This is a genomic window from Micromonospora sp. WMMA1363 (assembly GCF_030345795.1).
Classification (GTDB): domain Bacteria; phylum Actinomycetota; class Actinomycetes; order Mycobacteriales; family Micromonosporaceae; genus Micromonospora.
In genome coordinates, this window is record NZ_JAUALB010000001.1 from 5,688,811 (window position 1) to 6,041,100 (window position 352,290).

A 352,290-nucleotide genomic window follows, 5' to 3' on the forward strand; every position below is an offset into this window, starting at 1 on the left:
CGCCGCCGGGCTCTCCCCGTCCGAGGTGGACGCCGTCGAGGGGCACGGCACCGGGACCACCCTGGGTGATCCGATCGAGGCGCAGGCGTTGCTGGCGACCTACGGTCAGGACCGTGCCCCGGGGCGTCCGCTGTGGTTGGGCTCGCTGAAGTCGAACGTCGGGCATGCGCAGGCGGCCGCGGGTGTCGCCGGCGTGATCAAGATGGTGCAGGCGTTGCGGCACGGGATCCTGCCGGCGACGCTGCACGTCGACGCGCCCACTCCCGGAGTGGACTGGTCCGCGGGTGCCGTGCGGCTGTTGACGGAGGCGCGTGACTGGTCGCGCGACGGTCGTCCGCGCCGGGTCGGGGTGTCGTCGTTCGGGGTCAGCGGGACGAACGCCCACGTGATCCTGGAGGAGGCGCCCGAGGAACCGGCAGCCGACGAGGCGCCCCGGGTGGGCGTGGTGCCGCTGGTCGTGTCGGCGCGGAGCACGGCGTCGCTGCTCGGTCAGGCGGGTCGGCTGGCCGCGTTCGTGGCGGAGGCCGGGCCGCCGATGGCGGACCTGGCCGGTGCGTTGACGTCGAACCGGGCGGTGTTGGGCGAGCGAGCCGTCGTGCTGGCCGGCTCCGCCGGTGAGGCGGTGACCGGCCTGGGTGCCCTGGCGCGCGGTGAACCCGCGGTCGGCGTGGTGACCGGCCGCGCCGACGTCGAGGGCAAGGTGGTGTGGGTGTTCCCGGGGCAGGGGACACAGTGGGCCGGGATGGGCCGGGAACTGCTCGAGTCGTCCCCGGTGTTCGCCGAGCGGGTGGCCGAGTGCGCCGCCGCGCTGGAGCCGTGGATCGACTGGCCCCTGCTGGAGGTGTTGCGTGGTGACGCCGAGCCGGGGTTGATGGACCGGGTCGACGTGCTGCAGCCGGCGACGTTCGCGGTCATGGTGGGACTCGCTGCGGTGTGGTCGTCGGTGGGCGTGCGGCCGGACGCGGTCGTGGGCCACTCGCAGGGTGAGATCGCGGCCGCCTGCGTGGCGGGGGCGCTGTCCCTCGCGGACGCGGCTCGGGTGGTGGCGTTGCGTAGTCAGGCCATCGCCTCGGTGTTGTCGGGCCGTGGTGGCATGGCTTCCGTCGCGTTGAGCGAGGAAGACGTGGCGGCGCGGCTGGCGCCGTGGACGGACCGGCTGGAGGTCGCCGCGGTCAACGGGCCCTCGTCGGTGGTGATCGCCGGTGACGCCCCGGCGTTGGACGAGGCGCTCGAGTCGCTGGCGGACGGGGCTGTCCGAGTGCGGCGGGTGGCGGTGGACTACGCCTCGCACACCCGGCACGTCGAGGACATTCGGGACGCGCTGGCCGAGTCGCTGGCCGGCGTCGACGCGCAGGCGCCGGCCGTTCCCTTCTTCTCCTGTGCGACCGGCGAGTGGATCCGCGACGCCGGGGTGGTCGACGGCGGTTACTGGTACCGGAACCTGCGCAACCAGGTGCGGTTCGGACCGGCCGTCACCCACCTGATCGGCCAGCGGTACGGCGTCTTCCTCGAGATCAGCGCGCATCCGGTGCTGGTCCAGCCGATCAGCGAGATCGGGCCCGACACCGATGTCGTGGTGACGGGGACGCTGCGGCGCGACGACGGCGGCCCGCGGCGGCTGCTGACGTCGATGGCCGAGCTGTTCGTCCGCGGCGTGGCCGTCGACTGGTCCGGGATGCTCCCGCCCAGGTCCGGTTGGGTGGACCTGCCGACCTACGCCTTCGACCACCGGCACTACTGGCTACCGCCGGCGGAATCGGCGACCGACGCGACGTCGCTGGGGCAGGTGGCGACTGATCACCCGTTGTTGGGTGCGGTCGTCGGCTCGCCGCGGTCGGCCGGATTCGCGGCCACCTCGAGATGGTCGGTGCGGTCGCACCCCTGGCTCGCCGACCACCTCGTGGCGGACGCCGTCCTGGTGCCGAACGCGGCCCTCGTGGAGGTTGCCATCCGGCTCGGCGACCTGGCCGCCACCCCCGTCGTCGACGAACTGACCGTCGACGTTCCCGTGGTGCTGCCGGCACGGGGCGGCCGCGACGTCCAGGCCATCGTGGGTGAGCCCGACGAGACGCGGCGACGGCCCGTGGAGATCTTCTCCCGGGCCGCGGAAACCGCCCTGGACGCGGCGTGGACGCGCCACGCGCACGGCACACTGGCCCCCGCCGCATCCCCGTCGACCCGCCCGGAGCCCGGGGCCGCCATCGAGATCGGCCTGGACGGCGCAGCGCTTCGGGACGCCGACCGGTACGGGATGCACCCCGCCCTGCTGGACGCGGCCGCCCGCACCGTCATCCCGGACGGCACGTTGCCGTCCCGGTGGACCGGGGTGACCCTGCTGGCCTCCGGCGCCGCCGCACTACGGGTGCGGCCGGGGCCGACATCGCAGCGGGGGACCGGTCTGACGTTGACCGACGCCACGGGGCAACCCGTCATGACCGTCGACGCGGTTCTCGGCACGCCCGCCTCCCCCGATCAGGCGGGGATCTCCGGTGGGCTGCCACCCGACGCCCTGTTCCGCGTCGAGTGGACCGAGCTGCCGCTGCCGGTCGTGGACCGCGCCGTCGCCGTCACGCCCGTCGCGACCGGCGAGGACGTGGCCGCCGCGGCCACGGTGGCCCCGGACGTCCTGCAGTACGAAGCCGTCACCGCAGACCCCCGCGCGTCGGCCGGCGCAGCCCTGGAGGTGCTCCAGGCATGGCTCGCGGAACCAGCCCTGGCGGACACCCGGCTGGCCGTCGTCACCGGGGACTGCGCCGAACTCGGCGCAGCGGCGGTGTGGGGGTTGGTGCGCTCGGCGCAGTCGGAGCACCCGGGCCGGATCGTGTTGGCCGACCTCGATACGGCGTCCCGGTCCGTGCTGCCCGCGCTGCTGCGCAGCGGCGAGCCGCAGCTGAGGGTGCGCGACGGCGTCGCGGAGGTGCCACGCCTGGCCCGCGTCTCGCCCGACGCGCCGGAGGAGCGACGTCCGCTCGACCCCGACGGCACCGTGCTGATCACCGGTGGAACGGGAACACTCGGCGCCACGACGGCACGGCATCTGGTCACCGCACACGGCGTCCGGCACCTGGTCCTGGTCAGCCGGCGCGGCTGTGCCCCGGAGCTGCAGGCCGAGTTGACCGCGCTGGGGGCGTCCGTCACCGTGGCCGCCTGCGACGCCGCGGACCGGGCCCAGCTCGAGGCCGTGCTGGCTGCCGTTGCGGCCGAGCATCCGCTCACCGCCGTGGTGCACACGGCCGGTGTCCTCGACGACGGGGTGCTCACCGAGCTGACCCCGGAACGCGTCGACACCGTGCTGCGGCCGAAGCTGGATGCGGCACTGCATCTGCACGAGCTCACCCGGGACCTGGACCTCGCCGCGTTCGTGCTGTTCTCCTCCGCGGCCGGTGTGCTGGGCAACCCCGGGCAGGCGAACTACGCGGCGGCCAACGCGTGCCTGGACGCGATCGCGCGTCACCGTCACCGCCTCGGCCTTCCCGCGGTGTCCCTCGCCTGGGGCTACTGGACGCCGGTCAGCACCATGACCGAGCACCTGGGGGCCGCGGACCTGGGCCGCAACAGGCGCACGGGTATGAGCGGCCTCTCCGCCGCCGAGGGAATGGCGATCCTGGACGCCACCCTCGGCGCCGCCGACACGTTGGTCGCGGCGAAGCTGGACGTGCCCGCCCTGCGCAGGGCAGCGGCGGGTGGTGATCCGATACCGCCGTTGCTGCGTGGTCTGGCGCCGCCGCCACGGCCGACGGCCGGGGTCACGGCCGGCCCCGCGTCGCTCGCCCAGCGCCTCGCCAATCTCACCCAGCCCGAGGCCACCGAGGTGGTGCTCGACCTGGTGCGCGGGTACGCCGCCGAGGTGCTCGGGCACGCAGACGCCGACGCGATCCACCCCGGCCGGGCCTTCAAGGACGCCGGTTTCGACTCGCTGACGGCGGTGGAACTGCGAAACCGGTTGGCCGTCGCGACCGGGCTCACCCTGTCCCCGGCGCTGGTCTTCGACTACCCGAAACCCGCGGCGCTCGCCGAGCACCTACACGCCAGGCTGCTCGGTGGGGCATCCCGCCGCCAGGACGAATCCGGTGTCCCCGCCGCGACGACCGACGAACCCATCGCGATCGTCGCGATGGCCTGCCGCTTCCCGGCGGGTGTGCACGGTCCGGAGGACCTGTGGCGGGTGGTGGTCGACGGGGTCGACGCGGTCACCGAGTTCCCCCGGGACCGCGGTTGGGACACCGAGGGGCTCTACCACGAAGACCCCGACCACCCGGGCACAACGTACGTGCGTCACGGCGCCTTCCTCGACGACGCCGCCGGGTTCGACGCGGCCTTCTTCGGCATCTCGCCGAAGGAGGCGTTGGCGATGGATCCGCAGCAGCGGCTGTTGCTGGAGACCTCGTGGGAGGTGTTCGAACGGGCCGCGATCGACCCGACCACGCTGGCCGGGCAGGACGTCGGCGTCTTCGTCGGCGTCAACAGCCACGACTACAGCATGCGGACGCACCAGGCGTCCGACCTCGAGGGTTTCCGGCTCACCGGAAGTTCGGGCAGCGTCGTCTCCGGTCGCGTCGCCTACCACTTCGGTCTTGAGGGCCCCGCCATCACGGTCGACACCGCCTGCTCGTCCTCACTGGTGGCGCTGCACATGGCGAGCCAGGCGCTGCACCGCGGCGAGTGCAGCATGGCGTTGGCCGGTGGCGTCATGGTGATGGGCACCCTCGAGACCTTCGTGGAGTTCTCCCGGCAGGGCGGCCTGGCGCCCGACGGCCGGTGCAAGGCGTTCGCGGACGGAGCGGACGGCACCGGCTGGTCCGAGGGCGTGGGACTGCTGCTGGTGGAACGGCTGTCCGAGGCCCGCCGCCGGGGCCACCAGGTGTTGGCGGTGGTGCGCGGATCAGCGGTGAACCAGGACGGCGCGTCGAACGGCCTCACCGCCCCGAACGGGCCGTCGCAGCAGCGGGTGATCCGTAGGGCGCTGGCCGACGCCGGCCTGAGCACCTCGGACGTGGACGCCGTCGAGGCACACGGTACGGGGACCACACTCGGCGACCCGATCGAGGCGCAGGCGCTTCTCGCGACCTACGGCCAGGACCGACCCGCCGGCCGACCGCTGTGGCTCGGATCGGTCAAGTCGAACATCGGGCACACCCAGGCAGCGGCGGGTGTCGCGGGCGTCACCAAGATGGTGATGGCCATCCGGCACGGCGTCCTTCCGCGGACCCTGCACGTGGATCGCCCGTCCACCAACGTGGACTGGTCGTCGGGCGGGGTCCAGCTGCTGACCGAGGCACGCGACTGGCCGGAGACCGGCCGGCCCCGCCGGGCCGCGGTGTCGTCCTTCGGCATCGGCGGCACCAACGCGCACGTCATCATCGAGGCAGCCCCCGACCAGCCGGTGACCCCCACCCCGGAGCCGGACCCGGAGCCCGACGGCCTCCCGACCCCGATCCCGCTGTCGGCGCGGACGGCCGCCGGGCTGCGTGGCCAGGCGGGTCGGCTCGCCCGGTTCCTCGGCGACCGGCCCACCGTGCGCCTCGCCGACGCCGCCTACGCCCTCGCCACCACCCGCGCCCAACTCGAGCACCGCGCCGTCGTGCTCGCCGCCGACCGGCGGCAGGCCGAGGTCGATCTCAGCGCCATGGAGCGCGGCGGGACCGGTCCCACGGTCGTGTCCGGCGCCCCGGTCACCGGCAAGCTGGCCATCCTCTTCACCGGTCAGGGCAGTCAGTGGCCGGGCATGGGACGCGAACTCGCCGAGACGTTCCCGGTCTTCCGCACCGCGTTCGCCGCCGCCTGCACCGCCGTCGAACAGCACCTGGAACCGGTGCGTCCACTGCGCGACGTGGTGTTCGCGGGGGACGGTGAACTGCTCGACCAGACCATGTACACGCAGGCTGCCCTCTTCGCCCTGGAGACCGCGCTGTTCCGGCTCGTCGAGTCATGGGGGGTGCGACCCGACCTCCTCGCCGGCCACTCGATCGGGGAGATAACCGCCGCTCACGTCGCCGGGGTGTTGGACCTGACGGAGGCGGCCAAGCTGGTCGCCACGCGCGGCCGGCTGATGCAGGAACTGCCCGCCGGCGGCGCGATGGTCGCCGTCCAGGCGACCGAGGCCGACGTCGCGCCCCTGCTCGCCCGAGCCGACGGCGTGGTCTGCGTCGCGGCGGTGAACGGCCCCGACTCGGTGGTGCTCTCGGGCGACGAGAACGCGGTGCTCGCCCTGGCGGGTGAGCTGGCCGGTCGTGGCCATCGGACGCGTCGACTGCCGGTCAGTCACGCCTTCCACTCGCCGCTGATGGCACCCATGCTCGACGAGTTCCGGGCCGTCGTGGCGGACCTGTCGTTCCGGCCGAGTGCCCTTCCCGTCGTCTCCACGCTCACCGGCGTCCTCGCCCGGGAGGGGCAGTTCGGTACCGCGGACTACTGGGTCGACCAGGCACGCAACACGGTCCGGTTCAGCGACGCGGTCACCGCGCTGGGTGAGCACGGCGCGACGACCTTCCTGGAACTGGGCCCGGGTGGATCCCTCGCCGCGATGGTGCTCAGCACGCTCGGCGCGCCGGAACAGGCCTGCGTCGCCGCCCTGCGCAAGGACGGCGCGGAGGCCAGTGACCTCGTGGCCGCGGTCGCGGGGCTGCACGTGCGTGGGGTGGCCGTCGACTGGGCGGGGCTGCTCGGCCGGCGGTCCGGCGGGGCGGGGACCGACCTGCCCACCTATGCGTTCCAGCACCAGCGGTACTGGGCCGAGACCGACGACACCACGACGGGCGGCGCGGAGACGCTCGGTGCCACCGACGCCCGGCACCCGCTACTCGGCACCGTGATCGAGGTACCGGACACCGGTGGCCTCGTGCTGACCGGCCGCCTGTCGCCGCGCAGCCCCGGCCTTCTTCCCGGCAGCGCCACCCGGGTGCCGGCAGCCGTGCTCCTCGAGCTGCTGGTCAAGGCGGGGAGCGAGGTCGGATGTGGCAGCCTCGACCAGATCGTCGTCGAGGCGCCGCTCGAGGTGTCGGAGCACGGAGGCACCCAGGTGCGGGTGACCGTGGACGCTCCCGGCCTGGACGGACGCCGGGGCGTCGCCGTCCACGGCAGGCTCGACGGTGGGCGGCGCGGGCCGTGGACCCGCCACGCGCGCGCTGTACTGCTCCCCGGCCTGCCGCAGCCGAGCTTCGACCTGCGGGACCCGCCGGGGCGCGAGATCACCCTGCCGGACGAGCTGACCGACCAGGCCGCCACGTTCGCCCTCCACCCGCTGCTCCTCGACGCCGCGCTGCGCGTCCTGGCCGGAGACGATCACCGGGATGTGTCCGCCTGCGCCAGCATGACGGTGTACGCGCAGGGGGCCGTCGCCCTGCGCCTGCGGACGACGCCGACCCGGGACGGCCGGCACCTGCTGGAGTTGGCGGACACCGCGGGGGAACCCGTCGCCGCCGTCGGCCCGCTGACCCTCGACGCCAGCACCGCCGACCGGGTGGAGCCCGACGCCGCGCCGCTGCCGGTGCCGCTCACCCGCCGGGTGGTGGCGCGGGGCGAGGCGGCGGGCGAGGCGATCCTGGACCGGCTGGCGGGACTGGCCGGGGCCGAGCAGCTTCGGGTCGTGACGGCTCTGGTCAAGGAGAGCATCGCGGCCGTCCTCGGTCACCGCGAGTCGGAAGCGTTCGCCGAGGGGCAGGCCTTCAAGGACCTCGGATTCGATTCACTGAGCGCGGTCAGACTGCGGAACCGGCTGCGGGACTTCACCGGCGTGAGCCTGCCCAGCACGTTGGTCTTCGATCACCCGACACCCGCCATCCTCGCCGCCCACCTGCGGGACGAACTGCTCGGCGAGCGCCGGGAGCTACCCGCTCCGACGGCCCGGGCCACGCACTCTGACGAACCTGTCGCGATCGTCGCGATGAGCACCCGGCTGCCTGGCGGCGTCGACACTCCCGAGGACCTGTGGCACCTGGTGCTGGAGCGGCGGGACGCGGTCGCTGGTTTCCCGGTCGACCGGGGCTGGGACCTCGACGGGCTGTACGACCCTGACCCCGCCAACCCGGGCACGAGCTACACCCGCCTGGGCGGGTTCTTGTACGACGCCGCACAGTTTGACGGCACGCTGTTCGGGATCTCGCCGCGCGAGGCACTGGCGATGGACCCACAGCAGCGGTTGCTGCTGGAGACGTCCTGGGAGGCGCTGGAGCGGGCGGGCATCGACCCGCTGTCGCTCAAGGGCAGCGACGTCGGCGTCTTCACCGGCATCGTCCACCACGACTACGTGAGCCGGTTGCACCGGGTGCCCGACGACGTCCAGGGCTATCTCATGACCGGCGCCGCCTCCAGCGTGGCGTCGGGTCGCGTGTCCTACGTGTTCGGCTTCGAGGGCCCGGCGGTGACCCTGGACACGGCGTGCTCGTCCTCGCTGGTGGCGATGCACCTCGCCGCGCAGGCGTTGCGGCAGGGCGAGTGTTCGATGGCGCTGGCGGGTGGCGCGACCGTGATGGCCAGCCCGGACGCGTTCCTGGAGTTCTCCCGGCAGCGGGGCCTGTCCGCCGACGGACGCTGTAAGGCCTACGCGGACGGCGCGGACGGTACGGGATGGGCCGAGGGGATCGGTGTCGTGCTGATGGAGCGGTTGTCCGTGGCACGGGAGCGCGGGCACCCGGTCCTGGCCGTGCTGCGGGGCAGTGCGGTGAACCAGGACGGAGCGTCGAACGGTCTGACGGCGCCGAACGGTCCGGCGCAGCAGCGGGTGATCCGCAGCGCGCTGGCGAGTGCCGGCCTGGCACCGGCCGACGTGGACGTCGTGGAGGGGCACGGGACCGGGACGGCTCTGGGCGACCCGATCGAGGCGCAGGCCCTGCTGGCCACGTACGGGCAGGGTCGGGATGCCGGGCATCCGCTGTGGTTGGGGTCGTTGAAGTCGAACATCGGGCACACCCAGGCCGCCGCGGGAGTGGCCGGTGTGATCAAGATGGTGCAGGCGTTGCGACACGAGGTGTTGCCGGCGACGCTGCACGTGGAGACGCCCACCACCGAGGTCGACTGGTCGGCCGGGGCGGTCCGGGTGCTGACCGAGCCGCGCGACTGGCCACGCGGCGACCGCACCCGCCGGGCCGCCGTATCCTCCTTCGGCGCGAGCGGGACGAACGCGCACGTGATCATCGAGGAAGCGCCCGACGAGCGGGCCGAGCCCGCCACGGCGGAGGGCCCCGCGGCCGGTGCGGTGCCGCTGGTGCTGTCGGCGGCCAGCGCCGGTGCGCTGGCCGGGCAGGCCGGCCGACTGGTGTCCTTCATCAGGGGCTCCGTCGAGGTGCCGCTCGCCGCTGTGGCCGGCGCGCTGGTGTCGGGGCGGGCGATGCTCGGCAAGCGGGCCGTCGTGGTGGCCGGCTCCGGTGACGAGGCACTGGCCGGACTGGGAGCGTTGGCGCGGGGCGAGCGCAGTCCCGCCCTGGTGACCGGTAGCGTGGACGTGCCGGGCAAGGTCGTCTGGGTGTTCCCGGGCCAGGGCTGGCAGTGGGTCGGCATGGGCCGGGAGTTGTTGGACTCGTCGCCGGTCTTCGCCGAGCGGATCGCGGAGTGCGCCGCCGCGCTGGAGCCGTGGGTCGACTGGTCCCTGGTGGACGTGCTGCGCGGTGAGACGGCCGCCGAGCTGCTGGAGCGGGTCGACGTGCTGCAGCCGGCGAGCTTCGCCGTGATGGTGGGGTTGGCCGCGGTGTGGTCGTCGGTGGGGGTACGGCCGGACGCCGTGGTCGGTCATTCGCAGGGCGAGATCGCGGCCGCATGCGTCGCCGGTGCGCTGTCCCTCGAGGACGCCGCGCGGGTGGCGGCGCTGCGCAGCCAGGCCATCGCCGCGAAGCTGTCCGGTCGCGGTGGCATGGCGTCGGTCGCCCTGCCCGAGGAGGACCTGGTCGCGCGGTTGACGCCCTGGGCGGAGCGGGTCGAGGTGGCCGCCGTCAACAGCCCCTCCTCCGTGGTCGTCTCGGGCGATGCCGGGGCGCTGGACGAGGCACTGGAGTTCCTGTCCGGTCAGGGGGTGCGGGTGCGGCGGGTAGCCGTGGACTACGCCTCCCACAGCCGGCACGTGGAAGACCTCCGGGGCATCCTCGCCGACGTGCTGTCCGGGATCGACGCGCAGGCACCGGCCATCCCGTTCTACTCGACCGTCACCGGCGGCTGGATCGGGGACGGCGGGTTCGTCGACGACGCCTACTGGTACCGGAATCTGCGCGATCGGGTCGGCTTCGGTCCGGCGGTGGCGGACCTGGTCGAGCAGGGCCACGCCGTGTTCGTGGAACTCAGCGCGCACCCGGTGCTGGTGCAACCCGTCAACGAGGTCACCGACGCTCTGGTGGTCGGGTCGCTGCGGCGCGACGACGGCGGCCTGCCGCGGTTGCTGGCCTCGATGGCCGAACTTTTCGTCCGCGGGGTGGCCGTGGACTGGTCCGGGATGCTCCCGCACAGGTCCGGCTGGGTGGACCTGCCGACCTACGCCTTCGACCACCGCCACTACTGGCTGCACGAGGCGGACGCGGGCGCCGACGCGGCCGACCCGGCCGACGGTGCCGACTCCGACTTCTGGGCCGCGGTCGAGCACGCCAACCCGGACTCCCTCGCCGAGCTGCTGGAGATGGCGTCGGCCGACCAGCGCGGCGCCCTGAAGGCCGTCATGCCCGTGCTGGCGGACTGGCGGAGGAAGCGCCGCGAGATGTCGACCGCGGAGCAGCTGCGCTACCACGTCACCTGGCAACCGCTCGACGGTGAAGCCGGCGTGCCCGGCGGCCGCTGGCTGGTCGTCGTGCCGTCCGGACCCGGCGAGGACACCCTTCTCGCCGGGCTGGCCGAACAGGGGCTGGACCTGATCCGGCTGGAGGTCGGCGAGCGGGACCGCGGCCGGGAACGTCTCGCCGAACGGCTGACCGGCGTCCTCGCCGACCACGATCCGACCGGCGTGCTGTCCCTGCTCGCCCTCGACCCTCGGGCACCGGACCCGACCGCCGTCGCCGCGACGACGCTCGCGCTCGTGCAGGCGCTGGGCGACAGCAATGTCACCGCGCCGCTGTGGTGCGTGACCCGGGGCGCGGTGAACATCGGCATCCAGGACGCCGTGACCGCGCCGGCCCAGGCCGCGCTCTGGGGTCTCGGCCGCGCCGTCGCCCTGGAGCGGCTCGATCGCTGGGGTGGTCTGGTCGACCTGCCCGCGTCGAGCGACGTGCGTACGGCGCAGTCCCTGCTCGGGGTGCTGAACACCGCCGGTGAGGATCAGCTCGCGATCCGGCGTTCGGGCAGCTACGGCAGGCGGCTGGTCCGCAAGCCCTTGCCGGAGCCCGCGACCAGCGGACGCTGGCAGCCCCGGGGCACGGTCGTGGTGACCGGCGGAGCCGAGGGGCTCGGCAGGCATGCGGCGGTCTGGCTCGCGCAGGCCGGCGTGGACCGGCTCGTCGTCACCACCACCGCACACGCGCCGGCCGACAGCGTGCCGGAACTTCGCGCCGAACTGGCCGGGCTCGGCCTGCACACCGTGGTGGAGTCCTGCGCCGATGCCGATCGGGACGCGATCGCCGCGCTGGTGGCCGCGACGGTACCGGAACAACCGCTCACGGCCGTGGTGCACGCCGCCGACGTCACGCAGACCAGCTCCGTCGACGACACCAGTGAGCGCGACCTCGCCGACGTGTTCGCCGCCAAGGTGGAGACCGCCGTGTGGCTCGACGGCCTGCTCGAGGACACCCCGCTCGACGCCTTCGTCGTGTTCTCGTCGATCGCCGGTGTCTGGGGCGGTGGCGGCCAGGGTCCGTCGGGTGCGGCGAACGCGGTGCTCGACGCCCTCATCGAGTGGCGCCGGGCCAGAGGCTTCCGGGCGACGTCCATCGGATGGGGAGCGCTGAACCAAGTCGGTGTGGGCATGGACGAGGCCGCGCTCGCCCAACTCCGTCGCCGCGGTGTCCTGCCGATGGAGCCGTCGGTGGCGATGACCGCGATGGTGCAGGCCGTCCGGGACAACGAGAAGTTCGTGGCGGTGGCCGACATGGACTGGACCTCCTTCATCCCGGCCTTCACCTCCGTCCGTCCCAGCCCGCTGTTCGCGGACCTGCCGGAGGCGCAGGCGGCCGTGGCGGCGTCGCAGTCCGACACCGAGAGCAGTGACACCACCGCGTCCCTCGCGGACTCCCTGCGCGGGGTGACGGACAGTGAGCAGAACCGGATCCTGCTCCGGCTGGTCCGCGGGCACGCCTCGACGGTCCTCGGCCACGGCGGGGCGGAAGGCATCGGCCCGCGACAGCCGTTCCAGGAGGTCGGCTTCGACTCGCTGGCGGCCGTCAACCTCCGGAACAGCCTGCACGCGGCCACCGGGCTGCGCCTGCCCGCGACGTTGATCTTCGATTATCCCACGCCGGAGGCGCTGGTCGGTTACCTGCGTGCCGAGCTTCTCCGGGAGCCCGACGACGGCCTACCGGGGCGGGAGGACGACCTGCGGCGGGTCCTCGCGTCCGTGCCGATCGCCCGGTTCAGGGAGGCGGGCGTGCTGGAAACCCTGCTGAGTCTGGCCGACGCGGACGACGACGTACCGGACGAACCGGTGCCCAGCGGGGCGGATGACGTGGAACTGATCGACGCACTGGACATCGCCGCCCTCGTCCAGCGAGCGCTGGGCAAGGCGAGCTGACCACCGATGACGAACGAACGTGGAGGACGGGTTATGTCGGCGCCAGACGAGCAGATCGTCCAGGCACTGCGTGCCTCGCTGAAGGAGAACGCACGGCTTCAGCAGGAGAACGACGCGTTCGCCGCCGCGGCCGCGGAGCCCATCGCGATCGTCTCCATGGCCTGCCGGTACGCGGGCGGCATCCGTAGCCCCGAGGACCTGTGGCGGGTGGTGACCGACGGCACCGACGTCTACACCGGTTTCCCCACCAACCGCGGCTGGGACCTGGAGGGCCTCTACCACCCGGACCCGGACAACCCCGGTACGACCTATGTCCGGGAAGGCGCCTTCCTGCACGATGCCGGGCAGTTCGACGCCGCGTTCTTCGGGATCTCGCCGCGCGAGGCCCTGGCGATGGACCCGCAGCAGCGGCAGCTGCTCGAGGTGGCGTGGGAGACCTTCGAGCGGGCCGGCGTCGACCCCCACTCGGTGCGGGGCGGCGACGTCGGCGTGTTCGCCGGGATCGTGCACCAGGACTACGCGCCCGACCTCAGCGGGCACGAGGGGTTCCTGAGCCTGGAGCGCGCGCTCGGCACCGCGGGTGGGGTCGCCTCCGGCCGGGTCGCGTACACGCTCGGGCTCGAAGGGCCAGCGGTGACCGTCGACACCATGTGCTCGTCGTCGCTGGTGGCCGTTCACCTGGCCGCGCAGGCGCTGCGCCGCGGTGAGTGCTCGATGGCGCTGGCCGGCGGCTCGACGGTGATGGCGACACCCGGCGGTTTCGTCGGTTTCGCGCGACAGCGAGGACTGGCCTTCGACGGGCGTTGCAAGTCGTACGCCGCGGGCGCGGACGGCTCGTCGTGGGCCGAGGGCGTCGGCGTGCTGCTGCTGGAGCGCCTGTCGGTGGCCCGGGAGCGGGGGCACCGGGTATTGGCGGTGATCCGCGGCAGCGCGGTCAACCAGGACGGCGCCTCCAACGGCCTGACCGCGCCGAACGGTCCGTCGCAGCAGCGGGTGATCCGCAAGGCGCTGGCGAGTGCCGGGCTGGATCCGTCCGAGGTGGACACGGTCGAGGGTCATGGCACCGGTACCGTCCTGGGGGACCCGATCGAGGCGCAAGCCCTGATCGCCACGTACGGGCAGGGCCGGGATCCGCAGCATCCGCTGTGGCTCGGCTCGGTCAAGTCCGTCATCGGGCACACCCAGGCGGCATCCGGGGTGGCCGGTGTGATCAAGACGGTGCTGGCACTGCGCCACCGACTGTTGCCGGCGACCCGGCACGTCGACGCGCCCACGCCCCAGGTGGACTGGTCCGCCGGCGCCGTCGAGCTGTTGACCGAGGCCCGTGACTGGCCGCGCGACGGTCGTCCGCGCCGGGCTGGTGTGTCGTCGTTCGGTGCCAGCGGCACCAACGCGCACCTGATCCTGGAGGAAGCGCCGGAGGACGAGACGGCGCCGGCGGAGTCGACACCGACCGGGGTCGTTCCGTTGGTGGTGTCGGCGAACACCGCCGCGTCGCTCGCGGCGCAGGCGGTGCGGCTGGCGTCCTTCGTCGAGGGCGCCGAGGTGCCGCTGGCCCAGCTGGCCGGGGCGCTGGTGTCGGGTCGCGCCACGTTGGCCGAACGCGCCGTGGTGGTCGCCGGTTCGGTCGGCGAGGCAACGACCGGCTTCGCCGCGCTGGCTGCCGGCGGGACCGCGCCGGGGTTGGTGACCGGATCCGGCGCGCCGGGCAAGGTCGTGTGGGTGTTCCCGGGCCAGGGCACGCAGTGGGTCGGCATGGGCCGGGAGCTGCTGGACTCGTCCGTGGTGTTCGCGGAGCGGATCGCGGAGTGCGCGGCCGAGTTGGAGCGATGGGTCGACTGGTCCCTCGTGGACGTGCTGCGCGGCGACGCCGATCCGGCGCTGATGAAGCGGGTCGATGTGCTGCAGCCGGCCAGCTTCGCGGTGATGGTCGGTCTGGCCGCGGTGTGGGCGTCGGTGGGTGTCCAGCCCGACGCGGTGGTCGGCCACTCGCAGGGTGAGATCGCCGCGGCCTGCGTCGCTGGCGCGCTGCCGCTCAGGGACGCGGCGCGGGTGGTGGCGTTGCGCAGCCAGGCGATCGCCGCGACGCTGTCCGGACGCGGGGGAATGGCCTCGGTCGCCCTGGGTGAGAGCGAGGTGACCGAGCGACTGACCCCCTGGGCCGACCGGGTCGAGGTGGCGGCCGTGAACGGCCCGTCGTCCGTGGTGATCGCCGGCGACGCCGATGCGCTCGACGACGCCCTGGACCTCCTCGACGACCAGGGGGTCCGGGTGCGGCGCGTCGCGGTGGACTACGCCTCGCACACCCGGCACGTCGAAGACCTCCGCGACACCCTCGCCGACGCGCTGGCCGGGATCGGTGCGCGGGCGCCGGAGGTGCCCTTCTACTCGACCGTGACCGGTGGGTGGATCCAGGGCGCCGGGGTGGTGGACAGCGGCTACTGGTACCGCAACCTGCGTGGTCAGGTGCGGTTCGGGCCGGCGGTCGCGGACCTGATCGCGCAGGGGCACGGCGTGTTCGTCGAGATCAGCGCCCACCCGGTGCTGGTCCAGCCGATCAGCGAGATCGTCGACCGGGTCGGCTCCGACGTCGTGGTCACCGGGTCGCTGCGGCGCGACGAGGGCGGCCCGCGGCGCCTGTTGACGTCGATGGCCGAGCTGTTCGTCCGGGGTGTCGCGCTGGACTGGGCCGCGATCCTGCCCAGCGGGGCGACCTCGGCGCACGTCGACCTGCCGACGTACGCGTTCGACCACCAGCACTACTGGCTCCGGATGGCCGATTCGGCCACCGACGCGGCGTCGTTGGGGCTGGTCGGGGCCGATCATCCGCTGCTGGGAGCGGTGTTGCCGCTACCGCAGTCCGACGGGCTGGTCTTCACCTCGCGCCTGTCGTTGCGGACGCACCCCTGGCTGGCCGACCACGCGATCGGCGGCGTGGTCCTCGTCCCCGGCACGGTATACGTCGATCTGGCGGTGCGGGCGGGCGACGAGTTCGGCTTCGGCGTCCTGGAAGAACTCGTGATCGAGGCGCCGCTCGTGCTGCCCGAGAACGGCGGGGTCCGGCTCCAGGTCGCCGTCGGTGGACCGGGGGAGACCGGGTCGCGCCCGGTCGCCGTGTACTCGCTCCGGGAGGATGGTGCCGACGAGTGGACCCGGCACGCCGTGGGCCTGCTGTCGACCACGGCGACACCGGCAACCGGATTCGACTTCACTGTCTGGCCTCCGCAGGGCGTGCGGCAGGTCGACATCGAGGGCTTCTACACCGACCTCGTCGAGCGTGGCTACGCCTACGGGCCGGCGTTCCAGGGGCTACGCGCGGTGTGGCGCCGGGGAGACGAGGTGTTCGCCGAGGTCGCGCTCCCCGACGACCACCGGGAGGACGCCGGCACGTTCGGCATCCACCCGGCGCTGCTGGACGCCGCCCTGCACACCAACGCCTTCGCCAACCCCGACGACGACCGCAAGGTGCTGCCGTTCGCGTGGAACGGGCTCGTGCTGCACGCCGTGGGCGCGGCGGCGCTCCGCGTGCGGGTCGCGCCGTCGGGTCCGGACGCGTTGTCGTTCCAGGCGGCCGACGACACCGGCGCCCTGGTCGTGACGATGGACTCGCTCGTGTCGCTGCCGGTCTCCGCCGAACAGCTGGAGACGGCGGCGGAGGAGAGCCGCGACTCGCTGTTCCGGGTGGAGTGGGTCGAGCTGCCGCCGGCCACCGGGGAGGAGCCGGCCTCGCCCTGGGTGCCGGTGGCCACGGCGGCCGACGTGGCGGCCCTGACCCGGAGCACGAGCGTCGCCTCGACGGCCGTCCTGCACGCCGTCGGCGACGACGACGGGCCGCTGGCGTTGACCACGCGGGTGCTCGCGGTCGTGCAGGCCTGGTTGACCGGGGAAGGGCTGGAGGACTCGCGGCTGGTGGTCGTGACCCGGGGCGCGGTGCCCGCGGGTGACGGTGCGGTGCGCGATCCCGCCGGTGCGGCGGTCTGGGGCCTGCTGCGGGCCGCCCAGGCCGAGAACCCGAACCGGATCGTCCTGGTCGACACCGACCCCGCCGGCCCGGACCCGATGCTGGCTGCGGCACTGGCCAGCGGCGAACCGCAGCTCGCGGTACGCGGGACGACCCTGCGCGCGCCCCGACTGGCGCAGGCCGGCGGCCAGGCGCCCGACGCGCCGGCCGTGTTCCGCCCGGAGGGGCGGGTGCTGGTCACGGGTGGCACCGGGTCACTGGGCGCCGTGCTCGCGCGGCATCTGGTGTCCCGGCACGGCGTACGCCGGCTGGTGCTGGCCGGTCGGCGGGGGACCGCCGGTCAGGGTGTGGCGGAGCTGGTCGCCGAACTGACCGAGCGGGGCGCGGACGTGTCGGTGGCCGCCTGCGACGTGTCCGACCGGGAATCGGTCGCGGCTCTGCTGGCCGAGCATCAGCCGACCGCGATCGTGCATCTGGCGGGTGTCCTGGACGACGGTGTGATCGGTGCGTTGACCCCCGAGCGGCTGGCCGGGGTGTTCGCGCCCAAGGTCGACGCGGTCCGGCACCTCGACGAGCTGACCCGTGGCTCGGAGCTCGACGCGTTCGTCGTGTTCTCGTCGGCCGCCGCCCTCATGGGCTCCGCCGGGCAGGGCAACTACGCCGCGGCGAACGCGTTCCTGGACGGGGTGATGGCGCAGCGCAGGGCGGCCGGGCTGCCCGGACTGTCGTTGGCGTGGGGGCTGTGGGAGCAGGCCACCGGGCTGACCGCCCACCTCAGCGCCGTGGACCAGGCGCGGATGAGCCGCGGCGGCGTCCTGGCGCTGACCCCCGCCGAGGGCGTCACCCTGTTCGACATCGGCCTCTGCACCGACCAGGCGCTGCTGGTGCCGATCAAGCTGGACCTGAAGGCGCTGCGTGCCCAGGCCGCGGCCGGCGGGGACGTCCCGCACCTGCTGCGCGGCCTGGTCCGGGTGGGGCGGCGGGTGGCGCGCGCGGCGGCCGGTGACAGCGGCGGACTGCTCCGCAGGCTCGCTGGGCTGGCTCCGGAGGAGCAGGAGAAGCTCCTCATCGGCATCGTCCAGGCCGAGGCGGCCGGCGTGCTCGGTTTCCGTGGGCCGGAGCTGACCCAGGGCACCCACAAGTTCACCGAGATCGGTTTCGACTCCCTGACCGCGGTGGAACTGCGCAACCGGCTGAGCGCGGCGACCGGCGTGAAGCTGCCCGCCACGCTGATCTTCGACTACCCCACCCCGGTGGCCCTGGCCGGTTACCTGCGGGGCGAACTGGGTGACACGGTGGCCGGCGCCGCGACCACGGTCACCGTTGCCGCCGACCTCGACGAGCCGATCGCGATCGTGGGGATGGCGTGCCGACTGCCCGGTGGTGTCACCGATCCCGACGATCTGTGGCGGATGGTGTTCGACGGCCGGGACGGGATGTCGCCGTTCCCCGACGACCGCGGCTGGGACCTGGACGGCCTGTTCGACGCCGACCCCGACCGCCCCGGCACGTCCTACATCCGGCAGGGGGGCTTCCTCGCGGGCGCGGGGCTGTTCGACGCCGGGTTCTTCGGGATCTCCCCGCGTGAGGCGCTGGCGATGGACCCGCAGCAGCGGTTGCTGCTCGAGGCCTCGTGGGAGGCCCTGGAACAGGCGGGCGTCGACCCGACCTCGGTGCAGGGCGGCGACGTCGGCGTCTTCTCCGGCGTGTCCATCCACGACTATCTCGAGTCGCTGAGCAACATGCCGGCTGAACTCGAGGGCTTCGTCACGACAGCCACGGCCGGCAGCGTGGCCTCGGGCCGGGTGTCGTACGTGTTCGGTTTCGAGGGTCCCGCGATGACCGTCGACACAGCGTGCTCGTCGTCGCTGGTGGCGACGCACCTCGCCGCCCAGGCGCTGCGGCAGGGTGAGTGCTCGATGGCGCTGGCCGGCGGCGTCGCCGTGATGGGATCACCGGTCGGCGTGCTCGGCATGTCCCGGCAGCGCGGGCTGGCCCCGGACGGGCGCTGCAAGGCTTTCTCCGCGGACGCGGACGGCACGGTGCTGTCCGAGGGCGTCGCCGTGGTGGTGCTGGAACGGCTGTCGGTGGCCCGGGAGCGGGGGCACCAGGTGTTGGCGGTGATCCGCGGCAGCGCGGTGAACCAGGACGGCGCCTCCAACGGCCTGACCGCGCCGAACGGCCCGTCGCAGCAGCGGGTGATCCGCAGCGCGCTCGCCAACGCCGGACTGTCGGCGTCCGAGGTGGACGCGGTCGAGGCCCACGGGACGGGTACCTCCCTGGGCGACCCGATCGAAGCCCAGGCGCTGCTGGCCACCTACGGCCGGGACCGCGACCCGGACCACCCGTTGTGGCTGGGCTCGCTGAAGTCGAACGTCGGTCACACCCAGGCGGCCGCGGGCGTGGCGAGCGTGATCAAGATGGTGCAGGCACTGCGGCACGGCGTTCTGCCGCCAACCCTGCATGTCGCCGAGCCCACGCACCAGGTCGACTGGTCCGCCGGTGCCGTCGAGTTGCTGACCGAGGCGCGCGACTGGTCGCCCAACGGCCGCCCCCGCCGGGTGGGCGTGTCGTCGTTCGGGATCAGCGGCACGAACGCGCACCTCATCATCGAGGAGGCACCGGCCGACGACGTCCCGGCCGTCCCGGCACAGGACGTTCCGGACGGCGTGGTGCCGCTGGTGGTGTCGGCACGTAGCGCCGCCTCGCTGACGGGCCAGGCCGGCCGGCTGGCGGCGTTCCTCTCCGGCGAGGCAGGGGTGCCCCTGGGGCGGGTGGCGGGCGCCCTGCTGTCGACCCGGGCGGCGCTGGCTGATCGCGCCGTCGTGGTGGCGGGCTCGACAGCGGAGGCGCTGGCCGGGCTCGACGCGCTGGCCCGCGGCGAGAGCGGGGCCGGTGTGGTGACCGGCAGCGCGGGCGGGTGGGGCGGACTGGTGTGGGTGTTCCCGGGCCAGGGGACCCAGTGGGTCGGCATGGGCCGGGAACTGCTGGACTCGTCCCCGGTGTTCGCCGAACGGATCACCGAGTGCGCCGCCGCGTTGCAGCCGTGGGTCGACTGGTCCCTGGTGGACGTGCTGCGCGGCCACGCCGACCCCGAGCTGACGGACCGGGTCGACGTGCTGCAGCCGGCCAGCTTCGCCGTCATGGTGGGTCTCGCTGCGGTGTGGTCGTCGGTGGGCGTGGTGCCCGACGCGGTGCTCGGCCACTCGCAGGGCGAGATCGCCGCGGCGTGCGTCGCGGGGGCGTTGTCGCTGGAGGACGCCGCGCGGGTGGTGGCCCTGCGCAGCCAGGCCATCGCCACCCGGTTGTCCGGACGCGGTGGCATGGCGTCGGTGGCCCTCGGCGAGGACGAGGCCGCCGCCCGGTTGGCCCCGTGGGCCGGTCGGGTCGAGGTCGCCGCCGTCAACGGTCCCTCCTCGGTGGTGATCGCCGGCGACGCCGAAGCGCTGGCCGAGGCCGTGGTGGCGCTGGGCGGCCGGCGGGTGGCGGTGGACTACGCGTCGCACACCCGGCAGGTCGAGGACATCGAGGACACGCTGGCCGAGACGCTGGCGGGGATCAACGCGCAGGCGCCGGCGGTGCCCTTCTACTCCACGGTCAGCGGCGAGTGGATCAGGGACGCCGGGGTCGTCGACGGCGGGTACTGGTACCGCAACCTGCGTAACCAGGTGCGGTTCGGTCCGGCCGTCGCCGACCTGGTCGGCCAGGGACACGGGGTGTTCGTGGAGGTGAGCGCGCACCCGGTGCTGGTCCAGCCGATCACCGACGTCGTCGACGGCATCGAGGCCGATGGTCTGGTGACCGGCACCCTGCGGCGCGACGACGGTGGCGTACGTCGGCTGATGACGTCGATGGCCGAGCTGTTCGTCCGTGGTGTGCCGGTGGACTGGAGCGGTCTGCTGCCGCCGGTCACCGGACGGGTGGAGCTGCCGACGTACGCGTTCGACCACCGGCACTACTGGCTGCACACGGCGGTTGCGACGGACGCGCCGTCGCTGGGTCTGGCCGGCGCCGATCACCCGATGCTCGGCGCGGTGGTGCGGCTGCCGCAGTCGGACGGGTTGGTCTTCACGTCGCGGTTGTCGTTGCGGTCCCACCCGTGGCTGGCGGATCACGAGGTCGGTGGCGAGGTGGTGGTCCCGGGTGCCGGACTGGTCGAGTTGGCCGTGCGCGCCGGTGACGAAGCCGGCTGCCCGGTCCTGGCCGAGCTGGCGATCGAGACTCCGCTCGTCGTCCCCGCCCACGGAGGCGTGCGGGTGCAGGTCGCCCTGAGCGGGCCCCGCGAGAACGGCGTCCGCGCGGTGGACGTCTACGCCCTGCGCGAGGACACCTCCGACGACGGGTGGACGCGACACGCCACCGGCGTGCTGTCGAACACGCCTGGGACGCAGGACCCGTTCGACGTGACCGCCTGGCCGCCCCCCGGTGCGCGCAGCGTCGACGTCGAGGCGCTCTACGCCGACCTGGCCGGGCACGGTTTCGCGTACGGGCAGTCGTTCCAGGCCGTGCGGGCGGCGTGGCAGCGGGACGGGGAGGTCTTCGTCGACGTCGCCCTGCCCGAGGACCGCGGCGGGGAGGCGACGGCGTTCGGCGTCCACCCCGCGTTGCTGGACGCGGCCCTGCACCCGGCCCTGCTGGACGCGAACGAGGACGGGCCGCAGCCAGGACAGCCGCTGGACTGGCGCGGTGTGGTGCTGCACGCCGTGGGCGCGTCGGCGCTGCGGGTACGGCTGGCGCCCGTCGGCGCCGACAGCCTGGCGCTGGCCGCGGTCGACGAGACCGGCGCCCTGGTCGTCACCGTGGACTCGCTCCGCTTCCGGGCGGCGCCCACCGAGGAGTCGGCTGCCGCCGGGGCGGGCACGACACCCGTCAACTCGCTGTTCCAGGTGGAGTGGACCGAGCTGCCCGACGGTGCGGGAGCACCGGCTGTGTCCTGGGCACCGGTCACCACCGCCGAGGACGTGACCGCACTGACCGACGCGCCCGCGGCGGTGGTCCTCGACGCGGCCGGTGCGGATGACGCCCTGACGGCGACCGCGCGGGTGCTGGAGGTCGTGCGGGCCTGGCTGACCGGATCCGGGGTGGAGGACTCGCGGCTGGTGGTCGTGACCCGCGGTGCGGTACCCGCCGGTGACGGCACGGTGACGGAGCCGGCCGCGGCGGCGGTGTGGGGGCTCGTGCGTGCCGCCCAGGGCGAGAACCCGGACCGGATCATCCTGTTGGACCTGGATCCGACCGCCGGCGAGGGCGCGGAATCCGTGCTCGGCGCGGTTTTGGCCAGTGGTGAGCCGCAGGTCGCGGTGCGCGGAACGACCCGCTCCGTGCCGCGGCTCGCCCGCGTCGCGCGGACCACCGACGCGCCGGCCGTGTTCGACCCGGCGGGTACGGTCCTGGTCTCGGGTGCCGGCGCGCTGGGTGCGCTGGTCGCCCGGCACCTGGTGACCCGGCATGGCGTGCGCCGTCTGGTGCTGGCCAGCCGGCGGGGTTCGGCCGCCGAGGGGATGGCCGAGCTGGTCGCCGAGCTGTCCGAGCGGGGTGCGGACGTGTCGGTGGTCGCCTGTGACATGTCCGAGCGGGCTGAGGTGGCGGCCCTGCTGGCGGCGCACCGCCCGAGCGCCGTCGTGCACACGGCGGGCGTGCTGGACGCGGGCGTGATCGAGACGGTCACGCCGGAGAAGCTGGCCCGGGTGTTCGCGCCGAAGGTGGACGCGGTGCGGCATCTGGACGAGTTGACTCGTGACCTGCGGCTGGACGCGTTCGTCGTCTACTCGTCGGTGTCGGCGGTGTTCATGGGCGCCGGTAGCGGCAGTTACGCGGCGGCGAACGCGTTCCTGGACGGGCTGATGGCTCACCGCCGGTCGCTGGGCCTGCCGGGGTTGTCGCTGGCGTGGGGTTTGTGGGACCAGGCCACCGGCATGGCGGCCGGCACCGACGAGTTGACCAGAGCGCGGATGAACCGGCGGGGCGGACTCCAGTTGATGAGCCAGGCCGAGGGCCTGGAGCTGTTCGACGCCGCCCTCGGCGCGGAGCAGGCGTTGCTGGTGCCCGCGAAGCTCGATCTGCGCGTGGTCCGCGCCGACGCCGCCGCGGGCGGTGCGGTGCCGCACATGCTGCGCGGTCTGGTCGGCGCGGGCCGGCGGCAGGCGCGCTCGGGCGGCGCTGGCGGGAAACGCGGCCGGCTCGCCGAGCGGCTGGCCGGGTTGACCCCGGCGGATCAGCTGTCCCTGCTGCTGGATCTGGTTCGCGGCCAGGTCGCGGCCGTGCTCGGGCACTCCGGTGCCGGAGCGGTCCGGGCGGACGCGGCGTTCAAGGAGGCCGGGTTCGACTCGTTGACGTCGGTGGAGCTGCGTAACCGGCTGCGGGAGGCGACCGGTCTGAAGCTGCCCGCCACCCTGGTGTTCGACCACCCGAACCCACAGGTCCTGGCCCGCCACCTGCGCGACGAACTGGGCGATGCGGTGCCGACGACGGTGCCGCCGCCTGTCCTGGCCGCCGACCCCGAGGAGCCGATCGCCGTCGTGGGCATGGCATGCCGGCTACCCGGCGGGGTGGCCGGGCCGGCGGACCTGTGGCGGTTGGTGGCCGAGCGCCGGGACGCGGTGTCCGGGTTCCCCACCGACCGCGGCTGGGACCTGGAGGGTCTGTTCGACCCCGACCCCGAACGTCCGGGTACGTCGTACACCAGTCGGGGCGGATTCCTGCACGAGGCGGGGCTGTTCGACGCGGCTTTCTTCGGGATTTCGCCGCGGGAGGCGCTGGCGATGGACCCGCAGCAGCGGTTGCTGCTCGAGACGTCGTGGGAGGCGCTGGAGGCGACCGGCGTCGACGCGACCTCGCTGAAGGGAAGCGACGTCGGCGTCTTCACCGGCGTCTTCGGCCAGGGCTACGTCGCGCCGGGGGCCGACGCGGTCACGCCGGAACTGGAGGGCTTCGCCGGCACCGGCGGGTCGTCGAGCGTGGCGTCGGGCCGGGTGTCCTACGTCTTCGGCTTCGAGGGACCGGCGATCACGATCGACACGGCCTGTTCGTCCTCGCTGGTGGCCATCCACCTGGCCGCGCAGGCGCTGCGGCGGGGTGACTGCTCGATGGCGCTGGCCGGCGGCGCGACCGTCATGGCGAATCCGGGCGCCTTCGTCGAGTTCTCTCGGCAGCGGGGTCTGGCCGTGGACGGGCGCTGCAAGGCGTTCGCCGCCGCGGCCGACGGTACCGGCTGGGCCGAGGGCGTCGGCGTGGTGGTCCTCGAACGCCTGTCGGTGGCGCGGGATCGCGGGCACACCGTCCTGGCAGTGCTCCGGGGCAGCGCGGTGAACCAGGACGGGGCCTCCAACGGGCTGACGGCACCGAACGGTCCGTCGCAGCAGCGGGTGATCCGCCGGGCACTGGCCGACGCCGGACTGGCGCCGTCCGAGGTGGACGTGGTGGAGGCGCACGGCACCGGCACCGCGCTGGGTGACCCGATCGAGGCGCAGGCGCTGCTGGCCACGTACGGCCGGGACCGTGATCCCGGCAAACCGTTGTGGCTGGGGTCGTTGAAGTCGAACATCGGACACGCCCAGGCGGCCGCGGGCGTGGCCGGCGTGATCAAGATCGTGCAGGCGTTGCGGCACGGGATGTTGCCGGCGACGCTGCACGTGGACGCGCCCACGCCCGAGGTGGACTGGTCCGCCGGCGCGGTGGAGCTGTTGACGGAGGCGCGGGACTGGCCGCGGAACGGCCGCCCTCGTCGGGCCGGGGTGTCCGCGTTCGGTGTCAGCGGCACGAACGCGCACCTCATCCTGGAGGAAGCGCCGCAGAAGGCCGCCCCCGACCCCGGGCAGGAAGCGTCCCCGGACGTGCTGCCCGTGCTGGTGTCGGCGCGCAGCGGCACCTCGCTGGCGGCGCAGGCGGGCCGGCTCGCCGAGTATCTCGACGGCGCCGGGGACGTGCCGCTGGCGAGCGTGGCCGGGGCACTGGTGTCCGGTCGGGCTGCGTTGAGCGAGCGTGCCGTGGTGGTGGCGGGCTCCCGGGCCGAGGCGACGGCGGGGCTCGCGGCGCTGGCTCGCGGCGAGCACGCGGCCGGCGTGGTCACCGGCCGGGCGGGCACGCCGGGCAAGGTCGTGTGGGTGTTCCCGGGTCAGGGCACGCAGTGGGCCGGGATGGGCCGGGAGCTGCTGGACTCGTCGCCGGTGTTCGCCGGGCGGATCGCCGAGTGCGCGGCCGCGTTGCAGCCGTGGGTGGACTGGCAGCTGATCGACGTGCTGCGCGGCGAGGTCGAGCCCGAGGTACTGGACCGGGTCGACGTGCTGCAGCCGGCCAGCTTCGCCATGATGGTCGGCCTGGCTGCGGTGTGGCGGTCGGGCGGGCTGCGGCCGGACGCCGTCGTCGGCCACTCCCAGGGCGAGATCGCCGCCGCCTGCGTGGCTGGCGCGCTGTCGCTGCAGGACGCGGCGCGGGTGGTGGCGTTGCGCAGTCGGGCCATCGCCACGGCGCTGTCCGGACGCGGTGGCATGGCGTCGGTCGCGCTCCGCGAGGACGAGGCGGTCGCACGGTTGGCGCCGTGGGCGGACCTGGTCCAGGTCGCCGCGGTCAACAGTCCCACCTCCGTGGTGGTCGCGGGCGACGCCCGCGCCCTGGACGAGGCGCTCGGGTCGCTGGCGGGTGACGGCGTCCGGGTGCGGCGGGTGGCGGTCGACTACGGCTCGCACACCAGCCAGGTGGAGGCGCTCCACGACCTGCTCGCCGAGTCGCTGGCGGACGTACGGGCTCAGGCGCCGAGGGTGCCCTTCTACTCGACCGTGACCGGTGACTGGATCCGCGAGGCCGGGGTCGTGGACGGCGGGTACTGGTACCGGAACCTGCGGAGCCAGGTGCGGTTCGGGCCGGCCGTCGCGGATCTCATCGGTCAGGACCACGGCGTGTTCGTCGAGATCAGCGCCCATCCGGTGCTGGTCCAGCCGATCAGCGAGATCGTGGACGACGCCGATGTCGTGGTGACGGGTTCGGTGCGTCGGGACGACGGTGGCCTGCGGCGGCTGCTGACCTCGATGGCCGAGTTGTTCGTCCGGGGCGTGGCGGTGGACTGGACCAGCGTGCTGCCGCCGGTGACCGAGCGGGTGGAACTGCCGACCTACGCCTTCGAGCACCGGCACTACTGGCTGCGCCAGCCCACCGGCACGGCCACCGACGCGACGTCGCTGGGACAGGCCGCGGCCGACCACCCGCTGCTGGGCGCGGTGGTGCAGCTGCCGCGATCGGACGGCATGGTATTCACGTCGCTGCTGTCGGTGCGGTCGCATCCGTGGCTGGCCGACCACGCGGTCGGCGGGGTCGTGATCCTTCCCGGTAGCGGGTTGGTGGAGCTGGCCGTGCGCGCCGGTGACGAGGTCGGCTGCTCGGTGCTGGACGAGCTGCTGATCGAGGCGCCGCTGGTGGTGCCCGAGCGGGGCGGTGTGCGCGTGCAGGTGGCCCTGAGCGGACCAGGTGCGGACGGGGTGTGCACGGTGGAGGTGTACTCCCGGCGCGACGGCGGGGCGGGCGCGTGGACACGGCACGCCACCGGCGCGCTGTCGGCGACACCGAGCGGCAGCGGCACCGGGTTCGACTTCACCGCCTGGCCGCCGCGGGACGCGGTACCGGTCGACATCGAGGACTTCTACGCCGACCTGGCTGAGCGCGGCTACGGCTACGGCCCCGCGTTCCGGGGTCTGCGTGCGGTGTGGCGGCGGGGCGACGAGGTGTTCGCCGAGGTCGCTCTGCCCGAGGACCGGCGGGCGGAGGCGGGCGGGTTCGGCGTCCACCCGGCGTTGCTGGACGCCGCGCTGCAGGCCGCCACGGCCGGCGACACGGCGCGGCAGCCGGGCGAGGCGGTGCTCGCGTTCGCCTGGAACGGGCTCGTGCTGCACGCCGCCGGTGCCGCGGCGTTGCGGGTGCGGCTGGCGCCGCAAGGGCCGGATGCGCTGGCCGTCGAGGCGGCCGACGAAACCGGTGGGCCGGTGCTGACGATGGACTCGCTGGTGTCCCGCCCGGTGTCGGTGGCGCACCTGGAAGCCGCGGCGCACGACGTCCGCGACTCGGTGTTCCGGGTGGACTGGGCCGAGCTGCCCGCGAGCGCCGCCCAGCCGATGTCGTCGTGGGCGCCGGTGGACACGGCCGACGAGGTGCGGGCGTTGGCCCAGGGCGGTGACCTGCCACCGGTGGCGGTCGTCGACGCCGCCGGCGGCGACGGTCCGCTCGCGGTGACCTCCCGGGTGTTGGAGGTCGTGCAGGCGTGGTTGGCCGCACCCCGGCTGGAGGAGGTACGCCTGGTCGTCCGCACCCGGGGCGCCGTACCCGCCGGTGGCGATCATTTGGTGACCGACCCGGCCGCCGCGGCGGTGTGGGGACTGGTCCGCTCCGCGCAGGCCGAGAACCCGGACCGGATCGTCCTGCTGGACGCCGACCCGGCTACCGGGGCCGGGTCGGATCTGGTGCTCGCGGTCGGTGAGCCGCAGCTCGCCGTGCGCGGGAGCGCCCTGTCCGTTCCTCGACTGGCCCGGACCGGCGGCCAGCTCCAGCAGCTCCCCGTGGACTTCCGGCCGGACGGGACGGTTCTGGTCTCGGGCGCCGGCGCGCTGGGCGGCCTGGTGGCCCGGCACCTGGTGACGCGGTACGGCGTGCGCCGGCTGGTGCTGGCCAGCCGGCGCGGGCGGGCCGCCGACGGTGTGGCCGAGCTGGTCGCCGACCTGACCGGGCAGGGTGCCGATGTGTCAGTGGTCGCCTGCGACCTGTCCGACCGGGTCCAGGTCGCGGCCCTGTTGGCCGAGCACGCGGTGACCGGTGTCGTGCACACGGCCGGGGTGTTCGACGACGGGTTGATCGGTGGCCTCACCCGGGAGCGGCTGGCCGGGGTGTTCGCGTCCAAGGTCGACGCGGTGCGGCACCTGGACGAGCTGACCCGGGGCCTGGACCTGGACGTGTTCGTGGTGTTCTCGTCGGTCGCGGGCGTGGTCGGTGGCGGTGGCCAGGGCAGCTACGCGGCGGCGAACGCGTTCCTGGACGCGGCGATGTCCCACCGGCGCGCGGCCGGCCTGCCTGCGCTGTCGCTGGCGTGGGGCCTGTGGGAGCGGGGCATCGGCATGGCCACCCACCTCAGCGTCGTCGACCAGGCGCGGGCGAGCCGCGGTGGCGTCCTGGAGCTGAGCCGGGCCGAGGGGCTGGGCATGTTCGACGCCGCGCTGTGCCTGGACCAGGCGCTGCTGGTGCCGCTCAAGCTGGACCCGAAAGCGATGCGGGCGGACGCCGCAGCCGGTGGCGCGGTGCCGTCGCTGCTGCGCGGTCTGGTGCGCCCGGGCAGGCAACCGGCACGGGCGGCGGTCGCGGCGGGCGACAGCCTGGCCCGCTCGCTCGCCGGGCTCCCACCGGCCGACCAGGAAGCGCGGCTTCTGGACGTGGTCCGTGCTCAGGTCGCGGTCGTGCTGGGGCACGCGGACCCGCGGGACGTACGCGCGGACACCGCGTTCAAGGACGTCGGGTTCGACTCGTTGACGTCGGTGGAGCTGCGCAACCGGCTGCGTGAGGCGACCGGGTTGAAGCTGCCGCCCACGCTGGTGTTCGACTATCCGAACCCGCTGGTGCTCGCCGGCTACCTGCGCACGCGACTGTGCCCGGACAACGCTGGGCCCGGCGCGGGCGCAGACGCGGACGAGGCGCGGCTGCGACAGGCCCTCGCGTCGGTCCCGCTGGCGCGGTTGCGGGCGGCGGGACTCGTCGACGCCCTGCTCGAACTGGCCGCCACGGGCGAGCCGGACGGCGGCGTCGGGGACGAGCCGGCGGTCGCCGACCTGGACGTCGACGACCTCGTGGAACTGGTGCTCGGCGGTGAGTAGCCCCGTGCGGACCGGCATCTGCTACCGAGTGATGGGGGGCATCTGGTGAGTGCGTCGTATGAGAGGGTCGTTGAGGCGCTGCGCCGGTCGGCGGCCGAGGTCGGCGAGCTGAAGAAGCGTAACCGCCAGCTCCTCGGCGCGTCCCGTGAGCCGATCGCCATCGTCGGGACGGCCTGCCGGCTGCCGGGTGGCGTAACCGGGCCCGCGGACCTGTGGCGGCTGGTGTCCGAAGGCCGGGACGCGGTGTCGGGCTTCCCGACGGACCGGGGCTGGGACCTGGAGACCCTGTTCGATCCGGACCCCGACCACCCGGGCACCTCGTACGTCAGCCGGGGCGGTTTCCTGTCCGAGGCGGGGCTGTTCGACGCGGGGTTCTTCGGGATCTCGCCGCGGGAGGCGTTGGCCATGGACCCGCAGCAGCGGCTGCTGCTGGAAGCCGCGTGGGAGACCTTCGAGAACGCCGCCGTCGATCCGACGTCGCTGAAGGGCGATGACGTCGGCGTGTTCGTCGGGGCGGCCCCGCAGGGCTACGGATCCGGTCCGATCGGGCCGGAGATGCAGAGCTTCGCGGGCACCGGGCTGGCGTCGAGCGTGGCCTCGGGCCGGGTGTCGTACGTGTTCGGTTTCGAGGGACCCGCGGTGACCATCGACACCGCGTGTTCGTCGTCGTTGGTGGCGATGCACCTCGCGGCGCAGGCGCTGCGGCAGGGCGACTGCTCGTTGGCGCTGGCGGGCGGCGTGATGGTGATGTCCAGCCCCAACTCCTTCGTGGTGTTCTCCCGGCAGCGGGGGTTGGCCGCCGACGGGCGGTGCAAGGCGTACGCGGACGGCGCGGACGGGATGGGTCTGGCCGAGGGGGTCGGGTTGGTGCTGCTTGAGCGGCTGTCGGTGGCTCGGGAGCGTGGGCATCGGGTTCTGGCGGTGCTGCGGGGCAGTGCGGTGAACCAGGATGGCGCGTCGAACGGGTTGACGGCGCCGAATGGGCCGTCCCAGCAGCGGGTGATCCGTGCGGCGTTGCTCAACGCCGGGTTGGCGCCGTCCGAGGTGGATGTGGTCGAGGGGCATGGTACGGGTACGTCCCTGGGTGACCCGATCGAGGCGCAGGCGTTGCTGGCGACCTACGGCCAGGGCCGCGATCCCGGGAAACCACTGTGGTTGGGGTCGTTGAAGTCGAACGTCGGCCATGCGCAGGCCGCCGCAGGAGTGGCCAGCGTGATCAAGATGGTGCAGGCGCTGCGGCACGGGGTCATGCCGCTGAGCCTGCACATCGACGCTCCCAGCACCGGGGTGGACTGGTCGGCGGGGGCGGTGCGGCTGCTGACCGAGGCACGCCGGTGGCCGCGCGACGGACGCCCGCGCCGAGTCGGTGTGTCGTCGTTCGGGGTCAGCGGCACCAACGCTCACCTGATCATCGAGGAGGCGCCCGAGGAGACCGCCGACGAGATACCGGCCCACGGTGTGGTGCCACTCGTCGTGTCGGCTCGCAGCGCGGTGTCGCTGGCCGGCCAGGCGGATCGGCTGGCCGCGTTCGTCAAGACGGCGGCGGTGCCGCTGGCGGGCGTGGCCGGCGCGTTGGTCTCGGGCCGGGCGATGCTGGGCGATCGTGCCGTGGTGGTGGCCGGCTCGGTCGACGACGCGTTGACCGGGCTCGGTGCGCTTGCCCGCGGCGCGGACGCCGCCGGCGTGGTGACCGGCAGCGCCGGCGCGCCGGGCAAGGTGGTGTGGGTGTTCCCGGGTCAGGGTTCGCAGTGGGTCGGCATGGGTCGGGAGTTGCTGGGCTCCTCGCCGGTTTTCGCCAAGCGGATGTCGGAGTGTGCCGACGCCCTGGCGCCGTGGATTGACTGGTCGCTGGTGGACGTGCTGCGCGGCGAGGCCACTCCCGCGGTGCTGGACCGGGTCGACGTGGTGCAGCCGGCGAGCTTCGCGGTGATGGTGGGTCTGGCGGCGGTGTGGGCGTCGGTGGGTGTCGTTCCCGATGCCGTGTTGGGCCACTCGCAGGGGGAGATCGCGGCGGCCTGTGTGGCGGGGGCATTGTCCCTCGAGGATGCCGCCCGGGTGGTGGCGTTGCGTAGCCGAGCCATCGCCGTGGCGCTGTCCGGCCGGGGTGGGATGGTCTCGGTCGCGTTGAGCGAGGACGAGGCGGCCGCGCGGTTGCGTCCGTGGGCGGATCAGGTCGAGGTGGCGGCGGTGAACAGCCCGTCGTCGGTGGTTGTCGCCGGTGACGCCCGGGCGTTGGACGAGGCGCTGGCGTCGTTGGCGGGCCAGGGCGTCCGGGTGCGGCGGGTGGCGGTGGACTACGCGTCGCACACCCGGCACGTGGCGGACATCCGCGACGACCTCGCCGAGGCGCTGGCGGGGATCGTGGCGCAGGCGCCGGTGGTGCCGTTCCGCTCGACGGTGACCGGGGAGTGGATCCGGGAGGCCGGAGTCCTGGACGGCGGGTACTGGTACCGGAACCTGCGCGAGCAGGTCCGGTTCGCCCCGGCGGTGGCCGACCTGCTCGACCGGCGGTTCGGCACCTTCCTCGAGGTGAGTGCGCACCCGGTGCTGGTCCAGCCGATCAGCGAGATCGTCGACGACACCGACGTCGCGGTGACGGGAACGCTGCGTCGGGACGACGGTGGCCCGCGCCGGCTGCTCACCGCCATGGCCGAGCTGTTCGTCCACGGCGTACCCGTGGACTGGACCGCGATGCTGCCGGCCGGGGCGGCGTCGGCGCGGGTGGAGTTGCCGACCTATGCCTTCGACCACCGGCACTACTGGCTCCGGACGGCCGAGGCGGCGACCGATGCGGCCTCGCTGGGCCAGTCCGTGACGGATCATCCGCTGTTGAGCGCGGTCGTGCCGTTGCCCACGTCGGACGGGGCGGTGTTCACCTCGTGCCTGTCGTTGCGCTCGCAGCCGTGGCTGGCCGATCACGCGATCGGTGGTGTGGTGCTCTTTCCCGGCACCGGCCTCGTCGAGCTGGCCCTGCGTGCCGGCGACGAGATCGGTTGCCCGGTGCTGAACGAACTCGTGACGGAGGCTCCGCTGGTGGTGCCCGAGCACGGCGGCGTTCGGCTCCAGGTCGCGGTCGGCGGACCGGACGACACCGGCGCGCGTCCCGTGGATGTGTACTCGCTGCGCGAGGACGGCGCCGACGAGTGGACGCGGCACGCCACCGGTGTGCTGTCGGCGGCGGCGCCCGGTGACACCGGCACCGGGTTCGACTTCGCGGCGTGGCCGCCCTCGGGCGCGCAGCGGGTCGAGGTCGGCGACCTCTACCCCGACCTGGCCGAGCGTGGTTACGCGTACGGGCCCGCGTTCCAGGGGGTGCGTGCGGTGTGGCGGCGGGGTCAGGAGGTGTTCGCCGAGGTCGCCCTGCCCGAGGAGCACCGTGGGGACGCCGCCGGGTACGGCATCCACCCCGCGTTGCTGGACGCGGCCCTGCAGACCGGCACCGTCGCCGCCGCGGCGGCCGGGACGGACGAGCAACCGGGACGGGCGGTGATGCCGTTCGCGTGGAACAGGCTCGTGCTGCACGCCGTGGGCGCGTCGGCGTTGCGGGTCCGGGTCGCGCCGGCCGGTCCCGACGCGATGACCGTCGAGGCCGCCGACCAGACCGGCGGCCCCGTCCTGACGATGGACTCGTTGGTGTTGCGGGCCGTGCCCACCGAACCGGCGGACCCGGCTGGTGTCGGCTCGCTGTTCCAGGTCGACTGGGTCGAACTACCCGCGGTCGCGGGGCAGCCGTCGCCGTCGTGGGTGGCGGTGGCCACCGCCGACGACGTGGCCGCCCTGACCGATTCGCCGGCGGTGGCGGTCCTGACGGCGGTCGGCGAAGGGGACGCGTTGGCCGTGACGTCGCGGGTCCTGTCGGTCGTGCAGCAGTGGTTGGCGGCAGCCGAACTGGACGGGTCGCGGCTCGTGGTGGTCACCCGGGGCGCGGTGCCCGCCGGCGACGGCGTGGTCAGCGATCCCGCCGCGTCGGCGGTGTGGGGTCTGGTACGTGCCGCGCAGGCCGAGAACCCGGACCGGTTCGTGCTGCTGGACTGCGATCCGGCCGCCACCGACGGACCGGAGGCGGTGCTGGGTGCGGTGCTGGCCAGTGCCGAACCGCAGGTCGCGGCGCGCGGGCTGACCCTGTCCGTACCGCGCCTCGCCCGCGCCACCCGGGCCGTGGACTCCCCGGCCGGGTTTGGCCCGGACTCGACGGTGCTGGTCTCGGGCGCCGGGTCGTTGGGTGCGTTGGCGGCCCGCCGCCTGGTCGCCCGGCACGGTGTGCGGCGGTTGGTGCTGGCCAGCCGCCGGGGCCGCGACGCCGACGGGGTGGCGGACCTGGTCGCCGAGTTGACCGGGCTGGGCGCCGACGTGTCGGTACGGGCCTGTGACCTGGCCGACCGGGCTCAGGTGGCGGCCCTGCTGGCGGAGCAGGGTCCGACTGCCGTCGTACACACGGCGGGCGTGTTCGACGCCGGGGTGGTCGGGGCGTTGACCCCGGACAAGCTAGCCAGGGTGTTCGCACCGAAGGTCGATGCGGTACGGCATCTGGACGAGCTGACCCGCGCCCTCGCCCTCGACGCGTTCGTCGTCTACTCGTCCGCCTCATCGATCTTCATGGGCGCGGGCAGCGGCGGCTACGCGGCCGCCAACGCGTACCTGGACGGCCTGATGGCGCACCGCAGGGCGGCGGGCCTGCCGGGCCTGTCGCTGGCCTGGGGACCGTGGCAGCAACTCACCGGTATGGCGGACACCATCGACGACCTCACCCTGGACCGGATGAGCCGGCGTGAGGGGCGCGGGGGAGTGCTGGGTCTCGGGTCCGAGGACGGCATGGATCTGTTCGACGCCGCCCTGGCTTGCGAACCGGCGCTGCTGGTGCCGGTCGAGCTGGACCTGCGGCAGGTGCGTGCGGAGGCCGCCGTCGGCGGCGTACCGCACCTGCTGCGCGGCCTGGTCCGGATGGGTCGGCAGTCGGCGCGGGCGGTGTCCGGTGGGGACGGTGGGCTGGCCCGCCGGCTCGCCGAACTCGCACCGGCCGGCCGGGAGGCACTGCTGTTGGACCTGGTGCGTGCCCAGGTCGCGGTCGTGCTCGGGCACGCCGATGCGGGCGCCGTTCGGGCGGACGCGGCGTTCAAGGACGCCGGCTTCGACTCGCTCACGTCGGTGGAGCTGCGCAACCGGCTGCGCGAGGCGACCGGCCTGAAACTGCCGGCCACCCTGGTGTTCGACTACCCGAACGCGCAGGCTCTCGCCCGGTTCTTGCGTGCTGAACTCGCCGTCGACGAGATGTCCGCGGTCGACTCCGTACTGGCCGATCTCGCCGGCCTGGAGTCGGCGATCGGGTCCGTGGCCGACGACGAGGCCCGCGAGCGGATCACCGTGCGCCTGCGGGACCTGCTGGCCGCGGCCGAGGCGGCTGCCGATCCGGACCCGTCCGACGACGACCTCGACGCGGCCAGTGACGAGGAGCTTTTCGCGCTCGTCGACCGCTTCGCCTGACCACCGCACACGGACATCTCCTGGGAGCTGAGTTCAATGGCTGACGAGGTACAACTCCGCGACTACCTCAAGAGGGCCATCGGCGACGCCCGCGACGCCCGCAGGCGGCTGCGCGAGGTCGAGGACCAGGCGCGGGAGCCGGTGGCCATCGTCGGGATGGCCTGTCGGTACCCGGGCGGCGTGTCCTCGCCGGAGGACCTGTGGCACGTGGTGGCGAACGGGGTCGACGCCGTCGCCGGTTTTCCCACCGACCGCGGCTGGGACCTCGCGGCCCTGTTCGACCCGGACCCCGACCGCCCGGGCACCTCGTACACGAGCCAGGGCGGCTTCCTCGACGGCGCGGGCCTGTTCGACGCCGGGCTCTTCGGGATCTCGCCGCGGGAGGCGCTGGCGATGGACCCGCAGCAGCGGTTGTTGCTGGAGACCTCCTGGGAGGCGGTGGAACGGGCGGGAATCGACCCGTTGTCCTGGAGGGGTAGCGACATCGGTGTGTTCGCCGGGCTGTCCAGCCAGGGCTACGGGGCCGGCTCCGGCCGCCAGGTCGCACCGGAGTTGGAGGGTTTCGCGGGTACGGGTGCCGCTCCGTGCATCGCGACCGGCCGGGTGTCGTACGTGCTCGGTTTCGAGGGACCCGCGGTGACGGTGGACACGGGGTGTTCGTCGTCGTTGGTGGCGATGCACCTGGCCGTGCAGGCGCTGCGGCAGGGTGAGTGCTCGGCTGCGCTGGCGGGCGGCGTGATGGTGATGGCCCAGCCCGGCTCCTTCCTGTCGTTCTCCCGGCAGCGGGGGTTGGCCGCCGACGGGCGGTGCAAGGCGTACGCGGACGGCGCGGACGGGATGGGTCTGGCCGAGGGGGTCGGGTTGGTGCTGCTTGAGCGGCTGTCGGTGGCTCGGGAGCGTGGGCATCGGGTTCTGGCGGTGCTGCGGGGCAGTGCGGTGAACCAGGATGGCGCGTCGAACGGGTTGACGGCGCCGAATGGGCCGTCCCAGCAGCGGGTGATCCGTGCGGCGTTGCTCAACGCCGGGTTGGCGCCGTCCGAGGTGGATGTGGTCGAGGGGCATGGTACGGGTACGTCCCTGGGTGACCCGATCGAGGCGCAGGCGTTGCTGGCGACCTACGGCCAGGGCCGCGATCCCGGGAAACCACTGTGGCTCGGTTCGGTGAAGTCGAACATCGGGCACACCCAGGCGGCGGCGGGCGTGGCCGGCGTGATCAAGATGGTGCAGGCGCTGCGACACGGCGTCCTACCGGCGACGCTGCACGTGCAGCGGCCCACCACGGAGGTCGACTGGTCCACGGGCGAGGTGGAGTTGCTCACCGGGGCGCGCGAGTGGCCAGCGGGTGAGCGCCCGCGCCGGGCGGGGGTGTCGTCGTTCGGGATCAGTGGGACCAACGCGCACCTGATCCTCGAGGAGGCGCCCGAGGAACCGGAGCCGGCCGCGGGGACGCTTCCCGACGGGGTGCTGCCGCTGGTCGTGTCGGCGCGCAGCACCGGGGCGTTGACCGGGCAGGCCGACCGGCTCGCGTCGTATCTCGGATCGGGTACCGCGTCGCTGGCGGGCGTGGCCGGCGCGTTGGTCTCGGGCCGGGCGATGCTGGGCGATCGTGCCGTGGTGGTGGCCGGCTCGGTCGACGACGCGTTGACCGGGCTCGGTGCGCTTGCCCGCGGCGCGGACGCCGCCGGCGTGGTGACCGGCAGCGCCGGCGCGCCGGGCAAGGTGGTGTGGGTGTTCCCGGGTCAGGGTTCGCAGTGGGTCGGCATGGGTCGGGAGTTGCTGGGCTCCTCGCCGGTTTTCGCCAAGCGGATGTCGGAGTGTGCCGACGCCCTGGCGCCGTGGATTGACTGGTCGCTGGTGGACGTGCTGCGCGGCGAGGCCACTCCCGCGGTGCTGGACCGGGTCGACGTGGTGCAGCCGGCGAGCTTCGCGGTGATGGTGGGTCTGGCGGCGGTGTGGGCGTCGGTGGGTGTCGTTCCCGATGCCGTGTTGGGCCACTCGCAGGGGGAGATCGCGGCGGCCTGTGTGGCGGGGGCATTGTCCCTCGAGGATGCCGCCCGGGTGGTGGCGTTGCGTAGCCGAGCCATCGCCGTGGCGCTGTCCGGCCGGGGTGGGATGGTCTCGGTCGCGTTGAGCGAGGACGAGGCGGCCGCGCGGTTGCGTCCGTGGGCGGATCAGGTCGAGGTGGCGGCGGTGAACAGCCCGTCGTCGGTGGTTGTCGCCGGTGACGCCCGGGCGTTGGACGAGGCGCTGGCGTCGTTGGCGGGCCAGGGCGTCCGGGTGCGGCGGGTGGCGGTGGACTACGCGTCGCACACCCGGCACGTGGCGGACATCCGCGACGACCTCGCCGAGGCGCTGGCGGGGATCGTGGCGCAGGCGCCGGTGGTGCCGTTCCGCTCGACGGTGACCGGGGAGTGGATCCGGGAGGCCGGAGTCCTGGACGGCGGGTACTGGTACCGGAACCTGCGCGAGCAGGTCCGGTTCGCCCCGGCGGTGGCCGACCTGCTCGACCGGCGGTTCGGCACCTTCCTCGAGGTGAGTGCGCACCCGGTGCTGGTCCAGCCGATCAGCGAGATCGTCGACGACACCGACGTCGCGGTGACGGGAACGCTGCGTCGGGACGACGGTGGCCCGCGCCGGCTGCTCACCGCCATGGCCGAGCTGTTCGTCCACGGCGTCTCCGTCGACTGGAACGGCGTTCTTCCGCCGGTCTCGGGCCACGTCGAGCTGCCCACCTACGCCTTCGACCACCAGCACTTCTGGCTCCAGACCGAGGAGTCGGCGACCGACCCGGCCTCGTTCGGTCTGTCGGCGACGGACCACCCGCTGTTGGCAGCGACGGTCCAACTGCCCCGATCCGACGGCCGGGTGTTCACCGCGCGTTTGTCGCCACGGTCGCATCCCTGGCTGGCCGATCACGTCGTCGACGGGGTCGTGCTCCTGCCCGGCAGCGCGCTGGTGGAGTTGGCGGTGCGGGCCGGCGACGAGGTGGGGTGTCCGGTACTGGACGAACTCACGACGGAGTCGCCGCTGGTGGTGCCCGAGCACGGCGCGGTCCGCGTGCAGGTGGCGCTGAGCGGGCCTGGGGAGGGCGGCGCGCGGACGGTGGACGTGTACGCCCAGCGTGAGGGCGCGCACGGGTGGACGCGGCATGCCACCGGTGTCCTCTCCGCCGGACAGCCGCCGGTCCCCGATGTCGACTTCACGGCGTGGCCGCCACCGGGTGCCCGGCCGGTCGAGGTGGCGGACTTCTACCCCGACCTGATCGAGCGGGGACACGCCCACGGGCCCGCGTTCCAGGCCCTGCGGGCCCTGTGGCAGCGGGGCGAGGAGGTGTTCGCCGAAGTCGCCCTGCCGGACGACACGGGTACGGCGGCGGGCAGCTTCGGGGTTCATCCCGCTTTGCTGGACGCGGCCCTGCAGCCGATGCTGCGCGGCGCGGGAGGAGATCAAGACGAGCCGCGGCTGCCGCTCGACTGGGCGGGGCTGGCGCTGCACGGTGTCGGCGCGTCGGCGCTGCGGGTGCGGCTGGTGCCCGGCGGGGCCGGCACCGTCTCGCTGGGGGCGGCCGACGGGACCGGTGGCCTGGTGGTCACGGCCGACTCGGTCACCTTCCGACCGGTGTCCGTCGAGAAGCTCGCGGCGACGACGGGTATCCATGACTCGCTGTTCCGGATGGAGTGGACCCGGCTGACGGCGACGGCGGCGGAGCCGGTCGACGGTCGGCCCGACGTCGAGATCCTGGAGGTGGCCGGCGAGCACGACGTCCTTGCCGCGGTCTCGCGGGCGTTGGCCGCGCTGCAGGCCTGGCTGGCCAGGCCGGAGGAGTCGCGGTTGGTGGTCGTGACCCGGGGTGCGGTGCCCGTTGGCGACGGGGTGGTGGCTGACCCGACCGGGGCGGCCGTGTGGGGTCTGACGCGTTCGGCCCAGGCCGAGAACCCGGGCCGGATCACCCTGCTGGATCTCGATCCCGACGGTCCCGTCGAACACCTGCTGGGATCGGTGCTGGCGAGCGCGGAACCGCAGGTCGCGGCCCGCGGCGGCGCCCTGTTCGTCCCGCGCCTGGCCCGGACCGGCGAACAGGTGCGGAAGGCCCAGGCCGGGTTCGGTCCGCACGGGGCGGTGCTGGTCTCCGGCGCGGGCGGGCTCGGCGCCGTGGTGGCCCGGCACCTGGTGGTCCGGCACGGTGTGCGGCGTCTCGTGCTGGCCAGCAGGCGGGGTCCGGACGCCGACGGCAGCGCTGACCTGGTCGCGGAGTTGACGCGGCTCGGTGCCGAGGTATCGGTCGTCGCCTGTGACCTGTCCGACCGGGACGAGGTGTCCGCCCTGCTGGCGAGGCACCGCCCGGCGGGTGTCGTGCACACGGCGGGTGTTCTCGACGACGGTGTGACCGCGGCGTTGACTCCGGAGCGGTTGGCGAGGGTGTTCGCGCCCAAGGTCGACGCCGTGCGGCATCTCGACGAGCTGACCCGCGAGATGGACCTCGACGCGTTCGTGGTGTTCTCGTCCGGGTCGGGTGTGTTCGGCTCTCCCGGGCAGGGCAACTACGCGGCGGCGAACGCCTTCCTCGACGCCGCGATGGCGAACCGCCGGGCGGGCGGCCTACCGGGGTTGTCGTTGGCGTGGGGGCTGTGGGAGCGGGCCACGGGCATGACCGCGAACCTCGGTGGCGCGGACCAGGCACGCATGAGCCGCGGCGGCGTGCGGGCCATGACGGTGGCGGAGGGCATGGACCTGTTCGACGCGGCGCTGACGTCCGAGCAGGCATTGCTGGTGCCGGTCAAACTCGACCTCCGGGAGGTGCGTGCCGGCGGCACGGTGCCGCATCTGCTGCGCGGTCTGGTGCGGCCAGGCCGGCAGCAGGCGCGGGCTGCGGCCGACGGGGACGGTGGGCTGGCTCAGCGGCTCGCCGGACTGACTCCGGCGGAGCAGGAGACGCTGCTGCTGGACCTGGTGCGCGGCCAGGTCGCGGTGGTGCTCGGGTACTCCGGCGCGGCGGCCGTCCGGGCGGACGGGGCGTTCAAGGACGCCGGATTCGATTCGTTGACGTCACTGGAGCTGCGCAACCGGCTGCGTGCGGCGACCGGCCTGAAGCTGCCGGCCACGATGGCTTTCGACTACCCGACCCCGTACGCCCTGGCACGTCACCTGCGCGACGAGTTCGGGACCGGCGGTGACGCGCTCACCCGGGTCACCGCCCGGATCGAGGAGCTCGAGTCGCTGATCGGCGGCCTCGCCCTCGACGGGTCCGCGAGATCCGCCCTCACGCTGCGACTGCAGGGGCTGGTGGCCAGGTGCAACGGAGTCCGCGAGCAGGCGGACGGGGCCTCGGTGGCGGAACAGCTCGAGTCGGCGTCCGCCGACGACGTCCTCGACTTCATCGACGCGGAACTCGGCCTCACCTGACCCGCCGGTCGACGATCCCACCCCATCGACACCTTCGTGAGGACAGACGAGAATGGCCACGGACGAAAGACTCCTCCAGTACCTCAAGCGCGTCACCGCCGAACTGCACACCCTGCGGCAGCAGGGCTCGCGGCACGCCGACGAGCCGTTGGCCGTCGTGGGCATGGCGTGCCGGTTCCCGGGTGGCGTGTCCTCGCCGGAGGACCTGTGGCGGTTGGTGGCCGACGGGGTGGACGCCCTCTCCGACTTCCCGGAGGACCGAGGCTGGCACCTGGACGGCCTGTTCGACCCGGACCCCGACCGCCCCGGCACCTCGTACACCAGCCAGGGTGGGTTCCTGCGGGGGGCGGGGCAGTTCGACGCAGGTTTCTTCGGAATCTCACCACGCGAGGCGTTGGTGATGGACCCGCAGCACCGGCTGCTGCTGGAGACCTCGTGGGAGGCGTTGGAGGACGCCGGCGTCGACCCGACGTCGGTGCACGGCACCGACGTCGGGGTGTTCTCCGGGGTGTTCACCCAGGGCTATGGTGCCGGCTCGATCACGCCGGAGCTCGAGGGCTTCGCCGGCACCGGTTCGGCGTCGAGCGTGGCGTCCGGCCGGGTGTCGTACACCTTCGGGTTCGAGGGGCCGGCGGTCACCATCGACACGGCCTGTTCGTCGTCGCTGGTGGCGATCCACCTGGCTGCGCAGGCGCTGCGGCTGGGGGAGTGCTCGATGGCGCTGGCCGGGGGCGCGACCGTGATGCCGACACCCGGCACCTTCGTGGCGTTCTCCCGGCAGCGGGTGCTGGCCACGGACGGGCGGAGCAAGGCGTTCGCCGCGGCCGCGGACGGCACCGGCTGGTCGGAGGGCGTCGGCGTCGTGGTGCTGGAACGCCTGTCGGTGGCACGTGAGCGCGGGCACCGGATTCTGGCCGTGCTGCGGGGCAGTGCGGTGAACCAGGACGGGGCGTCGAACGGTCTGACGGCGCCGAACGGACCGTCGCAGCAGCGGGTGATCCGCAAGGCGCTGTCCGGCGCCGGGCTGACGCCGTCGGACGTGGACGCCGTGGAGGCCCACGGGACGGGGACCGCCCTGGGTGACCCGATCGAGGCGCAGGCGCTGATCGCGACCTACGGTCAGGGCCGCGAGCCGGACCGGCCGCTGTGGCTCGGCTCGATCAAGTCCAACCTCGGTCACACCCAGGCGGCCGCGGGCGTGGCCGGTGTGATCAAGATGGTGCAGGCGCTGCGGCACGAGGTGCTGCCGCCCACACTGCACGTGGACGCGCCCACGCCGCAGGTGGACTGGTCCGCCGGCGCGGTCGAGTTGCTGACCGAGGCCCGCCAGTGGCCCCGCACCGGCCGACCACGCCGAGCGGGCGTGTCCGCGTTCGGAATCAGCGGGACCAACGCGCACGTGATCCTCGAAGAACCGCCCGCCGCCGAGGAGCCGGAGGAATCGACAGCGTCGACGGACGGGTCGACCGGGTTGGTGCCGCTGGTGGTGTCGGCGGGCAGCACGGCCTCCCTGTCGGCGCAGGCCGGCCGGCTGGCCTCGTTCCTCGACCGCACCGAGGTTTCGCTGGCGCGGACGGCCGGGGCGCTGCTGTCCGGTCGGGCGCTGCTGGACGAGCGCGCCGTGCTGGTCGCGGGCTCGACCGAAGCGGCGCTGGCCGGGCTCGGTGCGCTGGCCAGCGGTGAGAGCGCCCCCGACCTGGTGACCGGTACGGCCGGGCAGGGCCGGGCCGTCCTGGTGTTTCCGGGACAGGGCTCGCAGCGGGTCGGTATGGGCAGCGAACTGTACGACCGGTATCCGGTGTTCGCGCGGGCGTTCGACGAGGCCTGCGAGCAGCTGGACTCGTGCCTGACCGGGTGGACCGATCACGCGGTGCGGGACGTGGTGCTGAACAGGCTGCCGCGCAGCGGTGACCTGTTGAACCAGACGGTGTTCACACAGGCCGGCCTGTTCGCGGTGGAGAGCGCGCTGTATCGGCTCGTCGAGTCGTGGGGCGTCCGGCCCGCCGCGGTGATCGGACATTCGATCGGCGAGCTCACCGCGGCGTACTCGGCAGGGGTGCTGTCGCTGGCCGACGCGGCGCGGGTCGTCGCGGCCCGGGGCCGGCTCATGCAGGCGCTGCCGCCGGACGGGGTGATGGTCGCGGTGGCCGCGAGCGAGGCGGAGGTCAGCGGTCTCCTGGGTGAGGGCGTGGCGCTCGCGGCGGTCAACGGCCCGTCCTCCGTCGTGCTCTCCGGTGATCACGACGCGGTCCTCGCCGCGGCGGACCGGCTGCGGGAACGCGGGCACAAGACGAAACAACTGGTCGTCTCGCACGCTTTCCACTCGCACCGGATGGAGCCGATGCTGGCCGAGTTCGCCGCCGAGCTGGCCGGGGTGGACTGGCAGCCGCCGGCGATCCCGGTGGTGTCGAACGTGACCGGCCGGCTGGCGGAGCCCGGTGAGCTCGCGGACCCACGCTACTGGGCTGAGCACGTACGCCGGCCGGTGCGGTTCGCCGACGGGATCGCGGCCGCCGTGGAGCAGGGCGCCACGCTGTTCGTGGAACTCGGACCGGGCGCGGCGCTGACCGCGATGGCAGCGGAGACCGCCATCGCGGCGGGCGCCGAGGTCACCTGTGTCCCGGCCCTGCGCGACGGCCGCCCGGAGGAACAGACCCTGCTGAGTTCGGTGGCCGAGTTGTTCGTCCGCGGTGTCCCCGTCGACTGGGCCACCGTGCTGCCGCCGGTGACCGGGCATGTCGACCTGCCGACGTACGCCTTCGACCGGCAGAACTACTGGCTTCCGCCCGGCGGGCCTGCGGCGGACGCCGCGTCGTTGGGGCAGTCCCCGGTCGACCACCCGCTGCTGGGCGCGGCGGTGCGGTTGCCGCAGTCGGACGGGCTGGTGTTCACGTCGTTGCTGTCACTGCGGTCGCATCCGTGGCTGGCGGATCACGCGATCGGTGGCGTGGTGCTCGTCGCGGGCACCGGGTTGGTCGAGCTGGCGGTCCGCGCGGGCGACGAGGTCGGCTGCACGGTGCTCGAGGAACTCGTGATCGAGGCACCGCTGACCGTCCCGGAACGCGGTGGTGTGCGGGTGCTGGTGGCCGTCGGCGCCCCGGAAGAGAACGGGACGCGTCCGGTGGACGTGTACTCGCTGCCCGGCGACGGCACGGACGCGTGGACCCGCCACGCCACCGGCTTCCTGTCGGACGGGCCGACCGTGCGGGGCTCCGGGTTCGACTTCGCCGCCTGGCCGCCGCCGGGCGCGCGGGAGGTCGATTCGGCGGCCTTCTACACCGACCTGGCCGAGCGCGGCTACGCGTACGGCCCGTCGTTCCAGGGTTTGCGGACGGTGTGGCGGCGGGGCGAGGAGGTGTTCGCCGAGGTCGCCCTGCCGGCGGAGTGCCGTGGCCAGGCGGGGGAGTTCGGCATCCATCCCGGGTTGCTGGACGCCGCGCTGCACGCGGGCATGCTGGGCACCGCGGCGGCGGAGCCCGGGCCGCCGGTGCTGCCGTTCGCCTGGAACGGCATGGTGCTGCGGGCCGCCGGCGCGTCGGCGCTACGCGTGCGGATCGGGTCCGCCGGACCCGGCGCCATCTCGATGGAGGCGGCGGACGAGACCGGTGCTCCCGTGGTGTCGGTGGAGTCGCTGGTGTCCCGGCCGGTGGAGGGGTTGGGTGCGGCGGCGGATCCCCGCGACTCGCTGTTCCGTGTCGACTGGACCGCGTTGCCCGCGGGTTCCGCGGCATCGGCGCCTTCGTGGGCGTCGGTGGACACGGTCGACGACGTGGTGGCCCTGGCCGACGACGCGCCCACGGTGGCGGTGCTCGAAGTGGTCGGCGGGGATGACCCGGCAGCCGTGACGTCACGGGCCCTGGGCGTCGTCCAGGAGTGGCTGGGCGGTGGGCCGGAGGAGTCGCGGCTGGCGGTGGTGACCCGGGGCGCGGTGCCGGCCGGTGCCGGCGTGATCGTTGACCCCGCTGCGGCGGCGGTGTGGGGTCTGGTGCGTTCCGCGCAGGCCGAGAATCCGGACCGGATTGTGCTGCTGGACCTTGATACCGACGGCGATGTCGAGCAGGTGCTCGGGTCGGTTCTTGCTTCGGGGGAGCCGCAGGTGGCCGTCCGGGGCGCCGTGCTCGTGGTTCCCCGGCTCGCCCGCGTCACCGCTCGGGCCGGCGATGCTCCCGGCGTCTTCGGTGAGGCGGGGCGGGTCCTGGTGACCGGCGGCACCGGGTCGCTGGGTGCGCTGGTCGCGCGGCATCTCGTGTCCCGGCACCGGGTGCGGCGGCTGGTCCTGGTCAGCAGGCGCGGCCCGGACGCGGACGGTGCGGCTGAGCTGGTCACCGAGCTGGCCGGGCAGGGCGCGGAGGTCTCGGTCGTGGCGTGCGACGTGTCGGACCGGGACCAGGTGGCGGCCGTGCTGGTCGAGCATCGTCCGACGGCCGTGGTGCACACGGCGGGCGTGCTGGACGACGGCGTGATCGGGGCGTTGACGCCCGACCGGCTGGCCACCGTGTTCGCGCCGAAGGTGGACGCGGTGCGACACCTGGACGAACTCACCCAGGGCCTGGGCCTGGATCTCGACGCGTTCGTGGTGTTCTCGTCCGCGTCGGGTGTGTTCGGATCCGCCGGTCAGGGCAACTATGCGGCGGCGAACGCCTTTCTGGACGCGGCGGTCGCCCGACGTCGAGCCGCCGGCCTGCCGGCCGTGTCGCTGGCCTGGGGTCTGTGGGCGCAGACCGACGGCATGACCGCGCACCTGGGCAGCGCAGACCAGGCACGGGCGAGCCGCGGCGGTGTCCTGGCGATGACGCCCGCCGAGGGCATGGACCTGTTCGACGCCGCCGTGGGATCCGGCCAGGCGCTGCTGGTTCCGGTCAAGCTGGATCTCCGGTCGATCCGCTCGAACGTGCCGCACCTGCTGCGGGGTCTGATTCGTCCGGCCCGGCAGCAGGCGCGCGCCGTGGCCGCGAAGGATCACGGGCTGGCCCGGCGACTGGCCGGTCTCGAGCCGGCCGAGCAGGACGCGCTGCTGCTGGACCTGGTGCGCGGCCAGGTAGCGCTTGTGCTCGGGCACACCAGTCCGGACGCCGTGCGCCCGGACACGGCGTTCACGGACGCCGGATTCGACTCGTTGACGTCGGTCGAGCTGCGCAACCGGCTGCGCGAGGCGACCGGGTTGAAGATGCCCGCGACCCTGGTCTTCGACTACCCGAATCCGGTCGCTCTCGCCCGCCACCTGCGTGACGACCTGGGCGACCGGGTGGCTGGCACGCCGACGACGGCCGCCGTGGTGGCCGAGCCGGACGAGCCCGTCGCGATCGTGGGGATGGCGTGCCGGTTGCCGGGCGGCGTGGCGAGCCCGGACGACCTGTGGCGGTTGGTGTTCGAGGGCCGCGAGGGTGTGTCGCCCTTCCCCACCGACCGCGGCTGGGATCTGGCGGACCTCTTCGACCCGGACCCCGAAAACAGGGGCACGTCCACCACCGACCAGGGCGGCTTCCTGAGCGACGCCGGGCAGTTCGACGCCAGGTTCTTCGGGATCTCACCGCGTGAGGCGTTGGCCATGGACCCGCAGCAGCGACTGCTGCTGGAGGTGTCGTGGGAGGCCCTGGAGGGCGTCGGCATCGACCCGACCTCGCTGAAGGGAAGCGACGTCGGCGTCTTCACCGGGGTGTCCGCGCAGGGCTACGGGATCGGTGCGGCCGTGCCGGAGCTGGAGGGCTTCGCGAGTACGGCCGGTGCGTCGAGCGTGGCGTCCGGCCGGGTGTCCTACGTGTTCGGGTTCGAGGGGCCGGCGATCACTGTCGACACGGCGTGTTCGTCCTCACTGGTGGCGATGCACCTTGCCGCGCAGGCCCTGCGGCAGGGCGAGTGCTCGATGGCGCTGGCCGGCGGTGCGACGGTGATGGCGACGCCCGGCACCTTCGTGGCGTTCTCCCGGCAGCGCGGCCTGGCCGGGGACGGGCGGTGCAAGTCGTATGCGGACGGGGCGGACGGCACCGGCTGGGCCGAGGGCGCTGGCGTGGTGGTCCTGGAGCGGCTGTCGGTGGCGCGGGAACGGGGTCATCGGGTGCTGGCCGTGCTGAGCGGCAGCGCGGTGAACCAGGACGGCGCCTCCAACGGTCTCACCGCGCCGAACGGGCCGTCGCAGCAGCGGGTGATCCGCGCGGCCCTGTCCAACGCCGGGCTCGATCCGTCCGACGTGGATGTCGTGGAGGGGCACGGCACCGGCACGGCGCTGGGAGATCCGATCGAGGTGCAGGCCCTGTTGACCACCTACGGACAGCACCGGGAGCCCGGCCGGCCGTTGTGGCTGGGCTCGATCAAGTCGAACATCGGTCACGCGCAGTCGGCGGCGGGCGTCGCCGGCGTGATCAAGATGGTGCAGGCGCTGCGTCACGGTGTCGTTCCCCCGACCCTGCACGTGGACGCGCCCACCACCCAGGTGGACTGGTCCGAGGGCGCGGTGGAGCTGCTGACGCAGGCGCGGGAGTGGCCGCGCGACGGTCGGCCACGCCGGGCGGGGGTGTCGTCGTTCGGGATCAGCGGAACGAACGCACATCTGATCATCGAGGAGGCGCCGGCCGAGGAGGCCCGGCCCGGCCCGCCCCCGCCGCCCGATGCCGTGGTGCCGTTGGTGGTGTCGGCGCGCAGCGCTGCCTCGTTGGCCGGGCAGGCGCGGCGGCTGGCCACGTTCATGGCGGATTCCGGCGAGGTGTCATCGGCGGAGGTGGCCCGATCGTTGGTGTCCGGGCGGGCCGTGTTCGCCGAGCGGGCCGTCGTGGTGGCGGGCTCCCGGGCGGAGGCGCTGGCCGGCTTGCGGGCGCTGGCCCGGGGCGAGGACACGCCCGCAGTGGTGGTCGGCAGGACGACCGCCTCGGGTTCGCCGGGGAAGCTGGTCTGGGTCTTTCCGGGCCAGGGCTCGCAGTGGGTGGGCATGGGACGGGAACTGCTGGACTCGTCCCCGGTGTTCGCCGAGCGGATCTCCGAGTGCGCCTCGGCGCTCGCGCCGTGGGTCGACTGGTCCCTGGTCGACGTGTTGCGGGGTGAGGCCGATCCCGGGTTGACGGAGCGGGTCGACGTGCTCCAGCCCGCGAGCTTCGCGGTGATGGTGGGACTGGCGTCGGTGTGGTCCTCGGTCGGCGTGGTCCCGGACGCGGTGGTCGGACACTCTCAGGGAGAGATCGCCGCGGCGTGTGTCGCGGGTGCCCTGTCGCTGCCGGACGCGGCGCGGGTGGTGGCCCTGCGCAGCAGGGCCATCGCCACGGAACTCTCCGGGGGTGGCGGCATGGCCTCCGTCTCATTGGGCGAGAACGACGTCACCGCCCGGCTGGCGCCGTGGGCGGGGCGGGTCGAGGTGGCCGCGGTCAACGGGCCCCGCTCGGTGGTGATCGCCGGGGACGCCGGGGCGTTGGAGGAGGCGCTCGGGGCGTTGTCCGACGACGGTGTCCGGGTGCGGCGGATCGCGGTGGACTACGCCTCGCACACCGGGCACGTGGAGCGCGTTCGTGACCTCCTCGCCGAGGCACTGGCCGGGATCGACGCGCGGGCACCGATGGTGCCGTTCCGGTCGACGGTGACCGGTGACTGGATCCGGGACGCCGGGGTCGTCGATGGCGGGTACTGGTTCCGGAATCTGCGCCACCAGGTGGGTTTCGGTGCCGCCCTGGCCGACCTGGTCGGCCAGGGGCATCGGGTGTTCGTCGAGGTCAGCCCGCACCCGGTGCTGGTCCAACCGATCACCGAGAGCACCGACGACACCGACGCGGTGGTCGTCGGATCGCTGCGGCGTGACGAGGGCGGGCTGCGCCGGCTGCTCACGTCCATGGCCGAGCTGTTCGTCCGCGATGTGGCGGTGGACTGGAGCGGTGTCCTGCCCACCCGGACCGGTCGCGTGGACCTGCCGACCTACGCCTTCGACCACCAGCACTACTGGCTGCCTGCGGCCGAGCCCGCCGCCGACGCCGCCTCGTTGGGACTCGCCGGAGCCGACCACCCGATGCTGGGCGCGGTCGTGCACCTACCGCAGTCCGACGGCATGGTGTTCAGCTCACGGCTGGCCCTGCGGTCCCACCCGTGGCTGTCCGACCACGCCGTCAGCGGCGTCGTCATCGTTCCCGGCGCGGGGTTGGTCGAGTTGGCCGTGCGCGCCGGTGACGAGGCCGGCTGCTCTGTGCTCGACGAACTCGTGATCGAGGCGCCGCTCGTGGTACCACGGCACGGCGGGGTTCGCGTGCAGGTCGCCGTCGGCGGACCGGGCGAGAACGGCTCCCGTACCGTCGAGGTGTTCTCCCAGCGTGAGGACGCCGCCGGAGTCGGCGGCGCGGACGGCTGGGTCCGGCACGCCACCGGCACGCTCGGGATCCCGCCGGAGCGCGGGCGGCCGGTCGCCGGCTTCGACGTCACCGCGTGGCCGCCGCCCGGGGCGCAGCCGCTGGACATCAGCGCCGGCTACGATCGGCTCGCCCGGGTGGGCTACGGCTACGGGGCCACGTTCCAGGCCGTGCGGGCGGTGTGGCGGCGTGACGAGGAACTCTTCGCCGAGGTCGCGCTCCCCGAGGAACACCGTTCGGAGGCCGGCGGCTTCGGCATCCACCCGGCGCTGCTGGACGCTGCCCTGCACTCGACTCTCCTCGGCGCCGTGTCCGGGGCCGATGAAACCGACCAGCGGGAACTGTCCCTGCCCTTCGCGTGGAACGGTCTGCGACTGCACGCCGCTGGCGCCGCGGCCCTGCGCGTGCGGGTCACGAGCCCCGGACCCGACGCGATGGCGCTCGAAGCCGTGGACGAGCTCGGTGGTCTGGTCGTGACGATGGAGTCGCTGGTGGGCCGGCCGGTGTCCCGCGAGCAGTTGAACGCCGCGGCGGTGGGGAACGCGCTGGCCGACTCGATGTTCCAGGTGGAGTGGATCGGTCTGCGCGCGGCCCAGGACGGGCCCGCGCTGTCCTGGCTGCCCGTCGCGGACGCGGAACAGGTCGCGACCCTGGCCGACGACGTGTTGTCGGGGACAGCGGACGCACCGGCGGTGGCGGTGCTGGAGGCCGTCGGCGGCAGCACCGTGCTGGAGCTCACCACGCAGGTGTTGGACGTGGTCCAGTGCTGGCTGGCCGGGGGCGGGTTCGAGGAGTCCCGGTTGGTGGTCGTGACGCGAGGCGCGGTGCCCGCCGGTGACGGTGCGGTGACCAGTCCCGCGGGTGCGGCGGTGTGGGGCCTGGTCCGGGCCGCCCAGGTGGAAAACCCTGACCGGATCGTCCTGGTCGACCTCGACCCGGCGTCCCACGACGGAGCGGAAGCCGTGTTGGGGGCGGTCCTGGCCTGCGGCGAACCGCAGGTCGCGGTCCGCGACGCGGCGCTGTCGGTGCCGCGCCTCACCCGGGTCGCCGGGGTCGCGCCGGACGCCGGGAATGCCTTCGGCCCCGACGCGACGGTGCTGGTCACCGGTGGCACCGGGGCGCTGGGCGGCCTGGCGGCTCGGCACCTGGTCGCCCGACACGGTGTGCGGCGTCTGGTGCTGGCCAGCCGGCGTGGCCCGGATGCCGAGGGTGCGACGGATCTCGTCGCCGGGCTCACCGAGCAGGGCGCCGACGTCACAGTGGTGGCCTGCGACATGTCCGATCGTGACCACGTGGCAGCCCTGCTGGCGCAGCACCCTCCGACCGCCGTGGTGCACACGGCCGGCGTCGCGGACGCCGGGGTGATCGGCACGGTGACCCCGGACCGGCTGGCGGAGGTGTTCGCGCCGAAGGTGGACGCGGTGCGGCATCTGGACGAGTTGACTCGTGACCTGCGGCTGGACGCGTTCGTCGTCTACTCGTCGGTGTCGGCGGTGTTCATGGGCGCCGGTAGCGGCAGTTACGCGGCGGCGAACGCGTTCCTGGACGGGCTGATGGCTCACCGCCGGTCGCTGGGCCTGCCGGGGTTGTCGCTGGCGTGGGGTTTGTGGGACCAGACCACCGGCATGGCGGCCGGCACCGACGACCTCGCCAGGGCCCGGATGAACCGGCGCGGGGGACTCCTGGCGTTGCCACCCGAGGAGGGGATGGAACTCTTCGACGCCGCCGTCGGCTCCGGGAGGACGCTGCTGGTGCCCGCCAGGCTCGACCTTCGCGGGGTCCGCGCGATCGCGGCGGCCGGTGGGGCGGTGCCGCACATGCTGCGTCGCCTCGTCCGGGTGGGCCGGCAACAGGCGCACACCTCGGTCGGCGACGAGCCCACGCGGCTCGCCGATCGGCTGACCGGGCTGCCGGCCGCCGAGCAGGCCAAGGTCCTGCTCGACCTGGTACGGGGTCAGGTGGCCGCGGTCCTGGGCTACGGCGCGACCCACCACGTCGAGGCGGACCAGGGACTGTTCGAGATCGGCTTCGACTCTCTCACCGCCATCGAGCTGCGCAACCGGCTGCGTGACGTCACCGACCGGAAGATCCCGGCCAATCTCGTCTTTTCCTATCCAACCCCACAATTGATCGCCGCGCACCTGCACGAGCTGCTGTCTGGCGACGGGGCCGACAGGGCGGTGGAGATCTCCGTCTGAAAGAGGGTGACGACGTGTTCGACGTGGCCGGTTATCTGCGCGGAATCAACTGCGATGGGGAGACCGATGTAAATATCGATACGTTGCGGAGGCTGCACAGGAGACACCTGATGGCGATTCCGTACAGCAGTCTCGCGTACGACATCGCGGACGGGATCGACGTGGTCGACCTCGACGAGGACGCGCTGTTCGAGCGGAGCATCGTCGAGGGTCGAGGCGGGGCCTGCTATCACCTGAACCGCCTGTTCCACCGGCTGCTGCGCGAGTTGGGCTACGACGTCACGCTGCTGGCGGGCAACACCACCGAAGGTCGGGCCGCATTCCGGACCGATGTGGAGCACATGTTCGGCCGAGTCTCCCTGGACGGCGACGAGTGGCTGGTGGACGTCGGCTACCCGGGACCGATCTACGTCGAGCCGCTGCGCGTCTGCGGCACGGTACAGGCGCAGTACGGCAGCCAGTTCCGGCTGGTCGACGACGGACCGGGGATCGCACTGCAACGCCGGGGAGTGGCCACCCGCTGGGGCGTTGTCTACACCTTCACGACGCAGTCGCGGCAGTGGAGCGACTGGAAGGAACTGGAGGACAACCTGCGGGCGATCCTGTCGGACCCGGGGCGAGACGACAGCCGGGAAATCCTGTGTGGCCGGGCCGTCGAGAACGGTCAGGTGTTCATGCGGCAGCGCCGGTATCTGACCGTCCGGAACGGCCGTGAACAGGTGCGCACGGTCACCGACGACGACGAGCACCGGATGCTGGTGTCCCGCATCCTCTCCGGCAACCTCGGCTGAACTCGGGCTCGGTCCGTACCAGAAAGGGAGACGATGGAGAACGAGGATCGCCCGCTCGCGTGGTTCGTCAACTTCTGCCGGGACTGCTTCCGGGAGTTCACGCGGTTCGTGTGGGCCTTCTACGGTGGTGCGGCCGAGACGGGGGCCGCCGGCCGGGCGCAGCGGAGTTCGCAGGACACCCTGGAGAAGGCGCCGTGACAAGAACGGTTCCGGTGCGTCTCGGCGACCGTTCCTACCAGGTGGTGATCGGCCCGGGCGTACGCACGTCGCTGGCCGAGGTGGTTCGCCGACTGGGCGCCGAACGGGCCGCCGTCGTGTCGGCCCGCCCGCCGGAATGGGTGCCCGACACGGGCGTGGAGACCCTGCTGTTGCCTGCCCGCGACGGGGAGCAGGGCAAGACGCTCGTCACGGTGGAGGCGTTGTGCGACGCGTTCGTGCGGTTCGGGCTCACCCGGTCCGACGTGGTCGTCTCGTGCGGTGGCGGGACGACCACCGACGTCGTCGGACTAGCCGCCGCGCTCTACCACCGGGGCGTGGACGTGATCCATCTACCCACGTCGCTGCTGGCCCAGGTGGACGCCAGCGTCGGTGGTAAGACGGCGGTGAACCTGCCGGACGGCAAGAACCTGGTCGGCGCGTACTGGCAGCCCCGCGCGGTGCTGTGCGACACGGACTACCTGTCGACCCTGCCGCCGCGGGAACTGCTCAACGGTCTCGGTGAGATCGCCCGCTGTCACTTCATCGGCGCGGGCGAGCTACGCGGGTTGCCGCTCGCGGAGCAGATCGCCGCCAGCGTGACCCTCAAGGCGGGCATCGTTGAGGTAGACGAGCGGGACGCCGGAAAGCGGCATCTGCTCAACTACGGCCACACGCTGGGGCACGCGCTCGAGCTGGCCACCGGATTCGCGCTGCGGCACGGCGAGGCGGTCGCCATCGGCACCGTTTTCGCCGGCCGGCTGGCGGGTGCGCTGGGCCGGATCGATCGGACCAGAGTGGATGAGCACCTCGCGGTCGTCCGCCACTACGGCTTGCCCACCGCCCTGCCCGCCGAGGTCGATTCCGGGGTCCTCGTCCGCCAGATGCACCGGGACAAGAAGGCGCTCAGCGGGCTCGGTTTCGTCCTGGACGGGCCTGCGGGCGCGGAACTGGTGAGCGACGTGCCGGAGGACGCGGTAATCGCTGTCCTCGCCGGGATGCCACGAGTGCCCATGGACGCGCTCGTCGGTGCCGTCACGACCGGTGCGGTCCGGACATGACACGGTTTCCGTGCCGGCCGGCCGAGTCGGGGGGGCCGGCCCACGACCACTCGGCGGACCGGCTGCTGGCCCACCAGCTGGATGAGGCGCTGGCCCGCCCGGCCGCCCAGCAGCCGTGTTGGCCGGACCCCGAGCGGGCCGGCGCCGTCATCGAGCGGCTGCGGCACGCCGAGCCGATCGTGGCGCCGGACGAGACGGCGCGGTTGTCGGAGCAGCTCGCGTCGGTCGCCCGCGGTGAGGCGTTCCTGCTGCAGGGCGGCGACTGCGCCGAGACCTTCGCCGACAACACCGAGGCGCACCTGCGAGCCAACCTGCGGATCCTGTCGCAGATGGCCGCCGTGCTGACCTCCGCCACCGGCATGCCGGTGGTCGAGGTCGCCCGGATGGCCGGACAGTATGCCAAGCCCCGATCCGCCGCCGTGGACGCGTCGGGTCTTCCGGTCTACCGCGGCGACATCATCAATTCGGCGGAACCCACGCCCGCCGCCAGAATCCCCGATCCGCGACGCATGCTGCGTGCCCATGCGCACGCGGCCGGCGCGATGGACGTGGTCCGCAGGGTCCGCGCGGGCGCCGTCCACGTCAGCCACGAGATGCTTCTGCTCGACTACGAACGGGCCGGGCTCCGGGCCGACGCCTGCGGCCCCGGGGCGCGGCTGACCAGCGGGCTCGCCCACTTCCTGTGGATCGGTGAGCGTACCCGTCAGCTCGACGGCGCCCATGTCGCGTTCGCTGAACTGATCGCCAACCCGATCGGTCTCAAGTTGGGGCCGAGCGTGACACCGGAGCTGGCCGTCGAGTACGTGGAGCGCCTCGACCCGCGCTCCACACCGGGACGACTGACGCTGGTGAGCCGGATGGGGCACCGCCTCGTCCGCGACGTCCTGCCACCGATCGTGGAGAAGGTCAACGCCTCCGGACACCAGGTGGTCTGGCAGTGCGACCCGATGCACGGCAACACCCGGACGTCGGGAAACGGCTTCAAGACCCGGCACGTCGACCACGTGGTCGACGAACTCGTCGGCTTCTTCGAGGTACATCGTGGCCTCGGCACCCACCCCGGTGGTATCCACGTCGAGGTGACCGGCGAGGACGTGACGGAATGCCTCGGCGGCGCCGTGGGAATCGCGGAGCGCGAACTGCCCGCCCGCTATCGGACCGCGTGCGACCCACGGCTCAACGCCGAGCAGTCGCTCGAGCTGGCCCGCTCCGTCGCGGAGCTGCTGAGCAACCGCCGTACGGACGTCCGGGCGGGTTCGTGATGGCCGGAACCGCACGGAATCCACATGCCCGAGGGACGGCTGGATTCCCGCCGCGCATTTCTCGCGCTGAATGACGCGCGGGGCACTACCAGACCGGGGGATGTCGGGCGCCAACGGTGATCATACGATGGCAGAAGATCTTGAATCGGCAATTCCTGGGTTACGACCGTTCACGCTTTTCCTCAACCGGACCCATTACGGAGAATTCGGAGAGACATGGACGCGCGACAGGCACCAGAATTCCCCGCGTGGCCGCAGTACGACGATGCCGAGCGAGCCGCCCTGATCCGTGCGCTCGATCAGGGCCAGTGGTGGCGCATGGGCGGAGACGAGGTGAACTCCTTCGAGCGTGAGTTCGCCGACCACCACGGCGCCGAGCACGCGCTGGCGGTCACGAACGGCACCCACGCGCTGGAACTCGCCCTCCAGGTCCTGGGCGTCGGACCGGGCACCGAGGTCGTCGTTCCGGCCTTCACCTTCATCTCCTCCTCGCAGGCGGCCCAGCGGCTCGGCGCGGTCACGGTCCCGGTCGACGTCGACGCGCACACCTACAACATCGACCCCGTCGCGGTCGCCGCCGCCCTCACACCACGTACCAAGGTGATCATGCCGGTGCACATGGCCGGTCTGATGGCGGACATGGACGCGCTGGCGAAGATCTCCGCGGACAACGGCGTGCCGCTGCTGCAGGACGCCGCGCACGCGCAGGGCGCGCGCTGGCAGGGCAAGCGTGTCGGCGAGCTCGGCAGCATCGCCACGTTCAGCTTCCAGAACGGCAAGCTGATGACCGCGGGTGAGGGCGGCGCCGTGGTCTTTCCGGAGGGTGAGACGGAGAGGTACGAGACGGCGTTCCTACGGCACAGCTGTGGCCGGCCCCGGGACGACCGCCGGTACCTGCACCGGATCTCCGGCTCCAACATGCGTCTCAACGAGTTCTCCGCGTCGGTACTGCGGGCCCAACTACGCCGCCTCGACCAGCAGATCGCGGTGCGGGACCAGCGTTGGACGCTGCTGTCCCAGCTGCTGGGCGCAATCGACGGCGTCGTGCCTCAGGGTGGCGACGTGCGCGCCGACCGCAACCCGCACTACATGGCGATGTTCCGCGTCCCCGGCATCGGCGAGGAGGACCGCAACGCCCTGGTCGACCGGCTCGTGGCGATGGGCCTGCCCGCGTTCGCGGGGTTCCGTGCGATCTACCGCACCGAGGCATTCTGGGAGTTGGGCGCGCCCGACGAGAGCCTGGACGCGATCGCGGAGCGCTGCCCCAACACCGATGCCATCAGCGAGGACTGCGTGTGGCTGCACCACCGGATCCTGCTGGCCGGTGAGCAGGAGATGCGCGCGACGGCCGAGATCGTGGCCGAAGCCGTGGCCAGCGCATGAGCGTCCGGGTGGCGGTGGTCGGGCTCGGCTGGGCAGGACGGGAGCTCTGGCTGCCGCTGTTGCGTGAGCATGCCGACTTCGAGGTCGTCGCGGTCGTCGACGCCGACCCGGCGTCGCGCGCGACGATCCAGAATGCGACGGGCCTCAGCGCGTACCGTACGGCGGACGCGCTCACCGCCCGCGAGGTCGACCTGGCTGTCGTCGCGGTGCCCAACCACCTGCACACGGAGGTGGCGGGTGCGTTGCTCGCCACCGGGATTTCCGTCTTCATCGAGAAGCCGGTGTGCCTGACCTCGGCCGAGGTCGACATCCTCGCGATGGCCGAACGCAACGGCGGAATGCTGCTGGCCGGCAGCGCCGCGCGGGACCGGGGTGACGTCGGGGCCCTGCGGCGGATCCTGCCGGACCTGGGCGACATCCGGCACGTCGACCTCGGCTGGGTACGGGCCCGCGGCGTGCCGGCGGGCGGCTGGTTCACCCGACGCGACGAGGCCGGCGGGGGAGCGCTGTTCGACCTCGGCTGGCACCTGCTCGACACGCTGGCTTTCCTGCTCGGCCCGGCCGACTTCACACAGGTGATCGGCGTGACGTCAGACGACTTCGTCAACCTCGACGCCTGGCGCGCGGCGTGGCGGCAGGACCAGCCCAGCGGGCGCACCTCCGACGTGGAGGACACGGCCCGGGGCTTCCTGGTGCGCGCCGACGGCGTCTCGGTCTCCCTGCGGGCCTGCTGGGCGTCGCACGAGGCGCGAGACGTCTCGTCGATCCACGTCGAAGGTACCGCCGGGGCCGCGGATCTGCGGTGCACCTTCGGCTTCAGCTCCAACCGTCAGCCCGAGTCAGAGCTGACGGTGACCCGCGAGGGGACCACGACGCGGCTCGCGGTGCCGACCGAGCGGATCGGTATCGAGTACATCCGGCAACTGGACGGCCTCGCCGCGATGCTGTCCGATCCCGGCACCCGTGGCCGTGCCATCGCCGAGGCCCGGCTGATCGTCCGGATGATCGAGAACTTCTACGCCTCGGCGGGGTCGGCGCGTGCCCAGCGTGCGGTGCCCGCGTACCGGTAGAGAGGTGCTCCATGGCATTTCCCGTCCTCGACCAGCCGGCTGCCCCGACCGACACCTCGACGCCGGTCAGGCACGCGGTCATCTTCGACCTCGACGGGGTCGTCGTCGACAGCTTCGCGGTGATGAGTGAGGCATTCGCCATCGCGTACGCCGAGGTCGTCGGCGACGGCCCCGCGCCCTTCGACGAGTACCGGCGCCACCTGGGTCGCTACTTCCCGGACATCATGCGGATCATGCACCTGCCGTCGGCGATGGAGGAGCCGTTCGTCCGCGAGAGCTATCGACTCGCCGACCAGGTGCAGGTCTTCGACGGGGTCCTCGAACTGCTGCTGACCCTGCGGGTGCGTGGCCTGCGGCTCGCCGTCGCCACCGGCAAGAGCGGGCCCCGGGCGCGGTCCCTGCTCGACCGGCTCGGCCTGCTCCCATTCTTCGCCCACGTGGTCGGCTCCGACGAGGTCGCCCGGCCCAAGCCGGCTCCCGACATCGTGCGGCACGCCCTGAACCTGCTGGACGTGCCGCCCGAGCGGGCCATCATGGTCGGTGACGCGCCGACTGATCTGGCCAGCGCGCAGGGCGCCGGTGTGGCCTCGGCGGCCGCGCTGTGGGCACCACCGGAGGACGTCGACGAGTTGCTCGCCGGTGCTCCCGACGTGGTGCTGCACCAGCCGACCGACCTGTTGGCTCTCTGCCCCGCCGTCCCGGCGCGCTGACGGTGCGGACGGCTCACCACCCTGGCCTCGACGTCGGGAAAGCACGGTCGGGGCCCGGTCGAGACGGGGCCGGACTCATGTGGCAGGCCACTTCCGCCGGGAGTTCCTGCACCGCGTCGCCCGGTTTCTCGCGCAGCTCACCGAGTAGCTGGCGGGCGGCGATCGGTGTGCCACCGCGGGCGGTGGGGTGGCGATGCCCCCGATGACCGGCTCGGTCTCGGTGTGGCACCGACTCGCCGTGGTCTGGTCCTGCGCGGCACACCGTACCCTGGGCTTCGGCTGTGGCTCGTTCACCGGCGGATGAACCGGAGCCGGCAACGCCGCGTCACCCACCCGGGCACCCCTGCTTCGCCGCCACCTCGGGCGGCGAAGCGGCACCTCGTGGCCGTCGGACGGCTGTCGTAGCTGCCGACGGGGCAGGGGGATCAGCGCAGAGTGGCATCGGGGTCGACGAAGACCTCGTCGCCCTCGACGCGGACCGCGTAGACGGCCACGGGCTCGATGGCCGGCGGCGAGGTCGGCGCGCCGGTACGCAGGTCGAAGCACGCCCCGTGCAGCCGGCACTCGATACCCTTGCGGGTGACCTCACCCTCCGACAGCGCGATCCGGGCGTGTGAGCACTCGTCCCGTAGCGCGTGCACCTCGTCCCCGTCGCGCACCAGCACGACGGGCACGTCACCGACCTCGACGGCGAACGGCGCCCGGTCATCCAGATCAGACAGTGCACAGACTCTGATCGCCTTCGACGTGCGCATGCGAGCGAATCCTTCCCTCGTTGATAACGTGTCCGCCGGCCAGCACGGTTCGGCTGATCCGCTCGGGGCGCTGGCGGGAAAGCCACCAGTGCGCGCAGGCGATGTGACATGGTCGCGCTGTGTCAACTCGGCGTTTCGACGCGGTCGGGGTAGCCGCTCCGCGTCGGCCCGTACGTCGATCGGGCGACGCAGGCCCTGGCGATGGGTGTTGAACCGCCAGGGCCTGCGAGGACGAGCGTCCCGGACACCGTGAGGAGGAAAGCCCATGGCGGTGCCGGTGTGCGGCATCAGCCGAGTGGACCTCACCAGCTCGTGCCGGGTCGAACGCCCCATCCCGGGGTCAACCGCGGCGGTGTGCTCAGACGAGTTTCAGCGGGAGGGTCTTGGTCCGGGTGAAGCCGGGGCGCAGAATCCACGGGATTTCCTCGCGCGGCACGGCGAGGGAGAGGTTCGGGAACCGGGTGAACAGCCCCTGCAGCGCCACCTCCGCCTCCTGGTAGGCGAGGTGCTGGCCGAGGCAGCGGTGGATGCCCTTGCCGAACCCGAGGTGGCCCTCGCTGCCGACGGCCAACCGATCGATGACCAGCTTGTTGGGGTCGGGGAACCTACGCGGATCGGTGTTGGCGGCCAGCAGCAGCGGCGCCACCGGCGCCCCCCTCGGGATCGTCACGCCGCCAAGCTCGATGTCCTCCGCGGGGAACCGTGGCTGCGCGAACTGGATCGGGCCCAGGCGCTGCAGCTCGCGCACCGCCTGCGGCCACATCGACGGGTTCTCCTTCAGCCGCGCGAGCTGGTCGGGGTTCTCCAGGAGGAGGATGACCGAGTTGCCGATCAGGTACGTGGTGGTCTGGTGGCCGGCGGTCACCAGACTGAACAGGATGCCGATGATCTCGTCGTCGGAGACCCGGTTCTGGTCCTCGGCCTGCGCCTGCACGAGCGCGGTGACAAGGTCGTCCTGAGGTTCGGCGCGTCTCTTCTCGATCAGCTCTCGGGCGAGCTCGATGCACTTGAGCAGGGTGGCCGGGATCCGCTCGCCGTTCATCGTGGCCATCGAGTCGCCCCAGGCACGCCAGTGCGGCCGGTCGGGCTCGTCGATGCCGACCAGCTCGCAGATCACGGTGACCGGCAGTGGGTAGCAGTACTCCTCGACGAGGTCGACCGGTGATCCGTCCTTGCCATCCTCGGCCAGCTTGTCGAGGAGGTCCTCGGTGATCTTCTCGACCCGGGGGCGCAGCTTGCCGATCCGGTGCGCGGTCAGCGCGTACGAAACCAGCTTGCGCAGCCGGGTGTGGTCCTCACCGTCGGACACGTTGAGCAGGTTGGCCATCCACGGGATCAGGTCCGGCGGGAAGTCCAGTCGCTTGAACACGCCGGCGCGGATGTCCTCGATGGGCGAGTCGGCCGGCGGATTGGTGAGGAACCGCGAATCGGTGAGGACCTGGCGTACGTCCTCGTAGCGGGTGACGAGCCACATCTCGGGCCCGCCCATCATGGTGCCGATGTTCAGCGTCCCGGTGTTCGGCCCCGTTTCCTCGCGCAGCCGCGCGTACCAGCCGAACGGGTCGGCGACCACTTCTGGTGAGAACAGGTCGACCGTCTCGGCCGATGCCTCGGCAGTGGTGGTCATGAGCCCCTCCCTTTCGTGTCCAAAGCCTGCGATCCGTAGGCGTGGGGCGAGCGCATCGCGGCGCCGTTTCGGTAACGGTAGGAAGGCGCGGTGGGCGGAGCATCCCCCAACCTGATAGAAGGGGACCTTCCGGCCCCGCCGCTGCCGACGGATCGGTCGACGACCTCCCGACCTCGTGTCGCGGCGATGCGACTGTCCGACGCCCATGTCCCTATCAGGGCGAGGGATGTGTGGCCGATGGTGTCTGTCCTACTCTCCCGGGGACGCCTGCAGGCAGATCGGCGGAGATGGTGCGCGGTTTGCCGAACCAGTAGAGGGAGGCCCCGCGGTGACGACCGAGACGATGGAGACCCCGCCCGCCGACGACTCGCTGCGGGCGCCGATTCCTCTGGAGTTCATGCGGCGCGACGATCCGTCGAAGCTGCCGCCCGCGCTGGCGGCGCTGGCCGAGCGGTCACCGGTCGGCAGTTCGACGCTGCCCGACGGTGATCCGTTCTGGCTGGTGTCCGGGTACGACGAGGCCCGTGCGGTCCTGTCGGATCCGCGCTTCTCGTCCGACCGGTTTCGCCACCACCCCAGGTTCAAGAATCTCTCGGGTCAGCTCGGCGAGCGGCTACGGAACGACAAGGCGCGGGCCGGGTCGTTCATCAACATGGATCCACCGGAGCACACCCGCTATCGCAAATTGCTCACCGGTCAGTTCACCGTGCGGAGAATGCGCCAACTCACCGCACGGATCGAGCAGATCGTTACCGAGCGGCTGGACGCGATGCTGGCGGAGGGGAACACCGCCGACCTCGTTCCTGCGTTCGCGGTTCCGGTGCCCTCGTTGGTGATCTGCGAGCTGCTCGGGGTGCGCTACGAGGATCGCACGGAGTTTCAGCGCCACGCGGCGGGCCTGTTGCGGACGGACTTGCCGGTCAAGCAGGCGGTGGAGAACCTCGAAGCTCAGCGCGCGTTCATGCAGCGGCTGGTGGCGGACAAGCGGAAGACCCCCGCGGACGACATGATCTCCGGTTTGGTTCACCACGCGGGTGCCGATCCCACGTTGACCGACGACGAGTTGGTCGGCATCGCCACCCTGTTGCTCTTCGCCGGTCTCGACACCACCGCGAGCATGCTGGGGCTGGGCATGTTCGTGCTGTTGCAGCGGCCTGAACAGCTCACCGTGCTGCGGGACGAGCCATCCCGGATCGGTGACGCCGTCGAGGAGCTGCTGCGCTACCTGACTGTCGTCAGCGCCGGGCTCTTCCGGTTCGCCAAGGAGGACGTGGAGCTCGGTGGCGAGCGCATCCCGGCCGGTTCGACCGTGGTGGTCTCCCTGATGGCCGCCAACCGCGACGGGCGGCATTGGCCGGAGCCGGAGACGCTGGACGTGACCCGCGCGCGGAGTTCGCACCTGGCGTTCGGCCACGGCGTGCACCAGTGTCTCGGCCAGCAGTTGGCGCGGATCGAGTTGACGGTCGGCCTCACCGAACTGCTGCGTCGTCTGCCCAACGTCCGTCTCGCCGTGCCACCCGGAGACGTGCCCCTGCGCAACGACATGATCACCTATGGCGTGCACCGTCTGCCGATCGTGTGGGACGCGCCGTGAGGGTGCGCGCGAACCGGGAGGTCTGCGTCGGCTCGGGCCTGTGCGCGCTGCGCCTGCCCGAGATCTTCGACCAGAGCGACGACGACGGGACCGTGGTGCTCCTGCGAGCCGACCCGGACCCCGGCGAGGAGGCCGCCGTCGTCGACGTCGTCGGGAACTGCCCGTCCGGGGCGCTGCGGGTCGACAGCTGAGTTCGCGCTCCGCGCCGGCCTGTCGCGCCGAGCGCGCCGGGTGGTGACGCGTGTACCTGCCGGCCGCCCGGTGCGCCCGCGTTTCCCGCCAGCGGATGCCCGTGACCGGGCGGCCACGTCGGAGCCGGATCAGGTGTGGCGGGCGGCGCGGACATCGCGCACACGACCGACGACGCGAGGCAGCGGGCGGGTCATCTCCGCAGTGTCACGTGGTCCAACCGGTCCCGCAGACAGTCGACGCGCGTCGGCAGCTCCGCGTCGTCTTCGGGCCATGCCAGATCGATCCCGATCCGCGAGTCGAAGGTGTTCACCACGTAGCCGCCCATGGTAGTGATCTCTCTGATGCTAGACGCGGAGTGGAAGTTCGTCAGGCGCAGGTCATCCGGCGTACGCATCGGCGGCACCAGCCCCCAGTTCATCATGCTGACCACGGCGGGGGCGGTGCTCGGATCCCATGGCTTCGGGTCGGGTGCGGGCCGGCTGAGCAGGTCCAGGAGGCTGCGCTGGATCGACCCGTCGGCCAGGCCGGCCCGCAGCCGTGCACTGACCGCCCGACCGATCGTGACGGCGTCGGGTGCGATGTCGCCGGTGGCCGTGAAGCCCATACCTCCCAGCACGTTCGTCCCCTCGGTCGCACCGACCGGAGGGGTGAGGTGACTGCGCAGGTTCGCCGTGGACCGGTACACGAGTTCGGTCAACGGCAGGTCGCGGATCTCGGCTTCGACGAGGAGCAGGACGCCCGCCAACAACCCATTGATCGTCACGTGTTCACGGTGGCCGAGATCCACCAGGGCCGACGTCTGAGCCGCCGTCATGCGGTGCTGGACGACGTGCCGGGCGGGCGCGTCCCGTTCGCGCACCGCCGGTTGGTCCGGCACCGCCAGCTGTTGCGGGGTCTGTCCGTCGTCCGGCACGACGCGCCCGATCCCACGCTCGGCCAGGAGATCCTCCAACGACCGGGGAAACGGTCGGCGGGGCAGGTCGATGGGCACACCGCGGACCACATCCGTGTAGCAGGACAGCACCGCGGCGAGTATCTCCAGGGAGTGCTGGGCGTCGGCGATGCTGTGATGGGTCAGCAGGCAGACGCTCGTGGCGTCGCCGTCACGCACCACGTTGAGCGCGCTCAACGCCTGGTGCTGATTCAGTTCCACGCCGGCCAGCGGGTGTTCGAGGCCGCTGTCGCAGGCGTGGATATCCGGCCGGGCATCGGATGCCACGAAGAGGGGCCCGTTGTCGCCAGCGTCGATCCTGGCCGTGAGCTGGGGGTAGGCGCGGCAGACGGCGTCGTAGGCAGTCCCCAGGGCATCCAGGTGCAGGCGGCCGGTGGCGTGCACCGCGTATCCGATGTAGGTCTCTTTCCCGGCGTGGACCTTTTCGGAGGGTGCCAGCGCACGCCAGGTTCGATCTCGTCCCACGAATCGGTCTCCAATCAGCGTGCGAGGTCCGGCGGAGCCGTGCGTGTGTCGTGACCGGCGATTCTCACGCGTGACCAGGCACACCCACGCCGCCGGCGGGGCCATGACCAACAATCGCTCGGTGGGAAGTGCCGCAACGGTCTCGGCACGGGTCCCGGCGGGTTCGACAGCCTCGCCTCGCCCCCGGCTCGCGAACCGGGGACGGCGGCCGCCATCCGCTCGGCGGGGCCCCGCCGAGCGGATGGCCGCCGCCGTCCCTGTGGGCGGACGACTCAGTCGGGTCGTCCCGTGGATCCCTCGTGCACGAGCCATTCGATGCGGCGCGCCACCTCAGAAGGCAGCGGAAGGGCGGCGATCTCCCGAGCGAGCGCGCGGGCGGCCGCGGCATACGTCGGGTTGGAGACGATCTCCTGACAGCCCTTCGCGACAGCGTCGCTCGTGGCTTCCTCGGGAGTGAGCAGGATCCCGGCGCCCGCCTCGACGATGCGACGGGCCATCGAGTTCGCGCGGTGCAGGGCGGGGTCGGGGACGAGGACCTGAGGCACACCGAAGGTCAGCGCCGTCATCATGGTGCTGCCGCCCGACTGGTGCACCAGGACATCACAGGTGGGCGCGAGTACGTCCAGCGGAATCCAGCCCGCCAGCACGTTCGTCAGCCGGTCACGGAGGACGGGGAGGGCGTCCTCCGTGACCGGCACCACGACCTCCGCGTCCGCGATGCTGATGTTCTCGACGATCGCCTGCAGGAAGTCGTACTGGTTGTAGCTCGCCACGCCCGTCCCGATCGTCACGCCGATCCGGGTGTCCGCCCCGCGCGTGTACATCCACGGTTCCAGGCGGCACTGCGTGTTACCCGGGATCCACCGCATCATCTGCGCCGGTGCGGCGTTCGGTGGACGCAGGCTCGGCGGAGTGATGTCGATCGTCATGTCCGGTTCGGGGATGCCGCTCAGGCCCAGCTCCGCCAGCTCCGGCTGGAGCTCCTCCGTCGCGCCGAGGTCCAACAGGTGCGGGTCGTGGATGTCCCATCCGTGGCGCACGTGTGGCACGCCGAGGCGCTTCGCCAGCAGCGGGGCGGCGTAGGAGGCCATGCCGCCGACAATGACGTCCGGGGACCAGTCCTCGGTGAACGCCAGCAGGGCGTCGAGGGTCACCGCCTCCAGGCGCGCGTACCAGTGACCCGACTGCTGCTCGCGCGCGATCGGGTCCTCCGGAATCTCGAGCAGCCGGCTGTCCCGCGCGATGATCTGCCGCGGGCTCAGCTCCGGGTCCGTGATCCGCACGGCGGGGAGCCCGACCCCCGTGATGGTCGGGATCAGGTCGTCGAGCGAGGCGGTCACCATGACCTGGTGACCGGCGTTGCGCAGGGCCGTCGCGAGCGGGACGTGACTGAATATCGTCGACGGGGCAATTCCGGCGAGAATGAGAACTCGCAAGTCGTCTCCCAACGGTCGTGAAGTTCTCTGCGAGGCAGATTTCGACAAAGATGACGCCTGCGCACCCGCAGGCTCGTGGGGTACAGCTTGCCGACACCACCAGCCGGGGCCATCACCAACGTTGGTGGTCTCGGGCCGGCTCGGACCGCCGTTGTCGGACATGGCCCTACCACGTTGAGGGATGCCACGTCCTCCTGGCACTTCTAGCATCCATCGAAGAGATTCAGCGAGTTGTGGCGGTTGTACCGTACGCCGGATCGAGTGGGCAGCCGGCCGCCGTTCCGACTCCAGCGACAGGTCCAGCGACAGCCCACAATCGACCGTAGGGGATACGACATGGTCGACTCAGCCCGATCGCGCCTGCTGGAACAGGTCCGTGCCTACCATGACGTCCAGGTTCCCGGATCGGCGCCGTTCATCCCGGGTCAGACTCCCATCCTGTCGTCCGGAGCCGTGCTGGACGCCGACGACCGGGAGGCCCTGGTGGCCGCCGCGCTCGACCTGCGGATCGCCTCCGGAGGGATCACGGCGACGTTCGAGTCGTCCTTCGCCCGGGCGCTCAAGCGGCGCAAGGCGTTGCTGACGAACTCCGGCTCGTCGGCGAACCTGCTGGCGCTCAGCACGCTGACCTCGCCGGAGTTGGGTGACGAGCGGCTCCAGCCGGGCGACGAGGTGGTGACGGTAGCCGCCGGGTTCCCGACCACGGTGAACCCGATCCTGCAGAACGGTCTGGTACCGGTTTTCGTCGACATCGAACTCGGCACGTACAACACCACCGCCGAACGAGTCGAGGAGGCGATCTCCCCGCGCACGCGCGCGGTCATGATCGCGCACACGCTGGGCAACCCGTTCCCGGTCGCCGAGATCGCCGAGCTGGCCGCGCGGCACGGCTGCCACCTGATCGAGGACAACTGCGACGCGGTGGGTTCGACCTACAACGGCAGGCTCACCGGCACGTTCGGCCGCTTCTCCACCGTCTCCTTCTACCCGGCACACCACCTGACCATGGGCGAGGGCGGCATGCTGCTGTCCTCGGACATCAAGCTGGCCAAGCTGGCGAAGGCATTCCGTGACTGGGGCCGCGACTGCTGGTGCGAGCCCGGCGAGGACGACCGCTGTCTGAAGCGGTTCGAGCTCCAACTCGGCACGCTCCCGGAGGGCTACGACCACAAGTACGTCTTCTCCGAAGTCGGCTACAACCTGAAGAGCACCGATATCCATGCCGCCCTCGGGCTGAGCCAGTTGGCCAAGCTGCCCGACTTCATCGAGGCGCGCAAGCGCAACTGGCGTCAGCTGCGAGAGGGCCTGGACGGCCTGCCCGGCCTACTGCTGCCCGAGGCGACCCCGGGCAGCGACCCGAGCTGGTTCGGTTTCATCGTCACGGTGCTGCCGGACGCGGGCTTCGACGTCCCGGACGTGGTCGGCTATCTGGAGAGCCGCAACATCCGCACCCGGCGGCTGTTCGCCGGCAACCTCACCCGTCACCCCGCTTACATCGGCCGGCCGCGGCGCATCGTCGGCTCGCTGGCCAACAGCGACACGGTGACGGAGCGGACGTTCTGGATCGGTGTCTATCCGGGAATCACCACGGAGATGATCGAGTACGTCATTGGCACGCTCAAGGAGTTCGTCGCCTCGCAGTGAAGGGGCGAGCCCGCCACCGCACATCGGCCGCCAGATCACTCCGGCACGTTCTCACCGCGCCGGGGGTCGCCCGTGCCCGGGTCGGGCCATCTCGCCGCGAGTCGGTACCTGACATGCTCGGCGAGAGCCGGACGGCGCCGGACCGCAGGAGCGGGCCGGCGCCATCAGTCGATCGGTCAGTCCACCTGTTCGCCGAGCCGGACCAGTGACGTGCGCAGCGCGTGGACGAGAAAACTCAGGTCGGCATCCGGGGCGTTGAGCGGCGGCGCCACCAGCAGGCCCTCCCCACTGCCGTCTCTGCAGAATCCGACGAACGGGTACAGCAGCAGGCCGTTGCTCCTGGTGATTCTCAGTGCGTCGCCGACGGTGCCCGGGGCCAACTCGATGCCGTAGAAGTAGCCGAGGCCCCGCACATCCGTCACCGCCGGCAGTTTCCGTGTCGCCTCGGCCACCACTCGACCCACCGCCGCGCCGCGCACCTGGTCGCGGTCGAGAGCACCGATGTCGTCCAACACCGACAACACCGCGAGCCCGACCCGTGCCTGCAGCGGGGTCGCCGACATCGTTCCCATGAGCGGCAGCCACCGCCCGCTGGACAGGATGTCCTCGGCCAGGTCCGGCGCGACCATCGTGGCGGCCAGTGGAACGAACCCCGCGCCGAGCCCCTTCGCCAGCGTCACGATGTGCGCCTCCGCGTCCGGCGTGTGGTGCGACGCCAGCGGCAGCCCGGTGCGGCCCAGACCGGTGAGCACCTCGTCATGGATGACGAGGACGTTGTACTCGTCGCAGATCTCGCGTACCGCCCGCAGATATCCGGCCGGCGGTACGTACCCGCCTCCGGTGGTGCCGTTGACAGGCTCCACCAGTACCGCGGCGACGTTCTCCGGACCGGCCTCGACGATCGCCTCGCGCACCGCCTGCGCACATTCCACCCGGCAGGTGGGGAACGGACAACCGAGATGCTGGCCGGGGTAGGGCGGATCGAAAGCCGGCCCGATCCCGAAGGTGTCGTCCTCGTGCGGGCGCCGGGAGCGGTGGCCGGACAACGCGAGCACGAACGCGCTGTTGCCGTGGTAGCCGAGCGAGGCCGTCAGCACCTTGTGCCGGCTCGCCTCACCCCGCGCCCGCTGTGCCAGCCTGGCCAGCGCGATGGCGGCCTCCACGGCGTGCGTGCCGGTGGGGGTGAACATCACGCGGTCGTCCGGCCTGTGTACGGCCCTCGCCGTGGCGGAGGCGAGCTGTTCCATCTGGCGGGCCACCAGCGAGCCCGGACTGGCGTACGTGCAGATCCCCGCCTGGTCCCGCAGCGCCTCGACCACCGCAGGATGGGCGTGACCGATGTTCACGTTGATGATCCCGCTGGACGCGTCGAGGTAGCGTCGTCCGTCGTCGGCGAATATCCAGCACCCATCGGCGTGGGTGTAGGAGATGGGCGGAATCTGTAGCCGCGCCGCCAGTAGCTGCGACGTGCCCGCAGCATCCTTCACCGTCACGGCCGGGACCCTCCGAACACCTCAACCACGTCGCCGCGGATGTCACACAGCTGCATACGAACTCCTGTCGTGCTCGAGAGTGGATCGGCCCGCGATCGGGACTGAGCCGTTCGGGCCCGGGTCAACTCAGGGGGTGCGGGGTGCCTCCTCGACACGCGGCGGGCGCCGCCGCCCTCATGCCGACGCCGCCATCTGGCTGGTGGCCGCCTGCTCGTCGGCCTGATTGGTGCAGCGCCTCGCCCTCCCCCGGATGTCGTCGACGAGAACCGCCTGCCGCAGGACGCTGCCGTTGTCCGGCAGACGCCCCGATCGGACAGCCGTCGCGAACGCCCGCACCGAGTTCGCCACCTGGTCGTCGGGCGCCAGCCGGATCTCTTGAACGCTCGACTTCCGCTCCAGGCGCAGTACCGGGACGTGGTCGGCGGGTGGGGTGTAGGCATGCTCGATCGCGATTCGCCCCTCGCTGCCCCAGAGTTCGTAGCTGGACCGGTAGGAGTGGTCGAGGCCGAAGGTCAGGTGCACACCCACGCCGCCCTCGGTGCACAGCAGAGCATGCCCGCAGGAGTCGACGTGCTGGCCGGGCCGGGAGGTCAGCACCGCCGAGACAACCTCCATGCCGCTGCCGCCCAGGAAGGACATCGCCGCGCGCAGCGGGTAGACCCCGGTGTCCAGGAGCGCGCCACCGCCGAGTTCGACGCTGTAGCGGACATCGCCGACCGGGCGCCTCGGCACGCCGAACGAGGCGTGGAAGGCGTACAGGCGGCCGATCACGCCGTCTTCCAGCTGCCTGCGGACCACCGCGTGCTGACTGTGGTGGAGGAACATCATGTTCTCCATGAGCACCAGGCCGCGGGACCGCGCCGTGGCTGTCAGTTCGCGTGTCCGGGCTCCGCTGGTGGTCAGCGGCTTCTCGGCTAGGACGTGCTTGCGGGCGCACAGGGCGTCTTCGATCCAGCTGGCGTGCATGGCGTTCGGCAGCGGGACGTAGACGGCCTCGACCTCATCGAGATCCAGCAGCGCCTCGTAGCCCTCGACCGCGCGGCAGCCGTAGGCCCGCGCGGTCGGCACGGCAGTGTCGAGGTCCCGGCTGGCGATTGCCACGATCTCGACCTCCGGAAGGGCCGCCATGGCGGGAAGCGTCTTCCGGCGGGCGATGCTCGCGCATCCCATGATCCCGATTCGCACGGGAGCCACAAGATCTCCTTCCCCAGTTTGTCCAGGTCAGCAGCGATCACCGGGACGGAGGAATCGCGTCGAGCCCGACCGGCCCTGGTCCTTCGGAGAGTAGGACTGGCGTGCCGGCCCGGGTATCCCTTGGTCTGATAGCACGCCGCGCGGCTGCACCGCGCACGGTGCCATCAGAACGAGGGATGCCCGCCGATCGCGGCTGTCCTAGCCTACGGAGGAAGCAAGCCCGCGGACGGCGGTCACCGACGGCGGAGCGCGACCGCCGCGTCCGACGAATTCGCATGGGAGACCACGGCCGGCGCCGTGGATGGAGGTACGCCTGAGCAGGTCGGCCTGCTCCGCTTCCTATGGAGGAAATGCCGCAGTGCCCGGGTCCCCGGAACCCGGGTGACCGACACCTCTTGGCCGGCCACTGATTCCGGGACCGCGGACACCGGCGCGTAGGTATGACATCAGGGGATCATGTGATCGACAGCGCGAGCGGGACACTCACGGGCGCGGAGTCGGGACGGTCCGGGCGGGCCGCCTCCTCCGTTGACGACGCGGTCATGTCCATGGCGGACTTCTACTCCTGGTTCAACGCGCGGGCCCGCGCGAACAGCTTCCGGGTGGAGCGGATTGCGTTCGCGGACCTCTCCGGGTGGGGCTTCGACCCGGACACGGGCAATCTCGTCCACGAGAGCGGGCGGTTCTTCTCGGTGGAGGGCCTGCGGGTCCGGACCAACCGGTCCTGGGTGAGCGAGTGGGGCCAACCGATCATCGTGCAGCCGGAGATCGGCGTGCTCGGCATCCTCGTCAAGCGGTTCGATGGCGTCCTCCACTGCCTGATGCAGGCCAAGATGGAACCGGGCAACATCAACGGACTGCAGATCTCGCCGACCGTGCAGGCCACTCGCAGCAACTACATGCGGATCCACGGCGGTGCGGGCACCAAGTACCTGCAGTACTTCCGGCCCGGCTCCCGAAGCCGGGTGCTGTTCGACGGGCTGCAGTCCGAGCAGGGGTCGTGGTTCCTGCACAAGCGCAACCGCAACATCATCGTCGAGACCGAGGACGACGTTCCGGTCGACGAGGACTTCTGTTGGCTCACGCTCGGTCAGCTTCGCCGTCTGCTGTTGCTCGACCACATGGTGAACATGGACGCCAGGACAGTCCTGGCGTGCATCCCGCCAGCGTTGACAGGACCGAACGACGAGGACGCCGGCGACGAGTCGTTCACCGATGCGGTCCTGCGTTCGTTCTCCGGTCAGGGCACGGCCGTGCACGAGCCCGAGCAGATCCTCAGCTGGCTCACCGAGGTGCGGGCCCGGCAGGAACTAGTGCAGCGCCGGGTGCCGCTCAAGCACCTCGCCGACGACGGCTGGCGCGTCGGCGCCGACGTTATCGACCACCGGGACGGCAAGTACTTCGACGTCATCGCGGTGGCCGTGCAGGGGAGCAACCGAGAGGTCACGGCGTGGACCCAGCCGTTGGTGGCCCCCAAGCAGGCCGGCCTACTCGCGTTGCTGGTCAAGCGGATCGGCGGCACGTTGCACGCGTTGGTGCAGGCCCGCAGTGACGCGGGCATGCTCAACATCGCCGAGCTGACCGCCACCGTGCACTGCCAGCCGGGCAACTACGCCGACGTACCGGCGGAACACCGCCCCCCTTACCTCGACTACGCGTTGACGGCACCCGCGTGCCGGGTCCGGTTGGACGTGCTGCATTCCGAGGAGGGTGGCCGCTTCCACCACGCACAGAACCGGTACCTGATGATCGAGGTCGAGGACGAGTTCGTCGCGCCCGACGACCGGTATCTCTGGGCGACACTGCACCAACTCACCTCACTGCTGCCGCACAGCAACTATCTCACGGTGGAACTCCGCAGCCTCGTGGCCAGCATGCGCAGCCTGACGCCGCGGCTGTGACGGGCAACCGGATGGAGCGGGCCGGACGCCTCAGCCGGCGGGGGGCGGCGCGCTCGCCGGCGCCGGGGTCCGAAGCTGGTTCCGCAGGTCGTCGACCACGTCCCGGATGCCGCCCGGGCCGCTCCCGGCACCGAAGACGTGGTAGTCGGGACGGATGAGTAGGGCGGTCGCCCCGAACTGCGCCAGATACGGGCGGTAGACGTCGTCCACGTCCACCGCGCCCTGCTCCGGTGCGTCTCCGGGCGGTAGCAGCCGCACCATGTGGGTGTCCAGCGTGCCGAGGAAGGACAGCCGCTCCTCGTCGAGTGCGGTGTGCGGATCCTCGGTGGTCAGCAGCACGAAACCCCGGCCGACGACGTCGTCGAACAGCCCGATGTCGCGGCCCAGGGCCACTCGTCCCTGCGGCGCGACCGCACCCGCCGGTGGCTCGGCCACGTCCGCCCCGGGCCGCCGGTGCAGCAGCCCGTCCGAGAGCGGCTTCGCCGGATCCGGCCGGACCGGGGCCCGCCCGCGGCGGTTGGCCAGTACCGTGGCGTCGCGCTCGGCGGCGGCCGCCGGATCGGTCACGCAGATCACCCGGCCTAGCTGGACCGACGCCAGGATCGCCTCCTTGGCCTGCGCGCGGCGTTCCTGCGGGTAGGAGTCGATCAGTGACTCCGCCGCGAGTCCGCGCAGTGTGAGGTCGAGCTTCCACGCCAGGTTGACGACGTCCCGGATGCCGGCGCACATGCCCTGACCGGCGAAGGGTGGCATGAGGTGGGCCGCGTCGCCAGCCAGCAGGACGTGACCCACCCGCCACCGCTCGGCCCACCTGGCCTGGAAGATGTACGTGGTGCTGCGCAGCAGGGTGGCGGTGTCGGGTCTGACGCCGAACGGTGCGAGCAGGCGCCACGCCGTCTCGTCCCGGTTCAGCTCGGCCGTGCTCTCGCCGGGCAGGCGCATGAATTCCCAGCGCCGCCGCCCAGGGCCGCTGCCCACCTGGGTCGTGGGCCGCGCCGGATCACAGATCTGCACGTTGGTGGGGACGAATTCGCGTGGCTCGTGGAGTTCGACGTCGCAGAGCAGCCACTCGTAGGAGAATCCGAGGTCCGTCACGGGGACGTCGAGGTGGTGGCGGACGAAGCTGTTGGCGCCGTCGCATCCCACGACCCAGCGCGCGGAGACGCGTCGCGTCGCGCCGTCATCGTCGGTGGCGAGCACCTCCACCCGCTCGTCGCCTTCGCTGATGCCCACGACCTCGTGTCCGCGCAGCACCGTGAGATCGGGGAGCGACGTCGCCCGGGCCGCGATGAGCTCCTCGAGGGCCGGCTGGTGCATCGTGTTCGCGTCCGGCCAGCCGTACGGGCCGGACGTGCCGAACGCGATGTCCAGCAGGATCTCACCGGCGGCGGTGCGCCACTGGTAGCCGCTGGCCGGAGCCGTGATCCGGCCAAGGTCCGGGCCGATCCCGGCGGCGGCCAGGAGGCGGGCGGTCTCACCATCGAAGCTGGTCGCCCGGGGCAGCCGGTATGGCCGGGGACGGCGTTCGATCACGGTCACCCGCCAGCCGCGTCGGGCGAGTAGCACCGACAGGGTGGCGCCGACCGGCCCGTTGCCCACGATGACGACGTGCGCGTCTCTCACGGTAACCTCACAGCTTGACGCGTCCGACCTGACAGTTCCTTCCGGAGAATCGCGATCACGTCCTCGCTCCGGTCGACGAGGAAGAAGTGACCCCCCGGAAGGACCTTGAGGTCCATCGGTCCGGTGGTGTGCTCGGCCCAGGCGCGGGCTTCGTCCAGTGACACCCGGCGGTCGCGGTCGCCGGTGAGCACCGTGACGGGGCAGTCCACGCTCCGGTCGGGATCATGGCGGTACGTCTCGATGGCCTGGTAGTCGCTGCGGACGGCCGGCAGGATCATCTCCCGTAGTTCCGGGTCGGCCAGCATGACCGGTTCGGTGCCGTTCAGGGTCCGGAGCTCGGACACGATGCGGTCGTCCGACAGGGGGCGTACCTCCTCGTCACGGTAGCGGGACGGGGCGCGTCGACCCGAGACGACGAGGTGTACCGGCGAGGGCAGACCGGCGGGACGCATCCGCAACGCCACCTCGTAGCCGAGGACCGCGCCCATGCTGTGTCCGAACAGTGCCAGGGGGCGGTCGTCCAGGTGGCGCAGGGCGTCGAGGATCTGATCGGCCAGATCTGGGATGTTGTCGACGGCGGGCTCGTGCCGCCGGTCCTGGCGGCCCGGGTACTGGACCGCCAGGACCTCCACCGCCGGGGCGAGTGCCTTGGACAGCGGGTGGAAGAAGCTTGCCGAGCCGCCGGCGTGTGGCAGGCACACCAGGCGGGTTTCCCCGTCCGGCGCCGGGTGGTACCGGCGTAGCCAGGTCTCGACGTGTTCCGTGGGTTGAGGCACGGCCAGTGTTCCTTTCCGGGTTGTCCGTGGCGGGGTGACCGCAGGATCGGGAGCTGCGTCGGGTGGCACCGCGAGGGTCGGCACCGCTGGACGGCCTGCGCGGTGTCTCCTGTGCCGGGAGGAGCGTCGGCGGGCTCGCTTGGAGCCAGGATCGCCGGAGGCCCGGCGAGCGTCGCTGTGCCCGGCGGCCGTGGGCGACCGTCATGGTGCCGGCCAAGCGGTACCGGCAGCTAGCGCGCCGGTGCGCACCGGCCGGCCGGGTCGGGGATCACCTCTGCTGGGAACAGGTCGCCCCATTCCTCGATCGAGCCCCCGCTGGTGGCGGTCATGTGCTGCTCCCTCCCGTGACCGGGGGCCAGCGATCCGCGGGCGTGGGACGACCGTGCTGTGGCCCCGCTGCACCAACGATAGGGAGGCGGCGGCTGGCCGAGCACCCCTCAGCCTGATAGCCGTCGTGACACCGTCCATGGCAGATCTGGCCGGAGGCCCTGCGGCCGCGCCGTGGGCGGCGCCATCAGAACCAGGGACGCCCGATCGTGGCTTGAGCGGCGGCGGTCGCTTCACCCGCCATCGGCGAGCCTCACCACCAGGTCCACCTCGACCCGGCGGTCGTGCCGCTCCGCCGCCGCTTCAGCCCACCCAAGGCACTGAGTTCGCTGGTCAACCCGCTGGCGTCGGCGATACCGGCGGACGGGCGCGTACCGGCGTGCCCAACCACACCCCATCCGTCACCGCTGACCGCGATCTTCGGGCGCGTTTCGGTAGCTTTTACCCTTCAAGTTCCGTCCGTGACGGGCGTTTTGGACCTTGACGACAAGTTAGATCTTCTCAGATCAGATGGCACTTTGACTTTCATGATCCACGATGCGGACAGCCCTTGCCAAAGGGTCGAGGCCGGTCGTACCGACGCTCGGGGATTGCCTCGGATAAGGGTCCGGGCGATAGAAGGTTCTCCATGTGATGCCACCGATTTCCACGAGATTGATCTTGCATGCCGCCGCGACCAGCGAAGACGCCCATCATGAAAGGCTTTGCAATCTTCTCTGGACGTGGGGCCGCGCCGGTAGTAGTGTCGGTGACGGGATGGCTACGCTGAGAATTGCCAGCGTGGCCAACCATCTGAGTAGCAATGGGGGATTCTTGTCGTCTTTGTTGGCGCCGGCTCTCGCCGGCGCGGATATTCCCTGTGACCGAAGCCACCACGCACCTCGGTTATCTTTTCCTCAGCATCCATTTGTCGCATCCGCGGACGCCCTGCTGTCGAGTTCGTGTGAGACCGCCGGTCTTTTTCGCCGTTCCGCCCTGTCGTGGTATAGCGGGCGGCTCGATGCGGGATTGCAGTACGCCGCGGCGGCAGTCGACACGAGATGCGACGAGCACCACGAGTTCTGCGCGCTGGCTCCCTTCTGGCGGGTCGCGTTGCTGACCAAGGCCAGGGAGTTCAAGGCCGGCTGGCGGGCGATCAACTCCCCTGAGGTGTACAGGGGTGGGCCGGAGTCGCCACTCATGACCGCGACGTCGCTCATCATTCGGGGTGAGCTGCTGTTCGCCAGGGGGTGCGTCGACGACGGTCTCGCCGACGTGAACGCGGGGTTGCGCGCCGCGGAGCGCTGCGAAGCCCGGTTGTTGCTGCCCACCGGTTACGTGGTGCTGGCACTCGCCGCGTTCCGCCGAGCTGACATGAGAACCTGCCTGCACTTCGTGGACAAGCTGACCGGTGAAGCCCTGCTGGGCTACTTCGGGCAGGCCGCGGGAGCGTGGGTGACCGCGCAGGTGGCAGAGGCCCGCGGCGGAACGGACCGGGCAGCCGGGCTCATCGCCGGAATCGTCAGCGACCGCCTCGTGCTTCGCCAGCTTCTGGTGTCCGAGCCGGCGGCGGCCTCGTGGCTGGTTCGCGCCTCCTGCAAGTTGGGCGCCCGTGACCTCGCGGAGGCAGCGGTGACGGCGGCCGCTACCGCGTCCGCCGAGCACCCCGGGTTCCGCGTCATCCGCGGAGCGGCGTTGCACGCCGCTGGACTGCTGGAGGAGGACTCCGGCAAGTTGCTGGAGGCGGCGAACACCTACCCTGATCGGTGGTGCGGGGCGTCCGCGCGGGAGGACATGGCCGGCTTGTTGGCCGAGCGACGGTCCGAACGGAGCAATACCGTTCGGACCTTCGAATTGGCGCTGGGGGCCTACACTGCGGTCGGTGCCGCACGCGATGCTTCTCGGGTCGCGAACAAGCTCCGCGACTTCGGTGTGCGACGTGGCGTTATCCGGCCCGTGCAGCGTGAGGGGCATCAGCCGCACGGACTGACCAACATGGAGTTCGCGGTCGCGGAGCTCGTGAGTCAGGGACACACCAACAATGAAGTCGGCAGGCAACTGTTCATCTCTCGGCACACCGTGGCCTTTCACCTCAAGAAGGTGTACCAGAAGATGAGCCTCACATCGCGCGTGGAGTTGGCGGCCAGCTGGAAACAACGCAATGGCGGCATGAGTTCTAATGTCAGAAATCATGATGATGGTGGGGGGCGCTGGTGAAAAAGCCGACGCCAAATGAGATTGGCCAGGGCTACGACGCGTTTACGGATTTGCTCGACCAACTCTGGGGCGAAAATCTGCACCACGGCTACTGGGAGGACGCGTCCGACGATGTGTCGGTGAAGGACGCCGCCGATCGGCTGACCGACAAACTTGCCGGTCTGCTGACCATTGAGCCAGGCGATCGCCTGCTCGATCTCGGTTGTGGCATCGGTGAGCCGGCCATCAGGCTGGCCACGGCACACAAGATCGAAATCGTGGGCGTCTCGATCAGTGGTCGTCAGGTCGAGCGGGCACATGACCGCGCGGTGTCCGCCGGTCTGGCCGACCGGTTGTCCTTCCAGCTGGCCGACGCGATGGACCTGCCATTCCCGGAGGAGTCGTTCGACATCGTCTGGGCGCTGGAGTCCCTGCATCACATGCCCGACCGGGCCCATGTTCTCCGGCAGGCGACCCGGGTGCTGCGGCCCGGCGGGCGGGTGGCGATCGGTGACTTCATGCTCCAGCCGAGTGCCGACGGTTACGAAGCAGGCGCCGCCCGGGTCAACGAGGCGAGCAAGGGTGTCCTGTCGGTCATCGGACGTGACGCCTACCTTGCCATGATCCGTGAGGCCGGACTCGTTCCCGTGGCCAGCGAAGACGTCAGCAGGCACACCCGGCCGTCCTGGGTCAAGGCGGGAGAGCGGTTCGCCGCCCTTCGGGAGCAGGCCGTGCCGCACATCGGGGAAGAGCAGTTCGACCTCACGCTCGCCCGATTCCGCGCATTCAGCGAGGAGCCGGCGTTGGGGTACGCCCTCCTGACCGCCCGCAAGCCCTCCTGATCAACCACGGTCCGCTGGTGGTGGCGCGTGACGAGGTCACGAGTCAGTCGGTGGCGAAGGAGACCCCACACCAGGTGAACACCGCGCTGCCCAGGCAGTGCGGATGCACGGCGCCTTCTCCGGTATCCATATCTCCCAGGGTGGATCATGCAGACGACAGAAGAGACGTTACGAAGCCTTTTCGGCAGGATGGTCGGAGACGAGAAGCACATGTGGGCGGCAGCGTCGACGCTGAACGCCATCTGGGTGCTCTACGACCGGGTGCTCGACATCTCGCCGGACAACATCGACGACCCCGACCGGGACCGGTTCTACCTCTCCAAGGGGCACGGGCCGATGGCGTACTACGCGATGCTCGCCGCGAAGGGGTTCATCGCCCCGGAGATGTTGGACACCTGGACCCAACTCGGCTCGCCGCTCGGTCTCCACCCCGACCGCATGCTGGTGCCTGGCGTGGAGATCAGCAGCGGCTCTCTCGGCCACGGGCTCCCCCTCGGCGTGGGAACCGCACTCGGGCTGCGTGCCGAGGGGCGGCGCGCGCGCGTGGTGGTGCTGATGGGCGACGGCGAGTTCGACGAGGGCAGCAACCACGAGGCTCTCGCGATCGCCGGTCGCCTCGGTCTCGACCGCGTCACCGCGATCGTGATCGACAACCGTTCGGCGAGCCTCGGCTGGCCGGACGGCATCGCCAGGCGCTTTGAGGTGGAGGGCTGGCGCGCCACCACCGTGGACGGCCGCGACAACGAGGAGTTGTATCGGGCGTTGACCCAGGAATCCGACGGCCGGCCGCAGGCCGTGGTCGCGGAGATTCGCGAGCTTCGGGAAGGGAGCGCGGCATGAGCACTCAGGTGGACAGGAAGCTGATGCGGTCCGTCTTCGTCGACACCGTGATCGAGTCGCTTGCCACCGATCCCAAGCTGGTCCTGTTGACCGCCGACATCTCGTCGTGGTCGTTCGACGAGGCGCGGGCCGCCTACCCGGACCGGGTGATCAACGTCGGGATCCGTGAGCAGGCGATGATCGGAATGGCCGGTGGCCTGGCGATGACCGGTTTCCGGCCGGTGGTGCACACCTACACACCATTCCTGGTCGAGCGTCCGTTCGAGCAGATCAAACTAGACCTCGGGCACCAGGACGTCGGCGCCGTGCTGGTCAGCATCGGCGGGTCCTACGACGACCTGGCGCGGGGCCGGACCCACCAGGCGCCCGGCGATGTCGCGCTGTTCGACACACTGCCTGGCTGGACCGTGCACGTACCGGGGCACGAGGACGAGGCTGAGCAGCTGATGCGGAACGCCCTGTCCGACGACGGGCGGGTCTACCTGCGGCTGTCGGACAAGGCCAACAGTGAGGCGGTGCCGGTCCTGGACGGCTTCAGCGTGCTGCGCCGAGGCGGCGCCGGCGTGGTGGTCGCGGTCGGACCGGTGCTGGACGACGTGCTCACCGCGACGTCCACCGCGGATGTCACGGTGCTGTACGCCTCGACGGTCCGGCCGTTCGACCACGCTGGCCTGCGCGCGGCGGTGGCCGCCGCGGCGCCGAACGTCATGGTGGTCGAGCCGTACCTGCGGGGGACCTCGGCGCACGAGGTGGCCGAGGCGCTCGGCGACGTGCCGCACCGGCTGCGGTCGCACGGGGTACGGCGGGACCGGGAGGTGCGTGCCTACGGCAAGGCGCTGGACCACGACCGACTGCACGGACTGGACGCCGCGAGCCTGGCCGCGTCGGTCATCGAATTCGTCCGGTAGCCCCGGTTTCGGTCGGGGCCACCGGCTCCGACCGGCTCCGGACCGGTCGAACGGTCCGCGGTGGCCGCCGTCGCGGCGGTCGTCGCCGTCACCGGCAGCCTGCGCTGGTCGCCGCTGCGCGGGCGGAGCGGATGTCAGAGGGCGAAGAAGGCCAGGTAGGAGTCCAGTTGATGGGTGAGCATCGGCTCGCCGGGGTGGGCGGTTAGGCCCCGTTCGTCGGCCGCCCGCAGCAGCGCCGTCTCCGCCGGCTTCATGATGATGTCGGCCACCACGGCGTGCGCCGGCAACCCGGTCACCGGGAACGGCAGCGGGTCGTCGGGCCGCAGCCCCAGCGGCGTCGCGTTCACCGCGACGTCGACGTCGGCCAGGTGTGGACCGGTCGCGGCAGTGACCCGACCGGGGTACGCGGCCGAGAGCCGTCGCCACAGCGTGTCGAGTCGCCCGGGGTCGGTGTCGACCAGGCGCAACTCGGCCACCTCCGCGTCGAGCAGGGCGACCGCGATGGCGCTGCCCGCCCCGCCCGCGCCCACCACGCACACCCGCAGCCCATTGGGGTCGTACCCGGCCCCGGTCAGACCACGGACGAAACCGTCGCCGTCGAAGGTGTCCGCCGACCAGGTGCCGTCGGGCTCACGGCGCAACGCGTTGACGCTGCCGGCCAGGCGCGCGCGGGCGGTGGCCCGGTCGGCGAGGGTCAGGGCGGCGGCCTTGTGCGGCACCGTCACGAGGATGCCGTGCAGGTTGACCACCTGCCGCAGGGCGCGCACCACCGGCGCGACGTCGCCCGGTGTCACCTGCATCGGGACGAGCACGGCGTCGGTGCCGCGCCGGGCCAGCACGGGGTGGAGCAGGCCGGGGGCCCGCACCTGCGCGATCGGGTCGCCGAGCAGCGCGTACACCCGGGTCGTGCCGCTGATCGCGGGCCCGGGCCGCGGCGGGGCGGTCATGGGCGGCGTAACCCGTGCGGCGCCCCGCCCCCGGCGACCACCTGGTCGAGCACGGCGGACACCGTCTGCTCCTGCTGGCCGGCAGGGCGGACGTCACGGAAGCTCACGAAGTCGGTGTGCGGGGAGAGCACGACCTGGGACCGGACGTCGGCCACCGCCACCCGGGCGAGCACCAGCCGCGGGTGCTCGGTGGCCCGGACCTTCGGCTGGGTGGACGGGGCCATCGACGGTGGCAGCGGAGAGCCGAGGTGCGGCAGGTCGTGTTCGCGCAGGTCGACCAGCCCCGCCGTGGCGTTGTCGCGGTGGGCGGCGATGTCGGGTGCCCGGCGAGTGACCACGTCGGACTCGCGGCGGGGGCGGATGCCGCCGGCGATGACACCGACCTCGATCATCAGGTTCCCTCCACTGCGACGCGCTCGGATGTGGTGACGAGGTCACGGGCCAGCTGGACGGCACCGTGCAGCGACGACAGGCCGCCGAGAGCGGCGGCGCGCACCACCGGTGCCGGGCGTCCGGGGCGGGCCGTGAGTCGGGCCGTGTGCCCGACGAGCGGCACGAAGCCGGGCATCCCGTCGGCGAAGCCACCGCCCACGATCGCCACGGTCGGCGCCAGCAGCTCACCGAGGCTCACCACCGCCGCAGCCAGCGCGTCACAGCTCGTGTGGATCGCCTCGACCGCCCAGGGCCGGCCGTCGCGCAGCCCGGCTCGCAGGTCGTCGAAGCTCACCTCGAGGCCCCGGGCGAGACCCGCCCGGCGGAGGGTGGCCGGGCCGGAGGCCACGGACTGCAGGCAGCCGGTGCGCCCGCAGTCGCAGCGCGCGCCGTCGAGGTCGACCACCATGTGCCCGACCTCGGCGGAGGCGCGGCCCGGGACGAGCCGCCCGTCGAGGACCACTCCGCCGCCGACTCCGGTGCCCACTCCCAGATAGACCACGTCGTCGTGGCCGGCGTGGCGGGCCTCGGCCAGCGCGGCCAGGTCGCCGTCGTCGGCGTACGCGGTCCGGCTGTCGGAGAAGATGCGGCGGCACGCCCCGGCGAGGTCCAGACCTGCCCAACTCGGCCGGCCCGGCCAGGTCAGCACCGTGCCGGTGGCGTCGATGGTCGCCGGCATCGCGATGCCGACGGCGGGGACCGGCCCCCAGACGGCGCGCAGCGCCGTCACCTCGGCTTCGAGCGCCGCCAGGTCGGCGGCCGGGTCAGCTCCCGGCGGCCAGCGGAACGTGCGGTCGTACGCGGGCCGGCCGGGCGCCTCCGCCCGCAGCGCGACCTTCGTGCCACCGACGTCGACAGCCAGCAGGCCGACCGGGGCGGTCCGTGCGGCCGGCACCTCGGGCCTTCAGCCGTTCACGACGGGCAGGACGGCCAGCGCGCCGGCGGCGGCAGCGAACACCACCGGGACCACGGTCACCGAGACCGGGTCCTTCGCGCGGGCGTGGTAGACCGCCGCCCCGATCATCAGCAGGACCACGCCGATCGCCGCGGCGACACCGATCGGCGGCCACAGCAGGCCGAGGAGCAGGCCGCCGACGGCGGCGATCTCCAGGCCGCCGATCATCCTGGTGCGGCCGGGTGAGACGCCGAGGTGGGCCATCCGCTCGCGCATCTGCACCTGGCCGGTGAGCTTCGGGACGGCCACGGCCAGCAGGATCGAGGCGAGGACGAGCGTCAGGGAGACGACGAGGAAACGCACATGGTGTCCTTCGAGTAGTGCCGGACGATCCGACGGCCGTGCCGGGGCCGGCCCTGCGTGGACCGGACGCCGGACACGGTACGGCCCCGGCCGGTCATGCGACGGTGGCGACGAGGGCGCGGGCGGCCAGCCGGTAGCCCAGCGCGCCGAGCCCGACGATCACGCCACTGGCCAGTGGGGCGAGCACCGACTCGTGTCGGAAGCTCTCCCGCGCCCAGACGTTCGACAGGTGGACCTCCAGCCATGGGCGGGGATAGTTGGCCAACGCGTCCCGCAGGCTCCAGCCGGCGATCATCAACGCGCCGGGATTGACGATCGCGCCCACGGTGTCGTAGTTGCTGTGGATCGCGCCGATCAACGCGCCCTCGCAGTCGTGTTGCCGGGCGATCACCCGCCAGCCGCGCGGCGCGACCTCCTCGGCGACGGCCCGCTCGATGTCCGCCAACGTGTCGGTGCCGTAGATCTCCGGCTCCCGCCGTCCGAGGATGCCCAGGTTCGGGCCGTTGAGCAGCAGCACGTCGGACACGGTTCACCTCGCGCGGAGCGGCGGTCCTGTCCTGACAGGACTGACGACGGTTCCTAGAGTAGCAGCGGCACGGGCCCCGACGATGTGACGTCGGGTCTCCGCGGGAGCACGCCAGTGGGTGGGATCTCCTCGATCGTGCTTTCGGTATCGCTGTGTGTCACGGTCGTCCCCCTCGACAGCCCGGTGGCCGGTGGGTGGTTCCCGAGGTGGCGTCCGTGCGGCCGGTCGCATACGGTGCCGGCGTGGACGGACGACGGAGCTTTTCCGAAGATCAGGAGTCGCGCTGGTATCCCGGTGACCGGGAGCGGGGTTACGGCGTGCCGGCCTGGCGGGACGCGGGCGAAGGCCGTTACCGCGAGGAGGATCTCCGCGTCCCCGAGCAGGGTGGTGGGGAGGCTCGCTACGGGGATCCGGTGGGCGCCGGGCGGGGGCGTCACGGAGGCACCGAGCCCGACTCGGGGGCGTTCCGGGCCGGTGCGGACGAGTCGGGACGGTTCGCCGCGGTGGGTGCGTACGGTGATGTCCGGTCGGAGACCGAGGGTTACCGGGCCGCTCGGGCGCGCGGGGCGGAAACCGACCCGGCGGAGATCTCCGGCGAGTTGCCCGTCGACGGTCCTGGTCGCCGGTCCGCGGAGGGGCGTGACCCGCTGCCGTCCGCCGGCGTCGACGTGGTTGGCGGATCGGGCCCGGTCGCCGAGCCGGCTCGGTCGGCTGGACTGGGCGGGTACCCGATCGTGGAGCCCAACCGGCCGGCCGCCGAGGTGCCGCACCCGCTGGAGATGCCCACGGGTCCGATGTCGCCGATCGGTCCCCGGGCGGAGCCGCCGCCGGGGGGCGCGGTCGCCGCCTCCGGTGACGGTGTCTACCGGACCCGCCGCCCGGCGCTGGCGGTGTTCTTCGCGGTGCTGGTGTTGGTCTTCGAGGTGCCGGCGTTGCGGGTGCTGCTGCACGGGGTGACCGGGGATCCGGTGTCGGCGGCCGACGTGGTGGCCGGGATGTTCCTGGTCTGCGGTCTGCCGATCTTCGCCACGGGCCTGTACGGGCTGCGGACCGGCGGACTGTTGCTGGCCGACGGGAGCCGGGGCTGGTTGCGCCCGCCGACGGCCTACCTGACCGTCGGCCTGGTGCTCTTCGTCGCCGCGGCGCTGGCCGTCGGCTGACGGGGGTACCAACAGGCCCTCCTCGCACCCGGGCACGGGGTGGTCGGGAAGGGGCGTACACTGGTCGACTGGCGACCGCCTCGTGCGGTCGACCTCGCGCGCCCTCTCCGCGGTTGGTCGTGGGGCGGTGGCCTCCCTGGTCCCGATCTTGGTCGGGCCCACCACGGCCGGCGACCGGGCGCCAGGACACCCGGCCGCCGGCCGGGTGGCACAACCAGGGACCCAAGGAGTACCCCACCATGGCCGTCGTGACCATGCGTCAGCTGCTGGAGAGCGGTGTCCACTTCGGGCACCAGACCCGGCGCTGGAACCCGAAGATGAAGCGTTTCATCTTCACCGAGCGCAACGGTATCTACATCATCGACTTGCGCCAGACCCTCGACTACATCGAGAAGGCGTACGACTTCGTGCGTGGGACGGTCGCCGAGGGCGGCTCGATCCTCTTCGTCGGCACCAAGAAGCAGGCCCAGGAGGCGATCGCCGAGCAGGCGACGCGGGTCGGCCAGCCGTACGTCAACCACCGTTGGCTCGGCGGCATGCTGACCAACTTCCAGACGGTGTACAAGCGGCTCCAGCGGATGAAGGAGCTGGAGGCCCTGGGTGACCTGAGCGGCACCGCCGCCGGTTACACCAAGAAGGAGACCCTGCAGCTCTTCCGCGAGAAGGAGAAGCTGTCCCGCACCCTCGGCGGTCTGCGGGACATGCAGAAGCTCCCGGCCGCGATCTGGGTGGTCGACACCAAGAAGGAGCACATCGCCGTTGACGAGGCCCGCAAGCTGGGCATTCCGGTCATCGCGGTGCTCGACACCAACTGTGACCCGGACGAGGTCGACTACCCCATCCCGGGCAACGACGACGCGATCCGGTCCGCCGAGCTGTTGACCAAGGTCGTGGCCGCCGCCGTGGCCGACGGTCTGATCGCCCGGTCCGGCCGCCGTCGGGGCGCCGACGAGAAGCCGGAGGCGGGTGTCGCCTCGGACGAGCCGCTGGCCGAGTGGGAGCGCGAGCTGCTGGAGGAGCCGAAGAAGGGCGACGAGCAGCCGGCGGCCACCGCCGCGGAGTGACCGCATGCGCTGTCCTCGCCGTTCGGACGCGACCGGACGGCGGGGACAGCGGGCGGGCCGGGAAGAACCGGCCCTGATCCGGGTAAACCGTCACCTCAGACCATCCCACCCGCAGTCTCAACACCGAAGAGAGAGCCATGGCCAACTTCACCGCCGCGGACGTCAAGAAGCTCCGCGACCTCACCGGCGCCGGCATGATGGACAGCAAGAAGGCACTGACCGAGGCCGAGGGTGACTTCGACAAGGCTGTCGAGATCCTGCGCGTCAAGGGCGCCAAGGATGTCGGCAAGCGGGCTGGCCGGACCGCCGCCAACGGCCTGATCGCGCACTCCGGCAAGGCGCTGCTGGAGCTGAACTGCGAGACCGACTTCGTCGCCAAGAACGAAAGCTTCGTCGCGTTGGCCCAGCGGCTGGTCGAGCACGGCGAGCGCAGCGGCGTGACCACCGCCGAGGAGCTGCTGGCGACTGAGATCGACGGCGGGACCGTTGCCGACCTGGTCCAGGGGCAGTCCGCCAAGATTGGCGAGAAGCTGGTGCTCAACCGGTTCGCCAAGCTGGACGGTACCGTCGCCGTCTACCTGCACCGCAAGGCACAGGACCTGCCGCCGGCGGTCGGCGTGCTGGTGCAGTACGCCGGCAAGATCGACGAGGCGGGTGACGCCGACGCGCGTGGCGCGGCCATGCAGATCGCCGCGATGCGGCCGCAGTATCTCAAGCGCGACGAGGTGCCGGCCGAGGTCGTCGAGTCCGAGCGGCGGATCGCCGAGCAGACCGCCCGCGAGGAGAACAAGCCCGAGGCGGCGCTGCCGAAGATCGTCGAGGGCCGGGTCAACTCCTTCTTCAAGGACTTCGTCCTGCTCGAGCAGGCGTCGGTCACCGACAACAAGAAGACGGTGCAGCAGGTGCTGGCCGAGGCCGGTCTCGAGATCAACCGTTTCGTCCGGTTCGAGGTCGGCCAGGCCTGAACCGGTCCCCGGGCCGCGTGAGGCGTCCGGGGAGAGGGAACGTAGCGAGGAGGTCGCCGGTGTACGTCCAGGCACCGCGGCCTCCTCGTCAGATCGGGCCTGGGTTGCCGGCCGTGCCGGAACTCCGGCGCAGACCCTAGGGTCGGTCACGGCAGTTTCGCGGTACGCGGCGCGCGGGGCGCCGCATGGTGAAGGGCGGGGCGGATGACGCAGGTTGTGAGTGACCGGAGTCTGGCGGCGGACGATCCGACGGCGCCGCCGCCCGGTCGGGCCCGTCGGGTGGTGCTGAAGCTCTCCGGCGAGGTGTTCGGCGGCGGCGCGATCGGTGTCGACCCGGACGTCGTCCAGGCCATCGCCCGGCAGATCGCCACGGTGGTACGACGCGGAGTGCAGGTCTCCGTGGTGGTCGGCGGAGGTAACTTCTTCCGGGGCGCCGAGTTGCAGAAGCGCGGCATGGACCGGGCGCGGGCCGACTACATGGGCATGCTCGGCACGGTGATGAACTGCCTGGCCCTGCAGGACTTCCTGGAGAAGGAGGGCGTCGAGACCCGGGTGCAGAGCGCCATCACGATGGCCCAGGTCGCCGAGTCGTACATCCCGTTGCGCGCCATCCGGCACCTGGAGAAGGGTCGGGTGGTGATTTTCGGCGCGGGCGCCGGGATGCCGTACTTCTCCACCGACACCGTCGCCGCGCAGCGTGCCCTGGAGATCCGGGCCGACGTGGTGCTGATGAGCAAGAACGGCGTGGACGGTGTCTACACGGCCGACCCGCGCATCGACCCGACCGCCAGCAAGTTCGACTCGATCACCTTTTCCGAGGTGCTCCGCCGTAACCTTCGGGTCGCCGACGCCGCCGCTTTCAGCCTCTGCATGGAGAACGGTCTGCCGATGCTGGTCTTCGGCGCCCAGGGCGACGACACCATCATCCGGGCCGTGGGTGGCGAGAAGATCGGCACCCTGATCACCACCTGAGCGGGCCAGCCGCGACGGTCCTCCGACACCGACCAGCCACGACGAGCACAGAAGGAGGCGAGGAGACCGGTGATCGACGACACCCTCCTCGAGGCGGAGGAGAAGATGGAGCGTGCCATCGAGCACGCCAAGGAGGAGTTCGGCGCAATCCGTACCGGCCGCGCCAACGCCGCCATGTTCTCCAAGATCATCATCGACTACTACGGTAGCCCGACCCCGCTGCCGCAGATGGCGTCCATCGGCGTGCCCGAGCCGCGGATGGTCATCATCAAGCCGTACGACAACTCGCAGATCAACGCCATGGAGAAGGCGATCCGCGACTCCGACCTCGGCGTCAACCCGAACAACGAGGGCAACCAGCTGCGCATCCTGCTCCCGCAGATGACCGAGGAACGCCGCCGCGAGATGATCAAGGTGGCTCGGCACAAGGGCGAGGAAGCCAAGGTGGCCGTCCGCAACATCCGCCGCAAGGGCAAGGAGGAGCTGGACCGGCTGGTCAAGGACGGTGAGGTCGGTGAGGACGAGGGACGCCGGGCCGAGAAGGAGCTGGACGACCTGACCCAGCGCTTCGTCGCCATCATCGACGAGCTGATCAAGCACAAGGAGACCGAGCTGCTGGAGGTCTGACCCCGGCAGCCGATCGGTGCCGCGGCACCGGCGTGCGTCCACGCGGGCGCGGCGCGCCGGTGCCGCGAACGTTTCATCGCACGTCCCGGGGCCGTGCCGCCCTCCGGTGGCCGCTCTGGCGCCCCGGTCGGGCGGTGGCGCCCGCGCCACCAGCGGCACGTCCACCGCCGTGATCGTGGGCAGCTCCGTCCGGGGCCCGGACGAAACGGTCCCGAGTGCCTGGGCGGCGGGTGCAGTAGGCTCGGCACGATTCCCGGGCCACCCTGCGGTGAACGGCGGGGATCGATCGGCCGACGAGCCGGTCAATCGAAGGGAAAGTCACTCGGGTGGGGGATGGTAGTGGTTGTGCGTCTGGTCGTCGGTCTCGTGCCACGTCCGCGCGGTGCGTGATGTCCCCCGTCGACCCCCACGGCAGCACCGACCCCCGCGGCTGGGACCGGCCTGCCCGGCCCTGGCCCGACCGCGACCCTGAGGCCGGGTCGCGGGGCCGCGGAGCCGTCACCCCCGACCTCGAGCCCGGGTCGGGGGGCCGCGGGCCCGCCGTCACCCCCGACCGCTACGCCGACCCGCATAACCGCCCACCGGCCGACGCCGGTGGGGCGTACCCCGGATCCGGGTACGACGACCGTGGCACCGGCCCCTACCGGGTGCCGTTCGAGACCGACGACCCGGCGTACCCCGGCCGACCGGGTCCGGTGAACGGCCGGGACGGCCGCAACGGGCGGGCCGGCGGCGAACCGGAGTACCCGACCGAGCAGTTGGAGCCGGTCCGTGACGACCCGGGTCCGGAGTCCTCGGACACCCGGGAACCGGAGCCGGTCCGGGACGAGCCGCCCGCGCCGGCGGCGGAGCCGCCGCGGGGTCGTCGGCGCCCCGGGCGCCGTCGGGCCGGCGGCGCCACGGGCCGGCCGGCCTCCTCGGGTCGGGCCGGTCGCAACCTGCCGGCGGCGATCGCGGTGGGGGTTGCCCTCGGCGCCCTGATCGTCGTGCCGCTCCTTCTCTATCCGCCGGCGTTCCTACTGGTGATCGCCGGTGCGGTGGGGGTCGGCAGCTGGGAGATGGCTCGTGCGGTCGGCCGTGTCGACGCGCACCCGCCGCTGGTCCCGCTGGTCGCCGGCGGCGTGCTCATGGTGGGGCTGGCCTGGTTCGCCGGCCCGGACGGGCTCACTCTCGGCCTGGTGGTCACCGTGCTCGGCTCGCTGGTGTGGCGCCTGGGGGACGGCCTGACCGGGTTCCGGCGGGACGTGGCCGCGGGCATCCTCATCGCCGCCTACGTGCCGTTCCTTGGCGGGTTCGCGGCACTGCTCGCCGCGCCGCCGGACGACGGCTCCCTGCGGGTGCTGGTGACCCTGGTCGCGGTGGTGCTCTCCGACACCGGCGGATACGCGGCGGGTGCCAACTTCGGCAGGCATCCGATGGCGCCGACGATCAGCCCGAAGAAGTCCTGGGAGGGCCTGGCCGGGTCGATCGGCGCGGCGGCGCTCGGCAGCGCTCTGCTGATCTGGCTGCTCTTCGACGTGCCGCCCTGGTGGGGAGCGCTGTTCGGGGTGGCCGTCTCCGCCGCGGCCGTGCTCGGCGACCTGGCCGAGTCCATGGTCAAACGTGATCTCGGCGTGAAGGACATGAGCGATCTGCTTCCCGGACATGGCGGCCTGATGGACCGGCTCGACTCGGTCCTCTTCGCCGTTCCGGCGGCGTACCTGCTACTTGCGGTCTTCGTCCCGATGGCCGGCTGAGTCGTGAATCGCCCTCCGTTGGCGGTTCCGTCCGTGCGGTCGGGCTCGATTCGGCACCTCCGGACGGGTGCGTCCCGCGCCAGGCGTGACAGACTGGACGCGCCATGACGAGCCTGCCCCTGACTCCGGTCAACCTCGACGCCCCCGCCCGCCGGTCTGCGCCGCCCCCGCGGCATCTCGCCGACCTCGACCTCGCCGATCGCCAGACGCTGGTCGCTGAGCTGGGGATGCCGCGATTCCGGGCCCGGCAGGTCTCCACGCACTACTTCGGGCGGCTCGTGCGGGACCCGCGGCAGATGACCGACCTACCGGCCGCCATCCGCGAGAGGCTCGCCGGACGGCTGCTGCCCACGCTGCTGACGCCGGTACGGGAACTGGCGTGCGACGACGGCGCGACGCGCAAGGCGCTCTGGCGGCTGCATGACGGTTCGCTGGTCGAGAGCGTGCTGATGGGGTATCCGGATCGGGTCACTGTCTGTATCTCCAGCCAGGCGGGCTGCGGGATGGCCTGCCCGTTCTGTGCCACCGGCCAGGCCGGGCTGACCCGTAATCTCTCCACCGCCGAGATCGTCGACCAGGCGGTCTATCTGGCCGGCGTGGCCGCTTCCGGTGCGGTCGCCGGGTCCCCACCCCGGCTGTCGCACGTGGTGTTCATGGGAATGGGCGAGCCGCTGGCAAACTACAACCGGGTCGTGGCGGCGATCCGCCGGCTGGTCAGCCCCACCCCGGAGGGACTGGGGCTGTCCCAGCGGCACATCACCGTTTCCACGGTCGGCCTGGTCCCGGCCATCCGCCGTCTGGCCAGCGAAGACCTCTCAGTGACCCTTGCGCTGTCGCTGCATGCCCCCGATGATGAGCTGCGCGACGAACTCGTGCCCGTGAACCAGCGCTGGAAGGTGTCCGAGGTGCTGGATGCGGCGTGGGAGTATGCGGTCCGCACGAGACGTCGCGTGTCGATCGAATACGCGATGATCAAGGACGTGAATGACCAGCCGTGGCGAGCCGACCTGCTGGGGCGGCTGCTGGCCGGCAAGCTGGCCCATGTGAACCTGATCCCGCTCAACCCCACTCCGGGCAGCCGTTGGGACGCGAGCCCGAAGCCGGTCGAGCGGGAGTTCGTTCGGCGGTTGCGGGACGCCGGGGTTTCCACGACGGTGCGGGACACCCGGGGTCGCGAGATCGACGGAGCGTGTGGTCAGCTCGCCGCCGCGGAAGACAACGAGGCCGTTGGGACCGGGGAGACACCGTGACCGGGCGTAGCGAACGAGACCAGGAGACATAGTGGCAAGTCAGGGTCAGCGTTTCCGGCGCAAGGCGCTGCGCCGGGGATACAAGGTCGACGAGGTGGATGCCTTCCTCGACCGTGTCGAGGCCACGCTGGCCGGACAGCCGGTGGGCGCGCCCGTGTCCTCGCAGGAGGTCCACGACGTCGTCTTCCGGGTCCGGTTCAACGGCTATGACGAGTGGCAGGTCGACCTGCACCTCGACCGGGTCGAGCGGCAGCTCGCCGAGTTGGAGGAGCGCGGTGGCCCGGCTGGCAGCGGCGGCGATCCCCGGCTACCCGACCGGCTCGGCCCCCCGGAGCGGATGGGCCCCCCGGAGCGGATGGGCCCGCCGGTGCGCGATGAGCGCGGCATGTCTCCGGTGCCGCAGCCGATGCCGCCCCGGGTCATGCCGACGCAGTCCGGGGCTGATCGCTACGGCCGCTACGACGAGCCCACCGGTGCCTTCGCCGGCAACTACGACGCCCCCCGCGGTGGCTACGAGCCGGCCCGTGGTCCCGGTGGTCCAACGGCACCGATGGCTCACGGCGGTCCGCCGTCGCGCGGCCTGCCGGCTGGTCCGGGTGGGTACGGTCCGGATTCTGGTCCGGGTGGGTACGGTCCGGATTCTGGTCCGGGTGGGTACGGTCCGGATTCTGGTCCGGGTGGGTACGGCCCGGATTCTGGTCCCGGTGGGTACGGCCCGGGTGGGTACGGTCCGGACGAGCAGCGCTTCGACGGTTTCGAGGCCGGCCGGCACGGGCGGGCCGACATGACCGCTGAGGTCCGGCTGCCCGAGCGCGACCAGCGGGGCCCGGGGGTGGCGGGGCCGCCCGGGCAGCCGCAGCCGGGCTTCGGTGGCCCGATGGCGGCTCCGCCGGCGGTTTCCGGTCCGCCGATGGCCGGTCCGCCGATGGCCGGTCCGCCCGGCAGTGACCTCTACCGGGTAGACCAGATCCGCAGGGGATTCCAGGTCCGCCGGTTCGGTAGCGGGTACGACCCGGACCAGGTCGACCGGTTCTTCGAGAGCCTGCTCGGCGGGATGCAGGGGCGTAACCCGTTGCCGGTGAACCCTCGCGAGCTGGACACGTTGCGCTTCGGTCTGGTCCAGGGCGGATACTTCGAGGCGGAGGTCGATGCCGCCCTCAAGGAAGTGCAGGACATCCTGCTCGGCCGTTGACCGCGGGGGCCCACTCCCAACCCAACCGGGAGCGGGCCCTCGCGGATGTCTTGCCGGTGCGAGCGCGGTCGGCCTACGACCGCAGTCCGTTGCGCCGCAGAACGGTGTCGCCGATGACGATGACCAGCAGCAGGACGGCGAGGCCGATCAGCCAGATGTCCTCGACCCTGCCCTCGTGGTTGCCGCAGAGCATCGCCAGCAGCGCCAGCGCGACGACCACCGCGCCGATCCGCCCGGACTTGCGGTGCCCCGGCTTGTGCTGGTCCGGGGCCGTTACCGGCTCGCTTCCTGCCACTGTCGGTCCTTCCCTCGCGATCGGATCTCCGGCTAGTCTGGCACGCCGCACGTGGGGCTTGGCGCTGGGTCCGGCCTGATGGGGCCGGACGACTGGGGCCGGACGACCCCGCGCGGACGACCGGAGCTGCCGAGCGGGCCCGGCAGGTCTGGCCGGCGCGGGCCACCCGGGCCCCGGTACGCGTCGGATTCGCCACCAACACCGACCTGGCCAGCGTGCTGACCGACAGGATCGGGCCGAACGGCCGGCTTCGGCGCGGGCACACCGGCACTACCGGCGTCGCGGGGCGGCGGTCAGAGTGGCTCCGGTAGCGTTCTGACGTACACCTTTTTGTCTTTCTGAGGGGGAACTGCGGTGCGAGTGACCGGTACCGGGCACGCGAGCATGCGGATCGACACCCCCGCGGGCAGCATCCTGTGCGATCCGTGGGTCAATCCGGCGTACTTCGCCTCGTGGTTCCCGTTCCCCGACAACTCCCAGCTCGACTGGGCGGCCCTGGGCCAGGTCGACTACCTGTATGTCTCACACCTGCACCGGGACCACTTCGACGCCACGCACCTGCGGGACTTCGTCTCGAAGGACGCCACGGTGCTGCTGCCCGAGTTCCCCACCTCGGAGATGGCGGACGAGCTGCGGGCGCTGGGCTTCACGAAGTTCCTCAAGGCACCGAACGAGCAGGTCGTGGAGCTGCCCGGCGGCCTGAAGATCATGATCCAGGCGCTGACCAGCCCGACCGACGGCCCGATCGGTGACTCCTCGCTGTGGGTCGAGTACGACGGGGTGCGGCTACTCAACCAGAACGACGCCCGGCCGACCGACCTGAGCGTCTTCACCGAACTGGGCCACGTGCACGCGCACATGCTCCAGTTCTCCGGCGCGATCTGGTACCCGATGGTCTACGAGCTGCCGCAAGCGGCGAAGACCGCGTTCGGCAAGCAGAAGCGGGAGCGGCAGTTCGACCGCACCTGGCGCTACATCGACGACCTGAAGGCCGACCACGTCTTCCCGATCGCCGGCCCGCCCTGCTTCCTCGACGACGAACTGTGGCAGTTCAACGACATTTTCGACGACGAGGGCAACATCTTCCCCGACCAGTCGGTCTTCCTGTCCGAGTACGCCAAGGTCGGCGGCACCAACGGCATCGTGTTGCTGCCGGGCAGCGTCACGGAGATCACCACCGAGGGGGCGAGCACCACCCATCCGATGCCGGTGGAGGAGTTCTTCGCCAACAAGGTCGCCCACCTGGAGGAGATGAGGGAGCGGAAGCGCCCGATCATCGAGGCGGAGCGGAAGTCCTGGCGGCACCCCGAGGTCGACGTGCTCGGCGAGATGAAGCGTCGGATCGAGCCGCTGCTGGACGAGTCGATCTATCTGGCCAAGGGTGTCGGCGGCCCGGTCCGTTTCGACCTGGTCGGCACCGACGACTCGGGCGGTGAGACGGTCGAGTCGATCGTGGTGGACTTCCCGGGCAAGGAGGTTCGGCCGTACGCGGATGAGAAGGTTCGCTACCGGTTCCGCACCGAGCGGGTGCTGATCGAGCACCTGCTGCACATCGGCGAGGTGGACTGGGTCAACTCGCTGTTTCTGTCGTGCCGCTTCTCGGCGGCCCGGATCGGACAGTACAACGAGTTCGTCTACGCGTTCTTCAAGTGCCTGTCGGAGGAGCGGCTCCAGTACGCCGAGGGCTGGTACGACGAGCACGAGCGGGCCGTCGACGCCGAGGACATCATGCTGGACGGCTGGGTGGTGCAGCGTCGCTGCCCGCACCTCAAGGCCGACCTGAGCCGGTTCGGCATCGTCGAGGGCGACCAGCTCACCTGCCAGCTGCACGGCTGGCGGTTCGACCTGGCCAGCGGGCGGTGCCTGACCAGTGTCGGCCACAAGATCCGAGCCCACCGGGCCGACGCGGACACCGTCGCCCAGGAAACGGTCAGCTAGGGCGGTTATCCCACGCACGCCGCCCCCGCCGGGTGACGATCGGGTCGGCGGATCCGGCAGAGGCGGGGGTGGCGTGACGCAGGCGGGTGGGCGGCCAGGGTACCGGTTTCGGCGGCACAGCGAGATGGCCCGGGACGCGGGCCGGGTGGAGACGTTCAGTGACGCCGTGATCGCTGTCGCGCTGACCCTGATGGCGGTGGAGCTGCTCCAGTTCAGCCCGAGTGGACCGGGCGACGGGGAGTTGGCGGCGCGGCTCGCGCACGAGTGGCGGGCCTTCCTGGCCTACGTGATCACGTACGCCATCGTCGGCCAGATCTGGCTGACCCACCACAACATGTGGCGGTACGTGGTCCGGGTCGACCAGCTGCTGTTGGTGCTGAACCTGCTGATGCTGATGTTCGTGGCGGCTATCCCGTTCACCGCCAACCAGCTCTCGGACCACTTCCGGGGCAGCCAGTCGGACCAGCGGTTGTCGGCGGCGATCTATGTCGGCACCGTGCTCGGCGAGGCGCTCTTCTTCAATCTGGGCTGGTGGTGGGCCCGCCGGCGCGGCCTGCTGCACCCGGACCTCGATCCCCGGCTGGCGGCGTCGGTGTCCCGCCGGTTCCTTCTCCGCCCGGCGCTCTACCTGGTCGCCTTCGCCATCGTCTTCGTCGACCCGATCCTCAGTCTGCTGTCCTACCTGCTGCTGGTGGCGGTCTACCTCATCCGCGGCCCCGGCGACCTCCCGCCCTGCGGGCGGGAGGTCGGCGAGCCGGGGTGAGGTGTCGAACGCGACGCCGTGCCACACCGCGGGCGTCAGGCGCCCCTGCCTACCGTCTCAGGTCGGACAGGACGCGGCGGGCGGCGTTGTGGCCGGCGGCGCCGATCACGCTGCCCGCCGGGTGGCAGCCGGCGCTACCCGCGTACACGCCGTCGATCCCGGTGGCGTACGGCATCCGGTCGGTGAACGAGACGGTGTTGTCGACGTGGTGGATGTGCCCGCCGGTGATCCCGAAGTGCGCCTCGATGCCGGGCGGGGGGAGCGGCACCGCGTCGGCGATCAGGTCGGCGGTGCCGGGAGCGTACCGCTCGCAGGTCGCGATCAGCCTCTCGACGTAGCCGGGGAGCGCCGCGTCCCAGGTGGTGCCGGCCAGCTCGTACGGCACCGACTGCACGAACAGCGCCGACGAGTGGTGCCCGGCGGTGTCGGAGAGCGACGGGTCGACGGTGGTGTGCAGGTACCACTCGATGGTCGGCTCCGGCGGCAGGCGCCCGGCCCGCACGTCGGCCCACATGCCGCGCAGCGCGGCCATCGGCGAGTCGGTGGTGCCGACCTGGGCCGGGGCGGTCGGGTGGGCCCCGACCAGCCGGCCCGCGTCCCCGACGAGGCCGGCCGAGCCGGGCAGTAGGTGGATGGTGGAGCCGAACGGGCTCGGTGCGCCCTCGGGCAGACAGGTGAACCGCGGCAGCCCGGTGAGTGCCAGGTTGAGCTTCAGCGTGGTGCCGGGGCGGCGGACCGCCGCCATCCGTTCGGCGAGCGACGCCGGCAGCGCGCCGTCGGGCAGCAGCTCCATCAGTCGGTACGGGTCGCCGGCCCCCAGCACCACCGATGTGGCGACCTCCCGCCCGTCGGCGAGCCTCACGCCGGACGCCGCGCCGCCGTCGAGGGTGATCGCGGTGACCGGAGTGCCGGTGAGGATCGTCGCGCCGGCGGACCGCGCGGCGTCGGCGAAGGTGCGCGAGACGGTGCCCATCCCACCCTCGGCGATCATCCAGGTGCCGTCCGAGCCCGGTAGCCGGCACATGTTGTGCACCAGGAAGTTGTGCCCGGTGCCGGGGTCGTCCGGGCCGGCGTTGACGCCGGACAGACCGTCGGTCACCGCGTACATGCTGACCAGCAGCTCGGAGCGGAACTCGAAGCGGGCCAGGTGGTCGGCGACGGAGCCGCGTACCAGGTCGACGAAGACGTGCCGCAGGGCCGGCCGGACGTACCGCTCGGCGGTCTCCTCGACCGGCAGCGGCTCGGCCAGCCAGGCGGGTGCCAGGTCCTCGCGGAGCGCGGCCAGCTCGGCCTGGAGCGCGTCGTTGGCGGCCACGTCGGCCGGGGAGAAGAACTCCGCGAGCTGTTTGCGGGTCGCGGCGGTGTCGCTGCCGAAGAGGAGGTAGGGCGAGCCGACGCCGCCCGGCGTGGGCAGGAAGTAGTGCGGGTCGCGGCGCAGCACGGGGATCGTGACGTCGAGCGTGGCGAGCAGCTCCGGCGGCATCAGCCCGAGCAGGTACGACCCGGTGGAGTGCCGCAGCTCCGGCACGTTGGGGAACGGCGTCTCGGTGCGGGTCGCCCCACCGATGACGTCGGCGGCCTCCAGCACCAGCACGTCGAGCCCGGCCCGGGCCAGCAGGATCGCCGACACCAGTCCGTTGTGCCCGGCGCCGACGACGACGACGTCGACCCGGCGCGGCAACCGCCCTTGCCCGTCACCATCCATACCCGGCACCCTAACCGGCCCGCGGTCTCCCCTCCACCCCTGTCGATCATGGGGTGGTGGCGGCAGGGGAGCCCTGACCGGCCGGCCGTGGCCGCCGGCGCGAGGGGCCCGGACAGCGACAGCGACTGCCCAGGTCCCTCGTGGCGTGCACTCAGCCGAAGGCTTTGACGCTGCGCCAGTCGCTGGTGATGGCGGCCTGCTTCGGGCCTCCGGTGCCGGTGGTGCCCGGGTGATAGATCCAGATCTTCCCGTCCGATCGCCGGACCCAGAGGTCCGGAACGTCGTCCCCGTTGATGTCCGGGATGCCGAGGACGGCGGTGGTGTTGGTCTCGGTCCAGTTGCCGCCGTACGAGACGTCGCCGTCGCGGGAGTTGACGCCCAGCTTGAGCGAATTGAGGTCCACGCTGCCGGCGACCGGGCCGGGCTTGCCGTGGCGCAGGAACATGTAGCCGTTGTTCAGGTCGCGCCAGAGCAGGTCCGGCGTGCCGTCCAGGTCGATGTCCGCCACGTTGACGATCTCCCGGCGGTCCCACACGCCAGGGTGCATCAGGATCGCCTCCTGGAAGCTCGCCCCGGTGTAACCGCTCAGCATCCAGAAGTCGTCTTCGGCCCGCAGGAACAGGTCGGCGTGTTGGTCGCCGGTGACGTCGCCGAGCGCCTTGATCTGGATCCAGGTCGCCGGGTCCGGTGCGCCGGCGGGGAGCAGCACCCGCTGCCGGTCGTCGACGTTGAAGGTGCCGTACCCGTCACCGGGGTAGAGCCAGAAGCCGCCGTCCGGGGTGCGGGCGAACAGGTCGGTGCTGCCGTCGCCGGGGTAGACGTCGGAGTGCTTGGTGATCAGCGCGACTGTGCCGGTGTCCGGGTCGTACCAGTGGCCCGGCGGGTGGAGCGTGCCGTCGCCGGTGTAGGAGCCGTCCTGCCCGGCGTTCAGCTCGCCGTCCACGTCACCGGGGTAGCTGCGGAGTTTGCCGCCGGAGTCGATGATCAGCAGGTCGGGTATTCCGTCGCCGCCCGTGTCACCCGGCCCGTCGGCGGTGTCGCGGGGCGGCACGTAGAAGTCGTAGTCGGTGGCGTCGCTCTTGTTGCCGACCGCGTCGTTCGCGTACACCCGCAGGCTGGTGGGGCCGGTGTGCCGTGGTCGCAGGGCGGACACGGTCGCGGTGCCGTTGGTGGCGTTCACCGATGCCCAGTTGACGCGGTCGAGAGCGTAGTCGAACCTGACCGCGTCGGTGGCGGTGAAGGTGACCGCACCCGTCTCGCCGAACGTGACCGTCGCCCAGGTCGCGCCGTCGGGGGTGGCTTCCAGGAAGACGCTGCTGGTGACGGTCGGGGCCGCGGGTTTGGTGGCGTCGACGGTCAGCCGGCACTGTGTGCTGTTGGACGGGTACCAGTTGGAGGTCGCGTTGGAGGTGTCCTCGGCGCGTACGTCCCACAGGTAGACGCCCTTGTCGACCAGGGTGGTCCCGGGAATGGTCAGGCTGGCCTTGCCGGCGCTGGTGGTGGTGACCGGGGTGCCGGCGGGAGTCGCCGTGCCACTCTTCCAGAAGCGGAAGCGCAGGCGCTTGAGGTTGCCGTCGGGGTCGCTGGCGGTCGCCGACAGGGTGATGTCCTTCTTGGCGACCGTGACGCCGCCCGGGCTGGTCTTGCAGGCGCCGCCGGGCGAGCTGGTGACGCTCGTCGGGGTGTTGGGTCGGCGGTTGTACGTGACGGACAAGGTCGCGGAGTTCGCCCGGAACTTGCGCCAGGTGACCGTGTCGGACTCGTTGGTGGCGCGCATGCCGAAGTGGATGTTCGGCCAGCCGTAGTCGGCGCCGTCCTGGGCGGCGTCCTTCACGTTGAAGCTCACGTAGTCGTCGTCACAGCTGCTGCCGTAGCCGTGGGCGAACGAGCGCTTCTGCTGCAGCGCCCGCCAGGGCGGCTGCGCGTTCCAGGTGGTGCTGGAGGAGATCGAGTCGGTGCGCCAGAGCTGCATCTCCCGGGCGTTGCAGTTCCAGGAGTGGGTGTTCAGCACCTTGAAGGTCGCCGCGCTCACCGTCGCGCCCCGGAGGGCGCTGGTGAAGCCCATCCGCCAGAAGGAGCGGGTCCGCAGCGGTGTGCGCTCCTGGTAGCCGACCCTGGCGACCGTGGTGCCGTTGTTGAAGTTGGTGCCGTTCCAGGTGTTGGTGTTGGGGTGCTGCGCGTAGACGGTTGCCCAGGCGAGCATGCCGCTGTTGAGGGTCGGGTCCAGGAAGACGGGGAAGATCGTGTCGGGACTGGTGAGCAGCCCGGTGGCGGCCGTGTCCAGGTGCAGGCGGGTGTCGCCGGTGCCGTTGCCGTCGAGGCGGGTGGGGATGCGGGACTCGTGGGCACCCAGTTCGCTGCCGCTGAGGCCGGACAGGTTCAGCACGTCGGCGGGGGTGTCGACCGTGGTGCGGGGGCTGTCCTCGCGGGACTCGCGGCCGCCCGAGTCCCAGGCGAACGGCGTGGGGATGGAGCCGATCTCGTCGCCGGCCCGGTCGAGGACCCGGACGCTGCCTGCGGTCGCGTCGTGCCGGAAGATCGCGGTCGTCGACCGCAGGCCGTAGGTCACCGAGCCGACCGACTTGATCGTTTCGGCCGCGCGGTCCTTGACGATCAGCAGCTGGGCGACGCTGCCGTCATCGCGGACGACGACGAGCAGGTCCACCCCGGCGAGCACATCGGGGTAGAGCGCGCGGGGGCCGTCGAGCACCGGCTCCGGCAGCCGTCCGGGCCAGACGTACGCGATGGTGTGGTCGTCGATGTCCACCTCGGCCAGGACGCTTTCGGTGCCGTCGGTGTGCCCGGTCGCCGCGCCGCCTCCGGAGAGGCGGACCGGGCTGGGGGCGTTGACGGGGCGGATGTCGAGACCGTCGGGTGTGTTCGTCCCGGTGCGGGTCAGGGTGGTGTCCACCGGTGCCCACCGTCCTGTGGCGGTCTTCGCCCGCTGCGGCGTGGCGTGCATCGTGGAGCGCAGTTCGCCGCTCGGCAGCGCCCAGGTGAGCGAGGTGGCGCTGGTGGCCGTTTCGACCAGCACCTCCTTGCCGGTGCGGAGCGCCTCGGTCATGGCGGTCCGTTCGTCCCTGGGCGGCGCCGGCGCGGCGCTGACGACTCCCTGCCGGGGCTTGTCGGTGCCCGGCCACCACGGCAGCAGGGTCACGACGACGGCGGCCAGCAGGAGGCCGACGGTGAGGGCCAGCCGGGTGCGCGTGCGCACGAAGGGACTGAGTAGGCGAGGCGCGGTCACGGCGATCCACTCCCGTGGGGGCCAGGCGGACAGGAAGGCGCAGCGGGCAGCCCCGTTCGGCGGGCCGCGGGGCAGACGCGGGCACACGATGCCCGGCGCCCCCACGTCTCGTCTATCCCGGGAACGTTATGAATCCGTGACCTGCTTTGCCGGTGATCGCCGAGGAGCGCCAGATATGGATCTTGTGTCCGCGTTTGAGTATCCGGATCAGTGCTCGGATCGAGTGTTGTTCGCTGTTGCGGTAAATCATTCCATTTACCCTTGCTGATCCTGTTAAGTGGCGTGACTCAGATCATTCGAATCCGTCTCGGTCGTGCCGTGCGGGCTTGAGTGGTGGCTGCTCGTGACGGAAGGTGCTCACGCACGTGCCGCACCCGGCGGGTGCGTCCGCGGTTTTCCGCACCTACTTTTCCGTCTTCGCGCCTGGGTGGGAGTCGACGCGTATGCGTACCGGTTTGCTGTCTTCGCGGTGGCAAGGCCGACGGACCGCGACAGGGCCGGGTCGTCGCCGGTGACGTACCGCGACGGTGCTGTTCCTGTCGGTGATCCTGACCCTGACGAGCCTGCCCGCCGCGGCGTGGGCGATTCCCGGGCCGGGCATGAACCGCGACGAGATCCAGGTCGACCTGCCGGACATCCCGGAGAGCGCGCGGGTCGCCCAGGACGAGAGCGCCGAGACGGACATGACCACCGCCCCCACGGTCCCGGTGGACCCGTACGCGCCGCAGGCCGTCGCCCCGTGGCAGCAGGACAGCGGCGCCGTGGACCTGACGGGCGTCGAGGCCGGCGCCACGAAACCGGTCGACGACCTGCCGGTCGCCCTCGGTGTGCCGGAGGGCGCCGACCCGGCCGCCCTCGCCGGCACCTGGACGGTGGACCTCGCCGCCCCCGAGACGTCGCAGGATGCCGGCGTCTCGGGTCTGATCATGAAGGTCACCCCGCCGGTCACCGCCGACCCGGCCGCCGAGGTGGCGCTCAGCGTCGACTACACGCCCTTCGCCGACCTGTACGGCCCACAGGCCGCCGACCGCTTCGGCGTCATGCTGCTGCCCGACTGCGTCTACGAGGCGCCGGACACCGGCGACTGCGCGACCGGCGGCGGCGCCGGGGGTGGCATGGCGGCGCGGGCGGTCGCCCCCACCGGCTCGGCCCCCGCGCAGGCCGTGCCGAGCGAGGTGGAGCTGGTGCCGGCCGACGAGGCGCCGACCAACAGTCCGGCCGCCGAAGAGGAGCCGACCCGGCGCGTGGTCACCGGCACCGTCCCCGTCGCCTCGCTGCTGGCCGGCGGGACGGCCGCCGCGTCCGGTGCCGCGCGGAGCGCCGCCGCGTCGTCAGCGGGCTCGAGTGTGGTCGGTGTGCTGGACACCGGCGCGTCGGCGGCCGGCGACTACACCGCCACACCGCTGCTGTCGTCAGGCTCCTGGGCGGCGGGCTCGTCGTCCGGCGCGTTCACCTACTCGTACCAGGTCCAGGTGCCGGAGACGGCCGGCGGCCTGATGCCGAAGGTCGCCCTGTCCTACTCCTCGCAGTCGGTGGACGGGCGCACCTCGGCGACGAACAACCAGGCCTCCTGGATCGGCGACGGCTGGGACTTCAACGCCGGTGCGATCACCCGCAGCTACGCCACCTGCCGGCAGGACGCGAAGAAGTCGGGCGCGAACAACGCCCAGCATCGGACCGCCGACCTGTGTTGGGGCTCCGACAACGCCACCCTGTCCCTCGGCGGCATGACCACCGAGCTGGTCTGGGACGAGGGCCAGGGCAGCTGGCTCACCGCCAACGGCGACGGCTCCCGGGTGGAGCTGGTCAAGGACACCGGCCTGGGCAACGGGGACGCTGACGGCGAGTACTGGATCGTCACCACCCGCGACGGCACCCGCTACCACTTCGGCCGCCACCGCCTGCCGGGCTGGTCCAACCACGGCGATGACCCGGACGACCCGGTCACCAACTCGGTGCTCACCGTGCCGGTGTACGGCAACCACCCGGGCGAGCCCTGCTACCGCTCCGGCGACTGGCCCGGCTCCCACTGCACCCAGGCCTGGCGGTGGGGCCTGGACTACGTCGAGGACATCCACGGCAACGCCATGTCGCTGTGGTGGGCCAAGGAAACCAACCACTACGCCCGAAACTTCAACTTCAAGGACCCGGTCCAGTACAACCGCGGCGGCTACCTCACCCACATCTACTACGGGCAGCGTCGGGACACCTTGTTCTCGGCGACCGCTGCCGCCCGGGTCGGCTTCACCGTGGCCGAGCGCTGCTTCGACGAGGGCGGCCTGACCTGCAGCGAGGCCAACTTCACCGCCAAGCAACCGAGCAAGTACCGCATCTGGTACGACACCCCGGCCGACCTGCGCTGCGCCGCGGGGAAGAAGTGCTGGAACGCGGCGCCGTCCTTCTTCAGCCGCAAGCGGTTGGACAAGATCATTACGTCGGCCCAGCGGCGTACCGACACCACCGCTCGCCAGGTGGTGGACGAGTACCAGCTCAGGCAGTCCTTCCCGGTCCTGCGGACCGGCCCCAACACCGCCCTGTGGCTGGAGTCGATCACCCGTACCGGCTACGGCCGCAAGGGAACGACCGACGCTAAGGTCACCCTCAACCCGGTGCGCTTCGAGCCCAACGCCGAGGACATGCCGAACCGGGTCAAACGGGACCACCGTCCCGGCTTCTCCCGGCTGCGTGTCGCCCGGGTCATCAACGAGTACGGCGGCGAGACGGTCGTCACCTACCGGGCGCCCACCGGCGACTGCAAGACCGGCTCCGGCCTGCCCGGCAAGACCGACACCGCCGCGTTGAAGGCCAACAACCGGCTCTGCTATCCGGCGTTCTGGCATCCGGACCCGGCGGCCGAGGAGATCGACTGGTTCCACAAGTACGTGGTCGAGACCGTCGAGGAGCTGCCCGCGATCGACGGCCCCTCGGTCGCCACCGTCACCCGATACACCTACGCGAACCCGGGCTGGCGGCTCGCCGAGCGGGAGTTCACCAAGAAGTCGACCCGTACGTACTCCCAGTTCGCCGGCTTCGCGCAGGTCACCGTCCACACCGGCGCGGACGTCCCGGCCGTCGGCAGCAGCCGGACCAAGTCCGTCACCCGCTACTTCCGGGGACTGGGCGACGCCGTGTCGGTGACGGACATCGCCGGCGCCGAGATCGCCAAGGACCGGGAGCCGTTCGCCGGACGGATCGCCGAGGAGTTGACCTACGCCAGCGCCGACGACGCCGACGGCGAGTGGCTGACCCGCAGCGTCACGTTCCCCGAGGCCCGCGAACTCGCCCGCCGCACCCGCGCCGACGGCCTCAGCCCGCTGCGCGCCTGGCGGGTCACCGAGCCGCGGCAGGTCGCCTACGCCCGCTCCTCCGGCAGCGGCGACGACGCCCGCACCCTGCGGATCGTCGAGACGAAGACCACCTTCGAGTCGACGCACGGCCTACCCACGCACGTCGAATCCCTCGGCGACACCGGAAAGACCGGCGACGAGTCGTGCGCCTTCCTCGAGTACCTGCACCGGCCCGACCGGAACCTCGTCGGGCTGACCAGGCAGGTCCGCAGCAGTCCGACCACCTGCGCCGCCGCCACCTTCGACGACCTGACGACGCTGAGTTCGGCGAGCCGGGTGGCCTACGACGGCCAGGGGTACGACGTCGCCCTCGGCGCCTCGACCCGCGGACTCGCCACCCAGACCTGGTCGCTGAAGGGCGACGGGTCGGGCTTCCAGTCCGACGGCACCACCGGCTTCGACGCCATCGGCCGCGTGGTGACGCGCACCGACGTCGACGGCAGGACCTCGAAGATCACCTACACCCCCGCCAGCGGTCAGGCCTTCTCGGTCAGCGAGGAGAACTCACTCGGGCACAGGCAGACCCGGGAACTGGAGCCCGGGCGCGCCGTCTCCCTCAAGATCACCGACGTCAACGACCGGGTCAGCGAGGCGAGGTACGACCCGCTGGGCCGGCTCGTCGAGGCGTGGGCGGCCGGCCGGCCCCCGTCGGCCGGGGCCGTGCCGGACTTCCGGGCCGAGTACGCCACCCCGGCCGGGAAACCGCCGTACGTCACCACCTTCAGCCGGGGCCACGAGGACCGGATCCAGACCTCCGTCACGCTCTACGACGGGCTGGGCCGGGAGCGGCAGACCCAGGTGGAGGCGACCGGCGGCGGCCGACTGATCACCGACACGCTGTACAACAGCTCCGGCGAGGTGTGGAAGACCCAGAACGCCTACCTCGCCGAGGGGTCCCCGATCGGGCAGCTGTTCACGCCGCTCGCCGACACGGCCGTGCCCAACGCCACCCGCTACAGCTACGACGGCCTCGGCCGGGTCACCCAGGAGATGCCCGTCCTGGGTGGTGTCGACAGCCCGTCCCGGGCCACCCGCTACGAGTACGGCGCCGACCACTCCACGGTCATCAACCCGGCTCGATCGGCATCCTACCGGCTGTTCAGTGACGCCCTGGGCCGGACCACCCGCCTGGACACCTTCACCAACGCCGGCCGCACGTCGTACACCTCGATGCGCTACCAGTACGACGCGCGCGGCCAGCTGGTGCAGGCCACCCACTCGGCCGACCCGACCCACCCGTGGAGCTGGACCTACGACCACCGTGGTCGGCTGGTCACGGCCGTCGACCCGGACAGCGGCACCAACCGGTTCACCTACGACCGGTTCGACCGGCAGGAGACCGCCACCAACGGGCGCAACATCACCGTCTGGAACGGCTACGACCAGCTGCACCGCCCGACGGAGCAGCGGTTCGGCACCAGCACCGGCACGGTCCTGGCGGCGTACACCTACGACACGGCCCCCGGCGGTAAGGGCCTGCCCGCCACCGCCACCCGACACACCGACGGCCAGGCGTACACCCAGTCGATCGGCGGCTACACCGACGACTACCAGCCGACGTCGAGCACCCTGACGCTGCCGCAGCCGATCGCCGACACCTGGGGCCTGCGAACGTCCTACCGGTACGACTACGCGTACACCGACACCGGCCTGCCCGAGGCTGTCACCCTGCCGGCCGTCGGCGGACTTCCGGCCGAGAAGGTGCTGACCCGCTACACCAAGGACGGCCTGCCGTTGTCGGTGTCCGGCAAGGACTGGTACGGCTCCGAGACGGTCTACTCGCCGTACGGGCAGGTGCTGCGCTCGACGCTCGGCGCCCAGCCGTACCGGGTGTGGACGATGGCGTCGTACGACGAGGCCAGCGGCGCCCTCACCGACCAGCAGGTCTATCGCGAGCAGACCGGCGACAAGGGCATCGTCGCCGCCAACCTGGTGTCGAAGCGCTCCTACTGGTACGACTCGTCCGGCAACGTCACCGCCATCCGCGAACGCTCGCTCGGCATCGAGGAGCGGCAGTGCTTCGAGTACGACGCCCTCGGCCAACTGGTCGAGGCGTGGACGTCCAACAGTCAGTCGGCCTGCACCGTCGGGTCGGCCGACGCCAACGGCACCGTCGACGTGACGGCCGGCACCGACGGCACCGGCTACTGGCAGGAGTACGAGTACGACCTGCTCGGCAACCGCACGAAGCTGGTGGAGAAGGACCTCACCGGCGACACCGCCAAGGACGCCACGACCAGCTACGACTACGGCAAGGTCGACGGCGGCCAGCCGCGCACCCTCACCAAGGTCACCAAGGACTACGTCACCCCGGACGGTGCGGCCGTCACCGCCGCCGCCGAGCGGCTGTACGAGCTGACCGGTGAGACGAAGGTCGTCACGTCCGTGGAGAACGGCGACCAGCAGGTGCTGTCCTGGACGTACGACGGGCAGGTCGACCGGATCACCGGCGAGGGCGGCAAGGGCAAGACCGCGTACGTCGGTCTCGCGAACAAGTGCATCGACCTGAGCGGCGGCACCCCGGCGGCCGGCCAGCCGGTCCAGCTGTACTCGTGCAACGGAACGATCGCCCAGAAGTGGGCGTTCGCGCCGGCACCGAACCAGGCCGACGCCACCCTGGGCACCGTTTCCGCGTACGACGACTGGTGCCTCCAGCCGACCGCCAACACGGTCGGGTCGGCAGTGCAGGTCCAAGAGTGCGCCGGGTCGACCGGCCAGCGACTGGCGCGCCTGCCCACCGGGCAGCTCAGGCACACCGCCTCGAACCTGTGCCTTGCCGTCAGGGACGGGGCCACCGCCAACCGAACCCCGATCGTGCTGGCGGTCTGCGACAGCGCCGCGGCGGCGCAGAAGTGGCAGCCGCAGAGGGAGACCCGCCACATCTACGGGCCGGGCGGCAGCCGCCTGCTCACGATCCAGGGGCAGCAGGCGACGCTGTACCTCGGTGAGTCGGTGCTGACGGTCCAGAGCGGTGGAGTGCATGTCAACACGCAGCGCACGTATGCCGTCCCCGGCGGCGCGGTGCTGCGCTACGCGACGGCCACGGCTCCTCCCACCCTGGTCGCGCTAGCCGGTGACCACCAGGGCAGCCCGTACGCGGAGGTCGTTCAGTCGGGCGCGATGTCGGTGCGGATCCGCAAGCAGGACCCGTTCGGCAACCAGCGCGGCGCGGGGTCGCTCGGCGTCAACGTGCAGACCCATGCCGGGTTCCTCGGAGCGCACCGCGACGACGCCTCCGGTTACACACCGCTCGGTGCCCGCCTGTACGACCCGGTGGTGGGTCGGTTCCTCTCCGCGGACCCGGTCCTGGACATCGCCGACCCGGTGCAGTCCAACGGGTACGCGTACGCCCACAACAACCCGGTGACGCACTCGGACCCGTCCGGTCTGTCGGTGTCGCTGACCGCCTCGGAGAAGGCGGCGGCGTTGGCCGGCGCGGGCCTGTCGGCGGCGCAGGTGGCTCAGGCGCAGTCCACGATGGGCCGGTCGTTGATGTCGGTGATCCTCGACTCGGCGTGGTACATGCTGAAGGAGTTCATCGGCATCAACGACGCCCTGAGCTGCTTCGGCGGCGACCTGTGGTCGTGCGGCAGCCTCATCCTGGACGCCATCCCGTGGACGAAGGTCGCCAAGGTCCCGGGCGTGATCAAGGCGGTCAACCGGACGATCAACGCGATCCAGGCATGGCGGGCGGCGAAACGTGCCGCGGAAGCGGTGCTGCGCGCCGCGAAGGCGGCGGAGACGGCGGCCCTCAACGCCAAGAAGCTGGCCTCGTCCGTTCAGAGCGGATTTGATTCATCGAGGGTCATGAAGGAAAGGTGCGCCTGGCCTGCAAGGATGTGAGTGTCTACGTCATGTCCACAGCAGAGTCGGGTGCACCTTTCTGGTGAGTAAGAGTAGCGGGTGGGATCAGCGGCTGCAGGTCGCGGCGGGTGGGAAGGGTTTGGTCGGGCATGCCGGCGCGGTTTTGCTGCGGCGGTGCGCGGACCGGACCGGGCTGGCCTGGGCGTTGAACGCGGTGCTGCCTCGCGGTGCGGGGCCGGGGTGGTGGGACCGGGGCACGGTCTTGATCTGCCTGGCGACCGCGATCGTGCTCGGCGCGACCAGCATGTCCGACATCGGGCTGCTCGCCCATCAGGCGCTGGTGTTCGCCGAGCCACCGTCGGAAGCGACCGTGCGCCGTGCTCTGGCCGGCCTCGACGAGACCGCCCTGCGCCGGATCGCCAAGGCGCGGGCGAAGGCCCGCGCCCGGGTCTGGGAGCTTCTCGAGCGCCGGCCGCAGGGGTTTCCGTGGCTGCTGGTGGCGGGCAAGCTGCTGACCGGGTGGGTGGTCATCGATCTGGACGCCACCCTGATCACCGCTCACTCCGACAAGCAGGGCGCGGCGGCCACGTTCAAGAAAGGCTTCGGGTTCCACCCCCTCGGGGCGTGGTGCGCGAACACCAGCGAGAGCCTGGCCATGCTGCTGCGGCCGGGCAACGCCGGCTCGAACACCGTGGTTGATCACATCCGGGTGTTGGGTGAGGCGGTCGCCCAACTGCCGGTCAGATACCGGCGCAAGATCCTGGTGCGGGTCGACGGGGCCGGCGCCACCCACGACCTGGTGACCCACCTGGAGCAGATGAACCGGCTGTGGCGCAGCGTGAAGTTCACTGTCGGCTGGACGATCACCGACGCCGACGAGACCGCGATCGCCGTGCTGCCCGCCGATGCCTGGACCAGCAGCCTCGAACCCGACGGTAATGCCACCGATCAGGCGCAGGTCGCCGAGCTGACCGGCCTCAACCAGCGGGTCGGCAACTGGATCGACGGGCTACGGCTGATCGTGCGGCGGACCAGACCGTCCACCCGACACGTCAGGAACCTAACCGACCTGGAGAAACGTACCGGCTGGCGGTACGCGATCGTCGCCACCAACATCCGCCGCATCCACGGCGTGGCCGGCTCTCACCAGCCGCAATGGCTCGACGTGCTGCACCGTTCGCACGCCGGAGTGGAAGATCAGGTGCGCACGAACAAGGCCATGGGCCTGCGAAACCTGCCCTCGAAGGCCTGGACCGTCAACCGCGGCTGGGTCCTAGCCGCGAACATCGCCGCCGATCTGGCCGCCTGCACCCGACTGCTCGGCCTGCACGACCAGCCCGACCTCGCCGACGCCGAACCCGGCACCCTGCGCTACCGGCTGCTGCACCTACCCGCCAAGCTGGCCAGCCACGCCCGCCGGAAGATCCTGTCCATCCCCGACACCTGGCCCTGGGCTGAGGCGTTCCAACTCTGCTGGCACCGCCTAGGCCTGATACCCCCGCCGACCTGACCCGTCCCCCCGGCCCTACCAGCAGAGAAACCACCCGGACCTGGAGAACCGGCGCCCGCGCAGCGACACGCGCCGACCCCGACCCCCAACCGCGTGGGACAAAACGGTCAAACCGAAACGGACGGCGAGGGATCAAAACCCTCTGACGAATCGAGGCTGGCGGCCGAACGGGCGAAGAAGGCCGCGCAGGCGGCGAAGAAGAAGGCCGCCGACAAGGCCAACACCACCAGCAACAGGGCGGTCAACGCCTCGAAGAAGACCGGCAACCGAGCCCAGAAGGACGCCCAGGCCAGGTCCAATCCGAAGGGTTCGTCGGCGGCCTCCAGCGGCGCCGGCAAGTCCGGCGGCGGCAAATCCGGCGGCGGCAAGTCCGGCGGTGGCAAGGGCGACTCCAAGCCCGGCGGCAAGTCGGGTGCCTCCGCCCGCAGTAACGGTGGCTCCAGCGGTGGTGCGTGCAAGACGAGCAACAGTTTCGTGCCCGGTACCAGGGTCCTGATGGCCGACGGCTCCACGAAGCCGATCGAGGACGTGAAACCGGGCGACAAGGTTCGCGTGACTGATCCGGCAACCGGCCGTACCGAGGTCGAGACCGTCACCGCGGCGATCAAGGGCGACGGTGTCAAGAAGCTGGTGAAGGTCACCATCGACACCGACGGCGACCGGGGCTCGGAGACAGCCGAGGTCACCGCCACCGACGGCCACCCGTTCTGGGTGGCTGAACTGGGCGAGTGGATCGACGCCACCGACCTGCGGCCCGGCCAGTGGCTGCGGACCAGCGCCGGCACCTACGTCCAGGTCACGGCCATCGACCGCTGGGCTGTGCCGCGGGCCGTCGTCCACAACCTCACCGTCGCCAACGTCCACACGTACTATGTGCTCGCCGGCAAAACCCCGGTGTTGGTCCACAACCAAGGGGGATTGGACCCAGGGCAGATTTATCTCTACCGGGCGGTCCAAGGCGCTGAGTTGAATGACATTCACTCGACTCGTTCATTTCGGAGTCCTGATGGTGGTTCAAAATACTTTTCCTACACAGAACGCGGTGCTTCCGAATATGCGCGGCGGGCGTACGGTGCGTATCCGAATGAAGGACCGTATACCGTTGTGCGAACCGTCGTTAGTAGGGCGGATATTCCGGCCAGCGCCATTATGCCGCACACGGCAGATGTTGTTGACGGTGGCGTAGCGCTCGGGTCCGATGATCTTTCGAAGCTTGGCCGTCCGCGTATTATGCCCAGCATGAGTACTGGCATCGGATGCTAGGAGGAGCAGTAGTGAGGTTTGTCGTTGCCTCTTCGTCCGAATCCAAGTCGGAACAGCTCTCTCTCCTGCTCGGAGGTCTTCCGGGGGTCGCCGTCCGGCGTGGATCTCTCGCGCAAGTGGGTGCGGGTTGCGATGCAGCGGTCGTGCACTACACGGTTGCACATGACCGCTACGGGGGGACGCCAATTCTTGGGCAGGCGCAAGTGCTACGGAATTCCAGGAACGACGGGGTTCCTCCGATAATTTTGGCCACCCCACCATTGGAAGCTGGTGCTGGAACGGGCACTGAGGGGCAAGCGGAGGTTGAGAACCATGCATCCCGGATGCTTCGGTCGGCCCTTGCTGAATGGGCAAGCTCTCCGCTTTACCCATCGGGATCAGCAGAAGCAGCGTGCGTGCTCCATGTCGAGGCCGCTGGGCTGGACTTCGGCGATCTCGGATCCATTGCCCGAGGTATTAGGCTGGCGATCGCGGGTCGTATCGGCGAATCCGCATAGGTAGCAGAGGGTGGCGGCCAGCTGTACCGATTCGTGGTTGGCTGCGGAGGTTGCCGTCACGGTTGCCGTCACGTACGTGCTATCAATGCCCATGCGTCGATGCTGATGCATCCATGGTGGCGGCGAAGGCGTGATCCGGTGGCGTGCCGCGTAGCGGTGCGGCGTCGATGTATGCCCGGCATGGGCGATTGCTTGGGGGTGAGAGTCCCCTGGGGAGAGAGGTGGTGCTTGCCCCGAGCCGGAGGCAACGGCGTCGTCGTGAGGCGGGGTCGGGAGGAAGCCCGAGGCGAAACCCTGCACCGAGGAACACGAACCGCGTAGTGAGGCGGGACGGTTTGGGTGAGTCGGCATCGCACGACGAAGCCCGTCACCATCGACAGGGCCGTCACGTAGACGCGGCGGGCGTAGGGGGAAAGTGGTCGTTCTTATCCGGGGAGGTCTGTCCGGGTGTCACCGCCGATGGTGGTGACCGTCTCGGCCGTGAGGGCGGGATGGACCGGGCAGAAGTCAGCAGAGGCCATAGTACCGGCGGGGATCGATGTTTCACGTCGGGAAGGGCCGAACGTTAGGTGAGGCGAAGGATCTGGTGTTGCTCGTGCCGGTCGCGGTGATCGCAGCCATCCCGCGGACGTGGGCTCATCGAGGGCGGCGACGGTGAGTCCGTCAAAGCCTGCGGTGGAGCGTAGCGGCCGGTCGGCGCGCATTGGGGAGAACGCCTTCGAGGCCGGGGAGCTGTCGTTGTGGGAGCAGATGCTCACGCCGCAGAATCTTGGCCGGGCGCTGAAGCGTGTGGAGTCCAATCGGGGTGCACCCGGTGTGGATGGCCTGGCCACGCACGAGCTTCGTGGGTGGCTACGTCAGCACTGGGGGCAGGTCCGGGCGGCTCTGGACGCGGGCACGTACCAGCCGCAGCCGGTACGCCGGGTGGTGATCCCCAAGCCCGGGGGCGGTTCGCGGAATCTGGGTGTGCCCACGGTGCTGGACCGGTTGATCCAGCAGGCGATCGCGCAGGTACTCACGCCGATCTTCGACCCGCATTTCAGCGGTGCCAGCTTCGGGTTTCGTCCCGGCAAGTCCGCCCACCGGGCGGTACGGGTCGCGCGGCGAGCGGTCGCTGACGGGCTGCGCTGGGTCGTCGATGTCGATCTGGACCGGTTCTTCGACCGGGTTCAGTTCGACACGCTGATGGCGCGGGTGGCTCGCAAGGTTGACGACCGTAAGCTGCTCAAGCTCATCCGCCGGTACCTGGAAGCCGGGGTGATGGTCGACGGGGTCAAACTGGCGACCGAGGAGGGAACGCCGCAAGGCTCCCCGCTCTCGCCGATCTTGTCGAACATCATGCTCGACGACTTGGACCGGGAGCTGTGGCAGCGCGGTCACCGGTTCGTCCGCTACGCCGACGATATTCGCGTGTTCGTGCGCAGCGAACGAGCCGCCCAAAGGGTGCTCGGCTCGGTCACGAAGGTGATCGAGGAGCGGCTCAAGCTCAAGGTGAACCAGGACAAGTCCTCGGTGCGCCCGGCTCCGAAGGCGACGCTACTCGGATTCGGGTTCTACTGTTCTAAATCTGAGGTCAGGATCCGGGTCGATCCCAAGGCGGTGCTGCGGCTCAAGCAGCGGCTGCGCCAACTGACCCGCCGAAACTGGCGGGTGCCGATGGGCAGGCGGATCGAGGAACTCAACGGGTTCATCCTCGGGTGGATGGGCTACTTCCGTCTGGTCGGCACACCCAGCGTGTTCCGTCGGGTGGATGCCTGGCTACACCGCCGGCTACGGCAGGTGCGCTGGAAGGAGTGGAAACTTCCGAAACGCAGAGTGCGGGCCCTCAAGTCGCTGGGGATCCCGACTGGCCAAGCCCACCAATGGGGCAACAGCCACCGGGGCCACTGGCGTATGGCGAGGTCGACCGCGCTCAGCGTCGCCCTGCCCGGTGCCTACTGGGACAACCTCGGCCTGCACCGGCTCTTCCAACTCTGGCAACGATTCAACCAAGCGGCTTAACGAACCGCCGGATGCGGGCCCGCATGTCCGGTGGTGTGAGAGGGGGTCGGGCGACCCGGCCCCCTACTCGATGTATGCCCGGCATGGGCGATTGCTTGGGGGTGAGAGTCCCCTGGGGAGAGAGGTGGTGCTTGCCCCGAGCCGGAGGCAACGGCGTCGTCGTGAGGCGGGGTCGGGAGGAAGCCCGAGGCGAAACCCTGCACCGAGGAACACGAACCGCGTAGTGAGGCGGGACGGTTTGGGTGAGTCGGCATCGCACGACGAAGCCCGTCACCATCGACAGGGCCGTCACGTAGACGCGGCGGGCGTAGGGGGAAAGTGGTCGTTCTTATCCGGGGAGGTCTGTCCGGGTGTCACCGCCGATGGTGGTGACCGTCTCGGCCGTGAGGGCGGGATGGACCGGGCAGAAGTCAGCAGAGGCCATAGTACCGGCGGGGATCGATGTTTCACGTCGGGAAGGGCCGAACGTTAGGTGAGGCGAAGGATCTGGTGTTGCTCGTGCCGGTCGCGGTGATCGCAGCCATCCCGCGGACGTGGGCTCATCGAGGGCGGCGACGGTGAGTCCGTCAAAGCCTGCGGTGGAGCGTAGCGGCCGGTCGGCGCGCATTGGGGAGAACGCCTTCGAGGCCGGGGAGCTGTCGTTGTGGGAGCAGATGCTCACGCCGCAGAATCTTGGCCGGGCGCTGAAGCGTGTGGAGTCCAATCGGGGTGCACCCGGTGTGGATGGCCTGGCCACGCACGAGCTTCGTGGGTGGCTACGTCAGCACTGGGGGCAGGTCCGGGCGGCTCTGGACGCGGGCACGTACCAGCCGCAGCCGGTACGCCGGGTGGTGATCCCCAAGCCCGGGGGCGGTTCGCGGAATCTGGGTGTGCCCACGGTGCTGGACCGGTTGATCCAGCAGGCGATCGCGCAGGTACTCACGCCGATCTTCGACCCGCATTTCAGCGGTGCCAGCTTCGGGTTTCGTCCCGGCAAGTCCGCCCACCGGGCGGTACGGGTCGCGCGGCGAGCGGTCGCTGACGGGCTGCGCTGGGTCGTCGATGTCGATCTGGACCGGTTCTTCGACCGGGTTCAGTTCGACACGCTGATGGCGCGGGTGGCTCGCAAGGTTGACGACCGTAAGCTGCTCAAGCTCATCCGCCGGTACCTGGAAGCCGGGGTGATGGTCGACGGGGTCAAACTGGCGACCGAGGAGGGAACGCCGCAAGGCTCCCCGCTCTCGCCGATCTTGTCGAACATCATGCTCGACGACTTGGACCGGGAGCTGTGGCAGCGCGGTCACCGGTTCGTCCGCTACGCCGACGATATTCGCGTGTTCGTGCGCAGCGAACGAGCCGCCCAAAGGGTGCTCGGCTCGGTCACGAAGGTGATCGAGGAGCGGCTCAAGCTCAAGGTGAACCAGGACAAGTCCTCGGTGCGCCCGGCTCCGAAGGCGACGCTACTCGGATTCGGGTTCTACTGTTCTAAATCTGAGGTCAGGATCCGGGTCGATCCCAAGGCGGTGCTGCGGCTCAAGCAGCGGCTGCGCCAACTGACCCGCCGAAACTGGCGGGTGCCGATGGGCAGGCGGATCGAGGAACTCAACGGGTTCATCCTCGGGTGGATGGGCTACTTCCGTCTGGTCGGCACACCCAGCGTGTTCCGTCGGGTGGATGCCTGGCTACACCGCCGGCTACGGCAGGTGCGCTGGAAGGAGTGGAAACTTCCGAAACGCAGAGTGCGGGCCCTCAAGTCGCTGGGGATCCCGACTGGCCAAGCCCACCAATGGGGCAACAGCCACCGGGGCCACTGGCGTATGGCGAGGTCGACCGCGCTCAGCGTCGCCCTGCCCGGTGCCTACTGGGACAACCTCGGCCTGCACCGGCTCTTCCAACTCTGGCAACGATTCAACCAAGCGGCTTAACGAACCGCCGGATGCGGGCCCGCATGTCCGGTGGTGTGAGAGGGGGTCGGGCGACCCGGCCCCCTACTCGATGTATGCCCGGCATGGGCGATTGCTTGGGGGTGAGAGTCCCCTGGGGAGAGAGGTGGTGCTTGCCCCGAGCCGGAGGCAACGGCGTCGTCGTGAGGCGGGGTCGGGAGGAAGCCCGAGGCGAAACCCTGCACCGAGGAACACGAACCGCGTAGTGAGGCGGGACGGTTTGGGTGAGTCGGCATCGCACGACGAAGCCCGTCACCATCGACAGGGCCGTCACGTAGACGCGGCGGGCGTAGGGGGAAAGTGGTCGTTCTTATCCGGGGAGGTCTGTCCGGGTGTCACCGCCGATGGTGGTGACCGTCTCGGCCGTGAGGGCGGGATGGACCGGGCAGAAGTCAGCAGAGGCCATAGTACCGGCGGGGATCGATGTTTCACGTCGGGAAGGGCCGAACGTTAGGTGAGGCGAAGGATCTGGTGTTGCTCGTGCCGGTCGCGGTGATCGCAGCCATCCCGCGGACGTGGGCTCATCGAGGGCGGCGACGGTGAGTCCGTCAAAGCCTGCGGTGGAGCGTAGCGGCCGGTCGGCGCGCATTGGGGAGAACGCCTTCGAGGCCGGGGAGCTGTCGTTGTGGGAGCAGATGCTCACGCCGCAGAATCTTGGCCGGGCGCTGAAGCGTGTGGAGTCCAATCGGGGTGCACCCGGTGTGGATGGCCTGGCCACGCACGAGCTTCGTGGGTGGCTACGTCAGCACTGGGGGCAGGTCCGGGCGGCTCTGGACGCGGGCACGTACCAGCCGCAGCCGGTACGCCGGGTGGTGATCCCCAAGCCCGGGGGCGGTTCGCGGAATCTGGGTGTGCCCACGGTGCTGGACCGGTTGATCCAGCAGGCGATCGCGCAGGTACTCACGCCGATCTTCGACCCGCATTTCAGCGGTGCCAGCTTCGGGTTTCGTCCCGGCAAGTCCGCCCACCGGGCGGTACGGGTCGCGCGGCGAGCGGTCGCTGACGGGCTGCGCTGGGTCGTCGATGTCGATCTGGACCGGTTCTTCGACCGGGTTCAGTTCGACACGCTGATGGCGCGGGTGGCTCGCAAGGTTGACGACCGTAAGCTGCTCAAGCTCATCCGCCGGTACCTGGAAGCCGGGGTGATGGTCGACGGGGTCAAACTGGCGACCGAGGAGGGAACGCCGCAAGGCTCCCCGCTCTCGCCGATCTTGTCGAACATCATGCTCGACGACTTGGACCGGGAGCTGTGGCAGCGCGGTCACCGGTTCGTCCGCTACGCCGACGATATTCGCGTGTTCGTGCGCAGCGAACGAGCCGCCCAAAGGGTGCTCGGCTCGGTCACGAAGGTGATCGAGGAGCGGCTCAAGCTCAAGGTGAACCAGGACAAGTCCTCGGTGCGCCCGGCTCCGAAGGCGACGCTACTCGGATTCGGGTTCTACTGTTCTAAATCTGAGGTCAGGATCCGGGTCGATCCCAAGGCGGTGCTGCGGCTCAAGCAGCGGCTGCGCCAACTGACCCGCCGAAACTGGCGGGTGCCGATGGGCAGGCGGATCGAGGAACTCAACGGGTTCATCCTCGGGTGGATGGGCTACTTCCGTCTGGTCGGCACACCCAGCGTGTTCCGTCGGGTGGATGCCTGGCTACACCGCCGGCTACGGCAGGTGCGCTGGAAGGAGTGGAAACTTCCGAAACGCAGAGTGCGGGCCCTCAAGTCGCTGGGGATCCCGACTGGCCAAGCCCACCAATGGGGCAACAGCCACCGGGGCCACTGGCGTATGGCGAGGTCGACCGCGCTCAGCGTCGCCCTGCCCGGTGCCTACTGGGACAACCTCGGCCTGCACCGGCTCTTCCAACTCTGGCAACGATTCAACCAAGCGGCTTAACGAACCGCCGGATGCGGGCCCGCATGTCCGGTGGTGTGAGAGGGGGTCGGGCGACCCGGCCCCCTACTCGATCCCCGGAAGTACGTAGTGAGAGTGTTTGACGATGGGATCGTCACGGCCCCGCTGGTCGATGGCCGGGGCTCGTGGTTGTCTCGGTGTTGGTGGGCGTGCGCGCGGGGCCGTAGGTCATAGCGCGTGCGCGCGGCCCGGCTCTGCCGGGCCGTCGTGGGGTCGGCCAGCGGCGCGGTGCCGGGATTGCTCTCGGTCCGTTTCCGCTGGCCGCCCGCCCGAACCGGACGTGCGCGTCTCCGCGCATCCGGCTCTGGGAGTGTCAAGTTAACGGCTGATCTTGGTTGTTGAGGTGGTCAGTTGTTGGCCGGGGTGAGCCGGCCTTCGAAGGCGATCTGGAAGGCGTTCAGTGGTGCTTTCCAGCGTATGGTCCAGCGTCGGCGGCCGGCTCCGGTCGGGTCGAGGCTCATCAAGGCCATGTAGACGCACTTGAGTGCGGCCTGCTCGTTCGGGAAGTGGCCACGAGCTCGCACGGCCCTGCGGATACGGGCGTTGACGGACTCGATCGCGTTCGTGGAGCAGATGACCTTGCGGATCTCCACGTCGAAGGCGAGGAACGGCACGAACTCCGCCCACGCGTTCTCCCACAGCTTCACGATCGCCGGATACTTACGGCCCCACGCCTCGGCGAACTCGAGGAACCGCTCGGTGGCGGCGTCCTCGGTCGCCGCGGTGTAGACCGGCCGCAGCGCTTTGGCGATCTTGTCCCAGTCCTGCCGGGCGGCGTAGCGGAACGAGTTGCGCAGCAGGTGCACCACACACGTCTGCACGATCGTGCGCGGCCACACCGTCTCCACCGTCTCCGGCAGTCCCTTGAGCCCGTCACAGACCAGCATCAGCACGTCGGCCACGCCGCGGTTCTTCAACTCGGTGAGCACGTGCAGCCAGTACTTGGCGCCCTCGCCGCCGTCACCGGCCCAGATACCGAGGATGTCGCGGTGGCCGTCGACGGTGACCGCCATCGCGAGGTAGATCGGCCGGTTCGCGACCTGACCGTCCCTGATCTTGACGTTGATGGCGTCGATGAACACGACCGGGTAGACCCGGTCCAGGGGCCGGTTCTGCCACTCGGCCATGCCGTCCATGACCTTGTCGGTGATCGTGGAGATGGTCTGCTTCGACACCTCAGCGCCGTAGACCTCAGCCAGGTGCGCGGCGATCTCGCCGTGGGTCAGGCCCTTGGCCGACAGCGACAGGACCATGTCGTCGACGCCGGTCAGACGCCGCTGCCGCTTACGCACGATCTGCGGCTCGAACGTCCCGGCGGCGTCGCGTGGGACCCGCACCTCGACCGGCCCGACGTCGGTGAGCACCGTCTTGGTCCGGCTGCCGTTACGGGTGTTCCCGCTACCCCGACCCGCCGGGTCGTGCTTGTCGTAGCCGACGTGGTCGGTGATCTCCCCATCCAACGCCGACTCGAGGACCCGCTTCGTCAGCTGCTGCAGCAGCCCACCCTCGCCGGTCAGCTTCAACCCGTCACCACGAGCCCGATCGACCAGCATCGCGATCAACTGCTCATCCGTGACCGCACCCACCGGCTCCACGGCCGGCTGTCCCACGGTGGTCTCGGTCGTCATCTGGCGTCTCTCCCTTGATCGGTCGATCAGCCGTTATTTGTACAGTCCCTCGGCCAGCGGCGCGGTGCCGGGATTGCTCTCGGTCCGTTTCCGCTGGCCGCCCGCCCGAACCGGACGTGCGCGTCTCCGCGCATCCGGCTCTCCGTGTGTCTTGCCCGTTGTTCACGTTGTGGTTGTTGCTGTGATGGTCCAGGGGTTGGGGATCTTGCTGCCGCGGTAGCGGTAGCGTTTGATCTTGACGCTGGCGGCGCCGTAGAAGGTGATCCCGTTGTGGGCGTATCGTCCGCCGTGGGTGAAGCGGTGGCGGATCTCCCGCCAGGAGATGGGGTGGTGCTTGCGGCGTATCCAGCCGCCGATGCGCTTCCAGGCGTGGTAGTCGATCTGCTGGAAGCAGCGGCTGGAGGAGCCGTGGCGGAAGTAGTTCGCCCAGCCTCGTAGCGACCGGCCGAGGGTCAGCAGGATCTCGTCGAGGTCGCGGTAGAGGGTTGACCTGTTCTTGGTGCACTCGCGTGTTCGGTCCCGCATGGCCTGCATGGCCTTGGTCGACGGGAAGGTGAACACGTAGGCCTTGCGGCTTCCTCGTTTGGTGCGGCGCACGATCGTGTGCCCGAGGAAGTCGAAGCCCTGGTCGATGTGCACCACGCGGGTCTTGTCTTCGGCCAGGCGTAGCCCGAGTGGGGCGATGACCTGGGCGATCTCATCGAGCAGCGCCTGGGCGTGATGTTGTTGGCCTTTGACGAGCACGACGAAGTCGTCGGCGTAGCGCACGAGCCGCCAGGTGGCCAGCCCGCGTGCCCGCCGCCGGTGCCGCTGGTTGCCGTCGCCGAAGGATTTCCACTGCCGGTTGAAGTGTTCATCCAGCGTGGACAGGGCGATGTTGGCCAGCAGTGGTGACAAGATCCCGCCTTGCGGGGTGCCCCGCCACGAGTTGCGGCGCGCCGGACAGCGTGGCGCCCCATCTCCAGTCCTCCAGGTATCCGGCGGTGAGCATGTTGCGCACCAGCCTCGTCCGTTCAGAGCGGATTTGATTCATCGAGGGTCATGAAGGAAAGGTGCGCCTGGCCTGCAAGGATGTGAGTGTCTACGTCATGTCCACAGCAGAGTCGGGTGCACCTTTCTGGTGAGTAAGAGTAGCGGGTGGGATCAGCGGCTGCAGGTCGCGGCGGGTGGGAAGGGTTTGGTCGGGCATGCCGGCGCGGTTTTGCTGCGGCGGTGCGCGGACCGGACCGGGCTGGCCTGGGCGTTGAACGCGGTGCTGCCTCGCGGTGCGGGGCCGGGGTGGTGGGACCGGGGCACGGTCTTGATCTGCCTGGCGACCGCGATCGTGCTCGGCGCGACCAGCATGTCCGACATCGGGCTGCTCGCCCATCAGGCGCTGGTGTTCGCCGAGCCACCGTCGGAAGCGACCGTGCGCCGTGCTCTGGCCGGCCTCGACGAGACCGCCCTGCGCCGGATCGCCAAGGCGCGGGCGAAGGCCCGCGCCCGGGTCTGGGAGCTTCTCGAGCGCCGGCCGCAGGGGTTTCCGTGGCTGCTGGTGGCGGGCAAGCTGCTGACCGGGTGGGTGGTCATCGATCTGGACGCCACCCTGATCACCGCTCACTCCGACAAGCAGGGCGCGGCGGCCACGTTCAAGAAAGGCTTCGGGTTCCACCCCCTCGGGGCGTGGTGCGCGAACACCAGCGAGAGCCTGGCCATGCTGCTGCGGCCGGGCAACGCCGGCTCGAACACCGTGGTTGATCACATCCGGGTGTTGGGTGAGGCGGTCGCCCAACTGCCGGTCAGATACCGGCGCAAGATCCTGGTGCGGGTCGACGGGGCCGGCGCCACCCACGACCTGGTGACCCACCTGGAGCAGATGAACCGGCTGTGGCGCAGTGAGCCACCCCCGCTTTCATGGAGTTTCTTGACCATGGTCTGATGGCCGTGGGGGAGGAAGTATCCGTGGCAGCACCGAAGAAGTACCCCGATGAGCTCCGTCAGCGCGCTGTGCGCTTGTACCGCGAATCGGACCCGAAGCCGGTGATCCGGCGCTTGGCCGAGCAGCTCGGCGTGCATCACGAGGCGCTCAGGAACTGGATCCGTCAGGCCGAGGCTGACACGGGTGAGCGTCACGACCGGCCGACCAGCGAGATGGTCGAGGAGAACCGCCGGCTGCGCAGGGAGGTCACCGAGCTGCGGCGGGCCAACGAGATCCTGAAAGCGGCGAGCGCGTATTTCGCGGCGGAGCTCGACCCGACCCGGCGACGGTCATGACGTTCATTGATGAACACCGTGACCAGTTCGCGGTCGCGCTCCTGCTACGGGTCCTGAACATCGGCGCTTCGACCTACTACGCGTGGGTCAAGCAGGCCGAGGCGCCCTGCGACCGCGACGTGGTCGACCTGGGCCTGATCTCCAACATTCACGAGATCTGGGAGACCTCCGGGCGCACCTACGGCGCGGACCGGGTCCACCGCCAGCTACGCCGCGACGGCATCTACGTGGGTCGCAAACGCGTCGAGCGGCTGATGACGCAGCAGGGCTGGCAGGGCGCGTTCCTGCGCCGCGGCTGGCGCGGCGGCTCCACGCGGCAGGACCCACGGCACACACCGGCGCCGGACCTTGTCGGGCGGCAGTTCACCGCCACCGGGCCGAACCGGCTCTGGGTCGCCGACGCCACCCGCATCCCCTGCGGCGAAGGCGTGTTCTGGCTCGCCGCGGTCCGCGACGTCTTCTCCCGCCGAATCGTCGGCTGGAAGACCTCCAACCGCTGCGACACCGACCTGATCCTCGCCGCCCTCGAATACGGCATCTGGTCGCGCGACGTCCGCGACGGCCAGTTGATCCACCACTCAGATCGCGGGTCGAACTACACATCGTTCCGGTTCGCGGAACGCTTACAGGACAACGGGATCCTGCCCTCGATGGGCTCCGTCGGCGACAGCTACGACAACGCCCTGATGGAGAATTTCTGGTCGACGCTGAAGATCGAACTCGTCTACCGCACGAGCTGGCGGACCCGCGACGAGGCCGAGAACGCGATCTTCGCCTACATCGACGGCTGGTACAACACCCGCCGCATCCAGAAGGAACTGGGCTACCTCAGCCCGAACGAGTACGAGACCGCCTGGCACACCCACCAGAGGCAACCAGCCGAACCACCTATCGCCACCCCTGCGCCAGCCGGCAGCAGGTAACCACCGCTCCAGCAAAGCGGGGGAAGCTCACAGCGTGAAGTTCACTGTCGGCTGGACGATCACCGACGCCGACGAGACCGCGATCGCCGTGCTGCCCGCCGATGCCTGGACCAGCAGCCTCGAACCCGACGGTAATGCCACCGATCAGGCGCAGGTCGCCGAGCTGACCGGCCTCAACCAGCGGGTCGGCAACTGGATCGACGGGCTACGGCTGATCGTGCGGCGGACCAGACCGTCCACCCGACACGTCAGGAACCTAACCGACCTGGAGAAACGTACCGGCTGGCGGTACGCGATCGTCGCCACCAACATCCGCCGCATCCACGGCGTGGCCGGCTCTCACCAGCCGCAATGGCTCGACGTGCTGCACCGTTCGCACGCCGGAGTGGAAGATCAGGTGCGCACGAACAAGGCCATGGGCCTGCGAAACCTGCCCTCGAAGGCCTGGACCGTCAACCGCGGCTGGGTCCTAGCCGCGAACATCGCCGCCGATCTGGCCGCCTGCACCCGACTGCTCGGCCTGCACGACCAGCCCGACCTCGCCGACGCCGAACCCGGCACCCTGCGCTACCGGCTGCTGCACCTACCCGCCAAGCTGGCCAGCCACGCCCGCCGGAAGATCCTGTCCATCCCCGACACCTGGCCCTGGGCTGAGGCGTTCCAACTCTGCTGGCACCGGGACTGTACAAATAACGGCTGATCGACCGATCAAGGGAGAGACGCCAGATGACGACCGAGACCACCGTGGGACAGCCGGCCGTGGAGCCGGTGGGTGCGGTCACGGATGAGCAGTTGATCGCGATGCTGGTCGATCGGGCTCGTGGTGACGGGTTGAAGCTGACCGGCGAGGGTGGGCTGCTGCAGCAGCTGACGAAGCGGGTCCTCGAGTCGGCGTTGGATGGGGAGATCACCGACCACGTCGGCTACGACAAGCACGACCCGGCGGGTCGGGGTAGCGGGAACACCCGTAACGGCAGCCGGACCAAGACGGTGCTCACCGACGTCGGGCCGGTCGAGGTGCGGGTCCCACGCGACGCCGCCGGGACGTTCGAGCCGCAGATCGTGCGTAAGCGGCAGCGGCGTCTGACCGGCGTCGACGACATGGTCCTGTCGCTGTCGGCCAAGGGCCTGACCCACGGCGAGATCGCCGCGCACCTGGCTGAGGTCTACGGCGCTGAGGTGTCGAAGCAGACCATCTCCACGATCACCGACAAGGTCATGGACGGCATGGCCGAGTGGCAGAACCGGCCCCTGGACCGGGTCTACCCGGTCGTGTTCATCGACGCCATCAACGTCAAGATCAGGGACGGTCAGGTCGCGAACCGGCCGATCTACCTCGCGATGGCGGTCACCGTCGACGGCCACCGCGACATCCTCGGTATCTGGGCCGGTGACGGCGGCGAGGGCGCCAAGTACTGGCTGCACGTGCTCACCGAGTTGAAGAACCGCGGCGTGGCCGACGTGCTGATGCTGGTCTGTGACGGGCTCAAGGGACTGCCGGAGACGGTGGAGACGGTGTGGCCGCGCACGATCGTGCAGACGTGTGTGGTGCACCTGCTGCGCAACTCGTTCCGCTACGCCGCCCGGCAGGACTGGGACAAGATCGCCAAAGCGCTGCGGCCGGTCTACACCGCGGCGACCGAGGACGCCGCCACCGAGCGGTTCCTCGAGTTCGCCGAGGCGTGGGGCCGTAAGTATCCGGCGATCGTGAAGCTGTGGGAGAACGCGTGGGCGGAGTTCGTGCCGTTCCTCGCCTTCGACGTGGAGATCCGCAAGGTCATCTGCTCCACGAACGCGATCGAGTCCGTCAACGCCCGTATCCGCAGGGCCGTGCGAGCTCGTGGCCACTTCCCGAACGAGCAGGCCGCACTCAAGTGCGTCTACATGGCCTTGATGAGCCTCGACCCGACCGGAGCCGGCCGCCGACGCTGGACCATGCGCTGGAAAGCACCACTGAACGCCTTCCAGATCGCCTTCGAAGGCCGGCTCACCCCGGCCAACAACTGACCACCTCAACAACCAAGATCAGCCGTTAACTTGACACTCCCGGATCTGGCGGTACGAGACCGGTCAGGTCCCCATGCACCCGAACGACGTGGAGGCCATGTGCCGCGTCTACGGGGCGCCCCGGGAGACGATCGAGACGATGCGGGCGTTGGCCTCGATTCGTCAGAGGGTTTTGATCCCTCGCCGTCCGTTTCGGTTTGACCGTTTTGTTCCATGCGGTTGGGGGTCGGGGTCGGCGCGTGTCGCTGCGCGGGCGCCGGTTCTCCAGGTCCGGGTGGTTTCTCTGCTGGTAGGGCCGGGGGGACGGGTCAGGTCGGCGGGGGTATCAGGCCTAGTACTGCAACGGCGGGTCGTGACTTATGGCGGTTTGAGTCGTTTGCGGTAGTGGGCGGCTCGGGCTTGTTCCTGGCGGCGACGGCGGAAGTCGGACCAGCGCAGGATGTGGTCGGCTCGACGGCGGGTGGTCAGGACGAGGTGGGCGAACAGGCGGCGGATTTCGTTGCTGCTCAGCGGGATCTGGCTGCGCTCGTTTGCGGTGGTGCCCCCTTTGCGGCTTCGAGGGCGCGGGTGACGACGAGGAACGCGGCGGCGGCCATCGCGAGGGTGATGTGGGCGTACCAGGCGTCGTAGCGGCGGACCTGGTACTGGTCCAGGCCGACCTCGTTCTTCGCGGTCTGGAACGATTCCTCCACCGACCAACGGCTACCGGCGACCCGCACCAGGTCGCGTAGTCGGGTGCCGCGGGGGCCGAAGCAGACGTAGTAGGCGATGTCGCCGGGATCCGTGATCGAGCGTCGGGCCAGGACCCAGCCGCGGCGGCCGTGGGCAAAGGTGCGGCGGATCGGCAGCCGAGCCCAGTCGTAGCGGCGCGGCCCGTGCGCGCCGTCACCACACGACAGTCGTTGCCACGCGCCCGCACGCACCCTGCCGATCAGCTCGTCGACACCGGTGGTGGTGTGCAGCCCGGAGGGCACCCGATCGTCGCGTCGGGTGGCCATCACGTACGCGATGTCCCGATCCTCCAACCAGCCCCGCAGGCCAGGGTTCTGCCCGTAGGCCTCATCGGCCGTGAACCACGAAAACGGCACCCCCGCGGTGACCGCCCGCTCCAGCATGGCCTGCGCCTGCTGCGGCTTGGTCGCGAACCCGACGGCGTCCGGGATCGCCGAGCGCCGGCACCGGTCCCGATCACCGGTCCACGACTTCGGCAGGTACAACTCCCGATCGATCAACGCCCGACCCCGCGGCGTGGCGTAGCACAGGAACGTGCCGATCTGGCAGTTCTCGGTCTTGCCCGCCGTACCCGAATACTGCCGTTGGACCCCCGCCGACGCACGGCCCTTCTTGACGAACCCCGTCTCGTCAGCGATGAGCACCCCGGCCGCATCGCCGATCTGGTCCACCACGTAATCGCGCACGTCATCGCGGACCGCGTCCCGGTCCCACGCCGCGCTGCACAGCATGCCCTGCAACCCGTCCGGCGACACATGCCCAGCCTGCTCCGCGAGGGTCCAGCCGTTACGCCGCTCCAACGGTGCCAGTAGCCCCCGCACATACGCCCATGCCCGCCGCCGCGGCTCCACCCGCTCAAACCGATGCGCGAACCGGAAGAACAACTCCTCCAACCCGGCATCCCACGACCCGACCACCCGCGCATCCACCACAACCAACCAACGAATGATCAGCACCCGAAGCTACGACCCGCCGTTGCAGTACTAGGCGGTGCCAGCAGAGTTGGAACGCCTCAGCCCAGGGCCAGGTGTCGGGGATGGACAGGATCTTCCGGCGGGCGTGGCTGGCCAGCTTGGCGGGTAGGTGCAGCAGCCGGTAGCGCAGGGTGCCGGGTTCGGCGTCGGCGAGGTCGGGCTGGTCGTGCAGGCCGAGCAGTCGGGTGCAGGCGGCCAGATCGGCGGCGATGTTCGCGGCTAGGACCCAGCCGCGGTTGACGGTCCAGGCCTTCGAGGGCAGGTTTCGCAGGCCCATGGCCTTGTTCGTGCGCACCTGATCTTCCACTCCGGCGTGCGAACGGTGCAGCACGTCGAGCCATTGCGGCTGGTGAGAGCCGGCCACGCCGTGGATGCGGCGGATGTTGGTGGCGACGATCGCGTACCGCCAGCCGGTACGTTTCTCCAGGTCGGTTAGGTTCCTGACGTGTCGGGTGGACGGTCTGGTCCGCCGCACGATCAGCCGTAGCCCGTCGATCCAGTTGCCGACCCGCTGGTTGAGGCCGGTCAGCTCGGCGACCTGCGCCTGATCGGTGGCATTACCGTCGGGTTCGAGGCTGCTGGTCCAGGCATCGGCGGGCAGCACGGCGATCGCGGTCTCGTCGGCGTCGGTGATCGTCCAGCCGACAGTGAACTTCACGCTGCGCCACAGCCGGTTCATCTGCTCCAGGTGGGTCACCAGGTCGTGGGTGGCGCCGGCCCCGTCGACCCGCACCAGGATCTTGCGCCGGTATCTGACCGGCAGTTGGGCGACCGCCTCACCCAACACCCGGATGTGATCAACCACGGTGTTCGAGCCGGCGTTGCCCGGCCGCAGCAGCATGGCCAGGCTCTCACTGGTGTTCGCGCACCACGCCCCGAGGGGGTGGAACCCGAAGCCTTTCTTGAACGTGGCCGCCGCGCCCTGCTTGTCGGAGTGAGCGGTGATCAGGGTGGCGTCCAGATCGATGACCACCCACCCGGTCAGCAGCTTGCCCGCCACCAGCAGCCACGGAAACCCCTGCGGCCGGCGCTCGAGAAGCTCCCAGACCCGGGCGCGGGCCTTCGCCCGCGCCTTGGCGATCCGGCGCAGGGCGGTCTCGTCGAGGCCGGCCAGAGCACGGCGCACGGTCGCTTCCGACGGTGGCTCGGCGAACACCAGCGCCTGATGGGCGAGCAGCCCGATGTCGGACATGCTGGTCGCGCCGAGCACGATCGCGGTCGCCAGGCAGATCAAGACCGTGCCCCGGTCCCACCACCCCGGCCCCGCACCGCGAGGCAGCACCGCGTTCAACGCCCAGGCCAGCCCGGTCCGGTCCGCGCACCGCCGCAGCAAAACCGCGCCGGCATGCCCGACCAAACCCTTCCCACCCGCCGCGACCTGCAGCCGCTGATCCCACCCGCTACTCTTACTCACCAGAAAGGTGCACCCGACTCTGCTGTGGACATGACGTAGACACTCACATCCTTGCAGGCCAGGCGCACCTTTCCTTCATGACCCTCGATGAATCAAATCCGCTCTGAACGGACGAGGTTGGCCCGGGAGACCAAGGCGCACGGCTGGTGGCACAGCTACGGCTCGGCGATCAAGGACTGGTTCAAGCTGTACGTCGGCTTGGAGGCCGCCGCGACCAGAATCCGTCACTACGAGGTCAACCTGGTGCCGGGACTGTTGCAGACCGTGGAGTACATGACGGAGGTGATCGCCACGGACAATCCGCAGCTCACCGAGGCGGAACGCCGGGCGAAGGTCGACGTTCGCCTGCACCGGCAGCGTCTCCTGGCGCGGGCCATCCCCCGGGCGCCCCACCTCGACGTGATCCTGAACGAGGCGGTGCTGCGGCGGCCCTTGCGGAGTCGGCCGGCGATGGTTCGCCAACTCGAGGCGTTGGCCGTGGCCGGCCAGCGGCACAACGTCGGCATCCGGGTGCTGCCGCTGAGCGCCGGTCTGGTCCGCTGGGCGCAGGCGGGCACCTTCACGATGCTGGAATTCCCCACCGACGTGCGGGAGCCCGAGCCGACCACCGTCTACATGGACGGGCCGTGCGGGGCGGTCTACCTTGACAAGGCCCACGAGATCCAGACCTACGAGGACGCCTGGCGCTCGCTCGGCGAGCGGGCGCGAGGTGCTGACGAGTCCCGTGAGCTGATCACGGCGATTGCGAGGGAGATGACCGATGAGACGTGACGGGGTGTGGCGCAAGTCGTCCCGGTCCGGCGGCGAGGGTAACTGCGTGGAGGTGGCGGCGTTCGCCGCCGCGGTCGGGGTGCGGGACAGCAAGGACCGGCCGGGGCCGGCGCTGAGCTTCGGCCCGGCGGCGTGGACGCGGTTCGTCGCCGCCACCCGGGTCGGCCGGTTCGACAACCGGCCCTGAACGACACCGGTGTAAGCCCAGCGGGCCGCCGTTCGGGGTGCGGATGTTCGGGGAGGACACCACCAGGACGGCGGCCTGCCGCGCTCGCGCTGAGCTGCGGTGCGCTGCGGCGCGGCGCGGGTCGGCGGGCTTCCGAGGGTTGGGTGGGGTCGGAGGGCTGAGGGGTCGGCGGTTCGGGTGGTGGACGGGGCGACTCCGCAAGGGTGGCGACCGCGTTCGCCGGTTTCGTCTTACACGGCGGCCATGTCGCCTTTCGGAGCATTCTTCGTATCTCCTGCTTTATATAAGCAATTTTCGCCTATGGTGCCTTTCGAGTGGTTGTCACTCGCCGGGAGTGGCCTGGGCGCGTCTGTGGCCCGTGGCGACGACTCCTGTCCATATCTGGGAAGGACCACAAGGCCATGATGGTGCACCGTTTGGAACACACACCTGGGGCGGAGGGGCCGCCGGGGCGCCGTGTGCGGTCGCGGCGATGGCGGCTGGCTGCCGCGCTGACCGTGGTGACCAGTGCGAGTCTCGTCGGTGGAAGCCTGGGCTCCGCCGCCGCCAGCCCGGTTCCGCAACCGGGTCGTTCGGATCCGTTGGTCGACGGGGTTCGTCGGCCCGCCGTTGTCGAGGACGCCCGTGGCGTCCGGGTCGACGACCGCCACGACCGGGGTGGGGAGCGCCGGAGGGGGGCGATCCTCCCGGAGCTGATGCGGGTCCCCCACACCCTGTCGGACCTGGGGTTGCGCCTCGGCGTCGTCCCGGACCTGGCGCGGGTCCCCGGCCCCCGAGTGGAGCTCGACGGGCAGGGGCGGCCCGTGCCGTGTGACGTGGGGCAGTTGATCAATGAGATCAGCCTCGCCAACGCGGCGGGTGAGGGCATCCTCGTCCTCGCCCCCGACTGCACCTACACGCTCACCGACGGTCAGGGCGGCAGCGGTCTCCCGCCGATCACCGGGCGGCTCACCTTCATCGGTCGGGACAGCACCATCGTCCGTGCGGCTGTCACCGAGAAGTTCCGCATCTTCACCGTCGAGAGTGGCGGCGTGCTCAGGCTCCGTCAGCTCACGGTCACCGGCGGCGACACCGACACCGACGGCGGTGGGATCCTCGTCCGGGACGGCGGCGCCGCGACCCTCGTGGACACCACCGTCACCAACAACACCGCCGAGGCCTTCGGTGGCGGCCTCGCCAACTACGGCCAAACCGGCGCCTTCCGGTCCACCTTCAACGGGAACCAGGCCAACCTGGGCGGAGGGCTCGCCAACTTCTACCTCGCCAGGGTCCTGCGTTCCACCGTGAGCAACAACAACAGCAGAAACGGCGGCGGCGGGGCCTACAACCAGGGCGCGTTTTCGCTCGACCGTAGCCGCGTCACCGGCAACTACGCCGGCGCCGCCGTCGGGTTCGGATTCGGCGGCGGGATCTTCAGCTTCCGGGAGGGCGCCACGATCGTGTCCAACAGTGTCATCGCCGACAACGTCTCGGCCGATGCCGGCGGGGGGATCGGCACCCTCTTCGAGTTCTCGACCGAGATCTCCAACACCATGATCACCGGTAACCGGGCCGGAAACGGCGGCGGCATGTACGCGGAGACCCGGCTCTTCATGACCTCCACCACGGTCGCCGACAACGTCGCCGTCGCCGGTGGTGGCCTCGACATCATCGGCATCGAGACCAGCGTCGACATCCAGGACAGCGTGATCGAAGGGAACCGGGCGACGGAGCGGGGCGGTGGCGGGTTCCGCAACCTCAGCGGCGTGGTCAACGTGGGGAACACTCTGATCGACGAGAACCAAACCGCCGCCGATGGTGGCGGCATCGCCAACGGGAACTTCGGCGTCGTGACCCTCACCGACACCACGGTGACGGAGAACACCGCTCCCGGGGACGCCCGGGACGGCGGCATCATCAGCTTCTCCGGCACCGTCACCGTCGACGCCGGGACTGAGATCTTCAACAACCGGCCCCGGAACTGCTTCAACGTTCCCGACTGCTTCAACTGACCGGCGTTACGCCCAGCACGCGAGGGGCCCGTCTCCCATCGGGAAGCGGATCGGCCGCCGTTCGAGGGGTGCGGATGTTTGGGGAGGACACCACCAGGACGGCGGCCTGCCGCGCTCGCGCTGAGGTGCGGTGCGGGTGGCGGGCTTCGGGGTTGGGTGGGGTCGGAGGGCTGGGGTCGGTAGTACGGGTGGTGGACGGGACGACTCCGCAGGGCTGGTGACCGTGTTCGTCCCCTTTTGGAGCATATTTCGCGTCCTTCGCCTTATGTAAGCAATTTTCGCCTACGGTGCTCTTCGAGTGGTTGTCACTCGCCGGGAGTGGCCTGGGCGCGTCTGTGGCCCGTGGCGACGACTCCTGTCCATATCTGGGAAGGACCACAAGGCCATGATGGTGCACCGTTTGGAACACACACCTGAGGCGAACCGGCCTCCGGCGCCACGCAAGCGATCGCGGCGATGGCGGCTGGCTGCCGCGCTGACCGTGGTGACCAGTGCGAGTCTCGTCGGTGGAAGCCTGGGCTCCGCCGCCGCCAGCCCGGTTCCGCAACCGGGTCGTTCGGATCCGTTGGTCGACGGGGTTCGTCGGCCCGCCGTTGTCGAGGACGCCCGTGGCATCCGGGTCGACGACCCCCACGACCGGGGTGGGGAGCGGCGGAGAGGGGCGATCCTCCCGGAGCTGATGCCGGTTCCCGGCGGCGTCCCGGACCTGGAGTCGCGCCTCGGCGCCGTCCCGGACCTGGCGCGGGTCCCCGGCCCCCGAGTGGAGGTCAACGGGGAGGGGCGGCCCGTGCCGTGTGACGTGGGGCAGTTGATCAATGAGATCAGCCTCGCCAACGCGGCGGGTGAGGGCATCCTCGTCCTCGCCCCCGACTGCACCTACACGCTCACCGACGGTCAGGACGGCAACGGTCTCCCGCCGATCACCGGGCGGCTCACCTTCATCGGTCGGAACAGCACCATCGTCCGTGCGGCTGTCACCGAGAAGTTCCGCATCTTCACCGTCGAGGGCGGCGGCGTGCTCAACCTCCGTCAGCTCACGGTCACCGGCGGCGACACCGACACCGACGGCGGTGGGATCCTCGTCCGGGACCGCGGCACCGCGACCCTCGTGGACACCACCGTCACCAACAACACCGCCGAGGCCTTCGGTGGCGGCGTCGCCAGCTACGGCGTCACCACCGTCTTCCGGTCCACCTTCAGTGACAACCGGGCCAACCTGGGTGGGGGGCTCGCCAACCACGGCACCACCACCGTCGCCAGCTCCACCGTGGAGAACAACAGCACCAGAAACGGCGGCGGCGGGGCCTACAGCGAGGGCCGTTTCGTGATGGACCGTAGCCGCGTCACCGGCAACTTCGCCGATGCCGCCGTCGGGTTCGGATTCGGCGGCGGGATCTTCAGCTTCCGGGACAGCGCCACGGTCGTGTCCAACAGCGTCATCGCCAACAACGTCTCGGCCAATGCCGGCGGGGGAATCGGCAGCCTCTTCGACCTCTCGACCACCATCTCCAACACCATGATCACCGGTAACCGGGCCGGAAACGGCGGCGGCATGTACGCGGAGACCCGGCTCACCATGACCTCCACCACGGTCGCCGACAACATCGCCGTCGTCGGCGGTGGCCTCGACATCATCGGCATCGAGACCAGCGTCGACATCCTGGACAGCGTGATCGAGGAGAACCGGGCGACGGAGCGGTCCGGTGGCGGGTTCCGCAACCTCAGCGGCGTGGTCAACGTCGGGAACACTCTGATCGACGAGAACCAAACCGCCTTCGACGGTGGCGGCATCGCCAACGGGAACTTCGGCGTCGTGACCCTCACCGACACCACGGTGACGGAGAACACCGCTCCCGGGGACGCCCGGGACGGCGGCATCATCAGCTTCTCCGGCACCGTCACCGTCGACGCCGGCACCCAGATCTTCAACAACCGGCCCCGGAACTGCTTCAACGTTCCCGGCTGCTTCAACTGACCAGCACCACGCCCAGCATGCGAGGGGCCCGTCTCCACCGGAATCGGCGGGGACGGGCCCCGTCATGCCCGGACGGTGGGAGACGCCGAAACCGACCGTCGTCCTGGTTGGCGCCGGCGGCGGCCGACGGCCCGGAGGCTCCCGGTGGGCGTTCGGCCGGGCTGGGGAAGAATGGCGGCGTGACTTCTCCCCGCGACCTCGTGCTGCTCGGCTCCACCGGCTCGATCGGGACGCAGGCCATCGACATCGTGCGGCGCAACCCGGACCGGTTCCGGGTGGTGGCGCTCGGTGCCGGCGGCGGCAACGCCGAGCTGCTCGCCGGCCAGGCCCTCGAACTGGGCGTCGAGGCGGTCGGCGTGGCGAGGGCGTCGGCCGCGCAGGACCTCCAGCTCGCCTTCTACGCCGAGGCGAGCCGCCGGGGCTGGGCCAGCGGCGACGTCAGGCTGCCGAAGATCGTCGCCGGGCCGGACGCGATGACCGAGCTGGCCCAGTGGCCCTGCGACGTGGTGCTCAACGGGATGGTCGGTTCGGTCGGGCTCGCGCCGACCCTGGCCGCGCTGCGCGCCGGGCGTACCCTCGCCCTGGCCAACAAGGAGTCGCTGGTGGCCGGTGGCCCGCTCGTGAAGGCCGCGGTGACCCGGCCGGGGCAGGTCGTCCCGGTGGACTCCGAGCACACGGCGCTCGCCCAGTGCCTGCGTTCCGGGTCCCGCCCCGAGGTGCGCCGGTTGATCGTCACCGCCAGCGGCGGCCCGTTCCGGGGCAAGCGGCGCGACGAGTTGACGCAGGTCACGCCGGAGCAGGCGCTCGCCCACCCGACCTGGAACATGGGCCCGGTTATCACGATCAACTCCGCCACGATGGTCAACAAGGCGCTGGAGGTGATCGAGGCACACGAGCTGTTCGACGTGCCGTACGCCGACATCACCGTGATGGTCCACCCGACCTCGGTGATCCACTCGATGGTCGAGTTCGTCGACGGCTCCACCATCGCCCAGGCCAGCCCGCCGGACATGCGACTGCCGATCGCGGTGGCGCTGGGCTGGCCCGACCGGGTCCCGGACGCCGCCGCCGCCGTCGACTGGACGACCAGCCACACCTGGGAGTTCGCGCCGCTGGACGACGCGGCGTTCCCGGCGGTCGCCCTCGCCAAGGCGGCCGGCGAGGCGGGGCGCTGCCGGCCGGCGATCTACAACGCCGCCAACGAGGAGTGCGTCGCGGCGTTCGTCGCGGGGCGGCTGCCGTTCCTCGGCATCGTCGACACCCTGGAGCGACTGCTGGCGGACGCCCCCGACTTCGCCGAACCAGGTACCGTCGAGGACGTGCTCGCGGCCGAGTCGTGGGCGCGCGCGCACGCGCAGACGATCATCGAGAAGTCGCTGAAAGGAGCTTGATGGCATACCTGCTCGGGGTGACGCTGTTCGCCCTCGCCATCCTCATCTCGGTGAGTCTGCACGAGGCGGGGCACATGCTCACCGCCAAGGCCTTCGGCATGAAGGTGACCCGCTACTTCGTCGGCTTCGGCCCCACCCTGTGGTCGTTCAAGCGGGGCGAGACGGAGTACGGGATCAAGGCCATCCCGCTCGGCGGCTTCTGCAAGATCGTCGGGATGACCCCGCAGGACGACGACGTGGACCCGGCCGACGAGCGGCGGGCGATGTGGCGGTTCCCCGTCTGGAAGCGGACGATCGTGATGTCCGCCGGGTCGGTCACCCACTTCGCCCTGGCCCTGGTGGCGCTCTGGATGATCGCGGTCACGGCCGGCCTGCCCAACCCGGACTTCCCGACCACCGAGGAGCAGGTCCGCCAGGAGCCGGCGGTGATCCGGCTCGCCGACTGCGTGGTGCCGGAGAACGTCGCCCGCGAGTGCACCGCCGCCGACCCGGTCAGCCCCGCCGCCGGGGCCCAGCTGCGCGACGGCGACCGGATCACCGCGGTCGGCGGTACGCCGGTCGCCAGCTACGGCGACCTGCTCACCGCGCTGCGCGCGCTGAAGCCGGGGGAGACCGCGCAGATCGCGTACGTCCGGGACGGCCAGCCGGGCACCGCGACCGCCACCCTCGGACAGACCCAGCGCCCGCCGCTGGACGACCCGCAGGGCACCGTCGGGCCGGTCGCCGCGCTCGGCGTCGGGCTCGTCCCCAGCACGCCAATCCGGGTCGAGTACGGCCCGGTCGCCGCGTTCGGCGCCACCGCCGACTTCACCGGCACCATGGCGGTCAACACGTTCGAGGCGTTGCAGCGGATCCCACAGAAGGTCCCGGCGCTGTGGTCCGCGATCACCGGCGGCGAGCGGGACATGGACACCCCGATCAGCGTGGTCGGCGCCAGCCGGCTCGGCGGCGAGGCGGTGGAGAACGACGCCTGGCTGCTGTTCTTCATGCTCTTCGTCTCGCTGAACTTCTTCATCGGCGTGTTCAACCTGCTGCCGCTGCTGCCGCTGGACGGCGGCCACATCGCCATCGCCTGGTTCGAGCGGGCCCGCTCCTGGGCGTACGCGCGGCTGCGCAAACCCGACCCGGGCCGGGTCGACTACCTCAAGCTCATGCCCGTCACGTACGCGGTGATCCTGATCGGTGGCGTGTTCACGCTGCTGACCATCACGGCGGACGTCGTCAACCCGATCACGCTCTTTTCAAGGTGAGTGCCTGAAGTGACCGCTGTCAGCCTCGGTATCCCCGCCGTACCGCCGCCGCCGCTCGCCCCGCGCCGGGCGAGCCGCCAGATCATGGTTGGCCCGGTGCCGGTCGGCGGTGGCGCGCCGGTGTCCGTGCAGTCGATGACCACCACGCTCACCGCCGACGTCAACGCCACGCTCCAACAGATCGCCGAGCTGACCGCGTCCGGCTGCCAGATCGTCCGGGTCGCCGTGCCGAGCCAGGACGACGTCGAGGCGCTGCCGGCGATCGCCCGCAAGTCGCAGATCCCGGTGATCGCCGACATCCACTTCCAGCCGAAGTACGTTTTCGCGGCGATCGACGCGGGCTGCGCGGCCGTCCGGGTGAACCCGGGCAACATCCGCCAGTTCGACGACAAGGTCAAGGAAATCGCCAAGGCCGCCGGCGACGCCGGCGTGCCGATCCGGATCGGCGTGAACGCCGGATCGCTGGACAAGCGGCTGCTGGCCAAGCATGGCAAGGCCACCGCCGAGGCGTTGGTCGAGTCGGCGCTGTGGGAGTGTTCGCTGTTCGAAGAGCACGACTTCCGGGACATCAAGATCTCCGTGAAGCACAACGACCCGGTGGTGATGATCCGGGCGTACCGGCAGCTCGCCGAGAAGTGCGACTATCCGCTGCACCTGGGGGTGACCGAGGCCGGGCCGGCGTTCCAGGGCACCATCAAGTCGGCGGTGGCCTTCGGCGCGCTGCTCGCCGAGGGCATCGGCGACACCATCCGGGTGTCCTTGTCCGCCCCGCCGGTCGAGGAAATCAAGGTCGGCGCCGCGATCCTGGAGTCGCTCGGCCTGCGAGAGCGCGGGCTGGAGATCGTCTCCTGCCCGTCCTGCGGGCGTGCCCAGGTGGACGTCTACAAGCTCGCCGAGGAGGTCACCGCCGGCCTGGAGGGGCTGCCGGTGCCGCTGCGGGTCGCCGTGATGGGGTGCGTGGTGAACGGGCCCGGTGAGGCCCGCGAGGCTGACCTGGGGGTCGCATCCGGCAACGGCAAGGGCCAGATCTTCGTCAAGGGCCAGGTCATCAAGACCGTCCCCGAGGGGCAGATCGTGGAGACGCTGATCGAGGAGGCACTCCGGCTGGCCGAGGAGATGGGCGCCGAGCTGCCCGAGGAGCTGCGCGGCCTGACCTCCGGCGCCACCGTCACCGTGCACTGAGCGCGGCATCGTCACCTGGTGCCGACCGTCGGCGTGCGCTGAGTTGGTGCCCGCAACGACCACCGGTCGAGTCGGCGCGCTCGCTCCACGGCCAGTCGTACCAAAGGTCAATGATGTCTATGCGTCCGGCTGACAGGTGCCCCCCGGCGGTCGGAGTGTGATGGTCCGGTCGGCCAACACGTCCTCCCTCGATCTGGCAGGCTGGTAGCCGTGCTGACGGTGCCAGTACGGCAACTGGGGGAATCGGAGCGCCGCGCGGTCGAGCAACTGCTCGACCTCGACCCGTACGCGGGCGCGCAGGTCGCTGAGCGGGTCGCCGAGCGGGGGCTTGCCTGGTGGCGGGCCGAGGGACGGGTCTTCGGCTACGGCAGCCGTCGGCACCTGGAGTCCGTCTGCTGGCTCGGCGGCAACCTTACCCCGGTGCTCGCCAGCGGGCCGGCCGTCGCCGCCTTCGCCGACCTGCTCGCCGAGGAGGATCGGCTCTGCTCGTCGATCGTCGGTCGCGCCGACGAGGTGCTCGGGCTCTGGGATCGGCTCTCGGCGACCTGGGGCCCGGCCCGGGACATCCGCCCCAACCAGCCGCTGCTCGCCACCGACTCGATGCCCGCCGTGCCCGCCGATCCGCACGTGCGCTGCGTGCGCCGGGGGGAGACGGACCGGCTCTTCCCGGCGGCGGTGGCGATGTACACCGAGGAGGTGGGTGTCTCGCCACTGGCCGAGGACGGCGGGCGCGGCTACCGCTGCCGGGTGGCGGACCTGGTCCGAGCCGGCCGGGCGTACGCCCGGTTCGTCGACGGGGCGGTCGTCTTCAAAGCCGAACTGGCGGTGGTGACCCGGCGGACCGCGCAGGTGCAGGGCGTCTGGGTGGCCCCCGAGTGGCGGGGCCGGGGGATCGCGACGGCGGCGATGGCCGCCGTGGTGCGGGACGCGTTGCAGCGCGTCGCGCCGACCGTCAGCCTCTACGTGAACGATTTCAACCTGCCCGCCCGCCGGGTGTACGAACGCTGCGGCTTCCGGCCGGTCGGCACCCTTGCCACCGTTCTATTCTGACTGCCGCCGCTTCGACCTGACCGCCGCCTGACAGCCTGACCGCCGCGTCGGTCGATCCGTTCGGGTCTGACCCGTTCGGGTCTGACCCGTTCGGGTCTGGCCCGTCTGGTCTGACCTGTCCGGCCGGATGGCTGCTCGGCCGCTCCGCCCGACGGTGGACGGCCTCGTCCGGGCTGGGTTCGCGCGGCGCTGCGCCGGATGACCCGGATCACGTCGGGTGAGGGGTTCCGAATCGGCGGGCCGGAACTATGCTGGCCATGTTTTTATACTGACCAGTCAGTTTAGGGAGTGGCTTGGTGGGGGACGTGGTCGTCGAGGCACGCGGATTGGGCATGCGTACCCGCCGCGGCTGGGTGTTCCGGGACGTCGACCTGACCGCGGCCCGCGGTGAGTTGCACGCGGTGATCGGCTTACCCGGCAGCGGGCGGACATCGCTGCTGCTCGCGCTCGCCGGCCGCTTCCCGACCACCCACGGGCGGCTGCTCCGGCACGGTCCGGCGGCCCTGGGGCACGTCCCGGGGGTGCACGAGCCCGACCCGGCCCTGACCGTCGCGGAGCACATCCGGGAGCGACTGCTGCTCCTCGGACCCGTCCCACGCCGACGCCGCCAGCTGGTGCCGATGGCGGCGCTGCGGGCCCGGCGCGCCTACCGGCGGGACGCCTACGCCACCGCGATCTCGGGCGCCGACCTCACCGGCGACCTGCCCTTCGATCCGGCCACCCGAGGCCGGGACCTCACCCCACTGCACCGTCAGGTGCTCGGGCTCGTCCTTGCCACGCTGAGTGGCCCCGCGTTGATCGTCGCCGACGACGTGGACGCCGGGTCGGACCCAACCGAGCGGGCCTGGCTCTGGGCGACGCTGGCGCACCTGGCCGACCAGGGGTACGCGGTGCTCGCCACCGCCCGCGCCCTCGAACTGGGCACCCCGGCGGTCGTCCACCGCCTCGGGGACCCCTCCGCCCATGCCATCCCCGGGCACCGTCCGCACCCGCATCCCCCGGCCGTCAGCGCAGCCCGGGCCACCGGACGGCATCGAGCCGGCCACGGCAGCCGAGTCGCCCCGTCCGCGGCCGATTCCGCCCCGTCCACGGCCGTTCCCGTCCCGTCCGGGGCCGATTCCGCCCCGTCCGGGGCCGTTCCCGTCCCGTCCGGGGCCGTTCCCGTCCCGTCGGCGACCGACGCCGAGACCACCAAGGTGGACCAGTGAGCGTGTTCCGACTCGCCCGATTCGAGCTGCGGCGGATGACCCGCGGCCGGCTGCCCCGGGCCGCACTCGCCGTGCTCACCGTCATCCCGCTGCTCTACGGCGCGCTCTACCTGTACGCGTTCTGGGACCCGTACGGAAAGCTGGACCGGATCCCGGTGGCGCTGGTCAACGCCGACCGCCCGGCCACCGCGAGCGACGGCAGCACCGTGCAGGCCGGGCAGGACCTCAGCGACGAACTGCTCGACCGGCAGGTCTTCGGCTGGCACGTCACCAACGCCGAGGACGCCGCGGCCGGCCTCCGCAATGGCCGCTACCACCTGGTGTTCGCCATCCCGGCGGAGTTCTCCGCCACCCTCGCCGCCGGCCCCGACCCGCAGCGGCCCGCCCAGCAGGGGCGGCTGAAACTGGTCAGCGACGACGCGAACAACTACCTGTCCGGCCTGCTCGCCCGGTCCGCCTTCAGCGAGATCCGGGCCGCCGCCGCGGAGGGCGCCGCCGCGGGCTACTTCGCGGAGATGCTGGTCGGTTTCACCGACGCGAAGGCGGAGACCGCTCGGGCGGCCGAGGGCGCGGGCACGGTCGCCGACGGGCTGAGTAGGTCAACGGACGGCGCCGCGACGATCGCCGACAAGCTTGACCAGAGCGCCGGCGGTGCCGGTGACCTGGCCGACGGCCTGGATGCTTCCGCCGACGGCGCCGGCCAGCTCGCCGGTGGTCTCGACCGAAGCGTGACCGGTGCCGATGAGCTGGCCGACGGGATCGGGCAGCTACGGACCGGGGCGGTGCAGCTCGCCGACGGCACGGCGCGGGCGGCCGCCACCACCCGAACCGTCGCCGACCGGGTCGACGCCGCAGCCGGCCAGGTGGAGCCGGTCCTGCGGGAGAACGCCGAACTGATCGCGACGTCCGCCACCGCCGTGGCCGAGGGCGCCGAGGCACTGGCCGCCGGGCTGGACGTGCTACCCGCCCGGGCAGAGGCGGCCGTCACCGCCGCCCAAACCGTCCGCGACCGCCTCGACGCCCTGGTCGCCGCGCACCCCGAGCTGGCCGACGATCCCTCCGTGATCGCCGCCCGCCGGGCCGCCGACCAGGCGGTCGCCGCCGCCGAGGCGGTGGCGACCGGGCTGGAACCGACCGACCTGGACGCGCTGCGGCAGCAGATGACGAGGGTGGCCGCGACCGCCCGGGAGATCGCGGCGAGGGCCCCGCACCTCGCCGACGACGTCGCCGGCGCCCGCGCCAAGGTGGACGAGCTGGCGACCGGCCTGGCCACCCTCGCCGAGGGCAGCGCCCGGTTACGGGACGGCCTGGGCGCGGCGGCCACCGGCGCCGACGAGCTGCACGGCGGCCTGTTCCGGCTCGCCAGCGGAGCCCGCGAACTGGACGGCGGGCTCGAGCGGCTCGGCGCCGGCAGCCAGCGGCTCGCCGGCGGCCTCGTCCGGCTGGAAGGCGGCGCGGGTGACCTCGCCGACGGCCTCACCCGGCTCGGCTCCGGCGCCGGGGACCTCGCCGACGGGCTCGCCGCCGGGGCCGGGAAGATCCCCGGGTACGACGACGCGGACGCCCGCGCCGACGTCCTCGGCGACCCGGTGGCGCTGGACCACACCGCCCGCAACCCCGCCGGCTCGTACGGGGTGGGCTTCGCCCCGTACTTCCTCGGGCTGGCCCTCTGGGTCGGCGCGATGATCACGTACCTGCTGCTGCGACCCCTCAACCGGCGGCACGTGATGTCCGGTGCGCCCGCCTGGCGGGTGACGCTGGCGGGCTGGCTGCCCGCCGCGGCGATCGGCCTGGCTCAGGCCGGGGTGCTCTTCACGGTGGTGACGGTGGCGCTCGGGTTGGACCCGGTGCGACCCGTCGCGACCCTCGGGCTGCTCGCGCTGACCTCGCTCGCCTTCACCGCGCTCGTGCAGTGGCTCGGGGCGCAGCTCGGCCCGGCCGGCCGGCTGGTGGCGCTGGCGCTGCTCATGCTCCAGCTCACCTCCTCCGGCGGCACCTACCCCGTGCAGACCTCGCCCGCCTTCTTCGAGGCCGTTCACCCGTTCATGCCGATGAGCTACGTGGTGTCGGCGCTGCGGCACACGGTCAACGGCGGGACGGTCGAGCCGGTGGTGACCGGGGTGCTGGTGCTCGTCGCGTTCGGCATGGCGGCGCTCGCGCTGACCGGGTTCGCCGCGCGGCGAACCCGCCGGCTGACCCCGGCCACCCTTCACCCCGAGCTGACCATGTGAGGATGCTGAGGGTCAGCCGGAGCCCGGGGAGGCGCGCATGACGGACGGACGGAGCCGACGGCGGCAGGACACCCGCCAACGCCTCTTCGAGGCGGCCGTGGAACTCATCGCCGAGCAGGGCTTCTCCGCCACCACCGTGGACGACATCGCCGCTCGCGCCGGAGTCGCCAAGGGCACCGTCTACTACAACTTCCAGTCCAAGACGATCCTCTTCGAGGAGCTGCTCAAGCACGGTATCGGCCTGCTCACCGCCGAGTTCCGGGCCGCCGTGGCCGGGCTGCCGCCCCGGGAGGCGTTGGCCGCCCTGGTCCGAGCCGAGCTGGAGTACATCCGTCGCTACCGCGCCTTCGCCCAGCTGCTGCTGTCCGAGATGTGGCGGACCAACCGCGAGTGGCAGCAGACCCTGCGGCTGCTACGCGGTCAGGCGATCGAGGTGATCGCGGAGACCGTACGCGCCGGCGTCACCAGCGGTGACCTGCCGGCGGACCTGGACGTGCGGACCGCCTCATCCGCCCTGTTCGGCGTCGGCCTGGTGGTCGCCGTGGACTGGCTCGTCTTCGCGCCGGATCGACCGTTGGAGGACGTCCAAGAGGCGCTGCTGCGGATCGTGCGCCGGGTAGCCGAGGTGTGACGACGGTTCCCTTCGCCACCATGCGGCACCCGCCGGGGCGCGGGCGGCGTCAGCCGACGGCGCGCAGGTACGGGGCGGGCCAGGACGACGCGGCGCCGAGCTTCGCGGCGGCGCGGTGCGGCCAGTACGGGTCGCGGAGCAGCTCCCGGCCGAGCAGCACCAGGTCGGCCTCGCCGGAGGCCACGATCTGCTCGGCCTGCTCCGGCTCGACGATCACGCCAACCGCGCCGGTGGCGATCCCGGCGTCCCGGCGGATCCGGGCGGCCAGCGGCACCTGGTAGCCCGGCCCGACGGGGATGCTCGCGTCCGGCGATGCCCCGCCGGAGGAACAGTCGACCAGGTCCACGCCCGCGTGGGCCAGCTCACCGGCGAGCGCCACGCTGTCCTCGACGGTCCAGCCGCCGGGCACCCAGTCGGTGGCCGAGATCCGGGCCAGCACCGGCACGTCCTCCCCGACGGTGGCGCGGACCGCCCGGGCCACCGCGAGAGTGAGGCGCATCCGCCCGGCACGGTCACCGCCCCACCGGTCGGTGCGGTGGTTGGTCAGCGGGGACAGGAACTCGTGCAGCAGGTAACCGTGCGCGGCGTGGATCTCCACCGCCTCGAAGCCGGCAGCGACAGCCCGGCCGGCCGCCGCCGCGAACGCCTCGACCACCCCGGCGAGGCCGGTCTCGTCCAGCGCCGTCGGGCGGCGGTAGCCGGCGACGAACGGTTCGTCGCCCGGGCCGACCGGGGACCAGCCGCCCTCGGTGTCCGGCACCCCGCCCCGCTGCGGCGACCACGGCCGGTGCGTCGAGGCCTTGAAGCCGGCGTGCGCCAGCTGCACCGCCGGGAGCGCGCCCTGCGCGGCGACGAACGCGGTCACCGGCCGCCACGCGTCGACGTGGGCGTCGGACCACAGCCCGGTGTCCTGGGGGCTGATCCGTCCCTCGGGTACCACGGCGGTCGCCTCGGTCAGGACCAGGCCGGCGCCGCCGACCGCCCGGGTGCCCAGGTGCACGAGGTGCCAGTCGGTGGGCAGGCCGTCCGGGCCGGCCGAGTACTGGCACATCGGTGCGACGGCGACCCGGTTGGGCAGCGTCACCGCGCGCAGGGTGAGGGGGCTGAACAGGGCGGTCATCGCATCGTCCTCTCGGTCGCGCGACGGCACCGCGGGGTGCCTTCGCGGGGTGGGGTTCGTCAGGCTGGGATGGGAACCGGCTCGCCGTCCCGGGTCGGCTGCGGCTCCCGCTCGACCGGGTCCCGGCGACCCGCGGAGTCGTACGAGGCGCGGTCGAGGGTGCCCTCACGGGCGGCCACGATCGTCGGTACGAGCGCCTGACCGGCCACGTTGGTGGCGGTCCGGATCATGTCCAGGATCGGGTCGACGGCCAGGAGCAGTCCCGCGCCGGCCAGCGGCAGGCCGAGCGTGCTCAGGGTGAGGGTCAGCATGACGACCGCCCCGGTCAGCCCGGCGGTCGCCGCCGAGCCCACCACGGACACGAAGGCGATCAGCAGGTAGTCGGTGACACCCAGCTCGACGCCGAAGACCTGCGCCACGAAGATCGCGGCCAGGGCCGGGTAGATCGCCGCGCACCCGTCCATCTTCGTGGTGGCGCCGAACGGCACCGCGAAGGACGCGTACTCGCGGGGGACACCGAGGCGCTCGACCGAGCGTTGGGTCACCGGCATGGTGCCGACCGAGGAGCGGGAGACGAACGCCAGCTCGATGGCCGGCCACACGCCGGCGAAGAAGCGCAGCGGGTTGAGTCGTCCGGCGGTCACCAGCAGCAGCGGGTAGACCACGAACAGCACGATCGCGCAGCCGACGTACACCGCGGTGGTGAAGCGGGCGAGTGGGGCCAGCAGGTTCCAGCCGTACGACGCGACGGCGTTGCCGATCAGACCCAGGGTGCCGATCGGGGCGAGCCGGATCACCCACCAGAGCGCCTTCTGGACGATCTCCAGCAGCGCGCGGTTGAGGTCGACGAACGGCTCGGCGGCCTTGCCGACCAACAGTGCGGCGGCCCCGACGACCAGGGCGAGGAAGACGATCTGGAGAACGTTGCCGTCCACGAAGGCGCCGACCGGGTTGGTCGGCACGATGCCGGTGAGGAAGTCGGTCCAGGAACCGGTCCGGGTGGGGGCGGTGGCGGCGGCGGTGTCCAGTGTGACCCCACGACCGGGGTCGGTGAGCAGGCCGAGGCCGAGGCCGACACCGACCGCGATCAACGCGGTCGCGCCGAACCAGAGCAGCGTCTTGAGCGCCAACCGGGCCGCGTTGGTCACGCCGCGCAGGCTGACCACGCTGACCACGATGGCGGTGAAGACCAGCGGCGGTACGGCCAGTTTGAGTAGCTGGACGAAGAGGCCACCGACGGTGTCGAGGGTGCTGGTCAGCCAGGACAGGTCGTACGCGCGGGCGACGAAGCCGAGCGCCACGCCGAGTACGAGGCCGAGCAGGATCTGCAGGGAAAAGGGGATCTTGCGCATGGCGGGTCCAGGTCTGGAACGGGGTTGGTCAGGGGCGCTGTCAGGGCACGAGTCGCGCCGGACAGGTACCGCTGGCCTGCCGCCGCAGGTCGACGTACAGCCGCACCGTGAGATTCCAGACGTTGGTCATCGCCGGTGAGCCTACGGCGACCCCCACCGGGCGAGAAGGACCGATGGCGGTGACGCTCCTTACAGCTGGCGCCCGGAGGGCCGGGTGGAGTCGTGCTCACCGACGACCGACGGGGAGAGGGACGGCGGCCACCCGGCAGCGCGGCGCCGCGCCGGGAGCGGGGCGCGGAGCACCAGCCCCCGGGCGTCGCCGAGGTGCGCGGAGCGCCCCCGTCGACACCACGGGTGACCGGACGGCGACCCATCGCCGGGTAAATGCGTTGAGTGGCCGGGCCGGGTCGGTGAGTCTGACCGCATCGCCGTCGCCTGCCGTGAGGGGTTCCGCCGTGCGTCTGCTCCGCGACCTGTTCGCCACCGCGCCCCGCCGCATGGCGATCGCGACCGTGCTGGTCGTGCTCGGCGCCGGTGGTCAGACGGCCGCCGCGGCGCTGGCCGGGCCGGTCCTGCTGCACCGGTCCACCGGATACTTCACCGTCCTGGCCGCCGCGCTCGTCGCCGCCGTGGTCAGCGACCTCGTGGTCGGCCTGGTGCTGGCGGGCGTGACCGCGGACTGGTCGGCCGCCGTGCGGCGCCGGCTCTGCCGGGTCGCGTTCGGGCAGGACCTGCCCGCCCTGGAGAGCACACCGGTCGGCGAGCTGCTCGACCGCATCGACGGTGACGTCTACCAGGTCGCCGCCGCGGTACGGGGGCAGGGCGCCCGCATCGCGCAGCTACTCGCGGTCGGCTTGCTTTCCACGGTGGTGGCAGTCGGCGTCTGGTGGCCGGCCGGCGTCACCATGGTGCTGCTCGCCGGCGGGCTCGTCATCGGCCTGCGCCGGCCCACCGCGCGGATCGTCCCGGCGCGAATGGCGGAGGAGGAGGCCTGGTCCGACCTGGCGGCGGTGATGGAGGAGGCCATCCACGGCCAGGACGACGTCCGCACCAGCCTGGCCCAGCCGTACGTGCTGCGGCTCTACGCGAACCGCGCGGCGGCCGTTCTCTCCCGCGGCCTGCGGGTGTGGCGGATGTCCGCCAAGGTCACCACCGTGGCGGCGGCTGTGACCAGGGCCGGGATCGCCGCGGTGGTCCTCGCCGGGACGTGGGCGCTGGCCACCGGCCGGATCGACGGCGCCCGGCTGACCGCCGTATGGCTGCTCGCCATCGCCTTCGGCGCCACGGTGGAGCACGTCAGCCGGATGCTGCCCGAGTTGCAGTACGCGCTCGGGGCCTGGGGCCGGGTGCGGCTGCTCGAGGACTCCGCACAGGAGCCCACCGGCGGGCTGCCTCCGCTCGACGGTGACCTGACGGTGCGGGGGCTCACCTTCCGCTACCCGGCGGCTGACGGCACCCGTGGGCCCGCTCTGCACGACGTCGACCTGACCTTCACCCGGGGGCGCTCGTACGCCCTGGTCGGCCGGACCGGCTCCGGCAAGTCCACCCTGGCCAAGGTGCTGACCCGGGCGGTCGAGGTGCCGCCCGGCACGGTCTTCTTCGGCGGCCGGGACGTGCGTGACCTCGACCTCGAGCAACTGCGTCGGTGGGTTGCGGTGGTGCCGCAACGCACCGAGATCCTGGCCGGAACGCTCGCCGAGAACGTCGCGCTCTTCGATCCGGATCTGCTCGACGGCGCCGCCCGCGCGTTGCACGAGTTGGGCCTCGCCGGCTGGATCGCCGAGCTGCCGGACGGTCTGCGGACCCGGCTCGGCGAGGGCGGACACGTCCTGTCGGCCGGGCAGGAGCAGCTGGTCGCGTTCGCTCGGATCCTGGTGCGGGACCCGCACGTGGTGATCCTGGACGAGGCCACCGCCCGACTCGACCCGGTCACCGAGGCGCGGGTGCAGCGTGCCACCGAGCGGCTGCTGGCCGACCGGATCGGCATCGTCATCGCCCACCGGCTGTCTTCCGTGCGGCACTGCGACGAAGTGGTGGTGCTGGCCGACGGTGCGGTGGCCGAGGCGGGGCCGTTGCGGGAGTCGGCGCGCTTCGCCGAGCTGCTCGCCACCAGCCACACCGGCGCGTACGCCCGGACCGGCGCGGGTGGCGGCGGGGTCGATCTGCTGGAGGGCCCGGAGCCGGAGCTTGCGCCGCCGCCCGACCCGGTTCCGGCCGGGGCGCCGCCCGACCCGGTTCCGGCGTCGCCGGTGGCCGTCGCGTCGCAGGACCGGACGCCACCACCGGCGGCGCCGCTCGCGACGACTCTCCGGGAGATCGCCCGGCTGCTGACCAACGATCCACGGTACGGGCTGGCGGCGTTGGCGCTGTTCATGCTGACGGTGCTGGTCGGCCTGGACGGCCCCGTCCTACCGTGGCTCTGGGCGGACGTGGTCGACGGGGTCGGCGACCCGTGGCTGCCGGCGCTGGGCATCGCCGCCGGGCTGCTGGTCACCCTGCCGGTGCCCTGGTACACCAGCATCTGGTTCGCGCAGTGGTGGGTACGGCAGATGCTGCGGATCAGCCTGCGCCTGGTGGCGGGACAGACCGGGCCCCGGCGGGTGAGCGCGCACAGCCCCGCCGAGGTGGTGGCCCAGGGCGGCGACACCGAACGGGTGGTGGAGCTGGCCGACAACCTGCTGGACCAGTCGGCGGCGGTCGTCCTGCTGGTGGCGATGACCGTGATCTCCGGCAGTGTGGTACCCGGGCTCTTCCTCGCCGGGACGATGCTGGTGTCCGGGCTGGTGGCATCGCTGTTCGGAGCACGGCTGGCGGGCACCGCGCGGGCGACGGTGGCGGCCCGGGCCGTGTTCGCGACCTCGCTGGTCTCCGCGCTGGCCGCCGCCCGCACGGTGAAACTGGCCGGCGCGACCCGGCCGGTGCTCGCTCACCTCGCCAGCCTGGACGTGACGCGGAGCGAGCGCCAACGGCGGGAGATCTCGTTGCATGTGTGGTCGCGGTCGACGCCGGCGCTGGTCAGCGGGCTGTTGCCGATCGGCGCCTGGGCGCTGTTCCTCAACGGTCGGCTCTCGGCGGGGGCGACCCTGGTCGCCGTGTCCACGCTCGCCGCGGCGCGCTGGTTCGCGTGGACCACCGCGTCGCTGGTCTCCCAGGTGCCGTCGGCGCGGGTGTGGACCCACCGGACGGTGGCGATGACCGGGGTGGCCGCGTACTCGACCGCCGTGCCGGACGTGGACCTGGCCACCGGGCGGGCACCGGCGCCGGCCGCGCCGTCCCGGCACCCGCTGCGCCGGTTGGAGCTGACCGGCTTCGGCGTCCGGCACGCCGACGGCGAGCCGGCCGTCCGGGACGTCGACCTGACCGTGGAGCGCGGTCAGCTGGTGCTGGTGGTAGGGCCAGTCGGCTCGGGGAAGTCGTCGCTGCTGCGTGCCCTGGCCGGAATCGCACCGCACACCGGGCGGCTGACCTGGAACGGCGAGCCGGTGACCGAGCCAGAACTGTTCCTGCGTCCGCACCAGGTGGGCTACGTCGGCCAACTGCCCCGGGTGCTGTCCGGGACGATCACCGACAACATCACCCTCGGCCACCCGGTGGACGCCGCGGCGGCCGTGTCGACCGCGCAGCTCGACCACGACCTGGCGGCGTCCGGGGCCGGTCTCGGGCTGGTCATCGGGCACCGGGGCACCCGGCTCTCGGGCGGGCAGCTGCAGCGTCTCGCGCTGGCCCGCGCGCTCGCGCCGCGTACCGAGCTGCTGGTCGCCGACGACGTTTCGTCCGCGCTGGACGTCACGACGGAACTGGCGCTCTGGGCGGCGCTGCGCGCGCACGGCGTGACGGTGGTGGGCGCGACGTCGAAGCGGGCGGCGCTGGTGCGCGCCGATCACGTCGTCGTGCTCGACAACGGTCGGGTCGCCGCCCAGGGCGCCTGGCGTGACCTGGAACCAGCCTGGTCGCACCTGGCCGGCTGACGTACGGCGCCGAGCCCGGCTCCGTGGCAACCTGCGTCGACCCGGGGACATCGGATGGTGCACGGCAACGTCCACCTCAGCAGGGTCATGACGACGGGCGGCGGCCACGATCGGCTCGATGGCCCGCAGTCGCCCGCGGCTGCTCGTGCCCCTAGGTCCGGCGGAGGGCGATGGCGGCCGCGGTGGCGGCGCCCCAGAGCAGCACGGCCAGGAGCAGTAGCCGCTCCAGGGCCCCGACCAGGGAGCCACGGCCCACGGTCAGCATCGCCAGTCCCATCGCCCCGGCCAGCGGCAGCGCTACTCCGGCGGCCGTGCCGGCGAGCCGGCGCAGCGGCCTCCCGGCCCGCGGTGAGAGCGTGATCGCCACCATCGCGAAGACCACCGCCGCGGTCGCCGCGACGCTTGCACCGCCGTGCACCAGGTCGGCCACCGTGGTCCGCTCGAACGGCGGCAGGGGGCAGCCGGCACTGCACGTGACGGCACCGGAGAGCAGGGTGAGGGCACCACCGGCGGCCAGGAGGGCGGCGGCCACCCGCAGTCCTGTCGGGAGTGCGGCCGCGACCAGTATCAGCGCCGCGGCCAGGGCGAAGATGCCGCTCCGGTACGCCGGAGCGGACGGGCTGTCGGCGACGCCCGCCTCACTCACGTAGCCGGTCAGGGCGGAACCCGGGCCGGTGACCACAGCGACGGTCACGGTGACCGCCCCCGCGAGGATGCTGCCGACGGCGACGGACGCGGCGGCGGCCCGGGGAACGCCCCCGGCCGGCCCGGGGTGTCGCGGGCCGAGCCGGTCGGGCTGGCGCGGGTCCGCGCGGCGTAGGTGGCCCACGCCTGTGCGGCGCGACTCGGTCACGCCCGTGCGGCGCGACTCGGTCACGCCCGTGCGGCGCGACTCGGTCACGCCCGTGCGGCGCGACTCGGCCACGCCCGCGCGGCGCGCGTCAGCCACGCCCGTGCGGAGTCGTCCAACCGGTCAGGTCCGGGCCGAGCGGGACGATCCCGGTCGGGTTGATCTGCCGGTGGGTGGCGTAGTAATGCCGCTTGATCTGGTCGAAGTCCACCGTCTCGCCGAAGCCGGGCGTCTGGAACAGATCCCGTGCGTACGCCCACAGCACCGGCATCTCGGTCAGTTTGGTCCGGTTGCACTTGAAGTGCCCGTGGTACGCCACGTCGAAGCGGACCAGGGTGGTGAACAGCCGCACGTCGGCCTCCGTGATCGAGTCACCCATCAGGTAGCGCCGCCCGGCCAGTCGCTCCGACAGGACGTCCAGCCGGGCGAAGAGCGCTCGGAACGCGTCGTCGTACGCCGACTGCGAGGTGGCGAACCCGCATCGGTAGACGCCGTTGTTCACGTCCCGGTGGACCTCCGCCATCAGCGCATCCATCTCCGGCCGCAGGTCCTGCGGGTACAGGTCCGGGGCGCCGGGCCGGTGCAGCGACCGCCACTGCGTCGACAGGTCGAGGGTGAGCTGCGGGTAGTCGTTGGTGACCACCTGGCCGGTGAGCGTGTCGATCAGCGCCGGGACGGTCACCCGGCCGGTGTAGTCGGGGTCGCTCGCGAGGTACGCCTCGGAGAGGTAGCCGATGCCGAGCACCGGGTCGAAGCCGTCCGGGTCAAGGCTGAACCGCCAGCCCCGCTCGTCCCGGATCGGGTCGACGGTGCCGAGTGAGATCGCGTCCTGCAGACCGAGCAGCCCGCGGACGATCCGGGCCCGGTGCGCCCACGGGCAGGCCCGGCACCAGATCAGCCGGTACCGGCCCGGCTCCAACGGCCAGCGCTCCCGCGCGTCCGGGCCGCCACCAGGCGGGGAGTCGGAGTCCGGGGTGACCCGGCCGGTGAAGCGGTTGGGTTGTCGCACGAACTCGCCACCGCCACTGGTCTCTGCGCTGAACTCGGCCCGGGCCATGCCGTCAACCTATCCCGACCCGGCGCGGATATCCTGGCCCCGGAGCGTCACTCGTGACCCGTCGGCGCCCACCCTGCCTTTCCCACCCCCGAAGGACTCCCGATGACCGTGGCATACCTGGTGGCCGGTGTCCGCACCCCGATCGGCCGGTACGGCGGCGCGCTCGCCGGCGTCCGTCCGGACGACCTGGCCGCGCACGTGATCCGCGAACTGGTCGCCCGCCACCCGTCGGTGGACTGGGCCCGCACCGACGACGTCATTCTCGGCTGCGCGAACCAGGCCGGCGAGGACAACCGGAACGTGGCCCGGATGGCGGTGCTGCTCGGCGGTCTGCCCCAGGAGGTGCCGGGCAGCACCGTCAACCGGCTCTGCGGCTCCGGCCTCGACGCCCTCGCCATCGCCGCCCGGTCCGTCGTCGCCGGGGAGGCCGACCTCGTGGTGGCCGGCGGCGTGGAGAGCATGAGCCGGGCGCCGTTCGTCCTGCCCAAGGCCGAGACCGCCTTCGCGCGCACCGCCGAGGTGCACGACACCACGATCGGCTGGCGGCTGGTCAACCCGCTGATGAAGCAGGGCTGGGGCATCGACTCGATGCCGGAGACCGCGGAGAACGTCGCCGCCGAGTACGGCGTCGACCGCGCCACGCAGGACGAGTTCGCGTACCGCTCCCAGCAGCGCGCGGCGAAGGCGCAGGCCGACGGCCGGTTTGCCGAGGAGATCGTGCCGGTGACCGCCCCCGTCGGCCGCCGGGAGACCAGGCAGGTCGACCTCGACGAGCACCCCCGGGAGACCTCGCTGGAGAAGCTGGCCGCGTTGCCCACCCCGTTCCGGGCCGGCGGCACGGTCACCGCCGGCAACTCCTCCGGCGTCAACGACGGGGCGGTCGCGCTGCTCGTCGCCTCCGAGGCGGCGGTCGCGCGGTACGACCTGACCCCGCTGGCCCGGGTCGCCGGGGCCGCGGCGGCCGGCGTGCCGCCGCGGATCATGGGGGTCGGGCCGGTGCCGGCCACCCGCCGGCTGCTCGACCGCCTCGGCCTCGGCCTGACCGACGTGGACGTGGTCGAGCTGAACGAGGCGTTCGCCGCGCAGGCCGTGGCCGTGCTGCGGGAGTTGGGCCTGCCCGAGGACGCCGAGCACGTCAACCCGAACGGTGGGGCCATCGCGTTGGGCCACCCGCTCGGCGCGAGCGGTGCACGGCTGGCGCTGACCGCCGCGCTGGAGCTGCGTCGCCGCGCTGGCCGGCGGGCCCTGGCCACCATGTGCGTCGGTGTGGGACAGGGCATCTCGTTGTTGTTGGAGTCCGCCGGCTGACGACCACCCGACCCGTACCGCACTTTCCACGCTCTCCCTCGCTACCGGACTCCTCCCGGGCCGGTAGTCGACCGGCTGGCACACCACCCCGGCGCAGGAGGAAGCGCTGCGCGCGGGACACCGCGCAGGGCGCGGGGCGCGGTGAACCGGACGGCCGGCGGCGCGTAGCCCCGCAGCGTGATCAGCCCGGGCCGGACCTGGTCCGCCGCACCAGTGGCGAGCGCCGTGCCCGGGACGTCGGCGACAGCCGCGTCAGGCGTGCAGATCGCCGTCGGTAGTGCGTGGGTGCTGCGTTCCTACGCGAGGTCGATGTCACTCCCGGGTGGCGCTCGACGTTGGTGGGAATGCCGCTGCCCACATGCCCTCCGCTCCGACGACTCGCCGTCCACTACGAAGCCACCGTCACCCATCGGCCACCGTCACCCATCGGCCGTCGTCAACCAGCGGCTCCGAGCCCACCAAGACACGGGTTAGAGTGGTGAGCACCACACGATCCGCGGGTCGACCGGTAGGCCTCCGCGTGTCCGCACGCGCCCCGGCACCGGTTCCCTCCCGCACCGCGGCGACGACTTGGGGTGCAGCACAGTGCAGATGCCGAGCGGACTTCCCGCCGAGGTCGACCTCTCCCGGCCCAGCGCGGCCCGGGTGTACGACTACTTCCTCGGTGGTGCCCACAACTTCGAGATCGACCGGCAGCTCGCTGGGCAGATCGCGAGCATGACCCCGAACCTCGCGGCCACCATGCGCGCGGGTCGAGAGTTCCTCCGTCGCACCGTACGGACCCTGCTGGACGGCGGTATCGACCAGTTCCTCGACATCGGCTCCGGCATCCCGACCGTCGGCAACGTGCACGAGGTCGCCCAGGCCGTGAACCCGAAGGCCCGGGTGGTCTACGTGGACATCGACCCGGTCGCGGTGGCGCACAGCCGGGAACTGCTGGTCGGTAACGACCTGGCCGGTGCCATCCATGCCGACCTGCGGGAGCCGGAGAAGATCCTGGCCGAGTCCCGCGCGTCCGGCCTGCTCGACTTCGACCGGCCACTGGGCATCCTGCTCGCCGGGGTGGTGCACTTCATCCCGGACGCCGACCGGCCCGGCGATGTCATGGCGACGCTCCGGGCCGCCGCTGTCCCCGGCAGCCACCTGGTGATCTCCCACTCCACGTACGAGGACCAGCCGCAGGAGATGCTCGACGCCCAGCGCCTGTCGGCGCGGACCGACACCGAGATCACACTGCGCTCCCGTGCCGAGATCACCCGCTTCTTCGGGGACTGGACGATCCTGGAGCCCGGCGTCGTGCACATGCCGATGTGGCGGCCCGACGTTCCGTCCGACGTGACCGACAAGCCGGAGCAGTTCGGTGCCTTCGGTGGCGTGGCCCGCTACGACCGGCCCGCCGGCTGATCGAGGTGACGGCCGTCCCGGTGCCGGGCGGGCCCGACCTCAGCCGGGCCGGCGCCCGGGGTTACGCGCACGAGTGGGCTCGCGCCGTGCGTCGGCTCGGCTTCGTGCCGCTGAGTGCGGGCGAGACGGAGCGGCTGCTGCACCTGCACACCGTCCGGCTGGCGCAGGCACTGCTCGCCGACCCGTTCTCGACCCGCCCGGCCGCGGAGGTGGGTCGGGCGCTGGTCGAGGCGCACCTGACCGAGCCGGGCGTGCTCGACTGGTCGGTGCGGGCCCTCGGTGACCGTTTCCTGCCCCAGGTGCTGCCCGACCGGATCGGTGACGACTGCACGGCGGACCGCGTCGCCGCGGTGCAGGGTGCGCTCGCGGCCGGGTTCACCCGGGCGCTGCGGGACCGCACCTTCGCCCAGCAGGAGCGGATCGCCCGGTCCGCCTGGCAGGCTCGGGACGAGGTGGAGCAGGCGCTGCGGGACAGCGAGGCACGGTTCCGGGCGCTGTTTGTCGGGGCGGCGATCGGGATCGGCATCGCCGGCGTCGACGGCCAGGTCATCGACGTCAACCAGGCGTTCGAAGAGATGCTCGGCTACTCCCGGGAGGAGCTGCGGCAGATCAACGTGGCGGCGCTGTTCCACGCCGACGACGCCGCCGGGATGTGGGAGCTGTACCAGGAACTGATCGAGGGTAAACGCGACTCGGCCCGGGTCGAGAAGCGTTACTACCGCAAGGACGGCAGCGTCGTCTGGACCGACCTGGCGGTCTCGCTGATTCGGTACGACGACGGCCGCCCCCGGTTCACGGTGGCGATGGTCGAGGACATCACCGAGCGGTACGAGCTCCAGCAGCGGTTCCGTTTCCAGGCGTTGCACGACCCGCTCACCGGCCTGCCCAACCGGACTCTCTTCTTCGAGACCCTCGACCGGGTCTTCGACACCGCTGACGCCGAGCGCCGTGTCGGCGTCTGTTTCCTGGACCTGGACGGTTTCAAGGCGGTCAACGACAGTCACGGCCACGACTTCGGCGACCAGCTGCTGGCCGTGATCGCCCGCCGGCTCGCCGACGGAGTCGCCGGTCAGGGACACCTGGTGGCCCGGATGGGTGGTGACGAATTCGTGATCCTGGTCGACGACGTCGAGGACGTGGTCGCGGTCGCCGAGGCCGCCCTGGCCGCCGTCGCCGCGCCGGTGCGCATCGATGACCAGGAGCTCATGGTCTCGGCCAGCGTCGGCGTCGTGGAGTGCCCCGTCGGTACGACCAACGCGTCGGAGCTGATGAAGGCCGCCGACACCACACTGTACTGGGCCAAGGCGGACGGCCGCGGCCGGTGGGCGATGTGGGACCCGGAGCGCTGCGCGCAGGACATCGCCCGCTCCGCGCTGGTCGCCGGGCTGCCGGCGGCGTTGGACCGGGGTGAGTTCGTGCTGCACTACCAGCCGATCGTGTCCCTGGTGAAGGGCTCGATGCTCGCCGTCGAGGCGCTCGTCCGTTGGCAACACCCCGAGTTGGGTCGGATCGGACCGGACCGGTTCATCGGACTGGCCGAGGAGACCGGCCTGATTGTCCAGCTCGGCGAGTGGGTGCTCCGGCAGGCCTGCCGCGACGCGGACGCGTGGCGGCGCGAGTTCCCCGACGTCCGCCTGGTGGTGAGTGTCAACCTCTCCGCCCGGCAGGTGGAAGATCCGGCCATCGTGGACACGGTGGCCGACGCGTTGGGGCGCAACCGGTTGCCCGCCGACCTGTTGCAGCTGGAGCTCACCGAGAGCGCCGTGATGGGCACCGCTGGCGAACCACTGAGGTCACTGCACCGCCTGGCCGGGCTGGGGGTGCGGTTGGCGATCGACGACTTCGGCACCGGCTACTCGAACCTGGCCTATCTGCGCCGGCTGCCGATCCACTGCCTGAAGCTGGCCGGGCCGTTCGTGGAGGGAATTCGCGGGGACGGGCCCGAGCCGGCGACCGGCCATCGGGACGAACGGATCGTCGACGCGCTGGTCCGGCTGGCGCACGCCTTGGAGCTGCGGGTGACCGCCGAGGCGGTGGAGACGCCGGTGCAGGCCGAGCGGCTGCGCGTGTTGCGCTGCGACACCGGGCAGGGCCGCTGGTTCGGCCCACCGGTGCCGGCGGCGGAGATCACCGCCCGGCTGCGCGGTACCGGAAAGGAAACCGGGTGAGCGGCCTGCCCGCGAGGTGAGGGCGGCGGCGCGGGACGGGTGTCGGGCACGGCGGATGCCGTACCTGTGAGAGAGAGGTGACGCGCCCCGCGCCGCCGCGGTGTCGGGCGGTCCGAGCGCCCGACGGTGGCCCGTCGCGATCGGGCCTGGTCACAGCCTCAAGGATGCGGCGGGCGCAGCGGACCGGCAACGGAATTTGCGCGCGGTCCCACCGGCGACACTTTCCCGCCCGTGACCCCGGGCCGGACGCCGGGCTCCGACCGGCGTCCGGCCCGGCGATGCCGATCCCGGCGGCAGGGGCCATTGACGGCCGTCCCGATTGCCAGTAGACCATGGTGATGGGGATCCGCCGATGAGGAAGCCGCCGCTCACCCTGGAGCAGCTGCGGGTCGCCGTCGCCGAGGGCGAGATCGACACGGTCGTGTTGGCCCTGGTCGACATGCAGGGGCGGTTGCAGGGAAAACGGTTCCACGCGCCCTACTTCCTGGAGCAGGTGGCCGGGCACGGCAGCGAGGGCTGCAACTACCTGCTCGCCGTCGACGTCGACATGAACACCGTTGACGGGTACGCAATGTCGAGCTGGGAGCGGGGCTACGGCGACTTCGCGATGGTGCCGGACCTGACGACGCTGCGGCGGGTGCCGTGGCAGCCGGGCACGGCGATGGTCCTGGCCGACCTGGAGTGGCTGGACGGCTCCGGGCCGGTCGTGGCCTCACCCCGGCAGATCCTGCGTCGGCAGCTCGACCGGCTGGCCGGGCACGGTCTGACCGCGTACGCGGGCACCGAACTGGAATTCGTGCTCTACCGCGACTCGTACGAGGCGGCGTGGCGGCGCGGCTACCGGGACCTCACGCCGGCCAACCAGTACAACGTGGACTACTCGCTGTTGGGTACCGCCCGGGTGGAGCCGCTGCTGCGGCGGATCCGCACCGAGATGGCCGGCGCCGGGCTCACCCCGGAGAGCGCCAAGGGCGAGTGCAACCTCGGTCAGCACGAGATCGCTTTCCGGTACGACGAGGCGGTGTCCTGCGCCGACCACCACGTGATCTACAAGAACGGCGCCAAGGAGATCGCCGCCCAGGAGGGCATGTCGATCACCTTTATGGCCAAGCCCAACCCGCGGGAGGGCAACTCGTGTCACATCCACTTCTCGGTGCGGGACAGTGAGCGGCGGTCGGCGATGCCGGGCGACGGGCCGGCGCACCTGTCGCCCACCGGGCAGCGGGTGGTGGCCGGGCTGCTCGCCACGATGCGGGAATTCAGCCTGCTCTTCGCCCCCAACGTCAACTCGTACAAGCGCTACCAGCCGGGGTCCTTCGCCCCGACCACGGTGCGCCGGGGCACCGACAACCGCACCTGTGCGCTGCGGCTGGTGGGCCACGGCGAGGGGATGCGGGTGGAGAACCGGGTGCCCGGCGCGGACGTCAACCCGTACCTGGCGATCGCCGCGCTGGTGGCCGGCGCGGTGCACGGTCTGGACCAGGAACTGCAGCTGGGCGCGGAGTGCACCGGCAACGCGTACGACGACGCGCGGGCTGAGCGGGTGCCCGGCACCCTGCGCCAGGCCCTGGACCTGTGGCGCGACTCGACGGTGGCCAGGGACGCCTTCGGCGACGAGGTCGTCGCCCACTACGCCAACCAGGCACGGGTCGAGCTGGCTGCCTTCGACACCGCCGTGACGGACTGGGAGCTCTTCCGTGGTTTCGAACGTCTCTGACCCGCCGGGGACGAGCCAGGTGTGGAACCCGGCCACCGGGGAGCGGATCGCCACGGTGGCGGGCACCTCGCGGGAGGAGACGGATGCGGCGATCGGGCGGGCCGCCGCCGCCTACGGGGCCTGGCGCGATCTCGCGCCGGGCGAGCGGGCGCGGCTGCTGCGGCGGTTCGCGGTCCTCGTCGACGAGCACGTGGCGGAACTGGCGCTGCTGGAGGTGCGCAACGCCGGGCACACCATCGGCAACGCCCGCTGGGAGGCTGGCAACGTCCGCGACGTGCTCGACTACTACGCGGGCGCGCCGGAGCGGCTGACCGGACGGCAGATCCCGGTGCCCGGTGGCCTCGATGTGACCTGCCACGAGCCGCTCGGCGTGGTCGGGGTGATCGTTCCGTGGAACTTTCCCATGCCGATCGCTGCCTGGGGCTTCGCCCCCGCCCTCGCCGCCGGCAACACGGTGGTGCTCAAGCCCGCCGAGCTGACCCCGCTCACCGCGCTGCGCCTGGCCGAGCTGGGGCGTGCGGCGGGTCTGCCCGAAGGTGTGTTCACCGTGCTGCCCGGGGCGGGTTCGGTCGTGGGGGAGCGGTTCGTCAGCCACCCGGCGGTACGCAAGATCTGCTTCACCGGTTCCACCGAGGTCGGCACCCCGGATCATGGCCGGCTGCGCCGCACAGGTGAAGCGGCTGACGCTGGAACTGGGCGGGAAGTCCGCCAACCTGGTCTTCGCCGACGCCGACCTGCACCGCGCCGCGGCCACCGCCCCGTACGCGGTCTTCGACAACGCCGGCCAGGACTGCTGCGCCCGGTCCCGGATCCTGGTCCAGCGCCCGGTGTACGACCGGTTCCTGGAGCTGCTCGAACCGGCCGTGCGCGGGCTGCGGGTGCAGGACCCGGTCGCCGAGACCGCCGAGATGGGCCCGCTGATCTCCGCCGGGCAACGGGACCGGGTGGCCGGGTACGTCGACGGGGCCACGGTCGCCTTCACCGGCTCGTGCCCGGACGGTCCCGGCTCCTGGTATCCCCCGACGGTGTTGCTCGCCGACTCGCCGGCGGACCGACACTGGCGGGATGAGATCTTCGGCCCGGTGGTGTCGGTGCTGCCGTTCGACGACGAGGCCGAGGCGGTACGGCTCGCCAACGACACCGAGTACGGGCTTTCCGGCTCGATCTGGACCCGCGACGTGGGGCGGGCGGTGCGGATGGCGCGGGCGGTCGAGGCGGGCAACCTCAGCGTCAACTCGCACTCCTCGGTGCGTTACTGGACGCCGTTCGGCGGGATGAAACGCTCCGGCCTGGGCCGGGAGCTCGGTCCGGACGCGCTGCACGCCTTCACCGACGTCAAGAACGTGTTCATCGCGACGGAAGGGTGATGCCGTGCGGGGACGGTTGACCGGCCGGGTGGCGGTGGTGACCGGAGCGGGTAGTGGGATCGGGCGGGCCACCGTGCGGCGGTTCGCCGCCGAGGGGGCCCGGGTGGTGTGCGTGGACATCGACGCCCAGGCGGGCAACCGGGCCGCGGTCGAGGTCGGTGGGGAGTTCGTCGCAGCCGACGTCGCCGACGAGCCGGCGGTCCGGGATCTCTTCGCCGGCGTGGTCGAGCGGCACGGACGGGTGGACGTGGCGTTCAACAACGCCGGCATCTCCCCGCCGGACGACGATTCCATTCTGGCGACCGGGCTGGACGCCTGGGAGCGGGTGCTGCGGGTCAACACGACAAGCGTCTACCTGTGCTGCAAGCACGTGATCCCGCACATGCGCCGGCAGGGCAAGGGGTCGATCATCAACACCGCCTCGTTCGTCGCGCTGATGGGGGCGGCCACCTCGCAGATCGCGTACACCGCCAGCAAGGGCGGGGTGCTGGCGATGACCCGGGAACTGGGGGTGCAGTTCGCCCGGGAGGGGATCCGGGTCAATGCCCTCTGCCCCGGTCCGGTGGCCACCCCACTGCTGCTGGAGCTGTTCGCCGCCGATCCGGAGCGAGCCGCCCGACGACTGGTGCACGTGCCGATGGGCCGGTTCGGGGCCCCGGAGGAGATCGCCGCCGCGGTGGCCTTCCTGGCCAGCGACGACGCCTCGTTCATGACCGCCGCGCAGTTCGTCGTCGATGGTGGGATCACCGGCGCGTACGTGACGCCGCTGTGACTCGGCCGCCGAGCCGGAGGCATCGCGAACGTGGCGCCGGTGCGCTGACCCCGGACCGAGCGGATGGCCCGGCTCGGCCCGGTCCGTGCCCACCCGAGACCCGTGTGGGGCGTGGGACCTCGGGCGGGCCGGGCCACGACGGTGGCCGGATGGCCCGGGCGGTTGCGGCGGTGCGGCGGTTGCGGCGGGCGGTGGCGGGAGTCACCGGGTGGCGCGGCGATAGGCTTGCGTCATGACCGTCCGTGCGCCGCTGACCCCAGGCACGCTCTCCCCGTGGCGGCCCGTGCCCGCCCACATCCCCCGACCCGAGTACGTGGGGAAGAAGCGACCGCAGGAGTGGCGTGGCTCCCACGTGCAGACCCCGGAGACCATCGAGAAGATGCGGCTGGCCGGGCGGCTGGCGGCGCAGGCCACCCAACTCGCGGGCGAACACTGCAAGCCGGGCGTGACCACCGACGAGATCGACAAGGTGGTGCACGAGTTTCTCTGCGACCACGACGCCTACCCGTCGACGCTCGGCTACAAGGGGTTTCCCAAGTCCTGTTGCACCAGCATCAACGAGGTGATCTGCCACGGCATACCCGACTCGACGGTGCTCCAGGACGGCGACATCGTCAACGTCGACGTGACCGCCTACCTCGACGGGGTGCACGGCGACACCGACGCGACGTTCTGCGTGGGCGAGGTGGGCGAGGAGGCCCGGCTGCTGGTCGAGCGCACCCACGAGGCGATGATGCGCGGTATCCGCGCCGTCGCTCCGGGCCGGCAGATCAACGTGATCGGCCGGGTCATCGAGTCGTACGCGAAGCGCTTCGGCTACGGCGTGGTGCGCGACTTCACCGGCCACGGCATCGGGGAGTCCTTCCACAGCGGGCTCTACGTGCCGCACTACGACAGCCCGCGCCCCACGGACGTGATGGAGCCGGGGATGACCTTCACCATCGAGCCGATGATCACCCTCGGCACCTACCAGTACGACATGTGGGACGACGGGTGGACGGTGGTGACCAAGGACCGGAAGTGGACCGCCCAGTTCGAGCACACGATCGTCGTCACCGAGGACGGCAACGAGATCCTGACGCTGCCGTGACCGACACCCCGGCGGCGCTGCGCGAGGCGCACCACGCGGACGTGTCCGGTGGCCGGCTTCGGCCGGCGGTCTTCGGTGCGATGGACGGCCTGGTCACCAACATCGCCCTGATCGCGGGCGTCGGCGGCGGTGGGGTGTCGCCGCGTACCGTCGTGCTCGCCGGGACCGCTGGCCTGGTGGCCGGCGCCATCTCGATGGGGCTGGGCGAGTACACCAGCGTCCGGTCGGCGAACGAGCAGGTGACCGCCGAGGTCGCCAAGGAGCGGCGGGAGTTGGAGCGGCACCCCGAGGCCGAGGCGCGGGAACTCGCCGACGCGTGGGTCGCGCGCGGCCTGCCCCGGGATCTCGCGACGCAGGTCGCCGAGGCGGTGCGCCGCAACCCCGAGGAGGCGCTGCGGGTGCACGTCCGGGAGGAACTGGGCGTCGACCCGGACGACCAGCCCAGCCCGTGGGTCGCCGCCGTCTCGTCGTTCCTGTTCTTCTCGGTCGGTGCCCTGGTACCGCTGCTGCCCTACCTGCTCGGCCTCACCAGCCTCTGGCTGGCCCTGGGGGTGGGCGGTCTCGGGCTCTTCCTGGCCGGTGCGGTCGTCGCTCGGTTCACCAGCCGGCCCTGGTGGTCCAGCGGACTGCGCCAGCTGCTGCTCGGCGTGCTGGCCGCCGTCGCGACGTACGCCATCGGCGCCCTCATCGGCATTCAGGGTGGCGGGTAAGGGCCCGTGACGCCTCGGCCGGCGAGGAGCCGTGACGCCTCGGCCGGCGAGGAGCCCGTCGCCGGGCTGCCAGCTCCTCGGCCTGCCGCTGACTCCCGGTAGGCGTGCCCGGCGGTCGGGCCCGCTGCCGTGCCCCCGGCCACCGGTCCCGCCAGCCGGTGCCGCACCAGGCTGCTCCCGCAGTGGTCCAGCCAGCGGATCTCGGCCTCGGCCTCGGCCTGGCAGAGCATCGCGTCCAGGACCAGGCGCCAGGGCAGATCCTCGGTCGGGTCGCTGGCGTCCTCGAGCCGGGTCAGCTCCTGGGGGGCCGACTGGTGGCGGCCCGCTGGGTCTGTGGGGCGCCCCGGTTCAGCCGGGCCGCCCCGGGAACGGCACGGTCAGCGGCGTGATCCCGGCGGCCCGTCGCCACCGGGTGGCGCGTACGGCGCAGTCGACCAGTGCGGCGAGCGCCCGTTCCCGGTCGGCGCCGGTGGTGTCCGTCACGGCGGCCCGCCAGAACGCACCGGTCCGTTCCTCCACCTCGACGGCGAGCCGGAGCGCGCTCGCGCTGTCGGTGACCGGGAACGGTAGGGCGTAGCCGGCCTGGTCGGGTGGGACACCGTCGCCGTCGGTGCTGAGCTTCAGGACGAGTTCATCGCGCCGCCGCCGGTGCGCCGCCTCGGCGTCGCGTGCGGCCTTGCGAGCGGCGTCGGTGAGGCGTACCCCGATCGGGCCGTAGGCCCAGCTGGCGGCGTACTCGGCGGTGAGCGCCGCACGGAGCGCGGCGGCTGGGCTCGTGGTGGGGGTCGGCGCGGTCACCGGAGTGCCTCCAGGTGGGTGGCCCGGGCGGCGACGATGGACGCGAGCAGCGCAGCCCGCTCGGCCGGTGCCGCCACGCAGGCCCGAACGGCTGTGTCCCGGGCCGCCGTCTCGCGTTCCCGCAGTGTGGTGAGTGCCGTGTCCGGGTTGCCCGTCGGGGTGGCGCTCGGGGAGCCGGTGGGCGACGGTGCGGCCATTCGGGCGACGCGGGCCAGCTCCGCCCCGTGCGCGGCGTGTGCCTCGGCGATCGGAGTCAGCTGGCCGGCCAGCGTGGGGTGTGCGGCGGCGGCGTCGCGGTACGCCGCGGCGAGCGCGAACGCCTCGTTGACCAGCGGCGCGAGCGGATCTGGTGCCGGCTCCTCGTCGCGGTCGAATGGATCACAGCCGGCGAGCGGTGCCATGGCACCGCTGAGCGTCAGCAGGACGCCGGCTTGGATCACCTTTCGCCGGGAATGCCCGGTTGTCCGGCCGTGCTCTGGTGTTCTGCCCGTCGTCACCGGACAAGTCAACACCATCCCGGCCGGCGGTGTGACCACGGGCGTCGGTGCGCCGACCGGGCCGCAGGGCGGGCGGCGCGTTACGCTCTGCGCAACCACCGGCGCGTCCGCCCCGGTGGCGTAACGTCGTGGCGACCGGACCGGGTGCCGTCGACCAGCAGAAGGGGCGCCAGATGACCCAGCGTGGCCGTGCCACCCGGCCGGCGGGGCCGACGGGACGACCGCGGCGCACCGCCGGCCCGCGGGGCGCCGACCGCGTCCCCCGTGGCGCCGACCTCGCCGCACGGCGCGCCCGGCTGCGGGAGGTCGTCGAGCCGGTGGTCACCGCTGCCGGATACGACCTGGAGGATCTCACCGTGTCCCGGGCCGGCCGCCGGCACGTCGTGCGGGTGATCGTGGACGCCGACGGTGGGATCAGCCTGGACGCCGTCGCCGAGGTCTCCAGGGCCGTCTCCGCCGCCCTGGACGTCGCCGAAGAGGCGGGCGGGGACATCGTGGCCGGGGAGTACCAGCTCGAGGTCAGCTCGCCGGGCGTGGACCGCCCGCTCACCCTGCCGCGGCACTGGCGGCGCAACTCCGGCCGGCTGGTCCGGGTGACCGTGCGTGGTGGCGAGTCCGGCGGAGACCGGCAGGTCACCGGCCGGATCGTCGAGGCCGACGACGAGCGGTTGGTGCTGGAGTCCGCCGCCGGCCGCGCGGAGTGGGCGTACGCCGACCTGGGCCCGGGCCGGGTGCAGGTCGAGTTCACCCGCCTCGACGAAATCGACAGCATCGACGAGGCCGGCGACGCCGGCCAGGACCCCGACGACTTCGACGACTTCGACGACGACGATGTGGAGGACGAGGAGAGGTGAACATCGACCTCGCGGCGCTGCGCGCACTGGAGCGCGAGCGGGAGATCCCGTTCGACACGATCCTCGCGGCGATCGAGACCGCGCTACTGACGGCGTACCGGCACACCGAGGGTGCCGAGCCGCACGCGCGGGTGGAGATCGACCGCAGATCCGGCGCGGCCCTGGTGTACGCGCAGGAGGTGGACGCCGACGGCGGCGTGGTGCGGGAGTGGGACGACACCCCGCACGACTTCGGCCGGATCGCGGCGATGACCGCCAAGCAGGTGATCCTCCAGCGGCTGCGGGAGGCCACCGACGAGGCGCACTTCGGTGAGTACGTGGGCCGTGACGGCGACCTGGTCACCGGCGTGGTGCAGGCACACGAGGCGCGCGCCGAGAAGGGCATCGTCAGCGTCGACCTGGGCAAGCTGGAGGGCGTGCTGCCCCAGTCGGAGCAGGTGCCCGGAGAGCGGTACGCGCACGGCGAGCGGATCCGCTGCGTCGTGGTGCACGTGGCGAAGGGAATGCGCGGCCCGCAGATCACGCTGTCCCGATCGCATCCGGCGCTGGTGAAGAAGTTGTTCGCCCTGGAGGTGCCGGAGATCGCCGACGGCACGGTCGAGATCGGCGCGATCGCGCGTGAGGCGGGTCACCGTACGAAGATCGCGGTCCGTTCGACCGCGTCCGGCGTGAACGCCAAGGGAGCCTGCATCGGGCCGATGGGGCAGCGGGTGCGGGCCGTGATGAGCGAGCTGCACGGTGAGAAGATCGACATTATCGACTGGTCGGAGGACCCGGCGACCTTCGTCGGCAACGCGCTCTCGCCGGCCAAGGCGCTGCGGGTGGACGTGGTCGACCTGGCGGCCCGCACGGCGCGGGTGACCGTGCCGGATTTCCAGCTCTCGCTCGCCATTGGCCGCGAGGGGCAGAACGCCCGGCTTGCCGCCCGGTTGACCGGTTGGCGAATCGACATCCGCTCGGACGCCGAGCAGGCCGGGGTGGTCGGGCGTGGCGGAGCGGATCAAGTCCCGGAGCCGGGCGGCGCGATCTCCGGAAGCTAGGGGTAGACTTTCTCCGGTGGCACGACGCGCGCAACCGGAACGCACCTGTGTGGGATGCCGGAGGCGTGCGCCGGCCGGTGAGCTACTGCGGATCGTCGCGATCGGTGACGAGGCTGGTCACAGCCTCCGACCCGATCCGGCCCGCGGAATGCCGGGTCGGGGGGCGAACATGCACCCGGATCCGGCCTGCTTCGCGCAGGCGGTGCGGCGCCGCGCCTTCGGGCGGGCACTGCGCATCACCGAGGTCCTTGACCACGGTGATCTTGCGGAGTATCTCGATGCGCCAACCACGACGTCCGGTCAACCCGACCGGGCGCGGGTCGCTAGCAAGGTAGGACGACCGACATGAGCACACGATGAAGTCGCAGAAATGACCAGGCTTCAAGTGCACGAGTGAGGTCGCTGCGGGTGCTGCCCGCACGACCTCGGAGTGAGGAGTGCAGTGGCAGGAAAGGCCCGCGTACACGAGCTCGCCAAGGAGCTCGGGGTCGAAAGCAAGACCGTTCTCGCCAAGCTCAAGGAGATGGGCGAGTTCGTGAAGTCCGCGTCCAGCACCGTCGAGGCGCCGGTCGCCCGACGGCTGCGTAACGCGTTCGTCAACAACGCCGGTTCTCCGGCGCCGGCCGCCCCGCCGGCGACCGCCGTCTCGGCGCCGACCCCGACCCCGACCCCATCGCCGACCCCATCGCCGACTCCGGGCGCGCCCCGCGTCTCGGCCAAGCCGATGCCGCCCCGGCGGCTGGGTACGCCGACCCCTGGACCGAAGCCCAAGGCCCCGGTGCCGGGCCCGCCGCCGGCGTCGCCGGTCGTGAAGCCGGCGAGTGCCCACGACATCGAGGTGGCGGCCGCCGAGGCGCGCGCCGCCGCCCTGAAGGCCGAGCAGGAAGCCGCGGTAAAGGCGGCGCAGGCTGCCCGGCAGCAGCAGCGGGAGAACGTGCGGCGAGAGCCGCCGGGCGGGGGCGGTCCGCGTCCCGGCCCCCGTCCCGGCCCCGGCGCCATGCCGCCCCGGCCGGGCTCCCCGGCCGCCGGGCGTACCGGCGGTCCCACTCCCGGCCCCGGTGGCCGGCCCGGTGGCCGCCCGCCGGCGCGTGGTGCCGGTAACAACCCGTTCGGCATCCAGGGCGGTCAGCAGCAGCGCCCGCCGGCCGCCGGTGCGGCCGGTCCGCGGCCGAGCCCGGCGTCCATGCCGCCGCGGCCGAGTCCGGCGTCGATGCCGCCGCGGCCGAGCCCGGCGTCCATGCCCAGCCAGCGGCCGGGTCGTCCGGGTGGTCCCGGCGCCGGCCGTCCCGGCGCGGGTGCTGGCCGTCCCGGCGGTGGTGGCGGCGGTGGATACCGCGGTGGCGGTGGCGGCGGTGGATACCGCGGCGGCCCCGGTGGCGGTGGCGGCGGTGGATACCGCGGCGGCCCCGGTGGCGGTGGCGGTGGCGGCGGCTTCCGGCCGGGTGCTCCGGCCGGTGGTGGCGGTCGCCCGGGCGGCGGTGGCCGTGGCCGCGGCGGCGGCGCGGCGGGTGCCTTCGGGCGTCCGGGCGGTAAGCCGACCCGTGGTCGGAAGTCCAAGAAGCAGCGCAGACAGGAGTTCGACAACCTGTCGGCCCCGACCATGTCCTCGGGCGCGCCTCGGGGTCAGGGTCAGGTCGTCAGACTGTCCCGTGGCGCCTCGCTGTCGGACTTCGCCGACAAGATCAACGCTAACCCGGGTTCGCTGGTCCAGGAGATGTTCAACCTGGGCGAGATGGTGACCGCGACCCAGTCCTGCTCCGACGACACCTTGCTGCTGCTCGGTGAGCACCTGGGCTTCAACGTCCAGATCGTCAGCCCGGAGGACGAGGACCGCGAGCTGCTCGCGCAGTTCAACATCGACCTCGACGCCGAGGTGGCGGAGGACCGGCTGGTCAGCCGGCCGCCGGTGGTGACCGTCATGGGTCACGTCGACCACGGTAAGACCAAGCTGCTCGACGCGATTCGCAAGGCGAACGTGGTGGCTGGTGAGGCGGGTGGCATCACCCAGCACATCGGCGCGTACCAGGTCCATGTCCCGCATGAGGGCGAGGACCGGGCGATCACCTTCATCGACACCCCGGGTCACGAGGCGTTCACCGCCATGCGGGCCCGTGGTGCTCAGGTCACCGACATCGTGATCCTGGTGGTCGCGGCCGACGACGGTGTGATGCCGCAGACGATCGAGGCGCTCAACCACGCCAAGGCGGCGGACGTGCCGATCGTGGTCGCGGTCAACAAGGTCGACAAGCCGGAGGCGAACCCGGACAAGGTCCGTCAGCAGCTGACCGAGTACGGCCTGGTCGCCGAGGAATACGGCGGCGACACCATGTTCGTCAACGTGGCGGCCAAGCCCGGCATCGGTATCGAGGACCTGCTCGAGGCCGTCCTGCTGACCGCCGACGCGTCGCTGGAGCTGACCGCTCCGACCGACGGGCCGGCGCAGGGTGTGGCGATCGAGGCGCACCTGGACAAGGGGCGGGGCGCGGTCGCCACGGTGCTGGTGCAGAAGGGCACCCTGCGGGCCGGGGACTCGATCGTCGCCGGTGGGGCGCACGGTCGAGTCCGGGCGATGCTCGACGACAACGGCAACCAGGTTGCCGAGGCGGGTCCGGCCCGGCCGGTCCTGGTGCTCGGTCTGACCGCGGTGCCGGGCGCGGGCGACACCTTCCTCGCCGCGGCCGACGATCGTACGGTGCGGCAGATCGCCGAGCAGCGGCAGGCGCGGCGGCGGGCGGCGGCGTTCGCCAACTCCCGTGGCCGGGCCACCCTCGAGACGCTCATGGAGCAGCTCAAGGAGGGCGAGAAGACGTCGCTCAACCTGGTGCTCAAGGGCGACGTCTCCGGTTCTGTGGAGGCCCTCGAGGATGCCCTGTTCAACCTCGACATCCCCGAGGAGGTTCAGCTCAGGATCATCCACCGGGGTGTTGGTGCGATCACCGAGAGCGACGTCATGCTCGCGAGCGCCTCGTCCGAGGCGGTCACGATCATCGGCTTCAACGTGCGGGCCGCCAACAAGGTCCGTGAAATGGCCGACCGCGAGGGCGTGGAGATCCGGTACTACACCGTCATCTACCAGGCCATCGAGGAGATCGAGGCGGCGCTCAAGGGCCTGCTCAAGCCCGAGTACGAGGAGGTCGAGCTGGGCGCCGCGGAGGTCCGCGAGGTCTTCCGCTCGTCCAAGATCGGCAACATCTCCGGATGTATCGTCCGGTCGGGCCTCATCCGGCGCAACGCCAAGGCGCGGCTGCTGCGCGACGGCGCGGTGGTGGCGGACAATCTCACCATCAGCTCGCTCAAGCGGTTCAAGGACGACGCGACCGAGGTGCGCGAGGGCTTCGAGTGCGGTCTGACCCTGGGTGGTTACAACAACGTCCAGGTCGGCGACGTGATCGAGACCTTCGAGATGCGGGAGAAGGCGCGCGCCTGACCCGCTGAGACACATGATCAAGGGGTTTACGCCGACAGGTGTAAACCCCTTGATCATGTGGGGGTGTGTCCGGGTATCGTCCGGGACGATGTTCACCGGAACCGTGGTTTTCGATCTGCTGTTGCCGGGCGACTCCCGGTCACTCAAGGCCAAGCGCTCCTACGTGCGGCCGATCGTGGCGGCGCTGCGCCGCTTCGAGGTGTCGGCCGCCGAGGTGGGGGCGCTCGACCTGTACGGTCGGGCGGAGATCGGCGTGGCCGTGGTGGCCGCCGAGGCCGCGCACGTGCGCGACGTACTGGATTCGTGCGAACGCCTCGTGGCCGGCCGGCCGGAGGTCGAAGTGCTGTCGGCGCGCCGGCGCCTGCACGGCGCGGACGACTGATCGTGCGTTTGCCCGGCCAGTGCCGGCGGCGCACGGCAGTGCCGGCGGCGCGGGTAGTGTTCGAGGTGTTGGCCGGCCGGGCCGGGTGACGTTCCGCGTCTCCCGGCGGCGGTCGGGAGCGGGACGCCGTGGAGGTGGCGAGATGTCGGATCCGGCCAAGGTACGCCGGCACGCGGAGCGGGTGCGTGAACTGGTCGCGTCGGTGGTGCGCAGCCAGATCAAGGATCCCCGACTCGGCATGATCACCATCACCGACGCCCGGATCACCGCCGACCTGCGGGACGCCACGGTCTTCTACACGGTGCTCGGTGACGCTGCCGCCCAGTCGGGCACGGCCGCGGCCCTGGAGAGCGCCAAGGGCATGCTGCGCAGCACGGTGGGCAAGGCCCTCGGGTTGCGGCACTCGCCGACGCTGACCTTCGTCCTCGACGACGTGCAGGACCAGGTCAAGCACATCGACGACCTGCTGGCCCAGGCCCGCCACGCGGACGCCGAGGTGCAGCGGATCGCCGCCCGGGCCGAGTACGCGGGCGACGCCCAGCCGTACCGGCTGGACGACGAGGCCGAGGACGACACCGCGGAGGCCGACGAGCTGCCTCAGGGCGGGGACCAACGGTGACCGGCCCCGCCGGCGGAGGGCTGGCCGAAGCGGCCTCCGCCGGTGTCGTCGCGACCTCCACCGAGGCCGGTTCGGCGGTGTCGGCTGGGCCGGCGGAGGCGGACTGGGCGGCGGCGTTGGCCGCCGTCCGCGGCATCCCGGCTGACGCGCGGATCCTGCTGGTCTGTCACGTCAACCCGGACGGCGACGCGCTCGGCAGCATGCTCGGCTTCGGCCTCGGCCTGCGCCGGCTGGGCTTGCGGCGGGTGCGGGCCACCTTTCCCGGACCGCCGGAGGTGCCGGAGACGCTGCGCGGGCTGCCGGGCGAGGAGTTGCTGGTGCCGGCGACCGACGCGGACCCAGACCCGAACCTGGTGGTCTGCTTCGACGCGGCGAGCGAATCCCGGCTGGGCGAGCTGGTCGACCGGCTGGTGACCGCCGACATCGCTCTGGTGCTCGACCACCACGCGTCGAACACCCGGTTCGGGGCGGTCAACCTGGTCGACCCTCGGGCCGCCGCCACCTCCGTGATCGTCGACGAGCTGCTGACCCGCCTCGGGGTGCCGCTCGACGCGGAGATCGCGGAGTGCCTCTACGTCGCGTTGAGCACCGACACCGGCTCGTTCCGGTTCGAGGCCACCACGCCGGCGGTGCACCGGCTCGCGGCCCGGCTGATCGCCACCGGCATCCGGCCCGGTGAGATCTCCCGCCGGATCTACGACACCCGGCCGTTCGGCGCGGTGCGGCTCTTCGGCGAGGTGCTCGGTCGCGCGCGGCTGGAGCCGGCGGCGGCGGCCGGCCGGGGTATGGTCTGGACCTACGCGACGCTGGACGACCTGGTGCGGCACGGGCAGCGGCCGTGCGTGCTGGAGGCGCTCATCGACTCCGTGCGGTGCACGGCAGAGGCCGACGTGAGCTGTGTGGCGAAGCAGACCTCCCGCGACGAGTGGGCGGTGTCACTGCGTAGCAAGGGCGCGGTGGACGTCAGCCGGGTGGCGGTGGCGCTGGGCGGCGGGGGGCACCGGTTCGCGGCCGGTTTCACCGGACGGGGCGCCGTCGAGCAGATGGTCGACGGTGTCCGTGCGGAGTTGGACGCCGCGCTGCTCGACTCCGAACCCGGCCGACCCTGACCTGCCGACACACCTCACCGGCGGTTGCCCTCCACGTCCGCCGGCCACCCGCCGTGGCTGGCGCACCGGGGTGGGCCACCGTCGACAGGTGGGAAGATCAGGGTGGTTTCGGGGAGTGTCCATCTTCCCGCCGTCGGGGACGGTGGGCAGAATTGCGGGATGGAGCAGCCCCACGACCTCACCGTCGAGGCGCCGCGCGCCTGGGACCGTCCCGCCGTCGCCGTGCCGGTGCTCATCTGCCTGTCGTTGGTCGGTGGCCGGTTCCCGTCCTTCTCGGTCGAGGCGAACATCTGGACGCTCGGCACCGGCGGTGTGCTGATCTGGCTCGGTTTGAGCAACCGGGTACCCCGGCGGTCGGCGCCGGAGCGTCTCGAAGCCGGCGCGGTGTGGTGGACGCTGCCGGTGGTGGTGTTCGTGGTGTTCGAGGGCGCCACTTTCGCGGCCGCCGCAGGCGACGACTTCCCCACCTTCTCCCGGCTGGCCGATCCGCTGCTGGAGGACCGGCTGGTTCGCTCGGCGACCTGGCTGACGTGGCTGTCCGCGTTCTGGGGGCTGGTGCGACGGTGATGCGGGCGCTGGCGATCGGTGGTTTCCTGGCGGCGTTGGTGCTCTTCGCCGCCGTCGAGTGGGCGGCACGGCGCGAGGGATCCCGGATCCCCACCCTCGGCGAGGTCTGCGCCTACGTGATGCGTTACGAGGTGGGCTCGGTGCCGGTCGGCCGGATCGGCCTCTTCGGCTTCTGGTGGTGGCTGGGCTGGCACTTCCTGGCCCGCTGAGGGCACGTGGGCCGCGCCATGGCCGTCCAGATGCCGGGAACGCTGGGCAGCATGTGGACCTGAACGATAGCTTGGGGATTGACCGGCGCCGTCCGACGACGCTGGTCGTGGGCGGTGGGGCCGTACCCGGCGCCGCCTCCCTCCAGGGTCGGACCGACCCGGGCCGACGCCCCAGCAGCTCCGGTGACCCCGGATGAGCTGCGGGCGCACAGACTGCCCGTGCGTTCCACCGTCGTGTCGGTGGCTCGCGCCCCTGGAAGGGATCACCACCATGCCAAGCAAGCCCAAGCCCGAGACCACGGACGAGGCCCGCGAGCAGATGCGTCGCGCCCTGCAGACCTCGATGGACACCCGCCAGTGAGGTCGGTGTCGATCGGTTGACGCTCGGTCCAGGCGGCACACCGCCGGGGTCGAGCGTCAACCAACCCCCGGGCGGGTGGGTTCGGTCCGGTAAGCGATCATCGAGGTTGCGCCCCTTACCTTGGCCGTGCCAGGATCGGCCTCGATGAGCCAGCCGGTCGCCACCGCCCCCGAGAACGCGCCGCCCCGACGGATCGCGGCGCTCGCTCTGCCCGCCCTCGCGGTGCTGGCCGCCGAACCGCTCTATGTCCTGGTCGACACCGCGGTGGTGGGGCACCTGGGGCGGATCCCGCTCGCCGCGCTGGCGATCGGCGGCACCGTGCTGACCCTCATCGCCTGGCTCGGCACCGTCGTCGCGTACGGCACGACCGGCAGGTCCGCACGGCGGTTCGGTGCGGGTGACCGGTCCGCCGCGGTGGCCGAGGGGGTGCAGGCGTCCTGGCTCGCCCTCGGGGTGGGATTGTCGGTTGCCGTCGGCATGCAGGGCTTCGGCGGGGCGCTCGGGCGCGCCCTCGCCGGAGCGGACGGCGCCGTAGCCGACGCCGCCGCACAGTGGCTGCGCATCGCGGCGCTCGGCGCTCCGGGTCTGCTGCTCGCCGCCGCCGGCAACGGCTGGCTGCGCGGCATCCAGGACACCCGCCGCCCGCTGTACTTCGTGCTCGGGCCGAACCTGCTCTCCGCGCTGCTCTGCCCGCTGCTGGTCTATCCGGCCGGGCTCGGCCTGGCCGGCTCGGCGGTGGCCAACGTGGTCGCGCAGACGATCTCCGGCGGTCTCTTCGTCCGGGCGCTGGTCGCCGAAGGGGCGGCCCTGCGTCCGCGCTCCCGGGCCATCGCGCAGCAGCTCGTACTCAGTCGGGACCTGCTGATCCGCGGCCTCGCCTTCCAGCTGAGCTTCCTGTCCGCCACCGCGGTGGCGGCCCGCTTCGGCGCGGCGACCGTCGGGGCCCACCAGATCGCCCTGCAGCTGTGGTTCTTCACCGCGCTGGTGCTCGACGCGCTCGCCATCGCGGCCCAGGCGCTCGTCGGCGCCGCGCTGGGGGCCGGCGACGCCGCCGCGGCGCGCGGTCTCGCCCGCCGGATCGGCGTTCTCGGTGGGCTCTGCGGCGTGGCGTTCGCCGTGCTCATCGCCGCCGGCGCCGGCGTGGTCCCGGGATGGTTCAGCTCGGATGCGCAGGTGCGCGACCAGGCGATGGTGGCCTGGCCCTGGTTCGTGGGGATGCTGCCGCTGGCGGGAATCGTCTTCGCCCTCGACGGTGTGCTGATCGGTGCCGGGGACGTCCGCTACCTGCGCAACCTGACCATCGTGGCGGCGCTGGGTGGCTTCCTGCCGGCGATCTGGCTGGCCTACGGGCTCGATCTGGGGCTCGGCGGGATCTGGGCCGGGCTCACGCTCTTCGTCGTGCTCCGGCTGGTTGCCCTACTGCTCCGGCTGCGCTCCGGTGGCTGGGCGGTGGTCGGCGCGGTACGGGCCTGACCGGCGCCGTGGCTCTGGCCGGGTCGTGCACGGGGCGCCGGTGGCCGGGCGCGTGGCGGGCGAACTGTCCGGCGGGCGACGCGGCCGGGCACAAGGACCGTCCGGCGGTCAGGCCATCCCGAACAGGGCGTTGGCGGCCAGCACCAGCGCCAGCGCCACCAGGAAGGAGAGAACGGACGCCACCACCTTCACCGTGTTCGGGTAGCGCTGGTGGAGCCGGCGCCGCCCCTGCCACGACCACCAGCCGCGCCGGAGCGCGGCGACGCCCGGCAGCGTCAGGACCGCCGTGGCCGTCCGGTCGCCGACCGTGCGGCGCGGGGGCGGCGGGTCGAGCATCCAGTCCGGCAGGGTGGATGGTTGACGCGGTGTGCGCAGCTTCGGCGGCGAAGGCCGGTTGGCGGATGACGTGGACATCGAACCCTCCTGCGGTCCAGGACGCGCGCCGGCGCGACGGGCGGCACTGTGGACATCCTGCCAGGACGGGGCAAACATCACCGCCCGGGTTTCGCGGTGTCCCGTCGTCATGCCGAACATCGTCCCGCAACTCGGGTGACGACACACCGGTTCCGGGACGGGTTTCGGGGCTCGGCGACCTGCGGAAACAGCGGGGCCGCTGGCCGCGTGCGGGTCGTCCCGGACACCCTCGTCTCCGCGACGATGGCGGGCAGGTGCGGATGACGCCGCCGATGAATCCCTCTCGAATTATCGGTGAGCACCACCGCGGCCAGCCGCTGCCCTAACCGTCCACCAGCCGAGTCTCGCCGCGGCGTTCGGCTGGCAGACCTGGCGGCACTGGAAGCCACCGGCAGCACCGGCTATCGCGGCATCTCTCGGGCCGACCCGGCTCACTGCACTGGTGGGGCGGCGTACTCGTCACCCTCGCACTGCTACTCGGAGCCGCCGCACCCATCCTCCATCTCCTGACCGGGCGCAAGGAAACAACGGGGCCTACGGGACCCAGGTGCGTCCGGCCCCGTCGCCGCTCACGCGCGGGCTCGGTACGGTGATCCGGTGAGCGTATGGCGGCGCAAGGAGCCCGAGAAGCCGGCCGTCCAGTTCGTGAAGACAGAACTCGTGGAGGGCGGGACCTACCAGCCGGCACGCCCATTGAGCACGGCCTCCGTCCACCGCTACCCGAACGCGTCCCGTCGAGCACCCACTGCGCGTGGTGCGGCTTCTACGTCGAGCCGTTCGACGTGTCCCAGATGCCCAGCACCGCCACGACATTCGAGCTGTGGTGCACGCCGCCAGGGACAGGCTCGCGGACGTCGCGCGAGAGCAGGTCTTCGACAAGACCCAGGGGTTCGAGCTTCCGCGCCGGGTGGTGTTCTTTCAGGGCGAGCTAAACAACGAGATGAGATCAGCGACGCCTACGGCGTGATCGAGGAGGACAGCCCCGAGGTCCGCCCGTACACCACCTCGCCGGCAGTACCACTCGACCGCCGACGATCAGTGATCGTCAAAGGGTCCCGCATGGGGCGGGGGCTGCGCGGGCATCTGGCGAAATCGCCTCGGGTCGGCGCCAGTCAAACCAGTACCATCCCGCCGTGACCATCGCCACAACACCCGAACGGAAGCAGGGAAACGTCGGCAATCGGCCGGGAGGACACGGCTCCCCACGCCGCCGCGCGGCGGCACCGCGAGCGCCACCACGGCGGGGAATGTCCTGCCCGTGGCGCGGGCCAACCGGGGCGACCCGGCACGTCGTCGACCTGATACTGACGGTGATAATCTTCGATACTGTCGACCTATGCGCCAGCCTCGACAGCGAGCTCCGAAACACCCGGCAGGACCAGAGACGAACTCGGCGACGTGGGCGGTGCGCGCAGCACGGTGGTCCCCGTCAGCCCAGGCCGAATGCGCCGGCCGTGTCCGCTGACGTCCTCGCTGTCCTGCGGCTCGCGCCGCTCGCGATCGGATGGCCGAGTGCGTATCGGTTCATGCGGCGCGAGGTCGACCAGATCGTCGATGTCTTCGACGTTGGTGCGGCTGCGTGGAGTGATGCTGGCGGATATGGACGGGGGCCGATCCGAGGCCGGGGAGATGGTCTGAGAGCGCAGAGGAGGCGCTGCGTGAGCGCCGCTCGGCTCGCTGGCAGTGTTCGTGGTGGATAGGAACGTGGCGCCAAGGGGTTGGCCGCGTGCGCGGTCGGTGTCATAGAGCACCGACTGGGTGGTCCGGACAACCCAGTCGGTGATGTGGGATACGTCTTCAACGTAGCCACGGATCGTGACTGCCGCAGACGTGGCTATTCGCGGGCTTGCGTGCAGGCGCTCCTCGGTTGGTATCAGCAGGGGAGAGTCACGAGAGTGGATCTGCGGGCTTCCCGAGACGGCGAGTCGCTCTACCGGGCGTGGGGCTTTGCGCCGACGCATTCTCCGACCATGCGTCTGGTGCTACCGGCGTTGCCGTAGCCGTCGGTGGACGTCAGAGGCGGCGCTGTCGAGGCTGGCGGTGGATGGGACATGCGTACGAACGTGACCCATGCGCGCCTGGCCCGCACCGACGCCGGCGACACTTCGATCCTGCCGACCCCGCGTCGCCTGGGGGACATTTCGGTCGCTGCGCCAGTCGGGCAGCCAGGGCTTGGGTGGTTGTCGTGGGTGTCTGGTTGGTGCCGGTGTGGGGTGTGCCCGGGGGTGGGCTGGTGGTGGAATGCCGGTGGGGGTGGGGGCGTTGCACGGTGGCGACGGCCGTGGGAGTGTCCCGCTGGTGAGCGGGTGTGGGTCCGCCGGGAATGGTGGTGGGCCGCCGGTCGTTACATCTGGACCCGGCGCCGTGTGCGTGTCCCCCCGGGCGTGGCGGTGGCCGTTGGCTCTTCCTTGTTTTGCCCTTTCTTGTTTGGTGAGCGCCGGACGGTGCTTGTACCCCTGCGCCCTGACTCCCTCGGGTGTGTGTGGGTGTCGACCCCCGAATGGAGCGTCTTTCATGAACACGGTCTTCCGTCGTAGTGTCCTTGGTGTCGCTGGTCTGGCTCTGAGTACCGGTGTCGTCGCTGGTCCTCTGACGGCTGTCACCGACACCGCGCCCGCCTCCGCTGCGGCTGGGGTGGTGCGGGTGGAGAAGCCGGACGCCGGCAAGCTGGTTGCGCACGGGACGCAGGGTGAGCAGTCCCGGATCGACTTGGGTGACGAGCAGGTCGCGAATGTGAAGGCGATCGTCGCGGCGACGAAGAAGGCGGGTATGGACGAGCGGGCTGCCGTGGTCGCGGTCGCCACCGCGCTGCAGGAGTCGAAGCTGGAGAATCTGGGTCACCTGGGTGACCGTAACGACCACGACTCGCAGGGCCTGTTCCAGCAGCGTCCGTCCTCGGGTTGGGGCACGGTGGAGCAGATCACCGACCCGGAGTACTCGACTACCGCGTTCCTGAAGGGTTTGAAGCAGGTCGACGGTTGGCAGGACATGCCGTTGACCGAGGCCGCGCAGACGGTGCAGGTGTCGGCGTACCCGTTCCACTACGCCCAGTGGGAAACCCAGGCCGCTGACCTCGTCGCCGAACACTGGACCAGCTGACCCACCAAGCCACACAACCTGACCCCACAAGGGGGAAACAAGCTGCTGGCCGGCACCCGGGTTCGGGTGCCGGCCAACAGCCGTCTCTGGGTGCGGCGACAGAGTGCACTTCTACGGCACGCACTCCGTCGACATCGACGGCGCGCTCGCCCAGCTCGACGTGGACGGCTACCGGCCGCTGCGGCTGTCCGAGGTGTCCCCGCTCGGGTGATCGGGTGCGGCCGGAGCAGCGCCGCCGGCGATGTCCAGCGCCCGGTACAGCGTCGAACGGCCGACGCCGAGGTGCGCGGCGATCGCCGCCGGGCTGGAGCCGGTCCAGGGTGGCGCGCAGCTTCGGCCGCTGGCCACGGGTACTCGCCGTCTCCACCACCACCTCGCGGCAGTGCGCGCCGGCCAGGGCGTCGAGCTGCGTCCGATGGTCCTGGCCGCGGGTCGACACCCGGGCGTACCCGACGCGGATCCGGTTGTGCGGCTGCGCGGCGCCGGCCGGCGCGACGGTGGAGGCGGTGACGGCCGCTCCCGCCCGTTCTGGCAGGCTTGGCGGCCGTGAGCGCAGACGGACTGATCGTGGTCGACAAGCCCGGCGGCGTGACGTCGCACGACGTGGTGGCGCGTGTGCGGCGGCTGGCCCGGACCCGGCGGGTCGGGCACGGCGGCACGCTCGACCCGATGGCCACCGGCGTCCTCGTGATCGGCGTGGGCCGGGCCACTCGGCTGCTGACCTACGTGATCGGGGCCGGCAAGAGCTACGCCGCCACGATCCGGCTCGGCCAAACGACCGTCACCGACGACGCCGAGGGCGACGTGGTCGCGAGCACGCCCGCCGGGCTGGTCACCGACGACGCGATCCGGGCCGCCCTCGCGGCACTCACCGGCGAGGTGGACCAGGTGCCCAGCGCGGTCAGCGCAATCAAGATCGACGGACGGCGGGCGTACAAGCGGGTCCGGGAGGGGGAGAACGTCGTCCTGCCGGCGCGCCGGGTCACCATCTCCCGCCTCGCGGTGCGGGCCATCCGGCGGGACCAGCCCGACGTGGTGGACGTGGACGTCGCGGTGACCTGCTCCTCCGGCACGTATGTGCGGGCGATCGCCCGAGACCTCGGCCTCGCGCTCGGTGTTGGCGGCCACCTGACCGCGCTGCGGCGTACCGCGGTGGGCGGTTTCACGCTGGCGGAGGCCGCCGCCCTCGACGAGCTGGAGCAACGGGCGCCCGAGGTGGTCACGCTGCCGCTCGCCGCGGCCGCCGACCGGTTCTTCCCACGCCGGGAGGCCAGCGCGGCCGAGGAGCGGGTGCTCTCGCACGGTGGCCCGCTGGACTCGGTCGGGATCGACGGCCCGTACGCGGTGTTCGGCCCGACCGGCGGGTTGATCGCTATCGTCAGCGAGCAGGACGGTCGAGCCCGCGCGGAGATCGTGTTGGCCCCGGCCTGACGGCGGGGCGGTCGGCGGTCGGTAGGGGAGGAGCAGCATGCAACGGTGGCGGGGGTACGACGCGGCGCCCGGTGGTTGGGGGCGGTCCGTCGTCACCATCGGCGTCTTCGACGGCGTGCACCAGGGGCACCAGGCGACCATCGGCCACGCCGTCGCCCGGGCCGGGGAGCTGGGGGTCACGTCGGTGGTCGTCACCTTCGACCCGCACCCGGCGGAGGTGGTGCGGCCGGGCTCGCACCCGGCGGTGCTCACCGAGCCGGCCCGCAAGGCCGAGTTGATCGAGGCGCTCGGCGTGGACGTGCTCTGCGTGGTGCCGTTCACGCCGGAGTTCTCCCGCCTCCCGGCGGAGGAGTTCGCGCACGACGTCCTGGTCGAGCACCTGCACGCGGCGCGGGTGGTGGTGGGCGACAACTTCCGGTTCGGGCACCGGGCCGCCGGTGACGTGGCCCTGCTGGAGCGGCTGGGCCGGACCTTCGGCTTCGCCGTCGAGGGGGCGCCGCTGGTGTCCGCGGCGGGGACGGTCTTCTCCTCGACGTACATCCGCTCGTGCGTGGACGCCGGTGACGTGATGGCCGCTGCCGTCGCGCTGGGCCGACCGCACCGGCTGGAGGGGGTGGTGGTGCGGGGTGACCAGCGTGGCCGCGAGTTGGGCTTCCCCACCGCCAACCTGCTCTGCCACCGGTACGCCGCGATCCCCGCCGACGGCATCTACGCCGCTCGGCTGGTCCGGCGCGGCCATCGGGAACCGCTGATGGCGGCCGTGTCCGTCGGTACCAACCCGACCTTCTCCGGCCGGGAACGGCGGGTCGAGGCGTACGTGCTCGACTTCGCCGGCGACCTGTACGGTGAACGGCTCGCCCTGGACTTCGTGGCGCACCTGCGGGGGCAGGTCCGCTACGACTCGATCGAGCCGCTGGTGGCTCAGATCGCCGAGGACGTCGAGCGGACCCGTCTGGCGCTGGGTTGACGACGCAACACGCCGGTGGCGCCGGGGTGGCTCGGCGTGGTCGGCGGCCCTTGACCGGCCGGTCTGATCGGGTGCTGGTAGGCTGACCGTAACGTCGGCTGGCCGACGTGGGGCCTCGCGTGCCTGCACGACGCCGCGGGTGCGAGGACCGTCCGGTCCCGTTCGGGGCGAGACCCGACACGGCGGACATCACCGAACGACCCATCGAAACAGGGAGAACATGGCGCTCGACAAGGAAGCCAAGGCCCAGATCCGCACGGAGTACGCGACCGTCGACGGCGACACCGGTTCGCCGGAGGTGCAGGTCGCGGTCCTCACCAAGCGGATCGCGGACCTGACCGAGCACCTGAAGGTGCACAAGCACGACCACCACAGCCGCCGCGGGCTGCTGCTGCTGGTCGGCCGCCGCCGTCGGCTGCTCAACTACGTGCAGAAGAAGGACATCAACCGATACCGGTCGCTCATCGAGCGGCTCGGTCTGCGTCGGTGATGTGTCGGGGGAGTGGCTGATCGGGCCGCTCCCCCGCTCCGTTTCATCCGCAGGAACACCGAACAACCAGGGCCGCGCGACCACTCGACACACCGGGGCAGGTCAGCGTACCGGTCTCCGGTAGTGGCCCCCGGGCATCCGGCACGACGCCGACCGCCCGGGCGCTTCGATCGAAGACCGGCCGTCTGAACAGCTCCGCGTCGCGGGTCCGTTTCACGCGAAGGAGCACAACCGCAGATGACCGAGAGTAACCTCGGCACCGAATCCCGCACCGCCGTGATCGACAACGGGTCCTTCGGCACCCGTGAGGTCACCTTCTCCACCGGCCGGCTGGCCCGCCAGGCCGCCGGCTCCGTCATCGCCCAGCTCGGCGAGACGATCGTCCTCTCCGCCACCACCGCGGGTAAGCAGCCGAAGGAGCAGTTCGACTTCTTCCCGCTGACCGTCGACGTCGAGGAGCGGATGTACGCCGCGGGCCGGATTCCCGGCTCGTTCTTCCGCCGGGAGGGCCGCCCCAGCGAGGACGCGATCCTCACCTGCCGGCTGATCGACCGGCCGCTGCGCCCGTCGTTCGTCAAGGGCCTGCGTAACGAGGTGCAGGTCGTCGAGACCGTCCTGGCGCTCGACCCGCGGCATCCGTACGACGTGGTGGCGATCAACGCCGCCTCGATGTCGACCACGCTCTCCGGCCTGCCGTTCTCCGGCCCGATCGGAGCCACCCGGATGGCGCACGTCGACGGCCAGTGGGTCGCCTTCCCGACGCACGAGGAACTGGCCCGCGCCACCTTCGACATGGTCGTGGCCGGCCGTTCCCTGCCGGACGGTGATGTCGCGATCATGATGGTCGAGGCCGAGGCCACCGAGCACACCGTGAAGCTGGTCGCCGACGGCGCGCCCGCGCCGACCGAGGAGGTCGTGGCGAGCGGTCTGGAGGCGGCAAAGCCCGCCATCCGCGAGCTGTGCCGGGCGCAGAGCGAGCTGGCCGAGGTGGCCGCCAAGCCGGTCATCGAGTACCCGGTCTTTCTCGACTACTCCGACGACGCGTACGAGGCGGTGGCCGAGTTCGCTCGGGCCGACGTCGCCGAGGCCCTCCAGATCGCCAGCAAGTCGGTCCGTGAAGAGGCCCTGGACGCGGTCAAGGCGCGGATGCTGGCGGAGGTCGGCCCGCGCTTCGAGGGCCGGGAGAAGGAGCTGTCCGCCGCGTTGCGGTCGCTGACCAAGTCCGAGGTCCGCAGCCGGGTGCTGCGTGAGCAGGTCCGGATCGACGGCCGTGGCCCACGGGACATCCGCCCGTTGTCCGCCGAGGTCGGCGTGTTGCCCCGGGTGCACGGCTCGGCGCTGTTCGAGCGTGGCGAGACCCAGATCCTGGGCGTCACCACGCTGAACATGCTTCGCATGGAGCAGGCGCTGGACACCCTCTCCCCGGAAAAGTCCAAGCGGTACATGCACAACTACAACTTCCCGCCGTACTCGACCGGTGAGACCGGCCGGGTCGGCTCGCCGAAGCGGCGCGAGATCGGCCACGGCGCGCTCGCCGAGCGGGCGCTGATCCCGGTGCTGCCGTCGCGCGAGGAGTTCCCGTACGCCATCCGCCAGGTTTCCGAGGCACTCGGCTCCAACGGTTCCACGTCGATGGGCTCGGTCTGCGCCTCGACGCTCGGCCTGCTCTCCGCCGGTGTGCCGCTCAAGGCGCCGGTCGCCGGCATCGCCATGGGCCTCATCTCCGATGAGGTCGACGGCAAGAACCAGTACGTGACGCTGACCGACATCCTCGGCGCCGAGGACGCGTTCGGCGACATGGACTTCAAGGTGGCCGGCACCCGCGACTTCGTCACCGCGCTCCAGCTGGACACCAAGCTCGACGGCATCCCGTCGGACGTGCTGGCCGCCGCGCTGCAGCAGGCGCACGAGGCCCGGCAGACGATCCTGGACGTGATGCAGCGGGCGATCGAGCAGCCGGCCCCGATGTCGGACTACGCGCCGCGGGTCACCACGGTCAAGATCCCGGTCGACAAGATCGGTATGGTGATCGGCCCGAAGGGCCAGACGATCAACGCGATCCAGGACGAGACCGGCGCCGAGATCTCCATCGAGGACGACGGCACCATCTACGTCGGTGCGACCAACGGCCCGTCCGCGCAGGCGGCGGTCGAGCGGATCAACGCCATCGCCAACCCGACGCTGCCGAAGGCCGGCGACCGTTTCCTCGGCACGGTGGTCAAGACGGCCGCGTTCGGCGCGTTCGTCTCGCTGCTGCCGGGCCGCGACGGCCTGCTGCACATCTCCAAGGTGGGTGACGGCAAGCGGGTCGAGAAGGTCGAGGACTTCCTCAACGTCGGCGACAAGGTCGAGGTGGAGATCGCCGACATCGACCAGCGAGGCAAGATCTACCTGGACAAGGTGCGTCCGGAGGGTGCCGAGGCGCCGACCGCCGGCGAGGACGCCGGTGGCGAGCGTCCGGCCGGCCGGGACCGGGGCGACCGTGGTCCGCGCGACCGGGGCGACCGCGATCGTGGCGGCGAGCGCGGCAGCCGCGGCCCGGACCGCGGTGACCGGGGCGAGGGCGGCGAGGGCGGCGGCGACTCGCGTCCGCGTCGCCGCACCCGGCACAGCTGACAGAACGACCGCACCACCCACCCCTCGTCGAACCGGGAGTATTACGTGAGTCGGGCCGTACGCGCGCCGTTACCACCGGATCGACGGGGGGTGGCGGCGTTCCGCGGCGCCCCCGGGAGCCGTACCGGCGTCGCCCGCGCGGTGACTCGCACGCTCAGCGACGACCCGCTGGGCGGTACGGTCCGCCGGACCGTGCTGCCCAGCGGGCTGCGGGTGCTCACCGAGGCGATCCCCGCGATGCGCAGCGTCTCCTTCGGCATCTGGGTCTCGGTCGGCTCCCGGGACGAGTCCGGCCCGCTGTCCGGCGCCGCCCACTTCCTGGAGCACCTGCTGTTCAAGGGCACCAACAGGCGGGACGCGCTGGAGATCTCCTCGGCGATCGAGGCGGTGGGCGGCGAGACCAACGCCTTCACCACCAAGGAGTACACCTGCTACTACGCGCGGGTGCTCGACGAGGACCTGCCGCTCGCCATCGACGTGATGTGCGACCTCGTCGCCGACTCCGTGCTCGCCCCGGCCGACGTGGAGACCGAGCGGGGGGTGATCCTCGAAGAGATCGCCATGCACGACGACGAGCCCGGCGACGAGGTCCACGACCTGTTCGCCGGGATCATCTACGGAGATCACCCGCTGGGCCGGCTGATCTCCGGCACCGAGCAGACGGTCACCCCGATGACCCGCCGGCAGATCGAGGGCTTCTACCGGCGGCACTACACCGCCCCGCGGATCGTGATCGCCGCCGCCGGTAACCTCGACCACGCCGCGGTGGTCAAGCTGGTCCGTCAGGCGCTGCGCGGCACCGCGTTGGACACCGATCCGGCTGCGCCGGCGCCGCACCGGGCCGCCACCCCGACGGTACGCACAACGTCCGTCGCCACCATCGTCGAGCCGAAGGAGACCGAGCAGGCGCACGTCGTGTTGGGGCGCCCCGGCATCGACCGGGGGGACGAGCGGCGGTTCGCCCTCGGTGTCCTGAACAACGTGCTCGGCGGCGGCATGTCCAGCCGGCTGTTCCAGGAGATCCGCGAACGGCGGGGCCTCGCCTACTCGGTCTACTCCTACGCCAGCCAGTACGCCGACAGCGGTCTGTTCGGCGTCTACGCCGGCTGCGCTCCCGGCAAGGTGGACGAGGTGCTGGACCTGACCCGGGCGCAGCTGGCGCGGGTGGCCGGCGACGGGCTGACCGAGGCCGAGGTGGCCCGGGGCAAGGGCATGAGCAAGGGCGCGTTCGTGCTCGGCCTGGAGGACACCGGCTCCCGGATGAGCCGGCTGGCCAAGGGGGAGCTGCTCTACGGCGAGCTGATGCCGGTCGACGAACTGCTCGCCCGGGTCGACGCGGTCACCGTCGACGACGTCAACAGTCTCGCCGCCGAGCTGCTGGGCCATCCGATGTCCCTGGCCGTCGTCGGCCCGTTCGGCGCGTCCGACTTCACCGCCTGACCGACCGCCCCGGCGGTGCCCGCGTCCCGATTGGGATAGGTTGTGCCCCGTGACTGACGAGCAGGACAAGAGCGCGGACGAGCCGATCCGGGTCGGTGTGCTCGGCGCCCGGGGCCGGATGGGCGTCGAGGTGTGCCGGGCCGTGGACGGGGCCCCCGACATGGACCTGGTGGCCATGGTCGACCAGGGCGACTGGCTGTTCAACGCCTCCGACGCCGGGGCCGAGGTGGTCGTCGACTTCACCACCCCGGACGTCGTCATGGACAACCTGCACTGGTGCATCGACCAGGGCATCAACGCCGTGGTCGGCACGACGGGCTTCACCGAGACGCGGCTGGAGCGGGTGCGCGGCTGGCTGGCTCGCAAGCCCGGGGTGGGTGTGGTGATCGCCCCCAACTTCGGCATCGGCGCGGTGCTCATGATGCAGTTCGCCGCACGGGCGGCCCGGCACTTCGAGTCCGTGGAGATCATCGAGCAGCATCACCCGCGTAAGCTCGACGCCCCGAGCGGCACCGCCACGCACACCGCGGGGCTGATCGCGGCCGCACGGGCGGAGGCCGGCATGGCCGCCGCGCCGGACGCCACCAAGGACGAGGTCGCCGGGGCCCGTGGTGCGGACATCGACGGGGTACGCGTGCATTCCGTCCGTGCCACCGGCCTGGTCGCCCACCAGGAGGTGCTCTTCGGCGCCGCCGGCGAGACGCTGACGATCCGGCACGACTCGTACGATCGGGCGTCCTTCATGCCCGGCGTGCTGCTGGCGGTGCGCGCGGTGCGCCACCGGCCGGGCCTCACCATGGGTCTGGACTCGCTGCTCGACTGAGTCAGCTGGTCGGTTCATCCGGTGAATCCGCTGGTCGGATCGGCCGGGGCGGCTCTAGACGATCTATTCCGAGGGGTACGGGGTAGTGAAGGGAGGCGAGGGCGTCCATGATCGAAGTTGCGAAGCAACGATGACCATGGAGGCCACGTGCACGTCGATCGGGACACCCTCGCCACCGCACTGTACGTGAAGATCGACGACGTGTTGAAGTCGTCGCCCCAGCTCACCCGGTGGCGACCCGCGGTCGGGATCGCCCCGAAGATCACCGACGCCGAACTGATCACCCTCGCGGTGCTGCAAGCCCTGCTCGGCTACCACAAAGAAGCCCGCTGGATCCGTCACGCCCGCATGAACCTGACCCACCTGTTCCCCTACATCCCGAAACAGCCCGGGTACAACAAGCGGCTACGGACACTCGGCACGCAGATCACCCACCTGATCCGGGTCCTGGCCCTGGACACCGACCTGTGGCAGCACCCGGTGCGCATCGCCGACTCCACCCCGGTGGAATGCGGACGCTCCCGCGAGACCGTCACACGCTCTGATCTGGCCGGGTGGGCCACCTACGGCTACTGCGCCTCGCACTCGCGTCGCTTCTGGGGCCTGCGTCTGCACCTGGTCACCACCGTGCACGGACTGCCCGTGGCATTCGCCCTGACCACCGCCAAGACCGACGAACGCGAAGCACTCATGGACCTGTTCGACCTGGACACCGGCCTGTTGACCCACCCCGACGGGCTGATCCTGGTCGTGGACAAGGGCTACCGCGACGCCGCCACCGAACGACAGCTCACCGAACGCGGCGTCACCATGATCCGCCCCGCCTACCGCACCGAGAAGCCACGCCCCGGACGGACACTGCTGCGCGCTGTGCGACAGAACATCGAGTCCGTCAACCAAACCCTCAAAGGTCAACTCGACCTCGAACGACACGGCGGCCGTACCGGCACCGGCGTACTCGTACGCGTCGCACAACGCATCCTCGCCATGACCGCCGCGATCTGGCACCCGAGTTCGACAGTTGGTGGGCATGCGGGGCGGATCGGCGGCGGATCCGTGCAGGTGAGAGGGCTGGCACCCATCGGAGACTGTCCAGAGGCGTGGGCAAACGGATTTGCCGTGGGTCTTGTTCTGGCCAGGCTTGTTGTCTGATGATGCGGGCATGTACTTGCGGAAGATCCAACGGCGGAACAAGGACGGGTCGGTGGTGCGATACCTCCAACTCGCCCACAACCGACGGGTCGGCGGCACCACGCAGGCCGAGGTGCTGGTCAACTTCGGCCGCGAGGACCGTCTGGACGTCGACGGGTTGCGCCGCCTGGTCGCCTCCATCAACCGCTACCTCGGCGAGGAGGACGAGGTCGCCGCGTCGCTGGGCGCCGAGGAGGCCGGGCCGCTGACGGTGGAGTTCTCCCGGCCGCTCGGGGCGAGCTGGCTGCTCGACGGGCTGTGGAAACTGTTGGGCATCGACACCGCCCTGGCCTCCCGCATCGACGGGCGCAAGTTCCGCACCGACGTCGAGCGCACGATCTTCGCGCTGGTCGCCAACCGGGCCATCGCCCCCGCCTCCAAGCTCGCCGCCGCCGAGTGGGCCACCCGCGACCAGGTCATCCCCGGCCTGGACGCACTGGCCGAGCAGCACGCCTACCGCGCCATGGACCTGCTCGTCGCCGCCGATGTCCACGCCGCCGTGCAGGAAGCGGTGTTCTTCTCCGCCGCACACCTGCTCAACCTCGAAGTCGACCTGGTCTTCTTCGACACCACCTCCACCTACTTCGAACGCGACACTGCGGACGACCCGGACGGCGAGAGCTCCAGCCTGCGCCAGTACGGGCACTCCAAGGACCACCGCAAGGACCTGCCCCAGATCGTCATCGGACTGGCCGTCACCCGCGAGGGCATCCCCGTGCGCTGCTGGACCTGGCCCGGCGGCACCAACGACCAGACCGTGATCACCGAGGTCAAGGACGGCCTGCGCGACTGGCGGCTCGGCCGGGTGGTCACCGTCTGCGACACCGGATTCTCCTCCGAGGCCAACCAGTCCTACCTGCGCCGGGCCGGCGGCCACTACATCACCGGCATCAAGATGCGCGAAGGCTCCCACCGCGCCGACCAGGCCCTGGCCCGCCAGGGCCGCTACCAGGAAGTACGCGACAACCTGCGCGTCAAAGAGGTCCGCCTCGACGGCGACGAGGGCAGACGCTTCATCATCTGCCACAACCCCACCGAGGCCGAACGCGATGCCGCCCGACGCGAAGACCAACTCACCGCGATCCGCGAGGAGTTGACGCGCATCAAGACCGCCCGGGAAGCCGACGCGACCAAGGCGAAGGCCAAGGCCGCCAAGACCGGCAAGCGCCCCACGGCCCCCTCGGACGCCCCGCACCGCAAGGCCGAGTGCGCGCTGCGCGACCACCCTGCCCTCGGCCGCTGGCTCAAGCAGCACCCCACCACCGGACGGCTGTCCATCGACACCGCCAAGGTCGCCGCCGAGGCCCGCCTGGACGGCAAGTACCTCCTCGCCACCAGCGACCCCGACCTGTCCGCCGAGGACATCGCGCTCGGCTACAAGAACCTCCTCGAAGCCGAACGCGCCTTCCGCACCCTGAAATCCACCCTCGACCTGCGGCCGGTCTACCACCGCCTCGACGAGCGGATACGCGCTCACGTGCTGCTGTGCTGGCTCGCCTTGCTACTGATCCGCGTCGCTGAGCGCCGCACCCAGCAGTCCTGGCCCAAGATCGCCGCCGAACTCGGCCGGATCCACCAGGTCACCCTCTCCGGCCCGGCCGGCAGCCTCCAGCAGACCACCCGGCTCACCGACACCCAGACCAAACTCTTCACCGACTGCGGTGTCCCGCTCCCGCCAAAGATGAGCAGCCTCAAGACCGCCGAATAGCCGCTGAGCTGGGAAAACAGGATCCGGAGCCGTGGGCAAACGGCCCCGAAGCCTCCCCACGCCCATCGCCCCAGGTCAACCCGCAGATCCGCCACCGCCGCATGCCCGCCAACCGTCGAAGCCGGGTGGCACAACTGGACCACCGGCCAACCCGTCATGCGCTCCCTCATCGCCTACGACCACTGATCCCTCGGAATAGATCGTCTAGGCTGCCGGGGTGATCGACTCAGACCTCCGGGACCGGCTCGGGCGCCGGGTGACCCTGCGCCCGGTCGACGACGACAACTGGCGGGCGGTGGCGGACGTCGCCCCGCGGGACGACCAGCGGGCCTGGGTGCCCGCCCTCGCCGCCCGCTATCTGCTGTTGACCGACCGCTCCGACGTGTGGACCTCGCTCGCCGTCTACGCCGACGAGACCGTCGTCGGCCACGTCATGTGGGGCGTCGACGACGACGGGTCACGGTGGATCGGCGGGATGCTGATCGACGCGGCCGAGCAGGACCACGGCGTCGGCCGGGCGACCGTGGTGACCCTCGCCCGGTGGCTGGCCGGTCAGGGCGGGCCGGTGCGGCTGTCGTACCACCCCGACAACAGCTCGGCCGCCCACCTCTACACCAGCCTCGGTTTCGTCCCGACCGGTGCAACCGAGGACGACGAGATCGTCGTGGAACGCGTCGCTCCGCCAGAACTGCGTCCGGACGCGGGCGCGGACCGGTAGGCGGCGGGTCCGACAGCCCGGCGGTCCGACAGCCCGGCGGTCCGACAGCCCGGCGGGTCCGCCGGCCCCGTGGCCGATCCGCCGGCTATCCGGCCCCGTGGCCGATCCGCCGGCTATCCGGCCTCGCCGGACGGTCGTGCCGGTACGGCCACGTGCAGGCGCAGCTGCGGGACCAGCATGTCGTCCACGTCCAGGGCGCGGGCCGCACCGTCCGGCTCCCAGCCGGCGCCGGTGAGAAACTTCCGGGTCGCCGTGTCACCGTCGAACGCCCACGCCACCGCCCGGGTGAACCCGTCGTCGCGCCAGTGGTCCACACACGCCGCCAGCAGCCGACTGCCATGCCCCCGCCGGCCCCAACGCGGCTCCACCAGCAGGTCGGTGACCGCGACGACCTCCTTGCCGAGCGCCTCCGCGGGCTCGCCGGGGGCCAGGGCCTCGGCATCGGCCGGGCCGGCGGCGGCGAACCCCACCAGGTACGATTGCTCGGCCTGTTCGACGGCGACAAGCACCCGGTGGGCGTTGGAGGGCGGCTCCTGCACCGCCGCGCTCCACCGCCGGGCCAGCCAGGCCTCGTCCAGGTTGTCGAGCACGTGCCGGGGCAGGACGCGGCGGTACGCGACCCGCCAGGTCGCGAGCTGGAGGCGGGCGATCTCGCCGCTGTCGCCCGGACGCGCCGGGCGGACGTATCCGAGGGCCATGGCACGGAAGCCTACGCAGGGCGAGGGAGGCGACGGTGGCGCAGGGTGCCGGACGGACGGTCGGACAGGTCGTCGGCGTCGCCGGGCTCGCCGTCGCGGTGAGTCTCTTCCTGTCCGTGGCCGCCGTGCGGCACGGCTTCTTCGATCTCCAGGTCTACTACGGCGCGTTGCGCCACTGGGTGCACGACGGCGGGGAGATCTACGACTACCTGCGGCCGTTCACCCAGTACGGTTTCACGTACCCGCCGTTCGCCGCCCTGGTGATGCTGCCGATGGCGTACCTGCCCTGGACGGCCGCGATCGTGGTGAGCGTGACCGCCAGCGTGGTGGTCACCGCGGTGCTCTTCTGGTGGCTGGTCGACCCGATCTCGCGCCGGGCCGGGTGGACCCGCTGGTTCGCCCTGGCGGTGGCGCTCTGCCTGGTCGCCGCGTACGAGCCCATGCGTGAGACGGTCAACTTCGGCCAGGTGAACATGCTCCTGCTGTTCCTGGTGGCGGCGGACCTGCTCCGGCTGCTGCCGACCGGCAGCCGGTGGGCGGGGGTGGGTGTCGGTCTCGCCACCGCGATCAAGCTGACCCCGGGGATCTTCCTCGTCTACCTGCTGGTGACCGGCCGTTGGCGGGCGGCGGTCACCGCGACGGGCGCCGCGGCCGGCGCGACCCTGCTCGCCGCGGCGCTCTTTCCGGCCGCCTCCCGCGAGTTCTGGACCGAGGCGCTGTGGAACACCAACCGGGTGGGGGAACTGGCGTTCGTCTCCAATCAGTCGCTGCGGGGGGTGGTGGCCCGGCTGAACCCGGCGGAGCCGAGCACGCTCGCCTGGCTGGCGCTGGTGGTGGCCACGCTCGCGCTCTGGGTGTGGCGGTCCCGGGCCGCCGTGGCCGCCGGTGACGAGGCGACCGGGCTGGCGCTGACCGGCGTGGTGATGTGCCTGGTCAGTCCGGTCACCTGGGTGCACCACCTGGTCTGGCTGCTGCCGGCGTTGATCCTCCTGGTCGACAACGCCATGGCCGCGTCCGCCGGCAGCCGCCGGCGCCGGGTCCTGCTGGCTGCCGCCGTCGTCGGGTACGCGTTCCTGACCAGCCGCGTCGTGTGGGCCTGGGAGCGGGACTTCACCGGCGTCGACGGCTTCCTCGGCAGCAACACCTACGTCTGGATCAGCCTGGCGCTGCTCGCCTTCCTGCCGGTGCGGTCGCCGTCGGTGGCTTCGCCAACGCCGCTCGCCGGGGTGGAACGCACCGGGGAAGCCGAGGAGCGGTCCCGCTCCGGTGTCATACCGCTTAACTAGGGTCCCAGGCGATGGCCGTACCGGAATCGCTCTCGCTCGCCCAGGCTCGGCGCATCGCGCTGGCCGCCCAGGGCTTCACCGACCCCGCGCCCGCCGGCGCGCCAACCCGTCGACACCTGCGCCGCGTGCTCGACCGGGTCGGGCTGATCCAGATGGATTCGGTCAACGTGCTACAGCGTGCGCACTACCTGCCGCTGTACAGCAGGCTCGGTCCTTACCCGACCACGCTGCTCGACGCCGCGGCCTACCGCCGCCCCCGTGACCTCTTCGAGTACTGGGGGCACGAGGCGTCGCTGGTGCCGGTCGGGCTGCACGCCGCGCTGCGGTGGCGGATGGCCCGCGCCCGCACCGAGGCGTGGGGCGGCATGCGCCGCATCGCCGCGGAGCAGCCGGGCCTGGTGGCCTGGGTCCGCGACGAGGTGGCTGCCAAGGGGCCGCTCACCGCCGCCGAGATCGAGCACGACGCCCCTCGGGAGACCGGCAACTGGGGATGGAACTGGTCGGCGGTCAAGCGGGCACTGGAGTTCCTGTTCTGGGCGGGCGAGGTCACCGCTGCCGGGCGCACCACCTCCTTCGCGCGCCGCTACGACCTGCCGGAACGGGTGCTGCCGGCCGCCGCGCTGGAGGAACCGACCCCGACCGACGCCGAGGCGTACCGGACGCTCGTCGCCGTGGCCGCCCGGTCACTCGGGGTGGCTGCCGAGCCCGAGCTGCGGGACTACTTCCGGTTGCCGGTGGCCGGGGCCCGCGCGGCGGTCGCCGAGCTGGCGGAGGCGGGCGAACTGCTGCCGGTGCGGGTGCACGGCTGGCGGCAGCCGGCCTGGCTGCACGCGCGGGCCCGACTGCCTCGCCGGGTGCGCGGCAACACCCTGGTCAGCCCGTTCGATCCGGTGGTCTGGGAACGGGGCCGCGCCGAGCGGCTGTTCGACTTCAGCTATCGCATCGAGATCTACGTGCCGGCGCCCCAGCGGGTGCACGGCTACTACGTGCTGCCGTTCCTGCAGGGTGAGCGGTTCACCGCTCGGGTCGACCTGAAGGCCGACCGCAAGGCGCGCGTGCTCCGGGTGCCGGCGGCCTGGCTCGAATCCGGCGCGGACCCGGGGGAGACCGCGCTCGCGCTCGCCGCCGAGCTGTACCGGCTCGCCGGCTGGCTCGGGCTGGACGCCGTGGCGCCCCCGGCGGTCGGGGACCTGGCGGCGCCCCTCGCCGCCGCGCTGGCGGGCGTGTCCGGTGTACCGTGATCCGCGTGACGAGCGTTGAGGGACCGCGAGGCGACGCGGCGCCGCAGCTGGCCGCGCCGGGCGTGGCGATCGGGTCGGACGTCCAGGTCGACCCGCAGGCCGGGTGGCCGGCGGGGCAGGCACCGCCGTATCCGACCGCGGAGCCGGACCGGCTGACCCGGTTCGTGGTCCGGCTGCACGAGCGCTCACCCCGCTGGATGGCGCCGCTGGCCGCCCTCGGCTGCGTCGCCGCCGGCATCGGCTACACGCTGATCAGCGATCCGACCCGGTCCGCGCCCGACGCGGCGCCGACCTGCCTGCTCAAGCTGACCACCGGCCTGGACTGCCCCGGCTGCGGCGGCACCCGTGCCCTCTGGTACGTGCTGCACGCCGATGTGCCCGCCGCCGCCCGCCACCACTTCCTCTTCGTCTTCGCCCTGCCCTTCCTGGCGTACCTCTTCCTGGCGTGGGCGGGGAAACAGGCGTTCGGCTGGCGGCTGCCCGAGCTGCGGATCGACACCAGGGTGATCGGCGTCTTCCTGGCCGCCTGGTTTGCCTTCTCGGTGCTGCGCAACCTGCCCTGGGCCCCGTTCACCGCACTGTACGTCTGACCGCCAGGCGGCCACGTCCAGGTGGCGGGCGACGTGCGGTGACCGGTCGTGCCGGCGCGTGGGACACGTCGTGGGCGATCGGCATCGCCTTGGGCGACGGGCATCGCCTTGGGTGACCGGCATCGCTTTGGGTGACCGACATTGCAGCGGGCGGGCCTGGCTTGGGCGGGGTGGGGGCGCGCCACTACAGTCGCAGGAATGCCGGACATGGTGCAGCCCCAGGTCAAGCTCATCGCGTGGACTCATTTCGCGGCCCCGGACGACGTGCCGTGGTCGACCGACGCCGACGGCGGCCAGGCGCTCGCCGAATTCGCCGGCCGGGCCTGCTACCAGAGCTGGAAGAAGCCGAACCCGGCCACCGCGACCAACGCCGGCTACCTCGCCCACATCCTGGAGGTCGGGCACCTCTCCGTGCTGGAGCACGGCTCGGTGAGCTTCTACTTCACCGGGGTGTCCCGGTCGTTCACCCACGAACTCATCCGGCACCGGCACTTTTCATATTCCCAGCTCTCCCAGCGGTACGTGCCGGAGCGGGACGCGGCGATGGTCGAGCCGGCGGTGATCGCCGAGGACCCGGAACTGCACAAGAGGTTCGTCGAGGCGGCCGAGGCGAGCGTCCGCGCGTACACCGAGCTGCTGGAGGGGCTGGAGCAGCGGTTCGTCGACGAGTCGAACCCCACCCTGCGGCGCAAGCGTGCCCGGCAGGCGGCGCGGGCGGTGCTGCCGAACGCCACGGAGACCCGCATCGTGGTCACCGGCAACTACCGGGCGTGGCGGCATTTCATCGCCATGCGCGCCACCGAGCACGCCGACGTGGAGATCCGTGAGCTGGCCGTGGAGTGCCTACGACAGCTCCAGGAGGTCGCCCCGAACGTGTTCAACGACTTCGTCATCTCGGCCTTGCCGGACGGCACCGAGGTGGCGGCCAGCCCGCACGCCGAGATGTCCTGAGCCCTTCCCCGCGGGGGGCTCGGTGGTCGTCCGCTAGGTTGGACGCATGACGCACGACCACCCTGACACCCTCGGCCGGGCCGCGTCCCGGCCGTTCGGGCGTCTGCTCACGGCCATGGTGACGCCCCTGCACCCCGACGGCTCGCTCGACCTGGACGGGGCGGCCCGGTTGGCGAACCACCTGGTCGAGGAGCAGGGCAACGACGCGCTGGTGGTCAACGGCACCACCGGCGAGTCGCCGACCACCACCGACGCGGAGAAGGAGCACCTGATCCGGGTCGTGGTGGAGACAGTCGGCGACCGCGCGAAGGTCGTGGCCGGGGTCGGCACCAACGACACCCGGCACACCATCGAGCTGGCCGCCGCCGCCGAGAAGGCCGGCGCGCACGGCCTGCTGGTGGTGACCCCGTACTACAACAAGCCGCCGCAGGCGGGCCTGCTGCGGCACTTCACCGCGGTGGCGGACGCGAGCGGGCTGCCGGTGATGCTCTACGACATCCCGCACCGCGCCGGTGTGCCGATCGAGACCGAGACGCTGGTCCGGCTCGCCGAGCACGGCCGGATCGTCGCCGTGAAGGACGCCAAGGGCGACCTGACCGCGTCGAGCTGGGTGACCAGCCGGACGAGCCTCGCCTTCTACTGCGGCGAGGACTCGCTCACGCTGCCCGCCCTGGCCGTGGGCGCGGTCGGGGTGGTCGGCACCTCGACCCACTTCACCGGGGTGCAGACCCAGCGGATGATCCGGGCGTACGACGCGGGTGACACCGCGACGGCGCTCGCCCTGCATCGCCGGCTGCTGCCGCTCTACACCGGCATTTTCCGCACCCAGGGCACGATCCTGGTCAAGGCGGGCCTCGCGGCGAAGGGACTCCCGGCCGGCCCGGTGCGCCCGCCGCTGGTCGACGCCACCGCCGGTCAACTCGCCCAGCTCCGCGCCGACTGCGCGGCGGTCGGGTTGGACCTTCCCGAATGATCGAACGACACGATGGACGCCGGGTGACGGCGTCGCAGAACGAGGTGAACGCGTGACCGAGGCGCACATCGAGGCAGAACTGCCGCCGCCGCTGCCGGCGGGTGGACTGCGGATCATTCCGCTCGGCGGGCTCGGTGCCATCGGTCGGAACATGACCGTCTTCGAGTACGACGGAAAGCTACTGATCGTCGACTGCGGGGTGCTCTTCCCGGACGTGGAACAGCCCGGCGTCGACCTGATCCTGCCCGACTTCGGGCCGATCCTGGACCGGCTCGACGACGTGCAGGCGATCGTGCTCACCCACGGTCACGAGGACCATATCGGCGCGGTGCCGTACCTGCTCGCCCACAAGCCGGACATCCCCCTGGTCGGTTCGCAGTTCACCCTCTCCCTGGTGGAGGCGAAGCTCGCCGAGCGGCGGATCCAGCCGTACACGCTGACCGTGCGGGAGGGGGGACGGGAGCGGCTCGGCCCGTTCGAGTGCGAGTTCTTCGCGGTCAACCACTCGATCCCGGACGCGCTCGCCGTCGCCATCCGCACCCCGGCCGGCCTGGTGCTGCACACCGGCGACTTCAAGATGGACCAGCTCCCGCTGGACGGCCGGATCACCGACCTGGCCGGCTTCGCCCGACTCGGTGCCGAGGGCGTCGACCTGCTCCTGTCCGACTCCACCAACGCCGAGATCCCCGGCTTCGTCACGCCCGAGCGGGAGATCGGCCCGGTGCTCGACTCGATCTTCGCCAAGGCCCGCGGTCGGATCATCGTGGCCTCGTTCGCCTCGCACGTGCACCGGGTGCAGCAGGTCTTCGACTCGGCCGTCGAGCATGGGCGCAAGGTGGCTCTGATCGGCCGTTCGATGGTCCGCAACATGGGCATCGCCCGGGATCTGGGCCTGCTGAACATCCCGCCCGGGCTCGTCGTGGGCCTCGAAGAGGCCACCACGATGTCGCCCGAGCAGATCGTGCTGATGTCCACCGGTTCCCAGGGCGAGCCGATGAGCGCCCTCGGCCGGATGGCCAGCGGCGACCACCGGCACATCACCATCGCCCCCGGCGACACGGTCGTGTTGGCCTCCTCGCTGGTGCCGGGTAACGAGACCTCGGTCTACCGGGTGATCAACCGGTTGGCCCGCGCCGGCGCGGTCGTGGTGCACAAGGACGTGGCCAAGGTGCACGTGTCCGGTCACGCTCCCGCCGGGGAGCTGCTCTACCTGCTCAACGTCACGCGTCCGAGCAACCTGATGCCGGTACACGGCGAATGGCGGCACCTGCGTGCCCACGCCCGGCTCGGCATCGAGTCCGGCGTGGCGCCCGACCGGGTGGTGCTCTGCGAGGACGGTGACGTCGTCGACCTCGTCGAGGGCCGGGCCAGCCTGGTCGGGCACGTCAAGAGCCGCTACGTCTACGTCGACGGCCTGGCCGTCGGCGATGTGTCCGAGTCGCTGCTCACCGAGCGCCGGATCCTCGGCGACGGCGGGTTCATCGCCGCCACCGTCGTCATCGACTCGGTCACCGGCAAGGTGGTCGGCGGGCCGACCGTCTCCGCCAAGGGCTTCTCCGAGGATCCGGAGGCGTTCAACCCGGTGGTGCCGCTGATCACCGAGGCGCTCAACCGGGCCGCCGCCGAGGGCATCACCGACCCGCACCAGCTCCAGCAGATCGTCCGGCGCACCGTCGGGCGGTGGGTCAACGACGCGTACCGGCGTCGGCCCATGATCGTCCCGACCGTCGTCGAGGTCTGACCCGCACGCTCCGACGCCCGCCGGTTACTCCCGGCGGGCGTCGTCGCGTTTCGCCATCGTTTTCCATCAATTGTTCAACCTTGGCCGACCCGCCCCCGTACCTCGCTGTGGCTGGCGTGACCGCGCCGGCCGGGAGGAGCGAGACGGATGGACCGCAGACGATGGGCAGCCATCGGCGTGATGGTGGCGACGGTGGGCGCGGCGGCGGCGGTGACGCTGCCCTCGTTCGCCGGGGAGAAGACAGCTTCCCCTGGCGAGGGCGCCACACCAACGAACGGGGACCTCGCGCCGGAGGTGGTCGACGCGATGCGGCGCGACCTGTCCCTCACCGCCGAACAGGTCACGACCCGGATCCGTACCGAGCGTTGGGCGACCGGGATGGTCAGCGAGCTGCGCAGTGAACTCGGCGCCGACTACGGCGGAAGCTGGCTCGGCGCGGACGGCCGGACCCTGAACGTCGCGGTCGCCGACCGGGCGGCGACAGAGCGGGTCCGCGCCGCCGGGGCGGTGCCGAAGCTGGTCGCCCGGGGCGTGGGTGAACTCGACGCGTACAAGACCCGGCTGGACCGGGCCGGCGGCGCGGCGTCCGACGCGGTGTCCGGCTGGTACGTGGACGTCGCCGACAACGCGTTGGTGGTGCTGGCCGAAACCGGTGCGGAGGAGGCCGCCTGGCGGCTGGTCGACCGCACCCGCGTACCCCGGCCGGCGGTGCGGGTGGAGGCCAGCGCGGAGACACCCCGGCTGCTCTTCGACGTCCGGGGCGGTGACCCGTTCATCATCAACCGCGCTGGCCGGTGCTCGGTGGGCTTCTCCGTCGTCGGCGGCTTCGTGACCGCCGGGCACTGCGGCCAGGTGGGCGCCCGGACGGCCGGGGCGAACGGCATCGGCCAGGGGGTCTTCCGGGCCTCGTCGTTCCCCGGCGACGACTGGGCAGTGGTCCAGGTCAACAACGCGTGGACTCCGCGGCCGGTGGTCAACGACTTCAACGGCGGGACGGTGCCGGTTGCCGGCGCGCGGGAGGTGCCGGTCGGCGCGTCGATCTGCCGGTCCGGCTCCACCACCGGCGCCCGGTGCGGCGTCGTCCAGGCCCGCAACGCCACCGTGCGCTACGCGGAGGGAACGGTCACCGGGCTGGTCCGCACCAACGTCTGCGCCGAGCGGGGCGACTCCGGCGGCGCCTGGATCTCCGGTGACCAGGCACAGGGGGTCACCTCCGGCGGATCCGGGGACTGTACCCGGGGCGGTGTCACGTTCTTCCAGCCGCTGCGCGAGATCCTCGACCGCAACGGCCTGACCCTGGTCACGACCCAGAACACGCGGTAGCGACCAGATCCCGGCCGGACCGGTGAACCGGCCCGGCGGGGTTCGGCGCGGCTCAGGGCAGGGCGGCCACCGCGTCGGCGTACGCCGAGCCGGTGCGGACCGCCGCCTCCAGCAGCACGTCCAGCTGGACCGGGGCCACCCCGTGCGACAGGTCCGTGCGAACGTCCCCGGCCAGCACCAGCTCGTCGCCAGCATCGTGCACATAGGCCGCCGGCAGTAGCCGGTCGTGGTTCCAGGAGTTGCAGAACGCGTACGCCTCGGAGCGCCGGCCGGCCGGGAGCCGGCGACTGGCCACGCTCCGCACGTGCAGGATCTCGCCCCGTTCCCCGGCCTGCCGGACCTGGATGAGCGCCTCGCCCCAGCGCCCGACCACGGTGTCGGCGGCGTCCACCGCGTACCGGTCACCACGCCGGTCGAGGGCGGTGGTGATGAGCGCCAGGCTGAGGGGTACGGGCACGTCGGGTCCGTCGTCGTCGGCCCCGTCGGCGGGGTGGTCGTCGTCGGCCCCGTCGGCGGGGTGGTCGTCGGCGGGGTGGTCGTCGACCTCCCCGCCGGGCGGCAGCGGCACGGGGGCGGCGAGCGCCCGCTCAGCCAACCAGGACGCGATCCGCCCGGACTGGTGACCGGTGCCGTTGCGGGCGTCGAAGCTGCCGGCGAGCCCGGTGGCCAGGTCGAGCAGCACCGCCCCGAGGGCCTCGACGTCGAGGTCCGCGGCGGGCCGCGGCCCGTGGGCCGGGCGGTGCACCGCCCGGCCCCCGAGCCCCGCCTCGGTCGCGACGGCGCATACCAGTGCTCCGGCCGTGGCGAACTCCATGGCGGACAGCTCGTCGTCGGCGTGGTCGAGCCTCGGCAACTGCTCGGCGAGCACGTCCAGCCCTCGCGTGAGGTGCCCGCCGAGGGCACAGAAGCGCAGGTGGGCGGCGAGGAACGGAAAGGCGGCACGCTCCCGCCGGTGCCGCCGGTAGGCCTGTACGTGTGCCGTCGCCGCCCGCGTCGGCTCATCCGCCCGCAGCCAGGGCAGCAGCGCCGCGGCGAGCGCCCGACCGGGCGCCTCCGTGCAGCCCGCCGAGCCGGGTTCGGCCAGCATGTCCAGCGCGGCCCGCCAGTCGCCCCAGCCGGCGAGCAGCTCCGCCCGCCGCGCGGTGGCGCAGTCCGGGCACCCGCCGGCCGGTTCCGGGATGGCGGCCGTCCAACGGTCGAACCAGCTCCGCGCGGCCGGTTCGTCGCCCAGATGGTCGGCGATCCGGCAGTGTAGCTCGGCGGTCACCGCCGCGCTGCTGGCGGCGAGGTCGTCGAGTAGGGCCTGAGCCTGCTCCAGTCCGACCCGTGGGCTGCCGAGCAGGGCTTCGACCGCGTACCGCTGGTATCGCGACAGCAGTTCCCGGCCGCCGGGCGGCAGCAGGTCCGGCCGGCGGCCGGTGGCGGCGAGGCAGCGGCGGACCGGCTCGACCAGCCGCCACCGCTGCCCGTGCACCAGATACGTCTCGATCAGCGTCAGCCGGGCACCGAGGGCCGCCCGGTCGTCACCGGTGGCGTCGGCGTGCGCGGCGATGCGTTCCAGCTCCGCGTCGCGTGCCTCGCCGTCGGGGGAGTCCCGGGCGTCGGCCAGTTCCTCGGCGAGGGCGCGCTGGTCCCGTCCCGGCCGGCGCCGGCCGGGCAGCCACCCCGGCCAGCCGAACTCCTCCAGCCCCCGGCCGCCGGACTGCCCGGTCACCGCAGCACCGCGCCGGGCAGGTGGGCCACCTCGTTGGCGAGCTGGCAGCCGGTGGTGATGCCGCAGTCGAGGAGCTGGTTGAGCTGGTGCGGCGTCACCCCGTGCTCCAGGTCGGTGATGACCTCACCGCAGACCCGGGCCCACCCGTCGTCCTCGACGTGGACGAACGCCTTCGGCCAGAGCCGGTCGTGGTTCCACGCGTTGCAGAAGACGTGCAACGCCGGGACGTACTCGATGGGGAACGTCGGTGCCGCCACGGTGCGCACCTGGAGTAGTTCCCCGGCCGCGCCCGGGCGCAGGAACCAGATCAGGCTGTCGGCCCACCGGCCGACCAGGTCGCCGGCCGGGTCGGTCTCCACCACGTACCCCCGGCCGGCGAGCACGGTGGCGATCAGCTCACCGGTCAGGGGGCGCAGCGTGCCCGGGTACCCGGTCAGAGTTCGGTCCGGATCGTCCGCGATCGGCGACGCCATGGGGGCATCCCTTCTGAGGCGGATATCACGACCGGCGGCGATTCACGCTACGACGCGCGGACACGACCCGGAAAAGCGGCGATCTGCCGGGTGCCACCGTTAGGTTGATGCTATGGCGGGCCGTACCTCTCAGGCGAGCCGGCGGCGCGGCGCGTCGCCGCGTGGCACCACCAACAACCGTGCCCGCCAGCCGGCGAAGAAGGCCCGCACGTCCGCCCGGCGCCGCACCGCCGCACGCCCCGGACCCGCCGCCTACCTCGGCCGGGCGCTCGGAGCGCTGTGGATGGGCCTGGCGCACGGCACGGGCTGGGCGGTGCGCGCCGCGGGCCGGCAGGCCGCCGCCGCCCGTGATCTGGACCCGGAGCACCGGCGTGACGGCGCCGGGCTGCTGGTCTTCGGCCTCGCCCTGCTCAGCGCGGTGGCGATCTGGTTTTCCGGGGCCGGCCCGGTGGGGGAGCGGCTGGCCGACAGCGTCCGGCTCTTTCTCGGCGCGATCGCCATCGTGGTGCCGGTGCTGCTGATGATCGGCGCCTGGCGGCTGATGCGTCAGCCCGCCGACCCCGAGCACCGCGGTCGCGGCCTGGTCGGCTGGGGGTCCATGCTGATCGCCACCGCGGCGATGCTGCACATCGGGCAGGATCCGGTGGACCCGGTCCAGCGAGACTTCGCCGGTGGCCTGGTCGGCGCCGGCGTCGGCAGTCTGCTGGAACGGGCGGTGACCGCCTGGGTGGCCGTGCCGCTGCTGGTCCTGCTGCTGGTCTTCGGGCTGTTGGTGGTCACCGCGACGCCGATCAACAAGATTCCCGAGCGGCTGGGTTTGCTGGCCGACGCGGTGGCCGGCACGCCGCCCGCCGAGCAGGAGGCGGCGGTTGCCGAGAAACCGGCCCGTAAACGCCCGGCGAAGCGGATGCCGCCACCGGTGGAACCGGACGACGTCGACGACCTGGCGGGTGCCGACCTCCAGGACACGCTCGTGCTGCCCCGCAAGCGCCCGGCGAGGGTGCCGGCCGGCCGCAAGCCGGCCGAGCCCCCCGAACACTCGCCACTGCCCACGCGGGCCGAGCAGCTTGCCCTGACCGGGCTGGCCGGCGACTACGCCCTGCCCCCGGCGAACCTGATGAGCAGCGGTGCCGCGCCGAAGACCCGGAGCAAGGCCAACGACGAGGTGATCGCCGCGCTGACTGGCGTCTTCGAGCAGTTCGACGTGGACGCCGCGGTCACCGGCTTCACCCGGGGCCCGACGGTCACCCGGTACGAGGTCGAGCTTGGCCCGGGCGTCAAGGTCGAGCGGATCACCCAGCTTTCCCGGAACATCGCGTACGCGGTGAAGTCGCCGGACGTCCGGATCCTCAGCCCGATCCCGGGCAAGAGCGCGGTCGGCGTGGAGATCCCGAACACCGACCCGGAGAACGTGTCCCTCGGCGACGTGCTGCGCTCCCGGGCGGCCACCAGCGATCACCACCCGATGGTGGTGGCGCTGGGCAAGGACATCGAGGGCGGCTACGTGGTGGCCAACCTCGCGAAGATGCCGCATATCCTGATCGCGGGGGCCACCGGCGCGGGCAAGTCGTCCTGCCTCAACTCGCTGCTGGTGTCGATCCTGACCCGGGCGACGCCGGACGAGGTGCGGCTGCTGCTGATCGACCCGAAGCGGGTCGAGATGACCGGCTACGAGGGCATCCCGCACCTGGTCACGCCGATCGTGACGAACGCCAAGAAGGCTGCCGACTCACTGGAGTGGGTCGTCCGCGAGATGGACATGCGGTACGACGACCTCGCTGCCAACGGGGTTCGGCACATCGACGACTTCAACCGCAAGGTGCGCACCGGCGAGATCAAGGCGCCGCCGGGCAGCGAGCGGGAGATCCGGCCGTATCCGTACCTGCTGGTGATCGTGGACGAGCTGGCCGACCTGATGATGGTCGCACCGCGCGACGTGGAGGATTCCGTCGTCAGGATCACCCAGCTGGCTCGGGCCGCCGGCATCCACCTGGTGCTCGCCACCCAGCGGCCCTCGGTCGACGTGGTCACCGGACTGATCAAGGCGAACGTGCCGTCGCGGCTTGCCTTCGCGACCTCCTCGCTGGCGGATTCCCGCGTCATCCTGGACCAGCCAGGCGCGGAGAAGTTACTCGGCCGGGGCGACGGCCTCTTCCTGCCGATGGGTGCGTCGAAGCCGATCCGTATCCAGGGCGCCTGGGTGACCGAGCGCGAGATCACCGATGTCGTCAAGTTCTGCAAGGACCAGCGGGAGCCGGAGTTTCGGCCGGACGTGTTGACCGTCGCCCAGGAGGGCAAGAAGAAGATCGACGAGGACATCGGCGACGACCTCGACCTGCTGGTGCAGGCTGTCGAGCTGGTGGTGACCTCCCAATTCGGCTCGACGTCGATGCTTCAACGCAAGCTGCGGGTCGGCTTCGCCAAGGCCGGCCGGCTGATGGACCTCATGGAGACGCGCGGCGTGGTCGGCCCCTCCGAGGGTTCCAAGGCCCGCGACGTGCTCGTCAAGCCGGACGAGTTGGAGGAGGTCCTGGTCGGGCTGCGCGGCGGCGACGACTGACAACGGTCGAGGGCCGTGGTGCCGATCGGCCACGCCGATCATCATGCCGGCCGGGCCGGGCTGGCGTCGGCCACGTACCGGCCCAGTGGCTCGACGCCGAGCACCGCGCCCACGAGGACAAGGATCGAGCAGACACGGGCGACGCCGCCGCGGGGCGCGCGTCGGTGGCGGTCGGCCAGGATCTCGTCCGTGGTGGGGCGCGAGCCGGCCGGGGCGTGGGGCGTCAGTGGTAGATCCTCAGGCCGACCACGCCAGCGATCACCAGCAGCAGACAGGCGATCCGGGGAAGGCTGGCCGACTCGTTCAGGGCGACCATGCCGACGACGGCCGTGCCGACCATGCCGATGCCAACCCATACGGCGTAGCCGGTGCCGACGGGGATGTCGCGGAGTGCGTACGCCAGGCCGGCCATGCTGAGCACGAGGGTGACGGCGAAGACCACCGACGGGACGGGTCGGCGGAAGCCGACGCTGCGGTCGAGGGCGATCGCCCAGGCTGTCTCCAGGAGTCCGGAGACCACCAGCACGATCCAGGCCATCGGAGTCACCTCTCGTCGAGCCGCCCGTACCGTCGGGGCCGGGACGAGTCGATTCTGAGTCGCCCGGGGGCGTCGCGGCCTGACCGGGTACGCCCACCACTCGATTGGGGCGGAGCGCCAGCCCGCTGGCGGGCCGACGACGAGGCTAGCACCGTGCGTGATCCGAACCACGTTGGGTGGACCTCAACTTGCCTTCAACTTGCAGTATTGCCGGTATGCCGCTGTTCTTCTCCGACCCCGAGGTCACTGCCGCGCTCGACGCACCGAGGACGGTGGCGGCGATGCGGGACGCACTGCGGGCCGCCCACGACGGGCGGCTGGTGGCGCCGCCGCGGGCGGTGGCCGCGCTGGGTGGAGGGCGGATGGTGCTGACCGCCGGGCACCTCGTCGGCGAGTGGTACGGCTTCCGCTCGTACGACACCTTCGGGCACCCGTGCGGCGATCAGGTCGTGGTGCTGCACGATGGGCGGACGGGGGCGGTGCGGGCGATCGCGGTCGGGGAGGAGCTGGGGTCCCGGCGGACCGGGGGGCTGGGTGGGGTCGCCGTGGACACGCTGGCCCGCCCAGACGCGGCCACCCTCGGCGTGATCGGCTCCGGGCACCAGGCGTGGACGCAGGTGTGGGCCGCCGCCGCGGTCCGACCACTACGCGAGGTGACCGTACATAGCCGCTCCGTCGCCCGGCGGGAGGGGTTCGCGGCCCGCGTCCGCGCCGAGTTGGGTGTCCCGGCCCGCGCGGTGGCCTCCGCCCGGGCCGCCGTGACCGACCGGGACGTCGTGGTACTCGCTACCACCAGCACCGTCCCGGTGCTGGCCGCCGGAGACCTCGCCCCGGGCACACACGTCAACGCGGTGGGCTTCAAGCAGGTCGACCGGCACGAGTTCGGCACCGATCTGCTCGACCGGGCGGATGTGCTGGTCACCGATTCGTCGGCGCAGGCGGGCGCGTACGACCCGCCGATGCTCGCCGCGCTGGCCCCGTACGCCGGCCGGCTGCGCGACCTGGGAGCGGTGCTGGCCGGGGCGGTCCCCGGCCGGACCAGCGCGGACCAGGTCTCGGTCTTCTGTTCGACCGGGCTGGCCGGCACCGAGGTCTTCCTGCTCGACCACCTGGTCCGGGTCGCCGTCCCGGCCGGACCGGCCGATCCACGCCGGTCCCGGGTGGCGGCCGGGACCTGATGAGACCAACCGAGCGCGGACAGGACCTGTCAGGCAGACTCGGTCCGGTAGCCGCCGGTGGGTGAGCAACCGGCCGAGGGGCCTGCGGGCGCCGGGACCGGTTACCGGCCCGGTACCCTCGGATGGTGTCCGCCACCTCCCCTTCACCCGCCGACGGCCGCCGCGTCGCCCTGTTGACCCTCGGTTGTGCCCGCAACGAGGTCGACTCGGAAGAACTGGCCGCCCGGCTGCACGCGGACGGCTGGCAGGTCACCACGGACGGTGAGGGCGCCGACGTGGTGGTCGTGAACACCTGCGGGTTCGTCGAGAAGGCCAAGCAGGATTCGATCCAGACCCTGCTGGCCGCAGCCGACACCGGAGCGAAGGTGGTGGCGGCCGGGTGCATGGCCGAGCGGTACGGGCGTGAGCTGGCTGACAGCCTTCCCGAGGCGCAGGCAGTGTTCAGCTTCGACGACTACCCGGATATCTCCGCCCGGTTGGGCGCGGTACTCGCCGGCGACTCGATCGACGCGCACACCCCGCGCGACCGTCGGAAACTGCTGCCACTCACCCCGGTCGACCGCCGGGAGACAGCGGTGTCGCTGCCTGGGCACGGCATCGCCGTCCCGGTCGACGAGCACACGCCGGCGCACCTACGGCCGGTGCTGCGGCGTCGGCTGGACGGCGGTCCGGTCGCCTCACTCAAGCTCGCCAGCGGCTGCGACCGGCGCTGTGCGTTCTGCGCCATCCCCGCCTTCCGCGGTGCCTTCGTCTCCCGCACCCCCGACGAGCTGCTCGCCGAGGCCGAGTGGCTGGCCAAGACCGGGGTCCGTGAGCTGGTGCTGGTCAGCGAGAATTCGACCTCCTACGGCAAGGACCTCGGCGATCCGCGGGCATTGGAGAAGCTGCTGCCGCAGCTCGCCGCGATCGACGGCATCGTCCGGGTCCGGGCGAGCTACCTCCAGCCCGCCGAGACCCGCCCCGGCCTGGTCGAGGCGATCGCCACGACGCCGGGCGTGGCTGCGTACTTCGACCTGTCCTTTCAGCACTCCAGCGAGCCGGTGCTGCGCCGGATGCGCCGGTTCGGCTCTACCGACCGGTTCCTCGAGCTGCTGGCCGGTGCCCGAGCCCTCGCGCCCGAGGCCGGCGCCCGGAGCAACTTCATCGTCGGCTTCCCCGGCGAGACCCGGGCCGACGTCGCCGAACTGGTCCGCTTCCTGACCGAGGCGCGGCTGGACGCGATCGGCGTGTTCGACTACAGCGACGAGGACGGCACCGAGGCCGCAGGTCTGGGCGGCAAGGTCTCGGCCGCCACGGTGAAACGCCGATACGACCGAATCGGCGCCCTGGCCGACGAGCTGTGCGCGCAGCGCGCCGAGGAGCGGATCGGGTCGACGGTTCAGGTCCTGGTCGACTCGGTCCACGACGATGTGGTCGAGGGGCGTGCCGCGCACCAGGCGCCCGAGGTCGACGGGTCGACGACGCTGGTCGCGCCGCCGGGCGGCGGGGTGGACCTGGCCGCGTTGCGCCCCGGCGACCTGGTCCGCGCAACGGTCACCGCGACCGAGGGCGTCGACCTGGTCGCCGTACCGGATGAAATGATCTCGGCGGCGCCCGGCGCGGCACGGTGACGGCGGGCCCGGGCGGAGCGAGGGAGCCACGTGGTGAGGTGCCGGGGCTGCCACGGCGGCCGGAGCGGGATGCGTCGGTGACCGGGGCGGCGGAGCCAGCCCCGGTCCCGGTGGTCGCCCGGGTGTCCGTGGTCAACGCGGCGAACGCGCTGACGCTGCTGCGGCTGATTCTGGTGCCGGTCTTCGCCGTGTCGGTGGTGGCGTCCGGGATGAGCCAGCCCGGCTGGCGGATCGTCGGCTGCCTGATCTTCGTGGTGGCGTCGGTCACCGATCTGGTGGATGGGTGGATCGCCCGCCGGTTCGGCCTGGTCACGTCGGTCGGCAAGGTGGCCGACCCGATCGCGGACAAGGCGCTCACCGGGTCCGCGCTGCTGCTGCTCTCCTGGTATGACCTGCTGCCCTGGTGGGTGACCGCGCTGATCCTGGTACGGGAGCTGGGTGTCACCGCGGTGCGGTTCTGGGTGATCCGGCACGGCGTGATCGCGGCCAGCCGGGGCGGCAAGATCAAGACAGTGCTCCAGATCCTCGCGATCACCTGGTACCTGTGGCCGATGCCCGCCGCCCTGGCCGCTGTCGGCCCCTGGATCATGGGCGCCGCGGTGGCGGTGACGGTCGTCACCGGCTTCGACTACCTCACCCAGGCTCTGCGGTTGCGCCGCCCGTCCCACTGAGAACGCTCCCCGGCCGGTCAGCGTCGGGCAGGATGAACACCGAGGCCGGGTGGGTGCCGCGGCGGCGGGAGGGCACAGGCATGGACACGGGAACCGACGCCGAGGGTGGTCGGCCAGTTGGTAGCCCGGCGGCCGGCGTGGTGCACGGTCTGGTCGAGCGGCACGAGACCCTCGCCACAGTCGAGTCGCTGACCGGTGGCCTGCTCGCCGCGTCGATCGTGGAGATCGCCGGCGTCAGCAGTGTCTACCGGGGCGGGCTCGTGGTCTACGCCACCGACCTGAAGTCGCGGCTCGCGGGCGTACCAGAGGATCTGGTCGCCGCGCGGGGACCGGTCGACCCGGACGTCGCCGTGGCGCTGGCGGAGGGCGGGCGGCGACGGTGCGTCGCCGACTGGGGTCTCGCCACGACCGGGGTGGCCGGGCCCGAGCCGCAGGACGGCAAGCCGGTCGGGCTGGTCTACGTGGCCGTGGCCGGCCCGTCCGGCAGCGACGTTCGCCGGCTCCAGCTCGGCGGTGGCCGGGACCACGTCCGGTCGGCCGCGGTGATTGCGGCACTACGGTTGCTGGCTGGGCGGGTTCAGACCGCGGAGGCGGGTCGCCTGGTGGACGGTGGTCCCGCCGGCCGTGATTCCGCCGGCGCCGGACGTCGGTGAGGGATCATCCGATTCCGCCGGGCGGGGCGGGATGTCGGGCGGGCTCCCACCGGGTACGGTTGCGGGAAGGCTTCGGTGGTCGGGTCCGGATAGGTCCGGCCGTCGGGGCGTGGTGGTGTTCCCCCTGGGGAGGTGCGATGGTCCTGCTACGCCGGGTGATCGGTGACGCGCTGCGGGCACGCCGGCAGGGGCAGCACCGCACCCTGCGCGAGGTGTCCTCCGCCGCCAACGTCAGCCTCGGCTACCTCTCCGAGATCGAACGTGGCCAGAAGGAGCCGTCGAGTGAGCTGCTGGCCGCCATCTGCGACGCGCTGGGCGCACGCCTGTCCGAGCTGCTGCGCGAGGTGAGTGACACGGTCGCGCTCGCCGAGCAGATGCCGGGCGTGCTGGTGCCGGTCCAGGAGGAGCCGGTCGAGCAGCCGGCCCCGGTGTCGCCGCCGGCCGTTCGTAAGGCCGCCAGCCGGGGCGTTCGCCAGGTCACCTCGGACGGCACCGTCTCCGTGCAGGTCCGTCAGGACTCCCCGCTCAAGGCGACGCTGCGCAGCACCCGGGTGCGCCCCGCCGACCGGGACGTGGTCTGCGCCGCCTGATCCGGCCGACGCTCCGCTCCCGGCCGGTCGTCCCTGAATTCGCCCTGGTCCGATACCGCTCGTCGTGGTCGGCGGCGGCCCTGCCACGTAGGGTTGATCGCGATGGTGGCGGTCCCGCTCGTCAACCGCGGACGCCGGGCTGGCATCCGCCTGGGACGATGGAGCTACTGCCGCACCCTGGCCGCCGGTCGTGGGCGGGCGGCGCGACGCTACTGAGGGGATACCGCGGAGATGGCGAACCCGTTCGTCAAGGGTTGGAAATATCTGATGGCGCTCTTCGGCGCCAAGATCGACGAGCACGCCGATCCGAAGGTGCAGATCCAGCAGGCGATCGAGGAGGCCCAGCACCAGCACCAGGCGCTCGTCCAGCAGGCCGCCGCGGTGATCGGCAACCAGCGGCAGCTCGAGATGAAGCTGTCCCGGCAGATGTCCGAGGTCGAGCGGTTGCAGGGCAACGCCCGCCAGGCCCTGGTGCTGGCCGATCAGGCCCGCGCGAAGGGTGACGAGACCGAGGCGGCGCGCTACGAACAGTCCGCCCAGACCCTTGCCACGCAGCTGGTCTCCGCCGAGCAGGCCACCGAGGACCTGAAGACCCTGCACGACCAGGCGCTCGGCGCGGCGGCGCAGGCCCGCAAGGCCGTCGAGAACAACTCGATGATCCTCCAGCAGAAGCTCGCCGAGCGGGCGAAGCTCCTCAGCCAGCTGGAGCAGGCCAAGATGCAGGAAAGCGTCGCCGCCTCGCTGGAGTCGATGTCGGCGATCACCACGCCCGGCACCACGCCGACGTTGGACGAGGTGCGCGACCGGATCGAGCGGCGCTACGCCAATGCGATGGGACGGGCCGAGCTGGCCGGCAACTCGGTCGAGGGCCGGATGCTGGAAATCCAGAAGGCAACGCTGGATTCGGCCGGTTCCGCCCGGCTGGAGCAGATCCGCTCCAGCATGGCGGGTGAGCCGCTCGGCGGCACGACCGAGCGGCCGGCGGCCGCTCGGTCCGCGCCGGACGCCGCTCCGGCCGCTCCGGCCGCCGACCCGGCGGCTGCCGCCCGACTCGACGAGATCCGGGCCAGCATGAGCCGGGAACGCGGCAGCGGGGACAGCACCGCCGCCGGCTGAGCGGCCCGGGTCGAGGAGGCGACGTGGCAGACGAGCGTACGCGGTACTTCCGGAGGCTCGGTCGGTTGCGACGGTCCGCCCGCCGGTGGAGCGTGCTGGCGGGGGGCCTCGGTGGTGCGGCTGCCGTGCTGACGCCGTACGCCGGTCTTGGGCTGCCGGACGCGGCCTGGGCCGCCGGGGCGGGTGGGGCACTGGCGCTGGCTGCGTGGCGGTGGATCGACCTGCGGGCGTTGGCCACCCGACCGGCGCCGCCCGCGCTCGACCCCGTCGAGGCGGCGGCTCGGTCCCGGTCCCGGCTGGTCGCCGCGGTGGAACGGCTTCCCGTCGGGCCGGCTGTGCTGGCCGAGGCGCGCCGGGTGCGGTCGCGGGTCGCGCTGCGCGGCACCAGCGCGGCAGCGCCGTGGAGCCGGCTGGACCGGGCCGCCCAGACCTTTGCCGGCATGACGATCCGGCTGACCGGTCTGGCGGAGCCGGCGGTAGCCGAGGCCGCCGCCGCCGACCGTTCCCTGCGGGACCTCGCCGCCCGGGTGGCCAGCGTCGAGCGCGCACTGTCGCTCGCGCCGCCGGACGCCCGGCCACCCCTGGCAGAGGCGCACAGGGTGCTCTCCGCGCAGCTGGAAAGCGGCGTCGCCGCGTACGAGCGGCTTGTGGTGGCCGCCGCTGGTTACGTGGCTGAGAACGCCCGACCGGACGGCACCGAGCATCCGGCGGCGGCCCGACTCACCGAGGCGACCGACCTGCTACACGGAGTCGCCTCGGCCCTCGCCGAACTGCGTGGCGTGAACTCCCCGTTGCACACTCCCTGATCAGCTCGGGGTGGTAACCGCGACGGGAGGGGCGAAGGCGGACGCGCCGACGACGTTGAACGAGCGGATCCGGTAGTGGTAGGTGACCCCACGGGCCAGGCCGGTGTTGGTGAAGCCCCGTCCGCCCACCGTGAAGGTGGCCACCTCTCGGGTGAAGGAGGCGTCCACGGCCCGCTGCACGGTGAAGCCGGCGCCCGGCCCGGCCGGCGTGCTGGTCACCCAGCCGAGGATCACCGTCGCGGTGTCCGCGGCCGGCGCCGTGGCGGTGACGCTGACCGAGTCCGGCACCGCCGGGCGCGGCGGGGTGGTCACCTGCGCCACCGTCGACCATGGTGAAGACGTGCCGAGGAACGTGGTGCGGACCCGGTAGTAGTAGATGGTGTCCGGCGTGACGGCGGTGTCCAGGTGGGTGTCCCCGACCCCGATCGCGGTGGTGCCCGGCCCGCTGGTGAACGTCGGGTTGGTGGCGCGCTGCACGTCGACGCCGGTGGCGAAGGAGCGGTTACGCCAGCGCAACGCCACCCGGAGCGGCGCGGCCGGCGGTACCGTCGCGCTCAGCCCGGTGGGCGCGGCGAGCCGCACCGAGGCGGGCACGCTGTTCGACCACGCCGAGCAGCTGACCGCGTTCTCCGCCCGGATCCGGTAGTGGTACGTGACGTCGGGTGTGACCGTGGCGTCGGTGTAGCGGTTGGTGGTGGCGGCGACGGTGATCACGGTTAGTCCTTCGGTGAAGGCCGGATCGGTGGCCCGCTGCAACAGGTGGCTGGTGGCGGCGGGGCGGCTGCCGTTGCCGGTCCACGCCAGTGTGATCGCCGGCAGCGCGGTCGCCGACCCGGGGACCGGTGTCGCGGTCAGGCCGGTCGGCGCCTTCGGGGTGACCCGGAGCACCAGCGGCCGACTCATCCCCTGGTCCCGGTGGCCGGCGAGTTGGCTGTGCCACCGGTACTCCCATCCGAGGTTCACCAGTTGGTTGCCGACCCGCGCCGACCGCCCGTCCACTGGGCTGACCGGTGTCGAGCCGGTCCCAGCGCCGACCGGCCGGCCGGGGTCCAGCAGCCGTACGCTGTCGCCGATCTTGAACGGCAGCGGAGGTGCGACCGGGCGCAGCGCGACGATCACATCCTCCCTGGGGTTGACCCGGACGACCTGTTTCCAGCCCAACTCGTTGTCGTCCGGTGGCCGGAGGGTGCCGTCCCATCCCACCCGGTTGACCAGCTGCAGGTCCACGCCGTCCAGCCGGACCGGCTGGGTCCGCCGGGGGGCGCCCCGGATTCGCCAGAGCTGCGTGCCGTCGGTGGGAGCGCCCACCGCTGTCGCCGGGTCGCTGACCTGCACCACCTCGGTTGCCGGGTCGGTCGGGCCGAGCGGCAGCGCCGCGGGGCCGAGCGGGCCGCCGTGCGGGTGCCCCACACCGAGCCGCCCGGTGAGTCGGCCGTGACCGGGCTCGAAGACCTGCTGGACCGTCTTGACCGCGAGCGGCAGAAGGACCGGCGAGCCACCGCCGGCGGGGGTGAAGCTCACCGTGGTGGCGTGGACCGGCACGGTGGTCTCGCGGATGGTGTGGGTGCCGAACGGGGGATCGTATGCCGGCTGCGACACGATCGGCGGTTGTTGGCTTGCCCCGTACGCCCGGGACAGTCGTTCGCGCAGCCGGGCCAGGTCGTACCGGGCCGCCGGGGTGCCGCCGACCCGGAACTGAAGCAGCGTCCGGGTGTTCGGCCCGTACCCGGGGCGGCTCGGCGGTGTTCCGCCCTCGTCGTGCAGGTCCGGCGCCTCGGTGCGGTGGTCGTACCGGGGGTCGAAGTCGGGTAGCGGGGCGGGGGCGTCGTTGTAGAGAAGCAGCGTGCTACCCGGCGCGACCGTGGAGAAGTCGACCAGCACGTCGGCGTGCTCCCCGGGGGCGAGCAGCAGCGCGTGCCCGTCGACGTTGAGCACGGTGGGGTCGCGCCGGTCGTACCGGTAGGTCACCGGTCGGTTCGGGATCACCGCCGGTGCCGGCAGCAGGCCGCCCTCGTTGCCGATCTGGATCAGTTCCGGACCGGCCGCGTGGGGGTCCGGCACACCGCCGGTACGTCCGTCCTCCGGCCAGCCAGCCGTCCGGACCGTCTCGACCATCGGCACCTCACCCGCCGCCGGGTCGGCCAATTTGCCGTCCGGGCCCCACAACGGCCCCGCGCCGCTGGCCCGGTAGAGCTGGAGGTTCAGGCTGCGGTCCAGGCACGCGTTGACGATGCGGAACCGGTAGGCGCGCGGCTGCACCGCGAGCCACGGGTACGCCACGCCGTTGACCAGCACCGTGTCGCCGTAGGCGTCCGGCACCGCCGACGGGTGCGGCACACCGGGCGTCATCGGTGGTTCGTCGGGCGCGGTGACGGGGTCGTGGTGCGGATTCGGCACCGGGCCGGTGCCGTCCGGGGGGATCTCCTCGGCGGTACGCGACCACGGCCCGTAGTCCCAGCGCCCGGTGGGGTTGCCGCCACCGCTGCGGTACGGGTTCTGCCGGGGCTGGTAGACGTGCGGATGCCAGAGGTTGCCTCGGGTGCCCCACCGGTCCCGGTCCCAGGTCGGGTCTTCAGCGGCCAGCTGGGTGTCGTCGGGTACGAAGGTCCGGTCCTCGAGGACCAGCGGAATCTGGTCGGCGGGGAGTACCCCGTCGTTGACCAGCCGGTCCTCGGCCAGGTCGGTGAGCAGGTAGAGCCCGAGTTGCCCGGAGTAGACGGTCAGCCGGGCGAGGCCGACGGTGTTGTCGTGGAACACCAGCGACCGGCCACTCTGTTCGTTCGGAAAATAGAGGGTGGTCGCCCCGGCGCCCGGGTGTGGCATGTCGGGTACGTGGACCAGTCCGACGCCTGTCGGGTAGGGGGTGATTTCTCCGGCCGGGGAGATCCATTGCCATGGGTTGCCCGCACTGATCCAGCCGGTCTGCGCTCCCGCGAGGTGCAGCACCGCCCGGTTCTGCGGGTACGGCGCGGGCCCGTCGAGCGGGCCGGTACCCGCGCCCTCGACGGTCGGGTCGACGGGGAGGAAGAGCTCGCCGGCCTGCCCGGTGGGGAGTTGGTTGATGAACTTGACCCGGACCGGTCGGCCGCGTCGCGCGACGATCACCGGGCCGAGGTGGACGGGGTGCTCCGGCGGAGCGACGGTGTTGTGCCCGGTCGGGTCGGTGCCGAGGTTGAGCTGTCGGTAACCGCGTAGCCGAGTCGCCGGGAGATCCCGGTGCAGGCGTTGGGCGTATTCCTGGAGCCCTATCTCGTAGTAGTCACAGCCCGGGTAGGTGATGGTGTCCGGCGCCGCCACCGGCAGGCTGCCCACCGGGCCCGAGGTGGTGGCGCCGCTGCCGCCGGCGCCGAGGGTCGGCAGCGGGTCGACGAACTTTCGGATTCCGGTGCCGGGCACCACCCGCCCCTCGGCGTCGACGACCGGCAACGGGCTGTGCGCGTGGTTCGGCACCGCCCCGAAGCAGCGGGGGACCACCGTTGGGTCGAGACGTGCTGGTGCTGGTGCTGGTGCTGGTGCTGGTGCTGGTGCTGGGCGGCCCGTACTCCGGGCCGCCGGCACGTCCGGGCCGGTGTCGCCGTAACGGTTGTCGCCGGCGCTATCGTCGGTAGGGTCGTCGGCGGGTCGGTCGGCCCACGGGATCCGGAGTCTGCGGAACAGGTCCATGGCTCTCCCGGCGTCGGGCGCCGGGCCGCCACCTCGGCGTGGCGGCGCGGGGGCGCTGAACTGACGGTGTGTGAGCGCTCAACCGCAGCATGCGGCCCGGATGGATGGTTAGGAAGTGCCCAATCGTCCCTATCTGGGCGGCGCGCCAATTTCTGCCCCCGCCCCCGGAGTGTCCCGCCCGACACGCCGAACCGGCACCGGGCTGCCACGTGCCTTTCGATCGTCGACCGGCTCGCACCGGCCCCTGGTAGGGGTACAAGGCGGGCTCTTGCCAAATCCCGTTCGAAGGAAGCGGGGTGCCCCGGCCCTGCGCCACCAACAAGACATCCCGCGGACCTCGGCGGGCCGTTCGGGATTCATCAGGTAACGGGGTAATCGGGGCAGGTATCGTCCGCAGCGTTATTCCTGACCGGCATGAATATGACTGTGGGGAATACCGATTCTTTGTCACCGCTTCCGCCCGGATCGGCCCACCCGTCGCTCCCGGTGAGTCCGCCACCGCTTCTGCCGTCATGGGCGTGGTGGTGCCGGCACGGGGCCGTTCCTGCCGGCACAAGTGCGTTCCTGCCGGCACACGTGCGTTCCTGCCGGCACCGCCGCCGTCGGGAGCGACCCGCCAGGTCCGCGGCAGCGGCGTGGTGGGGTCAGGCGGACGGCTCGGGGCCCGGTTGGCAGGTCGGGCACCAGTAGGTGACCCGGTCACCCAGCTCCTCCTTGCGGATCGCGGTGCCGCAGCGGCGGCACGGCTGGGCGCGCCGGCCGTACACGTAGCTGGTCTGCCCTCGGTGCAGCGAGCCGGTGGTGCTCTGCCTCCAGCGCCCCCGGTTCGCGGTGAGCAACTTCTGCGCCAGGGTGACCGCGGCGGTGAGGTCGGGGACCGCGCCGACCGGTGTCCACGGCGAGACGCCGAGCAGGAACAGCACCTCGCACTTGTAGAGGTTGCCGACGCCGGCGAGGTTGCGTTGGTCGAGGAGGGCCTCACCGATGGTGGTGGCCGGACGGGTGGTGAGCCGCCGGACGGCCTCGGACGGATCCCAGTCCGGACCGAGAAGGTCGGGGCCGAGGTGGTCGACGAGACGGCCTTCCTCGGAGGTGGGCACCAGGGCCAGGTCGTGCAGGTGGTAGCCGACGGCCACGGTCGACGGGCTGCGCAGTACCACCCGGATCAGGTGTGCCGGGCGGGTGGCCCAGCGCTCGCCGGGCGCGTACGCTCGCCAGGCGCCGTCCATCCGCAGGTGCGAGTGGAGCGTCCAGCGCATCCCGCCGTCCGTCCCGGGTAGCGCGCCGGTGTCGGTGGCGCTGCCGCCCGGGGCCGCCAGGCGCAGCAGCAGGTGCTTGCCGCGGCTGGCCGACTCGCGCACCGTCCAGCCTGCGAGGTCGGTCGCGGCGAGCTGCGGGACCCGGAAGTCGCTGCGGGTCAGGCGGGTGCCGGCGAGCGCCCGCTGGAGGACGCGGGCGGTGTTCCAGACGGTGTCGCCTTCGGGCACCCGTCCATTCTCCCCCGCGCCCGCCCACCCGCACCCTGGCCAACCGGTCGGCGTCCGCCTGGTCAGGCCGCGGTGACCCGCAGCCGGTCACCCGGTCGCACCGCGAGCAGGTCGGCGGCCCGGCCACCGTTGACCGCGATCGCGATCAGGCCAGCCGAGTCGACGTGCACCACCAGCCCGCCGGGTGGTACGTCGCCGAAGGTCCGGCCGCGCACCGCGGCGCGGTCGCCGACGCGGACAGCGGCGGGCAGCGGCCTCAGCAGGGCAGCCGGGGCGGCGAGCTGCACGTTGCCGAACTGGTCCACGGTCAGCACCTCGGCGGTGAAACCGTCCGCCTCTGGGCGGACCAGTGGCGCCGGCAGCCGCACCAGGGTGTCCGGCTCGACCGCCGGGCCGGCGTCGGCCAGCGGCGCGCCGAGCGCCAGCCGGGCTGCCACCGGCGCGAAGACGTCCCGGCCGTGGAACGTGGCCGACACCCGGGGTCCGAGCCAGTCCGGGTTCGTCAGCCGTACCGCCGCCCGCACCCCGCCGAGCGCTGCCGCTGCGTCCAGCAGCAACCCGTTGTCCGGCCCGACCAGCATCCCGTTCCCGGCCGCCAGAGCGATCCCCCGGCGTGCGGTGCCCACTCCCGGGTCGACGACCGCGAGGTGGATGCCCACCGGCAGGGACGGCACGGTCTGCGCGAGCACGGCCGCGCCCCGCCGCACGTCACCCGGAGGAACCAGGTGGGTCACGTCGATCACCCGGGCCGCTGGTGCCAATCGGGCGAGTACCCCGTGGCAGGCGGCCACGAAGCCGTCGTCGAGACCGTAGTCGGTGGTGAACGAGATCCACGGGATCGGTGTCATGGGACGAGAGGCTAGCCCGCCGGGGTGAGCCGCAGCCTGCGAACCAGCAGGGTGGTCAGCGTAGGCGGGACCTGGACGGGCGCGTTCTGCGGTGGCCTGTCAACCGCGTAGCCGCAGCCCGCGTGGGGTGGCCCGGAAGCCGGCAGCGGTCAGCGCGTCGCGCAGCGGCGACGAGTGCACCCCCTCGCCGTCGGCCCGCTCCACCGAGATCGCCCCGAGTGCTCCGGAGTGGACCGCGTCGGCGAGCGCCTTGCCCGCCGCGGCCAGGGCGTCGCCGTCGTCGGTGAAGGAGAGCAGCGTCCGGCCACCCCGCTCGACGTAGAACGCGAGGTCACCGGCGACCAGCACCACCAGGGCTCCCGCCTTGCGACCCGCCCGGTGCCCGGTCGCCGGGGCCGCACCGTCGCCCGAGTCCACCACCCGCTCCGGCCACGGCAGCGCCGCGCCGTACGGGTTGGCCGGGTCGGTCGCGGCGAGGACCAGCGCCGGCCCGCCCCTGGCGCGCCCGCCGTCGGCCGACTCCGCGAGCGTGCGAAGCCGGTCAACCGCACCGGGGACCGCGAACTGTGCGGCGCCGAGTCCCTCGACGAAGTACCCGCGACGGGCCGCGCCGCGCTCCTCCAACGCGGACAGTACCGGGTAGATCGCGGCGAAGCCGCCGGTCACCTGCTCTGCCACGACCGCGCCCCGGGTCACCACGCCGTGCCGTTCCAACAGGACGTCGGCGAGGGCCGCCGCCCGGCGGGTGGGGTCGACGTCTCGCTCCGGGAGGCGGGACCATCGGCCGGCGACCGTCGGCGGGCCGCCGCGGGTGGGCAACGCGATCCGTCCGGGACGCCGATAGCGGGTGCGTGGGGCGGCCGGACGCGAGCGGTGCGCGCCGCCGCCACCGAGCACCGCGCGCAGCGGTGCGAGCGTGTCGTTGGTGAGGTGGCCGGACCAGACCAGTTCCCACACGGCGGCGGCCAGGGCGGCGTCGTCGGTCGAGCCGATGCGGTCGGACAGGGGCCGGAAGAACAGCGCCTGCCCGTCGCCGAGAGCATCGAGCACCGCCTCGTGCAGCGGGGTGCGGGGCAGTGACTCGTCGGACGGCGGGAGCAGCAACGGGGCGGTGTCCGCGTACGCGAGGGTGATCCAGCCGTCGCCGCCGGGGATCGCTCCGGATCCGGCCCACACCACCTCCCCGCTGGCGCAGAGCTCGTCGAGCTGGGCGGGGGAGTAGTCAGCGACCCGGGCCGGCAACACGAGCCGTTCCAGCGCGGACGCGGGCACCGCCGCGCCCTGCAGCTGCTCGACCGTCGCGGCAACGGCCTCCGCTCCGCGCGCCGAGGAGCCGACCTGCTGCCACCGCGGCAGGAAGGTGGCCAGCGCCCGGGGCGGCACCGGCTCGATCTCCCGGCGCAGCGCCGCAAGGGACCGCCGGCGCAGCATCCGCAGCACCTCGGCGTCGCACCACTGGGTGCCGACCGTGTCGGGCGCGAACTCGCCGGACATCACCCGCCCGGCGGCGGCGAGCCGGCGCAGTACCTGCTCCACCACGAACACGCCCAGCCCGAACCGGGCCGCGCAGGTGGCGGCGGCGAACGGACCGTGGGTGCGTGCGTAGCGCGTGACGAGGTCGACGAGCGGGTCGGCCACCGGCGCCAGGTACGCCTCGGCCACGCCGACGGGCAGGGCCACGCCGAGCGCGTCACGCAGGCGGGCGGCGTCCTCGACCCCCACCCAGCGCTCCTCGCCGGCGATGCGGACCAGCAGCACCCGCCGTGCCGCCGCCAGCTCGGTCAACCACTCCGCCGGCACCCCCCGCGCGGCCAACTCGTCGACGCTGAGGTCACCGACGACCCGGAGCAGCTCGACCACGTCCTCCGCGTCGCGTGGCCGGCGCTGGTCGGTGCACCAGCGAAGCTGGCGCTCGGTCTCGGCGAGCACCGTCGGGTCGAGCAGCTCCCGCAGGTCGACCCGGCCGAGCAGCTCCCCGAGCAGCGCCGAGTCCAAAGCGAGAGCGGCGGCGCGCCGCTCCGCGAGCGGGGCGTCGCCCTCGTAGAGGAAGGCGCCGACGTAGCCGAAGAGCAGGGAGCGCGCGAACGGTGAGGGCTGCGGGGTCTCCACCTCGACCACGCGGACCCTCCGGGCGGCCAGGTCGCGCATCAGGACGGCAAGCGCCGGCTGGTCGAAGACGTCCTGGAGACACTCCCGGGCGGCCTCCAGGGTGACCGGGAAGTCCGCGTACTCCCGGGCGACGTCGAGCAACTGGGCGGCCCGCTGCCGCTGCTGCCACAGCGGCTGGCGGCGGCGCGGATCGCGGCGCGGCAGCAGCAGCGACCGGGCCGCGCATTCGCGAAACCGGGCGGCGAACAGAGCCGACGTGCCGACCGACTCCTCCACCAGTTGGGCGATCTCGTCGGGTTCGAAGACGACGATGTCGGCACCCGGCGGTTCGTCCGCGGTGTCCGGCAAGCGGACGACGATGCCATCGTCGGAGGGCATCACCTGGGCGTCGACCCCGTACCGCTCGGTGAGCCGACGGCCGATCGCCAGTGCCCAGGGCGCGTTCACCCGGGCGCCGAGCACACTGTGCACCGCTAGCCGCCAGTCACCCAGCTCGTCACGGAACCGCTCCACCACCACCGTGCGGTCGTCCGGCAGCGCGCGGGTGGCCGTCTGTTGCTCGCGTAGGTACGCCATCAGGTTGCCGGCGGCCCAGTCGTCGAGACCACCGGCGCGCAGCGCGGCGACGGCGTCGTCGTCGCCCCGCCGCAGCAGGGCGCGGACCCGGGTGCCGATGGCCCGGCCCAGCTCCACCGGCCGGCCCGGCTGGTCGCCCTTCCAGAAGGGCATCTTGGCCGCCTGACCGGGCGCGGGGGAGACCAGCACCCGGTCGGGGGTGATGTCCTCGATCCGCCAGGACGACGAGCCGAGCAGGAAGACGTCGCCGACCCGGGATTCGTAGACCATCTCCTCGTCCAGCTCGCCGACGCGCGCGGCCCGCTCCGCCCCGGCCAGGAACACCCCGAACAGGCCCCGGTCGGGAATCGTGCCGCCGCTGGTCACCGCGAGGCGCTGGGCGCCGGGCCGGCCGGTCAGCACGTCGGTCGCCCGGTCCCACACCAGGCGGGGACGTAGCTCGGCGAAGGCGGTGGACGGGTATCGCCCGGAGAGCATGTCGAGCACGGCGTGCAGGGCCGAGTCGGGCAACTCGGCGAAGGGCGCCGCCCGCCGGACCAGCCCGGCCAGGTCCCCGACCCGCCAAGGGTCGAGGGCCACCATCGCCACGATCTGCTGGGCCAGCACGTCCAGCGGGTTGCGCGGGTAGTGCAGGTCCTCGATCGCGCCCTCGGTCATCCGCTCGGCCACCACCGCGCAGGAGAGCAGATCACCCCGGTGCTTCGGGAACACCACCCCGCGGGACACCGCACCGACCTGGTGCCCCGCGCGGCCGACCCGCTGCAGGCCGGCGGCTACGCTCGGCGGCGCCTCGATCTGCACGACGAGATCGACCGCGCCCATGTCGATGCCCAGCTCCAGGCTGGAGGTGGCCACCACGGCGGGGAGCAGCCCGGACTTGAGCGCCTCCTCGATGTGCTTGCGCTCCTCCCGGGAAACGCTGCCGTGGTGGGCCCGCGCGATGACCGGCGGCGCGCCGGCCACCGCGCCGGCCTGCGCCATCACCTCGGCCGGCGGTCGGTTGGCCCGGACCGGACCCACCGGCCCACCCCCGGCGCCGGTGCGCCGGCCCGCTCCGCCGCCCTCGCCGACCACCTCGGCCGCCAGGTCGTTGAGCCGGGCGCAGAGCCGCTCGGCGGAGCGCCGGGAGTTGGTGAAGACGATGGTCGAACGGTGTGCCCGGATCAGGGCGAACACCCGCTCCTCCACCGCCGGCCAGATCGATGCCCGGCGCGGACCTGACCCGTCGAGACCGCCGTCGGCGGGATCCTGCTCGTCGAGGTGCGTCATGTCCTCCACCGGCACCTGGACGCCCACCTCGATGGTCTTTGTGGTGGGTGGGGCGACGACGTCGACCGGCCGGGCCCCGCCGAGGAACCGGGCGCAGGTGTCGACCGGCCGAACCGTGGCGGACAGGCCGATGCGTTGGGCCGGCGCGGGTAGCAGCTCGTCGAGGCGCTCCAGCGACAGCGCGAGATGGGCGCCGCGCTTGGTGCCTGCGACCGCGTGCACCTCGTCGACGATCACCGTCTCGACCCCTCGCAGCGAGTCGCGGGCGGCGGAGGTGAGCAGCAGGAACAGCGACTCCGGTGTGGTGATGAGGATGTCCGGCGGGGTGCGGGCGAAGGCGCGGCGCTCGTCGGCGGGGGTGTCGCCGGTGCGCATCCCGACGGTGATCTCAGGCGGGGTGATGTCGAGGCGGGTGGCGGCTTGGCGGATGCCGGCGAGCGGGGCGCGCAGATTGCGCTCGACGTCGACCGCCAGCGCCTTGAGCGGGCTGACGTAGAGCACCCGGCAGCGTTGCCGGGGATCGGCCGGAACGGGCTCGCGGGCCAGCCGGTCCAGCGACCAGAGAAACGCGGCGAGCGTCTTGCCGGAGCCGGTGGGAGCCACCACCAGGGCGTTGCGTCCGGCGCCGACCGACTGCCAGGCACCGGCCTGAGCGGTGGTCGGCGCGGCGAACGCCGCGGTGAACCATTCCCTGGTGGCCGTGCCGAACGCGGCGAGCGCGGTCGCGCCAGCCGGCGCCGACCGTCGAGCCGCCCGGCCACCGCCTCCCGCAACGTCCGTCACGTCGTCCATCCTGCCCCGGCGATGTGACAACCTCCCCGGCGGCCCGCGCGTTCTGTCCGGCTGTGCTTAATAAGCGATGAATATGACGATGAACGCTTTAAGTCTGACTTAACTGCTTGCTTGTGACCCACAACATAAAGTAACTTCACTCGCGACGCGGACGTGGGACGCGGGGTGGAGGATCGGATGGCCGTCGAGGAGCGGAGTGCCGAGCCCGGCACCGATGTGCTCGTCCGTAAGGTCGACAGTCATCTCACCGCCGTCCGAGCCGGTCTGGCCGGCCCCGAGCTGGAACTCGCCGAGCGGCTCGCGCACGTGTTGCGCGAGCTGGTCGCGTCCACCGCGCGGGCAAGCGCCGCCGACCGTGGCCGGGTCCGCGCCGCCGTGCACTTCTTCGTGCTACGGCGGGAGAGCCGGGGCCGCCTGCTCTCGGTCCGCTCGCTCGCCGCCGCCCAACGAGTGGTCAACCGGGTCGTGCTCCAACTCGGCCGGCCGGACCTGCTGGTCGACACCCGCCGCGATCGGGCGACGCGGGAGGCCGCACCGGTCAGCGACGACCCGGCCGACGACCTCGCCGACGCCGAGGTCGCCGCCCGCTGAGGGGCGGCCCGCGCGACGCCGCCGCTCGGCCGCCGATCCCATCCGATGCCCGTCACCTCGCTGCCGTCCGCGCATCGAGCCGCCGATCCGGTGACATCGGCCCGATCATCGGCGTCGACCGGGCGGCGGCCAATTCCTGCAAAACAACCCCGGCCCCGGACGATCTGACGTCTGATCGCACCGGGGGCGTGGTTCGGAGCGGCGGTCCGCCCGGTGCGGCCCGTCGACACCCGCGACCCGTCCCCAGGGCCTGCTGCCGTCCCACCGGGCGGCTGGCGCGGTGCGCACCGGCCCGGCGCGCCGCCACCTCGACCGGGAGTGCGGGTGCTCGTACTGCTGATCCTCCACCTCGTGGCGGCGCTCGTCGCGCCGCCGCTCGTCCGGTGGTGCGGACCGCGCGCCTGCTACCTCCTCGCTCTCGCGCCCGGCGCGGCGTTCGGCTGGGCGCTGGCCCGAACGCCAGCGGTCAGCGCCGGCGGGGCGGTCGTCGAGGCGTACCCGTGGATTCGCCAGCTCGGGCTCGACCTGGTGTTTCGCATGACCACCCTGTCCTGGCTGATGACCCTGCTGGTCGGCGGCGTCGGGGCGCTGGTGCTGGTCTACAGCGGCCGGTACTTCCGGCCCGGCTCCCTCGGCCTGGCCCGCTTCGCGGCCGTCCTGGTGGGCTTCGCCGGCGCGATGCTCGGCCTGGTCCTCGCCGACGACCTGCTGCTGCTCTACGCCTGCTGGGAGCTGACGACGATCTTCTCCTACTTGCTGATCGGGCACAGCACCGAACGTCGCTCCAGCCGCTGGGCCGCGGTCCAGGCGCTGACCGTCACCACGCTCGGCGGACTGGCGATGCTGGTTGGTTTCGTCATGCTCGGCGAGCGCGCCGGCAGCTACCGTTGGTCAGAGCTGCCCGCCGCGCCGCTGCCCGGCGGGGCGTACCTGGTCACGGCAGTGCTGCTGATCCTCGTCGGGGCGCTGTCCAAGTCGGCGGTGCTGCCGTTCAACTCGTGGCTGCCGGTCGCGATGGCGGCGCCGACTCCGGTCAGTGCGTACCTGCACGCGGCCGCCATGGTGAAGGCCGGCGTCTACCTGATCGGGCTGCTCGCGCCGGTGCTGGCCACCACCGGGCCGTGGCGCCCGGTGGTCACGGCCGCCGGCCTGGCGACGATGGTCGTCGGGGGCTGGGCGGCGCTGCGGCAGACCGATCTGAAGCTGCTGCTGGCGTACGGGACGGTAAGCCAGCTCGGCCTGCTCGTGGTGGTGGTCGGCGCGGGCACGCCGGACACCGCGCTGGCCGGCGTGGCGATGCTGCTCGCCCACGCCCTGTTCAAGGCGGCGCTGTTCCTCGTCGTGGGGATCATCGACCACGGCGCCGGCAGCCGGGATCTGCGGGAGCTGTCCGGCCTGGCCCGCCGCGAGCCGCTGCTCGCCGCAGTCGCGGTGCTCGCCGCGGCGTCGATGGCGGGCCTGCCGCCGTTGGTCGGGTTCGTCGCCAAGGAGGCGGTGCTGGCGTCGTTCCTCGACCGCCCGGTGGTGCTCGCCGCGCTGGTCGCCGGCAGCATGCTGACCGTCGCGTACAGCACCCGGTTCGTCTGGGGTGCCTTCGGCGGCCGGCCCGGCGTCGCGCCGACCGACCTGGGGCGGATCGCCGTGCCGATGCTCGCCCCACCCGCCCTGCTCGCCGTCGTCGGGCTGGTGGCCGGTCCCGCCGCCGGCGTCGTCGGCCACGCGCTGCGCCCGTACGCCGAGCTGTTCGGCCCGGTCGGTGCGGACCTGGCGCTGTGGCACGGCCTCACTCCCGCGCTCGGCCTCTCGGCACTGGCCGTGGCCGGCGGTGCGGCACTGTTCGCGCTGCGTGGTCCGCTCGCCCCGGCTCTGGCACGGCTGCACGTGCCGATCGGCGGCAACCAGGGGTACGAGTGGGTCATCCGGCGGTTCGACCGGCTCGCCATCGAGGTCACCGGGGCCACCCAGCGGGGTTCGCTGCCGCAGTACCTCGGCATGATCCTCGTCGTGCTCGTGCTGGTGCCCGGCGGGGCGATGCTGGCCAGCCAGCCCTGGCGGGAACGGATCCCCCTCTGGGACACCCCGTTGCAGGTCGTCGTGGTGACGGTGATCGCCGCGGCCGCGGTGCTCACGGTGGGCGCCCGGCGGCGGTTGACCGCGATGCTGCTGGTCGGGGTGACCGGCTACGGCAGCGCGCTGCTCTTCGTGCTCTACGGCGCGCCGGACCTGGCGCTGACCCAGTTCCTCGTCGAGACCGCCACCATCGCCGTCTTCGTCCTGGTGCTGCGCCGGCTGCCGGAACGGTTCTCGGTTCGGCCGTTGCGGCGCAGCCGCTGGGTCCGCCGCGTGATCGGTGTTGCTGTCGGAGTGGTGGCCGCCGGACTCGCGCTGGCCGCCGTCGGCGCCCGGACCGCGCCCACCATCTCGGCCGCGTTCCCCGATCTGGCCCTGACCGAGGGCGACGGGCGCAACGTGGTCAACGTGACCCTGGTGGACATCCGGGTCTGGGACACCATGGGCGAGCTGGCCGTGCTGGTGGTGGCGGCGACCGGAGTGGCCAGCCTCGTCTTCCAACGCTCCAGGATCGGCCCGCGCCCCCGGCGTCCGGAACCTGCTGTCCAGGGCAGTCGTCCCGGCCACCCGGTGTGGCTGCGCGGCGGCCCCACGTTGGGTGAACGGCACCGCTCGATCGTGCTGGAGGTGGTCACCCGGCTGCTCTTCCACACCGTGGTGGTCTTCTCGCTGTTCCTGCTCTTCTCCGGGCACAACGCGCCAGGCGGCGGTTTCGCCGGTGGCCTGGTGGCGGGGCTGGCGCTTGTGGTGCGCTACCTCGCCGGTGGCCGGTACGAGCTGGCCGAGGCCGCGCCGATCAGCGCCGGCATGGTGCTGGGCGTCGGGCTCGCGGTCTCGGTCGGCACCGGCGCGCTCGCCCTGCTCGTCGGCGCGCAGGTGTTCACCAGCACGAGGATCGACCTGTGGCTGCCGGCGGTCGGCGACTTCTACGTGGTCACCTCGCTCTTCTTCGACATCGGGGTCTATCTCGTGGTGGTGGGGCTGGTACTGGACATTCTGCGTAGTCTCGGCGCGGAGGTGGACCGGCACATCGAGTCCGCGGCGGATGCCGACGGCGTCGTCGCCGAGCGCACCGGGGAGGGCGCGTGAACGCCGGCGGGGCGGGGCCGACCCTGGTGCTGGTCGTCGCCGTCGGGGTGCTGGTCGCCTGCGGGGTGACTCTGCTGCTGGAGCGCAGCCTGACCCGGATCCTGCTCGGGATAATCCTGCTCGGCAACGGTGTCAACCTGCTCATCCTGGTCGGTGGCCGGCCGGGCGCCGCCCCGGTGGTCGGCACCGCCTCGACCGCCGCGCAGAGCGACCCGCTGCCCCAGGCGATGGTGCTCACCGCCATCGTCATCACCTTCGGCCTGACCGCGTTCCTGCTGGCGGTCAGCTACCGCAGCTGGTTCCTGACCGGCGACGACGAGGTGCCCGACGACATCGAGGACCGTCAGGTGATGCGCCGTGCCGAGCGCAACGAGGTGGTCACCGCCGACCTCGGCGGCGAGGGCGCGGACGACGACCCGGAGCAGGTCGACCCGGGGCCGGCGCGCCGCCGCCGGGCCCGCGGTGAGGACGGCCCGGGATGACCCGGTACGCCGGGAGGGGGCGATGAGTCGCCTGGTGCCGTTGCCGGTGCTGGTGCCGCTGCTGGGCGCCGCGCTGACCCTGCTGGTGGCCGGGTGGCCCCGGGTGCAGCGGGCCGTCAGCGTGGCCTGCCTCGGGGCCACGCTGGCGGTGGCGGTGGCGCTGCTCTGGCACGCGTACCGGCGGGGGCCGGTGGCCGTGCGGATCGGGGAGTGGCCCGCCCCGGTGGGGATCGTGCTGATCGCCGACCAGCTGGCCGCGCTGATGCTGGTGGTCTCCGCGGCGGTGACGCTCTGCGTGCTGCTCTACTCGATTGGGCAGGGCCAGGGGGAGACCAGCGACAAGGCGCCGGTGGCCATCTTCCACCCGACCTATCTGGTGCTCACCGCCGGAGTGACCAACGCCTTCCTCGCCGGCGACCTGTTCAACCTCTTCGTCGGCTTCGAGGTCCTGCTCGCGGCGAGCTTCGTGCTGATCACGATCGGTGGGACGGAGGTGCGGATCCGCACCGGATCCACCTACGTGGTGGTCAGCATCCTGTCGTCGATGATCTTCCTGGCCGCGGTCGGCCTGGTGTACGCGGCGACCGGCACGCTGAACCTGGCGCAGCTCGCGGTGCGGCTGGACGCGCTGCCCGCGGGCGTACGGCTGAGCCTGGAGCTGATGCTGCTGCTCGCCTTCGGGGTCAAGGCGGCGGTCTTTCCGCTGTCGGCCTGGCTGCCGGACAGCTACCCGACCGCCCCGACCCCGGTCACCGCGGTCTTCGCCGGTCTGCTCACCAAGGTCGGCGTGTACGCGATCATCCGGTCCGAGACCCTGCTGTTCCCCGGTGGCCGGGTGGACGGCCTGCTGATGGTCGCGGCGGGGGCGACCATGCTGATCGGCATCCTCGGCGCGGTCGCCCAGTCGGACATGAAGCGGCTTCTCTCGTTCACCCTGGTCAGCCACATCGGCTACATGATCTTCGGGGTGGCCCTGAGCACCGCGGCCGGGCTCTCCGGCGCGATCTTCTACGTGGTCCACCACATCACCGTTCAGACCACCCTGTTCCTGGTGGCGGGGCTGGTCGAGGAGCGGGCCGGCAGCACCGACCTTCGTCGGATCGGCGGGCTGTCCCAGGTGGCGCCACTGCTCGGCGTGCTCTTCTTCGTCTCCGCGATGAACCTTGCCGGGATCCCGCCGTTCTCCGGGTTCCTCGGCAAACTCAGCCTCTTCCAGGCGGGCGTGGCGACCAACGCCGTCCTGCCCGGCGTGCTGGTCGCGGCCGGGGCGGTGACCAGTCTGCTCACCCTCTACGTGGCGTCCCGGGTGTGGAACATCGCCTTCTGGCGGGCGCCGCGGCTGGCCACCACCGAGCCGGTGGTGCGCCTACCGGCGCTGATGGTCGGCGCGACCGTCGCCCTGGTGGCGCTCGGCCTGACGCTGACCGTGGCCGCCGGTCCGCTCTTCGAGGTCACCGCGGACGCCGCCACCGACCTGCTGGCGCGGACCCCGTACCTGCGGGCCGTCTTCCCGGAGGGGACGCCGTGACGGGCGATCCGCGTTCGGCCGACCGTCCACGGGGCCGGGTGCGGCACTGGCGGGACCAGCTGATCACGTGCGGCTGGCTGACGCTGGTCTGGAACCTGCTGTGGGGCGAGTTCTCCTGGGGCAACCTGCTCGGCGGACTACTGGTGGCCGCCGTCGTGCTGGTGTTCTTCCCGCTGCCGCCGGTCACCTTCGGCGGCCGGGTGCGTCCCGGTGCGCTGCTGGCCTTCGTGCTCCGCTTCGTCGCCGAGCTGGTGACGGCCAGCCTGCACATCGCCCGGATCGCGGTGCAGCCGGGCTACCTGCCGCGCGCGGCGATCCTCGCGGTACGGCTGCGGGTGCGGACCGACCTGAACCTCGCACTCACCGCCGAGGCGGTCTCGATGGTGCCGGGCACGCTCGTGCTCGAGGTGGACCGCGAACGCGGAGTGCTCTACGTCCACGTGCTCGACGTGCGGACGCCCCGGGACCTGGCGGCGGGGCGGCGGCAGGTGCTGACCGTCGAGCGACGGATCGTCCGCGCGGTGGGCTCCGCCGCCGAACTGCGCCAGCTGGACCAGCCCGTCGAGGAGGAGAGATGACCGTCGTCCTGGCCGTCGTCCTGACCGTTCTGTTCTCGGTGACCGCGCTGGCGGCGCTGATCCGGCTCTATCGGGGCCCGTCCCTGTTGGACCGGGTGGTCGCCGCCGACGTGCTGCTCGCCACGATGGTCGGCGCGGTCGCCGCCGAGGCGGCGGTGAACCGGCACGCCGCCACACTGCCGGTGCTGGTGGTGCTCGCGCTGCTGGGCTTCGTCGGCACGGTCTCGCTGGTGCGCTTCGCCGTCCGGGGTGACCGCTGATGGCCACCGTCGCCGACTGGCTGGCGGCGGTCTTCCTGGTGGCCGGCGCGCTGCTCGGCCTGGCCGCCGGGATCGGGGTGCTGCGCTTCCCCGACGTGCTGGATCGGATGCACGCCGCCACCAAGCCGCAGACGCTGGGCGTGCTTCTTCTGCTGACCGGGTTGGTGCTGCGACTGCGTTCCCCGGCGGCCCTGGGGGTGATCGTGTTGGTGGGGCTCTTCCAACTGGCCACCGCGCCGGTTGCGGCACAGATGATCGGTCGCGCCGCGTACCGGTCCAACCGTTTCGACCGAACCCTCCTCGACGCCGACGAGCTGGCCGGAAGGGCCCCTCACCAACGCCTCCGGTAGGTGAATGCTCCCTTCCCGACGCCCCTGCGGCGCATCGCGTCCGGGCAGGGTGGCGCTGGCTCGCGTCGTGCCGGACGGGGAGAAATCCGCCCACCCGATGTACAGTGATGTACATCAATTTATGGTGTTCCCGCAGTGGCGCCCACCGGCGCGGCCGGGACCCGACACCGGAGGACCCATGAGATCCCGTACCTCCCGAACCGTCTGGCTGGCCGCCCTGGCCGTGGTGGCCGTGACGACCGTCTCCGCGTCGCCGGTCATCGCCCTGGCACCGGATTCGGATGCCGACCCGGTGCGGGCCGCCGTCGCGGCCCCGGACATTCCGCTGGCCAACGTGACGGGCCACCTGACGCAGCTCCAGACGATCGCCAACGCCAACGGCGGCAACCGGGCGCACGGCCGCCCCGGCTACCTCGCCTCGGTCAACTACGCGAAGGCGCAGCTCGACGCCGTCGGCTACAGCACGGCTGTGCAGTCGTTCACCTACAACGGCGCCACCGGCTACAACCTCATCGCCGACTGGCCGGCCGGAGACCCGGACACCGTGCTGATGACCGGGGCGCACCTGGACAGCGTCACCGCCGGGGCGGGCATCAACGACAACGGCTCGGGCTCGGCGGCCATCCTGGAGGTGGCGCTCGCCGTGCCCCGCAGTGGATTCACCCCCGACAAACGCCTGCGGTTCGCCTGGTGGGGCGCGGAGGAGCTGGGTCTGCGCGGGTCGCGGTACTACGTCGACACGTTGCCGACGGCAGAGCGCACGAAGATCAAGCAGTACCTCAACTTCGACATGGTCGGCTCACCGAACGCCGGCTACTTCGTCTACGACGGGGACAACTCCGATGGTGTGGGCGCCGGCCCCGGCCCCGCCGGCTCGGCGCAGATCGAGCAGACCATCCAGGCCTACTTCACCTCGATCGGCGTGCCGACCCAGGGCACCGACTTCGACGGTCGCAGCGACTACGGGCCGTTCATCGCGGTCGGCATCCCGGCCGGCGGGACCTTCACCGGCGCGGAGGGCATCAAGTCGAGCGCCCAGGCGTCGCTCTGGGGCGGTACGGCGGGGCGGGCCTTCGACGCCTGTTACCACCGGTCCTGCGACACCATCACCAACATCAACGACACCGCGTTGGACCGCAACGCCGACGCGATCGCGTACACGGTGTGGGCCCTGGCCCAGGCGGCGACCCCGCCGGGCAACACGGTCTGGAGCGACACCTTCGAATCGGCCACCGGCTGGACGACGAACCCGGCCGGCACCGACACCGCCACCACCGGTGCCTGGGAGCGCGGCGACCCCGACAGCACCAGCAGCTCCGGGGTGACCACCCAACTCGGCAGCACGGTGAGCGGCAGCTTCGACCTGGTCACCGGCGCGTCCGCCGGCAGCAGCGTCGGGACCTACGACATCGACGGCGGCGTCACCACGGTCGAGTCCCCGGCGATCACCCTGCCGTCGACCGGCACGTTGACCCTCTCGTTCTCCTGGTATCTCGCCCACCTGAGAAACGCCAGCAGTGCCGACTACCTCCGGGTCCGCGTGGTGGCCAGCGGCACGGTCACGGCGCTGAGCGCGACGGGTGCGGCGAACAACCGGGCGGCGGCCTGGCAGACGGCCAGCGCGGACATCTCGGCCCTGCGGGGACAGACGGTCCGCATCGTCATCGACGCGGCGGACGCCAGCAGCCCCAGCCTGGTCGAGGCGGCCGTCGACGACGTGAAAATCACCCAGAGCTGACCGCGGCCGGAGAGCCTCGGCCCGGCGGGGCCCTTCGGTCACCTTTCAGCGAACCCAAAGCCAGTGCCGATAAGATAAGCGGCATGATCGACTCGTCTGCCCAGGAGGGCAGCAGTAGCGAGCCGGGTCCTGCCCGGCATCCCCTGACCCAGACGCGCCCGGGAGCCCTGAGCCGCCCGTGTTGATCGTCGTCGGTCTTCTTCTCATCATCGTGCTCACCGCCGCGACCGGCTACTTCGTGGCCCAGGAGTTCGGCTATGTCGCCGTCGACCGAGGCAAGCTGAAACAGCGGGCCGACGACGGCGACAAGACCGCCGCCCGGGCTCTGGCGGTGACCAGCCGGTTGTCGTTCATGCTCTCCGGCGCCCAACTCGGCATCACGGTCACCGCGCTGCTGGTCGGTTACGTCGCCGAGCCGTACCTTGGCGCAGGCCTGGCCGCGTTGCTCGGTCAGGCCGGGGTGTCGACAGCCATCAGCCGGCCCCTGTCGGTCGCGCTGGCGCTGGTCATCGCCACCATCGTGCAGATGGTGCTCGGCGAACTGGCCCCGAAGAACCTCGCGATAGCCCGCGCCGAACCCCTCGCCCGGGCGCTCGCCACCTCCACTCTCGCCTACCTCAAGGTGGCCGGCCCGGCCATCACCCTCTTCGACCGGGCCGCCGTCCGGCTGCTCCGCCGGGCCGGCATCGAGCCGATCGAGGAACTGCCCAGCGGTGCCACCCCCGAGGACCTGGAAAAGATCATCGCCGAGTCCCGCGAGGGGGGGCACCTGACCGCCGAGATGTCCACCCTGCTCGACCGGGGGCTGGATTTCCGCCAGCTCACCGCCGGCGAGGCCATGGTCCCCCGGGTCGACGTACACACCGTCCGCGCACACGAACCGGTCAGCCGAGTCGTCGAGCTGTTGGAGACGGGTCGCTCCCGTTTCCCGGTCCGGGGCGCGGAGGGCGTGGACGACGTGATCGGCGTGATCGGCATCGCCGACGTGCTCGGCGTGCCACTCGAACGCCGAGCCACCACCCCGGTCAGCGCGGTGGCCGTGCCTCCGCTGCTGGTGCCGGAGACCCTGCCGCTGCCGACGGTGCTGGACCGGCTCCGGTCCGGGCACCGGCAGCTCGCCTGCGTGGTCGACGAGTACGGCGGCTTCGCCGGAGTGATCACCCTGGAGGACATCGCCGAGGAACTGGTCGGCCCGATCCTGGACGAGGACGATCCACCGGAGCGGACCCCGACCCGGCAGGACGACGGCTCGTGGGTGGTCCCCGCCCGCTGGCGTATCGACGAGGTCGCCGACAGCACCGGCATCGCACTGCCCGAGGCCCCGGAGTACGACACCCTCTCCGGCCTGGTGATGCGGGAACTGGGCCGGGTACCCGAGGTCGGCGACCGGCTGGAGGTCCCGCTCCCGGTGGACGGCGAGGAGACCGCCGCCGGCTCCCGCGCCCTGGTCGAGGTGCTCGCCGTCGACCGGCACGTCGCCGACTCGGTCCGGCTGCACCTGCTGGAGCCGGGCGGCCGGCAGGAGGTGACGGCGTGAGCCCCGGCATCGCACTCGTCACCTCGGTGGTCCTGCTCGCACTCAACGGCTTCTTCGTCGCCGCCGAGTTCGCCCTCGTGGCGAGCAAGCGGTACCGGCTGGAACAGGCCGCCGTCGGCGGTAGCCGGGCGGCCCGGGCGGCGCTCGACGGCGTGCGGGAGCTGTCGCTGATGCTCGCCGGCGCGCAGCTCGGCATCACCCTGTGCACGCTGGGCCTCGGCGCGCTCGCCGAACCGGCGATCGAGCACCTGGTCAGCCCGTTGCTGCACGCCGTCGGACTGCCGGCGGCCGCCAGCCACGTGATCGCGTTGATCTTCGCGCTCAGCCTGGTGACGTTCCTGCACCTGGTGGTCGGCGAGATGGCGCCGAAATCGTGGGCCATCACCGACGCCGAGCGCTCGGCCACGCTGCTGGCGCTGCCGTTCCGGGCCTTCGCCTGGGTGGCCCGACCGGTGCTGTCGGTGCTGAACTCGCTGGCCAACGGCGTCCTGCGGTTGGTCAAGGTCAACCCGCAGGACCAGCTCGCCCAGGTGCACGGCCCGGACGAGCTGCGCATCCTGCTTGAGCAGTCCCGCGAACACGGACTCCTCGGGGCCGAGCAGCACGAGTTGCTGACCAGCATGCTCGAGTTGCAGGGCACGACGGTGGCCCAGATCATGGAACCGTTCGACCGGATGGTCACCGTGCGCCGTGGGGACGACGCCGGCCGCGTCGAGCAGGTCAGCCGGGACAGCGGGCGCTCCCGGCTCGCCGTCCTGAACGAGGCCGGGGACGTGTGTGGCCTGGTCCATGTCCGGGAGGCGGTCCGGGCCACCGCGACCCGTCCGACCGCGACGGCCGGCGAGCTGATGAGCACGGCCTTCACCCTGCCCGCCTCCGCCACGGTGACCGAGGCGGTAGCGGCGATGCGGGCTCGGCAGTCGCAGCTGGCGTTGGTCCGCAACGGCGGCGGGCCGGCCCGCCCGATCGGTTTCGTCGCGCTGGAGGATCTGCTCGAGGAGGTCATCGGCGAGTTCGACGACGAGACCGACCCGGTTCCGCGCGGGCGACGGTTGCGGTGAGCCGCGCCGGGTAAGCGGACGCCGTGTGGCTGACCGGGGTGTCGCCGGAATCGGGCTGGACGGGACTGACGGTCCGGACCTCGCTGGCCAACCCGAGCACCCGCCCCGGGCTGCGGCTGCCGGGGCGGGTGACGGTCAGTGCCGGCTCGACCGACGTGCCTGTCCGGCACGTCCGGCTCGGCCTGGTCGCCACGGCAGAGCCGGAGGACCCGGACGCGGCCCGCCGCCTGGTGCAGTTCCACCAGGCGGCGGTGGCCGGCGGGTTCGTGCTGCGCGCAGGGCGGGCCCGGAGCATTCCGTTCGAGTTCCCGATGCCGTGGGAGACCCCGGTGACGATCTTCGGCGGGGTGCCGCTGCTCAGCCTCCGAACGGGGCTGCGGACCGAGGTGGCGATCGAGCCGCAGGTCGACCAGGGCGCGATGGTGCCGGTCTTCGTGCACCCGCTGCCCACCCAGGCGTACATCCTGGCCGCCCTGGCCACGCTCGGCTTCAGCATGCGCCAGGCCGGGCTGGTCGACAGCCGGCTTCCCGGCGTCGAGCAGACCCTGCCGCTGCACCAGCGACTGGGCTACTGGGCCGCGCCGCTGTACGCCGGCCCGATCACCGAACTCGAGGTGACCTTCGTGGCGAACGCCGCCGGCCTGGAGGTGCTTTTCTGGTGCGATCGGCGGTTGGCCCTGGCCGGGATCACGCACCAGAGCATCAGCCGATTCCGGATCTGGCACGTCGGGGCGGACCGGCGTGACTGGTTGGCGACGGTGGACGGTTGGCTGCGGGAGGCGATCAACCGGCATGCCGCCGCCGCGGCTCCCGCCGACTGGTCGGCGGCCATCACGGAGTCCGCCCACGTGAGCCGGCCCCCGGACGAACCGGTCCGTCCGGGATTCGGACTGGGCGGTACGGCCGGCGGTGCCGGTATCGGCGGTGGTGGCGGTGGCGGCGACGGCACCTGACCCGGGTCAGCCGCAGGCGGCGGCAACGGCACCTGTTGGCCCGCCTCGCCGGGTCAGCCGCTGGCGGTGGCGAGCTTGACGCTGAAGCCGAGGAAGAGGGCGCCGACGCCGGTGGTCGCGCCCGCGGCGAGGCGGCGGCGCTGGCGGAACTGGGCGGCCAGGAAGGTGCCGGCGAAGATCAGCGCGGTCAGGTAGAGCGCGCTGGTCACCTGCGCGATCAGCCCGAGCAGCAGGAACGACAGCGCCGGCCACCGGTATCCCGGGTCGACGAACTGGATGAAGAACGAGACGAAGAACAGGATCGCCTTCGGGTTGAGCAGGCTGATCAAAAGCGCCTTGCGGAACGGGCTGCGCATCTCCGCCGGGTCCGCGGCATCGATGAGGCGCGGTGCGGCGGGGTCGTTGCGCGTCCGCCAGCGCCGCCAGGCCCCGCGCAGCATGTTCAACCCGACATAGCCGAGGTACGCGGCGCCCGCGTACTTGACCAGCAGGAAGAGCGGCGGGTACGCCTTCAACAGCGACGCCACCCCGGCGGCGGAGAGGAACATCAGCACACCGTCGCCGAGGAACACTCCAGCCGCCGCCCGGTAGCCCGTCCCCACACCCCGCCGTGCGGCGGTGGAGAGCACGAAGAGCGAGTTGGGCCCGGGCAGCAGAATGATCGCCACGGTGCCCAACACGTATGTCCAGATGTCGGTGATGCCCAGCACGCCGGACATCATGACGCCGCCGGCGCCGCCCGGCGAAGCATTTCCCGCAGCCTGGCCTGTGCGTTCGGCCACTGATCGACGATCATCGCGTACTGCACGGTGTCGCGCCACGAACCGTCCGCGCGCTGGCGGTGCATCCGCAGTGTGCCCTCGCGGGTCGCGCCGAGACGTTCGATGGCCCGCTGCGAGCGCTCGTTGCGGATGTCGGTGTGCCACACCACCCGGACCGCGCCCAGTGTCTCGAAGGCGCGGGTCAACAGGAGCAGCTTCGCCTCGGTGTTGACGCCGGTGCGCCACCACGGCCGGCCGAGCCAGGTGTACCCGATCTTGACCGACCGTCGCTCCGGGTCGACCTCGTAGTACGACGTCGTGCCGACCACCGCTCCCGTCGTCGCGCAGCGCTGCACCCACGGCACCCGCTCGCCCTGCTCGTGCGCGGTCAGATAGGCGCGCACCACCGACCCCATCTCCCCGGCGTCCGTTGGCTGAGGAGCGCCCAGGTGCCGCCAGACCTCCGGGTCGGCGGTCGCGGCGTGCAGCTCCCCGGCGTGGGCGAGAGCCAGCGGCTCCAACACCACGTGTTCGCCGCGCAGCACCACCGGCTCGTGCCACGTCGACCGCGCCGGTCGCAGGTAGGCCGGCACCGGCGCGGTGACTCCGACGTCCGGCTCGGGCGTGCCGGCGGTCAGCCGCAGCGGCACCACCCCCGCCCAGTGCGGCAGATCGAGGTCGGTGGGCTCGTCGCGGGACCGGACCGACACCTCGCGTAGCGGCAACGCCAGGACGGCGGTCTCGGCCAGCTCGCGGCGGGTCGGCGGGCGGCTCTCCGCGCTCCGTCCCTGACCCGCCTTCTCCACCAGCGCGGTCAGCACCCGGGCCTTCTCCTCGGCCGCGGTGACCAGGTGGGCGGTGCCGTGCGCCACCACCGACCGGTAGTTGGCGCTGTGGTGGAACTGGGAGCGGCCGTATACCAGGCCGTCGAGCAGCGTCACCGCAACGCACGCCGGCAGGCCCTCGCCGCGGGCCGTGAGCAGCGGTCGGCTACCGGTCGAGCCGTGCAGGTAGAGCGTGTCCCCGAGGCGGACGTGCAGGGTCGGCAGCACCCGTGGCTCCCCGTCGACGACGAAGCCGAGCACGCAGTCGTACGCCTCGTCCAGCACGGTGTGTGCGGCTGCCCGGTCGTAGCTCATCTGGTCCCGTGAGCGGGTGGCGGTGGTGCGCGGGGTGGGAGCGTACATGTGACAACCCGCCTTCGTGCTAGTACAATCCTTCGACCGTGGCAGTACGTTATCAGATCACCGGCGCCACGGCGGTCGCGATTTCGGCCAGCGTGGAATCCGGCATCCGGTCGGGAGACCTCGCGGCCGGGGCCGTGCTGCCCACGGTCCGGGCGCTCGCCGCCGAGCTGGCGGTCAGCCCGGCCACCGTCGCCCGGGCGTACCGGGAGCTGCGCCAGCGCGGCCTGGTGGTGACCGCCGGCCGGCACGGCACCCGCGTCCGGCCCCGCCCTCCGGTGGTCGGCGGCCGGTCGGCCCTGATGCCGGCGCCCGCCCCAGGGGTCCGCGACCTCGCGTCGGGCCAACCCGACCCCCGGCTGCTGCCGCCGCTCGGCCCGCACCTGGCCGCGCTCGCCGGGCACCTCGGCCCACCCTCCGGATACGTGAGCAGCGCCGTCCTGCCCGCGCTCGCCGAGGCGGCCCGGGCGCGGCTGACCGCGGACGGCGTGCCGGTCGAGGAGGTCACCGTCACCGGCGGGGCGCTCGACGGCATCGAGCGGCTGCTCGGCGCATACCTGCGGCCCGGCGACGCCGTCGCCGTGGAGGATCCGGGCTGGGCCAACCTGCTCGATCTGGTTGCCGCGCTCGGGCTGCGGCCGATCGGGGTGCCGGTCGACGACGACGGGCCCACCGAGGCAGGTGTCGACGCGGCGCTCGCCCTCGGTGCCCGGGCGCTCGTCGTCACCACCCGCGCGCAGAATCCGACCGGCGCGGCGGTCTCCGCCCAGCGGGCCGGGCGGCTGCGGGTGCTCCTCGCCGGCCGGTCCGACCTGCTGCTGATCGAGGACGACCACGCCGCCGAGCTGGCCCGTGTCCCGCTGCACCCGCTCGCCGGCGTGACCCCGAGCTGGGCCTTCGTCCGCTCGGCCAGCAAGCCGTACGGGCCGGACCTACGGCTGGCCGTGCTGGCCGGCGACGAGGCGACGGTGGCCCGGGTGGCCGGTCGGCTGCGGGCCGGTGCCGGCTGGGTGTCCACCGTGCTGCAACGCCTGGTTCTCGACCTGTGGTCCGACCCGGCGGTGGCCGCGCTGGTGACCCAGGCCGGCGAGAGTTACGAACGCCGCCGCGCCGGACTGCTCGCCGAGTTGGCGGTTCGGGGCGTGCCGGCCCGAGGCCGCAGCGGGATCAACATCTGGCTGCCGGTGTCCGACGAGACCAGCGTGGTGACCGCCCTCCGGGACGCGGGTTGGGCGGTCGCACCCGGCGCGCTCCACCGGATCGGCGCCGAGCCGGCCGTCCGGCTCACCGTCAGCCCGCTCGACGCGGCCGACCTGGCGCCGCTCGCCGACGCCGTCGTCCGGGCTCTCCGCCCGCCCCCTCCCGCCGTCTTCTCCACGTGATCCCGACTCACCCGTTGCCGCCCACTCCCCGCCAACCGGGCACGTCCGACCGCCCCGACACGCCGCACGTTCGCGTTCTTCCGCACCCCGCTCCGCCGCCGGCCAAGATCCGCGCCGTCTTGGGGACGAGCGGCCCCAGCCGGGCCGGCGACAACAACGCCCGACAGGTGCGCGGATCTTGGCCGGTGACTGCGCGACGCGCCGGGTGGGTGGGGCCGCGCAGGTGATCCTGAGCGTCGCGGATCTGCTCTGGTTCCGGGACTGGTACGTCCTGGTCGTGAACGCCGACGGGAACGCCGTCACGTTCGGTCCGTTCGCCAGTGGGGCCGAGGCCACATCTCTCGGCGCCAGGTGGCAGGGCACACTACTCCCGGGCGATCCCTCGAAGTGGGGGGTCGTGAAGGTCAAGGGGCTCGGCGGCGCCGCCGGGGAACGCTCGGGCGGCGGCTTCGGCTTCTGTAGCAACGAGGGGTGCGGCCACCCCGCGTACGCACACAGCATGGCCGGCTCGTCGCGCGGCCACTGCGTCGTCTGCGGGCGACACGGGGCGTGCGGCAAGTACACGCAAGCGAAGGCCAAGGCGACGAACCTGTGGACTCTGGGCGCTGGTGCGGGGTCGCCCGCGCTGACGCGGAAAGAGTGAAGGCCCGGCTCCCGTGAATGGGGAGCCGGGCCTTTCGTGCTCGCCGCTGGGCGAACGCCAATCGGCCACCCCGGCCAGGGGTGGCCACTACTCAGCGGGAGGCAAGCGTCAGCTAGTCGACTTGGCGAAGCCGACGAACGCCCGCCACGCCGTCGGGCCGAACACCAGCGCCGGCCCGGTCCGGTCCTTCGAGTCCCGGACACCCACCACACCAGGCAGGTTGTCGGCAACCTCGACGCAGTTGCCGCCGCTTGTGCCGCTACGGGTGGACTTCCTCCACTGCGCGCCAGTTAGGTCCATTTGTTTGCTACTTCCTTTATCAACTCGAGGGACTGTCGCCGCGATAGCGCCTCGTTGCGGACGCTCTCCCACCGGTCGAAGAGTGTATCTAGGTCCGCCAGGCGGTTTACAACGTCGCCTCCGAGTTGGTTCTCCAAGTGCCCCACCCAACTGCCGTCTGGCATGCGGGCCAGCGACAGGGGACCGGACAGGCCAGCGTGAAGACCGACGTCCGTCGGGATGACGTGAACACTGACGTTCGGTAGATCCGCGCAGGCTACAAGGTGCAGCAACTGCTCGCTCATCAGTTTTTTGGAGCCCTCGCCAGCGCGCCGGATCGCGCCTTCGTCCATGACCACGACGACCTGGGGCGGATTCTCGCGTGAGAAGATCGCCTGCCGCTCGATGCGTCCCGCTACGCGGCGGTCCACCTCATCATCCGTCAACTTCGGGTCAAGCCGCAGCACAGCGCGAGCGTACGCCTCGGTTTGCAACAGCCCGGGGATCAGGTTCGGCTCGAAGTAGCGGAGTTGCGTCGCGGTGCGCTCCGCGTCCAGCCAAGGCAGGAACCACGACGGTGCGCCCAGCTTCTCCACCATGCGCTCGAACATGCCGCCGTTGCTGAGGCCCCGGTCCGCGCCCCGGATGAAGTCCAGGGTGAGAGCGCGTGTGCCGCCTTCGACTGCACTTACGTGGGAAGCGCTGAAGCCGGCGGCGCGTCCGAATGCCTCCTGTGTCATGCCGGCCGCTCTGTCAAGCCCCGGGTTTGGTGGAGAGTTGGTTAGCTGGTTTCCAGGGGTGCGGTGACCGGGTGGGTCATCGCGTGTAGGGCCTCGTGTTCGGCGGGTGGGGTGTGTCCGAGTTCGCCGTGCAGCCGGCGGTTGTTGTACCAGTCGATGTACTCGACGGTGGCCATCTCCAGGTCGTCGAGCCCGCGCCACGGACCTCGGTTGCGGACGAGTTCGGCCTTGTACAGGGAGTTGAACGCCTCGGCCATCGCGTTGTCGTACGAGTCGCCCTTGGACCCGACCGAGGCGACGGCGCCGGCCTCGGCGAGTCGTTGGCTGTAGCGAATCGCTCGATACTGGACTCCCCGGTCCGAGTGATGCACAAGTCCGCCCAGTTCAGCGCCCTGATGCTCGCGCCGCCAGATCGCCATCTTCAACGCGTCCAACGCGAGGTCGGTGTAGAGCGACGTGGATACCTGCCAGCCGACGATCATGCGCGAGTACACGTCGAGGACGAACGCGGCGTACGCCCAGCCCACGGCCGTGCGCACGTAGGTCAGGTCGGCGACCCACAGCTGGTTCGGCCGCACGGCGGTGAAGTCGCGTTTGACCAGGTCACGAGGCCGACCGGTCTCGGCTGCGGGCCGGGTCGTGCGCGGCGACTTGTCACGCAGCAACCCGCGCAGCCCGGCGGCGCGCATCAGCCGCTCGACCGTGCACCGGGCCACCTCGACGCCCTGGCGGTGCAGCTCGTGCCAGATCTTGCGGGCGCCGTAGACGCCGTAGTTCTCGGCGTGGATCCGCTTGATCAGCGCGGTCAGTTCCTCGTCGCGCCGGCAACGGGCGCTGACCGGGCGGGTCTTGGTGGCGTAGTAGGTCGACGGTGCGATCTGTGCCGGCGTGTCTTCCAACACCCGCAAGACCGACTGGACACCGTGCTGTTCCTGCTGCGAGTCGACGAACGCGACCCTCATCGCGACGGCCGGTCCAGCTCGGCCGCGAAGAAAGACGCCGCGGACTTCAGGATCTGGTTCGCCCGCCGCAGCTCACGATTCTCCCGTTCGAGGGCCGCGATGCGTTCGGCATCGCTGCTGGTCGCGCCCGGCCGCTCACCGGCGTCGGTCTCGGCCTTCTTCACCCACGTCCGCAACGCCTCTGGGTGGACTCCGAGCTGGTCGGCGATCCGCCGGACCGCGCCGACCGCGCCGGCCGGATCCCGACGGGCCTCAAGGACCAACCGGGTCGCACGCTCACGCAGCTCGTCGGGGTACTTCTTCGGTGCGGGCATCGCTGGTGTTCCTCCAGGTTTCGATGTCTCCATCTAACCCGGGGCGCAACAGGGGATCCGGACGGCACCGCGTTCTACGCGGCGGCGGAGGTGGCCGCGGGGCCGTGGCTGGCCGTGCTGTGCGCGGTCGCGACCGCGATCGCGTGGGGGCTGCCGGACTCGATGGTGGCGCAGGTGGCCATTTCCCGGCTGCTGTACGCGATGGCACGCGACCGGCAGTTGCCCGCCTTCCTGGCGCGGGTATCCCGCAAACATGCCGTGCCGACCAACGCGATCCTGCTCGTCGCCGCCGTGTCACTGACACTCGGGCTCTACATGCACCACCGCGACGACGGCATCGAACTGCTCGCCAGTCTGATCAACTTCGGGGCGCTGGTCGCGTTCGGCGCCCTGCATGTGTCGGTGGTGGTCCACTACATCATCCGCGTGCGCAGCGGCAACCTGCTCGCGCACCTGCTGATGCCCGTGTGCGGCGTGACCATCATCGGCCTGGTCGTCTGGCACGCGAACGTGGCCGCCCAGCGCCTCGGCTTCGTCTGGCTCGGTCTCGGGGTCCTCGTCCTGATCGGCCTGTACGCGGCCGGGCGCCGCCCGACGCTGCCCACCACCATCGCCGCACCGCGCACCGAGCGCATCCGCGAAGGAGTGTGACCGTGACCACCCAGCTGTATCTCCCGACCCCCGACGAGGTGGCGTACACGTTCGGCGCCCGCATGCCGGTCGTCCACCTCAAACCCGGTGACGTGCTGACCACACGCACGCAGGACTGTTTCGGCGGCCGCGTCCGCGGCGTGGAGGACCTGCCGTCCCGGGTGTGCGAGTTGCCGTACCTGAACCCGGTGACCGGTCCGTTCTTCGTTGAGGATGCCGACCCCGGTGACACCCTGGCCGTGCACTTCCTGTCCATGGAGCCCGCCGCGATCGGGGTGTCCAGCACGTTCCCGCACTTCGGGGCGCTGACCGGCACCCACACGACGGCGATGTTGCAGCCGCCGCTGGAGGAGCGGGTGTGGCTGTACGACATCGACACCACGGCCGGGGTGGTGCGCTACCGCCCCCGCACCGGCGGCTACACCGTGGACCTGCCGCTGGACCCGATGCTCGGGACCGTGGGCGTCGCCCCCGCCGGTTTCGAGGCCCGCTCCACCATCGTCCCCGACACGCATGGCGGGAACCTCGACACCCCCGAGCTACGTCCCGGTGTCACCCTCTACCTGCCGGTCTACCGCCACGGCGCGCTACTCGCCCTCGGCGACGGACACGCCCGCCGAGCCTGTCCGATTGTCTGTGTAACGCCCTACTCTGTCTAACTATCGGACATCGATGGGGATACGGCCTGGGAAGAAGATGTCGAGGGAGTTGAGGGCCTGCTTCCAGCCGTGGACGCCGGCGCCCTCGACGAGACGGGGCGGTGCCTGTCGGGCCTGGGTGCGGGGCTTGCCGGCCTCGGCGGCGCGTTGGCGGGCGCGTTTGTCCTCGATATCGGCGATGGCCAGCCAGATCAGTTTGACCACGGCGTCGTCGGTGGGGAAGTGTCCACGGTTCTTGATCACTTTGCGGATCTGGTAGTTGAACGACTCGATCGCGTTGGTGGTGTAGATGATCCGCCTCACCTCGGGTGGGAAGGCCAGGAACGGGCAGAAGCGGTCCCAGGCGCGTTCCCGGACGGCGACCGCGGCGGGGTACCGCTTGCCGAGAGGGCTGTCGGCGAAGGCGAGCAGGGCGGTCTCGGCGGCCTCGACCGTGGGCGCGGTGTAGATGTCCTTGAGGGCGGTGACCATCGCCCGCCGGTCCTTGTGGGACACGAACCGCATCGCCGCTCTGATCAGGTGCACCACGCAGGTTTGCACGGTGGTGTGCGGCCAGACGGCCTCGATCGCCTCGGGTAGGCCGGTGAGCCCGTCGCAGCAGGCGATGAGGACATCTCGTACGCCCCGGTTACGCAGTTCGGTGCAGACCTGCATCCAGAACTTCGCGCCCTCGGTCTGCTGGACCCAGATCCCGAGGACGTGCTTGACCCCGTCAACGCCGACACCGACGACCAGGTAGCAGGCCTTGTTGCGCACCGTGCCGCCGTCACGGACCTTCACCATCAGCGCGTCGACGTAGGCGATCGGATACACCTCATCGAGGGGCCGGGTCTGCCACGCCTTCACCTCGTCGAGGACCTCGTCGGTGATGGTGGAGATGGTGTCCGGGCCGACCTCGGTGCCGTACACCCGATGCAGATGGTGGGAGATGTCGCGTACCGTCATCCCACCCGCGTACAACGAGATGACCACATCCGACAGGCCCCCGAGACGGCGGGCGTTCTTCGGCAGCAGCACCGGGGTGAACGTGCCCGCCCGATCCCGCGGCACCTTCACCTCGACAGGTCCGACCTCGGTCCGCACCGTCTTCGGCGTGTGCCCGTTCCGCGAGTTCCCCGACCCCTTACCGGACGGATCATGCTTGCCGTAGCCGAGATGCTCGGTCAACTCCGCCCGCAACCCACGCTCCAACACGGCCTTGACCAGTTCGGACAGGAACCCACCCGGCCCGGTCAACCGCAGCCCGTCGCCCTTGATCTGCGCCAACACCGCGTCCATCGCCTGATCGTCGACCAGGTCCGCGACCGCCTTCCGGGCGGCCCGCTTCGCGGCTTCCTCGTCGAGTACCGGCTCGGCCAGGGGCAGCCTCGGCCCGTCAGCGGAGAGCCGTTCCCGCAACCCACGCAGCTCGTCGGTGTCCACCAGGTCCTGGTCCTGCGGGTTGATCATCGACATAGTCATCACACTTGTCCTATCTGCGCCGACCGGCTCCTACCGGCCATAACGGATATTCACCTCAATCCGTTACACAGATCTCTCTACAAGCCCCACGATCGTGATCGCGCACAGCGACAAGGAAGGCGCCGCGGCCACCTACAAGCACAGCTACGGGTTCCATCCGATCCTGGTGACCTGCGACAACACCGCCGAGCTGCTCGCGGTGAAGCTGCGGCCGGGCAACGCCGGCGCGAACACGGCCGCCGATCACCTCGACGTGCTCGCCCAAGCCATCGCGCAGGTCCCCGCGCAACACCGCCGGCACCTGCTCATCCGCGGTGACTCCGCCGCGGCCACCCACGCCGTGCTCGACTGGCTTCACGAGCAGGACAGCAAGCGCGGCCGGCGGGTGGAGTACTCCCTCGGCTGGTCGATCGGCGAGACCGAACGCGCCGCCATCACCGCCCTGCCCGCCGAGGCGTGGTCGCCGGCGATCGACGCCGACGGTGGTGTCCGTGACGGCGCCGCCGTCGCCGAACTGACCGGCCTGCTGCCTCTGCCCGGCTGGCCGGCCGGGATGCGGGTCATCGTCCGGCGGGAACGCCCCCATCCCGGCGCCCAACTGACCCTGTTCGAGCACCGGGACGGCTGGCGCTACACCGCGTTCGTCACCAACACCCCGACAGGTGTCTTGCAGTGGTTGGAGGCCCGGCACCGGGCCCATGCCCGCGTCGAGGACCGGATCCGCTGCGCCAAGGACACCGGCCTGGGTCGGCTACCCTCCCGCGAGTTCGCCATCAACGCCGCCTGGTGCACGGCTGCAGCGATCGCCGTCGACCTGATCGCCTGGCTGCAGCTCATCGGCCTCAACGGCGACCTGGCCAAGGCCGAACCGAAACGACTGCGCTACCGGATCCTGCACACCGCCGCCCGCCTCGTGCACGGCCAACGCCGCCGCTGGCTGCGCATCCCCGCCACCTGGCCCTGGGCCGCACAGATCACCACCGCGTTCAACCGGATCACGGCCATCCCCGCCCCCGGCTGACCCCGCTCAGCCACCGTCCCAACAACCCGGAGGACCCCAGGAGACCACGCCCGCCGCCGCGACAGACGGCCCGCCACCATGCCCGGAACCAGGCCACATCGACCAACAGCGACCAGACGTGCCGGGCCGAAGGAGCCGGCGTCAGGCGCGAATCATCGAGGCTGACAGCCATAGCGATTCCGGTTCGGGCGCTGACTTGTCGGAGCAGGCTACGAGCGGTTTTCGCTGTTGGTTGACCCGATCACAGAGATCAGGCGGACGTGAATCGCTGCCCAAGCAACGCCAAGAGCAATGCCAAGAGGGCCTACGAGCGGGTATGGCCACCCCTTGGCCAACTCTATTGCCGCTGTGACGTCAGGGGCCGAGGGCTTTGCCGATGCGTCTCTCAGCACATTCCCCTGAAGATCGGATATAGACGCGCTCTGCCAGACCAGGTAGACGAGATAGGAAAGAAAGCCAAGCCCAAAGATGACGGACCAGCGCAGAGTTGCCGACGGCAATTTCGACCTGTGGTGGCGAAGTTCGAGCCATGTCGCCAATATTGAAATAGCAACTGCCCCGGCACCGACGACGAACGCCCACATAGAAACAGAGCCATACCGCAGCACGAGACGCGTCAGCGCTTCATACGATGTGGCCGACGGCGCTTGCACGTATAGGGATGAATAGGCCGCAGTCTGGATGAGCAGGGCAAGTATGAACAATGCGGCCATTGCAATGCCGGTCGCGCCAGCTCCACTCAGTCCAATCCGACGAAGTGTCCGCATTAGTCACCTCGAGTCAAAGCGTTGGGTGCAGGCACTCAGGTTCGCGATTTTGTGCGACGCGTTAGCGGGCTATCGGCGTAGGCCACTAATATAAGAGAGGCTATCCGGTTGGCGCGGGAGTGTCAAGGTGAGCTAGGGGATGACAGGATCCCAATCCTCTCGGCTGCACTTCGCGCTCCTTCGCTTTTCGGTTCCCCAGGCCTAATTCCCAGCTGTTTGATTAGTTAGTAATCCTGCCGCATTTGCCCGCATTTGCCGGGGTGCGGCATCTTTGCCGCTACGCAGTGAGCTTGGTTGGTCATGTATTGGTCATGTACCGGCTTCGGCGGTGCCGCCGTCACCGCGACCAAAGCTCTCGTGGCCCACGCCAACAAACCTCGCCGTCACCGCCGAGCAGCTAAAGAAGAGGCCGCGAGCCCGGGCGGGACGAGAGCAGCGCCGGACGCCATTACTACCAAAGACGAGCTGCCACCAGGGAGGCTCCGGATCCCCGGGCCCGTCCGCATCGAGCCCGGACGAGGTGCTCCTGGGCGGAAGTGTCGCGCCGCCATTACGTCAGTACCACCCCATGGTGGCATCTATCAATGCCTACCAGGAGTGAGATTCCCAACACGGAATGTTGTTGACCACCCATAGATCGTCTTGGACGATCAAGCCATCGCGATCTATGCGGGGAGATCTGTGATCCGAAACAGCGGGAGGGCCATTCAAAACTCGGTCGACACCCATGGATGTCACGTTGAGTGAGGTTCGAGGGTGCCCGTGACCCGGGTTGACTGTCCGGAGTAGACGCAGCGGCTGGGATCCGATAGATCAGCTTTGTGTGGAAGTTGATCGAGGGTCAGCCGCTGCGCTGTGAAAGTATGACAGGACTCCCGACCGACCGGCTCGCTGACCTGATCGGCCGGGTTCGCGAGATCGTGGGCGATGAGTGGGAGAAGCCGCCGGTCGGGCGTCCGCACGTGTTGCCGCTGGCCACGGCGGTGATCGCGGTGCTGTTCGGACTCCGGCACAACATGCCCGACGAGGTCCTCGGCGAGGTGTTCGGCTGTTCGCAGGCCACGATCACCCGCTATCACCAGATCCTGCAGCCGATCCTGCGCTGGGTCACCCGTCCTGAGGTCGACCAGCGCCTGGAGCAGACCCGCCGTGACGGTGTGCTGGTTGACGGGTTCGTCGCCCCGGTCGGCGAACGCGAGTCCTACCACGGACTGTTCTCCGGCAAGAAACACCTGTCAGGGCAGAACGTGCAGGTCATCGCCAACCTCGATGGCCGCGTCGCCGACGTCGGCGAACCCGTCAACGGCGCCCGCCACGACGCGGCGGCGTTCTTCATCTCCGGCATCGCCGAACGCTGGGCCAGCCACCTCACCGACGGACCAGGCATGATCGGCGACGGCGGCTACCAGGGCACCGGCCCGATCACCCCGCACAAGAAACCACCCGGTGGGGAACTGACCGCCCAGCAAAAGGCGTACAACTACAGCGTCAACCGGCTCCGCGCCGCCGTCGAACGCGCCATCAGTCATCTGAAGAACTGGAAGATCCTCAAGACCGGCTACCACCGGATCATGACCGACTTCCCCGACGTGTTACGCACCGCCACCGCCCTGGAGATCTTCAGAACCGCCGCACCCGGGTTTTGAATGACCCTCCGGGTCTCAGGCACTCCTATGGGTCACTCCATCCATCGGCCGGCCGGTGCCTGCTGAACGAATGCAGTTGCGTACCGGTCCTGTTCGGAAAGGATCCGGCTATGCAGAACGGCGCACTTGTCTTGCGTCGAAGGCGGTGGAAGCTGTTTGTTGCGACATTCGTCGCGCTGATGGTCTCCATGGCAGGAGTCATCACTACAGCAGGATCAGCAAGGGCGGGCGTCTCCGATCCCTTAGCTTTGGGGCAAGCCACTGAAGGCGACGGCAGAGTCCTCGGCGTGCTTGCCACCACCACCGGTACTCGCGTGAAGGCGGTGAACTATCAAGTCGGCACTGGTGCCGCCGTCGCGATGCAGCGTTGGACGTTCGAAAGGGTATCGGTCGGGGGTCCAGCGCCCGAGACGACTTACCGGATCCGAAACGCGGCATCTGACCTGTGCCTGGAAAAGTCGATTAGCGGCGGCGACGTGAGTGGCGCCGTAGTGCACCTCGCCACCTGCGCCTCGGTGACCCACCAGTACTGGTACACGCCAGCGGAGCCCACCTACCCCGGTTACACGCTCCGCAGCATGCGGGACAACCGCTGCCTCGACGTCGCCCTACCCGATGACGGTGCCGACGTCGATGTATGGACCTGCTACAGCTTTGGCAGCCAACTATGGAAAATCCGGTACGGAGTGCTCGACTGCGAGGAAGGCCCTCACACCGTACTGTGTCTTCGGCCAACCGAGCGCATCAAGGGCCTGATCGGAACCTGGAAGCATCAGCCCGTTCAGTTCACTGGCCCCGACTACAACCGCCTGTCCAACTTCATGTTGTGGAAGACCTCGAGAGACTCCGGTGAGGATACGGCGTCGGAATACTTCGAGATGGGCTGGCAGGCCGATTACGACGATCTCACGGCTTCGACTACCCACACCGCCTACTGGGTGGAAAGCAGCGACAAGTCCTACGAGTGGCACAGCCTGGCGACGGAACCTGGTGGAGATGCCGCCAACGGTATGACCCACACGTACATGACCTTGGCAAACGACGAGGGGCAATGGGACATATTTTTCGACTTTAACGTTGTCGGGACGACTACGGCGGCAGAGGGCGGTCGAGCCAACTACATCGAGAATGGGATCTACTCGTACTTCGATGGCCAGATTGTTCTCGCCACAGGCTTCCAGAACCGCCCACAAATCATGACCACCAACGAAGTGTTCCGCCGCATATACGTGGGCGAAAGTGGCATCTTCGCCAACGCCGCTTGCCATGCCCCGCCGAATGACCCATCGTACGGCGGAATCGCAGAGCCGCCGGAGTGCTACCAGCACACCCTGGCAACCCGCCAAGGCAACAACGTCCTGGAGGTCGACCACTTCACGATCGAAAAGCCGCAGGGCACGACCCTTGCGCTTCCAGACCCCGCCCCCCGCCAGGTCGGTGAAGGCTTCGTAAACGGAGTAGACCAGGCCGCGCTGGCCGACTGCCTGCAGTCACAGGCCGCAGGCGCGTCATGCCTGCGCACCGTCCCGGGGCTGGCAGAGTGCGTCGCCGCCCGTGCCATCTGCAACGGCCTAGACGCCGGCGACCGCCGGCAGCGAGACCACGTCGAGCGGCCGAAGCGAGTACAGGACCTGGTGGACCGCCTGCTGGCCGGCAGCACAGGGGAAGACCTCGCACCGGCGCGGGCCGCAAACATCCGCGCCGGGGCATACACCGCCGCGACCGGGAAAGCCATCCACGGCGTCAGGGCCGACGACACCATCCTGGTCCTCAGCGGCGACGACAGGGTCAAGGATCGCCGAGCATCCGACGGGAAGCTCTACAGCGGCTATCGAGCGGCGTTCCGCGCGGACACTGGAGGGCTGCTGCACGTCTGCCTGGGCGACACCTGCCGATCCATGGCGTAGCACGTTGCGAAAGCTGAGGGAGAAAACGGCATGAAGAGGCATTCGGCCAGCGTGGTCAAGGCGCTGGCCTGCGTACTGGTAATCATCGCTGCTGTCGCCCTGCCTGCACCGGCTTCGGCGACCCCGACTCATAGGCCTAGCGCACTGGCCACTATGGCAGACGACTTCAGAACCGACTGCGAGGCCCACCCGGCCGAAGCGGCATCACTACGGGGTTGGGCGCGTAGCAGGTTCGAGTTGTGCCACCACTACGACCGGTCGCTCAACCTCTACCGCGACACCGGCGAATACCTCGGACGCGTCGAGTACGACCTGTGGGTCCTCGGGTTCGCCTACGACGGCAGCCGCCGGGTCGACTACCTTGCCAGCCTGGAGAACGTGGGAATCTCCCAGCAGCTCAACGCGGAGATCGGCTATCTCACCGTGACTATGTCAGGGTGCCAGACATCAAATGTGACCTGCTCCGGGGCGACATCCCGCTCCGACAACATCCCCGGCTGGTTCGGAGTGCCCCACATGGCGTCGATATCGGCCACCTCACCGAACGATACGGGAGCGCCCCCCTACCAGACGGTCGACCTCCTAGCCCAGTTCGAGGTGCTCGTCGAATACCGAGACGGACGCACCATACCCTACAGCGAGAACAGCGCTCTCAGTTCCGTCCGCTTCGACTCCGCCCGAACGGCACTGGGTAACGGCAAGTACCACGGAACCGTCTTCACCGACTACGTGCCCACGCTGGAGTTGAGCATGCGCGCCGGCAGCGACCACCTGCAGGAGGCCCGCCACGTGCGCGACGCGCTGCAATACCCGGAGCGTACGTTCCCCAGCCGCATAGGCAAGAGCGTCCCCGGCGGCAGCGCCGACCGACCGCTGCACCGCCTGATGGATTCCACCCTCCGAGGGCGCAACCACAGCGCGTCGGTCGAGATCTGTGGGGACGTCTGGGGAACGGACTACACGACCGGCGGACTGCAGTGCGACGAGTATCCGTTCCAGTCCACGTATGAGGGATCGTGGACGTCAACAATCGGCGAGGGCGCGAGTGACACAAGCCTGTGGCAGGGCTCGGCCCGACCGATCGACGGTACGCACAATCAGCAGGGCGGCACCCATCTGGCGAACTTCTACGGGGCCAACCGGCTGCTCGACCGCGACGCCTTCCTCGTCACCGTTCTGACATAGTGGGAATCGGCCGGCCCCGAGCCCGCCCAGAGCACCAAGCGCTCCGGCTCGGGGCCCTAGCCGACGTAGACGTCCAAGAGGATTATTCAGCGAGCATTCGATAGAAGTGTAGGCCGATGACGCAGGAGATGGTTTCGGTGAAGGTCTCCAGCGGCCTGCGGTAGTCGGTGTGCATGATCCGCCAGGTCTTGAAGTTCGCGATCACCTGCTCGACAATCCAACGAATTCTATTGACCTGATGATTGTATTCTTTCTGCCACTCCGTGAGTTCACCGCCCTGCGGCTTCTTGTAAGGAGTGATCATGTCGTTTCCGACGTAGCCCTTGTCGCCCACCCAGTTCGCGGGATCGAGGGTGACGAGGGCGCCGGATTCGTTGATCGAGTGGGAGTCGTGGCGGTTGCCGGTGACCGGATCGGAGATCCAGACGAGCCTGCCATCGAGTGTGCAGCACACTTGTACGCTCATTCCGGTAATCTTGTGTTTCCCCGAGAATAGCTCCTTGCAGGACCGCCACGACCAGCACGGTAACAGGGTGCCGTCCACCACGTACTGCACGTGCGGGCTCAGATCGCCGGCCACCGGCACGCACTCGGTCAACGCCCGTTTGATCAAGGGTGTGACGCGGGCGATCGCCCGGGAAATCGTCGACTGGGAGACGCCGAAGGATTCGGCGATCTCTGCTTGGACCCGATTTCTTCGCATATAGGTCAGCGTAACAACGACGGAGCGGTAAAGGCCGAGAATTGGAGGCCAAGGCTTCGCGTCCGCACCTTCGGCGGCTGCGTTCACAAGGATGCACAGGTCGCGGATCTGATTTCGGGTGAGCCCGGTGGTATGATACAAGTTCGGCGGTTCGCTTTTCGTGTGGTGCTGTGTGGAACTTCATCCTACTAAAAGCGGACCGTCTTCCATTCTTGGGGTTCCACTATGCATTCTTGGAGCCTCGCTGAATAACCCTCCAAGATGGGAGAAGATTCGTGGAGGCCCAGTTAACCTTCACTCCGGACTACGCCTTCTTCACCCTCCGCGATCCAGAGCACGACGCCGCCGTAAACTCGGCTGCAGCGATCGCCGCAGCACGCAGGGATGTCGCCGCGAGTACCGGCTACGAGGTCTACGTCTGCTGCGCGCAGGACCGCCTCGCCGTCCATGCAACGGTGTCGGACTCTCCGCCCTCGGACACGACTTGGTGGCAGATCGTTCACGGCCTGCGACTCGCCTGCCCCAGCGGCGAGCTACGCCTCGGCGATGTGACAGGACAGGCGACAGCGATCACGCTTCCGAGCGGCCCCGGCCCGTATGAGGTCGATGTCTACCATCGCAGCCGGGAAACTGCCGTGCGACGCATCAATGAGCTGAGACAGCAGTCGCCGAATGGCCGGCTCAACGAGGACGACTTAGCTCGCCACGGCGGCGTCGAGGAATACCACATGTATCTCCGTCCTGCGCCCGAAAGTTCCTGATTTGGTTGTGTCTTATTTGGAGGGTTGTTTTGGCTGGAGCATGATCTGCTTTCGTGTGTGAGGCAATGAGGGTTATTCAGCGAGGCTCCAAGAATGCATAGTGGAACCCAAAGAATGGAAGACGGTCCGCTTTTAGTAGGATGAAGTTCCACACAGCACCACACGAAAAGCGAACCGCCGAACTTGTATCATACCACCGGGCTCACCCGAAATCAGATCCGCGACCTGTGCATCCTTGTGAACGCAGCCGCCGAAGGTGCGGACGCGAAGCCTTGGCCTCCAATTCTCGGCCTTTACCGCTCCGTCGTTGTTACGCTGACCTATATGCGAAGAAATCGGGTCCAAGCAGAGATCGCCGAATCCTTCGGCGTCTCCCAGTCGACGATTTCCCGGGCGATCGCCCGCGTCACACCCTTGATCAAACGGGCGTTGACCGAGTGCGTGCCGGTGGCCGGCGATCTGAGCCCGCACGTGCAGTACGTGGTGGACGGCACCCTGTTACCGTGCTGGTCGTGGCGGTCCTGCAAGGAGCTATTCTCGGGGAAACACAAGATTACCGGAATGAGCGTACAAGTGTGCTGCACACTCGATGGCAGGCTCGTCTGGATCTCCGATCCGGTCACCGGCAACCGCCACGACTCCCACTCGATCAACGAATCCGGCGCCCTCGTCACCCTCGATCCCGCGAACTGGGTGGGCGACAAGGGCTACGTCGGAAACGACATGATCACTCCTTACAAGAAGCCGCAGGGCGGTGAACTCACGGAGTGGCAGAAAGAATACAATCATCAGGTCAATAGAATTCGTTGGATTGTCGAGCAGGTGATCGCGAACTTCAAGACCTGGCGGATCATGCACACCGACTACCGCAGGCCGCTGGAGACCTTCACCGAAACCATCTCCTGCGTCATCGGCCTACACTTCTATCGAATGCTCGCTGAATAAGCCTCAATGATCCGTGCCTTGGCGCCGGATGATCTCTGGGGGATAGCGGCGCTGTTGATCCGGCCCGCGCCGGTTTGTAGGCAGGGTGGTCGGCGGCGGGTGGACGACCGGACGGCGTTGGCCGCGATCGTGTGTGCGTGCCCCAGGCGGGTTGTTCCTGGTGGAAGCTGCCGGAGGTGTTGTTTCGGGGCTATCCGGGCTACCGCGAATCGGCGGTTCGGTCAGTGGACCGCAGCCGGGTTCTGGCTGGAGCTGCAGGAGGCGATCCTGGACCGGCTCGGCGCCGACCGCCGGATCGATTGGTCGAGGTCCGTGGTCGACTCGATCAGTATACGGACGCCAGGCCGGTCGGGGCCACGGCGGAGCGCGGCAGCGGGATGCACCACCGTTCTTCGCCTCGGGCGGCCAGCCAAGCGACGCGTTCGCGCCGCCAGCTCATGATCACGTGGGCGTCGCGGGAGCATGCAGGTGTGATGATCATTCTGGTGCTTCCTCGGGCCAGTACCTGGCGATGATCTCTGCGTTGCCGTGAGTGCTGACGATGCGGTTCCTGTCTCCGGCGAACACGTTGATGGACCGCCACGGGCCCTACGACTTCGGGGTGGCAGCCGGCCGGCTGCCACCCCGAAGTCAGTTCAGCACAGCCTCAGGTGCGGAAGCGTTCTATGGAGTCTCGCGGTGGAGTCCTTCGGTGAAGGCGGCCCATGACGTCGGAGTGAAGACCAGCACTGGTCCATCGGGGTCCTTGCTGTCGCGGACGGCAACGACGTCGAGCAGGTTGTCGGCTACTTCGACGCAGTTGCCCTGGTTGCCGCTTCGGCTGCTTTTGCGCCACTTGGCGGTCGTCGTATCAACCACGGGTAAATGCCTCCATCGTTGCGGTGATGAACGTCCTCGACGCCTTCTCGTCGAGTGCTCGTGAGGTCACGTCGCGCCAGGCCAGTTCGTAGGCCGCTACCTCGGTGGGCTTGTCCAGGTAGAGAGCGCCGGTGAGGCTGTGACGTAGACCAGTGGTGGTTCCAGCGGGCCGGAGGTGCCTGGCATGGTGGGGAACTCCAGGACTGTGAAGGCTGATGTCATCCCGCCGTGCACGCCCGCGGCGAAGGGGAGGATCCGCAGCGTCACGCTGGGCGAGCGGGTTGCATCGAGCAGGCGCTGGAGTTGGGCGGCCATCACCGCGGGGCCACCCACCGTGCGACGTAGTACCGCCTCGCTCAACACGACCGACAGGTGGGGTGGGCGCGGGTCGGTGAGTAGTCGTTGCCGTTCGATGCGGAAGTCGACTTGACGGTCGACTTCCTGCTCATCGATGAGTCCCTGCGGGACCCGGGTGACCTCGCGGGCGTACTCGTGAGTCTGGAGCAGGCCGGGAATCGATTCTGGCTCGTACTGGCGGATGCGCTCAGCGCTCGCTTCGAGCCGGACGAAGAGTCCGAACCAGCTCGGCAGGCTGGTGTTGGTGTAGTCGTGCCACCACGCGCTCGCGCCGTTGGTGCGCGTCTCGGCGGCCAGCGCGAGTAGCTCGTCGCAGTCTTCGGGGCTGGCCGTGTACAGCTCGCACATGGCCTTGACCTCGATGTCCCGGAACTTGATCCGGTGGTCGCCGGCTTCGATTCTGTGGATCGTTGCGGGGCTGCGTTGAAGCAGGGATGTCGACGGCGAACAGGTGGCCGGGGTACCGGTCGACGTGCATGAGCAGGCCACGGCACCGTTGATCGGGGTGGTCGTAGAAGTCGCACTGGGTGGCGTGCCGGCACGATCCGGCGCAGCGGCACGGTCGGTCCGGATTCACGGGCCGCCAGTACGCCTCGGCGTGGGCGCGCTGCTGCGGGGTGGCGTCGGCGGGCAGAACCCGCCAGCCCAGCTCGTCGACCTCGATGTTGGTCTCGTCCGGATACGGCGCGAGCAGCACCGGATCGATCGTCGCGGTGGCGGAGTCGGCGGCTGCGAGGGCACGGCCGGCGGCGGTGTAGGACTCGCCGGTCTCGGCCATCCGCGTGCGGATTTCGCGGCGGCGGGACCGATCGGAGCTGCTGCTGGTCGTCATCGTGAACTCCTCGGGCGGTGCGGAGTCCCACGCTCTCCGCACGCTCGTGATCACGATGGCCTGCGGGTTGGTGCTGGTCGCGCTGCGTCGGAGACGGCTTGTCCTCATCACCTGCGCCAGCGGCGTGGGCGCTCGGGTGCAGGTTCGGAGTGCGGCGGCGGACAACTGCCACCGCACACGGTAGCGGAGGGGTCCGACAAAAACGTGGACCCCCGATCGGTGGAACGGCCGCCAAGGGGATTGATCGAAGGTGGACTCAGTCCTCTTCCTCGCCGTCGGGGTGGTCTCCTGCCTGGCGGCGATCAGGTGATGCCGCAGGCATCACGTGCGCTGGCGCAGGCCGGTTCGGTGGCCGGGTGGTGACGTTGGTCATGCTGGTGTGGTCGTGGTCGAGCCAGATGTGGTGACGGCCGTCGTCGTGGGCGGTGATGCCGTACCGGTCGATGGTGGGGCGGTGCCAGCGGTGCCAGCGGTGCCAGGTGTCGTTGACGGTGGGCCACAGTGGTCGGGGGCCGCCGTAGGTGACGGTGGCGGTGTCCCGGCCGGGCCGGTACTGGATCCAGGAGCAGTCCTCGGTGTGGAGGAACACGCCGTCGTCGCCGTTTGGTAGGTGGCCGCTGATGGGGCCGAGGTCGGGCAGGGCGGTCTGGAGTAGGAACCGGAAGCTGCGGTCGGTGAACGCGGCGGCGGGGATGTCGGTGGTGGCGTGTTCTGGGTCGGTGAAGTCGAACACGGTGGTCGGGTCGGTGCCGTTGCGGAGGGGGTGCGCGGCGCGGGCGCGCAGCCACATGAAGTGCCCGGGTGTGTCGTGGAACCGGCCGCGTACCTGGTGGGGGCCGGTTTTGTCGGCGTCGATCAGCGCAGAGGCCAGCTCGCCGCGGATGTCGGCCACGATCCTGCCGCGGTCGGCGAGTTGGGTGATCCACGTCGGGGGGATGGCGGTGACCGCCGCGGTGGCGATGATCCTGTCGAACGGGGCGCGGGCGGGCACGCCGCCTGCGCCGTCTCCTGCGGTTAGGTGCGGGTGGTAGCCGAGGCTGGCCAGCCGTGTGCGTGCGGTCTCGACGAGCAGGGGGTCGATGTCGACGCTGGTCACCTGCCGGTCGCCGAGCCGGTGACACAGCAGGGCGGTGTTGTAGCCGGTGCCGGTGCCGATCTCCAGGACCGTCGTGTTGTCGGCGACGTCGAGCATGTCCAGCATCCGCGCCATCAGGCTCGGCCGAGTCGACGAACTGGTGGGGACCGTGAAGCCGCCCCCCGGGTGCGGGGCGACCTGCGTGACCAGCGACTCGTCGGCGTAGACCGCGGCGAGCCCGGCCGGAGTGTCCGCGTCGACCCGGCTGCTGCTGTCGTCATCGAGGTAGAAGTGGGGGACGAAGATGTGTCGGGGAGTCTGGGCGAACGCCGCACGCCAGCCAGGAGTCAGGGCCCCAGCGCGGGTCAGAGCGTCGGCCAGTCCGTCCGCGTGCCGCTGCCACGTCATTCCCGTGTTCCTTGCAGCAGCAGCTCCGCGATGGCGTCAGCGATGGGGGCGCCGATCTCGTGTTCCAGCCACAACCAGTGGCCCACCGGATTGCACTCCAGAAAGATCCACTGCTCGGATGGGGTGACGGCGAAGTCGAACGCCCCGTAGGCTAGGCCCATCTGGGCCAGGAACCGGTCGATGCCCGACGCCACCGCCTCGGGCACGGAGACCCGGCCGTAGGTGAGCGAGTCGTAGTCGGCGCGCCAGTCCACCCGTCCCGCCGGCGAGGACGAGCGGATCGACACCGCGAGCAGCGTCTTCCCGGCCGCCGTGACCCGGACCTCGTAGGCTTTGTCGATGTACTCCTGCACCAGGTGCGCAGTCATCGCGAACCCGTCCGCGTCGACCGACGCGGGATCGATGATCGTGGTGTAGGTCTTGGTCGGCTCCTCGCCGTCCTCGCCGAACACCAGTGACGACAACGGTTTACACACCACCGGACCCCCAACCTGGCGGGCGAAGTCAACCGCATCGGTGTGCACGTTGCTCACCAGCGTGCGCGGCACCGCGAGCCCGCACCGCGCGGCCACCGACAGCTGCAACGGCTTGTACTCGGCGGCGGCACTACGGACCGGATCGTTGACCCACCGCGCATCCAGGCTCGCCAGGAGCCCACCCCAGCCGTGGCGGGCCTCGACAGCCGCCCACACCTCATCGGCGGGTGACATCCCCGACGGCAGCCGGAAACTGGTCGGACGCCAGTAGAACACCGACCCAACCCGCTCCAAGTCCAGCGCACCCCAGGCGCCGGACACCGACCCGGCCCAGCCGCCCGCCGCCGTGGTTGTCGCCGACAACCCCAACCCGAGTGGGAAGTCACCCGTGTCGAACCGGGCGATGGTGGCCCCGACCCGCGTCAACGCGCCGACCACCGCCTCCGCCGTCGGATCCCCCGCGCTGGTCAAGACCAGGACCGTGTCCCTGGACGTCACGCCCCGGCGGCCCACCCGCTAGCTGTCCGAACCGGTGTCGGCCTGACTGTCACGGCGTACCTTGCCGTCAGACGACGTCTCCGTCGCCATGTTCGTGCGCGGAGAGGTGGCGGTCGTGTGGTGCTTACCCTGCACCGGCATCGGCACCGCCAGACTCGCCCCATACGGGCGACGCCGACCCGGCACATGCGCCATCGGATAGCTCACCCCGCCAGGCTCACCCATCGGCAGTAGCGCCGCGGGCGAGAACAACGGGGCAACCACCCTCGGCAACGATCGCGTCATACCGCACAGTCCCTTCCGCATCAGATCGCAGACGTACCCGGCTGTGGCGCCAAACGTGCGCTGCCCCAGCACCGTAGGACGAAACGGGTAACCGCGCCACCACCTATCGTGAAGCGTTTTCTGGCGGCCCCATCCCGTCTAGAGCCAAGAGGCGCCGAACGCCAGGGAGAGCGACGTCGGTCGCGGGCGACCCGGCGGGATGGGTCAGCTCCGCTAACCTCAGTCTTTCGCTAACTGTTGATCAAGGCCCTGTTTGCATTTGTTGATCTTCATTTGGTGATCGATCGGGGTATGGGCACGGCGAGGACCCGACGCGGTGGCCGGGTTCCTCCATGGGGGTACTCGTCGGGGCGTGGGGTTGGGGTTCAGGTGACGGGCTGGGGCAGCACGGCCAGCCGGTCGAACGCGGTGACGAGCTGGTCGGCCCAGGGCCAGCCTTCGGCGATGCGCAGCTTCGTGCGGCGGGCCGAGCGGGTGATGCGGGCGGCGACGTGCAGCAGTCGGTAGCGCAGTGTCTTGGGTTCGGCGGTGGCGAGGTCGCCGTCGAGCAGCAGGTGTTGGGTCCAGGCAAGCAGGTCGATGGCGCACAAGGCGAGTTCCAGCCAGGCGGCGTTGATGGCGAACACCCGGGATGGGAAGCGGCCGAACCCGGTGTCCTTGCCCGTGCGGATGCGGTCCTCGACGCGGGCGTGAGCGCGGTGGCGGGCCTCCAGATGCTGGATGGATCCGTTGCCGGGGCCGGTGTCGGTGGCCATCACCTGGTGGCGGAAGCCTTCGATGGTGTCGAACAGCGACAGTTGTGCGCCGGGGTGCGGGCGTTCCCGGCGCACGATGAACCGGGTGCCGTCGGGGTAGTTGGCCCGCAGGTCGGCCGGTAGTAGGCCGGTGATCTCGCATACCTGGGCGCCGTCGCGTGGCTGGCCGTCGGCGTTCAGGGCCGGTACCCACTGCTCGGGGTGCCCCGCAGCCTGCTTGATCGCGTCGCGGATCGCCTCCCCGATGGCCACCCCGACGGAGAAGAACGTGTTCATACCGTGCTCACGCAACGACCGGATATGGCGCAGGAACCCGTACGTGCAGCCGGCCGAATCCGAGCGGACGAGGATGTCGGTGCCGTACCGGTGGACGTCGGGGATCTGCGCCAGGGCGTCGTCGAGAACGCTGATGTGATCGGCGGTGGTGTTCGACCCCGCCCGCCCGGCGCGCAGCAGCCCGGACAACGCCTCCCGGGTGTTGTCCAGGAAGCAGAACAACGGGTGATATCCGAAGGTCTTCTTCCACGTCTTGGACGCCTGCTCCTTCTCCGAGTGGCAGATCACGATCGAGGCGTCCAGATCCAGCACCAGCCCAGACACCGGCGCACCAGCCGCCATCGACACCGGCAGCCCGTCGCGGGTCTCGGCCGACTGCGCCCACGCCAACTCCCGCGCGGCAGCGCGGGCCATCCGCAGCCTGGCCAGAACAGCATCATCCACACCAGACAGCACCCGCCACGCGGTAGGATCCGAGGCGACCGCGCCGAACAGCCCCGCTTGGTCCCGCAGCACCGCCAGATCGCTGATCGCCTCACCACCGTCGGCGATCATCACCGCGAGGTCCACGGCGACCCGACCCGGGTCATGCCCGCCCTGCCGCTGCCGCAGCCTGGCCAGGGCCTCGCTGAACCCGCCGGTCAACCCGGTTACGTCCGCGATGTCGGCCAGCAAACGGGCACCCGCGTGGCCGACCACGCCACGTCCATCGCTACTGACGATGATCTTCGGTCGTGTTCCGGTACTCTTCACCTGACAGGTGCCTTCCCTCGGGATAGATGAGACCCTCAGCAAGTCCTATCTTCCCAGGTCAGAAGGCACCTTTCCTTTCATGATCCACGATGTGGACCGCCCTTAACGAAGGGCCCAGGCTAATGATGCCGCCGGCATCACGGGCAGACACTCCCAGGGCCCTCAAGGAGCGGCCGGGTGAGGATGCCGGAGCGGCAGGTAGACGCGGCGCACGCCGGTCACCACCGCCAGCGTCACGGACGGACTGATGTTGAGCAACGCGGAGACGTCGGTAGCCGACACCGCTGATGCCGGCTACCGTCTGCGATACTGTGCTGGTTGTCGATGGCCTGTTCCCGGGTCGGCGTCCGACCGCCGTTCCGGGTTACAGGGACTGGGCGTTTTTGATGAAGGTTCGCCAGTCGGCGGCGGTGAAGATCAACGAAGGGCCGCTGGTGTCCTTGCTGTCGCGTACGGCCACGATCCCGGTGGTCGGGTGGAGGTTGGTCGCGACTTCCACGCAGTTGCCGCCGTTGCCACTGCGGGTGCTCTTGCGCCACTTGGCGCCGGTCAGGTCAGTCATTGTGAAGTCCCTTCAGTGCAGAGTTGATCATTCTTCTCGACGACTCCTCGTCGAGTGTTCGGTCCACGAGATCGCGCCACGCGAGTTCGTACGCGGCGACCTCGTCGGGTTTGTGGAGGTACATCGCTCCGGTCAGGGTGTCCACGTACACCAGCGGTGGCTCCAGCAACTCGCTCGTGTGGGGGTCTCGCGGAAAGTCGAGGAGTGTGAAGGCGCTGGCCATTCCGCCGTGTAGTCCAGCGGCGAACGGCAGGATGCGGATCGAGACTGTCGCCTGGCCCGTCAGGTCGAGCAGGTGCGTGAACTGATCGGCCATGATCTTTTCGTTGCCCGCGATGCGGTGTAGCACCGATTCGTTGAGGATGACGCTGAGCTGCGGTGCCGGCGGCCGGTGCCGGTGCAGGAGTGACTGCCGTTCCATCCGGACCCGTACGCGGCGTTCGCTCTCATCCTCGGGGATGTGGCCAGCCGGGACGCGGGTGACCTGCTCGGCGTAGGCCCTGGTCTGGAGCAGGCCGGGCACCAGCTCGGGCTCGTACTGGCGGATGGCTTCGGCGGAGTCCTCCAGGGAGACGTACAGCCCGAACCATTCCGGCAGCGCCGTCTCGGTGTAGTCGTGCCACCAGGACTTGCGTCGTCCGTTGCGGGTCTCGGCCGTGAGCGCCAGGAGGAGCTGCACATCCTTCTCGGAGGCTCCGTACAGGTCCAGGATCGCTCGGACCTCGTAGTCCCGGAACCGGACTCCCTCGTGTCCCTCTTCCATTCGGCCGAGGGTGGCCCGCGCACGCTGAAGCCGCTGGGCGGCGACCTCCTGGGTCAAGCCAGCGTGCAGACGCAGCGCCACCAGTCGGCGCCCGATGTAGCGGCGGAGCAGTGCCGATCCAACTGTGTCAGACAACCCAGCTACCTCCCGAAATTTTGGGCGCTTGTTGCGCCCATTTTTAGCACGCTGCGGCGATGCGCGACGACCTGGGTCGGTCCGAAAACGCACCGTCCTTACTGGTCAGCGCCACATTACGCCGACAAATCTCGGTCAGAATAAAATGGTCCGTTGATTTTTGGGCGGACTAACAGTTCAATGGGGACACCCCCCGCCGTCGGTCGCCATGAGGGCAGCGGCGGCGGGTGACCCGGGGCGGTGCAGCGGCCATGGCGCTGCTCCGAACCCCTGTGTGTCGCCTCGTCATGCCTGCCGGAGCGGCCCTGGGGGTGTGGTGGTCGGGCGGGTGTGCTCGGAGGTGCCGCCCGGCCGCCACGACCGGCTGGGACTGTACAAATAACGGCTGATCGACCGATCAAGGGAGAGACGCCAGATGACGACCGAGACCACCGTGGGACAGCCGGCCGTGGAGCCGGTGGGTGCGGTCACGGATGAGCAGTTGATCGCGATGCTGGTCGATCGGGCTCGTGGTGACGGGTTGAAGCTGACCGGCGAGGGTGGGCTGCTGCAGCAGCTGACGAAGCGGGTCCTCGAGTCGGCGTTGGATGGGGAGATCACCGACCACGTCGGCTACGACAAGCACGACCCGGCGGGTCGGGGTAGCGGGAACACCCGTAACGGCAGCCGGACCAAGACGGTGCTCACCGACGTCGGGCCGGTCGAGGTGCGGGTCCCACGCGACGCCGCCGGGACGTTCGAGCCGCAGATCGTGCGTAAGCGGCAGCGGCGTCTGACCGGCGTCGACGACATGGTCCTGTCGCTGTCGGCCAAGGGCCTGACCCACGGCGAGATCGCCGCGCACCTGGCTGAGGTCTACGGCGCTGAGGTGTCGAAGCAGACCATCTCCACGATCACCGACAAGGTCATGGACGGCATGGCCGAGTGGCAGAACCGGCCCCTGGACCGGGTCTACCCGGTCGTGTTCATCGACGCCATCAACGTCAAGATCAGGGACGGTCAGGTCGCGAACCGGCCGATCTACCTCGCGATGGCGGTCACCGTCGACGGCCACCGCGACATCCTCGGTATCTGGGCCGGTGACGGCGGCGAGGGCGCCAAGTACTGGCTGCACGTGCTCACCGAGTTGAAGAACCGCGGCGTGGCCGACGTGCTGATGCTGGTCTGTGACGGGCTCAAGGGACTGCCGGAGACGGTGGAGACGGTGTGGCCGCGCACGATCGTGCAGACGTGTGTGGTGCACCTGCTGCGCAACTCGTTCCGCTACGCCGCCCGGCAGGACTGGGACAAGATCGCCAAAGCGCTGCGGCCGGTCTACACCGCGGCGACCGAGGACGCCGCCACCGAGCGGTTCCTCGAGTTCGCCGAGGCGTGGGGCCGTAAGTATCCGGCGATCGTGAAGCTGTGGGAGAACGCGTGGGCGGAGTTCGTGCCGTTCCTCGCCTTCGACGTGGAGATCCGCAAGGTCATCTGCTCCACGAACGCGATCGAGTCCGTCAACGCCCGTATCCGCAGGGCCGTGCGAGCTCGTGGCCACTTCCCGAACGAGCAGGCCGCACTCAAGTGCGTCTACATGGCCTTGATGAGCCTCGACCCGACCGGAGCCGGCCGCCGACGCTGGACCATACGCTGGAAAGCACCACTGAACGCCTTCCAGATCGCCTTCGAAGGCCGGCTCACCCCGGCCAACAACTGACCACCTCAACAACCAAGATCAGCCGTTAACTTGACACTCCCTAGTGGCTACGTCGCACCATAATCAGACGGCTTTCGCCTTGCACGGTCCTCGGTATTAGGCGAAACGATCACACGACACGAGCCGACTCAAGAAGTCTTCAAAGGATGCAGCTAGACGCCTGACTACTCGGTCTTCGTCGATGTACGCAACGGTGGGGTCACCCTCATCACCGGACGCCGAATAGTCGAGCATGACTGCATCATGGCCGGCCGACGGCATGTCACAAATAACAACTCCAATCTCTGGATAACCCCACTCTGCAATCATATCGGCGCTACCCAGGCCAGACGTGGAATCAATTCCCCACTCGCCACCTATTCCACGAATCGCGCTAATCTGAATGCGATCAGGAGCCCAGGACGTACTGAAGTCGGTCGGATAGCAACGGCGCCGAGGGACCCCCCCGTTGCGCTGAAGCAGCAGCTCAACGTAGCTGCGCGGCAAGCGTACGCCCAAGCTTTCCTCTGCCTGACGCACCCTGCCAGCATCCAGCTGCGGGCCGGTGTAGTAATCATTATCTTCGAATATCTCGATCATAACTCCGCCCTAACGCGCAGAGAATCCTCCGGTGTGCCCTGTCTTTGCATGGACGCCTCTCTCGATTAGCTGCATGAGCCCCGCATCTTGGTGATGATGCCACGTGTACCCATCGGGAGTACGATCCAGCCCAGCCGCTCGGTTGGCGCGGGCGAAGTCTGTAGACCGGTTACCGGACAGCCCAATCCGGACGTCAGGCACATCAGGATGACGCCAGGCCGAGAAGTCAGGATATCCATTCCGATCGAACGGAACACCAGTCTTCGGATGGCTCCCACCAGCTAGATGCCCATTTCTTGGACAACCGTTGGTGTTGTGCACGAGGACCGGGGTGTCGCCGGCGAGCACATAGTACGTGTGGGATTTTCACCCCGTCACGCAGTGTGACTTACGTTTTCACAGCGTTTCACCCGGCCTTTCGTGGGCGGCGCCCCGTCAGTGCATCGAAGCTTATCGGTGTTGACGGCGACGGTGACGGCAACCCGAAGAGACTCCCACAGGCGACCCAGGACCATCAGGCCCGCCCAGGTCGATGCATCGCCCTCGTGTTGCCACCCCCGGTATAGCATCCGCTATACTCCGGGCATGGCTGCTGGCGAGTGGGAGATCTACCTCGTCAACGAGGTACAGGAGTGGATCGACAACCTCGATCCACTCACCCACGCCCGCGTCGTGCAAGCCATCGACCTACTCGCCGACGCCGGCCCAGGGCTCGGCCGGCCGCTGGTCGACACGATCCACAGCTCGGCGATCGCCAACCTCAAAGAGCTGCGCCCCGGCACCGTGCGCATCCTGTTCGCGTTCGACCCGTGGCGCTCCAGCATCCTGCTCGTCGCCGGAGACAAGACCGGACGCTGGCAGCAGTGGTACACCGAAGCGATCCCCCTGGCCGAGCAACGTTACGAGATCTACCTGAAGGAACGCGCTAACGAGGAGGGCCGACAGCCATGAGCAACTACGCACGCTGGCGCGACATCCGCACCACCCACGTCGAGCGCGCCGGCGGCGAACAGGCCGTCGAAGAAGGCAAGCAGGAACTCCTCGCCACCGTGGTCGGACACCGCCTCGCCGAGGTACGCCGCGCCCGCGGCCTCACCCAACAGCAGGTCGCCGACCGCATGGGCGTCACCAAAGGCCGCGTCTCCCAGATCGAACAAGGCAAAATCTCCGGCCAAGACATCGTCGCCCGCTACGCCGCCGCCCTCGGCGGACGCCTCCACCAAGCCATCTACTTCGACGACGGCGACATCGCCGCCATCGCATAGCCCCCACTCCACGAGCCTGCCGGGCCAAGATCCGACTGGCTCAAAACTGCTCTACAGGATCAAGTGCGCCACGAGGCGCTGTCTTACCGGATAGGGGTGAAAGACCATCTATCTTCCGGCCATCGTAGTGGCTGGTTGAAGCTGGCGGCAGCCTGACCCGCGGGATGGTGGGGAGGGTGGGAGCAGCCGCGACGAACCCGGGACGGTCCAGCACTACCGGATGGATTGGGTTCGGGGAGCAAGACGGGAAGGCATACGAGAGGAACCGGTGTCCGAGGCCTCTTCATGTGTAGGCCAGCTCCAACCCGGTGGATTTGGGCTGGTAGGCGGTGCGTATCTGATCATCGCGAGTGGGTGGTCGGGGAACTCCTGGGAGGTTCTTGATTGCTGGCCTGGGAGGTCACGGTGAAGGTCTACGGCGTAGCCGTGACGATGCCGCAGGGGTACAGCCGGGTGCCTAACCCGTCGACCGGAAGGCAGTGAACGTGGGAACCGGTCACGTCGCGGTCCCTGAATGCCCGTCCGGCCGGGGCGGAGTATCGGGGATAGACGCGTCGCCCGTCGAAGGGCGTGGTCGGGGCGGAGCCGCCGTAGTACTCCGAGTTGGGGAAAGCCCAGCGCATGGGGAAGGGCGGCAGTGTGTCAGACAGGGAGAACGCTGCAATGTCCGAAGACACGTCGGTGAATACCGGCGTCAGCTGGCCGGACGAGATGCTCGCCCGGGGCTGGTACGGAAGATGCAGGTCAAACTGCACCGTTGGGCGGGAGACGATCGCTCCCGCCGGTTTACCGATCTGTTCAACCTGGTCTACGACCCGGCGTTCCTCACCGTTGCCTGGCAGCGGGTGAGCACGAACGCCGGAGCGCGGACCGCCGGGGTCGATCGGGCCACCGTGTCCTACATCGTCCACCGGATCGGGGTGAGCGCGTTCCTCGACCAGGTCCGGGACCTGCTCAAGTCCGGACAGTTCCGGCCAACGCCGGTGCGGCAGGTGGAGATTCCGAAGGCATCCGGCAAGGTCCGGAGGCTGGGTATCCCCACCGTCACCGACCGCGTGGTCCAGGCCGCGCTGAAGCTTGTTCTTGAACCGATCTTCGAGGCGGACTTCCTGCCCTGCTCATACGGCTTCCGGCCGATGCGACGGGCGCATGATGCCATCGCGGAGATCCACGCGTTCACCTCCCGCCCCCGCGACTACGAGTGGATCGTGGAAGCCGACATCGCCGCGTGTTTCGACGAGATCGATCACGTGGCGCTGATGGATCGGGTGCGGGCACGCGTCAAGGACAGGAAGACCCTCGCGCTGGTCAAAGCGTTCCTCAAGGCCGGGATCATGACCGGCACCGGCGAACGCCACGACTCGTGGCGGGGCACCCCGCAAGGCGGGATCTTGTCACCACTGCTGGCCAACATCGCCCTGTCCACGCTGGATGAACACTTCAACCGGCAGTGGAAATCCTTCGGCGACGGCAACCAGCGGCACCGGCGGCGGGCACGCGGGCTGGCCACCTGGCGGCTCGTGCGCTACGCCGACGACTTCGTCGTGCTCGTCAAAGGCCAACAACATCACGCCCAGGCGCTGCTCGATGAGATCGCCCAGGTCATCGCCCCACTCGGGCTACGCCTGGCCGAAGACAAGACCCGCGTGGTGCACATCGACCAGGGCTTCGACTTCCTCGGGCACACGATCGTGCGCGACTCTGCTGCCCAATTCGGTTCAGGCGGGACTGTACAAATAACGGCCCTGTCTCACTTTCGGTGGTGACGGTGGGTGCTGTTATCCGAGGAGGATGCGGTGGCGGAGCAGGGTGAAGCCTGCTCGTCCGTGCATTTGACGTGCGATTCGTTTGGTCTTGGTGTTGACGCCTTCGGTGGGGCCGTTGCTGTAGGGGAGCGTGAGCGCGGCGTTCACGGCGTCGCGGTCGCGTTCCAGGCCTCGGGTGAAGGCGTGCAGATGAGGTAGATCGACCGTGCGAACCTGCAGGATCCAGTGCGAGAGCCGGTCGGTGTTTGCGGGTTGAGGCGTCAGGAGCTCGGCGAAGCGTCCGACAGCGGCGGCGAGTTGGGTCATCTCTGGGCAGGCTGCGGTGAGCCGTGCCAGTAGATCTCGGCGCTCGGGTTTGAGGTTGTCGGGTCTGGTGAGGATCATCCGGGCGAGGCGGCGTGGGGAGATGTGGCTGCGGTCGGCGTCCGCGCGGCCTTGGTTGATGTACTTGTGCAGGAGGTTGAGGCAGCCGGTGAAGCCGAGGGTCTTGATCTCGTCGAAGAGGTGCTTGACGCCGACGCTGGGGTCCTCGGCTCGACGTTTGCGTAGGTGTTCGCGGTAGGGGTCGACGAGGCTGGCACGGTATTTGGGGACGCGGAGCATCCGCTCGGGCCGGTCGGCTCGCGCGTAGCGCTTGACGGTGTTCAGGGCCAACTGCAGACGGCGGGCGCACTCCAGCAGGCCCACGCCTTGGTCGAGCAGGTCATGGACCTGGTGCCAGCGTTGCTGGGTCGTCCGCGCGCGGGGGCCGTCGTAGATGGGTGCGTCCAGGACGGGGGCCCAGCAGGTACTGTGCGCCTTCACCTCGCTGAGGGCGGCTTCACAGAGGTTGTGCCACAGGTGCCACCGGTCTGCGACCTGCACCGCGTCGGGCAGGGCGCGGCGAATGGCCTCGGCGTAGGTCGCCGAGCCGTCGCGGCATACGACCTCGACGCCGGGATGTGCGCGTAACCACGCTTCGAGGGTGTCGGCGGTGCGGTCGGGTAGCACGTCGATCCGCTCATGGGTCTCGGCGTCGATCACCACGGTGGCGTAGCGGTGCCGCCGGCGTAGAGCGAAATCGTCAACGCCGATCACCCGAGGCGTCCGCTCATTGGGCAGCGGGATGCACAGCAGGGCGCGTAGGGCCGTGTGACGGGACAGGCCCATGGCGAGTATCGCCAGCAGACGCGACCCTGCCCGGCCCGCTAACTCCTTGACGACGGCTTTGACCTGCCTGTTCAAACGGGCTGTGCGGCGCTGGTATCGCTCCAGCACCCCGGGAACCTGTTCACGGAAGGTGTGGCGGCAGCCGCGCGTGGGGCACACCAGACGCCGCACCCGCACACGGACCACCACCCGGCGCCCGTCGACCGGAACGTCGGCGACCGTCCGCCAGTGATAGCCGTGCACCCGTCCGGACGAGGCCCCGCACCTCGGGCAGACCGCAGTGTCACGCGGCGTCCGGGCCCGCACCACGATCCGCTCACCCTCGTCGGTCACGTCCTCGATGACCAGCGGGGACAGCCCCGAGAACACCGTCTGTACAAGTCTGTTGACATCCTCCACATAGGAACAACGACACCCGCCACCCTCCGTCACCACCGAAAGTGAGACAGGGCCCAAATAACGGCTGATCGACCGATCAAGGGAGAGACGCCAGATGACGACCGAGACCACCGTGGGACAGCCGGCCGTGGAGCCGGTGGGTGCGGTCACGGATGAGCAGTTGATCGCGATGCTGGTCGATCGGGCTCGTGGTGACGGGTTGAAGCTGACCGGCGAGGGTGGGCTGCTGCAGCAGCTGACGAAGCGGGTCCTCGAGTCGGCGTTGGATGGGGAGATCACCGACCACGTCGGCTACGACAAGCACGACCCGGCGGGTCGGGGTAGCGGGAACACCCGTAACGGCAGCCGGACCAAGACGGTGCTCACCGACGTCGGGCCGGTCGAGGTGCGGGTCCCACGCGACGCCGCCGGGACGTTCGAGCCGCAGATCGTGCGTAAGCGGCAGCGGCGTCTGACCGGCGTCGACGACATGGTCCTGTCGCTGTCGGCCAAGGGCCTGACCCACGGCGAGATCGCCGCGCACCTGGCTGAGGTCTACGGCGCTGAGGTGTCGAAGCAGACCATCTCCACGATCACCGACAAGGTCATGGACGGCATGGCCGAGTGGCAGAACCGGCCCCTGGACCGGGTCTACCCGGTCGTGTTCATCGACGCCATCAACGTCAAGATCAGGGACGGTCAGGTCGCGAACCGGCCGATCTACCTCGCGATGGCGGTCACCGTCGACGGCCACCGCGACATCCTCGGTATCTGGGCCGGTGACGGCGGCGAGGGCGCCAAGTACTGGCTGCACGTGCTCACCGAGTTGAAGAACCGCGGCGTGGCCGACGTGCTGATGCTGGTCTGTGACGGGCTCAAGGGACTGCCGGAGACGGTGGAGACGGTGTGGCCGCGCACGATCGTGCAGACGTGTGTGGTGCACCTGCTGCGCAACTCGTTCCGCTACGCCGCCCGGCAGGACTGGGACAAGATCGCCAAAGCGCTGCGGCCGGTCTACACCGCGGCGACCGAGGACGCCGCCACCGAGCGGTTCCTCGAGTTCGCCGAGGCGTGGGGCCGTAAGTATCCGGCGATCGTGAAGCTGTGGGAGAACGCGTGGGCGGAGTTCGTGCCGTTCCTCGCCTTCGACGTGGAGATCCGCAAGGTCATCTGCTCCACGAACGCGATCGAGTCCGTCAACGCCCGTATCCGCAGGGCCGTGCGAGCTCGTGGCCACTTCCCGAACGAGCAGGCCGCACTCAAGTGCGTCTACATGGCCTTGATGAGCCTCGACCCGACCGGAGCCGGCCGCCGACGCTGGACCATACGCTGGAAAGCACCACTGAACGCCTTCCAGATCGCCTTCGAAGGCCGGCTCACCCCGGCCAACAACTGACCACCTCAACAACCAAGATCAGCCGTTAACTTGACACTCCCTAGTGGCTACGTCGCACCATAATCAGACGGCTTTCGCCTTGCACGGTCCTCGGTATTAGGCGAAACGATCACACGACACGAGCCGACTCAAGAAGTCTTCAAAGGATGCAGCTAGACGCCTGACTACTCGGTCTTCGTCGATGTACGCAACGGTGGGGTCACCCTCATCACCGGACGCCGAATAGTCGAGCATGACTGCATCATGGCCGGCCGACGGCATGTCACAAATAACAACTCCAATCTCTGGATAACCCCACTCTGCAATCATATCGGCGCTACCCAGGCCAGACGTGGAATCAATTCCCCACTCGCCACCTATTCCACGAATCGCGCTAATCTGAATGCGATCAGGAGCCCAGGACGTACTGAAGTCGGTCGGATAGCAACGGCGCCGAGGGACCCCCCCGTTGCGCTGAAGCAGCAGCTCAACGTAGCTGCGCGGCAAGCGTACGCCCAAGCTTTCCTCTGCCTGACGCACCCTGCCAGCATCCAGCTGCGGGCCGGTGTAGTAATCATTATCTTCGAATATCTCGATCATAACTCCGCCCTAACGCGCAGAGAATCCTCCGGTGTGCCCTGTCTTTGCATGGACGCCTCTCTCGATTAGCTGCATGAGCCCCGCATCTTGGTGATGATGCCACGTGTACCCATCGGGAGTACGATCCAGCCCAGCCGCTCGGTTGGCGCGGGCGAAGTCTGTAGACCGGTTACCGGACAGCCCAATCCGGACGTCAGGCACATCAGGATGACGCCAGGCCGAGAAGTCAGGATATCCATTCCGATCGAACGGAACACCAGTCTTCGGATGGCTCCCACCAGCTAGATGCCCATTTCTTGGACAACCGTTGGTGTTGTGCACGAGGACCGGGGTGTCGCCGGCGAGCACATAGTACGTGTGGGATTTTCACCCCGTCACGCAGTGTGACTTACGTTTTCACAGCGTTTCACCCGGCCTTTCGTGGGCGGCGCCCCGTCAGTGCATCGAAGCTTATCGGTGTTGACGGCGACGGTGACGGCAACCCGAAGAGACTCCCACAGGCGACCCAGGACCATCAGGCCCGCCCAGGTCGATGCATCGCCCTCGTGTTGCCACCCCCGGTATAGCATCCGCTATACTCCGGGCATGGCTGCTGGCGAGTGGGAGATCTACCTCGTCAACGAGGTACAGGAGTGGATCGACAACCTCGATCCACTCACCCACGCCCGCGTCGTGCAAGCCATCGACCTACTCGCCGACGCCGGCCCAGGGCTCGGCCGGCCGCTGGTCGACACGATCCACAGCTCGGCGATCGCCAACCTCAAAGAGCTGCGCCCCGGCACCGTGCGCATCCTGTTCGCGTTCGACCCGTGGCGCTCCAGCATCCTGCTCGTCGCCGGAGACAAGACCGGACGCTGGCAGCAGTGGTACACCGAAGCGATCCCCCTGGCCGAGCAACGTTACGAGATCTACCTGAAGGAACGCGCTAACGAGGAGGGCCGACAGCCATGAGCAACTACGCACGCTGGCGCGACATCCGCACCACCCACGTCGAGCGCGCCGGCGGCGAACAGGCCGTCGAAGAAGGCAAGCAGGAACTCCTCGCCACCGTGGTCGGACACCGCCTCGCCGAGGTACGCCGCGCCCGCGGCCTCACCCAACAGCAGGTCGCCGACCGCATGGGCGTCACCAAAGGCCGCGTCTCCCAGATCGAACAAGGCAAAATCTCCGGCCAAGACATCGTCGCCCGCTACGCCGCCGCCCTCGGCGGACGCCTCCACCAAGCCATCTACTTCGACGACGGCGACATCGCCGCCATCGCATAGCCCCCACTCCACGAGCCTGCCGGGCCAAGATCCGACTGGCTCAAAACTGCTCTACAGGATCAAGTGCGCCACGAGGCGCTGTCTTACCGGATAGGGGTGAAAGACCATCTATCTTCCGGCCATCGTAGTGGCTGGTTGAAGCTGGCGGCAGCCTGACCCGCGGGATGGTGGGGAGGGTGGGAGCAGCCGCGACGAACCCGGGACGGTCCAGCACTACCGGATGGATTGGGTTCGGGGAGCAAGACGGGAAGGCATACGAGAGGAACCGGTGTCCGAGGCCTCTTCATGTGTAGGCCAGCTCCAACCCGGTGGATTTGGGCTGGTAGGCGGTGCGTATCTGATCATCGCGAGTGGGTGGTCGGGGAACTCCTGGGAGGTTCTTGATTGCTGGCCTGGGAGGTCACGGTGAAGGTCTACGGCGTAGCCGTGACGATGCCGCAGGGGTACAGCCGGGTGCCTAACCCGTCGACCGGAAGGCAGTGAACGTGGGAACCGGTCACGTCGCGGTCCCTGAATGCCCGTCCGGCCGGGGCGGAGTATCGGGGATAGACGCGTCGCCCGTCGAAGGGCGTGGTCGGGGCGGAGCCGCCGTAGTACTCCGAGTTGGGGAAAGCCCAGCGCATGGGGAAGGGCGGCAGTGTGTCAGACAGGGAGAACGCTGCAATGTCCGAAGACACGTCGGTGAATACCGGCGTCAGCTGGCCGGACGAGATGCTCGCCCGGGGGCTGGTACGGAAGATGCAGGTCAAACTGCACCGTTGGGCGGGAGACGATCGCTCCCGCCGGTTTACCGATCTGTTCAACCTGGTCTACGACCCGGCGTTCCTCACCGTTGCCTGGCAGCGGGTGAGCACGAACGCCGGAGCGCGGACCGCCGGGGTCGATCGGGCCACCGTGTCCTACATCGTCCACCGGATCGGGGTGAGCGCGTTCCTCGACCAGGTCCGGGACCTGCTCAAGTCCGGACAGTTCCGGCCAACGCCGGTGCGGCAGGTGGAGATTCCGAAGGCATCCGGCAAGGTCCGGAGGCTGGGTATCCCCACCGTCACCGACCGCGTGGTCCAGGCCGCGCTGAAGCTTGTTCTTGAACCGATCTTCGAGGCGGACTTCCTGCCCTGCTCATACGGCTTCCGGCCGATGCGACGGGCGCATGATGCCATCGCGGAGATCCACGCGTTCACCTCCCGCCCCCGCGACTACGAGTGGATCGTGGAAGCCGACATCGCCGCGTGTTTCGACGAGATCGATCACGTGGCGCTGATGGATCGGGTGCGGGCACGCGTCAAGGACAGGAAGACCCTCGCGCTGGTCAAAGCGTTCCTCAAGGCCGGGATCATGACCGGCACCGGCGAACGCCACGACTCGTGGCGGGGCACCCCGCAAGGCGGGATCTTGTCACCACTGCTGGCCAACATCGCCCTGTCCACGCTGGATGAACACTTCAACCGGCAGTGGAAATCCTTCGGCGACGGCAACCAGCGGCACCGGCGGCGGGCACGCGGGCTGGCCACCTGGCGGCTCGTGCGCTACGCCGACGACTTCGTCGTGCTCGTCAAAGGCCAACAACATCACGCCCAGGCGCTGCTCGATGAGATCGCCCAGGTCATCGCCCCACTCGGGCTACGCCTGGCCGAAGACAAGACCCGCGTGGTGCACATCGACCAGGGCTTCGACTTCCTCGGGCACACGATCGTGCGCGACTCTGCTGCCCAATTCGGTTCAGGCGGGACTGTACAAATAACGGCCCTGTCTCACTTTCGGTGGTGACGGTGGGTGCTGTTATCCGAGGAGGATGCGGTGGCGGAGCAGGGTGAAGCCTGCTCGTCCGTGCATTTGACGTGCGATTCGTTTGGTCTTGGTGTTGACGCCTTCGGTGGGGCCGTTGCTGTAGGGGAGCGTGAGCGCGGCGTTCACGGCGTCGCGGTCGCGTTCCAGGCCTCGGGTGAAGGCGTGCAGATGAGGTAGATCGACCGTGCGAACCTGCAGGATCCAGTGCGAGAGCCGGTCGGTGTTTGCGGGTTGAGGCGTCAGGAGCTCGGCGAAGCGTCCGACAGCGGCGGCGAGTTGGGTCATCTCTGGGCAGGCTGCGGTGAGCCGTGCCAGTAGATCTCGGCGCTCGGGTTTGAGGTTGTCGGGTCTGGTGAGGATCATCCGGGCGAGGCGGCGTGGGGAGATGTGGCTGCGGTCGGCGTCCGCGCGGCCTTGGTTGATGTACTTGTGCAGGAGGTTGAGGCAGCCGGTGAAGCCGAGGGTCTTGATCTCGTCGAAGAGGTGCTTGACGCCGACGCTGGGGTCCTCGGCTCGACGTTTGCGTAGGTGTTCGCGGTAGGGGTCGACGAGGCTGGCACGGTATTTGGGGACGCGGAGCATCCGCTCGGGCCGGTCGGCTCGCGCGTAGCGCTTGACGGTGTTCAGGGCCAACTGCAGACGGCGGGCGCACTCCAGCAGGCCCACGCCTTGGTCGAGCAGGTCATGGACCTGGTGCCAGCGTTGCTGGGTCGTCCGCGCGCGGGGGCCGTCGTAGATGGGTGCGTCCAGGACGGGGGCCCAGCAGGTACTGTGCGCCTTCACCTCGCTGAGGGCGGCTTCACAGAGGTTGTGCCACAGGTGCCACCGGTCTGCGACCTGCACCGCGTCGGGCAGGGCGCGGCGAATGGCCTCGGCGTAGGTCGCCGAGCCGTCGCGGCATACGACCTCGACGCCGGGATGTGCGCGTAACCACGCTTCGAGGGTGTCGGCGGTGCGGTCGGGTAGCACGTCGATCCGCTCATGGGTCTCGGCGTCGATCACCACGGTGGCGTAGCGGTGCCGCCGGCGTAGAGCGAAATCGTCAACGCCGATCACCCGAGGCGTCCGCTCATTGGGCAGCGGGATGCACAGCAGGGCGCGTAGGGCCGTGTGACGGGACAGGCCCATGGCGAGTATCGCCAGCAGACGCGACCCTGCCCGGCCCGCTAACTCCTTGACGACGGCTTTGACCTGCCTGTTCAAACGGGCTGTGCGGCGCTGGTATCGCTCCAGCACCCCGGGAACCTGTTCACGGAAGGTGTGGCGGCAGCCGCGCGTGGGGCACACCAGACGCCGCACCCGCACACGGACCACCACCCGGCGCCCGTCGACCGGAACGTCGGCGACCGTCCGCCAGTGATAGCCGTGCACCCGTCCGGACGAGGCCCCGCACCTCGGGCAGACCGCAGTGTCACGCGGCGTCCGGGCCCGCACCACGATCCGCTCACCCTCGTCGGTCACGTCCTCGATGACCAGCGGGGACAGCCCCGAGAACACCGTCTGTACAAGTCTGTTGACATCCTCCACATAGGAACAACGACACCCGCCACCCTCCGTCACCACCGAAAGTGAGACAGGGCCCAAATAACGGCTGATCGACCGATCAAGGGAGAGACGCCAGATGACGACCGAGACCACCGTGGGACAGCCGGCCGTGGAGCCGGTGGGTGCGGTCACGGATGAGCAGTTGATCGCGATGCTGGTCGATCGGGCTCGTGGTGACGGGTTGAAGCTGACCGGCGAGGGTGGGCTGCTGCAGCAGCTGACGAAGCGGGTCCTCGAGTCGGCGTTGGATGGGGAGATCACCGACCACGTCGGCTACGACAAGCACGACCCGGCGGGTCGGGGTAGCGGGAACACCCGTAACGGCAGCCGGACCAAGACGGTGCTCACCGACGTCGGGCCGGTCGAGGTGCGGGTCCCACGCGACGCCGCCGGGACGTTCGAGCCGCAGATCGTGCGTAAGCGGCAGCGGCGTCTGACCGGCGTCGACGACATGGTCCTGTCGCTGTCGGCCAAGGGCCTGACCCACGGCGAGATCGCCGCGCACCTGGCTGAGGTCTACGGCGCTGAGGTGTCGAAGCAGACCATCTCCACGATCACCGACAAGGTCATGGACGGCATGGCCGAGTGGCAGAACCGGCCCCTGGACCGGGTCTACCCGGTCGTGTTCATCGACGCCATCAACGTCAAGATCAGGGACGGTCAGGTCGCGAACCGGCCGATCTACCTCGCGATGGCGGTCACCGTCGACGGCCACCGCGACATCCTCGGTATCTGGGCCGGTGACGGCGGCGAGGGCGCCAAGTACTGGCTGCACGTGCTCACCGAGTTGAAGAACCGCGGCGTGGCCGACGTGCTGATGCTGGTCTGTGACGGGCTCAAGGGACTGCCGGAGACGGTGGAGACGGTGTGGCCGCGCACGATCGTGCAGACGTGTGTGGTGCACCTGCTGCGCAACTCGTTCCGCTACGCCGCCCGGCAGGACTGGGACAAGATCGCCAAAGCGCTGCGGCCGGTCTACACCGCGGCGACCGAGGACGCCGCCACCGAGCGGTTCCTCGAGTTCGCCGAGGCGTGGGGCCGTAAGTATCCGGCGATCGTGAAGCTGTGGGAGAACGCGTGGGCGGAGTTCGTGCCGTTCCTCGCCTTCGACGTGGAGATCCGCAAGGTCATCTGCTCCACGAACGCGATCGAGTCCGTCAACGCCCGTATCCGCAGGGCCGTGCGAGCTCGTGGCCACTTCCCGAACGAGCAGGCCGCACTCAAGTGCGTCTACATGGCCTTGATGAGCCTCGACCCGACCGGAGCCGGCCGCCGACGCTGGACCATACGCTGGAAAGCACCACTGAACGCCTTCCAGATCGCCTTCGAAGGCCGGCTCACCCCGGCCAACAACTGACCACCTCAACAACCAAGATCAGCCGTTAACTTGACACTCCCTAGTGGCTACGTCGCACCATAATCAGACGGCTTTCGCCTTGCACGGTCCTCGGTATTAGGCGAAACGATCACACGACACGAGCCGACTCAAGAAGTCTTCAAAGGATGCAGCTAGACGCCTGACTACTCGGTCTTCGTCGATGTACGCAACGGTGGGGTCACCCTCATCACCGGACGCCGAATAGTCGAGCATGACTGCATCATGGCCGGCCGACGGCATGTCACAAATAACAACTCCAATCTCTGGATAACCCCACTCTGCAATCATATCGGCGCTACCCAGGCCAGACGTGGAATCAATTCCCCACTCGCCACCTATTCCACGAATCGCGCTAATCTGAATGCGATCAGGAGCCCAGGACGTACTGAAGTCGGTCGGATAGCAACGGCGCCGAGGGACCCCCCCGTTGCGCTGAAGCAGCAGCTCAACGTAGCTGCGCGGCAAGCGTACGCCCAAGCTTTCCTCTGCCTGACGCACCCTGCCAGCATCCAGCTGCGGGCCGGTGTAGTAATCATTATCTTCGAATATCTCGATCATAACTCCGCCCTAACGCGCAGAGAATCCTCCGGTGTGCCCTGTCTTTGCATGGACGCCTCTCTCGATTAGCTGCATGAGCCCCGCATCTTGGTGATGATGCCACGTGTACCCATCGGGAGTACGATCCAGCCCAGCCGCTCGGTTGGCGCGGGCGAAGTCTGTAGACCGGTTACCGGACAGCCCAATCCGGACGTCAGGCACATCAGGATGACGCCAGGCCGAGAAGTCAGGATATCCATTCCGATCGAACGGAACACCAGTCTTCGGATGGCTCCCACCAGCTAGATGCCCATTTCTTGGACAACCGTTGGTGTTGTGCACGAGGACCGGGGTGTCGCCGGCGAGCACATAGTACGTGTGGGATTTTCACCCCGTCACGCAGTGTGACTTACGTTTTCACAGCGTTTCACCCGGCCTTTCGTGGGCGGCGCCCCGTCAGTGCATCGAAGCTTATCGGTGTTGACGGCGACGGTGACGGCAACCCGAAGAGACTCCCACAGGCGACCCAGGACCATCAGGCCCGCCCAGGTCGATGCATCGCCCTCGTGTTGCCACCCCCGGTATAGCATCCGCTATACTCCGGGCATGGCTGCTGGCGAGTGGGAGATCTACCTCGTCAACGAGGTACAGGAGTGGATCGACAACCTCGATCCACTCACCCACGCCCGCGTCGTGCAAGCCATCGACCTACTCGCCGACGCCGGCCCAGGGCTCGGCCGGCCGCTGGTCGACACGATCCACAGCTCGGCGATCGCCAACCTCAAAGAGCTGCGCCCCGGCACCGTGCGCATCCTGTTCGCGTTCGACCCGTGGCGCTCCAGCATCCTGCTCGTCGCCGGAGACAAGACCGGACGCTGGCAGCAGTGGTACACCGAAGCGATCCCCCTGGCCGAGCAACGTTACGAGATCTACCTGAAGGAACGCGCTAACGAGGAGGGCCGACAGCCATGAGCAACTACGCACGCTGGCGCGACATCCGCACCACCCACGTCGAGCGCGCCGGCGGCGAACAGGCCGTCGAAGAAGGCAAGCAGGAACTCCTCGCCACCGTGGTCGGACACCGCCTCGCCGAGGTACGCCGCGCCCGCGGCCTCACCCAACAGCAGGTCGCCGACCGCATGGGCGTCACCAAAGGCCGCGTCTCCCAGATCGAACAAGGCAAAATCTCCGGCCAAGACATCGTCGCCCGCTACGCCGCCGCCCTCGGCGGACGCCTCCACCAAGCCATCTACTTCGACGACGGCGACATCGCCGCCATCGCATAGCCCCCACTCCACGAGCCTGCCGGGCCAAGATCCGACTGGCTCAAAACTGCTCTACAGGATCAAGTGCGCCACGAGGCGCTGTCTTACCGGATAGGGGTGAAAGACCATCTATCTTCCGGCCATCGTAGTGGCTGGTTGAAGCTGGCGGCAGCCTGACCCGCGGGATGGTGGGGAGGGTGGGAGCAGCCGCGACGAACCCGGGACGGTCCAGCACTACCGGATGGATTGGGTTCGGGGAGCAAGACGGGAAGGCATACGAGAGGAACCGGTGTCCGAGGCCTCTTCATGTGTAGGCCAGCTCCAACCCGGTGGATTTGGGCTGGTAGGCGGTGCGTATCTGATCATCGCGAGTGGGTGGTCGGGGAACTCCTGGGAGGTTCTTGATTGCTGGCCTGGGAGGTCACGGTGAAGGTCTACGGCGTAGCCGTGACGATGCCGCAGGGGTACAGCCGGGTGCCTAACCCGTCGACCGGAAGGCAGTGAACGTGGGAACCGGTCACGTCGCGGTCCCTGAATGCCCGTCCGGCCGGGGCGGAGTATCGGGGATAGACGCGTCGCCCGTCGAAGGGCGTGGTCGGGGCGGAGCCGCCGTAGTACTCCGAGTTGGGGAAAGCCCAGCGCATGGGGAAGGGCGGCAGTGTGTCAGACAGGGAGAACGCTGCAATGTCCGAAGACACGTCGGTGAATACCGGCGTCAGCTGGCCGGACGAGATGCTCGCCCGGGGGCTGGTACGGAAGATGCAGGTCAAACTGCACCGTTGGGCGGGAGACGATCGCTCCCGCCGGTTTACCGATCTGTTCAACCTGGTCTACGACCCGGCGTTCCTCACCGTTGCCTGGCAGCGGGTGAGCACGAACGCCGGAGCGCGGACCGCCGGGGTCGATCGGGCCACCGTGTCCTACATCGTCCACCGGATCGGGGTGAGCGCGTTCCTCGACCAGGTCCGGGACCTGCTCAAGTCCGGACAGTTCCGGCCAACGCCGGTGCGGCAGGTGGAGATTCCGAAGGCATCCGGCAAGGTCCGGAGGCTGGGTATCCCCACCGTCACCGACCGCGTGGTCCAGGCCGCGCTGAAGCTTGTTCTTGAACCGATCTTCGAGGCGGACTTCCTGCCCTGCTCATACGGCTTCCGGCCGATGCGACGGGCGCATGATGCCATCGCGGAGATCCACGCGTTCACCTCCCGCCCCCGCGACTACGAGTGGATCGTGGAAGCCGACATCGCCGCGTGTTTCGACGAGATCGATCACGTGGCGCTGATGGATCGGGTGCGGGCACGCGTCAAGGACAGGAAGACCCTCGCGCTGGTCAAAGCGTTCCTCAAGGCCGGGATCATGACCGGCACCGGCGAACGCCACGACTCGTGGCGGGGCACCCCGCAAGGCGGGATCTTGTCACCACTGCTGGCCAACATCGCCCTGTCCACGCTGGATGAACACTTCAACCGGCAGTGGAAATCCTTCGGCGACGGCAACCAGCGGCACCGGCGGCGGGCACGCGGGCTGGCCACCTGGCGGCTCGTGCGCTACGCCGACGACTTCGTCGTGCTCGTCAAAGGCCAACAACATCACGCCCAGGCGCTGCTCGATGAGATCGCCCAGGTCATCGCCCCACTCGGGCTACGCCTGGCCGAAGACAAGACCCGCGTGGTGCACATCGACCAGGGCTTCGACTTCCTCGGGCACACGATCGTGCGCGACTCTGCTGCCCAATTCGGTTCAGGCGGGACTGTACAAATAACGGCCCTGTCTCACTTTCGGTGGTGACGGTGGGTGCTGTTATCCGAGGAGGATGCGGTGGCGGAGCAGGGTGAAGCCTGCTCGTCCGTGCATTTGACGTGCGATTCGTTTGGTCTTGGTGTTGACGCCTTCGGTGGGGCCGTTGCTGTAGGGGAGCGTGAGCGCGGCGTTCACGGCGTCGCGGTCGCGTTCCAGGCCTCGGGTGAAGGCGTGCAGATGAGGTAGATCGACCGTGCGAACCTGCAGGATCCAGTGCGAGAGCCGGTCGGTGTTTGCGGGTTGAGGCGTCAGGAGCTCGGCGAAGCGTCCGACAGCGGCGGCGAGTTGGGTCATCTCTGGGCAGGCTGCGGTGAGCCGTGCCAGTAGATCTCGGCGCTCGGGTTTGAGGTTGTCGGGTCTGGTGAGGATCATCCGGGCGAGGCGGCGTGGGGAGATGTGGCTGCGGTCGGCGTCCGCGCGGCCTTGGTTGATGTACTTGTGCAGGAGGTTGAGGCAGCCGGTGAAGCCGAGGGTCTTGATCTCGTCGAAGAGGTGCTTGACGCCGACGCTGGGGTCCTCGGCTCGACGTTTGCGTAGGTGTTCGCGGTAGGGGTCGACGAGGCTGGCACGGTATTTGGGGACGCGGAGCATCCGCTCGGGCCGGTCGGCTCGCGCGTAGCGCTTGACGGTGTTCAGGGCCAACTGCAGACGGCGGGCGCACTCCAGCAGGCCCACGCCTTGGTCGAGCAGGTCATGGACCTGGTGCCAGCGTTGCTGGGTCGTCCGCGCGCGGGGGCCGTCGTAGATGGGTGCGTCCAGGACGGGGGCCCAGCAGGTACTGTGCGCCTTCACCTCGCTGAGGGCGGCTTCACAGAGGTTGTGCCACAGGTGCCACCGGTCTGCGACCTGCACCGCGTCGGGCAGGGCGCGGCGAATGGCCTCGGCGTAGGTCGCCGAGCCGTCGCGGCATACGACCTCGACGCCGGGATGTGCGCGTAACCACGCTTCGAGGGTGTCGGCGGTGCGGTCGGGTAGCACGTCGATCCGCTCATGGGTCTCGGCGTCGATCACCACGGTGGCGTAGCGGTGCCGCCGGCGTAGAGCGAAATCGTCAACGCCGATCACCCGAGGCGTCCGCTCATTGGGCAGCGGGATGCACAGCAGGGCGCGTAGGGCCGTGTGACGGGACAGGCCCATGGCGAGTATCGCCAGCAGACGCGACCCTGCCCGGCCCGCTAACTCCTTGACGACGGCTTTGACCTGCCTGTTCAAACGGGCTGTGCGGCGCTGGTATCGCTCCAGCACCCCGGGAACCTGTTCACGGAAGGTGTGGCGGCAGCCGCGCGTGGGGCACACCAGACGCCGCACCCGCACACGGACCACCACCCGGCGCCCGTCGACCGGAACGTCGGCGACCGTCCGCCAGTGATAGCCGTGCACCCGTCCGGACGAGGCCCCGCACCTCGGGCAGACCGCAGTGTCACGCGGCGTCCGGGCCCGCACCACGATCCGCTCACCCTCGTCGGTCACGTCCTCGATGACCAGCGGGGACAGCCCCGAGAACACCGTCTGTACAAGTCTGTTGACATCCTCCACATAGGAACAACGACACCCGCCACCCTCCGTCACCACCGAAAGTGAGACAGGGCCCAAATAACGGCTGATCGACCGATCAAGGGAGAGACGCCAGATGACGACCGAGACCACCGTGGGACAGCCGGCCGTGGAGCCGGTGGGTGCGGTCACGGATGAGCAGTTGATCGCGATGCTGGTCGATCGGGCTCGTGGTGACGGGTTGAAGCTGACCGGCGAGGGTGGGCTGCTGCAGCAGCTGACGAAGCGGGTCCTCGAGTCGGCGTTGGATGGGGAGATCACCGACCACGTCGGCTACGACAAGCACGACCCGGCGGGTCGGGGTAGCGGGAACACCCGTAACGGCAGCCGGACCAAGACGGTGCTCACCGACGTCGGGCCGGTCGAGGTGCGGGTCCCACGCGACGCCGCCGGGACGTTCGAGCCGCAGATCGTGCGTAAGCGGCAGCGGCGTCTGACCGGCGTCGACGACATGGTCCTGTCGCTGTCGGCCAAGGGCCTGACCCACGGCGAGATCGCCGCGCACCTGGCTGAGGTCTACGGCGCTGAGGTGTCGAAGCAGACCATCTCCACGATCACCGACAAGGTCATGGACGGCATGGCCGAGTGGCAGAACCGGCCCCTGGACCGGGTCTACCCGGTCGTGTTCATCGACGCCATCAACGTCAAGATCAGGGACGGTCAGGTCGCGAACCGGCCGATCTACCTCGCGATGGCGGTCACCGTCGACGGCCACCGCGACATCCTCGGTATCTGGGCCGGTGACGGCGGCGAGGGCGCCAAGTACTGGCTGCACGTGCTCACCGAGTTGAAGAACCGCGGCGTGGCCGACGTGCTGATGCTGGTCTGTGACGGGCTCAAGGGACTGCCGGAGACGGTGGAGACGGTGTGGCCGCGCACGATCGTGCAGACGTGTGTGGTGCACCTGCTGCGCAACTCGTTCCGCTACGCCGCCCGGCAGGACTGGGACAAGATCGCCAAAGCGCTGCGGCCGGTCTACACCGCGGCGACCGAGGACGCCGCCACCGAGCGGTTCCTCGAGTTCGCCGAGGCGTGGGGCCGTAAGTATCCGGCGATCGTGAAGCTGTGGGAGAACGCGTGGGCGGAGTTCGTGCCGTTCCTCGCCTTCGACGTGGAGATCCGCAAGGTCATCTGCTCCACGAACGCGATCGAGTCCGTCAACGCCCGTATCCGCAGGGCCGTGCGAGCTCGTGGCCACTTCCCGAACGAGCAGGCCGCACTCAAGTGCGTCTACATGGCCTTGATGAGCCTCGACCCGACCGGAGCCGGCCGCCGACGCTGGACCATACGCTGGAAAGCACCACTGAACGCCTTCCAGATCGCCTTCGAAGGCCGGCTCACCCCGGCCAACAACTGACCACCTCAACAACCAAGATCAGCCGTTAACTTGACACTCCCGCACCCGAAGCTACGACCCGCCGTTGCAGTACTAGTGCATCACGTCGGCGCGTTCCCGGTGTTGGAGGACCAGCTGACGATGTGGACGCCGGAGTCGGGGGACTCTCCGGACCGGCTGGACGCGCTGGTGCACGGGGTGACGTATCTGCGGTCGAAGGAGTCCAGGCGGGCGGTGGTGGCGTCGCCGCTTCGGGGCAAAGTCGCAGGTCATGGGCGGTGACGATTGGACAGTCATCGATCTCGAATCGATACAATGACTATGTACGGCACGAGCTGTACGTGTGTTCACGTGGAATTAGGAAGGAATGAGAGTGACAGCAGCCACGAAGGCACGCCGCCCGAAGGTGAAGGCGCCGTACCTGGCCCAGCTCGACCTGCGGGAACTGGTCGCGCACCCGAGTAACCTGCGGCGCAGCATCGGCGACTTGACCGAGCTTCGCGCCTCCATCGCCGCCTACGGCGTGTGGCAGGCCCTGACCGTCGTGCCCGAGGACGACGGCGGCCACCGCATCGTCGCCGGCCACCGGCGAGCCGCCGCTGCGGTCGAGGCCCTGGAGGCCGGCGAGTGGCCGGAGGATCAGCCGCAGACCGTGCCGTGCCTCGTCCGGCCTGATTTGGTCGGCCTGACCGCCGAACAGATCGTCGCCATGCTGGTCGAGAACGACCAGCGCGTCGACATCACCGCGTCGGAGCGGGCGGCCGGGTACGCGCAGCTGGAGCTGTTCGGCCTGGACGTCGCCGAGATCGCGCGGCGCACCGGTCGGAAGCGGGAGCATGTCCAGTCCGCTCTCAAGCTGACGAAGCTCGGCGACGTGGCCACCGCGGCCGCCGACGCCGGCCGCTGAGCTTGGAGGACGTCGCCGAGCTGGCCGATTTCGAGGACGGTCCGAAGACGATGGAGAAGATCCTCAAGGACGTCGGCAGCGGCTGGGGGATCAAACACAAGGTCGGCGAGGAGCGCCGCAAGCGGCAGGTAAAAGCGGCCGTCGCCGAGCTGACCGCCGAGCTGGAAGCGGCCGGCGTGAAGATCGCGAAGAAGCCGAAGGAGTGGCCGTACAACTGCGCGATGGCGCGCGTCGACCAACTCCAGACGGCGGACGGCAAGGACCTCGACCCGGACGAGGTGAAGGCCCTCGACGGATATGGCGCGCTGGTCGAGGAGCGGTGCGGAACGTGCCGATGGTGTCGCGGCGCGAAGCCCGGGTCGGCGAAGACGTGCGCCAGTTGCGGGCCACGGGCGGTAGGCCGGCTGCGATCAGGTGTCGCACGACGCGGCGTTCTCCGTACGCGCCGACCGGCTGGTTCCGTCTGCTCATGCCCGGCAGGATGCCGCGAACCCGGCCTGCAATCGCCGCTCCGTACGGCGCGCTTGTGAACAATATCGCCTTCTGTGGATGTACGGATGATCATGCCCTCGGTGTGCTATGGAGCTGAGACGCCCGACCCGGTCAGGTGAGAGTGGCTCAGCGATGGATGACGAACCTTCGTGGGCATGTCCGACTTGGGGTCCGACCGCCCGTGTTCGGTGGAGGGTCTTTCGCGTTCCTCCGGTTTGATCTAGGGTCGCTGGGACGTGTCGACTTCGGGGGGCTGGGTTTGTTGGCCGGTGTGGTGTGGCCGTGGGGTGGCGGGCGGCGGGTGGCCGGTTTGGCTGCCGTGGTGGCGGTGGTCGCGGTATTCGGCGGGGCGGTCGTGCCGGCGGCGTCGGCGTCGGCGGCGTGTGTCGATGAGGTGGCGACTGTCGAGGTCGCGTTGGCGACGGCTGAGGCCTGTGATGCGCAGGTCGAGGTGTCGTCGATGCGGTCGGAGACGTTGTTGGCGTTTGCGAATCCGGATGAGACGATGACGGCGGTGATGTCGCCGGTTCCGGTTCGGACGTTGCAGGGGTCTGAGTGGGTCGATATTGACACGACTCTGGGGCGTAGCGGTGACGGGACGGTGTCGCCGGTGGCTACGACTCAGGATTTGACGTTGTCCGGTGGTGGTTCGGGCCCGTTGTTGACGTTGGGTGAGCCTGGTCGGCGGATTGCGTTGACGTGGTCGGCGGGTTTGCCGGCGCCGGTGTTGAGTGGTGATCTCGCGACGTATCCGGAGGTTTTTCCGGGTGTGGATCTGCAGGTTCGTGTTGGTGGCAGCTGGTATCAGCAGTTGTTTGTGGTGAAGTCGCCGGAGGCGGCGGCGAATCCGGCGTTGGCGTCGTTGTCGTTTGATGTGGCGACGGAGGGTGTGACGCTGCGGGAGCAGTCGGATGGGGCGATCGAGGCGGTGGGTGCCGCGGGTGAGGTGGTGTTTGCTGCTGCCGCGCCGTCGATGTGGGCGTCTCCCGACTCGTTGGGGGTAGAGGTGGCAGCCCGGTCCGGGGAGTGGTCGCCGGCGTTGTTGGACGCCCTGGTGGGTGCGGCGGCCGTTGACGAGCCGGCTGAGCCGGCTGAGCCGCATCGGGTGCGGATGGATGCGGAGGTTTCGGAGTCGCGGTTGACGGTGGTGCCGGTGCAAGAAGTGTTGCGGTCGCCGGACACGGTTTTCCCGGTTTATATTGATCCGAATTTCGCGTATCCGTCGCCGGCGTACTGGACGAACGTGATGGATGACAACCCGACCCACTCGTATTTCAACGAGCATGACGAGTTGAAGGTGGGTCGGCAGTGGAAAACCTCGAATGTGTGGCGTACGCACATGCAGTTCCACAACTTCGCTGTTATGGCCGGGTCGACGATCCTGTCGGCGGACTTCAAGGTGACTGCTGATCATACGGCGGATTGTGCGGGTACGGATATCCAGTTGTGGGAGACGGAGCATATCAGTCACTTCTATCAGTACACGTGGAATACCGCGGCTAATGGCTGGTTGAAGTATCTGGACACGAAGCATTTCGATGCGAATGAGGCGTCGTGTCCCAAGGGTGACGACGACAACGTGTTTGGTGGGGCGTTGAAGTCGGCGGTGCAGGCGAGGGTGAGTGCCGGTGCTACCGCGATGACGTTCGGTATGCGGGCGGCCAGCGAGTCTGATTACTATCAGTGAAGTAATCTCAGCGACTTTGCGGTAGGTACTTGTACTCGAAATGGGTCAGGTGGAGTGCGGCGGCGAGGATGTCGCTGATCCGGTGTGGGCTGGCGGTGGTATGCCGGAGGGTTTTCCAGCGTCCGACCAGGATCGCGAAGCCGCGTTCGCCCTGCCAGCGCAGTCCGCGTAGCAGCCGGTTGTAGGCGCGGTTGTCGGGAGCGAGCCGCTGCCCGTCGGTGGGCTGCTTGACCGGGACTTTGACGCCTTGACCTGCGCCTTCGTAACCGGAGTCGGCCAGGGTAGGCAGGTCGAGTTCGGAGGCGGCCCAGTTCAGGGCAGCCGTGATGCCCTGCTGTTGGGCGCAGGTCAGATCGTGCAGATGCCCCGGCATCGCCGCGGAGGTCCACACCGGCAGGCCGTCCGGGCGCATGACCGCTTGAACGTTTCCGCCGAAGTCACGATGCTTGCCGGAATACCAGGCGTCGATCGTGTCGCCCTTGACGCTGAGGGTGGTCTCGGCCACCCGGTCGCAGTCGAACAGCTTTCCGTCCAGGATCACGTACGACCAGCCGTCGTCGGCGACCCGGCGCAGGGCTGTGTGTAGATCCTGGGCCTGCGCGGCCAACACTGCGACACCCTCGGCCATATACCGGTACGCAGTGGCCCGGGAGATGCCGAACCCGGCGCCCAGCAGGGTCGCGTCCTCGCCTTTGCGGAACCAGACGAGCACCAGGAGTGCCTGGTAGAAGCAGGTCAACGCGCGGGTGTCGCGCCGTGTCCCCTTGGCTCGGCGTTGCGCGGCAAGCAGCCGGCCGAGGTACTGCACGAGTTCCCTGGGGACGTCGACCATGGCACGATAGGCAATCACGTGGAGCCCTCTCGAAGACGTGGATCTTGTCGCAAAGACCTGTCTATCGATGGCTCCACGCCCACTTCCAGCACCGTCCGGCGTGACCCGGTTCGCCCGTGTCGTACCAATCAACACATTCGCGTCGCTGAGATCAGCTCAGTGGACGAATTTCTTGCCGAACAAGACGGCCCTGGTTGTGCAGTACGACATGGTTCCGGCGCGGCCGGTTGGTCTGTCGTTCACGACGACGTCGGATTGCTATGTGCAGTGTTCGTCGCCGGCGGTGGTGCGGACCGTGACGCCGACGTTGCGGGCGCAGGTGCAGGATGTGAATGGCGGCGTGTTGCAGACGGCGTTCGAGATTCGTGATGCCGCGAGTTTGTCGGCGGCGATCGTGGTGGGTAGCACGACGATGCCGCGGTCGTTCGTCACGACGTCGGGTAACGCGACTGCGGTGGCGACGTCTCAGGTTCCGGCGGGCAAGTTGGCGTCGGGGGCAACGTATTACTGGCATGCGACCACGGTGGACGAGTTGGGGCTGTGGAGTGGGTGGGGCCCCTGGTACAGCTTCACGGTCGATACGTCCGGTCCGTCGGCGTCGGTGTCTTCGACCCAGTATCCGTCTGGGGCGTGGGGTGCGGTGGTGGGTACGGCGGGGTCGTTCGTTCTGTCGGGCCCGGCGGAGGTCGCGAACTTCACCTGGTGGGTCGATGGGGGGTCGGCTCAGACGGTGACGGCGACCGGGACGACGACGAAGACCGTCACCGTGAACTACACGCCGTCGACGGACATGGTGCATACGTTGCATGTGAAGGCGAAGAACATCGCCGGTGGTACGGGTGGCACCTACGACTACCAGTTTTGGGTTTCCCCGGTGGCCGACAGGTATTCGCATTGGAAGTTCGACGAGTCGTCGGGTGTGGCGGCTGCTGATTCCGGGTCGGGTGGCAGTGCGTTGGCGCCGGGGACGTTGGGTGGGAACGCTGAGTTCGTGCCGGGGTATTTGGGTAACGCGGTGCGTCTGTCGGGGCCGAGTGATCGGGTGACGACGGCGGGTCCGGTGTTGGACACGACGAAGAGTTTCACGGTGATGGCGTGGGTCCGTGCCGGTGATCTGGGGGCGCAGACCAAGCAGACGGTGATGGCGCAGGACGGGTCGACGGCGTCGCGGTTCGAGTTGCAGTTCCAGCAGGCTGCGAACGGGGGGCAGGGCGGCTGGTGTTTCGTGATGTCGGGGGACTCCTCCGGGGGTGGAAAGGTCAGTGCCTGCGCTGATGGCCTGTCGGTGGGTTTGCCGTCGGAGGACACGTGGGTGCATGTGGCGGGGCGGTATGACCAGGTCAGCGGGAAGATGCGCGTGTACGTGATGGGTGACCCGCAGCGGTGTGCGGGTGAGGTCGCGGAGGCTACCGCTCCGGCGGCGTGGCCGGCGACGGCCTCGTTCGCGGTGGGGCGTGGCTGGTCGGGCGGTTCCGGGGTGTCGTACTGGCGTGGTGACATCGATGACGCCCGCGCGTACCAGCGGGTGCTGTCCGATTCGGAGATCTGCGAGCAGGCATCGCAGTAGCCGAGAGGGTGTGGGGGTGATCCGGATTCGCGTCGTGGTCACCCCTACACGTCATGTGTGATCTTCAGTCCGTGGGACTCGTCGAGTCGCTCACGGTTCTGTTCGGGCAGTACTGACGTAGCGGGTGGGAGATGGCTGTGAGTGGTAACGGCGCGCGGTGGCTGGGTCGATCCGGCACGAGGGGCGTCCGGCTGGGGCGGTCGGTGTTGCTGGCTGTTGGCTTGTCGGCGGTGCTGACGCTGACGATGTTGGGTGAGCAGCCGGACGCGGTGGCGGCGCCGAAGTGGGATCCGCCCAAGCCCAAAGACGCTGCCGGGGTGGCGGCGCGTGCTGGCAAACCCACTCCTGGCCGTTCTCATCATGCCGATGCGTCGAGGGTGACGGCGGGGGCGAAGGATGTGGTGTGGCCGTCGGGGACCGCGGTCGCTGATGTGGCTGCGGCGACTGCGGCGGCTGGCCGGGCGCGTACGACCCGGGCGGGGTTGACCGGCCCGGTCCGTGCCCGCGCCGGCACTCTTCCGGTCACGGTGTCCGCCGTGCCGCCGGCGGATGATGTGTTGCCGCGTAGGGGTGCCGCTGCGGCGGTGTCGGCGGTGAAGGTGAAGGTGCACGACCGGGCCGCCACCGCGAAGGCCGGTGTGGAGGGTTTGCTGGTGTCGGCTGCCCGCGCCGATGGGAAGCCCGGGGTGGGGCGGGCGCGGGTTCAGGTCGACTACGCGGGGTTCGCGCGGGCCTATGGTGGGGGTTGGGCGTCGCGGTTGCGGTTGGTGCAGCTGCCGGAGTGTGCCCTGAGCACGCCGGAGGTGGAGGCGTGTCGCACCCGCACCCCGGTGCCGACGGTCAACGACACCGCGAACAGTGAGGTGGCGGCCACCGTGGCCGTCGGGGCGCGGGCGTCGATGGTGCTTGCTGTCGAGGCCGGGGCGTCGGGTGACAACGGTGACTACACCGCGACGAGTCTGTCGGCGGCGGGGCAGTGGCAGGTGTCCACGCAGACGGGTGACTTCTCGTGGTCGTATCCGCTGCGGGTGCCGCCCTCCCTCGGTGGGCCGGCGCCGGATGTCAGTTTCGCGTACTCGTCGGGCAGTGTCGACGGTCGGACGGCGTTGACCAACAACCAGGGTTCCTGGATTGGTGACGGCTGGGATACCTGGCCGGGGTTCATCGAACGTAAGTACCAGTCGTGTGCCGACGACAATCCTGGTCACAAGACCGGTGACCTGTGCTGGTTCAGTGACAACGCGACCCTGTCACTCAACGGCCACGCCGGGGAGTTGATCCGGGACGGGTCGATGTGGCGGCTCCGCAACGACGACGGCACGAAGGTCGAGAGGCTGAGCAGCTCGGCGCGGGGGAACGGCGACAACGACAACGAGTACTGGAAGGTCACCACCACCGACGGTATCCAGTATTTCTTCGGCTACCACAGGTTGCCGGGTTGGAGCAGCGGCAAGCCGGTCACGGACTCGACGTGGACGGTGCCGGTGTTCGGAAACAACCCGGGTGAGCCGTGTTACGACGCCACGTTCGCCGACGCCCACTGCGCGCAGGCGTGGCGGTGGAACCTCGACTACGTCGTGGACCCGAACGCGAACTCGATGGCGTACTTCTACGGCACGGAGACCGGCGCCTACGCCCGTGATCTCAACCCCGACCAGCGCACCACCTACGACCGCGGTGGGTATCTGAAGCGCGTCGAGTACGGCATGCGCGCCAACGCCGAATACAGCCAGGCGGCGCCGCTGCGGGTGCTGTTCACCACCGCCGAGCGGTGCCTCACGTCGTGTTGGAGCGGGGCGGCGTGGACGTCGGATCCGGTGACCGCGAACTGGCATGACACCCCGTGGGACCAGTACTGCAAGACCGCGCCGTGTACGACGCAGGGCGCGCCGACGTTCTGGAGCGCGCGCCGGCTGGCGAAGGTCACCGCGCAGACCCGGAGCGGCACGTCCACGTATGCGGATGTGGAGTCGTGGGCGTTGCGGCACGAGTTCCTGAACGCGGGTAACGGTGAGACCGTGCCGATGTGGCTGCGGGGGATCACCCGCACCGGGCATGTCACCACCGCCGGCGGTGCGGTCGTGTCGGACCCGGAGATCACGTTCGACAGTGGTTCTGATCCGTTGCCGAACCGGGTCGACGGCCCGGACGACGACCGTACGGCGCTGTATCGGTGGCGGATCAAGGCGGTGCACACGGAGACCGGTGGGGACATCATCGTCTCCTACTCCGGTGCGGACTGCACCCGCACGACGCTGCCCAGCCCGGCGACCAACACGAAGCGGTGCATGCCGTCGTACTACTCCCCGGACGGGCAACCGCCGACGTTGGACTGGTTCCACAAGTACGTCGTCACCCGCATCGACCTTGATGACACGGTCACGGACCAGCCGTCCGAGGTCACCCTGTACGACTACGACACCCCGGCGTGGGCGTACAACACCGACGAGTTGACCAAGGACAAGTACCGCACCTGGGGGGACTGGCGCGGCTACGGCAAGGTCACCGTCCGGCACGGCGACACGACCGGGCAGCAGACCGCCGTCGAGCACCGCTACCTACGCGGCCTCGACGGCGACAAGGCCAGCTCGGGTGTCAAGGATGTGTGGGTCACCGACTCCTGGGGCGGCACCATCGAGGACCACGAAGCCCTGCGGGGCTTCGAACTGCAGACGATCACGAAGAACGGGCCGAGTGGCGCGGAGGTGGCCTCCACCCGCAACGACCCGTGGATCAATGGGCCCACCGCCACCCGCAGCCGCAACGGCATCACCACGAAGGCGTGGATGGTCGACACCGACGTCGCCCGCGCCCGCACCGCCCTCGCCGCCGGCGGACACCGATACGCCAAGACTGTCACCAGTTACAACAGTGACGGCCTACCGGTCACAGTCGAGGACCACGGCGACGAGGCCGTCACCGGTGACGAGACGTGCACCCGTACCAGCTATGCCCGTAACGACGCCATCTGGATGATCAACCGGGCGTCGCAGACCGAAACCCTGTCCAGGCTCTGTGCCGGCGCCCCGACCCCCGCCGACCCGGCCACCGTCCTGAACCGGTCCCGGTCGTTCTACGACACCTACGTCAACGACTCCTCTCACGGCCAGGCGCCCACGAAGGGCAACGTGGTCCGCACCGAGGAACTGGAGACATTCAGCGGCAGCACACCGGTGTATACCCGCACCTCCACCATGGCCTACGACACCAACGGCCGCATCACCGCTGTTACCGACCCGCGTGGGCACACCACCACCACCGCTCACACGACCGCGAACGGTGGTCAGGTCGTCCAGACCGTGGTGACCAACCCGAAGGGGCACGCGAGCACGACCCTGCTGGTGCCGGCGTGGGGCGCCGCGACGAAGGTCACCGACGCCAACGGCGCGGTCGCCGAACTCACCTACGACGGTCTCGGCCGGTTGACCAACGCGTGGAAGCCCGGCCGGAACAAGGCCACCCAAACACCGAGCGTCAAGTTCGCCTACCAGGTCCGCAAGAGCGGTGGCCCGACCGCCGTTACGGTGGAAAACCTCCTGCCGACCGGGGCGGCGTACCGAAAGTCGGTGAACCTGTATGACGGGTTCCTGCGGCTGCGACAGAACCAACTCCAGGCCACCGGCGGTGGACGCACGGTCACCGACACGATGACCAACAGCCTCGGTGCGACCGCGTGGACGTCCGCGCCCTACTACGACTCCACCAACACCGCGGTGAACACCAGCCTGGCCACACCACAAGGCCAGATCCCCTCGATCACCCAACACACCTACGACGGCGCCGGACGGCAGACCGCGCAGATCCTGCTCGCCAACGGCGTGGAGAAGTGGCGCACCACCACCAGCTACGGCGGTGACCGCGTCCACACCACCCCACCGACCGGTGGCACCGCCACCACCACCATCACCGACGCCCACGGCCGCACCACCGCCCTGCGCCAGTACAAGAACCCCACCGACCTCGGCAGTGACGACCCGGCAACGTTCGACAAGACCAGCTACGCCTACACCCTGCTCGGACAACTCAAGACCGTCACCGACGTCACCGGCGCCAACGCCTGGTCCTACACCTACGACCTGCGCGGCCGGCAAACCCAGGCGGTGGACCCGGACAAGGGCACCACCACCAGCACCTACGACGCCGCCGGCAACCTCGAAACCAGCTCGGCCACGGGACGATCCCCCATCGCCTACACCTACGACGAACTCGGCCGCAAAACCAGCGTGCGCGACGACACCACCAGCGGGAACAAACGCGCTGAATGGGTGTACGACACGCTGCCCAACGGCAAGGGCAAACCCACCGCGGCGATCCGCTACTCCGGCGGTAACCCCTACACCACCCGGGTCGACGCCTACGACGCCTACGGCCGACCCACCTCCACCTCCGTCGTGCTCCCGGCAGCCCAGTCAGACCTGTGCGCCGCCGCGAGCCCCAACACCTGCACCTACACCACCAACCTCACCTACCGGCCCAACGGGCAGCCCTTCCGGGTCACCATGCCCGCCGCCGCGGACCTCCCCTCAGAGAAACTCATCCACGGCTACACCGACGTCGGCGACCCCGCCGGAACCCTCTCCGCAGCCCAGATCTACGTCTATGACGTCACCTACGACAAACTCGGCCAACTCACCCAATACCAACTCGGTGAGTTCGGCTCCCGTGTCGCTGTCACCGCCACCATCGACGAACCCACCCGCCGACTCACCAGCACCAACGTCGTCCCCGAACTCAAACCCGAGGCCGCGAACCACACCTACACCTACGACAACGCCGGCAACGTCACCGAAATCCACGACACCCCCGGCGGCGGCACCGCCGACCACCAGTGCTTCACCACCGACCACCTACGCCGCCTGACCGAAGCCTGGACCCCGGAGGGCGGCACCTGCGCCACCAAGCCCACCGGGTGGAGCCAGATCGACGGGGCCAACGAACCGTACTGGCACACCTGGACCCTCGACGACATCGGCAACCGCACCACCGAAACCCGCCACGGCACCACGGACACCACGCACACCTACAGCTACCCCGACGCCGGCGAACCCAGACCCCACGCCGTCACGAACGTGACCGCCACCGGCGGCGCCACCTGGAACCGCAGCTACACCTACGACGACGCCGGCAACACCACAACCCGACCCACCACCACGGGTGACACCCAAACCCTCACCTGGGACCGCGAAGGCAAACTCACCGCCACCACCGACGACGACGGCGCCACCAGCTACATCTACGACGCCGACGGCAGCCGACTCATCCGCACCGACCCCACCGGCAAAACCCTCTACCTCCCCGGCGGCACCGAAATCCGCCACACCAACAGCGGCATTAAGCAAGCCACCCGGTACTACACCTTCGCCGGCCGCACCATCGCCATCCGCACCGCCACCAACCTCCACTGGATCACCAGCGACCACCACGGCACCGCCCACCTCACTATCAACGCCACCACCCTCACCACCGCCACACGCCGCAACCTCCCCTACGGGGAACAACGCGGCACCACCACCGGCACCTGGCCCACCGGCATGGACAAAGGCTTCCTCGGCGGCACCCAAGACCCCACCGGCCTCACCCACCTCGGCGCCCGCGAATACGACCCCACCCTCGGCCGCTTCATCAGCATCGACCCCATCCAAGACCTCGCTGATCCGCAGCAATGGAACGGATACGCCTACGCCAACAACAACCCCGCCACCTACAGTGACCCTAGTGGGCTGATCTGGACCGACTTCCAGCAAGGTGTAGACCCCCACTTCAATGGAGAAGGCGCGGGTAGCGGATCCAGGGGCCCGGTCGGAAGCGGCAGCTCGTCAAAGGGAAGGGAGAGTAACCATTGCGCAAAGGGCAGTCCCTATGCGTGCCAAGCTGCCGCAGACAAGAAGACCTACAGCAAATCAAGCAAGTACAAGCTAAAGCCACCAAGACCGCGCACGCTAACAGAAGAGATCGCTGCGGAGGTTATCTGCGGGCTGACTGTGATCTGTGCTATCGCGAGTACCGGTTATGATTCATACACGCTCGGCCGCGACATCTACAACGGCAACTTCAAATCAGCGGCAGCCGGTGCCACCGGCTTCATCCCCGGCTGCCCTACAAGAGCATGCCGGCGTGCCGCTGAGAAAGCGCTCGGATGGTCGGGCAGCCGTGGGTCTGGGGCAAAGAGCTGCCTGGTGCCCGGCGCAAAGAGCTTTTCCGCTGACACCACCGTCCTCATGGCCGACGGCAGCACCAAATCAATCAAGGACATCAAGGTCGGAGACCTTGTGTTGGCCACCGACCCCGAGACCGGACAGGAGGGCCCCCGCGAAGTCACCCACCTCTGGGTCCACGAGGACCATATGGTTGACCTGGAACTGGCCAGTGGCGACGCCCTGACTACCACAGAAGATCATCCCTTCTGGAACGAGACCGACCAACAGTGGCAGGATGCCCGACACCTTGACCCCGGTGACCTCCTGTACGCGGCTTCAGGAGAAGCCACCGCCGTGGCCGGACTTGACTGGAATTCCGTCCAGCATGGCTTGGCCTACAACCTGACTGTCGCCGACATCCACACGTACTATGTGATAGCCGGCGAGACGCCGGTGCTGGTGCACAACACGGGCGGGTGTCCCATCGAACCGCGACCGAAATTCCGGAAGGGTACCGTTCAGGATGCGTGGGATGATGCGGCGGAGGGGCCGAATGGTGGACGACTCTGTCCCACTTGTGGGGCTGAAGTTCAGGTTCCCCCAGGAGCCGGACGTCGTGACTGGGATATCGACCATCAGCCTCCGTGGAGCACGAGGAAGCCTGGCATGTCCGGGAACCCAGACCTAACCCGCCGAGACGTAATCGATGAATATCAACGCGGTGTTCGATTGGAATGCCCGCATTGTAACCGCAGTCGCGGAGCAAGGTGATGTGGGAGACGTGGTGGCCGAAGACCTGGTAACGCATCTCGAATCGACTCTTGGTCCAATGGAAGGAGGATGGTCGAAGACTGACTCCGGAGTGCCGCTTCCCGTACAGGTGGCCCGCTTCCGGGACGCGCCCGGACAGGGCCTAACTAGCTTTGTCACGCTGGGCCTCAGTAACCACGAGGTGATGCTGTCCGGTGGCCGCCCGGCCCGAGCTGAGCTAATTTTGTCTTGCTGGAATCGAGATCGTGACTTAGGTGTACCTGCTCTGCTGTCCGTCGTTGCTGGGGACCTTATTAAATCTGCCAAACTTCCCTCCCGTGGCGGCATTCTTGGACCGGCGGGACAACTTTTCGCCGGCTCTCGGCTATCCGCCTTGTATTTTTCAGTCCCGATATTTTTCCCAGCCGAGTTTGGCGCCTGGAAGGGGTCGGCGCCGCCCACGATCCTAATTCAGCTAATCCCCATTACTGAGGACGAGGCTGCCTTGGTTCGAGAGCGAGGCTGGAATGAATTCGAAGATCACCTTGAGCGGCGTGATCCTGACCTGTTTGACTTACGTAGAGAGAGCTCGTTGATTTAGCGCTGAGGTCGTAACGGTGGGTAGTGGACCCGTGTCGAGGGTCAGGGCCCCGGCGTTGTTGCCCTATGTCCGGTTTGCTCATGGTTTGCTAGATGCCGTATGCGGCGAAGGTGTTGGCGCGGTCTTGCATGTCGCGGCGGGCGTAGGCCATGTTGGCGCGGCCGGCGAGGCGGAAGGTGTTCAGGGCCAGATTGCGCATGGCGGCCATGTTGCGGGGTGCGTTCGCGGTGCGTAGCTGGGAGGCGTCCTCGTGGAAGGTCACATCACGGGTCCAATGTGTAGGGTCGGCCGCATGGCGAGGTGCCTGTTGGGCAGGTCCTTTTCCATGCGGCCTCCCTCCGAACCGGACATGATAGTTTCCTGATCATCCGGCTCTCCAGTGACTGCTGCGTGAGCGTTCAGGCCGACTGCCAGCCCTGGATGCGGTCGTAGCATGAGCCGCAGACCACGAGGGACTTGCGGCGTCGTCGTGCCATGAGCTGCATCCAGTCGGGCTGTGCGTCTCCGGTTCTGGCGAGGTCAGCGAGTTTTCGGACGTGGTGAACCTGAATGTTGTCCGTCTGCTTGCAGATCTCGCACGTGTTCGCCAGGAGCCTGCTGATCAGCTCCTTGTGCGGGTAACTCACCTGGAGCGGCCGACGGTCGGAGATGACCGCCGTTTTCTGTCGCTTGAGTGGAATGCCCCCGAACCGTGCTACCAGTGGTTGCCTGCCGTCGCGTTCGATGCGTGCCTCGAAGCAGGTGCGCAACCCGTGCGGTGTTTCGATCTTGGCTTTGTGTCGGGCCGCCATCTTCGACACCGTCGAGTGGTGCTTGCCTGCGAGGGTCTTGAGCATGGAGGTCTTCATGACCCATTCGAGGCGGTGCAGCCGGTGAACGTCACCGGCCAGCAGGTAGTACTGGACGATGCCCCGATACTCGGCCCCGAACGTGGCGATGATTGGGTGATCATCGTTGTGGATCAGGGCACCCCGGTGGGCGGGTTTGCCGCTTGCGAGGTAACGGGAGCACTTGGCCTTGATCACGTCCTTGGGCACGCGCAGCCCGATCGCCGCGTTCGCCGAACGGCGGCCACGGACGATCCTGCGGCTGTCGTGCTGGATGGTGATGTCGTAGCCGAGGAACCGCGCCGCGCTGGAGCGGGCGTGGGTGATCAGCGTCTTCTCGTGCGACAGTTCCAGCTTGAGTTCGTCTCGCAGGAACGCCGCGAGTCGCTGCTTGATCTCCTCAGCTTCGGCCTTCGGTCCGGTGAACCCGAGTAGGTGATCATCTGCGTAGCGGCAGTAGCGCAGCCTCCGGTACTCCGGATCGTCAGGATCGGAACTGGGCAGGGTGCGCATCCGTTTGAGCAGCGTCCGGGCCTCGGCTCGGTCGCCGCGTCGACGGGCCGTCGCCAGCAGGTTGGCCACCTCAAGGTAGGCCGGGTTACGTGCCCGGCGTCCCCCTCGGGTGTACTCGGGAATCAGAACCTTCTCGACGAAGACGTCCAGCTTGTGCAGGTAGAGGTTGGACAGGATCGGGCTGGCGACCCCACCCTGCGGCGCGCCGGACAGCGTGGCGCCCCATCTCCAGTCCTCCAGGTATCCGGCGGTGAGCATGTTGCGCACCAGCCGCAGGAACCGGTTGTCGTGGATCTTCTCCGCCAGGATCGAGATCAAGATCTCGTGATCGAGACTCCCGAAACAGTCGGCGATGTCTCCCTCGATGAACCAGGCCGTTCCGGTCCAGGTGTTGGCCACCTCCCGCAACGCGGTATGGCAGCCCCGGCCGGGACGAAATCCGTGGGACCGGTCGGAGAACTGGGGCTCGTAGTAGGCCTCCAACAGCAGGCGCACCACTTCGCCGACCAGCTTGTCTGACCAGGTAGGCAGGCCGAGGGGCCTGAGCTTGCCGCCCTTCTTCGAGATCATGACCCTGCGCACCGGACGGAACCGGTAACGCTCGTGGCGCATCGCCTCGATGATGCGGCCGATCTTGCCCAGCGACATGCCGTCCACGGTCTCCTGGGTGACCCCGGGCGTCATCGCACCCTTGTTGGCGTAGATGCGTCCGTAGGCCAGCAGATACAACTGCGGGTTGAACATCTGTCGATACAGTTCTTCCAGCGGCAGGCCACGCCTGCCGCGCTCACGCAGGACACCCAGCACCGTTTCGGCGCTCTGCATTACGCATACCTCCCAGTTCTGTGGTGTCCGATCACCTGGCCCCCTTCGCCCGTGCGGACGGCTTTCCCGTCCTCCCTGGCCGGTCGTGACTCCGGCGACTACTACGGGGCCTCCGTCGCCATAGGGCTCGCGCCCGTTAGGCGATCCCACGTTCGTCCTCGTCGTACGTGACAGCGTGACGTAGGCGTCCCACTCATCTCCTTAAATGCCCTCGGTGGGCATCGCCCAGCGCCCGGAGGTTGCACCAGCCCCGTAGATACATGCCGGTGCAGAGCGCGGCGTCGGCTTCGAGCGTGGTGCCGACGGAGTCGAAATCTGCCTCGCTGGAGATTGGGCTTCAGGCAATTCAGCTTTCGCCATATCACGCGGGTCTCCCACCGCACCGCTCCTCACGCTTGGACACGGCCGATGGTTTGCTGGCATGCTCTGATCCCCTTCGCCTTTCGGCATCCGGGTAAGCCATCAGACCCAGAGATGTCCCTCCAATCTCTCCCGGCTGAGCCGGGAATACAGACGAGGCGTTGCGTGGCGCACAGACAATTTTCCACGGTCCAATGTCCCCTGGCGTAGTGGTTGAGGTGTTCGGGGTCGGCTTGGGCGGCGGTGACGCTGACGATGCCGTGGATGATCTCCTTGCTGGTGCGCACGCCGTCGAGGCCACCGGTGTCACGGCGTAGCCGGAACACCTGCCGGGCGCCCGGGAACAGGGTGTCGTCGCAGTCGGCCACGCGCAGTGTCCGGTGCTCGGTACGGCCGTGGCCCTGGTCGTCTGCCACGTGCATGCGGTCGGCGAACTCGACGTCGGTACCGGACAACAACGCGTGCGCGGCCTGCAATGCGAGCGGTTGATTACCCTTCAGGATCAGCATGTAGTGGGCGCCCAACGGCCCGGTGATCAGGCGGGCGGTCTTCTTGGTCGTGTGGAGTGCGTCCAGCGTCAGCAGCATGCCGGCCACGTCCAAAGGGGCAAGCAGATCACCGATCACCGCGTTCTCGCCGCGTTTGTCCGGGACCTGCCGCTGACCGAGGATCACCGCCCGAGCATGGGTGACCGCGGCGACCAGGAACACCTTCTTACCGTCCGCGGTACGGGCGCCGTGCAGAAGTTTCCCGTCGATCGCCGCCGCAGGCAGCAGCCCCGCCGGCCTCGGGTGGGCGACCGCCCGGATCACGGCCCGGCGCTGTTCCCGCTCGACCGGCTCATCCTCGGCGGTCGCGACCTGCGGGACCGGGGCGTCCCCACGCACCACGTCAGCGGCGTAGCCGCACGTCGCCGCGTCCAGAGCGTCACCATCGACGACGGCCAGGACCCGGCGGAAGGTCCGTTCGCTGGGTACCAGGTACCGGCCGGTCAACGGGTTACGGCGGGCGCCGAGACGATGCAGGACATCCTGCGGGGTCCGCGCCGCCCACTGCCGGATCGCGGTCACGCAGTCATTGCCCGCCACCAACGTGGCGCACGCGGTCAGCACCAGGATCACCAGCAACGGATGCCGTAACCCCCGTAGCCGGCGCGGGTCCGGCACCTGCCGCAACCGTTCCACCAGCGACGACGCCACCGACAACGGATCAACCGCACCCGGTCCGGCGGCGAGTTCGGCCTCCCACAACGCCAGATCAGCGAGATGGTCAACAACGGGGTCAATCAGGGAAGATGACAACACGAGCGCGACTCCAGAGACGATCTTCAGGCTTCAGCACCCGAAAGATCACCAGAGTCGCGCTCGTGCCACAACTCCCATCTCTGTCCGATCCTCAACACGGACAGAACACCTCATACCGAAACAACGCCGGGGCCCTGCCTGTTGACCCCGACCGAGTAAGACGCCCAAACAGAGCAGGCCCCCACCTTCCGAAGGTGGGGGCCGTTGCTGCGTTTACACGCTCTCAGTCGATCGGTACAACCTGATTCCCCCGAGGGGACGTCGGGCTGCTGGCCGGGTCGGCTGGGGGCTTAGACATGCCAGCATCAAACAGGGCTAGCAGTGGAGCGCCATCCTTGGAGCAGAGCCGCAGCACCCGGACGTCGGGGCCGATAGAGACGGTGACCGGTGGTAGGTCGGCCGGTTCCCCGCACACCTGGCAGCGTCGTTGAGGCATGCCGGAAGCGTACACGGCATCTTCGTGCTGAGCAGGGGTGCAAGCTCGAACGTCGACCAACTAACGCCGTGAAGCACTTCCGGTTCGAGCTGCGCGGCAAGCGGCGCATCCACCAGACCCCGGACCGGGTCCACATCACCGCCTGCCGGCCCTGGCTGGTCGCCGAGTTCGCCCGACTCCGCCCGGAGATCGTGGTGGTGCTGGGGGCGACCGCCGCGAAGGCGCTGCTCGGCCCCACCTTCCGGGTCACCCGGCAGCGGGGCGAGTTGCTGCCCTGGCCGATGTCGGCCCAGCACCCGGAGGACTTCCGGCGGGTGCCGGTGGACGCCGAAGGTGCCGTCGCCGACGCCCCGGACGCCCGGCTGCTGGCCACCATCCACCCGTCCGCGGTGCTCCGCGCCGACGACCAGGACACGGCGTACGGGGGGCTGGTCGCCGATCTCACCGTCGCCGCCCGTGCCCTCGCCGGCTGATCCGCATGCCGGCTGATCCGCATGCCGGCTGGTCCGCGTGTCGGCTGGTCCGCTCGCGTGGCTGGCGCCCGCGGCCCCACTCCCGCCGACCCTGCGCGCCGTACGCCGGGCACCTGCTCGCGGCCGTCACCCGGTTCGGCGTGCGACCACCGCTGGGCGGGGCGGGTGAGCGGTGCCACACTTGCCGCCATGGACCAGCATCTGTACGAGCGGGACCACGACGAGTTCCGCGACCTGTGCCGTGGGTTCCTGACCCGCGAGGCCGTGCCGCACCACGAGCGCTGGGAGGCCGAGGGGATTGTCGACCGGGAGGTGTGGCGCAAGGCCGGAGCCGTGGGGCTGCTCGGCATGGACGTCGACCCGCAGTACGGCGGAGGTGGCCAGCAGGACTTCCGGTTCAACGCGGTGCTGGCCGAGGAGATCGTCGCCGCGGGCTGCTCCGGGCTCGGGTTCGGCCTGCACAACGACGTGGTGGCGCCGTACCTCACCGAGCTGACCACGGAAGACCAGCGCAAGCGGTGGCTGGCCGGCTTCTGCTCCGGCGACCTGGTCACCGCCATCGCGATGAGTGAGCCCGGTGCCGGCTCCGACCTGGCCGGGGTCCGCACCAGCGCGGTCCGCGACGGCGACACGTTCGTGCTCAACGGGCAGAAGACGTTCATCACCAACGGCGAGATGGCCGACCTGGTGCTGGTCGTCGCCCGCACCGCCGACCAGGGGGCCCACGGGGTGAGCCTGATCGCGGTGGAGACCGGCACTCCCGGCTTCACCCGGGGCCGGCGGTTGGCCAAGGTCGGCCTCAAAGCCAACGACACGGCGGAGTTGTTCTTCGACGACTGCCGGGTGCCGGCGGAGAACCTGATCGGCACCGAGAATCACGGCTTCTACCACCTGATGGCGAACCTGCCCCGGGAGCGCCTCAGCATCGCGGTCGCCGCGGTGGCCGCCGCGGAGAAGCTGCTCGCCGTGACGCTCGACTACGCCCGCGGCCGCGAGGCGTTCGGCCGGCCGATCGGGACGTTCCAGCACAACCGCTTCCTCTTGGCCGAGCTCGACACCGAGGTGACGATCGCGCGGACGTTCGTCAACCACTGCGTCGCCGAGTTCAACGCCGGGCGGCTCTCGGTGACCGACGCGGCCAAGGCCAAGTGGTGGACCACCGAGCTGCAGAACAAGGTCGCCGACCGCTGCGTGCAACTGCACGGCGGGTACGGCTTCATGCTGGAGTACCCGGTCGCGAAGGCCTGGCTGGACGGCCGGGTTCAAACCATCTACGGCGGCACCACCGAGATCATGAAGGAGATCATCGGGCGCGGGCTCGGCCTGTAGCGGGAGCGGCGCCGTCGGCCGGAACGAATACGCACGAGACCGGAGTGGACGCGACCGGGTCGGAGTGGACGTGCGAGGGATCGGAGTGGATGCGCAGGGATCGGAGTGGATGCGCAAGGATAGGTGCGCTGTTCCGCCCCTTACCTTCCGGAAGTAGCCGATGGCCACCGACCTGACCACGCCGGCCCGTACCCGGCCCGACGTCGCCCCGATCCAACGACGGACCCTGCGCCTGCTCTTCGGCACCCAGATCATCGGCGGTATCGGCGTCACCATCGGCATCGCGGTCGGGGCGTTGCTCGCCGCCCGGATCGCCGGCACCGCCGCCGCCGGCCTGGCGCAGAGCGCCGCCGTGGTGGGTGGGGCGCTGCTGGCCGTCCCGGTCACCCGGATCATGAACGAGCATGGGCGCCGGCCGGGGTTGGTCGTCGCCTACCTGGCTGGCGCGACCGGCGCGGTGCTGGTCGTACTCGCCACGGTCACCCGCTTCGTGCCACTGCTCTTCCTCGGCATGCTGCTCTTCGGCGGAGGCACCGCCGCGAACCTCCAGGCCCGCTACACCGCCGTGGATCTCGCCGCCCCGGCCCGTCGGGGCCGTCAACTCTCCGTCATCGTCTGGGCCACCACCATCGGTGCGGTGGCCGCGCCGAACTTCGCCGCGCTCGCCGATCGGGTCACCGGTGGGTGGGGGTTACCGCCGCTGGCCGGTCCGTTCGTGTTCAGCGCCGTGGCGTTCGTGCTCGCCGCCGGCGTGCTCCTGGTTCTGCTGCGGCCTGATCCGCTGCTCACCGCGCGGCGGCTGGCGGCGGCCGACGCACCGGTCGCCCCGCCGCCCACGGCCGAGGTCCCGGCCGCCCGGCGCGGCGCCGGGATGCGCGCGGCCTGGCAGGTGGTACGCGGTCGCCCGGCAGCCCGGTTCGGCATCGCGGCGGTGGCGGTGGGTCACCTGGTGATGGTGGCGGTGATGTCGATGACCCCGGTGCGGCTCGGCGAGTCGCACGGCGACGCGGACGTCCTCCGGGTGGTCGGCATCGTGCTGAGCCTGCACATCGCCGGCATGTATGCCCTGGCCCCGGTGGTGGGCTGGCTCACCGACCGGCTCGGTCGGCGGGCGGTGATCCTCGGCGGCGTCGGGTTGCTGCTTGCCGCCTGCGCGGTCGCCGGCACCGCCGGGCACCACACGCCCCGGCTCTCGGCTGGTCTCGTGCTGTTGGGGCTGGGGTGGTCCGGCACCATGGTGGCCGGCTCGACGCTGCTGTCGGAGTCGGTGCCGGCGGCCGTCCGCCCGAGCGTGCAGGGGCTCTCCGACGTGACCATGGGGCTGGCCGGCGCCGGTGCCGCCGCGGTCAGCGGGTTCGTCATGCGGGCTGCTGGTTATCCGGTGCTCGCCCTGTTGGCGGCGATCGCGGTGGTGCCCCTGGTGGCGCTAGCGTTGCGGGCGGTGCCGGCGGTGGAGTCGGACGAGGAGGGCTGATCAGTGCGGCTGACCGACTTCTGGGCGCGGCTCGAGGAGGCGTTCGGGTCCGCGTACGCGGGCAGCATCGCCAGCGATCAGGTCCTGGCCCAGCTCGACGGGCGGACGATCGAACAGGCCCTCGCCGCGGGCGAGGAGACGCACGTCGTGTGGCGGGCGGTCGTCGCCGCGTACCCCGACCGGGTGCCGGCCCGGCTACGCTGAGTAGCTTCCTCTCTGCTTCCGCGTGTTGCTTGCTTGCTCGTACATCTGTTCGGCTATTGTCCACAGCGGGGTGCTCGTCCACAGCTCACGGCCTGGTCGCTGGTCTTCTGTCGGACCCAGCGCCTAGCGTGTCCGCGTGACGCGAAGCTCAGCAAAGACGCCGGCGAAGGCAGGGGTGGCAACGATGGCGGCAGCGCCTGACCGGGAGAAGGCACTCGACCTTGCTCTCGCTCAGATCGACAAGCAGTTCGGCAAGGGGTCGGTGATGCGGCTGGGCGAGCGTCCGGTCGTGCAGACCGCGGTGGTCCCCACCGGCTCCATCGCGCTCGACGTGGCGCTCGGCGTGGGCGGTCTGCCCCGCGGCCGGGTCATCGAGATCTACGGCCCGGAGTCCAGCGGCAAGACCACGGTGGCGTTGCACGCGGTGGCGAACGCCCAGCGGGCCGGCGGCATCGCCGCCTTCGTCGACGCCGAGCACGCGCTCGACCCGGAGTACGCGAAGGCCCTCGGCGTCGACACCGATGCCCTGCTGGTCTCCCAGCCGGACACCGGCGAGCAGGCGCTGGAGATCGCGGACATGCTGGTCCGCTCCGGCGCGCTCGACATCATCGTCATCGACTCGGTCGCCGCGCTGGTGCCGCGCGCCGAGATCGAGGGCGAGATGGGCGACAGCCACGTGGGCCTGCAGGCCCGGCTGATGAGCCAGGCGCTGCGCAAGATGACCGGCGTGCTCAGCCACACCGGCACGACGGCGATCTTCATCAACCAGCTCCGCGAGAAGATCGGCGTGATGTTCGGGTCGCCCGAGACCACGACCGGTGGGCGCGCGCTGAAGTTCTACGCCTCGGTCCGGCTCGACGTGCGCCGCATCGAGAGCCTCAAGGATGGCACCGACGTGGTCGGTAACCGCACCCGGGTCAAGGTCGTGAAGAACAAGGTCGCCGCGCCGTTCAAGCAGGCCGAGTTCGACATCATGTACGGCAAGGGCATCTCCCGCGAGGGCTCGCTGATCGATGTCGGTGTCGAGCAGGCGATCATCCGCAAGTCCGGCGCGTGGTACACGTACGACGGCGACCAGCTCGGCCAGGGCAAGGAGAAAGCCCGCGAGTTCCTTCGGGAGAACCCGGATGTGGCCGCCGAGATCGAGAAGAAGATCCTGGAGAAGCTCGGCGTCGGCGTCGGCGCGGGCGATGCCGCCGGTGGCCCGGAGCTGCCGCCGGTCGACTTCTGATCCTGACCCGTGGGCTCACGACGCGCCCGTACGGGGCGGGGTTGGGATGCCAGACCGCCCCGTACGGGTGAGGCCAGCACGCCCTCGCTTCGCCGTGGCGGCCGGGGACGGGCCGCCGAGGACGCCGAGGCGACCGCACCGCCCGACGAGGCGGAGATGGCCCGGGAGATCTGCCTGCGCCAGCTCGCCGTGCGGCCGTGTACCCGGGCGGAGCTGGCCGGCGCGCTGGCGAACCGGGGCATCTCCGAGGAGGCCGCCACGGCGGTCCTCGATCGGTACGACGAGGTCGGCATGATCGACGATGCCGCCTTCGCCCGTGCCTGGGTCTCCAGCCGGCATGCCCGTCGGGGCCTCGCCCGCCGCGCCCTCGCCACCGAGCTGCGCCAGCGCGGCGTCGACGCCGAGGTCGCCAGGGCGGCGCTCGGCGAGCTGGATGAGGAGACCGAGGCGGAGACCGCCCGCGCCCTGGCGGAGCGGAAGCTGCGCTCCGCCAGGGGAGCACCCGACGCGGTGTTCCGTCGGTTGGTCGGCATGCTGGCCCGCAAGGGCTACCCGCCGGGTGTGGCGATCCGGGCGGTGAAGGAGGCTCTCGCAACACAGAGCGCCGAGGCGGCCGAGTTCGCCGACCAGATCGACGCGGACGCCCTCGCGGACGCCGAGGGTGACGTCGACCGCGAGAACCATCCGGCCGACGGCTGACCATGGCCCCACGCCGGGTGACGGTTCTGGATGAGCGGTCAGTTGGCTGGCCGCTTTGTCCCCTGCTGTCCGGTCTTCCATCGGCGGAGAGTCGTCCGGCCGATTCTCTCCGTTCGGGGGGTTTGATCATGAGTTCTTGACCGGAGTGCTCCCGGAGACCTAGCCTCGCCATACAGGCTCACATGCCCGACCAGCGCAGGCTAAGCGCACAACATAGATCCCATAACAGAACAGCATCACTTTGGCCGGCTCATCGGCCCTTGGTGTCAGCTTCGGCAGGCCGATCCGGAGCTGACGTGACAACTGCACCTGGCCGCCGACGGCGTCATCCAGACACCGCCGGCGGGGGCTGCTATCCACGGCCAGCCGCTCCGGTCGGGCGTCCAGAGCCGCAGGAGTGTGCTCGGCGGCACGTGCCTGCGGCGCGACGTTCAGGGGAGGCACGCCATGGCGAGGCGGCAGGTGTCACCAGGGAGGCTGGCATGAGCGGGCGGGCCGGCGTGCCCGGCGCGCGGCTTTCCTTGCCCGCCGGCGCGCCCGGCGCTTGGTCGTCGCCACCCGCCGACGCGCCTGGGGCGAACGTCTCCGACGCCGCTCACCGCCAGCGGAAAGCGATCGTGGAGGAAGACGGCCGCCGGCGGCGCCACGCGATGCCACGGTCTCCCCTGACCCGGCACGTGGCGTCGACCGCCGGGGGCACGGCATGAGCGGGTTCGACGCCGTCCTGCTGGTGGCCTTGCTGGTGCTGACCGGGATCGTGCTCGGAGCGGCGCTGCTCGGTCTCCGCGTGGTGCGCCGGCTCGGGACGGCACCGGCGCCGGACGACCCGGCTTTCATCGCCGAGAAGGACCGCCAGGAGCAGTCCCTCGCCGCGTTGCGGAGCGCCGCGGACGAGGCGAACAGCACGGTCGACGTGGCCAGGTCCGCCGCCGCGGCGGCTCGGGCCGAGGCGGCCGCCGCCAAGGCCGAGGCGAAGGCGGCCCGGGCGGAGGCGCGCCGGGTCCTCGACGACGCCCGAGCCGAGGCGGACACCATCCTGGAGCGGGCCCACAAGCAGGCCGAGGCCGACGCCGACCAGTTGCGGGCCACTGCCCGGCGTAGCGGCGAGCGGGAGGTGGCCGTCCTCTCCGCGACCACTCGGGAACAGGCCGCCGAGGTGGAGCGCCGGGCGGCCAGGATGGACGAGCGGGAGCGGCTGCACACCGAGGAGGTGGAGCGGCTCGCCGAACGCGAGCGGCAGCTCAGCGCCGCCGGTGCCGCGCTGGGGACCCGGGAGTCCACCCTCGCCCAGCGGGAGGCGGACCTGGCGCAGACGGAGGAGCGGCGTCTCCGGGAGCTGGAACGGGTTGCCGGGCTCACCGCCGACGCCGCCCGCACGGAGTTGATCGAGGCGATCGAGAGCCAGGCCAAGCGGGAGGCCGCGCTGCTGGTCCGGGACATCGAGTCCGATGCTCGCAGCACCGCCGAGGAGCGCGCCCGCCATGTCGTCGTCGACGCGATCCAGCGGATCGCCAGCGAGCAGACCGCGGAGAGTGTGGTCAGCGTGCTGCACCTACCCGGCGACGAGATGAAGGGGCGGATCATCGGTCGGGAGGGGCGCAACATCCGCGCCTTCGAGTCGGTGACCGGAGTTAACCTGATCATCGACGACACCCCCGAGGCGGTGCTGCTCTCCTGTTTCGACCCGGTACGCCGAGAGGTCGGCCGGCTCACGTTGGAGAAGCTGGTCCTCGACGGGCGGATCCACCCGCACCGGATCGAGGAGGTCCACGACCTGGCCCGGCACGAGGTGGAGCAGCTCTGCCACCGGGCCGCCGAGGAGGCCCTGGTCGCGGTCGGGATCACCGAGATCCACCCCGAGCTGGTCGCCCTGCTCGGCCGGCTACGCTACCGCACCTCGTACGGGCAGAACGTCCTCAAGCACCTTGTCGAGACCGCCCACATCGCCGGGATCATGGCCGCCGAACTGCGGCTCGACGTGCCGACGATCAAGCGGTGCGCGTTCCTGCACGACATCGGCAAGGCGCTCACCCACGAGGTTGAGGGCAGCCACGCCATCATCGGCGCCGACCTGGCCCGCAAGTACGGCGAGCGCGAGGACGTCGTGCACGCCATCGAGGCGCATCACAACGAGGTGCCGCCGCAAACCATCGAGGCGGTGCTCACCCAGGCCTCCGACGCCTGCTCGGGCGGCCGGCCCGGAGCGCGGCGGGAAAGCCTCGAGGCGTACGTGAAGCGGCTGGAGCGGATCGAGGAGATCGCAGCCGGCAAGCTCGGCGTGGAGAAGGTCTTCGCGATGCAGGCCGGCCGGGAGATCCGGGTGATGGTGAAGCCGGAGGACGTCGACGACATCGGCGCCGCCGTGCTGGCCCGGGACGTGGCCAAGCAGATCGAGGAGGAGTTGACCTACCCGGGCCAGATCCGGGTGACCGTGGTCCGCGAGTCCCGGGTCACCGAGATCGCCCGCTGAGCGGGTGTGACGCGCTGGATGTGCCTGCTTGTAGCCCATGCGTCTTGCTGAACCGGTGTGCGTGTTGCTGAACCGGTGCGCTTGCTGAGTCCGTACAGATCCGACGCGAGGGCCGGCGCCACCCGGGCCGGCCCTCACGTCGTGGATCGGTAGTTTAGACGCCGCCGGCGCCCTCGGCCTGTGAGGTGAGGGCGGTGGCCGGCGGCTCCTGCGCCGGTGTGCCGGCGGTCCGCCGGCCGCGGGAGAGCCGGTGCTGGACGTACTGGGCCAGCTTCGACAGCGAGTAGTTCACGACGATGAACAGCACGGCGATCACGGTGTAGACCTGGATCGGATTGTCCAGCGCACCGATGATCTGCTTGCCGATGTTGAGCGTCTCCTCGTAACTGACGATGAACCCGAGTGAGGTGTCCTTCAGGACCACCACGAGCTGGCTGATCAGCGCAGGCAGCATGATCCGGAACGCCTGGGGAAGCAGGATCATCCGGGTGGTCTGCAACGGGGAGAGGCCGATCGCGGCTGCGGCCTCGGCCTGTCCGCCGGGGAGCCCCTCCATGCCGGAACGCAGGATCTCGGCGATCACCACGGAGTTGTAGATGGTGAGGCCGATGACCAGGTACCAGAGCGTGTCGAAGGTGACACCGAACTCGGGAAAGCCGCGAGCCACGAAGAAGATCGTGATCACGACGGGCAGACCCCGGAAGATCTCGACACAGACCCGGGTCACGACCCCCAGCGTGACGTTCAGCCCGCGCAGCAGGTAGGTCAGCGGTGCGGCGAGTCCGGTGAACCGGCGCCGGGCGAAGCTCTTGAGCTGGATCCGCAGCACCGCCAGCACCATGCCGACCAGCAGCGAGGCGACGATGGCGAGGGCCGCCGCGACGAGGGTGTTCCTGATGCCGACGCCGAGCCGCTCCCAGACCAGCGGGAAGTTCTCGTTCGAGGGGTCGATCAGTGGACCCCACAGCTCCATCGAGAACTGGCCCTCGTCCTCCAGCGGACGGTAGACCAGGACGTATGCGCCCACCAGGATCAGGGCGGTGGCGGCGAGGCTGCTGAACAGGGTGACCCGGCGCTGCCGGGGCCCGGGGACGTCGTAGAGGACGCTGCTCTGTTGGGTCATCGGGCCACCGCCTGCCGCCGTTCGATCCGGTCGAGGAGCGCGCCGAGAGGCACGGTCATGATCAGGTATCCGATCGAGATGCCGATGGCGACCGGGATGAATGGGTAGCCCTCGGCCGACGTCAACTGGTCCGCGGTCTGGGACAGGTCACCCACGACACCGAAGAAGCCGACCAGCGCCGAGTTCTTGATCATGGCGATGATGGCCGAGCCGAGCGGCACGATCGAGGCCTTCCACGACTGCGGCAGCACCACGTACCGCAGGTTCTGGCTGAAGGTCAGTCCGAGTGACCGGGCCGCCTCCGCCTGGCCGGCGGGCACCGCGTTCACCCCGGAGCGCAGCGCCTCGCAGACGAACGCCGCGGTGTAGAGCACCAAGGCGATCAGAGCGAAGCGGAAGTACGGCAGGTCGGTGCCGAGCCGGCTGAACACGATGTCGAGCCCGGGGATGCGGAGGAAGTCCGCGTTGGAGCCGAGCGCGGGGAGGCCGAAGGCGGCGAAGAACATGACGACGGTCAGCGGCATGTTGCGGAAGGTGTTGACGTACGCGGTGCCGACCGCTCGCAACGGCGGCACCGGGGAGATTCGCAGCACCGCCACGACGGCGCCCAGGATCAGGGCGCCGATCGCGGCGAGAATGCAGATCTGGAGGGTGAGCCAGAAACCACCCGCGAAAACGTCGAACTTGTCGATGAGTACACTCACGGGTCGGTCTTCCTCCCCACCCTCCAGGTCAGCCGGATCAGATCAGTAGCGGTTGACGGTCGGCGCGGAGCCCAGCTCGGCACCGAACTTGCCGGCGGTGTCGTCCCAGGCCTGCTGCCAGCTGCCGTCGGCGAACGCCTTCTCCAGCGTGTCGTTGACGAAGTCGCGGAAGTCGGTGTCCTCCTTCTTCACCCCGATGCCGTACGGCTCCTTGGTGAAGTTCTCGCCGGCCAGCTTGAACGACGCCTCGTCCTTGGCGATGTAACCGAGCAGGATCACGTTGTCCGTGGTGACCGCGTCGACCTGGCCGTTCTTGAGGGCGTCCCGGCACTTGTCGTAGGTGTCGAACGGCACCAGCTGGGCGGCGACGTCCTTGACGTACTTTTTGATCTCCTCGAACGGCGTGGAGCCGGTCACCGAGCAGACCTTCTTGGTGCCGTCGGCGAACGAGTCCGGCCCGGTGATCGAGGTGTCGTCCTTCCTCACCATGATGTTCTGGCCGGCCTCGTAGTACGGCCCGGCGAAGGCGATGCGCTCCTTGCGCTTGTCGTTGATCGTGTACGTCGCGGCGACAAGGTCGACGGTGCCGTTGACGATCACGTCCTCGCGGACCTTGGAGGGGGTCTCGACCCACTCGATCTTGTCCTCGGGGATGCCGAGCTCCTCGACGATGATCTTCGCGATCTCGACGTCGAAGCCCTCCGGCTTGCCCGACAGGCCCTTGAGGCCGAAGCCTGGCTGGTCGAACTTGGTGCCGATCTTGATCGCCTGGGCCTTGTTCAGCCGCTCCATCGTGCTGCCGGCGGGGAAGGACTTGCTACCGGCGCCGGTGTCCTCGCCGGCGTCGTCGCCGCCGCAGGCGGCCAGGCCGAGCGCCAGGGTGGCGGCCGCCGCGAGCGCCGCTACGCGCTTCATACGCATATTCTTCTCCTTCTTCGATGGAGTCGGCCGGGGGACGGCACGCCTCCGATACGGACGCCTAGTGCGTGAGGATCTTGGAGAGGAAGTCCTTGGCCCGCTCGCTGCGCGGGTTGCCGAAGAACTCGGCCGGGGGTGCTTCCTCGACGAGCTGCCCGTCGGCCATGAAGACCACGCGGTTGGCCGCGTGCCGGGCGAAACCCATCTCGTGGGTGACGACGACCATCGTCATCCCGTCGCCGGCCAGCGACGTCATCACGTCCAGCACCTCGCCGACCATCTCCGGGTCGAGTGCGCTGGTCGGCTCGTCGAAGAGCATCGCCTTCGGTTGCATCGCCAGCGCGCGGGCGATTGCCGCCCGCTGCTGCTGGCCGCCGGAGAGCTGGGCGGGGAACTTGTCGGCCTGGTTGGCGATGCCGACCCGGTCCAGCAGGGCCAGGCCGCGTTCGCGGGCGACCGCCGGCTTCTCCTTGCGAACCTTGACCGGGCCGAGGGCGACGTTCTCCAGGATGGTCTTGTGCGCGAAGAGGTTGAACGACTGGAACACCATCCCGACCTCGCTGCGCAGCTTGGCCAGGGCCCTGCCCTCGGCCGGCAGCGGCTGCCCGTCGAACGTGATCGTGCCGGAGTTGATCGGCTCCAACCGGTTGATCGTGCGGCAGAGCGTGGACTTGCCGGAGCCGGAGGGGCCGATCACCACGACCACCTCGCCCCGCCCGACCGACAGTGAGACGTCGTCCAACACGTGCAGCGGCCCGAACCACTTGTTGACCGAGTCCAACACGATGAGCGGTTCGCCCGTCGTCACGTCGTCCACCGTCCCTGTCGTCGCTTGGGAGGTCGGTTGACCCCCGGTCCGGCCACTCTAGGCGGGGTGATGTGGCGGAATGCAACTCAGATGGTCACGGAGCGGTAACACCAGTTCTTGCGGCTCGGTAAGTGTCCGATTCTGACCGCTTGGGTGGCGGCTACCACCCGTTTTGGAGACCATGTGCAGATGGCAGAGCCGGTGCGGCTGACCCGGTACTCCCGCGGTGGCGGTTGCGCGTGCAAGATCCCAGCCGGCGAGCTGGAGGCGCTGGTGAGGGGGCTCGGACCCGCCGCGGGCGCAGCCGATCTGCTGGTCGGCCTCGACCACGGCGACGACGCCGCCGTGGTCCGGCTCGACGAGCGCACCGCTCTGGTCAGCACCGCCGACTTCTTCACCCCGGTGGTCGACGACGCGTACGACTGGGGGCGGATCGCCGCTGCCAACGCCCTCTCCGACGTGTACGCGATGGGCGGTGTCCCGCTGGTGGCGCTCAACCTGCTCTGCTGGCCGCGCGGTGTGCTCCCGCTGGAGCTGGCCCGCGAGGTGTTGCGCGGCGGGCGGGATGTGGCCCGGGTGGCCGGCTGTCACCTCGCCGGCGGGCACAGCGTCGACGACGAGGGGCCGAAGTACGGGCTCGCGGTCACCGGGACGGTCCGGCCAGCGGATCTGATCACGCTGGACGCCGGCCGGGCCGGGCAGCCGCTGTCGCTGACCAAGCCGCTCGGCGTCGGCGTGCTCAACACCCGGCACAAGGCGACCGGGGAGATCTTTCCCGCGGCGGTCGCGGCGATGACCATGCTGAACCGGGACGCCGCCCGCGCGGCGGTGGCGGCCGGGGTCCGGTGTGGCACCGACGTCACCGGCTTCGGGCTGCTCGGCCACGCGTCGAAGCTCGCCCGGGCCAGCCGACTGACCGTGGCGATCGACACGGCCCGGGTGCCGTACCTGGCGGGCGCGCGGCAGGCGGCCCGGGACGGGTACGTCAGCGGGGGCAGCCGCCGCAACCTCGACTGGGTCACGCCGTGGACGGACTTCGGGTCGGCGGGCGAGGCGGAGCGGCTGCTGCTGGCCGACGCGCAGACCTCCGGCGGTCTGCTGGTCGCGGGGGAGCTGCCGGGTGCCCCGGTCATCGGGGAGTTGCTGCCCCGGGGTGAGCATCGTGTCGTGCTTCGCTAGAGCGCCTGGAAGCCCGGTGCTGGAGCGCCTTCAAGGCCGGTGTCGGCGGCCGGGCGCGGCACAATACTCGATAAACTGTCATCTTCTCGTTACTCGAAGCGATGAAGCTCAAGGAAATTTTGCCCGGAATGGTCACAGACCGGTAACTTGCCCCCGGCTGGGGTCAAATGCACCCCACCATCGTCAGTAAGGCCCGATCCGGAGGCCGGTGGAACGAGCACAGCGAGGAGGCGGCATGACCGAGCTGTGGAGCTGGAGAATCGACCAGGTGCGGTCGACGGAGGTCTGGCCGACGCTGGCCGAGGCGCTCGGCCGGGTGGTGATGCCGTTGGCGGTTGCCGACCCGGTGCGGCTGCCGAAGTACGCGGTGATCGCCGACATCTGGCGGGCGCCGGGGGAGTTCGCCACGATCGTCGACTGTTACGGGGTGCCGGACACCCTGTCCGAGCTGCCCAGCGTCGCGGTGCTGGCCCGGCTGCTGGGTCGCAACTGCGTACTGCGCGACGACACCCTCGACGAGACCCGGCACCTGCTCGTCGCCCCCGACGGCACGATCCGACCGGTGCACTTCGACGTCCGGGAGACCGACGACGGCGAGGTGCTCAGCAACCAGCGACTCTGCACCGAGGCGCATCCCGGCTGCCGCGGCTGGTCCCGGTGCCACCGCTCCCGCTGGGCCCCCGACTCGGTGCTTCCCGCGCTCGCCGCCGCCTAGCCTGGGCGATTCATGGTGGTCGCCGGGCTGTGGTGTCCCACGTGGGAGCGGCGGCACCGCAATGCCGGGGCGGTTGAAAGCTGCCGAAAGGTCGCTCGGCCCGGGACGGGGGCGGAGTGACTCAGGGGTAGGTGGGGATGTTGTGGGTTGCCCAGTCGGCGAGGGCGCGGGCGCACTTCGCGATGGTTTCCCGCCAGGTCTCGATGGCGCTCGCGTTGGCGTCGTCGCTGACGTTCTTGACGATGTGCAGCGACACACCGGCTTGGTGTGCCGCCGTCGCCAGGGCGTAGCCTTCCATATCGACCATGGACGCGTGTGCCGCCAGGTGGTCACACGTGGCCTTGTCGTCGATGAAGGTGTCCCCTGTGGCGAGGGTGGGGCCGTTAGGGTCGCCCACCGTCAGGGGCGGGCCATGGGTCTCGCCGGTCCGGGCGCGCAGGGTTTCGCTGTCCAGGTCGTGTTGTATCACCGTGCCGATGAGGTGGGTTCCGGCCCAGCCGGGGCGCAGGGCTCCCGCAGTGCCGAGGTTGATGACCTTTGATGGAATTGGGCCGCGGGCGAGTGTCGCGGCGAGCGCGGTCGCGGCGTTGACCTTGCCCACGCCGGTCAGCAGGACGGGCAGGGACGTGTTGAGGTACTGGGCCTCTGCCTGGAGCGCCAGCACGAGCAAGGGACGGTCACTGGTGATCTCTCCCGTGAGCTGCACGGGTTCAGAGTAGGGGGCCGGCCCCGGCAGGAATCGGTATTCACCTAGTCGGCGATCTCGGCGGCGGACCCTGAGGAAGCGACCGCGTCACGCAGACCCATGGGCATCCTGGACGCGGTCGGTGGCGGGCCGGTCGGCGGGCCGCCGGCCGCCCCACGGTAGACGGGGGCCGCACGGTAGACGGGGGCCGCGGGCCGGTCCGCCGCAACGGTCGGGAGGCCCCTCCACCATCGAAGGCGTGCGGCAAGGAGCCATTCCTTACCCCCGACGCCCGCCGCGTACCTCCAACCCGTCGAGCAGGGTGGCGGTGGCCGCGGCGACCGCCGTGACCGCGGCGTCGAACGCGGCGGCGTTGTGGGCGGCCGGCGCGCGGAACCCGGAGATCTTCCGGACGTACTGCAACGCGGCCGCCTGGATGTCCGCGTCGCTCACCGCCGGGGTGTACGGCTCACGCAGGGTCTTGATGCTCCGGCACACGGCGCCTCCTCGGTTCGGGTCCATCCGGGCTGTCCGGATACGCTGTTCTGGTCATGACTACCGCAGCGGCGAGCAGCCCGCGCACCTACCAGGTGCGCACGTATGGCTGCCAGATGAACGTGCACGACTCCGAGCGGATCTCCGGCCTGCTGGAGCAGGCCGGCTACGTGCGGGCCCCCGACGTCGACGACACCCCCGACGTGGTCGTCTTCAACACCTGCGCGGTGCGGGAGAACGCCGACAACCGGCTCTACGGCAACCTCGGTCATCTGCGCCCGGTGAAGGACAGGCACCCGGGGATGCAGATCGCGGTCGGCGGCTGCCTCGCCCAGAAGGATCGCGGCGAGATCGTCCGCCGGGCGCCCTGGGTCGACGTGGTGTTCGGCACGCACAACATCGGGTCGTTGCCGGTGCTGCTGGACCGGGCCCGGCACAACGCCGCCGCCGAGGTGGAGATCCTGGAGTCGCTCGAGATCTTCCCCTCCACGCTGCCCACCCGCCGCGAGTCGACGTACGCCGGCTGGGTGTCGATCTCGGTCGGTTGCAACAACACCTGCACGTTCTGCATCGTGCCCGCTCTGCGGGGCAAGGAAAAGGACCGCCGGCCCGGCGACATCCTCGCCGAGGTCCGCGCCCTGGTCGACGAGGGCGTGCTGGAGGTGACCCTGCTCGGGCAGAACGTCAACTCCTACGGTGTGGCGTTCGGCGACGCTGGCGAGCCGAACTGGAATCGTACTGGTGGCCGGTCCGCTTTCGCCGAGCTGCTGCGTGCCTGCGGCGGCATCGACGGACTGGAGCGGGTGCGGTTCACCAGCCCGCACCCGAAGGACTTCACCGACGACGTGATCGCCGCGATGGCCGAGACGTCGAACGTCTGCCACTCGCTGCACATGCCGCTGCAGTCCGGCTCCGACGACGTGCTACGGGCGATGCGCCGGTCGTACCGGTCGGAGCGGTACCTGGGGATCATCGAGAAGGTCCGGGCGGCGATGCCGGACGCGGCGATCACCACCGACATCATCGTCGGCTTTCCCGGCGAGACCGAGGCCGACTTCCAGCGAACCCTCGACGTGGTCCGCGAGGCGCGGTTCGCCTCGGCGTTCACCTTCCAGTACTCCAAGCGCCCCGGCACGCCCGCAGCCACCATGGACGGTCAGCTCCCGAAGCAGGTTGTCCAGGAGCGTTACGACCGGCTGATCGCCTGCGTGGAGGAGATCACCTGGGCGGAGAACAAGAAGCTGCTCGGGGAGACCGTGGAGGTGCTGGTCGCCGTCGGCGAGGGACGCAAGGACGAGCGCACCGGCCGGATGTCCGGGCGCGCCCGGGACGGCCGGCTGGTGCACTTCGACGCCGGAAGCCGCACCGGGCAGATCCGCCCGGGTGACGTCGTGCACACCGTCGTCACGTACGCGGCCCCGCACCACCTCAACGCCGACGGTGAGCCGCTGGCCCACCGGCGGACCCGGGCCGGGGACGCGGCCGAGGCGGGACGCAGTCCGCGTACCGCCGGCGTGCTGCTGGGCCTGCCGACGATCGGCGCGCCGGCCGCGACGCCGGCGGAGACCGGAGGTTGCGCCGCCCACTGACCGCACCGGCGGCTGCCGTGCCGCCGACACGAAGCCCCGGCGCTGTCGTCGCGCCCGCACTGCGCCCGTCTGCCACCCGTGGCTTCGTGGTCGGGTTGGCCGGTCACGGTGGCCGGGGTGGGCGGTACCCGCCACGGGTACTCGGCCTCGGGTCAACGGCGGTCCTGCCGGCCGTCGGCTCAGCCGGCCTGCTCGGCGAGTTGGAGGAACTGGCGCTTCGAGGCGAGCGCCTGCTCGGCCTCCCGGATCCGTCGGGCGTCCCCGGCGGCCTGGGCGCGGGCCAGCCGTCCCTCGGCCTCTGCCACCTGCGTCCGCATCTGGGCCAACAGCGGGTTGTCCTGCGGACTGGTGCGCCGCCATGCCGAGTCCATCACCTCACGGACCTTGTCGTCGACCGCGCGTAGCCGCCGCTCCAGGCCCGCCGCCGCCTCCCGGGGCACCCGGCCGGCGTCGTGCCACTGCGCCTGGATCTCGCGGAGCTTCGCCTGCGCGCCCTTCGGGTCGCCGTCGACGTCCAGCGCTTCGGCCTCGGCCAGCAGCGTCTGCTTGCGCTCCATGTTGGCGCGCTGCTCGTTGTCCCGCGCGGAGAAAACGTCACTGCGCCGGCTGAAGAACGCGTCCTGAGCCGCCCGGAACCTCTCCCAGAGCCGCTGCTCGGCCTCCTTCGAGGCCCGCGGCGCAGCGCGCCACTGGTTCATCAGTTCTTTGAGCTGGCCGGCGGTGGACCCCCAGTCGGTGGAGTCCTGCAGCTTCTCGGCCTCGGCGACCAGGTCCTCCTTGACGGCCTGCGCCTGCTTGCGCTGCGCGTCGAGCGAGGCGAAGTGTGCGCCCCGCCGGCGGGTGAAGCCGTCGCGCGCCGCCGCGAACCGCTTCCACAGCTCGCCATCGGTCTTCTTGTCGACCCCGCGGATGGCCTTCCACTCCTCGAGGATCTCCTTGAGCCGGTCGCCGGCGGTCTTCCAACCGGTCGACTCGGCGGCCAGCCGCTCAGCCTCCTCGACCAGCTCGGTCTTACGGGCGAGTGCCTCGCCGCGGGCCGCTTCCCGGGCCGCCCGGGCCGCGGCGGCCTTCTCGTCGGCGACGGTGGCGAGTCGGTCCAGCCGGGCGGCGAGCCCGTCGATGTCGCCGACCACGTGCGCCTCGGCCAGCGAGGCGCGCAGCCGGCGGATCGTGCTGAGCGAGTGACTAGCGTCCGCCGCGCCCGAATTCAGCCGGGCCTCGGTCAGATCCACCTCGGTCACCAGGTCGGCGAACCGACGGGCGAAGTGGGCCAGCCCTTCTTCCGGTGCCCCCGCCTGCCAGGAACCGACCACCCGCTCGCCCTCGGTGGTCTTGACGTACACGGTGCCGTCCGCGTCCACCCGTCCGAAGGCAGTCCAGTCGCTCATGTACCCATCCTCGTTCTCCCGGCGTCGCGGGTCGATCCCGCGAGCGCCGCCACGGCGCAGCCAAGTTTCTCCCCGGCATTGTCACAGGTCCGCCCCGGTGCCCGTCGAGCGCCTATCGCCGACCGTGACCATACGGTGTCCTACCGCCTTTGTGCTCTCGTCAGTGCGTGAGTGTCGGAATCCACCCGTGCCGGCCGGCGACCTCGTTGCCGACGTGTGGCGCGGCGGCCGGAGGACGCAGTTGGTTCCGCGGTGGGTGGCGGTTGTTCGTCTGCCCGTGCCGGGCCGCCGGCGGATCGGCGGGCCCGGCGGCCCGCCGCGGTGATCCCGCCACGGTGTGCCCGCTACGGTGATCTGGTGCCACTGGTCGCCGCCGCCGTCTGCCCGCACCCGCCGCTGCTCGTCCCCGAGGTCGCCGGTGCCGCCGCCGCCGAGCTGGACGACCTGCGCGCCGCCTGCGCGGCCGCCGTCACCCAGCTCTACGCGTCCGGCGCGCGGAGCATCGTGATCGTCGGCGCCGGCGACCGCAGCGCTACCCTCGATGTCCCGGTCCGGGGCACGTTCGCGCCGTGGGGAGTACCGATCGAGGTGCGGCTCGGCGGCCCGGCCGACGGGCGGGTCGCCACCGAGGGCCTGCCGCTCAGTCTGCTCGTCGGGGCCTGGCTGGCCCGGCGGGTGCCGCCGCCCGCCGGGGCGGACGACGTGAGCTGGCGGATGCTGAGCCTCGCCGTGGACGAGCCGGCCGAGCGATGTGCCGAGGTCGGCCGCCGGACGGGGACAGCCCAGCCGTGGGCGATGCTGGTGATGGGGGACGGGTCGGCGTGCCGGGGCGAGCGGGCGCCCGGCTACGACGACCCGCGCGCCGCGCCGTATGACGCGGTGGTCGCCCGGGCCCTCACCGCTGCGGACACCGGTGCCCTCCTCGACCTGGACCCGGAGCTGTCCGCGGAGCTCAAGGTCGCCGGCCGTGCGCCCTGGCAGGTCCTCGCCGGCGCGGTCCGCGCGGAGGGCGGCGACTGGCGGGGCGAGCTGACCTATGACGCCGCGCCGCACGGGGTGGCCTACTTCGTCGCCTCCTGGAGGCCGGCATGACCGGCCCGGCGAGCGGCCATCGGCCGGACGGATCCCGGACGGACCCGGTCCGGCGGGACGACACACCGGGGTTGGTGGCAGGCGGCGGTAGCCGACCGCTGGTCGGCACGGTGGTCGCCGTGGTCGGACCGACCGCGGCCGGCAAGTCGGCGTTGAGTATCGCCCTCGCCCAGGCACTCGGCGGCGAGGTGGTCAACGCCGACTCGATGCAGCTCTACCGCGGCATGGACATCGGCACGGCCAAGCTCACCGTCGCCGAACGCGCGGGTGTGCCGCACCACTTGCTGGACATCTGGGACGTGACCGAGCCGGCGAGTGTCGCGGAGTACCAGCGGCTGGCCCGTGCCGCCGTCGACGACACTCTCGCCCGGGGGCGGGTGCCGCTGCTGGTCGGCGGATCCGGGCTCTATGTGCGGGCGGTGCTGGAGCAGTTCGAGTTCCCCGGCACCGACCCGGCGGTCCGGGAGCGGCTGGAGGCGGAGCTGGCGCAGGTCGGCCCCGCGCCGCTGCACGAGCGGCTGCGCGCGGCGGACCCGGCGGCGGCGGCGAGCATCCTGCCCGGCAACGGTCGGCGGATCGTCCGCGCGCTGGAGGTGATCGAGCTGACCGGTGCACCGTTCACCGCGGCGCTGCCCGCGCCCACCCCGTACTACCCGGCCGTGCAGGTCGGCGTTGACTTGGACACGGCGCTGCTCGACGAGCGGATCGCGTTGCGGGTCGACCGGATGTGGGCCGACGGCCTGGTCGCCGAGACTCGCGAGCTGGTCGGCCGGGGCCTGGCGGCGGGGCGTACCGCCAGCCGGGCTCTCGGGTACCAGCAGGTACTCAGGTTTCTCACCGGGGAGCTGACCGAGACCGGGGCGTACGAGGAGACGATCCGCGCCACCCGCCGGTTCGTCCGCCGCCAGCGGTCCTGGTTCCGGCGGGATCCGCGGACCAGGTGGCTCGACTCGGCCGCCCCGGGACTGGTGGCGGATGCGTTGCGGGTGGTCACCGACGCTGCGCGATGATGGGGGTGTGGAGTTCACCAAGGGGCACGGCACCGGCAACGACTTCGTGATCCTGCCCGACCCGGACGGTGCGTTCGACCTCACGCCGGGTCTGGTCGCAGCGCTGTGTGACCGTCGGCGCGGCATCGGCGGCGACGGTGTGCTGCGTGTGGTCCGCGCCGCGAAGCACACCGACGGTGCCGCGCTGGCCGGTGAGGCCGAGTGGTTCATGGACTACCGGAACGCCGACGGGTCGTTCGCCGAGATGTGCGGCAACGGTGCCCGGGTGTTCGTCCGCTACCTGCTGGAGACCGGGCTGGCCGCGCCGTCCGGCGCGGCGCTGCCGATCGCCACCCGGGCGGGCGTCGTGCGTGCTCGGGTCGAGGGGGAGGGCGTCGCGGTCGAGATGCGCCGCCCCCGGCTGTACGACACGGCGAGCGCCGAACTCGGCGGGCTGACCGTGTCCGGCACGGCGGTGGATGTCGGCAATCCGCACCTGGTCTGTGCGCTGCCGGCCGGCCTGGAGCTGACCGCGCTCGACCTGGCCCGGGCGCCGCAGGTCGACCCGGTCCTCTTCCCTGCCGGGGTGAACGTCGAGTTCACCGTCCCGGGTGAGCCGGTCGCCGGGGCCGACGGCCACGTGCTCATGCGCGTCTACGAGCGGGGCAGCGCGGAAACCCTCTCCTGCGGCACCGGCGCCTGCGCCGTCGCCGCGGTGGCTCTCAGCGACGCGGGTCGGGACACCGGCGTGGTCGCGGTCGACGTCCCTGGTGGTCGTCTGGCGGTCACGGTCACCGACGACACCTGTTGGCTCTCCGGCCCGGCCGTGCTGGTCGCCACCGGCGAGATCGACCCCGCCGCGTTCGGCACGGTGGACTGACCGCCCCGGCGGCCGCTCCCACCGGGTGGTCTGCCCCCCCCCCGGGGGTGCGTTTCACGCGTGGTATCCCCCCCGGGGGGGCGCGGTTTCAGGAGCGGTCGGCGCTGAGCAAACCGTTGGATGTCAGGGGGTGGCGCTGGCGTTCGCGGCGATCTCGGGGAGATCGGCGGGGCCCGGGTCGGCGGCCGGCGGCGGGGTCGCGGCGGGGTTCTGGGCTGCGGTGCGGACGGCGGCGGCGACGGCCGGGGCGACCCGGGAGTCGAAGACGCTGGGGACGATCACCGTCGGATTGATTTTGTCCTCCCCGACGACGTCGGCGATGGCCTGGGCGGCGGCGATCGCCATCTCCTCGGTGAACTCCTCCGCGTGCGCGTCGAGCATGCCGCGGAAGACACCGGGGAAGGCCAGCACATTGTTGATCTGGTTGGGCTGGTCCGAGCGGCCGGTGGCGACCACGGCGGCGTGCTTGCGGGCCTCCCGCGGGTCCACCTCCGGGTCCGGGTTGGCGAGCGCGAACACGATCGCGTCCTTGGCCATGGCGGCGATGTCCTCACCGGTCAACAGGTTCGGGGCGCTTACCCCGATGAACACGTCCGCACCGCGGATCGCCCCGGCCAGGTCGCCGGAGTAGTCCTCCTTGTTGGTGTGCTCGGCCAGCCAGCGCCAGGCCGGGTTGAGGTCGGCCATCCCCCGGTGCAGGGCGCCCTGTCGGTCGTAGGCGATGATGTCGCCCACGCCCTGGCGCAGCAGCAGCTTCATGATCGCCGTGCCGGCGGCGCCGGCGCCGGAAACCACGACCCGGACGTCCGCCAGCTGCTTGCCCACGACGCGCAGCGCGTTGGTCAGCGCGGCCAGCACGCAGATCGCGGTGCCGTGCTGGTCGTCGTGGAAGACCGGGATGTCCAGCGCGTCACGCAGCCGGGCCTCGATCTCGAAGCAGCGCGGTGCGGCGATGTCCTCGAGGTTGATCCCGCCGTACGCGGGCGCGATCGCCTTGACGATCGCCACGATCTCGTCGGTGTCCTGGGTGTCGAGCACCACCGGCCAGGCGTCCACCCCGCCGAAGCGCTTGAACAGCGCCGCCTTGCCCTCCATCACCGGCAGCGACGCGGCCGGTCCGAGGTTGCCCAGGCCGAGCACGGCGGAGCCGTCGCTGACCACCGCAACCGTGTTGCGCTTGATGGTGAGCCGGCGGGCGTCCGCCGGGTTCTCCGCGATCGCCTGGCAGACCCGGGCGACCCCGGGGGTGTAGGCGCGGGAGAGCTCGTCCCGGGTCCGCAGGGCGACCTTCGAACTGACCTCGATCTTGCCGCCGAGGTGCAGCAGGAACGTGCGGTCGGAGACCTTGCGCACGTCCACGCCGTCCAGCGTGGTGAGCGCGTCGACCACCTGGTCGGCGTGGCTCGTGTCGGCTGTGTCGCAGGTCAGGTCGACGAGCACGTGGGTCGGGTCGGAGTCGACCACGTCCAGCGCGGTGACGATCGCTCCGGCCTCGCCGACGGATGTGGTCAGCCGTCCGATGGACGAGGCGTCCGCGGGTACCGCGATCCGGATGGTGATCGAGAATCCGGCACTCGGCAGTCGGGTGATGGCCACACAGATCCCTCCGTCGACGCTGAACGGCCCGCCCGCATTTGTACTCGCCTCCCCTGCCCGGCCGGTAGTCGGCCCCGCTACTGATGGGTACGGCGGGCATATAGCGGGTGCGTCCGGCGTTGGCACGTGTCAGGATTGCTTCCTACGTGACCAAACGGACAGGAGACGTGAGTTTGCGAGACCAGGAGACCTACGAGCCGTTCGAGGCCGACGAGCTCGACGCCACCACCGGCGAGTTCGAGCTGTCGGAGCGGCAGGCACTGCGGCGGGTCCCCGGCCTCTCCACCGAGCTCACCGACATCACCGAGGTCGAGTACCGCCAGCTTCGGCTGGAGCGGGTCGTCCTGGTGGGGGTCTGGACCGAGGGCACCCAGGCGGACGCCGAGAACTCACTCACCGAGCTGGCGGCGCTGGCCGAGACGGCCGGCTCGCAGGTGCTTGAGGGGCTGATCCAGCGCCGCAACCGTCCTGACCCGGCGACCTACGTCGGTCGGGGCAAGGTTGACGACCTGGGCGCGGTGGTCGTGTCGACCGGTGCCGACACGGTGATCTGCGACGGTGAGCTCTCCCCGTCCCAGCTGCGCAACCTGGAGCAGCGCACCAAGGTGAAGGTGGTCGACCGGACCGCGCTGATCCTGGACATCTTCGCCCAGCACGCCAAGAGCAGGGAGGGTAAGGCGCAGGTCGAGCTGGCCCAGCTGGAGTACCTGCTGCCCCGCCTGCGCGGTTGGGGCGAGACGCTCTCCCGCCAGAGCGGCGGTTCCGGTCGCGGCGGTGGCGCCGGTGGCGGCGTGGGCCTGCGTGGTCCTGGTGAGACCAAGCTGGAGACCGACCGCCGCCGGATCCGGCACCGCCTCGCCCGGCTGCGCCGGGAGATCAAGAGCATGCGCACGGTACGCCAGACCAAGCGGGCCCGGCGTGCTCGCAACGCCGTGCCGGCCGTGGCCATCGCCGGCTACACGAACGCCGGCAAGTCCAGCCTGCTGAACCGACTGACCGGCGCGGGCGTACTGGTGGAGAACGCTCTCTTCGCCACGCTGGACCCGACCACCCGCAAGGCCACCACCTCGGACGGCCGGCTCTACACGCTCTCCGACACGGTGGGTTTCGTGCGGCACCTGCCGCACCAGATCGTCGAGGCGTTCCGCTCGACGCTGGAGGAGGTCGCCGAGGCAGACCTGGTGGTGCACGTGGTCGACGGCACCCATCCGGACCCGGAGGAGCAGGTCCGCGCAGTCCGCGAGGTACTCGCCGAGGTCGGCGCCGACCGGCTGCCGGAGCTGGTGGTGGTCAACAAGACCGACGCGGCCGACGAGGAGACCCTGCTGCGGCTGAAGCGGCTCTGGCCGGAGGTGATCTTCGTCTCTGCCCACACCGGGCGGGGGGTGGCGGATCTCCGCTCCGCGATCGAGGGCCGGCTGCCCCGCCCGGCCGTCGAGGTCCGCGCGGTCCTGCCGTACGACCGGGGAGACCTGGTGGCCCGGCTGCACCGGCAGGGCGAGGTGCTCAGCACCGCCCACCTGCCCGAGGGCACGATGCTGCATGTCCGGGTCGGCGAGGCGCTCGCCGCCGAGCTGACGCCCTTCGTGGCGGCGGAGGCCCAGGTGGTCGGGCCGCGTTCGTAGGCCCGTGCGGTCGCCTCGGGCCCGGGCGGGATCGTGCGACACTGTGTTGATGCGCCGCGTTCTCACCTTGGTCACGGTTGCCTGCTGCCTGCTGGGTGCGGCCGTGGCCTCCACCGGTGTCGCCCTGGTCGCCGTCACGTCACCGGCTGTGGCCGCCGCCCCGGAGAAGCGCTGTGCTGTGACCGACAAGCGGCTCGCCGAGCTGTCCGGGCTGGTCGCCACGAAGACCGGTTACATCGTGATCAACGACGGCACCGAGTTCGACAGCCGAAAACGGGTCTTCTTCCTGGACACCAGGTGCAAGATTGCCAAGGACCCGGTCCGCTACTCGGGTGGCGGCCCGTTCGACACGGAGGACCTGGCGCTCTCTCCGGACGGCAAAACGCTCTGGATCGCCGACACCGGCGACAACGTGACCAGTAAGACGCGCCGGGAGCGGGTGGCGGTCTGGAGCATGCCGGCCGCTGGCGACAAGCGGCCGGTGCTGCACCGCCTCGCCTACCCCGACGGTAAGCCGCGCGACGCGGAGGCGTTGCTCATCGGCGACGACGGCGTCCCCCTGATCATCACCAAGGTCGCCTCCGGCACCGCCGAGATCTTCACGCCTGACGGGACGATGCCCAACGGCGACACCCTGCCCGGGCCGATGAAGAAGGTGGGCGAGGTCGGCCTGCCCAAGACGGAGACCGACAACCCGCTCGGGTTGCTCGGCCGGACGGCGATCACCGGTGCGGCCCGCTCCCCGGACGGCTCGCGGGTGGTGCTGCGAACGTACGCCGACGCATTCGAGTACGACGTCACCGACGGCGACGTGGTGAAGGCCCTGACCACCGGAAAACCCCGGGTGACGGCCCTCGCTGATCCGTTCGGCGAGGCGATCTCGTACAGCCCGGACGGCAAGACCTTCCTCACCGTCTCCGACGGCGGCCAGCTGGGGGAGGGGGAGGCGATCGACGTCCTCGCGTACTCGCCGTCGACCGAGGGCGCCAAGCCCGTCGGCCAGGAGACCGCCGGCCCGAAGCAGACAGCCGAGCGGTCGTGGTTCGACAGCCTGTCGTTGCAGGACATCATGTACCTGGTCGGTGCTGTCGGCCTGATCGGCGTGGTGCTGGTGGGGGCCGGCGTGTTCGGCATCCTGCGGGCTCGCCGTAGGCCCGTCGACGATCGGGGCACCGACGACCGTGGCCCGGCTGCTCGTTCCGGTGCCGCCGGGACCCGCCCCCGGGGCGGTGAGTACGGCGGTGCCGCCGGTGGTGCGTACGGCGCTCCCGCCGGTGGGCCGGCAGGTCCCGACCGCGGCCCGGGCCGGGCGGGTTCGCCGGCCGGTGGCGGGCACGGCAGGGGTCGACCCGGCGGTGGCGGCGGTGCCGTGTATGGCGGTCGTCGGTCCGATGGGGGTGTCTACGGCGGTGGCGCCCCGGTGGGAGCCGGGCGTGGCCGGCCCGGCGGTAACGGCGGTCGCCCGGGCGGTGGTGGTGGCAGCGGCGGCGTCTACGGCGGCCCGTCCGGCGGTGCCGTTTACGGGGGCGGCCGGGCCGTCGAGCCGCCGCGCGGCGCCGGCCAGCCCGACCCGCGGCCTGGCCGGCGCCGCGACGACGAGGGGCGGGGCGGCCAGCACGGGAAGGTGCACGACACCGGGCGCGGCAACCACGGTGACCGCTACTGAAGACGGTCGGTCTGGCCGGTCAGCTGGCTACGGCGGCCGGTGTGCTGGCGGCCTGGGCCGCCGACGCCGGCCACCGGTCAGATGCGTCGCAGCACGGCGACGACGCGCCCCATGATGGTGGCGTCGTCGCCCGGGATGGGGTCGAACGCCGGGTTCTGCGGCATCAGCCAGACGTGTCCGTCCCGGCGGCGGTAGGTCTTCACCGTCGCCTCGCCGTCGAGCATGGCGGCGACGATGTCGCCGGAGTCGGCCGTCGGCTGCTGCCGGACCACGACCCAGTCTCCGTCGCAGATCGCGGCGTCGAGCATCGAGTCACCCTTGACCTGGAGCATGAAGACCTCGCCCTCACCCACCAGTTCGCGAGGGAGTGGGAAGACGTCCTCGACGGCCTGCTCGGCCAGGATCGGGCCGCCGGCGGCGATCCTGCCCAGCATCGGCACGTACGCCGGGGTCGGGCGCTGGGAGCGGGTCAGTTCGTCGTCGATCGCGTCGCTGGGCGCCCGGACGTCGACCGCACGGGGCCGGTTGGGGTCGCGTCGCAGGAAACCCTTCTTCTCCAACTCCTTGAGCTGGTAGGCGACGCTGGACGGCGACACCAGGCCGACCGCTTCGCCGATCTCCCGCACGCTCGGCGGGTAGCCGTGCCGCTCGACCCAGGTCCGGATGAACTCCAGGATGCGCCGCTGCCGGGCGGTCAGGTCGACGGTCGCCGGGTCGGGGAAGGCGCTCACCACCGGGGTGACCGGACGCACGGCCGGCGTGCCGGTGCGGCCGCGCGCGGCGCCCCGGCGACGGGTGGCCGCCGCGCCCGCCTCGGTGATCTGCTGCGGGCTTTTCCGCCGGCTGGCCCGGTCCTCGGTCACGTCCGTCCTCCCTTGGTGGGTGTTGTGGCGCCTCGTCGGCACGTGGTGCGTGCGGTGGTGCTTGACGCCTGGGCGGAGAACCCACGGTGCGCCTGCCGTTCATGACCGTATCGGTGAGATCAGTCATTTTCAAACATCTGTACGACGTTGATCGGCGTGTCGAGGTGGAGATCCGTGCGGGTGGTGGCCGCGTTCTGGTAAATGGTACGTCGCGTCGAACGGCTGTTCTAATTCGGCGGATCGTCGGGGTCTGTCGGCCGGGTGGCCGACAACCGGGCCGGTGGCTGGGCGGTTGGGCTTCTGGGGGTCGGGGAAAGGGGTGCTCCCCGGATGTGGGTGACGCGCCGGACATGCCGGCCAACTTGATTTCGGATCGTCTGCGGCCTACGGTCGACCCCTAGATGTAGTAGTAACACGGGCGTAAGTCGCCTATAGGTTGGGTTCGACTACCGAACGCACTCCCGCATCGCCAGCCCGGCGGGGACCGTCGAAAGACGTCTCAGCCGTCCCGACGCGTGCCCGGAGGCAGCCGGCAGGCACCCGCGGTTGACAGAGGAGGAGGTCGGGCTCATGCGGTGTCCGTACTGCCGGCACCCCGACTCTCGGGTTGTCGACTCGCGGGAGGCCGACGACGGCCAGTTGATCCGCCGACGGCGATCCTGCCCGGAGTGCGGCAGACGGTTCACCACGGTGGAGGAGGCCGTCCTCGCGGTGGTCAAGCGCAGCGGGGTCACCGAGTCGTTCAGCCGTACGAAGATCATCGGCGGGGTGCGCAAGGCGTGCCAGGGCCGGCCGGTCGACGACGACTCCATCGCGCTGCTCGCGCAGAAGGTGGAGGAGACGGTCCGGGCCAAGGGGGCCGCCGAGATCCCCAGCCACGAGGTGGGGCTGGCCATCCTGGGGCCGCTACGGGACCTGGACGAGGTGGCCTACCTGCGGTTCGCCAGCGTCTATCGGTCGTTCGAGTCGCTCGCCGACTTCGAGCGCGAGATCGAGACGCTGCGCGCCGCGGCCCGGGCCCGGGTGGGTGCCGAGGCCGCCGAGGCGGCCGGCCGTACCAGTTGAGTTTCAGTTTCAGACAGTCGGACCGCGCGGGGCGCGCGGACGAGGGGCGGACAAGATGCCGGGGGACGGTGTGACGACGAGCAGGTCACGGAACAAGGCGGCGGCGGGGCTGACGGTCGAGCGGGTCTGGACCACCGAAGGGGTCCACCCGTACGACGAGGTCGCGTGGGAGCGCCGGGACGTCGTGATGACGAACTGGCGGGACGGCTCGGTCAACTTCGAGCAGCGGGGCGTGGAGTTCCCGGAGTCGTGGAGCGTCAACGCGGCCAATATCGTGACCACCAAGTACTTCCGGGGCGCGGTGGGCACCCCGGAGCGGGAGTGGTCGCTGCGGCAGCTGATCGACCGGGTGGTGCGCACCTACCGCACCGCCGGTGAGGAGTACGGCTACTTTGCCACCTCGGCCGACGCCGAGGTCTTCGCCCACGAACTGACCTGGATGCTGCTGCACCAGGTGTTCAGCTTCAACTCGCCGGTCTGGTTCAACGTGGGCACGCCCTCGCCGCAGCAGGTCAGCGCGTGTTTCATCCTTTCTGTGGACGACTCGATGGATTCCATCCTGGACTGGTACAAGGAGGAGGGGCTGATCTTCAAGGGCGGCTCCGGCTCCGGCGTCAACCTGTCCCGGATCCGCTCCTCGAAGGAGCTGCTCTCCTCCGGCGGCACCGCCTCCGGCCCGGTCAGCTTCATGCGCGGCGCGGACGCCTCCGCCGGCACCATCAAGTCCGGCGGTGCCACCCGGCGTGCGGCCAAGATGGTCATCCTCGACGTCGACCACCCGGACGTCGAGGAGTTCGTCGTCACCAAGGCGCGCGAGGAGAACAAGATCCGCGCGCTGCGGGACGCCGGCTTCGACATGGACCTGGGCGGTGCCGACATCGTCAGCGTGCAGTACCAGAACGCCAACAACTCGGTGCGGGTCTCCGACGAGTTCATGGCGGCGGTGGAGAACGACGGCAGTTTCGACCTGCGCGGCCGTCTCGACGGCGCGGTGATCGACACGATCGACGCGAAGCGGCTCTTCCGCACCGTCTCCCAGGCCGCCTGGGAGTGCGCCGACCCCGGCCTGCAGTACGACGACACCATCAACGACTGGCACACCTGCCCGGAGACCGGGCGGATCACCGCGTCGAACCCGTGCTCGGAGTACCTGCACCTGGACAACTCCTCGTGCAACCTGGCCTCGCTCAACCTGATGAAGTTCCTCCGCGCCGATGGTGGCTTCGAGGTGGCGAAGTTCGTCAAGTCGGTCGAGCTGATCATCACGGCGATGGACATCTCGATCTGCTTCGCCGACTTCCCGACCGAGAAGATCGGCGAGACCACCCGCGCCTACCGGCAGCTCGGGATCGGGTACGCCAACCTCGGCGCACTGCTGATGGCGTCGGGCCTGCCGTACGACTCGGAGCAGGGCCGCTCGCTGGCCGCGGCGATCACCTCGCTGATGACCGGCACCGCGTACCGCCGCTCGGCCGAGCTGGCCGGCGTCGTCGGCGCGTACGACGGCTACGCCCGCAACGCCGAGCCGCACAAGCGGGTGATGCGCAAGCACGCCGCCGCCAACGACGAGATCAAGCCCTCGGGCGCCGTGGCCACCGCCGTGCAGCGCGAGGCGACCAAGCAGTGGACCCTCGGCAACAAGGTCGGCGACCGGAGCGGCTGGCGGAACTCGCAGGCCAGTGTGCTCGCGCCCACCGGAACCATCGGCCTGATGATGGACTGTGACACCACCGGCGTCGAGCCGGACCTGGCGTTGGTCAAGTTCAAGAAACTGGTCGGCGGCGGGTCGATGCAGATCGTCAACCAGACCGTGCCGCGTGCCCTGCGCAGCCTCGGCTACCCCGAGGAGCAGGTCGAGGCGATTGTCGAGCACATCGCCGACCACGGCCACGTGGTGGACGCCCCCGGTCTCAAGCCGGAGCACTACCAGGTCTTCGACTGCGCGATGGGCGAGCGGTCGATCGCCCCGATGGGGCACGTGCGGATGATGGCGGCCGTCCAGCCGTTCATCTCCGGCGCCATCTCCAAGACGGTCAACATGCCTGAGCAGGCCACCGTCGAGGACGTCGAGCGGATCTACTTCGAGGGCTGGAAGCTCGGCCTCAAGGCGCTGGCGATCTACCGGGACAACTGCAAGGTCGGCCAGCCGCTCTCGGCGGCGAAGAAGAAGTCGGCGGAGCCGGAGCCGACGGCCGTGGTCGAGAAGGTCGTGGAGAAGGTCGTCGAGTACCACCCGGTGCGCAGGCGGCTGCCGAAGAAGCGGCCGTCGGAGACCATCTCCTTCTCGGTCGGCGGCGCCGAGGGCTACCTCACCGCCTCGTCGTACCCGGACGACGGTCTCGGCGAGGTCTTCCTCAAGATGTCGAAGCAGGGCTCGACCCTGGCCGGGGTGATGGACGCCTTCTCGGTGGCCATCTCCATCGGTCTCCAGTACGGCGTCCCGCTGGAGACGTACGTCAGCAAGTTCACCAACATGCGCTTCGAGCCGGCCGGCATGACCGACGATCCGGACGTGCGGATGGCGGCCTCGGTGATGGACTACATCTTCCGTCGCCTGGCCCTGGACTTCCTGCCGTACGAGCGCCGCGGGGAGCTGGGCATCTTCACCGCCAAGGAGCGGGCGGCCCAGTTGGCGGCCGAGGCGGAGGCGGAGGCGAACGGCGCGGACCTCACCGCGATGGCCGCCTCCGCCCCGGTCGAGGCGTCCGCCGAGCCGAAGACCGGCCCGGTCGCCCAGCCGGCGCAGGAAATCGCCGACGTCGCCGCAGCCAAGCCGGCGCCCTCGGTCGGCTCGAGCACCGAGCTGCTGGAGGCGGTGATCGGCAAGGCCGCCGACGCGCCGCTCTGCTTCACCTGCGGTACGAAGATGCGCCCGGCCGGTAGCTGCTACGTCTGCGAGGGCTGCGGCAGCACCAGCGGCTGCAGCTGACGTAGGAGCAACGAGCCCCGGGCATTACCAACGCCCGGGGCTCGTGAGTCGGTACGCACCCGTCCAGAATGTGGCGAGACGGACCTGGAGTGCCCGCGCGACCACCTGGTGTTTCCTCGGCGGTCACTCGTGAACACACAGAACACGGTTCGTCCAGTGTGGACCGGCGATGGGTGCACATCGGGCCGGGGCCCAGCGCGGCCCGGTGCGAGGAACTGTCGGCGGTGTTCGACGGAAGCGCCGGTCTCGCTGGCGCTCCACCTGGATCCCATCTGGTGTCGGCCGCCGAGGACCGGGACCTGGGCGCCGACCGGGTTGCTGCACCGGCGCTTCCTGTGCCGGATCCGGTGAGCCGCATGTCCCGGTGACGAGTGGTTCCACCACCGCGACGGGTCGCACGAGGGGTCCCGCCGGATCCTGACTACGACCAGCAGCGACCTGGGCGCGGGCGGTATGTTTCTGTGGGCCGTTACCGGGAACGGCGGACGGGAGGCCCGGCGTGTCCATCACCCTGTTTGCCCTGGGCGGCACCATCGCGATGGGCGATGCGGGCCAGGACGGGCCGGGAGTGCTACCCCGGCTGACCGGCGCGGACCTGACCGCCGCCGTGCCCGGCCTGGCGGATCTCGGCGAGCCGCTGGACGTCCGGGACGTTCTCGCGGTGCCCAGCGCGAACCTCACGTATCGGCATGTGCTGGACCTGGTCGACGCCGCGTCGCGGGCGGTGGCCGCGGGCGCGGTCGGCGTGGTCGTCACCCAGGGCACCGACACGCTGGAGGAGTCGGCCTTCCTGGCCGACCTGCTCTGGCCGCACGCCGCCCCACTGGTCTTCACCGGCGCGATGCGCAACCCCACCCTGGCCGGAGCGGACGGGCCGGCGAACCTGCTCGCCGCCGCGCGGGTGGCCGCCGCGCCCGCCGCCCGGGACCTCGGCGTGCTGGTCACGCTCAACGACGATGTCCACGCCGCCCGTTGGGTACGCAAGACGCACAGCACCAGCACCGCCACCTTCGTCTCCCCCGACGTCGGTCCGATCGGGCTCGTGGTCGAGGAGGAGGTGCGGGTGTTGGCCCGGCCCGAGCGGCGGGAACCACTGCCGCCGGTCGACCCGACCCGGCTGGGCGCCACCCGGGTCGCACTGCACACCGCGACCCTCGACGACGACGGCGGGCTGCTCGGCGGTCTCGCCGGAACCCACCACGGGCTGGTGGTCGCCGGCTTCGGCGTCGGGCACGTGCCGGGTGCGCTGGCCCCGATGCTCGGCGCCCTGGCCGCGCAGATCCCGGTGGTGCTCACCTCCCGATCCGGGGCTGGATCGGTACTGCGGCACACGTACGGCGCGGTCGGCTCGGAGTCCGATCTGCAACGACGTGGGCTGCTGAACGGCGGGATGCTCGACCCGTACAAGGCGAAGGTCCTGCTCCGGCTGCTGCTCGCGGCCGGCGTGGATCGGCCAGCCATCGCCGCCACCCTCGCCCGGCACGGGTGAGCGCCGTCCTCGGACTGCTCAGGTGACCGGCGAGCGACGAGCGCTGGCGCACCGGCCGCTGACCGATCCGCACCCGTCCCGGCTTCCGCTCGATCACCCCGACCGGTCGCGGATCCTCGCCGCGCACACGGCCGCCCTGACCAACGGCGGGGTCGGCTACCCCGATCCGGCGACGGGTCTCTTCGTCCTCAGTGCCGGCTTCCTCGCCCGCCGCGGCACCTGCTGCGGCCGAGGCTGCCGCCACTGTCCGTACGTCGACTGAACCCGCCACCCAGCGGCGATCGTGCACTGCTGGTCCCTGACCTGCCGGCTTGCGGCAGGTACTCCGGGCGGGAAGTGCAAACTCGACGAGGTGGGCGCGGGCCGGCGGAGTGGGATCAGCTGGCAGCGACGAAGACCCGGGAGGCGACTTCGCGGGGGAGGCGGACGCGGTCGCCGGAGCGGTCGATCGACACCCCGTCCCGCTCCTGGGCGACGGTCACCGTCGCGCCCGGGTCGACTCCGGCGGCGTGCAGCTGGCGCAGCACGTCCGCGTTGGTCTGCACACTTTCGCAGATCCGCCGGACCACGACGGGGCCGGACAGACCGGGGAACACCAGGTTGCGCTCACCCTCCGCCGGTTCGGCCTCGGCCGGGCTCGCCGAGCCCAGCTCCGCCAAGCCCGGGATCGGGTTGCCGTAGGGCGAGCGGGTGGGGCGGTTGAGCAGGTCGTACACCCGCTTCTCCACCGCGTCGCTCATCACGTGCTCCCACCGGCAGGCCTCCTCGTGAGCCTCCTCGTAGGGCATCCCGATGACGTTGACCAGCAGCAGCTCGGCCAGCCGGTGCTTGCGCATCACGGAGACCGCCGTGCTGCGCCCGGCCGGGGTGAGGGCCAGGTGCCGGTCGCCCTCGACGGTGAGCAGGCCGTCCCGCTCCATCCGCGCGACGGTCTGGCTGACGGTGGGGCCGCTCTGCCGCAGTCGCTCGGCGATCCGGGCGCGCAGCGGCGGAACCCCCTCCTCCTCGAGTTCGAGGATGGTGCGCAGGTACATCTCGGTCGTGTCGACAAGATCATGTTTGGCCATCGCTACCACCTCTTCCCGGAGGCAACTACGCCCTCACTCGAGTCGACCGAATCATGTTTCACGGCAGCCCTCCGGTGATCGATACTACCCCGAGTAACGGCGAACGGCCGACGCCGAACCGCCCGGCGGATACCCCGATGGTGTTGACTGGACATCATGTCCGGCACCGAGGATCTGCTGGTCGAGGTCGACCGGCTCGCCGCCGAACTCGACGGCGTCACCCCGCCCACCCTGCTCGACGTCCGCTGGCGCCTGACCGGCCCGCCCGGCCGGGCCGACTACGCCGCCGGCCACCTGCCCGGCGCGGTCTTCGTCGACCTGGACACCGACCTGTGCGGGCCGCCGGGGGCCGCCGGCCGGCACCCGCTGCCGGACCCCGCCGCGCTCCAGGCCGCGCTGCGGGCCGCCGGAGTCCGGGCCGGACACCCGGTCGTGGTGTACGACGGCGGCGACGGCATGTCCGCCGCCCGAGCCTGGTGGACGCTGCGCTGGGCGGGCCACCGAAAGGTCCGCCTGCTGCACGGCGGCTGGCCAGCCTGGGTCGCGGCGGGCCTGCCCATCTCCACCGAGGCACCCGTCCCGCCGCCCGGCGACGTCGAGGTGCACCCCGGTGCGCTGCCGGTGCTCGACGCGGCCGGGGCCGCCCGGCTCGCCGCGGCCGGCGACGGCGCCCTCGTGGACGTCCGGGCGGGGGCCCGCTACCGGGGCGAGACCGAGCCGATCGACCCGGTCGCCGGGCACGTGCCGGGCGCGGCGAACCTGCCCGCACCGGAGTACGTCGCCGAGGGCCGGTTCCCGGCGGCCGACGCGTTGCAGCGGCGGTTCGCCGCCGCCGGGGTGGTCGCCGGCCAGCCGGTCGGCGCGTACTGCGGGTCCGGTGTCACCGCCGCGCAGGCGGTCCTCGCCCTGCACCTGGCCGGTCGCCCGGACGCCGCGCTGTACGTCGGGTCGTGGAGCAACTGGGTCGCCGACCCGTCTCGCCCGGTGGCGGTGGGGGAGCAGCCCGCCGGGTCCGCGCCGTCGGCGTGAGCGCCCGGCACCGGCGGCGGGCCAAAACCGGTGCGGCGCACGGCCGGTCGGCCGGCGACGCCACCGACCTGAGCGACGCGTGCCGTGGGTCACCGCACAAGATTCTCGTGCGACGATGGGCCCATGTCGGACGACACGGTGGTGGTGTGGGACGAGTCGCTGCTCGCCTACGACTTCGGTGACCATCCGCTTGACCCGGTCCGGGTGGAGCTGGCCGTCGCGCTGGCCCGACAGCTGGCTGTGCTGGAACGCCCGGGGGTGCGACTGGTCAAGCCGGAGCCGGCGGACGACGATCTGCTGACCCGGGTGCACGACCCGCGTTACCTGGAGGCCGTTCGCGCCGCCTCGCAGGACCCGCTCTTCGCCAGGTTCGGCCTGGGCACCTCCGACAACCCGGTCTTCGCGGGGATGCACGAGGCCAGCGCGCTGATCGCGGGCGCCTCGGTGGCGGCGGCCGAGGCGGTCTGGCGGGGCGACGCGCGCCGGGCGGTCAACGTGGCCGGCGGGCTGCACCACGCCATGCCGGCGCGGGCCGCCGGCTTCTGCGTCTACAACGACCCGGCGGTGGCCATCGCCCGCCTGCTCGACCTCGGCGCGCAGCGGGTCGCGTACGTGGATGTGGACGTCCACCACGGCGACGGGGTGCAGCGGATCTTCTGGAACGACCCGCGGGTGCTGACCGTGAGCCTGCACGAGACGCCCCTCGCCCTGTTCCCGGGAACCGGTTTCCCGGACGAGACCGGTGGCCCGGAGGCGCCGGGCAGCGCGGTCAACATCCCGCTGCCGCCCGGCGTCGACGACGCCGGCTGGCAGCGGGCGTTCCACGCGATCGTGCCGTCGGTGCTGCACGCCTTCCAGCCGCAGGTGCTGGTCACCCAGTGCGGTGCGGACGGGCACCGGCTCGACCCGCTCGCCGACCTGAACCTGTCGGTCGACGGCCAGCGCGCCACCTACATCGCCCTGCGGGCGCTCGCCGACGAGCTGTGCGAAGGGCGCTGGGTGGCCACCGGCGGCGGCGGGTACGCGCTGGTCGAGGTCGTGCCCCGGGCCTGGACCCACCTGCTCGCGGTGGCCACCGGCACGCCGCTCGACCCGGCAACGCTCACCCCGCCCGTCTGGCGGGAACTGGCCGCCTCCCGGCGTCCCGGCCGGGAGGTCCCGCTGCGAATGACCGACGACGTCGACCCCTCGTACGAACCGTGGCAGCCCTCCGGCGAGCCGAACTCGGTGGACCGCGCCATCGCCACCACCCGCAGGTCGATCTTCCCGCTGCTGGGGCTCGACCCGCACGACCCGCGCGACTGACGCGGCCGGGGAGGGCCGCCCAACGTGACCACAGTGGACCAGCCGGTGGACGTGTTGCTCAGCGACGGCACCACCGTCCAGTTGCGGTCGATCCGGCCGTCGGACGGGCCGGGCATCGTCGCGATGCACTCGCGCTTCTCCGAGCGCACCCGCTACCTGCGCTACTTCTCGCCGTACCCGCGGATCCCCGAGCGTGACCTCCAGCGCTTCGTGCACGTCGACCACCGGGATCGGGAGGCGTTCGTGGTGCTGGCCGCCGACCAGATCGTCGCGGTCGGCCGGTACGAGCGTCTCGGACGGCAGTCCCCGGAGGCCGAGGTGGCGTTCGTGGTCGAGGACGCCTACCAGGGCCGGGGCATCGGGTCGGTGCTGCTGGAGCACCTGGCCGACGCGGCCCGGCGGATCGGCCTCACGAGCTTCGTCGCCGAGGTGCTGCCGACCAACGGCGCGATGCTGCGAGTGTTCGCCGACTTCGGGTACCAGGTGCAGCGCCAGTTCGCCGACGGCGTGGTCCACCTGAGCTTCCCGATCGCGCCGACCGACGCCACGTTGGAGGTGCAACGGGGCCGCGAGCGCCGCACCGAGGCCAGGTCCGTCGCCCGGCTGCTCGCGCCGCGCGGCGTCGCCGTCTACGGCGCCAGCGCCACCGGGCAGGGCGTCGGGGCGGCGGTGCTCGGGCACCTGCGCGACTACGGGTTCACCGGCAGCGTCGTACCCGTGCACCTGACCGCGACGACGGTGGCCGGGCTGCCGGCGTACCCGTCGGCGGCCGACGCGGGCCTGCCGGTCGACCTGGCCGTGGTGGCCGTCCCGCCGGACGCGGTGGAGACGGTGGTCGCCGACGCGGCCGCCGGGGCGCACGGCCTGATCGTGATCAGCGCCGGCTTCGCCGAGGCCGGCGCGGAGGGCGCGGCCGCGCAGCGCCGGCTGGTTCGCGCCGCGCACGCGGCGGGCATGCGCGTCGTCGGTCCGAACTGCCTGGGGGTGGCGAACACCGCCCCCGACGTACGCCTCAACGCCACGCTCGCCCCACGGCTGCCGGTGCCCGGCCGGGTCGGTCTGTTCAGTCAGTCCGGCGCGTTCGGGGTGGCGCTGCTGGCCGAGGCGGACCGGCGGGGGCTCGGCCTGTCCAGCTTCGTGTCGGCCGGCAACCGGGCCGACGTCTCCGGCAACGACCTGCTCCAGTACTGGCAGGGCGACCCCGGCACCGACGTGATCATGTTGTACCTGGAAACCTTCGGCAACCCGCGGAAGTTCGCCCGGCTGGCCCGGCGGATCGGGCGGGACAAACCGATCGTCGCGCTGGCGTCACCGGCCCGTCCGCCCGGGGTCGGCCCGTCGGCCGGCCCGGATCAGGTAGCGGTCAGCGCGCTGTTCGCCCAGTCCGGGGTGATTCGGGTGGACACGGTCGCCGAGCTGCTCGACGTCGGCGTCCTGCTGGCCCACCAGCCGCTGCCCGGCGGCGATCGGGTCGGGGTCGTCGGTAACTCGTCTGCGCTGGCCGGGCTCGCGGCCACCGCCTGCGCAGCGCAGGGGCTCACCCTCGCCGACGGATACCCGCGCAACGTCGGCCCACGTGCCGGAGCGGCCGAGTTCGCCGCGGCCCTCGCCGCCGCGGCGGCCGACGAGGTGGTGGACTCGCTGGTTGCGGTGTTCGCGCCGCCGCTGCCCGGCCAACTGCCGGACGCCGAGGCGGACTTCACCGCCGCTCTGCCCGCGGCGCTCGCCGCCGGCAAGCCCACGGTGGCGACGTTCCTGGTCGGACGCGCCCCGACCGGGGTGCCCGGGTATCCGAGCGTGGAGGAGGCGGTCCGCGCCCTGGGCCGGGTCACCGCGTACGCCGACTGGCTGCGGCGGCGCCCCGGGAGGCTGTCCGAGCTGCCCGACGTCGACCGGGGCGCGGCGCAGACGGCACTGCGTCCCGATTCCCTCGATCCGGGCGGGCTGCTCGCCGCCTACGGGATCGACGTGGTGGCATCGGTGCCGGCCGCCTCGGCGGACGAGGCCGCGGAGGCGGCGGTCGAGCTGGGCTTTCCGGTGGCGCTGAAGGCCGCCGCCCCGGGCCTGCGGCACCGGCTGGACCTCGGCGCCGTCCGCCTCGACCTGCCCGACGAGGCGACCGTGCGGCGCGCGTACGCGGAGATGTCGACGGTGTTCGGCACCGACGTCCTGGTCCAGCCGATGGTCCCCCCGGGGGTGGCCTGCGTGGTGGAGCTGGTGGAGGACCCGGCGTTCGGCCCGGTGGTCGGCTTCGGCCTGGGCGGCGTCGCGACCGAGCTGCTGGGCGACCGGGCCTGGCGGTCGGCACCACTGACCGACCTCGACGCGGCCGAGCTGGTCGACGAGCCGCGAGCGGCCCCGCTCCTGCGCGGGCACCGGGGCGCCGCTCCGGTGGATCGCACGTCCCTGGCCGACCTGCTGGTGCGGGTGGGGCTGCTCGGCGACGAGCAGCCCCGGGTCCGCGCCCTGACCCTGAACCCGGTGCTGGCCCGCCCGGACGGGTTGTCGGTGCTGCACGCCACGGTCCGGATCGGCTCGGCCGGCGCCCGCCCCGACACCGGCCCCCGCCGGTTGTGAGGAAGACCCGTCGGGACACCCGACGTGATGGCGGAGGACCCCGCTCGACGCAGGGTTCGCCCGGGACAGCTCGGCGCGCTCCGCCGAACCGACGACGGCCTGGCGACCCGCCCGGGCCGTCGCGGGCGACGCCCACCTCAGCAGGCGTACGCCTCCAGGCGCTGCGCCCGCTCCGGGGCCCGCAGCTTCAGCAGTGTCACCTTCTCGATCTGCCGGATCCGCTCGCGGGACAGACCGAACTCCCGTCCGACCTCGTCCAGCGTGCGCTGCCGGCCGTCGTCCAGCCCGAACCGGAGCCGGATCACCGCCTGCTCGCGCTGGGACAGCGTGGCGAGCACGACGCTCACCTCCTGGCGCAGCTCACCCTGGGCGGCGGCGTCGTCCGGGCCGGCCGTCGGTCCGACCGACGCGACGAAGTCACCGAGCGCGCTCTCTCCGTCCTCGCCGACTGCCTGGTCCAGGCTCACCGGCTCCCGGTCGAACGAGATCAGCTCGATCACCTGGTACTCGGGGATGTTCAGCGCCTGGGACACCTCCGCGACGGTGGGCTCCCGGCCGAGCGAGATCGACAACTCCCGGCGGGCCCGCACCATCCGATTGACCTGCTCGACCATGTGCACCGGGATGCGGATGGTGCGGGCCTGGTCGGCCATGGCGCGGGTGATCGCCTGGCGGATCCACCAGGTGGCGTAGGTGGAGAACTTGTAGCCCTTGGCGTAGTCGAACTTCTCGACCGCGCGGATCAGGCCGAGGTTGCCTTCCTGGATCAGGTCCAGGAAGGCCATCCCGCGGCCCGTGTACCGCTTGGCGATGCTCACGACGAGGCGTAGGTTCGCCTCCAGCAGGTGATTCTTGGCGGCCCGCCCCTCGGCGGCGATCAGCTTCAGGTCGGCCCGCAGTGCTGCGGAGACCGGGGTGCAGGTGGCGAGTTTCTCCTCGGCGAAGAGCCCGGCCTCGATGCGGCGGGCCAGCTCGACCTCCTGCGCGGCGGTCAGCAGCTTCGTCTTGCCGATGCCGTTGAGGTACGCCCGCACGAGGTCCGTGGAGATGCCGCGCTCGTCGGTGGCGTCCAGGTCGGTCAAGGTCTCGGTGCCGTGGTCGGCGTCGATCGTGCCAACCGGGCGCGTCCGGTGCTCCATCATCTGCAGGGCCATCTTTCGTCTCTCCCCGTGTCCACGTCTGTGCCGCACTCTCCGGCCAGTGGTGCCGGTGACACACAGCTTGGCGCCCGGGGCGTGAGACAGGGGTGAGGCGATCGGGGACCCGACAGGAATCCCACCTGGCGTGTCGCCGTCGGCCGGTGCTTGCCGGACCCGGTTACCGTGCCAGCGGTCGGCCGGGAGAGGTCGGCTGCCGGCACGGCCAGCGGAGCGGCCGCCGGCGAACGTTCCGCACAGGTGATGGAGAGCGTCGTGGTCTTCAAGCGGCTCATGCAGGCGATGGGCGTCGGCGGCCCCTCGGTGGAAACCGTTCTGGCGAATCCGAACTGCCGCCCCGGCGGCCAACTGGAGGGGACCGTCCACGTCGCGGGCGGCGACCACCCGGTCGACATTTCGTACGTGGCGCTGGGCCTGGTCACCCGGGTCGAGGTGGAGAGCGGTGACAACGACTACGAGACCACCGAGGAGTTCCACCGCCAGCACATCACCGGCTCGTTCCGGCTGGAGGCCGGGCAGCGGTACGACGTCCCGTTCCGCTTCGACGTGCCCTGGGAGACCCCGCTCACCGAGCTGTACGGCCAGCACCTGCGCGGCATGACGATGGGCCTGCGGACCGAGTTGGAGGTGGCTCGCGCGGTCGACAAGGGCGACCTGGACGCCGTGGCCGTGCATCCGCTGCCGTCGCAGGAGCGGATCCTGGAGGCGTTCCTGCGGCTGGGCTTCCGGTTCGCCCGCGCCGACGTCGAGCGCGGCCACATCTACGGAGTGCGGCAGACGCTGCCGTTCTATCAGGAGATCGAGTTCTACCCGGCGCCGCAGTACGCCAGCGGGATCAACCAGCTCGAGGTCACCTTCGTGACCGATCCACACCAGATCCAGGTCGTGCTGGAGTTGGACAAGCGGGGCGGCCTGTTCACCGAGGGCCGCGACGCCTTCGGCCGCTTCTCGGTCGACCACGTGACCGCCGACCGCACCGACTGGACCGCCCAGCTCGACGCCTGGCTGCGCCAGTCCCTCCAGCGCCGCGGCCTCTTCGGCTGATCGCCGCGCGCACTCCCGGTTGCCAGGAGTGGGTGGGTCCGGGGCGGACGGACAGCACGCCATCATGATCAACCCTGGGGCGCGGCGGTGTGGCTACAGCTCCAGGACGATGGTGCGGGGGCCGACGTTGACGCTCTCCACCAGCATGTGGGTGCGAAAGCGGCCGGTCTCCACCGTGGCGCCGCGGTCGCGCAGCGCCGCTACCACCGCGTCCACCAGGGGCTCGGCGACCGCGGCGGGGGCCGCCGCCGTCCAGGTGGGACGGCGGCCCTTGCGGGCGTCGCCGTAGAGGGTGAACTGGCTGACCACCAGGATCGGCGCGCCGGTGTCGGCGGCGGACCGCTCGTCGTCGAGGAGGCGCAGCTCGTGCACCTTGCGGGCCATCGCGCGCGCCGTCTCAACGGTGTCGGAATGGGTCACGCCGAGCAGCACCAGCAGACCGTCGTCGATGTCGCCGACCACCTCGTCGCCGACCGTCACGCTGGCCCGGCCAACCGTCTGCACCACCGCCCGCATCAGATGATGCTATCGAGGACGAGCGGCGCGACCGCCGGGCGGCCCGGCGCTCGCCTCAGACCTGCACCGGCTCGATGAAGCCCCGTTCGACCAGGTGTGCCACGACGGGGCCGGCCGCCTCAGCGAGCTCGTCGGGCGTCACGTCGTGCGCGGCGGCGAGCAGAGTCAGCTGGTCGCGCAGCGGCAGCCGGCCGTCGGCACCGCCGACCAGGGCCAGCACCAGCGGGTCGATCTCCTCCGTCCAGCGCAGCCCGTGTGGCATGGCCAGCACCTGCCGGTCAACGGCCCAGCCCTCGTCGCCCATGGTGGCCTCCTGCCGCAGCTGGAGGCCGTCCGCGGCCCGGTAGCGCGCGGCGAGCAGCCCGTCGGTTCCGTGTACCCGGAGCCAGTCCTGCCGGTCGAACCAGCTCGCGACACGGTCGCCGAGCGGCACCTGTACCCGCTGGCGCAGGTCCTCCACCCGCAGCACCGGCTCGTCGTGGCCAGCACGGCGCAGCGAGACGATACCGAAACCGACCGCTTCGATCTTGTGCGCGTCGAACCAGTCCAGCCACTCGGCCATCCGTTGCGGGCCAGCCGCCTCACTGGCGTCGGCGAGCCACAGATTGACGTAGGCCATCGGATCGGCGACCTCACGCTGGATCACCCAGGCGTCCAGCCCGGTGCCGGCGAACCACCCGGCGACCCGCTCGGTCCAGTCCTCGCCGGCGACGTGCACCCAGTTGGCCAGGAACTGCATCGTGCCGCCCTCGGTGAGCAGGCCCGGCGCGGCGGCGGCCAGCTCGGCGCCGATCGCGTCACCGACCCGGCCTGAGTCGCGGTAGACGTGCGTGGTGGTGCCGGGCCCGACGACGAACGGCGGGTTGCTGACCACCAGGTCGAAGCGACGACCGGCGACCGGGGCGACCAGGTCGCCGCGTAGCAGCTCCCAGTCCTGGCCGTTGAGTGCGGCGGTGGTGGCGGCGAAGCGCAACGCCCGTACGGACACGTCGGTGGCGGTGACCGACCGCGCGTGGGTCGCCAGGTGCAACGCCTGAATGCCGGAGCCGGTGCCCAGGTCCAACGCGGTTCCGACCGGCCTTCGGACGGTCGCGCCGATCAGTGTCTGGGTTGCCCCGCCGATGCCGAGCACATGCTCGGCATGCAGCGGACGGCCGGGCCGGGCGCTCGCGGGCACGTCGGCGAGCACCCACCAGTCGTCGCCGTACGGCTCCAGGTCCAGGCCCATCCGTAGCCCGTCGCCGTGCCGCTCGACCAGGCCACCGGCGAGCGCTTCCTCGATCGGCAGCGGCCCGAGGGCGGCGGCGACGGCGGCATCCGGCTCGGTCTGCTCGCAGATGAAGACCCGGATCAGCGTCGCGAGGGGATCGCGGTCCTCGGTGGCGCGCAGCGCCGCTCGGAAGTCGTTGCGGGCCATTCCGCCGGTGGCGTGCGAGCCGAGCCGGCCGGCGATGCCGTTCGAGGTGAAGTTCGCCCGGGTGAGCGCTGTGCGCAACGCCGCCACTCCGGCGGGGGTGAGCAGCATGTCGTGTCCATCCACATCGCCATCCTGCCTGTCCCCACCCGTGGCGATGGCAGTACCCGCCGGTTTGGGCGTCCGGCGTCTCGGGACGCGTCGCCGACGCACCGTCGCGATCTTGCAGTTTCGTAGGCGATTCGCGCGGTTCTGGTCGGCGATTCGCAGCATTGGCGGCGTCTTCCGGGGCAGAACCGGTAGCGGGTCGGTGCGCGGATCGGATCGACGGAGGCCCTACGGGCCGGTGCGTCGTGTGTCAACCGGTCGGCAGGGCGGGCAGGATGGGGACATGACCCTCGCACTGCCGATCGACCCGGAGGCAACCGCGTTGCTGCGGCGCAGCCCGCTGGCGCTGCTCGTCGGGATGGTCCTCGACCAGCAGGTGCCGATGGAGAAGGCGTTCACCTCACCGTACGTGCTCGCCCAGCGCCTCGGGCACGAGCCGGACGCTGCCGAACTGGCCGGGTACGACCCGGACGCCCTGGTCGCACTCTTCGCGACCCCCCCCGGCCCTGCACCGTTTCCCGAAGGCGATGGCGGTCCGGGTCCAGGAGGTGTGCCGGCTCCTGGTCGACCGGTACGACGGCGACGCCGCCGGCCTCTGGACGGGGGTCACCGACGGCCGTGACCTGCTACGCCGGGTCGCCGACCTGCCCGGGTTCGGCAGGCAGAAGGCGCAGATCTTCGTCGCCCTGCTCGGCAAACGGTTCGGTGTCACACCGAAGGGCTGGCGCGAGGCCGCCGGGAGTTACGGCGATGCCGACGCGTACCGGTCCGTCGCCGACGTGACGGACGCCGACTCGCTGCGCCGCGTCCGCGAGTACAAGCAGCAGCTGAAGGCGACCGCGAAGGCCGGGACGGCCGGGACGGCCGGGGGCTGACCCGACGGGGCCGGGCCGTCGCCCGCTGGCCGTACCGCGGGATGGCGCCCGCCTGGTCGCTCGGCCGGCGGTACCGGCCCGGTCGCGGCGGCCGACCCGTCGCCGGTGGTGCGGGGATCCGTCAGGCGGCCGTGGGGCGAGAGAGGGCGGCTAGCGCGCGCCGAACGTCGGCGAGCGAGACGGTCGCCGAGTCGTCCAGGTCGGCCAGACCGGCCTCGATCCACTGCCGCATCAGCGTGGTCACCCCGATGCCCCGGGCGTCGGCGGCGGCGCGCACCCGCTCGTAGGTCTCCAGCGGAAGCCGTACCGACCGGCTCACCATCGGGCTGTCGGTGTCCGGGGTGGGCAGCTCCATCGGCTGCCTCTCGTCGATCAGGTCGGCGAGGGCGTCGTCGCCGTGGAACCGCTTGGTCGCCTCGTCACGGTTCATGCTGACCGCCTCCTCGTCGGCGCTCTCTCCGCACGGCCTCGTCGTAGCGCTTGGCCTCCACGTCGGTCAGCTCGCGTGCGGAGAGGATGTCCCAGTCGTTGTCGGTGCCGTCGGTCTCGGCGAGCAGCACGGCCAGCCGGCGCCCCCGGCGGGCGGAGGCGTAGACGACCATCACGTCGTCGCCCAGGTGGCGGATGACCCGCCGGCTGCTGCACAGCGCCTCCCAGACTTCCCCCGGTGTGACGTCGTAGACCCTCAGGTTTGCCAGCGCCTCGTCGGTGAAGCTGAACCGGCTGCCCATGGGCGCGAGCGTACCACGGCCGTAACACGGACCGGGGTACGTCGATTTTCGCCGATCACGTAACCGAGGTGACAGGATGGGGGGCATCCCTCAAGGAGGTCGTGGTGAAGCGTCAGGCGTACCAGCCGATCCTGATCACAGACGCCGCACGCAGCCAGGATGACCAGCTCAACAGCCGGCAGAAGCGGTACGTGTTGATGATGGGCATCCGGGTCGCCTGCGTGATCGTCGGCGCGGTGCTGGTGGGCGTGCAGGCCCCGCTGCTCTGGCTCTGGCTGCCCATGGTCGCCCTGGGCATGATCCTCATACCCTGGCTCGCCGTGTTGCTCGCCAACGACCGCCCGCCCAAGGACGAGCACCGCAAGACCGGTCGGTTCCGGTCCCGGCGGCGGGACGAGACGCCGCCGATGAGTCTCACCGCCGAGGAGCGCCCCGCCAAGGTTATCGACGTCGATCCCTGACCTTGCTGTTCGTCTCGACCGCTGACGGGCGGCGTCCGATGCCGCGCCGACGCCCCGGCCGCCGACGGCAGGCCCTCGCGGCTGACCGGCCGCCGGGATCCACGCTCACCGCGCAGTGGCGCGGCGAGCGTCAGACCGGTGGTCGGGCACCCACCTGGCTCACCGCCGACGCGCCGAAGTCGCCGGCCCGACGCAGCGCCGCCTCGGGGGAAGCCCCCGCCAACCAGGCCGCCAGCAGCCCGGCGGCGAACGCGTCGCCTGCCCCGGTGGGGTCGACCACGGCCATCCGGCGCGCCGGCGCCACCGCGATCACGGCGTCCCGGTCGACCCACACCGCTCCGGCCGCACCCCGTTTCACCACCACCCGCCGTGCCGAGACGGACAGCGCTCGGCCCTGCGCCGCCGGGTCCAGCCCGCCGGCCAGCACGGTCGCCTCCGCGGCGTTGACCAGGAGCAAATCGACGTCGCGTACCCAGCTCAAGAACGCCGTCGCGCCGACCCGTCGAAGTGGCGCCGCGGAGGCCGCGTCGACGCTGACGGTGAGGCCCCGCTCGCGGGCCGCGCCGAGCGCGCGCAGGCCGGCCGGCCGTGAGGCCGCGTCGAGCAGGGTGTAGCCGGACAGGTGTAGGTGCGCCGCGTCCGGCGCCGCGTCCAGGGCCGCCTCCACCGCCTGCGGGCTGAGCCGCAGGTTCGCCCCCCGCTCAGTGATCATCGTGCGTTCCGCCGCGCTGGCCAACACGATGACCGTTCCGGTGGGGACGTCCGGCAGCTGGGCGACGGCGCAGTCGACGCCGCCGCGTTCCAACTCCGCCACCCGGTCCCGGCCCGGTCCGTCGTCGCCGACCGCCCCGACCAGCGTGACGGGTACGCCCAGCGCCCCCAGCCACGCCGCGGTGTTCGCCGCCTGGCCGCCTCCGGTGAACCGGATCGTCGCCGCCGTGTCCGACCCGGTGACCGGGGGTCCGGTCAGGACCGCCACCACGTCGGTGATCAGGTCGCCGACGACGATGACCCGCGGTGCTGTCATGCCCGGCTGGCGGCCGCGACCGCGATCCGCGCGGCGAGGTCGGCGTTGCGCAGGATGATCCGGACGTTGACCGCGAGGCTGGCGCCCTCGGTGGCCGAGTGGAAGTGCGCGAGCAGGAAGGGCGTCACCGCCTTGCCGGTCACCCCCTCGCGCCGCATCCGGGCCAGCCCGTCGGCGAGGGTGCGGTCGTGCAGCGCAGGGTCCAACTGCTCGCCGACGGGCAACGGGTTGGTCACGACCAGCCCACCGCTGCACACGCCGTGCTGCTCACGCGCGGCGAGCACCTCCGCCACCTGCTCCGGGGAGTCCACCGACCAGTCCAGGTCGAAACCGCCGTCGGTGAGGTAGAAGCCGGGGAAGCGGCGGGTGCGGTAGCCGACCACGCCCACCCCGAGGGTCTCCAGACGCTCCAGGGTCGCGCCCACGTCGAGGATCGACTTCACCCCCGCGCAGACCACCGCGATGGGCGTCCGGGCCAGGGTGGTCAGGTCGGCGGACTCGTCGAAGGTCTGCGTGGCCTCCCGGTGCACCCCGCCGAGGCCGCCGGTGGCGAACACTCGGATGCCGGCTGCCGCGGCCACCGCGCTGGTCGCGGCCACGGTCGTGGCGCCGTCAGCGCCGGTCCCGGCCGCCACGGCCAGATCGCGTACGGAGAGCTTCGCCACCTGGTCGGCGGTGGCGAGCCGGGTCAGCTCGGTGTCGTCGAGCCCGACGACGAGTTGGCCGGCGACCATGCCGATGGTGGCCGGAACCGCGCCGGCGGCGCGGACCACCTGCTCGATCTCGCGGGCCACCCGCAGGTTGTCCGGCCGGGGTAGGCCGTGCGAGACGATTGTGCTCTCCAAGGCAACCACGGGGCGGCCGGCGCGTAGGGCGTCGGCGACCTCGGTGCCAGGTCGGATGTGAAAGTCGGTCACAACTGTTCACCGTACGACCTCACCCGCTGTCGCCAGAAGTGGACCGGGCGGCGGGTGACCTGCCAGACTTGACGGTCGGAGGTGTGGAAGTGAGCACACAGGTCCTCGAGCGTCCCGAGGTGAAGGACGCCGACACCGGTCCCGAGATGTTCCACTACGTGCGCAAGGAGAAGATCGCCGAGAGTGCCGTGATGGGCACCTTCGTCGTGGCGCTCTGCGGCGAGACGTTCCCGGTCACCAAGGCGGCCAAGCCGGGCTCGCCGGTGTGCCCGAAGTGCAAGGAGATCTACGACTCGTTCACCGAGTGAACGGGCGGGGCCCCGCCCGCGTAGCCTGCGGCGGTGACCACCTCCACCGCCCTGCTGCTCGCCGACCTCGCCGGGGTGGCGGTCTTCGCCGCCTCCGGCGCCTCGGCCGCGGTCGCCAAGCGGCTGGACCTCTTCGGCGTTGTCTTCGTCGGCTTCGTCGCCGCGCTCGGCGGTGGGATCTTCCGGGATCTGGTCATTGACGAGGTGCCGCCGCTGGCCTTCGCGGACTGGCGCTACGCGGCCACCGCCGCCGGCACCGCCGCGGTCGTCTTCTGGCTGCACCCCCAGCTGGCCCGGCTGCGGACCACCGTGCTCGTGCTGGACGCGGCCGGCCTGGCGCTGTTCACGGTCACCGGCACCGTGAAGGCGCTGGGCGTCGGCGTACCGGCGCTGGGTGCGTGCGTCATCGGGATGCTCACCGCGATCGGCGGCGGCCTCGGCCGTGACCTGCTCACCGCCGAGATCCCGGTGGTCCTGCGCCGCGAGATCTACGCGGTCGCCGCGCTCGTGGGCGCCGTCCTCGTCGCGCTGCTCGACGCGGTCGGGCAGGCCAACGTGCTCTGGCTCACCGTGGCGGCCGCCCTCGTCTTCCTGATCCGCCTGGTCTCGCTGCGCCGACGCTGGTCCGTCCCGATCGCCACCCTCCGCCCTCCGCGCACCGGCACCCCACCCTGACCCGTCCCCCTGACGGAAGGCGGCGGGTCGGCCGGAGGCGGACTCGACGTCCGGTAGCCCTGCGGCATGGTACGACTAACAAGGCAGGCATACCGGAGGAAGACGGACAAGTTGATGGCGACGAGTCGGGCGACCGCCCTGCTGCGGAAACCCGGGCAGCCGCAGCAGGCAACGTTCCTGGAACTCTTCTTCGACCTCGTGTTCGTCTTCGCGCTCACCCGTGTCTCGCAGCGACTGGCCGAGGACCTCACCGCCCAACGGCAGATCGTTCTCACCGAGACCGGCCAGACGCTGCTGTTGCTGCTGGCCCTGCTGATGGTCTGGTTCACCACGGCCTGGGTGACCGACCTTTTCGACCCCGACCGACCGGAGATCGAACTTCTGGTCTTCGCGACCATGCTCGGCAGCCTGGTCATGGCGGTCGCGATTCCGGAGGCGTTCGGCACGAGCGCCCTCGCCTTCGCCGGTGCGTACGTCGCGATCCATGTCGGCCGTGGCCTCGTGCTCGTGGTAGCCCTTCGGGGCCACGAGGCGCAACGCCGCGCCGCGGTGACGCTGGCGTGGTACGGGGTGTCCGCCGTGCCGTGGCTCGTCGGGGCGCTGTTCTTCCCGGAGAGTCCGGCGCGCGGGGCCCTGTGGGCGCTGGCGATCGTCATCGACTACGCGGGTGCCACGGTGCGGTTCCCCACGCTGCGACGGGCCGAACGGCCGATCGAGGCGCCCATCGTGGCCGAACACCTCTCCGAGCGCTACCGGCAGTTCTTCATCGTCGCTCTGGGCGAGCTCATCCTGGTCACCGGCGCGACCTTCAGCGGCTCCGCCTTCGAGATCGGCCAGATCGCGGCGTTCGTGGTGTCGTTCGCCACCACGGCGCTGATGTGGCGGATCTACATCCACAAGGCCGGAGAGCTGTTGCCCCTCGCGATAGCGACGGCCCGCGTACCATCCCGCCTCGCCGGACTGTCGACACCCGCCCACCTGCTCATGGTGGCCGGCATCGTCGCGATCGCCGTCGGCGACGAACTCGTCATCGAACATCCGACTGGGCACACCGATTCGGCTTGGGTCGCCGTCATCCTCGGTGGACCGGCGCTCTTCCTGACCGGACGGGCCATCTTCGAGTACGCGGTGTTCGGCCGAGTGTCCCCATCCCGCACGATCGGCGCGGTCGTGCTTGCCGCGGTCTCCCCGGTGATGGTGTTCACACCGCCGCTGGTGGTCCTCAGCGTCCCCGCTCTTGTCCTGGCGGCAATCGCCGTATCCGATACGGTCCGCGCCCGAAGGCGCCCTCCCGAGATGCCGACACCCCCCCTCTAGTCGCCGGTTCGTCCGTGCGGCGATGGCACGGCATCACGGCATCCGGTATCGGTTCGAACCGCGTGATCGGCGCGGTTTGCGCGGGACGGCCCGGGGCGGCCGGGTGTGACCAGCGTGGCGCCAGGTGGGGGGTGGGGCGGCTGCTGGGTATGCTGGGGCGGCCTTCGCGGCACCCGTGCGCGGAGGTGTTTTCATGGGCGGCGGCACCGTGGCCCTCGGCCGGGGCCGGTCCCCAGGCGGTGGAGAGGAGCTTCGCGTGGCAGCCCGGACGCCGGTGCTCGAGACGTTCCCGGCGCTGCGCGCATGGCAGCGCAAGGCTCTGGTGGAGTATCTACGTCGCCGCGAGCCCGACTTCACGGCGGTCGCCACCCCGGGGGCCGGCAAGACCACCTTCGCCCTCCGCATCGCCGCCGAGCTGCTCGCCGACGGCACCGTCGAGGCGGTCACCGTGGTCGCCCCCACCGAGCACCTCAAGACCCAGTGGGCGGAGTCCGCGGCCCGGGTCGGCATCCAACTCGACGCCACCTTCCGCAACGCCGACCTGCACTCGTCCGCCGACTTCCACGGCGCCGTGGTCACGTATGCCCAGATCGGCATGGCCCCGCAGGTGCACCGACGGCGAACCATGACGCGGCGGACCCTGGTCGTCCTGGACGAGATCCACCACGCTGGGGACTCGCGGACCTGGGGTGACGGGGTGAAGGCGGCGTTCGAGGGCGCGGAGCGCCGGCTCATGCTTACCGGCACCCCGTTCCGGTCCGATGACAACCCCATCCCGTTCGTCAGCTACGAACGGGGCGGGGACGGCCTGTTACGCTCCCGTGCCGACTCGGTCTACGGGTATGCCGACGCGCTGCGGGACGGCGTCGTCCGGCCGGTGCTCTTCCTCGCGTACTCCGGGGAGACCCGGTGGCGGACGAACGCCGGCGAGGAGCTGGCGGCCCGGCTGGGTGAGCCGATGACCCAGGACCTGATCGCGCAGGCCTGGCGGACCGCGCTGGATCCGGCCGGAGACTGGATGCCCCAGGTGCTTCGGGCCGCCGACGCTCGGCTGACCGTGTTGCGCAACGCCGGCATGCCGGACGCGGGCGGCCTGATCATCGCCAGCGACCAGCAGACCGCCCGGTCCTACGCCAGGCTCATCGAACAGGTGACCGGTGAGCGGACCGCGGTGGTGCTCTCCGACGACGGGGGCGCCTCGGCCCGGATCGCGGCGTTCGCGGCCTCCGACCAGCGGTGGCTGGTGGCGGTGCGGATGGTCTCCGAGGGTGTCGACATCCCCCGCCTCGCCGTCGGCGTGTACGCGACCAGCGCCAGCACACCGCTCTATTTCGCCCAGGCGATCGGCCGGTTCGTCCGGGCCCGCCAGCCGGGGGAGACGGCCTCGGTGTTCCTGCCCAGCGTGCCGCACCTGCTCGGGCTGGCCAGCGAGATGGAGGCCGAACGGGACCACGTCCTGGGTAAGCCGAAGGACCACGAGGGCTTCGACGACGACCTGCTGGAGCGTGCCCAGCGTGACGACCAGGCCAGCGGCGAGTTGGAGAAGAGGTTTTCGGCGCTCTCCGCCACCGCCGAGCTGGACCAGGTGATCTTCGACGGCGCGTCGTTCGGCACCGCGGCCCAGGCCGGCACCCCGGAGGAGGAGGAGTTCCTGGGGCTCCCCGGTCTGCTCACCGCCGACCAGGTGGCCATGTTGCTGTCCAGGCGGCAGGCCGACCAGCTCGCCGCGCAGCGGCGCCGAGCGACCGAGCGGGCGGCTGAGCCGGTCGCTGCCGCACCGGCTGCGCCGATGAGTGCGGCGCAGCGCCGGGTCGCGCTGCGCCGGCAGCTGAACGCTCTGGTGGCTGCCCGGCACCACCGCACCGGGCAGCCCCACGGCAAGATTCACGCCGAGTTGCGGCGGCTCTGCGGTGGCCCGCCCAGCGCCCAGGCCACGATCGAGCAGCTCGAGGAACGGATCGCCACCGTTCAGACGCTCTGATCCGAGGTGGCTCGCGCCTGGGAGCACTGATCCGGGGTGGGGCACCTGGGGCGGATGACCGCTCGGCGGGGTATGCGTCACGGCACGCCGTTCGGCGCCCACTGGCCGCCGTGACGGGGCGCCCCCGCTGGGGACGGGCGCCCGCGGTAGGGGCGACAAGGCCGGCCGTACCCCTTCAGGGCCCGGCCGGCCTTGTGTGTCGGATTGCGACTCAGTTCGCCATCAGGTCGGCGCCCCGCCAGCTGAACTCCGGATCTGCCGCGTACCGAACGGTGATCTTCACGAGATCCTCCGCGTACTTGTTCGCGTGGTGCCCACAGAACACCAGCTCGCCGCCACCGGCGAGGGTAATGCGGAGTTTGCCGGCAGCATTGCAGCGGTCGCACCGTTCATCGGCGGCCGGGGGGCTCACCGTCTCGGGCGGCGGCGTGAGGGTCGGGGTCATCGCCTTCCTCCTCTGGTCGTCACCGATGAACACTCTCTTCGGTCCTTGCTCACTTATCCTGCAACACCCTTGTCGGGCCTCGCCTTCCCTGTGTGCCCGCGGGGGACCGAGGTCACACCTGGCTCCGACAGCGTGCCATGCACCCAGGGTGCCACGTCAACGATCACATTCGTGCAACCGAACGATGACTATGCGGCGTTGCCTGCCGGGTGGTCGAAACGACCTGTTCAGCTGACGCCGCCGATCAGTCCAGGTAATCCCGGAGGACCTGCGAACGGGACGGGTGACGCAGCTTTGACATCGTCTTGGACTCGATCTGCCGGATCCGCTCCCGGTCACGCCGTAGACCTGGCCGATCTCGTCCAGCGTCCGCGGCTGGCCGTCGGTCAGGCCGAAGCGCAGGCGGACCACACCGGCCTCACGCTCGGACAGCGTCTGCAGCACCTGTTGGAGCTGGTCCTGCAACAGGGAGAACGAGACCGCGTCGACCGCGACCACGGCCTCCGAGTCCTCGATGAAGTCACCGAGCTGGCTGTCGCCCTCGTCGCCGATCGTCTGGTCGAGTGAGATGGGCTCCCGGGCGTACTGCTGGATCTCCAGCACCTTTTCCGGTGTGATATCCATCTCTTTTGCCAGCTCCTCCGGGGTGGGCTCGCGGCCCAGGTCCTGGAGTAGCTCGCGCTGGATCCGGCCGAGCTTGTTGATCACCTCGACCATGTGCACCGGGATGCGGATGGTGCGGGCCTGGTCGGCCATGGCGCGGGTGATCGCCTGGCGGATCCACCAGGTGGCGTAGGTGGAGAACTTGTAGCCCTTGGTGTAGTCGAACTTCTCGACCGCGCGGATCAGGCCGAGGTTGCCTTCCTGGATCAGGTCCAGGAAGGCCATTCCGCGACCGGTGTATCGCTTGGCCAGCGACACCACCAGGCGCAGGTTGGCCTCGAGGAGGTGGTTCTTCGCCCGTTCGCCGTCGCGGGAGATCCACAGCAGGTCGCGCTGCATCTCGCGGACGAGTTTCTCCTCACCCTCGTCGGCGGCACGCAGCTGCTCGGCCGCGTAGAGGCCGGCCTCGATCCGCTTGGCGAGCTCGACCTCCTGCTCCGCGTTGAGCAGCGGAACCTTGCCGATCTGCTTCAGGTAAGCCCGGACTGAATCGGCTGATGCGGTCAACTCGGCGTCGCGGCGCGCCTGCTTGAGCGCCTCGGACTCCTCGTCGTCCCACTCGAAGTCGTTGTCGTTGGCGGAGTTGGCCGCGTCGGTCTCGGCGGCCTGGGTCAGCTCGGCCGGCTCGTCGACGACCACGTCCTCGATCTCGGCGGCCAGTTCCTCCGGATCGATGTCGCCCTCGGACTCGGACTCGTCCTTGCCCTTGACGGTAGCTTTGGTGGCCTTGGCCGGGTCGGTCGCCGCGGCCACCGTCGCCTTGGTGGCCCGGGTGGCCTTCTTGGCCGGTGCCGCTGCCTTGGCGGCCACCTCGGCGGTGGTGCCGGCGGTCTTGCGGGCGGCGGCCTTCCGTGGCGCCGGGGCCGGGGCCTCGTCGGCGGCGGGCGCCTGCTTCGGGGCGGGCGCGGCGGCCTTCTTGGTGGTCTTGGCGGTGGTGGCCCGGGAGGCCGGGGTAGCCGAGCGGGCGGCCGCCACCCGGCGGCGGGGGGCGGTGGTGGCCGAACCGTCCACCACGACGGTCACCCCGGCCTCGGAGAGCGCCCGGAGGATTTTCTTGGCCTGGGCCGGAGTCACCTCGGCGGACTCGACAGTACGCGCGAGCTGGGCCGACGTGAGCTGACCGCCGGCGCTCTGCGCATGCGCGATCAGGGTGTCGGTGAGCGAGCGAACGTCGGCGCCGGTCTGGCGGGGTTCTGTCACGAATGACCTTCCGGAGGCGAAGAGCGAGCACGGCCGGGTCGTCCGGCGTGGAGCGGAGCACGGGTGCCGGGCGATGTCGTTTGAGGGACCCCCGCGTTCCGGGCCGGCCGGTCGCTGGCGGTCCGTGGCGCGTGGGCAGGGTGAATTGTAACGCCGTCCACGGCGATCATCCTGCGGCGCACGGGGTACCGGCGGATGGACCGCCGATTCGGCGCAGATGTGGACTTTGTAAGGATGGTACCCGCGGGTGGCCGGGGATCGCCCGGCCGTGCGGAAAGGGGACGAAGAATGGTCCGCTCGGGGCCGGAGCCGCGGGACCTGCTTGAGATCGCGATCGACGTGGCGCGGGACGCCGCCGCGACGGCACGCCGGATGCGGGTCGAAGGCGTGTCGGTGGCCGCGACCAAGAGCACGGCCACCGACGTGGTGACCGTCGCCGACCGGGCCGTGGAACGGCAGGTGCTCGCGGCGCTGCGCCGGTTGCGGCCCGGCGACTCCGTGCTGGGCGAGGAGTACGGCGAGGCCGACACCGATCCGGCGGCCCCGGCTGGCGTGCGCTGGATCGTCGACCCCATCGACGGCACCGTCAACTACCTCTACGGCCTGCGGCACAGCGCCGTCTCGATCGCCGCCGAGGTGGACGGAGTGGTGGTGGCCGGGGTGGTGCGCAACATCAGCACCGGCGAGGAGTGGACGGCGACGGTCGGTGGCGGGGCCTGGCGCGACGGCCGGCGGTTGCGCTGCTCCACCGAGACGGATCTCGGTCAGGCGCTGCTGGCCACCGGCTTCGGTTACGACCCGAAGCGCCGGGCCCACCAGGCCCGGGTGGTGGCGGAGCTGATCTCGCAGGTCCGCGACATCCGGCGCCTCGGCGCGGCCGCCATCGATCTCTGTTTCGCCGCCGAGGGACGGGTGGACGCATACTACGAGAAGGGCCTCGCCATCTGGGACCTCGCGGCCGGAGGGCTGGTGGCCACCGAGGCCGGCCTGCGGGTCAGCGGGCTGAACGGGGTGCCGGCCGGGCCGGACATGGTGGTCGCCGCGCCACCGGCACTCTTCGCGCCGCTGCACGACCGGCTGGCCGACCACGACGCCGCCGGCGGCCCCTGACCCGCCGCTGCGGGTGGCTCAGTCCTCCCGTACCGGGCACGAGCCGGGCGGCGCCACCGGCGAACCGAGGTCGCCGAGGGACTGGTTGACCTCGGTCGTCGTGGCCAGCTGCTGGAAGGAGCCGCCCAGCACCACATCGACGGTGTCGTCCGCGCGCTCGGGGTTGTACTCGGCCTTGGCGTTGTCCAGGAAGTACGCCCGCAGCAGGTGCGCCGAGCCGACGCCCTTCGGACCGAACCGCAGGACCGCGATGTCGTTGATCTGCTTCTTCTCATCGCCGGTCTTCTTGACCTGGAACTGTCGGTTGCGGAACTCGTCGGCGATCCGGTTGGCGAGGCCGACCTGGTCGGTGCCGTTCAGTACGTTGATCTTCACGTCCCTGCGCTCGCGCAGGGTCACGTCGGCCCGTGGCCAGCCCTCGGGGCAGCCGCCGCCGGCGCCGGCCTCACTCTGTGTGTCCCGTACCAGTGCGGTGACGACGAAGACCAGCGCCAGCACCCCCAGCAGACCGACGACGACGAGTGCTCGCACTCGTGCAAAGCTCATCAGGGCGCTCCCGGGACAGTGGTGGATGGCGGCCGCCGGCGGTCGGGCCGCCCCGTCGGCCGTCGAGTACGCCGCTGAGGTTAACGGGTGTCCGGCCGTCGCGTGGAAACAGGCGGACATGCCGGCGCGCCGGCCGGGAACCGGGTACTACTACCCCTATCTTCGTGTCGCCTGAGTCACATTGGGAACAACTTCCCGTCGGGGGGCGTACATCTCTGCCACGAGGGCGGTATACATGCCACGCCCGATGGGGGGGGTAAGGTACCGCGCTCGCCGGGAGTACTTCCCCGGCGGCACCGGCCCGGCGTCGGGTGACCGACACAAGTGGTGGCCGGCCAGCGGAACCGAAACATCGTCGTCCGGCGTTACAACCGGAAGCGACAACATCGACATGGGAGAGTGAAACCGATGGCCACCGACTACGACGCCCCGCGGCGCGACGAGGTCGACCTCGGCGAGGACAGCCTGGAAGAGCTGAAGGCCCGGCGCGTCGACTCACAGTCGGGCGCCGTGGACGTCGACGAGGCTGAGGTGGCGGAGAGCTTTGAGCTGCCCGGCGCCGACCTGGCCGACGAGGAACTCACGGTCAAGGTCCTGCCGATGCAGCAGGACGAGTTCCGCTGCGCACGCTGCTTCCTGGTGCACCACCGAAGCCAGCTCGCGGTTGAGCGCGGCGGTGAGCTGATCTGCCGGGAGTGCGTCTGACGCGCATCCCACAGCACGGGCGGCTGCCCCTACGGGGCCGCCGCCCGTTCCGGTCGCCGTGCGGTAGCACGGGGGAGCTGCTTGACTCGTGAGGGATGGCCGCCAGGGCGGCGGTGCATCCATCGGGAGGTTCGGTGCCATGACCGAGCGGAACGAGCGGGACGCCGCGCCCGGCACCGGACCGGCGGGCGACGAACTGGGCGTCACCGTCGCCGCGCTGACCGCCGACGACATCACCCCGGCCCGTCGCCGGCAACTGCTCGGCCGGTTGGTGGGGCAGGCCCGTGCCCGCGGTGTCGGCGACCTGTTCAAGCCGAAGACCGCCGTGCGCTGGATGGTCGACACGGTCGCCGAGATCGCCCCGCACGTGCCGGTCCGGGACCAGGCCACCCTGCGCCGGCACTTCCCCGACCTGGACGGTGAGGCGTTGGCTGAACGCCTGACCCGCAACGCCGCCCGGGCGACCGCGGGGGTCGGCGCCGCGGGCGGTGGCGTCGCGGCCGTCGAGTGGGCCGTCGCCCCGACCCTGCTCTCCGCCCCGGTCCTGCTGGCCGCCGAGACGATTGCCGTGGCGGCGATCGAACTCAAACTGACCGGTGAACTGCACGAGGTCTACGGCGTGCCGCTGCCCCAGGGCGGGACGCAGCGGGCGGTGGCGCTCGTGCAGGCGTGGGCCACCAAACGGGGAATCAACCCGACAATGCCCGGGGTCGGGGTCAGTGCGGTGTTGGGCACCGCGGCCCGCCGGGAGCTGCGCGACACCCTGATCAAGCGCTTCGGGCGCAATCTCACCACGCTGGGGCCGTTCCTCACCGGCGCGGCGGTGGCGAGCTATCTCAACCGGCGGGCCACCCGGGCGATGGCCGACCAACTCCGCGCCGACCTGCGCCGCCAGGGCGCCGGCCTACCGCCGGGACTACCCGGTGTGTCCTGAGCCGACGGCTCAGCCCCGCCCGGTGGGGCGGGCACGGGCCGCGTCCCGGGCGGCGATCAGTGCCGTCGCAAGCTCCACCGGCCGGCGGGTGCTCACCACCCAGAACGGGGTCGGGTCGGCGGGGTCGTCGAGCACCACCTGCACGGCACCGGCGACCCACGGCCGCTGCACCACGAACGCCAGCGGGTCCGCGCCGACGCCGAGCACCTCACGGCGGCCGGCGGCGTCCAGCGGGACCACATCGGCGACGAAGCGGGCCGGCAGCCGGGCGTCGTCCACCCGCAGCTCGCCGTCACGGACGGCCACCCGGATCCGGCCCAGCCAGGCCAGCCCCGCTACGGTCGCGGGGAGCAGCACCGCGAACGGCAACCAGGCCCGGACGCCGGGCGCGCCCAGCCAGACCTCGGCGGCGAGCAGGACGGCTGCGGCCAACCCACCCAGCCAGAGCCACCAGGGCAGGCTCAACCGCTCGGCGTACGTCGCGGGGGGCGCACCGGACGGCGACGGTGACGGTGACACGCTCACGTGGTGAAGGGTACGGCGCAGGCCGGGCCGGGGACCGGGCAGGATGTCAGGGTCACCCCAGGAACCGGACGGAAGAGGGGAACCGTGACCGAAGTCGTGCCCGTAGCTGTGCGGCAGCTCGACCCCGGGCTGCCACTGCCGGCGTACGCCCATCCGGGCGACGCCGGTGCGGACCTGGTGGCCGCCGTGGACGTGGAACTGCCCCCGGGCGGCCGGGCCCTGGTGCCGACCGGGGTCGCCATCGCGTTGCCCGCGGGGTACGTGGGCCTGGTCCATCCCCGTTCGGGTCTGGCGGCCAGGCTCGGCGTGACCGTGCTCAACGCGCCCGGTACGGTCGACGCCGGCTACCGGGTGAGATTCAGGTCAACCTGATCAACCATGATCGGGAGGCGCCGGCCCGGATCTCCCGGGGCGACCGCGTCGCGCAGCTCGTCGTGCAGCGGGTGGCGCGGGCGGAGTTCCAGCCGGTGGCCGAGCTGCCCACGTCCCGGCGGGGCGCCGGCGGGCACGGCTCCACCGGCGGCCACGCCGGCCTGGTTCCGGTACCCGCCGCACCCGGGCCGGACGGCCTGCGGGGGGAAACCGGAGGCGCCCTGACGGCGGACGGCGGCGGTGCGTCCGCCGTCGAGGCGAGCGCACGGACGGAAGAGGTGGCAGGGTGAGTGCGAACAGCGAGGGGTGTACGCAGTGATCTTCTCCCGAAAGCGGGCCGGCGCCGGGCGGCACGCGCGTGACCAGCGGACCGAGGCCCTCGACGCCAACGAGCTGGCGGAACCGGTGATCCCGGGGCCGCCGGACCGTGGTCCCTACGACGTCAGCGAGGCGCCGGCCGGCGTGCAGCGACTCGACCTGGGCAGCCTGCAGATCCCCGCGGTGCCCGAGGTCGAGGTTCGGGTGCAGGCCGACCCGCAGGGCGTGATCCAACAGGTGGTGCTCGTGCACGGGCAGAACGCGCTGCAGCTCGGCGTGTTCGCCGCACCGCGCAGCGAGGGTATCTGGGACGAGGTGCGTGAGGAGATCCGCCAGTCCCTGTTCAACGACGGCGCCGCCGCCCAGGAGGCCGACGGCGAGTACGGCACCGAGCTGCACGCCCGGGTGCGCACCCCGGACGGTCTCACCGACCTGCGGTTCATCGGCGTGGACGGGCCGCGCTGGATGGTCCGCTGCGTCTACCAGGGCGCGGCGGCCACCGACCCGGCCGCCGCCGGGCCGCTCGCCAGCTGCCTGGAGGGCCTCGTGGTCGACCGGGGCCACGAGGCGAAGCCGGTGCGTGAGCCGCTGCCGCTGCGGCTGCCCCGTGAGGTCGCCGAGCAGGCCGGTCCCGCCGCCGCCGCGGCCGGTGAGGCTCCTCGCGAGGCCTGACCGGCGCGCACACCACCCCGACCCCGTCGGCGTACGCTGGCGGGGCGGTCCCGGTGTTCTCGGACCGGACGACCTGCCGGCCCACCGGCCGGCCAGCGTGGGAAGGGTGACGCGGAGGTCATGTCGACCGACGAGCGGCGGGGTTCGCTGCGGCGCATGCTGCGTCGACTCACCGCCACCGAGGCGGAGATCGAGGCGCAGGAGTTGCGTCGGGAGAGCGCCGAGCACGGCGGCGTGCCGGCCCGGCAGTGCTGCCGGGGCCAGGTCGTCGCGGTGTCCGGCCGGCTCCGCACCGTGGTCTACACCCCGCGGACGAACCTGCCGACGCTGGAGGCGGACCTCTACGACGGCAGCGACGTGGTGACCCTGGTGTGGCTGGGCCGGCGGCAGATCTCCGGCATCGAGCCCGGGCGGCACCTGACCGCCCGGGGCCGGGTGGCCGTGCGGGACGACCGTAAGGTCATCTACAACCCGTACTACGAGTTGGAACCGCCGAAGTGACCCGGATGAAAGGCGCGCGATGACGACCGGACCGCAGCGGGCGGCGCAGCCGGGCACCGGCCCCGGCGAAGAGGAGCCGCTGCCGACCATCGCCGAGCAGATGGCCGACCAGTTGGGCGGCTGGCGCGGGTTGCTGGAGTCCAGCATCCCGGTGGTCGTCTTCGTGGTGGCGAACATCGTCGGCGAGCTGCGTCCGGCGGTGATCGCCGCGGTGGGGGTGGCGGTGGCCATCGCCGCGCTCCGGCTCGCGCAGCGACGGCCGATTCGGCATGCCGTCAACGGGCTGTTCGGTATCGCCATCGGCGCGGCCATCGCCTGGCGCACCGGAGACGAGCGGGACTTCTACCTCCCCGGCATCCTCTACGGCATCGGCTACGGCATCGCGTTGCTGATCTCGGCGGCGATCCGGCAGCCCCTGGTGGGCTGGATCTGGTCGGTGTTGGTGGCCAAGGGGCGCTCCGAGTGGCGGCAGGATCCGCGCCTGGTGCGTACGTTCACCGGGCTCACCGTGCTGTGGGGCGTGGTCTGGCTGGCCAAGGTCGGCGTGCAGGCCGGTCTCTACCTTGCCCAGCAGGACACCGCCCTCGGCATCGCCCGGCTGGTGTTGGGCTATCCGCCGTACGTGCTGCTGCTGCTGATCACGGTCTGGACGGTGCGGCGGGTGACCCGGGAGTCGACCCCGACGCCCGCCGCCTGAGCGGGGCCTGGCCGGGCCCGGGAGCGGCGGGACGGCGACCGGCGGGGCGGTCAGCGGGATTCGCGGGTCCGCTCGACGCTGTCCGGCCCGAGGACCACCGCGCGGACGGCGTCTTCCACCTCCGCGGTGCACACGAAGACCAACTCGTCGCCCGCCTCGATCGGGTCGTCCGGGCTGGGGACCAGCACCCGCTTGCCCCGCAGAATCGCTACCAGCGCGGAGTCACGCGGCAGCGGCACCGCGCGCAGCGGCTGGCCGACGTACGGGGCGGTCGGGGGTAGCGTGATTTCGACGAGGTTCGCCTCGCCCTGCCGGAACGTCATCAGCCGGACCAGGTCGCCCACGGTGACCGCCTCCTCGACCAGGGCGGCCATGACCCGCGGCTTGCTGACGGCGACGTCCACCCCCCACTGCTCGGTGAAGAGCCACTCGTTCTCGGCCCGGTTGATCCGGGCGACCACCCGGGGGACCGCGAACTCGGTCTTGGCCAGCAGCGACACCACCAGGTTGACCTTGTCGTCGCCGGTGGCGGCGACCACCACGTCGCAGCCGGCGAGGTCGGCCTCCTCCAGGCTGGCGAGCTCGCACGCGTCGGCCAGCACCCACTCCGCGTCCGGCACCCGGTCGGGCCGGAGCATCGTGGGCTGGCGCTCGATCAGCATCACCTGGTGGCCGTTGTCGATCAGCTCCTGGGCGATCGAGCGGCCCACGTTGCCGGCGCCCGCGATGGCGACGCGCATGATCACTGTCCCCCTTCCGGCGGCAGCGCCGCCACCGACGTGACAGCGTTCACGATGTCGTCGGTGACCAGCATGAAGATCTGGTCACCCTCCTGGACGACGGTGGACCGGGTGGGCAGCGTGCCGATCCCGAACCTGATGAGGTACGCCACCCGGCCCCGGTCGCCTCCTCCAGTCCGTGCGCGCAGCGGCCGACCCAGTCCTTGTGGACCGGCACCTCGACGATCGACACGGTGCTCGTCGCGTCGCGGAAGATCTCCACATTGCCCTCGGGCACCAGGTGCCGCAGCATCCGGTCGGCGGTCCAGCGGACCGTGGCCACGGTCGGGATGCCGAGGCGTTCGTACACCTGGGCGCGGCGCTGGTCGTAGATGCGGGCCGCCACCCGGCTGACACCGAAGGTCTCGCGGGCCAGTCGGGCCGAGATGATGTTGGAGTTGTCGCCGCTGGAGACGGCCGCGAAGGCATCCGCGCGCTCGATGCCGGCCTGCCGGAGCACCGCGCCGTCGAAGCCGGCTCCGGTCACCGTGATCCCGTCGAAGTCCGGTCCCAGCCGACGGAACGCGTCGGCGTCCTGGTCGATGACCGCCACCGAGTGCCCGCGGGCCTCCAGGCTGTGCGCGAGGGTCGAGCCGACCCGCCCACAGCCCATGATCACCACATGCACCGCGTCTCCTCCTCAGCGTCCGCACCGACCGGTAGTCGTCTGCGAGCCTGCCACGTTCCCGGCGCGGGCGCGGACCGACCGTACTCCGCCGGTACACCCGTCCGTGATCGGCCACCCAGGTGGTCCCGGCGCCGGTGGTCGTACGCTTGGCGGTTGTGGCCAGACCCACCTCACTGTTGAAGCGGCTGCTCGTCGGTCGACCGTTCCGGTCCGACCGGCTTCAGCACACCCTCCTGCCGAAGCGCATCGCCCTCCCGGTCTTCGCCTCGGACGCGCTCTCCAGCGTGGCCTACGCGCCCGACGAGATCCTGCTGATGCTCTCCATCGCGGGCGCGTCCGCGTTCGTGTTCTCGCCGTGGGTCGCCGTGGCGGTCGTGGTGGTGATGCTCACCGTCGTCGCCAGCTACCGGCAGAACGTGCACGCCTACCCGTCCGGCGGCGGCGACTACGAGGTGGCCACGGTCAACCTGGGTCCCCGTGCCGGGCTGGGTGGCGAGCGCCCTGCTGGTCGACTACGTGCTCACCGTGGCCGTGTCGGTCTCCTCCGGGGTGGCGAACCTGGGCTCGGTGATCCCCTTCGTGGCGGCCCACAAGGTGCTCATCGCGGTCTGCGCGGTTTGCCTGCTCACCGCCGTCAACCTGCGGGGGCTCAAGGAGTCGGGCACCGCCTTCGCCATCCCCACCTACGGCTTCATGATCGTCATCATCGGCATGATCCTCACCGGGCTGGTCCGGGTCGTGCTGCTCGGACAGGAGCTGCGCGCGCCGAGCGCCGACCTGGTCATCGCCGCCGAGTGGCACGACACGAGCGGTTGGGCGCTGGCGTTCCTGCTGCTGCGGAGCTTCTCCTCCGGCTGCGCCGCGCTCACCGGAGTCGAGGCGATCTCCAACGGGGTGCCGGCCTTCCGGGCACCGAAGAGCCGCAACGCGGCGACCACCCTGCTGATGCTCGGTTTGGTGGCGGTGACCATGCTGGTGGGCATTGTCTGGCTCGCCAGGCTGACCGGCCTGCAGTTCGTGGAGGACCCAAAGCAGCAGATCGTCTCCGGCCCCCAGGGCTATGTGCAGAAGACCGTCACGGCCCAGCTCGGCGAGACCATCTTCGGATCCGGGTCGCTGCTGCTGTTCGTGGTGGTCGGCGTCACCGCCCTGATCCTGTTCCTGGCCGCGAACACCGCGTTCACCGGTTTCCCGGTGCTCGGGTCGATCCTCGCCCAGGACCGGTACCTTCCCCGCCAGCTGCACACCCGGGCGACCGACTCGCCTTCTCCAACGGCATCCTCTTCCTGGCAGCCTTCGCGATCATGCTGATCGTCGGTTTCCAGGCCGAGGTGACCAGACTGATCCAGCTCTACATCGTCGGCGTCTTCGTCTCGTTCACGCTCTCCCAGGCGGGCATGATCCGGCACTGGAATCGGCACCTGAGGAGCGAGCGGGACCCCCAGGTACGTCGCCGGATGGTGCGCTCGCGGGCGATCAACGGATTCGGCATGGCGATGACCGGCAC

At 70.9% G+C, this 352,290-nt stretch carries 249 protein-coding genes and 19 pseudogenes (1 of these 268 only partly in view); 176 read left to right on the plus strand and 92 right to left on the minus strand.

All coding sequences use genetic code 11. The annotated features are described in order from the left end of the window. From QTQ03_RS26690 to QTQ03_RS26745, 12 genes are all read left to right on the plus strand, one after another. A protein-coding gene (locus QTQ03_RS26690; RefSeq protein ID WP_353890617.1) for a type I polyketide synthase crosses the window boundary here: on the plus strand, window positions 1-12,634 show its 3' portion. The gene continues 2,783 nt to the left of window position 1, outside the view; 12,634 of the gene's 15,417 nt are visible here — the last part of the coding sequence; the start codon falls outside the window, past its left edge; its stop codon occupies window positions 12,632-12,634. 33 nt (window positions 12,635-12,667) lie between these two features. After that, the gene (locus QTQ03_RS26695; RefSeq protein ID WP_289280429.1) at window positions 12,668-28,438 is read left to right on the plus strand and encodes a type I polyketide synthase; all 15,771 of its coding nucleotides are present in this window, start codon (window positions 12,668-12,670) and stop codon (window positions 28,436-28,438) included. Between the two features lie 45 nt (window positions 28,439-28,483). Beyond that, window positions 28,484-33,919 carry a type I polyketide synthase gene (locus tag QTQ03_RS26700; RefSeq protein ID WP_289280430.1) on the plus strand — a complete coding sequence of 1,812 codons (5,436 nt, stop codon included), beginning with the start codon at window positions 28,484-28,486 and terminating at the stop codon, window positions 33,917-33,919. A 36-nt stretch (window positions 33,920-33,955) separates the two neighbouring features. Further along, complete coding sequence (locus QTQ03_RS26705) at window positions 33,956-39,322, plus strand: type I polyketide synthase (protein WP_289280431.1); 5,367 nt, start codon at window positions 33,956-33,958, stop codon at window positions 39,320-39,322. Between the two features lie 52 nt (window positions 39,323-39,374). Next, window positions 39,375-49,838: a type I polyketide synthase gene (locus QTQ03_RS26710; protein WP_289280432.1), complete on the plus strand. Its 10,464-nt coding sequence runs from the start codon at window positions 39,375-39,377 to the stop codon at window positions 49,836-49,838. Window positions 49,839-49,912: 74 nt separating this feature from the next. Beyond that, complete coding sequence (locus tag QTQ03_RS26715) at window positions 49,913-50,629, plus strand: arylamine N-acetyltransferase (protein ID WP_289281007.1); 717 nt, start codon at window positions 49,913-49,915, stop codon at window positions 50,627-50,629. A gap of 33 nt (window positions 50,630-50,662) precedes the next feature. Further along, entirely contained in the window at window positions 50,663-50,827 is a 165-nt protein-coding gene (locus QTQ03_RS26720; RefSeq protein WP_289280433.1) for a hypothetical protein, read from the plus strand. Next, window positions 50,824-51,885, plus strand: coding sequence for a 3-dehydroquinate synthase family protein (locus QTQ03_RS26725; RefSeq protein WP_289280434.1), 1,062 nt, complete (start codon window positions 50,824-50,826; stop codon window positions 51,883-51,885). Before QTQ03_RS26720 ends, QTQ03_RS26725 begins: the two co-directional genes overlap by 4 nt. Further along, a complete protein-coding gene (locus QTQ03_RS26730; RefSeq protein ID WP_289280435.1) occupies window positions 51,882-53,147 on the plus strand; it encodes a 3-deoxy-7-phosphoheptulonate synthase in 1,266 nt (421 codons plus the stop codon). Before QTQ03_RS26725 ends, QTQ03_RS26730 begins: the two co-directional genes overlap by 4 nt. A 216-nt stretch (window positions 53,148-53,363) precedes the next feature. Beyond that, window positions 53,364-54,530 (plus strand): 3-amino-5-hydroxybenzoate synthase, encoded by a 1,167-nt coding sequence (rifK, locus tag QTQ03_RS26735; protein WP_289280436.1) that lies wholly within the window; start codon window positions 53,364-53,366, stop codon window positions 54,528-54,530. Beyond that, window positions 54,527-55,600, plus strand: a complete 1,074-nt coding sequence (locus QTQ03_RS26740) for a Gfo/Idh/MocA family protein (RefSeq protein WP_289280437.1) — start codon at window positions 54,527-54,529, stop codon at window positions 55,598-55,600. Before rifK ends, QTQ03_RS26740 begins: the two co-directional genes overlap by 4 nt. An 11-nt stretch (window positions 55,601-55,611) precedes the next feature. After that, complete coding sequence (locus QTQ03_RS26745; protein WP_289280438.1) at window positions 55,612-56,310, plus strand: HAD-IA family hydrolase; 699 nt, start codon at window positions 55,612-55,614, stop codon at window positions 56,308-56,310. Window positions 56,311-56,735: 425 nt separating this feature from the next. Here QTQ03_RS26745 and QTQ03_RS26750 read toward each other — a convergent pair whose 3' ends face one another. Beyond that, window positions 56,736-57,065, minus strand: coding sequence for a non-heme iron oxygenase ferredoxin subunit (locus QTQ03_RS26750; protein ID WP_289280439.1), 330 nt, complete (start codon window positions 57,063-57,065; stop codon window positions 56,736-56,738). Between the two features lie 358 nt (window positions 57,066-57,423). Further along, window positions 57,424-58,692, minus strand: a complete 1,269-nt coding sequence (locus QTQ03_RS26755) for a cytochrome P450 family protein (protein WP_289280440.1) — start codon at window positions 58,690-58,692, stop codon at window positions 57,424-57,426. 397 nt (window positions 58,693-59,089) lie between these two features. Between QTQ03_RS26755 and QTQ03_RS26760 the strand changes: the two genes are divergently transcribed. Both QTQ03_RS26760 and QTQ03_RS26765 read left to right on the plus strand, forming a co-directional pair. Further along, complete coding sequence (locus QTQ03_RS26760; RefSeq protein WP_289281008.1) at window positions 59,090-60,286, plus strand: cytochrome P450; 1,197 nt, start codon at window positions 59,090-59,092, stop codon at window positions 60,284-60,286. Then, a complete protein-coding gene (locus QTQ03_RS26765) occupies window positions 60,271-60,477 on the plus strand; it encodes a ferredoxin (RefSeq protein WP_353890618.1) in 207 nt (68 codons plus the stop codon). Before QTQ03_RS26760 ends, QTQ03_RS26765 begins: the two co-directional genes overlap by 16 nt. A 191-nt stretch (window positions 60,478-60,668) precedes the next feature. Here the strand turns inward: QTQ03_RS26765 and QTQ03_RS26770 are convergent, their stop codons facing one another. Both QTQ03_RS26770 and QTQ03_RS26775 read right to left on the minus strand, forming a co-directional pair. Beyond that, window positions 60,669-61,895, minus strand: a complete 1,227-nt coding sequence (locus QTQ03_RS26770; RefSeq protein WP_289280442.1) for a phthiocerol/phthiodiolone dimycocerosyl transferase family protein — start codon at window positions 61,893-61,895, stop codon at window positions 60,669-60,671. Window positions 61,896-62,167: 272 nt separating this feature from the next. Beyond that, complete coding sequence (locus QTQ03_RS26775; protein WP_289280443.1) at window positions 62,168-63,331, minus strand: nucleotide disphospho-sugar-binding domain-containing protein; 1,164 nt, start codon at window positions 63,329-63,331, stop codon at window positions 62,168-62,170. A gap of 336 nt (window positions 63,332-63,667) precedes the next feature. Between QTQ03_RS26775 and rfbH the strand changes: the two genes are divergently transcribed. Continuing rightward, entirely contained in the window at window positions 63,668-64,975 is a 1,308-nt protein-coding gene (rfbH, locus tag QTQ03_RS26780; RefSeq protein ID WP_289280444.1) for a lipopolysaccharide biosynthesis protein RfbH, read from the plus strand. Between the two features lie 176 nt (window positions 64,976-65,151). Here rfbH and QTQ03_RS26785 read toward each other — a convergent pair whose 3' ends face one another. Together QTQ03_RS26785 and QTQ03_RS26790 are read right to left on the minus strand one after the other, a co-directional pair. Further along, the gene (locus QTQ03_RS26785) at window positions 65,152-66,468 is read right to left on the minus strand and encodes an aminotransferase family protein (RefSeq protein WP_289280445.1); all 1,317 of its coding nucleotides are present in this window, start codon (window positions 66,466-66,468) and stop codon (window positions 65,152-65,154) included. 174 nt (window positions 66,469-66,642) lie between these two features. After that, window positions 66,643-67,662, minus strand: a complete 1,020-nt coding sequence (locus QTQ03_RS26790; protein ID WP_289280446.1) for a Gfo/Idh/MocA family protein — start codon at window positions 67,660-67,662, stop codon at window positions 66,643-66,645. A 458-nt stretch (window positions 67,663-68,120) separates the two neighbouring features. Here QTQ03_RS26790 and QTQ03_RS26795 point away from each other — a divergent pair, with 458 nt between their 5' ends. Next, the gene (locus tag QTQ03_RS26795; RefSeq protein ID WP_289280447.1) at window positions 68,121-69,563 is read left to right on the plus strand and encodes an NDP-hexose 2,3-dehydratase family protein; all 1,443 of its coding nucleotides are present in this window, start codon (window positions 68,121-68,123) and stop codon (window positions 69,561-69,563) included. A gap of 30 nt (window positions 69,564-69,593) precedes the next feature. Here QTQ03_RS26795 and mhpA read toward each other — a convergent pair whose 3' ends face one another. The 3 genes and pseudogenes from mhpA to QTQ03_RS30795 form a co-directional block, all read right to left on the minus strand. After that, on the minus strand, window positions 69,594-71,186 hold the full coding sequence (gene mhpA, locus QTQ03_RS26800; protein ID WP_289280448.1) for a bifunctional 3-(3-hydroxy-phenyl)propionate/3-hydroxycinnamic acid hydroxylase MhpA: 1,593 nt from the start codon (window positions 71,184-71,186) through the stop codon (window positions 69,594-69,596). Further along, window positions 71,183-71,962: a thioesterase II family protein gene (locus tag QTQ03_RS26805; RefSeq protein WP_289280449.1), complete on the minus strand. Its 780-nt coding sequence runs from the start codon at window positions 71,960-71,962 to the stop codon at window positions 71,183-71,185. The genes mhpA and QTQ03_RS26805 overlap by 4 nt, the downstream gene beginning before the upstream one ends. A gap of 563 nt (window positions 71,963-72,525) precedes the next feature. Continuing rightward, window positions 72,526-72,707 (minus strand): annotated as a pseudogene (locus QTQ03_RS30795) (IS1380 family transposase); the annotation flags it as partial. A 590-nt stretch (window positions 72,708-73,297) separates the two neighbouring features. On the opposite strand from QTQ03_RS30795, the gene QTQ03_RS26810 reads away from it, so the two are divergent. From QTQ03_RS26810 to QTQ03_RS26825, 4 genes are all read left to right on the plus strand, one after another. After that, complete coding sequence (locus tag QTQ03_RS26810; RefSeq protein WP_289281009.1) at window positions 73,298-74,485, plus strand: helix-turn-helix transcriptional regulator; 1,188 nt, start codon at window positions 73,298-73,300, stop codon at window positions 74,483-74,485. Next, window positions 74,482-75,306: a methyltransferase domain-containing protein gene (locus QTQ03_RS26815; RefSeq protein ID WP_289280450.1), complete on the plus strand. Its 825-nt coding sequence runs from the start codon at window positions 74,482-74,484 to the stop codon at window positions 75,304-75,306. Before QTQ03_RS26810 ends, QTQ03_RS26815 begins: the two co-directional genes overlap by 4 nt. 189 nt (window positions 75,307-75,495) lie before the next feature. Then, a complete protein-coding gene (locus QTQ03_RS26820) occupies window positions 75,496-76,146 on the plus strand; it encodes a thiamine pyrophosphate-binding protein (RefSeq protein ID WP_289281010.1) in 651 nt (216 codons plus the stop codon). After that, the gene (locus QTQ03_RS26825) at window positions 76,143-77,054 is read left to right on the plus strand and encodes a transketolase family protein (RefSeq protein ID WP_289280451.1); all 912 of its coding nucleotides are present in this window, start codon (window positions 76,143-76,145) and stop codon (window positions 77,052-77,054) included. Before QTQ03_RS26820 ends, QTQ03_RS26825 begins: the two co-directional genes overlap by 4 nt. A 134-nt stretch (window positions 77,055-77,188) precedes the next feature. Here the strand turns inward: QTQ03_RS26825 and QTQ03_RS26830 are convergent, their stop codons facing one another. From QTQ03_RS26830 to QTQ03_RS26850, 5 genes are all read right to left on the minus strand, one after another. Beyond that, entirely contained in the window at window positions 77,189-78,001 is an 813-nt protein-coding gene (locus tag QTQ03_RS26830; RefSeq protein WP_289280452.1) for a shikimate dehydrogenase family protein, read from the minus strand. Then, window positions 77,998-78,393: an NADPH-dependent FMN reductase family protein gene (locus QTQ03_RS26835; protein WP_289280453.1), complete on the minus strand. Its 396-nt coding sequence runs from the start codon at window positions 78,391-78,393 to the stop codon at window positions 77,998-78,000. The genes QTQ03_RS26830 and QTQ03_RS26835 overlap by 4 nt, the downstream gene beginning before the upstream one ends. Next, window positions 78,393-79,328 carry an ROK family protein gene (locus tag QTQ03_RS26840; RefSeq protein ID WP_289280454.1) on the minus strand — a complete coding sequence of 312 codons (936 nt, stop codon included), beginning with the start codon at window positions 79,326-79,328 and terminating at the stop codon, window positions 78,393-78,395. The genes QTQ03_RS26835 and QTQ03_RS26840 overlap by 1 nt, the downstream gene beginning before the upstream one ends. 9 nt (window positions 79,329-79,337) lie before the next feature. Then, a complete protein-coding gene (locus QTQ03_RS26845) occupies window positions 79,338-79,691 on the minus strand; it encodes a DoxX family protein (RefSeq protein WP_289280455.1) in 354 nt (117 codons plus the stop codon). Between the two features lie 94 nt (window positions 79,692-79,785). Beyond that, window positions 79,786-80,217 carry a type II 3-dehydroquinate dehydratase gene (locus QTQ03_RS26850; RefSeq protein WP_289280456.1) on the minus strand — a complete coding sequence of 144 codons (432 nt, stop codon included), beginning with the start codon at window positions 80,215-80,217 and terminating at the stop codon, window positions 79,786-79,788. A gap of 206 nt (window positions 80,218-80,423) precedes the next feature. Here QTQ03_RS26850 and QTQ03_RS26855 point away from each other — a divergent pair, with 206 nt between their 5' ends. The 8 genes from QTQ03_RS26855 (at window position 80,424) to QTQ03_RS26890 (ending at window position 89,183) form a co-directional block, all read left to right on the plus strand. Beyond that, entirely contained in the window at window positions 80,424-81,377 is a 954-nt protein-coding gene (locus tag QTQ03_RS26855) for a hypothetical protein (protein WP_289280457.1), read from the plus strand. 239 nt (window positions 81,378-81,616) lie between these two features. After that, window positions 81,617-82,441: a 30S ribosomal protein S2 gene (gene rpsB, locus QTQ03_RS26860; RefSeq protein WP_289280458.1), complete on the plus strand. Its 825-nt coding sequence runs from the start codon at window positions 81,617-81,619 to the stop codon at window positions 82,439-82,441. A 137-nt stretch (window positions 82,442-82,578) separates the two neighbouring features. Next, a complete protein-coding gene (gene tsf, locus QTQ03_RS26865; RefSeq protein ID WP_289280459.1) occupies window positions 82,579-83,406 on the plus strand; it encodes a translation elongation factor Ts in 828 nt (275 codons plus the stop codon). 204 nt (window positions 83,407-83,610) lie between these two features. Further along, entirely contained in the window at window positions 83,611-84,378 is a 768-nt protein-coding gene (pyrH, locus tag QTQ03_RS26870; protein ID WP_289280460.1) for a UMP kinase, read from the plus strand. Between the two features lie 69 nt (window positions 84,379-84,447). Continuing rightward, window positions 84,448-85,005 carry a ribosome recycling factor gene (frr, locus tag QTQ03_RS26875; RefSeq protein ID WP_289280461.1) on the plus strand — a complete coding sequence of 186 codons (558 nt, stop codon included), beginning with the start codon at window positions 84,448-84,450 and terminating at the stop codon, window positions 85,003-85,005. Between the two features lie 389 nt (window positions 85,006-85,394). Beyond that, window positions 85,395-86,741 carry a phosphatidate cytidylyltransferase gene (locus QTQ03_RS26880; RefSeq protein WP_289280462.1) on the plus strand — a complete coding sequence of 449 codons (1,347 nt, stop codon included), beginning with the start codon at window positions 85,395-85,397 and terminating at the stop codon, window positions 86,739-86,741. Window positions 86,742-86,845: 104 nt separating this feature from the next. Beyond that, window positions 86,846-87,991, plus strand: a complete 1,146-nt coding sequence (gene rlmN / locus QTQ03_RS26885; RefSeq protein ID WP_289280463.1) for a dual-specificity RNA methyltransferase RlmN — start codon at window positions 86,846-86,848, stop codon at window positions 87,989-87,991. Between the two features lie 31 nt (window positions 87,992-88,022). Then, on the plus strand, window positions 88,023-89,183 hold the full coding sequence (locus QTQ03_RS26890; protein ID WP_289280464.1) for a DivIVA domain-containing protein: 1,161 nt from the start codon (window positions 88,023-88,025) through the stop codon (window positions 89,181-89,183). 73 nt (window positions 89,184-89,256) lie between these two features. Here the strand turns inward: QTQ03_RS26890 and QTQ03_RS26895 are convergent, their stop codons facing one another. After that, window positions 89,257-89,478 carry a DUF2631 domain-containing protein gene (locus QTQ03_RS26895; protein ID WP_289280465.1) on the minus strand — a complete coding sequence of 74 codons (222 nt, stop codon included), beginning with the start codon at window positions 89,476-89,478 and terminating at the stop codon, window positions 89,257-89,259. A 354-nt stretch (window positions 89,479-89,832) separates the two neighbouring features. On the opposite strand from QTQ03_RS26895, the gene QTQ03_RS26900 reads away from it, so the two are divergent. Together QTQ03_RS26900 and QTQ03_RS26905 are read left to right on the plus strand one after the other, a co-directional pair. Continuing rightward, window positions 89,833-91,416, plus strand: a complete 1,584-nt coding sequence (locus QTQ03_RS26900) for a Rieske 2Fe-2S domain-containing protein (protein ID WP_289280466.1) — start codon at window positions 89,833-89,835, stop codon at window positions 91,414-91,416. A 124-nt stretch (window positions 91,417-91,540) separates the two neighbouring features. Next, complete coding sequence (locus tag QTQ03_RS26905; protein WP_289280467.1) at window positions 91,541-92,179, plus strand: TMEM175 family protein; 639 nt, start codon at window positions 91,541-91,543, stop codon at window positions 92,177-92,179. A gap of 49 nt (window positions 92,180-92,228) precedes the next feature. Here the strand turns inward: QTQ03_RS26905 and QTQ03_RS26910 are convergent, their stop codons facing one another. Further along, window positions 92,229-93,884, minus strand: a complete 1,656-nt coding sequence (locus QTQ03_RS26910) for a phytoene desaturase family protein (RefSeq protein ID WP_289280468.1) — start codon at window positions 93,882-93,884, stop codon at window positions 92,229-92,231. A 151-nt stretch (window positions 93,885-94,035) separates the two neighbouring features. Then, window positions 94,036-97,128 (minus strand): hypothetical protein, encoded by a 3,093-nt coding sequence (locus QTQ03_RS26915; RefSeq protein WP_289280469.1) that lies wholly within the window; start codon window positions 97,126-97,128, stop codon window positions 94,036-94,038. 527 nt (window positions 97,129-97,655) lie between these two features. On the opposite strand from QTQ03_RS26915, the pseudogene QTQ03_RS26920 reads away from it, so the two are divergent. The 3 genes and pseudogenes from QTQ03_RS26920 to QTQ03_RS26930 all read left to right on the plus strand — a co-directional run. Then, window positions 97,656-104,312, plus strand: a pseudogene (locus QTQ03_RS26920) (ricin-type beta-trefoil lectin domain protein); the annotation flags it as partial. Window positions 104,313-104,361: 49 nt separating this feature from the next. Further along, entirely contained in the window at window positions 104,362-105,789 is a 1,428-nt protein-coding gene (locus QTQ03_RS26925; RefSeq protein WP_289280471.1) for an IS1380 family transposase, read from the plus strand. Between the two features lie 153 nt (window positions 105,790-105,942). Then, window positions 105,943-106,707 (plus strand): annotated as a pseudogene (locus tag QTQ03_RS26930) (polymorphic toxin-type HINT domain-containing protein); the annotation flags it as partial. Between the two features lie 722 nt (window positions 106,708-107,429). Here QTQ03_RS26930 and QTQ03_RS26935 read toward each other — a convergent pair. Further along, entirely contained in the window at window positions 107,430-107,642 is a 213-nt protein-coding gene (locus tag QTQ03_RS26935) for a hypothetical protein (RefSeq protein WP_289280472.1), read from the minus strand. 561 nt (window positions 107,643-108,203) lie between these two features. On the opposite strand from QTQ03_RS26935, the gene ltrA (QTQ03_RS26940) reads away from it, so the two are divergent. The 3 genes from ltrA (QTQ03_RS26940) to ltrA (QTQ03_RS26950) all read left to right on the plus strand — a co-directional run bounded on the left by ltrA (QTQ03_RS26940) (window position 108,204) and on the right by ltrA (QTQ03_RS26950) (window position 113,358). Beyond that, window positions 108,204-109,550, plus strand: a complete 1,347-nt coding sequence (gene ltrA / locus QTQ03_RS26940) for a group II intron reverse transcriptase/maturase (RefSeq protein WP_289278740.1) — start codon at window positions 108,204-108,206, stop codon at window positions 109,548-109,550. A 557-nt stretch (window positions 109,551-110,107) separates the two neighbouring features. Then, window positions 110,108-111,454 (plus strand): group II intron reverse transcriptase/maturase, encoded by a 1,347-nt coding sequence (gene ltrA, locus QTQ03_RS26945; RefSeq protein ID WP_289278740.1) that lies wholly within the window; start codon window positions 110,108-110,110, stop codon window positions 111,452-111,454. A gap of 557 nt (window positions 111,455-112,011) precedes the next feature. Continuing rightward, entirely contained in the window at window positions 112,012-113,358 is a 1,347-nt protein-coding gene (ltrA, locus tag QTQ03_RS26950) for a group II intron reverse transcriptase/maturase (protein ID WP_289278740.1), read from the plus strand. 365 nt (window positions 113,359-113,723) lie between these two features. Here ltrA (QTQ03_RS26950) and QTQ03_RS26955 read toward each other — a convergent pair whose 3' ends face one another. Then, the gene (locus QTQ03_RS26955) at window positions 113,724-114,929 is read right to left on the minus strand and encodes an IS256 family transposase (protein WP_289280776.1); all 1,206 of its coding nucleotides are present in this window, start codon (window positions 114,927-114,929) and stop codon (window positions 113,724-113,726) included. Window positions 114,930-115,166: 237 nt separating this feature from the next. After that, window positions 115,167-116,033: a reverse transcriptase domain-containing protein gene (locus tag QTQ03_RS26960; protein WP_353890653.1), complete on the minus strand. Its 867-nt coding sequence runs from the start codon at window positions 116,031-116,033 to the stop codon at window positions 115,167-115,169. Between the two features lie 91 nt (window positions 116,034-116,124). Here QTQ03_RS26960 and QTQ03_RS26965 point away from each other — a divergent pair, with 91 nt between their 5' ends. From QTQ03_RS26965 to QTQ03_RS26990, 6 genes and pseudogenes are all read left to right on the plus strand, one after another. Beyond that, on the plus strand, window positions 116,125-116,922 hold the full coding sequence (locus QTQ03_RS26965) for a transposase (protein ID WP_289280474.1): 798 nt from the start codon (window positions 116,125-116,127) through the stop codon (window positions 116,920-116,922). Next, a complete protein-coding gene (locus tag QTQ03_RS26970) occupies window positions 116,922-117,257 on the plus strand; it encodes a transposase (protein ID WP_289280475.1) in 336 nt (111 codons plus the stop codon). The genes QTQ03_RS26965 and QTQ03_RS26970 overlap by 1 nt, the downstream gene beginning before the upstream one ends. Next, window positions 117,254-118,180, plus strand: coding sequence for an IS3 family transposase (locus QTQ03_RS26975; protein ID WP_289277269.1), 927 nt, complete (start codon window positions 117,254-117,256; stop codon window positions 118,178-118,180). The genes QTQ03_RS26970 and QTQ03_RS26975 overlap by 4 nt, the downstream gene beginning before the upstream one ends. Further along, the gene (locus tag QTQ03_RS26980; RefSeq protein ID WP_289281011.1) at window positions 118,158-118,880 is read left to right on the plus strand and encodes a transposase; all 723 of its coding nucleotides are present in this window, start codon (window positions 118,158-118,160) and stop codon (window positions 118,878-118,880) included. Before QTQ03_RS26975 ends, QTQ03_RS26980 begins: the two co-directional genes overlap by 23 nt. Window positions 118,881-118,981: 101 nt before the next feature. Next, window positions 118,982-120,187 carry an IS256 family transposase gene (locus QTQ03_RS26985; RefSeq protein ID WP_289280611.1) on the plus strand — a complete coding sequence of 402 codons (1,206 nt, stop codon included), beginning with the start codon at window positions 118,982-118,984 and terminating at the stop codon, window positions 120,185-120,187. A gap of 43 nt (window positions 120,188-120,230) precedes the next feature. Then, window positions 120,231-120,341, plus strand: a pseudogene (locus tag QTQ03_RS26990) (helix-turn-helix domain-containing protein); the annotation flags it as partial. Window positions 120,342-120,693: 352 nt separating this feature from the next. On the opposite strand, the gene QTQ03_RS26995 reads toward QTQ03_RS26990, so the two are convergent. Beyond that, window positions 120,694-121,836, minus strand: coding sequence for an IS701 family transposase (locus QTQ03_RS26995; RefSeq protein ID WP_289279559.1), 1,143 nt, complete (start codon window positions 121,834-121,836; stop codon window positions 120,694-120,696). After that, window positions 121,775-123,307 (minus strand): IS1380 family transposase, encoded by a 1,533-nt coding sequence (locus QTQ03_RS27000; protein WP_289280476.1) that lies wholly within the window; start codon window positions 123,305-123,307, stop codon window positions 121,775-121,777. The genes QTQ03_RS26995 and QTQ03_RS27000 overlap by 62 nt, the downstream gene beginning before the upstream one ends. A 117-nt stretch (window positions 123,308-123,424) precedes the next feature. Between QTQ03_RS27000 and QTQ03_RS27005 the strand changes: the two are divergent. The 11 genes and pseudogenes from QTQ03_RS27005 to QTQ03_RS27055 form a co-directional block, all read left to right on the plus strand. After that, window positions 123,425-124,078 (plus strand): annotated as a pseudogene (locus QTQ03_RS27005) (DUF5753 domain-containing protein); the annotation flags it as partial. 4 nt (window positions 124,079-124,082) lie between these two features. Then, a complete protein-coding gene (locus tag QTQ03_RS27010) occupies window positions 124,083-124,265 on the plus strand; it encodes a DUF397 domain-containing protein (protein WP_289281012.1) in 183 nt (60 codons plus the stop codon). Window positions 124,266-124,723: 458 nt separating this feature from the next. Next, window positions 124,724-126,256: an autotransporter outer membrane beta-barrel domain-containing protein gene (locus tag QTQ03_RS27015; RefSeq protein WP_289280477.1), complete on the plus strand. Its 1,533-nt coding sequence runs from the start codon at window positions 124,724-124,726 to the stop codon at window positions 126,254-126,256. A 400-nt stretch (window positions 126,257-126,656) separates the two neighbouring features. Beyond that, entirely contained in the window at window positions 126,657-128,231 is a 1,575-nt protein-coding gene (locus tag QTQ03_RS27020) for an autotransporter outer membrane beta-barrel domain-containing protein (protein WP_289280478.1), read from the plus strand. A 179-nt stretch (window positions 128,232-128,410) separates the two neighbouring features. Beyond that, window positions 128,411-129,622: a 1-deoxy-D-xylulose-5-phosphate reductoisomerase gene (gene dxr, locus QTQ03_RS27025; RefSeq protein WP_289280479.1), complete on the plus strand. Its 1,212-nt coding sequence runs from the start codon at window positions 128,411-128,413 to the stop codon at window positions 129,620-129,622. Next, window positions 129,622-130,872: a M50 family metallopeptidase gene (locus QTQ03_RS27030; protein WP_289280480.1), complete on the plus strand. Its 1,251-nt coding sequence runs from the start codon at window positions 129,622-129,624 to the stop codon at window positions 130,870-130,872. Before dxr ends, QTQ03_RS27030 begins: the two co-directional genes overlap by 1 nt. Before the next feature lie 9 nt (window positions 130,873-130,881). Then, on the plus strand, window positions 130,882-132,054 hold the full coding sequence (ispG, locus tag QTQ03_RS27035) for a flavodoxin-dependent (E)-4-hydroxy-3-methylbut-2-enyl-diphosphate synthase (protein WP_289280481.1): 1,173 nt from the start codon (window positions 130,882-130,884) through the stop codon (window positions 132,052-132,054). Between the two features lie 210 nt (window positions 132,055-132,264). Next, complete coding sequence (locus QTQ03_RS27040) at window positions 132,265-133,104, plus strand: GNAT family N-acetyltransferase (RefSeq protein ID WP_289280482.1); 840 nt, start codon at window positions 132,265-132,267, stop codon at window positions 133,102-133,104. Window positions 133,105-133,400: 296 nt separating this feature from the next. Beyond that, entirely contained in the window at window positions 133,401-134,312 is a 912-nt protein-coding gene (locus tag QTQ03_RS27045) for an ATP-binding cassette domain-containing protein (RefSeq protein WP_289280483.1), read from the plus strand. Then, window positions 134,309-136,543 (plus strand): YhgE/Pip family protein, encoded by a 2,235-nt coding sequence (locus QTQ03_RS27050; protein ID WP_289280484.1) that lies wholly within the window; start codon window positions 134,309-134,311, stop codon window positions 136,541-136,543. Before QTQ03_RS27045 ends, QTQ03_RS27050 begins: the two co-directional genes overlap by 4 nt. A 37-nt stretch (window positions 136,544-136,580) precedes the next feature. Then, entirely contained in the window at window positions 136,581-137,174 is a 594-nt protein-coding gene (locus tag QTQ03_RS27055; RefSeq protein WP_289280485.1) for a TetR/AcrR family transcriptional regulator, read from the plus strand. 49 nt (window positions 137,175-137,223) lie between these two features. Here QTQ03_RS27055 and QTQ03_RS27060 read toward each other — a convergent pair whose 3' ends face one another. Then, window positions 137,224-138,294, minus strand: coding sequence for an NADH:flavin oxidoreductase/NADH oxidase (locus tag QTQ03_RS27060; RefSeq protein WP_289280486.1), 1,071 nt, complete (start codon window positions 138,292-138,294; stop codon window positions 137,224-137,226). A 59-nt stretch (window positions 138,295-138,353) separates the two neighbouring features. After that, window positions 138,354-139,646: a dicarboxylate/amino acid:cation symporter gene (locus QTQ03_RS27065; RefSeq protein WP_289280487.1), complete on the minus strand. Its 1,293-nt coding sequence runs from the start codon at window positions 139,644-139,646 to the stop codon at window positions 138,354-138,356. A gap of 455 nt (window positions 139,647-140,101) precedes the next feature. Between QTQ03_RS27065 and QTQ03_RS27070 the strand changes: the two genes are divergently transcribed. Then, a complete protein-coding gene (locus tag QTQ03_RS27070) occupies window positions 140,102-143,614 on the plus strand; it encodes an ATP-binding cassette domain-containing protein (RefSeq protein ID WP_289280488.1) in 3,513 nt (1,170 codons plus the stop codon). A gap of 151 nt (window positions 143,615-143,765) precedes the next feature. Here the strand turns inward: QTQ03_RS27070 and QTQ03_RS27075 are convergent, their stop codons facing one another. Together QTQ03_RS27075 and QTQ03_RS27080 are read right to left on the minus strand one after the other, a co-directional pair. After that, the gene (locus tag QTQ03_RS27075) at window positions 143,766-144,563 is read right to left on the minus strand and encodes a DUF998 domain-containing protein (RefSeq protein WP_289280489.1); all 798 of its coding nucleotides are present in this window, start codon (window positions 144,561-144,563) and stop codon (window positions 143,766-143,768) included. Continuing rightward, complete coding sequence (locus QTQ03_RS27080; RefSeq protein WP_289280490.1) at window positions 144,556-145,521, minus strand: glutathione S-transferase family protein; 966 nt, start codon at window positions 145,519-145,521, stop codon at window positions 144,556-144,558. Before QTQ03_RS27080 ends, QTQ03_RS27075 begins: the two co-directional genes overlap by 8 nt. Window positions 145,522-145,623: 102 nt before the next feature. Between QTQ03_RS27080 and pcaF the strand changes: the two genes are divergently transcribed. The 8 genes and pseudogenes from pcaF to QTQ03_RS27120 all read left to right on the plus strand — a co-directional run bounded on the left by pcaF (window position 145,624) and on the right by QTQ03_RS27120 (window position 156,057). Beyond that, complete coding sequence (gene pcaF, locus QTQ03_RS27085; protein WP_289280491.1) at window positions 145,624-146,829, plus strand: 3-oxoadipyl-CoA thiolase; 1,206 nt, start codon at window positions 145,624-145,626, stop codon at window positions 146,827-146,829. A 585-nt stretch (window positions 146,830-147,414) separates the two neighbouring features. Beyond that, window positions 147,415-148,233, plus strand: a complete 819-nt coding sequence (locus QTQ03_RS27090) for an SAM-dependent methyltransferase (RefSeq protein ID WP_289280492.1) — start codon at window positions 147,415-147,417, stop codon at window positions 148,231-148,233. Window positions 148,234-148,238: 5 nt separating this feature from the next. Next, complete coding sequence (locus QTQ03_RS27095; protein WP_289280493.1) at window positions 148,239-150,401, plus strand: putative bifunctional diguanylate cyclase/phosphodiesterase; 2,163 nt, start codon at window positions 148,239-148,241, stop codon at window positions 150,399-150,401. 352 nt (window positions 150,402-150,753) lie between these two features. After that, entirely contained in the window at window positions 150,754-152,118 is a 1,365-nt protein-coding gene (locus tag QTQ03_RS27100; RefSeq protein WP_289280494.1) for a glutamine synthetase family protein, read from the plus strand. 19 nt (window positions 152,119-152,137) lie between these two features. Then, window positions 152,138-153,485: pseudogene (locus QTQ03_RS27105) on the plus strand (aldehyde dehydrogenase family protein). 4 nt (window positions 153,486-153,489) lie between these two features. Next, window positions 153,490-154,257 carry a 3-oxoacyl-ACP reductase gene (locus QTQ03_RS27110; RefSeq protein ID WP_289280495.1) on the plus strand — a complete coding sequence of 256 codons (768 nt, stop codon included), beginning with the start codon at window positions 153,490-153,492 and terminating at the stop codon, window positions 154,255-154,257. 232 nt (window positions 154,258-154,489) lie between these two features. Then, window positions 154,490-155,347, plus strand: coding sequence for a type I methionyl aminopeptidase (gene map, locus QTQ03_RS27115; protein WP_289280496.1), 858 nt, complete (start codon window positions 154,490-154,492; stop codon window positions 155,345-155,347). After that, window positions 155,344-156,057 carry a VIT1/CCC1 transporter family protein gene (locus QTQ03_RS27120; RefSeq protein ID WP_289280497.1) on the plus strand — a complete coding sequence of 238 codons (714 nt, stop codon included), beginning with the start codon at window positions 155,344-155,346 and terminating at the stop codon, window positions 156,055-156,057. The genes map and QTQ03_RS27120 overlap by 4 nt, the downstream gene beginning before the upstream one ends. Window positions 156,058-156,405: 348 nt before the next feature. Here the strand turns inward: QTQ03_RS27120 and QTQ03_RS27125 are convergent, their stop codons facing one another. Continuing rightward, a complete protein-coding gene (locus tag QTQ03_RS27125; protein WP_289280498.1) occupies window positions 156,406-156,855 on the minus strand; it encodes a ferritin-like domain-containing protein in 450 nt (149 codons plus the stop codon). Further along, a complete protein-coding gene (locus QTQ03_RS27130; protein WP_353890654.1) occupies window positions 156,852-157,256 on the minus strand; it encodes a hypothetical protein in 405 nt (134 codons plus the stop codon). Before QTQ03_RS27130 ends, QTQ03_RS27125 begins: the two co-directional genes overlap by 4 nt. Before the next feature lie 269 nt (window positions 157,257-157,525). Here QTQ03_RS27130 and rimP point away from each other — a divergent pair, with 269 nt between their 5' ends. From rimP to QTQ03_RS27180, 10 genes are all read left to right on the plus strand, one after another. Further along, window positions 157,526-158,206, plus strand: coding sequence for a ribosome maturation factor RimP (gene rimP / locus QTQ03_RS27135; RefSeq protein WP_289281014.1), 681 nt, complete (start codon window positions 157,526-157,528; stop codon window positions 158,204-158,206). Next, a complete protein-coding gene (gene nusA / locus QTQ03_RS27140) occupies window positions 158,203-159,246 on the plus strand; it encodes a transcription termination factor NusA (protein WP_289280499.1) in 1,044 nt (347 codons plus the stop codon). The genes rimP and nusA overlap by 4 nt, the downstream gene beginning before the upstream one ends. A 16-nt stretch (window positions 159,247-159,262) precedes the next feature. Then, window positions 159,263-159,595, plus strand: coding sequence for a YlxR family protein (locus QTQ03_RS27145; protein ID WP_289280500.1), 333 nt, complete (start codon window positions 159,263-159,265; stop codon window positions 159,593-159,595). A gap of 93 nt (window positions 159,596-159,688) precedes the next feature. Continuing rightward, window positions 159,689-162,673, plus strand: coding sequence for a translation initiation factor IF-2 (infB, locus tag QTQ03_RS27150; protein WP_289280501.1), 2,985 nt, complete (start codon window positions 159,689-159,691; stop codon window positions 162,671-162,673). A gap of 88 nt (window positions 162,674-162,761) precedes the next feature. Further along, window positions 162,762-163,055, plus strand: coding sequence for a DUF503 domain-containing protein (locus QTQ03_RS27155; RefSeq protein WP_289280502.1), 294 nt, complete (start codon window positions 162,762-162,764; stop codon window positions 163,053-163,055). Window positions 163,056-163,197: 142 nt separating this feature from the next. Then, window positions 163,198-163,674 carry a 30S ribosome-binding factor RbfA gene (gene rbfA / locus QTQ03_RS27160; protein ID WP_289280503.1) on the plus strand — a complete coding sequence of 159 codons (477 nt, stop codon included), beginning with the start codon at window positions 163,198-163,200 and terminating at the stop codon, window positions 163,672-163,674. A gap of 77 nt (window positions 163,675-163,751) precedes the next feature. Next, window positions 163,752-164,783, plus strand: coding sequence for a DHH family phosphoesterase (locus QTQ03_RS27165; protein WP_289281015.1), 1,032 nt, complete (start codon window positions 163,752-163,754; stop codon window positions 164,781-164,783). A 159-nt stretch (window positions 164,784-164,942) separates the two neighbouring features. Continuing rightward, window positions 164,943-165,350, plus strand: coding sequence for a hypothetical protein (locus QTQ03_RS27170; protein ID WP_289280504.1), 408 nt, complete (start codon window positions 164,943-164,945; stop codon window positions 165,348-165,350). After that, complete coding sequence (locus tag QTQ03_RS27175) at window positions 165,350-165,559, plus strand: DUF6186 family protein (RefSeq protein WP_289281016.1); 210 nt, start codon at window positions 165,350-165,352, stop codon at window positions 165,557-165,559. Before QTQ03_RS27170 ends, QTQ03_RS27175 begins: the two co-directional genes overlap by 1 nt. A 505-nt stretch (window positions 165,560-166,064) precedes the next feature. Further along, complete coding sequence (locus tag QTQ03_RS27180) at window positions 166,065-167,393, plus strand: MATE family efflux transporter (RefSeq protein ID WP_289280505.1); 1,329 nt, start codon at window positions 166,065-166,067, stop codon at window positions 167,391-167,393. 108 nt (window positions 167,394-167,501) lie between these two features. On the opposite strand, the gene QTQ03_RS27185 is transcribed toward QTQ03_RS27180, so the two are convergent. Then, the gene (locus tag QTQ03_RS27185) at window positions 167,502-167,807 is read right to left on the minus strand and encodes a hypothetical protein (RefSeq protein WP_289280506.1); all 306 of its coding nucleotides are present in this window, start codon (window positions 167,805-167,807) and stop codon (window positions 167,502-167,504) included. 1,784 nt (window positions 167,808-169,591) lie between these two features. Here QTQ03_RS27185 and QTQ03_RS27190 point away from each other — a divergent pair. Together QTQ03_RS27190 and QTQ03_RS27195 are read left to right on the plus strand one after the other, a co-directional pair. Then, a complete protein-coding gene (locus QTQ03_RS27190) occupies window positions 169,592-169,807 on the plus strand; it encodes a GNAT family N-acetyltransferase (RefSeq protein ID WP_289280507.1) in 216 nt (71 codons plus the stop codon). 514 nt (window positions 169,808-170,321) lie between these two features. Beyond that, a complete protein-coding gene (locus QTQ03_RS27195; RefSeq protein ID WP_289276146.1) occupies window positions 170,322-170,906 on the plus strand; it encodes a hypothetical protein in 585 nt (194 codons plus the stop codon). A gap of 358 nt (window positions 170,907-171,264) precedes the next feature. On the opposite strand, the pseudogene QTQ03_RS27200 reads toward QTQ03_RS27195, so the two are convergent. Next, window positions 171,265-171,345: pseudogene (locus QTQ03_RS27200) on the minus strand (recombinase family protein); the annotation flags it as partial. Between the two features lie 98 nt (window positions 171,346-171,443). On the opposite strand from QTQ03_RS27200, the gene truB reads away from it, so the two are divergent. The 9 genes and pseudogenes from truB (at window position 171,444) to QTQ03_RS27245 (ending at window position 182,290) form a co-directional block, all read left to right on the plus strand. Next, complete coding sequence (gene truB, locus QTQ03_RS27205) at window positions 171,444-172,337, plus strand: tRNA pseudouridine(55) synthase TruB (RefSeq protein ID WP_502889827.1); 894 nt, start codon at window positions 171,444-171,446, stop codon at window positions 172,335-172,337. A gap of 37 nt (window positions 172,338-172,374) precedes the next feature. Continuing rightward, entirely contained in the window at window positions 172,375-173,304 is a 930-nt protein-coding gene (locus QTQ03_RS27210; protein ID WP_289280508.1) for a bifunctional riboflavin kinase/FAD synthetase, read from the plus strand. Between the two features lie 220 nt (window positions 173,305-173,524). Further along, entirely contained in the window at window positions 173,525-173,794 is a 270-nt protein-coding gene (gene rpsO, locus QTQ03_RS27215) for a 30S ribosomal protein S15 (RefSeq protein WP_289280509.1), read from the plus strand. Window positions 173,795-174,031: 237 nt separating this feature from the next. Next, window positions 174,032-176,410, plus strand: coding sequence for a polyribonucleotide nucleotidyltransferase (locus QTQ03_RS27220; protein ID WP_289280510.1), 2,379 nt, complete (start codon window positions 174,032-174,034; stop codon window positions 176,408-176,410). Between the two features lie 45 nt (window positions 176,411-176,455). Continuing rightward, complete coding sequence (locus QTQ03_RS27225; RefSeq protein WP_289280511.1) at window positions 176,456-177,850, plus strand: M16 family metallopeptidase; 1,395 nt, start codon at window positions 176,456-176,458, stop codon at window positions 177,848-177,850. Between the two features lie 49 nt (window positions 177,851-177,899). Beyond that, the gene (gene dapB / locus QTQ03_RS27230; protein WP_289280512.1) at window positions 177,900-178,673 is read left to right on the plus strand and encodes a 4-hydroxy-tetrahydrodipicolinate reductase; all 774 of its coding nucleotides are present in this window, start codon (window positions 177,900-177,902) and stop codon (window positions 178,671-178,673) included. Between the two features lie 147 nt (window positions 178,674-178,820). After that, a pseudogene (locus QTQ03_RS27235) lies at window positions 178,821-179,681 on the plus strand (IS982 family transposase); the annotation flags it as partial. 154 nt (window positions 179,682-179,835) lie between these two features. Then, complete coding sequence (locus QTQ03_RS27240; RefSeq protein WP_289276459.1) at window positions 179,836-181,572, plus strand: IS1634 family transposase; 1,737 nt, start codon at window positions 179,836-179,838, stop codon at window positions 181,570-181,572. A gap of 217 nt (window positions 181,573-181,789) precedes the next feature. Then, window positions 181,790-182,290, plus strand: coding sequence for a GNAT family N-acetyltransferase (locus QTQ03_RS27245; protein ID WP_289280513.1), 501 nt, complete (start codon window positions 181,790-181,792; stop codon window positions 182,288-182,290). A 113-nt stretch (window positions 182,291-182,403) separates the two neighbouring features. Here the strand turns inward: QTQ03_RS27245 and QTQ03_RS27250 are convergent, their stop codons facing one another. Further along, window positions 182,404-182,988: a GNAT family N-acetyltransferase gene (locus QTQ03_RS27250; RefSeq protein ID WP_289280514.1), complete on the minus strand. Its 585-nt coding sequence runs from the start codon at window positions 182,986-182,988 to the stop codon at window positions 182,404-182,406. Window positions 182,989-183,023: 35 nt separating this feature from the next. On the opposite strand from QTQ03_RS27250, the gene QTQ03_RS27255 reads away from it, so the two are divergent. The 7 genes from QTQ03_RS27255 to QTQ03_RS27285 all read left to right on the plus strand — a co-directional run bounded on the left by QTQ03_RS27255 (window position 183,024) and on the right by QTQ03_RS27285 (window position 191,093). Next, entirely contained in the window at window positions 183,024-184,274 is a 1,251-nt protein-coding gene (locus QTQ03_RS27255; protein ID WP_289280515.1) for a glycosyltransferase 87 family protein, read from the plus strand. 11 nt (window positions 184,275-184,285) lie between these two features. Beyond that, the gene (locus QTQ03_RS27260) at window positions 184,286-185,515 is read left to right on the plus strand and encodes a winged helix-turn-helix domain-containing protein (protein WP_289280516.1); all 1,230 of its coding nucleotides are present in this window, start codon (window positions 184,286-184,288) and stop codon (window positions 185,513-185,515) included. Continuing rightward, window positions 185,512-186,105 carry a DUF2752 domain-containing protein gene (locus QTQ03_RS27265; protein ID WP_502889828.1) on the plus strand — a complete coding sequence of 198 codons (594 nt, stop codon included), beginning with the start codon at window positions 185,512-185,514 and terminating at the stop codon, window positions 186,103-186,105. Before QTQ03_RS27260 ends, QTQ03_RS27265 begins: the two co-directional genes overlap by 4 nt. Window positions 186,106-186,312: 207 nt before the next feature. Next, window positions 186,313-187,056: an FAD-dependent thymidylate synthase gene (gene thyX, locus QTQ03_RS27270; protein ID WP_289281019.1), complete on the plus strand. Its 744-nt coding sequence runs from the start codon at window positions 186,313-186,315 to the stop codon at window positions 187,054-187,056. Between the two features lie 46 nt (window positions 187,057-187,102). Continuing rightward, the gene (dapA, locus tag QTQ03_RS27275; protein WP_289280517.1) at window positions 187,103-188,029 is read left to right on the plus strand and encodes a 4-hydroxy-tetrahydrodipicolinate synthase; all 927 of its coding nucleotides are present in this window, start codon (window positions 187,103-187,105) and stop codon (window positions 188,027-188,029) included. A gap of 52 nt (window positions 188,030-188,081) precedes the next feature. Beyond that, on the plus strand, window positions 188,082-189,770 hold the full coding sequence (locus tag QTQ03_RS27280; RefSeq protein WP_289280518.1) for a ribonuclease J: 1,689 nt from the start codon (window positions 188,082-188,084) through the stop codon (window positions 189,768-189,770). Between the two features lie 147 nt (window positions 189,771-189,917). Then, entirely contained in the window at window positions 189,918-191,093 is a 1,176-nt protein-coding gene (locus tag QTQ03_RS27285) for a S1 family peptidase (protein WP_289280519.1), read from the plus strand. Window positions 191,094-191,145: 52 nt separating this feature from the next. On the opposite strand, the gene QTQ03_RS27290 is transcribed toward QTQ03_RS27285, so the two are convergent. After that, window positions 191,146-192,807 carry a type III secretion system chaperone family protein gene (locus QTQ03_RS27290; protein ID WP_289280520.1) on the minus strand — a complete coding sequence of 554 codons (1,662 nt, stop codon included), beginning with the start codon at window positions 192,805-192,807 and terminating at the stop codon, window positions 191,146-191,148. Then, entirely contained in the window at window positions 192,804-193,280 is a 477-nt protein-coding gene (locus QTQ03_RS27295) for a type III secretion system chaperone family protein (RefSeq protein ID WP_289280521.1), read from the minus strand. The genes QTQ03_RS27290 and QTQ03_RS27295 overlap by 4 nt, the downstream gene beginning before the upstream one ends. Before the next feature lie 112 nt (window positions 193,281-193,392). Between QTQ03_RS27295 and QTQ03_RS27300 the strand changes: the two genes are divergently transcribed. Further along, window positions 193,393-195,840: a DNA translocase FtsK gene (locus QTQ03_RS27300; protein ID WP_289280522.1), complete on the plus strand. Its 2,448-nt coding sequence runs from the start codon at window positions 193,393-193,395 to the stop codon at window positions 195,838-195,840. A gap of 223 nt (window positions 195,841-196,063) precedes the next feature. On the opposite strand, the gene QTQ03_RS27305 is transcribed toward QTQ03_RS27300, so the two are convergent. Then, window positions 196,064-196,378, minus strand: coding sequence for a DMT family transporter (locus tag QTQ03_RS27305; RefSeq protein WP_289280523.1), 315 nt, complete (start codon window positions 196,376-196,378; stop codon window positions 196,064-196,066). Window positions 196,379-196,593: 215 nt separating this feature from the next. Between QTQ03_RS27305 and QTQ03_RS27310 the strand changes: the two genes are divergently transcribed. The 7 genes from QTQ03_RS27310 to pspM all read left to right on the plus strand — a co-directional run bounded on the left by QTQ03_RS27310 (window position 196,594) and on the right by pspM (window position 203,002). Next, window positions 196,594-197,556 (plus strand): ornithine cyclodeaminase family protein, encoded by a 963-nt coding sequence (locus QTQ03_RS27310; protein ID WP_289280524.1) that lies wholly within the window; start codon window positions 196,594-196,596, stop codon window positions 197,554-197,556. A 122-nt stretch (window positions 197,557-197,678) separates the two neighbouring features. Further along, complete coding sequence (gene rimO, locus QTQ03_RS27315; RefSeq protein WP_289280525.1) at window positions 197,679-199,166, plus strand: 30S ribosomal protein S12 methylthiotransferase RimO; 1,488 nt, start codon at window positions 197,679-197,681, stop codon at window positions 199,164-199,166. 77 nt (window positions 199,167-199,243) lie between these two features. After that, a complete protein-coding gene (pgsA, locus tag QTQ03_RS27320; RefSeq protein ID WP_289281020.1) occupies window positions 199,244-199,837 on the plus strand; it encodes a CDP-diacylglycerol--glycerol-3-phosphate 3-phosphatidyltransferase in 594 nt (197 codons plus the stop codon). Window positions 199,838-199,917: 80 nt separating this feature from the next. Beyond that, the gene (locus QTQ03_RS27325) at window positions 199,918-200,490 is read left to right on the plus strand and encodes a CinA family protein (RefSeq protein ID WP_289280526.1); all 573 of its coding nucleotides are present in this window, start codon (window positions 199,918-199,920) and stop codon (window positions 200,488-200,490) included. Window positions 200,491-200,627: 137 nt separating this feature from the next. After that, window positions 200,628-201,080 carry a helix-turn-helix domain-containing protein gene (locus tag QTQ03_RS27330; protein ID WP_289280527.1) on the plus strand — a complete coding sequence of 151 codons (453 nt, stop codon included), beginning with the start codon at window positions 200,628-200,630 and terminating at the stop codon, window positions 201,078-201,080. A 231-nt stretch (window positions 201,081-201,311) separates the two neighbouring features. Then, complete coding sequence (locus QTQ03_RS27335) at window positions 201,312-202,196, plus strand: PspA/IM30 family protein (RefSeq protein ID WP_289280528.1); 885 nt, start codon at window positions 201,312-201,314, stop codon at window positions 202,194-202,196. 23 nt (window positions 202,197-202,219) lie between these two features. Continuing rightward, on the plus strand, window positions 202,220-203,002 hold the full coding sequence (gene pspM, locus QTQ03_RS27340) for a phage shock envelope stress response protein PspM (protein ID WP_289280529.1): 783 nt from the start codon (window positions 202,220-202,222) through the stop codon (window positions 203,000-203,002). Here pspM and QTQ03_RS27345 read toward each other — a convergent pair whose 3' ends face one another. The 4 genes from QTQ03_RS27345 to QTQ03_RS27360 all read right to left on the minus strand — a co-directional run bounded on the left by QTQ03_RS27345 (window position 203,003) and on the right by QTQ03_RS27360 (window position 213,746). Continuing rightward, window positions 203,003-206,665, minus strand: a complete 3,663-nt coding sequence (locus QTQ03_RS27345; RefSeq protein ID WP_289280530.1) for a hypothetical protein — start codon at window positions 206,663-206,665, stop codon at window positions 203,003-203,005. A 644-nt stretch (window positions 206,666-207,309) separates the two neighbouring features. Continuing rightward, the gene (locus tag QTQ03_RS27350) at window positions 207,310-208,152 is read right to left on the minus strand and encodes a zinc finger domain-containing protein (RefSeq protein ID WP_289280531.1); all 843 of its coding nucleotides are present in this window, start codon (window positions 208,150-208,152) and stop codon (window positions 207,310-207,312) included. 62 nt (window positions 208,153-208,214) lie between these two features. Beyond that, entirely contained in the window at window positions 208,215-209,000 is a 786-nt protein-coding gene (locus QTQ03_RS27355) for an S-adenosyl-L-methionine hydrolase (RefSeq protein WP_289280532.1), read from the minus strand. Between the two features lie 99 nt (window positions 209,001-209,099). Further along, on the minus strand, window positions 209,100-213,746 hold the full coding sequence (locus QTQ03_RS27360) for an ATP-dependent helicase (RefSeq protein ID WP_502889829.1): 4,647 nt from the start codon (window positions 213,744-213,746) through the stop codon (window positions 209,100-209,102). 177 nt (window positions 213,747-213,923) lie between these two features. Between QTQ03_RS27360 and QTQ03_RS27365 the strand changes: the two genes are divergently transcribed. The 11 genes from QTQ03_RS27365 (at window position 213,924) to QTQ03_RS27415 (ending at window position 225,983) form a co-directional block, all read left to right on the plus strand. Next, entirely contained in the window at window positions 213,924-214,337 is a 414-nt protein-coding gene (locus QTQ03_RS27365; protein ID WP_289280534.1) for a hypothetical protein, read from the plus strand. A 324-nt stretch (window positions 214,338-214,661) separates the two neighbouring features. Beyond that, window positions 214,662-217,496 carry a Na+/H+ antiporter subunit A gene (locus tag QTQ03_RS27370; RefSeq protein WP_289280535.1) on the plus strand — a complete coding sequence of 945 codons (2,835 nt, stop codon included), beginning with the start codon at window positions 214,662-214,664 and terminating at the stop codon, window positions 217,494-217,496. Further along, on the plus strand, window positions 217,493-217,978 hold the full coding sequence (locus QTQ03_RS27375) for a Na(+)/H(+) antiporter subunit C (protein WP_289280536.1): 486 nt from the start codon (window positions 217,493-217,495) through the stop codon (window positions 217,976-217,978). Before QTQ03_RS27370 ends, QTQ03_RS27375 begins: the two co-directional genes overlap by 4 nt. A gap of 22 nt (window positions 217,979-218,000) precedes the next feature. Beyond that, on the plus strand, window positions 218,001-219,506 hold the full coding sequence (locus QTQ03_RS27380; protein ID WP_289280537.1) for a Na+/H+ antiporter subunit D: 1,506 nt from the start codon (window positions 218,001-218,003) through the stop codon (window positions 219,504-219,506). Then, window positions 219,503-220,084 (plus strand): Na+/H+ antiporter subunit E, encoded by a 582-nt coding sequence (locus QTQ03_RS27385; RefSeq protein ID WP_289280538.1) that lies wholly within the window; start codon window positions 219,503-219,505, stop codon window positions 220,082-220,084. The genes QTQ03_RS27380 and QTQ03_RS27385 overlap by 4 nt, the downstream gene beginning before the upstream one ends. Further along, a complete protein-coding gene (locus tag QTQ03_RS27390) occupies window positions 220,081-220,344 on the plus strand; it encodes an MrpF/PhaF family protein (protein ID WP_289280539.1) in 264 nt (87 codons plus the stop codon). The genes QTQ03_RS27385 and QTQ03_RS27390 overlap by 4 nt, the downstream gene beginning before the upstream one ends. Next, the gene (mnhG, locus tag QTQ03_RS27395) at window positions 220,344-220,694 is read left to right on the plus strand and encodes a monovalent cation/H(+) antiporter subunit G (protein ID WP_289280540.1); all 351 of its coding nucleotides are present in this window, start codon (window positions 220,344-220,346) and stop codon (window positions 220,692-220,694) included. Before QTQ03_RS27390 ends, mnhG begins: the two co-directional genes overlap by 1 nt. Before the next feature lie 178 nt (window positions 220,695-220,872). Beyond that, window positions 220,873-222,432 (plus strand): M20/M25/M40 family metallo-hydrolase, encoded by a 1,560-nt coding sequence (locus tag QTQ03_RS27400; RefSeq protein WP_289280541.1) that lies wholly within the window; start codon window positions 220,873-220,875, stop codon window positions 222,430-222,432. Between the two features lie 178 nt (window positions 222,433-222,610). Next, the gene (locus tag QTQ03_RS27405) at window positions 222,611-223,969 is read left to right on the plus strand and encodes a hemolysin family protein (RefSeq protein ID WP_289280542.1); all 1,359 of its coding nucleotides are present in this window, start codon (window positions 222,611-222,613) and stop codon (window positions 223,967-223,969) included. Then, a complete protein-coding gene (locus QTQ03_RS27410; RefSeq protein WP_289280543.1) occupies window positions 223,966-225,030 on the plus strand; it encodes a hemolysin family protein in 1,065 nt (354 codons plus the stop codon). Before QTQ03_RS27405 ends, QTQ03_RS27410 begins: the two co-directional genes overlap by 4 nt. Before the next feature lie 23 nt (window positions 225,031-225,053). Further along, window positions 225,054-225,983: a sporulation protein gene (locus tag QTQ03_RS27415; protein ID WP_289280544.1), complete on the plus strand. Its 930-nt coding sequence runs from the start codon at window positions 225,054-225,056 to the stop codon at window positions 225,981-225,983. A 53-nt stretch (window positions 225,984-226,036) separates the two neighbouring features. On the opposite strand, the gene leuE is transcribed toward QTQ03_RS27415, so the two are convergent. Both leuE and QTQ03_RS27425 read right to left on the minus strand, forming a co-directional pair. After that, window positions 226,037-226,705 (minus strand): leucine efflux protein LeuE, encoded by a 669-nt coding sequence (leuE, locus tag QTQ03_RS27420; protein WP_289281021.1) that lies wholly within the window; start codon window positions 226,703-226,705, stop codon window positions 226,037-226,039. Then, on the minus strand, window positions 226,702-227,931 hold the full coding sequence (locus QTQ03_RS27425; RefSeq protein WP_289280545.1) for a bifunctional pyridoxamine 5'-phosphate oxidase family protein/GNAT family N-acetyltransferase: 1,230 nt from the start codon (window positions 227,929-227,931) through the stop codon (window positions 226,702-226,704). Before QTQ03_RS27425 ends, leuE begins: the two co-directional genes overlap by 4 nt. Before the next feature lie 38 nt (window positions 227,932-227,969). Here QTQ03_RS27425 and QTQ03_RS27430 point away from each other — a divergent pair, with 38 nt between their 5' ends. Both QTQ03_RS27430 and QTQ03_RS27435 read left to right on the plus strand, forming a co-directional pair. Beyond that, complete coding sequence (locus QTQ03_RS27430; protein ID WP_289280546.1) at window positions 227,970-229,310, plus strand: aminotransferase class I/II-fold pyridoxal phosphate-dependent enzyme; 1,341 nt, start codon at window positions 227,970-227,972, stop codon at window positions 229,308-229,310. Window positions 229,311-229,488: 178 nt separating this feature from the next. Then, window positions 229,489-229,953, plus strand: a complete 465-nt coding sequence (locus tag QTQ03_RS27435; RefSeq protein WP_289280547.1) for a hypothetical protein — start codon at window positions 229,489-229,491, stop codon at window positions 229,951-229,953. A 108-nt stretch (window positions 229,954-230,061) separates the two neighbouring features. Here QTQ03_RS27435 and QTQ03_RS27440 read toward each other — a convergent pair whose 3' ends face one another. The 3 genes and pseudogenes from QTQ03_RS27440 to QTQ03_RS27450 all read right to left on the minus strand — a co-directional run bounded on the left by QTQ03_RS27440 (window position 230,062) and on the right by QTQ03_RS27450 (window position 232,248). Continuing rightward, window positions 230,062-230,253: a DUF397 domain-containing protein gene (locus tag QTQ03_RS27440; protein WP_289280548.1), complete on the minus strand. Its 192-nt coding sequence runs from the start codon at window positions 230,251-230,253 to the stop codon at window positions 230,062-230,064. Then, window positions 230,244-230,981: pseudogene (locus tag QTQ03_RS27445) on the minus strand (helix-turn-helix domain-containing protein); the annotation flags it as partial. The gene QTQ03_RS27440 and the pseudogene QTQ03_RS27445, both read right to left, overlap by 10 nt. 32 nt (window positions 230,982-231,013) lie before the next feature. Next, window positions 231,014-232,248, minus strand: a protein-coding gene (locus QTQ03_RS27450) for an IS3 family transposase (RefSeq protein ID WP_502889712.1) whose coding sequence is annotated in 2 segments (ribosomal slippage) — window positions 231,014-231,969 and window positions 231,969-232,248 — 1,236 coding nt in all. Because the reading frame shifts where the segments join, the coding sequence is not laid out codon by codon here. On the opposite strand from QTQ03_RS27450, the pseudogene QTQ03_RS27455 reads away from it, so the two are divergent. Beyond that, window positions 232,219-232,899: pseudogene (locus tag QTQ03_RS27455) on the plus strand (amino acid permease); the annotation flags it as partial. The gene QTQ03_RS27450 and the pseudogene QTQ03_RS27455 overlap by 30 nt on opposite strands. 62 nt (window positions 232,900-232,961) lie before the next feature. After that, a pseudogene (locus QTQ03_RS27460) lies at window positions 232,962-233,537 on the plus strand (acetamidase/formamidase family protein); the annotation flags it as partial. Window positions 233,538-233,558: 21 nt separating this feature from the next. On the opposite strand, the gene QTQ03_RS27465 reads toward QTQ03_RS27460, so the two are convergent. Beyond that, window positions 233,559-234,836, minus strand: coding sequence for an IS256 family transposase (locus QTQ03_RS27465; protein ID WP_502889890.1), 1,278 nt, complete (start codon window positions 234,834-234,836; stop codon window positions 233,559-233,561). 256 nt (window positions 234,837-235,092) lie between these two features. Between QTQ03_RS27465 and QTQ03_RS27470 the strand changes: the two are divergent. The 4 genes and pseudogenes from QTQ03_RS27470 to QTQ03_RS27485 form a co-directional block, all read left to right on the plus strand. Further along, window positions 235,093-236,040: pseudogene (locus QTQ03_RS27470) on the plus strand (IS1380 family transposase); the annotation flags it as partial. A 1,630-nt stretch (window positions 236,041-237,670) separates the two neighbouring features. Next, window positions 237,671-238,453, plus strand: a complete 783-nt coding sequence (locus QTQ03_RS27475) for a transposase family protein (protein WP_289277203.1) — start codon at window positions 237,671-237,673, stop codon at window positions 238,451-238,453. A gap of 110 nt (window positions 238,454-238,563) precedes the next feature. Then, on the plus strand, window positions 238,564-240,360 hold the full coding sequence (locus tag QTQ03_RS27480; protein WP_289280551.1) for an RICIN domain-containing protein: 1,797 nt from the start codon (window positions 238,564-238,566) through the stop codon (window positions 240,358-240,360). A gap of 30 nt (window positions 240,361-240,390) precedes the next feature. Further along, complete coding sequence (locus QTQ03_RS27485) at window positions 240,391-241,545, plus strand: NucA/NucB deoxyribonuclease domain-containing protein (protein WP_289280552.1); 1,155 nt, start codon at window positions 240,391-240,393, stop codon at window positions 241,543-241,545. A gap of 82 nt (window positions 241,546-241,627) precedes the next feature. On the opposite strand, the gene QTQ03_RS27490 is transcribed toward QTQ03_RS27485, so the two are convergent. Then, window positions 241,628-242,389: a transposase family protein gene (locus QTQ03_RS27490; RefSeq protein ID WP_289280553.1), complete on the minus strand. Its 762-nt coding sequence runs from the start codon at window positions 242,387-242,389 to the stop codon at window positions 241,628-241,630. A 134-nt stretch (window positions 242,390-242,523) separates the two neighbouring features. Here QTQ03_RS27490 and QTQ03_RS27495 point away from each other — a divergent pair, with 134 nt between their 5' ends. Beyond that, entirely contained in the window at window positions 242,524-243,009 is a 486-nt protein-coding gene (locus QTQ03_RS27495) for a hypothetical protein (protein ID WP_289280554.1), read from the plus strand. A 183-nt stretch (window positions 243,010-243,192) separates the two neighbouring features. Then, a complete protein-coding gene (locus tag QTQ03_RS27500) occupies window positions 243,193-243,954 on the plus strand; it encodes a transposase family protein (protein WP_289280553.1) in 762 nt (253 codons plus the stop codon). A 325-nt stretch (window positions 243,955-244,279) separates the two neighbouring features. Here QTQ03_RS27500 and QTQ03_RS27505 read toward each other — a convergent pair whose 3' ends face one another. The 4 genes from QTQ03_RS27505 to QTQ03_RS27520 all read right to left on the minus strand — a co-directional run bounded on the left by QTQ03_RS27505 (window position 244,280) and on the right by QTQ03_RS27520 (window position 245,517). Further along, window positions 244,280-244,435 (minus strand): hypothetical protein, encoded by a 156-nt coding sequence (locus tag QTQ03_RS27505; RefSeq protein WP_289280555.1) that lies wholly within the window; start codon window positions 244,433-244,435, stop codon window positions 244,280-244,282. Window positions 244,436-244,617: 182 nt separating this feature from the next. Next, window positions 244,618-244,812: a DUF397 domain-containing protein gene (locus tag QTQ03_RS27510; RefSeq protein ID WP_289280556.1), complete on the minus strand. Its 195-nt coding sequence runs from the start codon at window positions 244,810-244,812 to the stop codon at window positions 244,618-244,620. Further along, complete coding sequence (locus QTQ03_RS30455; protein ID WP_353890655.1) at window positions 244,805-244,930, minus strand: hypothetical protein; 126 nt, start codon at window positions 244,928-244,930, stop codon at window positions 244,805-244,807. Before QTQ03_RS30455 ends, QTQ03_RS27510 begins: the two co-directional genes overlap by 8 nt. Beyond that, the gene (locus QTQ03_RS27520; RefSeq protein ID WP_353890619.1) at window positions 244,909-245,517 is read right to left on the minus strand and encodes a DUF5753 domain-containing protein; all 609 of its coding nucleotides are present in this window, start codon (window positions 245,515-245,517) and stop codon (window positions 244,909-244,911) included. Before QTQ03_RS27520 ends, QTQ03_RS30455 begins: the two co-directional genes overlap by 22 nt. Before the next feature lie 434 nt (window positions 245,518-245,951). Between QTQ03_RS27520 and QTQ03_RS27525 the strand changes: the two genes are divergently transcribed. After that, the gene (locus tag QTQ03_RS27525; protein WP_289280557.1) at window positions 245,952-246,185 is read left to right on the plus strand and encodes a hypothetical protein; all 234 of its coding nucleotides are present in this window, start codon (window positions 245,952-245,954) and stop codon (window positions 246,183-246,185) included. A 72-nt stretch (window positions 246,186-246,257) separates the two neighbouring features. Here QTQ03_RS27525 and QTQ03_RS27530 read toward each other — a convergent pair whose 3' ends face one another. From QTQ03_RS27530 to QTQ03_RS27550, 5 genes are all read right to left on the minus strand, one after another. Then, entirely contained in the window at window positions 246,258-247,484 is a 1,227-nt protein-coding gene (locus tag QTQ03_RS27530) for a methyltransferase domain-containing protein (protein ID WP_289280558.1), read from the minus strand. Beyond that, window positions 247,481-248,458: an ATP-grasp ribosomal peptide maturase gene (gene tgmB / locus QTQ03_RS27535; RefSeq protein ID WP_289280559.1), complete on the minus strand. Its 978-nt coding sequence runs from the start codon at window positions 248,456-248,458 to the stop codon at window positions 247,481-247,483. The genes QTQ03_RS27530 and tgmB overlap by 4 nt, the downstream gene beginning before the upstream one ends. 650 nt (window positions 248,459-249,108) lie before the next feature. Continuing rightward, window positions 249,109-250,527, minus strand: a complete 1,419-nt coding sequence (locus QTQ03_RS27540; protein ID WP_502889681.1) for an IS1380 family transposase — start codon at window positions 250,525-250,527, stop codon at window positions 249,109-249,111. 364 nt (window positions 250,528-250,891) lie between these two features. Next, the gene (locus QTQ03_RS27545; RefSeq protein ID WP_289280560.1) at window positions 250,892-251,089 is read right to left on the minus strand and encodes a DUF397 domain-containing protein; all 198 of its coding nucleotides are present in this window, start codon (window positions 251,087-251,089) and stop codon (window positions 250,892-250,894) included. Next, complete coding sequence (locus tag QTQ03_RS27550; RefSeq protein WP_289280561.1) at window positions 251,082-251,987, minus strand: helix-turn-helix domain-containing protein; 906 nt, start codon at window positions 251,985-251,987, stop codon at window positions 251,082-251,084. The genes QTQ03_RS27545 and QTQ03_RS27550 overlap by 8 nt, the downstream gene beginning before the upstream one ends. Before the next feature lie 490 nt (window positions 251,988-252,477). On the opposite strand from QTQ03_RS27550, the gene QTQ03_RS27555 reads away from it, so the two are divergent. Further along, the gene (locus QTQ03_RS27555) at window positions 252,478-253,683 is read left to right on the plus strand and encodes an IS256 family transposase (protein ID WP_289280776.1); all 1,206 of its coding nucleotides are present in this window, start codon (window positions 252,478-252,480) and stop codon (window positions 253,681-253,683) included. 96 nt (window positions 253,684-253,779) lie between these two features. Here QTQ03_RS27555 and QTQ03_RS27560 read toward each other — a convergent pair whose 3' ends face one another. Both QTQ03_RS27560 and QTQ03_RS30460 read right to left on the minus strand, forming a co-directional pair. Next, window positions 253,780-254,262, minus strand: a complete 483-nt coding sequence (locus tag QTQ03_RS27560; RefSeq protein WP_289280562.1) for an SMI1/KNR4 family protein — start codon at window positions 254,260-254,262, stop codon at window positions 253,780-253,782. 9 nt (window positions 254,263-254,271) lie between these two features. Continuing rightward, complete coding sequence (locus tag QTQ03_RS30460) at window positions 254,272-254,610, minus strand: HNH endonuclease (RefSeq protein ID WP_353890620.1); 339 nt, start codon at window positions 254,608-254,610, stop codon at window positions 254,272-254,274. A gap of 237 nt (window positions 254,611-254,847) precedes the next feature. Here QTQ03_RS30460 and QTQ03_RS27565 point away from each other — a divergent pair, with 237 nt between their 5' ends. From QTQ03_RS27565 to ltrA (QTQ03_RS27575), 3 genes are all read left to right on the plus strand, one after another. Further along, window positions 254,848-255,213, plus strand: a complete 366-nt coding sequence (locus QTQ03_RS27565; protein ID WP_289280563.1) for a type II toxin-antitoxin system RelE/ParE family toxin — start codon at window positions 254,848-254,850, stop codon at window positions 255,211-255,213. Then, window positions 255,210-255,527: a helix-turn-helix domain-containing protein gene (locus tag QTQ03_RS27570; RefSeq protein ID WP_289280564.1), complete on the plus strand. Its 318-nt coding sequence runs from the start codon at window positions 255,210-255,212 to the stop codon at window positions 255,525-255,527. The genes QTQ03_RS27565 and QTQ03_RS27570 overlap by 4 nt, the downstream gene beginning before the upstream one ends. A gap of 737 nt (window positions 255,528-256,264) precedes the next feature. Then, window positions 256,265-257,293, plus strand: a complete 1,029-nt coding sequence (ltrA, locus tag QTQ03_RS27575) for a group II intron reverse transcriptase/maturase (protein WP_289280565.1) — start codon at window positions 256,265-256,267, stop codon at window positions 257,291-257,293. A gap of 12 nt (window positions 257,294-257,305) precedes the next feature. Here the strand turns inward: ltrA (QTQ03_RS27575) and QTQ03_RS27580 are convergent, their stop codons facing one another. Further along, window positions 257,306-258,841: an ISL3 family transposase gene (locus tag QTQ03_RS27580; protein WP_502889716.1), complete on the minus strand. Its 1,536-nt coding sequence runs from the start codon at window positions 258,839-258,841 to the stop codon at window positions 257,306-257,308. 169 nt (window positions 258,842-259,010) lie between these two features. Between QTQ03_RS27580 and QTQ03_RS27585 the strand changes: the two genes are divergently transcribed. Beyond that, a complete protein-coding gene (locus tag QTQ03_RS27585; protein ID WP_289280776.1) occupies window positions 259,011-260,216 on the plus strand; it encodes an IS256 family transposase in 1,206 nt (401 codons plus the stop codon). Window positions 260,217-260,312: 96 nt separating this feature from the next. Here the strand turns inward: QTQ03_RS27585 and QTQ03_RS27590 are convergent, their stop codons facing one another. Both QTQ03_RS27590 and QTQ03_RS30465 read right to left on the minus strand, forming a co-directional pair. Beyond that, the gene (locus QTQ03_RS27590) at window positions 260,313-260,795 is read right to left on the minus strand and encodes an SMI1/KNR4 family protein (RefSeq protein WP_289280562.1); all 483 of its coding nucleotides are present in this window, start codon (window positions 260,793-260,795) and stop codon (window positions 260,313-260,315) included. A 9-nt stretch (window positions 260,796-260,804) separates the two neighbouring features. Further along, complete coding sequence (locus tag QTQ03_RS30465) at window positions 260,805-261,143, minus strand: HNH endonuclease (RefSeq protein ID WP_353890620.1); 339 nt, start codon at window positions 261,141-261,143, stop codon at window positions 260,805-260,807. 237 nt (window positions 261,144-261,380) lie between these two features. Between QTQ03_RS30465 and QTQ03_RS27595 the strand changes: the two genes are divergently transcribed. From QTQ03_RS27595 to ltrA (QTQ03_RS27605), 3 genes are all read left to right on the plus strand, one after another. Further along, window positions 261,381-261,746, plus strand: coding sequence for a type II toxin-antitoxin system RelE/ParE family toxin (locus QTQ03_RS27595; RefSeq protein WP_289280563.1), 366 nt, complete (start codon window positions 261,381-261,383; stop codon window positions 261,744-261,746). Next, complete coding sequence (locus QTQ03_RS27600) at window positions 261,743-262,060, plus strand: helix-turn-helix domain-containing protein (RefSeq protein WP_289280564.1); 318 nt, start codon at window positions 261,743-261,745, stop codon at window positions 262,058-262,060. Before QTQ03_RS27595 ends, QTQ03_RS27600 begins: the two co-directional genes overlap by 4 nt. 663 nt (window positions 262,061-262,723) lie before the next feature. After that, on the plus strand, window positions 262,724-263,827 hold the full coding sequence (gene ltrA, locus QTQ03_RS27605) for a group II intron reverse transcriptase/maturase (RefSeq protein ID WP_289280566.1): 1,104 nt from the start codon (window positions 262,724-262,726) through the stop codon (window positions 263,825-263,827). Window positions 263,828-263,839: 12 nt separating this feature from the next. Here ltrA (QTQ03_RS27605) and QTQ03_RS27610 read toward each other — a convergent pair whose 3' ends face one another. Continuing rightward, window positions 263,840-265,375, minus strand: coding sequence for an ISL3 family transposase (locus QTQ03_RS27610; protein WP_502889716.1), 1,536 nt, complete (start codon window positions 265,373-265,375; stop codon window positions 263,840-263,842). A gap of 169 nt (window positions 265,376-265,544) precedes the next feature. Here QTQ03_RS27610 and QTQ03_RS27615 point away from each other — a divergent pair, with 169 nt between their 5' ends. After that, entirely contained in the window at window positions 265,545-266,750 is a 1,206-nt protein-coding gene (locus tag QTQ03_RS27615) for an IS256 family transposase (protein WP_289280776.1), read from the plus strand. A gap of 96 nt (window positions 266,751-266,846) precedes the next feature. On the opposite strand, the gene QTQ03_RS27620 is transcribed toward QTQ03_RS27615, so the two are convergent. Together QTQ03_RS27620 and QTQ03_RS30470 are read right to left on the minus strand one after the other, a co-directional pair. Beyond that, window positions 266,847-267,329 (minus strand): SMI1/KNR4 family protein, encoded by a 483-nt coding sequence (locus QTQ03_RS27620; protein ID WP_289280562.1) that lies wholly within the window; start codon window positions 267,327-267,329, stop codon window positions 266,847-266,849. A 9-nt stretch (window positions 267,330-267,338) separates the two neighbouring features. Next, window positions 267,339-267,677 (minus strand): HNH endonuclease, encoded by a 339-nt coding sequence (locus QTQ03_RS30470; protein ID WP_353890620.1) that lies wholly within the window; start codon window positions 267,675-267,677, stop codon window positions 267,339-267,341. A gap of 237 nt (window positions 267,678-267,914) precedes the next feature. Between QTQ03_RS30470 and QTQ03_RS27625 the strand changes: the two genes are divergently transcribed. The 3 genes from QTQ03_RS27625 (at window position 267,915) to ltrA (QTQ03_RS27635) (ending at window position 270,361) form a co-directional block, all read left to right on the plus strand. Then, the gene (locus QTQ03_RS27625) at window positions 267,915-268,280 is read left to right on the plus strand and encodes a type II toxin-antitoxin system RelE/ParE family toxin (protein WP_289280563.1); all 366 of its coding nucleotides are present in this window, start codon (window positions 267,915-267,917) and stop codon (window positions 268,278-268,280) included. Continuing rightward, window positions 268,277-268,594 (plus strand): helix-turn-helix domain-containing protein, encoded by a 318-nt coding sequence (locus QTQ03_RS27630; RefSeq protein WP_289280564.1) that lies wholly within the window; start codon window positions 268,277-268,279, stop codon window positions 268,592-268,594. The genes QTQ03_RS27625 and QTQ03_RS27630 overlap by 4 nt, the downstream gene beginning before the upstream one ends. Window positions 268,595-269,257: 663 nt before the next feature. Beyond that, window positions 269,258-270,361, plus strand: coding sequence for a group II intron reverse transcriptase/maturase (ltrA, locus tag QTQ03_RS27635; protein ID WP_289280566.1), 1,104 nt, complete (start codon window positions 269,258-269,260; stop codon window positions 270,359-270,361). Window positions 270,362-270,373: 12 nt separating this feature from the next. Here ltrA (QTQ03_RS27635) and QTQ03_RS27640 read toward each other — a convergent pair whose 3' ends face one another. Beyond that, the gene (locus QTQ03_RS27640; RefSeq protein WP_502889716.1) at window positions 270,374-271,909 is read right to left on the minus strand and encodes an ISL3 family transposase; all 1,536 of its coding nucleotides are present in this window, start codon (window positions 271,907-271,909) and stop codon (window positions 270,374-270,376) included. A 169-nt stretch (window positions 271,910-272,078) separates the two neighbouring features. On the opposite strand from QTQ03_RS27640, the gene QTQ03_RS27645 reads away from it, so the two are divergent. From QTQ03_RS27645 to QTQ03_RS27655, 3 genes are all read left to right on the plus strand, one after another. Beyond that, the gene (locus QTQ03_RS27645; protein ID WP_289280776.1) at window positions 272,079-273,284 is read left to right on the plus strand and encodes an IS256 family transposase; all 1,206 of its coding nucleotides are present in this window, start codon (window positions 272,079-272,081) and stop codon (window positions 273,282-273,284) included. A gap of 75 nt (window positions 273,285-273,359) precedes the next feature. Beyond that, window positions 273,360-273,545, plus strand: coding sequence for a hypothetical protein (locus QTQ03_RS27650; RefSeq protein WP_289280567.1), 186 nt, complete (start codon window positions 273,360-273,362; stop codon window positions 273,543-273,545). Window positions 273,546-273,636: 91 nt separating this feature from the next. Beyond that, a complete protein-coding gene (locus QTQ03_RS27655) occupies window positions 273,637-274,170 on the plus strand; it encodes a ParB/RepB/Spo0J family partition protein (protein ID WP_289280568.1) in 534 nt (177 codons plus the stop codon). 372 nt (window positions 274,171-274,542) lie between these two features. Here the strand turns inward: QTQ03_RS27655 and QTQ03_RS27660 are convergent. Next, a pseudogene (locus QTQ03_RS27660) lies at window positions 274,543-274,641 on the minus strand (YraN family protein); the annotation flags it as partial. A 343-nt stretch (window positions 274,642-274,984) separates the two neighbouring features. Between QTQ03_RS27660 and QTQ03_RS27665 the strand changes: the two are divergent. Then, entirely contained in the window at window positions 274,985-276,349 is a 1,365-nt protein-coding gene (locus QTQ03_RS27665) for a hypothetical protein (RefSeq protein WP_289280569.1), read from the plus strand. Between the two features lie 7 nt (window positions 276,350-276,356). Here the strand turns inward: QTQ03_RS27665 and QTQ03_RS27670 are convergent, their stop codons facing one another. Further along, window positions 276,357-277,199 carry a transposase family protein gene (locus QTQ03_RS27670; protein WP_289276277.1) on the minus strand — a complete coding sequence of 281 codons (843 nt, stop codon included), beginning with the start codon at window positions 277,197-277,199 and terminating at the stop codon, window positions 276,357-276,359. Between the two features lie 240 nt (window positions 277,200-277,439). Beyond that, window positions 277,440-277,613, minus strand: a complete 174-nt coding sequence (locus QTQ03_RS27675) for a hypothetical protein (protein ID WP_289280570.1) — start codon at window positions 277,611-277,613, stop codon at window positions 277,440-277,442. Between the two features lie 298 nt (window positions 277,614-277,911). On the opposite strand from QTQ03_RS27675, the gene QTQ03_RS27680 reads away from it, so the two are divergent. The 3 genes from QTQ03_RS27680 to QTQ03_RS30475 all read left to right on the plus strand — a co-directional run bounded on the left by QTQ03_RS27680 (window position 277,912) and on the right by QTQ03_RS30475 (window position 286,236). Further along, the gene (locus QTQ03_RS27680; protein ID WP_289280571.1) at window positions 277,912-278,748 is read left to right on the plus strand and encodes a LamG domain-containing protein; all 837 of its coding nucleotides are present in this window, start codon (window positions 277,912-277,914) and stop codon (window positions 278,746-278,748) included. A 245-nt stretch (window positions 278,749-278,993) separates the two neighbouring features. Continuing rightward, window positions 278,994-285,656: a polymorphic toxin-type HINT domain-containing protein gene (locus QTQ03_RS27685; RefSeq protein WP_502889891.1), complete on the plus strand. Its 6,663-nt coding sequence runs from the start codon at window positions 278,994-278,996 to the stop codon at window positions 285,654-285,656. A 58-nt stretch (window positions 285,657-285,714) separates the two neighbouring features. After that, window positions 285,715-286,236 (plus strand): suppressor of fused domain protein, encoded by a 522-nt coding sequence (locus QTQ03_RS30475; RefSeq protein WP_353890656.1) that lies wholly within the window; start codon window positions 285,715-285,717, stop codon window positions 286,234-286,236. Between the two features lie 88 nt (window positions 286,237-286,324). On the opposite strand, the gene QTQ03_RS27690 is transcribed toward QTQ03_RS30475, so the two are convergent. The 3 genes from QTQ03_RS27690 to QTQ03_RS27700 all read right to left on the minus strand — a co-directional run bounded on the left by QTQ03_RS27690 (window position 286,325) and on the right by QTQ03_RS27700 (window position 290,065). Beyond that, on the minus strand, window positions 286,325-286,498 hold the full coding sequence (locus tag QTQ03_RS27690; protein ID WP_289280572.1) for a hypothetical protein: 174 nt from the start codon (window positions 286,496-286,498) through the stop codon (window positions 286,325-286,327). A 136-nt stretch (window positions 286,499-286,634) separates the two neighbouring features. Further along, complete coding sequence (locus QTQ03_RS27695; protein ID WP_289277102.1) at window positions 286,635-288,401, minus strand: reverse transcriptase/maturase family protein; 1,767 nt, start codon at window positions 288,399-288,401, stop codon at window positions 286,635-286,637. A gap of 389 nt (window positions 288,402-288,790) precedes the next feature. Further along, on the minus strand, window positions 288,791-290,065 hold the full coding sequence (locus tag QTQ03_RS27700) for an ISAs1 family transposase (protein WP_289280573.1): 1,275 nt from the start codon (window positions 290,063-290,065) through the stop codon (window positions 288,791-288,793). A gap of 495 nt (window positions 290,066-290,560) precedes the next feature. Here QTQ03_RS27700 and QTQ03_RS27705 point away from each other — a divergent pair. From QTQ03_RS27705 to rny, 7 genes and pseudogenes are all read left to right on the plus strand, one after another. After that, a pseudogene (locus QTQ03_RS27705) lies at window positions 290,561-290,974 on the plus strand (uracil-DNA glycosylase family protein); the annotation flags it as partial. Window positions 290,975-291,163: 189 nt separating this feature from the next. Further along, window positions 291,164-292,303 carry an acyl-CoA dehydrogenase family protein gene (locus QTQ03_RS27710; RefSeq protein ID WP_289280574.1) on the plus strand — a complete coding sequence of 380 codons (1,140 nt, stop codon included), beginning with the start codon at window positions 291,164-291,166 and terminating at the stop codon, window positions 292,301-292,303. A gap of 160 nt (window positions 292,304-292,463) precedes the next feature. Then, window positions 292,464-293,777, plus strand: coding sequence for an MFS transporter (locus QTQ03_RS27715; protein ID WP_289280575.1), 1,314 nt, complete (start codon window positions 292,464-292,466; stop codon window positions 293,775-293,777). Between the two features lie 3 nt (window positions 293,778-293,780). After that, the gene (locus tag QTQ03_RS27720) at window positions 293,781-293,981 is read left to right on the plus strand and encodes a DUF3046 domain-containing protein (protein WP_289280576.1); all 201 of its coding nucleotides are present in this window, start codon (window positions 293,781-293,783) and stop codon (window positions 293,979-293,981) included. Between the two features lie 184 nt (window positions 293,982-294,165). Further along, window positions 294,166-295,212, plus strand: a complete 1,047-nt coding sequence (gene recA, locus QTQ03_RS27725) for a recombinase RecA (protein WP_289280577.1) — start codon at window positions 294,166-294,168, stop codon at window positions 295,210-295,212. Between the two features lie 9 nt (window positions 295,213-295,221). Beyond that, window positions 295,222-295,911 (plus strand): regulatory protein RecX, encoded by a 690-nt coding sequence (locus QTQ03_RS27730; RefSeq protein WP_289280578.1) that lies wholly within the window; start codon window positions 295,222-295,224, stop codon window positions 295,909-295,911. Window positions 295,912-296,614: 703 nt separating this feature from the next. After that, window positions 296,615-298,381 (plus strand): ribonuclease Y, encoded by a 1,767-nt coding sequence (gene rny, locus QTQ03_RS27735; protein WP_289280579.1) that lies wholly within the window; start codon window positions 296,615-296,617, stop codon window positions 298,379-298,381. A 154-nt stretch (window positions 298,382-298,535) separates the two neighbouring features. Here rny and QTQ03_RS27740 read toward each other — a convergent pair whose 3' ends face one another. Genes QTQ03_RS27740 through QTQ03_RS27755 form a run of 4 tightly spaced genes read right to left on the minus strand, consistent with a single transcriptional unit; the run spans window position 298,536 to window position 301,943 of the window. Then, window positions 298,536-299,504 carry an amino acid ABC transporter permease gene (locus QTQ03_RS27740; protein ID WP_289280580.1) on the minus strand — a complete coding sequence of 323 codons (969 nt, stop codon included), beginning with the start codon at window positions 299,502-299,504 and terminating at the stop codon, window positions 298,536-298,538. Continuing rightward, the gene (locus QTQ03_RS27745; protein WP_289280581.1) at window positions 299,501-300,208 is read right to left on the minus strand and encodes an amino acid ABC transporter permease; all 708 of its coding nucleotides are present in this window, start codon (window positions 300,206-300,208) and stop codon (window positions 299,501-299,503) included. Before QTQ03_RS27745 ends, QTQ03_RS27740 begins: the two co-directional genes overlap by 4 nt. A 42-nt stretch (window positions 300,209-300,250) precedes the next feature. After that, complete coding sequence (locus tag QTQ03_RS27750) at window positions 300,251-301,129, minus strand: glutamate ABC transporter substrate-binding protein (RefSeq protein WP_289280582.1); 879 nt, start codon at window positions 301,127-301,129, stop codon at window positions 300,251-300,253. Window positions 301,130-301,187: 58 nt separating this feature from the next. Further along, on the minus strand, window positions 301,188-301,943 hold the full coding sequence (locus tag QTQ03_RS27755) for an amino acid ABC transporter ATP-binding protein (RefSeq protein ID WP_289280583.1): 756 nt from the start codon (window positions 301,941-301,943) through the stop codon (window positions 301,188-301,190). A 180-nt stretch (window positions 301,944-302,123) separates the two neighbouring features. Here QTQ03_RS27755 and selD point away from each other — a divergent pair, with 180 nt between their 5' ends. Then, entirely contained in the window at window positions 302,124-303,113 is a 990-nt protein-coding gene (selD, locus tag QTQ03_RS27760; RefSeq protein ID WP_289280584.1) for a selenide, water dikinase SelD, read from the plus strand. 235 nt (window positions 303,114-303,348) lie between these two features. Then, window positions 303,349-303,828, plus strand: coding sequence for a hypothetical protein (locus tag QTQ03_RS27765; protein ID WP_289280585.1), 480 nt, complete (start codon window positions 303,349-303,351; stop codon window positions 303,826-303,828). Window positions 303,829-303,949: 121 nt separating this feature from the next. On the opposite strand, the gene QTQ03_RS27770 is transcribed toward QTQ03_RS27765, so the two are convergent. Further along, a complete protein-coding gene (locus tag QTQ03_RS27770) occupies window positions 303,950-304,534 on the minus strand; it encodes a nucleosidase (protein ID WP_289280586.1) in 585 nt (194 codons plus the stop codon). 258 nt (window positions 304,535-304,792) lie between these two features. Further along, window positions 304,793-305,011, minus strand: a complete 219-nt coding sequence (locus QTQ03_RS27775; protein ID WP_289280587.1) for a DUF2277 family protein — start codon at window positions 305,009-305,011, stop codon at window positions 304,793-304,795. A 53-nt stretch (window positions 305,012-305,064) separates the two neighbouring features. Here QTQ03_RS27775 and miaB point away from each other — a divergent pair, with 53 nt between their 5' ends. Next, window positions 305,065-306,597, plus strand: a complete 1,533-nt coding sequence (miaB, locus tag QTQ03_RS27780; RefSeq protein ID WP_289280588.1) for a tRNA (N6-isopentenyl adenosine(37)-C2)-methylthiotransferase MiaB — start codon at window positions 305,065-305,067, stop codon at window positions 306,595-306,597. Between the two features lie 179 nt (window positions 306,598-306,776). Here the strand turns inward: miaB and QTQ03_RS27785 are convergent, their stop codons facing one another. Further along, window positions 306,777-307,985 (minus strand): DUF349 domain-containing protein, encoded by a 1,209-nt coding sequence (locus QTQ03_RS27785; protein WP_289280589.1) that lies wholly within the window; start codon window positions 307,983-307,985, stop codon window positions 306,777-306,779. A gap of 354 nt (window positions 307,986-308,339) precedes the next feature. On the opposite strand from QTQ03_RS27785, the gene QTQ03_RS27790 reads away from it, so the two are divergent. The 3 genes from QTQ03_RS27790 to dapF are packed head-to-tail and all read left to right on the plus strand — an operon-like array spanning window position 308,340 to window position 310,946. Then, window positions 308,340-309,077 carry a class III extradiol dioxygenase subunit B-like domain-containing protein gene (locus tag QTQ03_RS27790; protein WP_289281025.1) on the plus strand — a complete coding sequence of 246 codons (738 nt, stop codon included), beginning with the start codon at window positions 308,340-308,342 and terminating at the stop codon, window positions 309,075-309,077. Further along, window positions 309,074-310,087, plus strand: coding sequence for a tRNA (adenosine(37)-N6)-dimethylallyltransferase MiaA (gene miaA, locus QTQ03_RS27795; protein WP_353890621.1), 1,014 nt, complete (start codon window positions 309,074-309,076; stop codon window positions 310,085-310,087). Before QTQ03_RS27790 ends, miaA begins: the two co-directional genes overlap by 4 nt. A 7-nt stretch (window positions 310,088-310,094) precedes the next feature. Beyond that, window positions 310,095-310,946 carry a diaminopimelate epimerase gene (dapF, locus tag QTQ03_RS27800; protein WP_289280590.1) on the plus strand — a complete coding sequence of 284 codons (852 nt, stop codon included), beginning with the start codon at window positions 310,095-310,097 and terminating at the stop codon, window positions 310,944-310,946. Window positions 310,947-311,069: 123 nt separating this feature from the next. Here the strand turns inward: dapF and QTQ03_RS27805 are convergent, their stop codons facing one another. Continuing rightward, window positions 311,070-312,542: an NAD-dependent malic enzyme gene (locus QTQ03_RS27805; protein WP_289280591.1), complete on the minus strand. Its 1,473-nt coding sequence runs from the start codon at window positions 312,540-312,542 to the stop codon at window positions 311,070-311,072. Between the two features lie 173 nt (window positions 312,543-312,715). On the opposite strand from QTQ03_RS27805, the gene hflX reads away from it, so the two are divergent. Together hflX and QTQ03_RS27815 are read left to right on the plus strand one after the other, a co-directional pair. After that, the gene (gene hflX / locus QTQ03_RS27810) at window positions 312,716-314,167 is read left to right on the plus strand and encodes a GTPase HflX (protein ID WP_289281026.1); all 1,452 of its coding nucleotides are present in this window, start codon (window positions 312,716-312,718) and stop codon (window positions 314,165-314,167) included. A 49-nt stretch (window positions 314,168-314,216) separates the two neighbouring features. Beyond that, entirely contained in the window at window positions 314,217-315,833 is a 1,617-nt protein-coding gene (locus tag QTQ03_RS27815) for a hypothetical protein (protein ID WP_289280592.1), read from the plus strand. Window positions 315,834-315,910: 77 nt separating this feature from the next. Here QTQ03_RS27815 and lexA read toward each other — a convergent pair whose 3' ends face one another. Beyond that, window positions 315,911-316,696 carry a transcriptional repressor LexA gene (gene lexA / locus QTQ03_RS27820; protein ID WP_289280593.1) on the minus strand — a complete coding sequence of 262 codons (786 nt, stop codon included), beginning with the start codon at window positions 316,694-316,696 and terminating at the stop codon, window positions 315,911-315,913. A gap of 570 nt (window positions 316,697-317,266) precedes the next feature. On the opposite strand from lexA, the gene nrdR reads away from it, so the two are divergent. The 4 genes from nrdR (at window position 317,267) to QTQ03_RS27840 (ending at window position 322,441) form a co-directional block, all read left to right on the plus strand. Beyond that, entirely contained in the window at window positions 317,267-317,761 is a 495-nt protein-coding gene (gene nrdR / locus QTQ03_RS27825; protein ID WP_289280594.1) for a transcriptional regulator NrdR, read from the plus strand. Between the two features lie 55 nt (window positions 317,762-317,816). Then, window positions 317,817-320,690: a vitamin B12-dependent ribonucleotide reductase gene (locus QTQ03_RS27830; RefSeq protein WP_289280595.1), complete on the plus strand. Its 2,874-nt coding sequence runs from the start codon at window positions 317,817-317,819 to the stop codon at window positions 320,688-320,690. 499 nt (window positions 320,691-321,189) lie between these two features. Further along, window positions 321,190-322,179 carry an asparaginase gene (locus QTQ03_RS27835; RefSeq protein WP_289280596.1) on the plus strand — a complete coding sequence of 330 codons (990 nt, stop codon included), beginning with the start codon at window positions 321,190-321,192 and terminating at the stop codon, window positions 322,177-322,179. Window positions 322,180-322,201: 22 nt separating this feature from the next. Beyond that, complete coding sequence (locus tag QTQ03_RS27840; protein WP_289276122.1) at window positions 322,202-322,441, plus strand: C1orf53 family protein; 240 nt, start codon at window positions 322,202-322,204, stop codon at window positions 322,439-322,441. A gap of 115 nt (window positions 322,442-322,556) precedes the next feature. Here the strand turns inward: QTQ03_RS27840 and QTQ03_RS27845 are convergent, their stop codons facing one another. After that, window positions 322,557-323,246, minus strand: a complete 690-nt coding sequence (locus tag QTQ03_RS27845; protein ID WP_502889666.1) for an iron-dependent transcriptional repressor DtxR — start codon at window positions 323,244-323,246, stop codon at window positions 322,557-322,559. A 156-nt stretch (window positions 323,247-323,402) separates the two neighbouring features. Between QTQ03_RS27845 and QTQ03_RS27850 the strand changes: the two genes are divergently transcribed. From QTQ03_RS27850 to QTQ03_RS27860, 3 genes are all read left to right on the plus strand, one after another. Beyond that, window positions 323,403-324,275: a sulfurtransferase gene (locus QTQ03_RS27850; RefSeq protein WP_289280597.1), complete on the plus strand. Its 873-nt coding sequence runs from the start codon at window positions 323,403-323,405 to the stop codon at window positions 324,273-324,275. A gap of 123 nt (window positions 324,276-324,398) precedes the next feature. Further along, complete coding sequence (locus tag QTQ03_RS27855; RefSeq protein WP_289280598.1) at window positions 324,399-325,580, plus strand: acetoin utilization protein AcuC; 1,182 nt, start codon at window positions 324,399-324,401, stop codon at window positions 325,578-325,580. A 24-nt stretch (window positions 325,581-325,604) separates the two neighbouring features. Beyond that, window positions 325,605-328,157, plus strand: a complete 2,553-nt coding sequence (locus tag QTQ03_RS27860; protein ID WP_289280599.1) for a bifunctional acetate--CoA ligase family protein/GNAT family N-acetyltransferase — start codon at window positions 325,605-325,607, stop codon at window positions 328,155-328,157. Between the two features lie 137 nt (window positions 328,158-328,294). Here QTQ03_RS27860 and sigB read toward each other — a convergent pair whose 3' ends face one another. After that, window positions 328,295-329,311 (minus strand): RNA polymerase sigma factor SigB, encoded by a 1,017-nt coding sequence (gene sigB / locus QTQ03_RS27865; RefSeq protein WP_502889667.1) that lies wholly within the window; start codon window positions 329,309-329,311, stop codon window positions 328,295-328,297. A 258-nt stretch (window positions 329,312-329,569) separates the two neighbouring features. Here sigB and QTQ03_RS27870 point away from each other — a divergent pair, with 258 nt between their 5' ends. Continuing rightward, complete coding sequence (locus QTQ03_RS27870) at window positions 329,570-330,358, plus strand: sporulation protein (protein ID WP_289280603.1); 789 nt, start codon at window positions 329,570-329,572, stop codon at window positions 330,356-330,358. A gap of 93 nt (window positions 330,359-330,451) precedes the next feature. Here the strand turns inward: QTQ03_RS27870 and dtd are convergent, their stop codons facing one another. Together dtd and QTQ03_RS27880 are read right to left on the minus strand one after the other, a co-directional pair. Further along, window positions 330,452-330,874, minus strand: a complete 423-nt coding sequence (dtd, locus tag QTQ03_RS27875) for a D-aminoacyl-tRNA deacylase (protein WP_289276124.1) — start codon at window positions 330,872-330,874, stop codon at window positions 330,452-330,454. Between the two features lie 55 nt (window positions 330,875-330,929). Then, window positions 330,930-332,414, minus strand: a complete 1,485-nt coding sequence (locus QTQ03_RS27880) for a DUF7782 domain-containing protein (protein ID WP_289276125.1) — start codon at window positions 332,412-332,414, stop codon at window positions 330,930-330,932. 265 nt (window positions 332,415-332,679) lie between these two features. Between QTQ03_RS27880 and QTQ03_RS27885 the strand changes: the two are divergent. Next, a pseudogene (locus QTQ03_RS27885) lies at window positions 332,680-333,271 on the plus strand (HhH-GPD-type base excision DNA repair protein). A 121-nt stretch (window positions 333,272-333,392) separates the two neighbouring features. Here the strand turns inward: QTQ03_RS27885 and QTQ03_RS27890 are convergent. Together QTQ03_RS27890 and QTQ03_RS27895 are read right to left on the minus strand one after the other, a co-directional pair. Further along, on the minus strand, window positions 333,393-333,701 hold the full coding sequence (locus QTQ03_RS27890) for a YlcI/YnfO family protein (protein WP_289276126.1): 309 nt from the start codon (window positions 333,699-333,701) through the stop codon (window positions 333,393-333,395). Continuing rightward, a complete protein-coding gene (locus tag QTQ03_RS27895; RefSeq protein WP_289276127.1) occupies window positions 333,691-334,002 on the minus strand; it encodes a hypothetical protein in 312 nt (103 codons plus the stop codon). The genes QTQ03_RS27890 and QTQ03_RS27895 overlap by 11 nt, the downstream gene beginning before the upstream one ends. Before the next feature lie 104 nt (window positions 334,003-334,106). On the opposite strand from QTQ03_RS27895, the gene QTQ03_RS27900 reads away from it, so the two are divergent. Beyond that, window positions 334,107-334,463, plus strand: a complete 357-nt coding sequence (locus QTQ03_RS27900) for a DUF3099 domain-containing protein (protein ID WP_289276128.1) — start codon at window positions 334,107-334,109, stop codon at window positions 334,461-334,463. Between the two features lie 130 nt (window positions 334,464-334,593). On the opposite strand, the gene QTQ03_RS27905 is transcribed toward QTQ03_RS27900, so the two are convergent. After that, on the minus strand, window positions 334,594-335,490 hold the full coding sequence (locus tag QTQ03_RS27905; RefSeq protein ID WP_289276129.1) for a carbohydrate kinase family protein: 897 nt from the start codon (window positions 335,488-335,490) through the stop codon (window positions 334,594-334,596). After that, complete coding sequence (locus tag QTQ03_RS27910; protein ID WP_289276130.1) at window positions 335,487-336,407, minus strand: pseudouridine-5'-phosphate glycosidase; 921 nt, start codon at window positions 336,405-336,407, stop codon at window positions 335,487-335,489. The genes QTQ03_RS27905 and QTQ03_RS27910 overlap by 4 nt, the downstream gene beginning before the upstream one ends. 83 nt (window positions 336,408-336,490) lie before the next feature. Between QTQ03_RS27910 and QTQ03_RS27915 the strand changes: the two genes are divergently transcribed. The 4 genes from QTQ03_RS27915 to QTQ03_RS27930 all read left to right on the plus strand — a co-directional run bounded on the left by QTQ03_RS27915 (window position 336,491) and on the right by QTQ03_RS27930 (window position 340,688). Beyond that, window positions 336,491-336,715: a DUF3039 domain-containing protein gene (locus tag QTQ03_RS27915; RefSeq protein WP_289276131.1), complete on the plus strand. Its 225-nt coding sequence runs from the start codon at window positions 336,491-336,493 to the stop codon at window positions 336,713-336,715. A gap of 33 nt (window positions 336,716-336,748) precedes the next feature. Further along, window positions 336,749-337,390, plus strand: a complete 642-nt coding sequence (locus QTQ03_RS27920; RefSeq protein WP_289276132.1) for a trimeric intracellular cation channel family protein — start codon at window positions 336,749-336,751, stop codon at window positions 337,388-337,390. A gap of 114 nt (window positions 337,391-337,504) precedes the next feature. After that, entirely contained in the window at window positions 337,505-338,707 is a 1,203-nt protein-coding gene (locus QTQ03_RS27925; RefSeq protein ID WP_289280600.1) for a low temperature requirement protein A, read from the plus strand. Between the two features lie 256 nt (window positions 338,708-338,963). Then, entirely contained in the window at window positions 338,964-340,688 is a 1,725-nt protein-coding gene (locus QTQ03_RS27930) for a DEAD/DEAH box helicase (RefSeq protein WP_289280601.1), read from the plus strand. Window positions 340,689-340,899: 211 nt separating this feature from the next. Here QTQ03_RS27930 and QTQ03_RS27935 read toward each other — a convergent pair whose 3' ends face one another. Continuing rightward, entirely contained in the window at window positions 340,900-341,133 is a 234-nt protein-coding gene (locus QTQ03_RS27935) for a DUF7455 domain-containing protein (RefSeq protein ID WP_289276133.1), read from the minus strand. A 244-nt stretch (window positions 341,134-341,377) separates the two neighbouring features. Continuing rightward, window positions 341,378-342,996 (minus strand): annotated as a pseudogene (locus QTQ03_RS27940) (RNA polymerase sigma factor). A 288-nt stretch (window positions 342,997-343,284) separates the two neighbouring features. On the opposite strand from QTQ03_RS27940, the gene QTQ03_RS27945 reads away from it, so the two are divergent. Beyond that, window positions 343,285-344,106 carry an inositol monophosphatase family protein gene (locus QTQ03_RS27945; RefSeq protein ID WP_289276135.1) on the plus strand — a complete coding sequence of 274 codons (822 nt, stop codon included), beginning with the start codon at window positions 343,285-343,287 and terminating at the stop codon, window positions 344,104-344,106. Window positions 344,107-344,124: 18 nt separating this feature from the next. On the opposite strand, the gene QTQ03_RS27950 is transcribed toward QTQ03_RS27945, so the two are convergent. Beyond that, the gene (locus QTQ03_RS27950) at window positions 344,125-344,637 is read right to left on the minus strand and encodes a LytR C-terminal domain-containing protein (RefSeq protein WP_289280604.1); all 513 of its coding nucleotides are present in this window, start codon (window positions 344,635-344,637) and stop codon (window positions 344,125-344,127) included. A gap of 423 nt (window positions 344,638-345,060) precedes the next feature. Here QTQ03_RS27950 and QTQ03_RS27955 point away from each other — a divergent pair, with 423 nt between their 5' ends. Together QTQ03_RS27955 and QTQ03_RS27960 are read left to right on the plus strand one after the other, a co-directional pair. After that, entirely contained in the window at window positions 345,061-345,357 is a 297-nt protein-coding gene (locus QTQ03_RS27955) for a DUF4193 domain-containing protein (RefSeq protein ID WP_289276136.1), read from the plus strand. Between the two features lie 139 nt (window positions 345,358-345,496). Continuing rightward, window positions 345,497-346,291: a hypothetical protein gene (locus tag QTQ03_RS27960; RefSeq protein ID WP_289276137.1), complete on the plus strand. Its 795-nt coding sequence runs from the start codon at window positions 345,497-345,499 to the stop codon at window positions 346,289-346,291. 9 nt (window positions 346,292-346,300) lie between these two features. Here QTQ03_RS27960 and QTQ03_RS27965 read toward each other — a convergent pair whose 3' ends face one another. Then, entirely contained in the window at window positions 346,301-346,810 is a 510-nt protein-coding gene (locus QTQ03_RS27965) for a DUF3093 domain-containing protein (RefSeq protein WP_289280605.1), read from the minus strand. 90 nt (window positions 346,811-346,900) lie between these two features. On the opposite strand from QTQ03_RS27965, the pseudogene dut reads away from it, so the two are divergent. From dut to QTQ03_RS27985, 4 genes and pseudogenes are all read left to right on the plus strand, one after another. Continuing rightward, a pseudogene (dut, locus tag QTQ03_RS27970) lies at window positions 346,901-347,478 on the plus strand (dUTP diphosphatase). Between the two features lie 25 nt (window positions 347,479-347,503). Beyond that, a complete protein-coding gene (locus QTQ03_RS27975; RefSeq protein WP_289276139.1) occupies window positions 347,504-348,178 on the plus strand; it encodes a DUF3710 domain-containing protein in 675 nt (224 codons plus the stop codon). 120 nt (window positions 348,179-348,298) lie between these two features. Further along, complete coding sequence (locus tag QTQ03_RS27980; protein WP_289276140.1) at window positions 348,299-348,679, plus strand: OB-fold nucleic acid binding domain-containing protein; 381 nt, start codon at window positions 348,299-348,301, stop codon at window positions 348,677-348,679. Between the two features lie 19 nt (window positions 348,680-348,698). After that, window positions 348,699-349,376 (plus strand): DUF3159 domain-containing protein, encoded by a 678-nt coding sequence (locus tag QTQ03_RS27985; protein ID WP_289276141.1) that lies wholly within the window; start codon window positions 348,699-348,701, stop codon window positions 349,374-349,376. 50 nt (window positions 349,377-349,426) lie between these two features. Here the strand turns inward: QTQ03_RS27985 and QTQ03_RS27990 are convergent, their stop codons facing one another. Both QTQ03_RS27990 and QTQ03_RS27995 read right to left on the minus strand, forming a co-directional pair. Beyond that, complete coding sequence (locus tag QTQ03_RS27990; RefSeq protein ID WP_289276142.1) at window positions 349,427-350,116, minus strand: potassium channel family protein; 690 nt, start codon at window positions 350,114-350,116, stop codon at window positions 349,427-349,429. Between the two features lie 2 nt (window positions 350,117-350,118). Beyond that, window positions 350,119-350,783: pseudogene (locus QTQ03_RS27995) on the minus strand (potassium channel family protein). A 155-nt stretch (window positions 350,784-350,938) separates the two neighbouring features. On the opposite strand from QTQ03_RS27995, the pseudogene QTQ03_RS28000 reads away from it, so the two are divergent. Then, window positions 350,939-352,290: pseudogene (locus tag QTQ03_RS28000) on the plus strand (APC family permease); the annotation flags it as partial.

What these genes read in the sequence shown, in the direction of transcription:
- QTQ03_RS27980 (WP_289276140.1), top strand. Translation starts at nt 348,299, where the DNA reads ATGTCGACCGACGAGCGGCGGGGTTCGCTGCGGCGCATGCTGCGTCGA.
- dapA (WP_289280517.1), top strand. Translation starts at nt 187,103, where the DNA reads ATGACGCACGACCACCCTGACACCCTCGGCCGGGCCGCGTCCCGGCCG.
- QTQ03_RS26695 (WP_289280429.1), top strand. Translation starts at nt 12,668, where the DNA reads ATGTCGGCGCCAGACGAGCAGATCGTCCAGGCACTGCGTGCCTCGCTG.
- pcaF (WP_289280491.1), top strand. Translation starts at nt 145,624, where the DNA reads ATGACCGTGGCATACCTGGTGGCCGGTGTCCGCACCCCGATCGGCCGG.
- QTQ03_RS26935 (WP_289280472.1), bottom strand. Translation starts at nt 107,642, where the DNA reads ATGGGCATTGATAGCACGTACGTGACGGCAACCGTGACGGCAACCTCC.
- dtd (WP_289276124.1), bottom strand. Translation starts at nt 330,874, where the DNA reads ATGCGGGCGGTGGTGCAGACGGTTGGCCGGGCCAGCGTGACGGTCGGC.
- QTQ03_RS26835 (WP_289280453.1), bottom strand. Translation starts at nt 78,393, where the DNA reads ATGATCGAGGTCGGTGTCATCGCCGGCGGCATCCGCCCCCGCCGCGAG.
- QTQ03_RS26745 (WP_289280438.1), top strand. Translation starts at nt 55,612, where the DNA reads ATGGCATTTCCCGTCCTCGACCAGCCGGCTGCCCCGACCGACACCTCG.
- QTQ03_RS27240 (WP_289276459.1), top strand. Translation starts at nt 179,836, where the DNA reads ATGTACTTGCGGAAGATCCAACGGCGGAACAAGGACGGGTCGGTGGTG.
- QTQ03_RS27060 (WP_289280486.1), bottom strand. Translation starts at nt 138,294, where the DNA reads ATGACCGCCCTGTTCAGCCCCCTCACCCTGCGCGCGGTGACGCTGCCC.
- QTQ03_RS27220 (WP_289280510.1), top strand. Translation starts at nt 174,032, where the DNA reads ATGACCGAGAGTAACCTCGGCACCGAATCCCGCACCGCCGTGATCGAC.
- QTQ03_RS27545 (WP_289280560.1), bottom strand. Translation starts at nt 251,089, where the DNA reads ATGACTGACCTGACCGGCGCCAAGTGGCGCAAGAGCACCCGCAGTGGC.
- QTQ03_RS27465 (WP_502889890.1), bottom strand. Translation starts at nt 234,836, where the DNA reads ATGGACGCGGTGTTGGCGCAGATCAAGGGCGACGGGCTGCGGTTGACC.
- QTQ03_RS27520 (WP_353890619.1), bottom strand. Translation starts at nt 245,517, where the DNA reads ATGTGCGAGCTGTACACGGCCAGCCCCGAAGACTGCGACGAGCTACTC.
- QTQ03_RS27625 (WP_289280563.1), top strand. Translation starts at nt 267,915, where the DNA reads ATGGCTGCTGGCGAGTGGGAGATCTACCTCGTCAACGAGGTACAGGAG.
- QTQ03_RS26705 (WP_289280431.1), top strand. Translation starts at nt 33,956, where the DNA reads ATGGCTGACGAGGTACAACTCCGCGACTACCTCAAGAGGGCCATCGGC.
- QTQ03_RS26830 (WP_289280452.1), bottom strand. Translation starts at nt 78,001, where the DNA reads ATGACCGCCCCGCCGCGGCCCGGGCCCGCGATCAGCGGCACGACCCGG.
- QTQ03_RS27505 (WP_289280555.1), bottom strand. Translation starts at nt 244,435, where the DNA reads ATGATCATCACACCTGCATGCTCCCGCGACGCCCACGTGATCATGAGC.
- QTQ03_RS27845 (WP_502889666.1), bottom strand. Translation starts at nt 323,246, where the DNA reads ATGGCCAAACATGATCTTGTCGACACGACCGAGATGTACCTGCGCACC.
- rny (WP_289280579.1), top strand. Translation starts at nt 296,615, where the DNA reads ATGAGCGGGTTCGACGCCGTCCTGCTGGTGGCCTTGCTGGTGCTGACC.
- QTQ03_RS27555 (WP_289280776.1), top strand. Translation starts at nt 252,478, where the DNA reads ATGCTGGTCGATCGGGCTCGTGGTGACGGGTTGAAGCTGACCGGCGAG.
- QTQ03_RS27565 (WP_289280563.1), top strand. Translation starts at nt 254,848, where the DNA reads ATGGCTGCTGGCGAGTGGGAGATCTACCTCGTCAACGAGGTACAGGAG.
- QTQ03_RS27175 (WP_289281016.1), top strand. Translation starts at nt 165,350, where the DNA reads ATGCGGGCGCTGGCGATCGGTGGTTTCCTGGCGGCGTTGGTGCTCTTC.
- QTQ03_RS27080 (WP_289280490.1), bottom strand. Translation starts at nt 145,521, where the DNA reads ATGGCCCGGGCCGAGTTCAGCGCAGAGACCAGTGGCGGTGGCGAGTTC.
- QTQ03_RS27710 (WP_289280574.1), top strand. Translation starts at nt 291,164, where the DNA reads ATGGACCAGCATCTGTACGAGCGGGACCACGACGAGTTCCGCGACCTG.
- QTQ03_RS27595 (WP_289280563.1), top strand. Translation starts at nt 261,381, where the DNA reads ATGGCTGCTGGCGAGTGGGAGATCTACCTCGTCAACGAGGTACAGGAG.
- QTQ03_RS26755 (WP_289280440.1), bottom strand. Translation starts at nt 58,692, where the DNA reads ATGACCACCACTGCCGAGGCATCGGCCGAGACGGTCGACCTGTTCTCA.
- QTQ03_RS27440 (WP_289280548.1), bottom strand. Translation starts at nt 230,253, where the DNA reads ATGGACCTAACTGGCGCGCAGTGGAGGAAGTCCACCCGTAGCGGCACA.
- mnhG (WP_289280540.1), top strand. Translation starts at nt 220,344, where the DNA reads ATGGCCACCGTCGCCGACTGGCTGGCGGCGGTCTTCCTGGTGGCCGGC.
- QTQ03_RS27600 (WP_289280564.1), top strand. Translation starts at nt 261,743, where the DNA reads ATGAGCAACTACGCACGCTGGCGCGACATCCGCACCACCCACGTCGAG.
- QTQ03_RS27475 (WP_289277203.1), top strand. Translation starts at nt 237,671, where the DNA reads ATGACAGGACTCCCGACCGACCGGCTCGCTGACCTGATCGGCCGGGTT.
- QTQ03_RS27935 (WP_289276133.1), bottom strand. Translation starts at nt 341,133, where the DNA reads ATGACCCCGACCCTCACGCCGCCGCCCGAGACGGTGAGCCCCCCGGCC.
- rlmN (WP_289280463.1), top strand. Translation starts at nt 86,846, where the DNA reads ATGACGAGCCTGCCCCTGACTCCGGTCAACCTCGACGCCCCCGCCCGC.
- QTQ03_RS26730 (WP_289280435.1), top strand. Translation starts at nt 51,882, where the DNA reads ATGACACGGTTTCCGTGCCGGCCGGCCGAGTCGGGGGGGCCGGCCCAC.
- QTQ03_RS27425 (WP_289280545.1), bottom strand. Translation starts at nt 227,931, where the DNA reads ATGTACGCTCCCACCCCGCGCACCACCGCCACCCGCTCACGGGACCAG.
- QTQ03_RS27815 (WP_289280592.1), top strand. Translation starts at nt 314,217, where the DNA reads ATGCGCCGCGTTCTCACCTTGGTCACGGTTGCCTGCTGCCTGCTGGGT.
- rfbH (WP_289280444.1), top strand. Translation starts at nt 63,668, where the DNA reads ATGGTCGACTCAGCCCGATCGCGCCTGCTGGAACAGGTCCGTGCCTAC.
- QTQ03_RS26970 (WP_289280475.1), top strand. Translation starts at nt 116,922, where the DNA reads ATGGCCGTGGGGGAGGAAGTATCCGTGGCAGCACCGAAGAAGTACCCC.
- QTQ03_RS27630 (WP_289280564.1), top strand. Translation starts at nt 268,277, where the DNA reads ATGAGCAACTACGCACGCTGGCGCGACATCCGCACCACCCACGTCGAG.
- QTQ03_RS27485 (WP_289280552.1), top strand. Translation starts at nt 240,391, where the DNA reads ATGAAGAGGCATTCGGCCAGCGTGGTCAAGGCGCTGGCCTGCGTACTG.
- pyrH (WP_289280460.1), top strand. Translation starts at nt 83,611, where the DNA reads ATGACGCAGGTTGTGAGTGACCGGAGTCTGGCGGCGGACGATCCGACG.
- QTQ03_RS26975 (WP_289277269.1), top strand. Translation starts at nt 117,254, where the DNA reads ATGACGTTCATTGATGAACACCGTGACCAGTTCGCGGTCGCGCTCCTG.
- QTQ03_RS26910 (WP_289280468.1), bottom strand. Translation starts at nt 93,884, where the DNA reads ATGGATGGTGACGGGCAAGGGCGGTTGCCGCGCCGGGTCGACGTCGTC.
- QTQ03_RS27925 (WP_289280600.1), top strand. Translation starts at nt 337,505, where the DNA reads ATGGCGACGAGTCGGGCGACCGCCCTGCTGCGGAAACCCGGGCAGCCG.
- selD (WP_289280584.1), top strand. Translation starts at nt 302,124, where the DNA reads ATGGCAGAGCCGGTGCGGCTGACCCGGTACTCCCGCGGTGGCGGTTGC.
- map (WP_289280496.1), top strand. Translation starts at nt 154,490, where the DNA reads ATGACCGTCCGTGCGCCGCTGACCCCAGGCACGCTCTCCCCGTGGCGG.
- QTQ03_RS27945 (WP_289276135.1), top strand. Translation starts at nt 343,285, where the DNA reads ATGGTCCGCTCGGGGCCGGAGCCGCGGGACCTGCTTGAGATCGCGATC.
- rifK (WP_289280436.1), top strand. Translation starts at nt 53,364, where the DNA reads ATGGACGCGCGACAGGCACCAGAATTCCCCGCGTGGCCGCAGTACGAC.
- QTQ03_RS27590 (WP_289280562.1), bottom strand. Translation starts at nt 260,795, where the DNA reads ATGATCGAGATATTCGAAGATAATGATTACTACACCGGCCCGCAGCTG.
- QTQ03_RS27985 (WP_289276141.1), top strand. Translation starts at nt 348,699, where the DNA reads ATGACGACCGGACCGCAGCGGGCGGCGCAGCCGGGCACCGGCCCCGGC.
- QTQ03_RS27905 (WP_289276129.1), bottom strand. Translation starts at nt 335,490, where the DNA reads ATGACAGCACCGCGGGTCATCGTCGTCGGCGACCTGATCACCGACGTG.
- QTQ03_RS27560 (WP_289280562.1), bottom strand. Translation starts at nt 254,262, where the DNA reads ATGATCGAGATATTCGAAGATAATGATTACTACACCGGCCCGCAGCTG.
- QTQ03_RS27030 (WP_289280480.1), top strand. Translation starts at nt 129,622, where the DNA reads ATGGCATACCTGCTCGGGGTGACGCTGTTCGCCCTCGCCATCCTCATC.
- QTQ03_RS30475 (WP_353890656.1), top strand. Translation starts at nt 285,715, where the DNA reads ATGGAAGGAGGATGGTCGAAGACTGACTCCGGAGTGCCGCTTCCCGTA.
- QTQ03_RS27195 (WP_289276146.1), top strand. Translation starts at nt 170,322, where the DNA reads ATGAACACGGTCTTCCGTCGTAGTGTCCTTGGTGTCGCTGGTCTGGCT.
- QTQ03_RS27365 (WP_289280534.1), top strand. Translation starts at nt 213,924, where the DNA reads ATGGCCGTCGAGGAGCGGAGTGCCGAGCCCGGCACCGATGTGCTCGTC.
- QTQ03_RS27260 (WP_289280516.1), top strand. Translation starts at nt 184,286, where the DNA reads ATGGCCGTACCGGAATCGCTCTCGCTCGCCCAGGCTCGGCGCATCGCG.
- QTQ03_RS27855 (WP_289280598.1), top strand. Translation starts at nt 324,399, where the DNA reads ATGTCGGACGACACGGTGGTGGTGTGGGACGAGTCGCTGCTCGCCTAC.
- QTQ03_RS27305 (WP_289280523.1), bottom strand. Translation starts at nt 196,378, where the DNA reads ATGGCCTGGATCGTGCTGGTGGTCTCCGGACTCCTGGAGACAGCCTGG.
- rpsO (WP_289280509.1), top strand. Translation starts at nt 173,525, where the DNA reads ATGGCGCTCGACAAGGAAGCCAAGGCCCAGATCCGCACGGAGTACGCG.
- QTQ03_RS27250 (WP_289280514.1), bottom strand. Translation starts at nt 182,988, where the DNA reads ATGGCCCTCGGATACGTCCGCCCGGCGCGTCCGGGCGACAGCGGCGAG.
- QTQ03_RS27390 (WP_289280539.1), top strand. Translation starts at nt 220,081, where the DNA reads ATGACCGTCGTCCTGGCCGTCGTCCTGACCGTTCTGTTCTCGGTGACC.
- rbfA (WP_289280503.1), top strand. Translation starts at nt 163,198, where the DNA reads ATGTCGGATCCGGCCAAGGTACGCCGGCACGCGGAGCGGGTGCGTGAA.
- rimP (WP_289281014.1), top strand. Translation starts at nt 157,526, where the DNA reads ATGACCCAGCGTGGCCGTGCCACCCGGCCGGCGGGGCCGACGGGACGA.
- QTQ03_RS26825 (WP_289280451.1), top strand. Translation starts at nt 76,143, where the DNA reads ATGAGCACTCAGGTGGACAGGAAGCTGATGCGGTCCGTCTTCGTCGAC.
- tsf (WP_289280459.1), top strand. Translation starts at nt 82,579, where the DNA reads ATGGCCAACTTCACCGCCGCGGACGTCAAGAAGCTCCGCGACCTCACC.
- QTQ03_RS27335 (WP_289280528.1), top strand. Translation starts at nt 201,312, where the DNA reads ATGGCGAACCCGTTCGTCAAGGGTTGGAAATATCTGATGGCGCTCTTC.
- QTQ03_RS27785 (WP_289280589.1), bottom strand. Translation starts at nt 307,985, where the DNA reads ATGAGCGACTGGACTGCCTTCGGACGGGTGGACGCGGACGGCACCGTG.
- QTQ03_RS27330 (WP_289280527.1), top strand. Translation starts at nt 200,628, where the DNA reads ATGGTCCTGCTACGCCGGGTGATCGGTGACGCGCTGCGGGCACGCCGG.
- QTQ03_RS27895 (WP_289276127.1), bottom strand. Translation starts at nt 334,002, where the DNA reads ATGGGCAGCCGGTTCAGCTTCACCGACGAGGCGCTGGCAAACCTGAGG.
- QTQ03_RS26880 (WP_289280462.1), top strand. Translation starts at nt 85,395, where the DNA reads ATGTCCCCCGTCGACCCCCACGGCAGCACCGACCCCCGCGGCTGGGAC.
- QTQ03_RS27170 (WP_289280504.1), top strand. Translation starts at nt 164,943, where the DNA reads ATGGAGCAGCCCCACGACCTCACCGTCGAGGCGCCGCGCGCCTGGGAC.
- QTQ03_RS27990 (WP_289276142.1), bottom strand. Translation starts at nt 350,116, where the DNA reads ATGCGCGTCGCCATCGCGGGCGCCGGCAACGTGGGCCGCTCGATCGCC.
- ltrA (WP_289280566.1), top strand. Translation starts at nt 262,724, where the DNA reads ATGTCCGAAGACACGTCGGTGAATACCGGCGTCAGCTGGCCGGACGAG.
- nrdR (WP_289280594.1), top strand. Translation starts at nt 317,267, where the DNA reads ATGCGGTGTCCGTACTGCCGGCACCCCGACTCTCGGGTTGTCGACTCG.
- QTQ03_RS27180 (WP_289280505.1), top strand. Translation starts at nt 166,065, where the DNA reads ATGAGCCAGCCGGTCGCCACCGCCCCCGAGAACGCGCCGCCCCGACGG.
- QTQ03_RS26985 (WP_289280611.1), top strand. Translation starts at nt 118,982, where the DNA reads ATGCTGGTCGATCGGGCTCGTGGTGACGGGTTGAAGCTGACCGGCGAG.
- QTQ03_RS26710 (WP_289280432.1), top strand. Translation starts at nt 39,375, where the DNA reads ATGGCCACGGACGAAAGACTCCTCCAGTACCTCAAGCGCGTCACCGCC.
- QTQ03_RS27750 (WP_289280582.1), bottom strand. Translation starts at nt 301,129, where the DNA reads ATGCGTATGAAGCGCGTAGCGGCGCTCGCGGCGGCCGCCACCCTGGCG.
- QTQ03_RS27615 (WP_289280776.1), top strand. Translation starts at nt 265,545, where the DNA reads ATGCTGGTCGATCGGGCTCGTGGTGACGGGTTGAAGCTGACCGGCGAG.
- QTQ03_RS27620 (WP_289280562.1), bottom strand. Translation starts at nt 267,329, where the DNA reads ATGATCGAGATATTCGAAGATAATGATTACTACACCGGCCCGCAGCTG.
- miaA (WP_353890621.1), top strand. Translation starts at nt 309,074, where the DNA reads ATGACCGGCCCGGCGAGCGGCCATCGGCCGGACGGATCCCGGACGGAC.
- QTQ03_RS27850 (WP_289280597.1), top strand. Translation starts at nt 323,403, where the DNA reads ATGTCCGGCACCGAGGATCTGCTGGTCGAGGTCGACCGGCTCGCCGCC.
- QTQ03_RS27645 (WP_289280776.1), top strand. Translation starts at nt 272,079, where the DNA reads ATGCTGGTCGATCGGGCTCGTGGTGACGGGTTGAAGCTGACCGGCGAG.
- QTQ03_RS27530 (WP_289280558.1), bottom strand. Translation starts at nt 247,484, where the DNA reads ATGACGTGGCAGCGGCACGCGGACGGACTGGCCGACGCTCTGACCCGC.
- rimO (WP_289280525.1), top strand. Translation starts at nt 197,679, where the DNA reads ATGGTGTCCGCCACCTCCCCTTCACCCGCCGACGGCCGCCGCGTCGCC.
- QTQ03_RS27830 (WP_289280595.1), top strand. Translation starts at nt 317,817, where the DNA reads ATGCCGGGGGACGGTGTGACGACGAGCAGGTCACGGAACAAGGCGGCG.
- QTQ03_RS27890 (WP_289276126.1), bottom strand. Translation starts at nt 333,701, where the DNA reads ATGAACCGTGACGAGGCGACCAAGCGGTTCCACGGCGACGACGCCCTC.
- miaB (WP_289280588.1), top strand. Translation starts at nt 305,065, where the DNA reads ATGACTACCGCAGCGGCGAGCAGCCCGCGCACCTACCAGGTGCGCACG.
- QTQ03_RS26750 (WP_289280439.1), bottom strand. Translation starts at nt 57,065, where the DNA reads ATGCGCACGTCGAAGGCGATCAGAGTCTGTGCACTGTCTGATCTGGAT.
- QTQ03_RS27345 (WP_289280530.1), bottom strand. Translation starts at nt 206,665, where the DNA reads ATGGACCTGTTCCGCAGACTCCGGATCCCGTGGGCCGACCGACCCGCC.
- QTQ03_RS27065 (WP_289280487.1), bottom strand. Translation starts at nt 139,646, where the DNA reads ATGCGCAAGATCCCCTTTTCCCTGCAGATCCTGCTCGGCCTCGTACTC.
- QTQ03_RS27480 (WP_289280551.1), top strand. Translation starts at nt 238,564, where the DNA reads ATGCAGAACGGCGCACTTGTCTTGCGTCGAAGGCGGTGGAAGCTGTTT.
- QTQ03_RS26905 (WP_289280467.1), top strand. Translation starts at nt 91,541, where the DNA reads ATGGCCCGGGACGCGGGCCGGGTGGAGACGTTCAGTGACGCCGTGATC.
- QTQ03_RS27715 (WP_289280575.1), top strand. Translation starts at nt 292,464, where the DNA reads ATGGCCACCGACCTGACCACGCCGGCCCGTACCCGGCCCGACGTCGCC.
- QTQ03_RS27155 (WP_289280502.1), top strand. Translation starts at nt 162,762, where the DNA reads ATGTTCACCGGAACCGTGGTTTTCGATCTGCTGTTGCCGGGCGACTCC.
- QTQ03_RS27055 (WP_289280485.1), top strand. Translation starts at nt 136,581, where the DNA reads ATGACGGACGGACGGAGCCGACGGCGGCAGGACACCCGCCAACGCCTC.
- QTQ03_RS27325 (WP_289280526.1), top strand. Translation starts at nt 199,918, where the DNA reads ATGGACACGGGAACCGACGCCGAGGGTGGTCGGCCAGTTGGTAGCCCG.
- QTQ03_RS26740 (WP_289280437.1), top strand. Translation starts at nt 54,527, where the DNA reads ATGAGCGTCCGGGTGGCGGTGGTCGGGCTCGGCTGGGCAGGACGGGAG.
- leuE (WP_289281021.1), bottom strand. Translation starts at nt 226,705, where the DNA reads ATGATGTCCGGCGTGCTGGGCATCACCGACATCTGGACATACGTGTTG.
- QTQ03_RS27585 (WP_289280776.1), top strand. Translation starts at nt 259,011, where the DNA reads ATGCTGGTCGATCGGGCTCGTGGTGACGGGTTGAAGCTGACCGGCGAG.
- QTQ03_RS27100 (WP_289280494.1), top strand. Translation starts at nt 150,754, where the DNA reads ATGAGGAAGCCGCCGCTCACCCTGGAGCAGCTGCGGGTCGCCGTCGCC.
- QTQ03_RS26955 (WP_289280776.1), bottom strand. Translation starts at nt 114,929, where the DNA reads ATGCTGGTCGATCGGGCTCGTGGTGACGGGTTGAAGCTGACCGGCGAG.
- recA (WP_289280577.1), top strand. Translation starts at nt 294,166, where the DNA reads ATGGCGGCAGCGCCTGACCGGGAGAAGGCACTCGACCTTGCTCTCGCT.
- QTQ03_RS27695 (WP_289277102.1), bottom strand. Translation starts at nt 288,401, where the DNA reads ATGCAGAGCGCCGAAACGGTGCTGGGTGTCCTGCGTGAGCGCGGCAGG.
- QTQ03_RS26820 (WP_289281010.1), top strand. Translation starts at nt 75,496, where the DNA reads ATGGTCGGAGACGAGAAGCACATGTGGGCGGCAGCGTCGACGCTGAAC.
- QTQ03_RS27685 (WP_502889891.1), top strand. Translation starts at nt 278,994, where the DNA reads ATGTTGGGTGAGCAGCCGGACGCGGTGGCGGCGCCGAAGTGGGATCCG.
- QTQ03_RS27285 (WP_289280519.1), top strand. Translation starts at nt 189,918, where the DNA reads ATGGACCGCAGACGATGGGCAGCCATCGGCGTGATGGTGGCGACGGTG.
- QTQ03_RS27210 (WP_289280508.1), top strand. Translation starts at nt 172,375, where the DNA reads ATGCAACGGTGGCGGGGGTACGACGCGGCGCCCGGTGGTTGGGGGCGG.
- QTQ03_RS26760 (WP_289281008.1), top strand. Translation starts at nt 59,090, where the DNA reads ATGCGGCGCGACGATCCGTCGAAGCTGCCGCCCGCGCTGGCGGCGCTG.
- ltrA (WP_289280565.1), top strand. Translation starts at nt 256,265, where the DNA reads ATGCAGGTCAAACTGCACCGTTGGGCGGGAGACGATCGCTCCCGCCGG.
- QTQ03_RS26720 (WP_289280433.1), top strand. Translation starts at nt 50,663, where the DNA reads ATGGAGAACGAGGATCGCCCGCTCGCGTGGTTCGTCAACTTCTGCCGG.
- QTQ03_RS27300 (WP_289280522.1), top strand. Translation starts at nt 193,393, where the DNA reads ATGGCGGGCCGTACCTCTCAGGCGAGCCGGCGGCGCGGCGCGTCGCCG.
- QTQ03_RS27360 (WP_502889829.1), bottom strand. Translation starts at nt 213,746, where the DNA reads ATGGACGACGTGACGGACGTTGCGGGAGGCGGTGGCCGGGCGGCTCGA.
- QTQ03_RS27310 (WP_289280524.1), top strand. Translation starts at nt 196,594, where the DNA reads ATGCCGCTGTTCTTCTCCGACCCCGAGGTCACTGCCGCGCTCGACGCA.
- QTQ03_RS27960 (WP_289276137.1), top strand. Translation starts at nt 345,497, where the DNA reads ATGACCGAGCGGAACGAGCGGGACGCCGCGCCCGGCACCGGACCGGCG.
- QTQ03_RS27955 (WP_289276136.1), top strand. Translation starts at nt 345,061, where the DNA reads ATGGCCACCGACTACGACGCCCCGCGGCGCGACGAGGTCGACCTCGGC.
- QTQ03_RS27355 (WP_289280532.1), bottom strand. Translation starts at nt 209,000, where the DNA reads ATGACACCGATCCCGTGGATCTCGTTCACCACCGACTACGGTCTCGAC.
- QTQ03_RS27765 (WP_289280585.1), top strand. Translation starts at nt 303,349, where the DNA reads ATGACCGAGCTGTGGAGCTGGAGAATCGACCAGGTGCGGTCGACGGAG.
- sigB (WP_502889667.1), bottom strand. Translation starts at nt 329,311, where the DNA reads ATGGCCCTGCAGATGATGGAGCACCGGACGCGCCCGGTTGGCACGATC.
- QTQ03_RS27570 (WP_289280564.1), top strand. Translation starts at nt 255,210, where the DNA reads ATGAGCAACTACGCACGCTGGCGCGACATCCGCACCACCCACGTCGAG.
- QTQ03_RS27380 (WP_289280537.1), top strand. Translation starts at nt 218,001, where the DNA reads ATGAGTCGCCTGGTGCCGTTGCCGGTGCTGGTGCCGCTGCTGGGCGCC.
- QTQ03_RS27185 (WP_289280506.1), bottom strand. Translation starts at nt 167,807, where the DNA reads ATGTCCACGTCATCCGCCAACCGGCCTTCGCCGCCGAAGCTGCGCACA.
- QTQ03_RS27295 (WP_289280521.1), bottom strand. Translation starts at nt 193,280, where the DNA reads ATGGCGTCGCCGATCGCGGACGATCCGGACCGAACTCTGACCGGGTAC.
- rpsB (WP_289280458.1), top strand. Translation starts at nt 81,617, where the DNA reads ATGGCCGTCGTGACCATGCGTCAGCTGCTGGAGAGCGGTGTCCACTTC.
- thyX (WP_289281019.1), top strand. Translation starts at nt 186,313, where the DNA reads ATGGTGCAGCCCCAGGTCAAGCTCATCGCGTGGACTCATTTCGCGGCC.
- QTQ03_RS27130 (WP_353890654.1), bottom strand. Translation starts at nt 157,256, where the DNA reads ATGGCACCGCTCGCCGGCTGTGATCCATTCGACCGCGACGAGGAGCCG.
- QTQ03_RS27740 (WP_289280580.1), bottom strand. Translation starts at nt 299,504, where the DNA reads ATGACCCAACAGAGCAGCGTCCTCTACGACGTCCCCGGGCCCCGGCAG.
- ltrA (WP_289280566.1), top strand. Translation starts at nt 269,258, where the DNA reads ATGTCCGAAGACACGTCGGTGAATACCGGCGTCAGCTGGCCGGACGAG.
- QTQ03_RS27400 (WP_289280541.1), top strand. Translation starts at nt 220,873, where the DNA reads ATGAGATCCCGTACCTCCCGAACCGTCTGGCTGGCCGCCCTGGCCGTG.